The 459,995-nt window shown below is 61.3% G+C and carries 406 protein-coding genes, 3 tRNA genes, 4 pseudogenes and 2 riboswitches (2 of these 415 only partly in view); of the genes and pseudogenes, 208 read left to right on the plus strand and 205 right to left on the minus strand.

Translation table 11 applies throughout. The annotated features are described in order from the left end of the window. The 3 genes from J3P92_RS10035 to J3P92_RS10045 form a co-directional block, all read right to left on the minus strand. On the minus strand, positions 1–53 hold the beginning of the coding sequence (locus tag J3P92_RS10035; protein ID WP_434650598.1) for an arginine N-succinyltransferase. 964 nt of this gene lie to the left of the window's left edge; 53 of the gene's 1,017 nt are visible here — the first part of the coding sequence; the start codon lies at positions 51–53; its stop codon lies beyond the left edge, outside the window. Positions 54–161: 108 nt separating this feature from the next. After that, a complete protein-coding gene (locus tag J3P92_RS10040) occupies positions 162–914 on the minus strand; it encodes an N-formylglutamate amidohydrolase (protein WP_434610710.1) in 753 nt (250 codons plus the stop codon). After that, complete coding sequence (locus J3P92_RS10045; protein ID WP_434650600.1) at positions 898–1,110, minus strand: hypothetical protein; 213 nt, start codon at positions 1,108–1,110, stop codon at positions 898–900. Before J3P92_RS10045 ends, J3P92_RS10040 begins: the two co-directional genes overlap by 17 nt. A gap of 297 nt (positions 1,111–1,407) precedes the next feature. Between J3P92_RS10045 and J3P92_RS10050 the strand changes: the two genes are divergently transcribed. Then, positions 1,408–1,974 carry a histidine phosphatase family protein gene (locus J3P92_RS10050; RefSeq protein ID WP_420764587.1) on the plus strand — a complete coding sequence of 189 codons (567 nt, stop codon included), beginning with the start codon at positions 1,408–1,410 and terminating at the stop codon, positions 1,972–1,974. Continuing rightward, entirely contained in the window at positions 1,971–2,726 is a 756-nt protein-coding gene (gene cobF / locus J3P92_RS10055) for a precorrin-6A synthase (deacetylating) (RefSeq protein ID WP_434563393.1), read from the plus strand. Before J3P92_RS10050 ends, cobF begins: the two co-directional genes overlap by 4 nt. Positions 2,727–2,763: 37 nt before the next feature. On the opposite strand, the gene ftrA is transcribed toward cobF, so the two are convergent. Beyond that, a complete protein-coding gene (gene ftrA, locus J3P92_RS10060) occupies positions 2,764–3,723 on the minus strand; it encodes a transcriptional regulator FtrA (RefSeq protein WP_434650602.1) in 960 nt (319 codons plus the stop codon). A 100-nt stretch (positions 3,724–3,823) separates the two neighbouring features. On the opposite strand from ftrA, the gene J3P92_RS10065 reads away from it, so the two are divergent. The 4 genes from J3P92_RS10065 to J3P92_RS10080 all read left to right on the plus strand — a co-directional run bounded on the left by J3P92_RS10065 (position 3,824) and on the right by J3P92_RS10080 (position 7,325). Next, positions 3,824–4,258, plus strand: a complete 435-nt coding sequence (locus J3P92_RS10065) for a rhodanese-like domain-containing protein (RefSeq protein WP_420764584.1) — start codon at positions 3,824–3,826, stop codon at positions 4,256–4,258. Positions 4,259–4,547: 289 nt separating this feature from the next. Then, entirely contained in the window at positions 4,548–5,327 is a 780-nt protein-coding gene (locus J3P92_RS10070) for an ABC transporter substrate-binding protein (RefSeq protein WP_434650604.1), read from the plus strand. A gap of 104 nt (positions 5,328–5,431) precedes the next feature. Continuing rightward, complete coding sequence (locus J3P92_RS10075; RefSeq protein ID WP_420764582.1) at positions 5,432–6,544, plus strand: succinylglutamate desuccinylase/aspartoacylase family protein; 1,113 nt, start codon at positions 5,432–5,434, stop codon at positions 6,542–6,544. A gap of 64 nt (positions 6,545–6,608) precedes the next feature. Continuing rightward, positions 6,609–7,325, plus strand: coding sequence for an alpha/beta hydrolase (locus J3P92_RS10080; RefSeq protein ID WP_434610722.1), 717 nt, complete (start codon positions 6,609–6,611; stop codon positions 7,323–7,325). Between the two features lie 315 nt (positions 7,326–7,640). Here J3P92_RS10080 and J3P92_RS10085 read toward each other — a convergent pair whose 3' ends face one another. Both J3P92_RS10085 and J3P92_RS10090 read right to left on the minus strand, forming a co-directional pair. Continuing rightward, positions 7,641–8,228, minus strand: coding sequence for a hypothetical protein (locus J3P92_RS10085; RefSeq protein ID WP_434610725.1), 588 nt, complete (start codon positions 8,226–8,228; stop codon positions 7,641–7,643). A 74-nt stretch (positions 8,229–8,302) separates the two neighbouring features. Next, positions 8,303–9,238 carry a LysR family transcriptional regulator gene (locus tag J3P92_RS10090; RefSeq protein WP_434650606.1) on the minus strand — a complete coding sequence of 312 codons (936 nt, stop codon included), beginning with the start codon at positions 9,236–9,238 and terminating at the stop codon, positions 8,303–8,305. A 111-nt stretch (positions 9,239–9,349) separates the two neighbouring features. Here J3P92_RS10090 and J3P92_RS10095 point away from each other — a divergent pair, with 111 nt between their 5' ends. Beyond that, positions 9,350–9,847 (plus strand): DMT family transporter, encoded by a 498-nt coding sequence (locus tag J3P92_RS10095; RefSeq protein WP_420764578.1) that lies wholly within the window; start codon positions 9,350–9,352, stop codon positions 9,845–9,847. Between the two features lies 1 nt (position 9,848). Beyond that, positions 9,849–10,301, plus strand: a complete 453-nt coding sequence (locus tag J3P92_RS10100) for a DMT family transporter (RefSeq protein WP_420764577.1) — start codon at positions 9,849–9,851, stop codon at positions 10,299–10,301. A 5-nt stretch (positions 10,302–10,306) separates the two neighbouring features. Here the strand turns inward: J3P92_RS10100 and J3P92_RS10105 are convergent, their stop codons facing one another. Further along, the gene (locus J3P92_RS10105; protein WP_420764576.1) at positions 10,307–10,585 is read right to left on the minus strand and encodes a hypothetical protein; all 279 of its coding nucleotides are present in this window, start codon (positions 10,583–10,585) and stop codon (positions 10,307–10,309) included. A 152-nt stretch (positions 10,586–10,737) separates the two neighbouring features. On the opposite strand from J3P92_RS10105, the gene selD reads away from it, so the two are divergent. After that, positions 10,738–11,772, plus strand: a complete 1,035-nt coding sequence (gene selD, locus J3P92_RS10110; RefSeq protein ID WP_434563405.1) for a selenide, water dikinase SelD — start codon at positions 10,738–10,740, stop codon at positions 11,770–11,772. Continuing rightward, positions 11,772–12,875 carry a tRNA 2-selenouridine(34) synthase MnmH gene (gene mnmH, locus J3P92_RS10115; protein WP_434650608.1) on the plus strand — a complete coding sequence of 368 codons (1,104 nt, stop codon included), beginning with the start codon at positions 11,772–11,774 and terminating at the stop codon, positions 12,873–12,875. Before selD ends, mnmH begins: the two co-directional genes overlap by 1 nt. Positions 12,876–13,027: 152 nt before the next feature. On the opposite strand, the gene J3P92_RS10120 is transcribed toward mnmH, so the two are convergent. Further along, a complete protein-coding gene (locus J3P92_RS10120) occupies positions 13,028–13,702 on the minus strand; it encodes a histidine phosphatase family protein (protein ID WP_434563409.1) in 675 nt (224 codons plus the stop codon). Positions 13,703–13,996: 294 nt separating this feature from the next. Between J3P92_RS10120 and J3P92_RS10125 the strand changes: the two genes are divergently transcribed. From J3P92_RS10125 to J3P92_RS10135, 3 genes are all read left to right on the plus strand, one after another. Continuing rightward, the gene (locus J3P92_RS10125; protein ID WP_434650610.1) at positions 13,997–14,695 is read left to right on the plus strand and encodes a glutathione S-transferase family protein; all 699 of its coding nucleotides are present in this window, start codon (positions 13,997–13,999) and stop codon (positions 14,693–14,695) included. A 131-nt stretch (positions 14,696–14,826) separates the two neighbouring features. After that, complete coding sequence (hemB, locus tag J3P92_RS10130; RefSeq protein WP_434563413.1) at positions 14,827–15,801, plus strand: porphobilinogen synthase; 975 nt, start codon at positions 14,827–14,829, stop codon at positions 15,799–15,801. A 283-nt stretch (positions 15,802–16,084) separates the two neighbouring features. Beyond that, positions 16,085–17,179 carry a DUF1615 domain-containing protein gene (locus tag J3P92_RS10135; RefSeq protein ID WP_434650612.1) on the plus strand — a complete coding sequence of 365 codons (1,095 nt, stop codon included), beginning with the start codon at positions 16,085–16,087 and terminating at the stop codon, positions 17,177–17,179. Positions 17,180–17,331: 152 nt separating this feature from the next. Here the strand turns inward: J3P92_RS10135 and J3P92_RS10140 are convergent, their stop codons facing one another. Beyond that, positions 17,332–17,766 (minus strand): phage infection protein, encoded by a 435-nt coding sequence (locus J3P92_RS10140; protein WP_434610734.1) that lies wholly within the window; start codon positions 17,764–17,766, stop codon positions 17,332–17,334. Between the two features lie 193 nt (positions 17,767–17,959). Between J3P92_RS10140 and J3P92_RS10145 the strand changes: the two genes are divergently transcribed. Further along, the gene (locus tag J3P92_RS10145) at positions 17,960–18,589 is read left to right on the plus strand and encodes a glutathione S-transferase family protein (protein WP_434650614.1); all 630 of its coding nucleotides are present in this window, start codon (positions 17,960–17,962) and stop codon (positions 18,587–18,589) included. 1 nt (position 18,590) lies between these two features. Here J3P92_RS10145 and J3P92_RS10150 read toward each other — a convergent pair whose 3' ends face one another. The 5 genes from J3P92_RS10150 to J3P92_RS10170 all read right to left on the minus strand — a co-directional run bounded on the left by J3P92_RS10150 (position 18,591) and on the right by J3P92_RS10170 (position 22,543). Continuing rightward, entirely contained in the window at positions 18,591–19,127 is a 537-nt protein-coding gene (locus tag J3P92_RS10150) for a PqiC family protein (protein ID WP_434563419.1), read from the minus strand. Between the two features lie 17 nt (positions 19,128–19,144). Continuing rightward, positions 19,145–20,800, minus strand: a complete 1,656-nt coding sequence (locus tag J3P92_RS10155) for an intermembrane transport protein PqiB (protein WP_434650615.1) — start codon at positions 20,798–20,800, stop codon at positions 19,145–19,147. Next, positions 20,781–21,452: a paraquat-inducible protein A gene (locus tag J3P92_RS10160; RefSeq protein ID WP_434610740.1), complete on the minus strand. Its 672-nt coding sequence runs from the start codon at positions 21,450–21,452 to the stop codon at positions 20,781–20,783. The genes J3P92_RS10155 and J3P92_RS10160 overlap by 20 nt, the downstream gene beginning before the upstream one ends. After that, entirely contained in the window at positions 21,437–22,033 is a 597-nt protein-coding gene (locus tag J3P92_RS10165) for a paraquat-inducible protein A (RefSeq protein WP_434650619.1), read from the minus strand. The genes J3P92_RS10160 and J3P92_RS10165 overlap by 16 nt, the downstream gene beginning before the upstream one ends. Before the next feature lie 69 nt (positions 22,034–22,102). Next, positions 22,103–22,543 carry a CBS domain-containing protein gene (locus tag J3P92_RS10170; RefSeq protein WP_030138503.1) on the minus strand — a complete coding sequence of 147 codons (441 nt, stop codon included), beginning with the start codon at positions 22,541–22,543 and terminating at the stop codon, positions 22,103–22,105. 321 nt (positions 22,544–22,864) lie between these two features. On the opposite strand from J3P92_RS10170, the gene J3P92_RS10175 reads away from it, so the two are divergent. Beyond that, a complete protein-coding gene (locus tag J3P92_RS10175; protein WP_434650621.1) occupies positions 22,865–25,228 on the plus strand; it encodes a DNA polymerase II in 2,364 nt (787 codons plus the stop codon). A 147-nt stretch (positions 25,229–25,375) separates the two neighbouring features. Here the strand turns inward: J3P92_RS10175 and J3P92_RS10180 are convergent, their stop codons facing one another. Next, positions 25,376–26,197 (minus strand): aldo/keto reductase, encoded by an 822-nt coding sequence (locus J3P92_RS10180; protein ID WP_434650622.1) that lies wholly within the window; start codon positions 26,195–26,197, stop codon positions 25,376–25,378. A gap of 172 nt (positions 26,198–26,369) precedes the next feature. Next, positions 26,370–27,518 carry an aldose epimerase family protein gene (locus J3P92_RS10185; protein ID WP_434650623.1) on the minus strand — a complete coding sequence of 383 codons (1,149 nt, stop codon included), beginning with the start codon at positions 27,516–27,518 and terminating at the stop codon, positions 26,370–26,372. 297 nt (positions 27,519–27,815) lie between these two features. Here J3P92_RS10185 and J3P92_RS10190 point away from each other — a divergent pair, with 297 nt between their 5' ends. The 4 genes from J3P92_RS10190 (at position 27,816) to J3P92_RS10205 (ending at position 31,576) form a co-directional block, all read left to right on the plus strand. Further along, positions 27,816–28,565, plus strand: coding sequence for a hypothetical protein (locus tag J3P92_RS10190; RefSeq protein ID WP_434650624.1), 750 nt, complete (start codon positions 27,816–27,818; stop codon positions 28,563–28,565). 103 nt (positions 28,566–28,668) lie between these two features. Next, positions 28,669–29,454: a sulfite exporter TauE/SafE family protein gene (locus J3P92_RS10195; RefSeq protein WP_434563435.1), complete on the plus strand. Its 786-nt coding sequence runs from the start codon at positions 28,669–28,671 to the stop codon at positions 29,452–29,454. Between the two features lie 69 nt (positions 29,455–29,523). Next, entirely contained in the window at positions 29,524–30,882 is a 1,359-nt protein-coding gene (locus J3P92_RS10200) for an erythromycin esterase family protein (RefSeq protein WP_434650625.1), read from the plus strand. Between the two features lie 136 nt (positions 30,883–31,018). Continuing rightward, positions 31,019–31,576, plus strand: coding sequence for a DUF4174 domain-containing protein (locus J3P92_RS10205; RefSeq protein WP_434651114.1), 558 nt, complete (start codon positions 31,019–31,021; stop codon positions 31,574–31,576). 61 nt (positions 31,577–31,637) lie between these two features. On the opposite strand, the gene ampC is transcribed toward J3P92_RS10205, so the two are convergent. Further along, the gene (gene ampC / locus J3P92_RS10210; RefSeq protein ID WP_434650627.1) at positions 31,638–32,783 is read right to left on the minus strand and encodes a class C beta-lactamase; all 1,146 of its coding nucleotides are present in this window, start codon (positions 32,781–32,783) and stop codon (positions 31,638–31,640) included. A gap of 227 nt (positions 32,784–33,010) precedes the next feature. On the opposite strand from ampC, the gene J3P92_RS10215 reads away from it, so the two are divergent. Then, on the plus strand, positions 33,011–33,910 hold the full coding sequence (locus J3P92_RS10215; protein ID WP_434610760.1) for a Dyp-type peroxidase: 900 nt from the start codon (positions 33,011–33,013) through the stop codon (positions 33,908–33,910). 77 nt (positions 33,911–33,987) lie between these two features. After that, entirely contained in the window at positions 33,988–34,734 is a 747-nt protein-coding gene (locus J3P92_RS10220; protein WP_434610761.1) for an SDR family oxidoreductase, read from the plus strand. A gap of 115 nt (positions 34,735–34,849) precedes the next feature. Here J3P92_RS10220 and mapR read toward each other — a convergent pair whose 3' ends face one another. The 3 genes from mapR to J3P92_RS10235 all read right to left on the minus strand — a co-directional run bounded on the left by mapR (position 34,850) and on the right by J3P92_RS10235 (position 38,499). Continuing rightward, positions 34,850–36,259 (minus strand): GntR family transcriptional regulator MpaR, encoded by a 1,410-nt coding sequence (gene mapR, locus J3P92_RS10225; protein ID WP_420764556.1) that lies wholly within the window; start codon positions 36,257–36,259, stop codon positions 34,850–34,852. A gap of 38 nt (positions 36,260–36,297) precedes the next feature. Further along, positions 36,298–37,710 carry a cytochrome c oxidase accessory protein CcoG gene (ccoG, locus tag J3P92_RS10230; protein ID WP_434650629.1) on the minus strand — a complete coding sequence of 471 codons (1,413 nt, stop codon included), beginning with the start codon at positions 37,708–37,710 and terminating at the stop codon, positions 36,298–36,300. Between the two features lie 552 nt (positions 37,711–38,262). Then, positions 38,263–38,499: a DUF3203 family protein gene (locus J3P92_RS10235; protein WP_420764554.1), complete on the minus strand. Its 237-nt coding sequence runs from the start codon at positions 38,497–38,499 to the stop codon at positions 38,263–38,265. Positions 38,500–38,630: 131 nt separating this feature from the next. On the opposite strand from J3P92_RS10235, the gene J3P92_RS10240 reads away from it, so the two are divergent. Beyond that, positions 38,631–39,131 (plus strand): MgtC/SapB family protein, encoded by a 501-nt coding sequence (locus J3P92_RS10240; RefSeq protein WP_434650631.1) that lies wholly within the window; start codon positions 38,631–38,633, stop codon positions 39,129–39,131. Between the two features lie 135 nt (positions 39,132–39,266). Here J3P92_RS10240 and J3P92_RS10245 read toward each other — a convergent pair whose 3' ends face one another. Next, positions 39,267–39,431: a hypothetical protein gene (locus tag J3P92_RS10245; protein ID WP_434610768.1), complete on the minus strand. Its 165-nt coding sequence runs from the start codon at positions 39,429–39,431 to the stop codon at positions 39,267–39,269. 207 nt (positions 39,432–39,638) lie between these two features. Here J3P92_RS10245 and J3P92_RS10250 point away from each other — a divergent pair, with 207 nt between their 5' ends. From J3P92_RS10250 to glgB, 3 genes are all read left to right on the plus strand, one after another. Then, positions 39,639–41,636: an alpha-1,4-glucan--maltose-1-phosphate maltosyltransferase gene (locus J3P92_RS10250; protein ID WP_434563452.1), complete on the plus strand. Its 1,998-nt coding sequence runs from the start codon at positions 39,639–39,641 to the stop codon at positions 41,634–41,636. A gap of 168 nt (positions 41,637–41,804) precedes the next feature. Beyond that, positions 41,805–45,149: a maltose alpha-D-glucosyltransferase gene (gene treS, locus J3P92_RS10255; RefSeq protein ID WP_434650633.1), complete on the plus strand. Its 3,345-nt coding sequence runs from the start codon at positions 41,805–41,807 to the stop codon at positions 45,147–45,149. 11 nt (positions 45,150–45,160) lie between these two features. Next, complete coding sequence (gene glgB, locus J3P92_RS10260) at positions 45,161–47,395, plus strand: 1,4-alpha-glucan branching protein GlgB (protein ID WP_434563456.1); 2,235 nt, start codon at positions 45,161–45,163, stop codon at positions 47,393–47,395. Between the two features lie 77 nt (positions 47,396–47,472). Here the strand turns inward: glgB and gudD are convergent, their stop codons facing one another. After that, positions 47,473–48,816: a glucarate dehydratase gene (gene gudD / locus J3P92_RS10265; RefSeq protein ID WP_434650635.1), complete on the minus strand. Its 1,344-nt coding sequence runs from the start codon at positions 48,814–48,816 to the stop codon at positions 47,473–47,475. A 30-nt stretch (positions 48,817–48,846) separates the two neighbouring features. Beyond that, positions 48,847–50,193 carry an MFS transporter gene (locus J3P92_RS10270; protein ID WP_434563460.1) on the minus strand — a complete coding sequence of 449 codons (1,347 nt, stop codon included), beginning with the start codon at positions 50,191–50,193 and terminating at the stop codon, positions 48,847–48,849. A gap of 341 nt (positions 50,194–50,534) precedes the next feature. Here J3P92_RS10270 and J3P92_RS10275 point away from each other — a divergent pair, with 341 nt between their 5' ends. Further along, positions 50,535–51,248 carry a FadR/GntR family transcriptional regulator gene (locus J3P92_RS10275; protein WP_420764540.1) on the plus strand — a complete coding sequence of 238 codons (714 nt, stop codon included), beginning with the start codon at positions 50,535–50,537 and terminating at the stop codon, positions 51,246–51,248. A gap of 249 nt (positions 51,249–51,497) precedes the next feature. Here the strand turns inward: J3P92_RS10275 and J3P92_RS10280 are convergent, their stop codons facing one another. The 3 genes from J3P92_RS10280 to J3P92_RS10290 are packed head-to-tail and all read right to left on the minus strand — an operon-like array spanning position 51,498 to position 54,090. Then, on the minus strand, positions 51,498–52,679 hold the full coding sequence (locus J3P92_RS10280) for an acetyl-CoA C-acetyltransferase (RefSeq protein WP_434650637.1): 1,182 nt from the start codon (positions 52,677–52,679) through the stop codon (positions 51,498–51,500). 11 nt (positions 52,680–52,690) lie between these two features. Next, the gene (locus J3P92_RS10285) at positions 52,691–53,356 is read right to left on the minus strand and encodes a CoA transferase subunit B (protein WP_434650639.1); all 666 of its coding nucleotides are present in this window, start codon (positions 53,354–53,356) and stop codon (positions 52,691–52,693) included. A 35-nt stretch (positions 53,357–53,391) separates the two neighbouring features. Then, a complete protein-coding gene (locus tag J3P92_RS10290) occupies positions 53,392–54,090 on the minus strand; it encodes a CoA transferase subunit A (RefSeq protein ID WP_420764538.1) in 699 nt (232 codons plus the stop codon). A gap of 168 nt (positions 54,091–54,258) precedes the next feature. Here J3P92_RS10290 and J3P92_RS10295 point away from each other — a divergent pair, with 168 nt between their 5' ends. Beyond that, entirely contained in the window at positions 54,259–55,170 is a 912-nt protein-coding gene (locus J3P92_RS10295) for a LysR family transcriptional regulator (RefSeq protein ID WP_420764537.1), read from the plus strand. Here the strand turns inward: J3P92_RS10295 and J3P92_RS10300 are convergent. After that, positions 55,150–55,977, minus strand: coding sequence for an NAD-dependent protein deacetylase (locus tag J3P92_RS10300; RefSeq protein WP_420764536.1), 828 nt, complete (start codon positions 55,975–55,977; stop codon positions 55,150–55,152). The two genes, J3P92_RS10295 and J3P92_RS10300, sit on opposite strands and share 21 nt — an antisense overlap. 178 nt (positions 55,978–56,155) lie before the next feature. On the opposite strand from J3P92_RS10300, the gene J3P92_RS10305 reads away from it, so the two are divergent. The 11 genes from J3P92_RS10305 (at position 56,156) to J3P92_RS10355 (ending at position 65,128) form a co-directional block, all read left to right on the plus strand. Next, positions 56,156–56,665, plus strand: a complete 510-nt coding sequence (locus J3P92_RS10305; protein ID WP_434563466.1) for a ferritin-like domain-containing protein — start codon at positions 56,156–56,158, stop codon at positions 56,663–56,665. 78 nt (positions 56,666–56,743) lie between these two features. Beyond that, positions 56,744–57,013 (plus strand): hypothetical protein, encoded by a 270-nt coding sequence (locus tag J3P92_RS10310; RefSeq protein ID WP_420764534.1) that lies wholly within the window; start codon positions 56,744–56,746, stop codon positions 57,011–57,013. Positions 57,014–57,037: 24 nt separating this feature from the next. Beyond that, positions 57,038–57,286, plus strand: coding sequence for a metallothionein (locus tag J3P92_RS10315; RefSeq protein WP_420764533.1), 249 nt, complete (start codon positions 57,038–57,040; stop codon positions 57,284–57,286). A 512-nt stretch (positions 57,287–57,798) separates the two neighbouring features. Continuing rightward, positions 57,799–58,176: a general stress protein gene (locus J3P92_RS10320; protein WP_434564093.1), complete on the plus strand. Its 378-nt coding sequence runs from the start codon at positions 57,799–57,801 to the stop codon at positions 58,174–58,176. A 266-nt stretch (positions 58,177–58,442) separates the two neighbouring features. Then, positions 58,443–59,324 (plus strand): manganese catalase family protein, encoded by an 882-nt coding sequence (locus J3P92_RS10325; RefSeq protein ID WP_420764532.1) that lies wholly within the window; start codon positions 58,443–58,445, stop codon positions 59,322–59,324. Positions 59,325–59,431: 107 nt separating this feature from the next. Continuing rightward, positions 59,432–60,361 (plus strand): ZIP family metal transporter, encoded by a 930-nt coding sequence (locus tag J3P92_RS10330; RefSeq protein ID WP_420764531.1) that lies wholly within the window; start codon positions 59,432–59,434, stop codon positions 60,359–60,361. Between the two features lie 247 nt (positions 60,362–60,608). After that, entirely contained in the window at positions 60,609–61,262 is a 654-nt protein-coding gene (locus tag J3P92_RS10335; RefSeq protein ID WP_434650641.1) for a hypothetical protein, read from the plus strand. Beyond that, on the plus strand, positions 61,262–61,693 hold the full coding sequence (locus tag J3P92_RS10340) for a phage holin family protein (RefSeq protein WP_434650643.1): 432 nt from the start codon (positions 61,262–61,264) through the stop codon (positions 61,691–61,693). The genes J3P92_RS10335 and J3P92_RS10340 overlap by 1 nt, the downstream gene beginning before the upstream one ends. Then, positions 61,690–62,499 carry a DUF3618 domain-containing protein gene (locus tag J3P92_RS10345; RefSeq protein WP_420764528.1) on the plus strand — a complete coding sequence of 270 codons (810 nt, stop codon included), beginning with the start codon at positions 61,690–61,692 and terminating at the stop codon, positions 62,497–62,499. Before J3P92_RS10340 ends, J3P92_RS10345 begins: the two co-directional genes overlap by 4 nt. Before the next feature lie 115 nt (positions 62,500–62,614). Further along, positions 62,615–64,021, plus strand: a complete 1,407-nt coding sequence (locus J3P92_RS10350; RefSeq protein WP_434650645.1) for a saccharopine dehydrogenase C-terminal domain-containing protein — start codon at positions 62,615–62,617, stop codon at positions 64,019–64,021. Between the two features lie 87 nt (positions 64,022–64,108). Further along, on the plus strand, positions 64,109–65,128 hold the full coding sequence (locus J3P92_RS10355) for a hypothetical protein (protein ID WP_434711782.1): 1,020 nt from the start codon (positions 64,109–64,111) through the stop codon (positions 65,126–65,128). 14 nt (positions 65,129–65,142) lie between these two features. Here the strand turns inward: J3P92_RS10355 and J3P92_RS10360 are convergent, their stop codons facing one another. After that, positions 65,143–65,337, minus strand: a complete 195-nt coding sequence (locus J3P92_RS10360; RefSeq protein WP_420764526.1) for a hypothetical protein — start codon at positions 65,335–65,337, stop codon at positions 65,143–65,145. A 321-nt stretch (positions 65,338–65,658) separates the two neighbouring features. On the opposite strand from J3P92_RS10360, the gene glsB reads away from it, so the two are divergent. After that, positions 65,659–66,567: a glutaminase B gene (glsB, locus tag J3P92_RS10365; RefSeq protein WP_420764525.1), complete on the plus strand. Its 909-nt coding sequence runs from the start codon at positions 65,659–65,661 to the stop codon at positions 66,565–66,567. Positions 66,568–66,767: 200 nt separating this feature from the next. Here glsB and J3P92_RS10370 read toward each other — a convergent pair whose 3' ends face one another. Next, entirely contained in the window at positions 66,768–67,097 is a 330-nt protein-coding gene (locus J3P92_RS10370; RefSeq protein ID WP_434563474.1) for a hypothetical protein, read from the minus strand. A gap of 543 nt (positions 67,098–67,640) precedes the next feature. Then, positions 67,641–69,590 carry a DNA topoisomerase III gene (locus tag J3P92_RS10375; RefSeq protein ID WP_434650649.1) on the minus strand — a complete coding sequence of 650 codons (1,950 nt, stop codon included), beginning with the start codon at positions 69,588–69,590 and terminating at the stop codon, positions 67,641–67,643. Between the two features lie 241 nt (positions 69,591–69,831). Here J3P92_RS10375 and J3P92_RS10380 point away from each other — a divergent pair, with 241 nt between their 5' ends. After that, a complete protein-coding gene (locus tag J3P92_RS10380) occupies positions 69,832–70,239 on the plus strand; it encodes a response regulator (RefSeq protein ID WP_420764522.1) in 408 nt (135 codons plus the stop codon). Between the two features lie 62 nt (positions 70,240–70,301). Here J3P92_RS10380 and J3P92_RS10385 read toward each other — a convergent pair whose 3' ends face one another. After that, complete coding sequence (locus J3P92_RS10385; protein ID WP_434650651.1) at positions 70,302–71,924, minus strand: MFS transporter; 1,623 nt, start codon at positions 71,922–71,924, stop codon at positions 70,302–70,304. A gap of 206 nt (positions 71,925–72,130) precedes the next feature. Continuing rightward, positions 72,131–73,774: a GMC family oxidoreductase gene (locus J3P92_RS10390; protein ID WP_434650653.1), complete on the minus strand. Its 1,644-nt coding sequence runs from the start codon at positions 73,772–73,774 to the stop codon at positions 72,131–72,133. 129 nt (positions 73,775–73,903) lie between these two features. Here J3P92_RS10390 and J3P92_RS10395 point away from each other — a divergent pair, with 129 nt between their 5' ends. From J3P92_RS10395 to J3P92_RS10465, 15 genes and pseudogenes are all read left to right on the plus strand, one after another. Further along, entirely contained in the window at positions 73,904–74,788 is an 885-nt protein-coding gene (locus J3P92_RS10395; protein WP_434563482.1) for a LysR family transcriptional regulator, read from the plus strand. A 95-nt stretch (positions 74,789–74,883) separates the two neighbouring features. Continuing rightward, entirely contained in the window at positions 74,884–75,636 is a 753-nt protein-coding gene (locus tag J3P92_RS10400) for a GntR family transcriptional regulator (protein ID WP_420764518.1), read from the plus strand. Further along, positions 75,633–77,372, plus strand: coding sequence for a fumarate reductase/succinate dehydrogenase flavoprotein subunit (locus J3P92_RS10405; RefSeq protein WP_420764517.1), 1,740 nt, complete (start codon positions 75,633–75,635; stop codon positions 77,370–77,372). Before J3P92_RS10400 ends, J3P92_RS10405 begins: the two co-directional genes overlap by 4 nt. A gap of 24 nt (positions 77,373–77,396) precedes the next feature. Beyond that, a complete protein-coding gene (locus tag J3P92_RS10410) occupies positions 77,397–77,642 on the plus strand; it encodes a 4Fe-4S dicluster domain-containing protein (protein ID WP_003180418.1) in 246 nt (81 codons plus the stop codon). A gap of 251 nt (positions 77,643–77,893) precedes the next feature. Then, positions 77,894–79,299: pseudogene (locus J3P92_RS10415) on the plus strand (ABC transporter substrate-binding protein). A gap of 129 nt (positions 79,300–79,428) precedes the next feature. Further along, positions 79,429–80,211: an ABC transporter permease gene (locus J3P92_RS10420; RefSeq protein WP_420764515.1), complete on the plus strand. Its 783-nt coding sequence runs from the start codon at positions 79,429–79,431 to the stop codon at positions 80,209–80,211. Beyond that, positions 80,211–81,059, plus strand: coding sequence for an ABC transporter ATP-binding protein (locus J3P92_RS10425; protein ID WP_420764514.1), 849 nt, complete (start codon positions 80,211–80,213; stop codon positions 81,057–81,059). The genes J3P92_RS10420 and J3P92_RS10425 overlap by 1 nt, the downstream gene beginning before the upstream one ends. Then, on the plus strand, positions 81,056–82,003 hold the full coding sequence (locus J3P92_RS10430; protein WP_434650656.1) for a HEAT repeat domain-containing protein: 948 nt from the start codon (positions 81,056–81,058) through the stop codon (positions 82,001–82,003). Before J3P92_RS10425 ends, J3P92_RS10430 begins: the two co-directional genes overlap by 4 nt. Before the next feature lie 11 nt (positions 82,004–82,014). After that, complete coding sequence (locus J3P92_RS10435) at positions 82,015–82,287, plus strand: DUF971 domain-containing protein (RefSeq protein WP_434650658.1); 273 nt, start codon at positions 82,015–82,017, stop codon at positions 82,285–82,287. A gap of 275 nt (positions 82,288–82,562) precedes the next feature. After that, positions 82,563–83,180 (plus strand): transcriptional repressor LexA, encoded by a 618-nt coding sequence (gene lexA / locus J3P92_RS10440; RefSeq protein WP_420764511.1) that lies wholly within the window; start codon positions 82,563–82,565, stop codon positions 83,178–83,180. Continuing rightward, positions 83,180–83,803 (plus strand): translesion DNA synthesis-associated protein ImuA, encoded by a 624-nt coding sequence (imuA, locus tag J3P92_RS10445; RefSeq protein WP_434650660.1) that lies wholly within the window; start codon positions 83,180–83,182, stop codon positions 83,801–83,803. The genes lexA and imuA overlap by 1 nt, the downstream gene beginning before the upstream one ends. 7 nt (positions 83,804–83,810) lie before the next feature. Beyond that, positions 83,811–85,232 carry a Y-family DNA polymerase gene (locus J3P92_RS10450; RefSeq protein WP_434650662.1) on the plus strand — a complete coding sequence of 474 codons (1,422 nt, stop codon included), beginning with the start codon at positions 83,811–83,813 and terminating at the stop codon, positions 85,230–85,232. After that, complete coding sequence (locus J3P92_RS10455) at positions 85,208–88,306, plus strand: error-prone DNA polymerase (RefSeq protein WP_434650664.1); 3,099 nt, start codon at positions 85,208–85,210, stop codon at positions 88,304–88,306. Before J3P92_RS10450 ends, J3P92_RS10455 begins: the two co-directional genes overlap by 25 nt. Positions 88,307–88,470: 164 nt before the next feature. Next, positions 88,471–90,582: an ATP-binding protein gene (locus tag J3P92_RS10460; protein WP_434650665.1), complete on the plus strand. Its 2,112-nt coding sequence runs from the start codon at positions 88,471–88,473 to the stop codon at positions 90,580–90,582. A 96-nt stretch (positions 90,583–90,678) separates the two neighbouring features. After that, positions 90,679–90,945: a hypothetical protein gene (locus tag J3P92_RS10465; protein ID WP_420764506.1), complete on the plus strand. Its 267-nt coding sequence runs from the start codon at positions 90,679–90,681 to the stop codon at positions 90,943–90,945. 50 nt (positions 90,946–90,995) lie between these two features. On the opposite strand, the gene J3P92_RS10470 is transcribed toward J3P92_RS10465, so the two are convergent. After that, positions 90,996–91,517 carry a DUF4142 domain-containing protein gene (locus tag J3P92_RS10470; RefSeq protein ID WP_420764505.1) on the minus strand — a complete coding sequence of 174 codons (522 nt, stop codon included), beginning with the start codon at positions 91,515–91,517 and terminating at the stop codon, positions 90,996–90,998. Between the two features lie 216 nt (positions 91,518–91,733). On the opposite strand from J3P92_RS10470, the gene J3P92_RS10475 reads away from it, so the two are divergent. Beyond that, complete coding sequence (locus J3P92_RS10475) at positions 91,734–91,967, plus strand: YdcH family protein (protein ID WP_434650668.1); 234 nt, start codon at positions 91,734–91,736, stop codon at positions 91,965–91,967. Between the two features lie 80 nt (positions 91,968–92,047). Here the strand turns inward: J3P92_RS10475 and J3P92_RS10480 are convergent, their stop codons facing one another. From J3P92_RS10480 to J3P92_RS10490, 3 genes are all read right to left on the minus strand, one after another. Continuing rightward, complete coding sequence (locus J3P92_RS10480) at positions 92,048–92,911, minus strand: LysR family transcriptional regulator (protein WP_434650670.1); 864 nt, start codon at positions 92,909–92,911, stop codon at positions 92,048–92,050. Positions 92,912–93,014: 103 nt separating this feature from the next. Next, positions 93,015–93,332, minus strand: coding sequence for an SCP2 sterol-binding domain-containing protein (locus tag J3P92_RS10485; RefSeq protein WP_016774477.1), 318 nt, complete (start codon positions 93,330–93,332; stop codon positions 93,015–93,017). A gap of 52 nt (positions 93,333–93,384) precedes the next feature. Next, the gene (locus J3P92_RS10490) at positions 93,385–94,095 is read right to left on the minus strand and encodes a histidine phosphatase family protein (protein WP_434650671.1); all 711 of its coding nucleotides are present in this window, start codon (positions 94,093–94,095) and stop codon (positions 93,385–93,387) included. Between the two features lie 227 nt (positions 94,096–94,322). On the opposite strand from J3P92_RS10490, the gene sohB reads away from it, so the two are divergent. Next, complete coding sequence (gene sohB, locus J3P92_RS10495) at positions 94,323–95,354, plus strand: protease SohB (RefSeq protein ID WP_434610833.1); 1,032 nt, start codon at positions 94,323–94,325, stop codon at positions 95,352–95,354. A gap of 214 nt (positions 95,355–95,568) precedes the next feature. On the opposite strand, the gene J3P92_RS10500 is transcribed toward sohB, so the two are convergent. The 3 genes from J3P92_RS10500 to J3P92_RS10510 all read right to left on the minus strand — a co-directional run bounded on the left by J3P92_RS10500 (position 95,569) and on the right by J3P92_RS10510 (position 98,467). After that, positions 95,569–96,063 (minus strand): DUF934 domain-containing protein, encoded by a 495-nt coding sequence (locus J3P92_RS10500; RefSeq protein WP_420764500.1) that lies wholly within the window; start codon positions 96,061–96,063, stop codon positions 95,569–95,571. Continuing rightward, the gene (locus J3P92_RS10505; protein WP_434650673.1) at positions 96,047–97,705 is read right to left on the minus strand and encodes a nitrite/sulfite reductase; all 1,659 of its coding nucleotides are present in this window, start codon (positions 97,703–97,705) and stop codon (positions 96,047–96,049) included. Before J3P92_RS10505 ends, J3P92_RS10500 begins: the two co-directional genes overlap by 17 nt. 543 nt (positions 97,706–98,248) lie before the next feature. Next, positions 98,249–98,467 (minus strand): DUF2970 domain-containing protein, encoded by a 219-nt coding sequence (locus tag J3P92_RS10510; RefSeq protein ID WP_024781254.1) that lies wholly within the window; start codon positions 98,465–98,467, stop codon positions 98,249–98,251. Positions 98,468–98,731: 264 nt separating this feature from the next. Between J3P92_RS10510 and J3P92_RS10515 the strand changes: the two genes are divergently transcribed. After that, positions 98,732–103,048 carry a dermonecrotic toxin domain-containing protein gene (locus J3P92_RS10515; protein ID WP_434650675.1) on the plus strand — a complete coding sequence of 1,439 codons (4,317 nt, stop codon included), beginning with the start codon at positions 98,732–98,734 and terminating at the stop codon, positions 103,046–103,048. Continuing rightward, on the plus strand, positions 103,023–105,518 hold the full coding sequence (locus J3P92_RS10520; protein ID WP_434650677.1) for an NEL-type E3 ubiquitin ligase domain-containing protein: 2,496 nt from the start codon (positions 103,023–103,025) through the stop codon (positions 105,516–105,518). The genes J3P92_RS10515 and J3P92_RS10520 overlap by 26 nt, the downstream gene beginning before the upstream one ends. Positions 105,519–105,583: 65 nt before the next feature. Here the strand turns inward: J3P92_RS10520 and metH are convergent, their stop codons facing one another. Beyond that, complete coding sequence (metH, locus tag J3P92_RS10525) at positions 105,584–109,294, minus strand: methionine synthase (RefSeq protein ID WP_434650679.1); 3,711 nt, start codon at positions 109,292–109,294, stop codon at positions 105,584–105,586. A gap of 331 nt (positions 109,295–109,625) precedes the next feature. On the opposite strand from metH, the pseudogene J3P92_RS10530 reads away from it, so the two are divergent. Both J3P92_RS10530 and nfuA read left to right on the plus strand, forming a co-directional pair. Next, a pseudogene (locus J3P92_RS10530) lies at positions 109,626–109,871 on the plus strand (fatty acid cis/trans isomerase); the annotation flags it as partial. 116 nt (positions 109,872–109,987) lie between these two features. Continuing rightward, on the plus strand, positions 109,988–110,572 hold the full coding sequence (nfuA, locus tag J3P92_RS10535; RefSeq protein ID WP_003182850.1) for a Fe-S biogenesis protein NfuA: 585 nt from the start codon (positions 109,988–109,990) through the stop codon (positions 110,570–110,572). 306 nt (positions 110,573–110,878) lie between these two features. Here nfuA and cobM read toward each other — a convergent pair whose 3' ends face one another. From cobM to J3P92_RS10555, 4 genes are all read right to left on the minus strand, one after another. Beyond that, entirely contained in the window at positions 110,879–111,625 is a 747-nt protein-coding gene (gene cobM / locus J3P92_RS10540) for a precorrin-4 C(11)-methyltransferase (RefSeq protein ID WP_434650681.1), read from the minus strand. Positions 111,626–111,695: 70 nt separating this feature from the next. Then, the gene (locus tag J3P92_RS10545; protein ID WP_434610841.1) at positions 111,696–112,100 is read right to left on the minus strand and encodes a cobalamin biosynthesis protein; all 405 of its coding nucleotides are present in this window, start codon (positions 112,098–112,100) and stop codon (positions 111,696–111,698) included. Next, the gene (locus J3P92_RS10550) at positions 112,097–112,792 is read right to left on the minus strand and encodes a CbtA family protein (protein WP_434650683.1); all 696 of its coding nucleotides are present in this window, start codon (positions 112,790–112,792) and stop codon (positions 112,097–112,099) included. The genes J3P92_RS10545 and J3P92_RS10550 overlap by 4 nt, the downstream gene beginning before the upstream one ends. Before the next feature lie 11 nt (positions 112,793–112,803). Next, entirely contained in the window at positions 112,804–112,992 is a 189-nt protein-coding gene (locus J3P92_RS10555; protein WP_434610845.1) for a CbtB domain-containing protein, read from the minus strand. Between the two features lie 96 nt (positions 112,993–113,088). Next, positions 113,089–113,309: riboswitch (cobalamin riboswitch) on the minus strand. 107 nt (positions 113,310–113,416) lie between these two features. Here J3P92_RS10555 and J3P92_RS10560 point away from each other — a divergent pair. The 4 genes from J3P92_RS10560 to J3P92_RS10575 all read left to right on the plus strand — a co-directional run bounded on the left by J3P92_RS10560 (position 113,417) and on the right by J3P92_RS10575 (position 120,327). Further along, positions 113,417–114,628 (plus strand): pyridoxal phosphate-dependent aminotransferase, encoded by a 1,212-nt coding sequence (locus tag J3P92_RS10560; RefSeq protein WP_434650685.1) that lies wholly within the window; start codon positions 113,417–113,419, stop codon positions 114,626–114,628. A 120-nt stretch (positions 114,629–114,748) separates the two neighbouring features. Then, on the plus strand, positions 114,749–115,561 hold the full coding sequence (locus J3P92_RS10565; protein WP_434610847.1) for a hypothetical protein: 813 nt from the start codon (positions 114,749–114,751) through the stop codon (positions 115,559–115,561). A 192-nt stretch (positions 115,562–115,753) separates the two neighbouring features. Further along, positions 115,754–117,787 carry a hypothetical protein gene (locus J3P92_RS10570; protein ID WP_434650687.1) on the plus strand — a complete coding sequence of 678 codons (2,034 nt, stop codon included), beginning with the start codon at positions 115,754–115,756 and terminating at the stop codon, positions 117,785–117,787. A gap of 242 nt (positions 117,788–118,029) precedes the next feature. Continuing rightward, a complete protein-coding gene (locus J3P92_RS10575) occupies positions 118,030–120,327 on the plus strand; it encodes an autotransporter outer membrane beta-barrel domain-containing protein (RefSeq protein ID WP_434650689.1) in 2,298 nt (765 codons plus the stop codon). Positions 120,328–120,403: 76 nt separating this feature from the next. Here the strand turns inward: J3P92_RS10575 and J3P92_RS10580 are convergent, their stop codons facing one another. Next, the gene (locus J3P92_RS10580) at positions 120,404–120,844 is read right to left on the minus strand and encodes a hypothetical protein (protein ID WP_434700928.1); all 441 of its coding nucleotides are present in this window, start codon (positions 120,842–120,844) and stop codon (positions 120,404–120,406) included. A 241-nt stretch (positions 120,845–121,085) separates the two neighbouring features. Between J3P92_RS10580 and J3P92_RS10585 the strand changes: the two genes are divergently transcribed. The 3 genes from J3P92_RS10585 to J3P92_RS10595 all read left to right on the plus strand — a co-directional run bounded on the left by J3P92_RS10585 (position 121,086) and on the right by J3P92_RS10595 (position 123,675). After that, positions 121,086–121,787 (plus strand): response regulator transcription factor, encoded by a 702-nt coding sequence (locus J3P92_RS10585; protein WP_434650693.1) that lies wholly within the window; start codon positions 121,086–121,088, stop codon positions 121,785–121,787. A gap of 3 nt (positions 121,788–121,790) precedes the next feature. After that, on the plus strand, positions 121,791–123,092 hold the full coding sequence (locus tag J3P92_RS10590; protein ID WP_434650695.1) for an ATP-binding protein: 1,302 nt from the start codon (positions 121,791–121,793) through the stop codon (positions 123,090–123,092). Positions 123,093–123,342: 250 nt separating this feature from the next. Then, positions 123,343–123,675 carry a hypothetical protein gene (locus tag J3P92_RS10595; protein ID WP_434650697.1) on the plus strand — a complete coding sequence of 111 codons (333 nt, stop codon included), beginning with the start codon at positions 123,343–123,345 and terminating at the stop codon, positions 123,673–123,675. 109 nt (positions 123,676–123,784) lie between these two features. Here the strand turns inward: J3P92_RS10595 and J3P92_RS10600 are convergent, their stop codons facing one another. Together J3P92_RS10600 and pncA are read right to left on the minus strand one after the other, a co-directional pair. Further along, on the minus strand, positions 123,785–124,426 hold the full coding sequence (locus J3P92_RS10600; RefSeq protein ID WP_434610862.1) for a DUF1345 domain-containing protein: 642 nt from the start codon (positions 124,424–124,426) through the stop codon (positions 123,785–123,787). 38 nt (positions 124,427–124,464) lie between these two features. Further along, positions 124,465–125,121: a bifunctional nicotinamidase/pyrazinamidase gene (pncA, locus tag J3P92_RS10605; RefSeq protein WP_434650699.1), complete on the minus strand. Its 657-nt coding sequence runs from the start codon at positions 125,119–125,121 to the stop codon at positions 124,465–124,467. Between the two features lie 280 nt (positions 125,122–125,401). On the opposite strand from pncA, the gene J3P92_RS10610 reads away from it, so the two are divergent. Beyond that, positions 125,402–127,480, plus strand: a complete 2,079-nt coding sequence (locus tag J3P92_RS10610) for a putative bifunctional diguanylate cyclase/phosphodiesterase (RefSeq protein WP_434563521.1) — start codon at positions 125,402–125,404, stop codon at positions 127,478–127,480. 9 nt (positions 127,481–127,489) lie between these two features. On the opposite strand, the gene J3P92_RS10615 is transcribed toward J3P92_RS10610, so the two are convergent. Next, on the minus strand, positions 127,490–128,590 hold the full coding sequence (locus J3P92_RS10615; RefSeq protein WP_434563523.1) for a DNA alkylation repair protein: 1,101 nt from the start codon (positions 128,588–128,590) through the stop codon (positions 127,490–127,492). 151 nt (positions 128,591–128,741) lie between these two features. On the opposite strand from J3P92_RS10615, the gene J3P92_RS10620 reads away from it, so the two are divergent. Continuing rightward, positions 128,742–129,050 carry an RcnB family protein gene (locus J3P92_RS10620; protein ID WP_434563525.1) on the plus strand — a complete coding sequence of 103 codons (309 nt, stop codon included), beginning with the start codon at positions 128,742–128,744 and terminating at the stop codon, positions 129,048–129,050. On the opposite strand, the gene J3P92_RS10625 is transcribed toward J3P92_RS10620, so the two are convergent. Next, entirely contained in the window at positions 129,047–129,370 is a 324-nt protein-coding gene (locus J3P92_RS10625) for a protealysin inhibitor emfourin (protein ID WP_420764479.1), read from the minus strand. The genes J3P92_RS10620 and J3P92_RS10625 overlap by 4 nt on opposite strands. Next, complete coding sequence (locus J3P92_RS10630) at positions 129,367–130,431, minus strand: M4 family metallopeptidase (protein WP_434650701.1); 1,065 nt, start codon at positions 130,429–130,431, stop codon at positions 129,367–129,369. Before J3P92_RS10630 ends, J3P92_RS10625 begins: the two co-directional genes overlap by 4 nt. A 140-nt stretch (positions 130,432–130,571) precedes the next feature. Between J3P92_RS10630 and J3P92_RS10635 the strand changes: the two genes are divergently transcribed. Next, complete coding sequence (locus J3P92_RS10635; RefSeq protein WP_434610870.1) at positions 130,572–130,913, plus strand: FKBP-type peptidyl-prolyl cis-trans isomerase; 342 nt, start codon at positions 130,572–130,574, stop codon at positions 130,911–130,913. An 11-nt stretch (positions 130,914–130,924) separates the two neighbouring features. Here the strand turns inward: J3P92_RS10635 and J3P92_RS10640 are convergent, their stop codons facing one another. Beyond that, on the minus strand, positions 130,925–132,046 hold the full coding sequence (locus J3P92_RS10640; RefSeq protein WP_434650703.1) for a cytochrome P450: 1,122 nt from the start codon (positions 132,044–132,046) through the stop codon (positions 130,925–130,927). An 80-nt stretch (positions 132,047–132,126) separates the two neighbouring features. Here J3P92_RS10640 and J3P92_RS10645 point away from each other — a divergent pair, with 80 nt between their 5' ends. Further along, positions 132,127–132,882: an ArsR/SmtB family transcription factor gene (locus tag J3P92_RS10645; protein WP_434650705.1), complete on the plus strand. Its 756-nt coding sequence runs from the start codon at positions 132,127–132,129 to the stop codon at positions 132,880–132,882. Positions 132,883–133,219: 337 nt separating this feature from the next. On the opposite strand, the gene J3P92_RS10650 is transcribed toward J3P92_RS10645, so the two are convergent. Next, entirely contained in the window at positions 133,220–134,014 is a 795-nt protein-coding gene (locus tag J3P92_RS10650) for an AraC family transcriptional regulator (RefSeq protein WP_420764474.1), read from the minus strand. A 109-nt stretch (positions 134,015–134,123) separates the two neighbouring features. Here J3P92_RS10650 and J3P92_RS10655 point away from each other — a divergent pair, with 109 nt between their 5' ends. After that, positions 134,124–135,053: a DMT family transporter gene (locus tag J3P92_RS10655; RefSeq protein WP_434650707.1), complete on the plus strand. Its 930-nt coding sequence runs from the start codon at positions 134,124–134,126 to the stop codon at positions 135,051–135,053. Positions 135,054–135,141: 88 nt separating this feature from the next. On the opposite strand, the gene J3P92_RS10660 is transcribed toward J3P92_RS10655, so the two are convergent. The 5 genes from J3P92_RS10660 to J3P92_RS10680 all read right to left on the minus strand — a co-directional run bounded on the left by J3P92_RS10660 (position 135,142) and on the right by J3P92_RS10680 (position 141,401). Further along, the gene (locus J3P92_RS10660; protein WP_420764472.1) at positions 135,142–136,161 is read right to left on the minus strand and encodes a branched-chain amino acid aminotransferase; all 1,020 of its coding nucleotides are present in this window, start codon (positions 136,159–136,161) and stop codon (positions 135,142–135,144) included. A 280-nt stretch (positions 136,162–136,441) separates the two neighbouring features. Then, positions 136,442–137,824, minus strand: coding sequence for a dihydrolipoyl dehydrogenase (gene lpdA, locus J3P92_RS10665; protein ID WP_434650709.1), 1,383 nt, complete (start codon positions 137,822–137,824; stop codon positions 136,442–136,444). Positions 137,825–137,827: 3 nt separating this feature from the next. Then, a complete protein-coding gene (locus J3P92_RS10670; protein WP_434650711.1) occupies positions 137,828–139,105 on the minus strand; it encodes a dihydrolipoamide acetyltransferase family protein in 1,278 nt (425 codons plus the stop codon). Further along, positions 139,106–140,164 (minus strand): alpha-ketoacid dehydrogenase subunit beta, encoded by a 1,059-nt coding sequence (locus tag J3P92_RS10675; RefSeq protein ID WP_434650713.1) that lies wholly within the window; start codon positions 140,162–140,164, stop codon positions 139,106–139,108. 1 nt (position 140,165) lies between these two features. Next, on the minus strand, positions 140,166–141,401 hold the full coding sequence (locus J3P92_RS10680; protein ID WP_434610886.1) for a 3-methyl-2-oxobutanoate dehydrogenase (2-methylpropanoyl-transferring) subunit alpha: 1,236 nt from the start codon (positions 141,399–141,401) through the stop codon (positions 140,166–140,168). Between the two features lie 194 nt (positions 141,402–141,595). Here J3P92_RS10680 and bkdR point away from each other — a divergent pair, with 194 nt between their 5' ends. Then, positions 141,596–142,084 carry a Bkd operon transcriptional regulator BkdR gene (gene bkdR, locus J3P92_RS10685; RefSeq protein ID WP_420764468.1) on the plus strand — a complete coding sequence of 163 codons (489 nt, stop codon included), beginning with the start codon at positions 141,596–141,598 and terminating at the stop codon, positions 142,082–142,084. Positions 142,085–142,341: 257 nt separating this feature from the next. Here the strand turns inward: bkdR and J3P92_RS10690 are convergent, their stop codons facing one another. After that, positions 142,342–143,205: an MBL fold metallo-hydrolase gene (locus tag J3P92_RS10690; protein WP_434650715.1), complete on the minus strand. Its 864-nt coding sequence runs from the start codon at positions 143,203–143,205 to the stop codon at positions 142,342–142,344. 138 nt (positions 143,206–143,343) lie between these two features. On the opposite strand from J3P92_RS10690, the gene J3P92_RS10695 reads away from it, so the two are divergent. Beyond that, the gene (locus J3P92_RS10695) at positions 143,344–144,144 is read left to right on the plus strand and encodes a sulfite exporter TauE/SafE family protein (protein WP_434650717.1); all 801 of its coding nucleotides are present in this window, start codon (positions 143,344–143,346) and stop codon (positions 144,142–144,144) included. 153 nt (positions 144,145–144,297) lie between these two features. Here the strand turns inward: J3P92_RS10695 and J3P92_RS10700 are convergent, their stop codons facing one another. The 7 genes from J3P92_RS10700 to J3P92_RS10730 form a co-directional block, all read right to left on the minus strand. Next, positions 144,298–145,167: an aldose 1-epimerase gene (locus tag J3P92_RS10700; protein ID WP_434650719.1), complete on the minus strand. Its 870-nt coding sequence runs from the start codon at positions 145,165–145,167 to the stop codon at positions 144,298–144,300. Positions 145,168–145,366: 199 nt separating this feature from the next. Next, the gene (locus tag J3P92_RS10705; protein WP_420764464.1) at positions 145,367–146,647 is read right to left on the minus strand and encodes a TRAP transporter large permease; all 1,281 of its coding nucleotides are present in this window, start codon (positions 146,645–146,647) and stop codon (positions 145,367–145,369) included. After that, on the minus strand, positions 146,647–147,174 hold the full coding sequence (locus J3P92_RS10710; RefSeq protein ID WP_420764463.1) for a TRAP transporter small permease: 528 nt from the start codon (positions 147,172–147,174) through the stop codon (positions 146,647–146,649). Before J3P92_RS10710 ends, J3P92_RS10705 begins: the two co-directional genes overlap by 1 nt. A 76-nt stretch (positions 147,175–147,250) precedes the next feature. Then, positions 147,251–148,219 carry a TRAP transporter substrate-binding protein gene (locus tag J3P92_RS10715; protein ID WP_420764462.1) on the minus strand — a complete coding sequence of 323 codons (969 nt, stop codon included), beginning with the start codon at positions 148,217–148,219 and terminating at the stop codon, positions 147,251–147,253. A gap of 56 nt (positions 148,220–148,275) precedes the next feature. Then, positions 148,276–149,181 carry an SMP-30/gluconolactonase/LRE family protein gene (locus J3P92_RS10720; RefSeq protein ID WP_420764461.1) on the minus strand — a complete coding sequence of 302 codons (906 nt, stop codon included), beginning with the start codon at positions 149,179–149,181 and terminating at the stop codon, positions 148,276–148,278. Between the two features lie 43 nt (positions 149,182–149,224). Further along, the gene (locus tag J3P92_RS10725; protein ID WP_420764460.1) at positions 149,225–150,043 is read right to left on the minus strand and encodes an NAD-dependent epimerase/dehydratase family protein; all 819 of its coding nucleotides are present in this window, start codon (positions 150,041–150,043) and stop codon (positions 149,225–149,227) included. 181 nt (positions 150,044–150,224) lie between these two features. Continuing rightward, the gene (locus J3P92_RS10730) at positions 150,225–151,526 is read right to left on the minus strand and encodes an OprD family porin (protein WP_434650721.1); all 1,302 of its coding nucleotides are present in this window, start codon (positions 151,524–151,526) and stop codon (positions 150,225–150,227) included. A 496-nt stretch (positions 151,527–152,022) separates the two neighbouring features. Between J3P92_RS10730 and J3P92_RS10735 the strand changes: the two genes are divergently transcribed. Together J3P92_RS10735 and J3P92_RS10740 are read left to right on the plus strand one after the other, a co-directional pair. Next, a complete protein-coding gene (locus tag J3P92_RS10735) occupies positions 152,023–153,684 on the plus strand; it encodes an MFS transporter (protein WP_434650723.1) in 1,662 nt (553 codons plus the stop codon). Further along, complete coding sequence (locus tag J3P92_RS10740) at positions 153,681–154,823, plus strand: HlyD family secretion protein (RefSeq protein ID WP_434563557.1); 1,143 nt, start codon at positions 153,681–153,683, stop codon at positions 154,821–154,823. Before J3P92_RS10735 ends, J3P92_RS10740 begins: the two co-directional genes overlap by 4 nt. Before the next feature lie 300 nt (positions 154,824–155,123). Here the strand turns inward: J3P92_RS10740 and J3P92_RS10745 are convergent, their stop codons facing one another. The 3 genes from J3P92_RS10745 to J3P92_RS10755 form a co-directional block, all read right to left on the minus strand. Then, positions 155,124–155,831: a cupin domain-containing protein gene (locus J3P92_RS10745; protein WP_434563559.1), complete on the minus strand. Its 708-nt coding sequence runs from the start codon at positions 155,829–155,831 to the stop codon at positions 155,124–155,126. Between the two features lie 42 nt (positions 155,832–155,873). Continuing rightward, positions 155,874–156,731: a GNAT family N-acetyltransferase gene (locus tag J3P92_RS10750; protein WP_434563561.1), complete on the minus strand. Its 858-nt coding sequence runs from the start codon at positions 156,729–156,731 to the stop codon at positions 155,874–155,876. 201 nt (positions 156,732–156,932) lie between these two features. Next, positions 156,933–157,859, minus strand: a complete 927-nt coding sequence (locus J3P92_RS10755; protein ID WP_434610902.1) for a 2-hydroxyacid dehydrogenase — start codon at positions 157,857–157,859, stop codon at positions 156,933–156,935. 287 nt (positions 157,860–158,146) lie between these two features. On the opposite strand from J3P92_RS10755, the gene gabT reads away from it, so the two are divergent. From gabT to J3P92_RS10775, 4 genes are all read left to right on the plus strand, one after another. Further along, complete coding sequence (gabT, locus tag J3P92_RS10760) at positions 158,147–159,442, plus strand: 4-aminobutyrate--2-oxoglutarate transaminase (RefSeq protein ID WP_434650725.1); 1,296 nt, start codon at positions 158,147–158,149, stop codon at positions 159,440–159,442. A gap of 38 nt (positions 159,443–159,480) precedes the next feature. After that, the gene (locus J3P92_RS10765) at positions 159,481–160,137 is read left to right on the plus strand and encodes an HAD family hydrolase (protein ID WP_434610906.1); all 657 of its coding nucleotides are present in this window, start codon (positions 159,481–159,483) and stop codon (positions 160,135–160,137) included. Between the two features lie 45 nt (positions 160,138–160,182). After that, positions 160,183–160,671: an Lrp/AsnC family transcriptional regulator gene (locus J3P92_RS10770; RefSeq protein WP_420767674.1), complete on the plus strand. Its 489-nt coding sequence runs from the start codon at positions 160,183–160,185 to the stop codon at positions 160,669–160,671. A gap of 74 nt (positions 160,672–160,745) precedes the next feature. Next, positions 160,746–161,153, plus strand: a complete 408-nt coding sequence (locus J3P92_RS10775; protein WP_434651115.1) for an ester cyclase — start codon at positions 160,746–160,748, stop codon at positions 161,151–161,153. A 63-nt stretch (positions 161,154–161,216) separates the two neighbouring features. Here J3P92_RS10775 and J3P92_RS10780 read toward each other — a convergent pair whose 3' ends face one another. The 4 genes from J3P92_RS10780 to J3P92_RS10795 form a co-directional block, all read right to left on the minus strand. Beyond that, positions 161,217–162,170 (minus strand): alpha/beta fold hydrolase, encoded by a 954-nt coding sequence (locus J3P92_RS10780; RefSeq protein WP_434610909.1) that lies wholly within the window; start codon positions 162,168–162,170, stop codon positions 161,217–161,219. A 200-nt stretch (positions 162,171–162,370) separates the two neighbouring features. Further along, positions 162,371–163,171, minus strand: a complete 801-nt coding sequence (locus J3P92_RS10785) for a DUF6630 family protein (RefSeq protein ID WP_434650727.1) — start codon at positions 163,169–163,171, stop codon at positions 162,371–162,373. A gap of 4 nt (positions 163,172–163,175) precedes the next feature. Then, on the minus strand, positions 163,176–163,337 hold the full coding sequence (locus tag J3P92_RS10790; protein WP_420767676.1) for a DUF2986 domain-containing protein: 162 nt from the start codon (positions 163,335–163,337) through the stop codon (positions 163,176–163,178). A 96-nt stretch (positions 163,338–163,433) separates the two neighbouring features. Then, on the minus strand, positions 163,434–165,200 hold the full coding sequence (locus J3P92_RS10795; RefSeq protein WP_434650729.1) for a S8/S53 family peptidase: 1,767 nt from the start codon (positions 165,198–165,200) through the stop codon (positions 163,434–163,436). Positions 165,201–165,345: 145 nt separating this feature from the next. On the opposite strand from J3P92_RS10795, the gene J3P92_RS10800 reads away from it, so the two are divergent. From J3P92_RS10800 to J3P92_RS10810, 3 genes are all read left to right on the plus strand, one after another. Further along, positions 165,346–166,086 (plus strand): gamma-glutamyl-gamma-aminobutyrate hydrolase family protein, encoded by a 741-nt coding sequence (locus J3P92_RS10800; RefSeq protein ID WP_420767678.1) that lies wholly within the window; start codon positions 165,346–165,348, stop codon positions 166,084–166,086. 153 nt (positions 166,087–166,239) lie between these two features. Further along, positions 166,240–167,463: a colicin E3/pyocin S6 family cytotoxin gene (locus J3P92_RS10805; protein ID WP_434610915.1), complete on the plus strand. Its 1,224-nt coding sequence runs from the start codon at positions 166,240–166,242 to the stop codon at positions 167,461–167,463. A 10-nt stretch (positions 167,464–167,473) separates the two neighbouring features. Then, a complete protein-coding gene (locus J3P92_RS10810) occupies positions 167,474–167,728 on the plus strand; it encodes a colicin E3-like toxin immunity protein (RefSeq protein ID WP_434610917.1) in 255 nt (84 codons plus the stop codon). A gap of 24 nt (positions 167,729–167,752) precedes the next feature. Here the strand turns inward: J3P92_RS10810 and J3P92_RS10815 are convergent, their stop codons facing one another. The 5 genes from J3P92_RS10815 to J3P92_RS10835 all read right to left on the minus strand — a co-directional run bounded on the left by J3P92_RS10815 (position 167,753) and on the right by J3P92_RS10835 (position 171,713). Beyond that, positions 167,753–168,685 (minus strand): hypothetical protein, encoded by a 933-nt coding sequence (locus tag J3P92_RS10815; protein ID WP_434650731.1) that lies wholly within the window; start codon positions 168,683–168,685, stop codon positions 167,753–167,755. A 273-nt stretch (positions 168,686–168,958) separates the two neighbouring features. Beyond that, positions 168,959–169,252: an antibiotic biosynthesis monooxygenase family protein gene (locus J3P92_RS10820; protein ID WP_420767681.1), complete on the minus strand. Its 294-nt coding sequence runs from the start codon at positions 169,250–169,252 to the stop codon at positions 168,959–168,961. 41 nt (positions 169,253–169,293) lie between these two features. Further along, positions 169,294–170,268 (minus strand): zinc-dependent alcohol dehydrogenase family protein, encoded by a 975-nt coding sequence (locus J3P92_RS10825; RefSeq protein WP_434650733.1) that lies wholly within the window; start codon positions 170,266–170,268, stop codon positions 169,294–169,296. A gap of 61 nt (positions 170,269–170,329) precedes the next feature. Further along, complete coding sequence (locus J3P92_RS10830; RefSeq protein ID WP_434650735.1) at positions 170,330–170,632, minus strand: ArsR/SmtB family transcription factor; 303 nt, start codon at positions 170,630–170,632, stop codon at positions 170,330–170,332. A 190-nt stretch (positions 170,633–170,822) separates the two neighbouring features. Beyond that, complete coding sequence (locus J3P92_RS10835; protein ID WP_434650737.1) at positions 170,823–171,713, minus strand: MBL fold metallo-hydrolase; 891 nt, start codon at positions 171,711–171,713, stop codon at positions 170,823–170,825. A gap of 152 nt (positions 171,714–171,865) precedes the next feature. On the opposite strand from J3P92_RS10835, the gene J3P92_RS10840 reads away from it, so the two are divergent. Then, positions 171,866–172,837, plus strand: a complete 972-nt coding sequence (locus J3P92_RS10840) for a GlxA family transcriptional regulator (protein WP_434650739.1) — start codon at positions 171,866–171,868, stop codon at positions 172,835–172,837. A 27-nt stretch (positions 172,838–172,864) separates the two neighbouring features. On the opposite strand, the gene J3P92_RS10845 is transcribed toward J3P92_RS10840, so the two are convergent. From J3P92_RS10845 to J3P92_RS10900, 12 genes are all read right to left on the minus strand, one after another. Next, positions 172,865–173,605 (minus strand): HvfC family RiPP maturation protein, encoded by a 741-nt coding sequence (locus tag J3P92_RS10845; protein WP_420767686.1) that lies wholly within the window; start codon positions 173,603–173,605, stop codon positions 172,865–172,867. Further along, a complete protein-coding gene (locus J3P92_RS10850; protein ID WP_434610933.1) occupies positions 173,598–174,449 on the minus strand; it encodes an HvfB family MNIO-type RiPP peptide maturase in 852 nt (283 codons plus the stop codon). The genes J3P92_RS10845 and J3P92_RS10850 overlap by 8 nt, the downstream gene beginning before the upstream one ends. A 68-nt stretch (positions 174,450–174,517) precedes the next feature. Beyond that, entirely contained in the window at positions 174,518–175,045 is a 528-nt protein-coding gene (locus J3P92_RS10855; RefSeq protein ID WP_434610936.1) for an HvfA family oxazolone/thioamide-modified RiPP metallophore, read from the minus strand. 482 nt (positions 175,046–175,527) lie between these two features. Next, positions 175,528–176,607: a protein-glutamate methylesterase/protein-glutamine glutaminase gene (locus tag J3P92_RS10860; RefSeq protein ID WP_434563591.1), complete on the minus strand. Its 1,080-nt coding sequence runs from the start codon at positions 176,605–176,607 to the stop codon at positions 175,528–175,530. Positions 176,608–176,609: 2 nt separating this feature from the next. After that, the gene (gene cheD, locus J3P92_RS10865; protein ID WP_434563593.1) at positions 176,610–177,107 is read right to left on the minus strand and encodes a chemoreceptor glutamine deamidase CheD; all 498 of its coding nucleotides are present in this window, start codon (positions 177,105–177,107) and stop codon (positions 176,610–176,612) included. Further along, positions 177,104–177,940 (minus strand): CheR family methyltransferase, encoded by an 837-nt coding sequence (locus J3P92_RS10870; protein WP_434650742.1) that lies wholly within the window; start codon positions 177,938–177,940, stop codon positions 177,104–177,106. Before J3P92_RS10870 ends, cheD begins: the two co-directional genes overlap by 4 nt. Beyond that, positions 177,937–178,473 carry a chemotaxis protein CheW gene (locus J3P92_RS10875; protein WP_420767692.1) on the minus strand — a complete coding sequence of 179 codons (537 nt, stop codon included), beginning with the start codon at positions 178,471–178,473 and terminating at the stop codon, positions 177,937–177,939. Before J3P92_RS10875 ends, J3P92_RS10870 begins: the two co-directional genes overlap by 4 nt. A gap of 39 nt (positions 178,474–178,512) precedes the next feature. Next, complete coding sequence (locus J3P92_RS10880) at positions 178,513–180,171, minus strand: methyl-accepting chemotaxis protein (protein WP_434650744.1); 1,659 nt, start codon at positions 180,169–180,171, stop codon at positions 178,513–178,515. 32 nt (positions 180,172–180,203) lie between these two features. Beyond that, positions 180,204–182,300, minus strand: coding sequence for a chemotaxis protein CheA (locus J3P92_RS10885; RefSeq protein WP_434650746.1), 2,097 nt, complete (start codon positions 182,298–182,300; stop codon positions 180,204–180,206). Positions 182,301–182,339: 39 nt separating this feature from the next. Then, a complete protein-coding gene (locus J3P92_RS10890; RefSeq protein WP_420767695.1) occupies positions 182,340–182,624 on the minus strand; it encodes an STAS domain-containing protein in 285 nt (94 codons plus the stop codon). A gap of 15 nt (positions 182,625–182,639) precedes the next feature. Continuing rightward, entirely contained in the window at positions 182,640–183,008 is a 369-nt protein-coding gene (locus J3P92_RS10895; RefSeq protein ID WP_003180343.1) for a response regulator, read from the minus strand. Between the two features lie 9 nt (positions 183,009–183,017). Then, positions 183,018–184,235: a methyl-accepting chemotaxis protein gene (locus tag J3P92_RS10900; RefSeq protein WP_434610947.1), complete on the minus strand. Its 1,218-nt coding sequence runs from the start codon at positions 184,233–184,235 to the stop codon at positions 183,018–183,020. Between the two features lie 277 nt (positions 184,236–184,512). Between J3P92_RS10900 and J3P92_RS10905 the strand changes: the two genes are divergently transcribed. Next, complete coding sequence (locus tag J3P92_RS10905; protein ID WP_434563601.1) at positions 184,513–185,859, plus strand: MATE family efflux transporter; 1,347 nt, start codon at positions 184,513–184,515, stop codon at positions 185,857–185,859. A 78-nt stretch (positions 185,860–185,937) separates the two neighbouring features. Next, positions 185,938–186,600 (plus strand): HAD family hydrolase, encoded by a 663-nt coding sequence (locus J3P92_RS10910; RefSeq protein ID WP_434650748.1) that lies wholly within the window; start codon positions 185,938–185,940, stop codon positions 186,598–186,600. A 52-nt stretch (positions 186,601–186,652) separates the two neighbouring features. On the opposite strand, the gene ppnN is transcribed toward J3P92_RS10910, so the two are convergent. After that, positions 186,653–188,026, minus strand: coding sequence for a nucleotide 5'-monophosphate nucleosidase PpnN (ppnN, locus tag J3P92_RS10915; RefSeq protein ID WP_420767699.1), 1,374 nt, complete (start codon positions 188,024–188,026; stop codon positions 186,653–186,655). A gap of 217 nt (positions 188,027–188,243) precedes the next feature. Between ppnN and J3P92_RS10920 the strand changes: the two genes are divergently transcribed. Together J3P92_RS10920 and J3P92_RS10925 are read left to right on the plus strand one after the other, a co-directional pair. Further along, the gene (locus tag J3P92_RS10920) at positions 188,244–188,780 is read left to right on the plus strand and encodes a DUF3087 family protein (protein WP_434610951.1); all 537 of its coding nucleotides are present in this window, start codon (positions 188,244–188,246) and stop codon (positions 188,778–188,780) included. Between the two features lie 87 nt (positions 188,781–188,867). Next, a complete protein-coding gene (locus tag J3P92_RS10925) occupies positions 188,868–189,620 on the plus strand; it encodes an OBAP family protein (protein ID WP_434563607.1) in 753 nt (250 codons plus the stop codon). A 179-nt stretch (positions 189,621–189,799) separates the two neighbouring features. Here J3P92_RS10925 and J3P92_RS10930 read toward each other — a convergent pair whose 3' ends face one another. The 8 genes from J3P92_RS10930 to J3P92_RS10965 form a co-directional block, all read right to left on the minus strand. Further along, the gene (locus tag J3P92_RS10930) at positions 189,800–190,024 is read right to left on the minus strand and encodes a hypothetical protein (RefSeq protein ID WP_420767702.1); all 225 of its coding nucleotides are present in this window, start codon (positions 190,022–190,024) and stop codon (positions 189,800–189,802) included. Between the two features lie 61 nt (positions 190,025–190,085). Beyond that, on the minus strand, positions 190,086–190,265 hold the full coding sequence (locus J3P92_RS10935) for a general stress protein (protein ID WP_003182983.1): 180 nt from the start codon (positions 190,263–190,265) through the stop codon (positions 190,086–190,088). Positions 190,266–190,488: 223 nt separating this feature from the next. Then, positions 190,489–191,052, minus strand: coding sequence for an ATP-dependent Clp protease proteolytic subunit (locus tag J3P92_RS10940; protein WP_030142235.1), 564 nt, complete (start codon positions 191,050–191,052; stop codon positions 190,489–190,491). A gap of 133 nt (positions 191,053–191,185) precedes the next feature. Further along, positions 191,186–192,223: a DNA topoisomerase IB gene (locus J3P92_RS10945; protein WP_434563609.1), complete on the minus strand. Its 1,038-nt coding sequence runs from the start codon at positions 192,221–192,223 to the stop codon at positions 191,186–191,188. A gap of 121 nt (positions 192,224–192,344) precedes the next feature. Further along, on the minus strand, positions 192,345–193,424 hold the full coding sequence (gene modC / locus J3P92_RS10950) for a molybdenum ABC transporter ATP-binding protein (RefSeq protein ID WP_434650750.1): 1,080 nt from the start codon (positions 193,422–193,424) through the stop codon (positions 192,345–192,347). 3 nt (positions 193,425–193,427) lie between these two features. Beyond that, complete coding sequence (gene modB / locus J3P92_RS10955; RefSeq protein ID WP_420767705.1) at positions 193,428–194,108, minus strand: molybdate ABC transporter permease subunit; 681 nt, start codon at positions 194,106–194,108, stop codon at positions 193,428–193,430. Next, positions 194,108–194,857 (minus strand): molybdate ABC transporter substrate-binding protein, encoded by a 750-nt coding sequence (modA, locus tag J3P92_RS10960; protein ID WP_434610957.1) that lies wholly within the window; start codon positions 194,855–194,857, stop codon positions 194,108–194,110. Before modA ends, modB begins: the two co-directional genes overlap by 1 nt. 238 nt (positions 194,858–195,095) lie before the next feature. Continuing rightward, entirely contained in the window at positions 195,096–196,157 is a 1,062-nt protein-coding gene (locus J3P92_RS10965) for an NAD(P)H-dependent flavin oxidoreductase (RefSeq protein WP_434650752.1), read from the minus strand. A gap of 148 nt (positions 196,158–196,305) precedes the next feature. Between J3P92_RS10965 and J3P92_RS10970 the strand changes: the two genes are divergently transcribed. Beyond that, positions 196,306–196,794: a GyrI-like domain-containing protein gene (locus J3P92_RS10970; RefSeq protein WP_434650754.1), complete on the plus strand. Its 489-nt coding sequence runs from the start codon at positions 196,306–196,308 to the stop codon at positions 196,792–196,794. On the opposite strand, the gene ada is transcribed toward J3P92_RS10970, so the two are convergent. The 5 genes from ada to J3P92_RS10995 form a co-directional block, all read right to left on the minus strand. Further along, positions 196,758–197,831, minus strand: coding sequence for a bifunctional DNA-binding transcriptional regulator/O6-methylguanine-DNA methyltransferase Ada (gene ada, locus J3P92_RS10975; RefSeq protein WP_434610964.1), 1,074 nt, complete (start codon positions 197,829–197,831; stop codon positions 196,758–196,760). The two genes, J3P92_RS10970 and ada, sit on opposite strands and share 37 nt — an antisense overlap. Before the next feature lie 87 nt (positions 197,832–197,918). Further along, positions 197,919–198,596, minus strand: coding sequence for a DNA oxidative demethylase AlkB (gene alkB, locus J3P92_RS10980; RefSeq protein WP_434651116.1), 678 nt, complete (start codon positions 198,594–198,596; stop codon positions 197,919–197,921). After that, entirely contained in the window at positions 198,586–199,305 is a 720-nt protein-coding gene (locus J3P92_RS10985) for a 2OG-Fe(II) oxygenase (RefSeq protein ID WP_434650756.1), read from the minus strand. Before J3P92_RS10985 ends, alkB begins: the two co-directional genes overlap by 11 nt. A 135-nt stretch (positions 199,306–199,440) precedes the next feature. Beyond that, on the minus strand, positions 199,441–199,611 hold the full coding sequence (locus tag J3P92_RS10990; RefSeq protein ID WP_420767712.1) for a hypothetical protein: 171 nt from the start codon (positions 199,609–199,611) through the stop codon (positions 199,441–199,443). A 26-nt stretch (positions 199,612–199,637) separates the two neighbouring features. Next, positions 199,638–199,940, minus strand: coding sequence for a DUF1883 domain-containing protein (locus tag J3P92_RS10995; RefSeq protein WP_003182962.1), 303 nt, complete (start codon positions 199,938–199,940; stop codon positions 199,638–199,640). Between the two features lie 206 nt (positions 199,941–200,146). Between J3P92_RS10995 and J3P92_RS11000 the strand changes: the two genes are divergently transcribed. After that, positions 200,147–200,497: a hypothetical protein gene (locus J3P92_RS11000; RefSeq protein ID WP_420767713.1), complete on the plus strand. Its 351-nt coding sequence runs from the start codon at positions 200,147–200,149 to the stop codon at positions 200,495–200,497. A gap of 14 nt (positions 200,498–200,511) precedes the next feature. Here the strand turns inward: J3P92_RS11000 and J3P92_RS11005 are convergent, their stop codons facing one another. Next, positions 200,512–200,793: a hypothetical protein gene (locus J3P92_RS11005; RefSeq protein ID WP_420767714.1), complete on the minus strand. Its 282-nt coding sequence runs from the start codon at positions 200,791–200,793 to the stop codon at positions 200,512–200,514. A gap of 114 nt (positions 200,794–200,907) precedes the next feature. Next, complete coding sequence (locus tag J3P92_RS11010; protein ID WP_420767715.1) at positions 200,908–201,123, minus strand: hypothetical protein; 216 nt, start codon at positions 201,121–201,123, stop codon at positions 200,908–200,910. 233 nt (positions 201,124–201,356) lie between these two features. Here J3P92_RS11010 and galU point away from each other — a divergent pair, with 233 nt between their 5' ends. The 4 genes from galU (at position 201,357) to ahpF (ending at position 206,210) form a co-directional block, all read left to right on the plus strand. Further along, positions 201,357–202,196: a UTP--glucose-1-phosphate uridylyltransferase GalU gene (gene galU, locus J3P92_RS11015; RefSeq protein ID WP_039592970.1), complete on the plus strand. Its 840-nt coding sequence runs from the start codon at positions 201,357–201,359 to the stop codon at positions 202,194–202,196. A gap of 174 nt (positions 202,197–202,370) precedes the next feature. After that, entirely contained in the window at positions 202,371–203,726 is a 1,356-nt protein-coding gene (gorA, locus tag J3P92_RS11020; protein ID WP_434651117.1) for a glutathione-disulfide reductase, read from the plus strand. A gap of 234 nt (positions 203,727–203,960) precedes the next feature. Next, a complete protein-coding gene (gene ahpC, locus J3P92_RS11025) occupies positions 203,961–204,524 on the plus strand; it encodes an alkyl hydroperoxide reductase subunit C (protein WP_011061677.1) in 564 nt (187 codons plus the stop codon). A gap of 123 nt (positions 204,525–204,647) precedes the next feature. Next, a complete protein-coding gene (ahpF, locus tag J3P92_RS11030; RefSeq protein ID WP_434610970.1) occupies positions 204,648–206,210 on the plus strand; it encodes an alkyl hydroperoxide reductase subunit F in 1,563 nt (520 codons plus the stop codon). Between the two features lie 68 nt (positions 206,211–206,278). On the opposite strand, the gene gloA is transcribed toward ahpF, so the two are convergent. Further along, positions 206,279–206,800, minus strand: a complete 522-nt coding sequence (gene gloA, locus J3P92_RS11035) for a lactoylglutathione lyase (protein WP_434650758.1) — start codon at positions 206,798–206,800, stop codon at positions 206,279–206,281. Between the two features lie 147 nt (positions 206,801–206,947). Here gloA and J3P92_RS11040 point away from each other — a divergent pair, with 147 nt between their 5' ends. Then, positions 206,948–207,478, plus strand: coding sequence for a DUF4946 domain-containing protein (locus tag J3P92_RS11040; RefSeq protein WP_434650759.1), 531 nt, complete (start codon positions 206,948–206,950; stop codon positions 207,476–207,478). Between the two features lie 92 nt (positions 207,479–207,570). Here J3P92_RS11040 and J3P92_RS11045 read toward each other — a convergent pair whose 3' ends face one another. Continuing rightward, on the minus strand, positions 207,571–207,936 hold the full coding sequence (locus tag J3P92_RS11045) for a histone-like nucleoid-structuring protein, MvaT/MvaU family (protein WP_420767720.1): 366 nt from the start codon (positions 207,934–207,936) through the stop codon (positions 207,571–207,573). Between the two features lie 317 nt (positions 207,937–208,253). Then, positions 208,254–209,126 carry a LysR family transcriptional regulator gene (locus tag J3P92_RS11050; RefSeq protein ID WP_420767721.1) on the minus strand — a complete coding sequence of 291 codons (873 nt, stop codon included), beginning with the start codon at positions 209,124–209,126 and terminating at the stop codon, positions 208,254–208,256. 128 nt (positions 209,127–209,254) lie between these two features. On the opposite strand from J3P92_RS11050, the gene J3P92_RS11055 reads away from it, so the two are divergent. Continuing rightward, positions 209,255–210,199: a DMT family transporter gene (locus J3P92_RS11055; protein WP_434650761.1), complete on the plus strand. Its 945-nt coding sequence runs from the start codon at positions 209,255–209,257 to the stop codon at positions 210,197–210,199. A 250-nt stretch (positions 210,200–210,449) separates the two neighbouring features. Next, entirely contained in the window at positions 210,450–211,526 is a 1,077-nt protein-coding gene (gene hppD, locus J3P92_RS11060; RefSeq protein WP_434610981.1) for a 4-hydroxyphenylpyruvate dioxygenase, read from the plus strand. Positions 211,527–211,698: 172 nt separating this feature from the next. Here the strand turns inward: hppD and J3P92_RS11065 are convergent, their stop codons facing one another. The 5 genes from J3P92_RS11065 to J3P92_RS11085 all read right to left on the minus strand — a co-directional run bounded on the left by J3P92_RS11065 (position 211,699) and on the right by J3P92_RS11085 (position 221,778). Continuing rightward, the gene (locus J3P92_RS11065) at positions 211,699–214,608 is read right to left on the minus strand and encodes a hypothetical protein (RefSeq protein ID WP_434650763.1); all 2,910 of its coding nucleotides are present in this window, start codon (positions 214,606–214,608) and stop codon (positions 211,699–211,701) included. A 100-nt stretch (positions 214,609–214,708) separates the two neighbouring features. Next, positions 214,709–218,161, minus strand: a complete 3,453-nt coding sequence (locus tag J3P92_RS11070; protein ID WP_434650765.1) for a hypothetical protein — start codon at positions 218,159–218,161, stop codon at positions 214,709–214,711. Positions 218,162–218,278: 117 nt separating this feature from the next. Continuing rightward, a complete protein-coding gene (gene rarD, locus J3P92_RS11075; protein ID WP_434650767.1) occupies positions 218,279–219,163 on the minus strand; it encodes an EamA family transporter RarD in 885 nt (294 codons plus the stop codon). Between the two features lie 157 nt (positions 219,164–219,320). Further along, positions 219,321–220,334: an aldo/keto reductase gene (locus tag J3P92_RS11080; RefSeq protein WP_434563635.1), complete on the minus strand. Its 1,014-nt coding sequence runs from the start codon at positions 220,332–220,334 to the stop codon at positions 219,321–219,323. Positions 220,335–220,467: 133 nt separating this feature from the next. Next, positions 220,468–221,778: an MFS transporter gene (locus J3P92_RS11085; protein WP_434610992.1), complete on the minus strand. Its 1,311-nt coding sequence runs from the start codon at positions 221,776–221,778 to the stop codon at positions 220,468–220,470. 193 nt (positions 221,779–221,971) lie between these two features. On the opposite strand from J3P92_RS11085, the gene J3P92_RS11090 reads away from it, so the two are divergent. Next, the gene (locus J3P92_RS11090; RefSeq protein ID WP_434650769.1) at positions 221,972–223,096 is read left to right on the plus strand and encodes a sugar diacid recognition domain-containing protein; all 1,125 of its coding nucleotides are present in this window, start codon (positions 221,972–221,974) and stop codon (positions 223,094–223,096) included. A gap of 96 nt (positions 223,097–223,192) precedes the next feature. On the opposite strand, the gene J3P92_RS11095 is transcribed toward J3P92_RS11090, so the two are convergent. Continuing rightward, positions 223,193–224,140, minus strand: coding sequence for an IS110 family transposase (locus J3P92_RS11095; RefSeq protein WP_434649985.1), 948 nt, complete (start codon positions 224,138–224,140; stop codon positions 223,193–223,195). Positions 224,141–224,489: 349 nt separating this feature from the next. Between J3P92_RS11095 and J3P92_RS11100 the strand changes: the two genes are divergently transcribed. The 20 genes from J3P92_RS11100 (at position 224,490) to J3P92_RS11195 (ending at position 251,136) form a co-directional block, all read left to right on the plus strand. Then, positions 224,490–225,626 carry a glycerate kinase gene (locus J3P92_RS11100; RefSeq protein ID WP_434650771.1) on the plus strand — a complete coding sequence of 379 codons (1,137 nt, stop codon included), beginning with the start codon at positions 224,490–224,492 and terminating at the stop codon, positions 225,624–225,626. A gap of 104 nt (positions 225,627–225,730) precedes the next feature. Further along, positions 225,731–225,967, plus strand: a riboswitch (cobalamin riboswitch). Positions 225,968–226,066: 99 nt separating this feature from the next. Further along, positions 226,067–227,131 (plus strand): cobalamin biosynthesis protein CobW, encoded by a 1,065-nt coding sequence (cobW, locus tag J3P92_RS11105; RefSeq protein ID WP_420767731.1) that lies wholly within the window; start codon positions 226,067–226,069, stop codon positions 227,129–227,131. 3 nt (positions 227,132–227,134) lie between these two features. Further along, positions 227,135–230,908, plus strand: coding sequence for a cobaltochelatase subunit CobN (cobN, locus tag J3P92_RS11110; protein WP_434650773.1), 3,774 nt, complete (start codon positions 227,135–227,137; stop codon positions 230,906–230,908). A 62-nt stretch (positions 230,909–230,970) separates the two neighbouring features. Continuing rightward, on the plus strand, positions 230,971–231,978 hold the full coding sequence (locus J3P92_RS11115) for an ATP-binding protein (protein WP_434650775.1): 1,008 nt from the start codon (positions 230,971–230,973) through the stop codon (positions 231,976–231,978). Further along, entirely contained in the window at positions 231,903–232,637 is a 735-nt protein-coding gene (locus tag J3P92_RS11120) for a vWA domain-containing protein (protein WP_434650777.1), read from the plus strand. The genes J3P92_RS11115 and J3P92_RS11120 overlap by 76 nt, the downstream gene beginning before the upstream one ends. A gap of 199 nt (positions 232,638–232,836) precedes the next feature. Next, on the plus strand, positions 232,837–234,483 hold the full coding sequence (locus J3P92_RS11125; RefSeq protein ID WP_434650779.1) for a phospholipase D-like domain-containing protein: 1,647 nt from the start codon (positions 232,837–232,839) through the stop codon (positions 234,481–234,483). Between the two features lie 338 nt (positions 234,484–234,821). Then, positions 234,822–235,490, plus strand: coding sequence for a haloacid dehalogenase type II (locus J3P92_RS11130; RefSeq protein WP_420766630.1), 669 nt, complete (start codon positions 234,822–234,824; stop codon positions 235,488–235,490). A 37-nt stretch (positions 235,491–235,527) separates the two neighbouring features. Next, positions 235,528–236,802, plus strand: coding sequence for an NAD(P)/FAD-dependent oxidoreductase (locus tag J3P92_RS11135; RefSeq protein WP_434650781.1), 1,275 nt, complete (start codon positions 235,528–235,530; stop codon positions 236,800–236,802). An 84-nt stretch (positions 236,803–236,886) separates the two neighbouring features. After that, positions 236,887–238,530, plus strand: coding sequence for an ABC transporter substrate-binding protein (locus J3P92_RS11140; RefSeq protein WP_434650783.1), 1,644 nt, complete (start codon positions 236,887–236,889; stop codon positions 238,528–238,530). A gap of 42 nt (positions 238,531–238,572) precedes the next feature. Beyond that, on the plus strand, positions 238,573–239,529 hold the full coding sequence (locus J3P92_RS11145) for an ABC transporter permease (protein WP_420766627.1): 957 nt from the start codon (positions 238,573–238,575) through the stop codon (positions 239,527–239,529). Next, positions 239,526–240,401, plus strand: coding sequence for an ABC transporter permease (locus J3P92_RS11150; protein ID WP_420766626.1), 876 nt, complete (start codon positions 239,526–239,528; stop codon positions 240,399–240,401). The genes J3P92_RS11145 and J3P92_RS11150 overlap by 4 nt, the downstream gene beginning before the upstream one ends. A 1-nt stretch (position 240,402) precedes the next feature. After that, entirely contained in the window at positions 240,403–242,247 is a 1,845-nt protein-coding gene (locus tag J3P92_RS11155) for an ABC transporter ATP-binding protein (RefSeq protein ID WP_434650785.1), read from the plus strand. After that, a complete protein-coding gene (locus J3P92_RS11160) occupies positions 242,244–242,552 on the plus strand; it encodes a (2Fe-2S)-binding protein (protein ID WP_420766624.1) in 309 nt (102 codons plus the stop codon). Before J3P92_RS11155 ends, J3P92_RS11160 begins: the two co-directional genes overlap by 4 nt. Then, entirely contained in the window at positions 242,534–243,910 is a 1,377-nt protein-coding gene (locus tag J3P92_RS11165) for an FAD-dependent oxidoreductase (protein WP_434650787.1), read from the plus strand. Before J3P92_RS11160 ends, J3P92_RS11165 begins: the two co-directional genes overlap by 19 nt. Continuing rightward, on the plus strand, positions 243,907–245,058 hold the full coding sequence (locus J3P92_RS11170; protein ID WP_434563655.1) for an NAD(P)/FAD-dependent oxidoreductase: 1,152 nt from the start codon (positions 243,907–243,909) through the stop codon (positions 245,056–245,058). Before J3P92_RS11165 ends, J3P92_RS11170 begins: the two co-directional genes overlap by 4 nt. Beyond that, positions 245,055–246,212: an acetylornithine deacetylase gene (gene argE / locus J3P92_RS11175; protein ID WP_434650789.1), complete on the plus strand. Its 1,158-nt coding sequence runs from the start codon at positions 245,055–245,057 to the stop codon at positions 246,210–246,212. Before J3P92_RS11170 ends, argE begins: the two co-directional genes overlap by 4 nt. Before the next feature lie 290 nt (positions 246,213–246,502). Then, a complete protein-coding gene (locus tag J3P92_RS11180; RefSeq protein ID WP_434650791.1) occupies positions 246,503–247,960 on the plus strand; it encodes an NAD-dependent succinate-semialdehyde dehydrogenase in 1,458 nt (485 codons plus the stop codon). A 40-nt stretch (positions 247,961–248,000) separates the two neighbouring features. Beyond that, positions 248,001–249,080, plus strand: a complete 1,080-nt coding sequence (locus J3P92_RS11185) for a tartrate dehydrogenase (protein ID WP_420766619.1) — start codon at positions 248,001–248,003, stop codon at positions 249,078–249,080. A gap of 82 nt (positions 249,081–249,162) precedes the next feature. After that, on the plus strand, positions 249,163–250,647 hold the full coding sequence (locus tag J3P92_RS11190) for a PAS domain S-box protein (RefSeq protein WP_434628470.1): 1,485 nt from the start codon (positions 249,163–249,165) through the stop codon (positions 250,645–250,647). A gap of 240 nt (positions 250,648–250,887) precedes the next feature. Next, a complete protein-coding gene (locus J3P92_RS11195; protein WP_434563663.1) occupies positions 250,888–251,136 on the plus strand; it encodes a DUF1652 domain-containing protein in 249 nt (82 codons plus the stop codon). A gap of 45 nt (positions 251,137–251,181) precedes the next feature. Here J3P92_RS11195 and J3P92_RS11200 read toward each other — a convergent pair whose 3' ends face one another. The 3 genes from J3P92_RS11200 to J3P92_RS11210 form a co-directional block, all read right to left on the minus strand. After that, complete coding sequence (locus tag J3P92_RS11200; protein WP_420766616.1) at positions 251,182–252,567, minus strand: sensor histidine kinase; 1,386 nt, start codon at positions 252,565–252,567, stop codon at positions 251,182–251,184. Continuing rightward, positions 252,545–253,228, minus strand: coding sequence for a response regulator transcription factor (locus tag J3P92_RS11205; protein WP_047230191.1), 684 nt, complete (start codon positions 253,226–253,228; stop codon positions 252,545–252,547). The genes J3P92_RS11200 and J3P92_RS11205 overlap by 23 nt, the downstream gene beginning before the upstream one ends. Positions 253,229–253,306: 78 nt before the next feature. Beyond that, positions 253,307–253,507 (minus strand): hypothetical protein, encoded by a 201-nt coding sequence (locus tag J3P92_RS11210; RefSeq protein WP_420766615.1) that lies wholly within the window; start codon positions 253,505–253,507, stop codon positions 253,307–253,309. 1 nt (position 253,508) lies between these two features. Here J3P92_RS11210 and hcnA point away from each other — a divergent pair, with 1 nt between their 5' ends. Genes hcnA through hcnC form a run of 3 tightly spaced genes read left to right on the plus strand, consistent with a single transcriptional unit; the run spans position 253,509 to position 256,487 of the window. Beyond that, positions 253,509–253,829, plus strand: coding sequence for a cyanide-forming glycine dehydrogenase subunit HcnA (gene hcnA, locus J3P92_RS11215; RefSeq protein ID WP_420766636.1), 321 nt, complete (start codon positions 253,509–253,511; stop codon positions 253,827–253,829). Continuing rightward, positions 253,826–255,235, plus strand: a complete 1,410-nt coding sequence (hcnB, locus tag J3P92_RS11220; protein WP_434650793.1) for a cyanide-forming glycine dehydrogenase subunit HcnB — start codon at positions 253,826–253,828, stop codon at positions 255,233–255,235. The genes hcnA and hcnB overlap by 4 nt, the downstream gene beginning before the upstream one ends. Further along, positions 255,228–256,487: a cyanide-forming glycine dehydrogenase subunit HcnC gene (hcnC, locus tag J3P92_RS11225; protein ID WP_434650795.1), complete on the plus strand. Its 1,260-nt coding sequence runs from the start codon at positions 255,228–255,230 to the stop codon at positions 256,485–256,487. Before hcnB ends, hcnC begins: the two co-directional genes overlap by 8 nt. Positions 256,488–256,537: 50 nt before the next feature. Here hcnC and J3P92_RS11230 read toward each other — a convergent pair whose 3' ends face one another. Together J3P92_RS11230 and J3P92_RS11235 are read right to left on the minus strand one after the other, a co-directional pair. Further along, positions 256,538–257,149, minus strand: coding sequence for a glutathione S-transferase N-terminal domain-containing protein (locus J3P92_RS11230; protein WP_434650797.1), 612 nt, complete (start codon positions 257,147–257,149; stop codon positions 256,538–256,540). A 33-nt stretch (positions 257,150–257,182) separates the two neighbouring features. Continuing rightward, positions 257,183–258,103, minus strand: coding sequence for a MurR/RpiR family transcriptional regulator (locus tag J3P92_RS11235; protein ID WP_434650799.1), 921 nt, complete (start codon positions 258,101–258,103; stop codon positions 257,183–257,185). Between the two features lie 314 nt (positions 258,104–258,417). Here J3P92_RS11235 and J3P92_RS11240 point away from each other — a divergent pair, with 314 nt between their 5' ends. The 14 genes from J3P92_RS11240 to J3P92_RS11305 all read left to right on the plus strand — a co-directional run bounded on the left by J3P92_RS11240 (position 258,418) and on the right by J3P92_RS11305 (position 275,413). After that, positions 258,418–260,355 (plus strand): bifunctional 5-dehydro-2-deoxygluconokinase/5-dehydro-2-deoxyphosphogluconate aldolase, encoded by a 1,938-nt coding sequence (locus J3P92_RS11240; RefSeq protein WP_434650801.1) that lies wholly within the window; start codon positions 258,418–258,420, stop codon positions 260,353–260,355. A gap of 189 nt (positions 260,356–260,544) precedes the next feature. After that, entirely contained in the window at positions 260,545–261,438 is an 894-nt protein-coding gene (gene iolE, locus J3P92_RS11245) for a myo-inosose-2 dehydratase (RefSeq protein WP_434650803.1), read from the plus strand. Continuing rightward, a complete protein-coding gene (iolB, locus tag J3P92_RS11250) occupies positions 261,435–262,244 on the plus strand; it encodes a 5-deoxy-glucuronate isomerase (RefSeq protein ID WP_434563675.1) in 810 nt (269 codons plus the stop codon). The genes iolE and iolB overlap by 4 nt, the downstream gene beginning before the upstream one ends. A gap of 30 nt (positions 262,245–262,274) precedes the next feature. Next, positions 262,275–263,777 carry a CoA-acylating methylmalonate-semialdehyde dehydrogenase gene (locus J3P92_RS11255; RefSeq protein ID WP_434650805.1) on the plus strand — a complete coding sequence of 501 codons (1,503 nt, stop codon included), beginning with the start codon at positions 262,275–262,277 and terminating at the stop codon, positions 263,775–263,777. Positions 263,778–263,809: 32 nt separating this feature from the next. After that, positions 263,810–264,679, plus strand: coding sequence for a TIM barrel protein (locus tag J3P92_RS11260; RefSeq protein WP_434650807.1), 870 nt, complete (start codon positions 263,810–263,812; stop codon positions 264,677–264,679). Positions 264,680–264,776: 97 nt separating this feature from the next. Then, positions 264,777–266,708 carry a 3D-(3,5/4)-trihydroxycyclohexane-1,2-dione acylhydrolase (decyclizing) gene (gene iolD / locus J3P92_RS11265; RefSeq protein WP_434650809.1) on the plus strand — a complete coding sequence of 644 codons (1,932 nt, stop codon included), beginning with the start codon at positions 264,777–264,779 and terminating at the stop codon, positions 266,706–266,708. Positions 266,709–266,738: 30 nt separating this feature from the next. Then, the gene (locus J3P92_RS11270; protein WP_420766604.1) at positions 266,739–267,749 is read left to right on the plus strand and encodes a Gfo/Idh/MocA family protein; all 1,011 of its coding nucleotides are present in this window, start codon (positions 266,739–266,741) and stop codon (positions 267,747–267,749) included. 91 nt (positions 267,750–267,840) lie between these two features. Next, positions 267,841–268,893: a Gfo/Idh/MocA family protein gene (locus J3P92_RS11275; RefSeq protein ID WP_434650811.1), complete on the plus strand. Its 1,053-nt coding sequence runs from the start codon at positions 267,841–267,843 to the stop codon at positions 268,891–268,893. Between the two features lie 94 nt (positions 268,894–268,987). After that, complete coding sequence (locus J3P92_RS11280; RefSeq protein ID WP_420766602.1) at positions 268,988–269,188, plus strand: hypothetical protein; 201 nt, start codon at positions 268,988–268,990, stop codon at positions 269,186–269,188. Positions 269,189–269,241: 53 nt separating this feature from the next. Further along, on the plus strand, positions 269,242–270,168 hold the full coding sequence (locus J3P92_RS11285; RefSeq protein ID WP_420766601.1) for a sugar ABC transporter substrate-binding protein: 927 nt from the start codon (positions 269,242–269,244) through the stop codon (positions 270,166–270,168). 72 nt (positions 270,169–270,240) lie between these two features. Then, positions 270,241–271,794, plus strand: coding sequence for a sugar ABC transporter ATP-binding protein (locus J3P92_RS11290; protein WP_434563689.1), 1,554 nt, complete (start codon positions 270,241–270,243; stop codon positions 271,792–271,794). A gap of 88 nt (positions 271,795–271,882) precedes the next feature. Continuing rightward, entirely contained in the window at positions 271,883–272,905 is a 1,023-nt protein-coding gene (locus J3P92_RS11295) for an ABC transporter permease (protein WP_420766599.1), read from the plus strand. Between the two features lie 326 nt (positions 272,906–273,231). Further along, complete coding sequence (locus tag J3P92_RS11300) at positions 273,232–273,636, plus strand: TraR/DksA family transcriptional regulator (RefSeq protein WP_030141286.1); 405 nt, start codon at positions 273,232–273,234, stop codon at positions 273,634–273,636. 169 nt (positions 273,637–273,805) lie between these two features. Beyond that, positions 273,806–275,413, plus strand: coding sequence for a methyl-accepting chemotaxis protein (locus J3P92_RS11305; RefSeq protein WP_434650814.1), 1,608 nt, complete (start codon positions 273,806–273,808; stop codon positions 275,411–275,413). A 192-nt stretch (positions 275,414–275,605) separates the two neighbouring features. Here J3P92_RS11305 and J3P92_RS11310 read toward each other — a convergent pair whose 3' ends face one another. From J3P92_RS11310 to J3P92_RS11320, 3 genes are all read right to left on the minus strand, one after another. After that, positions 275,606–275,842: a DUF2789 family protein gene (locus tag J3P92_RS11310; RefSeq protein ID WP_420766597.1), complete on the minus strand. Its 237-nt coding sequence runs from the start codon at positions 275,840–275,842 to the stop codon at positions 275,606–275,608. Positions 275,843–275,932: 90 nt separating this feature from the next. Beyond that, positions 275,933–276,163: a hypothetical protein gene (locus J3P92_RS11315; RefSeq protein ID WP_420766596.1), complete on the minus strand. Its 231-nt coding sequence runs from the start codon at positions 276,161–276,163 to the stop codon at positions 275,933–275,935. A 99-nt stretch (positions 276,164–276,262) separates the two neighbouring features. Next, complete coding sequence (locus J3P92_RS11320; protein WP_420766595.1) at positions 276,263–276,520, minus strand: hypothetical protein; 258 nt, start codon at positions 276,518–276,520, stop codon at positions 276,263–276,265. Positions 276,521–276,931: 411 nt separating this feature from the next. Here J3P92_RS11320 and J3P92_RS11325 point away from each other — a divergent pair, with 411 nt between their 5' ends. The 3 genes from J3P92_RS11325 (at position 276,932) to J3P92_RS11335 (ending at position 279,149) form a co-directional block, all read left to right on the plus strand. Continuing rightward, positions 276,932–277,381, plus strand: coding sequence for a hypothetical protein (locus J3P92_RS11325; RefSeq protein WP_420766594.1), 450 nt, complete (start codon positions 276,932–276,934; stop codon positions 277,379–277,381). Between the two features lie 183 nt (positions 277,382–277,564). Continuing rightward, on the plus strand, positions 277,565–278,575 hold the full coding sequence (locus J3P92_RS11330; RefSeq protein ID WP_420766593.1) for an ABC transporter substrate-binding protein: 1,011 nt from the start codon (positions 277,565–277,567) through the stop codon (positions 278,573–278,575). Positions 278,576–278,711: 136 nt separating this feature from the next. Beyond that, entirely contained in the window at positions 278,712–279,149 is a 438-nt protein-coding gene (locus J3P92_RS11335) for a DUF3995 domain-containing protein (RefSeq protein ID WP_420766592.1), read from the plus strand. 74 nt (positions 279,150–279,223) lie between these two features. Here J3P92_RS11335 and J3P92_RS11340 read toward each other — a convergent pair whose 3' ends face one another. Genes J3P92_RS11340 through J3P92_RS11365 form a run of 6 tightly spaced genes read right to left on the minus strand, consistent with a single transcriptional unit; the run spans position 279,224 to position 285,296 of the window. Beyond that, on the minus strand, positions 279,224–279,586 hold the full coding sequence (locus J3P92_RS11340) for a Na+/H+ antiporter subunit G (RefSeq protein ID WP_420766591.1): 363 nt from the start codon (positions 279,584–279,586) through the stop codon (positions 279,224–279,226). Then, positions 279,583–279,861 carry a K+/H+ antiporter subunit F gene (locus J3P92_RS11345; protein ID WP_420766590.1) on the minus strand — a complete coding sequence of 93 codons (279 nt, stop codon included), beginning with the start codon at positions 279,859–279,861 and terminating at the stop codon, positions 279,583–279,585. The genes J3P92_RS11340 and J3P92_RS11345 overlap by 4 nt, the downstream gene beginning before the upstream one ends. Next, positions 279,858–280,346, minus strand: coding sequence for a Na+/H+ antiporter subunit E (locus J3P92_RS11350; protein ID WP_420766635.1), 489 nt, complete (start codon positions 280,344–280,346; stop codon positions 279,858–279,860). The genes J3P92_RS11345 and J3P92_RS11350 overlap by 4 nt, the downstream gene beginning before the upstream one ends. Continuing rightward, entirely contained in the window at positions 280,346–282,031 is a 1,686-nt protein-coding gene (locus J3P92_RS11355; protein ID WP_434650816.1) for a monovalent cation/H+ antiporter subunit D, read from the minus strand. The genes J3P92_RS11350 and J3P92_RS11355 overlap by 1 nt, the downstream gene beginning before the upstream one ends. Continuing rightward, on the minus strand, positions 282,028–282,372 hold the full coding sequence (locus J3P92_RS11360) for a Na+/H+ antiporter subunit C (protein WP_005789164.1): 345 nt from the start codon (positions 282,370–282,372) through the stop codon (positions 282,028–282,030). Before J3P92_RS11360 ends, J3P92_RS11355 begins: the two co-directional genes overlap by 4 nt. Next, the gene (locus J3P92_RS11365; RefSeq protein WP_434650818.1) at positions 282,372–285,296 is read right to left on the minus strand and encodes a monovalent cation/H+ antiporter subunit A; all 2,925 of its coding nucleotides are present in this window, start codon (positions 285,294–285,296) and stop codon (positions 282,372–282,374) included. The genes J3P92_RS11360 and J3P92_RS11365 overlap by 1 nt, the downstream gene beginning before the upstream one ends. Before the next feature lie 251 nt (positions 285,297–285,547). Here J3P92_RS11365 and J3P92_RS11370 point away from each other — a divergent pair, with 251 nt between their 5' ends. From J3P92_RS11370 to J3P92_RS11385, 4 genes and pseudogenes are all read left to right on the plus strand, one after another. Next, the gene (locus tag J3P92_RS11370; RefSeq protein ID WP_434650820.1) at positions 285,548–286,471 is read left to right on the plus strand and encodes an HNH endonuclease signature motif containing protein; all 924 of its coding nucleotides are present in this window, start codon (positions 285,548–285,550) and stop codon (positions 286,469–286,471) included. Continuing rightward, positions 286,468–286,747: pseudogene (locus tag J3P92_RS11375) on the plus strand (bacteriocin immunity protein). Before J3P92_RS11370 ends, J3P92_RS11375 begins: the two are co-directional and overlap by 4 nt. 84 nt (positions 286,748–286,831) lie before the next feature. After that, a complete protein-coding gene (locus J3P92_RS11380) occupies positions 286,832–287,683 on the plus strand; it encodes a bacteriocin immunity protein (protein WP_434650822.1) in 852 nt (283 codons plus the stop codon). Positions 287,684–287,703: 20 nt separating this feature from the next. Continuing rightward, positions 287,704–288,675: an S-type pyocin domain-containing protein gene (locus J3P92_RS11385; RefSeq protein ID WP_434650824.1), complete on the plus strand. Its 972-nt coding sequence runs from the start codon at positions 287,704–287,706 to the stop codon at positions 288,673–288,675. A gap of 25 nt (positions 288,676–288,700) precedes the next feature. Here J3P92_RS11385 and J3P92_RS11390 read toward each other — a convergent pair whose 3' ends face one another. After that, the gene (locus tag J3P92_RS11390; protein ID WP_434611558.1) at positions 288,701–289,723 is read right to left on the minus strand and encodes a DMT family transporter; all 1,023 of its coding nucleotides are present in this window, start codon (positions 289,721–289,723) and stop codon (positions 288,701–288,703) included. Here J3P92_RS11390 and J3P92_RS11395 point away from each other — a divergent pair. Further along, positions 289,718–290,281, plus strand: coding sequence for a helix-turn-helix domain-containing protein (locus J3P92_RS11395; protein ID WP_420766583.1), 564 nt, complete (start codon positions 289,718–289,720; stop codon positions 290,279–290,281). The genes J3P92_RS11390 and J3P92_RS11395 overlap by 6 nt on opposite strands. 15 nt (positions 290,282–290,296) lie before the next feature. After that, entirely contained in the window at positions 290,297–291,733 is a 1,437-nt protein-coding gene (locus J3P92_RS11400) for an FAD/NAD(P)-binding protein (protein WP_434650826.1), read from the plus strand. Between the two features lie 165 nt (positions 291,734–291,898). Here the strand turns inward: J3P92_RS11400 and J3P92_RS11405 are convergent, their stop codons facing one another. The 4 genes from J3P92_RS11405 to J3P92_RS11420 all read right to left on the minus strand — a co-directional run bounded on the left by J3P92_RS11405 (position 291,899) and on the right by J3P92_RS11420 (position 296,212). Continuing rightward, positions 291,899–293,011, minus strand: a complete 1,113-nt coding sequence (locus J3P92_RS11405; RefSeq protein ID WP_434650828.1) for a Gfo/Idh/MocA family protein — start codon at positions 293,009–293,011, stop codon at positions 291,899–291,901. 230 nt (positions 293,012–293,241) lie between these two features. After that, positions 293,242–294,009, minus strand: a complete 768-nt coding sequence (locus J3P92_RS11410; RefSeq protein WP_003180553.1) for an SDR family oxidoreductase — start codon at positions 294,007–294,009, stop codon at positions 293,242–293,244. Positions 294,010–294,033: 24 nt separating this feature from the next. Next, the gene (locus J3P92_RS11415) at positions 294,034–295,101 is read right to left on the minus strand and encodes a phosphotransferase family protein (protein ID WP_434650830.1); all 1,068 of its coding nucleotides are present in this window, start codon (positions 295,099–295,101) and stop codon (positions 294,034–294,036) included. A gap of 145 nt (positions 295,102–295,246) precedes the next feature. Next, entirely contained in the window at positions 295,247–296,212 is a 966-nt protein-coding gene (locus J3P92_RS11420) for a 2-hydroxyacid dehydrogenase (protein WP_420766579.1), read from the minus strand. Positions 296,213–296,498: 286 nt separating this feature from the next. Between J3P92_RS11420 and J3P92_RS11425 the strand changes: the two genes are divergently transcribed. Further along, positions 296,499–297,779, plus strand: a complete 1,281-nt coding sequence (locus J3P92_RS11425) for a serine/threonine transporter (RefSeq protein WP_434650832.1) — start codon at positions 296,499–296,501, stop codon at positions 297,777–297,779. 135 nt (positions 297,780–297,914) lie between these two features. Here J3P92_RS11425 and acnB read toward each other — a convergent pair whose 3' ends face one another. Further along, on the minus strand, positions 297,915–300,524 hold the full coding sequence (gene acnB / locus J3P92_RS11430) for a bifunctional aconitate hydratase 2/2-methylisocitrate dehydratase (protein ID WP_249877324.1): 2,610 nt from the start codon (positions 300,522–300,524) through the stop codon (positions 297,915–297,917). Positions 300,525–300,931: 407 nt separating this feature from the next. On the opposite strand from acnB, the gene J3P92_RS11435 reads away from it, so the two are divergent. Continuing rightward, positions 300,932–301,402: a DUF1289 domain-containing protein gene (locus J3P92_RS11435; RefSeq protein WP_420766577.1), complete on the plus strand. Its 471-nt coding sequence runs from the start codon at positions 300,932–300,934 to the stop codon at positions 301,400–301,402. Positions 301,403–301,485: 83 nt separating this feature from the next. On the opposite strand, the gene J3P92_RS11440 is transcribed toward J3P92_RS11435, so the two are convergent. After that, entirely contained in the window at positions 301,486–302,349 is an 864-nt protein-coding gene (locus tag J3P92_RS11440) for a universal stress protein (protein ID WP_420766576.1), read from the minus strand. Positions 302,350–302,507: 158 nt separating this feature from the next. Between J3P92_RS11440 and J3P92_RS11445 the strand changes: the two genes are divergently transcribed. Next, entirely contained in the window at positions 302,508–303,110 is a 603-nt protein-coding gene (locus J3P92_RS11445) for a tRNA-(ms[2]io[6]A)-hydroxylase (RefSeq protein ID WP_420766575.1), read from the plus strand. Here J3P92_RS11445 and J3P92_RS11450 read toward each other — a convergent pair. The 4 genes from J3P92_RS11450 to J3P92_RS11465 all read right to left on the minus strand — a co-directional run bounded on the left by J3P92_RS11450 (position 303,107) and on the right by J3P92_RS11465 (position 306,959). Beyond that, a complete protein-coding gene (locus tag J3P92_RS11450) occupies positions 303,107–303,595 on the minus strand; it encodes a GFA family protein (RefSeq protein WP_434650834.1) in 489 nt (162 codons plus the stop codon). The two genes, J3P92_RS11445 and J3P92_RS11450, sit on opposite strands and share 4 nt — an antisense overlap. Before the next feature lie 113 nt (positions 303,596–303,708). Next, complete coding sequence (locus J3P92_RS11455; protein ID WP_434563721.1) at positions 303,709–304,335, minus strand: DNA-3-methyladenine glycosylase family protein; 627 nt, start codon at positions 304,333–304,335, stop codon at positions 303,709–303,711. 22 nt (positions 304,336–304,357) lie between these two features. Then, complete coding sequence (locus J3P92_RS11460) at positions 304,358–305,440, minus strand: bifunctional transcriptional activator/DNA repair enzyme AdaA (RefSeq protein ID WP_434611083.1); 1,083 nt, start codon at positions 305,438–305,440, stop codon at positions 304,358–304,360. A gap of 64 nt (positions 305,441–305,504) precedes the next feature. After that, positions 305,505–306,959, minus strand: coding sequence for a TrkH family potassium uptake protein (locus J3P92_RS11465; RefSeq protein WP_420766571.1), 1,455 nt, complete (start codon positions 306,957–306,959; stop codon positions 305,505–305,507). A 173-nt stretch (positions 306,960–307,132) separates the two neighbouring features. Here J3P92_RS11465 and J3P92_RS11470 point away from each other — a divergent pair, with 173 nt between their 5' ends. Continuing rightward, positions 307,133–307,720 carry a LysE family translocator gene (locus J3P92_RS11470; protein WP_420766570.1) on the plus strand — a complete coding sequence of 196 codons (588 nt, stop codon included), beginning with the start codon at positions 307,133–307,135 and terminating at the stop codon, positions 307,718–307,720. Between the two features lie 137 nt (positions 307,721–307,857). On the opposite strand, the gene J3P92_RS11475 is transcribed toward J3P92_RS11470, so the two are convergent. The 9 genes from J3P92_RS11475 to gloB all read right to left on the minus strand — a co-directional run bounded on the left by J3P92_RS11475 (position 307,858) and on the right by gloB (position 319,581). After that, on the minus strand, positions 307,858–308,682 hold the full coding sequence (locus tag J3P92_RS11475; RefSeq protein WP_434563727.1) for an AraC family transcriptional regulator: 825 nt from the start codon (positions 308,680–308,682) through the stop codon (positions 307,858–307,860). Positions 308,683–308,863: 181 nt separating this feature from the next. Then, positions 308,864–309,658 carry an enoyl-ACP reductase FabI gene (fabI, locus tag J3P92_RS11480; RefSeq protein WP_003202751.1) on the minus strand — a complete coding sequence of 265 codons (795 nt, stop codon included), beginning with the start codon at positions 309,656–309,658 and terminating at the stop codon, positions 308,864–308,866. Positions 309,659–309,677: 19 nt separating this feature from the next. Continuing rightward, entirely contained in the window at positions 309,678–311,288 is a 1,611-nt protein-coding gene (locus J3P92_RS11485; RefSeq protein WP_434650837.1) for an ABC transporter ATP-binding protein, read from the minus strand. Between the two features lies 1 nt (position 311,289). After that, complete coding sequence (locus J3P92_RS11490; protein ID WP_434563729.1) at positions 311,290–312,309, minus strand: ABC transporter permease; 1,020 nt, start codon at positions 312,307–312,309, stop codon at positions 311,290–311,292. A 1-nt stretch (position 312,310) separates the two neighbouring features. Next, positions 312,311–313,387, minus strand: coding sequence for a microcin C ABC transporter permease YejB (locus J3P92_RS11495; RefSeq protein ID WP_420766566.1), 1,077 nt, complete (start codon positions 313,385–313,387; stop codon positions 312,311–312,313). 4 nt (positions 313,388–313,391) lie between these two features. After that, positions 313,392–315,245 carry an extracellular solute-binding protein gene (locus J3P92_RS11500; protein WP_434611095.1) on the minus strand — a complete coding sequence of 618 codons (1,854 nt, stop codon included), beginning with the start codon at positions 315,243–315,245 and terminating at the stop codon, positions 313,392–313,394. Then, entirely contained in the window at positions 315,242–317,071 is a 1,830-nt protein-coding gene (locus J3P92_RS11505) for an extracellular solute-binding protein (RefSeq protein WP_434611562.1), read from the minus strand. The genes J3P92_RS11500 and J3P92_RS11505 overlap by 4 nt, the downstream gene beginning before the upstream one ends. A gap of 194 nt (positions 317,072–317,265) precedes the next feature. Then, on the minus strand, positions 317,266–318,714 hold the full coding sequence (locus J3P92_RS11510; protein WP_420766564.1) for a transglycosylase SLT domain-containing protein: 1,449 nt from the start codon (positions 318,712–318,714) through the stop codon (positions 317,266–317,268). 99 nt (positions 318,715–318,813) lie between these two features. Then, positions 318,814–319,581: a hydroxyacylglutathione hydrolase gene (gloB, locus tag J3P92_RS11515; protein WP_420766563.1), complete on the minus strand. Its 768-nt coding sequence runs from the start codon at positions 319,579–319,581 to the stop codon at positions 318,814–318,816. Between the two features lie 65 nt (positions 319,582–319,646). On the opposite strand from gloB, the gene J3P92_RS11520 reads away from it, so the two are divergent. The 4 genes from J3P92_RS11520 (at position 319,647) to J3P92_RS11535 (ending at position 322,715) form a co-directional block, all read left to right on the plus strand. After that, positions 319,647–320,405 (plus strand): class I SAM-dependent methyltransferase, encoded by a 759-nt coding sequence (locus tag J3P92_RS11520; RefSeq protein ID WP_420766562.1) that lies wholly within the window; start codon positions 319,647–319,649, stop codon positions 320,403–320,405. Positions 320,406–320,491: 86 nt separating this feature from the next. Next, complete coding sequence (rnhA, locus tag J3P92_RS11525; protein ID WP_420766561.1) at positions 320,492–320,944, plus strand: ribonuclease HI; 453 nt, start codon at positions 320,492–320,494, stop codon at positions 320,942–320,944. Positions 320,945–321,169: 225 nt separating this feature from the next. After that, entirely contained in the window at positions 321,170–321,931 is a 762-nt protein-coding gene (gene dnaQ, locus J3P92_RS11530; protein WP_420766560.1) for a DNA polymerase III subunit epsilon, read from the plus strand. Positions 321,932–322,100: 169 nt separating this feature from the next. Next, a complete protein-coding gene (locus J3P92_RS11535) occupies positions 322,101–322,715 on the plus strand; it encodes a GNAT family N-acetyltransferase (RefSeq protein ID WP_420766559.1) in 615 nt (204 codons plus the stop codon). On the opposite strand, the gene J3P92_RS11540 is transcribed toward J3P92_RS11535, so the two are convergent. Together J3P92_RS11540 and J3P92_RS11545 are read right to left on the minus strand one after the other, a co-directional pair. Next, positions 322,681–323,574, minus strand: a complete 894-nt coding sequence (locus J3P92_RS11540; protein ID WP_434650839.1) for a LysR substrate-binding domain-containing protein — start codon at positions 323,572–323,574, stop codon at positions 322,681–322,683. The two genes, J3P92_RS11535 and J3P92_RS11540, sit on opposite strands and share 35 nt — an antisense overlap. Before the next feature lie 86 nt (positions 323,575–323,660). Continuing rightward, the gene (locus J3P92_RS11545; protein WP_420766557.1) at positions 323,661–323,891 is read right to left on the minus strand and encodes a hypothetical protein; all 231 of its coding nucleotides are present in this window, start codon (positions 323,889–323,891) and stop codon (positions 323,661–323,663) included. Between the two features lie 185 nt (positions 323,892–324,076). On the opposite strand from J3P92_RS11545, the gene J3P92_RS11550 reads away from it, so the two are divergent. Then, the gene (locus J3P92_RS11550; RefSeq protein WP_420766556.1) at positions 324,077–324,634 is read left to right on the plus strand and encodes an NADPH-dependent FMN reductase; all 558 of its coding nucleotides are present in this window, start codon (positions 324,077–324,079) and stop codon (positions 324,632–324,634) included. A gap of 149 nt (positions 324,635–324,783) precedes the next feature. On the opposite strand, the gene J3P92_RS11555 is transcribed toward J3P92_RS11550, so the two are convergent. Next, positions 324,784–325,734, minus strand: coding sequence for a DUF1853 family protein (locus J3P92_RS11555; RefSeq protein ID WP_420766555.1), 951 nt, complete (start codon positions 325,732–325,734; stop codon positions 324,784–324,786). Positions 325,735–325,839: 105 nt separating this feature from the next. On the opposite strand from J3P92_RS11555, the gene J3P92_RS11560 reads away from it, so the two are divergent. From J3P92_RS11560 to J3P92_RS11595, 8 genes are all read left to right on the plus strand, one after another. Next, positions 325,840–326,730 carry an NAD(+) kinase gene (locus tag J3P92_RS11560; protein ID WP_003180647.1) on the plus strand — a complete coding sequence of 297 codons (891 nt, stop codon included), beginning with the start codon at positions 325,840–325,842 and terminating at the stop codon, positions 326,728–326,730. Continuing rightward, on the plus strand, positions 326,727–327,701 hold the full coding sequence (locus tag J3P92_RS11565; protein ID WP_420766633.1) for a metallophosphoesterase: 975 nt from the start codon (positions 326,727–326,729) through the stop codon (positions 327,699–327,701). Before J3P92_RS11560 ends, J3P92_RS11565 begins: the two co-directional genes overlap by 4 nt. Continuing rightward, positions 327,698–328,570, plus strand: coding sequence for a rhomboid family intramembrane serine protease (locus tag J3P92_RS11570; RefSeq protein ID WP_434563737.1), 873 nt, complete (start codon positions 327,698–327,700; stop codon positions 328,568–328,570). Before J3P92_RS11565 ends, J3P92_RS11570 begins: the two co-directional genes overlap by 4 nt. 45 nt (positions 328,571–328,615) lie before the next feature. After that, entirely contained in the window at positions 328,616–328,876 is a 261-nt protein-coding gene (locus J3P92_RS11575; protein ID WP_420766553.1) for a YeaC family protein, read from the plus strand. Further along, positions 328,873–329,703 (plus strand): DUF2797 domain-containing protein, encoded by an 831-nt coding sequence (locus J3P92_RS11580; protein WP_434563739.1) that lies wholly within the window; start codon positions 328,873–328,875, stop codon positions 329,701–329,703. Before J3P92_RS11575 ends, J3P92_RS11580 begins: the two co-directional genes overlap by 4 nt. A 13-nt stretch (positions 329,704–329,716) precedes the next feature. Further along, positions 329,717–332,374, plus strand: coding sequence for an aminopeptidase N (gene pepN, locus J3P92_RS11585; RefSeq protein ID WP_434650841.1), 2,658 nt, complete (start codon positions 329,717–329,719; stop codon positions 332,372–332,374). Between the two features lie 357 nt (positions 332,375–332,731). Further along, on the plus strand, positions 332,732–333,784 hold the full coding sequence (locus J3P92_RS11590) for a WD40/YVTN/BNR-like repeat-containing protein (RefSeq protein WP_420766550.1): 1,053 nt from the start codon (positions 332,732–332,734) through the stop codon (positions 333,782–333,784). Positions 333,785–333,827: 43 nt separating this feature from the next. Beyond that, positions 333,828–336,203 (plus strand): efflux RND transporter permease subunit, encoded by a 2,376-nt coding sequence (locus J3P92_RS11595; protein WP_434563745.1) that lies wholly within the window; start codon positions 333,828–333,830, stop codon positions 336,201–336,203. A 147-nt stretch (positions 336,204–336,350) separates the two neighbouring features. Here the strand turns inward: J3P92_RS11595 and J3P92_RS11600 are convergent, their stop codons facing one another. From J3P92_RS11600 to J3P92_RS11615, 4 genes are all read right to left on the minus strand, one after another. Continuing rightward, entirely contained in the window at positions 336,351–340,637 is a 4,287-nt protein-coding gene (locus J3P92_RS11600) for a dermonecrotic toxin domain-containing protein (protein ID WP_434650843.1), read from the minus strand. Positions 340,638–340,643: 6 nt separating this feature from the next. Next, positions 340,644–341,036: a hypothetical protein gene (locus tag J3P92_RS11605; protein ID WP_434650845.1), complete on the minus strand. Its 393-nt coding sequence runs from the start codon at positions 341,034–341,036 to the stop codon at positions 340,644–340,646. 112 nt (positions 341,037–341,148) lie between these two features. Continuing rightward, a complete protein-coding gene (locus J3P92_RS11610; RefSeq protein WP_434563751.1) occupies positions 341,149–341,874 on the minus strand; it encodes a FadR/GntR family transcriptional regulator in 726 nt (241 codons plus the stop codon). 204 nt (positions 341,875–342,078) lie between these two features. Continuing rightward, a complete protein-coding gene (locus J3P92_RS11615) occupies positions 342,079–343,815 on the minus strand; it encodes an IlvD/Edd family dehydratase (protein ID WP_420766546.1) in 1,737 nt (578 codons plus the stop codon). A 193-nt stretch (positions 343,816–344,008) separates the two neighbouring features. On the opposite strand from J3P92_RS11615, the gene J3P92_RS11620 reads away from it, so the two are divergent. The 9 genes from J3P92_RS11620 to J3P92_RS11660 all read left to right on the plus strand — a co-directional run bounded on the left by J3P92_RS11620 (position 344,009) and on the right by J3P92_RS11660 (position 350,996). Beyond that, positions 344,009–345,331 (plus strand): MFS transporter, encoded by a 1,323-nt coding sequence (locus J3P92_RS11620; protein ID WP_420766545.1) that lies wholly within the window; start codon positions 344,009–344,011, stop codon positions 345,329–345,331. Between the two features lie 205 nt (positions 345,332–345,536). After that, complete coding sequence (gene araD1 / locus J3P92_RS11625; RefSeq protein WP_434650847.1) at positions 345,537–346,529, plus strand: AraD1 family protein; 993 nt, start codon at positions 345,537–345,539, stop codon at positions 346,527–346,529. A gap of 13 nt (positions 346,530–346,542) precedes the next feature. Continuing rightward, positions 346,543–348,123, plus strand: a complete 1,581-nt coding sequence (locus J3P92_RS11630; RefSeq protein ID WP_434650849.1) for an aldehyde dehydrogenase (NADP(+)) — start codon at positions 346,543–346,545, stop codon at positions 348,121–348,123. A gap of 237 nt (positions 348,124–348,360) precedes the next feature. After that, entirely contained in the window at positions 348,361–348,657 is a 297-nt protein-coding gene (locus tag J3P92_RS11635) for a DUF5629 family protein (protein WP_420766542.1), read from the plus strand. Further along, positions 348,644–349,819: a lactonase family protein gene (locus tag J3P92_RS11640; RefSeq protein WP_434650851.1), complete on the plus strand. Its 1,176-nt coding sequence runs from the start codon at positions 348,644–348,646 to the stop codon at positions 349,817–349,819. The genes J3P92_RS11635 and J3P92_RS11640 overlap by 14 nt, the downstream gene beginning before the upstream one ends. A gap of 155 nt (positions 349,820–349,974) precedes the next feature. Then, positions 349,975–350,154, plus strand: coding sequence for a hypothetical protein (locus tag J3P92_RS11645; protein ID WP_420766540.1), 180 nt, complete (start codon positions 349,975–349,977; stop codon positions 350,152–350,154). A gap of 170 nt (positions 350,155–350,324) precedes the next feature. Continuing rightward, positions 350,325–350,450, plus strand: a complete 126-nt coding sequence (locus J3P92_RS11650) for a hypothetical protein (RefSeq protein ID WP_434563761.1) — start codon at positions 350,325–350,327, stop codon at positions 350,448–350,450. Positions 350,451–350,565: 115 nt separating this feature from the next. After that, positions 350,566–350,745, plus strand: coding sequence for a hypothetical protein (locus J3P92_RS11655; protein WP_434650853.1), 180 nt, complete (start codon positions 350,566–350,568; stop codon positions 350,743–350,745). Further along, complete coding sequence (locus J3P92_RS11660) at positions 350,742–350,996, plus strand: hypothetical protein (protein ID WP_434611122.1); 255 nt, start codon at positions 350,742–350,744, stop codon at positions 350,994–350,996. The genes J3P92_RS11655 and J3P92_RS11660 overlap by 4 nt, the downstream gene beginning before the upstream one ends. A 4-nt stretch (positions 350,997–351,000) precedes the next feature. Here J3P92_RS11660 and J3P92_RS11665 read toward each other — a convergent pair whose 3' ends face one another. From J3P92_RS11665 to J3P92_RS11705, 9 genes are all read right to left on the minus strand, one after another. Next, entirely contained in the window at positions 351,001–351,603 is a 603-nt protein-coding gene (locus tag J3P92_RS11665; protein ID WP_434650855.1) for a glutathione S-transferase, read from the minus strand. Further along, positions 351,600–355,241 (minus strand): AAA family ATPase, encoded by a 3,642-nt coding sequence (locus J3P92_RS11670; RefSeq protein WP_434650857.1) that lies wholly within the window; start codon positions 355,239–355,241, stop codon positions 351,600–351,602. The genes J3P92_RS11665 and J3P92_RS11670 overlap by 4 nt, the downstream gene beginning before the upstream one ends. Then, on the minus strand, positions 355,238–356,482 hold the full coding sequence (locus tag J3P92_RS11675; protein WP_434611130.1) for an exonuclease SbcCD subunit D C-terminal domain-containing protein: 1,245 nt from the start codon (positions 356,480–356,482) through the stop codon (positions 355,238–355,240). Before J3P92_RS11675 ends, J3P92_RS11670 begins: the two co-directional genes overlap by 4 nt. A gap of 169 nt (positions 356,483–356,651) precedes the next feature. Then, positions 356,652–358,289, minus strand: coding sequence for a BatD family protein (locus tag J3P92_RS11680; RefSeq protein WP_434650858.1), 1,638 nt, complete (start codon positions 358,287–358,289; stop codon positions 356,652–356,654). Next, a complete protein-coding gene (locus J3P92_RS11685) occupies positions 358,286–360,019 on the minus strand; it encodes a tetratricopeptide repeat protein (protein WP_434650860.1) in 1,734 nt (577 codons plus the stop codon). Before J3P92_RS11685 ends, J3P92_RS11680 begins: the two co-directional genes overlap by 4 nt. After that, on the minus strand, positions 360,016–361,095 hold the full coding sequence (locus tag J3P92_RS11690) for a vWA domain-containing protein (RefSeq protein WP_420766534.1): 1,080 nt from the start codon (positions 361,093–361,095) through the stop codon (positions 360,016–360,018). Before J3P92_RS11690 ends, J3P92_RS11685 begins: the two co-directional genes overlap by 4 nt. After that, positions 361,088–361,582, minus strand: coding sequence for a DUF4381 domain-containing protein (locus J3P92_RS11695; RefSeq protein ID WP_420766533.1), 495 nt, complete (start codon positions 361,580–361,582; stop codon positions 361,088–361,090). Before J3P92_RS11695 ends, J3P92_RS11690 begins: the two co-directional genes overlap by 8 nt. Then, positions 361,579–362,523, minus strand: coding sequence for a DUF58 domain-containing protein (locus J3P92_RS11700; protein WP_420766532.1), 945 nt, complete (start codon positions 362,521–362,523; stop codon positions 361,579–361,581). The genes J3P92_RS11695 and J3P92_RS11700 overlap by 4 nt, the downstream gene beginning before the upstream one ends. A 9-nt stretch (positions 362,524–362,532) precedes the next feature. Further along, entirely contained in the window at positions 362,533–363,492 is a 960-nt protein-coding gene (locus tag J3P92_RS11705) for an AAA family ATPase (protein ID WP_420766531.1), read from the minus strand. 583 nt (positions 363,493–364,075) lie between these two features. On the opposite strand from J3P92_RS11705, the gene J3P92_RS11710 reads away from it, so the two are divergent. Further along, the gene (locus J3P92_RS11710; protein ID WP_420766530.1) at positions 364,076–364,444 is read left to right on the plus strand and encodes a DUF6124 family protein; all 369 of its coding nucleotides are present in this window, start codon (positions 364,076–364,078) and stop codon (positions 364,442–364,444) included. 244 nt (positions 364,445–364,688) lie between these two features. On the opposite strand, the gene J3P92_RS11715 is transcribed toward J3P92_RS11710, so the two are convergent. The 6 genes from J3P92_RS11715 to J3P92_RS11740 all read right to left on the minus strand — a co-directional run bounded on the left by J3P92_RS11715 (position 364,689) and on the right by J3P92_RS11740 (position 372,396). Next, complete coding sequence (locus J3P92_RS11715) at positions 364,689–366,404, minus strand: ATP-binding cassette domain-containing protein (protein WP_434650862.1); 1,716 nt, start codon at positions 366,402–366,404, stop codon at positions 364,689–364,691. A gap of 678 nt (positions 366,405–367,082) precedes the next feature. Continuing rightward, the gene (locus J3P92_RS11720; RefSeq protein ID WP_434563777.1) at positions 367,083–368,060 is read right to left on the minus strand and encodes a 2-hydroxyacid dehydrogenase; all 978 of its coding nucleotides are present in this window, start codon (positions 368,058–368,060) and stop codon (positions 367,083–367,085) included. A gap of 16 nt (positions 368,061–368,076) precedes the next feature. After that, on the minus strand, positions 368,077–369,372 hold the full coding sequence (locus J3P92_RS11725) for an MFS transporter (RefSeq protein ID WP_434650865.1): 1,296 nt from the start codon (positions 369,370–369,372) through the stop codon (positions 368,077–368,079). Positions 369,373–369,427: 55 nt separating this feature from the next. Continuing rightward, positions 369,428–370,438, minus strand: a complete 1,011-nt coding sequence (locus J3P92_RS11730) for a sugar kinase (protein ID WP_434650867.1) — start codon at positions 370,436–370,438, stop codon at positions 369,428–369,430. Then, on the minus strand, positions 370,431–371,213 hold the full coding sequence (locus J3P92_RS11735; RefSeq protein WP_434650869.1) for a sugar phosphate isomerase/epimerase family protein: 783 nt from the start codon (positions 371,211–371,213) through the stop codon (positions 370,431–370,433). Before J3P92_RS11735 ends, J3P92_RS11730 begins: the two co-directional genes overlap by 8 nt. A 157-nt stretch (positions 371,214–371,370) precedes the next feature. Continuing rightward, positions 371,371–372,396: a LacI family DNA-binding transcriptional regulator gene (locus J3P92_RS11740; RefSeq protein ID WP_434650871.1), complete on the minus strand. Its 1,026-nt coding sequence runs from the start codon at positions 372,394–372,396 to the stop codon at positions 371,371–371,373. A gap of 842 nt (positions 372,397–373,238) precedes the next feature. On the opposite strand from J3P92_RS11740, the gene J3P92_RS11745 reads away from it, so the two are divergent. Next, positions 373,239–374,813, plus strand: coding sequence for a WG repeat-containing protein (locus J3P92_RS11745; protein WP_434651118.1), 1,575 nt, complete (start codon positions 373,239–373,241; stop codon positions 374,811–374,813). A 171-nt stretch (positions 374,814–374,984) separates the two neighbouring features. On the opposite strand, the gene J3P92_RS11750 is transcribed toward J3P92_RS11745, so the two are convergent. Then, entirely contained in the window at positions 374,985–375,338 is a 354-nt protein-coding gene (locus J3P92_RS11750) for a hypothetical protein (protein ID WP_434650873.1), read from the minus strand. Positions 375,339–375,813: 475 nt separating this feature from the next. Here J3P92_RS11750 and J3P92_RS11755 point away from each other — a divergent pair, with 475 nt between their 5' ends. Beyond that, the gene (locus tag J3P92_RS11755) at positions 375,814–380,682 is read left to right on the plus strand and encodes an NAD-glutamate dehydrogenase (protein ID WP_420766522.1); all 4,869 of its coding nucleotides are present in this window, start codon (positions 375,814–375,816) and stop codon (positions 380,680–380,682) included. Positions 380,683–380,910: 228 nt separating this feature from the next. Here J3P92_RS11755 and J3P92_RS11760 read toward each other — a convergent pair whose 3' ends face one another. Then, complete coding sequence (locus tag J3P92_RS11760) at positions 380,911–381,168, minus strand: phage infection protein (RefSeq protein ID WP_434650876.1); 258 nt, start codon at positions 381,166–381,168, stop codon at positions 380,911–380,913. Between the two features lie 505 nt (positions 381,169–381,673). Here J3P92_RS11760 and J3P92_RS11765 point away from each other — a divergent pair. The 4 genes from J3P92_RS11765 (at position 381,674) to J3P92_RS11780 (ending at position 386,523) form a co-directional block, all read left to right on the plus strand. Beyond that, positions 381,674–382,219, plus strand: coding sequence for a TRAP transporter small permease (locus tag J3P92_RS11765; RefSeq protein WP_434563796.1), 546 nt, complete (start codon positions 381,674–381,676; stop codon positions 382,217–382,219). Then, positions 382,216–383,496 (plus strand): TRAP transporter large permease subunit, encoded by a 1,281-nt coding sequence (locus J3P92_RS11770; protein WP_420766519.1) that lies wholly within the window; start codon positions 382,216–382,218, stop codon positions 383,494–383,496. The genes J3P92_RS11765 and J3P92_RS11770 overlap by 4 nt, the downstream gene beginning before the upstream one ends. A gap of 52 nt (positions 383,497–383,548) precedes the next feature. Further along, the gene (locus J3P92_RS11775) at positions 383,549–384,568 is read left to right on the plus strand and encodes a TRAP transporter substrate-binding protein (RefSeq protein ID WP_420766518.1); all 1,020 of its coding nucleotides are present in this window, start codon (positions 383,549–383,551) and stop codon (positions 384,566–384,568) included. A gap of 284 nt (positions 384,569–384,852) precedes the next feature. Then, positions 384,853–386,523, plus strand: coding sequence for a BCCT family transporter (locus J3P92_RS11780; RefSeq protein ID WP_434611164.1), 1,671 nt, complete (start codon positions 384,853–384,855; stop codon positions 386,521–386,523). A 39-nt stretch (positions 386,524–386,562) separates the two neighbouring features. On the opposite strand, the gene J3P92_RS11785 is transcribed toward J3P92_RS11780, so the two are convergent. The 4 genes from J3P92_RS11785 to J3P92_RS11800 form a co-directional block, all read right to left on the minus strand. Beyond that, positions 386,563–387,282: a 3'-5' exonuclease gene (locus J3P92_RS11785; protein WP_434611166.1), complete on the minus strand. Its 720-nt coding sequence runs from the start codon at positions 387,280–387,282 to the stop codon at positions 386,563–386,565. After that, positions 387,279–389,156, minus strand: a complete 1,878-nt coding sequence (locus J3P92_RS11790; protein ID WP_434563804.1) for a DUF294 nucleotidyltransferase-like domain-containing protein — start codon at positions 389,154–389,156, stop codon at positions 387,279–387,281. The genes J3P92_RS11785 and J3P92_RS11790 overlap by 4 nt, the downstream gene beginning before the upstream one ends. Before the next feature lie 89 nt (positions 389,157–389,245). Further along, positions 389,246–390,037, minus strand: coding sequence for a transporter substrate-binding domain-containing protein (locus J3P92_RS11795; protein ID WP_420766514.1), 792 nt, complete (start codon positions 390,035–390,037; stop codon positions 389,246–389,248). A 90-nt stretch (positions 390,038–390,127) separates the two neighbouring features. Beyond that, positions 390,128–390,775: a TetR family transcriptional regulator gene (locus tag J3P92_RS11800; RefSeq protein ID WP_434651119.1), complete on the minus strand. Its 648-nt coding sequence runs from the start codon at positions 390,773–390,775 to the stop codon at positions 390,128–390,130. Between the two features lie 143 nt (positions 390,776–390,918). Here J3P92_RS11800 and J3P92_RS11805 point away from each other — a divergent pair, with 143 nt between their 5' ends. Together J3P92_RS11805 and J3P92_RS11810 are read left to right on the plus strand one after the other, a co-directional pair. Beyond that, positions 390,919–392,148, plus strand: a complete 1,230-nt coding sequence (locus J3P92_RS11805; RefSeq protein WP_434650878.1) for an arabinose transporter — start codon at positions 390,919–390,921, stop codon at positions 392,146–392,148. Positions 392,149–392,206: 58 nt separating this feature from the next. Beyond that, positions 392,207–393,079, plus strand: a complete 873-nt coding sequence (locus J3P92_RS11810; RefSeq protein WP_434650880.1) for an SDR family oxidoreductase — start codon at positions 392,207–392,209, stop codon at positions 393,077–393,079. Here J3P92_RS11810 and J3P92_RS11815 read toward each other — a convergent pair. Both J3P92_RS11815 and J3P92_RS11820 read right to left on the minus strand, forming a co-directional pair. Next, positions 393,066–393,698 (minus strand): response regulator, encoded by a 633-nt coding sequence (locus J3P92_RS11815; RefSeq protein WP_434563810.1) that lies wholly within the window; start codon positions 393,696–393,698, stop codon positions 393,066–393,068. The two genes, J3P92_RS11810 and J3P92_RS11815, sit on opposite strands and share 14 nt — an antisense overlap. A gap of 31 nt (positions 393,699–393,729) precedes the next feature. Then, complete coding sequence (locus J3P92_RS11820; RefSeq protein WP_434611177.1) at positions 393,730–395,091, minus strand: cache domain-containing protein; 1,362 nt, start codon at positions 395,089–395,091, stop codon at positions 393,730–393,732. Between the two features lie 301 nt (positions 395,092–395,392). On the opposite strand from J3P92_RS11820, the gene J3P92_RS11825 reads away from it, so the two are divergent. From J3P92_RS11825 to J3P92_RS11840, 4 genes are all read left to right on the plus strand, one after another. After that, positions 395,393–397,453, plus strand: coding sequence for a carbon starvation CstA family protein (locus J3P92_RS11825; protein WP_045156376.1), 2,061 nt, complete (start codon positions 395,393–395,395; stop codon positions 397,451–397,453). Positions 397,454–397,468: 15 nt separating this feature from the next. Further along, positions 397,469–397,666 carry a YbdD/YjiX family protein gene (locus tag J3P92_RS11830; protein ID WP_072390895.1) on the plus strand — a complete coding sequence of 66 codons (198 nt, stop codon included), beginning with the start codon at positions 397,469–397,471 and terminating at the stop codon, positions 397,664–397,666. Positions 397,667–398,712: 1,046 nt separating this feature from the next. After that, on the plus strand, positions 398,713–399,015 hold the full coding sequence (locus J3P92_RS11835) for a transposase (RefSeq protein ID WP_014717988.1): 303 nt from the start codon (positions 398,713–398,715) through the stop codon (positions 399,013–399,015). An 8-nt stretch (positions 399,016–399,023) separates the two neighbouring features. After that, positions 399,024–399,848, plus strand: a complete 825-nt coding sequence (locus tag J3P92_RS11840) for an IS3 family transposase (protein WP_434611621.1) — start codon at positions 399,024–399,026, stop codon at positions 399,846–399,848. A 311-nt stretch (positions 399,849–400,159) separates the two neighbouring features. Here the strand turns inward: J3P92_RS11840 and J3P92_RS11845 are convergent, their stop codons facing one another. Next, positions 400,160–401,956 (minus strand): methyl-accepting chemotaxis protein, encoded by a 1,797-nt coding sequence (locus J3P92_RS11845; RefSeq protein ID WP_420766768.1) that lies wholly within the window; start codon positions 401,954–401,956, stop codon positions 400,160–400,162. A gap of 243 nt (positions 401,957–402,199) precedes the next feature. Between J3P92_RS11845 and J3P92_RS11850 the strand changes: the two genes are divergently transcribed. From J3P92_RS11850 to nudC, 14 genes and pseudogenes are all read left to right on the plus strand, one after another. Then, positions 402,200–402,466 carry a DUF4212 domain-containing protein gene (locus J3P92_RS11850; RefSeq protein ID WP_420766769.1) on the plus strand — a complete coding sequence of 89 codons (267 nt, stop codon included), beginning with the start codon at positions 402,200–402,202 and terminating at the stop codon, positions 402,464–402,466. An 11-nt stretch (positions 402,467–402,477) separates the two neighbouring features. After that, positions 402,478–404,247, plus strand: coding sequence for a sodium:solute symporter family protein (locus J3P92_RS11855; protein WP_420766770.1), 1,770 nt, complete (start codon positions 402,478–402,480; stop codon positions 404,245–404,247). Between the two features lie 244 nt (positions 404,248–404,491). Next, positions 404,492–406,544, plus strand: a pseudogene (locus tag J3P92_RS11860) (TonB-dependent siderophore receptor). A gap of 583 nt (positions 406,545–407,127) precedes the next feature. After that, entirely contained in the window at positions 407,128–408,537 is a 1,410-nt protein-coding gene (locus tag J3P92_RS11865) for a circularly permuted type 2 ATP-grasp protein (protein WP_420766772.1), read from the plus strand. Between the two features lie 3 nt (positions 408,538–408,540). Further along, complete coding sequence (locus J3P92_RS11870) at positions 408,541–409,491, plus strand: alpha-E domain-containing protein (protein WP_420766773.1); 951 nt, start codon at positions 408,541–408,543, stop codon at positions 409,489–409,491. Then, entirely contained in the window at positions 409,488–410,285 is a 798-nt protein-coding gene (locus tag J3P92_RS11875; RefSeq protein ID WP_420766774.1) for a transglutaminase family protein, read from the plus strand. The genes J3P92_RS11870 and J3P92_RS11875 overlap by 4 nt, the downstream gene beginning before the upstream one ends. Positions 410,286–410,484: 199 nt before the next feature. After that, positions 410,485–411,156: a DUF3313 domain-containing protein gene (locus J3P92_RS11880; protein ID WP_434611188.1), complete on the plus strand. Its 672-nt coding sequence runs from the start codon at positions 410,485–410,487 to the stop codon at positions 411,154–411,156. Between the two features lie 106 nt (positions 411,157–411,262). Further along, positions 411,263–411,763: a thiol peroxidase gene (gene tpx, locus J3P92_RS11885; RefSeq protein ID WP_420766776.1), complete on the plus strand. Its 501-nt coding sequence runs from the start codon at positions 411,263–411,265 to the stop codon at positions 411,761–411,763. Positions 411,764–411,953: 190 nt separating this feature from the next. After that, positions 411,954–413,270: an MdtA/MuxA family multidrug efflux RND transporter periplasmic adaptor subunit gene (locus tag J3P92_RS11890; protein WP_420766777.1), complete on the plus strand. Its 1,317-nt coding sequence runs from the start codon at positions 411,954–411,956 to the stop codon at positions 413,268–413,270. Then, positions 413,267–416,362: an MdtB/MuxB family multidrug efflux RND transporter permease subunit gene (locus J3P92_RS11895; RefSeq protein ID WP_434611191.1), complete on the plus strand. Its 3,096-nt coding sequence runs from the start codon at positions 413,267–413,269 to the stop codon at positions 416,360–416,362. Before J3P92_RS11890 ends, J3P92_RS11895 begins: the two co-directional genes overlap by 4 nt. A 151-nt stretch (positions 416,363–416,513) precedes the next feature. Beyond that, positions 416,514–419,618 carry an efflux RND transporter permease subunit gene (locus tag J3P92_RS11900; RefSeq protein WP_434650882.1) on the plus strand — a complete coding sequence of 1,035 codons (3,105 nt, stop codon included), beginning with the start codon at positions 416,514–416,516 and terminating at the stop codon, positions 419,616–419,618. Beyond that, positions 419,615–421,105 (plus strand): efflux transporter outer membrane subunit, encoded by a 1,491-nt coding sequence (locus J3P92_RS11905; RefSeq protein ID WP_434650884.1) that lies wholly within the window; start codon positions 419,615–419,617, stop codon positions 421,103–421,105. Before J3P92_RS11900 ends, J3P92_RS11905 begins: the two co-directional genes overlap by 4 nt. A gap of 217 nt (positions 421,106–421,322) precedes the next feature. Beyond that, entirely contained in the window at positions 421,323–422,135 is an 813-nt protein-coding gene (locus J3P92_RS11910) for a crotonase/enoyl-CoA hydratase family protein (RefSeq protein WP_434611198.1), read from the plus strand. A 6-nt stretch (positions 422,136–422,141) separates the two neighbouring features. Next, positions 422,142–422,972 carry an NAD(+) diphosphatase gene (gene nudC, locus J3P92_RS11915; RefSeq protein WP_434650887.1) on the plus strand — a complete coding sequence of 277 codons (831 nt, stop codon included), beginning with the start codon at positions 422,142–422,144 and terminating at the stop codon, positions 422,970–422,972. Here nudC and J3P92_RS11920 read toward each other — a convergent pair. The 3 genes from J3P92_RS11920 to J3P92_RS11930 form a co-directional block, all read right to left on the minus strand. Continuing rightward, positions 422,940–423,719 carry a TSUP family transporter gene (locus J3P92_RS11920; RefSeq protein WP_434611200.1) on the minus strand — a complete coding sequence of 260 codons (780 nt, stop codon included), beginning with the start codon at positions 423,717–423,719 and terminating at the stop codon, positions 422,940–422,942. The genes nudC and J3P92_RS11920 overlap by 33 nt on opposite strands. 141 nt (positions 423,720–423,860) lie before the next feature. Then, positions 423,861–425,033 carry a zinc-dependent alcohol dehydrogenase gene (locus tag J3P92_RS11925; RefSeq protein ID WP_434650890.1) on the minus strand — a complete coding sequence of 391 codons (1,173 nt, stop codon included), beginning with the start codon at positions 425,031–425,033 and terminating at the stop codon, positions 423,861–423,863. Continuing rightward, positions 425,033–425,872: an SRPBCC family protein gene (locus tag J3P92_RS11930; protein ID WP_434650892.1), complete on the minus strand. Its 840-nt coding sequence runs from the start codon at positions 425,870–425,872 to the stop codon at positions 425,033–425,035. The genes J3P92_RS11925 and J3P92_RS11930 overlap by 1 nt, the downstream gene beginning before the upstream one ends. Positions 425,873–426,210: 338 nt before the next feature. On the opposite strand from J3P92_RS11930, the gene J3P92_RS11935 reads away from it, so the two are divergent. Both J3P92_RS11935 and J3P92_RS11940 read left to right on the plus strand, forming a co-directional pair. Then, positions 426,211–426,284, plus strand: a tRNA-Cys gene (locus tag J3P92_RS11935). 194 nt (positions 426,285–426,478) lie between these two features. After that, positions 426,479–426,565: transfer RNA gene (locus J3P92_RS11940), tRNA-Leu, on the plus strand. Positions 426,566–426,651: 86 nt separating this feature from the next. Here the strand turns inward: J3P92_RS11940 and J3P92_RS11945 are convergent. Continuing rightward, positions 426,652–427,014: an NUDIX hydrolase gene (locus tag J3P92_RS11945; RefSeq protein ID WP_434611568.1), complete on the minus strand. Its 363-nt coding sequence runs from the start codon at positions 427,012–427,014 to the stop codon at positions 426,652–426,654. Positions 427,015–427,280: 266 nt separating this feature from the next. Here J3P92_RS11945 and J3P92_RS11950 point away from each other — a divergent pair, with 266 nt between their 5' ends. Continuing rightward, positions 427,281–427,469: a hypothetical protein gene (locus tag J3P92_RS11950; RefSeq protein ID WP_420766787.1), complete on the plus strand. Its 189-nt coding sequence runs from the start codon at positions 427,281–427,283 to the stop codon at positions 427,467–427,469. 94 nt (positions 427,470–427,563) lie between these two features. Next, a complete protein-coding gene (locus J3P92_RS11955) occupies positions 427,564–427,791 on the plus strand; it encodes a PLD nuclease N-terminal domain-containing protein (RefSeq protein WP_420766788.1) in 228 nt (75 codons plus the stop codon). Positions 427,792–427,815: 24 nt separating this feature from the next. Here J3P92_RS11955 and J3P92_RS11960 read toward each other — a convergent pair whose 3' ends face one another. The 3 genes from J3P92_RS11960 to J3P92_RS11970 all read right to left on the minus strand — a co-directional run bounded on the left by J3P92_RS11960 (position 427,816) and on the right by J3P92_RS11970 (position 429,043). Further along, positions 427,816–428,241, minus strand: a complete 426-nt coding sequence (locus J3P92_RS11960) for a hypothetical protein (protein ID WP_434563836.1) — start codon at positions 428,239–428,241, stop codon at positions 427,816–427,818. Positions 428,242–428,405: 164 nt separating this feature from the next. Next, positions 428,406–428,636 (minus strand): hypothetical protein, encoded by a 231-nt coding sequence (locus J3P92_RS11965; protein WP_420766790.1) that lies wholly within the window; start codon positions 428,634–428,636, stop codon positions 428,406–428,408. Positions 428,637–428,788: 152 nt separating this feature from the next. Continuing rightward, complete coding sequence (locus tag J3P92_RS11970) at positions 428,789–429,043, minus strand: DUF6555 family protein (RefSeq protein ID WP_039588765.1); 255 nt, start codon at positions 429,041–429,043, stop codon at positions 428,789–428,791. Positions 429,044–429,270: 227 nt separating this feature from the next. Here J3P92_RS11970 and J3P92_RS11975 point away from each other — a divergent pair, with 227 nt between their 5' ends. Both J3P92_RS11975 and J3P92_RS11980 read left to right on the plus strand, forming a co-directional pair. Then, on the plus strand, positions 429,271–430,170 hold the full coding sequence (locus J3P92_RS11975; protein WP_434650895.1) for a polysaccharide deacetylase family protein: 900 nt from the start codon (positions 429,271–429,273) through the stop codon (positions 430,168–430,170). Positions 430,171–430,272: 102 nt separating this feature from the next. Next, positions 430,273–430,464: a DUF2188 domain-containing protein gene (locus J3P92_RS11980; RefSeq protein WP_434650897.1), complete on the plus strand. Its 192-nt coding sequence runs from the start codon at positions 430,273–430,275 to the stop codon at positions 430,462–430,464. A gap of 57 nt (positions 430,465–430,521) precedes the next feature. Here J3P92_RS11980 and J3P92_RS11985 read toward each other — a convergent pair whose 3' ends face one another. The 3 genes from J3P92_RS11985 to J3P92_RS11995 form a co-directional block, all read right to left on the minus strand. Further along, positions 430,522–432,315, minus strand: a complete 1,794-nt coding sequence (locus tag J3P92_RS11985) for a DAHL domain-containing protein (RefSeq protein ID WP_434650899.1) — start codon at positions 432,313–432,315, stop codon at positions 430,522–430,524. Positions 432,316–432,567: 252 nt separating this feature from the next. After that, positions 432,568–433,422 carry a prohibitin family protein gene (locus J3P92_RS11990; RefSeq protein WP_420766794.1) on the minus strand — a complete coding sequence of 285 codons (855 nt, stop codon included), beginning with the start codon at positions 433,420–433,422 and terminating at the stop codon, positions 432,568–432,570. A gap of 122 nt (positions 433,423–433,544) precedes the next feature. Further along, positions 433,545–433,632 (minus strand) — tRNA-Ser (locus J3P92_RS11995). Between the two features lie 124 nt (positions 433,633–433,756). Here J3P92_RS11995 and J3P92_RS12000 point away from each other — a divergent pair. Beyond that, positions 433,757–434,428: a Bax inhibitor-1/YccA family protein gene (locus J3P92_RS12000; protein WP_039588756.1), complete on the plus strand. Its 672-nt coding sequence runs from the start codon at positions 433,757–433,759 to the stop codon at positions 434,426–434,428. Positions 434,429–434,541: 113 nt separating this feature from the next. Here J3P92_RS12000 and J3P92_RS12005 read toward each other — a convergent pair whose 3' ends face one another. Further along, positions 434,542–434,979 (minus strand): Lrp/AsnC family transcriptional regulator, encoded by a 438-nt coding sequence (locus J3P92_RS12005; protein ID WP_420766795.1) that lies wholly within the window; start codon positions 434,977–434,979, stop codon positions 434,542–434,544. Positions 434,980–435,112: 133 nt separating this feature from the next. Between J3P92_RS12005 and J3P92_RS12010 the strand changes: the two genes are divergently transcribed. After that, positions 435,113–436,006, plus strand: a complete 894-nt coding sequence (locus tag J3P92_RS12010) for a DMT family transporter (protein ID WP_420766796.1) — start codon at positions 435,113–435,115, stop codon at positions 436,004–436,006. A 13-nt stretch (positions 436,007–436,019) separates the two neighbouring features. Here J3P92_RS12010 and J3P92_RS12015 read toward each other — a convergent pair whose 3' ends face one another. From J3P92_RS12015 to J3P92_RS12085, 15 genes are all read right to left on the minus strand, one after another. Continuing rightward, positions 436,020–437,645 carry an NADP-dependent glyceraldehyde-3-phosphate dehydrogenase gene (locus tag J3P92_RS12015; RefSeq protein ID WP_420766797.1) on the minus strand — a complete coding sequence of 542 codons (1,626 nt, stop codon included), beginning with the start codon at positions 437,643–437,645 and terminating at the stop codon, positions 436,020–436,022. Positions 437,646–437,800: 155 nt separating this feature from the next. After that, positions 437,801–438,703 (minus strand): autotransporter domain-containing protein, encoded by a 903-nt coding sequence (locus J3P92_RS12020; RefSeq protein WP_420766798.1) that lies wholly within the window; start codon positions 438,701–438,703, stop codon positions 437,801–437,803. A 292-nt stretch (positions 438,704–438,995) separates the two neighbouring features. Beyond that, positions 438,996–441,416, minus strand: a complete 2,421-nt coding sequence (locus tag J3P92_RS12025) for an autotransporter outer membrane beta-barrel domain-containing protein (RefSeq protein ID WP_434650901.1) — start codon at positions 441,414–441,416, stop codon at positions 438,996–438,998. A gap of 168 nt (positions 441,417–441,584) precedes the next feature. Further along, positions 441,585–442,385, minus strand: a complete 801-nt coding sequence (locus tag J3P92_RS12030) for an endonuclease/exonuclease/phosphatase family protein (protein ID WP_420766800.1) — start codon at positions 442,383–442,385, stop codon at positions 441,585–441,587. A gap of 190 nt (positions 442,386–442,575) precedes the next feature. Further along, the gene (locus J3P92_RS12035; protein WP_434650904.1) at positions 442,576–443,340 is read right to left on the minus strand and encodes a PIG-L deacetylase family protein; all 765 of its coding nucleotides are present in this window, start codon (positions 443,338–443,340) and stop codon (positions 442,576–442,578) included. A 246-nt stretch (positions 443,341–443,586) separates the two neighbouring features. Then, positions 443,587–445,746, minus strand: coding sequence for a glycogen debranching protein GlgX (gene glgX, locus J3P92_RS12040; RefSeq protein WP_434650906.1), 2,160 nt, complete (start codon positions 445,744–445,746; stop codon positions 443,587–443,589). Positions 445,747–445,892: 146 nt separating this feature from the next. Continuing rightward, entirely contained in the window at positions 445,893–446,249 is a 357-nt protein-coding gene (locus tag J3P92_RS12045; RefSeq protein WP_420766803.1) for a DUF2934 domain-containing protein, read from the minus strand. Between the two features lie 20 nt (positions 446,250–446,269). After that, entirely contained in the window at positions 446,270–449,056 is a 2,787-nt protein-coding gene (locus J3P92_RS12050) for a malto-oligosyltrehalose synthase (RefSeq protein ID WP_434650908.1), read from the minus strand. Beyond that, complete coding sequence (malQ, locus tag J3P92_RS12055) at positions 449,053–451,131, minus strand: 4-alpha-glucanotransferase (RefSeq protein WP_434563852.1); 2,079 nt, start codon at positions 451,129–451,131, stop codon at positions 449,053–449,055. The genes J3P92_RS12050 and malQ overlap by 4 nt, the downstream gene beginning before the upstream one ends. Continuing rightward, positions 451,128–452,930: a malto-oligosyltrehalose trehalohydrolase gene (gene treZ, locus J3P92_RS12060; RefSeq protein ID WP_420766806.1), complete on the minus strand. Its 1,803-nt coding sequence runs from the start codon at positions 452,928–452,930 to the stop codon at positions 451,128–451,130. Before treZ ends, malQ begins: the two co-directional genes overlap by 4 nt. Before the next feature lie 8 nt (positions 452,931–452,938). Next, entirely contained in the window at positions 452,939–454,510 is a 1,572-nt protein-coding gene (glgA, locus tag J3P92_RS12065; protein WP_420766807.1) for a glycogen synthase GlgA, read from the minus strand. Positions 454,511–455,150: 640 nt separating this feature from the next. Continuing rightward, complete coding sequence (locus J3P92_RS12070; protein WP_434650911.1) at positions 455,151–456,113, minus strand: D-2-hydroxyacid dehydrogenase family protein; 963 nt, start codon at positions 456,111–456,113, stop codon at positions 455,151–455,153. Between the two features lie 11 nt (positions 456,114–456,124). Then, positions 456,125–457,156 (minus strand): alpha/beta fold hydrolase, encoded by a 1,032-nt coding sequence (locus J3P92_RS12075; RefSeq protein WP_434650913.1) that lies wholly within the window; start codon positions 457,154–457,156, stop codon positions 456,125–456,127. Positions 457,157–457,242: 86 nt separating this feature from the next. Beyond that, positions 457,243–457,677 (minus strand): YqaA family protein, encoded by a 435-nt coding sequence (locus tag J3P92_RS12080; protein WP_434650915.1) that lies wholly within the window; start codon positions 457,675–457,677, stop codon positions 457,243–457,245. After that, positions 457,677–458,123, minus strand: coding sequence for a DUF411 domain-containing protein (locus tag J3P92_RS12085; protein ID WP_434650917.1), 447 nt, complete (start codon positions 458,121–458,123; stop codon positions 457,677–457,679). Before J3P92_RS12085 ends, J3P92_RS12080 begins: the two co-directional genes overlap by 1 nt. A 265-nt stretch (positions 458,124–458,388) precedes the next feature. Between J3P92_RS12085 and J3P92_RS12090 the strand changes: the two genes are divergently transcribed. Together J3P92_RS12090 and J3P92_RS12095 are read left to right on the plus strand one after the other, a co-directional pair. Continuing rightward, positions 458,389–459,741, plus strand: coding sequence for a hypothetical protein (locus J3P92_RS12090; RefSeq protein WP_434650919.1), 1,353 nt, complete (start codon positions 458,389–458,391; stop codon positions 459,739–459,741). 9 nt (positions 459,742–459,750) lie between these two features. After that, on the plus strand, positions 459,751–459,995 hold the beginning of the coding sequence (locus J3P92_RS12095) for a hypothetical protein (RefSeq protein WP_434650921.1). 820 nt of this gene lie beyond the right edge of the window; the window shows 245 of its 1,065 coding nt (coding positions 1–245); the start codon lies at positions 459,751–459,753; its stop codon lies off the right edge, out of view.

A 459,995-nucleotide genomic window follows, 5' to 3' on the forward strand; every position in this document is an offset into this window, starting at 1 on the left:
AGCTGTTGCAGTTGCGGCAAATCGGTCAATTGAACTGGACGTAAAGCCAGCATGGATTGCACTCCTGTTCCAAAGAACCCGCTGATAGGCACCGGGCTTGACGATCACTGTCGTTGTCCACGCGTTGTTGCTTTGCAGCTGAAAACTCTACACCGTCGTGTTTATAGCAGGGGAGCGAGGTATGCGCTCCAGGTCCTTAACGACTCGAGGCTGCGCAGTTGGTCGTTGCGCACTTCGATCAGCACCGAATCCAGGCCGCGGCCGTCGCCATGTACCGGAACCGTCATGTCGCTCAAGGGGCTGACCTTGTAGGGCTGGTTGCCGGCGACCCGCAGCGAGTGCCGGGCCAGCCCTTCGACGATGTGCTGGGCATATTCCCTGGCTTCGCCAAACAGGACGCCGGCCTCGAGTGCGCGCGGCTGGCCGTAGAACACCGGGGTGAAACTATGGATGCCCACTACCCGCACGACCCGGTTGTCAGCCAGGCGGCGGTCGATCAGGGTTCGCAGTTGGTCATGAAAAGGGTGGAACAGGCACTGCTGGCGGTATTCGCGCGTGGCGTCGTCCAGCGAGTGGTTGCCGGGGATCTGGTAGATCTCGCTTTGCGCCGGGATGCTGTCGGGGACGTGCAATGGGCGGTTCAGGTCGATCAACAGTCGCGAGTAGTTGGCCGACAGCAGGGTCGCGCCAAGGGTTTCGGACAGTCGCTCGGCCAAGGCCAGGGCACCGATGTCCCAGGCGATATGTTCCTGGGCCGCCGTCTCATCCAGCCCCAGGTCATTGAGCGCGCCTGGGATGAATCGGCTGGCATGTTCACAGACCAGCAGCAGCGGATGGTCCGACTCTTCCCGCAGCAATCTGAAAGCAGGCTTGGTGTACAGACCTGATTCGGCGCATTCAATGGGTTCGCGCATAGTGCTCACAAGGCTCGGCAGATGGCGACGCCTGGGTCAAGGCCGGCTCCCGGGCCTTCAAGGCTGGACAGGCTTCAACCAGCGGGCTGGACAACGCTTCGAACAATGCCCGACTGCGCAGGGCATCTATGGCCTGGCTTTCCGATGGCGGCAAAACCAGGCATGGATCGCTGGTCTGGTCTCTGGAGAGAGGCATCCGTGCTCCTTGCCTGGATGGGTGTTGGGTTTTTTTCATCATTTCGAAAATAGTATTTGGGTAGCGGGTGCTACGTGTCCAGAGGTTTTTACGTTCCGTTTAAAAAGTCTGAACTTATGTGTAAGCCTTGTAGGGCAAGGCTTTGGTTGAGGTGCCTTTGTATGTCAGGTAATGCTTCTGCCGGTGTCGGACATAACGCCTTTTTGTCCAACGTTATTGGAGTTCATATAAGGTGCTGTACAACAAAGTGCGCCATTGCCCTGTCACTGATCCCCTCCAACCGCCCGAGAATTCCCCGTGCAAGCGACCCGCCTGACCTTGATGTGCCACGCCCGCACCGCCGCTCAGAAAAGCGCTCGCTTGGGCCTGGACGAACCGCTGGATGCCGGTTGGCTGGCGAAGCGCCCCGAGATCGGTCGCCAATACCACCATGTCCGGCATCTGCTCTGCGGGCCGGAACTGAGGACGCGCCAGACGGCGGCCTTGTTGGGTGACTCACCCGTGGTGACCCCGGCATTGGCCGATTGTGATTTCGGACGGTGGCGGGGGGCGTCGATCGACGAGTTGCTCGCGACCGAACCGCAGCACCTCCAGGCGTGGCGCGATGATCCGGACGCCGCGCCCCACGGCGGTGAATCCGTCAGTCAATTGTGTCGGCGCGTCGGTGACTGGCTGGCGTCCCTGGAAAAGACCCCGGGTCGTTGGTTGGCCGTTACCCATCCGTTCGTGATCCGCGCCGCCATGATGAACGTGCTGGGCTGCCAACCGGCCATGTTCAACCGGATCGATATCGAACCCCTTGGCGTCGTTGACCTGCGATTCAACGGGGTTTGGCGCTTGCGAGCCTTGGAGTCACGACCATGAAAAAACTCTTGGTGATCGGCATCGGTGCAGGTGATCCGGACCATTTGACGATGCAGGCGGTGAAGGCCTTGAACCAGGTGGATGTGTTTTTCCTGATGGACAAGGGGCCTGCCAAGGACGGGTTGCTGGACTTGCGCCGCGAGATCTGTCGACGCTATATCGCCGACCATTCCTACCGTTTCGTCGAAGCCAGCAGTCCTGAGCGCGAGCGCGGCGATTCGGACTACGCGGGCACTGTCACGGAGCTGAATCGGGCGAAGCAGGCCATTTTCGAAGGGCTGATCGATGAGCAGTTATCGGACGGACAATGCGGCGGTTTCCTGGTGTGGGGCGACCCGTCGTTGTACGACAGCACCTTGCGTATCCTCCAGGCGATCCTTGATTCGGGACGCTGCGCTTTCGAGTTCGAAGTGATCCCTGGCATCACCAGCGTCCAGGCCCTCGCGGCGCGACATAAAGTGTCATTGAATACCATTGGCGGTTCGCTGGAGATCACCACTGGCCGGCGGTTGGCGGCGGGGCAGGTCGGCGACGCGGAGAGCGTGGTGGTGATGCTCGATGCGCAGGACGCGTATCGTCAGGTACGCGATCCGGACCTGCACATCTATTGGGGCGCCTATGTAGGGACGGCGGACGAAATCCTGGTCGCCGGCCGGCTGGGGGACGTGGCCGATGACATCGAACGCACTCGCCAGGCGGCGCGGCAGGCCAATGGCTGGATCATGGACACGTACTTGTTGCGCAGACGCTGAGCGTCGCGAGCAAACCTGGGCGAAGCTCATGCTGGGTTCATCCCCGCCCAAACCGCTCTCGGTAGACCGACGGCGCAACCCCCACCACGCTACGAAATGCCACGCGGAAACTTTCCACCGAGCGGTAGCCGCAGAGTTGGGCAATGATGTCGGTGTTGTCGCTCGTGCTCTCCAGCAGTTCCCGCGCCCGAGCCAGGCGTTCATGTTGCAGCCAGGCCTTGGGTGAAAGGCCAGAGGCCTGGGTGAAGCGGCGCAGGAAGGTTCGTTCGCTCATGGCGGCGTGGCTTGCCAGCTCGCGCACACCCAGCGGCTGGTGGAGACGCTCCCGGGCCCATTGCATGACGCCGGACAAGTCGCTGCGCGGTGTGCGACTGACCGGCGACGGAATGAATTGCGCCTGGCCGCCGGTGCGTTGCGTCGGCATGACCAGCCGGCGTGCCACGGTGTTGGCGACCTGGGCTCCGAAATCCCGCGCAACCAGGTGCAGGCACGCATCGATGCCTGCCGCGCTGCCAGCCGACGTGATCACTTGGCCTGAATCGACATAAAGAACGTCGGGATCCACATCGATGGCGGGGTAGCGCTCGGCGAGCTCGTCGGTGTAGCGCCAATGAGTCGTGGCGCCCAGGCCGTCGAGCAACCCCGTGGCGGCAAGCACGAACGCTCCTGAACAGATCGACAACAAACGGGCGCCGCGTTCATGGGCTCGCCGCAGGGCCTGGAGCAGGGCATCGGAGGGCGGACCGCTGCGAATGCGCCAGCCCGGCACGACAATCGTACGAGCGCTGTCGAGCAGTTCCATGCCGCCATCGGCCAGCACCTGGAAGCCGCCCATGGCGCGCATCGGGCCTTCGTCGACGGCGACGATGCGGTGCTCATACCACGGGAAATCGAACTCGGGCCGTGCCAGTCCGAATATCTCGACGGCGACGCCGAACTCGAACGTGCACAGGCCGTCGTAGGCAAGGATCGCGACGAGGCCGGGTGTAGGATGCATTTGGCGGAAAATTCCCACAGAGTGTCGTATCCGCCACTGTAGCGGTAAGCGCCAGGTCGATAAAGTCTCTTCGAGCCCTTTTGTTCCAGGAGTAAAAATCATGACCAGCCCCGTTAGCGAAGTGCCTGCCGCCTCATCCGACCTGGCCTTGCAACACTTCAGCCGGCGCCTGATGTTCGAAACCGACTGTTCCGATGTCCATGCCAGCCAGGAAACGGGCGATGTCGATTTTGTACTGGTGGATGTACGCGGTCCGCTGGCCTACGAGCGCGGGCATGTGCCGGGGGCGATCAATCTTCCAACCCGCACGCTCACGGCGCACGCACTGGCTGCCTATCCCGAGACGACTCTGTTCGTGGTCTATTGCGCCGGGCCACACTGCAACGGCGCCAACAAGGCTGCGGTCCGCCTGGCGACCCTCGGGTATCCGGTCAAGGAAATGATTGGCGGCGTCATGGGCTGGCTCGACGAGGGCTTTCGCCTGACCGGTTCCGTAGAGCGCGTGGCGGAGAAGATCGTCAGCTGCGATTGCTGAAATTTTCCGGCGGCTTGTTCACGTTGTGGCGAGGCAGCTTGCTCCCGCTGGGCTGCGTAGCAGTCCTGAGCGGTGCAGAACCTCGCCACCAGCGTTTGCCTCTGTCAGGCTTTTCGTAAATTCATGATCCTCAGCCAAGCCTGGGTATTTCTATAACTATTTGTCGCCTCTACGTAATTCCCCTCCCGAGTGCCCCTCTAGACTCCCGCCCACTTCGGTTTCCCAGACCGAACGCTGTTTCCGAATCTGCCAATAACGATCAAAAAAACCTGCGCACTCAGGAGCAAAAATGAAGAAGCTTGTCATGTTCGGTGCCCTGGCACTGTCCGTATTATCCTTCTCAGCCGTGGCCGAAGACGCCAAGCCGATCCGTCTCGGGATCGAGGCCGGGTATCCACCTTTTTCGATGAAAACCTCTGACGGCAAGCTGGCCGGCTTCGATGTGGATATCGGCGACGCGCTGTGCGAGCAGATGAAGGTCAAGTGTGTCTGGGTCGAGCAGGAGTTCGACGGCCTGATCCCGGCGCTGAAGGTCAAGAAAATCGACGCGGTCCTGTCGTCCATGACGATCACGGACGACCGCAAGAAAAACGTCGACTTCACCATCAAGTACTACCACACCCCGGCGCGTTTCGTGATGAAGCAAGGCACCGACGTCAAGGACCCGCTGACCGAGCTCAAGGGCAAGAAAGTCGGTGTGCTGCGCGCCAGTACCCATGACCGCTTCGCGACCGAAGTGCTGGTGCCGGCGGGGATCAACCTGGTGCGCTACACCTCCCAGCAGGAGGCCAACCTGGACATGGTTGCCGGTCGCCTCGACGCGATGCTGGCTGACTCGGTCAACCTTGACGAAGGTTTCCTGAAAACCGACGCCGGCAAAGGTTTTGCCTTCGTCGGGCCTACCTATGAAGACGCCAAGTACTTCGGCGGCGGCGCCGGCATTGCGGTGCGCAAGGGTGACAAAGAGCTTGCCGAGAAATTCAACGCTGCCATCGCTGAAATCCGCGCCAATGGCACCTACAAGAAAGTGCAGGACAAATACTTCGCCTTTGACGTCTACGGGCATTAATAGCTGAAGCCCACAGGTGGCCCGCCGCTGACCCGGCCGGCCACCTTTTTCATGGGCGATTGTTTTACCCTGAGCCTGTCGAGAAACTGATATCTGGAGTGCCTATGCAACGCATCGACCATATCCTGCCATGGAGTCACCTGGGCACGGAGCGTTCGCTCAGCGTGTTTCGTTACGGCCACGGGCCGCGCAAGGCGTACATCCAGGCGAGCCTGCATGCCGACGAGTTGCCGGGCATGCGCACGGCATGGGAGCTGAAACAGCGACTGAACGATCTTGAAGCCCGTGGTCTGCTCAAAGGCGTGATCGAGCTCGTGCCGGTGGCCAATCCCATCGGCCTGGATCAGCATCTGCAAAGCGCCCATATGGGGCGTTTCGAGCTGGGCAGCGGCAAGAATTTCAACCGTTCCTTCGTCGAACTCAGCGCCCCGGTGGCGCAACGCATCGGTGACCGTCTCGGGGATGACCCGGCCGCCAACATCACCCTGATTCGCCAGACAATGGTCGAGGTGCTGGAAGATCTGCCGCCGCCACCTTCCCAGCTTGAAGCCCTGCACCGGCTATTGCTTCGCCACGCCTGCGACGCCGATGTCACTCTGGATCTGCACTGTGATTTCGAGGCCGCGATCCACTTGTATGCCTTGCCCCAGCAATGGCCGCAGTGGCGCTCATTGGCCGCGCGGTTGAAGGCCGGGGTGGCGTTGCTGTGTGAAGATTCGGGCGGCAGTTCGTTCGATGAGTCCTGTTCGACACCCTGGTTGCGCCTGGCTAGGATTTTTCCGCAAGCGGCGATTCCGCCGGCCAACCTGGCGACGACGCTCGAACTGGGCAGCATGGGCGACACCCGGGTGGAGCAGGCCCAGGCCAATTGCGAAGCCATCCTGGGATTTCTCGCGGAACAGGGCCTCATCGCCGGTGACTGGCCGGCCGCGCCGCAAGAATGCTGCGAGGGCTTGCCGTTCGAAGGCACGCAATACCTGTTCGCGCCGCACCATGGCGTGGTGAGTTTCCTGCGGGAGGCCGGGGAGTGGGTGGAGCGCGGCGATCCGCTGTTCGAGGTGGTCGATCCGTTGAATGACCGGGTCAGCGTTGTGCCAGCGGGCACCAGCGGCGTACTGTTCGCCCTGGATCGTGGGCGCTACACCCAGCCAGGTATCTGGCAGGCGAAAGTCGCCGGGCGCGAGCCTATTCGGGCGGGGAAATTGATCAACGACTGATAAGTGCTGTCTACCTCACCGCACGGTCGTTGTCGTGCGGCTATCCAATGATGGAGGAAGACTGATGCTCAAAGCGTTCGCCCTGTTTCTGCTGCTGGTATCGGCCGGCGTGCAGGCCCAACCGTCGCTGCAAACGGATTTGCCCCTCAATTACCTGGCCCGCGCCGACGAGCAGGCCCGAAACCGGCCGCTCGTGATTTTCCTGCACGGTTCGGGCAGCAACGAAACGGATCTGCTCAGGCTCGCCGATGAACTGCCCAGGCACTACAACTACCTCTCGGTGCGCGCGCCCAAGTCCATGGAACCGGGCCACTACCAATGGTTCGCCAAAAAGGGCGAGGGCGCGTATGACGGTGACACTTCAGACTTGAAGGCCAGTGGCCAGATGCTTATGGAATTCATCGAAAAGGCGCGGGCCAAGTACCCGACCGATGCGGGCAACGTCTACCTGGTGGGCTTCAGCCAGGGCGCGATGATGAGCTACGAAATCGCCTTGCGACACCCGGAAGCCGTCGGGGGCATCGCTGCGATGGGTGGGCGAATCCTGCCGGTGCTGCGGGCCGAACTGACGCCCGACGAGGCACGAAGGGCGCTAGCCGTGTTCATCGGCCACGGCACCGCGGATCCGATCATTCCCTTCCATGACGGCACCGACGCCGACACCTTCCTAAAGACCCTGGCCCTGGAGCCGGAATTCCATGCCTATCCGGGCCTTGGCCATGAGATCAATGCGCAGGAAGTGAAGGATCTGCGGGCCTGGCTTGAGCGACTCAACCCCTGATAGGCACACCAGCCCCCAAAAGGAGATTGTGCTGCGCTTGGGTTTTGAGTCATCCACAAATCCAGTGTGGGAGCGAGCCTGCTCGCGATGGCGGTGTTTCAGTTGCTGAGGATGCTGAATGTACCGCCGTCATCGCGAGCAGGCTCGCTCCCACAGGGGGGGTGTGCTGCGCTTGGGTTGTGAGTCATCCACAAATCCAGTGTGGGAGCGAGCCTGCTCGCGATGGCGGTGTTTCAGTTGATGGGGATGCCGAATGTACCGCCGTCATCGCGAGCAGGCTCGCTCCCACAGGTCAGGCATGCTGCGCCAGTGTTCTCACTTCCCGCTGGCGATCTGCTTGACCAGCGCCTCATGGCCGGCCTGGTCGCTGGCCCTGGAAATGATCTGCACCACGGCCATACGCGTGCCGGAGGCGCCGATCAGCGTGGTGTCCAACGTCGGCCCGCCACCCTGCGTGGCCTTGGTGTCGAGCTGACGCAGGCCCAGACCGGTGGTTTTCTGGATCAGGCTTTGTTCGCCAAGAATTTTGGCATCCGGCAGAGCCTTGGTTTTCTGGACGGCAAAATCGGCAAAGGTGCTGTCCAGGAAGGCCGCGTCGTTGTCCTTCACATTCGCCCCGTCGACCAAGGTGTTTTCAGCCGTGATCACCACTGTCTTGCTCGTGGCATTGCTGTACATCATACCGGTCGCCCCGGCTGTCCCCTGGGCCACTTCGCCCGCGGATAACGGCGTTGCCGTGTAGCCCTTGGGCAGGGTGAAGCTGAACTTGCCGCCCAGCATCGAAATCTTCTGGACCGGTGCCTGGGCCACGGTCTTGGGCTGGGCCGCCATGGCAGGCCATGCGGCCAGGCTGGCGACCGCCGTCAGCAGCACGGCGGCGGCTCGTTTACTCAGCAATGACATTAAAACGCTCCACGCAGGCTCGATCTAAAGCTGGATCATCCCATGGGCCTGGCCTTGACTCCAGCGCCCGACCGTCAAGGACGATCCCAGTAGGGCACCTCGCCGAAACATTCAAGGAAAAAGTCGATCACCGTACGCACCTTCACCGACAGGCGTCGGCTGCCGGGCCAGAGGATAGCGATTTGCTGGGGTTCGAGGCTGTTGGACGCTTCGTAGTCGCTCAGCACCGGCACCAGCGTTCCGCTGCGCACGGCTTCGCCGATGAGCCACGACGGGAACATCACCAGGCCCAGCCCTTGCACGGCGGCCTGGGTCAGGGTGTCGGCGTGGTTGCCGGTGATCGGGCCCCTGACACTGTATGGCGTCCAGGTTTGACCGGGACGTCGGAAGAACCAGCGCTGCTGGCCCGCCACGCCTTTATAGACCAGGCACTCATGGGCAGCCAGGTCCTGGGGCTTGCGTGGCGTGCCATGACGGGCGAGGTAGTCGGGGCTTGCGGCAATCTGGAAGCGGTGCGGCGCGACGATCCGCGCCTGCATGCTGGAATCGTGCAGCGGCCCGATGCGAAAGAGCAGGTCGGCGCCTTGCTGCAGCGGGTCCACATAATTGTCGGTCTGCTGGATGTCCAACTGCAGCTTGGGGTAGCGCTCGCACAACTGGCCCAGCCACGGCGTCAGGTGTCGCTGGCCGAACACCACGGGAGCGTTGATCCGTATCAGCCCGGCCGGCTCGCTGTACTGCTCCTGCAAGGCTTGTTCGGCTTCCTCCAGTTGCACCAGCAACAACCGTGCGTGGTGACCGAGCAGGCGGCCGGCTTCGGTGGGCGAAACGGCGCGCGTGTGGCGATAGAGCAGTTGCTGGTTCAGCGCTTGCTCCATCAATTGGATCTGGCGGGAAATCGAAGAGGGCGCCAGCCCCTCGCGCCGCGCCACTTCCGAAAAGCTGCCGTGATCGAGCACCGCGACAAACAGTCGGAGTGCCTTGAAACCCAGTTCATCGAGACCTTGCATGGGAAATCCGCTGTGCGTACTGCGCAAAAGTGTTGTTGGAATGCTCACATTTATCGCATAGGAGCGCCAGTTGATAATGCCCGTCGTTTCTTTCCAAGACAGGTACATTCGATGCAACCGACATCACAAGACGCGGCCGCGCCGATAGCGGCTGCGGCGCCACCCCGGCCATTTTTGCGCTGGCTATTGTTGCCCCTGGTCATCCTGGCGGGCATGGGATTGTCGGTGGAGGCCGGTCTGCTGGGACCGTTGGGCATCCAGGTCGGCCATCTATGGGCGACGTTGAGCATCTTTGGCGTGGGCGCCGCGCTGTTGTTCCTGCTGCTGTTGCTCAGCGGCCCCCAGCGAGGCCCATCACTGGACACGCTGCCGCGCTGGCAATTGATCGGCGGCTTTCTGGGACCCATCTATGTGGTGGTCCTGACCCTCGCCACCCCTCACATCGGTATTGCGATGACCATGATCGCGATCCTCTCCGGCCAAGTGGGCAAAAGCGTGCTGATCGACCATTTCGGTTGGTTCGGCGCGAGTCGCAAGCGGGTCAATCGCGAGCGTTGGCTGGCGTTGGCGTTGATTGTGGTGGCCCTTGTCCTGATAGCCCGAGGTTGATATGAGCATCATTGTGTTATTGCTGGTGGTCGTCGCCGCCGGCGCGGTACTGAGCGTTCAGGCCGCGATCAACGGACGCCTGGGCGAGACGGTTGGCGTGCTGCGCAGCAGCCTGCTGACCTTTGTGGTGGGCACGGTGGTCACGGGGCTGTTGATCGTGTTTTTCGAGCCGGCCCACGCCATGAGCCTGTTGGAGGTGCCCAAGTGGCAGCTCAGCGGTGCGTTGTTTGGCGTGGTGTACATGATAGTGATGGTCGGCGCGGTGCCACGAGTCGGCACGGCCGTTGCCACCGTGGCGGTCATTGTCGGGCAACTGGGCATGGGCATGCTGATCGATAACTTCGGCTGGCTGGGCAATCCGGCTATCGAATTGTCCAGCAGCCGCTTGCTGGCCATGGCCTGCCTGGCTTTGGCGCTGGTGTTCATGTACCGCAGCAGTACACCGCGCGCCTGAGCGCTTCAGTCCGGTTCGACGTCCAGCTGCAAGCTGTCGTCGGCCAGGCGCTCGGAACGCCGGACGATACCGCTGATGCGTCGGCCTTCGGCGCTGAACACCACGATCTGGGCCTTTGCCAGGTCTTCGGGCAGCGGCGGACGTACATGCAAGGCAAACCACGGCGGCTCGCCGTCGTCCAGACGCTTGACGTCGAACTGGCAGTCGACGCTTTTGGTCTCGCGGCCGAACAGCGTGTCGAGACCGTAATCAAGATGAGTCGTCGCGGGTGGGGTTGGGTCCATCGGCTATCTCCTTGGAAGGCTCGGCTATTGTTCAAGTGAGTCCCGCGACGCCGGAAAAATTCCGTCGGATACGCGGCGATTGATCGCGACGGGCGGTGGGCGGCGGACGTTGCTGGTAGAATTGCCGACCTTGACTTACGAGAGGTATGCCCATGAGCGAGCCGATTCGCCTGACCCAGTACAGCCACGGTGCCGGTTGCGGCTGCAAGATTTCGCCCCAGGTGCTGGAAGTGATCCTGGCCGGCAGCGGTGCGCAGAACCTTGACCCCAAGCTCTGGGTCGGCAATGCCTCCCGGGACGATGCAGCGGTGTATGCCATCGACGAGGAGCGCGGGGTGGTCTCGACCACCGATTTCTTCATGCCTATCGTCGACGATCCTTTCGATTTCGGACGCATCGCCGCGACCAATGCCATCAGTGATATCTACGCCATGGGCGGCGATCCGCTGATGGCGATTGCAATCCTCGGCTGGCCCGTCAACGTACTGGCCCCGGAGATTGCCCGGGAGGTCATTCGTGGTGGCCGCTCGGTGTGCGACGAGGCGGGCATTCCCTTGGCGGGCGGCCATTCGATCGATGCGCCGGAGCCAATGTTTGGCCTCGCGGTGACGGGGCTCCTGCACAAGCGCCACATGAAGCGCAACGACACCGCCGTCGCGGGTTGCCGCTTGTACCTGACCAAACCCCTGGGCATCGGCATCCTCACGACCGCGGAAAAGAAAGGCAAGCTGCGCGCCGCCGACGTGGGCCTGGCCCGGGATTGGATGTGCACCCTCAACAAGCCCGGCAGCCATTTCGGCAAGCTCGACGGCGTGGCCGCAATGACCGATGTCACCGGTTTCGGCTTGCTCGGACACTTGGTGGAGATGGCCGATGGCAGCCAGCTCACCGCACGCATCCGCTACGACGCCGTGCCGCGCTTGCCGGGCGTCGAGTACTACCTGGACCTGGGCTGCGTGCCAGGCGGCACACTGCGCAACTATGACAGCTACGCCAGCAGGGTCGGTCGGGTCCAGGAGTTGCACAAGCGCGTGCTGTGCGACCCGCAGACCAGCGGCGGCTTGCTGGTTGCCGTCACGCCCGAAGGCGAAAGCGAATTCCTGCAGGTTGCCGTCGAGCTGGGCCTTTCGCTGGAGCCGATCGGTGAATTGGTCGAGCGACAGAGCCACGCGGTCGAGGTGTTCTGATGCCCCGCGACATCACCGATTACCGCGATATCTTCCTCAACGACCGTCCGATGATGGACACCCGAGCGCCCGTCGAATTCCTCAAGGGCGCGTTTCCCGGCGTGGTCAACCTGCCCCTGATGACCGACATCGAGCGGCAACGCGTTGGCACTTGCTATAAACAACAGGGCCAGCAAGCTGCCATCGTCCTCGGGCATCAATTGGTTAGCGGTGACACCAAGGCCCAGCGCATCCAGGCCTGGTCCGACTTCGCCCGTTCCCATCCCGAAGGAGTGCTTTATTGCTTTCGTGGTGGCTTGCGCTCGCAGATTGTCCAGCAGTGGCTCAAGGAAGAAGCCGGCATCGACTACCCCCGTGTCGGCGGTGGCTACAAGGCCATGCGTACCTTTCTGCTCGAAACCGTCGATCAAGCGGCTGCCCAGTGCGACCTGGTCTTGTTGGGCGGCATGACCGGCACGGGCAAGACCGAAGTGCTGACGCAACTGCCCAACGCACTGGACCTGGAAGGCTATGCGAATCATCGCGGTTCCAGCTTTGGCAAGCGCGCCACCGGGCAGCCGTCCAACATCGATTTCGAAAACCTGCTGGCGGTGGATGTGCTGAAGAAGCGCGCCGCCGGGCTCGAGCAATTCGTGCTGGAAGACGAAAGTCGCATGGTGGGCAGCTGCGCCGTGCCGCTGCCGTTGTACCAGCGTATGCAGCAGGTGCCGATGGTCTGGCTAGAAGACAGCCTGGAGCGACGGGTCGAGCGCATCCTGAGCGATTATGTGACCAACCTTTGTGCCGAATTCATCGACGTGCATGGCGACGAAGGTTTCTCACTGTTTTCCGAACGGCTGCTGTCGAGCCTCGATAACATCCATAGGCGGCTGGGGGGCGACCGTCATCGCCGGTTGATGGACATCATGGAGGCGGCCCTGGCCGAGCAGGCCAGTACGGGAGCCGTCGATTTGCATCGCGGCTGGATCGAAGGCTTGCTGCGCGAATATTACGACCCGATGTACGTATTCCAGCGAGAAAAGAAGGGCGGGCGCATCGAGTTCGCCGGGGAGCAGGCGGCGGTATTGCAATACCTGCGTGAGCGCGCGGCTCGGGGCGGGTAGGACGCCATCTGGCATTCAACACCGTGCCCCTGTAGGAGCGAGCCTGCTCGCGAAGAGGCCGTTTAATGCACCACATCAGTGACTGAGAAACCGCTTTCGCGAACAGGCTCGCTCCCACATCGGATGTCCAGTCAATAGAAGTAGCCTGCCGCTTACGTCGGGCACGTCTCCTGCCCGTTATCCAGCCCTTGCTTGTAATTCTGGCTGGTGAGGCTGGCCTTGCCGTTGTGCCAGGTCAGGGTCAGTACATACAGCGAATCGAAATCGCTCGACGCCCAATCGTCGGTAATCTCTTGCCGTTTGCCCACCGCTTCACCAGCGACCTTATTGATCAGCTCCGGCAGGTAACCATGGGACCAGGCGGTGTAGATGGTGGAGTTGTGGTATTTGTCGTCCAGCAGTTCGTTTGCCAGGTCGCTGGTGTCGTTGGCTGAGTATTCGATATTGACCGGCAAGCCCAGCTTGATGGCACTGGGGCTGATGGTCATCAATGGGCGGATGTAACTATAGGAATTGTCCAACTCACCCTCTTCGACGTTTCGGGTAGGGTTGGCGGCGAATACATAGTCAGCTTTGCCGAATTTTTCCGGCAGCAGGGTAGCCAGGTCGATGGCGCGGTTGAGGCCTTGGCAGTTGAGCTGGCCGAGGCCTCCGGCGGGTTTCTCGGCGTGGCGCAAGAACACCAGGGTCTGGACACCGTCGGCTGGCTGCGCGCGGCTGACGCTGGATTCCAGCGACAGCACCAGTCCACAGGCCACAAGCAGCGTCGGCAGCACCAGCCACGAACGGCGTTTGAGGTAACGGGTGAATCTCTGTGGGTTCATCATGGGATAGACGTCTTCGATGCTCTCGATTCAGGCTGACAAACCCCGGCACCGCGAGGCCCTGGGCCCGGGTGTTTTCCTTGTCGTAAAGCCGCTTCGATTTCTCGGGGCCTCTCTCTGAGTCCCTTCTCGCCCTTTGGTTCGATCCTGGCCGATGCGCTGTTTTTAGCGGCATGCCGTCAGGAGATGAAGCGAATGTTAGCGACAGCATGTTGCGGATTTAAGAATGGGCGACGGCCCAAAGCTGGATCAGCTGATTTATGCTTCAGCTTTCTGGCTGACTCTGGAACCCATTTCATGCCCAACCTGACCCCTTTTCCCATCACCCAAAAATGGCCCGCCCAGTACCCGGACTGGATCCAGCTCTACTCCCTGCCGACCCCCAACGGCGTAAAAGTCTCGATCATGCTCGAAGAGATTGGCCTGCCGTACGAGCCCCATAAAGTCGATTTCGGCAGTAATGACCAATTGTCGCCCGAGTTTCTGTCGCTGAACCCCAACAACAAGATTCCAGCCATTCTCGATCCCCACGGGCCCGGGGACCAACCGCTGGCGTTGTTCGAATCGGGGGCGATCCTGATCTACCTGGCGGACAAGAGCGGCCAATTGCTCGCACAGGAATCGGCGGCGCGCTACGAGACGATCCAGTGGCTGATGTTCCAGATGGGCGGGATCGGGCCGATGTTCGGGCAACTGGGATTCTTCAACAAGTTCGCCGGCAAGGACTACGAGGACAAGCGACCGCGCGACCGTTATGTCGAGGAGAGCAGGCGCCTGCTCAAGGTGCTCGATGGCCGTTTGCAGGGGCGGGACTGGATCATGGGCGAGCGCTACACCATTGCCGACATCGCGACGTTTCCGTGGGTGCGCAATCTGCTGGGATTCTACGAGGCGGGTGACCTGGTGGGCATCCAGAACTTCCCCAACGTGACTCGGGTGTTGGAGCGTTTCCTGGCGCGGCCGGCGGTGACTCGCGGGTTGAAGATCCCGGAATGATTGGCACCAGGGCTCGTTGACTGAGGGATTATTGCCCGGTCGGTAACACTCTGTTTTCCGAGCGCCGTTTGTGCCCTGGCTGGCCAGGGCATAAGCTTTGCCTCGTGAGTCAAACCTGACCCCGGAGTCCCATGTCCAGCCAGTTCCCCGAAGCACGTCCACGCCGTCTGCGCCGCAACGCGAGCTTGCGCAGCCTGTTCCAGGAAACCGAGTTCACATTGAACGATCTGGTGCTGCCAATCTTCGTCGAGGAAGAGATCGACGATTTTGTGCCGATCAAGAGCATGCCGGGTGTGAGGCGTATCCCCGAATCGAAACTGGCCGGCGAAATCGAGCGCTATGCCCGCGCGGGTATCAAGTCGGTGATGACCTTTGGCGTGTCTCATCACTTGGACAACGATGGCAGCGACACGTGGAGCGAGCGTGGCCTGGTATCGCGCATGGCCGGGATCTGCAAGGACGCCGTGCCGGAAATGGTGGTGATGTCCGACACTTGTTTCTGTGAATACACCGATCATGGCCATTGCGGCGTGCTGCATGGCGATGAAGTGGATAACGACCGCACCTTGGTCAACCTGGGCAAGCAAGCCGTGGCGGCGGCGCGCGCCGGTGCCGATGTCATTGCGCCGTCGGCGGCCATGGACGGGCAAGTCCAGGCTATTCGCAAGGCTTTGGACAACGCGGGCTTCAGCCAGACCGCCATCATGGCCTACTCCACCAAGTTCGCCTCGGCGCTCTACGGGCCGTTTCGCGAGGCTGGCGGCAGTGCCTTGAAGGGCGACCGCAAGAGCTATCAGATGAACCCGATGAACCGTCGCGAAGCCTTGCGCGAGTCGTTGCTGGACGAGCAGGAGGGCGCCGATGCGTTGATGGTCAAGCCGGCAGGGGCCTACCTCGATATCATCCGCGACATTCGCCAGGCGTCGAACTTGCCCTTGTCGGCTTACCAGGTCAGCGGTGAATACGCGATGATCAAGTTTGCCGCCCAGGCCGGTGCCATCGACGAGGCCCGCGTGGTACGTGAAAGCCTGGGCGCGATCAAGCGGGCCGGGGCAGACCTGATCTTCACCTACTTCGCCCTGGACCTGGCCTTGAGCGGAATCTAACCCAGCACCGTACTAGAAAGATGATGGACCTGTGTCGAGGGACTTTGCTCCCGCTCGGCTGCGAAGCAGTCGTAAACCGTCGGACTCGGTGTTTCTGTTGCTGCGCATTGGGCGGGTTTTGGGGCCGCTTCACGGCCCAGCGGGAGCAAGCTCCCTCGCCACGGGTTTGCAGGTGGCCTTGAGTGAACGGCGTTGCCTTGTAGGAGCAAGCTTGCTCTCTATTGGATTTCTACCGGCTTTTGGTCGTATGGTTGTTCCCGAACAATGGATCTGATGGAGCACCATGCATTTCACTCGATTGACGATCAGCCTCGCCGCTTCGCTGGCCCTGGCCGGTTGCGGCACTCGCCAGGCCCAGGAGCCTGAACGCCAGCCTGCCGAAGTCAAGGCGCAGATCGTTCGTTTGTTGCCGGCCAAGACCGCTGATCGGGCAGGCTGGGCAACGGATATCTACGTAGCCTTTTCGGCGCAGCAGATCCCGCCCACGACGCAGAACATCTGTTCGGTGCTGGCGGTGACCGAACAGGAATCCACGTTCCAGGCCGATCCGGCCGTGCCCGGGCTGGGCAAGATCGCCCGGCAGGAGATCGACCGTCGCGCGGCCAAGGTGCACATTCCGGGGTTCCTGGTCAGCGGCGCGCTCCAGGTGCGTTCGCCGAACGGTAAAAGCTACAGCGACCGTCTGGACGCGGCGCGAAGCGAGAAAGAACTCAGCGCGATTTTCGATGACTTCATCAGCATGGTGCCGTTGGGCAAGACGTTGTTCGACGGCTTCAATCCCGTGCACACGGGTGGCCCGATGCAGGTCAGCATCGCATTTGCCCAGGCCAATGCCCGGAATTATCCGTACACGGTGGATGGCTCGATTCGGCGGGAAGTGTTCAGTCGTCGTGGCGGCATGTATTTCGGCATCGCCCATTTGTTGGGCTATCCGGTGAGCTACACAGAGCCGCTGTACCGGTTCGCCGATTTCAATGCCGGGTGGTATGCCAGTCGCAACGCGGCGTTTCAACATGCGGTGAGTCGCGCTTCGGGTATTTCTTTGGCCCTGGACGGCGATTTGATCTTGCATGGCTCGATCATGCCGGGCAGCACGGAATTGGCGGTGCGCACCTTGGGCAAGTCCCTGGGGATGCGCAACCCGACCATCCGCGATCAGTTGGAGCTGGGCGACAGCCTCGCCTTCGAAGACAGCAAACTCTACAAGCGTGTGTTCGAACTGGCTGAGAAGGCCGAGGGCAAGCCGCTGCCTCGGGCACTGTTGCCGGGCATTGTGCTCAAGAGTCCGAAAATCACACGCAAACTGACCACCGCATGGTTTGCCAAACGCGTGGACGAACGTTATCAGCGCTGCATGGCTCGGGCTTCGGGGCGCTAAAACTTCTGGCCATGAAAAAGCCCGGCGGTTGAGGCCGGGCTTTCAGGGGGATGACTTGCAAGCGGATTGGACCGTCATGGCAAGGGGCTGTCCTCGCCATGACTCGTATTGAACGTCGTTTGGAACCGGGTCAGGCATTGCGTGAAAACCACTCATGCACGGTTCTGAGCCAGACGATCGGAGCCACCTTCGGCGACGCGGCGTTCCAGCAGACGATCGGAGCCACCTTCGGCGACGCGGCGTTCCAGCAGGCGATCGGAGCCACCTTCGGCGACGCGACGTTCCAGCAGACGATCGGAGCCACCTTCGGCGACGCGGCGTTCCAGCAGACGATCGGAGCCACCTTCGGCGACGCGGCGTTCCAGCAGACGATCGGAGCCACCTTCGGCGACGCGGCGTTCCAGCAAGCGGTCGGAGCCACCTTCGGCGACGCGGCGTTCCAGCAGGCGGTCGGAACCACCTTCGGCGACGCGGCTTTCGATCAGGCGGTCGGAGCCACCTTCGGCAACGACGGGTTGGGAAGTGGCGGCGAATGCGTTGGCGGCCAGTACCGAGAAAGCGAAGCTGAGGATGATTTGGCGTTTCATGATGGTGTGCTCCGGGGTGTGTTGTTTGTGTGGGGCCATTGTTGCGCCGGGTAGGGAGCATGAGAACTTCATTGACGTGATGGTGAACATCGACGGCGGTGATAGCTCGTTGCAGGTGTGTCAGTCAGATTGATGGAACACTCACGGACCAGGAAGCTCTACCGGCATAATCCCTTTTGCAGGAGGCAGGTGCATGTACCAGTTATTCGGTCACAGCCAGTCCGGCTCGGCAGCTGTCGAGGTCGCCTTGAACCTATGCGGGGTGCCTTATCGACGCGTCGATACCTATTCGACCGAGGACAACGAGGCCGCGAAAGAACTCGAGGCGTTGAATCCTCAGAAGCAGGTCCCGACCCTGCAACTGCCGGACGGCTCGGTGTTGACCGAGGCGGCGGCGATCCTGATTCACTTGGGGTTGTCTTTCCGAGAATCAAAACTGTTGCCGGAGGATCCGGCCCAGCGCGCGCAGGTCATACGTGGCCTGGTCTATATCGCCGCCAACTGCTACACACCCATTGGCATTCTCGATTTCCCCCAGCGCTGGCTGCCTGATGCGGACGAAGTCACCCAGGAACGTCTGGTGTCGGGCACGAAACAGCGCCTGTATCGCAACTGGGCTCTGTTTGCCGACCAGTTTGCAGCGTCACCCTTTCTCGGCGGCGCCGAGCCCGGCGCGCTGGATATCCTGGCGGCGGTGATCACGAAATGGGTCGAAACCCGGGAAGCGATGCTCAATGCCCGCCCTGAGTTCCATGCCTTGCTGGCGCGTATCGACCACCACCCGCGAGTCGCTCCAGTGCTATCACTGCATTGGCGCGATTGAATCAGGGGCAGGCGTTGCGCGATGCCGCTTGCCCCACGAGGTCGACCAACTGCCGGACGTTGTTTTGATGCCCCTTCACCAAGTCGTCGATATTGCCCGTGGCCGGTGTTTGCAGGCTGCTGCGACACGTGAGGGCGTGGGCGTCGCTGCCCAGCGTGCGCAGTCGCCATTGCACGTCCATGCGCGCATACCGACCGGGAATCGAGTCGAAGCGCTGCACGTCGACCCGCAGCAACCGCTTTGGCGCACCGGGGTTGCTCAATTGCTCGTCAAGGCTGCTGCGTAGTTCGTCCGCCAGGCTTGAGCCCCACCATTCGGTTTCGAGGATGGCCAACCCGCTGTCGCCCTGGCGAATCACCATCTGGGTGCGATCCACTTGCGGTGGAACGCTGAGTTGCTCGATCTGGATATCCACGCCCGCATGCACCTGGCCCGCCGGTTGGACCGGGCTCAGGGTGTGATAGTGGATAGGGTCGCTGCGGCAGGCGCCGAGGAGCAGCGCCAGGGCAATCAACGAACATCTCAGCGTCAGCGGCATCGAGCGTGCTCCTGTCATCATTCTTTCACCGGAAAAGTCAGGTTTTGCGCCGGGGCGTCCTTCGGACGGCCGCGAAGCAGCGATTCAGGATGTCGGCTCAGGTAGTCCGACAGCTCGCGCAGCGAACGGGACATGCGGCCCAGGTCATCCAGGGTCTGGGTCAGCTGTTCGCGCTGTGGCGAGTCTTCCGCCAATGTAGAGTTCGCCGATTGCAGGGTCTTGCTCACGTCCTGCAAGGTGCTTTGCACGCCCGGCAGGGTCTTGTTGTTGAATTGCGAGAGTCCCTTGCGCAGCTCCACCAGATTGCCGTCCAGATTGCTGGCGATGCTCTCCAGCGGCAGCTTGTTGATGCGCTCCACCACCGTTTGCAGCTGTTCCTGCAATTGCTGCAGGCTGCCCGGGATCGTCGGGATCCGCAGGGGGCGGGCGGCGAGGTCGAAGGCGACCTTTTCCGCTTTGGGGTAGAAATCCAGGGAGATATACAACTGCCCGGTCAGCAGGTTGCCGCTGCGAGCCTGGGCGCGCAGGCCCCGTTCGACGAAACTGCCCACCAGCCGGGCAGCGGCGGCTTCGTCTTCCGGATTGTGATTGAGGGATTTGAGCAGTTTTTCATGCGCCTTGCCCAGCAGTTGGGGGTAGATCACGATGCCGACGTTGACGGGAAATGTGCGCTGCTTTTCGTCGAAATCCAGGTTCATGGCGACGACACGGCCGATCTCGATGCCCAGGAACTCCACCGGGGCCCCAACGCGCAAGCCGCGCAAAGCCTGGTCGAAGCGTAAAGCGAGGAATTGCGCCTTACCACTGGGCGGGGCGAGGGCGCTCTGTTGGTCGGCGAACAGCTCGAAATTCTTGTCTTCGGGCGCGGGCGTGTCGTTGGGGCTGTACTCCGGGGCCCTGAAGGCGATGCCGCCGACCAGCAGGGCGGAGAGGGATTCGGTCTTGACCGCGAAACCGTTGGCGCCGACGTTCACATCGACACCGCTGACGTTCCAGAAGCGGGTGTTCTCGGTGACGTAGGCATCGTTTGGCGCATTGACGAACACTTCGATATTGACCCCCTTGCCTTCGGCGTCCAGGGCATAGGACACCACTTGGCCCACCGGGATCTTGCGCAAGTACACCGGCGAGCCGATGTCCAGCGAACCGAGGTCCTGGGAGTGCAGGGTAAAACGCTTGCCCGGCTCTCCGTAAGTGATGGGGGGCGGGGCCTCCAGGCCGGTGAAAGACTTGGCGCGCACGGTGGAGTGGCCGGCGTCGGCACCGATGAAATCCCCGGACAGCAAGGTATCGATCCCGGAGATACCGCCGGCGCCGATACGCGGCCGGACCACCCAGAACACCGAGTCTTCATGGGTGAACGTGTCCGCGGTCTTGGCGAGCTTGACGGTGGCGGTCACATTCTTCTGGTCGGCGCTCAGTTGCACGTCGGTGACCTGGCCGATGACCACGTTGCGGTATTTGACCGGGGTCTTGTTCGCGGTAAGGCCCTCGCCCGTCTTGAAGGTGATGGTGATGGTCGGGCCTTCCTGCAGCCAGTTATGGACCACCAGGGACACCCCCACCAGCACGGCGATGATGGGCACGATCCATACCAGCGACACCGTCCAGCGACGGCTGGTGACATGGGCCCGGCCCGGTGCGGGCTGTCCATCAGTGGCTTGCGACTTCATCCATGACCTCCTCGGATGGTTGGGTATCCCAGATCAGCCGTGGATCGAAACTCATGGCCGACAGCATGGTAAACAGCACCACGAGACCGAAGAACAGTATTCCCGGTCGCGGTTCGATGTCGCTCAGGGCCTGGAATTTCACCAGCGCCGCCACCAACGCTACGACCAGCACATCAAGCATCGACCAGTAGCCGATGACCTCCACCAGCCGGTACAGCTTCGCTCGCTGGACCTGGGCCCAAGTGCTGCGCCGCTGCACGGTCACCAGCAGCAGCGTCAGTACGACGAACTTGATGCCCGGTACGGCGATGCTGGCGATGAAGATGATCAAGGCGATGTCCCAGGCGCCACTGTTCCAGAACTCGAGAACGCCGCTGATGATCGTGCTGTCCGCGCCATCGCCGAGCATTTGGGTGTTCATGACCGGCAGCAGGTTCGCCGGGATATAGAACACCAGCGCCGCCAGCATGTAGGCCCAGGTGCGGGTCAGGGTATCGGGTTTGCGCCGGTGCAGGGCGGCATCGCAGCGCGGACACGTCTCGGGCTCGTTGCTCATGTCGCACGCCAGGCCGCAGCTGTGGCAGAGGCACAGGTCCAAGTCGCCGGCCCGGGGCGGGTTGCCTGGCAATGGCCCGTTCACAGGGTGTCCCAAAGGTCGCGGACATCGCGGCCGGCAATACGGATCATCAAGAGGCTCAAGGCCGCCAGGGCGAACAGGCCGATGCCGGGCAGTACATCCAGCAGGCCGGCAAGCTTGATCACCGCGACCAACGCACCCAGCAGGCACACCTCCAGCATGCTCCACGGCCGCAGGGTTTCCAGGCTGCGCATGCACAGGCTGAAAGCCGGTGCCCGCCGCTTGGAATAGGCGTAGCCCAGCACCCAGAGCAGGAGCGCCAATTGGAAGGCCGGGGCGATGATGATCGCGACGGCGGCGACCAGGGCGATGAAGGTAATGGGGCCCTGGCTCAGCGCAACGACGGAGTCCCACAGCGTCGCGCTGTTGCTCAAGCCCTGGAGGCGGATGCTCATCACCGGATAAACGTTGGCGAAGACCCACACCACCGCCGCGGTGATAGTCAGGGCCAAGCGCTGTTCGATGGTCAAGCCGTTGTAGCGCTGGATCACGGCGTGACATTGCACGCACGCAGCTTTTTGATGCGGGGCGAGCTCAACCGGCTCGTACACCGCATCGCAATGTTCACAGATGATCAGTCGTTCGGTAACGGCCATGGGGATGCTCGGCGGGGCAACTCCTTCAATATAGAAGTGAGTCGCAAATGAGCAACCCGCCCGAGCCGATCATTCGCCGCGAATGTATTGCTCCAGTTGTCGGATCAGGTCTGCTTGTTCGGCAATGGCCTCTTTCACCAGGTCGCCAATGGACAACAGGCCGACGAGCTTGCCGTCCTCCACGACGGGCAAATGCCGCAAGTGCTTTTCAGTCATGATGCTCAGGCACGTCTCGACGTTCTGATGGGGATCGATGGTGATCACGGGCGAAACCATGATGTCGCTGACTTTCGTGCCCACCGATGAGCGCCCGTGCAAGACCATTTTGCGCGCATAGTCACGCTCACTGATGATGCCCAGCACCTCGTCGTTCTTCACCACCAGCAAGGCACCGACGTTTTTCTCGGCCATGCGCATCAGGGCCTGCAAAACCATGTCGTCCGGTGAAATGGTGTGCACTTGCTGGTTCTTCTCGTCTTTTATCCGGAGCAACTGCGCGACGGTTTTCATGGGGAGGCCTCGGGTGTCGTTTTTTGCGGGTGGTAAAAGAATCGTAGACCCAACGGCGAAGGGCAAGCGATAAAGCGGCAGTCAGTCGTCCAAAAGCGTCATGGCGGGTGAATTCACTCCTATCTAAAGTCATCCGCCGTTGTGGCGAGGGGATTTAGCGAAGCGTCGCGCCGCCCCGCTGGGCTGCGCAGCAGTCCCAAAAATGTCGACACGACATTCATCTGATGCAAGTTGCTTGAGGGGCTGCTGCGCACCCCAGCGGGGATAAATCCCCTCGCCACAGGTAGAATCAGCGCACATGCAAGTTTTGAGGTTTCAGCGGTGGATCTACAGCAGGGCTTCGTCCTGACCCGGCATTGGCGCGATACCCCGGCGGGCACCGAAGTCGAGTTCTGGCTGGCGACCGATGCCGGCCCCCGGCGCGTGCGCCTGCCGGTGCAGCCTTCGGTGGCGTTCGTGCCGCAAGTGCAGCGCGGCCAGGCCGAAGCGCTGTTGCAAGGGGAGAAGGACATCGAGCTGCGTCCCCTGGACCTGCTGGATTTCGAGCATCGCCCGGTGCTGGGCCTGTATTGTCGACAGCATGGACAACTGATGCGCCTGGACACCACGCTGCGGCGCGCCGGAGTTGACGTGTTCGAAGCTGATATCCGGCCACCGGAGCGCTACCTGATGGAGCGCTTCATCACCGCCCCGGTGTGGTTCGGTGGCACGCCATCGGCCGACGGCGTGCTGCTCGACGCCCAGATGAAACCGGCTCCCGAGTACCGCCCACCGCTGCGGCTGGTGTCCCTGGACATCGAAACCACCGCCCAGGGCGATTTGTACTCCATCGCCCTGGAAGGCTGCGGCGAGCGACAGGTCTATATGCTCGGTCCACCGAACGGCGATGATCGCGACGTTGATTTCCAACTCGAATATTGCGAATCCCGAACGCTGCTGCTCAAGAAGCTCAATGAGTGGTTTGCCCGCTTCGACCCCGACGCGATCATCGGCTGGAACCTGGTGCAGTTCGATTTGCGCGTGTTGCATGAGCATGCTCGTCGGTTGGCCGTGCCGCTGCGCCTGGGGCGTGGCGGCGAGGAAATGCAGTGGCGCGAGCATGGCGCGCGCAACAATCATTTCTTCGCCTCGGCGGCGGGCCGGTTGATCATCGACGGGATCGAGTCCTTGCGTTCGGCGACCTGGAGTTTCCCGTCGTTCAGCCTGGAGAACGTCGCGCAGACCCTGCTGGGCGAAGGCAAGTCCATCGACAACCCGTACCAGCGCATGGACGAGATCAACCGCATGTTCGCCGAGGACAAGCCGGCCCTGGCCCGCTACAACCTCAAGGACTGCGAGCTGGTGACGCGGATTTTCGCCAAGACCGATCTGCTCGAGTTCCTGCTGGAGCGCGCCAGCGTCACCGGCCTGCCGGCCGATCGCAGCGGTGGTTCGGTGGCGGCGTTCACGCACCTTTACATGCCGCTGATGCACCGCCAGGGCTTCGTTGCGCCGAACCTCGGCCAGCGTCCGCCCGAGGCCAGCCCTGGCGGGTTCGTCATGGATTCCCAGCCGGGGCTCTACGAATCGGTGCTGGTGCTCGACTACAAGAGCCTGTACCCGTCGATCATCCGCACCTTTCTGATAGACCCGGTGGGCCTGATCGAGGGGCTGCGCCATCCGGGCGAGGACGAGTCTGTCCCAGGCTTTCGCGGGGCGCGGTTCTCCCGTACCCGACACTGCCTGCCGTCCATCGTGGCGCGGGTCGCTGAAGGCAGGGAGACCGCCAAGCGCGAACATAACGCGCCCTTGTCCCAGGCGCTGAAAATCATCATGAACGCGTTTTATGGAGTGCTCGGCTCCAGTGGCTGTCGCTTCTTCGACCCGCGCCTGGCGTCGTCCATCACCCTGCGCGGTCATCAGATCATGCAACGCACCCGGCAGTTGATCGAAGCCCGGGGGCATGTGGTGATCTATGGGGACACTGATTCAACCTTCGTCTGGCTGCGCCGGCCCCATGGCCAGGAAGAAGCCGCGGCGATTGGCCGGGAACTGGTGGCTTACGTCAACGGGTGGTGGCGCGAGCACGTGCGTGACGAGTTCGGCCTGGAGAGCGCGCTGGAGCTGCAATTCGAAACCCATTTCAAGCGTTTCCTCATGCCGACCATCCGCGGCGCGGAGGAGGGCAGCAAGAAGCGCTACGCCGGCTTGGTGACCCGCGCCGACGGCAGCGATGAAATCATCTACAAGGGCCTGGAAACCGTGCGCACCGATTGGTCGCCCCTGGCCCGGCAGTTCCAGCAGGAGCTGTACGGACGGATCTTCCATCGCCAGCCTTATCAGGATTATGTACGCGATTACGTGCGCCAGACGCTGGCCGGTACATTCGATGAGCGTCTGGTCTACCGCAAGCGCCTGCGCCGCCCCCTGGATGAGTACGAACGCAACGTGCCGCCCCACGTACGGGCCGCGCGGCTCGCCGACGAGTTCAACGAGCGCCAGGGTCGGCCTCGGCAGTATCAGAACGGCGGCTGGATCAGCTACGTGATCACCGTCGCCGGCCCCGAGCCTATGGAAACCCGCAGCGCGCTGATAGATTACGACCATTACGTGACCAAGCAGCTCCAGCCGGTGGCGGACGCGATTCTGCCGTTTGTGGGGGATGATTTTTCGACTTTGGTCGGGGGGCAGATGGGGTTGTTCTGATGCCGCTGAGTGATGGGTTGGAGGGGGAGGCTCTTGTGGCGAGGGAGCTTGCTCCCGCTCGGTTGCGCAGCAGCCGCCTAAAGCGAGGGCCGCTTCGCACCCCAGCGGGAGCAAGCTCCCTCGCCACAGAACCTTCGATTCCCCAAGCTAAACCATCGCCAACCGCTGCTTGCCCTGGGGCTTGGGAAACACCAGGTCCAGCGCCGCCAGATCCTGGGGCTCAAGTTGCAGATTCGCCGCTTCGGCATTCAGGTGCACATGTTCAGGCTGCACGGCCTTGGGAATGGCGATCACATTGTCCTGGCGCAACAGCCAGGCCAGGGCAATCTGCGCCGGTGTCGCGCGGTGGCGCTCGGCGATTTGTTGCATGGTGTGATCCCTGAGCAGCTGCCCACCCTGGCCGACCGGGCAGTAGGCCATGATCGACATGCGCCGTTGCTGGCTCCAGGGCAGCAGGTCGTATTCGATGCCGCGCTCCTGCAGGTTGTACAGCACCTGGTTGGTGGCGCAGTCGGGCGCGTTCAGTTCTTCCATGTCGTCGACGTCGAAATTCGACACGCCCCAGCGCCCGATCTTGCCTTCTTCGCGAAGTCGTTCAAACGCTTCGACGGTTTCTTCCAGCGGGTATTGGCCACGCCAGTGCAGCAGATAAAGGTCGATGTAATCGGTGTCGAGCCGCCGCAGGCTGCGCTCGCAGGCCAGCGGAATGCCTTTGCGGCTGGCGTTGTGGGGGTAGACCTTGCTCACCAGGAATACTTGGTCACGCAGCCCGGTGATCGCTTCGCCAACGACTTTTTCGGCGCCGCCCTCGGCATACATTTCGGCGGTGTCGATCAGGGTCATGCCCATTTCAATGCCCAAGCGCAGGGCAGCCACTTCTTTTTTGTGATGGGACGGTTCTTCACCCAGGCGCCAAGTGCCCTGGCCGATTACCGGCACGGACACGCCGGCCAACTCCAGAGTTCTCATTCGCATCTCCTGTCGTGCGGGTCGATTAAGCTGTGGCAGCAGAATAGACCAGGCGTTCAGGTTTGATTCGCGCCGCAATGCAGTGGGATGCTCTAGGGCCGAAATGCATGACGCAGAGCGCCACGGGAGGCGTCCCCACGCGCAGCGTGGGAACGCTCGGTTGGCAGGAGGGTTATTCCGCCGAGAACTTCAGCACCATGGCCTGGGTGTAGGTCTGGCCCGGATCCAGCCGCGTGGTCGGGAAGTCCGGCTGGTTCGGCGAGTCGGGGAAGTGCTGGGTCTCCAGGGTAAACGCGCCCCAGTGCGGATAGACCTTGCCTTGCTTGCCCTTGACCGTGCCATCGAGGAAGTTGCTGGTGTAGAACTGCACACCGGGTTCGGTGGTAAAGAGCTGCAGCCGTCGCCCGGACTTCGGATCCTGGACGTCGGCGGCGAGTTTGTTTACGTCACCCTTGGCGTCGAGCACCCAGTTGAAGTCAAACCCACCCTGTTTTGGCTCGGCGAACTTCAACTGCGGATGATCGGCTTTGATATGGGTGCCGATGGCGGTTGGCTTGGTAAAGTCCATCGGCGTGCCGGCCACTGGTGCCAGATCGCCGGTGGGAATCAGCTTGGCGGTCACCGGTGTGTAGCGGGACGCGTGCAAGGTCGCGACTTGCTTGAGGATGTCGCCATTGCCTGCACCCGCCAGGTTGAAATAACTGTGGTTGGTCAGGTTCAGTACGGTCGGTTTGTCAGTGGTGGCCTTGTAGTCGATGCGCAGTTCGTTCTTGTCGTTGAGGCTGTAGGTGACGTCAGTCTTCAGATTGCCGGGAAACCCCATCTCGCCGTCCTTCGACAGGTAGGTCAGGGTCACGCCGACCGAGTCCTTGTCGTTGCTCGGCTCGGCTTTCCAGACACGCTTGTCGAACCCTTGCGGCCCGCCGTGCAGCGAATTGTCCTTGTCGTTCTGCGGCACCTGGTAGCGCTTGCCATCCAACTCGAACGCGCCGCCAGCCAGGCGATTGCCGAAGCGGCCGATGGTCGCGCCGAAATATACATTGCCATTCTTCTGGTAGCCCTGGACATCGTCGAAGCCGAGCACGATGTCGTCGGTCATGCCGTTTTTGTCCGGCACGATCAGCGACTGGAGAATCCCGCCATAGGTGATGACGGTAGCCTCCATGCCGTTGCTGTTGCGCAACACATATTTTTCAACCGCCGTGCCGTCGTCGGTCTTACCGAAAGCAACGCGTTCGTTGGTCAGGCCGGCGGCCTGTGAAGAGGTGGCAATCATCAGAGAAACTCCGAGGGCCGAGAGCAGGTGTCTGGATTCAAGCATGAGTGTGACCTTCCTTCCTGTTGTTTTTTTGTTGTTTTAACGCGGGTCGAGTCCGTTAATTGGTCGGACAGCGATGAAGGTTTTTCTGTTCAGTAGTCTTTCTATTTGCGGGTGGAGAAGGGATTTATAGCTATAAATTGAGATTTATCAATTAAAAAGTAAGACTAATTGATCGAGGCGAATCGTGACCAGACGTCAACTCTCGGGTAAGGCACTGCACTTTTAGGGTTTTTTCCGCTCTATCCATGGCCAGGAAGCGGCGAGCCCCACCGCTTCCCCATGTCCAGACGAGATTCGATGGCCGGTGTTTTACTTTCCGTGATGGTGTCGCCACGTCGCAGCAACCTGCTGTTGGTGGGCCTGTTGCTGTTGCTCAGCGGCGGCTGCACCCACCTGCAAGGCCAGGACATGGTTACGCAGTTCAGCAACGCCAAGCCCCAGGAATTCTTGCAGACCAGCGTGGACCGGATGGCCACGCTCTCGATGCACGACAACTTGCAGAGCCTTTACCTGCTGATGCACAAACTTTACCTGCGCAACCCGGAAGAATTGCGCAAGTCGGGCTTTCTCGACGTCCGCGTCGCCGTCAAGCAAGTGCGCCAAGCCATCGAGCAACAGCAGCCCCTGCCGACCTTGGGCAATAAAAAGGACCTGGCGGCCCTGAGCTATGCCATGAGCCCCGAGTTCCTTGGTGATAGGGTCGGTGCGTTCATCTACGCCATTGGCAGCATGCTGGTCACGGCTCACGGCAATCGCCTGGAGTTCTACATGACCGACACCATCGATCCGCGCTTCGTCAGCAACGCTGCGCGCAACATCGAAAAGGCAACCTGGTTGCTGGGCCAGCGGCAGAACAAGGACGGCTCGCCGATGCTGTTTTCCAACGAAATCTCGGAGGAGGGCAGCAACCTGAGCTTTGCCGTCGAGTTCGGGAAAATCGTTGCACGCCTGGACCTGCTGACGCAGATGCTCGACGAGCGCTACCGGCGGATAGGGCTCAACTATGCACAGAGCCTGCTGTTCCTCAATTTCCTGCCCGTCCAGTGATCAAAAATGGAATAAAGATAGATCACATCGATATAGGGGGTTATAAGAAAAATCGCTATGCTCGCGGCCAGATTTTTCACGCGGTCGCGCTGAGACGGGTTTGATGGATTTCGGTAATTTCGGTTTAGTCGTAGCGGGCCTGGTGGTCGGTTTCATCGTCGGGATGACCGGCGTGGGTGGCGGATCGCTGATGACCCCCATTCTGCTGTGGTTCGGCATCAACCCCGCGACGGCGGTGGGTACGGACCTGCTGTACGCGGCCATTACCAAATCCGGCGGCGTGCTGGTTCACGCCAAGAACCGCAATATCGACTGGTCCATCACCGGTTGGCTGACCTTGGGCAGCGTGCCGGCGGTCGGGCTGACCCTGTGGTTCCTCAGCAGCCTGAACAGCTCGCCAGACGCGATGAACGCAGTCATCAAGCAAGCACTGGGTTTTGTGTTGTTCGCCACTGCCCTGGCGATCCTGTTCAAGAAACGCCTGCTCCAATTCGCCCACGATCGCGCCGGCGGCCACTACAACCCCAGCGGCTCACGGCTCAACGTACTCACTGTGATTACCGGCTTGGTGCTGGGCACGATGGTCGCGTTGACCTCCATCGGCGCCGGCGCCCTGGGCACTGTCGCGCTGTTCATCCTCTATCCGTTCCTGGTCACCAGGCGCCTGGTGGGGACCGAGATCGCCCACGCCGTGCCGCTGACCCTGGTGGCCGGCCTGGGCCACGCAAGCATGGGCAACATGGACTGGCACATCCTCGGCTTCTTGCTGATCGGTTCACTGCCGGGCATTTACCTGGGCAGCCATTTGTCGGGACGTATTTCCGATGAACTCCTGCGCCCTTGCCTGGCGGTGATGTTGGCGATGATCGGCTTCAAACTGGCGTTCTGATTTGCTCGGAGTCATGGGCCGATAGGCATAGTCATACCTGTAAACCAGGTACTGATGAGGCCACGATCCATGAACAGCCCAGCCAGAGATCTGCTGCAACGCCTGCGCCGTCGTCGCGTCGAACCTCGCTCCGACATCGCCGACATTCTGCGTCATCACGCCGAACCGCTGCCCGCCGAGGACAGCCCGGCGTTTGGCGAGATGTTCGATCGCTTTGCCGACGCGAAGGTCTTGCTGATCGGCGAAGCCAGCCACGGCACCCATGACTTCTACCGCACCCGCGCGGCCATCACCCGGCACATGATCGAGCATCACGGCTTCGGGATCGTCGCCGTCGAAGCCGACTGGCCCGACGCCGGGCAAATCGACCGCTGCGTGCGTGACCTCGGACCCTCGGCCTGGAAACAGCAGGATTTCGCCCGGTTTCCAAGCTGGATGTGGCGCAACACCGACGTACAGTCCTTCGTCCGCTGGTTGCGCGATTACAACCTGGAGCAGCCGGGCGATCGGCGCGTGGAGTTTCGCGGCCTCGACGTCTACAGCTTGCGGCACTCGATCGACGAAGTGCTCAACTACCTCGATAAGGCACACCCCCACCTGGCCCGCGGCGCCCGGCATCGTTATGGTTGCCTGACGCCTTGGCACGACGACCCGGCGCTTTACGGTCATTTCACCGAACGCGGCAACCTGGCGACCTGCGAGGACGCGGTGGTCGAGCAGCTCAATACGCTGCTCGCCGAGCGCCTCGATCCCCTGATCGAGGATGACGAGAGTTTCTTCAGCGCCATCCAGAACGCCCGGGTCGTGCGCGCCGCCGAACAGTACTACCGGGCCATGTATCGCGGCGGAAAATCGTCCTGGAACCTGCGGGACCGGCACATGTTCGACACCCTGCAGAGCCTGATGGAACATCGTGGCCCCGATGCGAAAGCGGTGGTCTGGGCGCACAACTCCCACATCGGCAATGCCGCCGCGACTCGCATGGGTTGGGAAGGTGAATTCAATATCGGCCAGTTATGCCGCATGGCTTACGGCCGCGACGCGGTGCTGCTGGGCATGGGCACCAATCGTGGCAGCGTGGCGGCGGCCGACGATTGGGACTCACCGATGAAAATCAAGCAGGTGCTGCCCGCGCTGGCCGGCAGTTGGGAGCGGGAATTCCTGAATACGGGTGTTCGCGCATCGCTCACGGACTGGCGGACTAATCCTGACGAGGCACTGCTGGACGCATTGTCCGAGCCCCTGCTCGAACGCGCTATCGGCGTGATCTACCGCCCTGAAACCGAACGCCAGAGCCATTACTTCGAAGCCGTATTGGCCGAGCAGTTCGATGCCTGGCTCTGGTTCGAGCAGACCGAAGCGGTCACGCCATTGCCAACACCTCACACGCTTGAGCACGAGGAAGACACCTTCCCATTCGGCCTTTGAGCGCCTCGTGACGCGGTTGCGCTATGGGGCCGGTGGCCTAAGCTTCAAGGCAGGCAGCTGCGGTAACGGGCGACTCTCGCGGAACAATCGCCGCCATGTGCAATCAGTACAGCGTAAATATCAAAAGGAGAGGCGCATGCTTATTCGGTCGTTGACCTTCGCTACCTTGCTGGCCTTTGCTGGCCCCTTGTTCGCCGCTGATGGCGACTCGCCCCTGGTGGCGGAGGTGGGCAAGACCCGCCCCTTGATCATTATCGCGCCCAGCTCCGTCGACCCTGCATGGTCCACGTTGAAAGCAGAGCTCGAAAAGCCAGAGGGCAAGCAGGGATTCTCCGAACGAAACATGATGCTCTACACCGTTTTCAACACCATCGGGAAACGTGATGGCAAGGATCTGGACCCGCAAAGCACCATGGCACTGATCCGTTCTCTCAAGCTGGGAGCCGGTGCGCTGCCCAAGATCATCCTGGTGGGCAAGGATGGGGAAAAGAAGCTTGAGCATTCCGGCGCGATCACATTGAGCGAGCTGTTCGATGCTGTCGACAAATTGCCTGCGACTGAAAAGGAAGCCGTGGCGCCAACCCCGCTACCCGAGCCAGAACCCGCGCCGGCCAAGGACGCGAAAGGCGCCAAGCCGGGCAAGGCGGCCAAGCCCACCAAGCCCGCGGCCGCGCCGAAGGCGCTGGAGGATTGACCCTCTATAGCACCGAATTTACGTGGCGAGGGAGCTAGCCCCCTCGCCACAAAAGCAGACTTCATTGTCGTTCCAATGCCGCCAGGATTTTGTGCGCGGCCTTTATCCGTTCTTCGATCGGGTAGTTCTTGTTCGCCAACATCACAATCCCCAAATCCTTTCCAGACACGAGCGCCGCGTATGCGCCAAAGCCGTTGGTAGAGCCTGTCTTATTGATCCAGCTGCCGTCCGGCGCCGGGCGGGGCGGGTTGAGCGGTTCGACTTTCTGTGGGGTCAGGGCCATCTGCGGGGTATTGCCGGCGAGCAGGTCATCCACGGTGAACGGGGCAGGGTAGAACTCCCAGCCCAAGCCCTGGGTCATCCCGCCGACCCGATAGAAACCCATGTGGGTCGTGGCGATGGCTTGCTTCAAGGCTTCGTCCAGCTTTTGCGGTCGCAGGTTGGCCTCGACGAAACGAATGAGGTCCGCTGAGCTGGTCTTCACCCCATACGCCTCGGAATCCAAGGCGCCAGGTCCGACCCGCACGGGCTTGCCATCCTTTGCATAGCCCTGGGCGTATCGGCCCGATTGGTCTTGCGGCACCCGTACATAACTGTGTTTGAGGCCCAGCCCCGGCATCAGCGTTTGTTCCATCACGTCATCGAATGACCGACCCAGGGCGCGGGCCGCCAGATGGCCAAACAGGCCGATGCTCGGGTTCGAGTAGAGCCGTTGGGTGCCGGTCGGGTAGAGCGGTTTCCAGGACTTGTAATAGCTGAACATCCTGTCGGCATGGTCTGCATCGTCGGGAAACTGCAAAGGCAGCCCGCCCGCCGTGTAGGTAGCGAGATCGAGCAGGCGGGTGTTTGCCAGCGCTGCTCCGTTCAGCTGCGGGGCATAGCGACCGGCGGGATCCGACAATTGCAACTTGCCTTGGGCCTGGGCATAGGCGCCGAGCGTGGCGGTGAAGGTCTTGCTGATCGAGCCGACTTCGAACAGGGTCTGGTCGGTGACGGGCTTTCTCGTGTCCTTGGAGGCAACGCCATAATTGAAGAACTGGCGCTGGCCGTTGTGGGTGATCGCCACCGCCATCCCCGCGATGTCCTGCTGTTTCATCAGGGGCTGGATAACGGCATCGACAGTTTCTTCAAGGCGTTCCTGGGCGACGCCGGTAAAAGAAAGGATCAGGAAAAAGCTCCCGGCGAGTATCGATTTGGCAATGTGCATGATGGACCGCTCTCGTTGGCCTTCCTTGAGGGACGGTCAATCTAGGGCGTTTTTTGCTGCCCGGCAATCCGTAGCAACGGATGCAGGCTGGGTTCCGAGCTGTCTGACAGGGACGTGGGAGCGTTCCCACAAAACGGTCCCGTCGGCCGAAGGGTCCTGTCCTCAAGCGAAACGACACAAAGCGGCGGCCGCCGGGTAAACTCGCGACTCTTTCCGAAGGAGTTCCCATGAGTTACTACCAGCCCGGCATTCTCGCCACCCCTGTTCCGCCTCAGGCCCGTCATCTGTTTTTTGCCCTGGAATCGGTCGAGGCACTGCCGGCTGCGATCGATAAATTGTTGCTGCAATTGGATGGCCGCGCGGTTGTCGGGTTTGGCGAGTCGTTGGTGCAAGCGTTGGGCGCCGAGGTCAAGGGGCTGCGGGCATTTCCTGCCCTGGCCGGTGTCGGCGTCGATAATCCCTCGACCCAGCACGCGCTGTGGTGCTGGTTGCATGGCGAGGATCGCGGCGAGCTGCTGCACCGCAGCCGCGCCATCGAAGCGGCCCTGGCGCCGGCCCTGCGCCTGGTGCAAATGAACGAAACCTTCCGCCATATGACCGGCCACGACCTGACCGGCTACGAAGACGGCACCGAGAACCCCCACGATGACGCGGCCGTCGCCGCTGCCCTGGCCCAGGGCGCCGACGGACTGCGCGGTGGCAGCTTCGCCGCGATCCAGCAGTGGCAGCACGATCTGGACGGGTTCGCGGCGATGCAGCCCCACGAACGCGACAACATCATGGGCCGTCGCTTGAGCGACAACGAGGAAATCGAAGAGGCGCCGGAGTCGGCCCACGTCAAGCGCACGGCCCAGGAAAGCTTTGCACCGGAGGCTTTCGTCGTGCGCCGTTCCATGCCGTGGATCGAAGGCGATCGCGCTGGGCTGATGTTCCTGGCGTTCGGTTTCTCCCTGGATGCCTTCGAAGCGCAACTGCGCCGCATGAGCGGCCTCGAAGACGGCATTACCGATGGTTTGTACCGCATGAGCCGGCCGATCACTGGCGGGTATTACTGGTGCCCGCCGCTGCTGGACGGGCGCCTGGACCTGCGCGCACTGGCTCGCCAGTCGGTGTCATCGCCCCGGTAAACCGGCCGCGTTGTGCAAATCGTCGGGTCAACGCTATTCTTGGGCCCGACGTGTTTGCGTGGAACGGGAGAGCAAGCGTGGATAAAGTCATCGTCATCACTGGTGGCGGGCGCGGGATCGGAGCGGCCACGGCGCTGCTGGCGGCGGATCAGGGCTATCACATCTGCATCAACTACCAGTCCGATGAAAACGCCGCTCAGGACATCCTCGAACAGGTCCGGGCCAAGGGTGCGCAGGCCATTGCGGTGCGGGCCGACGTGAGCATCGAAGATGAGGTGGTCGGCCTGTTCAACCGCGTCGACGCCGAATTGGGCCGTGTCACCGCCCTGGTGAACAACGCCGGTACGGTCGCCCACAAATCCCGGCTCGATGAAATGTCCGAGTTCCGCATTCTCAAAATCTTGAAGACCAATGTGCTGGGGCCGATCCTGTGTGCCAAGCATGCGGTGCTGCGCATGTCGCCCCGCCATGGCGGGCAGGGCGGTAGCATCGTCAACGTCTCGTCGGTTGCCGCCCGCTTGGGCGCGCCGGGCGAATACGTCGACTACGCGGCCTCCAAGGGCGCACTGGATACCTTCACCGTAGGCCTGTCCAAGGAAGTGGCCGGCGAAGGCATTCGCGTCAACGCCGTTCGCCCGGGTTATATCTACACCGATTTCCACGCCCTCAGTGGTGATCCTGAGCGGGTCAGCAAGCTGGAATCGGCGATTCCCATGGCGCGAGGCGGGCGTCCGGATGAGGTGGCGGAGGCGATTATCTGGTTGCTGTCGGACAAGGCTTCGTATGCGACGGGGACGTTTGTTGACCTTGGTGGTGGGCGCTGAGAACTGGGCGGTCTGCCCTGGCCTCATCGCGAGCAAGCTCGCTCCCACAGGGGATTGCGTTCCAAATGTGGGAGCGAGCTTGCTCGCGATGGCGGTAGTGCTGGCAAACCAAATATTAGAACGACCGGATAATCCGCCCCAATGTCTCCATCGCCTTTTCCGACGCCTCAGTCCAAGGCCCGCCATAGTTCAGCCGGATGCAATTCCTGAAACGTTGGGTCGGTGAAAAGATCGGCCCGGGGGCGATGCTGATGCCTTGCGCCAATGCCATCTGGAACAGCTTCAGCGAGTCGATCTGCTCCGGCAGTTCCAGCCAGAGGAAATAGCCGCCCGCCGGCTGGCTGACGCGGGTCTGGGGCGGGAAATAGCGGCCGATGGCGGCGAGCATGGCGCTTTGCTGTTCTTCCAGGGCGTAGCGTAGCTTGCGCAGGTGCCGGTCGTAGCCGCCGTGTTGCAGGTAGTCGGCGATCGCGGCCTGGGCCGGCATCGAGGCGCACAGGGATGTCATGAGCTTGAGCCGTTCGATCTTCTGCGCATAGCGCCCGGCGGCGACCCAGCCGACGCGATAACCCGGGGCCAGGCTCTTGGCGAACGAACCGCAATGCATCACCAACCCTTCGGTGTCGAACGCCTTGGCTGGTTTGGGAGCCTGCTGGCCGTAATAGAGTTCGGCATAGACGTCGTCCTCGATCAACGGCACCTGGTGTTGGCGCAACAGCTCCACCAACGCTTGCTTGCGCGCCTCGGGCATGGTGGCGCCCATGGGGTTCTGGAAGCTGGTCATGCACCAGCACGCCTTGATCGGATGGCGCGCCAGCGTCTGTTCCAGCACGTCCAGGTCGATCCCGTCACGCGGATGCACGGGGATTTCCACGGCCTTGAGCTTCAGCCTTTCCAGCACTTGCAGGCTGGCATAGAACGCAGGGGCTTCGATCGCCACGAGGTCGCCGGGCTCGGTCACCGCTTGCAGGCATAGGTTCAAGGCTTCCAGGGCGCCATTGGTGACCAGCAATTGCTCCATGGGCAACATCAGCCCACCGACCATATAGCGCAAGGCGATCTGGCGGCGCAGTTGAGGATTGCCCGGTGACATGTCGGTCACCACCACGCGTGGGTCCATGTCCCGGGTCGCGCTGGACAACGAGCGGGACAGCCGCTGCAACGGAAACAGCATGGGGCTGGGGAATGCAGAGCCGAACGGTACGGTGGCGGGATCCTTGATCGAGTCGAGCACCGAAAACACCAGTTCGCTGACATCGACTTCAGTGGACTCTTGCACCTGGCTGCTGATGACCGGCTCGCAGAACGGGCGCGGTGCAAGATTATTGACGAAATAACCGGAACGCGGCCGGGCCCGGATCAGGCCGCGTCGCTCCAGCAGGTAATAGGCCTGGAAAACAGTGGACGGGCTGACGCCGTACGTTTGGCTGGCGTAGCGCACCGACGGCACGCGCTGGCCGGGCCCCAGCATGCCGGAGCGGATCAGTTCAGCGATGTCGTCGGCGAATTTTTCGTAGCGTTTCATGGCGGGCCCGGTCATAAGGGACATTGCATCTTAAAGGGTCACCGATTCATCGGCGCGACAAAACGGCTCTTGGCCACGCTGTAGACTTGCTGCTCGTCACTGTCGGCAACCTTGAAGGTCATTTCCTGGGAACCGCTGCGTGGCCGTTCGCTGAGCATCGCCACCGAGACTGGCACGTCGACGATTTCCCCCGGCGCCAGGCTCAGGCGTGTCTTGCCTTGCAGGACAAAGCCGTCGCCGTCCACCAGGGACAATTCATACGCCTGGTGTTGCTGGGTCTTGTTGATGATTTTCAGGCTATAGATGTTTTCGATCTGGCCCTGGCTGTTTTCACGGAACAGCCCACGGTCCTTGCTGACATCCAGCGACACCATGGGGCGCTCCGCCAGCGCCACCGCCAGGGCACCGATCATGAACAGCAGCACCGCCGTGTAGCCCACCAGCCGTGGCCGCAGCAGATGTGTCTTGCCTCCTTGCAGTTGATGCTCGGAGGTGTACTTGATGAGGCCACGGGCGTAGCCCATCTTGTCCATGATCGAGTCGCAGGCGTCGATGCACGCCGCGCAACCAATGCATTCCATTTGCAAGCCATCGCGGATATCGATGCCGGTGGGGCAGACCTGCACGCACATCTGGCAGTCGATGCAGTCACCCAGTCCGACATCGGCGGGATTGACCTCGCGTTTGCGTGGCCCGCGAATGTCACCACGGGCCACGTCATAGGAAATGGTCAAGGTGTCCTTGTCGAACATCACGCTCTGGAACCGTGCGTAAGGGCACATGTGCATGCACACCGCTTCGCGCAGCCAGCCGGCGTTGAGGTAAGTGGCCGCAGTGAAAAACAGCACCCAGAACAGGCTGACGCCGCCGATCTGCAAGGTCAGCAGTTCCTCGGCCAGGGGGCGGATCGGGGTGAAATAACCGACGAATGTCAGGGCGGTGAGCAGGCTGATGACGAGCCACAAGGTGTGCTTGGCCGAGCGCCGCAGGAGTTTGTTCAAGTCCCACGGCGCGGCTTGGAGTTTGATGCGCTGGTTGCGTTCACCTTCGGTGATTTTCTCGACCCACATGAAGATCCAGGTCCATGAGCTTTGGGGGCAGGTGTAGCCACACCACACGCGCCCTGCGAACACGGTGATGGCGAACAGGCCGAACGCGGCGATGATCAGCAGGGCGGACAGCAGGATGAAATCCTGGGGCCAGAAGGTCGCGCCGAAGATGTGGAACTTGCTCTCGGAAAGGTCCCAGAGCACCGCTTGGCGACCGCCCCAGTTCAGCCATACCGTGCCGAAGAACAACAGGAACAGAATGCCGGCACCGCTGATGCGCAAGGTGCGGAACAAGCCGGTAAAGCTGCGGGTGTGGATCAGGTTGTCGGTGGTTCCGGACTTTGTTTTTGTGGGCGTGGGGTCGAAGGTCTGTATCAGTTGGGCGGGGATTCTTTCGCTCATGGTCGGTCGCTCATCAGCCGCTATCTGGCTGGGGCACTATGACCATTGAACTGTTTGCATAACAGGCTCAGGTGGGTTGATAAAAACCGGATCAGATGGGGTGAAGAGCCTTGCGCTGCGCCAGTTTGATGCACCTCACGGATTGTGGGCTTCGTTCTTGGGATGGTGTTTATATCCGTTGCTGCGGTAATTTGTTACTGACGGTTCCGCCCCTTACGGCGGCTTACTTTTTTTCAGACGCCAAAAAAAGTAAGCAAAAAAGGCTTCGCCCCACCACTCGGCACCTCGCCTAGGCTCGGCGTTCCCTCACTCCGGCATTGCTCCGTGGGCCCGCCGCGATGGGCCATCCATGGCCCTGCGCGGCTATCCCGGCATCCATGCCGGGATACCCACTACGCAATACCTGCGTTCGGCCAGCGTGGTTAACGGGGCGTTCAAGATCAAAAGCCGAAGCGAGATCAAGAGCAACGCAAGATCAAAAGCGAGGCAAAATCAAAAGCAACGCAAGATCAAAAGCAACGCAAGATCAAAAAATAAGAGCCAAACGAGCCGTCAGATGACCGAATCCCCGTCCGTTGCCTTCAGATTCTGCCGCCCGTCAGCCGCCCCAGCCACGATCAGGGCATCGACCTGCGCTTCGGTCAGGTAGACCCGCCCGCCATTGAGCTCCACCGCCGACATGGCCTTGTCCGGGTCGGTGATGATGGTCAGCTCGCTGGCCGGGCGAAGTTCCGGCCCGTTGGCGGTGTCGAAATGGCAGGTCTGGTGGTCATCGATACGTACAGTCATGGTACTGCTCCTTCCTGTATGCCTGAACGTTAGGCGCCTCCCGATCGGCAGGGTTCTTCGTGGCTGATCAGCGGTCGCACGTCTCGCATCGCTTGCGGTCAATCGTTTATCGAGTGAAGAGAGGAACGTTCATGGATTCGTGGTGGGATGAAGTCTGGATGACCCTGCAAGCGGAGTTCGCCGACATCGCCGATGCCCAGCAAATGACTCGGGTGACGGTGCGCCTGGTAATGGCTGCACTGTTGGGAGGCATTTTGGGGTTCGAGCGTGAGCACAAGGGCAAGGCCGCCGGGGTGCGCACCCACATGCTGGTGGCGCTGGGCGCCGCGCTGTTCGTGCTGGTGCCGCAAATGTCGGGGTCAGAGGCCGATGCGATGAGCCGGGTGATACAGGGCGTTGTCGCCGGGATCGGTTTCCTCGGCGCCGGTACCATCTTGAAAAACGCGGATGCAGATGAAAGCCACGTCAAAGGCCTGACCACCGCGGCGGGCCTTTGGATGACCGCCGCCATCGGCGTCGCCGCCGGGCTCGGCCGGGAAGCGACGGCGGTACTCAGCACCGTTCTGGCGCTGGCAATCTTCAGTGTGATGCCAGTGATTGTTCGGGCACTGGAGAGGGATGAGAAGCTGTAAGGCATCCGCCGGGCTGTGCGCAAGGTCCTTGTGGGAGAGCTAGCTCGCCATAGCGATGTGTCAGTCACCTCTGGCTTCGCTGACCTGACGCTATCGCGAGCAAGCTCGCTCCCGCAGGTTAACTGCGGCTAGGCTTTAAAACCGCTCCGGCGGCGCCTCGCTTGGCGGATCGCCCTGGGGCGGCTGCGGGTCCAGCGGCGGGTCTTTTTCCGGAATCGGCTCGGGATCGGGACCCGGTGGCGGCAGGTTGGGGTCGTCGATGTTCGGATCGGGTGTTTCGGCCGGGATGGGAATGGTCATCGGGTGGTGCCTCCAGGACGCAAGTGGCTTGAGTCGTGCTTGTCTGGTTGACCACCGTTCGACGGGTTTGATTCCCCGCTGCCGGCCAGCAAATCCCGCTGAACTTTTGGCTGCCGGTCCGGTTCGGAGCTTAAGTGAGTTAATCAGGACCCGTTGGGCCTTTACCGCCACAAACGCGTCCATGGGGCGTAAAAGGAGCGATGCTCGATGACTGCCGAACAGCCGACCGACCTGGAATACAACCCGCATCTGCCGTTGTCCCAGGCCTTGTTGTTGCCGCGTATTGCGATTGAAGACACCACGCCAGTGATTGACGGCGGGCAATTTGCCGCCAAGGCCCTCGCCGGACAGGACGTGACGGTGACCAGCAAGGTGTTCGCCGATGGCCACGATAAATTGGCCGTGCGAATCCGTTGGCGTGCCTTGGAAGATGACATCTGGAACAGCGAGGTCATGGCCGAGCTGGGTAATAATGGCTGGCGTGGCCAGTTCACAGTACCGGCCGTCGGACGCTACGTGTTCTGTATCGAAGCCTGGTTCGACCAGTTCGCCAGCTTCCGCTATGAATTGGAAAAAAAATACGCCGCCGGTGTGCCCATCAGCCTGGAGCTGCAAGAGGGGCGCAACCACGTGCAACAAGCCGCCGAGCGTAGCGACGGCGAATTGAGCGAACAGCTGGCCGCGTTGCACCACGAGCTTTCGGGCCTGCTGCCTGAAGAGCAAGTGGCGTTGTTTCTCGCGCCACGCAGTGCCGACTTGATGTCCCTGGCCGATCACCGGCCTTACCTGAGCATCAGTCCCGAATATCCACTGGACGTGGAGCGCCAACTGGCCGAATTCGCCAGTTGGTACGAACTCTTCCCCCGTTCGATCACCGATGATCCCAAGCGTCACGGCACGTTCAACGATGTGCATTCGCGCCTGGCGGTGATCCAGGACATGGGCTTCGACGTGCTGTACTTTCCGCCGATCCATCCGATCGGCCGCAGTTTCCGCAAAGGGCCGAACAATTCCCTGACCGCCGGTCCGGACGATCCAGGCAGCCCATATGCCATCGGCAGCGAGGAGGGCGGCCATGAGGCGATCCATCCTCAGCTGGGCACCCGTGAAGATTTCCGGCGCCTGGTGGCCGCGGCCGCCGACCATGGCCTGGAGATCGCCCTCGATTTCGCCATCCAGTGTTCCCAGGACCACCCCTGGCTGCAGCAGCATCCGGGCTGGTTCAGCTGGCGGCCGGACGGCACGATCAAATACGCGGAGAACCCGCCGAAGAAATACCAGGACATCGTCAACGTCGATTTCTACGCCGCCGATGCAATCCCCAGCCTGTGGCTGGAACTGCGGGATATCGTCGTCGGCTGGGTCAACGAAGGCGTGAAGATATTCCGTGTCGACAATCCTCACACCAAGCCATTGCCGTTCTGGCAATGGCTGATCGCCGACGTTCGTGCGCAGCACCCAGAGGTGATTTTCCTCGCGGAAGCGTTCACCACCCCAGCGATGATGGCGCGACTGGGCAAGGTCGGTTATTCCCAGAGCTACACCTACTTCACCTGGCGTAACACCAAGGCCGAGCTGGCGGCGTATTTCACCGAGCTCAATGAGTCGCCTTGGCGCGAATGCTACCGGCCGAATTTCTTCGTCAACACACCGGACATCAACCCAGCGTTCCTCCATCACTCGGGACGCGCGGGTTTCCTGATTCGTGCGGCGCTGGCGACCATGGGGTCGGGCCTGTGGGGCATGTATTCGGGCTTTGAACTGTGCGAATCGGCGCCGGTGCCAGGCAAGGAGGAGTACCTCGATTCGGAGAAATACGAAATCCGCCCGAGGGATTTCACCGCGCCGGGCAACATCATCGCCGAAATCGCCCAACTCAACCGTATCCGTCGCCAGAACCCGGCGTTGCATACGCACCTTGGCCTGAAAATCTACAACGCCTGGAATGACAACATCCTGTACTTCGGCAAGCGCACACCGGACGGCAGCAATTTCATCCTGGTGGCGGTGAGCCTCGATCCGCATAACGTCCAGGAAGCGAATTTCGAATTGCCGTTGTGGGAGATGGGCCTGCCGGACGACGCCCAGACCCAGGGCGAGGACTTGATGAACGGCCACCGCTGGACTTGGTATGGCAAGTACCAGTTCATGCGCATCGACCCGGCTTACCAGCCGTTCGGGATCTGGCGGATCAGCGTGGCATAAAACAAAAGTGAGCGGATGCTTTTGTGGCGAGGGAGCTTGCTCCCGCTGGGTCGCGCAGCGGCCCTCTAAAAGCGATGAGCGCTTCGCACTCAAGCGGGAGCAAGCTCCCTCGCCACGTACGTCTCGCCAGCCAGCTCAACGGCTTTATAGAATCAGCAGGAGTTGCAAATGGCCAAGAAACCCCGGTCTGCCACCTTCATCAACGACCCGCTCTGGTACAAGGACGCGGTCATTTATCAGGTTCACGTCAAATCCTATTTCGACTCCAACAATGACGGAATCGGTGATTTTCCCGGTCTGATCGAGAAGCTCGATTACATCGCCGACCTGGGCGTCAACACCATCTGGCTGCTGCCGTTCTATCCTTCGCCCCGGCGTGACGACGGCTACGACATCGCCGAGTACCGGGGGGTCAGCCCCGACTATGGCACCATGGCCGACGCGCGGCGCTTCATTGCCGAAGCCCACAAGCGCAACTTGCGGGTGATCACCGAGCTGGTCATCAACCACACCTCCGATCAGCACCCCTGGTTCCAGCGCGCACGCAAGGCCAAGAAAGGCTCCAAGGCGCGGGATTTCTACGTCTGGTCCGATGACGATCACAAATATGACGGCACGCGGATCATCTTTCTCGACACCGAGAAGTCCAACTGGACCTGGGACCCGGTCGCCGGCCAGTACTTCTGGCACCGTTTCTACTCGCACCAGCCGGACCTCAACTTCGACAACCCGCAAGTCATCAAGGCCGTGCTCTCGGTGATGCGCTACTGGCTCGACATGGGCATCGATGGCCTGCGTCTGGACGCGATCCCCTACCTGATCGAGCGCGACGGCACCAACAACGAGAACCTGCCCGAGACCCACGACGTCCTCAAGCTGATTCGTGCCGAGATCGACGCCAATTACCCCGACCGCATGTTGCTCGCCGAGGCCAACCAATGGCCGGAAGACACCCAGCTCTATTTTGGCGACGTCGATGCCCAAGGCCTCAATGGCGACGAGTGCCACATGGCGTTCCACTTCCCTTTGATGCCGCGCATGTACATGGCGTTGGCCCAGGAAGATCGCTTTCCGATCACCGACATCCTGCGCCAGACGCCGGAGATTCCGGCCAACTGCCAGTGGGCGATTTTCCTGCGCAACCATGATGAGCTGACCCTGGAGATGGTCACCGACAAGGAGCGCGACTACCTATGGAACTACTACGCCGCCGACCGTCGCGCGCGGATCAACCTCGGCATTCGTCGACGTCTGGCTCCCCTGATGGAGCGCGACCGCCGTCGCGTGGAGTTGCTCAACAGCCTGTTGCTGTCGATGCCTGGCACGCCGACCTTGTATTACGGCGATGAGATCGGCATGGGCGACAACATCTACCTGGGCGACCGCGATGGCGTGCGCACGCCGATGCAGTGGTCCATCGACCGCAATGGCGGCTTCTCCCGCGCCGACCCGGCGAGCCTGGTGTTGCCGCCGATCATGGACCCGCAATACGGCTATCTGTCGGTGAACGTCGAGACCCAGTCCGGCGACCCTCATTCGCTGCTCAACTGGACCCGTCGCATGCTCGCAGTGCGCAAGCAATCCAAGGCCTTTGGCCGGGGCACGTTGAAAATGCTGTCGCCGAGCAACCGGCGGATCCTGGCGTATACCCGTGAGTACACCGGTCCGGACGGCAAGCACGAAATCATCCTTTGCGTGGCCAACGTATCGCGCAGTGCCCAGGCTGCCGAGCTGGATCTGTCGGCCTATGCGGGCATGGTCCCGGTGGAAATGCTTGGTGGCAACGCATTCCCGCCAATTGGCCAGTTGAATTTCCTGCTGACCCTGGCGCCGTACGGTTTCTATTGGTTCGCCCTGGCGGCGGAAAACCAGATGCCGAGCTGGCATGTGGAGCCGGTCCAGAGCCTGCCGGATTTCACCACGCTGGTGCTGAAAAAACGCCTGGAAGAATTGCTCGAGGCGCCATCGCGCGCCACGTTGGAGCAGAGCATCCTGCCAAGCTGGCTGCAAAAGCGCCGCTGGTTCGCCGGCAAGGACAGCGCCATCGAAAACGTCGACATCGTTTATGGCGTGCGCTTCGGCGATCCGCAACACCCTGTGCTGTTGAGCGAAATCGACGTCACCAGCGCCGGCCAGACCTTGCGTTATCAACTTCCATTTGGCCTCCTCGCCGAAGAGCACGTCGGCCCGGCGCTGCCCCAGCAACTGGCCTTGTCGCGGGTTCGTCGGGGTCGCCAGGTCGGCTTGATCACCGATGCGTTCACCCTGGAAAACTTCATTCGCGCGGTGCTCCAGGGCATTCAGGCCGGTTCGGTGCTGCCGTGCGCTGACGGTGAATTGCGCTTCGAACCCACCGAAGGTCTGGCGGCGCTGAACCTGGGCGCCGAGCCGGAGGTGCGCTACCTGTCCGCCGAGCAGTCCAACAGTTCGGTGGTGGTGGGTGGCAGCCTGGTGCTCAAATTGATTCGCAAGGTCGCGTCCGGCGTTCACCCGGAACTGGAGATGAGCGCTTACTTGACCGCGGCAGGCTTCAGCAATATTTCGCCGCTGCTGGGTTCGGTGATTCGCCGCGATGCCCAGGGTGAAGATGCCTTGCTGATGATCGCCCAGGGTTACCTGAGCAACCAGGGCGATGCATGGGAATGGACCCAGAACAATCTCGAACGCGCGTTGCGCGACGAATTGGCCGACGCCGTGTCGGAGCAGGAACAGCATTACAACGCCTTGGGCGAACTGAAGGATTTCGCCGGCATGCTCGGCCAGCGCCTCGGGGAGATGCACCAGGTGCTCGCCCAGCCCACCGACAATCCGGACTTCGCGCCCCAGCCTACCAGCGCCAAGGAGGCCCAGGCCATCGGCAAGGACGTGGCCGCTCAGGTGGAAAATGCCTTGCGTCTGCTCAAACAGAACCAGGACCAATTGAACCCAGCGGACCAGGCGATGGTCGCACGCTTGCTGGAACACAGCAAAACCGTGCTGGCCCACGTCCAGGAGCTGGCCGGCAAGGCCGCTGGCGGCTTGCGCATCCGCGTGCATGGCGACCTGCACTTGGGGCAGGTGCTGGTGATCAAGGGCGATGCCTACCTGATCGACTTCGAAGGGGAGCCGGCGCGGCCGTTGCATGAACGACGTGGCAAGCACAGCCCGTACAAGGACGTCAGCGGTGTGTTGCGCTCGTTCGATTACGCGGCGGCGATGGCGGTCCAGTTGCACACCGTCGACAGCACGGCCGATGCCGATGCGGCGCGCAAGCGAGTCGCCGACCGTTATCTGACCGAGGCTCGCCAGGCATTTGTCCAGGCATATCGGCTGGCGGCAGCTAGTCTTGCCCATGAGTGGAAGGATGCTGAAGGCGAGGACGCCGCATTGGCGTTGTTCGGCCTGGAGAAGGCGGCCTATGAAGTGGCTTATGAAGCCGAGAATCGCCCTGCCTGGCTGCCCGTGCCGCTGCACGGCCTGTACGGGTTATTGAGTGGGCTTGAACCCTTTTCCGATTTAGCCGGACCGATTTAGTGGAGAGAATCATGAGCGTCTCGAACAAGGAATCACAGGGGCAGGCCAAAGAGTCTTTGCTGCCGGCCCCCCACGACATCGACGCGCTGGTGCGCGCCGAACACCACGACCCGTTTTCGATCCTGGGTCCTCATGGCGATGGCGCCGGAGGGCAATTCATCCGGGCCTATCTGCCCGGCGCGTTGAGTGTACATGTGCTCGCCCGTGACGGCGGCGAAGAGCTGGGCGAGTTGCAGATCACCGAAACCCCGGGCCTGTTCGTCGGCCATTTCGACCGCGCCCAACCGTACCTGCTGCGCACCCGTTGGGCCGGTGGAGAGCAGGTTGCCGAGGACCCGTACAGCTTCGGACCGCTGCTAGGGGAAATGGATCTCTACCTGTTTGCCGAGGGCAATCACCGCGACCTCAGTGCCTGCCTCGGTGCTCAACTGAAAACGGTGGATGGCGTCGATGGCGTGCGCTTCGCCGTCTGGGCGCCGAATGCGCGCCGGGTCTCGGTGGTGGGGGATTTCAACGTCTGGGACGGGCGCCGGCACCCGATGCGCATTCGTTACCCGTCTGGCGTGTGGGAAATCTTCATCCCGAGGCTGGGTCCCGGCGAAGGCTACAAATATGAAATCCTCGGTGCCCACGGCATCCTGCCGCTCAAGGCCGACCCGGTGGCCCTGGCCACGCAGATGCCGCCTGATACGGCGTCCAAGGTCGCCCCGCCCCTGAAGATCGAATGGCACGACGACGAGTGGATGCAGAGCCGTCGTGAACGCCAACTACCGGGCGCGCCGCTTTCGATCTATGAGTTGCACGCCGGTTCCTGGCAGTGCGAGATCGACGAGGCGGGGGAGGTGTCCCGGCAGTACAACTGGCATGAGCTGGCTGAGCGGTTGATCCCTTACGTCAAGGACCTGGGCTTCACCCATATCGAGCTGATGCCCATCATGGAGCACCCGTTCGGTGGTTCGTGGGGCTATCAACCCCTTTCGCAGTTTGCCCCCACGGCGCGTTTTGGTTCGCCCGATGATTTCGCCGCGTTCGTCAACGCCTGCCACAAGGCTGACATTGGCGTAATCCTGGACTGGGTCCCGGCGCACTTTCCCACCGATACCCATGGCCTGGCCCAGTTCGACGGCACGGCGCTGTACGAGTACGGCAACCCGCTGGAAGGCTTCCATCAGGATTGGGACACGCTCATCTACAACCTGGGCCGCACCGAAGTCCACGGCTTCATGCTGGCGTCGGCGTTGCATTGGCTCAAGCATTTCCACGTCGACGGCCTGCGGGTGGACGCCGTGGCCTCGATGTTGTATCGCGACTATTCGCGCAAGGCCGGCGAATGGGTGCCTAACCGCCATGGCGGACGGGAGAACCTGGAGGCCATCGATTTCCTGCGGCATCTCAACGACGTGATCGCCCTGGAAACGCCTGGTGCGCTGGTCATCGCCGAAGAGTCCACCGCCTGGCCTGGCGTCAGCCAGAGCACGCAGCAGGGCGGTTTGGGTTTCGCCTACAAGTGGAACATGGGTTGGATGCACGATTCGCTGCATTACATCCAGCAGGATCCGGTGTACCGCGCCCATCATCACAACGAGTTGAGTTTTGGCCTGGTGTACGCCTGGTCCGAGCGTTTCGTTCTGCCGATTTCCCACGACGAAGTGGTCCATGGCAAGCGTTCGCTGATCGACAAGATGCCCGGTGACCGCTGGCAGAAATTCGCCAACCTGCGGGCTTATCTGAGTTTCATGTGGGGCCATCCCGGCAAGAAGCTGCTGTTCATGGGTTGCGAGTTCGGCCAATGGCGCGAATGGAATCATGACCAGCAACTGGATTGGTACCTGTTGCAGTACCCGGAGCACCGCGGCGTGCAAAGGCTGGTCAGCGATCTGAATCGACTCTATCGCGAAGAGCCGGCGCTGCACGATCAGGACGACGCACCCCAGGGCTTCCAGTGGTTGATCGGCGACGATGCGCTCAACAGCGTCTATGCGTGGTTGCGCTGGAGCAAGGACGGTCGGCCAGTGCTGGTGGTCGCCAACTTCACACCGGTGCCGCGCGAGGCGTATCGGGTGGGCGTGCCGTTTGGTGGTCGTTGGGTGGAGTTGCTCAATAGCGATGCCGACACCTACGCCGGTTCCAACTATGGCAACGGCGGCGGTGCCTCGACCGAGGCAATCCCCAGCCATGGCCAGGCGCTTTCGCTGGAACTTAACCTGCCGCCGCTGGCGGTGCTGATCCTGCGGCCGGAGGGTTAGCCCCGGATTCAGATCCAATGTGGGAGCGAGCAAGCTCGCTCCCACATTGCGGTGCCGAGCTAAAAGTTCTTAGCGTCTCAGCGAACCAGGCACGGCTGCTTGTTGTTGAACGTCCAGCCCGGGATCAGGTACTGCATCGCCACCGAATCGTCCCGCGCCCCAAGCCCCATGCCTTTGTACAGCTCGTGAGCCTTGGCCAGCTGGTCCATGTCCAGTTCGATCCCCAGCCCAGGTTTTTTCGGCACCTGCACGCAACCCCCCTTGATCTGCAAAGGCGCCTTGGTCAGGCGTTGGCCGTCCTGCCAGATCCAGTGGGTGTCGATGGCAGTGATGTCGCCCGGTGCGGCGGCTGCTACGTGGGTGAACATCGCCAGGGAAATATCGAAGTGGTTATTGGAATGGGAGCCCCAGGTCAGGCCCCACTCATTGCACATCTGCGCGACCCGTACGGAACCCTGCATGGTCCAGAAGTGCGGGTCGGCGAGGGGGATGTCCACCGATTGCAAGGTAATGGCGTGGCCCATCTCGCGCCAGTCGGTGGCAATCATGTTGGTGGCGGTCTTGAGACCGGTGGCCCGACGGAACTCGGCCATCACCTCGCGGCCCGAATAGCCATTCTCCGCTCCGCAAGGGTCCTCGGCGTACGCCAGCACCTTGTGCTGATCACGGCACAAGCGGATCGCTTCCTTGAGTGACCAGGCGCCGTTCGGGTCCAAGGTGATGCGCGCCTGGGGAAAACGCTCGGCCAATGCGGTCACAGCTTCGATTTCCTCGTCGCCCGTGAGCACGCCGCCCTTGAGTTTGAAGTCCTGGAAACCGTAGTGCGCACGGGCCGCTTCGGCCAGGCGCACCACCGCTTTGGCATCGAGGGCTTTCTCGTGACGCACGCGGAACCAGTCGTTATCGGCGTCCGGTTCGCTGCGGTAGGGCAGGTCGGTCTGTTGCCGATCACCGACATAGAACAGATAGCCAAGCATCTTCACTTCGTCACGCTGCTGGCCTTCGCCGAGGAGGGCCGCGACCGGGACATCCAGATGCTGGCCGAGCAGATCCAGCAATGCGGCTTCCAGGCCAGTGACGGCGTGGATGGTGATGCGCAAGTCGAACGTTTGCAGGCCACGGCCACCGGCGTCGCGGTCGGCAAAGGCCTGGCGCACGCTGTTGAGGATTTTCTGGTAGGTGCCGATGGGGCTGCCGACTACCAGCGAGCGCGCATCTTCCAACGTCTGGCGAATGCGTTCGCCACCGGGCACCTCGCCCACGCCGGTGTGCCCGGCATTGTCCTTGAGGATGACGATGTTGCGGGTGAAGAACGGGCCATGGGCGCCGCTGAGGTTCAGTAGCATGCCGTCGTGGCCGGCCACGGGCACGACCTGCATGCTGGTGATGATCGGGGCTTTGCTGGTGTCTGGCGTAGTCATCGTGTACGTATCCTTGAATTATTGTTGTGGTCAGGCGTGGCTGGTAACCGGGTCGGTAGAGGTCGTGGCGGATTTCTGCTTGGGTGTGTTGCGTGCGGCGAATACGATGATCGCGGCAATGATCGACGTGGCGGCGAGGCCATACAGACCGCCCTGGATCGAGCCGGTGTGCTGTTCCAGCAGGCCGAAGGTGGTCGGCGCGACGAAGCCGCCGAGGTTGCCCACCGAGTTGATCAACGCGATCACGCCGGCGGCAATGCGTGCGTCCAGGTAGGCCTGGGGAATCGGCCAGAACAGCGAAGACGCCGATTTGAAACCCAGGGCCGCGAAGCAGATCGCGACGAAGGCGAAGATGGGCCCGCCGGTGGTGGACATGAACATCCCCGCCGCGGCGATCAGCAGGGCCGCAGCGACCCAGGCCTGTTGGAACTTCCATTTGGCCGACAGCGAGGCGAAGGCGTACATGCCGACAATCGACAGCAACCAGGGAATCGAATTGAACAGCCCGACCTGAACGTCGCTGAGCTCGCCCATCTTCTTGATGATGCTCGGCAGCCAGAAGGTGGCGGCATAGATCGTCAATTGAATGAAGAAATAAATCACGCAGAACAGAATGATCTGGCGATCCTTGAGCAGTTGCCCGATGGACAGCTTGATCGGCGTCGCGGCTTCACGGGCTGCCTGTTCATCATCGATGGCCTTGACCAGCGCGTCCTGTTCAGCACGGTCCAGCCACTTGGCGTCGTGGGGCTTGGAGTCGAGCCAGAACCAGACGAAGAAGCACAGGCCGACGGAAAACATCCCTTCGATAAAGTACATCCACTGCCAACCGTGCATGCCCAGGCCGTTGATCTGCAGGAGCAATCCTGACAATGGGCCGGAAATCAGCGAAGCGATCGCCGAGCCGCTGAGGAAGATGGCGATGGCTTTGCCGCGTTCGACCCCGGGCAACCAACGGGTGAAGTAATAAATCACGCCAGGGAAGAAGCCAGCCTCGGCCACGCCCAGCAGGAAACGAAGGATGTAGAAGTGGGTTTCGTTCTGAATGAAGGCCATGCCTGCCGCCACCAGGCCCCAGGTAAGCATGATGCGCGTCAGCCAGATTCGGGCGCCGATGCGTTGCAACAAGATGTTGGAAGGGACTTCGAACAGCGCGTAGCCGATGAAAAACAGGCCGGCGCCAAAACCGTAGGCGGCTGCACCGATGCCCAGGTCGTGCTCCATATGGGAGCGGACGAAGCCGATGTTCACCCGGTCGATGTAGTTGACGATGAACATGATGACGAACAGCGGCAAGATGTGGCGCTTGACCTTGGATATAGCCGATTGCAGCACCGGATCCGCGCCGGCATTCGCCCTGAGGCTGGAGGTATTCACTGATTTTTCTCCCACTCTTTATTTTTATGCGGGGCATCGTGCGGGTGCCGATGTTGATAGACATCATACAAGTTGGTTTTTTTGTCTGACAAGCGATTTTTGAGCACGATTGGATTGGGTGGGAAGGGTTTTTATGCTGTATTTGTGGGGGGTTGTAAGCCGATAAAGGCGGTTCTACCCTATCTGAACGGTTTTGAAACGGGTGTCGAATACATCCCCCTTTATGCGGTTTTTAAAGGGCTATCCTGCCTGTTGTCATACAAGTAAAAGCCTCGCCGATGCACAAATCCAACCCTGCCAGTGATAGGATCGACACGCCTGTCTTCAAGGAACCCTGGCACATGCAGCAAGACATTGAAGCGCCCCTGCGCAAGCGCGCCCACAACCTGGCCCATGACTTGGTGGCGAAGTTGAGCCAGAGCATTTTGCTTGGGCAGTTGAAGCCGGGGCAGAAGTTGCCGTCCGAGGGCGCCATCGTGCAAGAGCATGGCGTCAGCCGCACGGTGGTGCGCGAGGCGATTTCCAAGTTGCAGGCCTCGGGGCTGGTGGAGACACGCCACGGCATAGGCACTTTCGTGCTGGAACAAACGGGGGAGCAAGGGCTGAGGCTCAACGTCGATACCGCGGCGGGCGTTCGGGGAATCCTGGAATTGCGCTTGGGGCTTGAGACCCAGGCCGCGGCTTTGGCTGCCCAGCGTCGCAGCGAACGGCAATTGCAGCAGATGCGCGAGGCCTTGGATGACTATCAGCGGTTGCTCAGCAGCAATGACAGCTGCGTCGAGGCTGACCGGCGTTTCCACCTGTTGATCGCCGAAGCCACGGACAACACCTGTTTTGTCGAAATCATGCAGCACTTGGGCAGTGCGATGATTCCCCGTACGCGGGTGAACATGGCCGAACGTGGTCAGGCGGACCTGGGCAGGCTTGCGCAATTTGCCAACCTGGAGCACGAAGCGATTTACAACGCCATCAAGCGCCAGGACCCCGACGCCGCCCGCGCGGCCATGTGGCTGCACCTGACCAACAGTCGTGACCGGTTGGGTGCGGGGGGCTGACGGATCATCGTCACCTGACCCACCGCCATCGCGAGCAAGCTCGCTCCCACAGGGGATTTGGGGTGAACAGTGCGTCTGCGGATACCAAAGCACCCTTGTGGGAACGAGCTTGCTCGCGATGGGGCCAGATTGGACAACCCAAACTCAAGGCATAAAAAAAACCGGCGCAACCAAGGTCGCGCCGGTGGTGGTGCCGGTGACTGCGCGAATGTCGTGGGTCCGCGCGGCCACCGTTGTGCCTGTTGTCGGTTACGCCCGTTCCAGCGCGAGGGCAACGCCTTGGCCGCCGCCGATGCAGAGTGTCGCGAGGCCTTTCTTGGCGTCGCGCTTGATCATTTCATGCAGCAGCGTCACCAGCACTCGGCAGCCCGAAGCCCCGATTGGATGGCCCAATGCGATGGCGCCGCCGTTGACGTTGACCTTGTCCATGTCCCATTCCAGCTCCTTTGCGACGGCCAAGGACTGGGCGGCGAAGGCTTCGTTGGCCTCGATCAGGTCCAGTTGGTCAAGCGACCAACCGGCCTTGTCCAGGCAACGGCGAGTGGCCGAGACCGGGCCAATGCCCATGATCGCCGGGTCGACGCCGGCGTTGGCGTAGGCACTGATCTTTGCCAGCACCGGCAAACCCAGCGCCTTGGCTTTTTCTGCGCTCATCAGGATCACGGCGGCGGCGCCATCGTTCAGCGAGGACGCATTGCCCGCCGTGACGCTGCCGTCTTTCTTGAACGCCGGCTTGAGCTTGCCCAGGGATTCGGCGGTGGTGCCGGCGCGCGGTTGTTCGTCGACGGCAAAGGCCACCGGATCGCCCTTGCGCTGGGGAATCATAATCGGCGTGATCTCATCGGCGAAGCGGCCGCCTTCGATGGCGGCGACGGCTTTCTGCTGGGACGCGGCGGCGAAGGCATCTTGCGCCTCGCGGCTGATGCTGTACTTGTCCACCAGGTTCTCGGCGGTGATGCCCATGTGGTAATCGTTGAACGCGTCCCACAAACCGTCGGTGATCATGCTGTCGATCATTTTCGCGTGGCCCATGCGCAAGCCGGTGCGGGCGGCTGGCAACACATAGGGGGCCAGGCTCATGTTTTCCATGCCGCCAGCGATGATCACGTCGGCATCGCCACAGCGAATCGCCTGGGCGCCCAGGTGCAGCGCTTTGAGGCCTGAGCCGCAAACCTTGTTCAAGGTCAGCGCCGGCACGGCGTGGGGCAGGCCGGCGAGGATCGACGCCTGGCGCGCCGGGTTCTGCCCGGAGCCTGCGGTCAGCACTTGGCCGAGGATCACTTCATCGACCTGTTCGCCAGCCAGACCGGTCTGTTCCAGCAGCCGACGAATCACTGCGGCACCGAGTTCCGGCGCGGGAATGGAAGCGAGCGAACCCTGGAAACTACCGATGGCGGTACGGGTAGCGGCGACAATCACGACTTCTTGCATCGAATCTCTCCTCACTGGGCAGCGAACTGCATTTCAAGGACGTGGTCCGGCACGATCAGTTTGCCGGCGGTCTTGGCGACGATTTCCTCGACGCTGACGCCCGGGGCGCGTTCCTTGAGAATAAAGGCGCCGTCCTGGATTTCCAGGTAGGCCAGGTCGGTGAGCACGCGCTTGATGCAACCGGCGCCGGTCAGCGGCAGGCTGCAGCGAGGCAGCAATTTCGACTCACCGTCCTTGGACGCGTGGGTCATGGTGACGATGATGTTCTCGGCACCGGCCACCAGGTCCATTGCGCCGCCCATGCCCTTGACCAGCTTGCCGGGGATCATCCATGAGGCGATATTGCCTTCGACGTCCACCTCGAACGCGCCGAGCACGGTCAGGTCGATGTGGCCGCCGCGAATCATCGCGAACGATTCGGCGGACGAAAAGATCGACGCGCCGATGCGCGCGGTGACGGTTTGTTTGCCGGCGTTGATCATGTCAGCGTCGACTTCTGCTTCGGTGGGAAACGCGCCCATGCCGAGCAGGCCATTCTCCGATTGCAACATGACTTCCATGCCTTCGGGGATGTAGTTGGCGACCAGGGTCGGGATGCCGATACCGAGGTTTACGTAATAGCCGTCTTGCATTTCGCGGGCGACGCGCTGAGCCATTTGTTCGCGGGAAAGTGCCATGGTGTCATTCCTTCATTCGGGCCGGGGGCAGGGGATCACTTACGCACGGTGCGCTGTTCGATGCGCTTTTCAAACGTGCCGCAGATGACCCGGTCGACGTAGATGCCGGGGGTATGGATCTGTGCCGGGTCCAGCTCGCCGGGCTCGACGATTTCTTCGACTTCCACCACGGTGATCTTGCCCGCCGTGGCGGCCAGGGGATTGAAGTTCTGAGCGGTGTGGCGATAGATCACATTGCCGAAATGGTCGGCTTTCCAACCTTTGACGATGGCGAAGTCGCCAGTGATGGATTCTTCCATCAGGTACTGGCGCCCGTGGAACTCGCGTACTTCCTTACCTTCGGCCACGGGGGTGCCGACGCCGGTAGCGGTGAAGAACGCCGGGATGCCTGCGCCGCCCGCACGCATTTTTTCGGCGAGGGTGCCTTGGGGGGTGAGCACGACTTCGATTTCGCCGCTCAGCAATTGCTGTTCGAACAGGGCGTTTTCGCCCACGTAGGAAGCCACCACCTTGCGAATCTGCCGGTCCACCAGCAGGACGCCGAGGCCGAAACCGTCAACGCCGCAGTTGTTGGAAACCACGGTAAGGTCGCGGGTGCCCTTGCGCTTGATCTCGGCGATCAGGTTCTCTGGAATGCCGCATAGACCGAAGCCGCCGGCGATGACGGTCATGCCGTCCTTCAAGCCGTCCAGCGCCTCTTCGTAAGAGCTCACGCGTTTGTCGAAACCTGCCATAGACACCTCTTTTATTCTTGAATGGGGTCGCAATGGAATGCAGTGTTGCGCCAAGTCATATATTTGTTAAGTTGATTTTTACGTTGCATTGATTGATAAAACTCAATAATAGCTGGCATAAGCTTGCAGCTCGAAACTGACCACTCGCCGCTGGGAGCGTTAGCGACTATGACCCTCAAGCAAATCCGCGCTTTCCTTGCCGTCGCCCAAAGCCTGAGCTTCGCCGTGGCTTGCGAGCGGTTGCACCTCTCTCAATCGGCCCTGAGCCTGACGATCAAGGCGCTGGAAGAGGGCCTCGGTGGCCGTCTGTTCAGTCGCAATACGCGTAACGTCGCGTTGACCCCCGAAGGCGAATCACTGCTGCCACTGGCCCGCCGGCTGGTGGCCGATTGGGATAACGCCGAAGACGAAATGCGCCAGCGTTTCACCTTGCAGCGTGGCCGTGTGACCTTGGCCGCGATGCCATCCTTCGCCGGCAACCTGCTGCCGCCGATCCTCAAGACCTTCCGCGCGCGGTTCCCAAATGTCAACGTCACGGTCAACGACGTGATCAATGAACAGGTGCTGGAAATGGTCCGCGATCGCCACGTGGAGCTGGGGGTGGCGTTCGAGCCGATGCAGGGTTCGTCGCTGGTGTTCACGCCGTTGTACCTGGACCGTTTCGTCGCGGTGGTGCCGCTGGATTCGCCATTGGCCCAGCGCGACGAACTCCAGTGGGAGACTCTACTGGAACAGCCGTTCATCACCTTGCAACGGCCCTCTACCGTGCGGGTGATGCTGGAGGAGCATCTGCAATCCCGAGGCATGAAACTGCCCGTGGAATTCGAGAGCCACCAACTGGCGACGGTCGGGCGGATGGTTGCCAGCGGCCTGGGCGTGAGCGCCGTGCCGGCCCTGTGCGTCGGCCAGATGCACGAGCTGGGCGCCCGCTGCATCACCCTTGGCGAGCCGGTCATAGAACGAGCAATCGGCGTCCTGACCAAGCCGGGCTACGAGCTGTCGGCGGCGGCCCAGGCATTGTTCGATACGTTCAAGGATCAGGACCTGTGGGAGCGAGCTTCAGGTCAGCAGCGGCAATAGCTGCTCACACGGCATTTCAACCTTCAAATCCAGCAACTCATCGGCCCGGGTCTTGCCCCGGTTGATCGCCAGCAGCGGCTTGCCCTGGTCCTTGATTGCCCGGCACAGGCGAAACGCCGAATAGGCCATCAATGACGACCCCACCACCAACAATCCATCCGCTTGTTCAACGGCTTCCATGGCGCGAGCGGCGGTGGGCGCGGCGACGTTTTCACCGAAAAAAACCACATCCGGTTTCAGGCGTTCACCCGCGCAATGGGGGCAACGCGGAACCTGGAAGCGTGCCTCGAACGCCGGGTCCAGCAGCGTGTCGCCATCGGGCGCCTGCACTGCGTCGACACCGGTCAGGTAGGGATTCTCGGTTTCCATCAAGGCCTGGATGTGCTGCCGCTCGCTGCGCTGGCCGCAATCGAGGCACAGCACTCGATGCAAGCTGCCGTGCAGCTCGATGACCTGGCGGCTTCCGGCCCGGTCGTGCAGGGCGTCGACATTCTGTGTGATCAGCGCGCTGATGCGCTCCGCCGCCTGCAACGCTGCAAGGGCCTCGTGGGCCAGGTTCGGGCGCGCTTGGCGCAGGCGTGGCCAGCCCAGCATGGCCCGCGCCCAGTAGCGTCTTCGCGCCTCGGGTTTGGCGAGAAACTCCTGGTACATCATCGGTTGCCGGCCCCGACGAACGCCGTCGCTGTCACGGTAGTCGGGGATGCCGGAAGGGGTGCTGATTCCCGCGCCCGTCAGCACCAGGAAACGGCGCCCGGACAGGTATTCCTGTAGTTGTTCGATGGGTTCACGGTGAAGATCGTCGGGCATTGCTGTGCTCCGCTGGCCTTGAATCGTAGAGGTTAGCATCGGGTCCGCGGTACGCCTTTCGTCGCCCTCCGATGCTGTTTCTTCAAACTTTCCCGGCGCGGCGGACATCCACCCTATGTGCGGTATTTCAGAGCTTTCGCACTGCAGTGCGCCAATGACACTCAATAAGGAGAACGCAATGGCAACCCCTAAAGAGAACCTGCTGGATTGGCTCAACGATGCTCACGCCATGGAACAGCAAGCGGAGAAAATGCTCAAGGCCCAGGCCGAGCGCCTGGAACATTATCCGGTGCTCAAGGCCCGAATCGAACAGCACATCGAAGAGACGCTCGGGCAGCAGAAGTTGGTCGAAGGGTGCATCCAGCGCCTGGGCGGCAGCCCCTCGATGCTCAAGGACATGGCCGGCAAGCTGATGGCGTTCGGTCAGGCCATGGGCGGCATGGCGATGAGTGACGAAGTGGTCAAGGGTGCCATGAGTGGCTACGTTTTCGAAAACCTCGAGATTGCTTCCTACACGGTGCTGATCGAAGCGGCGAAAGTGGCCGGCGACGTGGAAACCCAAAGGGCTTGCGAGCAGATCCTGCCCCAGGAAATCGCGATGGCCGATTGGCTGCGCGACCATTTGCCGGAAATCACCCAGGCATTCCTGGAGCGTTCGGCCAACCCGCATACCGAAGCCAAGCGCTGAGGTTGGAGCTTGCATGAAAGGCGCGGCCGGTTGCTCCGGCCACGTCCCAACCTGCCGTCAAAACGATAGAGGACAGGTATGAAGCAGACCACCGGAGAGGTAAGAGCCATCAATCGACAAAGCGCCAGGGTCGGCGTCTACGTGGCGCAAGAGGATGGCCACACGGTGCTCGAACTGGGCCCCGCCAACGACGTTGACATCGGCGACATCATTGAATGGGACAGCGGCACGGCCGTGGGCACCCAGACTTATCGCAACCTGACCAAAGGTTGGGTTGATGAAGTGTATGTCGCCAAGCATGGCGTTGCGGCAGCGAACCTTGAGGTGCAGTTGCTGGTGGGATCCTGATAGCGCGAATGCAGGAGGAGGAGCATGAGTGAATTGAAATGTGGCTGCCCCGGCTGTCACTGCGACGTCGATCCCGAGCGGGTGTTCAATCACGACGGCGAGGCTTATTGCAGCCAGGCCTGCGCGGAACAACACCCCAACGGCGAGCCGTGCCCGGCGCAGGATTGCCATTGCGAACGCAGTGGCAAAGTTGGCGAACGGGACATTACCAACGATCAACTGGATGAAGCGCTGGAAGAGACGTTCCCGGCCAGCGACCCGATCTCGCCCTGAATAACGCTTTATCCGGGTATCGGCGACAGGGTACCCGGACACCGCAAGCCGGTCAGTGCGGTGGTGCAAGACAACACCGGCAGCCCGCGAGTTTTGGCTTCCTGGAACGGCGCGAGGCCAGGGTGACGAGACCGGTGCAATGGGGTGCCGGCGCCACTCGGCCCTTGGCGGACAGCGTGGAAAGACACGCACTGTATTTAGATGTTCAGAGTAAAGCCATTGTGAGAGCGAACCTGTTCGCGAAGCAGTTCAAAGTTCGATATTCATATCGACTGAGACATTGCATCTGCGAGCAGGGTGGCTCCCATAAAGTTGAGCATCTTGATGGCGTTAATTGGTCGCCGCTTGGGTGATAGCGAATTTCAATTCATTCCAAGCGCAGCGGTATATAAATAAAGCATTGACCGTTCGTCGCCGTTTGAAGCACTTTCTTCAAACCTTGGATGCGGCATGTTTTCCGAATAAGTACGAGCCAACGGGGTTCGCAAATAGCAACTAACGAGGTGAATGAAATGGCAAATACAGGTAATAACAACCCTGGCAATTTCGCTAATGATCGTGAAAAGGCATCGGAAGCCGGTAAGAAAGGCGGCCAAGCATCGGGTGGCAACTTCGCCAACGATCCGGAACGCGCAGCCGAGGCCGGTCGTAAGGGTGGCCACATGTCGGGTGGCAATTTTGCCAACGATCCGGAACGTGCCGCAGAGGCGGGCCGCAAAGGTGGACAAGCCTCGGGTGGCAATTTTGCCAATGACCCTGAACGGGCATCGGAAGCCGGCAAGAAAGGTGGCCAGGCGTCTGGTGGCAACTTTGCAAATGATCGGGAAAAAGCCTCCGAAGCTGGCAAGAAAGGCGGTGAAAACAGCCACGGTGGCGGTCGTAAATCGTAATGCCCCGTGGTCTACGGGCCTCATGTCACTGGCATGAGGCCTGTACCAGCCGCTTATTAAAGTGTGTTTACAGTCGGGCATGTCATGCCCGGCTTCGCTTAATTATTCATTATTCAAGGCGGGTTGGTTTTTGTATAACCACAGTGACCGTTCGTCTTATGTCGTGAATAAAAAATAAATTTTATCTGTTTAACTTCTTCTGACTTTCATGGGCCTGTCGTCGGCAGGGTTTCCCATGAACTGTGTCCTGACCGAGGAGTTCAATCATGTTCATTCATAACAAACGATTGCAATATACCGTGCGCGTCGCCGAGCCCAATCCAGGACTCGCTAACCTGTTGCTCGAACAGTTTGGTGGCGCCCAAGGCGAATTGGCCGCAGCGTCCCGTTATTTCACCCAGGCCCTGTCCGAAGATGATCCTGGCCGCAAGGACCTGCTGATGGACATCGCCACCGAGGAGCTCAGCCACCTGGAGGTGATCGGCTCGATCATCGTGATGTTGAACAAGGGCGCCAAGGGCAAGATGGCCGAAGGTGTCGAACAAGAGGGCCAGCTGTATCGCGAGATCAACGGCGCCGGCAACGATTCCCACATCACCAGCGTGCTGTATGGCGCAGGCTCGCCGCTGACCAACTCGGCCGGTGTGCCTTGGACCGCGGCCTACATCGACACCATCGGTGAGCCCACGGCGGACATGCGTTCGAACATCGCCGCCGAAGCCCGGGCGAAAATCGTTTATGAGCGGCTGATGAATGTCACTGATGACCCGGGTGTAAAAGAAGCCCTGGGCTTCTTGATGACCCGTGAAATCGCCCACCAGCTGTCCTTCGAAAAAGCCCTCCATTCCATCCAGCCCAACTTCCCACAAGGGAAATTGCCTGGCATGCCGGAGTTCACCAATGTGTACTTCAATATGTCCCAGGGCGAACCCTCGGTGCGCGGTCCTTGGAATCAGGGCGACGATTGGGAATTCGTCGAGAACCCAACGCCAGCGGTCGATGGCGGAGATGGCATGGCCACTGTGCAGTTGAGTGAGAAAGACGAAGCGCTGCTGATGGACATGAAGGCGCGGACGATGTCCAACCCTGAAAGCGATCCTACGACAGGCGCCGACTTGGGTTCGGGGATGCAAGGTGACAAACTGTAATAAACCGGCGAGGGGGCTTGGGCCCTCTCGCCTGAACATATCGCCCGCCCGTCCCGCCATCATGGGGGACGGGCGGGCTTCGCGCGGCTAATCGACAAGGACATTAGATGGACCAGCCCACCTCCCGGATTCGATCGCCCTGGCGTACCTGGCTTGATCCTGTGCAAAACAATCTGCTGCTGGGGGTGACCTTCTGGCTTGGATTGGCGCTGGTCGCGGTGCTGTTGCTGTATAGCGGCTATAACGCGCTGGTGGGGGCCGACCGCCAGAACCTGGGCTATGCGGCGCTGGGCGGAACCTCCGGCTTCGCCGCCACCGCCCTGGGGGCGCTGATGGCGGTGGTGCTGCGCGATATTTCATCGCGCACCCAGGACATCATGTTGGGTTTCGCGGCCGGCATGATGCTCGCGGCGAGCTCCTTTTCGTTGATCCTGCCCGGCATTGAAGCGGCGCAAATCATATGTGGCAACCAATTGCTTGCCGCCCTTGTGGTCGTGATCGGCCTTGGGCTGGGGGTTTTGCTGATGGTCGGCCTTGACCGTTTCGTCCCCCATGAGCATGAGTTGAGTGGCCGGCGTGGCCCCGAGGCCAAGCGCATCAACCGGGTCTGGTTGTTTGTCCTGGCGATCACCTTGCACAACTTGCCTGAGGGCATGGCCATAGGCGTGAGCTTCGCCAACGGCGACCTCAAGGTCGGCTTGCCCTTGACCACCGCCATTGCGATCCAGGACATTCCCGAAGGCCTCGCCATCGCCATGGCGCTGCGGGTGACCGGGATCAGCACGTTGCGCGCCGCACTGATTGCGGTCGGCTCAGGGTTGATGGAGCCGCTGGGCGCGGTGATCGGCCTGGGCATGTCTTCTGGCGTGGCCGTGGCGTACCCCATAAGCCTGGGGCTGGCGGCGGGTGCGATGATCTTTGTGGTGTCCCATGAAGTGATTCCCGAAACCCACCGCAACGGCCACGAAACGCCAGCGACCCTCGGGCTGATGATGGGGTTCGCGGTCATGATGTTTCTGGATACCGCGCTGGGTTGAGGCTGGATAGGAGCGTCGGTTGGTCTGTTGGACCAGGGTTGGATCGGGCATTGGTGTACGCACCAATGCCCTTTTTTTTAACGAAACCCAACCCAACGGCGTCGGCGACCACACGGCGTGCAACCCTCAAACTCGTTGGAACTCGGCTCCCATGCGTCCCGTCACTTGTTCTGAGAGGCACTGATCCAGGCATCTGCCTAGGCAGTGCCTGATGTTGAGTTTTTCATCACGGAGGCGATGGACAGACATGACTATCCCGGACAACAACCCCGAGCGACAAAGCGGCACCGCAAGCCAGGGGCGAGCTGAAGAGCCCCTGAACCACATCAAGGATGACGTGAACGAAGCCATCGGCAGCGCCCGAGAGCAGGCCGATGCGCATTTTGGCCAGTACCGCGATACCGCGGCGGACCAGATCGATGCATTGGCGCGTAGCGCCAAGTCGGCCATGTCGGAACTCGAAGCCAACGACACGCTGGGCTTGTCGCATTACCTGGCGGACATGGCCGATAACATGAGCGGCCTGGCCAGCAAACTGCGCAACAAGAGCGCCGAGCAGCTGCTGCACGATGGCTCGCGGCTGGCGCGAGAGAACCCCGGCCTGTTCCTCGCTGGCAGTATTGCCGTGGGTTTCGGACTGTCGCGGTTCCTCAAGGCCGGCACCTCGCCGGTCGCCACCGAAGTCGACAACCCTGCCGCCGAACAGACGGAGCCACCGACCGAAGGGTCCGGCACTCAGCCTTTCGACCCGATACCTGATCCTATCGGTCCGGGTGCCGCGACAAGCAGCAGCGGCCTTGCCACCGGCGTTACCCCGACTTCACCCAGCGTGCAGGACCATCCCAGTGATTCAGCCACCGGCTCGCTGCCGGGCTCGGCCAATACCAGAGGAGAATTGTGATGAATCGACCAGACCCGGATATCCAGCGTCCCGCAGGGGCCCCGGCGCCCGAAAGCGATGCCTCGGTCATGGACCTGCTCCGGCAGTTGACCCACGAGGTGCCCTCACTGTTCACCAAGGAACTGGCCCTGGCCAAGGCGGAATTCCAGGCCAGCCTCAACACCTTGAAAGCCGGTATCGCCGGTGTGGCGGGCGGCGCAATGGTGCTGATGGCCGGCTTCATCATCTTGCTGATGGCCGTGGTGTATGGCCTGAGCACGATGATGGCGCCCTGGTTGGCCGCGCTGATTGTTGGCGTCGTGGTGATGATCATCGGTTTCGTCATGGTGCAGTCCGGCAAGAAGCAATTCGAACCGTCCCATTTCAAGCCTGACCGAACGCTCGACGCCTTGAACAAAGACCAGGAAGCCCTGCGGAGGAAAGCCTCATGAAGGATGAATTCAAAACAGAATCGGAAAAGAGCCCGGAGGCCATCGAGCGCGAGATCGACGAGCAGCGTGCCCATATCAGCCATATCGTCGATGCCCTGGGCAGCAAATTCACCCCGGGCCAGATGCTCGACCAAGCCTTGGGCCTGGTGAAGGGCAACGGCGCGGAGTTCTTCGGCAACCTGGGCACCACAGTACGCAACAACCCCGTGCCGACGGTACTGACCACGGTTGGATTGTGCTGGCTGATGCTCGGCCAGAACCACCCGCCTCGGGTTGGCTATCGCGTCGGACCCGACCAGGACACCGGCGGCTGGACCGAGGGGCTCGCCAGTGGCGTGGGCAGTGCCCGGAACCATCTGCACGACACCACCGACTCCTTGCGTGAGGGTTTCCACCATCTCAAGGACAAGGCCTCGCATCTGGCCGAAGGTTTGGGCTCCGGTGCCCGTCAAGCCCGGCGCAGCGCCCATGAAACGGGTGAGCGCATGACCCAGGGCTCCCACGACCTGGGCGATCAGTTCAGCCGCTTGCTCAAGGAGCAGCCGTTGATGATGGCGGCGGCGGGTATAGCCTTGGGCGCGATGTTGGGAGCGGCCTTGCCCAGTACCACCACCGAACAGCGAGTGATGGGCAAGACCAGTGCCGACCTGGCCGACAAAGCCAAGCAAAAGGCGCGCGAGGGGTATGAAACGGTGCGTGACACGGTAAGCAAGACCACCGAGCATCGTGATGAACCCGGCGTCGAGCCGGCCAACGGACGGGTGCATTCAGGCGCGGACCTGTCCGGTGGACTGGGGACTTCATAGGCGAACACAGGGCGCGGCGCGGGTCGAGCCGCGCCGCACCTGTCAACATTGACAGTAGCTTCGGTCGTCGTTCGGTTATTTCATGGGAAATACACCGTCTTCAAGGAAGCAGCACATGAAACATCAGGTCCCGTTCACCGGCCATCTGGTCTTCATCGGCTTCGGCTCCATCGCCCGGGCCACCTTGCCCTTGCTGCTGGGGCAGGAGCACATCGAGGTCCGGCAGATCACTGTTATCGCACCGGTCATCGAGCAGAACATCTGGTTCAAGGAGCGGGGCATCCATTTCGTCCGCGAAGCACTGACCGAGCCGGATTTCGCGCAAATCCTGGATCGCTTCGTCGAGCCGGGTGACTTCATCGTCAACCTGTCGGTGGAAGTCAGCTCCCTGGCAGTCATTGCGTATGCCTTCGACAAAGGTGCTTTTTACCTGGACACCTGCGTCGAGCCATGGGCGGGGGGCTACACCGATCCGCAGTTGGACCACGCGATGCGCACCAATTACGCGTTGCGCTATCAAGCCCTGAATTTGCGCAAAAAACTGGGCAGGGGCCCGACGGCGATCATTGCCCACGGGGCCAACCCAGGCTTGATTACCCACCTGCTCAAGGCCGGCCTGGTGGAATTGGCCATGCAGCTGAACCATCCGCTGCCCGAGGATCGCCAGGGCGTCGATTGGGCCCGGTTATGCATGGAAACGGGCATCAAGGTCATTCATTTCGCCGAACGCGATACGCAACGGTCCCAGCGTCTCAAGGAAGACGATGAGTTCGTCAACACCTGGTCGGTCCACGGCTTTATCAGTGAGGGCACCCAGCCAGCGGAGCTGGGTTGGGGCAGCCATGAGCGTGTCTGGCCGCCATCCGCGCGGCGGCACCGTTTCGGTAGTCGGAACGCGATCTATCTGGAGCGACCGAGCGCCAGCGTGCTGGTAAAGACCTGGACGCCCCTGGGCGGCCCATGCCTGGGGATGCTGATCACCCACCATGAGACCGCTTCGACAGCCGACCTGCTGACCTTGAAGGATCAGCGCAAGTTGCTTTATCGACCCACCCTTCATTACGCCTACCATCCCTGCAACGATGCCTTGCTGTCGGTCCACGAACTGATCGGCCGAGGCTGGCAGGCACAAACCCGGCAGCGCATCCTCAACGGTGAAATCGACAGCGGCGGCATAGACGCCTTGGGCGTTTTGTTCATGGGACATGAGCTTAACGCCTACTGGTTCGGCTCGCTGTTGAGTATCGACGAAGCCCGCGCGCTGGTGCCGTTCAACAACGCCACCAGCCTGCAAGTAGCGGCGGGTGTGCTGTCGGGGGTTGTCTGGGCGGTCGAGCATCCGGACCGAGGCATCGTCGAGCCCGAACAGATGGATCACGAGCGCGTGCTGGAAATCGCCAAGCCTTACCTAGGCACACTGGCCGGGCAGCGCACTGATTGGACACCGAGTGGCGCCAGCCCCAATCCATCAGCGGACGACCCAGCGCAGGACTGGCAGTTCGCGCATTTCACTCGGTTCTAACTGCTGCGACCCTCTCCACGGAAACCGACCCGATTCCAACGCCTATACTCAAATCCCTGGAACCCTTGGTGCCCGGGTGGCGCAATGGTGCTGCGTTCGCTGATGCTGGTCGTGATGCTCGTTCTGGCGGGGTGCGCCACGTCTCAGCGCGGCCAGCCGGTGGCCACGGTCGCGATTGCCCAGGACACGTGGCGACAGGTTGACCGACAAATCATCGTCGCGTCGAAAAGCGCCCTTGAACAGGCTCAGCTGTATGCGCGTGGCTCAATGGAGCATTGGCGGGTGCTGGTCTACGAGCGCACGGAGGCCGAGTTCATCCCCTGGTTCAGCAGTTACTGGACCCAGGAATGGCTGGCCCTGAAAGTCAGCTGGTATTCGGCCAGCGCCGAGGGCGAGGCGGATTCGGCGGCCAAGCGGCTGTCGGTGTACTTGCAGGAACAATATCGCGAGCAGGTGTTGGAACCCGTGGCGGTGGAAATCGATCCCGAGGCAATCAGGGCCAACGCGACGGGTTATTACTTGCGCCTGCTCAATCAGCAGATCCAGGTGATCGCCCAGCGACATCGCATCCCACCCGAAGTGATGAACCGGCGTCTGCACAGCATCATGGCCATCAACCTGGGCCCGCCAGCGGCACGCAATGCGTCGTTGTACGAAATGGTCCACACCGAACCGCTCAATACACTGCCGGCCTACGCGGCGTTGATCGATCATGTCGACAAGGCGGCAGACACCGGTTCAGGTCCGTCGGACGCGGTGATCGCCACGGTGGCGCAACGCACCAGCGAAAAGATCGAGGCCCAATTCGCCACCCGAGGGGCGGCCGGTGCGGCGGCGGCCGTGGCCGGAAAGGCGGCCGGGGCGCTGATTTCAGTGGGCGTGGCGGGCATCCGAGCGATGATCCACGAGGGCGAACGGGAAGAAATGGAAGGGCAAATCCGCAAGAGTCTGAGCGCCGCGTTCGACGAAGCCTGGTTCAAATCTCTCAAGCATCCCCTCAGCGGGGTGATGGCTGCGGTGTATTACCTGGCCGGGGAAATCGATGGCAACCTGGTGGAAGCGGACCTTGCCGATCGGCCGGTGGAACTGCGCGCCATTGCTCCATGACCGGTGTCTGTTCCCTAGTCAGACCCCAGAGTGACGCGACAGCCCTTGCGATGGCGGATCTGTTCGTCCGTGGGACGCTCCTTGATAAATTCGAAGCGCGGCTCGCCTTCGCTGTAGATCACCAGCCAGCCCCATTCCAGTTCGTTTTCATCCTGCCCAGGCTGGGGCGGCGCGGCCCACCAGGGTTCTTTTTGCATGATCTGGCGCATCGTTTACCTCCTGCCGGTTGATCCTTGACTATAGACAGTTGGATCTTGCGACTAGCGCCCCCGCAACTTTTAGAAAGTCATGGCCGGACGCTGTTTTTGTGGCGAGGAAGCTTGCCCCCGCTGGGCCGCGCAGCGGCCCCTCATTCCATCGCTCGGTCTGTCCGGTTGCGGCGACCAGCAATGGGGCTGTAGCACAGACCAGCGGGAGTAAGCTCCCTCGCCACGTTTTTTGGACCGAGCCAGTGTGCTCTGAACCTCCCCGTCGGCGTCTAGCGTCTGTATCCCCGCACTCGAATGGGGAATGATCGGACCCCTGCGCACATGCAAGCACTGTTGAACGAGATCCTCGATACGGTTCGTCCCCTGATCGGCCAGGGCAAGGTGGCCGACTACATCCCCGCCCTCGGCACCGTGGCGGCCAATCAGTTGGGCATTGCCGTGTACAGCAATGATGGCGAGATATATTGCGCGGGCGACGCCGAGACAGCGTTCTCGGTGCAGAGTATCTCCAAGGTATTCAGCCTGGTTCAGGCCATCGAGCATTCCGGGGAGGCCATCTGGGAACGCTTGGGCCATGAGCCCTCCGGCCAGCCCTTCAACTCCTTGGTGCAACTGGAGTTCGAACGCGGCCGTCCGCGCAACCCCTTCATCAACGCCGGCGCATTGGTAATCTGTGACATCAACCAGTCACGCTTCGCCGCTCCGGCGCTGTCGATGCGTGATTTTGTACGGCGGCTGTCGGGTAACCCCCAGATACTGGTCGACGGCAAGGTCGCCGAGTCGGAGTACCAGCACCGTGCCCGCAACGCGGCGATGGCCTACCTGATGCAATCGTTCGGCAACTTCCATAACGACGTGGAAGCGGTGCTGCGCAGTTATTTCAGCCACTGCGCGCTGCGAATGAACTGCATCGACCTGGCCCGGGCGTTCTGCTTCCTGGCCAACGACGGTTTCTGCAAGCACAGCGGCGAGCAGATTCTCAGCGCTCGCCAGACCCAGCAAGTCAATTCCATCATGGCCACCAGCGGCCTGTACGACGAGGCGGGCAATTTCGCCTACCGTGTCGGCCTGCCGGGCAAGAGCGGCGTCGGCGGCGGGATCGTCGCGGTGGTGCCAGGGCAGTTCACCGTGTGCGTCTGGTCGCCGGAGCTCAACGCGGCTGGCAACTCGCTGGCCGGCATGGCGGCGCTGGAATTGCTCAGCCAAAGGATTGGCTGGTCGGTGTTCTAAGGCTCTGTACGAAATGTATCCGCACTCACTCATACTGCGTTGAAACGGGGCTCGGAATGCTCATGTACTCCAGTACACTGCGCTTCCTCGCCCCGTTTCGCCTTGTCTGGCCTTCGCGCGAACACATTTCATACAGACCCTCGGGGCCAAAAAAAGGGCCCGCTCCTGAGTCAGGAGCGGGCCCTTTTTTATGTGTGATATCAGCAGAGGCGGTCGACGACCCGGACCTCGGCAGTGTCCTGCACCGATTGCCAGGTTTGGGTCAGCGTTTGCAGCACGCGGCCCATGAAGTCCTTGTCGGCTGCGGCCTTCTTGCCCACGTAGCCTTGGCCACGGCGGTACATCTTCAGCCGCGCACACAAGTCTGCCTGGCTCTTCTCGAATTCGTCTTCCTGGGTGAAAGGCGAGAGGCAGTCCATATGGACCTGGCCGGTCTTGCTGATCCACAGGATATGGCTGTCCAGGCTGTCCTTGTGTGCTGCGAACATGCGAGCCAGTTCATCAATAGATGGTTGATTATTCAGATTCATGTGTAAGCCCCTTGACCATTTGGTTGATCTGTCTGGTGGTTCGCAAAACTTCGCTGTTCGGTAAGTGCCTGCCTGATACCGAAATCAGGCCGTCAGCATTCGTCCGCCGGACTTCTGCGGGGTCGTGCATCGGTTGTGTAGTGTTAATCGAAGGGCTGCTACGCAAATGCGCTACAACGAAGAGAAACAGCGAAGAATCTTCAGGCCAGTGTCGACTTTCGAGGGTCGAGCCCATGCGTCATGAGGATTGATTCGCCGGCGTTTCTCGTCCTTGTCACCGGACGGTCATGCCAGGTCAGCACCTTCAATCTGCCTTGTGGGCAGTCCCTTATCCAAAAAAACAGCTCGGCGGTCAGACGAGCTTGCTCAAACATTTGCCTGTACTCCCGATCGGGGAGACGTCTGCATCATGCAAGGGCAAATCGGAGGCGTCAACGGTTTTGTAGTGATTATTTTTGGTCACTACATATTGTCGGACAAAATGGTTTGGGTATGAAAAAAGGCCGCGAGTCATTACCTGTGGCAAGGGATCTCATCTGACGGTCAGGTGGCCTTGGCCTTGGCCTTGGTTTTGCGCGGAGCGCCCCCAGCCTTGCGCTTGGCCGGCTTGCGCTTGTTCTTCCACGGCGTGGCGCCTCGCCCGGCGGGGCTGGCCGGGCCGCTGATGGTCAAGCTCATCCCCTGGCAGCGGGCGACGTGCTTGCTCACCCAGGCGGCCTGCCGGGTGACGAATTCCTCTAGGCTCATCTCGCCGCTTTGCACCATGTCCAGCGCCTGTTCCCAGATGGCGGTGGTGCCGGGGTCGGCGATCGCCCGAGGCACGGCGTCGATCAGGCTGAAGGCGGCTGGGGTAGCCGACAAGGCCTTGCCGTTTTTCACCAGGTAACCACGGTCGAGCAGGCCCTGGATGATCGATGCACGGGTCGCCTCGGTGCCGATGCCGGTGGTGTCCTTGAGCTTCTGTTTGAGCAGCGGATCCTCCACCAGCTTGGCGACGTTTTTCATCGCCTTGATCAGGTCGCCTTCGGTGAAGGGCTTGGGCGGTTGGGTCCACAAATCCTTTGGTGTCACCGCGTCGACGTTGCAATCGCGGCCCTCGGCCAGTGGCGGCAAGGTTTGCGGCGTGGGGGCTTCGCGACCTCGTGCGGGCGCCAATGCTTCGGGCAGGGCGCGTTTCCAGCCGAGTTCGACGATCTGCTTGCCCACCGCGCGCAGGTCTTGCCCAGCGCAATCGAAGTCGGCCTGGGTCCGGTCGTATTCATGATTGGGCAGGAATTGCGCCAGGTAACGTGCGCGAATGAGCGTATAGACGGCCCGTTGCTTTGCGGCAAGCTTGTCGAGGTTCTTCGCCGCCGCCGTGGGAATGATTCCATGGTGTGCGCTGACCTTAGCGTCGTTCCAGGCCCGGGACTTGCGCTGCGGCTGCAGGTGATCGCGCAGCGGGGCGAGGGCCGGGTCGGCCTGGGCGAGGGCGGCCAGGATCGCGGGTGCTTCGCTGTGCTGGCTCAAGGGCAGGAAACCGCAATCGCTGCGGGGATAGGTGATGAGCTTGTAGGTCTCGTAGAGCGATTGGGCGATGTCCAGGGTTTCCTGGGCGCCGAGTCCAAGTTTCTTCGAGCAGACTTCCTGCAAGGTGCCGAGGTCGAACGGCAGCGGCGGGGCCTCGCGCAGGCGTTCGGTGCGAACCTTGGTCACCCGCGCGGTCGCAGCGTTGCCCATGGCCTGGGCAGCATTTCGCGCCAGGGCCTGGTTCAGGCAGCGCTCCTGATCGTCGCAGGCATCCGGGTCGGCGCGCCACTGGGCGGCAAACGCCGTACCGGCATGGCTCAGTTGCACGTCGATGGCCCAGTAGGCGACCGGTACGAAGTTGGCGATGCTGCGGTCGCGATCCACCACCAGTCGCAGGGTCGGTGTCTGCACGCGGCCCACCGGCAGGACGCCTTGATAACCGGACTGGCGCCCCAGCAGCGTGAACAGGCGGCTCATGTTCATGCCGATCAGCCAGTCGGCCCGGGAGCGACCCAGTGCCGAGTGATACAGGTTGAAGGTTTCCGCTCCCGGCCTGAGGGCGGCGAGGGCCTTGCGGATCGAGGCTTCGTCCAGGGCCGATAGCCAGAGGCGCTGGATAGGTCCGCGATAGCGGCAATGCTCCACCAGCTCCCGAGCGATCATTTCGCCCTCGCGGTCGGCATCGGTGGCGATGACCAGTTCCTTTGCTTCACCCAACAGGCGCTTGACCGCTTTGTACTGGCTGGCGGTTTTCGGCTTGACGGTCATCTTCCATTGCGCCGGCACGATGGGCAGGTCGGCCAGCACCCAGCGCTTGTAGCGGGCATCGTAGGCGTCGGGCGGCGCGGTCTCCAATAGATGGCCGATGCACCAGGTCACCGTGACGTTCGCGCCCAGCCAGCAGCCATCGCCGCGCCGGGTGGCGCCCAGTACCGCGGCGATGTCCTTGGCCTGGGACGGTTTTTCACACAGGTACAGCCGCATCGCGCCTCTTCCTAAGCAGGTTTCATGGGGCGCTAGCATGGTCAGGGATTGGCGACGGGGCAAGCTTTATCTGTATGGATATACAGATAAAACATTGCGCTGCGTTGCAACGACCCCCTTGGCAAGACAGCCCGGCGACTGGATGGGCAAGCAGAATGAATTTATCGCAAGGGCATCGCTCATAACTTTCAGAGCGGCTCAAACCGCAAAGCATGTTAATGGAATCAAGGAGAGTCACTTCATGAATTCGATGCCGAAGGGCAACGGACAGGCGAGCACACGTTTGATTCTCGTCGTCGAGGATGATCCGACCATCCTGGAATTCCTCTGCGAGATCCTGGAGGACGAAGGATTTGTCGTCGAGCCCAGGGAAAGCGCCGATTCGGCGCTGACATTTCTGGAGGAAAGCGCCGATTACGTGGACCTGTTACTCACCGACATCACCATGCCCGGCGAAATGGACGGGGCCGACCTGGCCAACCTGACCGGGGATCGTTGGCCGCAGATACCGCTGCTGATCATGTCGGGCTTCGAAACCCCGGAAAGCGCCGGGATCAAGCACCAGGCCTCGTTCATCGCCAAGCCATGGGCGCTGGGGCAGATGCTGGATCTGGTGGAGAGCACGGTCAAGAGCCACTCGGTACACTGAGCTGACGACAGCACCCGTGGCGAGGGGATGGAACCCCTCGGCACAAAGGGTCCGATGAGTGCTCAGTTGGTGTCCAGGTCCACGTTGCGCGTTTCCCGCAGGCAGATCATCCCCACCACCAGGCTCACCCCCGTAATCACGACCGGGTACCACAGCCCGTAGAAAATGTCCCCGGTATAGACCACCAGGGCGAACGACACCGTGGGCAGGAAACCGCCGAACCAGCCATTGCCGATGTGGTAGGGCAAGGACATGGACGTATAGCGGATCCGGGTTGGGAACAGTTCGACCATCAGGGCCGCCAACGGGCCGTAGCACATCGCCGAAATGATGATCAGCGCGACGATCAGGGCCACGATCATCGGCCGATTGATCTGCTGGGCGTCGGCTTGTTGCGGGTAACCGGCCAGGGTCACCGCGCCACGCAGGGCGGCTTCGTCGTAACCTTCGAGCTTCACGTCTCCGACGCTGACCTGCACGGTGCTGCCGGCCGGTGCCGCGACGCTGCTGTAGGGCAGGCCTTGCTTGACCAGGAAGGTCTTGACCTTGTCGCAAGGGCTGTCGAAACGGGCCTTGCCCACCGGGTCGAACTGGAAGGTACAAGTGGCCGGGTCGGCGACTACCGTGATCGGCGCCTGACGGCTCGCCAGGTCGATGGCGGGGTTGGCGTAATGGGCGAGCGTCTTGAAGATCGGGAAGTACAGCGCCGTCGCCAACAGCAGGCCGATCATCAGCACCGGTTTGCGCCCGACCTTGTCCGACAGCCAGCCAAAGAAGATAAAGAACGGCGCGCCGATCACCACGCTGACGATCAGCAGGCTGTTGGCGAGGGCCGGGTCCATCTTGAGGAACTGGGTAAGGAAAAACAGCACGTAGAATTGCGCTGCATAGAAGGTGACCGCTTGCCCGGCGTTGATACTGAACAGCGCGATCAGCACCACTTTCAGGTTTTCCCATTTGCCGAACGATTCGCGAATCGGCGCCTTGCAGCACTTGCCTTCTTCTTTCATTTTCAGGAAGGCCGGCGACTCGTGCAGGCTCAGGCGGATCCAGGTGGAAATGCCCAGCAGTAGGATCGACAGCAGGAACGGAATGCGCCAGCCCCAGACTTCGAACTGATCGCCGGTGAAGTAGCGGCAACCCAGTACCACCAGCAGCGACAGCAACAGCCCCAATGTTGCGGTGGACTGAATCCAGCTGGTGTGGAACCCACGCTTGCCCATCGGCGCATGCTCGGCGACATAGGTCGCCGCGCCGCCGTATTCACCACCCAGGGCCAGGCCCTGGAGCATGCGCAGCACCACCAGGATGACCGGCGCGGCGATGCCGATGCTGGCGTAGTTGGGGAGCAGGCCGACGCAGAACGTGGCCAGGCCCATGAGGACGATGGTCGCGAGGAAGGTGTATTTGCGCCCGATCATGTCCCCCAGCCGCCCGAACACCAGCGCACCGAACGGCCGCACGATGAAGCCGGCGGCGAAGGCCATCAGCGCGAAAATGAACGCCGTGGTGTCATTCACTCCGGCGAAGAACTGTTTGCTGATGACCGCCGCAAGGGCGCCGTAGAGGAAAAAGTCGTACCACTCGAACACCGTCCCGAGGGACGAGGCAAAGATGACTTTCTGGGTTTCCTGGCTGGTGCCGGCGCTGCGCGTGGCTTCCAGGGGCTGAACATGTTCAGACATAGCGGTATCCCTCACAGTGATTGTTTTTGTTGTTCCACTGCGACGCCGGGTGGGGGCGTCTCCTGATGTGACACACTTTCTTGATCCAAATGTTTTCCTTGTTGGAGCGAGCCTGCTCGCGATAGCGGTGTGGTGGTCGACATGAACGTTAGCTGACACACCGTCATCGCGAGCAGGCTCGCTCCCACAGGGATCTCCAGTGTCTTTCAGACTGTGGCCGACTCCTTTTGGCTTGTGATGCTGACGGTGATGGGTTCGAGGATCATCCGCGCTGCCTTCTCGGCGATCATCAACGTCGGCGAGCAGGTGTTTCCCGAAATGATGCGCGGCATGATCGAGGCGTCGGCGATGCGCAGGCCCTTGATGCCGTGCACGCGCAGTTGCGCATCCACCACGGCGTCGCCGTCCTGGCCCATGCGACAGGTGCCCACCGGGTGGAAGATCGTCGTGCCGATGCGGGCGGCGGCCTGATGCAGTTCCTCTTCGGTCTGCAGGCTGGGCCCCGGCAGGTATTCCACTGGTTTGAAGGCGCCGAGGGCCGGGGAGGCGACGATTCTTCGGGTCAGGCGGATCGCGTCGGCCGCGACCCGCAGGTCTTCGGGGTGGCTCAGGTAGTTGGGTTGGATCAACGGCGCTTCACTCGGATCGGCTGAGCGGATGTCCACGCGGCCGCGGCTCATCGGGCGCAAGTCACACACCGATGCGGTGAATGCCGGGAAGCTGTGCAAGGGTTCGCCGAAGCGCTCCAGAGACAATGGCTGCACATGGTATTCGAGGTTGGCCGAAGTCTGTTCCGGCCCCGAGCGGGCGAAGGCGCCGAGTTGGCTGGGCGCCATGGACAGTGGGCCGCTGCGGTCATACAGGTAGCGCAGGCCCATGCCCATCTTGCCCCACAACGTACCGGCGATCTGGTTCAGGGTGCGGGCGTTTTCCAGTTGATAGATCAGCCGCAGTTGCAGATGGTCCTGCAAGTTGCCGCCCACGCCCGGCAACTCGTGCGCCACGCCAATGCCCAAGCGTTGCAGCAAGCTGCGCGGGCCGATCCCGGAGCGCTGCAGGATGCCCGGCGAACCGACGGCTCCGGCGCACAGGACGATTTCCTTGCGAGCCTTGAAGCTCATGGCCTTGCCTTGCCAGCGAGCGCTGACAGCGTGTGCGCGGTCATCGCGCAACAAAACGCGGTCGACTTCGACTTCGGTCAAGACCGTCAGGTTGGGGCGATTGCGTATCGGCTTGAGGAAAGCCTTGGCCGCGTTCCAGCGTATCCCGGCTTTCTGGTTGACCTGGAAATAGCCACAGCCTTCGTTGTCGCCGCCATTGAAATCCTCGACGTTGGGGATGCCGCTCTGCTCGGCGGCGGTGCGAAAGGCGTCGAGGATCGGCCATGACAGGCGCTGGCGCTCGACGCGCCATTCGCCGGCCGCGCCGTGAAGTTCGGAGTCTCCGGCGAAGTGGTTTTCGCTTTGCCTGAACAACGGCAGGACGTCCTTCCAGGACCAGCCAGCGTTGCCTTCGGCGGCCCAGCCATCGTAGTCCGCGGCCTGGCCACGCATGTAGATCATGCCGTTGATGGACGAGCAGCCGCCCAACACCTTGCCGCGCGGATAGCTCAGGGCGCGGCCCTGCAGGCCCGGTTGCGCTTCGGTCTTGAAGCACCAGTCGGTGCGCGGATTACCGATGCAGAACAGGTAGCCGACCGGGATGTGAATCCACGGATAGTTGTCTCGCCCGCCGGCTTCGAGCAGCAGCACCCGGTGTTGCGGGTTGGCCGACAGCCGATTGGCCAGCAAGCACCCGGCAGGGCCGGCGCCCACGATCACGTAATCGTATTCATCGACGACAGGTTGCATTCGCGACCTCATTTATTGTTCTTGTTGGCTCATCGTAGTTGTTAGTTTTCGTCAAAAGAATGTTAGTTTTTGCGCACCTGCTGAGCGTTTATAAACAATCCCGGGTTCAGGCGTTTTCAAGGATGGCTCATGTTCGACTGGAATGACTTGCGCTACTTCCTGGAACTGCAACGCAGCGGCCGCTTGCTGACGGCCGCGCGACGGCTCAACACCACCCATGCCACCGTGGCCCGGCACATCGAGGCCATCGAAAAAAGCCTGGGCACGGCTTTGTTTGTCCAGCACGCCCAGGGTTATGAACTGACCCCGGCGGGCGAGGCGCTGCTCAAGCATGCCGAGGCCATGGAAAACGTTGCGTTGCTGGCCCAAGAGGACATCACCCAATCCAGCGCACCCTTGGGCAAGATCCGGTTGGGCGTGACGGAAGGGCTGGGCATCATGTTCCTGGCCAGTCGCATGGAGGGGTTGTTCCAGCGCTATCCGGGACTTGAGGTGGAACTGGTGGCGGTGCCGCGCTTCGTCAGCATTCTCAACCGCGAGGCGGAAATCAGTATCCACCTCGAACGACCGGCGGCCGACCTGCTGGTGACACGCAAGCTCACCGACTACAGCCTGGCGCTGTATGCGAGCCAGGCCTACCTGGATCGCTCGCCGCCCTTGCGCAGCCGCGAAGATCTAGGCCGTCACGCCTGGATCGGCTACGTCGACGATCTGTTGTTCAGCCAGGAGCTCATGTTCCTCAACAGTTTTTGCCGCAAGCCCCGGGTGGTGTTCCACAGCACCAGCGTCATCGCCCAGCAGCAAGCCGCGCGATCGGGCCTGGGCATCGCCGTGTTGCCGTGTTACATGGCCGGCAGCGACCCGACGCTGGTGCCCTTGCTCCCGGACGAAACCCTCTGCCGCAGCTACTGGATCAGCACCCGCCGCGAACTGCATAAATCCGTGCGGCTGCGGGTGCTGTGGGATTACGTGGTGCAGCTGTGCGAGCGGGAGCAGGGGCTGCTGTTGCCCTGAGCCGACTCTAAGGATATGTCCAAACGGTATTTCTCAAGACTCGGGAGGTTTCCTTAAGATCACGTCATAACTCGTTATGACAAGTGACTGAAGCCATGCCTGACAACGTTCTTTCCCTCAGCAGCGTGCCGCTGCACCTGCAACTGCGCGACCTGTTGCGCACGCGCATTCTCGACGGTGAATACCCCCAAGGCAGCCAGATGCCTTCGGAAAGCGAGCTGGGTGCGTTGTTTCGCGTCAGCCGAATCACCGTGCGCCAGGCCTTGGGGGACCTGCAAAAGGAAGGTCTGATTTTCAAGATCCATGGCAAAGGCACCTTTGTCGCAAAACCCAAGACCTTCCAGAACGTCAGCACCCTCCAGGGCTTGGCCGAGTCCATGACCGGCCGCGGCTTCGAGGTGATCAATCGTCTTCGCAGTTTCAAATTCATTCCCGCCGACAAGCCGGTGGCCGAGCGGTTGAAGGTTGCGGAGGGGGATGTGGTGGCGCAGATCAAACGGGTGCGGCTGATCAACCGCGAACCGGTGTCGTTGGAGATTACCTACCTGCCCAAGGACCTCGGCGAGCGCCTGGAAAAAGCCGATCTGGTTACACGGGACATTTTCCTGATTCTGGAAAACGATTGCGGCCTGGCCCTCGGCCACGCGGACCTTGCCATCGATGCGGTGCTGGCCGACAGCGAGCTGTGCCAAGCCCTGGAGGTCGAGCCAGGGTCGCCCGTGATGCGCATCGAACGCCTGACCCATGGCGCCGATGGGCGACCGCTGGATTTCGAATACCTCTACTACCGCGGCGATGCTTTCCAGTATCGCTTGCGGATCGACCGGCAAAAAGGGACGCAGGCATGACCCAACGCTCAACGAATACCCTCGAACAGGAATACGACATCGTCGTCATCGGTGGTGGTACCGCCGGCCCCATGGCGGCGATCAAGGCCAAGGAACGCAACCGGGACCTGCGCGTCCTGCTGGTGGACAAGGCCAACGTCAAGCGCAGCGGCGCCATCAGCATGGGCATGGACGGCTTGAACAACGCAATTATCCCGGGCCATTCGACGCCTGAGCAGTACACCAAGGAAATCACCATCGCCAACGACGGCATCGTCAACCAGGCGGCGGTGTACGCCTACGCGACGCACAGTTTCGAAACGATCGAGCAACTGGATCGATGGGGCGTGAAGTTCGAGAAGGACGAAACCGGCGACTACGCGGTGAAAAAAGTCCACCACATGGGCGCCTATGTGCTGCCGATGCCGGAAGGGCACGACATCAAGAAAGTCCTGTACCGGCAGTTGAAGCGGGCGCGGGTGAGCATCACCAATCGTCTGGTCTGCACGCGCTTGCTGACTGACCAAGCGGGGGCGGTCAACGGTGTGATGGGCTTCGATTGCCGCACCGCCGACTTCCATGTGATCAAGGCCAAAGCGGTCATCCTCTGCTGCGGCGCCGCGGGACGCCTGGGGTTGCCGGCCTCGGGCTACCTGATGGGCACCTATGAAAACCCGACCAATGCCGGCGACGGCTACGCCATGGCCTATCACGCCGGTGCCGAGCTGGCGAACCTGGAATGCTTCCAGATCAACCCGTTGATCAAGGATTACAACGGCCCGGCGTGCGCCTACGTCACCGGTCCCCTGGGCGGCTACACCGCCAACAACAAGGGCGAGCGCTTTATCGAATGCGACTACTGGAGCGGGCAGATGATGTGGGAGTTCCACCAGGAACTCGAAGGCGGCAATGGCCCGGTGTTCCTCAAGCTCGATCACTTGGCCGAGGAGACCATCCAGAACATCGAAGAGATCCTGCACAGCAACGAACGCCCCAGTCGCGGCCAGTTCCACGCCAACCGTGGCACCGACTACCGCACGCAGATGGTAGAGATGCACATTTCCGAAATCGGCTTTTGCAGCGGTCACTCGGCCTCGGGCGTGTGGGTCAACGAGCGGGCGGAAACCTCGGTCAAGGGGTTGTACTCGGCGGGTGACATGGCGGCGGTGCCGCACAACTACATGCTCGGTGCGTTCACCTACGGCTGGTTTGCCGGCAACAACGCCGCGGATTTTGTGGCGGGGAAGGATTTCTCGGTGCTGGATGCTGGGCAGATCGAACGGGAGAGGGCGCGCGTTTACGCGCCACTGGAGCGCGAGCACGGCCTGCCGCCGGCCCAGGTGGAATACAAGCTGCGACGTTTCGTCAACGATTACCTGCAGCCGCCGAAGGTCACAAAAAAAATGCAGATCGGCTTGCAACGCTTCAGCGATATCCAGCGCGACCTGGATCAGATCAAGGCTCACAACGCCCATGAGCTGATGCGTGCCATGGAGGTCAGCGTCATCCGCGACTGCGCCGAAATGGCCGCCCGCGCATCGCTGTTTCGCGCGGAAAGCCGTTGGGGGCTGTACCACTATCGGGTCGACCACCCGCAGCGCAACGACAGCGACTGGTTCTGCCATTGCCACCTGAAGAAAGGCGAGGACGGCCAGATGACTTCCTTCAAGAAAGCGGTCGAGCCCTACATCATCGCCCTCGATGCCGACGAGCTGCAGGCCTATGACCGGCTGCGGGTCGGTGCCGACGCGGCTTGAACCCTTCACTCAAAGAGAACGCCCATGGCCTACCAACCCCAGGAAATCTTCTTCCGCTCCAACGCCCCCGTCACCGTGGACGAGGACAAATGCATCGCCCACAAAGGCTGCACGGTCTGCGTCGATGTCTGCCCCATGGACTTGCTGGCGATCAACCCGGCAACGCAGAAGGCCTACATGGCGTTCGATGAGTGCTGGTATTGCATGCCCTGTGAAAAAGACTGCCCGACGGGGGCGGTGAAAGTCGAGATTCCGTATCTGTTGCGCTGATTGCGACGACGCCATCGCGAGCAGGCTTGCTCCCACAGTGGACTGAAGCCATTCGCGATAGTTGTGTACACCGATAAACCCTGTGGGAGCGAGCCTGCTCCGGGCGGCGTTCCGACGAAGAGGCCACCACAGACACCACAAAACGCCATCCGGCCACCCCGGACGCTAAACCCACAACACCCCTCGTTTCCCACCGCGCCCTGATCGCGGCGGAGACGAAATACCCATAAACGATTCGAGGGGACACACCCATGTTATTGCGTGCAGCATTGGCCGGTCTGGTACTGGCTTCATTGACCCTGCCTGCCCAGGCAGAAACCATCCGCATCGCCATCGGCACCCAGGACACCACCATCAACTGCGCCGCCGGTGGGTTGTTGATTCGGGAGTTGGGCCTGTTGGACAAATACCTGCCCCACGACGGCGCGTACAAGGATGCCCAATACGACATCCAGTGGAAAAACTTCACCAGCGGCGCGCCACTGACCAACGAGATGGTGGCGGGCAAGCTCGACTTCGGCGCCATGGCCGATTTCCCCGGCGCCTTCAATGGCGTGGCGTTCGAAACCGCCGGCAAGCACAGCCTGTTCATCAGCGTGTTGTCGGGCAGCACCCAGGGCAGCGGCAATGGCATCGTCGTGCCGAGCGCCTCGGGCGTTCAGTCCCTGGCCGAGCTCAAGGGCAAGACCATTTCCGTGCCCTTTGCCTCCACCGCCCACGGCATGCTACTGCGCGCCGTCGCGGCCCAAGGCTGGGATCCACTCAAGGATGTGAACATCATCGCCCAGCCACCGGAGGTCGCCGGCTCGGCGTTGGAGGCCGGCAAGATCGACGCCCACGCTGATTTCGTGCCGTTCGCCGAACTGTTCCCCAGCCGTGGTTTTGCCCGCAAGATCTACGATGGCGCCCAGGCCAAGACGCCAACATTCCATGGCGCCCTGGTGGACCAGGCCTATGCCAGGAAGTACCCGGAAATCGTCGACGCCTACCTGCGTGCATCCATCGAAGCCAACCAGTTGCTGGCCGCCGAGCCTGAGAAGTACAGCGAGCTGATCGCCAAGGTCACCGGCGTGGATGCCGAGGTCAATTATCTGTTCCACGGGCCGCTGGGCGTGCAGACCCGCGACCTGACCTGGAAACCGGAATACCGCCAGGCCGTGGGCACCGCCATCGACACCCTTAAGCTGCTGAAGAAAGCCGATCGCGGGCTGGACCTCAACACCTTCATCGATGACCAGTACATCCGCGCCGCCTTCAAGGCTTCGAACCTGGATTACACCGCGCAACTGGCCAACTACGCTCAGACCCCGCTGGGCAGCGCCGATACTGCGACCGGCCAGGCCATCACCGATGCCCGCCACGTGGCCGAAATCTGGGTACGCGGCGAGCCGAAAGTGCGCCATTACGCCTCCGCGCAGTCAGCCTTCACCGCGCTGGCGAGCCTCAAGCAGGAAGGCAAGGGTATCCGAGCCGTCTACGCACAGGCCAGCGACAGCGGGATCAAGCTGCTGGCCGAGCAGGCGTGGTTCGCCAGCGATGCCAAGGGCCAGCTCAGCGCGTTCCTGTTGAAAGGGCAGGCCGAGCGGTTTGCCACGGCCCAGGGGGCAAGGTCCTGGATTTCACCGAGGCGACGACCCAGGCGGTCGCCGCCCGTTGACCTGACACCGTCCCCTGTGGGAGCGAGCTTGCTCGCGATAGCGGTGTGTCAGCCAATTCGATTTCAACTGATCTGACGCCATCGCGAGCAAGCTCGCTCCCACAAGGATTCCACTCCGGAGGAAGATTTGTGTACCCATCACCCAAACGCTGGCTCCTGCGAGCCGCTTCACTGCTGCTCTGCCTGCTGTTCTGGCAGCTCGCCGCCGACGGTCATTGGGACCTCGGCCTGGTGACCTTCGCCAACGTCCCGGCCCCATTGGCGGTACTCCAGGCCGCGCTTGGCCTGGGGGAATCGGGCAATCTTGCGCGGCACCTGGGCAGCAGCCTGGGGCGGGTCTTTGCCGGGTACGGTGCGGCGCTGTTGATTGGCGTGGCGCTGGGCGTGGCCATCGGTCGTTCGAAATGGGCCGAAGACTTGCTGTTGCCGCCACTGGAAGTCCTGCGGCCGATCCCGGCGGTGGCCTGGATTCCGTTGGCGATTCTGATGTTCCCGTCGTCGGAATTGTCGATGGTGTTCATCACCTTCACCGGCGCGCTGTTCCCGATTCTGCTCAACACCGTGCACGGCGTCGAAGGGGTGGACCGGCGGCTGGTCGCGTCAGCGAAAAGCCTCGGGGCGGGACGCCGGGCCATCCTGCTGGAAGTGATTCTGCCGGGCGCCGCGCCGAGCATCATCACTGGCCTCGCCATCGGCATGGGCACGTCCTGGTTCTGCCTGGTGACGGCGGAAATGATCGCCGGCCAGTACGGCATCGGCTACTACACCTGGGCGTCCTACACCGTGCAGAACTACCCCGACATCGTGGTCGGCATGTTGCTGATCGGCGTGCTGGGGATGGGCAGTAGTTTGTTGATCAAGCGCCTGGGCGGGTTGTTCACGCCTTGGCACCGGCCCCGAGGAAAAGCCTGATGAGTGCGATGCAAACGCCTGAAGGGCGGATCGACATCCGCCAGTTGTCCATTGTCCTGGGCCAGGGTGCCCAGGCCTTCGAAGCGGTGCAGGGGCTTGATTGCCAGATCGAGGCGGGCCAGTTCGTCTGCATCCTGGGGCCGTCCGGTTGCGGCAAATCGACCTTGCTCGGTGCCCTTGCCGGGCATCTGCAACCGAGCACCGGCACGCTGAACGTCGACGCGGTGCCGGTGGCCGGTCCCTCGCCTCAGCGCGGCATGGTGTTCCAGCAGCACACTTTGTTTCCATGGCGCAGCGTGCGCGACAACGTTGCCTTTGGCCTGAAGATGCGTGGCCTGGGCAAAGTCGAACGACAACGAGCCGCCGATGAGATGCTCGCCTCGGTGGGCCTGGAAGGTTTTGCCGGGCACTGGCCGGACCAGCTCTCCGGTGGCATGCAGCAGCGAGTGGAGATCGCACGGGTGCTGGTGAACCGCCCGCGCTTGTTGCTGATGGATGAACCCTTCGGCGCGCTGGATGCACTGACGCGCTTGAACATGCAGGAGTTGTTGCTGGACATCTGGACGCGCATCCGCACCACCGTTGTGTTCGTCACCCACGACATCGACGAGGCGCTATTCCTGGCCGATCGCTTGCTGGTGATGAGCCCACGGCCGGGTCGCATCATCGAGGATCTGCGCCTGGATTTTCCTCGGCCACGCACGACTGAGCTGGTGACGAGCCCTGAATTCTCCCGATTGAAGCGCCACTGCCTTGAGCTGCTGCGTCATGAAGATGGCCAGCAATTGCCGCGCCTCAATCCCCTCGGGTTGCCCCCTGAAACCTCCTTGCCGCGATTTGCCCTATGACCTCTCTATTTGAAAATACCGACAACCAAGACATTCTCGCCCTGCAACCGCGTCTTACCGACGAGGACGCCGGTGTGCGCCGCATCGCCCTTATCGAACTGGCCGACCTTGAAGAGCCCGAAGGCCTGTTGTGGCTTGTGGATCGCCTGGCCAGTGACCCCAGCGCCGAGGTGCGCGCCGAAGCCGCGCGATTGCTCGAAGCCTGGGAGGACGAGCCGGTGGTCGCAGGCTTGTGCGAAGCCCTGACCGATCGATCACCGACAGTGCAGGCCGCTGCTGCCCAAAGCTTGAGCCTGCTCAAGAGCGAGGCGGCAGGAAGAGTGATCCTGCCTTGGACGACACATGCCGACGCCGGTGTCCGCGTCGCGGCCTTCCGGGCCTTGCGCGAGTTGCGCCTGGGCGATGCCGCGCCAGCATCCATCGCCGCCCTGGCCGATGACGATGCTAGCGTGCGCCGCGAAGCGGTTGGCGTGCTGGGCTGGCTCAAGCACCTCGGCGCCTTGCCAGCCTTGGCCCGGCTCGCCAGTGATGACCCGGACAGCGAAGTACGCCGCGCGGCCACCGGTGCCCTTGGCCTGGCTTCGGATGAGCAAGTGTTGCCAGCCCTGCGCCAGGCCTTGCGGGACCCGGCGTGGGCGGTTCGCGAAGAAGCCGCTACAACGCTGGGCAAGGTCGGTCACGCCGATGCCGGCCCGGCCCTGATCGATGCCTTGGCGGACGACTACTGGCAAGTGCGCTTGCGGGCGACCCGCAGCCTGGGTCGTTTGCGCTACGCCCCGGCCCTGGCGGCATTGATCGAAACCCTGGGCCACCGCATCAGCAATCTGCGCAAGGAGGCAGCACTGGCCTTGGGCGAGTTGAACGATCCTGCTGCCATTGCGGCGTTGCAGGCCGCCCAGGAGGATGGCGATCCGGAGGTACGCAAGGCTGTGCGCATTGCCTAGGGCCAACTGCAATGAGCCCGCTGGCGATTGGCAATTCACGGGAGAAGGGGCTGTTGCGCCTGAGTTGGCCTGATGGGCGCGAACAACAGTTGGACCATGCCGAGCTGCGCCGGCAATGCCCATGCTCGCGGTGTCGAGCGTTTCGCCTGCAAGGATTGGCGGTTCAGGTGGATTCGCGGGTTCGGGTGGTTGAGGTCAATGGGCAGGGCTACGGGGTGCAGTTGGTCTTTAGCGATGGGCATGAGCGGGGGATTTTTCCCTGGGCTTATCTGGCGGGTCTGTAGCTTTATGCCTATCCCTTGTGGGAGCGAGCTTGCTCGCGATGACGTCAGTATATTCAACCTGTTTGCAAGCTGACCCACCGCCATCGCGAGCAAGCTCGCTCCCACAGGGATACGCTGGTTACTTGAGCAATAGGGTGAACCCGTGGCGAGGGAGCTTGCTCCCACTGGGCTGCGTCGGCAGCCCCTAAATCATTCAACACGGTCAATTTGATTTTGCGCAGTCAACCCGTGAACTGACTGGCGGCGCTTGTCAGAAAAAACCGACAGGAGTACAAATGTACTCCATGACGACTCTCACTCCCCGCCGTACCGCCATCCTGACCTTTATCCGCGAACGCATCGCCGAACAGGGCCAGCCTCCCAGCCTCGCTGAAATCAGCGAGGCGTTTGGTTTCGCCTCTCGCAGCGTGGCGCGCAAGCATGTGCTGGCGCTCACCGAAGCCGGTTTCATCGAAGTCAATCCGCACCAGGCCCGGGGCATCCGGCTGTTGAATCAGCCGCCGCGTCCCGAACTGTTGGATGTGCCGGTGTTGGGACGGGTGGCCGCCGGCCTGCCGATCGGTGCCGATGCCGAGGTCCACAGCCGTCTGTTGCTGGACCCGGCGATCTTCACCAAAGCGCCGGACTACCTGCTGCGGGTCCAGGGCGATTCGATGATCGAGGACGGTATCCTCGACGGCGATCTGGTGGGTGTGCAACGCACGCCCCAGGCTTCCAACGGGCAGATTGTCGTGGCGCGCCTGGACGGTGAAGTGACCATCAAGCGTTTTGAGCGAGTCGGCGAGCGCGTACGCCTGTTGCCACGCAACCCAGCCTATCAGCCGATCATCGTCGAAGCCGACCAGGACCTGGCGATAGAAGGCGTGTTCTGTGGCCTGGTGAGACAAGGCTGATGGGCGCCGTCGTTGCGCTGGACACGCTGTTCAATGGCGGCCAGGTCTGGAAGGGCCGGCCTGCGCCGCCGGCCGCCAGTCCACAGCCCACCGGCCACGCCGTACTAGATGCGGCACTGCCCAGTGGTGGCTGGCCGGAAGCGGCGTTGACGGAAATTCTCATCGGCGCGCCGGGCGTGGGCGAATTGCAACTGGTGTGGCCGACCCTGGCGCGGCTGTCGGCGGCGGGGGAGCGGATCGTGTTGGTGGCGCCGCCGTTCGTGCCCTATCCCCAGGCCTGGCGAAACGCCGGGGTGGACTTGCGCCAGTTGTCGATCATCCAGGCCGATCCACGGGAGGCCTTATGGGCCACCGAGCAATGCCTGCGCTCGGGCAGTTGCGGCGCGGTGTTGTGCTGGCCGCGCCAGGCGGATGACCGGGCCTTGCGCCGTTTGCAGGTCGCGGCGGAAACCGGCCAGACGCTGGCGTTCGCCTGGCGCTCGATCCAGGAAGCCATCAACCCGTCCCCGGCGGCCCTGCGCATCGCCATCGATGCCCGGCCCGCACAATTGCGGGTGCTCAAGTCCCGGGGCGGGCTGGCGCGTTCGGCGCCGATTGCGTTCCCCCCACAGACAGGGCATTGAGGTTGCGATGCGCTGGGTCTGTATTCTCTTCCCGCAATTGGCGCTGGATGCCGTGCTGCGCCAGCGCCCCGACCCCAGCGAGCCCCTGGCGCTGCTGACCGGCCCGGCCCAGCGCCGGGTGCTGCAAGCGGTCAATGAACCGGCGCGCGCCCTGGGCCTGCGCCCCGGCCAGACCATGACCGCGGCCCAGGCCTTGAGCAAAGGGTTCGCCACCGCCGAGTACGACGCGGCGCAGATCGAAAACTGGCAACGATTCCTGGCGGCCTGGGCCTATCGTTTCAGCTCCCAGGTGAGCGTGCATTATCCACGCACGGTGCTGTTCGAGATCGAGTCGAGCCTGGGGCTGTTCGGGCCGTGGCCGGTGTTCGAGGCGCGGTTGCGGGCCGAATTGACTGAGCTGGGTTTTCGGCAACGCATCGTCGCCGCCCCCAATCCCGTGGCGGCGCGGATGCTGGCCAATGCTTACGACGCCCTGGTCGTGCCCGATAACGAGACCTTGCAAGCGTACCTGGGACAGATGCCAGTGGACCGAGTCGGCCTGGCGCCTGAAGCTGCCACGGCCTTGTCGCGCATGGGCCTGCGCCGGCTCAGCCAAGTCCAGGCCTTGCCCCGGCACACCCTGGCGCGGCGCTTCGAAGCCGACATGCTCAAGCACCTCGATGCGCTGGTGGGCAGCCGCACCCTGGCGCTGTCGTTCTACCTGCCCCCGGACCGTTTCGATGTGCGCATCGAACTCAACTATGACGTGCAGTCCCACCAGGCATTGCTGTTTCCTCTGCGACGTTTGACCGGTGACCTGTCGGCCTACCTGTGCGGCCGCGACAGCGGCGTGCAGCGTTTTGATTTGCACCTGGAACACGCCGGTTTGCCGGACACGGTGATCAAGGTCGGCCTGCTCAGCGCCGAGCGGGATGCTTCGATGTTGTTCGAGCTGGCCCGTGGCCGTCTCGAGCAGGTGCAGGTCGAGGCGCCCGTGCGCGGTTTTCGCTTGTGTGCCGAAGACCTGCCGAGCTTCGTGCCCCAGCGCCTGGAATTGTTCGACGAGCGTCCCCAGCAGTCCTTGCCGTGGGAACAACTGCGCGAACGGCTGCGGGCGCGCCTCGGTGACGAAGCCGTGCAAGGGTTGGGATTTGGCGACGACCACCGCCCCGAGTGCGCCTGGCAGATGAAACCCCAGCCGCAACAACAGATGTGTCCGCTGCGCGATGATGTCCAGCGTCCCGGCTGGCTGCTTGGCGAGCCCCAGGTCTTGCCTGAAGGCCAGGCGCGAATCCTCATGGGCCCGGAGCGCATCGAGTCCGGTTGGTGGGACGGCGCCGATGTGCGCCGTGATTACTACCTGATCGAAACCCGCGCCGGCCAACGCGGCTGGGCCTATCGACCGGTGGGCGAGGGCGGACCGTTGTGGCTGCAAGGTTGGTTCGCATGAGCGTCGAATATGCCGAGCTGCATTGCCTGTCGAACTTCAGCTTCCAGCGCGGCGCCTCCAGCGCCCTGGAATTGTGCCGTCGCGCCAAACAGCAGGGCTATCGGGCCCTGGCGGTGACGGATGAATGTACCTTGGCCGGCATCGTCCGGGCCTGGCAGGCAGCCAAGGAACTGGACTTGCAATTGATCGTCGGCAGCGAAATCCAGGTCGAGAACGGTCCGAAGCTGGTGCTGTTGGTGGAAAACCTCGAGGGCTACCAAACCTTGTGCCGGCTGATCACCCGCGCACGGCGGCGCAGCGAAAAGGGCCGTTATCGCATCGTCCGAGAAGACTTCGACGAGCCGCTGCCAGGGCTGCTCGCCCTGTGGGTCCCCGATGGCAAGACGCCCGAGGCGCAAGGGCGCTGGCTCCGACAGGTGTTCAACGAAAGACTCTGGCTGTCCGTGCAGTTGCATTGCGGTCAAGACGACCAGCGACGGCTCGCGGACTTGCTCGCATTGGCCGAACGCCTGGGTCTTCCTGCCGTCGCCACGGGCGACGTGCATATGCATGTGCGGGGTCGCCGCGCCTTGCAAGACACCATGACCGCCATTCGCCACCACGTCACCGTTGCCGAGGCCGGTCAGCGTCTGCACCCCAACGGCGAACGCCACTTGCGCAGCCTCCAGGCCCTGGCCGATCTCTACCCCCGCGCCTTGCTCGATGAAACCCTGGACATCGCCCGGCGCTGCACGTTCGACCTCGGTCAGTTGCGCTATGAATACCCCCGCGAGCTCGTGCCCGAGGGCCATGATCCGGCGTCCTGGCTGCGGGAACTGACCGCGCGCGGCATGCGCGAGCGCTGGAAGAACGGCGTCACAGAAAAGGTGCGCGTGCAGATCGACAAGGAATTGGAATTGATTGCCGAACTGGGCTACGACAGCTACTTCCTCACCGTGCAGGACATCGTCAGTTTCGCCCGTAGCCGTCACATTCTCTGCCAGGGCCGGGGCTCGGCGGCCAACTCGGCGGTGTGCTACGCCCTGGGCATCACCGAAATCGACCCGGCACAGACGGACATGTTGTTCGAACGCTTCCTGTCCCGCGAGCGCAATGAGCCACCGGACATCGACGTCGATTTCGAACACGAACGTCGCGAGGAGGTCCTGCAGTACGTGTTCCAGCGCTACGGCCGGCATCGCGCGGCGTTGACGGCCGTGGTCAGCAGCTATCACGGCCCCGGGGCGGTACGCGACGTGGCCAAGGCCCTGGGCCTGCCGCCGGACCAGGTCAATGCACTGGCCGATTGCTGCGGGCGCTGGAGCGATGAGGCACCGCCGCTGGAGCGTTTGCGCGAGGGTGGTTTCGACCCGGAGAGCCCGGTGCTGCGTCGGGTGTTGAGCCTGACCCAGCAACTGATCGGCTTCCCCCGGCACCTGTCCCAACACCCCGGCGGCTTCGTGATTTCCCAGCAACCCTTGGACACCCTGGTGCCGGTCGAGAACGCCGCGATGGCCGAGCGCACCATCATCCAGTGGGACAAGGACGACCTCGATGCGGTCGGGCTGCTCAAGGTGGACATCCTGGCCCTGGGCATGCTCAGCGCGATTCGTCGCTGTTTCGACTTGATCGCGCATTACCGGGGCGTGCGTCATACCCTGGCGTCGTTGCCCAAGGATGATCGGGCCACGTTCGAGATGATCAGCCGCGCCGACACCATAGGCGTGTTCCAGATCGAATCCCGGGCGCAGATGGCGATGTTGCCCAGGCTCAAGCCCAAGGAATACTACGATCTGGTGATCGAGGTGGCGATCGTGCGACCGGGACCCATCCAGGGCGGGATGGTGCATCCCTACCTGCGGCGGCGCAATGGAGAAGAGAAGATCACTTATCCATCGTCGGAATTGAAAGAAGTGCTGGGCCGCACCTTGGGCATTCCGCTGTTCCAGGAACAGGTCATGCAGATCGCCATTGTCGCCGCTGGCTACAGCCCGGGCGAAGCGGACCAGTTACGTCGTTCCATGGCCGCCTGGAAGCGCCACGGCGGGCTCGAACCGCACAAGAAAAGATTGGCCGACGGGATGGCGGCCAAAGGGTACAAACCTGAATACGCCGCGCAGCTCTTTGAACAGATCAAGGGCTTCGGCAATTACGGCTTTCCTGAATCCCATGCCGCCAGTTTCGCCTTGCTGACCTACGCCAGCAGTTGGCTCAAATGCCACGAGCCGGCGGCGTTCGCCTGTGCCCTGATCAACAGCTGGCCCATGGGTTTCTACAGCCCGGACCAGATCCTCCAGGATGCTCGCCGGCATCAGTTGCAGATCCGTCCGGTGGACGTGCGGGCCAGCGACTGGGAATGCAGCCTGGAACCGATGGAAGGCCGCCAGCCGGCGATTCGCATGGGCTTGCGTCTGATCAAGGGGTTTAGAGAGGACGATGCCCGGCGTATCGAGGTGGCACGCGGGCAGCGGGCTTTCAGCGATGTGGCCGACCTGGGCGAACGGGCTCGACTCGACGCCCGGGCCCTGGAGCAACTGGCGGACGCCAACGCTTTGCGCGGCCTGGCCGGCGACCGCCATCGCGCCCGTTGGGAAATTGCCGGAGTGGAAAAACAACTGGGCTTGTTCGCGGGCCTGCCCAGCCCGGAAGAGCCCACCGTGGCCTTGCCGACACCCACGGTGGGGGAAAACCTGTTCGCCGACTACGCCACCCTGGGCACGACGCTGGGGCCTCATCCGCTGGCCTTGCTGCGTTCCGAATTGCGCGCCCGACGCTGCCGCAGCTCCCGGGAATTGCAGGCTGTCGAGCATGGCCGCCACGTCAGCGTCGCGGGGCTGGTCACTGGTCGCCAACGTCCTGGCACGGCCAGCGGGGTGACCTTTGTCACTTTGGAAGATGAGTTCGGCAATCTCAACGTAGTGGTCTGGCGCGACTTGGCCGAACGCCAGCGCAAGGTCCTGGTAGGGTCGCAATTGCTCAGGGTGGACGGGCGCTGGGAAAGTGTCGGCGAGGTCCGTCATCTGATTGCCGGGCGCCTGAGCGATTTGAGCGGCTTGCTGGCGGGCATCAATGTGCGCAGTCGGGATTTTCGCTGAATGTTTGGTTGAAATCTGTGGCGAGGGGATAAATCCCCTCGCCACAAAGGGTTGGCGTCGTCAGTCTGCATGAAACCAATTGCCAACCTCGCGCTCGAAGCACTAGCACAAGGGACTTGTGGTATGCCGCTTCCCTGCTGGTAGCTTGAGGTGAGAGACGTTCCATGAAGTTCTTATCCCAAAGTAACGGGTGTCCCGGTTGGGACGGAGAAATGGCCCGGCGCATCCGGGCCTACGATTGGCGTCGCACGGAGCTGGGTGCGATCGAGCACTGGTCCGCCAGCCTGCGCAGCGCGGTCCAACTGATGCTCGCTTCACCATTGCCGATGGTCATGCTGTGGGGCCGCCAGGGCTACATGATCTATAACGACGCCTATGCCGAATTCGCCGGCGGCCGCCATCCCTACCTGCTGGGGAGCGCGGTGGAGCTGGGATGGCCGGAGGTGGCCGAATTCAACCGCCACGTATTGGACGTGTGCCTGGGCGGCGGCACCTTGTCCTACCGCAACAAGGAGCTGGTGCTGCTGCGCGACGGCAAGCCCGAAGACGTCTGGTTGGATCTCTACTACAGCCCGGTCCCCGACGATGACCATTCGCCTGCCGGCGTGTTGGCGATTGTCGTGGAAACCACCGAGCTGGTGCTGAGCGAGCGGGCCCGGCAAGAGGCCGAGCGCAGCTACCGTGCGGTCAATGAGCGTATCCAATTGGCGCTTTCGGCCGGGCCGTTGCTGGGGTCGTTCGTCTGGGATATCGCCACCGACACGCTGTCTGGCGATGAACGTTTCGCCCGTACTTTCGGTTATCCGCCCGAGTGCCCGCTGGATGCACTGCCCATCCAGATCGCTCGCCAGCGCATCCATCCCGACGACATCGACGACGTCGAACAACGGGTCGACCTGACCGTGCGCACGGGCGCTCCCTACACCGCCGAATATCGCTTGCGCCGTGGCGAGGGCGATTACCTTTGGGTGCTGGCCAGCGGGCGATGCGAGTTCGATGCGTTGGGCAAGCCCCTGCGGTTTCCCGGCGTACTGATCGATATCAACGAGCGCAAGACCGCCGAAGCGTCGCTGCTCAAGTTCACCCGCGACCTGGAACAACGCGTCGCCAGTGAAGTGCAGGCGCGGTTGGCGGCCGAGGAGCAGTTGCGTCAATCGCAGAAACTCGAGGCCATCGGCGGACTCACGGGAGGCGTGGCCCATGACTTCAACAACCTGCTCCAGGTGATCGCCGGCAACCTGCACTTGCTGGCTCGCCACGAGCCTGACAATCCCAACGTCCAGCGGCGGGTCGGTGCATCCATCGAAGCCGTGGAGCGGGGCGCCAAGCTGTCGTCGCAGTTGCTGGCTTTCGCCCGTCGCCAGCCGTTGTCACCGGCGGTCTACAACCCTCGGCGCATCTATGAGGGCCTGGGTGAATTGTTGCAGCGAGCCCTGGGCGAAACCATCCGCATCGAGGTGGCGTTGCCTCCTGAGCCTTGGTGTATCCACGTCGATTGCAATCAGCTGGAAAACGCCCTGTTGAACCTGGCGATCAATGCCCGCGACGCCATGGGGGGCGAAGGTGTCATCAGAATGCTCGGGGAAAATATCGCCCTGGACGAATCGTCCTGTGCCGGCAAAGGAGTTGCGGCAGGGGATTACGTGCGACTGTCGGTGATCGATCATGGCGCGGGTATGGCGCCCGAAGTCCTGAACCAGGTCTTCGAGCCGTTTTTCACCACCAAGACCGACGGCCAAGGCACGGGGCTTGGATTGAGCATGGTGTTCGGGTTCGTCAAGCAGAGCGGCGGGCACATCGAAATTGCCAGCCACCCGGGCGAAGGCACTCAGGTGCATATGTATTTTCCCCGCAGCCACAAGCCCGAGTCCCCGGAACAGGCACCTCCCCGCGAGCTTCGATCCGGCCTGGAGGAAACCATCCTGGTGGTCGAGGACAACGACGACGTACGCGGCGCCTCGGTGGAGTTGTTGGAGCAGCTCGGCTATCGGACCCTGACCGCCGCCAACGGCGACGAGGCCATGAAATTGTTGCTCGATGGCGTCTCGGTGGACCTGATCTTCACCGATGTGGTCATGCCCGGCCTGATCAAGAGCTCCGACCTGGCGGCCTGGGCGAAGGTACAGACCCCGCCGGTGCCGGTCCTGTTCACGTCGGGACACACCCGGGACATCATCTCTCGCAATCACCAACTGAGCCCCGATACCCACCTGCTGAGCAAACCCTACAACCCGGATGCATTGGCGCGGATGGTCAGTTCGGCACTGGACGAGTGAGCCCGACGCGGTAAAAGAATGGAACCCAAGCCGCCGTTTTGCCTTCGAATAAGCAGGGCCGATCACTATTCGGCCTGGTCATGAACGAGGTGTCTAATGAGCGACTCTGCAAATACTCAGCAACAAGGCCAGACGCAAACCCCGGCCTCGCGTAACGATCCGGCAATCGATCCTCAAGTGACGGATAACCAGCCTGCCAATCCGGCTGAAACACACGAGGCTCACAGTGCTGCCCGTGAGGTCGATCAGAAGAAAAATCATCAGGACAACGACAACACCTACAGCCCCGGTTTCAAGCCGGAACCGGATCGGCCTGGACCCGGTGACAAGACTGACGCTGATATCGACACAGCCGACAGCTGATCAATAAAAAAGCCCGACTCGAGAGTCGGGCTTTTTTATTGACGATGGCGTTATTTACTAGGGTGGGCCGCTTGAAGCTTCTTCGCCATTTCCAGGTGATGCTGCAGGTCCGGCAGCATTTTCTGGGCAAATGCCTTCAGTTCGGTACTGCCAGGCTTCTTATCGTCAGTGACGGTCTCAGCCTCTTTCTTGAACAGGGCGACGGTCTCTTCGTGAGCCATCACTTGGTTATTTGCATAGGCCGGATCGAAGGACTCATCGCGCACGTCAAGAATCTTGGCCTTGGCCTTTTTCATCAACGTGGTGTCGTCTGGTACTTCGATGTCATGTTTTTTCGCCAGCGCCTTCAGCTCTTCGTTGGCTTTGGTGTGGTCGGCAATCATTTTGTTGGCGAACTCCTTGATGTCCGCCGATTGGCTTTTCTGCAGCGCCAGTTTGCCGGTTTCGATCTCCGCAATGCCGCCGGCCGCCGCGTTGTCGACAAAGTCGCTGGAAGTCGCGGCCCATGCCATGCCCATGCTGCTACTCAGGGCAACAGCCAGGCCGAGTTGACGCAGGGTAAATCTGTCCATAGGTCAGTCTCCACACAGGTTGTACAGGTGATTCTCTGGGTACTGATCAATGGAGGGAAAAGCTCGGGGGAAGGTTTTATCGGAACGCGTCGTGGCACGACGAACGGTCACCGCTGGTCGGATTGGCGGTCGACAGAACCCGATCGGCAAGGCCATGCTGCTGACAGGCAGTGCCCAGAAAAGCACTTGTCACCGAACTCACGAAGGAGGTGCTCCATGCCGGTGTCCCATGATCTCTGCCAGGATCTGAAGTGCACAGAAGACGACATTCAAAAAAAACGCGAAAAGGACAAGGATCTCGACGCGCTGATCACTCGATATTCGAAAATCGATACACAAGTCGTGAAGGCTGAAAAACCCACCGCCGTAGTGACCGACGACGACCTGGATAAGCTCAAGAAAGAACGGTTGCGGATCAAGGACGACATCGCCGCGCTGATGCAAAAGTAGCGATGACGGTTATCCCCTGAGCGCTTTTTGTGGCGAGGGAGCTTGCTCCCGCTGGGCCGCGAAGCGGCCCACCCAATCCATTATCCCAGCGGATCCCAGCGCTGAGACCAGTCGCTGCCAGTCTTGACGATGTCCCGCAGCACGTCGAACGCCTGCTGCAACGCGGCCGAATCCCGGTCCCTTGAATACACCAGGTAGGTCGGGTAATTGAATTCCGGCGCCTTGGGCACTCGCTCCAGAATGCCGCTGTCCAGGTAGCTCTGCACGACCCGAGTGCGGAAATAACCGCTGCCGCCGTTTTCCAGGATGTACTGCAACGCCAGGGGCCCAAGATTGAAGGTCACCGCGGCCTTGGCCTTGTCCGGCAGCGCCGTGTCGTGCTGGCGACGGAAATCGGCACTCCAGTCGATGTACACGTAAGGTTCGGGACGAGCGGCCAGGCGCACCAGGATCAGTTTTTCTTCCAGCAACTGCTCAACCTGGAGCCGCGGCCAGTACTCGGGCTGATACACCACCGCCGCGTCCAGCAGGCCCAGCTCCAGTTGCTGCAGCAGGTTTTCGCCGTCGCGGATGTCCATGCGCAGGGCATGGCCGGAAATCTTCTGTCGCAGCTCCCCGGCCCAGGCAAGCATCAAGGGGTTGCACAGGCTGACTTCGCCGCCCAGGTGCAAGACGTTGCGATAGCCCTCTGGCAGCGGCAGGTCACGGCGGGCGGCCTCCCACGTCTGCACGAGCTGGTTGGCATAGACCACGAAGGCTTCGCCATCACTGGTCAGTCGCGCGCCGGCCCGATTGCGCACGAACAACCCGCAGCCAAGTTGGCTTTCAAGCTTCTGGACCCGGGCGGTGATCGCCGTCTGGGTGACGTGCAGTTTCTCTGCCGCGGCGGCGAGGCTGCCGTGGCGGACGATTTCCAGGAAAGTGCGAGCGAGGTCGATGTCCATGTTCAGGCCGAGGCGGGGTGAACGGGCATTGTAAGGTTTGCGGCGAGAAACAAAAAATCCCGCCACAAGGGCGGGATTTGGGTACAGCCAGGGCGACCTGATCTCAGGACGGGAACAGCTCGGACAGTTTCATCGACAGCATCATGTCGCCTTCAACGCGCAGCTTGCCGCCCATGAATGCTTGCATGCCGTCGGTTTCGCCGCTGACGATGTCCTTGAGGGTCTGACTGTCCAGGACCAGCGTGCAGTTGGCGTCTGGATTCTCGCCTTCCTGGATGTCGCAGGTGCCGTCCTTCACGATCAGGGCGTACTGCTTGTCTTCGTCGGTGATGTTGAAACCGAATACCAGGTCCAGGCCGGCAGCGGCGGCTGGGTTGAACTTGGCTTGCATGGCTTTTACGGCGTCGGCTACGGAGGTCATGGTTTCGATCCTTATTCGGGGTAATACAGCAGGGGTCTACAGCAAACCGGACTCAGCGGAAGGTGATGAGGTCCGGGATCTTCAGCAGTTGCAGGTGCGCATGACTGTTGAAGGAAGCCAGGGCCACCTCGCGGCCCCTGAATTTCAGTTGGTTGAGCGAGGTGTTGACGATCTGCCAGTTCAACTCGAAGGCCTGCCTGGCGGGCATCTGGGTAATCAGGTGGAGCAGGGCGGTGATGGTCCCGCCGGAGGTGAACACGGCGATCTTGTGCGTCTTGTCGGCGTTGTCGAGGATGCGGTGCAGGCCAGCCTGGACCCGTTCGACGAAACCCAGCCAGCTCTCCAGTCCCGGCGGGTCGTAGCGGCCGCTGAGCCAGCGCTCGACGATCAAGGCGAAGATGCGCTGGAACTCGGCGCGGTTCTGCGCGGCGTTGCGCAAAATGTCGAGGGCCTCGGGCTCCTGGAGGAGCATGTCCGGGAGCAGGGCGCGAATGACCGCGTCGGCATCGAATTCGTTGAAGGCGGCGTCGATTTCCAGTTCCGGAACCGGCAGGCCGGCTGCGCTCATCTGGCCCAGCGCGCCAGTGGCGGTGTCCTGTTGGCGACGCAGGTCGCCCGAGAGGCAGCGATCGAACACGACACCGAGCTGCGCCAGGTGGCTGCCCAGCACTTGTGCCTGGCGTATGCCGTTGGGCGAGAGGACATCGTAGTCGTCCGCACCAAAGGAGGCCTGGCCATGTCGAATCAGATAAATGCTGCCCACGTCCGCGTCATCCCGGTACGTTGAAGGTTTGGCGAGGTTATGAGGATGGCGATGGCGTGTCAATGAAAAAACATACGCTTGTTTGAAATGGCCGTTACAGCTTTATCCAGGCTCGTCCGAGCTAACGTAACCACAGATTTCATGGCTGGTAGCAGGACAAGCGCATGGGTATGCTGGCAGCGTTACGCGCCTGCGTTCAAATGGCGCATTGCATTTAAGGAGTCGCTGTGGAGTTTTTCGTCGAATACGCCGGTTTCCTGGCCAAGACGGTCACACTGGTCATCGCCATCCTGGTGGTCATGGCCAGTTTCGCTGCGCTGCGCAGCAAGGGGCGGCGCAAGTCGGTGGGGCAGCTGCAGGTCAGCAAGCTCAACGATTTCTACAAAGCGTTGCGCGAGCGCCTGGAGCAGACGCTGCTGGACAAGGAGCAGCTCAAGGCCCTGCGCAAGAGCGAAGGCAAGGCTGAAAAGGCCGAAAAAAAGCAGAAGGACAAACCGGCTGCCAAGCCTCGGGTCTTCGTGCTGGATTTCGACGGTGACATCAAGGCCTCCGCCACCGAAAGCCTGCGCCATGAAATCACCGCCCTCCTGACCCTGGCGACGCCCAAGGACGAGGTCGTGCTGCGCCTGGAAAGCGGCGGCGGCATGGTCCACAGCTACGGCCTGGCCTCGTCGCAGCTGGCGCGGATCCGCCAGGCGGGCGTACCGTTGACGGTGTGCATCGACAAGGTGGCGGCCAGCGGCGGTTACATGATGGCGTGCATCGGCGAGAAGATCATCAGCGCCCCGTTTGCGATTCTCGGTTCCATCGGCGTCGTGGCGCAGTTGCCCAACGTCAATCGCCTGCTGAAGAAACACGACATCGATTTCGAGGTGCTGACCGCCGGCGAATACAAGCGAACGTTGACGGTGTTTGGCGAGAACACGGAAAAGGGCCGGGAAAAATTCCAGGAAGACCTGGACATTACCCATGCGCTGTTCAAGAACTTTGTCGCCACGTACCGCCCGCAGCTGGCGATCGATGACGTTGCCACAGGTGAAGTGTGGTTGGGTGTCGCGGCGCTGGAAAAGCGCTTGGTGGACGAGCTGAAAACCAGCGACGAGTACCTGGCCGAAAGGGCCAAGGGTGCCGAGCTGTACCACCTGCACTATGCCGAACGCAAAAGCCTGCAGGAACGCATCGGCATGGCGGCAAGCGGTTCGGTGGATCGTGTGCTGCTCAGTTGGTGGAGCCGCCTGACCCAGCAGCGGTTTTGGTAATTCGAGGCGGGTGGCCACCACTAAACCCTGTGGGAGCGAGCTTGCTCGCGATGGCGGCGGTACATTCAACATCACCTGCCCAGGCAAACCGCTAGCAAGCTCGCTCCCACATGGGGCCAAGGCGGGCTGAAGATTAGGTTCTGCTCTCAATATCCATCAACAAAAAAAGCCCTGAACCGGTCACCCGGTCCAGGGCTTTTTTGTGTATCAGGTATCAGCGACGACGAAACAGCGGCAGCGGTTCGTCACTGGCCGCCTGATAAGTCACCGAGAAGTCCTTGAGGCTTTCGAGGGCTTCGTACGGATCTTTATCGGCGCGAAGGGCAAAGGCGTCGAAACCGCAGCGGCGCATGTAGAACAACTGGTCGCGCAACACGTCGCCAATGGCCCGCAGTTCACCCTTGAAGCCGTAGCGTTCACGCAACAGACGGGCGTTGGAGTAGCTGCGCCCGTCGGTGAAGGCCGGGAAGTTCAGGGCGATGACCTGGAGCTGATTGGCGTCATCTCCGATTTCCTCGGCTTCCTCGTCGGCGTCCAGCCACACACCCAGGCCGCCATCGCGGGCCTTGAGGGCGTGGGCGTGATCGCGCCACAGGGCCAGGGGCACGATCAGGTCGTCGCAATTGGAAATGCCATCGAGGGTCGCGTCCTTGGGCAGCAGGTGCCAGGTCTCGTCGATGACTTCGTTGTTCTTAATGATTCGCTGCATAGACGCGTTCCTTGAAGAGGTCGATGCCGATACGTTGATAAGTGTCGATGAAACGCTCGTCTTCGGTACGTTGTTCAATGTACACGTCGATCAGTTTCTCGATCACATCCGGCATGTCGTCCTGGGCAAACGATGGCCCGAGGATCTTGCCCAGGCTGGCATCGCGGCTGCCGCTGCCACCGAGGGAGACCTGGTAGAACTCTTCGCCTTTCTTGTCCACGCCCAGGATGCCGATGTGGCCAACGTGGTGGTGACCACAGGCGTTCATGCAACCGGAAATGTTCAGGTCCAGCTCACCGATATCGAACAGGTAGTCCAGGTCGTCGAAGCGGCGCTGGATCGATTCGGCGATCGGGATCGACTTGGCGTTTGCCAGGGAGCAGAAATCACCGCCCGGGCAGCAGATCATGTCGGTCAGCAGGCCGATGTTCGGGGTGGCGAAACCTTGTTCGCGCAGCTCGCCCCATAGGGTGAACAACTGGCTCTGTTCAACATCGGCCAGGATGATGTTCTGCTCGTGGGAGGTGCGCAGTTGGCCGAAACTGTAGCGATCGGCCAGGTCGGCGACGGCGTCCAGTTGCTTGTCGGTGATATCGCCTGGCGCCACGCCGGTCGGTTTCAGCGACAGGGTCACCGCGACATAGCCGGGCTTCTTGTGAGCCAGCGTGTTACGGGTACGCCAGCGGGCGAAACCTGGATGCTCCTTGTCGAGGGCGGCGAGTTCCGCATCCTGGTTGCCCAGGGCCTTGTAGTCCGGGTCGACGAAGTGCTTGGCCACACGGTGGACTTCGGCTTCGGTCAGGGTGGTCTGGCCGCCGCGCAGGTAGACCATTTCGGCCTCGACCTTTTCGGCGAACACTTCAGGCGTCAGGGCCTTGACCAGGATCTTGATCCGCGCCTTGTACTTGTTGTCGCGACGGCCGTAGCGGTTGTACACCCGCAGGATGGCGTCGAGGTAGCTCAGCAGGTCCTGCCATGGCAGGAACTCGTTGATGAACGCACCGACCACCGGCGTACGGCCCAGGCCACCACCCACCAGTACACGGAAGCCCAGCTCGCCGGCGGCGTTGTAGACCGTTTCCAGGCCGATGTCATGGACTTCGATGGCCGCGCGGTCCGAGCTCGAGCCGTTGATGGCGATCTTGAACTTGCGCGGCAGGTAGGCGAATTCCGGGTGGAACGTGGTCCATTGACGGACGATTTCGCACCATGGACGTGGGTCGATCAGCTCATCGGCCGCGACGCCGGCAAACTGGTCGGTGGTGACGTTGCGCAGGCAGTTGCCGCTCGTCTGGATCGCGTGCATCTGCACGGTGGCCAGTTCGGCGAGGATCTCAGGCACGTCTTCCAGCGCCGGCCAGTTGTACTGGACGTTCTGCCGGGTACTGATGTGGGCGTAGCCCTTGTCGTAGTCGCGGGCAATCTGCGCCAGCTTGCGCACCTGGCGCGAGGTCAGTTGGCCATAAGGCACGGCCACGCGCAGCATCGGGGCGAAGCGCTGGATATACAGGCCATTCTGCAAGCGCAGAGGGCGGAATTCTTCTTCGCTCAGCTCGCCTGCCAGATAGCGTCGGGTCTGATCACGGAACTGCTTGACGCGGTCCTCGATGATCCGCTGATCGTACTCGTCATATACGTACATATAAGTCTCGGTCTCAGGCTTGGGCCGATCAGAAACAGCTGCGTCTTGGCTCGCTGGAATCGGGTTCTGCCTCGGCAATTCTGCGCGCACGGCCGCGCACTCCTAGAGGAGCCGGTGCAAGATACCTGTTTTGAGTTATGCGCAAAAGTGATGTTTGAGTATATGTAAAGAACGAAATCGACTAATGAGATAAGTTATCGGCTAATCCACATTTGTCGTGCGGGCAATCATCGTCTTAACTGTGGTCGAGTCCCTATGCAATCACCTACAAAACCGACAAGAGGCGATGCAATGAGCAATTCGACCAAAGCAAGGAAAAGCGACAGTACCGTTGATGCCTGGGCCATTCTGTTCCTGATTATCCTGGTGGTGGGCACGGCGGTGTTCTGGGTCAGTCATCAATAATTTTCAACTCAACGCGCAACGCAATGTGGGAGCGAGCCTGCTCGCGATAGCGGTGTGTCAGTCGCTTCATGCTTGACTGAACAATCGCTATCGCGAGCAGGCTCGCTCCCACAGGGTCATCTATGGTGTTGAAGGGAGCTACAACCCCGCCAGATGCACCACCAGCTTGACGATGCCAAACAACGTCAAGGCGAAGATCACCGTGAAAGCGATCCCCAGTATCACGAAGTGGCTTGGTTTGCCGTGGGTGAAATCCCGGGCGCGATTCTTGCCGCTCTGCACACCAAAAGCCGCGGCGAGCACGCTGTGCATCATCTGCAACAGGGTGGGCGGCTTGTTGTCGACTGGATCGTCCATAAATCCCTCGCTGAAAATCGGTTCCCACCCAGCATAGTCAATCTGCGCCTTCGTGGAGGGTTCGGCCATGCTTGGGGATTCGTTACGATGTTTTCCGACGGCCTATAACTATCTACCGCCGATGCGGCTCGCCGAACGGGTCTGCTGTCGCTTCATTCAAAGGAGCGATGTATGCCACCGAATTCCACACGCAACCCGAAGAAAAAACCACAGCCAGGGTCACGGGCCACGGAGAGTGTGCACGCAGACTTTCTGGAGACTGCCATGCCTGCATGGCTTATCGAAGCATCGACACAACGCCGGAAGGCGCTGAAACAAGCCGGAACGCAAAAGCCCGCCTGGTATACGAATGCTTCGCCAGACCAGCGTAAGGTCGTGGACGCCTGCTTCAAGGAAAGTGCTGCCGCACGGATTCATCTGGATAAGACGATGTCGTCGTTCCAGGACATCGACACGTTCGCCAAGCCGTTGTTGGTCCAGGCATTAAAAGATCAGTTCGGAGTCGAGGCGGATGTCGACAAGACCTGGCTATGCCTCAGAAGAGCAATGGAAATGGGGTTGTTCAAGACGGAACTGAGCACGTTCGAAGTGTTGGCGTTGCCCATGCTACAGGCCGCGCTGCACAACTTCGAAAGCTGGGAGTGTGACCCCCATGCCTACCATCACAGTTCTGGATTCGTCATGAAAGCAGGCACACACGGCACAGGCTCTTCCGTGGTACTGAACGTGTCGGTCGGTCAGTTCCTCAAGCTGTGCCGCAGCCTGGATATCGGTACGAAGTACCAGACCTATCTCAAGTCTTTTTTCTATCCGGCTGACGCCGCGACCGAAACGACGCTTCGCGAGCATTTCATTGCCAACCAGAAAGCCGCGATGAGGGCCGCCGCCGAGCAAGCGTTGTTGGCGAAGGATATCGAGCCCAAGGATCACGCGATGATCCTCTCGGTCATCAATGGCGAGAACAATCCTCGGATAGGCAATACGCCGGTCTGGTTCGAGGACATGACGTTGATGAAGCAGAGGATGGTGGGCTGCGTCGCGTTTACTCCTTGCGAAATAGATCGCTACAGCGACGAAGTCATTCTCTACGTTCCCCATGACCCCAAGCATCCGCTAAAGCGATACAACGGCGATCAACTGAAAACCCGCTTCAAGCAATTGCTCACCACCCCGGATACGGCGCGACCAGACACCGGTCCCACGCCTTACCAGCGTTTTTTCAGTCAGTTCGTTCCCTACGACAAGCGACCTTATTTCTTCAGCCAGTTTGTCCGGGAGGCTGCCGGATCCCCACGAGATAAATTGCGCTGGATCGCTGAGCCCATGAATGACTGGGCGGTTATCCTGGGGCCTGTCAGGCATTTGGTGAGCGTGAATGAGTTCCCTCCTAAGCATCCCAAAATGGAGCGCGAACCCAACCCCTACATCGCGCCCTCGTCGGTGGGCCAGAAAGGCCGCGTAGCGTGGGCCGACAACCTCGACCCATGGCAATACCTCTATGACCGGTACCGTGATCAGGTACTGGCCGATGCGCGCAGCCATGCGGTCCCCACGAATGATGTCGACGCCAAGGCGAGGGCAGCGAAACTGGCCAGCCTCCTGCAGCTAGGGCTGTTTGCCGTGAACATCGCGTCCATGTTCGTTCCGGTGCTGGGCGAGGTGATGATGGTTTTCATGGCCGAACAGCTGCTGTACGAAACCCTTGAAGGTGCGGTGGAGTGGGGCGAGGGTGACAAACGGGCAGCCAAGGCCCACTTGGTCGATATCGCCGAGAACCTGGCAATGATGGCCGTGATGGCCGGTGCGGGCGCAGGAATCGGCAAGCTGGCCGCGATCAAGGCGGAGCCGGTGATCGAGCGTCTTGAGCCCGTGACATTGCCCAATGGCGAAACACGCCTGTGGAAACCCGACCTGAGTCGCTATGAGCGTGAGGTCACACTCGACAGCACGAATGTTCCGAACGCGTTGGGCCAATACCAAATCGATGGGAAGACCTATATCCGTCAGGGTGACAAGGTCTACGAGCAGTTTTTTGATGCATCGGTGCACAAATGGCGCATCAGACATCCGACCGACGATGCGGCCTATCAACCCATCCTCTTGCATAACGGCGCTGGCGCCTGGCACCATTCCCTGGAGCGCCCGATGACCTGGGATCGCCTGACGCTGCTCAGGCGCATCGGTCATGAGACTGCGGTATTTTCCGATGACGTGCTGCTCAGGCTCGCGGACATCAGCGGTGTCAGCGACAACACACTACGCAAAATGCACATGGACCTAGCGCCGCCGCCTCCCGAACTGAAGGATGCGATGCGCCTGTTCAAGACGGATGCCGAGGCAGGCCGCGTGATCGGCCAGCCGCAAGACGCAACGGAATCTGTCACCCGTTCGCAGGTATTCGACAGGCTGTACAAGGGCACGGAAGCTGCGGACGCTCGAATTCGCACGTTGCAGCTTGAGTGCCCGGGCCTTAGCGAGGCCGCCGCCCAAGAGGTGATCGCCCATGGCCGGGCTGCGGATCTCGCCCGTCTGGACGCGACGCGACGCGCGCCGCTGAACCTGTTGGAAGAGGCGCGTTGGTATGCGCGACAAGGACGCCAGGTGCGGGCGTACGCAGGGTTGCGCAGCGAAAATATCCCTTCGGCCGACAGTCGGCGACTGGCATTGCGAGCCCTGGAAAAACTGCCGGGATGGCCGGATACGCTGCGTCTGGAAGTGCGTGAGGGAGGCGTCGAAGGGGCTTTGCTTGACAGCATCGGCGCTGAAGATGCACCGCAGAAAAAATACCTGATCAAAAACGGACCTCGTTATCAGGCGCTCAACGAATTGGGGCAGCTCCCTGACACGGGCGGCAACTTCTACCGTTCGATTCTCCGGGCGCTGCCTGAGGAGGCGTCTTCTGCACTGGGGCTGTCGGATGTCGAGCAAGGCGCCGTACTGCAACGCAAGGTCATCGAATACGCAGACGTGCACCACAAGGCAATGACATCGTTCCTTGAACCTCATGCCAAACGTTTCAAGCCGCCGATCCGCGTAAGCGCGACGCTCAAGGGTTACTACGCGAGTGGACGAGGGCAGGGGCTGGATCCGTCCCTTAGGGCACGGGTGGAAGAGCTTTATCCAGGCGCGGAGCAAGCCGATGCCTTTTTCAGGCAACAGCAGGGCAAAACAGATCGACAGATCTATTCGCTATTGCAAATTCGCCAGCGTGAGTGGCTGTCGCTCAATGACACGCTCGACCTTTGGCGGGGGCCTTCTACAGGCAGCCCTGCCGATTTCCATAGGCGTCAATTTGTGCAGGCGCTCAGGGAGAGCTGGCGCAATGGACCGCTGGCGCAAGACTCGGCCGAAGCGGCGCGACTGTCGCTTTCCACCGAGGTGCCGCCGCCTGAAATGCCCCTCGATTTTCCCCACGTGCGTGAATTGTCGTTGGTCGGCAATAGCCTGACAGACGCTAACGCGGATGCGTTCCTGGCGCGCTTCCCTGGCGTCACGAGATTGTCGATTGGCGGGCGGGAACGCCAATACATCGGTTCTCTTTTCGCCCAAGCGCAGCACTTGACTACCTTGCCGCAGGCGGTGAACCAGATGCCAGGGCTCACCAGCCTGCGATTCTCTACGGCTGCTTCCTCACTGGCAGAGGATTTCCCGGCGACGCTCACCAGGCTGACCTCACTGGAGACGTTACATCTCGATTATTCAGGTTTCGATGCAGCGGTCATCGGTGATCTGGACCTGACACCGTTGAATCGTTTGCGGAGTTTGACCATCGAGGCGCCCCAGGCCCTGACGCAATGGCCCGAATATGTGCAGCGTCTTCCTCTGCTCGAACGGTTGGACCTGGTGCGCACATCGATCCATACGTTGCCTGATTGGATATACGAAGGTCGTGAAGCGCTGTGGCCAGGCATGTCGCTCAATTGGTCGGCGCTGACCCCGGCGTCGTTCGCGCGTGCCTACCGGTACGTCCGCGACTATGCCGGTGAGCTCGGCCATCTGACCGATGTGGACCAGATGGTCGACGGGTACTGTCGCGGGCAATTGCGATTGCTCATTGGTGAGGCGGAATTCTATGGACGCCTGCCGGAGCGGTTCGACAGCACTCTGCATACTCACCAGGCACGCTTTGACGCGGTAGAGGCCATCAGGGCGGAACACGATGAAATTTTTGCGCAGTATGAGGTGACAGGGCCGCAAACATCGACGCCTTCGATGCCTTCGACACTGTGGTGGCGGGGCGGTGGACCCCTGTTCCGAGCCTTGCGAGACAGCTGGCGTCGTGCGGTTCGCCAACGTCTCGATTTACCGACGACTGAAATCGCAACGTTCGAATTGCCGCCATCCGAATCGAGTCTTCCCGCTAAAAAGCTGACAACGCTCCCGGTGCTGCCGGCCGGTAGCTTTTCCCATGTGGAAACTTTGCGCCTGGGATCGTTGGATGTTCCTGCCGCGCAGGCACGCAGCTTCTTTAGAGCGTTCACCGGTACGCGGACATTGGATATCAGCGGCAACGGCTTCAGCGAATTGCCTTTTTGCCGCCGAAGACTTGCCAGTCTTGAAACAACTCGACCTGCGCGATAACAACCTGCTCGCCACGCCTGCGGTCCAGGCGCAGTTCAACGGCTTGCAGACACTTGAACAACTGAACCTGGAGAACAATCCCCTCAATGTCTTTGATGTCAGTGCCTTGACCCAACTCAGGGCCTTGAACCTCCGGTCAACCCGGCTGCAAGCTTGGCCAACCGGTGCCGAGAGCTTGCCGAACCTGTCCTGGCTCGACTTGCGGGACAACCAGATCCAATCGCTCCCACCCGCGGCGCTGGCCAGTGACGACGTCCTGCTGAAGGTCGATGTGACCGGTAACCCCTTCAATCCCGAAGGCGAGGCGGCGCTGGGCGCGGCACAACGACGGGTCGAGGATGCGAGAGGGCTTCCCCATGGCGCTTTGGCTCGATTCTCCGGGGGGACTGTACCGTCCGAGTTCCCGCCGACAGAAACGAGTTGGTCCACGGCTCGACATCTATTGGCGCTCCCCGAGGCGTCGGCAGTGGTCGAGGGCGATGCCGGGCGGCAGCTTCGCCTGAGGCGGCTGGATCCGCTCCTGACACAGCGACAGTCGGTCCTGGTGCTGGAGCGATGGCGTGAACAGGGCATGACCGACGGGCAAATCGACAGTCAGATCAACCAGTGGCACCAGGCGTATATTTCGCTGACGCGTCGATTGAATGGCTGGCTTTTTATCCGGGAAATACGCGTAGCCAGGGGCTCCGTGTCCGCGCAAAGCCGCGCCCTTGCGGCGGGGAGCATTCGCGAGGCGTGGCAAAGAGAATTGATGCGTTACGGTGGCCCAGGGCAGACACTCAGCCTGCATGGCCTGCAGCTAGGCGACTTGCCTGAGCTGGTCGATTCGATTCCTGGGGTGACGATGCTGGATCTTTCAGGCGTCCTGATAACCGAACAAGGTTCAAACGGTTTCCTCGGGGCTTTTCCTCAGCTGAGACACCTGGACCTGGGCAGCAATGAACTGAGCGCCGTACCGGATGCCGTCCTGCAAATGCCGCAATTGGAGCACTTGGGGTTTGGGTACAACAATTTGCCGTCGGGGGCGGCTTACCCGTTATTGACCCATGGTCGCCTGCGTTCGCTGAACCTCAGCACCAACGGATTGAGAGCATTCGATCCACCGGACTTTGGTCGGATCGAATCGCTGGATCTCAGTTATAACGAGTTATCAGACTGGCCCAGCCATCTGCTGGATGCGCAAGACCTGAGGGAGCTGAACGTGAGCGGCAACGAGTTCACGGACCTTGCGCCGGACTTGCTCGATGGCAGTCATGAAACACTCGTGGCCGGAATGGACCTGAGTGATAACGAAGACCTGTCGCTTCCCACCCTTCAAGCACTGAGGGATTACCTGGAAGAAAATAACCACGAAGAAGTCATGGGCCTTTCCCGAGAAGAACTCGATGAATGGATCGCCGGATTGGAAGCGCCGCAAGGGAATGTTTCTGATTTTGATGACGACTCGGATGGCGGTGGAGGCGGCAACTTCCATCAGGATCCTCATGCCGTCTTCCCTGAGGCCGAGCCTGTTCTCAATCCGGCAGGCGATACGTCGGCGCAGGCGCTGAAGCAATGGCTGGTCGGCTCCAGCGGTGATCAGATGACGGCTCGGAAGAAAATCTGGACGCAACTGGCCGAGGAAAACGATCACGAACGACTTTTCCAGTTGCTCGCCCACTTGCGTAACACCATCGATTTCAGGCGTAGCCGCGCGGCATTGACGCAACGGGTGTGGAACGTCCTGGAAGCGGCCAGCGAAAACGGCGAACTGCGCCGGTTGCTGTTTCAGAGCGCCGAAACCCACGGCACCTGCATCGACGGACGCATCTTGACGTTCAGCGAGCTGGAGGTTCGTGTGTTTGTCTATCAAGCGTTGCGCGACATTCCTCTCGGCAGCCTGGAGCGCAGGGGGCGGGCGCTGCTGCGCTTGTCCCGTCAGCTGTTTCGGCTGGACCGGGTCGATACGTTGGCCGAAGCGAACGGGCAAGGCATGGACCGGGCAGAGGTCCGCCTGCGTTATCGCATTGGCCTGACGAGAGATTGGGGCGATGGAATCGATTTGCCAGGACAGCCTGAACACATGGCCTATGGTGTGCCGGTCACCGAAGCGCAACTGGAGCAGGTGCGCGACTCGGTACTTGAGGCGGAGCAGGGCGATGAACTGCTCAAGGACATGTTGTCGCGTGAATACTGGACGAGCTACCTCCGGGAGCGTTACCCAGAACAAATGCGCGAAATAGATGATGCGACCTACCAGCGGCGCGAGGATCTTCTGAACGAACTGGAGGACCGTCGCGACGAAGGTGATATCGATGCGCACGAGTATGGCCGGCAATTGAATGCCAAGAGCAAGGAAATCGACGATCTTGAAAGGCAAACGTTGGTCGAGCTGACCCGAAAAGAGATGGGCGTATTGGAGGGCGTCGCCGAAGAGTCGGAGCCACCGCGCAGCGGCTCGCCTCAGCCCGGACCCTCACGCCGTAACTGATACGCAGCCGTGGCGATGAAGCCGGCCGGTCGACATCAGCGCGTCGACCGGTCGGTATTTTCCGCTTAGTTGTCGTAACCCAAGTTAGGCGCCAGCCAGCGTTCAGTCACGCTCAAGTCCTGCCCCTTGCGCGCGGTGTAGCTCTGGACCTGATCCTTGTCGATCTTGCCTACGGCGAAGTATTGCGCCTGAGGGTGGGCGAAGTACCAGCCGCTGACCGCCGCCGCCGGGAACATGGCGTAGTGTTCGGTGAGGAACACGCCGCTGCGTCCGGCTTTCAGTTCGCTGGCTTCTGGGTCGAGCAGGCGGAACAGAGTGGCCTTCTCGGTGTGATCAGGGCAGGCCGGGTAGCCCGGGGCAGGGCGGATGCCGGTGTATTGCTCCTTGATCAGCGCCTCGTTGTCCAGGCTTTCGTCCTTGGCGTAGCCCCAGTGTTCCTTGCGAACCTGCTGGTGCAGCCATTCGGCGCAGGCTTCGGCCAAACGGTCGGCCAGGGCCTTGACCATGATTGAATTGTAGTCGTCGCCGGCTTCCTGATACGCCTTGGCGACTTCTTCGGCGCCGATGCCGGCGGTGGTGATGAAACCGCCGACGTAATCGGTGACGCCGCTGTCCTTCGGCGCGACGAAGTCGGCCAGGGAAAAGTTCGGCTTGCCGTCGGTCTTGATGATCTGCTGGCGCAGGTGATGCAGGCGCGCCAGTGGCTTGCCGTCGTCGCCATAGACTTCCAGGTCATCGTCATGCACCTGGTTGGCCGGCCAGAAGCCGAACACGGCGCGGGCGCTGATGAGTTTTTCGTCGATCAGCTTGCGCAGCATCGCCCGGGCGTCGGCGTACAGCGCCGTGGCCGCTTCGCCGACCACTTCGTCGGTGAGGATGCGTGGGTATTTGCCGGCCAGGTCCCAGGAAATGAAGAACGGCGTCCAGTCGATATATTCGGCCAGGACGTTCAAGTCGATGTCGTCCAGCACCCGTGCGCCAGTGAAGGTGGGCTTGACCGGCTGGTAACTGCTCCAGTCGAACTGCGGCTTCTTCGCCACGGCCGCCGGGTAGCTCAGGCGCTCAGTACGGGCGCTGCGATTGGAGGTACGCTCGCGCACGTTGATGTAGTCCTGGCGGGTTTTCTCGACGAACGCCGGCTTCAGCTCCTTGGACAGTAACTGGGTCGCCACGCCCACGGCGCGGGAGGCGTCGGTGACGTAGATCACCGCGTCGTTGCTGTACTTGGGCTCGATCTTCACCGCCGTGTGGGCCTTGGAGGTGGTGGCGCCGCCGATCATCAGCGGCAGGTGGAAATCCTGGCGCTGCATCTCGCGAGCCACGTGCACCATCTCGTCCAGGGACGGGGTGATCAGGCCGGACAGGCCGATGATGTCGCACTTCTCGTCCTTGGCCACCTGAAGGATCTTCTCCGCCGGCACCATCACCCCCAAGTCGACGATGTCGTAGCCGTTGCACCCGAGCACGACGCCGACGATGTTCTTGCCGATGTCATGCACGTCGCCCTTGACCGTCGCCATGAGGATCTTGCCCTTGGCTTCCGGCTTGTCGCCTTTTTCCGCCTCGATGAACGGGATCAGGTGCGCCACCGCCTGCTTCATCACGCGGGCGGACTTGACCACCTGGGGCAAGAACATCTTGCCGGCGCCAAACAGGTCGCCAACGATGTTCATGCCGGCCATCAGCGGGCCTTCGATCACTTCGATCGGTCGGGCGAACGACAGCCGCGACTCCTCGGTGTCTTCAACGATATGGGTGGTGATGCCTTTGACCAGCGCATGCTCCAGGCGCTTGTTCACTTCCCAGCCGCGCCATTCCTCGGTTTCCGCTTCCTTGACGCTGCCGTCGCCCTTGTACTTGTCGGCGATGGCGAGCAGGGCATCGGTGCCCTCGGGGGTGCGGTTGAGGATCACGTCTTCCACGGCGTCGCGCAGTTCCACCGGGATCTGGTCGTAGATCTCCAATTGGCCGGCGTTGACGATGCCCATGGTCAGGCCCGCACGGATCGCATGCAACAGGAACACCGAGTGGATCGCCTCGCGCACCGGGTTGTTGCCGCGGAACGAGAACGACACGTTGGACACGCCGCCGGAGGTCAGCGCGTAAGGCAGTTCGTCGCGGATGTAGGCGCAGGCGTTGATGAAGTCCACGGCATAGTTGTTGTGCTCTTCGATGCCGGTGGCGACGGCGAAGATGTTCGGGTCGAAGATGATGTCTTCTGGGGGAAAGCCGACTTCATTGACCAGGATGTCGTAGGAGCGCTTGCAGATTTCCTTCTTGCGCGCCTCGGTGTCGGCCTGGCCGGCTTCGTCGAAGGCCATCACCACCACGGCGGCGCCGTAGCGCTTGCACAGCTTGGCGTGGTGAATGAACTGCTCGACGCCTTCCTTCATGCTGATGGAGTTGACGATACCCTTGCCCTGGATGCACTTGAGGCCCGCTTCGATCACTTCCCACTTGGAGGAGTCGATCATGATCGGCACCCGGGAAATGTCCGGTTCGCCAGCGATCAGATTGAGGAAGGTCACCATGGCCTTCTTCGAATCGAGCATGCCCTCGTCCATGTTGATGTCGATCACCTGGGCGCCGGCCTCGACTTGTTGCAAGGCCACTTCCAACGCTTCGGTGTAGTTGTCCTCGCGGATCAGCCGGGCGAACTTGGCGGAACCGGTGATGTTGGTCCGCTCGCCGACGTTGACGAACAAGGAGCTGCGATCGATGGTGAACGGTTCCAGCCCCGACAGGCGGCACGCCCGGGGAATCTCCGGAATCTGCCGCGGCGCATAACCGGCCACGGCCTTGGCGATCGCTTCGATGTGCGCCGGAGTAGTGCCGCAGCAGCCGCCGACGATGTTAAGGAAGCCACTCTGGGCAAACTCTTCGATGACTTTGGCGGTGTCCACCGGCAGTTCATCGTATTCGCCGAATTCGTTGGGCAGGCCGGCGTTCGGGTGGGCCGATACGTGGGTGCTGGCCTTGTTCGACAGCTCTTCCAGGTAGGGACGCAATTCGCTGGCGCCGAGGGCGCAGTTCAGGCCGACCGAGATCGGCTTGGCGTGGGCCACGGAGTTCCAGAAGGCTTCGGTGGTCTGGCCGGAGAGGGTGCGGCCGGAGGCGTCGGTGATGGTGCCGGAGATCATGATCGGCAGTTCGACGCCCAGTTCTTCGTAGACACCTTGCACGGCAAAAATCGCGGCCTTGGCGTTCAGCGTGTCAAAAATGGTTTCGATCAGGATCAGGTCGGCGCCGCCTTCGATCAGGCCCTTGGTGGCTTCGGTGTAGTTCTCCACCAGTTCGTCGAAGGTCACGTTGCGGTAGCCAGGGTTGTTCACGTCCGGCGACAGCGAGCAGGTACGGCTGGTCGGGCCGAGCACGCCGGCGACGAAGCGCGGCTTGTCCGGGGTTTCCAGGGTCTTGGCGTCGGCGACCTGGCGGGCCAGGCGCGCGCCTTCCAGGTTCAATTCATAGGCCAGGCCCTGCATGCCATAGTCCGCCTGGGACACCTGGGTGGCGTTGAAGGTGTTGGTCTCGAGGATGTCGGCGCCGGCATCCAGGTAGGCTTTTTCAATCGAGCCGATCACGTCGGGGCGGGTCAGTACGAGCAAGTCGTTGTTGCCCTTGACGTCGCTTGGCCAGTCGGCGAAACGCTTGCCCCGGTAGTCCTGTTCTTCCAGTTTGTAGCTCTGGATCATCGTGCCCATGCCGCCATCGAGGATCAGGATACGTTCCTTGAGGGCTTGCTGGAGAAGATGGAGGCGAGCGCTGCGATCGGACATAGGACTACCTGGAAAAAAAGACCATTACGAAAGCCGGGATCATAGCAAACCTGTGCGGTATTTGATCATGCTGGGCTTTTGCATGAATATCGCTCATGTTTGCAAGGTGATGCCTGCCCGGTAGAATCGTCGGAGAATTCTTAGGGACCGAGACATGCCGTACCGCTTCTTATCCGGCAGTCTGTTGCTGCTGTTGTCCTTTACCGCAGCCGCCGGAGGTCCCGCTCCCGCGATTTCCTATACCCGCGACATCCAGCCGATCTTCACCGAAAAATGCGTGGCCTGCCACGCCTGCTATGACTCTGCCTGCCAGTTGAATTTGGGCAGTGATCCGGGCGTGCTCAGCAGCTATCCGAATTTCATCTTCAACATCCCCGCCGGGCAGGTGCCAGCATTTGTCGACGCCATGGAACGCGCGCCGGATGCGGCGGCGTTCGAGCGGGTTGTCGAGCGCTGGGGGATTCGTCGCAGCCATCCGCGGTTCTGGCAGTACTTCCACGACCTGAGCCGATACATTCAGGAAACCGACCCCACGGAAGCAGGGGTGCTGGACATGAATCGCTACCAGAAACTCTGATCGAGGCGCTTGGCGATGCGCCTTCACATCGTCGGGTTCTTTCCTGACAAAAATACTAGGACTTTGTCCGGCGCGATGATTGGCGTAAACTGCCGGCAAGCCTGCGAGGAGTTTCCATGACCGCCATTACCATTACCGATGCCGCCCACGATTACCTGGCCGACCTGCTGTCCAAGCAGAACACCCCGGGTATCGGGATCCGCATCTTCATCACCCAGCCCGGCACCCAGTACGCAGAGACGTGCATTGCCTACTGCAAGCCGGGAGAAGAAAAACCTGAAGACACCGCGCTGGGGCTCAAGAGCTTCACCGCGTACATCGATTCGTTCAGCGAAGCTTTCCTGGACGATGCGGTGGTCGACTACGCCACTGACCGAATGGGCGGCCAGCTGACCATCAAGGCACCGAACGCGAAAGTGCCGATGGTCAACGCCGACAGCCCGGTCAACGAGCGCATCAATTACTACCTGCAAACCGAAATCAACCCGGGGCTGGCCAGCCACGGCGGCCAGGTATCGTTGATCGACGTGGTGGAAGACGGCATCGCCGTGCTCCAGTTCGGCGGCGGCTGCCAGGGCTGCGGCCAGGCCGACGTCACCTTGAAGGAAGGCATCGAGCGCACCTTGCTCGAGCGCATCCCGGAACTCAAGGGCGTACGCGACGTGACCGACCACACGCAGAAAGAAAACGCCTACTACTGATAGGTGTTCGCTGCGCGCAGAACACTGTGGCGAGGGAGCTTGCTCCCGCTCGATTGCGAAGCAATCGCAAGGCAACCGGCGCGTTCTCCGTGATGGGTGCGTGGGTTACCCAGGGACCGCTTCGCGGTCCAGCGGGAGCAAGCTCCCTCGCCACAACAGCTTCGGTGATCGGCGCGTAACCTGTGGGCACCTGCCGAACCCTGTGGGAGCGAGCTTGCTCGCGATAGCGGTGGGTCAGCTTGCGATGATGTTGAATGTGCCTTTGTCATCGCGAGCAAGCTCGCTCCCACAAGGGACAGTGATGAGTCAGGGCCGATAGAGATGCGCATGCCCGGCGCGGTACAGCGATGACTCGCTGAACACGTCATTGCCTAACACCCGTCCCACCAGAATCAACGCCGTACGCCGATAGCCCTTGGCCCGTACCTTTTCGGCAATATCCTCCAGCGTCCCCACCACCCAATCCTGATCGGGCCACGTCGCCCGGTGAATTACCGCAATCGGACAATCGCCGCCGTAGTGGGGTAGCAGCTCATCGACGATTTTTTCCAGATGGTTGACGCCCAAGTGAATCGCCATGGTGGCGCCGTGTTGCGCCAGGCTGACCAACTCTTCTCCAGTGGGCATGGCGGTTTTGTCCGCGTAGCGGGTCAGGATCACGCTTTGGGATATGTCTGGCAGCGTCAGCTCGGCACCGAGCAGAGCGGCGCAGGCTGAAGTGGCGGTCACGCCCGGGATGATTTCGAAAGGAATGTCCAGCTCCCGCAGGTAGCGGATCTGCTCGCCGATCGCGCCGTAAAGGCTTGGGTCGCCGGAGTGCACTCGCGCTACATCCTGACCGTTGAGGTGTGCCGACTTTATCAGATCGATGATCTGTTCCAGGTGCAGCTCGGCGCTGTTGACCACTTGTTCGGCGCGGTGGCCTTCCAGCACGGCCGTTGGCACCAGGGAGCCGGCGTAGATGATCACGGCGCAGTTGCGAATCAGCCGCTGGCCCTTGACGGTGATCAGCTCCGGATCGCCAGGGCCGGCGCCGATGAAGTAAACGGTCATGACCGGTTCCTATGCAAAGATGAGGGCGTGCATGAGCAATGCTCATGATTCGGCGAGCGATTATCGAGTGTTACAAAGCCATCGCCAATGCCAATGTCGCCTGCGGGCCTTTCTGGCGGGTAACTCGCAATCTCGCGGGCGAAACACCCAGTTGATCGGCCAGGGCGAGGGCGGCGCTTTCGGCGACGCCATGGCAACCCATATGCTCGAAAGCGATGGCTGAGCGATGGCTGAGCTGTGCTTGATAACCCGCCAGTTGTTCAGCGCTGAAACACGTCAGCGGCAGCGATAATTGCGCTGCCAACTCCAGCAGCCCCGGCTCGTCACGCTTGCGGTCAATGCTCGCCAATGCCCTTATTTCGTCGAGCGCGATACCGTGGGCCAGCAGCGCCTGCTCAAGCAATGCCCGCAACGTGCTGGCCGGGCAACCGCGCTGGCAGCCGAGGCCGACCACCAGGATCGGCCCGCCACTCATGCTTGGTCGTGAGCCTGTGCACCACGGCGGAACAGCCAGGCGCTGATCAGGCCCAAGGCCAGCCAAAACGCAACATTGGTCAATTGCGAAGCGAGCTTGAACTCACTTTCCAGCGCCTCGGGCGCGAGCATGGAATGCACGTCCGGCTGCGGGGCGCCAATGACGTGAGGAATCAGCAAGGTCGCAAGGCCCAACACTTTCAACAGCCAATGCCGACCGAACGCAATCAGGGCGATGCCCACCGCCGTGCACGCAGCGGTGCCGATCCACCACATCTGCCGTTGGGCCAGATCCGCCGCAGCAGTGCCCGGCAGTTCCGGGGGCAAGCCCAGCGTCGGCGCCAGGACGAAGGTGGCATGGCCGGCCAGGCCCCAGAGCAAACCCTGGGATGTGCGCGTCGGTTCACGCAAGGTGTACAGGCCCGCGAGCATCAGCGCAAAACCCACCGCGACCACCAGGTTGCCGCCGGTGGTGGAGAGCACGCGTTGCCAGCCGTCCTCCGGCTCCCAGGCTTGCGCGTCATGGCTGTGTGCAACCCCAGCGGCGTGTTCATGGACCTCGGCGGCCGGGGCCTTTTCGTAGGTCTCGGCTTGCTGGATCAGCGGCGATACCCAAAAACTTTGTAGAAGAGTCAGCAGCAGGGCGGCCAACAATCCACTGAAACCGGCGGTTTGCGCGATACGCTTGATCATGGTGTCGGCGCTCAATGGCACGGGAACGCGGCGCTGTGCCGTGTGTCGTGGGCTGCGTTGTGCACCGCTTCGATGTGGGAGAAACCGGCGAAATACACCAGGCCCGCGCCGAGAATCGAGGCAAGGACCGCGGCGCTCAAGCGCTGGCTCAGGGTGACGGTGCTACTGTTCGTGCGGGCGGTGCTGCTGATGGTCGACATGGCGCTTCCCTCTGGTGTCAGCGGGCGGACCAAGCGCAATGAAAACCCAGGCGAAGACTCGCCGGGATTCGAACAGCGCCCGCCCACCGCGGGTTTGTTGAAAAGAAGTCATGGGCCGGTCTCCGGGCTCACGAGGGGCAGGGCCTGAGCCTTGCCTGAAAGCGTCCCCTTCCCATGCGCATGCACAGTGGTTTCGACGCTTCACTCGCTTACCGTTGCGGGGGCAGCACCGGACTGACGTGGCCTTGAAGTAAAGCACACGATTCACCGGTTTCCCGTTTCACCCTGTGAAGGGCACCCAAACTGGCGTACAGCAGACCATGGGCGAGGGCCGGGCGTCAATGCGCAAGGCCATCCAAACGGTGGCGCGCTTCGGGATTTGAGATAGGGTTGAGCTCAATACCGCAACTCACAAGGAAATGACATGCGCTTTTCAGCCCTGACCCAACGCATCACTGGCGACGGCGCTGCCGCCTGGGCCATTCATGACCGGGCACTGGCCATGCGCGAGGAGGGCAGGGACGTGCTGTTGCTCTCGGTGGGCGATCCGGATTTCGACACACCGCCCGCCATTGTCGAGGCCGCCGTCGCCAGCCTGCGTGCCGGCGATACCCACTATTCGGACACCAGCGGCTTGTACAGCCTGCGCGCCAGCATCGCCCGGCGGCACCAACAACGCTGCGGCCAACCAGTGGGCGCGGGCCACGTTACGGTGCTGCCCGGCGCGCAATGCGGCGTCTATGCCGTCGCGCAATGCCTGCTCGACCCTGGCGATGAAGTGATCGTCGCCGAACCGATGTACGTCACCTACGAAGCGGTATTCGGTGCCTGCGCAGCGAAAGTGGTGCCGGTGGCGGTGACGCCGGAGAACGGCTTCCGAGTCCAGCCGGCCGACGTCGCCCGGCTGATCACCCCGCGCACCCGTGCGATGCTGATTAACAGCCCCAACAACCCCTCCGGCGCCAGCCTGCCGCTGTGCACCTGGCAAGCCCTGGCGCAACTGTGCATCGAACACGATCTGTGGCTGATCAGCGATGAGGTCTACAGCGACCTGCTCTACGAAGGCGAGCACATCAGCCCGGCCGGCCTGCCGGGCATGGCCGAGCGCACCGTCACCATCAACAGCCTGTCCAAATCCCATGCCATGATCGGTTGGCGCATCGGCTGGGCCATTGGCCCCGAACCTCTCGCTGAACACCTTTCCAATCTGTCGCTGTGCATGCTGTTTGGTTTGCCGGATTTCGTCCAGTGCGGTGCCCTGGTTGCCCTTGAACGGGATCTGCCGGAAGTGGCGCAGATGCGCGCGGAGTATCGCCAACGTCGGGACTTGGTATGCGCGGCGCTTGAGGGCTGTCCAGGGCTCAAACCTGTACGACCCGATGGCGGCATGTTCGTAATGGTCGATGTGCGTGAGACGGGGCTGGATGCCCAAACGTTTGCCGAGCGGCTGCTGGACGGGTATGGCGTGTCGGTGTTGGCGGGGGAGGCGTTTGGGCCGAGTGCGGCGGGGCATATTCGGATTGGGTTAGTGATAGGTCGGATGGAACTGGCGAAGGCGTGCCAGCGAATTGCCCACTGTGCTGTGGAACAACTTAGAGAAGCCCAAGGCGTACCCGCCGAGACGCCGGCCCGATGAACGGTAGGTTGACCTGTCAGATATGACAGTAGGCAAACATATATACCCGGCGCTTAATTGAATCGTGGACTTCGTTAGGCAATGTGCGCCCGCAGCGCACTTATCCGGAGCACGATACAAATGGCACAGCCGAACGGTCAAATCACAGCTGTACCTTTGCGCATAGATGGCGTGAGTGAACTGGACCCGGAAGGCCGTATTCCGTTAGAACAACTGACTAACGGAACGACCGGAAGAATAACGCGCTGGACCGATTTTCCGGGGCAGCCCGGAATATATACGGAGCTTACGGTTTATTGGAAGCAGCCAATAAATCCACCAACAGAAACGGTAATTTTTAACAACAGATACTATCAGGTAGATGATCGACCGGAGTTTACATTTCCAATAACGCCTCAAATGATGAGCGTCGACGGTACTGCCGAAATTCGCTATCTGTTAGAGCATAGTGTTAACGGAAATTTCGATCCTTCACCGATTCGCAAACTGACGATCGATCATACACCGGTGCTTGTACCAACCTTGGCGGAGCCGACCTTTCCGGACAGCAACTTATGGGGTTATCTCAATTGCACTTCGCCCGTGCCAATCTGGGAAAAGGTCAGGGTGGCGATAGCGCCTGAATCGATTTTCAATGGGCAGGACGAATGTGTTCTTGAGTGGCAGGGATTTAGCACTTTGAATGGCAGCCCTCCGGCACTGACGCCCATCTACGAGTTTCGCAAAACGATAAGTGACAGCGAAGCGGCCTATGGATTTGTCATGGAAATCCCTTTCGTACCCTATGTAAAGCCTATGGTGGATAGCGATTCCGGCATTGCTCAGTACACGATTTATCGAAATGGAATTCCTAAAGGTCGGTCGAAGAAAGGTTTGGTCAAGATCGATCGAGTCATTCCGGGCGAGACGGAGCCTTGTGGCGGATTTGTCTAAGATAGCAAAGGTGCATGAGGTATGAGGTAGACGGAACTTCGAGAGCGGTGCTTTCTTTTATAGTCTCGGCAGACGTTAAGGATTTGCGCTGCATTCGATTCGGTGGCGTGGTGACGATTGAATCTCTTTGAGATTTGAAGATGTCTCGTTCAGTTCAGTTCAGTTCAGTTTATAGTTTATGGAGAAATAAAAATGACCAGTACAAGTACAAGTCCCAACGGTGAAGTATTAACGCTGAAGCAGATTGCTGAGCGCTCGCGGACAGCCTTACGCACGAAAAATTCTGACTCCGGCGTTCTGCTGAATCCCCCCGAAATTGTCGGACAGATCATAGACGACCTGATCCCCAAATCGGTGCTGGACACCGGGACGATGACGGTTCGATTCCATACCGGTGATATTGCAAGCCCGCATGACAGTGACGAATGGGAGTTGTATGAGCGGAAGGCGCCAGATACGGGGGACGGTACCATGGTCGCTGACGGCCAGTTTGGCCCTGTAACAGGTCGCCCGACGGAACTCAATATTCCGGTATCCACTATTGCGCTCGCGGATGATGACGCATCGAAAGCGTCAACGACTTACGAATATCAATTTGTCCACTACAAAGGCGCGGACGGCAACGCGGACATGTCGCCATGGTTCCCAGCAGAAATTGACCGGTATGCACCTGAGCATGACAAACAGTCGAATATGAGGCTGAAGCCGGAGGCCGCCATATTTGTAAATTTGGCTCCGGGTCAAGAAATTGATGATGATTGGCTCGCCAATAACAGCACGCTGGAGCTGGCCATCAATGTTAGCTATGACTTTCATCGTGATGACGATGTCATTCACGTCTATGCGGGGGACAGTTACGGTGTCGGGACGCCTGTACATACCCAAGATCTAACGTCATCTGGGGAGGTGTCGGTACCAACGGCAGCTATTCCGCAATTGGACGGGCAATATTACGTCTGGTACGTATTAGAAGATGTGGTTGGAAATATCAGCGAGGACGCGTTGGCGAGTGGCTACTATGTCCGTCGCCGGCCACGGCCTCAACTGCATGACTCTTATATTCCGAAAGGCATCTTGCCGGACGTTGTCGACTTGGAGGACCTGACCAGCCCAGTGTATGTAGAAGTACCCTATACCACTAATGGCCAAGACACGGACCGGATCATTCCGAAGATTATTAACGGTAACGGTAGTACAGAGTTTGCTTTAGGCAGTCAGCAGTTAGGCCAGGAGGCACCTAATAAAGTACTCCAATTTCCGGTGGCCACGAACAGGCTGATTGCGCTTTGGGGAAGCTCTACCGCGCAAGCGGCTGTATTTACTGAATATCAATTTTCCCGAACAACAGAAAACCCAGTTCCATCCGTTCCAGCAGAGTCCGCTCTTGATTTTAGCTATCGTGGCCCCGTGAATCCGATTTTTCCCTCGTTGGAAAATCCGAATATGGTGAAGGTCACGGTGGTGGCCGTTGGTGGCTCTGGCACTCCAAACCATATAACGCCAGAGGATCGTGGAAAGGAGGCGACTATCAGCACGCCCCTCGTCGATGCAGCAAGCGCGTGGGTGCCGATTGGCGATGAGGTCGCCCGGTTGTGGTTCAACGGCGTGGAAGTGTATAGCGAAAACCTAACGGCCGGGACCTTGACACCATTGACCTTTAACATGTCAGCCGCTGACATCGATGGCGCCGGGGTTGGAAAGAAAATTGCCTATTGGACGATTGAGGAAGATGGCGGTCGGAATGTAATGCGATCGTACCCCACCGAGGTTCAGGTCGATGCGGTTCGGGTTGTACTGCCAGCTCCAACGGTTCGGTTGTTTAACGGTCTTGTTTCATGCCGATATTTGGACAGGAGCACATACGCGTTGCCCGTTACGGTCGACATAGATGCAACGCATATGCCTCCCGGCACGGTTGTTACGCTTAAATCCGTTGGAACCACCGATGCGTTGGGACTTGATGAAATCCCTGGCACGGACTATCTCGGAACTTACCAAATTACCGGAGCGGAGACGGGTGGGCAGTTTGTCAAGAATATCGAGCCCTACTTGACAAAGCTCAAACCTATCCAGCCGACACACGCTTCCGGCTTGCCTAATGGTTATATAAAAATTTGGTATGAGGTGGATATCGGTGGGGTGCTTACATCGTCGCTTGAGTTTCTAAACGAGGTTTCACTGCTGAATAACAGCTTTAATTATTGTGAAGGAACACCGACTCAATAGGTGGGGGCGGGAATCGGGGGATGCTACGTTGTCCCCCGACGTCGTCGCTATAACAGAGTGCGAAGAAAAATCCTGCTGTTTATTGGGATTTATCCTACATAAAATTGCGAAACTGAGGTGTAGATTATCGGCCGTCTGTGAGAGGGGATGCTCATAAAAATTAGCCTTGTCATTTTTATTCGAAATGACGAAACGCGGGTAGCGATATGCAATTGGTTAAATTCGACAGAGGATCACTTGGAATGTCAGGCCAGGTGGGTAGTTCGTTATTATTATGTTTATTGTTCCTGGCTGAGCCGTCGCTTGCCGGGACGTTAGTCGGCCAGGAGCAGACACTCACAAACGGTTCTCCGGTGGAAGCCTGGACGCTTGCGCAGACGTCAACGTTGAACGTCAATGGCGCAGACACGCTCGATATTTCGGCCTCTGAATCTACGTTGAATGCCAGCGGAGCTACCACTGGAAGGATTACAGGAAGTAATGGTTCTACCATCAACTTATCTGACACTACCGTCGCTGGTGGGAATGCGCCCTCTGCGTTGCGACTTGACAACAGTACCGCGACGATCAATGGCAGTACCATCACCGGGGATAGATTGGGATTATCAGCCGCGCGTGCCGTCACTTCGACAACCGGTTCAACGGTAACGGCAACCGACAGTACCATTACCGGCACCACAGGTGGCGCTCGTGCGTCGGCCTATAGCACCCTGACTTTTTCGAAATCGACCATTGAGGGCACAGGAGCAACGAGTTTTGGTCTTTCGCTGCTGGGCGCCTCGGCGTTTGCAAGCAACGGAACACGCATTATCGGCGGTCAGAATGGCGTCACGTTGGGGCTCGAAAGCGGTGTATCGGTTGGCAATCGCCTAGAGCTTGATCGTTCGAGCATCGAGGGGAAGAACGGTTCTGCCATTGTTGTGGATTACGCGGGTAGCTCGGCACCGGTCACACGGATTGACGTGCTCAACGGTTCGACGCTGACCGGGAGCAACGGAACGATCCTGGAAGTAAAGGGCGCCGCTGACGCAGCCATGACTGTAGGCCTGAGCGACCTGACGGGTAATGTTCAAGTTGCCGACAACAGTGTCGCGGCGCTGACTTTTATTCAAGGCTCGTTGATCGGTGATATAACAGCCGACACGGGCAGCACGGCGACAGTAGCGTTGCAGCAAGGCTCGCAATTGACCGGCGTCATGACTAATGTTGCGACGGTCGGTATTGATGCTCAATCGAGTTGGACCATGACGGGCAACAGTCAGGTCGGCGATTTGTCTTTAAACGGCGGTACGGTGAGATTCGGTGCCGATAATGCTTTTTATCAACTGAATGTAGAAAACCTGTCCGGTAACGGTCTGTTCATGATCGGCACCGATTTTGCGACAAACCAGACCGATGTACTCAATGTCACCGGGTCCGCCACCGGCAACCATCAGCTTATGATCGCCAGTAGCGGCATCGACCCCGCCAGTGGCCAACCGGTCCAGGTCGTACATACTGCCAGTGGGGACGCGACCTTTACCCTGGCGAATGCCGGTGGTGAAGTCGATCTGGGCGCATTTACTTATGGATTGAAGCAAAGTGCCTCCGGTAACGATTGGTTCCTGGATCCTACGGCTCGTGGGGTCAGCCCTTCCACTCGGGCAGTCATGGCACTGTTCAATACCGCACCGACGGTGTGGTATGGCGAGCTGACCTCGTTGCGCAGTCGCATGGGGGAATTGCGCTTCAATCCACAGAAGTCCGGTGCCTGGATGCGGGCGTATGGCAATAAATACAACGTGTCGGATAGCTATGGGGCTGGATACCGGCAGGCCCAGCAAGGTTTCTCGCTCGGCGCCGATGCGCCTTTGCCAATGGGAGATGGGCAGTGGCTGGTGGGGGTAATGGCGGGTCACAGTACTTCAGACCTTGATTTGCATCGTGGAACTTCCGGTACGATCAAAAGCTACTACTTAGGTACTTACCTGACGTGGATGGATGAGGCCAGTGGTTATTACGTGGACAGCGTTCTCAAGCTCAACCGCTTCCAGAACGATGCCAAGGTTGGTATGAGCGATGGCAAGCGGGTCAAGGGTGATTACGACAACACCGGCTTGGGCGGTTCGGTAGAGATTGGACGCAATATCAAGCTTGACGATGGCTATTTTATCGAGCCCTTTACCCACTGGTCTGCGGTGGCGATAGGTGGCAAGGATTATCGACTGAACAACGGCCTGCGTGCTGAGGGCGACACTACTTACTCATTGCTCGGCAAGGCAGGTATGACAGCTGGGCGCGATATCCAGCTACGCAACGGAGCGATGGTGCAACCCTACGTTCGTGCGGCGTTGGTGCACGAATTTGCCAAGAATAACGAAGTCAAGGTCAACAACAACGTATTCAATAACGATCTTTCTGGATCCCGTGCCGAGTTAGGGGCCGGCGTGGCCATCAATTTGTCGCAACGCTGGCAAGTTCACGCGGAGGTGGAGTACATGAATGGTAAAGGTATTGAAATGCCAGTGGGGGGAACGGTAGGCCTGCAATTTAAATGGTAAGCCTGTGTTGGTCAGGACCTAGATTTTTATAGTTTGTAGAATGTGTAGCCCCGGCTTGACGCCGGGGCTATTTCTATTAACTAAGCTCTGTGTCATATGTCCCCGAGCATAGAAAGCGGCCCGTGCCGTCAGCTTTGTCCATGTTCACTTGAAAAGACCCTGAGAAATTTAAACTTGTGCGATTTAAATGGTAAGTGATCGTTCCTGACCTGGCTTTTTGTAGCGTCGGGTTTTGCGGATCCTCATAATTATTGAAATGCACAGTTGCATGTTGGTCGTGGTCCGTCACCGGTTCATTGGTTGCGTCTTTCCTATCTTTGGAGAACGTAATGGTGAACGTTCTGGGACGACCGTTTGCCCATTCGGTGGCAACCACCATCCATATATCGCCGCGGCCTGGCGTAACGGAGCTTTTAAGTTCGGTTACGGAGGCACGAAAGGGGGAGCCGTCCTCAAGAGTGGCGGTGAAGTCAACGTCCGTTGCACGTAAGGCAGATTTACTGGCTGCGCTGTTCATAGGTGAACTCCATAGGTTAATGAGAATACTCCAGTCGGCACGCTGTGCCATGCGTCTGGTTTCCTTATATAGAGCCCGTACTGCACTTTTGTATACTGTCAAGTATTACAGGTGTCCAGGCTGGGGTTTTGTGGTGGGGAACATGGTTGTGAAATTATGTAAGGGTTTTGCTCAGCGGCGGATGAGGGCGTATATCCTTCGCAGCTTGAGATTCTGAGCGCCTCGTACCTTTGGATACACCATGCCCAACATCCTCCTCGTCGAAGACGACGCCGCCCTCTGCGAACTCATCGCCAGCTACCTGGAACGCAACGGCTATCACGTCAGCGTGCTCAACCGTGGCGACCATGTGCGTGAGCGGGCGCGGGTCAATCCGCCGGACCTGGTGATCCTCGATCTGATGCTGCCGGGGCTGGACGGCTTGCAAGTCTGCCGCTTGCTGCGGGCCGATTCGGCGACTCTACCAATCCTGATGCTCACCGCCCGGGACGACAGCCACGACCAGGTGTCGGGCCTGGAGATGGGCGCCGACGACTATGTCACCAAACCCTGCGAGCCACGGGTGTTGCTCGCCCGAGTGCGGACGTTGTTGCGGCGCAGTAGCCTGACCGAGCCGCAGACGGTCAATGATCGCATCGTCATGGGCAACCTGTGCATCGACCTGTCCGAACGCACCGTGACCTGGCGCGGCCAAGCGGTCGAGCTGTCCAGCGGCGAATACAACCTGCTGGTGGTGCTGGCCCGGCATTCCGGCGAAGTACTGAGCCGCGACCAGATCCTGCAACGGCTGCGCGGCATTGAGTTCAACGGCACCGATCGTTCGGTGGACGTGGCCATTTCCAAGCTGCGGCGCAAGTTCGACGACAACGCCGGCGAGGCGCGCAAGATCAAGACCGTATGGGGCAAGGGTTACCTGTTCAGCCGCTCCGAGTGGGAATGCTGATCGATGTGGAAGCTGCTGATTCGCCTGTATCTGGTCACCATCGTTTCCTACAGCGCGGCGATCTATTTGATGCCGGAACTGGTGATCCGCCTGTTCCACGAGCGTTTCCAAACCTACAACCTCGACTATTCCCGTGGCCTGCAAACCCTGATGGTCAAGCAGTTCCGCGCCGCGCCCAGCGAGCAATGGCCGGCGCTGGCGGCGCAGATGGACAAGGAGTTCGAGCCATTGCGCATCGAGCTGGCGACCACCGGGGACGCCGGTTTCACCGCAACCGAACAGGCGCGTCTCAAGCGCGGTGAAAACGTGGTGCGCGTCGGTGACTGGGGTTGGCGAACCCTGGCGGCCGCGCCGCTGGACGAGCACACGGCGGTGAAAATGATCGTGCCGCCCGACCCGGCGGATGTCAGTTGGTTGTATTGGAGCATCAACGTGTTGATCGGCGCGACGATGCTGGGCTGCCTGCTGCTCTGGTTGCGGCCGCACTGGCGCGATCTGGAGCGTCTGAAGCGCACCGCCGAGCGTTTCGGCAAGGGGCATTTGAGCGAGCGCACGCACATTGCGCCGCGCTCGAACATTGGCAGCCTGGCCCACGTATTCGACACCATGGCCGGGGACATCGAGAATCTGCTCAACCAGCAGAGGGACCTGCTAAACGCCGTGTCCCATGAACTGCGCACGCCCTTGACCCGGCTCGATTTTGGCCTCGCTCTGGCGTTGTCGGAGGAGATGCCGACGGCCAGTCGCGAGCGTCTGCAAGGGTTGGTGGCGCACATTCGCGAACTGGACGAGTTGGTGCTGGAACTGCTGTCCTACAGCCGCTTGCAAAATCCGGAGCGGGTGTCGGAGCGGGTCGAAGTGCCGCTGGACGAGTTCATCGACAGTATCCTGGGCAGCCTCGACGAAGACCTGGCCGCGCCGGAGGTGGTGATCGACGTGCTGCTGCACGGGGCGCTGGAGCGTTTTGTACTGGACCCGCGCCTCACCGCCCGGGCTTTGCAGAACTTGCTGCGCAATGCGATGCGCTACTGCGAAAAGCGCATCCAGGTCGGTGTGCTGGTGGGTGATCAAGGCTGTGAGATCTGGGTCGACGACGATGGCATTGGCATTCCCGACAGCGAGCGCGAGCGCGTCTTCGAGCCGTTCTACCGCCTGGACCGCAGCCGCGACCGCGCCACGGGCGGCTTCGGCCTCGGCCTGGCGATCAGCCGCCGTGCCCTGCAAGCCCAAGGCGGCACCCTGACGGTCGGGGCTTCGCCGCTGGACGGGGCACGCTTCAGGCTGTGGCTGCCAACGCCGCCTTGAAGCCTGATGCAGTCCCTGTGGCTAGGGGATTTATGCCATTGGCGCCAACCCAATTCTTCGTTCCACCGCTCATCTGGGTGATGTTGCTGTTAGAGATTCCGACGAACCGTTTGTCGGTACTGTAATTGTTGACAGGTGTACGGGCATGCAGATCGCTTTAGTTTGCTGACGTGTGTTTACTTATTAGCTATCTCGCGGAGTCAGACATGAACAAAAGAAGCCCAGAAAAAAAACCGAAGCACAAGGTTTTATGACCGCTATGGCTGCGACGTTTAATTTTAAAGCGGAATCAGTTTCGTTTACCAACCCACCTGGATTGTCGGGATTCAATAATCCCCAGAGTATGTGGATTAATCCCTCCCCGGGGGTGGTGAACGGTGCAGGCACGTATGACGTTGGCCCATCATCGGAACAGGTTTATATGGATTTCAGTATGGATGAATACACACGTCCCGCGGTGAGCGGAACGATTCGGTTTGATGAATATGACGAGGGGAAGCTGGCCAAGGGAAACTTCGACGTTGAGCTTAATGAAGGGGTGAGTGTAAAAGGCGAATTCTCCCTAAGGCAATGGGTGGATTAGAAGTTCAGATCTGATCTGACAATTACCGGATTTATGGACGTGATTGTCAGGTCAATTCAGTTGATGCACTTATGGGATCTATCCCCGCTGGGCTGCGGAGCTGCTCAAATCATCCAAACAACCCCGCCGCAATATTGATCGAAAACCCCAATATCGCCGTATTGAACACAAAACCGATCAACGACTGCGCCAACACGATCTTGCGCAACTGCCGCGTGGCAACCCCCACGTCCGAGGTCTGCACCGCCACGCCGATGGTGAACGAGAAGTACAGGAAATCCCAGTAATTGGGTGTGGCCAGGCCTTCGGCAAAACGCAGCGCCGGTTCCTTGCCGTTCCAGGTGTAATACAGCCGGGCGTAGTGAACGCTGAAGATCACTCCGATCAGCAACCATGAGCCGATCACGGTCAACGCGGTCGCGCCATAGTGCAGCCACTTGCCGGCCGTTTGCAGGTCGCGGCTGCCGGCCAGTTCAAAGGTGATGGTCGCCAGGCTGGCCAAGGCTGCGATGCAAACCATCAACAACACGAGCCCGGCGTTTTCGTCTTCCATTTCGGCGATGCGCTTCACGTCCGGTGCCTTGGCCCGCACCGTGAGCCAGAACATCAACAGCAGATAAGTCCAGACCCCGACGTTCCAGCCGATCAGGATCTTGCCGATGACCGAGTCAGCGGGAATCGACAAACCCGCGGCCAGGCCAATGATCGTGGCCCAGGAAAGGCGCGGGTGAGTGCGGGTGAGGCGGGGCATGGGAACTCACTGTGACAAGGGAATACGGGTAGTAACAGTCATCCGGCAAACGCCGGGCTGGCGATGTCGCTGGATTGAATCAGCCGCACGCCGGCCTCCTGCATGCGCCGCATGGCCGCGTCCATCGAACCGTCGATATCGATGCCCCGGCAAGCGTCCAGAACGACGATCGCGTTGAAGCCAGCCATTCGCGCGTCCAGCGCCGAGTACATCACGCAGAAGTCCAGGGCCAATCCGACCATGTACACCGTGTCGATGCCGCGTTCCTTGAAGTAGCCGGTCAGGCCGGTCGGGGTCTGGCGGTCGGCTTCCATGAAGGCCGAGTAACTGTCGATGGCCGGGTTGCACCCCTTGCGAATGACCAATTGGGCATGAGGCAAGTCGAGGTCAGGGTGCAGCGCGGCGCCCGGGGTATCCTGGACACAGTGATCGGGCCAGAGCTTTTGTTCGCCGTAGGGGAGCTGGATGAGGTCGAAGGGTTGCTTGTCTTCATGGCTGGAGGCGAACGAGGCGTGCCCGGCGGGGTGCCAGTCCTGGGCGCAGACGACGTTCAGGAACGAACGGCCGAGTCGGTTGACCAGCGGCACGATTTCGTCGCCATCCGGCACGGCCAGTTGGCCGCCAGGGATGAAGTCGTTCTGGATGTCAATCACGAGTAAAGCGGTGGTTGTGGCTTTGGTATCCGCTAGGGTCATGCCGGCTGCTCCTGGGGGGAACTGAAGAGCTTAGCCGAATCGGTTCCGGCTCAGGTGGTTGTTTGTGCCGGGCACCGCATCGCGAGCTAGCTCGATCCCATATGGGCCGGTGGACGACGCCCTGCGGATAAGGGCCGCTACAGGGGAGCCCAGTGTCTTTCGTCGCAAATATTTTTTTGTATGATGGCTTTTTGATGCACTTCTGTAGCGACTGTGTAGAATCGCCAACTTTCAACCAGGCATGGAAGCAGTACGGCCTTAAGGTCACGAGAAAAAACCCATGCTCATCGGCAGCTATTCACCCGCTCTCGTTTCGTTTTCCCTGTTTGTTGCAATCCTGGCGTCCTACACCGCGCTGGATCTGGCCGGGCGTATCGCCACCGCTCAGGGGCGCGCCGTTCACTTCTGGATGGCCGGTGGTGCGTTGGCGATGGGGGTGGGCATCTGGTCCATGCATTTCATCGGCATGCTCGCTTTCACATTGCCGGTAGAGCTTGGCTACGATTTGGCGATCACTGCGCTGTCTTTGCTGATTGCCGTCCTTTCCAGCGGCTTTGCGCTGTGGTTGGTCAGCCAGCCACAACTGCGCGCCTGGCATTTGGCGTTCGGCGCGTTGGTGATGGGTACCGGCATCAGTGCCATGCATTACACCGGCATGGCCGCGTTGCGGATGCAACCGGGCATCGATTACGACCCGACGCTGTTCGGGGCTTCGTTGTTGATTGCCGTCGTAGCGTGCGCGGCGGCGTTATGGATCGCCTTTCATCTTCGCCAGAATACGCCTCACGTACGCCTGGCTCGTGCCGGCGCCGCCGTGGTGATGGGCGTCGCCATCGTCGGCATGCACTACACCGGCATGGCCGCGGCGCAGTTCCGCGAAGGCAGTTTCTGCGGGGCCCTGGATGGCTTGAGCGGCAAGGGGCTGGACAATGTGGTGCTGATTACCACCCTGGCAATCCTGGCGATTACCTTGCTGACTTCCATCCTCGACGCACGCCTTGAAGCGCGTACGGCGGAGTTGGCCAGGTCGCTGACCCAGGCCAACCGGGAGCTGACTCAACTGGCATTGCACGACCCCCTGACCGGACTGCCCAACCGTGTTTTGCTGGCCGATCGCATTGGCCAAGCCATGCACCGCGTGCAGGAACAGGGCGGGTGTTTCGCCTTGATGTTCATTGACCTGGATGGCTTCAAACCGGTGAACGACGCGTTTGGCCATCACATGGGCGACCTGTTGCTGCGGGACGTGGCCCTGCGCCTGCGCGAGGATCTGCGCAACCAGGACACCCTCGCACGGATCGGTGGCGACGAGTTCGTCCTGCTGGTGCAACTGGCCGAGCCGGACGACGCCCTGCGCCTGGCCGCTCGGCAGGTTGCATTGATCGGCGGCACGTTCCGGGTCGCCGACCATGACCTGCAGATCTCCGCCAGTGTCGGCATCTCGCTTTATCCGGGCAACGGCCAGAGCGCCGATGAACTGTTGATGAACGCGGACGCGGCGATGTATCACGCCAAGGGCGCCGGCAAGAACGGCTACAGCTTCTTCGACGCCTCGATGAACAGCAACGCCCGCAAGCAATTGCAACTGCTGCAAGACTTGCGCATCGCCGTCGAGCAGCGGCAGTTCAGCCTGCATTACCAGCCCAAGTTCGACGCCGCGAAGGGCCGTCCGGTAGGTGCCGAAGCGCTGCTGCGCTGGACTCATCCAACCCAGGGCCTGCTGATGCCCGACACCTTCATCGACCTGGCGGAGAAGACCGGGTTGATCATTCCGATCGGCGAATGGGTGCTCAACGAAGCCTGCCGGCAGATGCGCGAATGGTACGTGCTGGGCTACACCGACTGGCGCATCGCGGTGAATCTCTCGGCCTTGCAGTTCTGCCATGCGGGCCTGGTGCAGAGCGTGGCCAAGGCGCTGGAAACTCATCATTTGCCGGCCAACAGCCTGACGCTGGAAATCACCGAGACCACTGCCATGAGCGACGCGGACGCGAGCATGACGGTGCTGCAACAGCTGTCGGACATGGGCGTGGACCTGTCCATCGACGACTTCGGCACCGGCTATTCGAGCCTGATGTACCTCAAGCGCCTGCCGGCCAACGAGTTGAAGATCGATCGCGGTTTCGTGCGCGACCTGGAGCACGACAGCGATGACGCGGCCATCGTCTCGGCCATCGTCGCCCTCGGCCAGGCCCTGGGGCTGCGGATCGTCGCCGAAGGGGTGGAGACCGATGTACAACAGGACTTCCTGACGCAGTTGGGCTGCGATTCACTGCAAGGATATCTGCTGGGGCATCCGCAACCGGCCGAGCATTTCCTCAAGAACATCCGCCAATTCCCGCGCGTGGCGATCGCCTGAGGCGATTGCTCAGGGGACGATGTCGAACGCGGTGCTGCCCAGCCGCTCGCCATTGATCAGCACATGTACCGCATGCCGGCCCTCATAGTGTCGGCGCGTGGTCAGCTCGCGGATGTGCTGGGAGCGGCTGAGGTTGGCGCACGCCAGGGCGGGCAGGTCGAAGGTCCTGAGTTTAAACACCTTGGCCGACGTACCGCCCGAGGCTTTTACGTAATCGATCGCATAATCGATCACCAAGCGTTGGTTCTCGGGACAAGTCGATTGCACCTTGAACGACAACGTGACCTGCTCGCCCAGGCGAATCACCGCCGGCAGCACTTGCAGATCCGAGACCTCGACCTGCGCCTTACCTCCCGCTCCGATGACCGCCAGCGCCCGGGGGTTACCTTGCTTGATCAAGCTGCGCAGGGCATGCCGGGCGATCCAGGCGGTGTGGCGCTCCTGGAGCGGCCAGCCTTCGATGCGGTCAAGGACCCAGTCGGGATGCTGCTTGGTCACATCGTTCAGGTGGTTGGCGACGGATTTGCGCACGTACAGGCTGTCGTCGGCCTTGAGCGCATCGAGGATGGCGGCGGCGAGTTCCGGGTTGGCCTGGATCGGCTCCAGATGGAATGACCAGGGCAGGCGCGGGCGGCTGCCTTCGCTGGCGAGGCGGCGCACGTGCTCGTTGGCGTCCAGTGCCCATTCATGCATCACTTCTAAAGTACCTGCCAGGTCATCGCGCAGGAAATGCCGCACGGCGAATTCCGCGGAGCCGAACCGGGTGAAATACTTGAGCGCGTCCATGGACGCCTCGAAGGCATGCCGACCGTACGACGCCACGTAGTGCGGCAGGAACATGCTCACGAACATGCTGTTCAAACGCGGCGCCAGGGCACGCAGTACTTCCAGCGATGATTCGTAATCCAGCGGCAAGACCGTATGCAGACACTCGCTGACCCGCGCCATGCGCTGCATCACCGACAACTGCGCCAGCCCATCGTTGGTCATGTCCAGGAACGCCTTGGCATCGAACGCCGGGTACACCGCGCGCATTTCGGTGGCGATGTGTTCCAGGCGGGCGTTGTTGAAGATTTCCTTGAGGGCTGGGGAAGAGGTGGTGGTGCTCATGTTGGGTCCGTCCGGCGGGTGTTGGGCCAAGGCTCGCCACTATGCCATAGCCGCCACATGGGAACGGGGCCTTCAGAAGCAACAGTAAAAGGAATGATTCGCCGTCGCCGAAGTCCCAGATTCAGTACCTTGAATTAATTGGAGTTCTTCTATGCGCAAACCCACCCTCATCGCCAGCCTCGTCTTGATCGCCGGCCTCGGAGCCTTTGGGCCTGTCGCGCAAGCCGTCGAGAAAACCGGAGACGCCCTGGAGCATTCGCCAAGCAATGGCCGCCGGCTGGTGGAAAACGACCGGGTCCCGGCGGACTACCAGCGCTCGGACAGGGCCATGAAAGACTGGAAGCAGAAAAAGCTCGAGCAGCCGACAGAAGAGCAGCAATGGGTGCATATCGACGACAAGTACCTGCTGATCGAAACCGTGTCCGGCGCAATCGTCAAGATCGTCCCGGCGACACGCTAAAGCACTTCGCCTTTATCCCACAGATGAACCAACTCGCCAGGTGCCCGGTCCTCGGGCACTTGCAGCACCATTTCGTCGTCCTGGTCGTTGGCCCGGTAACGCACCTCGATCTGGAAATAACGCTGGTCGCCGCGGCCAGGGGTGGAAGAGGTGAGCGGCAGGCACCCCTCCAGCACCGAGCAGATGCGCGTGCGTTGGTCGATGTCGCATTGGGCGAACTCGATTTCCCGGGGCCGGGTCAGGGCATGGATGGCTGCCACGCCGCCCTGGCGCGACAGCTTTACGACCGCTTTGTCATCAAGGTCTGGCAGGGTTTTCATCCGTTCTCCTCGTTCAGGTCGACACCCACCTGTGCCCAGCCGTCCTGGACGGCTTTGACTTCCCGTTCGCCGAAACGCTGGCGGGCGTGCTCAATGGTCAGGCGAGCAAACGCGCTGAAGGACGCGTCGTTGGCCAGTTGCCTGTCGCACAAGGTGTCATACCAGATTTTCCCGGCCTTTTCCCAGGCGAATCCGCCCAGCGCGGTCGCCACCAGATAAAAGGCCCGGTTGGGAATGCCGGAGTTGATGTGCACGCCGCCGTTGTCCTCGCGGGTGATGACGAACTCGCGCATGTGCGCCGGCTGGGGATCCTTGCCCAGCAGCGGGTCATCGTAAGCGGTGCCGGGGTTGGACATGCTGCGCAAACCATCACCGTTGATCTTGTCGGTGAGCAGGTCCGCGCCGATCAACCAGTCGGCCTGCTCGGCGGTCTGGCCCAATACGAATTGCTTGACCAGTACCCCGAACACATCGGAAATCGATTCGTTCAATGCGCCGGACTGGTTGGCATAGATCAAGCCCGCTTCGCTTTCGGTGACGCCGTGGGCCAACTCGTGCGCCACGACGTCGAGGGAGCGGGTGAAGCGCTGGAAGATCTCGCCATCGCCGTCGCCGAACACCATCTGCGCGCCGTTCCAAAAGGCGTTTTCGTAGTCCTGGCCGTAATGCACGCTGCCGACCAGGGCAAACCCCTTGTTATCGATGGAGTCACGCTCCAGCACCCTCCAGAAAAAGTCATAGGTCGCGCCGAGGGCGTCGTACGCTTCGTCAACCGCAGGGTCGCCACTGGGCGATTGCCCCTCCAGGCGCATCGGTTGGCCCGGCAGCTCCATACCGTTCTGGGCATCGTGGATGCTGCGCGTTGGTTGGCCGGCCTTGCCGGGCTTGGGCAGCTTGGCGGACGCGGGTGGGTTGCTGGGTGGGCCTGGGTTATGGCGAAGGTTCTTGACATGAGTCAGGGTGCCGAGGGCGCTGGAACGCTGCTGCTCGGAGCCATGGGCGATAATGCGGTTGAGGATGTAAGGCGGAATGAAGCCGTGGAGCGGGCGTGAGTCGATCATCAGAAAATCCTTATCTGAAATGCAGGGTCGATACCCATGTGAACCACAGTGGTTGTTGCGGTTCCCTTTGCCGCAAAAGGTTGCCTGTCGCGCAGATATCTGCGAAAACCCCGCGCCTGGATCACACGGGAATAACGCCCATGAATGACGAGTTGCAAATCATCGACTTAAAAGAGGGCGACGGCAAAAGCGTAGTCAAAGGCGCGCTGATTACCACCCAATATCGCGGCACCCTCGAAGACGGTACAGAGTTCGATTCATCCCACAGTCGCGGCAAACCGTTCCAATGCGTGATCGGCACTGGCCGGGTCATCAAGGGCTGGGATATCGGATTGATGGGCATGAAGGTCGGCGGCAAGCGCAAACTCTGGGTGCCGGCGCACCTGGCCTACGGTGAACGGTCCGTGGGCGCCCACATCAAGCCCAACGCCAATCTCAGCTTTGAAATCGAGTTGCTGGAAGTCCTGACGCGGGACGATTGAGACGCCTTCGTTCATGACCGGTCGCTGAACAGCGGGATCCGTCCGTTGGTCGAGGGGCGGTAGTGCCAGGCTAGTTGATCCAGGCACGGCGTGCGTTCCAGGATTGCCTCCAGGGATGCGCGGGCGATGTCCATCGCCAGGGCCTGGCCTGGACATTCGTGGCGGCCGCTGCCGAAGCTGAAACTGCGCCGATTCGGGCGATCCAACAGCAGGGTGTCGGGCGCTGGGTTGAGCTGCGGGTCGCGGTTGGCCGCGGCTAGCAGCACCAGGACTGCGTCTCCCTGGGACAGCGCAGCGCCAAGGATCTCGCAGGGCGCGGCGATGAAACGTCGAGTGTTCTGCACGGCTGGGTCGAAACGTTGGACTTCGGCCAACAATGAGTTGATCAGCGTAGAGTCGTCCCGGAGCACTTGATGTAGCGCGGGATCACGGATCAACGCCAACAATGCGTTACCGATCAGGCCTGCGGTGGCCTCATGGGTTTGCGAAAGCAAGCCGATCAGGTTGGCGGTCCGGCTGTCTGGGTCGGCGTCTTCGAAGCCCTGGCAGATGCCGTTCAATAACTGACTGTCTCGCGCGACGATCCGCTCCTGGAAAAGCCTTGCCAGTTGCTCGCTGGCCCGGTGGGCGGCCTCCCGTTGTGGAGCTTGGCTCAGGGGCGACAGGCAGGCGACGAAATCACCCGTCAGCTCGCTGATCAGGTGACTGTCCGTCGGATTGAAACCCAGCAATTGCGCCACCACGCTGACCGGGCCGCTGAACTGCGCCTGGCGCACGCCTTCGGCGCCATGCCTGAGCAAGCGAGCCTTCACCAGCGCCTCGAGCTGGCGGGGATCGATGTCCTGCAACCTCGGCGCGATGGCCGCCCTCGGGCAGCGTTGTCGTTCACCTTCGTTCATCCGCATCAGGCGCCCGAACACTCGGCCGGCAGGCCCCTCGGCAATCGCCTTCGGCACCGGCTCGTGGGCGGGGCGCACGTGGCAGTCGGGATGATGCAAGACCGCGCACACCGCTTCGGCGCTGCTAGCGACCCAGATATTCAAGTGTGGGTCGAAGTCCAGCCCGCCGTTGGCGCGAAGGGTCGAATAATATGGGTAGGGATCGGCGTGTGTCGCGGCGGTGATCGGGTCCATGATGGTTGCCTCGTTCGTGCGGGGAGAGTGCTGCTACTATCTCCAGTCGACGCATGGCTTGATTCGTCCGGGAGCGAAATATGAACGCAGAGCAACACGATGTGGGCGTGTCCCAGGTGGCCGCGGCCATTGCCGAACCGGCCCGCACTCGAATGCTCTGCGCGCTGATGGACGGCCACGCCCGCACCAGCACGGAGTTGGCAAGCATCGCCGATGTCAGTGCCTCCACCGCCAGCGCCCACCTGGCGAAGCTCAAGGAGTCGGCGCTGGTGCGCTTGCATGTGCAGGGCCGTCATCGTTATTACAGCCTCGCCGACAAACGCGTGGCCGCTGCCCTCGAGGCGTTGATGGTGATCGGCCAGGACGCCGCGCCGACCTTCACCCCACGTACGCCGGATCGCCTGCAGTTTGCTCGCACCTGTTACGACCATATGGCGGGCACCCTAGCGGTGCGGCTGCACGACCGCTTGCTCGAAGCCGGATGGCTGGTCGAGGTGGACGGCCAAGGGTATCGGCTGAGTGAAACGGGTGAGGCGCTGTTCGAAGGCTTGGGTATCGATGTGCAGGCATTGACGGCCCAACGACGCCGTTTCGCCTGCCCATGCCTGGACTGGAGCATGCGCCGGCCGCACCTGGGCGGTGCCTTGGGGGCGGCGTTGCTGCAACTGGCGATCAAGCGCAAATGGCTGGTCCAGGACCTGGACAGCCGGGCGCTGGGGTTGACGGCCAGCGGTCGCAAGGAAATGGCAGGGCGGTTTGGGATCGATGCGGAATTCGATGCCATATCGACTGGCGCCATCGCGAGCAGGCTCGCTCCCACAATGGATTTGCGCTGAGCACAACACTCAAGACCACCCGAGATCAACTGTGGGAGCGGGCTCGCCCGCGATGACGGCGTCACATTCAATCCTTGTGCAAGCTGACCCACCGCCATCGCGAGCAAGCTCGCTCCCACAGTGGATTTGCGCTGAACACAACACTCAAGACCACCCGAGATCAACTGTGGGAGCGGGCTCGCCCGCGATGACGGCGTCACATTCAATCCTTGTGCAAGCTGACCCACCGCCATCGCGAGCAGGCTCGCTCCCACGATGGACTTGCGTTGAACACAACACTCAAGACCATCCGAGATTTCCTGTGGGAGCGAGCCTGCTCGCGAAGGCGGCCGCTCATTCATGCAGTCATATGGCGGCGCCGATATTCATCCGGCGTGGTGCCCATCATTTTGCGGAACATGCTGATGAACGCCGAGGCGCTGCTGTAGCCCAGGTCCAGGCCAATGGTTTCCACGCTCTGACCACGTTCGAGCAGGGCCAGGGCCTCGATGACTTTCAGGCGCTGGCGCCATTCCACCAAGGACATGCCCAGGTCCCGCTGGGCCCGGCGCATCAGTGTGCGCTCGGTGGTGTTGGCGGCGCGAGCCAGTTGCGGCAAGGAGCGCGGGTCGCTGGGATTGGCCTCCAAGGCCCGCAACACCGGACCCAGCAGCGGATCATCCGAAGAGGGCAGGTAACTGCCGACGTGGGGCGCCTGCGTCAGCTTGTCCACCAGCACTTGCAACAAGCGCTGCTGTTCGGGCGTCTGTGGCTGGCTCGGCGGGTCGCTGCGCAGTTCTTCCAGCAACGCGCGGATCAGCGGGCTCAGGGTCAGCGCGCAGGGGACGGCTGGCAGCGCACCGCACAGCTCGGCCGCCAGGTACAACGAGCAATGGCAGGCTTCATGCCGATTGAAGCCCACGTGTTCCATGTCCGGCGGCAGCCAGATGCCGTATTGCGGGGGCGCCAGGTAATGGTGCTGGGCGATCTCGATTTCCATCACACCGCTGTAGGAATAGACGAACTCTCCCCAGGCATGCCGGTGCCGGGGATACGTGGCGTGGGCCGGCATGCAGGCGCTGCGGAAGAAAATCGCCGAGGGTAGCGCCGCGTCGAACGGAGGAATCTTCAAGTGTTGGGCTGGAGGCTGCATATCGACCGCAATGGCGGATTACCGGGATGGCTTGTCGGGTAATCACTATATCCAGCAAAGCTGTCAGGCCGACAATCCTTTCATCTCTTTTTTGCCCGAGGACCTTTCCATGACCACCCGCCGTGCCCTGGATGGTCAGGTCATCGCCCTGATGACCGGCCTCTGTGCCATCTGGGGTTTCCAGCAAGTCGCGATCAAGGCCGGCGCCGCCGATATGGCGCCGATGTTGCAACTGGGGGTGCGCTCGGCCATCGCCGCGGTACTGGTCTGGCTGTTGGTGCTGGCGCGCGGTAAACGCCTGTCCCTGACCGACGGCAGTTGGCGCCCGGGCCTGTTGGTGGGGTTGTTGTTCGCCCTGGAGTTCGTGATGGTGGGTGAGGGCCTGCGCCACACGACGGCTTCGCACATGGTGATTTTCCTCTACACCGCACCGATGTTCGCCGCCCTCGGTTTGCACTGGAAGTTGCCAAGCGAGCGTCTCAAACCGGCGCAATGGCTAGGCATCACCGTTGCCTTCGGCGGCATTGTGGTCGCCTTCAGCGGCGGTTCGGGCGCGGCGAACGGCAGTTCGTTGCTCGGCGATGGCATGGGCTTGCTGGCCGGCGCGCTGTGGGGCGCGACCACCGTGACGGTACGCTGTTCGCGGCTGACGGACCTGCCGGCCAGCCAGACGCTGCTGTACCAGTTGGTGGGCGCCGGGGTGCTGCTGATCGGCATGTCGGCAGCGCTGGGGCAAACGACAATCAACCCCACGCCATCTCTTATTGCGAGCATGGCGTTCCAGGTGTTGCTGGTGTCCTTCGCCAGCTTCCTGATCTGGTTTTCCCTGCTACGCCGGTATCTGGCGTCGCAATTGGGGGTGCTGTCGTTCATGACGCCTCTGTTCGGCATCGGGTTTGGCGTCTGGTTGCTGGATGAGCCGCTGGAGCCGAATTTTATCGTTGGCGCTGCGCTGGTTTTGAGTGGGATCTTGCTGGTAAGCGGTTACGGTTGGTTTCGCCAGCGTTGGGGGCGATCGCCGGTATTGCGGCAAGAGTAACTGAACGCAGATGCATAAAAGCCCACCCTTGCTATGACAGAGGTGGGCTTTTTTACTGAAAAAATTCAGCTGCCCAGAGGGGCTTGGATCAAACCTTGACGATCCAACCCGCGGGCGCTTCCACGTCGCCGGTCTGCACGCCGGTCAGCTCTTTGTAGAGCTTCTGAGTGATCGGGCCGACTTCGGTTTCGCTGTGGAACACGTGCAGCTTGTCCTTGTAGCTGATGCCGCCAATCGGCGTGATCACCGCAGCGGTACCGCAGGCGCCGGCTTCCTTGAAATCCGACAGCTTGTCGATGAACACGTCGCCTTCGATCACTTCCAGGCCCAGGCGCGATTTCGCCAGTTCGATCAGCGACAGGCGGGTGATGCCCGGCAGGACCGAAGGGGAGTTGGGGGTGATGAATTTGTTGTCGTGGGTAATGCCAAAAAAGTTGGCCGAGCCGACTTCTTCGATTTTCGAATGGGTCAGCGGATCCAGATAGATGCAGTCGGCGAAGCTGGCCTTCTTGGCCTGGGAACCGGGCATCAGGCTCGCGGCGTAGTTGCCACCGACCTTGGCCGCGCCGGTGCCCTGTGGGGCAGCGCGGTCGAAGCTGGAGATCAGGAAGTTGTGCGGGGTCAGGCCGCCCTTGAAGTAGGCGCCGACCGGGATGCAGAAGATCGAGAAGATGAACTCGGGCGCGGTGCGCACGCCGATGTTGTCACCCACGCCGATCACGAACGGGCGCAGGTACAGCGCGCCGCCAGTGCCGTACGGCGGGATGAAGCGCTCGTTGGCGCGGACCACTTGCTTGCAGGCTTCTACGAACTGCTCGGTGTCGACATGCGGCATCAGCAGGCGGGCGCAGCTGCGCTGCATGCGGGCGGCGTTCTGGTCCGGACGGAACAGGTTGATCGAACCGTCCTTGCAGCGATAGGCCTTCAAGCCTTCGAAGCATTGCTGACCGTAGTGCAGGGCGGTGGAGCCCTCGCTGATGTGCAGCACGTTGTCGTCGGTCAGGGTGCCCGCGTCCCAGGCGCCATCGCGCCAATGCGACAGGTAGCGCTTGTCGGTCTTGATGTAGTCAAAGCCCAGTTTGTCCCAATTGATGCTCTCGTTACCCATGACACCCTCTATTTCCTGACAACCGTCGAAACGGTTCAAGGCTTCTGACGTTTTGAATGGGGACAACAATACTTCATTCCGGGGGTGTTTCGCAGCTTGCTCGATGAGGAGCAGGAGATATTTCCAGCCGACTCCCCCGTGGCGAGGGAGCTTGCTCCCGCTCGGCTGCGAAGCAGTCGTAACCCGTTAGACGCGGTGTGACTGAATAAACCCGTCGCCAGATTCAGGGCCGCTTCGCGGCCCAGCGGGAGCAAGCTCCCTCGCCACGGGATAACTGCCGTTAACAATGCAACGCATGCCCCAACGCCCGCAACGCCGCTTCCTGCACCGCTTCGCCCAGCGTCGGATGGGCGTGGATAGTGCCGGCGATATCTTCCAGGCGCGCGCCCATTTCCAGGGACTGGCCGAACGCGGTGGACAGCTCCGACACCCCCACGCCAACCGCTTGCCAGCCGACGATCAAGTGATTGTCCCGGCGCGCCACGACGCGCACGAAACCGCTTTTCGATTCCAAGGTCATCGCCCGGCCGTTGGCGGCAAAGGGGAAGCTCGACACGATGCAATCGAGCCCGGCAGCCTTGGCCTCGTCCGGCGTCTTGCCTACTACGACCACTTCCGGATCGGTGAAGCACACCGCCGCGATGGCGGTCGGGTTGAACTCGCGATGCTCACCGGCGATCAGCTCGGCGACCATCTCGCCCTGAGCCATGGCCCGGTGGGCGAGCATCGGTTCGCCGCTCAGGTCGCCGATGGCCCAGACGTTGCGCATGCTGGTCTGGCAATGGTTGTCGATCTTCACCGCCGAGCCGTTCATCGCCAGGTCCAGGGCTTCAAGGTTCCAGCCTTGGGTGTTGGGTTTGCGTCCAACCGCCACCAGCACCCGGTCAGTGTCCAGGTTTAACGTGTCGCCGTTGGGATCACGCACCTGCAAAGTGCTGCCCTGGGCATCGAAACCTTCGACGCTGTGCTTGAGGTACAGCTTCACGCCCAACTGCTTGAGCGCCTCGTGTACCGGTTGGGTCAGTTCGCCGTCGTAGGCCGGCAGGATCCGCTCCTGGGCCTCGACCACGCTGACTTGCGCGCCGAGCTTGCGATAGGCGATGCCCAGCTCCAGGCCGATATAACCACCGCCGACCACTACCAGGTGCTTGGGCACCGAGGTGGGGGCGAGGGCTTCAGTGGACGAGATGATCGGCCCTCCAATCGGCAGCATGGGCAGTTCTACGCTTTTCGAGCCGGTAGCCAGCAGCAGGTGCTCGCACTGGATGCGCGTGTCGCCGACCTCAACGGTCTTGCCGTCGATGACCCTGGCCCAGCCGTGGATGACCTGGACCTTGTTCTTCTTCAGCAACGCGGCGACACCAGTGGTCAGGCGGTCGACAATGCCGTCCTTCCATTCCACGCTCTTGCCGATGTCAAGGGTTGGCGCCGACACGGTGATACCCAAGGCCGAGCCCAGGCTGTGGTGGTGAGTCTGGTGAAACTGCTCGGCCACATGGATCAATGCCTTGGACGGGATACAGCCGATGTTCAGGCAGGTACCGCCCAACGCCTGGCCTTCCACCAGGATCGTTTCAATGCCCAGCTGGCCGGCGCGAATCGCCGCCACGTAGCCGCCGGGACCGCCGCCGATGATCAATAGCTTGGTGTTCAAAGTCTGCATCGCCTACTCCACAAACAGGGTGGCAGGTTGTTCGAGCAAGCCGCGCAGGGCCTGGATGAATTGCGCCGCGTCCATGCCGTCGACCACCCGGTGATCGAAGGAACTGGAGAGGTTCATCATCTTGCGGACCACGATCTGCCCCTTGATCACCACAGGCCGCTCGACGATCTTGTTCACGCCGACGATCGCCACTTCCGGCAGGTTCAGCACCGGTGTGCTGACGATGCCGCCGAGCGCGCCGAGGCTGGTCAGGGTGATGGTCGAGCCGGACAGCTCATCGCGACCGGCCTTGCCATTGCGGGCGGCCGTGGCCAGGCGCGAGATCTCCGCCGCGCTGTCCCACAGGCTGCGGGCTTCGGCGTGACGCACCACGGGCACCATCAGGCCGACATCGCTCTGGGTCGCAACGCCGACATGCACTGCGCCGCAGCGATGGATGACCTGGGCTTCGTCGTCATAACGGGCGTTCATCTGCGGGAAGTCGCGCAGGGCCACGACCAACGCGCGAACGAGGAAGGGGAGCAAGGTCAGCTTGCCGCGACTGGCGCCGTGTTTTTCGTTCAGGTGAACCCGCAGCTCTTCCAGCGCGGTGACGTCGATTTCCTCGACGTAGCTGAAATGGGCGGCGCGTTGAGTTGCTTCCTGCATGCGCTGGGCAATCTTGCGGCGCATGCCGATCACCGGGATCTGCTGCTCGTCATGGCGTTCGGCGTAACCCGAACCGCCCTTGGCCTGGGTCGACGGCCCCTGGGCCAGATAGGCTTCCAGGTCTTCATGCAAAATACGCCCGGCAGGGCCGCTGCCCTGGACCAGGCGCAGCTGGATACCGAGGTCCAATGCGTGCTTGCGCACGGCCGGCGAGGCCAGTGGACGCTCGTCGGGGTCACGTGCCACGGGGGCTTGCGGGATGCAGCGGGGTGCGGCGGTTTTTGCCATCACCGGTTCAGGCGTTGCCACTGGCGCTGGCTTCGGTGCTTGCGCAGCAGCAGCCGCAACCGGAGCCGGAGCCGGTTGCGAGGACTCCTTCAGGTTGCCCGCACCTTCCACTTCAATGCGGATCAGCTCGCTGCCCACCGCCATGACTTCACCCGGCTCGCCACCCAGGGCGATGACCCGGCCATGCACTGGCGAGGGGATATCCACCATCGCTTTGTCGGTCATGACGTCGGCCAGTACCTGGTCCTCGACGACCATGTCGCCCACCTTGACGTGCCACACCGACAACTCAACTTCCGCGATGCCTTCGCCGATGTCCGGCATCTTGATAACGTGCGTGCCCATTCAGACCTCCATGACCCGTTTCAACGCCGCGCCCACACGGGACGGCCCAGGGAAATACGCCCACTCCTGCGCATGCGGGTAGGGGGTGTCCCAACCGGTGACACGCTCGATGGGCGCTTCCAGGTGGTGGAAGCAGTGTTCCTGCACCAGCGAGACCAGCTCGGCGCCGAAACCGCAGGTGCGGGTGGCTTCGTGGACAACCACGCAACGGCCGGTTTTCTTCACCGATTTGACAATGGTGTCCAGGTCCAGCGGCCAGAGGCTGCGCAGGTCGATGACTTCCGCGTCGATGCCGGTCTCTTCGGCCGCCACTTGGGAGACATAGACCGTGGTGCCGTAGGTGAGCACCGTCACCTCCTTGCCCGGACGGGTGATGGCGGCGACGTCCAGTGGCACGGTGTAGTAACCGTCCGGCACTTGCGCCTGCGGATGCTTGGACCATGGCGTTACAGGGCGGTCATGGTGGCCGTCGAACGGGCCGTTATACAGGCGCTTGGGTTCGAGGAAGATCACCGGGTCATCGTTCTCGATGGAGGCGATCAGCAGACCCTTGGCGTCGTAGGGGTTGGACGGCATGACGGTGCGCAGGCCACAGACCTGGGTGAACATCGCCTCGATGCTCTGGCTGTGGGTCTGGCCGCCATAGATCCCGCCGCCGCAGGGCATGCGCAGGGTCATCGGCGCGGTGAACTCGCCGGCCGAGCGATAGCGCAGGCGCGCCGCTTCGGAAATGATCTGGTCCGACGCCGGGTAGACGTAGTCGGCGAACTGGATCTCGGCCACCGGCCGCAGCCCGTAGGCGCCCATGCCCACCGCCACGCCGACGATGCCGCTTTCGGAAATCGGTGCGTCGAACACCCGTGAAGTGCCGTACTTGTTCTGCAGGCCTTCGGTGCAGCGGAACACGCCGCCGAAGTAGCCCACGTCCTGGCCGAACACCACGACGTTGTCGTCGCGTTCGAGCATCACGTCCATGGCCGAGCGCAGGGCCTGGATCATGGTCATGGTGGTAGTGGTCATGGCGGTGTCCAACGCAATATTGTTGTTGTGATCGTTCATGTCAGATCCCCAACTGCTGACGCTGGCGCTTCAAGTGCTCCGGCATCTCTTTGTAGACGTCTTCGAACATGGTCGCGGCGCTTGGAATCTGCCCGCCGGCGAGGGTGCCGTACTGCTCGGCTTCTTTCTGCGCGGCGATCACCTCGGCTTCGAGTTCGGCGGTGACCGCCGCGTGCTCTTCTTCGGACCACTGGCCGATCTTCACCATGTGCTGCTTGAGGCGGGCGATTGGATCGCCCAGCGGGAAATGGCTCCAGTCATCGGCGGGGCGGTATTTGGAAGGATCGTCGGAAGTGGAGTGCGGGCCGGCGCGGTAGGTGACCCATTCGATCAGCGCCGGGCCGAGGTTGCGGCGGGCGCGTTCGGCGGCCCAGCGCGAAGCGGCGTAGACCGCCATGAAATCGTTGCCATCGACGCGAAGGGAGGCGATGCCGCAGCCGACGCCGCGCCCGGCGAAGGTGGTGGCTTCACCGCCGGCAATGGCCTGGAAGGTGGAAATCGCCCACTGGTTGTTGACCACGTTGAGAATCACTGGGGCGCGGTAGACGTGGGCGAAGGTCAGGGCGGTGTGGAAGTCCGATTCGGCGGTGGCGCCGTCACCGATCCAGGCCGAGGCGATCTTGGTATCGCCCTTGATCGCCGAAGCCATGCCCCAGCCCACGCCCTGGATGAATTGCGTGGCGAGGTTACCGGAAATGGTGAAGAAGCCGGCGTCCTTGACCGAATACATGATCGGCAATTGCCGGCCTTTGAGCGGGTCGCGCTCGTTGGACAGCAGTTGGCAGATCAGGTCCACCAGTGGCACTTCCCGGGCCATCAGGATGCTTTGCTGGCGGTAGGTGGGGAAGCACATATCGTCGATGTTCAACGCCAGGGCCTGGGCGCTGCCGATGGCTTCTTCGCCAAGGCTTTGCATGTAGAACGACATTTTTTTCTGGCGCTGGGCGACGACCATGCGGTTGTCGTAGATGCGCGTCTTGAGCATGGCCCGCATGCCCTTGCGCAGGATCTCGACGGGGATGTCCGCGGCCCACTCGCCCAAGGCATTGCCCTGGTCATCGAGCACGCGGATCAGGCTGCGGGCCAGGTCAGCGGTGTCGGCGGGTTCGACGTCGATGGGAGGTTTGCGCACCGTGCCGGCATCGGACAGATGCAGATAGGAAAAGTCGGTCTTGCAGCCGGGACGGCCCGAGGGTTCTGGGACGTGCAGGCGTAGCGGTTCGTACGCTGGGTTCATGGCTTTCTACGCTCGATCTTGTGAATTTCTTGTAGTGGGCGCGCTAGCTGACGAATTTCCCTGGGTAGGTGGGAAATTGTCCTACAACAATCATAGGCTCGACGAAGAAGAATATTTTTCTCTGTTGCCTTGCTGTTCAGATCATTTGCAGATAAAAAATCTGCACAACGATAAAAAACAGGAAATTTTGCCTCATGCGCAAATTGGATCGCACCGATATCGGCATTCTGAACAGCCTTCAGGACAACGCCCGGATCACCAACGCCGATCTCGCTCGCTCGGTCAATCTGTCACCGACGCCATGCTTCAACCGCGTCCGGGCCATGGAAGAGCTGGGGGTGATCCGCGAGCAGGTCACGCTGCTGGACGCCGACTTGCTGGGGTTGCACGTCAACGTGTTTATCCATGTCAGCCTGGAGAAGCAGGTGGAAGAGGCGTTGCAGCACTTCGAGGAAGCGATCTCCGACCGGCCGGAGGTCATGGAGTGCTACCTGATGGCCGGCGATCCTGATTACCTGATCCGTGTGTTGGTGCCGACCATTCAGTCGCTGGAGCGGTTCATGATGGACTTTTTGACCAAGGTCCCGGGCGTGGCGAACATCCGCTCGAGCTTTGCGCTCAAGCAGGTGCGCTACAAGACTGCGTTGCCGTTGCCGGCCAATGGGTTGACCTTGGGTACCTGAAAATCAAAGGATCGCAGTCTTCGGCAGCTCCTACAGGGGAGTTGTGGGTTTCTGACGGCTCATTGTTGCCTGACCCACCGCCATCGCGAGCAAGCTCGCTCCCACATCGGATTGTACTGTTGGTCGAGTTCTGCGATCACCGCTGAACCCTGTGGGAGCGAGCCTGCTCGCGATGGCGTCGGCATATTCAGCTCTGATGTAAGCAGACCCACCGCTATCGCGAGCAGGCTCGCTCCCACATTGGATAGGTGGCGACCTTAGAGCTGGTTGATCGGAATCTTCAGGTAGGTCACGCCATTGCCCTCGGCCGGCGGCAGGTGGCCGGCTCGCACATTCACCTGGATCGCCGGCAACAGCAACGTCGGCATGCCTAATGTCTTGTCGCGCTGGGTACGCATGGCCACGAACGCGGCTTCATCAATCCCATCGCGGACATGAATATTGTGCTGGCGTTGTTCACCCACGGTACTTACGCACTGGGGCTCGCGTTCCTCCGGTGGATAGTCATGACACACATACAGCCGCACGCCCGCCGGGAAGGCCAACAGCTTGCGGATCGAGGCGTAAAGCTGACGGGCATTGCCGCCCGGGAAGTCGCAACGGGCGGTGCCCACGTCGGGCATGAACAGCGTGTCGCCCACCAGGATCACGTCGCCATCGATCAGGTAGGCCATGTCCGCCGGGGTGTGGCCAGGCACGTGCAGGGCGGTGGCCTTGAGATTGCCGATCAGGAAGGACTCGTCGGCCGCGAACAGGTGGTCGAACTGCGAACCGTCGACGGCGAAGTGTGGTTCCAAGTTGAACAGGGCCTTGAACACGTCCTGCACCTGGCCGATGGATTCGCCGATGGCAATCTTGCCGCCCAGTTCCCGGCGCAGATAAGGCGCGGCGGACAGGTGATCAGCATGGGCATGGGTTTCCAACAGCCATTGCACCGTCAATTGATGTTCGCGCACATAAGCGATCACTCGATCAGCCTGTGCGGTACCGCTGCGGCCCGATGCCGGATCGTAGTCGAGCACCGGGTCGACCACCGCGCATTGCCCGCCGTCGTGTTCGTAAACCACGTAGGTGTAGGTCTTTGAAGCGGGATCGAGGAAGCTTTGGATCTGCGCGGGCATGGCAGCGGACCTGTGCAAGAAGAAGCGGTTGCAATGCGCAAGATTTACGACATATGGTCCGCAGCTTAAGTGAGGGCCACCGCGTCCTGCAAATGCGATCACGCCTGACAACAGACGTGCGCGGCTTGAGAGACCCCTATGTTACTGGCAAGTTTTTTCGGTGTGGTGATGGGCCTGGTTCTTGGCCTGACGGGGGCGGGCGGAGGTATCCTGGCCGTCCCGGCCCTGGTGTTGGGCCTTGGCTGGAGCATGACCCAGGCCGCGCCGGTGGCACTGTTCGCGGTGGGCAGCGCGGCGGCGGTGGGCGCCATCGATGGCTTGCGCCATGGCCTGGTGCGTTACCGCGCGGCGCTGTTAATCGCCTTGCTGGGCGCTGTGTTCTCGCCAGTGGGCATTTACTTCGCCCACCAGCTTTCGGAAAAAATCCTGATGGTCCTGTTCAGCCTACTGATGGTGCTGGTGGCGGCGCGCATGCTGCGCCGGGAAACCTCGCAGCCGGGCCCCAGCGATCACGGCGCGGCCAGCTGGGGCCAAAAGAATTGCATGCTCGATCGCCAGACCGGGCGGCTGGCCTGGACACCGCGCTGCACCGCCACGCTGTCGGCATTGGGCGCGGTCACGGGAATGGTCTCAGGTTTGCTGGGCGTGGGCGGCGGTTTCTTGATCGTGCCGGCATTCAAGCAACTTACCGACGTGCAGATGCGCGGTATCGTCGCCACATCCTTGATGGTCATCAGCCTGGTTTCGTTGATTGGCGTGGTCGGCGCGTTTCATGCCGGTGTGAGCATCGACCGGGTTGGGGCGGCGTTCATTGGGGCGAGTATCGTCGGGATGATCCTGGGGCGACGGTTCTGCGCGAAGGTGCCGGCGCGGGCGTTGCAGGTGGGGTTTGCCGGGGTTTGCCTGGGGGTGGCGGTGTTCATGCTGGTGCGGGCGTAGCGATCTGGTCAGGGGGCTTTTGTGGCGAGGGAGCTTGCTCCCGCTGGACCGGTCCGACGTCTCGGGCGCAGCAGGCCCATACGGTCTTGAGCCAGGGCGTCTGCTTCGCAGCCGAGCGGGAGCAAGCTCCCTCGCCACGGGGATCGGCGCGCCTTACAACTCTCGGCACTGCATCGAAAACCCCAACGCCACCGATTGCCCTTGCTCCAGCAAACGCAGCCCCGGCCGTCCTGGCAGGTGATGGGCATTGACCGGGTGACTTACCGGTTCGATGCAGAAAAAATCCAGCCCCACGGGGCAGTACAGCAGGAAGTAATCGCTGCCGCTGGCGCGGCATTCCAGTTCATAACCCAGGTCTGGTTGCTGGATCAGGCACTGGCCATCCCAACCACCGAAGCCGTTGTCGACGAGGGTATCCGGCAGTAACCGTGCGTGTTGGAAATCCCACTCCGAGGGAACATCCTTCAGTTCCGTTGGCAGTTTCGTGGTGTCGCACATCCAGACTTCGCTGGCGCGGGTTTGCAGGCGGGTATCGGCTGTGCGCGGGAAATACGGATGCAAACCCAACCCGTGCCAGGCGGCCTGTTCGGCCATGTGTGTGACGTGCAGCGCCATCTGCAATTGGCCGCCACTGAGGCGGATCCGCAAGCTGGCGCAATAGGCAAACGGGGTTTGGCAGTCGAGTTGCAACAAAACTTCCCCGGCACTCTGTTCGGCGACTTGCCAAGGTTGCTGCCAGGCACTGCCATGGATCGGAAATGGATCGTTGGGGCTGTTGGCTTCCAGGGCGAGCCAGCCGCCGGGGCAATCGAAACCGCCATGGGCGATTCGGTTCGACCACGGGATCAACGGGAAGCAGCCGAGCTTGCCTGGCAGGCCATTTTCCAGCGCTTGTGGCGCGGGTGGGCGTAGGAGGGGAGCGCCGGTGCTGCGCAAGGTCCATTCAACGAGGCTGGCGCCCAGGTGTGGGGCCAGGGTGAGGCGGGTCAGTTCGTCTTCGAGGTGGAGGAGTGGTGGTGTCATGGCGGCGTCTGATGGGTTGGCAAAGCTGGAGGGGAATACGCCCAAGTGTGGCGAGGGGATTTATCCCCGCTGGGCTGCGAAGCAGCCCTAAAGGCTTCAATCTCGGTGTATCAGACAAATCGAGATGGCTGGTTTTGGGGCCGCTGCGCAGCCCAGCGGGGATAAATCCCCTCGCCACAAGGGGACCTATTGTTTTCTGTTACAACACCAAATGTGGCAACCACAGCGAAATGGCGGGCACGTACGTCACCAGCAGCAGAACCAGGAACAGCATGCCGTAGAACGGCAGCAGGGCCTTGACGGTGCTTTCGATGCTGACCTTGCCGATGGCGGAGCCGACGAACAGCACCGCGCCCACCGGCGGCGTGATCAGGCCGATACCCAGGTTCACCAGCATGATCATGCCGAACTGCACCGGGTCCACGCCGATGCCGACGATGACTGGCATCAGGATTGGCGTGAGGATCAGGATCAGCGGTGCCATGTCCATCACGGTGCCCAACAGCAGCAACATCACGTTGATGCACATCAGGATCACGTAGCGGTTATCCGACAGCGTCAGGAACGCGGTGGTGATCTTCGCCGGGATTTCCATCAGCGTCATGATGTAGCCGAAGCTGGCGGCGAAGCCGATCAGGATCATCACAATGGAAATGGTGCGCACCGTACGGTGCATCAGTTTCGGCAACTCGCTCCACTTGTAGTCGCGATAGATGCACATGGTCACGAAGAACGCCCACACCACGGCGATGGCGGCCGATTCAGTGGCAGTGAACACACCCGAGAGAATGCCGCCCAGGATGATGAACAACGTCATCATGCCCCACATGGCTTCCTTGCAAATCTTCAGCGCTTCTTTGAGCGGAATAACCTCGCCCTTGGGGTAATTGCGCTTTTTCGCGAAGACCAGGCACAGCGCCATCAGGCAGAGGTTCATCATGATGCCGGGGACGATGCCGGCCATGAACAGCGAACCAATGGAGACGGTGCCGCCAGCGGCGAGAGAGTACAGCACTGCGTTGTGGCTTGGCGGTGTCAGCAGCGCTTGTACCGAACCACTGACGGTGACGGCGGTGGCGTAATCACGCGGATAGCCCCTGCGTGTCATTTCCGGGATCAGTACCGAACCGACCGAGGCGGTGTCAGCCACCGAGGAACCGGAGATCGCGCCAAAGAAACTCGAGGCCACGAGGTTGACCAGGGACAGGCCACCACGGACGAAACCTACGAGCACGCTGGCGAAGGCCACCAGCCGGCGAGACATGCCGCCCTCGGCCATGATCGCGCCGGCCAGGACGAAGAACGGAATGGCCAGCAGCGAGAATTTGTTCACGCCGCCCGTGATCTGAATCATCATGGCCTGGAACGGAATGTCGATCCACCATGCCCCGATCAGGGCGGCGGCGCCCAGCGCGTAGGCGACCGGCATGCCGATCAGGATCAATACCAAAAAACTGCCCAGCAGAATCAGAGCGTCCATTAAGCGGCACCTTCGTTTTCTTCTACCAGGTCGAACTGCACGACCCGACGCTGGCTTTGATCACCCAGCAAGAGTTTTTCCAAGACAAAAATCAGGGTCAGGAACCCACCGATCGGGATCGGCATGTAAGTGATGCCGACTCGCAGGGTAGGGATGGCGCTCATGAACTGGTTCCAAGTGGTCATGCACAGCTTGGCACCCCAGATGGTCATGAAAATGCACACCGCTGCCATCATCAACTGGGTGAACACCGAAGCCACGTTTTGCCAGTGCTGGGGCAGGCGGCTGGTGACCATGTCCACAGCCATGTGCGACCCGGAGCGGTAGCTGGCGGCGGCGCCGATGAAGGTGAAGACGATCATCAGCAAGATCGCGGTGGGCTCCGGCCAGCTTGAGCCGGTGCCAAGGACGTAGCGGGCGAACACGCCCCAAGGGATCATCAGCGCAACGGCAAGGACAGAGAGGCCGGCCACCCAGATGCAAGTCATGTAAATCTTGTCGTTGATACGCAGCAGCAAATTCTTCATCGGGTTCCACCGTTACCGGGCGCGCCTTCTAACCGCAGGCGCGCCCAGCCGTTTCATGAGTACAGATTAAGAGGTCTTACTGGACAGCTTCGATGCGCTTGATCAGGTCGGCGTACGGTGCACCGTATTTGGCTCGGACCGGCGCGGTGGCGTCGTAGAAGGGTTTCTTGTCGACGGTGATGAACTCGACGCCGGCTTTCTTGAGTTTTTCTTCACTGGCGGCCGATTTCTCGTCCCACAACTTGCGCTCTTCAGCCTGGGCAGCCTTGGCCGCTTTTTTCACCATGTCCTGCTGCTCTGGGGTGAGCTTGTTCCAGGTGATTTTCGACATCACGATCGGCTCAGGCAGGATCAGGTGCCCGGTCAAGCTGTAGAACTTGGCGTTCTGGTAGTGGTTGTGCTCGAGCATGGTCGGCGGGTTGTTTTCCGCGCCGTCGATCACGCCAGTCTGCAACGCGCTGAAGATCTCGCCAGTGTCCATCGCGATACCGTTGCCGCCCATGGCGTTCATCATTTCAATGAACATAGGGTTGCCTTGGACGCGGATTTTCATGCCCTTGAGGTCTTCCGGCGTGCGCACGGGCTTCTTGGTGTAGAGGTTGCGCGTGCCGCCGTCCATCCAGGCCAGGGCCACCAGGCCGAATTCGGAGTTGGTGATCCGGTCTAGGATCGCATCGCCGACCTCACCGTCGATCACGGCGCGCATGTGCGCCTGGTCGCGGAAGATGAATGGCATGTTGAAGACGTTCACGTCCGGCACCACGGGGCCGACGATGCCCAGGCTGACGCGGGACATCTGGATTGCGCCGGCTTGCATCTGCTCGATCACTTCTTTTTCAGAGCCCAGTACGCCCCCCGGGAAGTACTTGAACTTCAGTTCGCCTTTGCTCTCCTTTTCCAGGGTTTTACCCATGGATTCCTCGGCGACCACGGTTGGGTAGCCCTTGGGGTGGATGTCGGCGATCTTGATGTCCAGAGCCTGCGCCGCCTGTGCCAGGAAGGCCAGGGGCAAGGCCGCGATCAGAAGTGTACGTTTGAAATTCATGGTCAATCTCCAGTGTTGTTGTTTTTATGTCTATCGATGTGAAGCGGCAAAGCAGATCAGTTCGCGGAGTGTTTCCATCCTCCGAAAGCAGGTTCAGCGAGACCCTTGACGCCGGGGTTCAGCGCGAACACGCCACCGGCCAGGGATTGCGGATCGTTGTCGTCTCCAGGACGGATCGAGGTCACGAAAAGGGTGTCCAGCTGGCTGCCGCCAAAGGCGCACATGGTCGGTTTTTTCACCGGCACTTCCAGGGAGCGGTCGAGACGTCCATCCGGCGTAAAGCGATGGATCAAGCCGGCGTCGTTGGCGCAGATCCAATAGCAACCATCGGCGTCGACTGCCGCGCCGTCCGGGCGACCGGCCAGGGGCATCATGTCGACGAACAGGCGGCGGTTGGATGGGGTGCCGCTGTCGATGTCGTAGTCGAAGGCCCAGATCTGCTGGATCAGCGGGTGTGAATCGGACAGGTACATCGTCCGGCCGTCGGGGCTGAAGCCCAGACCATTGGGCACGATGAAACCACTCAGTTGCGCCTCGACCGGGCTGCGTTGTCCGGCTTCATAACGGTACATCTTGCCTTCATCCGCATTGGCGCCCATGTTCAGCACCATGCTGCCGGCCCAGAAACGGCCCTGGCGGTCGCAACGGCCATCGTTGAGGCGCATGTCGGTGCGGCTGTGCTCGACGTTTGCACAGAGCTCGCTGTCCAGGCTGCCGTCGTCATGTGGATGCAGGCGGAAGAAACCGCTTTCCATCCCCGCGATCCAGCCACCGTCCTGGTGACGGGCAATGCAGGCGAGCATTTCGGGGGCTTCCCAGCTTTGGATCTTTGCGCTGCTGGCGCTCCAGCGCTGCAGGCCGCCGCTGGGGATGTTCACCCAATACAAGGCGTTTTCCTCGGGCACCCACACAGGGCTTTCCCCGACGGCGTTGCGTGCGTCGACAATCAATTCGGCTTGCATGGTGATTCCTTGGTTCGTTTGTATCCCACGGACAACAGGCGGATCAGTCGAACGGGCCGGCGGCCACAAAGGCGCCACCTTGGTAGACCATGGCCGGATCATCGGCGGCCGGCATCGGTTGCGCTTCGACCTTGGCGCGGAAGATTTCCGAGGTGTCCTTGGGCTTGTAGCCCAGGTGCGCGGCGTGGCTGTTGTCCCACCAGACGTCACGGTTGGCGGAGACGCCATAGACGATGGTGTGGTCGACTTTGGGTGTGTAGAGCGAGCATTCGATCAGTTGGGTGAGGTCGTCGAAGCTCAGCCAGGTGCTCATCATCCGGCGGTTCTGCGGTTCCGGGAACGACGAGCCGATGCGGATGCTGACGGTTTCGATGCCGTAGCGATCGAAGTAGAAATTGGCGACGTCTTCGCCGTAGGACTTGGACAGGCCGTAGTAGCCATCCGGACGGCGAGCGCAGTGGGCGTCGAGGGTTTCGTCTTGTTTGTAGAAACCGATGACGTGGTTGGAACTGGCGAAAATCACGCGTTTGACACCGTGCTTACGCGCGGCTTCGTAGATGTGGAACACGCCGCTGATGTTGGCGCCGAGGATCTCCTCGAATGGACGCTCAACCGATACACCACCGAAATGCAGGATGGCATCGACACCTTCAACCAGTTGATGCACGGCCTGCTTATCCGACAGGTCGCACGGCACCACTTCCTCGCTTTCATCGATGGCCGGGGCCATGTTGGCAATGTCAGACAGGCGAATGTGGCGGGCATAAGGCTTAAGGCGTTCGCGCAAGACTTTACCAAGGCCGCCGGCGGCGCCGGTCAACAGCAGGCGATTGAAGGGATGGCGAATCTGTGTGGTGGTCATGGCATTACCTGAGCAAACAGTGAGAGGTACAGTTGTTATAAGTTGTCGTACGACCGAGAGGGAATATCCTTATCCTTCCGCTACCTTGTCAACGTTTGATCGACGAACCGCTCTGGGTCGGCATCCTTGCCGGGGCTCGCCATGGCGCTGGCAGGCGTTCATGGCAAGTGTTCCATGGGTCTTACAGGAGCGAAATCGGATAGCTGATGAAGATACGGTTCTCGTCGAATTCGTTGGTGCTGAAGTCGCGACGAATCGATGCGTTACGCCATTTCACGTTGAGACTCTTGAGTGCGCCGCTCTGCACGGTGTAGGCCAGTTCGGTTTCACGGCCCCATTCCTTGCCGTCGTCGACCGTGGCGGTGTGAACGTTGTCACCGCTGATGTAGCGGTTCATCAGGGTCAGGCCCGGCACGCCGACGGCGGCGAAGTTGAAGTCGTGGCGCAGTTGCCAGGATTTTTCCTTGGCGTTGTCGTAGCTGGAGTTGTAGCTGTCGTTCGCCAGGGTGCCGCCGCTGGTGCCGTTGACGCGCATCCAGGCATCGTCGCCGCCGACTTTCTGCAGGCCGACGTAGAAGGTGTTGCCGCCGTATTTGGCGGAAAGCATGGCGAAGGCGGTTTTGTTGTCGAGGTCGCCGGCCAGTGCGCTGCCGTCTTCCTTGCCGGTGAAGTAACCGAGGTTGGCGCCCAGGGTCCAGTCGCCGATCGGCTGGCTGTGGGTCAGGTTGAAATATTGCTGTTGGTAGATGTCGGACAGTTCCGCGTACCAGACGCCGACCTGGGTGCGTTTTTCGTTGAAGGCGTATTCGCCGCCACCGAAGTTGAAACGGTCGGAGGTGAATGCACCGCGGCCGTTCATCGACATGTCTTCCATGCTCGCGTCGTTACGCGGGCTGTTGGCGCGGAACTGGCCGCCGTAGAGGCTCAGGCCGTTGATCTCGGTGGAGGTCACCTGGCCGCCACGGAAGGTTTGCGGCAGGGAACGGCCATCGTCGGAACGCAGGATCGGCAACACTGGCATCCACTCGCCGACTTTCAATTCGGTCTTCGAGACCTTGGCCTTCAGGGCCACGCCCAGGCGACCGAAGTCATCGGCCGGGCGGCCGTCGTCGTGCACCGGCAGCAGCTGGGTGCCGGCCGTGCCACGACCGCCGTCGAGCTTGACCGAGTACAGGCCCAGCACGTCTACGCCGAAACCGACGGTGCCCTGGGTGAAGCCGGACTTGGCGTCGAGGATGAAGCTCTGGGTCCATTCCTCGGCTTTGCCCTGGGTGGCGTTGTCGTTGACGAAGTTGCGGTTGAAAAAGGCGTTACGCAGGTTCAGCGTGGCTTTGGCATCATCGACAAAGCCTTCGGCACCAGCGGTCATGGGCATGAACAGCGCCAGACCGGTGCAGCCGAGCAGTGACAGCGCGGGCGTGGATTTGAGAAGGGTACGGCGGCTGGGGCGGTTACTGGACGAAAAACGGGCACGAGTGCTCACTCTGACGCTCCTACTTTTTGTTGTTTTTATTTGTCATACGTCGTCGTACAACATGGAGCGGATTATTTGTGGAGCGTTCCTCGTTGTCAACTGGCCATTACCGCAAATTTTCATCGAGAATGATCCGGCCATGGGCTATTTCAACGCTTTCGCCTAACAAAACGCAGGCAAGCGGGCCGTTGCGGCAAGGAAAAACGGTGCCCCCAGGATAGCGACGAGCGGCGCAGGTCATGCGATGACCGGCGTAAGACATTAGTCGAATGGCCTCGAAAAAAGCAGTGGGTGGCGAGGGAGATTGCTCCCGCCGGGCTGCACAGCAGCCCCATCCCAGGCGACTCTCTACGGCGTATTCCGTTTACAGGGGAGGCTGCTGCGCAGCCAGCGGGAGCAAGCTCCCTCGCCACGCAAAAGCCCCGGGCACTTCTTGCACCTTCCCATCGTCGAACGGGAATTGACCCGTGGCAAACGAGCCGACATGTCCCTGCAAGGTCTCTGAATGGATCAATACACCCCACGCGCCTGGGAGCCCCACGAAAGGCCGACGCTGCCAGGCTCCCCGTCGACGCCACTGCATCCCACGCCCAAACGGCTCGCCTTTGCGCTGGTGGGCGTGCTGGTGGCGTTGACCGGGGGGTTGGGCAATTCGCTGGTGATCGCCAACTTGCCTTACTTGCAAGGGGCCCTCGGCGCCACCACCGCCGAGATGGCCTGGTTGCCCGCCGCCTACGTCATGACCAACGTCTCCATGAACCTGCTGCTGGTGAAGTTTCGCCAGCAGTTCGGCTTGCGCGCGTTCACCGAGGTGTTCCTGGCGCTGTACGCCCTAGTGACGTTCGGTCATCTGTTCGTCAACGACCTGAACTCGGCGATTGCCGTGCGGGCGGCCCATGGCATGGTCGGCGCTGCCCTCAGCTCCTTGGGCCTGTATTACATGGTCCAGGCTTTCCCGGCGAAGTGGCGGCTCAAGGCGCTAGTGCTGGGCCTGGGGACTTCGCAGCTGGCCTTGCCGATGGCCCGGTTGTTCTCCGAAGACCTGTTGCAAATTGCCGAGTGGCGGGGCCTCTACCTGTTCGAACTGGGGATGGCACTGCTCTCGTTGGGTTGCGTGCTGCTGCTCAAGTTGCCACCGGGCGACCGCTTCAAGACGTTTGAAAAACTCGATTTCCTGACCTTCACGGTGCTTGCCAGCGGCGTCGCCTTGTTGTGCGCGGTGCTGTCGTTGGGGCGCATCGATTGGTGGCTGGAGGCGCCATGGATCGGCGTGGCCTCGGCGCTGTCCATCGTGTTGATCCTGGCGGGCCTGGCGATCGAGCATAACCGCAGCAACCCGATGCTGATGACGCGCTGGCTGGGCAGTGGGGTGATGATCCGCCTGGCCCTGGCGGTGATCCTGATTCGCATGGTGACTTCGGAACAATCCACTGGAGCGGTGGGGTTTCTGCAAGCGCTGAACATGAGCAGCCAACAGATGCACAGCCTTTATGTGGTGATGCTGGTCGGCAGCATCGCCGGGCTGGTGACCAGTGCCTTGACGATCAACCCGGCGCACCTGTTCATGCCCCTGATCATTTCCCTCGCGTTGATGGCGACAGGCTCGGTCATGGACAGCTACTCGAACAACCTGAGCCGCCCGCAAAACATGTATTTCAGTCAGTTTCTGCTGGCGTTTGGCAGTACGTTTTTCCTGGGGCCGACGATGATTCTCGGCGTGCGCAATGTACTGACCAACCCGCGCAATCTGGTGAGTTTTTCCGTGTTGTTCGGGATTTGCCAGAACCTCGGTGGCCTGGTGGGGGCCGCGGTGCTCGGTACCTTCCAAGTGGTGCGCGAGAAATTTCATTCCAGCCACCTCGTGGAAAACATCAACCTGTTCGACCCTCGCGTGGCCGCGCGGGTGGACAGCGGTGGCTCGGCGGTGGGTTCGCTGATCGCCGATCCGGGCCTGCGGCACCTGCAAGGCATTCGCAGCCTTGCCGCGGCCGCCACCCGCGAAGCCAACGTGCTGGCCTACAACGATGTGTTCATGCTGATCACGGTGATCGCCGTGCTGACCATGATCTGGATCTCCCTCCGCGCCCTGTGGCTGATGACTACCACCCAGCACGTCGCCACAGCGCCTGCCCCCTCGACACAACCAAGCGGTGCCACTTCTTCATGACCGAGCCGACCTCCACGACCACCAACGCCATCGCCGATACGCCTGAGGACCAGGCGCCACCCGCCGTTCCAGCGACAAAACCGCGTTCCCTGCGGATAAGAGTTCTTTCATCCCTGGGGTTCGCGGCAGTGGCGATCGTCGGTGTGCTGGTGGTGCTTTATGCCTGGCAATTGCCGCCGTTCGGTAGCGCGGTGGAAACCACAGAAAATGCCTTGGTGCGCGGGCAAGTGACGATCATCGGGCCGCAGTTGAGCGGCTACGTGCATGAAGTGCCGGTGCAGGATTTTCAGTTCGTGAAGGCTGGCGATTTGTTGGTGCGGCTCGACGACCGCATCTATCGACAACGTCTCGACCAGGCACTGGCGGAACTGGCCGTGCAGCAAGCGGCCCTCGCCAACGTCGTGCAACAACGCAACAGCGCCGAAGCCACCATCAAGCTGCGTCAGGCCGCGCTGGCGGACAGCCAGGCCCAGGCACGAAAAAACGCCGCCGACCTGCGCCGCAACGAGGAACTGATCAAAGACGGTTCGGTGTCCCAGCGTGAGCTGGACCTGAGCCGCGCGGCCAGCGCACAAACCCAAGCCGCCGTGGCGCAAGCCCAGGCCAGCCTGGAAATCGCCCGCCAGGATTTGCAAACGGTGGTCGTCAACCGTGGCTCCCTCGAAGCCGCCGTCGCCAGTGCCGAGGCGACGGTGCAACTGGCGCGCATCGATCTGTCCAACACCCGAGTCGTGGCGCCCCGGGACGGTCAGTTGGGGCAGATCGGCGTACGCCTCGGGGCCTACGTCAACTCCGGTGCACAGCTGATGGCCCTGGTCCCGAACCAGAAATGGGTGATCGCCAACCTCAAGGAAACCCAGATGGATAAGGTGCGTGTTGGCCAGCCGGCAAGTTTCACCGTGGATGCCCTCGGCCATCGCCGATTCCATGGGCATGTCGAACGGATCTCCCCGGCCACCGGTTCTGAGTTCAGCCTGTTGCAGGCCGACAACGCCACGGGCAACTTCGTCAAGATCGCCCAGCGCGTGCCGGTTCGCATCACAGTCGATCCAGGCCAGCCGGAAAGCGAACGCCTGCGGCCGGGAATGTCGGTGGTGGTGAGTATCGATACGGCGGGTAATGCAGAAAAAACAGAATAATTGTGGGAGCGAGCCTGCTCGCCGATGGCGGTACCCCAGGCGATGAAGATACTGGATGTGCCGGCCCCTTCGCGAGCAGGCTCGCTCCCACAAGGGTATGTGGATTATGTGAGTTCTGTGGCTAACAAAAATCCAATGTGGATTATGTGAGTTCTGTGGCTACCAAAAATCCAATGTGGGAGCGAGCCTGCTCGCGATGGCGGCACCCCAGGCTATGAAGATGCTGGATGTGCCGGCCTCTTCGCGAGCAGGCTCGCTCCCACAAGAACCCGGTGCAATCCCGAATTCAGTGCCTGGCGCTCATCTCACGACGTAGACCTTGCGCACGTAGACGCTGCTTTTCCAGGCGCAAGGGGCATCCAAGGGAACGAACACTGTATCGCCGGTGCCGACGATCAGCTCGGTGCCGTCGGCCAGTTGCAAGGTGACGCTGCCTTCGAGCAGGTGCATCAGTTCATGCAGCTTGTGCGGCCGTGACTTGCGTGTGTAGGGGGTTGAATCCCAAATGCCGATGCGCAGGTTCGTCGCTTGCTCGACGAACAGGTTGTGCGAGCGGCATTGCGGCGCCGGGCTGAGCAGGATCTCTTCGTCGGGCGCCGCGGAGGGTGCAAGCAAGGTCGGCGCGGGCAGGGCGGTGAGTCCCGGTTGATTGGCCTCGACGGATTGGGTATCGGCACAAAAGGCCCACAGCGAAGCCGGTTGCGCATCAATTTCGAGGGCGGTGCCACGGGCTATCACAGCGCTTTCGCCCGGATTGAGCCGCAGCGTTTGCGCCTGGCTGCGCAGCGTGACCGCCCCGGCATGGACGACGATCGTTTCGCTGAACGGATACTCCTCGACGCTGATTCGTCCGCCGGCCCGGACCACGCCGGCGGCCATGCCATCAACCCCAGCGTAGGCAATGAGCCGGTCGAAGGGGTCGTTGGCACCCAATGAACCTGGCTTGAATGAGGTGGAGGCGGGGCTGCCATCGGCGCGCGCCAACAGCATTGCAGTGGGTTCAAGCATGAAACATTGCTCCGGAATTAACGGCATGGAATGAAGAGTCTGTCAGCCGATGGCCTGGGTCACCGGTGCGAATTGGCGCACGCCGCCACTGGCCTGGGGCGCAGTGCCTTGTGCCATCTGGGCGACGGTGTCGACGTGCTTGAGGCCAATCTCTTCGAGCCAGGGCCCCAAGCCGCAGTCGGCGGGAATATCGATGCGCACGAACGCCTCCGGCACGTGGGCCAGCAATGCCGCGACCAGGTGCCGGGCCTGCGTGGCGTCCTGGGCGATGACCGGGCCAATGCAGCGTCCGCGTCCGTAAGGGCGAAGCAGGGCGAAGGCGCGCAACTGGCCGTCCTGCTCGATGCCCACGCCCTGTTCAACGACATCGAACAGATCGTTCAGCACGGCCTCGCGATCCAGGCCGCTGCCAAGGTTGGCCAGCCTGATCAACTCGGCCCGATCGGCCGGTGCCAGCGCACGGCAGCGTTGGCCGTTGCCCAGGGCCGGCGGGACAGGTGACGATGTGTGCCCTTGATGTTGCTGGATCTGCCCGAACTCAACGAAGCCCTGGCTGGCGTAGAGAGGCGTGCCGGCCAACGTGGCATTGAGAACGGCGGTACGCGAACCGCAAGCCTCGATCGCCAATTCCATCAATTTGCGACCAATGCCCCGGCCCTGGTATTCATCGTCGACAATAACCAGGCCGATGGTGGCGTAGTTGCCCTGGGCGCAGGAGAACGCAGTGCCGATCAAGCGATCCCCATCCAGTGCGACGAAACCTTGGGCGAGCCGCTGCAACATGGCCCAATCCTCCAGGCGATGGGGCCATTTCAGCTGCACGGACAAGGCATGCGCCGAGGGAACATCAGCGTCGGTCATGGCGCGATAAACGTAAGCAGGGCGTTGCGAAATGGACATGGCGGGTCCCCTGGAAATTGACGTGGAGCCGGACGCAATTGTCCGTGCAGAATGGTTGTATCTCACCTGTCGCCTGGGCTGACAATAGCCGCCAGTGAATTCGGCAGCTTCGATAAGCCGCAGCGGCGCCGGCCGAATTTCTTGCCCCAACGGGGCGTCAGCCCAGCAGGAAATACCGAGCCGATTTGCGCGATAGCCATGTCAATAATTGCGCTCGCGATCCACCAGGCCCAGCATCGATTCGCCCCGCTGGTGCCGTCGAATGTTCTCCAGCAGTCCGTCAAAGGCTGTCTCCGGCTGGGTCATCGCCGCGATATGAGGCGTCAGCAGGATCTGCGGGTGGTTCCAGAAAGGATGCCCGGGATCGGCCGGTTCCTGCGTCAGCACGTCGAGCACTGCCGCGCTCAGTTGCCCGCTGGCGAGTGCGTCGAGCAAGTCCGCCTCGACGAGGTGCCCCCCCCGGCCCATGTTGATCAAGGCTGCCCCCTTGGGCAGATGCTCCAATAGCTGGCGGTTGAGGATGCCTTGGGTCTGTTCGGTGAGCGGCAGCACGCACAGGAGGATGTCGCACTGGCCGAGGAAAGCGGGCAATTGCTCGGCGCCGGCGTGACAGGTCACGCCATCGATGTGATGTTCGCTACGGGCCCACCCCGACAAGGCAAAGCCGAATGGCTTCAAGGTGGCGAGTATCTGTCGCGCCTGCAGACCAAGACCCATGACACCCACCCGACGTTGCCGGGCCGGCACCAGGCGATGCGCCTGCCAGCGACGTTCGGCCTGTTGCTGGCGGTAGCGCATCATGTCTCGATGAAGGCTGAGCACGGCGAAACTGGCGTATTCGCACATGCCCTGGCTGATGCCCGGATCCAGCAGCCGCACCACGGGCAGCGTGGGTGGCAAACGTGCGAGGTCGAGTTGGTCGACGCCGGCCGAGAGGGCGAACAGCACCTCAAGGTTGGGCAGCAGCGTCTCGAGGTCATCCGGTGCCTGCCAGGCGGCGAGGTAGCGGATATCCCGAGGATCGCCGATGTCTGGCCAGGCCCGCCATTGGATGTCGGGTGCCTGTTCGGCGAACAGGCGTCGCCACTGTTCGCCGCGTATCGGGTCAGCTTTATAGAGCAGGGCCATGGACAGTTCTCGCGTCAGATTCCAGAGTGTTCAGCATGCCTGAATGGCGAAGCAGGATCTGTCGAAAGGCATGCGCAGGGGGGCACGGGGCGGTGCTGTAGCGCGCCCATGGCGGCAGAATCGTTGGGGCGCGAGGCCGTTGGCGGATTCTGCTGTTTGCCGGGGTGTAAACAGTCGATCCGGATTTCTCAACGAGCAAGTTCGGCGTAGACCGTTGCGTCGAACGCTTAACCTGTGAACACACCGCAGCCGCTTCCTGGTTGCGCGGCTCACGATGGGAAATGCCAATGAACAGTAAAGTCGAAGAAACCCCGAGTCTGCTCCGTCAGCGTGATCAATTCGTGCCCCGTGGGCTGGTGACCGCGCACCCGTTGGTGATCGATCGGGCCCAGGGTTCGGAGTTATGGGACGTGGACGGTAAGCGCTACCTGGACTTCGTCGGTGGCATCGGTGTGCTCAACATCGGCCACAACCACCCGAAAGTCGTCGCGGCGGTGCAGGCTCAATTGCAGAAAGTCTCCCATGCCTGTTTCCAGGTCGTGGCCTATAAGCCGTATCTGGATCTGGCTCAGCGCCTGTGTGAAATGATCGGCGGCCAGCACGACTATAAGGCAGCGTTTTTTACCTCCGGCGCCGAAGCCGTGGAAAACGCCGTGAAAATCGCCCGGGCCCACACTAACCGCTCGGCAGTCATTGCCTTTCGTGGCGGCTTCCATGGGCGGACGTTGCTTGGCACCACCCTGACCGGCATGAGCCAGCCCTATAAACAGAACTTCGGGCCGTTCGCGCCGGAAGTCTTCCACACGCCTTATCCAAACGCGTATCGAGGCGTCACCGGCGAAATGGCGCTCCAAGCGCTGGACGAGCTGCTGGCAACCCAAGTGGCGCCCGAGCGAGTGGCGGCGATCATCATCGAGCCGGTGCAAGGTGACGGCGGTTTCCTCTCGGCGCCCACCGAGTTTCTCCAGGGCCTGCGCGCGCTGACGGACAAACACGGGATTGTACTGATCCTCGATGAAATCCAGACCGGCTTCGGACGTACCGGCAAATGGTTCGGTTTCCAGCATGCCGGCATCCAGCCAGACCTGGTCACCGTCGCCAAGAGCCTGGCCGGTGGCTTGCCGCTGTCGGGCGTGGTCGGCAAGGCCGCGATCATGGATGCGCCGCTGCCCGGCGGCCTGGGCGGCACCTATGGCGGCAACGCGTTGTCGTGCGCGGCGGCGCTGGCGGTGATCGACGCCTACGAGCAGGAACAGCTTTTGGCCCGCGGCGAGGCGTTGGGTGAACGGTTGCGCCAGGGCCTGTTGGCGTTGCAAACGCGCTATCCGCGCATTGGCGATGTGCGGGGCAAGGGTTTCATGCTGGCGATCGAGCTGATCAAGCAGGACGATGCGCGTACGCCGGATGCGGAGCTCAACCAGCGGCTGATCGACGAAGCCCGTGCCGGTGGGCTGCTGGTGATCAAGTGTGGGGTGTACCGCAACGTCCTGCGTTTCCTCGCGCCGCTGGTGACCACCGAAGCGCAGATCGACGAAGCGTTGCAGATTCTCGAAGGCGCCTTGGCACGGGTCTGTGCCGTTTAGGGAGCGTTGATCGATGGGACATCATCGGAGGCTTACAGATGAAGCTGACTGAATACCAGGCGTTGCTGATCGACTGCGATGAGGTCCTGGTGGATCGTGATTCAGGTGTCTGGGCGGCCTTGCAGCCGTTGTTGGAAAACCATGCCGGACCATTGGACAAAGCCGCGCTGCTCGCCGATTTCAACGAGGTGCTGCAATCCCTGTATCCGCGCTTCGGCGAGTTGGGCTTCAGTGGCCTGCTGTGTTTCGCCCACCGTCAACTGGCCGAGCGCTGGAAGCTCAAGGCCAGTTGGGAGGAGGGCATGAGCTTCGCCCGCTCGGCCGCGGGCTGGACGCTGTTCGAGGACGCACCGGGAGCGATGCTTTACTTGCGCAAGTTCTATCGGTTGTTGGTATTGGGCGACCGCGACGCCGAGGACCGTGGCGTGTTGTGCGGGCGCCTGGGCATCGAGCCGGAGGATTTCATTTCGCTGGCGAGCGCGCCGCTGCAGGATCGTGACTGGCTGGACGCCAATGGGCTGGACGCGGCGGCGATCCTTCACGTGACCCGCCCTGGCACAGGGTCGCGGGCGGTTGGGGCGGTGTGCCTGATCTGTCGCGACCTCGACACCTCCCCGGCACCCTGCGCGGCGGACTACTGCATCAACAGCATGGCGGACCTGGTGGCTCAGCATCAGCTGTCTTTACGGCGCTGATTTTGTTAGAAGATTGTCTTACAAACGGCAGGCGAGGGGTATGCGATGGAAGGTTTAGCGAAACTGGACCGGATCGACATCAGCATTTTGGTCGAGCTTCAAAAAGACGGTCGCATGACCAACGTCAGCCTGGCCGACGCTGTGGGGCTGTCAGCCAGCCCATGTCTGCAACGGGTCAAGCGCCTGGAGTCGGCGGGGTATATCTCCAGCTACAAGGCCCATCTCAATCTTGCCAAGATCACCGATTCGGTGACGGTGTTCACCGAAGTCACCCTGAGCGACCACAAGCGTGAGGACTTCGCCAAGTTCGAGTCCAATATTCGCCTCGTCGACGAAGTGCTCGAATGCCACTTGATCAGTGGCGGCTACGATTACCTGGTCCGTTTCATGACCCGCAGCATCCAGGATTACCAGGACGTGATGGAAAGCCTGCTGGACAAGAACATCGGCATCTCCAAGTACTTCAGCTACATCGTCATCAAGTCGCCGGTTCGCAAGGATGAGATTCCGTTGCGCAAACTGTTGCGGCATTGAAGGCGTTCGTCCAGAACCACTGGCCTTTGTCTGCGGTCACTGCCAGGTAACCCTCGCTGATGGAGGACCTGGACATGGACCTGGCCGAGCAATACCGCAACTATATCGCCTGCCTCAATGCCCGTCGGTGGCAAGACCTGGGCAGCTTCGTCGACGACAGCGTGCACTACAACGGAGCCCCGGTGGGCCTGGCGGGTTATCGGGCGATGCTGGAAAACGATGTGGGCACGATCGCGGACTTGCGTTTCAATATCGACCTGCTGGTGGTCGAACCGCCGAATGTCGCGAGTCGTTTGCTTTTTGATTGCTCGCCGCGCGGACGTTTCCTCGGATTGGACACCCACGGTCGGCGGATTCGATTTTCCGAGAACGTGTTTTATACCTTCGACCAGGGCAAGATCGTTCGGGTGTGGTCGGTGATCGATAAGGCGGCGGTGGAGGCGGCGCTGCAACGCCAAAGCCCTTTCGAAGAAGGGCCTTGAGCAAAATCATGTGGAACGAGCAGGCTCGCTCCACAGGGGTTACCGTCCAGGGCGACCCGAGCCTCATTCCTTGAGGAAAGTCAGCAGGTCCTGATTGAGACGGTCCTTGTGTGTCTCGGTCAGCCCGTGCGGCGCACCGGGATAGACGAGCAACCGGGCACCCTTGATCAGCGCTGCCGAGGCGCGGCCTGCAGCGTCGATGGGCACGATCTGGTCATCGTCGCCGTGGATCACCAGCGTCGGCACGTCGAATTTCTTCAAGTCGCCACGGAAGTCGGTCGCCGAGAATGCCGCGATCGAGTCATAGGTGTTCTTGCTGCCGCCCTGCATGCCTTGAACCCAGAACGATTGGATCAGGCCTTGGGATGGCTTGGCGCCTTTGCGGTTGTAGCCGTAGAACGGACCGGACGCGATGTCCAGGTACAGTTGCGAGCGGTTCTCCAGGGAGGCCTTGCGCAGGCCGTCGAAGACTTCGAGCGGCAAGCCGCCGGGGTTGGTATCCGTCTTGAGCATCAGCGGTGGAACCGAGGACACCAGCACGGCTTTTTTCACCCGGGCTGTGCCATGGCGACCGATGTACCGAGCCACTTCACCGCCCCCCGTCGAGAAGCCGACCAGGGTGACATTCTTCAGGTCCAGCGCTTCGATGACCGCCGCGAGGTCGTCGGCGTAGTGATCCATGTCGTTGCCTTCCCAAGGTTGGCTGGACCGCCCATGACCGCGGCGGTCATGGGCGATCACGCGGTAGCCCTTGGACGCGAGGAACATCATCTGTCCTTCCCAGCTGTCGGAATCCAGCGGCCAGCCGTGGCTGAAGGTGACGACCTGGCCATTGCGCGGGCCCCAATCCTTGTAATACAGCTGGACGCCATCTTTGGTGGTGATGTAGCTGGCGGACTGCACCACGCTGCCGATTGCCGAGGCGCTGGCGCCGGCCTGGACAGGTGTCGCCGCTTCGGCGCCGAGGGTGGCCAGGGCCAGGGTTGCGACAGCCAGGGTGCGGTTGATTGTGTTCATCGTTTCTCTCTCCATAAGGGACGGTTTGATCTGCCGAGATCGTCGTCGATCCCGTTGGTGGGCAGATTAGAGAGGGCGCAGCGGAACGAGAACGGCGCTGGCGTCGATAGCAACTATGGGGATTTCAGATACCCGTGTTCTGCTTCCTGGGTGTGCAGGGTTTTGTGGCAAGGGAGCTCCCTTGCCGCAAAACAGCAGGATCAGCATTTGTAGACGATGCCCAGCCTGCCCATGATTTCCAACGCATTGGCCAGGCCCAGACCGTTCATCGGCAGGCATGCAAACGCTTGGTACTCGTCGAAATGCGTGCCGATGGCCAACAGCTTCAGATCGTGGATTTCCAGTCGTGCATTGAAATACTGGAGCAGCGCCCGCTCCCAATCGTCGGCGTGATTGACTGCATCGACGACTGTGCCGTCGGGCGTGGGGATTTCAATGCCCCGTTCGCGCAGGGGGGCGAGGGCGTTGATGGCGTAGACGCCAGACAACGACCATTCCTTCCACTCGAACTCAGCCATCCGATGCGTGCTGACAAGGGCCGATTGCAGCTGAGTCCACGCCCAGTCCCATCGGCCGGTAGCCGCCGGCATGTTTTCGATCAGCGCTTGCGCGTGTGTCTCGTCGAACAGGCAGTCGAACAGGTCCGCCAGCGTATCGGCCGGATCCGGTGGTGGCGTTTGCCCCTGAGTGTCCAGGTCACGACTCAGACGCTGCCACAGGCTGCCCAATTCCAGCCAATCGTCCTCGTCCATGGCATCGTCGATCATCTGGGCCTTGTGGCCTCGGTGGTAGTTATCCAGCCGCGTCTTGCGCACACGTACCGCGCCCTCGGCCAGGTCGACCTTATAGCTGCTGTGGTCCAGGTAGTTGGTCTGGAGAACGATGCGATCCACGAATATGTCGTGGACGAGGCTTTCCTCTGCGTCGAAATAGGCCGCGCCTTCGAGTGTGCCGTGGGCGGTGATGACGCGTTGAAGCGACAGGGGGTCAATGGGGTTCAAAGAATCAGCTCTCAGGGGAAACGGTCGAGTCCGGTCCGGCTTCAGCCGCCATTTTCAGTCGGTCGGCTTTGCTGATGTATCGGTCTTTGCTTTTCGGTGCCAGCTTGGCACTGGCTTTTTTGGCGTTGGCCTTGAGCAACTGGTTTATTTTCTTGCGACGATTCATGTTGTTCCACTTGGGCGCGTAAGAGGCTGGGGGTCGATCATACCGCCAGTCGAATAAGTTATCGCCGAAAGTGTAGCGCTGATTTTGAGCCCTGCATCAACGCACCCGGCTGCGACTCTGCACCGAAAGATCCAGCGCCTTTTGCATGTCCAGCCGTGCCGAACGCCCTACGTCCTTGTCGTTGAGCTGGTAATTGCGCTCCGACGGCAGGATGGGTGCGGTGAGGTCTTCGCCGTCCATTTGTTCGAAGTCGTGATTGTCGCCAATGGTCATGGCGCTGCGGCGCAGGAGCATGCGCAGCTGTTCGGGGTGAAGTTGCGGGTTGATCGACAGCATCGCTGCCAGCAGGCCGGTGACCATGGGTGTGGCGTACGATGTGCCGCAATGCACCGCGCCATCCTCGCCGGCATTGGGCGTCGAGGCGTGGGTGCACGCGGCGGCGGTGATGTCGACGCGCATGTCGATATTCGAGGAGTTGCGCTTGACCTCGTAGCCTGGGTCATCGACGGCGACGCCGGCCCGTTCGCTGCGCTGGTGTCCGCCGACCACCAATAACTGTTCGGTAATGAACGAGGAGGGCAGGCGGTATTCATCGGTGCCGGAGAATGACGACCCATTGCCAGCGGAGTTCACCACCACCACGTCGGGATGTTCCTTGCGCAGCCACAGGAAAAACTCTTCCAGCAGTTCTTCGTAGCCGCTCATGGCAATACCCGAACGCAGCAGCGAATCGACGTCATCGCCCTTGACGTCTTTCGCTCCCACGCGGTGGATGCCCCAGCTCCAGTTCAGCACACGCACGCCATCCTCGACGAGGTTCACCGAGGCGGCGATGTTGGCTGTGATCCCCGCGTCCGAATTTCGCTCGACGATCACTTCGAAGCCGCCGCTCGCCTTGTCCAGGCCCCGCAGCAAACCGGTGTTGCCACCATCGTTCCAGCGCGCGGCGAGAATGCCGGCGACGGTCGTGCCATGGTTGTCGGGTTTGTTCGCATCACGGGCGTACACGCAGGTGCGCGGCATGGAGCAGGGGCCAAGATAGTCGGCAAAATCCGCCGTGTCGAAATCCACGTCACGCTCGATCAAGCCGATGCGCACCGGCTGCGGTTGGATCGGCGCCTGCTGCCCGGGGATACGCCGCTGGTAGTAATGCACCGCGTCGAGAAAGCGATTCGCGGCCCATTCATCGGAGCCCTGGGCCGGTTTCTTGGGCTCTTCGGGCTGGGTGGGCGCTTGCTCGGTTTCTTCGGCCCCGGACTCTTCGATCACTACGGCATCGACGCTGGTTTCGCCGCCCAGGCGCAGCACCAACGCGTCGCGCTGCATCAGGTCCCTGGCCGGCAGGCGCAATTGATACACGTTGAGCGGCGCGATGCTGCCGACCACCCTGGCCCCGTACTTGTTGGCGAGACGTTCCGCCTCCTGGCGGCCATCGTGGCTTTCCTCGATCAACACGCTGACCAGATCCACATAGGTGGTCAGGCCGTCCATGTTCTTGGTCACCTCATCCGGCCCGGCCGCGACGACATGACTGCTGCGCAGGGTCAACCAGACGGCATTGCTGGCGCGCGGACCGTCTTCCAGCCAGAGCGGCCCGCTTTGGTAGTCGGCCTTGTCCAAATGCAGACGCAGGCGTTGGCCGTCACGCTGGACCCTGTCAGCGGGAATCGCTTTTTCACCGAGTTTCAGTTGCGGCGTTGCTTCACCCAGCCCTCGCGCGGTCAAGCACCACTCCTGGCGCTCGATTTCGAGCAAGTCGCCGCAGCGCTTCAGGCTTTCCAGGCGCAACGGCTCTTGCGCCATTGCAGACGTGCCGGCAGACAACGCGATCAAGGTGACGAGGACAGCGGATCGTAAGGGCATGGGTGAGGTTTCTTTGCCGGGGTTTGCTGTTCCGACCGCTGTGTCGATGGCTTCGTTCAGGCAATGGCGCCAGCCGTCATCAAAATTGAACAACCGAACCCGCGCCGAAATCCGATCCATAGGCAACTGAAAAACGGGGAACCCTATGTCTCGTCCACCCATGATCGGAATCATCGCCTGTTCAGGCAAGGTCGGCCCACACACCGTCCAGCTCAGCAACGACAAATACGCACAAGCCGTCGCGACCGCCGCCGAGGCACTGCCGGTGATCCTTCCGGTGGTTGCGTCACTGATCGATCCGGCTGACGTCATCGCTGGCCTGGACGGGCTGCTTTTCACCGGCTCGCCTTCCAATATCGAACCCCATCACTACGGCGGCCCACCCAGCCCGCCTGGCACCGAGCACGACCCGGCCCGGGATAACCTGGCGCTGCCGCTCTGGCGCGCCGCTGTCGAGGCCGGTCTTCCGGTGCTTGGCATCTGCCGCGGCTTCCAGGAAATGAATGTCGCTTTTGGCGGCACGCTCCATCAACAACTCAACGGCCCCGGCGCCGAGCACGAGCCGCCGAGCAACGAGCCGGTCCAGGACCAATACGCCCGCAACCATGCACTGACCGTGCGACCGGGCGGGGTGTTGGCGCGGTTGGGGCTCAAGGAACAGATCGAAGTCAACTCCGTCCACGGCCAGGGCATCGCACGGGTGGGGCAGGGTTTGCGCATCGAAGCCGTGGCGGAGGATGGCCTGGTGGAGGGGCTTTCGGTGGAGGGCAGCCGGGCGTTTGCGTTGGGGGTGCAATGGCACCCGGAATGGGAAGTGACGGAGCATCCGGATTATCGGGCGATCTTTCGCGCGTTCGGAGAGGCGTGCAGGCAGCGGGCGAGCTAATCCGGTTCGTGACACAGACGCAGATCTTGTTGCCTTGCCGGCCCACACCGTCTGAGGAAAACGGAACGGGCAATTCGAGAAGCGTCTGACAGCGCCGCATGAGTCCCTTGCGATAGCGTCCGTCCTGAATTTTCAGGATGAGAATCGCGATTCGTGACGCGCCCAAACAATCTGCCAAAAGTCAAAAATCCACGTTCCGGCGAAGGGCACAACATTTCCTACCGGGACATGACGTCCAGCGAGCTGGCCGAGTACGAGGCACTCCAGCGCAGTCATGACGCCATGCTTGCGCGACAGGCCGCCTACGAAAAGGAAAGATGGGGCAAGGTCGAAAAAAAATCCCTGCCCATCACCGGGTCCGTTTTCGCTAAATGCTGCGAGCTCCCCAACGGCATCATCGACTACAACAACCCCCATGGTTTCATTCCGCCGGAGCTGGTCAAGCAGTACGGCGACTTGAAGTGGCTTGGCGGCCGCGAGGCCGACGATTCCGGGACTGTCCCCCTCAAGCAGATCGGCTCAACTGCAATTCCCGCTACATTGGGCAGACTCGCCCTGGGCGGCTGCGCCGCGACAACTGCGGGAGCCGCTGCAGGCACGGTTGGCGCGGCGCTGTTAACGGGGATCGTCGCCTTGCTTTGGCCTTCCAGCCTGGGCGACAGCGCGCTCTACAGCGAAGACCAGCTACGCCAGCTAAAAAAGGCCCGCAGCCGCATGCGCTTGAGCATCGAGCAACAGGCCGACGGCAGTATCAAGGGTTACGGTTTCTACACCGGTCAGAACCGCGGCTGGGAAATGGTCGACGTCGTCCACCTGACGCCGCGCGCCGACCAATACATCGCCGACCTGGGCGATGGCATCGAACTGATCTGGACCCCAGCCACCGACCCCTCCGAAACCCTCGGCATCCCCGCCCTGGAAGCCGCCCCCCAAACCCCGCATATCTGGATCTACCCGTCGACGCCGATGGCGGACAGCATCATCGTCAATCCGATCTATCCGCCGGAGTACAAGGATTTCATTCTGGTGTTCCCGGTGGACTCGGGGGTTCGGCCGGTTTATGTGGTTTTGAGCATCCGCCGAAAGGGTCTGGCCGAGGCGGGCCACGACTATCATCCTGCTCCGAAGACACATGAAATTACGGGCTTCTCTGGTCTGAAGAAAGGCAAGAAGAAAACTCCGGTGCAAGGAGGCGGAGGCTTAAGAGATCGCTGGCTCGACGCCAAAGGCCGGACCATTTACGAGTGGGATGCCTCGCACGGTGAACTGGAAGCTTACCGAGCAAGCGACGGAAGTCATTTAGGTGCATTCGATCCAATTACTGGCGAGCAGACAGATGGCCCTAAGAAAAATCGCAGCATAAGAAAGTATTTGTGAGGATCAAAAGATGGGACTCAAATTGCGACTTGAGTGGTATAGCAAGCAAACGGAATCCTTCGAAGGAGAAGAATATACAGAGGATCTGGGTGATGATGGCTCGGTCGTGGAGGCTTTAGGCATCCCGTTCGATAACAACATAAATAACGGGGGGTTTGATCTCCTGTTGGACTGGGTAGGAATTATCCAGCCGTACTTTCAGCATTCAATCGATTGGGCGAACTACGACTATCAAATAGCTTTTGATTATCTAGATAGCTGGTAATCGAGAGGAGAAAACGGGACAGATCTATTTTGACTTCAACCGCCCCTCGATCGCCACTCGCACGCAGCCCCAGGCGATGACGCCGATGATCAGCAACTCTGCCAGGCCGATAATCAAGTGGAATGAAAAGGCCACGGGCTGTTCGGTCCAGTAGAAAATCGTCGGGCGAGTGCTGCCGATGCGTATCCGTCCGGTAAACAGCGACGGCGTCCATGCGATCAGACGGGTCAGCTCCAGCACAATCAGGAAAGCGCCAATCAAGGCGAGCAGGGCGCGTGCGGGGATGCCTAGTTGTTCGGTCGACTCAGCCGAAGGTGTGAGTGCCTTCGCTTTGTGTTGCCTGGCGATCTTCGCCGGCGTCGGAGTAGGCCTGTAGGGCACTTTCGAAACGGCCGTCGAACCGACAGCAACCTCCGTGGGCATCGGTACTTGCAGGTAGTCGCTCAGCTCACGCAGCCACCGCTCGGTGCGTTCACTGCCCGGCACCACCGCAACGTTGTCACTTGTCAGGCGGTGGGTGGCGCCATCGCGCATCACCAGCCACAGTTGGGTGTTGGCTGGTTTGGCCTGTTGATGGCGGCGGAGCTCGAGGTGCTTGACGGCGTCGAACCTAAACACCGAATGCACCCGTTCGCGGCGTGCAAAGAAGTTCCGGGTACGGCGCTTGCCTTCACCGTCGATACGCGACAACAGCAAGGTTTCGCGGGTGCCGGTGTAAAGCATCAGCGCCAAGCCTAGGGCAGGAATCAGCAGCAGCCCGAGCACGAGCAGGAGTGAGGCCAATGGATCCATGCCTGTCGGCGACAAGTCGGCATCTGTGATTGCGAGCACGGCCGCCACTGGAAAAATGAAAGTCATCGCGCTTGTCAGCAGCACGAATCCGCCCTGCACCCAATTGATCGAGTGGATATGCAGGTCATCCCGCGCGGTACGCTCGAATCGATATCCAATCAACATGCAGACCTCCTGGCGCACCACTTTCAAGACCGCTTCAAGTTGCGAACAGCCGGTTGGCCATGGCTGTTTTCTAGCCGCGCAGAATACCTCTTTCGGCGGGTTCTCGGCATGCTTGATGGTCTGTGCGCGTAGGCATAACCACCGCCGACCTGCCAGTTTTCGGTCGATCCGGAACACCGCCAGGCAGGCATTCGGAATGAATTGGGGCCTAAGTCAAACGCCAAAACGCCCGATACGGTGTATCGGGCGTTGGGGTGGAGATGTCCATCTGTCCTAAAAACTGCCTCCCTCGATGTGGTAGACCTTCGGTTCATCCGAAAAATATTCCTCCAATCCCATCATGAATATCCGATGGTCTTCACTCTCTTCGAAACCCGGCGTGTGATCTTCAAGTGACTGCCATCTCACGATCAGGTTGAATTGTTCAGGGGTTTCAATCCCGGGCGCCAGCAAGTGACCGCCGTATCCCTTTGCACGGGTGAGCAGAGGAGCGACCTCGGCAAACGCACGTCGGAACATTTCAATGCGGTCCTTGTGAACGGGGAGCAGGGCGATCTCGTAAATCATGGCGTACCTCGAAATGACATGAACGGTTAAAAAGTACGGGCTTATGAGATGAGCGATGGCTCAACGGCGATCGCGATTTTTCCTAGAACGCCGTTGTTGGGACTTTCCAGCCGTGCATGGGCGAGCGGGATGTCGGCAAGGGAATAGACCGCGCCAACGTGTGGCCGCAACTGACCTCGTGCTATCAATGCACTCAACTCATCGAGTTTGCCTCGGTTCTGCCTTGTGAAAACGAAGTGATAACTCGCGTTCTTGCCCCAGGCCTGAACCAGGTTTTGCGGTTGTGCAATGTCCACGATGCTGACTACGCGACCAAGCTGTGCAAGTGTGTCCGGGCTGCGTGAAAGTGCATTGCCGCCGATGGTGTCAAACACGACGTCAACCCCACGGCCTTCTGTTTCTCGCATGATGGCCTCGACGTAGTCCTCCTTCTCGTAATCAATGACGACATCGGCCCCCATACTGCGCGCGAACTCGAAGTTCGCCTCGCGCACGGTCGTGTATACCCGTGCTCCGATGGCTTTCGCCAACTGGATCGCCACGTGACCGACTCCTCCCGCGCCGCCGTGTATCAGAATGCTTTCTCCCACTCTGAGCGACGCACGCACGACCAGTGCTTCCCACGCCGTCCCGCCAACCAATGTCAGGCTCGCCGCCTCAAGGTGGCTTAGCAACGGAGGCTTTTTGCCGATGATGCTCTCAGCAGCTACGTGGTACTCGGCGTAACTTCCTGGGCCATCGAATATTTGCGGGGTGTACCAGACTTCGTCTCCGGGAGCGAAGGCTGTCACGCCCGGCCCAACTGCTTCGACAACGCCCGAAATGTCGTGTCCGGTGATGGCCGGCAGTGGCACCAGATCCGGATAGTCGCCGCGTCGGACCTGGTAATCCAAGGGATTGATGGAGGTGGCATGCACCCGGACCAGGACTTGCCCTGCATGCGGCACGGGTTTGGGCACATCGCGAAGTTCAAACGATTCCGCCCCGCCAAATGATTTCAATACCATCGCTTTCATAATGACACCTCATATCTATAAAAAGGGATATCGAGATATTTCGATATTTTACGGCAAAAAATTAGAGCTCTTTCCCTATGATTTCAGCAAGGGTGCTGATGGCCGCTTCATTACGCTTGTAGTAAGTCCACTGACCGATGCGCCTGACTTCCACCAGGCCCACTCGTTGCAGCGTCGCAAGATAACCAGACACCGTGGACTGGGACAATCCGATGCCTTCCTGGATACTGCTGACGCAAACGCCCACCGTGAGAACGTCACCTTCATCCTGCGCAGGGAAGTTCTTTGTCGGGTCCTTCAGGCCTTTCAAGATTTGAAGGCGTGTAGGGTTCGATAGGGCTTTAAATACTTCGATCAATTCCATGAAGTGGATAATATCGAGATTTACCGATATGTCAATACGATTTTCAATGAATCCTTTGGGCGGTAGAGAACTCCGCGCTTTGGGTCACCCCCAACACAATCCCTGCGCCTTGAACGTTTCAAGCGCCGCCACCGCGCCGGCATCGAGAAAGGGGCAGGTTTATTGATTAAATAAACCTGCCCCTTTTCGTTTAGAACTCCAGCGAAGCACCGTCCTCCGGAATGTCTACACGCCCCTCAATCCCTTGCTTCTTAACATAGGCGCGCAGTTCTTCACGAGTGAGGGACATATGGTTGATCGCGTCCATGTGCACCGCGACAATGTGTGCGTTTTTCGCGGCTTTTGAGGCGCGAAGCACATCATCTTCACCCATGATGATCGAACCTTCGAATCCCGCCATTTTTGCTTTGCCGGCGTTGAGCACGATTACTTCCGGACGGTACTGGTTGATGGCCTGGTCTACCTCGTTACGCCAAATCGTGTCACCGGCAAGGTAGAGAGTCTTATAGCCTGGCGCCTGGAAAACCACGCCCATGGCTTCGCCCAGAGGTTTTGCGAGCGCTGGCACGGCATACATTTCGTCAGTGCCATGCTGGCCGCCGGTCTTGGTGATTTTGACGCCGCCGAATTCCGCTTCGTCAGTTAGTACGCGTACGTCCTTGAAACCTTGGGAACGAATCAGTTGCGCATCTGCTTCATGTTGAGCGAACAACGGAATGTCTTTAGGCAGCGCTTTTTGTGCGGCATCGTCCCAGTGGTCCAGGTGTGTATGGGTGACGATGACGGCGTCGACCCCGGCGATAACCTTCTCCGGCGATTGGGTGAGATCAACCAAGGGGTTGCGAAGGTTGCTTCGATAGGTGTTTTCAAAACCCGGATAGGCGCCTTTTTTTGCCAGCATCGGATCGATCAGGAAGGTGGTGTCACCGAAGGTGATTTTTACCGTCGCGTTGCGGACCTGCTGCAAATCCAGTTTATGAGGGGCGCCAGGCGCCTTGGGAGTAGTTGAACCGGCGTACGAAGGGGTAGCGGCCACGGCGCAAGCAATGCTGAGGGCAAGCTGTAACGTTCTGAGTTTCATAAAAATCATTCCTGTTGTTTACCACGAGGGGTCCATTCTTGCCGAATGTCTCGGGGGTCAACAGTGGCCCGAACGACACATTTCGATATAATCGGGCCAACTGATCAACGTTGTTCACCTTGAGCCCTACGGGGCGAACCGAGGCTGCCCCCATGCTCTCCGTACGCGTTGCTGTTTTAGCTTTCGAAGGCGTCAGCCTTTTCCACCTTTCGGTGCCGGGAATGGTATTGGGAACCGCCCAGCCTGCGCCCGATGGGCCTCGGTATGAAATCAATTACTGCGCAGAAGTGCCCGGAATGGTCGGTACCGACCAAGACATTGGGTTGTCGGTAAGCCTCGGCCTGGGGCTGATGGAAACCTGCGACGTCATCATCATCCCGGCGTGGGGCGATCAATCCCTGATTGCATCGCCCCAGCTCGTGGAAGCGCTGCAGCTGGCCAACACGCAAGGCAAGCTCATTGTGGGATTGTGTTTGGGGGCATTCGTCCTCGGCGATGCCGGGCTGCTCGATGGAAAGGAAGCCACTACCCACTGGGCTGCCCGTGACCAGTTTGCGCAACGTTTTCCCAAGGTTCGATTCAAACCCGAGGTGCTTTACGTCCGTGCCGATAACATCGTGACGTCCGCGGGCACCGTAGCGGCAATCGATTGTTGCTTGCACCTGGTGCGCGAGCGCCTCGGTGCGGACGTGGCGAATCGCACCGCGAAAATGCTGGTGACGCCACCTCACAGGCCGGGAGGCCAGGCGCAGTATGTTGAACACCCAGTGCCAGCATTCGCTGGCGAGACTCATTTATCCGACGTCCTGACATGGGCCCGAATGAATCTGTCCAGTGACCTGTCTCTCGACGCTCTGGCAGACACGGCGAAGATGAGCAGGCGAACGTTTACCCGTCGGTTCAAGGAGGCGACGGGCACAACCGTGTCCAAATGGTTAACTGCTGAACGAGTGGCCAGAGCGCAGGCATTGCTGGAAACGACTGAGTTGCCCATCGAATGCATCGCAGGGGAGGTGGGGTTTGGGACGTCATTGTCGTTGAGGCAGCACTTTGGCGCGCATCTGGGGACGTCGCCTTCTGATTATCGGAAGATGTTTTGTCTTGGGGTGGGGCGCAAGCGTTGATGGAGATGTATCTTTCGATGGTCTTGCTCACCCCCAACGCGTTCCCAACACAATCCCCTGCGCCTTGAACCCCTCAAGGGCCGCGACCCCCACCGGCATCAACTCACGCACCGTCACTCCTGCCGCCTCGGCCAACGCAACCAGATGCTCCCGCCCGCTGCGCCTATGCTCCGTCAGCGAAACCAGCAGCGCATAAGCCATTGGCGCAAGGCGTGAAAACGTCACGTGCCCACCACGGCGCTGAAGCAGGACCAACGTCGGGGCTGTTGGTTTGTCGATGGGCCGATGATCCGGCCCGATGTCGCACACCGGCCATTCATAGGCGTGTGCCCACGCGAGTTCCGACATCACGGGCGTGCCTTCAACCAGATTGCCGTGGGGATTGTGTGCGGGCTCCACCGCATCATTCAGCAACAGGGCGCTTTCGCTCCATTCGTGTTGCGCCAGCTCGGGCAGCCAGGCGGGGTGGTTCTGCGAGCTGGCACGTTGTTCCAGATAGCTGACAAACTCCCCGCCCAGCTGCGTGAACAGTGGCGTCTGGCAACGGTAGTTCGCGTAAAAATCGTGGACCAGCCATCGCCAGTCAGCGTCTGGCAGGGTTTGGTGGATGACCGGGAAGCTGGCGGCCAGCAGCGATTCGATGCTGCCGATGAACAGTTGCCGGTAGACGGCCAGGCGTCGGGTTTCAATTCCCGGCGGTGGTGGGTTTTGAGGATTGCGGACGTAATTGGCCATGCAGTTGAGTTGGTCGAGCAGTTGTTCAGGCATGGCGGGCCTCCGGTGTTGCCGGGCAAGCGAGTTTTTGAAGGTGTTTGATCTGCCCGACTTCAGCGAGCAGTTCCGACAAGGGTGGGAAGTTGTAGTCGCGTTCCAGCAGGGTTGGTACCGAGCCGAATCGTTGATACGCCTGGTGTAGCAGCGTCCAGACGTCTTGCTTGACGGCCGCGCCGTGGGTGTCGATTTTCAAATCCTCGGCTTCGTCAAAATGGCCTGCGACGTGCAGGTAGGTGACGCGTTGGGCCGGGATGGCGGCGAGGAACTTCTCGGCGTCGTAACGGTGATTGATCGCGTTGACGTAGAGGTTGTTGACGTCCAGCAGCAGGTCGCAGTCGGCTTCCTGTAGCACGGCGGTGATGAAGTCGATCTCGCTCATGGCCTGGAAGGGCGCGGCGTAGTAGGAGATGTTTTCCACCGCGATGCGCTGGCCCAATACGTCCTGAGCCTGACGAATGCGGGCGGCGACGTGATGGACGGCTTCTTCGGTAAAGGGGATCGGCAAGAGGTCGTAGAGGTGACCGCTGTCGGAGCAGTAACTCAGGTGTTCGCTGTAGAGCGCCACGGCGTAGCGATCGAGGAAGCGGCGAGTACCACGCAGCAGTTCAATGTCGAGGGGCTGCGGACCGCCGAGGGACAGGGACAGGCCGTGGCAGGTGATGGGGTGCCGTGCGGCGAGTTGGTCGAGTTGTTCGGCGTAGACGCCGCCGACACCGATCCAGTTGTCCGGGGCGCACTCAAGGAAATCCACGGCGCTGGGGGCCATTTCCAGTAGGTCGCTTAGCAGGGCACGGCGAAGGCCGAGTCCGGCGCCGGAGGGTGAAGTGAACGTGCTCATCGCGCTTCTCCAGGGGATGGCCAAACCCTCCCGGCCTGGGCGGCCGGGAGGGAGGAGCGAAGGGGGATTTACTCCTTGGCCTGGCTCATATGGATGAACAGTTCGGTCGGTACTTTCTTGCCATTGGCTGTGTATTGGCCGGTGCGGTACTTGTAGGTTTCCGCCTCGGAGAGGTAGCCGTCGTGGTTACTGTCAATCTTTTCGAACTCGGCTTGCTGGGTCGGCGCGACGGTGAGGAATTCCTTCAGCGACACACGAGCATCGTCGTCAGTGTCGGTACGAGCGAAGGACGCGTCGCCACATTTGCCTTCACCGCACTTGCCTTCTGCCGCGGTGACTTTTTTGCCCGATTCGGCGGCACCGCATTTGCCTTCACCACACTTGCCTTCAGCCTGTGTGGCCTTTTTGGCCGATTCGGCAGCGCCACATTTGCCTTCACCGCATTTGCCTTCGGAGGTCTTTTCAGCCGAAGCCAATTGATAACCCTGGGCCAGGGCGTCAACGGCGAAAGCGGACTGGGCCAGGCCCAAACCGCCGGACAAAGCCAGGGCGGCGAGGGCGAGGCGAGCGGAGTTCGAATTTTTTGTACGCGTCATGAGATTTCTCCAGATAAGAGCTGTGTGGCCCCTGGCAAGCGTTGCGCGGGGCGTGTGCCGTGGCGGTGTCACGTTGCTTGCCCGGTGCTCGGCACGTCGGGTCGAAGCAAGGCGGGACTGGCCTGTTCGGACGGGGCCATTTGGCGCTTGTCGTGTATCTGGGATGTGTCATGCGGCGGTGTGTTTGTATTGCTGTGTGTCGTGGATACAGAGCGCTGCGAACCTTTTTCCGCTGATCCGTATTTTTCGCTTACAGGTGCGTCTGTAACGGTCTCAGTTCTCGTCCCACAATTCGATCGTGCCGCAATGGCTCTATTGGGAGAAAGCTCATGGCGAAGATGGCGATTTTTTTGGGTGGTTTCCTGGCGCTGACGCTGCTGATTGGTGTGCTGGCGACGATCTCGCCTGTTTAAGACAGCTTTTTGTGGCGAGGGAGCAAGCTCCCTCGCCACACAGCTTTCACTTGAGAAAAGATGCGCGGATCAGCGGTGCAAGATCACCTGCGCAATGTCCAGCAACGGCATCACCCGTTGGGCGGCGTTGAGTTTGATCGCTTCCTTGGGCATGCCAAAAACCACGCAACTGGCCTCGTCCTGGGCAACGGTGGCGCTGCCGGCATCGAGCATTTCCTTGAGGCCGCGGGCGCCGTCGTCGCCCATGCCGGTCATGATGATGCCCGTGGCGTTACGGCCGGCGAACTTGGCCACCGAGCGAAACAGCACATCCACCGAAGGGCGATGGCGATTGACCAACGGGCCGTCCACCACTTGCACGTGATAGAACGCGCCGCTGCGGGTCACCATCATGTGCTTGCCGCCGGGGGCGATGAGCGCCAGGCCCGGGTGGATGCGGTCGTTGTTCTTCGCTTCGCGCACTTCGATCTGGCACAGGCTGTTGAGCCGGGCGGCGAATGAGGCGGTGAATTTTTCCGGCATGTGCTGGACGATGACGATGCCCGGGCACACGCGCGGCAGGGCCGTCAGCACCGCCTCCAGGGCCTGGGTGCCGCCGGTGGAGGTGCCCATGGCGACGATGCGTTCGGTGGTCTGGGCCATGGCGTGGCCGTTGGCGGCGGGCAGCATCGCGTCAGCGCTGAGTTTGGCCGCCGGGGTCAGCGGGGCGGCCGGGGCCGGGCGTTTACCCAGGTTGCGGACGTTGACCTGGGCGGCGGCGCGGATGGCCGAGACCAGTTCCGACGCCGAGTCCAGCAAGAAGTTCTTCAGGCCGCTAGTGGGCTTGGTGATGATTTCCACCGCGCCGGCGGCCATGGCTTGCAGCGTGGTTTCCGCGCCCTTGGGCGTCAGGGAAGAACAGATCACCACGGGCGTGGGCCGTTCGCTCATGATCTTTTTCAAAAAGGTAATGCCGTCCATGCGCGGCATTTCCACGTCCAGCACGATCACGTCGGGCCATTCCTTCGCCAGTTTATCCATGGCGAAGATCGGATCGGACGCCGCGCCGATAACGTTGATGTCCGGCGTGTCACTCAGGATCGCCAGTAATACCTGACGGACCACGGCGGAATCGTCCACCAGCAATACATTGATTTTTCTGCCTGGCATGGTTAATTCAAGGTCCTTATCGGTTGGTGCCTGACCCAGACATCGCCATTGCACAGGTCGAAAACAATACTTCGGTAGCCAGTGCTACCCATGTCCTGGGCAATCAGGTCCAGGCGATAGAGGGCGGCCATTTCCAGCGCGGCGTTGACGTTCAACCGCGCCACGTCGCCGAACGCCACGTGGCGTTGCAGCTCGGGAAACATTTCGCCGCCGCCGAACAGCTTGAGCTGGTATTCCTCGGGTTCGGTGCGATGGGCCCGCGCCTGGCGGACGAACAACTCAAAGGCTTCATCGGCGTACATCCCATTTAGCGCCGTGGAGCAGCGTACCCGGTTGGGCAACATGAAGTGGCACATGCCGCCGATCTTGCGCCGTGGATGCCAGAGGGTGATGGCAACGCATGAGCCAAGGATCGTGCGCAGCCGGGTCGGGCAGGTCGCAAAGCGAAACTCCCCAGGCCCCAGATAGACTTCGGCGACTGGCTTTATCGCGGCGTTCATGGCTTGCGATAAATCGAAGGGGCGACCAGCTTTAACGCATCGCAAACGCCGTTGAGGCTCTCCGAATGGCTGACGATGAAATACCCACCGGGCTTGAGCCGGGGGATCAGTCGGGCAACCACTTTGCTTTTGGTGGGCTGGTCGAAATAGATCATCACGTTGCGCAGGAAAATCACATCGAACTCCCCCAACTCCGGAAGCGTGTCGTTGAGATTGACCTGGATGAAGTTGACCCGGTTGCGCAACGCCCGATCGATGAGGAAGGTGCCTTGCTGATTGCCGGTGCCCTTGAGGCAATATTTCACGAGTAACGAATGGGGCAGGTTGCGGGCGCGCTCCATCGGATAGTGCCCGGAACGGGCCTTCGCCAACACTTGCATGCTGATGTCCGAGCCGATGACTTCCCAGGGCGTGGTGCCCAGGCTTTCGGCCAGGGTCATGGCGAGGCTGTAGGGCTCCTCGCCGGACGAGCTGGCCGCGCTCCACAGGCGAAAGGTCTTGCCGGGTGTCGCATGGGGCAGCACGTGATCGCGTAGAAAATCGAAGTGCTTGGGCTCACGAAAAAAGTAGGTTTCGTTGGTCGTGAGCAGGTCCAGCGCCACTTGTAATTCGTCGCTGCGCTGGCCGCTCATGATCAGCTTGAAATACTCGCCGTAGCTGTTCAGCTCATAGTGCTTGAGGCGCTTGAACAGGCGCCCGGCCACCAGGGCTTTCTTGGCCGGCGACAGGTTGATGCCGGCGGCCTGGTACAACCAGGATTGAAACTGGCCGAACTCCCGGTCAGTGAGCGCCATTGAATTCACTGTGCGTTCCTTGCAAGTGTCCGTGCTCATGAGTCTGGCGCTTCCAGTGCGGCGGGGCTGGCCTGGGCGAGTTCGGACATTTCGTCGATGGACAGCACCCGATCCACCTCCAGGACGATGACGAACTTGCCCTCGACCTTCGCCATGCCGCTGATGAAGTCGGCGCGAATTTTCGCGCCGAAACTCGGTGGCGGTTCGATCTGCGAGGCCGGGATTTCCAGCACCGCCGATACAGTGTCCACCAGCAGCCCGATGTCCTGGGCCAGGCCGTCAGCGCTGGCGGCCTCGATGATCACTACGCAACTACGGCGGCTGATGGTGGAGTTCGGCCGGCCAAAACGGGCCGACAGATCCACCACCGGCACGACCGCGCCGCGCAGATTGATCACTCCGCGAACGAAGGCCGGCATCATCGGTACGACGGTCAGGTTGCCGTACTCGATGATTTCCTTGATGCACAAGATGCCGATGGCGAACATCTCTGTGCCGAGCATGAACGTCAGGTACTGCGCTTCTTCCTCGACCGCGCTGGCGGTCTGACGTGTGGTCGCGATGGCGCCCATTGCCTTTTCTCCTTTAAGCAAGCCTATGGAACCGAGCCATCAGAACCGGGTGAATTCCGATTCGTCCGGCGCGCTGGCCATGTTGTAGGCAAACGCCTTGGGCATCACCGGTGCCGGTGCCCGGGCCGGTTTACGGCTGGACGGGCCGGGCGTGTTATCGACCCGGGCGACCTGGAGGGCGGCCTTGGGCGGCGTGTCCAAGGTGAAGAAGCTCATGGCCTGTTGCAGTTGTTCGGCCTGGCTGCTCATCTCTTCGGCGGTGGCGGCCAGCTCTTCGCTGCTGGAGGCGTTCTGCTGGGTCACCTGGTTGAGTTGGGTCATGGCGGTGTTGATCTGCGCCACACCGGCGGCCTGTTCTTCGGACGCGGCGCTGATTTCCTGCACCAGATCCGAGGTCTTGTTGATGGACGGGACCATCTCGTTCAGCAGGTTGCCGGCCTTCTCGGCCATCTCGACGCTGCTGGACGACAGCTCGCCGATCTCCTGTGCCGCGACCTGGCTACGTTCGGCCAGTTTGCGAACTTCGGCAGCGACCACTGCGAAGCCTTTGCCATGTTCCCCAGCGCGGGCCGCTTCGATGGCGGCGTTGAGCGCCAGCAGGTTGGTCTGGTAGGCGATGTCGTCGATGATGCTGATTCGCTGGGCGATTTTCTTCATCGCCACCACGGTCTGCTGCACCGATTCGCCGCCGTCGGTGGCCTCCTTGGCAGCCTTGCTGGCCATGCCATCGGTCACCTTGGCGTTTTCGGTGTTCTGGTTGATGCTGGCGCTCATCTGCTCGATGGATGCGCTGGTTTCCTCGACGCTGGCCGCCTGTTCGCTGGTCGCCTGGCTCATCGATTGGGCGGTGGCGCTGACTTCTTCGGAAGCGCTGGCGAGGTTGTCCGCCGCGTTGCGCACTTCACCGATGATGTGCGACAGCTTGCCGACCATGTTCTGCATGGCGTTGAGCACCATGCCGGTTTCGTCCTTGGAACCGCCATCGATTTTCGCGTTCAGGTTGCCCTCGGCCAGTTGCTCGGCCACCACCGCCGCCTGTTTCAACGGACGGGAAATGATGCGTGAGACGAACAGCGCCAATCCCAGGCCCACCAGCAGGGCCGCGACCAGCACGGCGATGATCGACAGGCGTGCGTTTTCATACAAGCGGGTGCCGTGCGCACTGGCGACGTCAGCGCCGGCCGCGTTGAGCTCGACAAGTTTTTGCAAGTCGTTGGTCACCAGGTCGAAGCGATTCTTGGATTCGCCCTTGAGCATCGCCTGGGCTTGCTCGGTCAGGTTCTGCCGGGACAATGCGAGCAGGTCTTTGCTGATTGCAAGGTAAGAAGCCCAGTCATCGCGGGTGGTTTCGAATGCCTGACGATCCTCAGCGCTGGAGAGCAGTTTCTCGTAAGTGCCCAGGCGCGTTTCGAAGGCCTTTTTGGCCTCCTCGGCTTCTTGCTCGAGGGTGACGCGCTCCTGTTCGGAGTCGGCGGCGATATGGCGATTCTCCTTGAGGCGAAAGCTCGCCGCAAAAAAGCGCATGCCTGAAGCGGCGCGCATGGACGGCATCCAGTTCTCACGGATATCAAGGGCGGTGCCGTTCACCTGGCCCAGTTGGATGATCGAGAACACGCCCATGACGGCGGTCAGCGCCAACACCACGAGAAATGAAGCGATCAGTTTGGTGGCGATTCTAAGGTCGTAGAACCATTTCATTGGGGAATACCTCTCCATGGAGTGTTGAAGCGTCAGCGAGCGTTGGCTTGTTGTAATGGGGTCGAGTTGTAGCGGTTTTCTATTTGTGCGATCTGGGTGAGCAGGGCCGGTACGTCGAGGATCAACGCCACGGCACCGCTGCCCAGAATGGTCGAGCCGCTGATGCCGCGCAGTGCGCCGAACAGCTTGCCCAGGGGCTTGATCACGGTCTGGAATTCACCCAACAGGTCATCCACCACCAGCCCGGCCTTGAGTTCGGCGTAGCGCACCACCACCACGTTCTGCCGGCGCGAGGCCGGACCTTCGTGATGAAAGTGATCGCGCAAGTACACCAATGGCAGCACCTCGCCCCGCAGGTCGAGGTAGCCTTGTTCGCGGCTGGCGATGCCATCGTCTTCGCTCAGCTCGATGCATTCCTGGACCATGTCCAGCGGAATGACATAGGTGGACTGGCCGATGCCGACCAGGAATCCGTTGATGATCGCCAGGGTCAGCGGCAGTCGGATGCGCACCACGGTGCCCTTGCCCGGCTGGCTGTCCAGGTCGACCGTGCCGCGCAGCAGCGTGATGTTGCGCTTGACCACGTCCATGCCCACGCCGCGCCCGGACAGGTTGGTGACGGCCTGGGCGGTGGAAAAGCCCGGTTCGAAAATAAGGTTGTAGATTTCCTGGTCGGTCAGGTTCGCGCCCGCTGCGATCAGCCCACGTTCGTGGGCTTTTTCCAGGATGCGGTCGCGGTTCAGGCCGGCGCCGTCGTCGGCGATTTCCAGCACGATGCTGCCCGAGTCGTGGTAAGCGTTGAGGCGCAAATGCCCCTTGGCCGGTTTGCCTGCCGCCAGCCGCGCCTCAGCGGTTTCGATGCCATGGTCCATGGCGTTGCGCAACAGGTGCATCAGCGGGTCGCCGATCTTTTCCACCACGGTCTTGTCCAGCTCGGTTTCCGCGCCGCTGATGATCAGGTCGATGTCTTTGTCGAGCTCCTGGCTGACATCGCGCACCACCCGACGAAAGCGGTTGAAGGTCTCGCCGATGGGGATCATGCGCAGGCGCAAGGCGCCGTCTAGAATCTCCTCCACCAGCCCGGATACCGACGAGGTGGCTTCCTGCAATGGGTCGTTCTGGCAGTTACGGGCCAACAGGCTGGCGCCGGCGCTGGCGATCACCAATTCACCGACCAGGTTGATAAGTTCGTCGAGTTTGTCGGCATTGACCCGGACGTACGCGCCGTCCTTGGTTTTACTGTCACTGACCACGGCCTGCTTGTCAGGCGCGACCTGGGCAGGCATGCGCGGGCTCTTGCGTTGGTCCGGCATCAGCTCGCCCGTGGTGACCATGGCGGTGCTTTCGTCGCTCTGTGCCTGGGATGTCGCGACCTCGCCGATGCTTGCCTGGGCCTCGACGTCTTGGGCGACGATTTCGATCGCACAGTCTTCTCGGACGAAATCGAACACTTCATTGATCGCGGTATAACCGGCGGCGGAGCGGAACGCGATGTCGAAGCCCAGGTAGCAGGATTCGGCATCCCAGGTATCGATGGCCGGCATCGCCTCGGTGAGCGTGGTGATGTCGACGATTTCACCCAGGGTCTGCAAGTAGCGCAGGAACGACAAGGGGTCCATGCCGTTGCGGAACACGTCCTGGCCGAAGCGCAGGGAGATGTGCCAGAGGCACGCTTCGGCTGAGCCGGTTGGCTCGGCTTGGGTTTCCCGATCCGGTTCGGTCGCGGTCGGGGGCGCCTGGTACTCCTGCAGGAGCTGGCACAGTTCCATTTCCCGCGCCAGGGCAGGGGCCTGCAACGTCGAGCCCTGGTTGGCGACCACGTCGATCAATTCGAGCATGTGGTCGCCGGACTTGAGCAGCACCGCGATCAAGCCAGGGTCCACCGCGACGCTGCCCTCGCGCAGGCGATCGAGCACGTCCTCGACGATGTGGGTAAAGCTGACGATCGGCTCCAGGCCGAACAGTCCAGCCGACCCTTTGATCGTATGGGCCGCTCGGAAAATCGCGCCGATGGCGTCATCGTCGCCGGGGTCGTTTTCCAACTGCAGCAACGATTCTTCCATCGCCTGCAGTTGTTCACGGGCCTCGACGATGAAGGTTTGTTGTGCCTGATCGAGATTGATGCTCACGCTCATATCCTTTGTCGTGTCCGACGTGTTGCAAAGGGACTATGCAACCAGGTTGCACAGCGCCAGTGTTTCGGTGACGGCTTTGCTTGGGTCGGCCACCGTCAGTTGGGTCCCGGCCTTGGGCGCCTCGCGCTGAACCATCAGCAGCAATTGCAGGCCGGCGCCATCCATCTCGGTGATCTGCGACAGGTCCAGCACCATGGCGGGCGTGGCCCCCAACCGTGGCAGCAATTGCGCGGCCAGGTCGGCGGCGGTGTAGATCGTCAGCTCGCCGTCGATCTGCACCTGCGCGGTGTCATTTTCTACTTCGTACAGCAGCGGCATTGAAGCCTCCAGCCATCAGGGAAGAATCAGCTTGGACACCGCCGCCAGCATCTGCGCTGGCTGGAACGGCTTGACCACCCAGGCCTTGGCGCCTGCGGCCTGGCCCTCTTGCTTCTTCGATTCCTGGGATTCGGTGGTGAGCATGATGATCGGCGTGAATTTGTAGCTGGCCAGTTTCTTGACCTCCTTGACGAAGGTGATGCCGTCCATGTTCGGCATGTTCACGTCGCTGATGATCAGGTGCACTTTCTGGCCGTTGAGCTTGCCCAGTGCATCCTTGCCATCGCTGGCCTCGATCACGTCGTAGCCGGCACTTTTCAACGCGATGCCGACGACCTGCCGAACGCTCGCGGAGTCGTCGACAACCAATACATTTTTCGCCATGAGGGGCTCCTAAAAGAAGGTTATTTCCTGTGAAGTCTGTTGCGCGGCCGAGTCGCCGTGATGGTTGCGGCGTTGCTCGTCGGTGGCGTAGGTGGTTTCCATGCGCGCCAGCCATTGGCGGGCGTCGATGGAGATGGCCTGTTCGGGCGACTGGCTGGCTTGCTGCATGTGCACATGCAGGTCCTCGATGTTGTCGCGCACGTGGCTGAGGATCTGGCTGACCCGATCCTGGAATTGCAGGCTGACCAGCACTTGGGTGAGTTCGTCTCGAATACCGAAACTCTCCCGTTGCAACATGTCGGCCGAATCGGCGAGGCGGCCGGTGACGCTCTGGAAGCGTTCGAGCACGCGTTGGATGCTGCCTTCGGACACGGCCACGGACTGGCTGTCCTGGTCGGCGCCGCTGGAAGCCGCCTGCACCAATTGGGTGATGGCGGTGTTGATGACATCGACCTTGGCCGACATCTGTTGGCCGGTCTCGCTGGACTTGCTCGACAGGGCCCGCACGGCATCTGCCACTACCGCAAAACCGCGTCCGGCTTCGCCTGCGCGGGCGGCTTCGATGGCGGCGTTGAGGGCCAGCAGGTTGGTCTGGGCGGCAATCGCAGCGACATCCGCGGCCATGGTCCGCAACTCGCCAGTGTAGGCCGTCAGGTTGCGCACTTGGGCCAAGGTTTCATCACGGCTGGCCTGGGTGCTCTTCAGCGAATCGATCACCTTCACCAGTTCGCCTTCGCTCTGCGCCAGCACCTGGACGGCACCGCCACCACCACTGCCCGCCAACTCGCCAGCGGCCAGTTGCGAGGCTTGTACGGTTTCTTCGAGACGCGAGGAAATGCCGGTGAAGCGGCTGGTCAACGAGACGATCGCGGTTTCTGTCTGCTGCCGTGAGCTTTCGACTTGCTTGGCCCAGATCGGCATCGCGCCGAGGATCACTTCGTTGAGTTGCGCGCTGCTTTTGTGAGCGCCATGGTCGGCTGCTTGCAGTTCATGATGGGCGATGGCCGCTGCGGCCACCTTGTCCAATTGCAGGCGCTGCGAGCGCGCGCCCCAGATACCGGCACCCACGCCAAGGACCAGAAGCACAGCACTGAAACCGATGTTTTGAGCGCTCGTGCCATTGAGTACCAGCAGCCCTGCGCCGGCGATGATGGCAACGATCAAGGCGTGCCAGGAGGTGTGCGTCTGGGATGTGGCAAGGGAATGGTCGTGGGAATACGACATCATGGTTCGGTCCTTGAACAGTATTGCTGACAGGATATTTGCGAATAACTGGTTATCTGCAAAGTCGACCCGGTCTTGAGGACCAGTCGTCCGGTTTTGGAAAAAAAGTGGCACATTGCTATCGCAGAATAGACGAGATCCTGGAAATGTCGAGGTGGCCTGACCTGTGGAAGAAATCACGGTGAACCTCAACAGTGTTCGTCAGATCATTCTCTGAAACACAATGAAAGGATTGAGCTAAATTACCCGCACCAGTTTTCGAACCTGCCATCGAGCCCTCATGCCCACCCAGCCTCTCTGGAAAACCTACCTGCTGTTCTTGGCCCCCATGGTCTTGTCCAATTTCCTGCAATCGATGTCCGGTACGCTCAATAGCATCTACATCGGCCAAATGCTCGGCACCCAGGCCCTGGCGGCGGTATCGGGGATGTTTCCCATCGTGTTTTTCTTCATCGCGTTGGTGATTGGCCTGGGCGCGGGGGCAGGGGTCTTGATCGGGCAGGCCTACGGCGCCGGCGAGACGGGAACCGTGAAGGCGATTGCCGGCTCGACGCTGCTGCTGGGGGCAATCATCGGACTGACGGCGGCGATCCTCGGCAGTGTTTTTGCCCGCGAGGGGCTGCAAGGCCTCGGAACGCCCGCCGACGTGCTGGAGGATGCGGTGTCGTATGCGCGGGTGATGATGTGGATCCTCCCGATGCTGCTGGTGTTTGTGCTTTTCACCCAGCTATTGCGTGGTGTCAGCGATACCGTTTCGCCGTTGCTGGCGTTGCTGGTGTCCACCAGCGTCGGGATGGCGCTGACGCCGGCGTTGATCCGTGGCTGGCTGGGGTTGCCGCAGATGGGCATCCAGAGCGCGGCGCTGGCGGGGCTGGTGGGCACCGCGTCGGCGATGGCGATGCTGGCGTGGCGCCTGAATCGACGGGCCCATGCCTTGGCGCCGGATCGGGCGCTGTTCGCGGCGATGCGCCTGGACAGGGACATCCTCGGCAAAGTGCTGCGCATCGGCCTACCCACCGGATTGCAGATGGTGGTGATCTCGCTGTCGGAGTTGGTCATCCTGGCCCTGGTCAATCGCCACGGGTCCCAAGCCACGGCCGCCTATGGCGCGGTGACGCAGATTGTCAATTACGTGCAGTTCCCGGCGCTGTCGATTGCCATCACCGCGTCGATCCTCGGCGCCCAGGCCATCGGCGCCGGACGCCTGGAACGCCTGGGGCCGATCCTGCGCACCGGGATGCTGATCAACGTCTGGTTGACCGGTGGGCTGGTGCTGCTGGGGTACCTGTTGTCCCACTGGTTGCTGGGCCTGTTCATCACCGACCCGGCGGCGCGGGTCCAGGCCGAGCACCTGTTGCACATCATGCTATGGAGCCTTTTGGTGTTCGGCTTCCAGGCCATCATCGGTGGCATCATGCGCGCCAGCGGCACGGTGCTGATGCCGGTGGCGATCTCGATTTTCTGCATCATCGGCGTGCAAGTTCCGGTCGCCTACCTGCTGGACGCACACTTCGGCCTGCAAGGGGTGTGGATGGCGTTTCCGGTGGCTTACCTGAGCATGCTGTTGCTGCAGACGCTGTATTACAAACGGGTCTGGCAGCACCAGCGGATCGAGCGGTTGGTGTAACCGGCCCGACATGGAACCCTTGGGGGGCAAGCTCGCTCCCACAGGGTTAGTCACCTTTTCCGATTTACGAGGATCCCGATGTCCGCAGAACTCCCCACCGTCGCCTACCGCGCCTTCCTCTTCGACATGGACGGCACGCTGCTCAATTCCGTCGCCGCCACCGAGCGGATCTGGACCCGCTGGGCCATGCGCCATGGCCTGGACGTGGCTAAATTCCTGCCGACTATCCATGGCGTGCGCGCCGTCGACACCGTTGCCCGCCAGAACCTGCCAGGAGTGGATGCCCAGGCCGAGGCCGCGCAGCTCACCATCGAAGAAATCGAGGACGTGGAAGGGGTGGTCGAGGTGCCCGGTGCGCTGGCCTTTCTCAAGAGCCTGCCGCCGACGCAATGGGCGATTGTCACCTCGGCGCCGATGGCCTTGGCTTTGCGTCGCATGGAAGCGGCCGGGATTCCGCGCCCCGACGTGATGGTGACCGCCGAGGACGTGAGCGCCGGCAAGCCGAATCCAGCGTGCTACCTATTGGCCGCACAACGCTTGCAAGTTGCTCCGCAGGAATGCCTGGTGTTCGAGGACGCAGAAGCCGGAATCAAGGCTGGCGAGGCGGCGGACATGGACGTAATGGTAGTGACGGCCACGCATACGCACCCGGTGGTGACGGTGCATTCGCAGATCGCGGATTACCGTGGGCTGAGCATTGTGGTGGACGATGGATTGATACGCGTCTCAAACCAACGCTAGCCCCTGTGGGAGCGAGCTCGCTCCCACATTTTTAACCTCAGCGATTTCGGGATCAGGTCACTACCCGATAGCACGGCACATACGCCGCGCCGCCCGGCAGTTTCATCCGGTGTTGCGCGACAAAGGCCTGGAGCAGGCGATCCAGCGGTTCCATGATCGCGGGATCACCATGGATCTCGTACGGGCCGTGTTCTTCGATCAGGCGGATGCCCTTGTCCTTCACGTTCCCGGCCACGATCCCCGAAAATGCCCGGCGCAGGTTGGCGGCCAGTTCGTGGGAGGGCAGGTCGCGGCTCAAGCCCAGGCTGGCCATGTTGGCGTGGGTAGGGTCGAACGGGCGTTGGAAACCTTCGTCGATTTTCAGCAGCCAGTTGAAATGAAAGGCGTCGTTGCGCTCGCGGCGGAACTGCTTCACTTCTTTGAGCCCCTGGGTCATCTGCCGCGCCACTTCGGCCGGGTCGTCGATGATGATCTGGTAGTGCTTCTGCGCGGCTTCGCCCAAGGTCGCGCCGACGAACGCGTGCAACTGCTCGAAATACGGCGTGGCGCTTTTAGGCCCGGTGAGGATCACCGGGAACGGCAGGTCCTGGTTGGCCGGGTGCATGAGAATGCCCAGCAGGTAGAGAAATTCTTCCGCCGTACCGGCGCCGCCCGGGAAGATGATGATGCCGTGGCCGACGCGCACGAAGGCTTCCAGACGCTTTTCAATATCCGGCAGGATCACCAGTTCATTGACGATCGGGTTCGGTGCCTCCGCGGCAATGATGCCCGGCTCCGTCAGGCCCAGGTAGCGGCCACCCTGGATGCGCTGCTTGGCGTGGGCGATGGTGGCGCCTTTCATCGGGCCTTTCATCACGCCGGGACCGCAGCCGGTGCAGATGTCCAGGCTGCGCAGGCCCAGTTCGTGGCCGACTTTCTTGGTGTACTTGTATTCTTCGGTGTTGATCGAGTGGCCGCCCCAGCACACGACGATTTTCGGTTCCACGCCAGGGCGCAAGGTCCGGGCGTTGCGCAGCAGGTGGAACACGTAGTCGCTGATACCCTGTGACGAGCTCAGGTCGATGCGCTGGCTGTCCAGCTCGTTCTCGGTGTAGACGATGTCGCGCAGGGCGCTGAAGAGCATTTCCCGGGTGCTGGCGATCATCTCGCCGTCGACGAACGCATCGGCCGGCGCGTTCAGCAGCTCCAGGCGTACACCACGGTCCTGTTGGTGGATGCGAATCTCGAAGTCCTTGTAGGCTTCCAGGATGGTCTTGGCGTTATCGACATGGGCGCCGGTGTTGAGAATCGCCAGGGCGCACTGGCGGAAAAGATCGTAGATGCTGCCGGAACCGGCTTCGCTCAGTTGCTGCACTTCGCGCTGGGACAAAGTCTCCAGGCTGCCCTTGGGGCTTACCGAAGCGTTGATTACATGTCTTTGAGTCATTCAGCTTTCCTTGAAAACGATGCCGCTCGCACGACGGCGGCATCTTGAAAAAAACGTCCACGCAGGAAGATCGCACGATCCTTGCGGTATCGCCATGGACTTTGATCCGGATCCATCGGGTCGGTTGCAACACAAAATGAGCCCCAGCATAGCTAAATCGACCGGGCAGGCGATAATGCGCGAGTCTTTTCACGCCATACAAGGAAATTGCGACGCGATGTTCGAGATCAAACCGTGGGACGCCGCCGACTACCGGCAACAGACCCGTCGCAGCACCCTCATCGTGGCCGTGGTGTTTCTGGCGCTGGCAATGCTGTTGTCCAGCCTGGCGGTGATGCTGTTCGGTACACCCGGGGGCGATAATTTTCGCTTCAATGTCGGCGGCGTTTTCGCTGCCGTGCTGGTGATGGTCGGGCTGATGCGCGGCTATTTCTGGTCGCAGCCGTGGATGGCCGCTGCGGTGTATGGCTGGCAGCTCAAGCGCAGCCTGATGAGCGTCACCAACGTGATGCACCAGGTAAAGGCCGGTGTGCAGGCCCGGGATCCGGCAGCGATGAAGCTACTGCGTTTCTATCACCTGGGCCTGGCCCAGATGCACCGGCTGGATGCCAATTCCAGCGACCACGCCTCGTTGGTCCGTGAGGCCGACGAGCATCTGGAAAACATGCAGGCGCTGGGCCTGGATTCAGAGCAATCACGCCTGGACCCGGCCTGGATAGACTCGGTCAAACAGGCCTACGGCGAGCGCCGCTAACGGCCGCTCATCGGTTGCCTCGGGAAAAAAATAAACCCCGGTCTTCCAATGCCTTTCTCATGAGCAGTCATGGAAAGGAGAGTCGAGATGACTGGAAAGATGGTTCATGGAACCTGGGCCCTGTTGTGTGTGGCTACAGTGGGATTGGCGGGCTGCGCGGGCGGTAACAGCCACTCACCGGTAGACGCGCCAGGCGCCGCGAAAAGCCCAACCACCGCGACGCTGGAAGCGGGGGCCGGGATCATGCAGAACAAACCCCCTTTGCAAGCGTTGGATACCTACCTGGACGGCTTTCATTTTTATAACGGCCGGATGTCCGGGCAAATGGAAGCGCACCATTACTGCACGGCACTGAACGAAGAAGTGTTCCAGTGCGCCATCTTCGATGCCAACAGCGCCAAGGCCAAATTGATGGGCGTGGAATACATCATCAGTAAGCGCCTGTTCGAAAGCTTGCCCGCCGCCGAAAAGCAGCTGTGGCACAGCCATGTGCATGAGGTGAAGTCTGGACAACTGGTCGCGCCGGGCATTCCGGAGGTGGCGGAAACCCGCTTGATGAAGAACCTGGTCAGCACTTACGGCAAGACCTGGCACACCTGGCACACCGAGCAGGGCAACGCTCTGCCTTACGGCGTTCCGCAGTTGATGATGGGGTTCACCGCCGATGGGCAGATCGATCCGCAATTGGTGCGCGAACGCGACCGCCGGATGGGCATCGACAGCGAAGCGAAGAAACACGCCCGCGAATCGATCAGCGCACCGGACATCGATCCTGGCGCAGATGCATGGCGCAAAGGGCAGGTGTGGCAGATAAAGGATCCGACGGGGCATACCCATTAAAGTCATTTGAACAAATGCTTTGTGGCGAGGAGGCTAGCTCCCGCTGGGTTGCGAAGCGGCCCAGGGCAATCCACCTGGATATATATGTTTTGTTAATACGAGTTGGGCTGCTGTGCAGCCCATCGGGAGCAAACTCCCTCGCCACGGGGGCAGGGAGTTGAAAACAAAGGTTATATACACTACGGCTGTTTGAAATGCCCGGGAACATCATGTTCCGTTTCGTTTGGCTTGGTTCTTTTCTGAACTTGAACATCGCTGATCTTGACGCTCTTTAATTCAGTAAAGGACACTCGCAAGAGTGCCTCGGCTTCTTCGGTGGTAAGCGTCTCGGTGTCGCCCGCCAATACCCGGCTATCGGGTTGGCCGTCAGCGATGAAACTGACGATGAATCGATCCTGGCTCATTCGTTACCTCGACAAGTCAAGCGCCAGGACGCAGCAGAGCTGCGCCCCAACGGTTCTCGGGTTACGACTTCCTGCCGCCGCCGTGGCTGCGTTCGCCACCTTTGCGGCCTGCTTCAGAGGCTTTTTCCCGATCATTTGCAAAATTGCCGCCGGAAGCGTGTCCGCCTTTCTTGCCGGCTTCGGATGCTTTCTCACGGTCGTTTGCGAAGTTACCTGGATTTTTGTTTCCGCTATTAGCCATTTCGAGAATCCTCATTTTGGTTAAGCGAGTAAAACGTGCCTCGCAGTATTGTGAAAGAAAACGGCGGATGGAAGTTTAGAAAAAACGTTTCGCTGGCGACGAACGGTAGTGAGTTGAAAAGTGTTGCTGAAAAAACTTATACAGCCGTTTCGCTTGAGCTTATACAACATCGAAAAGATTAATTAACAAAGCGGCGGCAAATGATATTTATTCATCGAATAACTCAGTCCTCACCGCCGCTCACTTTCCAATGCTTGGCTTCGGGTGGAAACACCACTTGTTCAACCCTGTGGGCAATGCCAAAGGCCAGTGAGTTTTCCGCCGGGATCACACGCTCCTCGGCGCACAGGCACTTGAAGATATCCAGTTGCGTGGCGGCACCGGCGGTTTCCTTGACGTAGATTTCCACATACCGCGCCACGTCGTTGTCCAGGCTGGACAGGTATTCGCGCAAGCGCGAGTGATCCACCGACTTCTGGCCGAAATACCAATTCATCGGGTGGATCAGGAAGCGCGAGTGGGGTGTGGTGGTGCGGTCGCTGGCGGCCAGGTACATGACGATGCCCATCGACTCGATGTTGCCGGCGTTCACGGCGCGCACCGGCACGGGAAGAGACTTGATGAAGGTGTAAAGGGTGAAACCGAAGTTCGTGCTACCGCCGACCGTAGAGAGGTTGAGCATCAGCGAGTCGGCGCCTTTTTCAATGGCTTCCAGGCAATTGTCCCGAAAGCGCTCGGTGGTTCCTTGATCGATCTGGCAATGGAAATGGACGATGTGTTCGGACATCTGAAACTCCTCTCGACTTACGCGTTGACGAGTCTGCGGATCAGCGGCTCTGTACAGTTGGGAGTCCGCCGGCTGTCGGATGTTCCACTTCCGTCACTCGCTTATCGAGGCCCGCAGCGCTCGATTGCTTCGGTCAACAGGCTTCGACGGCTTGGGCCATGCGCTGCAGGAACATCGTCAGCGCAGCTTCTTGGGCACTCAGGCCTTTGCGAACCCGGGGCTTGGGCAGTTCGTGCAGGACGCCGCGCATGAAACCCTCCACAACGGCGGGGTGGATATAGCATTTACGACAGACGGCGGGCGTGTTGCCCAACTGTCGGGCGACCTGCCTGACCATCTCGGCCACGTGCCGCTTGGCCTCGGTTTCGGTTTCCCACTGCAGTGTGCGCAGGCCGTCCAGCGCCGCCGCGCTGCCTGCCCAGGTGCGGTAGTCCTTGGCGGTGAAATCGGCGCCGGTGAGGGTCTTGAGGTAGGCGTTGATATCCGAAGAAGTGATGGCGTGGCGCTCGCCGTTTTCATCCAGGTACTGGAACAGGTTCTGCCCGGGCATTTCCTGGCAGCGCTTGACGATCCGCGCCAGGCGCCGGTCCTTCACGGTGATCTGGTGTTCGATGCCGCTCTTGCCCCGGAACTGGAAAGCGATGGCGCTGCCATTGACCGCGACATGCTTGTTGCGCAGGGTGGTCAGGCCGTAGGAGCGGTTGTCCCGGGCGTATTGCGTATTGCCGACGCGAATAAGGGTGACGTCGAGCAAGGTGATGACCGTCGCCATGACTTTGTCGCGGCTGAAGCCGGGGGTGGCGAGGATCTCTTCCAGGCGTTTGCGCAGCCGGGGCAGTGTGCGGCCGAACTCCAGCATGCGTGAATACTTGTCGGCATCGCGCACTTCGCGCCAGCGCGTGTGATAACGGTACTGCTTGCGCCCACGGGCATCGCGCCCGGTGGCTTGGAGGTGGCCGCGCGGGTCGCAGCAGATCCAGACGTCGGTGTAGGCCGGCGGAACGGCCAGGGAATTGATGCGTTGGATTTCGGCCGCGTCAGTGATGCGCTGGCCCGAAGGGTCGAAATAGCAGAATTTGCCTCGCAGTTTCCTGCGGGTGATGCCCGGCGCAGTGTCATCGACATAGTGCAAGTCGGCCGGGAGTGCATCGGGCAGCGGGGTGTCGGGCATGGTTGATCCTTGGCGATGAATTCAAATGGCCTGTGAACTCATTGACCTCTGCCCGTTGCGGTCGTGCCGAGATTCTCATGTCACTTGGGACGCTTGTGTGCTGGCCCTACAGGCGCGAAGGCTACGCCAACACCGCCACCGCCTTGATCTGTGCCCACACGATCTGTCCGGGATGCAGCTTCAACTGATCGCGCGAATACCGAGTGATCCGCGCCAGCAGCGGTGTGCCGGCGGCCTCCACGCGGATCAGCACATGGGCGGCATTGTCGCCGGCCAGTTCGCTGACGACCGCCACTGGCAGGCGATTGAGGATGCTGGTCTGCCCGTCGTTCGCCAGGCTCAGGCTGACGTCCCGGGCCTGGACCTTGAAGCGCAGCGGCTGCCCGACCGCCAGCGCCGTGTGGGCAACCCGCACGTTCAACTGGCTGTCGGGCAGGGTCAGGGTGAGCAACTGATAGTCCGGGTCGTAGCCGGCGACTTTTCCGTTGATTACCACGCCTGCGTCATCCCCCAACGCCAATGGCAGGTCGAGCCGGGCGAGGGTCTCGCCGATTGGCCCGCTGGCCAAGGCCCGCCCAGCGTCCAGCACCACGATATGATCGGCCAGCCGCGCCACTTCGTCCTGGGAATGGCTGACGTACAGCACCGGGATATCCAGCTCATCGTGGAGCCGTTGCAGGTAAGGCAGGATCTCGTTTTTGCGGCGTGTATCGAGGGCGGCCAGAGGCTCGTCCATCAGCAGCAGGCGCGGGCTGGTCAGCAAGGCGCGGGCGATGCCGACGCGCTGGCGTTCGCCACCGGAAAGGTTGTGGGGTTGCCTGTCGAGGAGATGGCCGATGCCGAGCAGTTCCGTCGCGTGGTTGATGTCCACGCGCCGTTGCGCCGCGGCAACGCGCTTGAGGCCGAACAGAAGATTGTCGCGCACCGACAAGTGATCGAACAGGCTCGCCTCCTGGAAAACATACCCCAGCGCTCGCTTGTGAGGCGGGACGAACACCTCATGCTCACTGTCTTGCCAGACCTCGCCATTGACCTCGACGAAACCCCGCGTCGGTCGGTCCAGCCCGGCCATGCAGCGCAGGCAGGTGGTCTTGCCGGATCCGGACTCGCCGTACAGCGCCGTCACCCCACGGCCGGGCAATTGCAGGTCCAGGTCCAGGGAAAAATCGCCACGGTCGAGTTGAAACCTTGCCTCGATCATCGATCAGCTCCAACCGGCGCGAGTTCGGCGGCTAGAGTACAGCGCCAGCAGCACCAGGAAAGAAAACACCAGCATCGCCGCCGCCAGCCAATGGGCCTGGCTGTACTCAAGGGCTTCGACGTGGTCGTAGATTTGCACCGACACCACCCGGGTCTTCTCGGGGATGTTGCCGCCGATCATCAACACCACGCCAAACTCACCCACCGTGTGGGCGAAGCCGAGGATTGCGGCGGTGATGAAACCCGGTCGGGCCAAAGGCAGGATGACGCTGAAAAAGGTATCCCACGGCCCGGCCCGCAGGGTGGCGGCGACTTCCAAAGGACGACTGCCGATAGCGGAAAAGGCGTTTTGCAGCGGCTGCACCACGAAGGGCATTGAGTAGATCACCGAGCCAATCACCAGTCCGGTAAAGCTGAAGGTGAGGGTGCCCAGCCCGAGGGCTTGGGTGAATTGGCCGATCCAGCCGTTGGGTCCCAGCGCCAGCAGCAGATAGAAGCCAATCACGGTAGGCGGCAGTACCAGCGGCAGGGCGACCACCGCACCCACCGGACCGCGAAGCCGCGATTGGGTGCGCGACAGCCACAGGGCGATGGGCGTGCCGATGAAAAGCAGGATCACCGTGGTCAGCGACGCCAGTTTCAGGGTCAGCCAGATGGCGGCGTAATCGGCGTCGGTCAGTGGCATCAGCGTTGGTAACCGTAGGCCTGGATGATGGCGGCGGCTTTCGGGCCCTTCAGATAGCTCATCAATGCCTGGGCGGCGGGGTTGCCCCGTCCCTTTGCCAGGATCACCGCGTCCTGCTTGATCGGATCATGCAGTTCGCCCGGGACAACCCACGCGGAACCGCTTGTCAGCTTGCCGTCCTTGAACACCTGGGACAGGGCCACGAAACCCAGTTCGGCATTGCCAGTGGAAACGAACTGATAGGCCTGGGTGATGTTCTGGCCCTCGACGATCTTGCCCTTGGCCTGATGGGTGAGCCCCAGCTTTTCCAGCACCTGTGTGGCGGCCAGGCCATACGGCGCGGTTTTCGGATTGGCAATGGACAGGTGTTGGAAGGCATTGTCCCGCAGGACTTGCCCCTTGGCGTCGACGTAATCGGTCTTGGCCGACCACAACGCCAACGTACCGATGGCGTAGGTAAAGCGCGAGCCCTGCACGGTGTCGCCTTCGCTGTCCAGCCTCGCCGGCGTGGTGTCGTCGGCAGCCAGGAACACCTCGAATGGCGCGCCGTTCTTGATCTGGGTATAGAACTGCCCGGTCGCGCCGTAGGCGGCAATCAGTTTATGCCCGGTGTCCTTCTCGAAGCTGGCGGCGATGGCCTGGATCGGGGCGGTGAAGTTGGACGCGACGGCGACTTGCACTTCATCGGCTTGGGCGGCGTTGATACAAAAGCAAGTAGCAAGCAGCAGGACGAGCGGGGTCAGGCGCATGGGCAGGGTTCCGTGGAAATGGTTTCGCTATATAGCGGAATATATAGCGAAAGGCTGACAAACGGAACGTGGCTTTTTGTCAGAAGTCAGCGGTGGCAGGGCTGCCGTCATCGCGAGCAAGCTCGCTCCCACAGGATTTCGGGATGAATGCATGATTGATATTCACACTGAACCCCTGTGGGAGCGAGCTTGCTCGCGATAGCGTCCGGTCAAGCGCCGGAGACTGTCAGGCTAGCGCTCAGCCCTTGAACCGAGCCAGAGCCTCCTCAGCCAGGCGCCGCGTCAGCTCGCCACTGGGCAGCTCCCGCCCCAGGGGAAACGCCTGGCCGGCCCAAAGGTTGGCGAAGTCGGCTTCATCCTTCGCGCGAAGGGGCATCAACGCGCCGCCCGCCAGCGGAAATGCTGGCGCCAGTGGGCTCATCGGGCCGACCTCGCGCATCACCCGGTTGACGATCCCTCGGGCCGGCCGACCGGTGAACAGGTTGGTGATTGCAGTCTGGCTTTCCTTGGCCGTGCGTAACGCCCGGTGATGGGAAGGCGTGATCTTCGCTTCCGGGGTAAACAGGTAGGCGCTGCCCAGCTGCACCGCCGACGCACCCAGGGCAAATGCGGCGACGATGCCCCGCGCATCGCCGATACCGCCGGCGGCGATCACCGGCACGGTCACCGCGTCCACGACTTGCGGCAGCAAGGCGAACAGGCCCACCTGAGTATCGAGGTCGTCGCTGAGGAACATCCCTCGATGACCGCCGGCTTCATAACCCATGGCAATGATCGCGTCGCAGCCGTGTCGCTCGAGCCAGATCGCTTCTTCCACGGTGGTGGCCGAAGAGAGGACTTTCGCCCCGGTGGCCTTGACCCGATCGAGCAACGATTTTTCCGGCAGGCCGAAGTGGAAGCTGACCACCTTGGGTCGCATCTCTTCCAACACCCGGCAGGCCGTATCGTCGAACGGCGTGCGATTGGATACGGGCGTCGGCGCGTCGAAATCCACCCCCAGCTCTTCGTAATAAGGCTTGAGGCGCTGTTTCCAGGCCTCGGCCCGTTGTTCGTCGAAAGCGGGCGGCTGATGACTGAAAAAATTGACGTTGAACGGCTTGTCGGTCTGCTCGGCGATGGTCGTCAGTGCCTGGCGCAGTTGCTCCACGTCGAGCATCGCCGCGGGCATCGAGCCCAGTCCGCCGGCATTGCAAGTGGCGACCACCATCGCCGGACCGGTCACCCCGGCCAGCGGCCCCTGGATGATGGGATGCTCGATGCCGAGCAGGTCAAGAATGCGGGTGTCTGGCCACTGACTCATGTTCGGGTGTCTCCGACGGCAGAAGGAAACGGTGTTTTTAGCAGGTGTGACCCGGCCAGGGCCAGTCGAGTTTTTCAATCGCTGCCCGGGTTTGATACCAACGGCGGGATGGGTACCATGGGACACCACTTATCAAGGAGCCGAACCCATGGACGTGAAACTCAAGACCGTCGAACCTTTCACGGTCGCCGGTTTGCAGGTACGCACCCGCAACGCCGAGGAGCAACAGGGCGATACGGCGAGAATCGGCCCGATGTGGCAGCAATTCTTCACCGAAGGGTTGTTCGAGCGAGTTCCGGCGCGGCAGTCGGAGTCGTTCGTCTACGGGGTGTACTCCGGCTACGAGTCCGATGCCACCAGCTACTTCAATGTGACGGCGGGCGTACAGGTCGACGCCACGAGTGCAGGCTACCCCGCCGTGGAAGTCGAGGGCGGGGATTACCTGGTGTTCTCGGCCAAGGGCGAAATGCCCGATTGCGTGATCCAGACCTGGGGGCTGATCTGGGCGTACTTCGCCGACAATCCGCAGGCCGTGCGCCGGTTCAGCACCGATTTCGAGGTCTATAACGCACCCGACTCGGTGGCGATCTATATCGGTGTTCAATCCTCGGGCGAGCGTTCCAGCGCCAACAGCTGACGCTTGCGCTCAACGCCCCAGCGGTAGCCCGACAGGTTGCCGTCGCTGCGCACCACTCGATGGCAGGGGATCGCCACGGCGAGGCTATTGGCGCCGCAGGCCTGGGCCACCGCGCGCACCGCTTTGGGCATGCCGATGCGCTGGGCGATTTCGGCATAGCTGGCGGTGCTGCCGGGCGCGATCTCTCGCAGGGCTTGCCAGACCCGTTCCTGGAACGCCGTGCCACGCAAGTCCAGTGGCAGGTCCAGGCCCAGCGCCGGTGCCTCGATGAAGCCCACCACTTGGGCAATCAGTTGCTCGAATTCCCGGTCGGCACCGATGAGGTTGGCGCGGCGGAACTTGTCTTGCAGGTCACGCAGCAGCGCATCCGGGTCGTCCCCCAGCAGGATCGCGCACACGCCACGCTCGCTTTGCGCCACCAGGATCGCTCCCAGGGAACACTGGCCGAGGGCGAAGCGAATATCGGTGTTCAGCCCGGCGGCGCGATACTCGCCAGGTTTCATACCCAGGACTTTGTCGGCGGCTTCATAGAAGCGGCTGTTGGAACCGAAGCCTGCGTCGTAAAGCGCTTCGGTCACCGTTCCGGCGTCGGCCAGGCGTTCGCGCACTTTGCGCGAGCGATGGGCGGCGCCGTAGGCCTTGGGGGTCAGGCCGGTGATCGACTTGAAGACGCGATGAAAATGGAAGGGACTCAGGCCGGCGCTTTGTGCCAGTTCAGTCAAGCCTGGCAGTTGCTCGGCCGCCTCGATCTGCCGGCAGGCCGCCGCCACCCGCGCCGCTTGTTGCGCGGCGATCTGGGTCTGGTCCCTGGCCATCCGTTTGCTGGGACGATAACCGGCTGCCTGGGCCTGTTCCGGCGTGTCGAAGAATTCGACATTGCGCGGGTTGGGCAGGCGCGACAGGCTGCTGGGGTGGCAATAGATGCCGGTGGTCTTCACGCCGTAGACAAAGGTGCCATCGGCGCGCGGATCCCGGGCGAGTACGGCGGCCCAGCGAGGGTCCTGATCAGGGGCGAGCGTACTTGAAGTGCTGTTCATGGTCGTGATTCCTTTGGCCCGTTTTGGCTAGATTACTGAGCCATCCAGGTGACGACACTCCGGGTCTTGCGGTTGAATTCTGCATTGTTATCCGGCCATGCGGAACGTCATGTTGATGCGTTGGGCGCCCAGACGTGTATGTTGTCCCGGCTTGAGCGGCAGCACGCCGTGGTAGCGCAACCGATCCACGCCGCCCCAGATTGCGATGTCGCCATGAAACAACGGAATGCGCTGGCTTTTGTCGCTGCGCTCGAATCCACCAAACTGGAATGTCGCCGGCAGGCCAAGGGAAAGCGAGACGACGGGGGCCGTCAGGGAGCGCTCGTTCTTGTCCTGGTGCAGCGACATCCGCGCGCCGGGCACGTAGCGGTTGATCAGGCAGGCATCGGGCTCGAAGTGCTCGAAGCCCGCTTGCCGGGCGGCGGCCTGGGCCAGCTCGCGAAACACTGGCGGCATGGCGGGCCAGGGATCGCCTGTCTGTGGATCATGGGCGGTGTAGCGATAGCCGCTGCGGTCGGTGGTCCAGCCGAGTGCGCCGCAACTGGTCAGGGCGACCGACATGGTAAAGCCACCGGGCGTGACCATCTGCCGGAACGGTGCGGCCTGCAAGACTGTTTCCAGCGCTGGCAACAAACGGTCGAGCCAGGGCAGGGCAAACCCGCGTAGCACGAAGGATTGCTGGCCGATCTGTTCGACCTGGCCAGGCGTGGTGAGCGCCTGGTCGGCGAACAGGTCGAGAGTGACGGGGGTGTCGTCATTGCGCATCATGAAAAATGATCCCGAGTGTATGCCGGCGACCGCTGTGTACACGGCTGACGCCATGGCGCAAGTTAACCCGATAATACCCGCGAACGCCTTTGACCGGCCGCTGGTGTACGGCGAACACCACGGCGTCGCCTCGTTTCAAGTCGATGACTTGGGGGCGTGACTGCATGCGCGGGCGTTGCTCGGTGAGGACGAACTCGCCCCCGGTAAAGTCGTCTCCCGGTTCCGACAGCAGGATGGCTACCTGTAGCGGGAACACCTGTTCGCCATAAAGGTCCTGGTGCAGGCAGTTGTAATCCTGCGGGCCGTATTGGAGGAGCAACGGTGTGGGACGCTGCTGCCCGGCGGCATGGCAACGGCGGATGAAATCCGTGTGCTTGTCGGGGTATCGCGTTTCCAGGCCCATGCAATCGTTCCAGCGATTAGCCACTGGGACCAGCATCGGATAGAGCGACTGGCGCAAATGCTGGACGATCTCAGGCAGCGGATAAGCGAAATACTGGTACTCACCGCGTCCGAATCCGTGGCGCCCCATTATTACCCGCGAACGAAAAACCCCGGCGTCCTCATACAAACCGCTCAACTGCCGGCATTGTACGGTCGGCAGCAGGTTGCGAATGATCGCGCAGCCGTCCTCATTGAGGCTATCCACCATGGTGGGCCAATCGAGGTGGGGGAGGGGTTGGGTCAATAGAGGCGTTGAGGACATGATTGCAATCCTAGATAAAAGGACTGTTCAGCCTGAAGAGTACAGCGCTGCCGGGCACTCCGATTCTTGCGATGTGAAGCGCTTTTTGTAGAAAGGGAGCAAGCTCCCTCACCACAAAAAGCCAGCTGGCAGGCTTCAGAGTGCCTTGCTGACCTTGAGGTCGGTGATCTGATCATCGGTCTCGCCATGCAACTTTTGCAGCGCGACCAGCGCTTCTTCCTCGGTGCCGGTCTGCAGTTGCGCGAACTCGAAGCGGCGCTCGCCGTTGAGTTTGTACTTGATAACGTATTTGGTTGTCTGGGCCACGGTTTTACCTATCTTGGACGGGGGGCTCAACTCAGCTTCGAACTGGAGCGCCGGATGATCTTGATCTTGTGGGTCAGGGTCGGCTTGCGGGTAACGCTGATGGCGCGACGGTTGACGGTGTCGATGGTGATATTCCAGAAGCCGGTGCTGGGGGCCGTGATCCTGGCCGGGAACGTGTCGAACGCGCCGCCGTGGTAGGTGTGGCGGCCACCATTCTTGAAGCTACGGAAATTGGCGTCGTTCATCAAACGGATGTTGCACATTTGGGAGCATTCGATCACGACGATATCGTCTTCGTTGAGGTGCTCGCGCTGGTGGATGAATTTCATGGGCGCCTCCAGAAGGGCATTTCTTGCAAATCAGGACAGTAAGATGAAGCAATGATAATGGAGCGCAGTTTATCAGCACCGCGGGTTAATATCCGGCCCCTGTCCTGGGTGTCATTCATTTATCAGGCGGTGGCGAATAAAAAATGAGAGGACGTTGGAGAAAATCGACGTTTGCATTGTCGGAGGGTCTTTATTGGAGGATTCATATGAAGCGCAGCGTGTGGGTATTGGCCTTGGCCTTGGGTGGATGTGCATCGGTATCGGACATCAACCAGACGCCGCCCACCATGAGCGTCATCTCCGGCAAGAAACCTCATGAATACGCCAAGTGCGTTGCCGACAAGCTTCTGGAGAGCCGTGGCCCGCTGCAAATGGAGCCACATAAGAATGGCGTGCGGGTGATCGTCCCCGGCAAGCTGTCGGCGCTACCGGCCGCGGTGTTCGACATCGACGAACGCTCCAGCGGCTCCAGCATCAAGCTGCACGAAAGCCTCTCCAACGTACCGGTGCGCCCGGGCGACGTTCAGGACGCGGCCAACGCTTGTATTTCCGGTTAAGCAGGGCCCGTCCTTTATTTACAGACGACCACCACGCTGCGGCTGGTGAAGTTGCCCACGTCCACACCGAGGGTCTTTTCGCTGTCGTTGGCCTGTGGCGTGCCATCCGTGCCGACGATGCGGTAGCCCGTACCGGCGCAGGAAGCTTCCGCTTTCTCGTAACACGTCGCCCAGGAATTGGCTTCGCCTGAACAGTCGATGGCCAAGCCTTGTTCACCGGTATCCAGATAGGTTTTTTCTGCTGAGGCACAGCCTGCCAGGGCCAGAACTGCAAACAGCGCCAGGATTGTCTTCATGGGGGTTGTCATCAGGATGGGGAGGAATGGCGCGAGATTATAGCGAATGGCCATTCCGGTACAGCTAAACCCGCGGCCCCTTCCGAGCACCAGGGCTTCGGCGGGGCCGTCTGTTTATTTCTTGCGGCGAGTATTGCGCGCTGGCGCCTGTTCACGTTCCCGGGGCGCCGGGGCGGAACGTTCGTCCTGAAAGACCGCGGCGACTTCCACCGCCATTGTCTTGGTGGGCAAGGGACCGGCGACCTGCTCGCCGTGGTAGTTGATAATCCACCACTGGCCGTCCTTGTCCTGGCTGACCGAATAACCGTTTGCGTTCTGTGTTGCCGACATCTAGCTGCCTCGTTGGCGGAATCAAGGCGGCCATGATACGCCAAATGCTCGCAAACCGTGCTGATGGGCGTACAGTGGGGACCGCTGGAACCATCGAAGCGAAAGGCGATTGAACTATCCGCCGGTTTATTTCTCTATGATGGCATCGGTTGGCCAGCGCAGGCATTGTAAGGTGCCTGCCGGCTGATTAGACTGCGCCGAAACTTGTACACACCGCCTTTTCAAGGACTTATATGATCAAGAAATGCTTGTTCCCAGCAGCCGGTTACGGTACTCGCTTCCTGCCAGCGACTAAAGCCATGCCCAAAGAAATGCTGCCGGTGGTGAACAAGCCACTGATCCAGTACGGCGTCGAAGAAGCCCTGGATGCGGGCCTGACGGAAATCTCCATCGTCACCGGCCGTGGCAAGCGCGCCCTGGAAGACCATTTCGACATCAGTTACGAGTTGGAAAACCAGATCAAGGGCACCGACAAGGAAAAATACCTGGTCGGCATTCGCAAGTTGCTGGACGAGTGCTCGTTCTCCTACACCCGCCAGACCGAAATGAAAGGTTTGGGCCATGCGATCCTGACCGGCCGCCCGCTGATCGGTGACGAACCGTTCGCCGTGGTCCTGGCGGACGACTTGTGCGTGAACCTGGAAGGCGACGGCGTTTTGACCCAGATGGTCAAGCTGTACAAGCAATTCCGTTGCTCCATCGTGGCGATCCAGGAAGTGGATCCGCAGGAAACCAACAAGTACGGTGTCATCGCCGGTGAAATGATCCGCGAAGACATCTACCGCGTTCACAGCATGGTTGAAAAACCAAAACCTGAAGATGCGCCGTCGAACCTGGCGATCATCGGCCGCTACATCCTGACTCCGGACATCTTCGACCTGATCGAACAGACCGAGCCAGGCAAGGGCGGTGAGATCCAGATCACCGACGCCCTGATGAAACAGGCCCAGAACGGCTGCGTCATGGCCTACAAGTTCAAGGGCAAGCGCTTCGACTGCGGTGGCGCCGAAGGTTACATCGACGCAACCAACTTCTGCTTCGAGAACTTCTACAAGACCGGCAAGGCTTACTGATTCAGCCTGCGTCGCGCCTTGAAAAAACGCCCCGACTGGTTCGGGGCGTTTTTTTTTCTGCAAAAAAACCTTCCGCCAATCATCAATCACACAAACAAAGTCGCTGTTTGCGCTGCAACGCTGCCTCAGGTGAAAACAGCAGGTATGCTGACAACCTGCCGAAGGAGATAGATGATGGCCTACGATTTTGATCTGTATGTGATTGGCGCCGGTTCCGGCGGTGTGCGGGCGGCGAGGTTTGCCGCGGGTTTCGGCGCGAAAGTGGGCGTGGCGGAAAGCCGCTACCTGGGGGGGACCTGCGTCAACGTCGGCTGTGTGCCGAAAAAACTGCTGGTCTACGGCGCGCATTACGCCGAGGATTTCGAACAAGCGTCGGCCTACGGCTGGACGGCGGGCGAGGCGAGTTTCGACTGGGCCACGCTGATCGCCAACAAGGATCGTGAGATCAATCGCCTCAACGGCATCTACCGCAACCTGCTGGTCAACAGCGGTGTGACCTTGCATGAAGGCCACGCCAGGATTACCAGCCCTCATGAAGTCGAGATCAACGGCGAGCGCTACACCGCCAGGCACATCATGATCGCCACCGGCGGCTGGCCGGTGATTCCGGATATTCCCGGGAGCGAGCACGCCATCGGTTCCAACGAAGCGTTTTTTCTCAAGACGCTGCCCAAGCGCATGCTGGTGGTGGGGGGCGGCTACATCGCCGTGGAATTCGCCGGGATCTTCCACGGCATGGGCGCGCAGACATCCTTGCTCTATCGCGGCGACCTGTTCTTGCGCGGTTTTGATGGCGCGGTGCGCAAGCATCTGGCCGAAGAGCTGCAGCGTCGTGGCTTGGACCTGCAATTCAACGCAGACATCCAACGCATCGACAAAGAAGCCGACGGCAGCTTGAAAGTGACGCTCAAGGACGGTCGCACGTTGTCGACCGATTGTGTGTTCTACGCCACCGGCCGCCGGCCGATGCTGGACAGTCTTGGGCTGGAGAACACGGGCGTCAAGCTGGACGAGAAAGGCTTCGTGCAGGTCAACGAAAAATACGAGACGGCTGAACCGTCGATCCTGGCCATTGGCGATGTGATCGGCCGTGTGCAGCTCACGCCTGTCGCCCTGGCCGAAGGCATGGCGGTGGCGCGGCGCCTGTTCAAGCCTGAACAATACCGCCTGGTTGATTATCGAATGATCCCCACGGCGGTGTTCAGCCTGCCGAACATCGGCACGGTAGGTTTGACGGAAGAACAGGCTCGGGAAGCCGGCCATGAGGTGCAGATTTTCGAAAGCCGTTTCCGGCCGATGAAGCTGACCCTCACTGACTGCCAGGAACGCACCCTGATGAAATTGGTGGTCGATGCCAAGACCGATAAGGTCCTAGGCTGCCACATGGTCGGGCCGGACGCCGGTGAAATTATCCAAGGGCTGGCGATTGCCCTCAAGGCCGGTGCTACCAAGCGCGATTTCGATGAAACCATCGGCGTGCATCCAACCGCAGCCGAAGAATTCGTCACCATGCGTACGCCTACCGCCTGATCAGGCTTTTCGTCCATGGGGCTGTGATCCGTTGATCCAGCCCCGTGAACTGTCAGGCAGCTGCCACGATCGATTGATCGCCGCCTTCGGCAGCTTCCACAGATTTCTTCTATCTATATAGATTCCTGATAGTCAAAACCAATCATTTGCATGAGCTTTGGCAATGAGCCAACAGCGCAATGAATGGCTAAGATTCACCCCATCAACTTTTCAACCACTGACGGAGAGTCAACGATGCCTATCATCAACAGCCAAGTTAAACCGTTCAAAGCCACCGCTTTCAAAAACGGCGCTTTCGTCGAAGTATCGGACGCCGACCTGAAAGGCAAGTGGTCTGTCGTGTTCTTCTACCCAGCTGACTTCACCTTCGTTTGCCCAACCGAGCTGGAAGACCTGGCCGACAACTACGCCGAGTTCCAGAAGCTGGGCGTCGAAATCTACAGCGTGTCCACCGACACTCATTTTGCCCACGCTGCCTGGCACAACACTTCGCCAGCCATCGGCAAGATCCAGTACACCATGATCGGCGACCCGACCCTGGCCATCTCCCGCAACTTCGACGTGCTGATCGAAGAAGCTGGCCTGGCTGACCGCGGTACTTTCGTGATCAACCCTGAAGGTCAGATCAAGATCGTTGAAATCAACGACGGTGGTGTAGGCCGTGACGCTTCCGAGCTGCTGCGCAAGATCAAGGCAGCCCAGTACGTTGCCGCTCACCCAGGTGAAGTCTGCCCAGCCAAGTGGAAAGAAGGCGAGGCCACCCTGGCTCCGTCCCTGGACCTGGTCGGCAAGATCTAAACCAATGCGTTACCCGAGGGCGATCCGCTCTTAGCCAAGTAAGCCGCTTCGCCCCAAAAAACGCCCGGGCGAGATTCGCCTGGGCGTTGTTTTTTCTGAAATTCAAAAATGGAAATCGCCCGTATGTTGGACGCCAATCTTAAAGCTCAGTTGAAGTCATACCTGGAACGGGTCACCCAGCCGATCGAGATCGTTGCATCCCTCGACGACGGTGCGAAATCCCAGGAAATGCTTGCGTTACTCAAAGACGTTGCCAGTCTTTCCAACCAGATTACCTTGCTCGACAACGGCACCGATGCGCGTAAGCCATCGTTTTCGTTGAACCGCCCGGGAGCCGATATCAGCCTGCGTTTCGCCGGCATTCCCATGGGGCATGAATTCACTTCGCTGGTGCTGGCCCTGCTGCAAGTCGGTGGCCACCCTTCGAAGGCCAGTGTCGAAGTGATCGAACAGATCCGCTCGCTCAAGGGCGATTTCAACTTCGAGACGTATTTTTCGCTGTCGTGCCAGAACTGCCCGGACGTGGTCCAGGCGCTGAACCTGATGGCGGTGCTGAACCCGAACATCAAGCACGTCGCCATCGACGGCGCGCTGTTCCAGGCTGAAGTCGATGAACGCCAGATCATGGCCGTGCCAAGCGTGTACTTGAATGGTGTGAACTTCGGCCAGGGTCGCATGGGCCTGGAAGAAATCCTCGCCAAGATCGACACCAGTGGCATCGAGCGCCAGGCTGAGAAGATCAGCGCCAAGGATGCCTTTGACGTGTTGGTGGTGGGCGGTGGCCCGGCCGGTGCCTCGGCGGCCATCTATGCGGCACGAAAAGGCATCCGTACCGGTGTGGCGGCCGAGCGTTTCGGCGGCCAGGTGCTCGACACCATGGCCATCGAGAACTTCATCTCGGTCCAGGAAACCGAAGGGCCGAAACTGGCTGTCGCCCTGGAAGAACACGTCAAGCAATACGACGTCGACATCATGAACCTGCAACGCGCCGACGCACTGGTGCCAGGCACGGCCGGTGGGCTGCATGAAGTCAAGTTCGCCAGCGGCGCGAGCCTCAAGGCCAAGACCGTGATCCTGGCGACCGGTGCCCGCTGGCGCGAAATGAACGTGCCGGGCGAGCAGCAATACCGCAACAAAGGCGTGGCGTACTGCCCGCATTGTGACGGTCCGCTGTTCAAGGGCAAGCGGGTCGCGGTAATCGGCGGCGGTAACTCCGGCGTCGAAGCGGCCATCGACCTGGCGGGTATCGTGTCCCACGTCACGTTGCTGGAGTTCGATGTGCAATTGCGTGCCGACGCGGTGTTGCAGCGCAAACTGCACAGCCTGCCGAACGTGACGGTGATCACCAACGCCCAGACCACCGAAGTGACGGGTGACGGGCAGAAGGTCAACGGCCTGCGCTACAAGGACCGTCCGAGCGGTGAAGTGCGCGACGTGGCGCTGGAGGGGATCTTCGTGCAGATCGGCCTGTTGCCCAACACCGATTGGCTCAAGGGCACCGTCGAGCTGTCGCCGCGTGGCGAGATCATTGTCGATGCTCGTGGCGAAACGTCGATCCCGGGTGTGTTCGCTGCCGGTGACGTGACCACCGTGCCGTACAAGCAGATCGTGATCGCCGTGGGCGAGGGCGCCAAGGCTTCGCTGAGCGCCTTCGATCACCTGATCCGCACCTCCGCACCGGCCTGATAGCCGGTCGCTGGAAAAATAAAACCCCATGGGCCTTGGCTCATGGGGTTTTTTTGTGACCGCAGAACTTACAACGGTGCAGGCTGGATGATCTCGACCCAATAACCGTCCGGGTCTTTGATGAAGGCCAGGCTTTTCATGCGGCCATCACTCAAGCGTTTCTGGAAGTCACAGCCCAACGCTTCGAAGCGCTCGCAGGCGGCGACCACGTCTGGCACGGAGACGCAGATGTGGCCGAAACCGCGCGGGTCGGTGTTGCCGTTGTGGTAGGTGAACGCCGGATCGTTTTCGGTGCCGTGGTTATGCGTCAGTTCGAGGATGCCGGGGATCGATTTCATCCACTCGGTACGCGCCGCCGCGTCCGCCGGGATCTGGTTCTTGTCGACCAGGGCAAGGAAATACAGGCTGAATTCGGCCTCTGGAAAGTCGCGCTTTTCCACCAGGGAAAAACCCAGCACACGGGTGTAGAAATCAAGGGACTTGGTAATGTCCTTGACCCGCAGCATGGTGTGGTTGAAGACGAATTTGGCCGTTGCGGCATCGGGTTGAGCGGTGACGCCAGGGAAAGTATTGAGTTCTTGCAGGCTCATGGGCCCTCCGAAAAATAAGTGGGGCTTGTGCTAGCTTCCTTGCAGGTGCGTCCATGATACGCAAGGGGCGTGGCATCGCCAAACATGCCTATTGCCTGGTGGTGCGTCGCGCTTCAGACTTCACGATCAGTCCTTGAGTGCAACGCAATGTTTCGACCGCTTTCTTCGCTGTTCGTCCTGTTGTTTGCCGTCGCGTCGAGCGTCGATGTGGGGGCGGCCGAACCACAGGTAACCTGGCCCTCGGGATGGATCATCGAATCGCTGCCCGCCGACGCACCGGCCCCGGCCAAAGGTACCAGTCGGCAGCGCGCCACCAAAAGCGACCGTTCGGGCAATGCCGTGATGGTGATGGAGTTGACCGCGTCGGCTGTCGAGCCCGACCATCAAGTAAACTTGCAAGGCGTGCTGTTGGAAATGAGAAAGTCCATTCAGAAGGATTTTTTCCAAGGTGGCTATCAAAGTGTCTGCAATAAGATTCACGCGTCCGTATTGGGCGGCGTAAGCGCTTTGGAAACCACTTGCACGATCACGCAAAACGGGCGTCATGTATTGTCGCAGACCCTCGTCGCGGCACTTAATGAGGGTAATGCCTACGTGTTGTCCTATGCGGGGCAGGCGCAGGTATTTGTAGAAAGCCAGGATGAAATACAGTCGGTACGAAATAGCCTGAAATTATAAGGCTTTCAGCGTAATACTCTTGGGCCAACACGAAAGTTCGGCCCATAAAAAAGCCCCGGGTGCAGGCCAGGGCTTTTTTCGTTGTAGTGCTTTCAACCGCGCAGCCAGGAATCGACGGTGCTCGCACCGTATTTTTCCTTCCAGGCTTTCAAACCGCGATGGTTGCCGCCCTTGGTTTCGATCAGTTCGCCCGTGTGCGGGTTCTGATAGACCTTGACGACGCGGGCACGGCGGGTCTTTGGCGTCTTGCCCGACGACAGGCCTGATTTGGACGGGCTCGGGTCGAGGATCGCAACGATGTCGCGCAGGCCCTTGCCGTAGGTTTTCATCAGCCCTTGGAGCTTTTCTTCGAATTCGATTTCTTTCTTGAGCCCGGCGTCATTCTTCAAAGCTTCCAGCTGCGCGAGCTGCTCTTGAAGGGCCTTTTCGGCTTTGCGAAATTCAGCGAGTCTGGACAATATAATTACTCCAATCAAAATATAAGGCTGATACCAACCGCAAACAAAGCTATAAGCCAGGCGCCTTGTAGCGACTCGGTGACTAATGACTCTCCTGCTATCTGGTAGAGGCAGAAAAAATTGTAGTAGTTAAACCGAAAAGTGTAAATCGTAACTTTTTCGTTATGTAACAGCTGTTGGCGTTTTACCATCAGTCGGGCCGATGACGTCAAGCGACTGGCGACGAGATTAGCTGTTAGCAGTACTAGGCGGTGTAATGCAATCGCGTGCTCTAGTCCGTTGGGCTAATAGATAACCCTATCGAAAGTTAAGCGCAATCAAGTCGGCTGAACGGCCTGTGCCAGCTCGATAAATGCCAGGGTTGCCGGCGAGGCCTGGCGGCTATCGAGTACGGCCAGGCCGATCTGTCGTGGGACGGGAGGCGACAGAGGACGAACAACGAAGCCAGGATTATCGAACAGGGGCAACGAGCCTTCGGACACTACGCTCACCGCGTCGCCACGAGTGACGAGGTCGAGCGTACTGAGCAGTTGCGAGCAGCGATAACGGACATTGGGTGTCAAGCGCGCGGCATTGAACAGTCGCCAGACCAGTTCCGACGAGCCGGCCTCGGTGAGAATGAAAGGGTCGTCGCACAAATCCTTGAGTTGCACGTGGGTTCGATCCCCGAGGGCGTGAGCAGCAGGGAGCAAGGCGACCATCTGGTCGGTCACCAACGCGAACGTATCGAAGCGTTCCTCCGGCAAGACTACGAAACCGACGTCGATCCGGCGTTCGTCCAACCATTGCAGAACCTGCCGGTCCGGCCCCTCGTCGACATGCACTTCGATCCCCGGGTGCAAGGTCCTGAAGCGTTCCAGGATAGCGGGCAACAGCTTCATCGAGGCTGTCGGGCCGAACGAGCCGATGCGCAAGGTTCCGCGGCGCATGCCTCGGGCATCCGCGGCTTCCTGGCGCAGCGTGTTGGCCAAGCCGAGCATGGCTCGGGCCCGCAGCAGCAATTGCTGGCCGATGTCGCTGGGCTCCACCAGGGTCTGATGACGCCTGAACAGCTCGACGCCCAGTTCGTTTTCCAAGGACCTGATTGCGTGCGACACCGCTGATTGTCCGATGCCCAACCGTGTCGCGGCTGCCGTGAAGCCGCGCAGCTCGGCGACCAGCGAAAAGATTTCGAGTTGGGTCAGGGTCATGAGTAAAAGCTCATTTTACGATGACAAGATATGAGGCGAACAATACGGCACTTGAGCGACAGAGAAAACCGTGGCGAGAGAGCTCCCTCGTCACTGGCATCCGAACGACCTTGAATGAGATGAAAGCAATGAAACCCATGGAACATTCCATGCCGATCGCTTCCGACCTGCCGGTCTACCTGAAGCTCGCCATGGTCACAATGATCTGGGGAGGGACGTTCGTGGCCGGGCGGATCCTCTCCAATGCATTGGCGCCCATGCTGGCCGCCAGCCTGCGCTTTCTGCTGGCGAGTCTCGCGCTGCTGGTGTTTCTCGGGGTGGCCGGCATTCCTCTGACCAGGCCCAGCCTGAAGCAGGGCTTGCAACTGGCGATGCTGGGGTTCTTCGGTATTTTCTTCTACAACCTGTGTTTCTTTTATGGTTTGCAATACATCAGCGCGTCGCGGGCCTCGTTGATCGTGGCGTTGAACCCGGCGGTGATCGGGCTGGCCTCCTGGTGGTTATTCAAGGAGCGGCTGAGCCGCTTGAAAGTCGCCGGCATCGTCTTGTGTCTCGGCGGGGCGGGTCTGGTGATCGTGGGTCGTGACCCGGCCTTGCTACAAACAACGGAGCAAGGGTGGATAGGCGACGTGCTGATTTTCGGCTGCGTGCTCGGCTGGGGTATCTACTCGCTATTTTCCACAGGCCTGAATGAAGGCCTTGGCCCGTTGCAAACGGTGACCTGGTCGATCCTGCTGGGCACGCTGATGCTCTGGGGAGCGTGCGCGGCCGGGGGAGAGATTCGCTTCGCGGCGCTGACCGCACTGGATGCCGGGCAATGGCTGAGCCTGTTGTACCTTGGCGTACTGGGCTCGGCGCTAGCCTATATCGCCTGGTATGACGGCATCCGCCGGATTGGCGCGACCCGGTCCGGCGTGTTCATCGCGCTCAATCCACTGACGGCGGTCCTGCTGGGCGCCTTGCTATTGGACGAACGGCTTACGGTCTTGATGTGCGGGGGCGGGGGGCTGATCCTGATGGGTATTTTCCTGTGCAACAAACCCCTTGCACGCTCGGCCAAAAAGGCGATTTGATACCCAAGGCGGACAAATGTGGTTACGCTGTGTAGAATCGATTTACGCATATAAGAATAACGTCTTCTGGCAGCAGAAGCCTCGCCCGCAAGAGCCTTGGGTCGACAATGAAGATACTTGGGTTTCAACTGATCTATGGCGATTTCCTCGCCCGCAGCGTCCGCGGTATTTCCTGCGCGCCGCCGCGCGCCCTCAGCATCACTGGCAACTAACGTTTCTTGTTAATTGATAAGCATGATGAGGCGCCGACATGGCAGATCTATACGAAAACCCGATGGGCCTGATGGGCTTTGAATTCATCGAATTTGCATCCCCTACGCCCAACACCCTGGAGCCGATCTTCGAGATCATGGGCTTTACCAAGGTAGCGACCCACCGCTCCAAGGACGTGCACTTGTATCGCCAGGGCGCGATCAACCTGATCCTCAACAACGAGCCCAATAGCGTGGCGTCCTACTTCGCCGCCGAACACGGTCCGTCGGTTTGCGGCATGGCGTTCCGCGTCAAGGACTCGCAAAAAGCCTACAAGCGCGCCCTGGAACTCGGTGCCCAGCCGATCCATATCGAGACCGGCCCAATGGAGCTGAACCTGCCTGCGATCAAAGGCATCGGCGGCGCGCCGCTGTACCTGATCGACCGTTTTGGCGAAGGCAGCTCGATCTATGACATCGACTTCGTGTTTCTCGAAGGTGTCGACCGCAATCCGGTGGGTGCGGGGCTCAAGATCATCGATCACCTGACCCACAACGTGTATCGCGGGCGCATGGCGTACTGGGCGAACTTCTATGAGAAGTTGTTCAACTTCCGCGAGATCCGCTACTTCGACATCAAGGGCGAATACACCGGTTTGACCTCCAAGGCCATGACCGCGCCGGACGGCATGATCCGCATTCCGCTGAACGAAGAGTCCTCGAAGGGCGCTGGCCAGATCGAAGAGTTCCTGATGCAGTTCAACGGCGAGGGCATCCAGCATGTGGCGTTCCTCACCGACGACCTGATCAAGACCTGGGATGGGCTGAAGAAAATCGGCATGCGCTTCATGACCGCGCCGCCGGACACCTACTACGAAATGCTCGAGGGCCGTCTGCCGAATCATGGCGAGCCAGTGGCGGAGCTGCAATCGCGTGGCATCCTGCTCGATGGCGCTTCCGAGCAGGGCGACAAGCGTTTGCTGCTGCAGATTTTCTCGGAAACCCTGATGGGCCCGGTGTTCTTCGAATTCATCCAGCGCAAGGGCGACGATGGCTTCGGCGAGGGCAATTTCAAGGCGCTGTTCGAGTCGATCGAGCGTGACCAGGTGCGCCGTGGTGTGCTGACTACTGACTAATGCCTGAGTGTCACAAACACCGCCCGGCCTGATGCCGGGCGGTTTTTTTTGCCCGGCGCAAGCTACGCTGGCGATCCATCCGCCCGTGGTGGCGCTATCGCCAGCAAGCTCGCCCGCGCCCTGGATATTGGCCAGAGCAGGTCCGGCATCAATGCTTGACCGGTGCTGTTTGTCAGGCGCTTTGCACGCGTTTCAACCCAATCGCTTCATCCAGATGGGCCGTGAGGGCGTCCAGGTTGTCAAACAGACGAAGCTCGGTAAGCCCCCATTCCGGTCGATTGATATAAAGCTTGCCCGACAACTGATCCTTGCTGACCAGCGTTCTTTTGATCGAGCTGTCCTTGGAACGGTGGAAGATCATGGTGCCTTCCGGTCTGGTTTCGACAAGGTACATGCCAGGATCGGTCAGCCGTGGGTGCCTATCCATCAGGCGCAGCGGCGAGACGGGAATCACCGTCGTGCCGCTGACCTGTTTAAGACCGGCAGTCTTGAGCGCCCACACCAGCCCATCGATGTCCTTGAACTTCACTCTGTTGACTTGCCACACCCGGTGGTAATGCTGGGACAGGTCGGGAATGTCGACCGATAGCTGGTCAGCGGCCATAAGCAGGGGGTACACGCTGAAGTCCCCCAGCTGATGTTTCGCCAGGTACAGCTGAAACCCATCTTCCGAGCGTTCGATGAGGAATTCGTTCGGCTTGTTCAACAACTTGCCAGGGCTGACGGGCGCCCGCCGTATCAGCTGGGTGCCGGTACTTATCTCCAGCAGCAGATCTGACTTCACAAAAAGGTACCCGGCGCCGGAGGGCGTACGGTGAGCGGCTGGTCGTGCGATGGGCAAGAGACTGGAAACGATCTCTCCTTCATCGGGCAGCACTCGCGTGGGTTGACTGCCGGCATCGACCACGCGTACCCCGACGGCACCTTGCAGTTCAGCCAATCCGGGGGTGTTTCGAGCGGTATTGGCGTGGCCGCTCTCTACCAGCGCCACCCATTTGTGCGGGCCCCGGTGGGCCTGGTCGGTCTCGATGAGAGTATGGGCCACGTACTTGAAGTTCCTGGAGCGCTCGGGGGCGTGCCGCCTCATTTCGTCCCTGAAGGTGATCGACGTGTCGAGCGCCTGCACCTTGATGCCGTGCTGGTGAGCAACAGTGATGAGGTTGACCAACGAATGGGCGCTGGAGGGATGTATCTGCTGGAGTTCGTCCTGGCGCCGGAGATTCGCCCTCAGAGGATCGGACATCGCACCGCTGGAGGCAAATGCATCCAGCCGGGGTTGATCGTATTCACTGATCAGGTTTTCCATGTAGAGCGTCTTGACCTGCTGCTCCTTCAGGGCGGGCATGTTGTCGATCAAGAACTTCCTGGCGCCGATGGCGTTGTAGGCCGCTCCCAAGACCAGGCCGTTGGATACACGGTAAATGCTTTCAAGCACAGCGGGGGGTGGGCTGTAAGGTTGCAGTGCCGGCGTGGGCGGCCTGGGGCGGGTGACCGGTTGGCCTTCGAAGAAGTACTGGCTGGCGCTGATGGTATCCCTGGCGCGCTGGAAACGTTCCCGCTGGGCGGTTTCGACATCGAGACCACGCTGCACCGGTATTGTCGCAAAAAGGCTATGGGGGTCCTGCGTAAGGTTGGCACTTCGAATGTCTTGTTCCAGAACGCGTCGGTAACGAACGGGCAGCTCGAATGGCTTCATGCCCTGGCCCCCTACGTTCAGGTTCAAATCAGCGGCCCCGAGCGACGGGTCCTGGATGATCTGCAGGTTCGGGCCATGGGCAAGGTCCTCGACATGCAAGCTCATCACACCTTGCACTTGGGCCAGGCCAGGCGTGTTGGGGTAGCTGAAAGTCACCGTGGCGTGCTGCTCCTGTTCAAGAGCGATGTTCCTTTTACGATACTGGGACGCTCCCACCAGGGCGACCCACTTGCCTTGCGGACGATTAAGGCGGTCGGCGTTGATCACTTGGCTGGCGTGATACGTGAACAGGCCTCGGAAACCGTCGTCTCCGGACAGTTCCGCCTGGGCCCTGGCGGCGCAGTCCAGGGCCTGGACCCTTATGCCATTTTCCCGCGCCGCGATGATCAGGTTCTGATAGGTGTAGGGCGTTGGCGGGACCGCGTCATCATTCACGTCGAGAGCGTGCAGGCGACGCTTCAGTCTCGCGTCGAGGACACCGGTCCTGGCGAACCCGTCCAGGACGACCTGGTCGATGTCGATTCGCAAGCGATCCAGGTACAGCGTCGTTACACCGCTTGCGACCAGTGCCGGCATCGCGTCGATCAGTTGCATCTTGCTGCCGGTGCCCGAAAACCGCTCCGTCATGACCAGGCCTTGGGAGTGTTCGAAGATTTTCTCGATGAGCTTGGAAAATGTCTCCACGCCAAGCAACGAAGGAGCGGCGGAACGAGGGATCCGTTGGGCGTTTTGAAGGAATAACCGGGCGTCCTCTTTCAGTTGGTTCTGTTGGGTCCGGTAAATAGGGCTTAAAGCAGCGTCGCGCTCTTTGATGGACTGGCTCGATAGCCCCTCGTTCCTGCGATCGAATACTGCTCGCTGGTCCTTGCCCAGTTGGTAGGCCCGCAGCTTCGTGGCGAAGGCGTTTTCGCGCCAGGACACCGCGCCTGTTGGCCGATAGAGTGCCGGGCCCGAAGGTGACAGTTCATTCAGGCCCCACGCGTAATAAGCGTTCAAGGCAGGGTCATGGACGACCCGGGCGACTTTCCCGTCGTCCAGATCGACGTAGCTGCCGTTGCCGTTGACCCGAAGACCATCGGCGCGGGCCGGTGGCAACCCTTCGGGTGGATTGAGCGCGTAGCGATCCAAGGACCTTGGCGAAGGCTGCGCAGCCGTTGGGGCGCCACTGGTCGGGTCCGTCAGCTCGACGGGTGGCGGCGGGCTCTTCTGGGATGAAGCCCCGGCAGAGCCACTGGGCTCGGACGTCGACGTGTGGGGGCGTGGCGGGATGCCGGTCCCAGGCAATGCAAGATGAGGCGGCAGCCTGACGTCGGGTAGGGTAATCGTGCCCGGATCGGTGCCTGGCGTGTCTGTGCCCTTCGGGCGCACAGGTTTTTTTGGAGACATGTTCTCTTCCTTGATAGGTGTCGTGTTGCAGCGGCCAGCCGGTGCCGACGCGTGCGGACGGGTTGGTCTTGGCTGCTTGGACGTGTTGAGGGAGTGCCGTTCAGTGCTGGGCAACGGTCCCGATCATCAGGTCCGAGCTGTTCACTTCTTGCGTGTCGTCGCTATCGAGAATCCAGCGCTGGTCCAGTACGTCATAGAAGATCGCGCCTGGCGTGCCGTCAGCGAGGCGAACGCCAGCGACGCTGAGAAATGTCGTCGCCAGGCTGCCATCAGCTTCATGGGCCTGGATTTCTCGCAGGAGCGTGGCAATGTCGGCATGGAACCTGGCATTGATGCTCAACAGTCGCGCTTTCCCCAGATCGGTGTCGATCTGGTAACGGGTGCCGGACACGAGTTCCACATGCACAATTTCCGGTGGTTTCCGGTCATCGGACGCTGGCGTGAGCAACAACCGCACGTCACCGAGCAGGACCCAGGTCCTACCGACACGGATATCGCTGCGGGCCAGATCCATGTCAAAGCTGTCGGCGTGAATATTCCACACCGACGAATCGGTTGCGCTGGTCGTATACAGGCGCAGGGTGGCGCCAGGGCTGGGGTGTACTTCGTAAGTGGAGGCGTTGCCCTCCAGCTCGTAAATGCTGGTGTGCTGGCGTTCAGGCAACCTGATTTTTTGCGGTCTGGAAGGCAGGCGTATGACTTCACGGGACGGGGACCGGAAGACAGCACGACCAGGGCGTCGGCGCAGTACATGGCGCCCCTCGACCACGCGTGTTCCCGGGTTCTGATAATCATCGTGGAATGACGGCCGTACCGTACCCACCCGGTAGGAGGTGCCGTCACGAAAGACCAGAGTGATGGCGCGCGTGAGCGATACGCCAGTGGACATCAACATGCCCGTGACATTCGACGCAACACCCTGGTTATGCTTCATCCAATGATCGAGCGTCAGCCGCGTGCCGTTGGTGAATTGCAGCACCAGCTTCATGTCGCTGTAGGTCAGCCAGTTCCAATAACCGATGGTGCAAACCTCCACGCGATAATGAGCGTGGACGGCTTCCAATTCGCTGTCGTCATGGTCCAGGAACAGCGTGGTGGTTGCGTTGGCCGGTTGCTGCGGGATATCGAAGATAGGGTCGGGGCATTCCCTGGCAACGAAATAGTTTTCGGAGACGAGATCCCGTGAGGCGACTTTTTCACCATTGAAAATGACCGGCGCGGGCGGCGATTTGCCTTGATGCACCATGATCGCGCTGACGGGGTGATCTTCCGGGGCGAGCAAAGCGTCTGGCAGATCCGGCTTGAAAGTGAAGCCATCTTGCGTCACGAACAGCAGAGCGTCATTACGCAGGACCCGTTGAGTCCCAACCTGGCAATACGTATCGACAATGCACAGCTCGCGAAATAAATCCGTTGTCTGCGCATCATGGGATAACGTCACCTTCAATGACGTGCCCTGGATTTCCCAACCCTTGATCCCTTCCGCTGGATAGCCGAGTTCAATGATGCTCGGCTCCGTCCCATCCTCGGTGATATGGATGTCGCCAGTGTTGATGGCGACGTAGTAACGGTCCGTGCCGGGGCCACCGTCGACCCGACTGGAGTTGCCCATCAGCTGGAACACATCATCGCCGCGTCCACCGGTGGCTCGGTCATCCATACCATTGAGCGTGATGTGGTTGGGGTGCCGGTCACCGATGACTCGGCTGTAGCCACGGGGCAGTGTCTCGACGTTTTCAATCGAGGTGATCGTTGCGTAGTGGGCAGGGTGGGTGTCGTCGTGGGACTTCAACAGGGAGAGTCCGCCGGGCAGATCGATTTCAAGGCCGAGATAGGCGTAAGAGCCGTTGACGTCCGGGAGTCGACCCTGCAACGACAGCGTGTCGTTGCCCGCGCCGCCATGCAGCGCGTTCCTGGCATCCACGACCGGCGTCTTGAGTGTCTCGTTCACATGGAACATGAACGCATCATCCTCCGAACCTCCCGTCAGGCTCTTTTTACCCGTTGAGAAGCTGAAGTAGTTGGGTTTGTCGTATACGCCGAAGACCTGGTCGTTGCCGCCACCCAACTGCCAATAGATGCCCTTGCCCTTGCCCGGTTCACCGACGGTCACCCTGGGAGCCTTGTCCAGCCCCCGAGATGCGTCGATTACATCGTCGCTTTCCACTACCTCTGGTGTGCTCACTTCACGGTAAGGCTGCTCGCCGTCATCCCAGTGCAGTCTCCAGTGCTTGAGCGGTTGCATGTTGACTTCGAAGCGGCCGCTGACGAGGGCTTCCACGCTGGGTTTCAGCTCGCCGTCCAGCAGCTTGCGCGCCTGGTCCACCAGCGCCTGGGTGTACCCGACACGGGTGCGCGCAACCTCGTAGCGTCCCATCACTTGAGTATCGAGCGCTTGCCCAGTGAACGCGAACCAACCCGAGCGCCAGCGTTCGTTGATGCTCAGCTCAATGTAATCGTCAATGTCATCGACCTGGCGTGCTGCGCCGTAGACCCTTGCGCCCACCATCAGGACGGCGCACGCCACCAACCCAACCGCGCCGGTCAGACCGAACCCCGCCATTGCCGCCGCCCCGAGCGCGACCGAGAGGCCTGCGCTCGCCACGCTCATGCCGGCCGAGACGTAATGGTCCATGGCTTCCTTGCCCGTGGATCTGGCGGCGGCGTCGAAGGCATTGATGGCGTGGTAGATATCGAAAGGGAGCGTGAGGATGCCGGCCATCAGGCCCGCGCTGCGGATCAGCCATTTGCCCACGGCGGTGGCCTTGAAGCCCATGAGCACCCGGTCAGCCTGGCGCAGCATTTGTTTTCCGGTCTTCAACAGCCCGTGCTCCACCATGACCGAAGTGAGCTCACCGCCGATTTCCCCGGAGCTGACCGCTATCTCGGCCAGATCGCTGTTTCTCAGGCCATCACGGATCCCCACCAGACCACCGTAGATTCCGTAGATCTGCATGCCCAGCGCAGCGGTGAGCATACCGTGGCTCTTCAGGTTGTTGACCCAGGTTGGCATGCCCGGTGCGAAGGGTTGGCCCTGCAACGCTTGCATCGCCTGCAACGCATCGAGCAATTTGCCGAACGTGTCCATCGACCCGCTGGGGACGTGGCCTGGTGTTGGCTCAAGAATCGCGGGGGAGCTGGAGGACCGGACGGACGCGAGCTCGAACAACAGAGAGGTCGCATCGGGGGCGTTGCCCGAAGGGTGCGCCTTGATGTAAGTCTCGATCATCAGTGGATCGAACCGGACGGCATCGATCAGCGCTCCGTCCGGTTGCGAAAGAAGTGCCGAGTCTGTTGCGGTCCCGTCGTCGCCCAGGCGTGCGCCCATGCGATAAAGGTCGACGCGGCTTATGCTCAACTCGCCAATCTTCACCGGCCCCAGGCGTTCATCCAAACGCGTGAGCCGTTCCCGGGGCGTTGGTTTTTTATCCGGTTGCGTGTCGTTATGTTCGGGCAGACGTTGCAGCGGATGGGACGTGATATCGGTGATCACCACAGGTGGAATCCGTTCCACTCCTGGTTGGGCGGATCGCCCTTGGGAAGGTTCTGACATCGATAATTCCTTTATCGTAAGGTCTGCCGAGCGCCCTCCTGGCGTTCGTGCGGGCATGATAAAGGAGCTGGACCTGGCGCGTGGGCGCAGAGTGTTTCGTGATGCAAGCTGGGGCAGTCAGGCCCGGCGCCGTTGCCGCACCATATGCTTGGACCCTTCGAATACCAGAACCGCCACGGCCATCCAGATGGGGATATAGGTCAGCCATTCTTCAGCCTGGATGCTTTCACCCAGCAGCAGCGCGACCCCCAGCAACAACACCGGCTCGACGTAGCTCAACAGCCCGAACAGGCTGAAGGGCAGCAACCGGCTGGCAACGATATAGGCCACCAGGGCCGAGGCACTGATGACGCCGAGCAGCGGGATGAGCAGCGACAGCCACGGGTGTTGATTGAAAACCTTGAAACCTTGTTCGCCGCTCTGCACGAACCAGAGCGCCAACGGCAGCATCAACGTCATGTCCAGCCAGAGCCCACCCAGGTTGTCGGTGCGAAGGCGTTTGCGCAGGATGAAATAGATTGGATAGCCCAGCACCACCAGTAACGTCGCCCAGGAAAACCCACCCACCCGGTACAGCTCGTTGAGCACGCCGAGAGAGGCGAAAAACACCGCGGCTTTCTGCAGACGCGAAAGGCGCTCGCCATAGGCGATGCGCCCCGTCAGGACCATCGATAGCGGCAGCAGGAAATAGCCCAGCGACACGTCCAGGCTGTAGTCGTTGAGCGGCGCCCACATGAACAGCCATAACTGCGCCCCCATCAGTGCCGATGACGCCATTGCACCCAGCAGCAAGCGCGGCGTGGCGATCAGGCGTGCGACAAGATCCGAGACGAGTTTCCATTCACGGGAGATCAGCATGAACGCAGTCATGCACGGCATCGTCAGCAACATGCGCCAACCGAAAATCTCCAGGCCCGTCAGCGGCGCGAGCAGCGAGGTGTAGTAGTACATGACGGCGAACAGGGCGGATGCCGAGACCGATAGAGCGATGCCTTTGGACACGGATGCCTCTTGTTATTGGAATTGCAGCACGATACGGAAAGCCGTTTACCCGTGGCGAGGGAGCTTGCTCCCGCTGGGCCGCGTAGCGGCCCCAAAGAGCGACTGCTGCGCAGCCGAGCGGGAGCACGCTCCCTCGCCACGGTGATCTCAGTGTAAGTTACGACGTACGCGGCACGCGCCCCGGCACGAAATGGCCGACATCATTGAACCCCGGCGTCGAGGCATGGCCCGGTGTCACCAGCGAATCGATGAATGCTTCATCCTCTGCCGTGATTTTCACCGCCTGCGCCTTGGTGTACGAATCCCACTGCTCCTCGGTGCGCGGCCCGACGATGGCCGAGGTGACGGCATTGTTGTTCAGCACCCAGGCGATGGCGAACTCGACGATGCCCACGCCCCGGCCCTGGGTGTATTCCAGGATCTGCTGGGCGATGCGCAGGGACTCGACCCGCCATTCGGTTTCCAGGATGCGCTTGTCCTGGCGTCCGGCACGGCTGTTGGCGTCCGGTGCGACGTCTGGCGCGTACTTGCCGCTGAGCACGCCGCGAGCCAGGGGGCTGAATGGCACCACGCCAAGGCCATAATTCTGCGCCGCTGTGATCTGCTCGGTTTCCGCCTGGCGGTTGACGATGTTGTATAGCGGTTGGCTGATGACCGGGCGGTCGATGCCCAGGCTGTCGGCAATGCGGATCACCTCGGCGATGCGCCAGCCGCGGTAGTTCGACAGGCCCCAGTAGCGGATCTTGCCCTGGCGAATCAGGTCGCCGATGGCCGACACGGTGACGTGCAGCGGGGTGTTGTGGTCTTCGCGGTGCAGGTAATAGATATCCAGGTAATCGGTGCCCAGGCGCGTCAGGCTGGCCTCGATCCCATTGAACAGATGCTTGCGGCTCAGGCCGCTGCGGTTAGGCATACCGTCCGGCGGGCCGAAGCCGACCTTGGTGGCGAGCACCCATTCATGGCGACGATGGGCAATCGCCTCGCCGACGATTTCTTCGGAGCGACCTCCGGTGTAGACGTCCGCGGTGTCGATGAAGTTGATGCCCTGGTCCCAGGCCTTGTCGATGATCCGCAGCGAATCTTCGGTGCTGGTCTGTTCGCCGAACATCATGGTGCCCAGGGTCAACGTCGAGACTTGCAACCCTGAATGGCCTAGCGTGCGGTAGCTCATGACAAGATCCTTTTATTCATGGGGAAAGGTTCAATCAAATACCAGAACCGCCGCAAGGATCAAACAGAATTCTCAAACCACCACAAATCAATTGTGGGAGCGAGCAAGCTCGCTCCCACAGGGTAAAAGGGTGTCAGGCCCGCAAGGTGCGGGTCATGCGCAGCGCCAACAGGCTGCCGCAGACGATCACGCCGGCCAGCAGGTACAGCGCCGCATCGGTCGAGCCAGTGGTGTCCTTGACCCAGCCCACCAGGTATGGGCTGAGGAAACCGGCCATCTGGCCCATGGAGTTGATCAACGCCAGCCCGCCGGCCGCCGCGCCCGCGCTGAGCAGGGCGGTGGGCACCGGCCAGAACATCGGCAGGCCGGTGAGGGCGCCCATGGTGGCGATGGACAGGCCGAGGATGGCGATGGCCGGCGTGGTGGCGAAGTTCACCGCGATCAGCAGCCCCACCGCGCCCATCAGCATCGGCACGACCAAGTGCCAGCGACGCTCCTTGTGCAGATCCGCCGAGCGCCCCACCAGCAACATGAACACCGCCGCCAGCAGATAGGGAATCGCACTCAGCCAGCCGATCACCAGGTTATCGCTGAAACCGAGGTTCTTGATGATCGACGGCAGCCAGAAATTGATCGCATACACGCCGCTCTGGATGCAGAAGTACACCAGGCCGAAGGCCCAGATCGCCGGGTTCTTGAACACGGCGGCCAGGGAGTCTGTGGTGGTTTTCGGTTTGTTGGCCAGGTCTTCGGCGTGGTCGGCGGTGAGCACGGCGCGTTCATGGTCGGTCAGCCAGGTGGCCTTGGCGAAGGTGTCGCTGAGCAGGAAGAACGCCAGGGCGCCGAGAATCACTGTCGGGATGCCTTGCAGCAGGAACATCCACTGCCAACCCGCCAGGCCGCCCTGGCCGGCGGCGAAGTGGTTGAGAATCCAGCCGGAAAACGGGCTGCCCAGCAGCCCCGACACTGGGATGGCCGACATGAACAGCGCCATGATCCGGCCACGGCGGAACGTCGGGAACCATTGCGAAAGGTACAGCACGACGCCAGGGAAGAACCCGGCTTCAGCCGCCCCGGTGAACAGCCGCAAGGTGTAGAACTGGGTTGGGGTGGTGACGAACAGCAGGCAGGTCGACAGCGTGCCCCAGGTGATCATCATCAGGGCGATCCAGCGCCGAGGGCCGAATTTGGTCAAGGCCAGATTGCTCGGCACGCCGCACAGCACGTAGCCGATGAAGAAGATCCCGGCGCCGAGGCCGTACACGGTTTCGCTGAACTTCAACGCGTCGAGCATCTGCAACTTGGCGAAGCCAACGTTTACCCGGTCGAGGTAGTTGAACAGGTAGCAGATGAAGATGAACGGGATCAAACGCAGGGTGATGCGCTTGTAGACGGTATTCTTTTCGTCGGGGGTAGCCAGGAGGGCTGCTGCGCTCTGGGACATGACGGGGCTCTCTTTATTATGATTTTGGCGTGCCAAGGGGTAACGTTGACCGCCCCTTGAGTCTCGGCCAGCCCAAGGTCCCGTGTCTTTGTGCCGCAGCACAACGTTTGCAATCCGACCCTGTGCGCCTGACCAATCCCGTGGGCGGCGCACCTCAAAACAACAATCACGCCGCTTGCAAGGAACACCGCCCATGTTCGAACTCGATCACGACCTGGCGCAGGACATCGTCGACCGGGCGATGGCGATTCTGCCCTATAACGTCAACGTCATGGACAACCAGGGCTTGATCCTCGGCAGCGGCGAGCGCGAGCGCATCAATACCCGCCACGAGGGCGCGCAACTGGTCCTCGCCAACGGACGGGTGGTGGAAATCGACGAGCACACCGCCGTCCACCTCAAGGGCGTACAGCCGGGAATCAACCTGCCATTGATGCTCGATCAGCGCTTGATCGGCGTGCTGGGCATTACCGGCGAACCCGCGCAATTGCGCACTTACGCCGAACTGGTGCGCATGACCGCCGAAATGTTGCTCGGCCAGCGCAACCAGCAGGCCGAGCAGCAATGGCGCCGCCAGCGTTGCGATGACTTGCTGGCATTGCTGCTGGGCGATGCCGGGGATTCGCCAAGGTTGCTCGATGAAGCGCAGCAGATGGGCCTCAAGCCGCAGCTGTCGCGCGTACCGTATCTGTTCGAATTGGGCTTGGAGCATGGCCCTGGTCAAACCGTCGAATCGCTGAGCGCCTGGCTGATGTCGCGCTACCCGGACAGCTGGTGCCTGACGTCGTCCAAATCCTCCTTGCTCTGGTGCCGGCCGGTCACGGCCTCGGTGGAGAACGAGCGGCTGCTGGGCAAGCTCGATGGCCTGGGCTGGAGCATCCTGCGAGTTGCTGTGGGCGGCCAGGCCGAGGGGCTGGCGGGGCTGCGCCGTTGCTACCGGCGGGTAGCGGATCTGCTGGCGTATGGGCGCGATGTCCTGCCGCAGTCGCGCTTGCTGCTCCTCAATCGCCATCGACTGCCGGTGATGCTCTGGCGGCATCGCAGCGATGATGCCCTCGACGAACTGCTCAGCCCGTTGCGCAAAGTGATCGCCAAGGACAGCAACGGCCAATTGCTCGCTACCTTGCGAAGCTGGTGCGAACACGACGGCCAGAGCCAGGCCTGCGCCGACGCCCTGGGCATCCACCGCAACAGCCTGCGTTATCGCATGGAACGCATCGCCGAACTCAGCGGCGTCGACCTGCTCAGGCTGGATGGGATGCTGGCGTTGTATCTAGGCGTCCAACTGTTGCCCCATGATCAAAATTATCCGGCGTGATCCCTTCGCGAGCAGGCTCGCTCCCACATTGGATCTGCTGTGATCCCATATCCAGTAGAAAATACTTGTGGGAGATTCTATGGTGCATGGCTAGCCTTAGATGCCTTTTGGTAGGTATTCGCTCTGGTTCTTCAACAGAGCGAATACCACTCGGGCAAGCTTGCGGGCCAGTGCCACTAATGCTTCGGTTGTGCTTAGCCCTCGAGCCCGCAGAGCCCCATAAAAACCCTTCCACGCCGCTGTGCGGCTCGCCGACATCGCGGCGTTGTGCATCAATCGGCGCGCCTCCGGGTCACCTCGCTTAGACAGGCAGCGGCGTCCCTTCTTTTTTCCCGAGTCCGATATGCGCAGGTCCAGCCCTAGAAAAGCGATGAAGGCATCGGCATTTCTGAAATCTCCACGCTGAAACGACGTAAGTAAACGCGCACCGCTCAACAGCCCGATTCCTTCGACTTTCATGCAGCGCTTGAGCTGACTGCCCAGACCGGCTGCATCCAATTGCGTCTGGATTGTTTTCTCAAGCAAGATTTCCAGTCGCTGCATGGCCTTTATCTGGTTCTCAAAGGCCGTTTTGAGCAACGGTTCGTTCGACCAACTTTGCTTGAGGCTGACACGCGCCTGAACCAAGGCTGCCCGGCGCCGGAAAAGGCTTATAAGCCGGCAATACAGGGGCGATGGCGGGGTCCACGGGTGCAACTGGTGGCCTTCGTTGTTCAAGTAGCGAGCCAACAACCGAGCATCCAGCGCATCGGTTTTGGCGCGAACTTTCACACCTTTGCGGTAATGGCTGAGTTCGTAGCCGCCGATCATGTAGATCACACAGCCCTGCGCATAAGCCAGGTCGGCGAAGTCCTGGTGATAGATATTGGTGGCCTCGATGGCGACATCCACTGGCGCAGGCAATTCCTTGAGCCACTTCTGGATCGCAGCTTTGGTGTTGGGGATCGCTTCCAGTCGATCTGTTTCTGCGTGATAAATCACCAACTCATCTTTGGCGACATCAACCCCCACGATCGGCTTTGCGACAGAAACCGGCATTGCCATTGAAAATCCTCCGCGCTAAGGTTTGAACACTTGAAGGGTTCACCCAGAGGCGCAGGCTTGTTCCTATCGTCGGTCTAGGCCAGATGCATTCTTTATCGGCGCTTGGGTGAAAGGAGGAGGGGTGAAATCTCCCACGGTCTGTACTGCGCGAACAGTCAGAATCGAGCCTTGTCCCTCCTCCTCCCTTCAAGTCCTACCATACAAGCGAGCCTGCTCGCGAAGAGGCCCGCAATGCCAACCCATCCTTTGTGAATTTGACCAATAATGCCCAAGGTCTTTTGTGCGGCGGACCGGCGTCAGAATCGCGGTCAGCTGGCAGCATGCTGTACATCGGAACCGGAGAACAAAAATGAAAATAGTCATCGCCCCCGACTCGTTCAAGGACAGCCTCAGCGCCCAGGCCGTGGCGGACGCCATCGCAGGAGGGCTGGCCGAGGTCTGGCCGGACGCGCAGCTGATCAAGTGCCCAATGGCCGATGGCGGCGAGGGAACGGTGGAGGCGGTGCTCGCGGCCTGCGATGGCCAATGGCGCGAGGCGCGGGTCCGTGGCCCGCTGGGCGCCGCTGTCCAAGCCCGCTGGGGCTGGTTGCCCGACAGCCGCACGGCGATCATCGAGATGGCCGAGGCCAGCGGCCTGCAACTGGTGCCGCCGGGACAGCGCGACGCTTGTTCCAGCAGCACCTATGGCACTGGCGAACTGATCCGCGCCGCTTTGGATGAAGGGGCGAGCCGAGTCATCCTGGCGATCGGTGGCAGCGCCACCAACGACGGCGGCGCCGGGGCGATGCAGGCACTGGGCGCGGCATTGCTGGACGACCACGGCCAAGCCCTGCCCCCCGGCGGCCTGGCCTTGGGCAAACTGGCGCGTATCGACCTGGGCGACCTGGACCCGCGCCTGGCCGGCGTGTGCTTCGAGATTGCCGCCGATGTCGACAACCCCCTTTGCGGTGCCCATGGCGCTTCAGCCGTGTTCGGCCCGCAGAAAGGCGCCTCCGCCGAGCAGGTGCAACAACTGGACCGGGCGCTGGGGCACTTTGCTGAACATTGTGCCCAGGTGTTGAACCGCGACGTTCGCGACGAACCCGGCAGCGGTGCCGCTGGCGGCCTGGGGTTTGCCGCCAAGGCATTCCTCCAGGCGCAGTTTCGTACCGGCGTGGAAGTCGTCGCGCAATTGACCGGCCTGGCCGATGCGATCGACGGCGCCGACCTGGTGATCACCGGCGAAGGCCGTTTCGACGCCCAGACCCTGCGTGGCAAGACGCCGTTTGGCGTGGCCCGCATCGCCCAGCGGCGCGGCGTACCGGTGGTGGTCATCGCCGGCACGCTGGGGGAGGGCTACGAAGCGCTTTATGAGCGCGGCATCGATGCCGCGTTTGCCCTGGCGAATGGGCCGATGACGCTACAAGAAGCTTGCACCGATGCGCCACGCCTGCTGGCCGAGCGGGCCCGGGACATCGCCCGGCTCTGGCGAGTGGCGGCGCGCTGACTTGCCCTTGGGGCAGTCGCCAGGACGCATCAGTCGTCGGAGATTGCCTTGGGACATTGACCCGCCCGCACACCCTGCGTAGCCTTGCGCCTTCGAGGTTCTTCGGCACGCGCCGAAGCTAGGGTCTGTATGAAATGTTCGCGTACAGAGCCTGAGAAGGGAACGCGGTCCAAGCCGCGGCTGCCCCCGCAACTGTGAACGGTGCTGTTTCTGCAAGGCCACTGTGCTTGCCCTATACAACGGGCGCACGGGAAGGCGCAGCAAAATGTCAGTCCCGGCTTTGAAAAAAGCCGATTTGGCCCGCCGTCAGCCAGGAGACCTGCCTCGACAACAGATTCTCACTACAACCGGGCGGGGTGATCCGGTGGCGAAATCTTCCGCGCGCGCCTGTGCCAGTGGTTGTCGTCCCGTTTGCCCGCCACCTTGCCAAAGGGCATCCGATGAAAACACTGGCCAAACTCCCCGTCACCATCGTCACCGGTTTCCTCGGGTCGGGTAAGACCACCTTGCTGCGGCACATGCTCGACAACGCCCAAGGCCGACGTATCGCGGTCATCGTCAATGAGTTCGGCGAACTGGGCATTGACGGGGAGATCCTCAAGCAGTGCTCCATCGGTTGCACCGAAGAAGAAGCCAACGGCCGCGTCTATGAACTGGCCAACGGCTGCCTGTGCTGCACCGTGCAGGAAGAGTTCTTCCCGGTGATGCGTGAGTTGGTGGCGCGTCGCGGCGACCTCGACCACATCCTCATCGAAACCTCCGGCCTGGCCTTGCCCAAGCCGCTGGTCCAGGCCTTCCAATGGCCGGAAATCCGCAGCGCCTGCACCGTCGATGCGGTCATCACCGTGGTCGATAGCCCGGCCGTGGCCGCGGGCACCTTCGCCGCGTTCCCGGACAAGGTCGATGCCCAGCGCAAGCTGGACCCGAACCTGGACCATGAATCACCGCTGCACGAGCTGTTCGCCGATCAACTGGCGAGCGCCGACCTGGTGATCCTCAACAAAGCCGACCTGATCAACCCCGAGGACCTGGCCAAAGTCCGCCTGGAGGTCGCCGAAGAGCTGCCGCCAGCGGTCAAGGTCATCGAAGCCAGCAACGGTCGCCTGCCGCTGGACGTGTTGATCGGCCTGGGCGCGGGCTCTGAGGAACACATCGACAGCCGCCACAGCCATCACGACCACCACCATGACGGCGATGACGACGACCATGATCACGATGCCTTCGATTCGATTTCCATCGAACTGCCCCAAGCTGACGAAAGCCTGCTGCTGGACGCGCTGACGCAACTGGTAATTCAGCATGACGTATTGCGGGTCAAGGGCTTCGCGGCCATCCCGAACAAGCCGATGCGCCTGTTGATCCAAGGTGTGGGCACGCGCTTCGACAAGCACTTCGACCGCCAGTGGGGCGCCGATGAAGCGCGCGTCACACGTCTGGTACTGATCGGCCAGGCCCTGGACGCCGGGCTGCTCGAAGCGCAGTTGCGCGCCGCCCTCAGCGTCTAAACCATGCACCTGCTCAGGACCCAGCCCGGTGGTTTCGTGTCGGATGACAACATCGCCGACCTCGGGCAAACCCCCGCCGAGCTGGTGATCCTGTGCAGCGGCGATTCCAGCCTGGCGCTGCTGGCAGAAGCGGCGCGGCAGTTGCCGGACGATTTTCCGCAGTTTCGCCTCGCCAACCCGATGCAAGTGCAGAACCACGCCTCGGTGGATCTGTACGTTGAAGATGTATTGCGCCACGCCAAGGTCATCCTGCTGTCGTTGCACGGAGGCATCGGCTATTGGCGCTACGGCGTCGAGCGCCTGGTGGAACTGGCCGGGCGCGGGGTGAAACTGATCCTGGTGCCGGGGGACGACCGTCCGGACCCGGAGCTCAGCGACCTGAGCAACGTGTCCGCCGAGCACCGCGATCGGCTCTGGCAGTTTCTTCGTCAAGGCGGATTGGAAAACGCCCTTAACCTGTTCCGTCACCTGGGCAGCCAATGGTTTGCCCGCGATTATCCGTGGGGCGAGCCCCAGCCCCTGGCGCGCACGGCGATCTATCACCCGGAAAAAACCAACGCGACCCTGAATGATTGGCAAGCGGACTGGCGGGCAGGCGATCCCGTAGCGGCGCTGTTGTTTTATCGCTCCCACCTGCAAGCCGCGAACACCGCGTTCATCGACGTGTTCTGCCAGCGGCTGCAAGCGGCGGGACTCAACCCTTTGCCAATCGCCGTGGCGAGCCTCAAGGAACCCGGTTGTCTGGCACAGGTGGAAGACTGGCTGGACGAAGTGGCAACGGGGGTTATTCTCAACACCACCGGCTTTGCACAATCGAGTCCGGAAGCGCCGCACTTGCGGCCGTTTCGCCGCGATATCCCGATGATCCAGGCGATCTGCGCCCAGGACAACGAACCCGGCTGGCGCGCCAGCGAACAAGGCCTGGGCCCACGGGACCTGGCGATGCACATCGCCTTGCCGGAACTGGACGGGCGAATCATCAGCCGGCCCATCAGTTTCAAGGACCTGGCCTGGCGCAGCGAGCGCAGCCAGAGCGATGTAGTCTGCTACCGGGCGGTACCCGAACGCATGGATTTTGTCGCTGGAATGGCCCGCCGCTGGACCACCCTGGCGCGCCTGCCCAACGGCGAAAAGCGCGTGGCGCTGATCCTCGCCAACTACCCGACCCGGGACGGACGCATCGGCAACGGCGTCGGCCTCGACACGCCAGCGGCGGCGCTGAATATTCTGCGGGCGATGCAGGCCGAGGGTTATCCGCTGACCACCGAGCTGCCGGCCAGCGGCACCGCGCTGATCCGGCAATTGCTCGGCGGCGTCACCAACGACCTGGACAGCCTCGACCTGCGGCCTTGTCATCAGAGCCTGGCCGTCGACGCGTACCGGGCCCTGTTCGACGCGCTGCCCGAGGCCAATCGCCAAGCGGTGCTGGAACGTTGGGGCGCACCCGAGCAGGACCCGATGTTCCGTGACGGCCGCTTGATGATCGCCGGCCTGCGCCTGGGCCTGACGTTCGTCGGCATTCAGCCGGCGCGGGGGTATCAGGTCGATCCGAGCGCGGTGTACCACGACCCGGACCTGGTGCCGCCCCATGGCTACCTGGCGTTCTATTTCTGGTTGCGCCACACCTACGGCGCTCACGCCGTGATTCACGTCGGCAAGCACGGTAACCTCGAATGGCTGCCGGGCAAGGGCGTCGGGCTGTCGGAAAACTGCTGGCCGGACGTGCTGCTGGGGCCGCTGCCAAACATCTATCCGTTCATCGTCAACGACCCGGGCGAGGGCGCTCAGGCCAAGCGGCGTACCCAGGCGGTGATCATCGACCACCTGATGCCACCGCTGACCCGCGCCGAAACCTACGGGCCGCTGCGCAACCTGGAGCTGCTGGCTGACGAATACTACGAGGCGCAATTGCTCGATCCGCGCCGCGCCAGGGAATTGCAACGGGACATCCTGGCCCTGGTGCGCGAGACGCATATCGACCGCGAGCTGCAACTCGACGCCGGCCTCGACAGCGACGCCGATGCGGCGATCTGGCTGCCGCGCCTGGACACCTACCTGTGCGACCTGAAGGAATCGCAGATTCGCGATGGCCTGCATATTTTTGGCGAGTCGCCGAGCGGACGGCTGCGCATCGACACCTTGCTGGCATTGCTGCGCATTCCCCGTGGCGACGGCAAGGGCGCCCAGTCGAGCCTGCTGCGGGCCCTGGCCGAGGCGTTCGGGTTGGGCTTCGATCCGCTCGATTGCGCCTTGGCCGAGCCTTGGGCCGGCGAGCGTCCCGAGGCGTTGCGCGACGTCAGCGATGAGCCCTGGCGCACCGTCGGCGACAGCCGTGAGCGTCTGGAGCTGTTCGCGGCGCGACTGATCGAGCAAGCCTTGGCCGGCGATATCGTGCAGCTCGACGCGCCGGGTTGGGAGACGGTGCACGGCATCATCGACCACCTGCGTGCCGTCGTCGCGCCGCGCCTGGATGCCTGTGGCTCGGCGGAGATGCGCGGCTTGCTCGACGCATTGGGCGGGCGTTTCGTACCGGCCGGCCCCAGTGGCGCGCCGAGTCGCGGACGCTTGGATGTGCTGCCCACCGGGCGCAACTTCTTCTCCGTCGACGTGCGCAACTTGCCCACCACCACGGCGTGGCGCATCGGTTTTCAGTCGGCGAGCCTGATTCTGGAGCGGCACCTGCAAGACCACGGCGATCACCTGCGCCAGCTCGGCCTGTCGGTGTGGGGCACCGCCACCATGCGCACCGGCGGCGACGACATTGCCCAGGCCATGGCGCTGATGGGCGTGCGTCCGGTGTGGGCCACGGGCAGCCAGCGGGTCGACGATTTCGAGATCCTGCCGTTGAGCCTGCTGGACCGGCCTCGGGTGGATGTGACGTTGCGGGTGTCCGGGTTCTTCCGGGACGCCTTCGCCAATCTGATCCGCTTGTTCGATGCGGCGGTGCAAGCCGTAGCGGCCCTGGATGAACCCGATGACATGAACCCGCTGGCGGCCAAAGTGCGTGCCGAGCGCGAAGCCTTGCTGCAATCGGGCTTGCCCATGGAAGACGCGGCGCGCCAGGCCGGCTGGCGGATTTTCGGCGCCAAGCCCGGCGCCTATGGGGCGGGCGTGCAGGGGGCCATTGACGGTCGGCTCTGGCAGAGTCGCGAAGACCTCGCCGAGGTGTACCTCAACTGGGGCGGTTATGCGTATGGCGCGGGCGACGAAGGCACCGCCGCGCGGGCGCAATTTTCCCGGCGACTGAGCCAGGTGCAAGCGGTGTTGCAGAACCAGGACAACCGTGAGCACGACCTGCTCGATTCCAACGATTACTACCAATTCCAGGGCGGCATGCTCGCAGCCGTGGAAACCCTTAGCGGCGAAACCGCCGCCAGTTATCACGGCGATCACAGCCAACCGGATCTGCCGAAGATCCGTACCTTGAAAGAAGAACTCAACCGAGTCATCCGTTCCCGCGCGGCCAATCCGAAGTGGATCGACGGGGTCAAGCGTCATGGCTACAAAGGCGCGTTCGAACTGGCGGCGACGGTGGACAACCTGTTCGCCTTCGACGCCACCACCCAGTTGATCGAAGACCACCAGTACGCCTTGCTGGCCGATGCCTATCTGCTCGATCCGCATACCCGTGATTTCGTCCGGCAGCACAACCCCGACGCTCTGCGGGACATGACCGAGCGCATGCTCGAAGCGCAGCAGCGGGGGATGTGGCAGGCGCCGGGGGATTATCGCGAGGCGCTGGAAAACCTGCTGCTGGACATCGAAGAAGATGGCTGACTTACCGATGGATGACGGCCGCTGGTGGCGAGGGACCTCCTTACATTGATGAGATATCTCATATGACCGACACCCCACATTTCCCCCTCGCCGCCGTGGTCGGCGCCGATGCGCTGAAACTGGCCCTGTGCCTGGCGGCCATCGATCCGAAGATCGGCGGCGTGCTGATCGAAGGCCCGCGCGGGATGGCCAAGTCCACCCTGGCCCGGGGCCTTGCGGATATGTTGGCCAGCGGTCAGTTCGTGACCTTGCCCCTTGGCGCCACCGAGGAGCGGCTGGTGGGCACCCTCGACCTGGACGCGGCATTGGGGCAAGGGCGCGCGCAGTTTTCCCCGGGGGTGCTGGCCAAGGCCGACGGCGGCGTGTTGTACGTCGATGAGGTGAACCTGTTGCCTGATCACCTGGTGGACCTGCTATTGGATGTCGCCGCCAGCGGCACCAACCTGATCGAGCGCGACGGTATTTCCCACCGGCATCCGGCGCGTTTCGTGTTGATCGGTACGATGAACCCGGAAGAAGGCGAACTGCGGCCGCAACTGCTCGACCGCTTCGGCCTCAACGTGGCCCTCGATGGCCACACCGCACCGGCCGAGCGCGGGCAGATCATCCGTCGCCGCCTGGATTTCGACAACGACCCGGCGGCGTTTTGCGCCGAGTGGGAGCCGGCCCAGCAGCGGTTGCGTGAACGCTGCGAACAGGCCCGCGCAGGCTTGGCCCAAATCCCCCTGGATGACGCGGCGCTGGGGCAGATCACCGAGCGTTGCTTTGCCTGCGGAGTCGATGGGTTGCGCGCCGACCTGGTCTGGCTGCGGGCTGCCCGCGCGCATGCCGGCTGGCGTGGCGCGCACGCCATCGCTGCTGAAGACATCGATGCCGTTGCCGAATTTGCCCTGCGTCATCGCCGCCGCGAGCATGCCGCTCCGGCCCCCGCGCCAAACCAGGCCCCACCTTCGAACCCGAATGAAACCAGCCAACCCAGCGAAGGCCAAGGCCAATGGGGCGACCTGCCTCCCCGGGCGTTGCCGACCGGCGCCCGACGAGACGTGCCGAGCTGGCCAAAAAAGCCCTAGGCATTCGCCCCCGTTCGCCGTCGGGGGCGAATGCCAGACCCCGTCCGGGACGTCTGGACCATGGGCGCCAAGGCCACGGCAGAGCAGCGTCCAACGGTGTGGTGGACTGGCCGGGCACGCTGCTAAAGGGGCGTCCGCGCCTGGCTGCGGACCTGCGTTTCAAATCGCGGCAGCGTTCAGCCCATGAACTGTGGTTGGTGATTGTCGACGCATCGGCCTCGACCCGTCGCCATCGGGCCTTGAGCGACGGCAAGGGCCTGCTGGCGCAACTGTTCGACGAGGCCTACCGACAACGCGCACGGTTGGCGCTGTTGACGGCCAGCGGCGCCACGCCGACCTGGCAAGTGCAAGGGCTCAAGGCCTCCCACGGCCTGGTGCAGTGGCTCGACGCGCTGGGGGCCGGTGGTGGTACGCCGTTGCTGGCGGCGATCGGCGAGGCGCAGCGCTGGCTGGCCTCCCGTCGCAAGCGCTTCCCGGCGGAGCGACAGCGGGTGTTGCTGATGACCGACGGCCGGGTGAGAGACGGGCAACCCATGCCGCCCCTCGATTGCCCCAGCCTGCTCATCGACATCGAGCGCGGGCCGATCCGCCTGGGTCGGGCGCGGCAATTGGCGGGGCAGTTGGGGGCTGAGTATCGGCATATTGATGAAGGCACTTGAAATGAGCTGTGGCTGTCTGGGCCCTATCGCGAGCAAGCTCGCTCCCACATGGGTTTCGCTGTGAACACATAACTGCTGAACACCCCAGCTCCCTGTGGGAGCGAGCTTGCTCGCGATGGCATCACCCCGGTTCCAATGCTCTGCCCACCCAACCCGCATCACTGCTCTATGCTCAGGCAACCTTCAAAGGAATGAACCCATGCGCGTACTCGTCACCAACCCCCAGGACGATTTCAGGGTCAAGGCCTACGCAGGCACCAACGGTGTGCTGCTCGCCATGGACCTCGCCGAGCCACGACGCAAGGGGCTGTTGGGCTTCGCCATCGAGAAGCAGCACGGTGACAAGCCGTGGCTGTTCCTGTTCAACAGTCTGACCTTCCCCGACAAGGCCCACACCTTCCCGCAGTTCCATGCCACGCCCAGCGACAAGGCTCCGTTGCAGAAATTTCGCTGGGCCGATTATGCGGTCAACCCGGGCACGACGATCCATTACCGCGTGCACCTGGCCTACGGCAGTCCCGATGCGCCGCAGTTGGGTGAGGCCCTTGAGTTGACCGTCACCAGCGATGACGGCCAGCCTGCCAACCAGAGCGTCATCTTCAATCGCGCGGTGGCCGCCAGCCAGGCGTTCCAGCGCAAGTTTCCGGAACTGGACAGCCTGATCAGCGCCAATCGGAGCCTGTCCATTGAAGACTGGCCGGATGCGCCGCGTCGCTGGCTGGAAAACGGTTTGCTGGGGCGCCTGGTCGGCTTCATCGACCGGGCCCTGGATGCAAGCTGGGCGTTGGACGTGGCCATTTATGAATACGAACTGCCGGTGATTGTCGAGGCGGTCAACGCGGCCCATGCGCGCGGCGCTCGGGTGAGGGTGCTTTACCATGCCCAGCCGGAGGACGACGCGACGATCAGCAATGAAGCCAGCCTGCAAAAACTGCCGGCGGCGAACAAGCGTGGTCGAGTCACCCATAGCATTTTCCACGACAAGTTCATCGTCCTGAGCAGAATCGACCGGCATGGAGTGCCGACCCCCGAGGCCGTATTGTGTGGCAGCACCAACTTCACCGCCAACGGCGTCTATCGCCAGGCCAACGTCATCCATGTGCTGGACGATCCACGCATCAGTGACAGTTATCGCCAGGTGTTCGAGCAGATCTGGGCCAACCCCGGGGACGTCGACGCCACCCGCGATTGGCTGACGCTCAGCAATCCCATGGACGGCGACGAAAAACTCTTCGCCGGTTTTTCGCCCCGCAACGGCAAGGGCGATCTCGATCGCTTTGTCGAGATCATCGCGGCCGCGCGCAAGGACCTGCTGTTCGTCACCGCATTCGTCCTACCCGAGCGGATTCTCGATGCCTTGCTCGGCCAGCCGAACGACGACGTGTTGCGCTACGGCCTGCAAAACACCACCAGCCGCATCACCGGTTTCCATGCCGACCGCACCGCCGAATTCGCCGCCACCGCGCTGCTCAATACCGGCCTGGAGGGTTGGCTGCGGGAAAACATGAAAGGCCAGAAGGGCAACCTGCTGGTCCACACCAAGGCCGTGGTCACCGACTTCACCAGTGACTCGCCGACCATCATCAGCGGCAGCCACAACCTGAGCGCCGCCGCCAGCGCCAGCAACGACGAGAACTATCTGATCATCCAGGGCGACACCGACCTGGCCGACCGCTACGGGCTGGAACTGCTGCGCTTCTATGAGCACTACCGGTTTCGCTATTTCGCAAAAAAGCTCGCCCTCAAGCAGGTCCAGCCCCTGGCGCCGGACGACAGCTGGAGCGATGACTATTACCGCGAGGGCGATCTGCGGATGTTGTCCAGGATCAGGTTTTGCGGCCGTTGAAGCGGCCGTCGAAAACGTTTCCACGTTGTGCTGCCAATCGCTGCGCCACGGCGCAGATCCTGCCGTAAACCGCTCGGCAAAACGTCGCCTGGCGCACCATAACTGCCCCCAAACCCTCAGAAACACGGGCGCAGCGCACGTGTCTGGAGCATCCCGCAAAGTCTGCTGAGCGGGCCCCGCAAAACGGTGGTTTGTACCAAGCGGCGACTATTTTTAACGGTTTTTCCACGGTCTCATGGTGTTGTAATGAAAACGTGATGCAGCGTTGCCGCGAGCCTCACGAATGGCGTCAATGTTTGCTTCGTCATGCCTTCAACAACAAATCCAGGACCGCACTCATGAGCTTTCTTCGACCCAAGTACATCACCTTCGACTGCTACGGCACGTTGACCAACTTCCAGATGGGCAACATGACGCGCGAGCTGTTCGCCGACCGTGTCGATGCCGGGCAGATGGACCAATTCGTCAAGGACTTCGCCGCTTATCGCCTGGACCAGGTGATGGGTGACTGGCGGCCTTATGATGAGATCATCAAGACCTCCCTGATGCGGGTCTGCAAGCGTTGGAACGTCGAATACCGCGGCGAAGGCCAGCTCTATTACGACGCCGTGCCAACCTGGGGACCCCACGCCGATGTGCCGGCGGGCCTGTCGAAGATCGCCGACAAGATCCCCCTGGTGATTTTTTCCAACGCGATGGACGAGCAAATCATGTCCAACGTCGACAAGCTCGGCGCGCCTTTCCATAAAGTGTTCACTGCCCAGCAGGCCCAGGCCTACAAGCCGCGGCTGGCCGCGTTCGAATACATGCTCGATAACCTCGGCTGCGGGCCTGAGGATGTGCTGCATGTGTCGTCGAGCTTCCGTTACGACCTGATGCCGGCCAATGACATGAAGATCAAGCACAAGGCCTTCGTTGCTCGTGGTCATGAGCAACCGGGCAACTCGATCTACAACTACCACCAGATCCCCGATATCGGCGGGCTGCCTGGACTGGTCGGGCTCTGAAACCGAGCGAACGCTTCAAGGCGAAAGGGGTTTAGACATGGGCAGTGAGTCTTATTGGCTCGATACCGCACCGGCCTTCACCGGTGCCCAGGTCGGCGGGTTGCCCGACCAGGTCGACGTCGCCATCGTCGGTGGCGGTTTCACCGGTCTGGCGGCGGCCCGGGCCCTGGCCTTGAAGGGCGCCCGGGTGGCGGTGCTGGAGGCGGGAAGGGTGAACGGGCAGGCGTCCGGGCGCAATGGCGGGCAGTGCAACACCGGCGTCGCCCAGGACTATGCGGCATTGTCAGCAAGCCTGGGTGCCGATAAGGCCCGCGCTTATTACCTGGCCTACGAAAGCGCCGTGCAGAGCGTCGTTTCGTTGGTCGAGCAGGAAGGGATTGCCTGCGACTTGACGCGTCACGGCAAGCTCAAGCTGGCCGCCAAGCCGATGCACTACGAAGGGTTGGCGCGCACCTGTGAACTGATCCGCAATGAGGTCGATGCCGAGGTTCAATTGTTGTCGGCGAAGGAAGTTCGCGCCGAGGTCAATTCGGACCAGTTCCACGGCGGCCTGCTGCAGCGCAATGGCGTACAGATGCATGTCGGGCGCTTTGGTGTCGGCCTGGCCGAGGCGGCCGCCCGTCATGGCGCGTTGATTTTCCAGGGCGTCGAGGTGAAGGACTGGAAGACCCGCGGCAGCGGCTATCAGGTCAACACGAACAAAGGCGTGCTGCATGCCTCGCAAATTCTGCTGGCCACCGGTGCGTGCCAGCAAGGCGGGCTGGGTTGGTATCGGCGACGCATCGTCCCGGTGGGCAGTTTCGTGGTCGCCACCGAGGTACTGCCACAGGCGCTGATCGACAGTTTGCTGCCGGCCCGTCGCTCCTACGTCACCAGTCGCATGATCGGCAATTACTTTCGCCTGACCCCGGACAACCGCTTGCTGTTTGGCGGCCGTGCGCGGTTTGCCATGTCCGACAGTGTGTCCGATGCCAAGAGCGGCAAGGTGCTGCAAGCGGCGATGGTGCAGATGTTCCCGCAGTTGGCCGACGTGAAAATCGACTATTGCTGGGGCGGACTGGTGGACATGACCTCTGACCGCTTGCCCCGCGCCGGCCAGCATGGCGGCATCTACCACTCCATGGGCTACAGCGGCCACGGCGTGCAGATGTCGGTGCACATGGGCCAGGTCATGGCCGACGTCATGGCCGGCAAGGTCGAGGCCAACCCTTGGCGCGAGCTCGACTGGCCGGCGATTCCCGGGCACTTCGGCAAGCCCTGGTTCCTGCCGTTTGTAGGCGCGTATTACCGCCTGCAGGACTACCTACACTGATTCATAAGGCGTTGTTTGGCGTTTCAACCGTTGCGACGACCGTGCGCAACCGAGCCCCTATCACTTGCGGAAGGTAGAACTGACATGACTGACAATAAGAACAGCATCGACGGCCAGTTGATTACGGGCGAAGAAAGTCTGCGGGTTTTCGAAGGGCTCAATCGCGGCATGTCGCGCCGCCACGCCTTGCAAATGCTCGGGCTGGCCGGGGTCGCCGCGGCCGGGGCCGGCAGCCTGTTCGGCGCCGCCGGCAAGTTGTGGGCCGATGACACCACGAGCCCAGGCAAGGGCAAGCCCGGCGGACGTATCCGAGTGGCGGGCATCACCAGTTCCACCGCCGATACCCTGGATCCGGCCAAGGGCTCATCGTCCACCGACTACGTGCGCCACTACATGTTCTACAACGGCCTGACCCGTTTCGACAGCCACATGGTGCCGCAACTGGAGCTGGCCGAACGCATCGACACCACCGATGCGACGCTGTGGGTGATCACCCTGCGCAAGGAAGTCACCTTCCACAACGGTAAAGGGCTGATAGCGGCGGACGTGGTGTTTTCCCTGCTGCGGCACAAGGATCCGGTCACCGGTTCGAAGGTCCTGCCGCTGGCCTCGCAATTCGAGGAGGTCAAGGCCAATGGTACCCACGAGGTGCAGATCCGCTTGAGCGGCCCGAATGCCGAACTGCCGTCGATTCTGGCCGTGTCCCACATGCTGATCGTGCCCGAGGGCACCACGGATTTCAGCCAAGGGGTCGGCACCGGTCCGTTCAAGGTCAAGGAGTTCAAGCCGGGAGTACGCTCGATCGGCGCCCGCAACACCAATTATTGGAAGCCCGGCTTGCCCTACCTGGACGAGATCGAGTTCATTGGCATCGGCGACGAGCCGTCGCGGGTCAACGCGCTGCTGTCGGGCGATGTGCAGATCATCAACGAGGTCAACCCGCGCTCGACGACCCGCATCAAGGACAGCGCAGGCCACCGTGTCGTCGATTCGCCCTCGGGCAACTACACGGACCTGATCATTCGTCAGGACCAGATGCCAGGCCAGAGCCCCGAATTCACCCAGGCGATGAAACTGTTGCTGGACCGCGAGCAGGTCAAGTCGGCGATTTTCCGTGGCTTTGCCAGGGTCGGCAACGATCATCCGATTGCGCCGGGCGCGCGCTTCTTCAACGCCGACCTGCCGCAACGCACCTATGACCCGGAAAAGGCGCGTTTCCTGCTGAAGAAAGCCGGCATGGAAAACATCAGCATGCCGGTGATGTGCTCGCCGGCCGCCACCGGTTCGGTGGACGTCGCCGTGCTCTTGCAGCAGTCGGCGAAGGAGGCCGGGCTCAAACTCAACGTCAATCGGCTGCCGAGCGACGGCTACTGGTCCAACCACTGGGCCAAGCACCCGCTGAGCTTCGGCAACATCAACCCACGGCCGAACGCCGACATGCTGTTCTCGCAGTTTTTCCAGTCCTCGGCGCCGTGGAACGAGTCCGGCTGGAAAAACCCGCAATTCGACCAACTGCTGGTGCAGGCCCGTGGCGAAACCGACGAGGCCAAGCGCGGCAAGATGTACGCCGACATGCAGACGCTGGTGCATGAGCACAGTGGCATCGGCATCCCGGTGTTCATCAGCAACATCGATGGCGTCGACCAACGCGTCAAGGGCTACGGCACCAATCCGCTGGGTGGCTTCATGGGCTACATGTTCTCCGAGCAAGTCTGGCTGGACGCTTGATGAGCGTGGTCTGGCTCCGTGACATGGCAAGAGGATCGGGTGATGAATAGCAACACATTGTGGTTGATCGGCCGGCGCCTCGGCGCCGCGATCGTGACCCTGCTGATCGTCTCGATGGTGGTGTTCGCCATCACGGCGGTATTGCCGGGAGACGCGGCGCAACAGTCCCTTGGACAGTTCGCGACGCCTGAACAAGTGGCGGCCCTGCGGGTGAAGATGGGCCTCGACCAGCCAGGCGCATTGCGCTACCTGCACTGGCTGACCAGCCTGCTCAGCGGCGACCTCGGCGTATCGATTTCCAATGCCGTGCCGGTCAGCGAGCTGATGGCCGGACGAGTGCCCAACACCTTGATGCTCGCGGCCGCCACGGCGCTGGTGTCGGTGCCGGTGGCACTGATCCTCGGAATCGGCTCGGCGATGGGGCGAGGGGGGCGCATCGACAGCGTCCTGAGTTTCTTCACGCTGACGATGGTGGCGGTGCCGGAGTTCCTGGTGGCGACGCTGGCGGTGTTGATCTTCGCGGTCAACCTGGGCTGGCTGTCGGCGCTGTCCTACTCCAGCGAAATCACCTCGCCGCTGCAATTCATGCGCACCTATGCCTTGCCGGTCATGACGCTGTGCTGCGTGATCGTTGCGCAGATGGCGCGCATGACCCGGGCGGCGGTGATCGATCAGCTCGACAGCCCCTACGTTGAGATGGCTCGCCTCAAAGGCGTGAGTCCGGTGCGGGTGGTCTTGCGCCACGCCTTGCCCAATGCCATCGGGCCGATCGCCAATGCCATCGCCTTGAGCTTGTCCTACCTGCTGGGTGGCGTGGTGATCGTCGAGACGATCTTCAACTATCCCGGCATCGCCAGCCTCATGGTCGATGCCGTGACGAACCGCGACATGGCATTGGTCCAGGCCTGCACGATGCTGTTTTGCACGGCGTACCTGATGCTGGTGTTGATTGCCGACCTGTGCGCAATCCTGTCCAACCCGAGGCTGAGAAACCAATGAACAATCTCATTGCGAAGTCCCCGCCTGCTGCGCCCGAACTGGCCTATGGCAAGGTTTCCAACGGCGCCTCCTGGCTCGGCCTGCTCGGCGCCGCCATGTGCGTCATCTGGTTGCTGGTGGCCATTTTCGGACCTTGGCTGGCGCCGCACCCGGTGGGCGAAGTGGTGTCCGACAACGTCTTCGACAGCTTCAGCGCGGCGTACCCGCTGGGCACCGACTACCTGGGCCGCGACATGCTCAGCCGGATCATGGTGGGCGCAAGGTTCACCGTCGGCCTGGCCTTGGTCGCGGCGGTCCTGGCGAGCGGCTTGGGAACCACTTGTGCGTTGTTGTCAGTGGTCTCGCCAAAGTGGCTGGACGAGCTGATCAGCCGCCTGATGGACGCCTTCATTTCTATCCCGAGCAAGATGCTTGCGTTGATCATGGTTTCGGCCTTCGGCTCCTCGGTGACCTTGTTGATCTGCACGGCGGTGCTGAGCTTCACGCCGGGCGCATTCCGGATCGCCCGCAGCATGGCCGTGAATATCGAGGCTTTGGAGTACGTGCAGGTGGCCCGTACCCGTGGCGAGCGCAGGTTGTACATCGCTTGTGTGGAGATCCTGCCGAACATGCTCAACCCGGTGCTGGCCGACTTGGGGTTGCGCTTTGGCTTTATCGTGCTGCTGCTCAGTGGCATGAGCTTTCTCGGCCTGGGCGTGCAGCCGCCGGACGCAGACCTGGGCTCCCTGGTGCGCGAGAACATCGGCGGTCTCAACCAGGGCGCGCCAGCCATCGTGATTCCGGCCCTGGCCATTGGCACCCTGACGATCGGCGTGAATCTGTTTATCGATCGCCTGTCTTCGCGGCGCAATCGACGCACGGGAGGTCATTGAAATGAGCGAATTGATTCGAGTCGAAAACCTGCGGGTAGTCGCCTGTGGCGAACGCGGCGAGGTGGAGATCGTCAAGGGCGTCAGTTTTTCTCTGGCAAAAGGCGAAGTGCTCGCATTGATCGGCGAGTCCGGCTCCGGCAAGACCACCATTGCCCTGGCGCTTCTGGGTTATGCCCGACGCGGCTGTCGCCTGGCCGGTGGCGTGGTGCGCATCGGCGAGCACGACATGCTGGCCTTGAGCGAAGGCGAGCTGCAAGGCTTGCGCGGCAATCGCGTCTCGTACATTGCCCAAAGCGCCGCGGCGGCATTCAACCCAGCGAAAAAGCTCATCGACCAGGTGGTCGAGGGCGCGCTGATCCATGGCCTGGGCAGCCGGGCGGTGCTCGAAGCCAAGGCCATCGAACTTTTCCGTGACCTGGCGTTGCCGAACCCCGAGCGCATCGGTCAGCGGTATCCCCATCAAGTCTCCGGCGGGCAATTGCAACGGGTCATGGCGGCAATGGCGCTGATCAGCGATCCGCTGCTGGTGGTGCTCGATGAGCCCACCACCGCCCTGGATGTGACGACCCAGATCGATGTGCTGCGCGCTTTCAAACGCGTGGTGCGCGAGCGGGGCGCGACGGCGGTGTACGTGTCCCATGACTTGGCTGTCGTCGCGCAGATGGCCGACCAGATCGTAGTACTCAACGGCGGCGAGATATTCGAGCAGAGCGCGACCGCGCCGTTGCTCAAGGGGCCCGCCCATGCCTATACCCGAAGCCTGCTGGCGGCGGCGCGTCCGGACACAACGATCCGTCCGCCCTGCGGCCTCGCGGAGGACGCTCCGCTGTTGACCATCCGGGGGCTGACCGCCGGCTACGGCAACAAGAACCCGCAAGGCATGCCGGCGATTCGCGTGCTGGAGGACATCGACCTCACCGTGCGCCGGGGCCAGGCCATCGGGGTGATCGGTGAGTCCGGTTCAGGTAAATCGACCTTGGCCCGGGTGGTGGCGGGGTTGCTGCCTCCGGCCCTTGGCGGGTTGACCTTCGACGGCCAGCCATTGGGCGGTAGCTTGCAGGAACGCACTGCTGACCAGTTCCGCCGCATCCAGATGGTTTTCCAGAACGCCGACACCGCCCTTAACCCCATGCACAGCATCAGCGCCATCCTGAGCCGGCCGTTGAAGATGTATTTCGGCCTCAAGGGCGTGGCCCTGCGCGAGCGCATCGGCGAGTTGCTCGACCTCGTCCGTTTGCCCCGGGACTTGGCCGAGCGACGTCCGAGCGAGCTGTCCGGCGGTCAGAAACAGCGGGTCAACCTGGCCCGGGCGCTGGCGGCCAAGCCGGACCTGATCCTCTGCGATGAAGTGACGTCGGCCCTCGATACCGTGGTCGGCGCGGCGATCCTTGAACTGCTGCGCGACCTGCGCCAACAACTGGGCGTGTCGTACCTGTTCATCAGCCACGACATCTCCACCGTGCGAGCGCTGTGCGACGACATCGTGGTGATGTACAGCGGCCACAAGGTCCAGTCGGGGTCTCGGCAATCGTTCGCCCAGGCACCGTTTCATCCCTACACGGACCTGCTGATCCATTCGGTGCCAGAGCTGCGCCAGGGCTGGCTGGAAACCTGCGGCGCGACGACTTGCGGTACGTTGCCGGCGTTGGGGCCAACGGCCAATGAACCGGATCTGTGCACATTCCTCGGTCGCTGCCCGGTACGGGTCGATGGGGTGTGCAACCATATCGCGCCACCCCGGCGCATCATCGATGGCGGCAGCGAGGTGCTCTGTCACCACGACAGCGGCGAACTGCTGAAAAGCCAGCGGGATTCAAACAGCATGATCGTGGGAGCCTACGCATGAACGCGCGTTTCGTGAGGTTGGCCGAACAGGGCCGCCCCGTCGTCAACCTGAAGGTCGATGGCGTGCCCATCACGGCGTTGCAGGGCGATACGTTGATGGTCGCCTTGCTGACCCACGGCCCGGCGTTGCGCCAGTCGGAATTCGATCCCGGCAGCCGCGCCGGCTTTTGCCTGATGGGCGCCTGCCAGGATTGCTGGGTCTGGACCCGCAGCGGCGAACGCTTGCGCGCCTGCTCCAACGAAGTCCGCGAAGGGCTGGATATCATCACCACGCAACCGGAGGCGATATGGCCACTGCGCGGATAGTCATCGTCGGCGCCGGACCAGCCGGCGTACGCTGTGCCCAGACGTTGGTCGCGGCAGGGTTCAGGCCGATCCTGATCGACGAGAACCGTCGCGACGGCGGGCAGATCTACCGGCGCCAGCCCGAAGGGTTCACCCGAGACTACGGGACGCTGTACGGCACCGAAGCGGCCAAGGCCCGTGATTTGCACGAAAGCTTCGATCGCCTGCGCCCCAACCTCGACTATCGTCCGGATACGCTGGCGTGGAACCTGACGCCGGGTCAATTGAGCTGCGTCAGCCAGGGTCGCCATACGACAGTGGATTTTGACGCACTGATCCTCTGTACCGGTGCCACCGACCGCTTGATGCCGGTCGAGGGCTGGCAGTTGGGCGGCACCTATAGCCTCGGTGGGGCGCAGATTGCCTTGAAGGCTCAGGCGGTGTCCATTGGGCACCGGGTGGTGTTCATGGGCAGCGGGCCGTTGCTGTACCTGGTGGCCAGCCAATACGTGAAGGCTGGCGCCCAGGTCGCGGCGGTGCTGGACACCTCGCCATTGGTCAAGCGCATCCTGGCTTTGCCCAAGCTCATGGCGCGTCCTGGCCTGCTGTTCACGGGCATGAAATTGCTGGCGCAGCTGTACCGGGCGAAGGTTGCGGTACACCTGGGTATTTCGCCGCTGCAAGTGCTCGGCGAAGCGACCGCCGGAGTGAGCGGCGTTCGGGTACGTCGCGCAGACGGCCAGGAACTGACGGTGGATTGCGACGCGGTGGCGTTGGGGTATCACCTGCGTCCCGAAACCCAGCTGGCCGACCTGGCGGGCTGCCGCCTGCGCTTCGACGAGGCTTCCGGGCAATGGCTGCTGGACACCGACGAAGAAGGCCGGACGTCGGTCAGTGGCATCTATGCGGCGGGCGACGGCTCGCGAGTTCGGGGTGCCGACGGCGCCGAGCATGCCGGGCGGCTGGTGGCCATGGCGCTACTGAATGACTTGCAGCAACCGGTGGATGCGGCCCGATTGGCCGAACAGCGCGGGGCGTTGAAGGTGATGGACGAGTTCCGCCTCGGCCTCGCCCAGGCGTTTCCCTGGCCGGCCGCGCAAGCCAAGGCCTTGCCGGACGAAGCCATCGTCTGCCGCTGCGAAATGATCAGCGCCGGTGAGCTGCGGCGTACCGTCAGCGAGAAGGGGGCCTGTGAAGTCAATCGGGCCAAGGCTTTCAGCCGGGTCGGCATGGGTCGCTGCCAGGGTCGCTATTGCTCCCAGGCCGGGGCGGAGGTGATTGCCGCGGCGGCGGGCGTGCCGGTGCAAGAAGTCGGACGCCAGCGCGGACAGGCACCGGTCAAACCGCTTTCCATGCTGACTCAGGAGGTCACGCCATGACCGTTGAAAAGGCCGATGTACTGATCGTCGGTGGTGGTTTCATGGGCGCGGCGTCGGCGTTTTTCCTGCGCCAGCGGGGCCGGTCGGTGATCCTGCTGGAGCGCGACCAGATCGGCCAATATGCCAGCGGCGTCAATTTTGGCAACGTCCGACGCCAGGGCCGTTTTCTCGGGCAGCTGGAATTGGCGAACCGTTCCTGGGCCCTGTGGAAACGCCTGCCGGAACTGATCGGCGAGGACCTGGAATTCATTCCCAGCGGACACATGCGCGTGTGTTACCGGGAAGAGGAAATCGAGGAGCTGCAAGCCTACGCCGATGCCCCCGAAGCCCGGCAACTGGAACTGCAGATTTATCGGGGCAGTGAACTGCACGGGCGCTTTCCGTTCCTGGGCAAGGACGTCAAGGGCGGCTCGTACGCCCCCCATGACGGTCACGCCAACCCGCGTCTCGCAGCACCGGCATTTGCCCGGGCGGCGCGGCGCCTCGGTGCCCGCATCGAAGAACGCACGGAAGTTGCCGAGGTGTACAAGGCCAATGGCGAATTCAGCGTCACCACGACCGATGGCCGCCAGTTCCGCGCCTCCCAGTTGCTGATCACAGCCGGTGCCTGGGGGCAAAAACTTTCCGGGCAGTTCGGTGAGCCGGTGCCGCTGGCACCCAACGGTCCGCAAATGGCCGTCACCGAGCCGGTGCCCTATGCCTTGCCGACGGTGATCGGGGTGTACACGAAGATTCCCGAAGAAGTGATCTACTTCCGGCAGATTCCACGGGGCAACATCATCATCGGCGGTGGCTACCGTTGCGAGCCGGACATGCTCAACCGCCGGGCTCATGTCGAACCGCGCAGCCTGCTTAACCAACTGGACCAGATGCGGCGCCTGGTGCCGGGCATTGGCAACCTCAACATCATCCGCGTGTGGAGCGGTATCGAAGGCTACCTGCCCGATAACCTGCCGGTGATGGGCGCCAGCGGCAACGTCGACGGCCTGTACTACGCCTTCGGCTTCAGCGGCCATGGTTTCCAACTCGGTCCGGGCGTCGGCGACGTCATGGCCGAACTGATCAGCACCGGCACCACCAGCACGTCGATCGAACCGTTCTCCATCCGCCGGTTCACCCCGTCCGAACAACGGAGCAAAGCCTCATGAAACCTCGCGTCCTGGCTATTTTCGAGCGCCTGTTGGCGTTCGAAACGGTTTCCTCGGAATCGAACATGGCGCTGATAGAGTACGTCCGCGATGTGTTGGCGGGCAAAGGCATCGAATCGCTGATCGTCAAGGACGAGAGCGGCAAGAAAGCCAACCTGTTCGCCAGCACCGGCCCCCGTGAGGTGCCAGGGGTCCTGCTATCCGGCCATACCGACGTCGTGCCGGCGGCGGGGCAGGCCTGGACCGTTCCGGCATTCCAGGCGACGGTGCGCGATGGCCGGGTCTACGGGCGCGGTAGCTGTGACATGAAAGGCTTCATCGCCCTGGCGATCGACGCCATGCTTGGCGCGGCCGACCAGCCGTTGAGCCGGCCGCTGCAATTGGCGCTTTCCCATGATGAAGAAATCGGCTGCGTGGGCGTTCGCCGCCTGCTCGACGTGCTGCACCTGGCCCCGGTGCGGCCGTTCCTGTGCGTGATCGGTGAGCCGACCAACATGCAATTCGTGTTGGGCCACAAGGGCAAGGGCTCCTACCGCACCTACTGCCGAGGCCTGGAAGCGCACTCATCCCTGGCCCCGCGCTCGGTCAACGCCATCCACGTGGCGTGCGACTTCATCGCGGCGTTGCGCCAGAGTCAACGGCAGTTGCAGGAGCAGGGCGCCCAGGACAGCGACTATGACGTGCCCTACAGCACGGTGCATGTCGGGCAGATCGTCGGCGGCAAGGCACTCAATATCGTGCCGAACCTGTGTACGCTGGACTTCGAAGTGCGCAACCTGCCGGCCGACGATCTGGATCGGTTTCTGGAGCAACTGCACGAGCACGCCGAAGTGATCGTCCGCGAGGCGAAAAAGCTCTCGAACGTAGCGGACATCCAGATCGAGACGCTGAATGTCTATCCGGGGCTTGATACGCATCCGAGCGTCGAAGCGGTGCGGTTTCTCAAGCATTTCGCTGAGCCGGGTACCGGGACTGCGAAGGTCTCTTTTGGCACCGAGGGTGGGTTGTTCAAGCAGCGGCTGGACGTGCCGGTGGTGGTGTGTGGGCCGGGCTCCATCGAACAGGCGCATAAGCCGGATGAGTTTATCGAAGTGGCTCAGATGGAGGCGGGGGAGCGGTTCCTGGCTGGGTTGCTTGGGGCTTTGAAGGTTTAAACCGCGTCCACCGCAAGGCCCCCAGATTTAGCCGCGCCAAAGAAACCTGTGGGAGCGAGCTTGCTCGCGATGGGCCCAGCACATCCGACTCACTCATGGGCTCATACGCCGCCTTCGCGAGCAAGCCCGTTCCCACGCACCAAGCAAGAACAAAGCAGTCGCAGTCCTATCGGTATAGCCTGCCGCTTCACCCCAAAACTTCAGCATCCAACACCGCCCAACCTCCGCTTTCAGCATCCTGCGCCGCGGCACCTCCTTAGACTGGAACTACCTCGGAACAGGACGCGACCATGCTCACTCAACTTCTGAAAGACCCCAGCCTGCTGGCGGAACTGGCTTATATCGACGGGCAGTGGGTGGGGGCCGACGATGGCGCCACCCTCGACGTCATCAACCCGGCCACCGGCCAAACGCTCGCCCGCGTCCCCGCGATGCAAGGCAGCGAAACCCGACGCGCCATCGAGGCAGCGGACGGGGCCTGGGCGGCATGGCGCGCGCGTCCGGCGGCGGAGCGGGCGGCGATGTTGGAGCGCTGGTATCAAGCCATGATGGACAACCTCGAAGACCTCGCGCTGATCATGACCCATGAACAGGGCAAGCCACTGAATGAAGCCAGGGGCGAGATTCGCTACGGCGCCGGCTTCGTCAAATGGTTCGCCGAAGAGGCCCGTCGGGTCTATGGCGAGACCATTCCGGCCCCCAGCGGCGACCGTCGCCTGCTCACCCTGAAGCAACCGGTCGGCGTCTGCGCCGCCATCACACCGTGGAACTTCCCCAACGCGATGATCACCCGCAAGTGCGCTCCGGCGCTGGCGGCGGGGTGCCCGGTGATCGTCAAGCCGTCGGACCTGACACCGTTGTCCGCCCTGGCGCTCGCCGTGCTGGCCGAGCGGGTCGGGATTCCGGCCGGGGTCTTCAATGTGGTCACGGGCATGCCCGCTGGCATCGGCCAAGAGCTGACCGGCAACCCGACGGTGCGCAAGATTTCCTTCACCGGCTCGACGGCGGTCGGCCGCCTGTTGATGCGCCAGAGCGCCGAGCACATCAAGCGCCTGAGCCTGGAGCTCGGTGGCAATGCGCCGTTCATCGTGTTCGACGATGCTGATCTGGAACAGGCCGTGGCCGGCATCATGCAAAGCAAGTTTCGCAACGCCGGCCAGACCTGCGTCTGCGCCAACCGCATCCTGGTGCAGGAAGGCATCTACGAACGTTTTGCCGAGCGGCTGGTGCAGGAAGTGCGCAAGCTGAAGATCGGCGATGGGCTCGAAGCCGACGTGATGATCGGCCCATTGATCAATCCTGCTGCGGTGAGCAAGGTCGCCCGGCATATCGACGATGCGCTGAGCCAGGGCGCGCGCCTCCTGTGTGGCGGCATTCCTCAAGGCGACAGCCAGTTCGTCGAGCCGACGGTGCTGGGCGACGCCCACGCCGGGATGTTGCTTGCCAATGAAGAAACCTTCGGCCCGGTTGCACCGCTGATGCGCTTTTCGACGGAGGACGAGGCACTGGCCTTGGCCAATGCCACGCCTTATGGCCTGGGTGCCTATTTCTTTACCCAGGACCTGCGGCGCTCGTGGCATTTCGGCGAGGCGTTGGAGTTCGGGATGATCGGGCTCAACACCGGGATCATCTCCATGGAGGTGGCGCCTTTCGGTGGCATCAAGCAGTCCGGCCTGGGGCGCGAAGGCAGCAAGTACGGCCTGGATGAGTACCTTGAAGTGAAAGCTTTCCATATCGGTGGGCTGTGATGCGGCCTTCGTTTGAACAGACAACCGGGAGTCAGGACTGATGAGTAAACCCTTTAGAATCGCCGCGATTGCCGGCGATGGCATTGGCAAGGAAGTATTGCCCGAAGGCCTGCGAGTATTGGAGCAGGCGGCCAGGCAATGGCAGTTGGACCTGGACATCCAAGTGTTCGATTGGGCTCACTGCGATTATTACCTGGAGCACGGGCAGATGATGCCCGTCGACTGGTTCGAGCAACTCAAGGGCTTCGACGCGATCTACTTCGGCGCCGTGGGATGGCCGGACAAGGTCCCGGACCACATCTCCCTGTGGGGCTCGTTGCTCAAGTTCCGCCGCGATTTCGACCAGTATGTGAACATCCGCCCGGTGCGGCTGTTTCCGGGCGTGCCCTGTCCGCTGGCCGGACGGGAGGCGGGGGATATCGATTTCGTGGTAATCCGCGAAAACACCGAGGGTGAATATTCCTCGGTCGGCGGCAAGATGTTCGAAGGCACCGAGCATGAATTCGTCCTGCAGGAATCGGTGTTCACTCGCCGAGGCGTCGACCGGATTCTCAAGTTCGCCTTCGACCTGGCCCAATCCCGACCGCGCAAGCGCCTGACGGCCGCGACCAAGTCCAACGGGATTTCCATCAGCATGCCGTACTGGGACGAACGCACGGCCTTGATGGCCGAGCAATACCCCGAGGTGACATGGGACAAACAGCACATCGACATCCTGTGCGCCCGTTTCGTCCTGCAACCAGACCGCTTCGATGTGGTGGTCGCCTCGAACCTGTTCGGCGACATCCTTTCCGACCTCGGCCCCGCCTGCGCCGGCACTATCGGCATCGCGCCGTCGGCGAACCTGGATCCGCAGCGGCGCTTTCCCTCGCTGTTCGAACCGGTGCACGGCTCGGCGCCGGATATCTATGGGCAAAACATTGCCAACCCGATCGCGATGATCTGGTCGGCAGCGTTGATGCTGGATTTCCTTGGCAACGGCGATGAGCGTTATCGCGCGGCCCATGACGGGATCCTGCGGGCCATCGAGCAGGTGATCGCACACGGGCCGATAACCCCGGACCTGGGCGGACAAGCCTCGACCCAGGACGTCGGCAAGGCTATCGCCGCGGGGCTTTGAGGGCCTGGCGCACTATCGCAAGCCCATGTGGTCGTAACCTTCAACGCATCCATGCCTGAACGTCACGACCCATGGAGACCCAATGAATCAGGACGTCCCGAACACCGATACCAATCGCCGCCAATTGCTGCAAATCATCGCCGGATTGTCTGACGGCGTGATACTGGTCGAGGTCGACCAGACCATTGCCTGGGCCAATGAAGCCGCCCTGACCATGCACGGCGTCACGGAGCTCGGCGAGTTGGGCGCCAATGCCAAGCAATACGCCAAGCGTTTCCACCTGCGCTATCGCAATAACCATTCGTTGCCCGAAGACAATTACCCCATCGCCCGCGTCGCTCGTGGCGATGAATTCAGCGATGTGCTGGTGGAAGTCACGCCAGACGCCGACCCGGATCGGACCTGGGTTCACCGCATCCGCAGCATGGTCCTGAGTGACCGTGCCGGCGAGCCGGAATATCTGGTGCTGATTCTCAGCGATGCCACTGAATGGGCCAGCGCTGAGCAACGGTTCGAGAGAACCTTTGGCGCTAATCCGGCGCCTGCGGTGATCTGCCGCCTCAGCGACCTGCGCTATATCAAGGTCAACGCGGGCTTCCTGGAGATGACCGGCTACAGCCGCGAGCAGGTGATCGGCCGTTCGGTGTATGAGTTGGATGTGCTCGAAGCGGCCGAGAAGCGTGACCTGGCCATCGAGCGCCTGGGCCAGGGTGCGACCATTCCGCAGATGCAGGCCGAAATGCGTTTGCCGGACGGTAGCAGCAAGCAAGTGATCGTCGCCGGCCAGCCCCTGGACCTGCACGATGAAGACTGCATGCTGTTCTCCTTCATGGACATGGAGCCCCGGCGCAAGGCCGAGACGGCGCTGCGCCAAAGCGAGGAGCGCTTTGCCAAGTCATTCCGCCTGTCGCCGGTGCCAACGCTGATCTGTAGCGCTGAGCAGCAATTGCTGGAAATCAACGAGGCCTTCCTCCAGGCGACCGGTTACGCCAGCGAAGAGTTGTTGGGCAAGACCGTCGAGGAAATCGGTTTTCTCGAAAAGGACGCAGGCGCGACGCTTTTTGCGCGGTTGGAAAAGACCGCCACTGTGTCCGGCGTCGACATCAAGGTTCACAGAAAGGGAGGCGAACAGATCGACTGCGAAGTGGCGGCCGACACTGTGGTCATCCAGGACAAACCCTGCTATTTGCTGGTGCTCATGAACATCACCGAACGCAAGCGCTCGGAGCTTGAACTGGTGGCGGCCATCGAGGAAGTGATGAAGGACGCCTCGTGGTTCAGTCGGACCTTGATCGAAAAACTCGCCAATGTGAAAAGCATCAACGCGCAAAGCCCCACGACATCGTTCACCGAGCTGACGGCCCGGGAACGCGACGTGCTTGGCCTGATCTGCGAGGGCCTGGCTGACAAGGAAATCGCCGCGCGGCTCAAGCTCGCGCCAAACACCGTGCGCAATCACGTGGCTACGCTATATTCCAAACTGGACGTGCATAGCCGCAGCGAAGCGATTGTCTGGGCGCGGGAGCGGGGGTTGTACGCAAATGAATGGCGGATGAAGGCACCATAGTAGCCAGTGCATATGCACCTGCCGTGCTAGTGCAAATTCGGGTTCTTCGCGGGCGCCTCCTTCCTTAGGCTGAGAGGGTGCGGCATAGCTGTTGATGTCGCGTCCCCCACGAAACAGTCAAGGAATACGCCACAATGCGCAACAAGCCCTTCAAGTGCGAGATCGACAGGAAGTCTGCGGGAGCCAGGAGGCCGGGTGTGTCCACCGGTCATTTGCGACTTCGAAGCTGAGGTGCAAACGATGACCCATCTTGCTCCGCTTCGCGCCCGCCTCGAAAAAAGTTTTGCTCCGCTGTCCTGCGCATGCAACCTCAATGGCGATGGCACGCTGACTATTCGTCTGTATCACCAGGAAAGCGGCGAGGTCGACCTGGTGGTGAGCGGCATGAGCGTCGAGAGCATCCGCTCTGAAGAGGGCCTGGAGAAGCTGATTGACGAGCTGCGCTACGAACTGCACAACACGCCGTTGCACCGCAGTGATCCTGCCTGATTTCCTGGTCCGGTAAGACGCGCTCCCTCGCCACGGGCCAACGAATCAGAGCAATGTCGCCCGGCAATCGAGCACCAGCCGGGCGCCGCCCGACTCGCTGCGATCCACTTCCAGGGTAAATCCGTGCAAATTGACAATCGCCGCGACAATGGACAGGCCAAGGCCGAATCCGCCGTGCTGGCTGCTGCCCTCGGCGCGGTAGAAACGGCGAAACACCGCCTTGCGCTCTGCCTCCGGGATGCCAGGGCCGGAGTCGAGCACTTCGATGCGGGTGCTGTCGCCCTGGTCGACGCCGCGCAGGATCACCTCACCGCCCGGTGGGGTGAATTTGATGGAATTGCTCAGAAGGTTCGACACGGCCTCGAACAGCAACGCCCGGTCGCCGTTGAGCAGGGGCAGGCTGGCGGGCACCTCCAGCTTGAAAACCAGCTCGCGCTCTTCGGCGAGGGGCAGGTAGAAATCGTGCAGTTCTTGCAATAACTGCAAGGGATCGAGGCGCATGAAGCCGGAGCGACGCTGCTGGTCCTCCAACTCCGATATCCGCAACAGCCCGCGAAACCGCGCCATCAGCGTATCCGTCTCGGCGATCACCTGATCCATCTGCAAGGCTTCGGGCGAGCCGTCCGCCGCTTCCTGCTGGATGCGATAGAGCTGGGCCCGCAGGCGGGTCAGTGGCGTGCGCAAGTCATGGGCGATGTTGTCGCAAACGCCCTTGACCTCGTTCATCAGCCGTTCGATGCGGTCGAGCATGGCATTGACGATGGCCGCCAGCATGTCCAGTTCATCGCGGCGGCTCGACAGCGGCAGGCGATGGGTCAGGTCACCGGCGACGATGGCCTCGGCGCTGGCTTGCAGCTTGCGAATCCGCCGCAACGGCCGGCGCCGCAGCAGGTGCCAGCCGAAGATGCCCGGCAGGATCGTCAGCGATACGCCCCAGAACAGCGCGTGGGAAATGATGCGTGTCACGGCGAACAACGAGCCATTGTCCCGTGCCAGCACCAGCCAGCGACCATCCTGGGTCCGGGTCGCTATCGCGTCGCAACTGTCGGACGGCACGCCCGGGTCGTCGGAATCGACGCAACCGCCGAGCATATGGATCTTGCCATCGAGCGGCAGATCGGCGGGGATGCGTTGGATCGGTCCGCTCAGATGGCGCAACTGCGGATCGAACAGGCCGTAGGCGTCGACGCCGCGTTCGTCCAACGTCAGGCTGGCCATCAGCGCGTCCTCCAGCTGGTCGCCGTGGATGCGCGCGAACAGGTGCTGGCGTTGCATCAGGGAATGTTTGGCGAGGCTGTCGAGGTAGCCAAACACTTCGTAATACATCACCCCCATCAGGATGGCGCTCCAGATCACGAACAGCGCGCTGTAGAGCGCCAGCAGGCGGCTGCTGGAGGACCGCCAGCCCTTAGCGGGGTTCAGCAATGACATAGCCGGACCCTCGTACCGTGCGAATCAGCGGTTCCAGGCCCGGCGGGTCGATTTTCTTGCGCAGGCGACCGATGTGGACGTCGATCAGGTTGGTGCCGGGGTCGAAGTGATACCCCCAGACCTCTTCGAAAATCATCATGCGCGACAGGATCTGGCCGCTGTTGCGCATCAGGAATTCCAGCAGTTTGTATTCGGTGGGCAAGAGGCTGAGCAGTTGCCCGTTGCGGCTGGCTTCGCGGCTGATCAGGTTCAGCTCCAGGTCCGCCACCCGCAGCGCGGTCTCGGGTTCACGGGCACCGTTGTTGCGGCGCAGCAACACCTCGACCCGGGCGGCCATTTCATCGGTGGCGAACGGCTTGGTCAGGTAATCGTCGCCACCGGCGCGCAGGCCGCGGACGCGTTCGTCGACATCGGACAGGGCGCTGATCATCAGAATCGGCGTGGCCACGCCCATGGTCCGTAGCGTGGTGACAATCACCAGGCCGTCCAGTTCGGGGAGCATGCGGTCGAGGGTGATCAGGTCGTAGTCACCGCTGACCGCGCGCTCCAAGCCTTCGCGGCCATTGTCGACCCAGTCGACGTCCAGGCCGTTGCGGGTCAGTTCGGCGACAATTTCCCGAGCGGTCACGGCGTCGTCTTCGATGGTCAGGATGCGGTTCATGGTCAGTACCGGGTGAGTAATTGGAGCGACTGCGCAGCATTCTGCCAAAGAATACCTGTCGGCTTTCTGAAAAAAAGTTCATGGGCGCGGACGTGCGCATTGATTGGCCTGGATCAACACTTCGTCACAAATAATCCCTAACATCATTGCGCCGCGCACCAGCATGCTGCGCCTGTTGCCCTGTTTTGGCGCGCAGTCGCCGATGGGCATCGCCGCAAGGCGGGTGGTGGCGTGCCGCAAGGAGCCAAGACCGACTGAACCTTCAAGGAAGAGCTGCATGATGCAACCTCAAGACCTCATACACCGACAATACGATATCCAGCCGCTCGAGGCTGACATGACCGTGCTCCTGGACGGACAGGCTGTCAATGCCGCCCAGGGCGAAACCGTGCTTACCGTGATCCAGGCCCTGGGTCGCCGGCAGGTGGCCCGCAACGACCACGACCAGATCAGTGGCGCCTATTGCGGCATGGGGGTTTGCCACTGCTGCCTGGTCAAGATCGATGGTCGCCATAAGCGCCGCGCCTGCCAGACACTCGTGCGCCCCGGCATGCAGATCGAGACCCGGGCCAACCGCATTGCTGAAACGGAGGCGCCATGAACCTCGATCCAGTCATCGTCGGCGGCGGGCCGGCGGGCATGGCGGCGGCTACCGAGCTGGCCTCCCACGGGGTGCGCTGCACCTTGCTCGAAGAGGCGCCGCGCCTCGGTGGCGTGGTGTATCGCGGCCCCTTGCGCGATGGCGTATGCCTGGATTACCTGGGGGCCCGCTACAGCGAAGCGTTGGAGAAGCTCCATGAGGACTTCCAGCGCCACGCCGACCTGATCGACGTGCAATTGGGCAGCCGTGTCATCGGGGCGGAGGGATTCCGGGCGCTGACCCTGCTCGATGCGCACGAGCGCTTGCGGTCGGTTGCCTATTCGCAGTTGATCCTGGCAGCGGGGTGCCATGAACGCAGCGTACCGTTCCCTGGCTGGACCCTCCCGGGCGTGATGATGCTTGGCGGCTTGCAGCTGCAGATCAAGAGCGGCGTGGTCAAGCCGCCGAGCCCGGTGGTGATCGCCGGGACGGGCCCGTTATTGCCATTGGTGGCCTGTCAGCTTCACGCCTCGGGCGTCACCGTGGCGGGTGTCTATGAGGCGTGTGCGTTCGGCAGGATCGCCAAGGAAAGCCTAGCGCTGCTGAACAAGCCGCAACTGTTCCTCGACGGCCTGGGCATGCTCGCGTACCTCAAGCGCCATCGCATTCCCGTGCGCTATGGCTGGGGCGTGGTGCGTGCCGAAGGCGAGGGCGAGTTGAGCGCCGTGACCGTAGCGCCGTACTCCGTAAATTGGGAACCGGACCTTGCGCGCGCCGAACAGGTGCCGGCCCAGACGTTGGCCGTCGGCTACGGGTTTATCCCGCGCACCCAGCTGAGCCAGCAGATGGGCCTGGAACATGGTTTCAGCGACGACGGCTATCTGCGTGCCGTGTCCGATGCCTGGCAACGGGGCAGCGAGGCGCATGTCCATCTGGCGGGCGACATGGGCGGGATTCGCGGGGGAGAGGCAGCCATGCTGAGCGGGCGCATCGCGGCGCTGTCGGTGCTGGTGCAACGCAATGTCCTGGATGAGGCGGCAGCCCTCGGTCGTCGCGAGCGGTACCAGGCACAACTGGACCGCATCATTCGTTTTCGCGCCGCGGTCGATCGCTACACCCAGCGCGGGGCGGGGCAAACGGCGCTGCCTGCCGCCGACACGGTGATCTGCCGCTGCGAACATGCCACCCGCGCCGACATCGACCGGGCCCTGGCGCAGGGCGTGCAAGACATGGCCAGCCTGAAGATGCGCACCCGCGTGAGCATGGGCGACTGCCAGGGGCGAATGTGCGTCGGTTATTGCAGCGACCGGTTGCGCGAGGCCACCGGGCGGGCTGATGTAGGGTGGCTGCGGCCACGTTTCCCCATAGATCCTGTTCCTTTTTCAGCGTTCCAGTACCTCGGCACGGAGGCCGTTTCCCATGATTAGGCATTACGATGTTGTGATTGCCGGTGGCGGCGTGATCGGCGCCTCCTGCGCTTACCAGCTGTCCAAGCGCAACCATCTGAAGATCGCCCTGATCGACGCCAAGCGTCCAGGCAACGCCACCCGCGCCTCTGCGGGTGGCCTCTGGGCCATTGGCGAATCGGTGGGCCTGGGTTGCGGGGTGATTTTCTTCAGGATGATGTCAGCCAATCGCAAGCGCCAGGCCCAGGGCGCCGCCGTGGCGGTGGATGCCAGCACGCCGCACATCCTGCCCGACTCGTTTTTCGAATTCGCCTTGCAGTCCAACGCGATGTACCCGCAATTGCACCGGGAACTGTTCGATCGTCATGGCATGGATTTCAGGTTCGAACGGACCGGGCTCAAGTTCGTGATCTACGACGATGAAGATCGGTTGTATGCCGAGCATATCGTCGCCTGCATTCCTCATCTGGCCGATCAGGTGCGCTGGCTCGACCAGGCGGCATTGCGCGAGGCCGAGCCGAACGTCAGCCACGAGGCCCGGGGTGCCCTGGAATTCCTGTGCGACCATCAGGTCAGCCCATTCCGCCTGGCAGACGCCTACACCGAGGGCGCGCGGCAGAACGGTGTCGACCTGTTCTTCAACACCAACGTGACTGACGTGTTGCGAAGCGGGACGCGGGTCACCGGCGTGAAGACCGCCGAGGCCGGGACATTCACTTGCCAGACCTTGATCAACGCCGCCGGCGCCTGGGCGGCGGACCTGAGCGAGCAGTCAACGGGCGTGCGGATCCCGGTCAAGCCAGTCAAGGGCCAGATCCTCTTGACCGAGCGCATGCCCAAAATCCTCAATGGCTGCCTGACCACCAGCGACTGCTACGTGGCGCAGAAAGACAACGGCGAAATCCTCATCGGCAGCACCACGGAGGACAAAGGGTTCGACGTGACCACCACCTACCCGGAGATCGAAGGGCTGGTACAGGGTGCCGTGCGCTGTATCCCGCGACTGGCCGACATCAACCTGAAGCGCACCTGGGCCGGCCTGCGTCCAGGCTCACCCGATGAGCTACCGATCCTGGGGCCGATGCGCGGTGTCGAGGGCTACCTCAACGCCTGCGGGCACTTTCGCACCGGTATCCTGACCTCGGCCATCACCGGCGTGCTGCTGGACAAACTGGTGAACCAGGAGCCGCTGCCACTGGACATCACGCCATTTCTGGCCGACCGCTTCGAGGTAGCGCCGACTTCAGAGCCTAGAAAAATGGAACCGGCCTGAACCCTGTGGGAGCGAGCTTGCTCGCTCCCACAAAGGCATGTATCCAGCCGTCATTCCACCGGCGTGCTGACAAACGTTTCCAACCCTTCGGCATAGGCGGTGAATGCGCTGATCTGCGGGAACGACTTGCCTTGTACTTGATCCGCCACCAACAGGTTGGTGAAGGTCCACGCCACGGCGACGGTGATGCCGGCCTGATCGATGGAACCATCGGTGGGCAGCGGTTGTTTTGCCAGGGCTTGCTCCAGCTCACCGTAGGCGGCCAGCAACTGGCCCGAAATTCGTGACAGCCACGGAGCATGTTGGATATCCGCCGGTCGCAGGGTGCGTTCGTAATAGATCTGCACCGACTTTTCGCACGCCGCCAGCGCCAGCCCGACCAATTGCAAGGAGCGCAACCGTTGGGCTGGATCGGACGGCATCAGGCTGTTCGCCGGGCCGGCCAGTGCCTCCAGGTAATCGATGATCAAGGTGGAATCCATCAACACCGAGGCATCATCCATCACCAGCGTGGGGGCCTTGACCACCGGGTTGATGCTCTGGAAATGCTCGAATTGCCGGAACACCGACACCGATTCGTGTTCCAGGGCAATCCCTAGGCATTTGGCGGAAATGGCGACGCGTCGCACGTAGGGCGAGTCCAACATGCCGATCAGTTTCATGGCTTCTCCTTCATCGGTTTGGCAGGTCGGGTATCAATCCTCGAAGCCGACCTGTTCATGGATTTCATCGACTTTGAGTTCGAGTCGGTAGGCCACGGCGATGAACAGCGCTTGGCACAGGCACAACGTGGCGCTCAACGAGCGGAACGCGAACGAGCTGCCTTCGTTGACCAGCAACACCGCGTTGGCCCGCTTGGCCAGCGGCGATAAGTTGCTGTCGGTGATGATCAGTGTCTTCGCCTGGTGATGCTGGGCAATGCGTAGGCAGTGCTGGGTTTCCTTGCCGTAAGGCGTAAAGCTGATGGCAATCACCAGGTCGTTGGCCCGCACGCTGCGCATCTGCTCGCGATAACTGCCGCCCAGGCCGGAGACCAGGTGAATGCGCTTGTTGGTGTGCTGCAGGTTGTAGACCAGGTAATCGGCCACCGCGAATGAACGCCGCACACCGACCACATAGATGTTGTCGGCATTCACCACCAGGTCCACGGCTTTTTCGAACGCCTCGTCTTCGAGCTCCAGCCCCAGGCGTTCGATACCCGACAGGGTCGCGTTGACGCATTCCCGGGCCAGGTCGCCGGCACTGGCCTTCTGGGATTTGTTGGCGATCATGCTGCGAATGCGTTGCTGGTAGTTCTGTACCGGCGTGGTTTTGTGGGTGTACGCCTCGCGGAACAAAGCCTGCATTTCGCTGAACCCGCTGAAGCCGAAGCGCTGGGAGAAGCGCACGATGGCCGAGGGATGCACTTCACATTCCCGGGCGATGTCGCTGATGCGATCAACCATGATCCGGTCGCTTTGCTGGCTCATATAGCTGGCGATGCGCTTGAGCTGGCGCGGCAGGCCTTCGTATTCCTCGGTGATCAGTTGCAACAGCCGCTCGGCGTTGATCGGTGGGCTGGGGAGGGCGGCTTCGGACGCGCTCTCGGACGGCGCCTGCAGATCGGGGCGGGTCATAGGAAATCCTTCTGGCTTGTTCTTATAGGACGCCCCTTGAAAAACGGGCCGATCCTCGACAATAGGTTGGCTGGTCGCAGTCTACAGCGTAGGCGGGAGGAAAATCATGGGTGAACGAAGTTGTAGCGCCTGCTGAAACGATGCACCGCGTCTGGCCCGGTTGAGCAATAGCATATTGGAAAAAATATTCCACGATAAAAATATATGGAAAAAATATTGATTCTTGGCGCTTGCTCGTTTTAGTCTGCATCCACCAAAGCATTGGCGTCGGTTCCGACGTCAAGCGCAGGCTGATAAAAATAACAGGAGCCAGCATGGGCCAGACTCGTTTTGCCAGTGGGCGTAAATTGGATGTCATCTGCCTGGGACGCCTGGGCGTCGATCTCTATGCGCAGCAGGTCGGCGCGCGGCTGGAAGATGTCAGCAGTTTTGCCAAGTACCTGGGTGGATCGTCGGCCAACATCGCCTTCGGTACGGCCCGCCTGGGGCTGAAATCGGCGATGTTGAGCCGTGTAGGCGACGATCACATGGGGCGTTTCCTGGTGCAGTCCCTCGCCCGGGAAGGCTGTGACGTCAGCGGCATCAAGGTCGATGCCGAGCGCCTGACCGCCATGGTCTTGCTGGGTATCAAGGATCGCGAGACCTTTCCCCTGGTGTTCTACCGGGAAAACTGCGCGGACATGGCGCTGCGGGCCGAAGACATCGACGAAACCTTTATCGCTTCCAGCAAGGCGCTGCTGATCACCGGCACTCATTTCTCTACCGAAGGCGTCTACAACGCGAGCATCCAGGCGCTGGACCATGCCCGAAAACACAACGTCAAATGCGTTCTCGACATCGATTACCGCCCGGTCCTCTGGGGCCTGGCGAGCAAGGCCGACGGTGAAACCCGTTTCGTTGCCGACCGCAAGGTCAGCCAGCACGTGCAAGGCATCCTGGCGCGTTTCGACCTGATCGTCGGCACCGAGGAAGAATTCCTCATCGCTGGCGGCAGCGAGGACCTGCTGGCCGCGCTGCGTACGGTGCGCGCGCTGACGGCGGCAACCCTGGTGGTCAAGCTCGGCCCACAAGGATGTACGGTGATCCACGGTGACATCCCGAACCGATTGGAAGACGGCGCCATTTACCCGGGCGTTAGGGTCGAAGTCTTGAATGTGCTGGGTGCCGGTGATGCGTTCATGTCCGGGTTCCTCGCCGGTTGGCTGGAGGACGCCGACGATGAGCGCTGCTGCCAGTTGGCCAATGCCTGCGGTGGCCTGGTGGTTTCGCGCCATGCCTGCGCTCCGGCGATGCCGACCCGGGCCGAACTCGACTATTTGTTCAACAGCCCGGTGCCCATCACCCGACCGGACCAGGATGCCGCGCTGCAACGGCTGCATCAGGTGAGCGTGCCGCGCAGGGCCTGGAAGCAGTTGTTCATCTTCGCCTTCGACCATCGCTGGCAACTGGTGGAACTGGCTCAGCGCGGCGGGCGTGGCCTCGACAGTATCAGCGAGCTCAAGCAACTGTTCATCCAGGCTGTGCAGCGGGTCGAGGTCGACCTGCAACGCCAGGGTATCGCCGCCGATGTCGGTTTGCTGGCCGACCAGCGCTTTGGCCAGGACTCCCTCAACGCGGCCACCGGGCGTGGCTGGTGGGTGGCGCGGCCGGTGGAAGTGCAGGGCTCGCGGCCGCTGGCGTTCGAGCACGGGCGCTCCATCGGCAGCAACCTGATTGCCTGGCCGCAGGAACAGATCATCAAATGCCTGGTTCAATTTCACCCCGACGACGAACCGCTGCTGCGCCTGGAACAAGAGGCCCAGTTGATGGGCTTGTACAAGGCGTCCCAGGTCAGCGGTCATGAGTTGCTGCTGGAAGTCATCCCGCCGAAGGATCATCCATCAGCCCATCCGGACGTGCTCTATCGCGCCCTCAAGCGCCTCTACAACCTGGGTATTTTCCCGGCGTGGTGGAAGATCGAAGCGCAGACTGCCCAAGAGTGGAAGCAACTCGACGAGTTGATCCAGCAGCGCGACCCGTACTGCCGTGGCGTGGTGCTGCTGGGCCTCAACGCCCCGGCCGCCGCATTGGCCGAGGGCTTCCGCCAGGCCAGCCAGAGCACCACCTGCCGGGGCTTTGCCGTGGGCCGGACGATTTTCCAGGAGCCGAGCCGGGCCTGGATGGCCGGGGAGATCGATGACGAAACGTTGATCCGGGACGTGCAGGGGCGGTTTGTGGAATTGATCGAGGCGTGGCGCAGTGCCCGGGCTTGATGACAGGGCCCTTGTGGCGAGGGAGCTTGCTCCCGCTGGACTGCGAAGCAGTCCCAAATCCAGCCACCCTCGATTTGACAGGTAAAACCGCATCCATAGTTTTGCGACTGCTTCGCAGCCGAGCGGGAGCAAGCTCCCTCGCCACAGGTGATCGGCTGAACATTAGGGACAACAATAAAAGGTGCAGCCATGCCCGCTATTCGAATTGGCATCAACCCGATTTCCTGGAGCAACGACGACCTGCCGTCCCTTGGCGGCGAGACGCCCTTGAGCACGGCGCTGAGCGAAGGCAAGGAAATCGGTTACGAAGGGTTTGAGCTCAACGGCAAGTTCCCCAAGGACGCCAAGGGCGTCGGCGATGTGTTGCGCCCGTACGACCTGGCGCTGGTTTCCGGCTGGTTTTCCAGTCGATTGGCGCGGCGTTCGGCGGCCGAGGAAATCGACGCCATCGCCAGCCATGTCGAGCTGCTGGCGCAGAACGGCGCGACGGTATTGGTCTATGGCGAAGTGGCTGACTCCATCCAGGGCCAGCGCATCCCATTGATCGAACGCCCGCGCTTTCACACCGACGAAGCCTGGCAAGCCTACGCCGACAAGCTCACCGAACTGGCGCGCTTCACCCTGTCCCAGGGCGTGCGACTGGCCTATCACCACCACATGGGCGCCTACGTCGAATCGCCTTCGGACATCGACAAGCTGATGGCCTTGACCGGCAGCGAAGTGGGCCTGCTGTTCGACTCTGGCCATTGCTACATGGGCGGTGGCGAACCGCTGCAAGTCTTGCGCAAGCACATCGAGCGCATCTGTCACGTGCATTTCAAGGACGTGCGCAAACCCGTGGTGCAGCTGGCGCGCAACAACCTCTGGAGTTTCCCCGACTGCATCATCAATGGCACCTTCACCGTGCCGGGGGATGGCGACATCGATTTCGCTGCGTTGCTCGACGTCCTACTGGCTGCCGACTACCAAGGGTGGCTGGTGGTGGAAGCCGAGCAGGACCCCGCCGTCGCGCCGAGTTATGTCTACGCCAAGAAGGGCTACGACACCTTGCGTGCCCTGCTGCAAGAGAGGATGCCGGCATGAGCCTGTTGATCAAGAGCAATCCCGGCGGCCAGAAACTGGTCGAACTGCCCCATGGTGCGTTGGATTACGTGGGCTTCGCGGCCTACCGCCTGAGCCTCGGAGAAACCCTTCCGGTGATGGCCGGTGACAAGGAGTTGTGTGTGGTCTTGCTCAGCGGGCGTATCGACCTCAAGGGCGAAGCGCCGGGGCAGGGAACGTTCAGCTGGGACAACCTCGGTGACCGCCACTCGGTGTTCGAGGATAAATCCCCCTACGCCGCATACCTGCCACCCGGCAGCCAGGCCCAGGTGACGGCCTTGAGCGACGTGCAAGTAGCGGTGTGCGCCGCGCCGGGCGCGGCCAGCAATGAATACGGACCACGGCTGATCCGCCCGCAAAGCATGAAACGCAGCGTTCGCGGCAAGGGCGCCAATACTCGTTATGTCTGCGACATCCTGCCCGACAGCGAACCGGCCCACTCGCTGCTGGTAGTGGAAGTGCGCACGCCGTCCGGTCATTCGTCCAGCTATCCGCCCCACAAGCACGACACCGACGACCTGCCGCACCAGAGCTTTCTCGAAGAGACCTACTACCACCAGGTCAACCCGTCCCAGGGCTTCGTGTTCCAGCGGGTCTACACCGACGACCGCAGCATCGACCAGGCCATGGCCGTGGAAAACAGTGACCTGGTGGTGGTGCCCAAGGGTTACCACCCGGTCAGCGTGCCCTACGGGTACGAGTCGTATTACCTGAATGTCATGGCCGGTCCGAAGCGGGTCTGGCAGTTCCATAACGACCCGCAGCACAGCTGGCTGCTCGACCTCTGAATTCGAACATTCCAACGGAGAACCAGGACAATGAGCGACACCCCGGTAATAGGCCATTACATCAACGGCCAAGTGCAGGATGGCGACACCGCTCGCTCCAGCAATGTCTTCAACCCGGCCACCGGCGCGGTGCAGGCCCGGGTGGCCCTGGCCGTGCCGAGTACCGTCGAGGCAGCGGTGGCCTCGGCGCTGGCGGCGTTCCCGGCCTGGTCCGAGCAATCGTCGTTGCGACGGTCGCGGGTGATGTTCAAGTTCAAGGAATTGCTCGACCGCCACCATGATGAGTTGGCGCAGATCATCAGCCGTGAACACGGCAAGGTGCTGTCCGACGCCCACGGCGAAGTCACCCGCGGTATCGAAATCGTCGAGTACGCCTGCGGTGCGCCGAGCCTGCTCAAGACCGATTTCAGCGACAACATCGGCGGCGGTATCGATAACTGGAATTTGCGCCAACCGCTGGGCGTTTGCGCTGGCGTCACGCCGTTCAACTTCCCGGTCATGGTGCCGTTGTGGATGATTCCCCTGGCGCTGGTTGCCGGCAACTGCTTCATCCTCAAGCCTTCGGAACGCGACCCGTCCGCCAGTTTGCTGATGGCCCGCTTGCTGACCGAAGCCGGCCTGCCGGACGGCGTATTCAATGTCGTCCAGGGCGACAAGGCGGCCGTGGATGCGCTATTGCAGCACCCGGACATCGAGGCGATCTCCTTTGTCGGCTCCACGCCCATCGCCGAATACATCCACCAGCAAGGTACGGCGCACGGTAAGCGCGTGCAGGCCCTGGGTGGGGCGAAGAACCACATGATCGTCATGCCCGATGCCGACCTCGACCAGGCGGCGGACGCGCTGATCGGCGCGGCCTACGGTTCTGCCGGCGAGCGCTGCATGGCGATTTCCATCGCGGTGGCGGTGGGCGACGTGGGCGATGAGCTGATCGCCCGACTGTTGCCACGTATCGACCAACTGAAAGTCGGCAATGGCCAGCAACCCGGCACCGACATGGGGCCGTTGGTCACCGCCGAACACAAGGCCAAGGTAGAAGGCTTCATCGATGCTGGCGTGGCCGAGGGTGCGCGACTGATCGTCGACGGCCGGGGCTTCAAGGTGCCGGGGGCCGAGCAGGGATTTTTTGTCGGCGCGACGCTGTTCGACCAGGTCACCGCCGAGATGAGCATCTACCAACAGGAGATTTTCGGCCCGGTGCTGGGCATCGTTCGTGTGCCGGATTTCGCCACGGCGGTGGCGCTGATCAATGCCCATGAGTTTGGCAACGGCGTGTCGTGCTTCACCCGTGATGGCGGCATCGCCCGGGCGTTCGCCCGCAGCATCAAGGTCGGCATGGTGGGCATCAATGTGCCGATCCCGGTGCCCATGGCCTGGCACTCCTTTGGCGGCTGGAAGCGTTCGCTGTTCGGGGATCACCATGCCTATGGCGAGGAAGGCCTGCGTTTCTACAGCCGCTACAAGAGCGTGATGCAGCGCTGGCCCGACAGCATCGCCAAGGGCCCCGAGTTCAGCATGCCCACTGCCCAATAACTCATTTCATGAATGCCGGAGGGAGAACAACAATGAACAAGCCCCTGCGTTTTGCCTTGAATCGAATGGTTGCCCCGCGCCTGTCGCTGCCTGCTTTCATCGACCTGGCGCTGGCGTTGAAGACCGATGCCATCGAGATTCGCAATGACCTCAAAGGTGTCGAGATCGAAGACGGCATGCCGCCGGCCCATGTCCGCGAGTTGTGCGAGGCGCGCGGCATCAAAGTGCTGTCGATCAACGCCCTGTACCCGTTCGATGTGTGGAACGAAGAGCGCCGTGCCCAGGCCGTGCGCCTGGCCGATTACGCCCGCGAGTGTGGCGCCGAGGGATTGGTGATGTGCCCGCTCAACGATCGCGCCGATCCGCGCAGCGAGGTCGAGCGAGCGGCGGGTTTGCGTACTGCCTTAAGTGAACTTGCGCCGATCCTGCGCGCCTTCGGCATCTACGGTTTCATCGAACCCTTGGGTTTTGCAGAATGCTCGCTACGCCGCAAGCGCACGGCGGTGGAAGCGATCAAGGCCACCGACGGGCTGGATGTGTTTCGCCTGGTGCATGACACCTTCCATCACCATCTGGCCGGCGAGCAGGAGTTCTTCCCTGAATTGACCGGGCTGGTTCACATCTCAGGGGTCGAGGATGCCCAAGCGCCACTGGCGACCATTCGCGACGGCCACCGAGTGCTGGTGGGCGAGGGGGATATTCTCGGCAATGCCGGGCAGATCGAGGCGCTGCTCCGCGGCGGCTATGACGGTTACCTGTCCTTCGAGCCGTTTGCCGAAAGTGTTCATGAGTTGGCCGATATTCGCCAAGCGTTGGGGGCGAGTATGAATCACTTGCAAAGCTCCTGGGCCGGCTCCCCGAACAATGGAGGACCCCTGTGGGAGCGAGCTTGCTCGCGATGACGGCGCTCCAATCAATGCATGAGTTGCCTGACACACCGCTATCGCGAGCAAGCTCGCTCCCACAGTTGACCGAGTTGCGTTTGAAAAAGGTGCAAGCATGACCACAACAAGACTGACCATGGCCCAGGCCCTGGTGAAATTTCTCGATAACCAGTACGTCGAGGTCGATGGCGTCCAGAGCAAGTTCGTCGCCGGGGTGTTTACCATTTTCGGCCATGGCAATGTGCTGGGCCTGGGCCAGGCGCTGGAGCAGGACAGCGGCGACCTAGTGGTTCATCAGGGCCGCAACGAACAAGGCATGGCTCATGCCGCCATCGGGTTTGCCAAGCAGCATCTGCGGCGCAGGATCTACGCCTGTACCTCGTCGGTTGGTCCCGGCGCGGCGAACATGCTGACCGCCGCCGCCACCGCGACGGCCAATCGCATCCCGCTGCTGCTGTTACCTGGCGATGTCTATGCCAGTCGTCAGCCGGACCCGGTGCTGCAACAGATCGAGCAATTCCATGACCTGAGCATCAGCACCAACGATGCCTTCAAGGCCGTGAGCAAATACTGGGATCGCATCAACCGCCCCGAGCAATTGATGACTGCCGCGATCCAGGCCATGCGCGTGCTCACCGACCCGGCCGAGACCGGCGCGGTGACCCTAGCGCTGCCCCAAGACGTGCAGGCCGAAGCCTACGATTACCCGGATTATTTTTTGCAGAAACGCGTGCACCGCATCGACCGCCGGCCAGCCACCGAAGCGATGCTCGGCGATGCCCTGGCGTTGTTCAAGGGCAAGCGCAAGCCATTGATCATCTGCGGTGGCGGGGTGAAGTACTCCGGGGCCAATGCTGCATTGCAAGCCTTTGCCGAGCGCTTCGAGATTCCCTTTGCCGAGACTCAGGCGGGAAAAAGCGCCATCGTCTCCAGCCACCCGCTGAATGTCGGTGGCGTTGGCGAGACCGGCTGCCTGGCGGCGAACCTGCTGGCCAAGGAAGCGGACCTGATCATCGGCATCGGCACCCGCTACAGCGATTTCACCACAGCGTCGAAATGGCTGTTTCAGCATTGCGACGTGCAATTTCTCAACCTCAACATCAGCCCGTGCGATGCGCTGAAACTCGATGGCGTGCAACTGCTGGCCGACGCCCGTTCGGGCCTGGAGGCGCTGGCCGACAAGCTGGGGGACTACCGTGCCGAATGGGGCGCGCAGATCGCCGACGCCAAGGCCCAGCTCGACGCCGAAGTGGACCGGATCTACCAGGCAGATTTCCAGACCCAGGACTTCGTCCCGGAAATCAACGATCACATGGACCCCGCAGTGTTTCGTGAATTCATCGAGCTCACGGGGTCCTGCCTGACCCAAAGTCGCGTGCTTGGCACCCTCAACGAAACCCTGGCGGACGACGCCATCATCGTCGCCGCCGCCGGCAGCCTGCCCGGCGACCTGCAGCGCAGTTGGCGCAGCAAGGGCGTGAATACTTACCACGTCGAATACGCTTATTCATGCATGGGCTATGAGGTGAATGCCGCCCTGGGGGTGAAACTCGCCGAGCCCGATAAAGAGGTCTACGCGCTGGTGGGCGACGGCTCCTACATGATGCTGCACTCGGAACTCGCAACCTCCATCCAGGAGCGGCGCAAGATCAACATCGTGCTGCTGGACAACATGACCTTCGGTTGCATCAACAACCTGCAAATGGAACACGGCATGGACAGCTTCGGCACCGAGTTCCGCTTCCGCAACCCCGAGACGGGCAAGCTCGATGGCAGCTTTGTGCCGGTGGATTTCGCCATGAGCGCGGCGGCCTATGGCTGCAAGACCTACACGGTCAAGACGTTGGACGAGTTGTACGCGGCATTGGCCGACGCCCGGCGCCAGACGGTCTCGACCCTGATCGACATCAAGGTCCTGCCCAAGACCATGATCCACAAATACCTATCCTGGTGGCGGGTCGGCGTGGCGCAGGTCTCCACCAGCGCCCGCACCGATGCCGTCGCCAAGACCCTCAACGAACGACTGGCCAAGGCCCGTCAATACTGATTGCGCCAACACCTACATAAGGAGTTCAACATGTCTTTGAAGCTGGGCGTCATCGGCACCGGGGCCATCGGCCAGGACCACATCCGTCGTTGCAGCCAGACCTTGCTCAACAGCCAGGTGGTGGCAGTGACTGACATCAACCTTGCCCAGGCGGCGAAAGTGGTGGCCGACCTCAAACTGACCGCCGAGGTCTATCCGGACGGCCACGCGTTGATCGCGGCGCCGGACGTCGAGGCGATCCTCGTCACCTCCTGGGGGCCGAGCCATGAAGAGTTCGTGCTGGCGGCCATCGCGGCAGGCAAACCGGTGTTCTGCGAAAAGCCCCTGGCGGTCACGGCCGAAGGCTGCCGCAAAATCGTCGACGCCGAAGTGGCCCACGGCAAGCGCCTGGTGCAGGTGGGCTTCATGCGCCCTTACGATGAAGGATATCGCGCGCTCAAATCGGTGATCGACAGCGGCCAGATCGGCGAGCCGTTGATGCTGCATTGCGCCCACCGCAACCCGAGCGTGGGGGAGAACTACAAGACCGACATGGCGATCACCGATACCCTGATCCACGAGCTGGACGTGCTGCGTTGGCTGCTGGCCGACGACTATGTGTCGGTACAGGTGGTGTTCCCGCGCAAGAGCAGCAAGGCTTTGGCCCACCTGCGGGATCCGCAGATCGTTCTGCTGGAAACCGCCAAGGGCACGCGGATCGACGTCGAGGTGTTCGTCAACTGCCAGTACGGTTACGACATCCAATGCGAAGTGGTGGGGGAGACCGGCATCGCCAAGCTGCCGGAACCGTCCCAGGTGCAACTGCGCAGCGGCGCCAAGCTGTCCAATGCCATCCTGATGGATTGGAAGGATCGCTTCATCGCCGCTTATGACGTCGAGTTGCAGGCGTTCATCGACGGCGTGCGTGCCGGGCAAGTAGGCGGGCCGTCGGCCTGGGATGGTTTCGCCGCGGCGGTGGCGGCGGATGCCTGTGTCCAAGCGCAGCAGAGTGGGCAGATCATCAAGGTCGAGCTGCCGGAGCGGCCGCGTTTCTACGGCTGACCACATTTCCCTGTAGGTATGCAGTCAAATTGTGGGAGCAAGCTCGCTCCCACAGGGGGGGTGTGTATTCAATGACTAACAAGGAGCTTTCATGCGAATCGGACTAGTGGGCTATGGCAAGGGCGGGCGGTTTTTTCATGCGCCGCTCATCAGCAGCCTGCCGGGCGCTACGTTTGTCGGGGTGGTGACCCGTTCCGCCGAGCGACGCCAGCAATTGGCAACCGAGCATCCGCGGGTCCAGGCCTTCGATAGCCTTGAGCAACTGGTGGCGGCCGGCGTCGATGCGGTGGTGGTGTCCACGCCGCTGCAAGCGCGCCCCGCCATCGTGATGGAGGCCATCGAGCACGGCGTGGCGGTGGTCAGCGACAAGCCATTCGCCCTTGATGCCGGGCAGGCCGAAGCGATGGTGTTGGCTGCCGAACGACGCAACGTACCGTTGAGCGTGTACCAGAACCGCCGCTGGGATTCGGATTTCCTGACGGTGCGCAAATTGCTTTCATCCGGTGCCCTGGGGCAGGTCATTCGTTTTGAGTCCAGCGTCGAACGTTACTCGCCGACCTCGGTGGGCAAAGCCAGTGGCGGGGGCTTCCTGCGGGATTTGGGCAGCCATCTGGTGGACCAGGCGCTGCAATTGTTCGGGCCGGTGACCCGAGTGTATGCCGAGCTGGATTATCGACAGCCAGGCCAGGCCTACGACAACGGTTTTTTCATGTCGCTGGTCCACGCAAGCGGTGTGGTCTCGCACTTGAGCGGCAATTGCCTGCAAAGCGCTCCGCGCCCAAGGTTTCGGGTCAGTGGCAGCGAAGGCTGCTATACCGTCGAAGGCCTCGATGGTCAGGAGGCCCTGGCGTTGGCGGGACTGAGCCCCGCCACCGAGGGCGAACGTTGGGGCACGGAAGAACATCGGCGCTGGGGCTGGTTCGAACACGGTGCCGAGCGCGAGCGGGTAGCCTCGGAACGGGGCTGCTGGCTCGCGTTCTATCAGCGTCTACAGACAGCGTTGCAGGGCGACGGCCCGCTGCCCGTTGCGGCCCGCGACGCCTTGGCCACGACACGCCTCCTGGACGCGGCAAGACAGAGCGCGGAGCAGGGTCAGGTGGTGTGTTTATCTGAGCCTGTAGGACATGGAACAAAAAACGAATAAAATTCTAAAATGGGTTGATATGGAAAATATTTTCCAATAAAGTCGATTCCAGGTTACCGACAACCCTGTCCGCGTTTATCCAGGCTCACCCTGAATGGACGAAGGACGAAACAAAAACAAGAAACACAGCCAGGTACCGTCGATGAAAACCTTCAACCGCTCTGCGTTTCACCTGCCATTGTCCTTGCGCCTGTCCGCAATCCTTCCCTTGTTCGAAGCCCTGTGCATCCAGCGCAGGGGCGCCGTGGTGTGCTGCATGCCCGGCGCACCGATCGTGCGTTTACCACGTTCCTGAAGTCCGTCACGCCTTATCCATAAGACCAACAAAAAAGTGGAGAAAGAACGTTCATGAACACCAAGACCCGTATTGCCTCGCTGGCCCTGTCATTGATGTTTGCCAGCGGCGCTGCCCTGGCGGACCTGAAGATCGGCGTCAGCATGTCCCAGTTCGATGACACCTGGTTGACCTACCTGCGCGAGTCCATGGACAAGAAAGCCAAGGCCCTGCCGGACGGCGTCACGTTGCAGTTCGAAGATGCGCGCAGCGACGTGGTCAAGCAATTGAGTCAGGTAGAAAGCTTCATCAGCCAGAAGGTCGACGCGCTCATCGTCAACCCGGTGGACACCGCCGCGACCCAACGCATCACCAAGGCCGCCGTGGCCGCCGGCATTCCGCTGGTGTACGTCAACCGCCGTCCGGACGACCCGAAACTGCCGGAAGGCGTGGTCACCGTGGCCTCGGATGACCTTGAGGCCGGGCGCATGCAGATGCAGTACCTGGCCGACAAGATGGGCGGCAAGGGTGAGATCGTGATCCTGCTGGGCGATTTGGCGAACAACTCCACCACCAACCGCACCAAGGGCGTCAAGGAAGTCCTCGCCAAGTACCCGGACATCAAGATCGAGCAGGAGCAGACGGGCACGTGGTCCCGGGACAAGGGCATGACCCTGGTCAATGACTGGCTGACCCAAGGCCGCGAGTTCAACGCCGTGGTGTCCAACAACGATGAAATGGCCATTGGCGCCGCCATGGCCCTCAGGCAAACGGGCGCCAAGAAGGGCAGCGTGTTGATCGCAGGGGTCGACGGCACGCCGGACGGCTTGAACGCCATCAAGAAAGGCGACATGGCGGTCTCGGTGTTCCAGGACGCCAAGGGTCAAGCCGACGGCTCGATCGATACCGCGGTGAAAATGGTCAAGAAGCAGCCGGTCGAGCAATCCGTCTGGGTGCCATATCGCTTGATCACGCCGGAGAACGTCGATCAGTTCAAGTAACGCTTCACCTGTTTCATCACAACAATAAACAGGCAAGGTCGCCGCGCCGACCTTGCCCAGGGAGTACCCACCATGTTCGCATCAGCGACTGCTTCGAGCGCCCCGGCGGCAACGTTCCGGCCGGACGCATTACCTGACGAACCGTACCTGTTGGAGGTCGTCAACGTCAGCAAAGGCTTCCCTGGCGTCGTGGCCCTGTCAGACGTGCAATTGCGGGTACGCCCCGGCTCGGTGCTGGCCTTGATGGGGGAAAACGGTGCGGGCAAATCCACGCTGATGAAGATCATCGCCGGCATCTACCAGCCCGACGCCGGCGAGCTGCGCCTGCGGGGCAAGCCGGTGACCTTCGACACCCCCCTGGCGGCCTTGCAGGCCGGGATCGCCATGATCCACCAGGAACTGAACCTGATGCCCCACATGAGCATCGCCGAAAACATCTGGATCGGCCGCGAACAGCTCAACGGCCTGCACATGATCGATCATGGTGAAATGCACCGCTGCACCGCCCGGTTGCTGGAGCGCTTGCGCATCAAGCTTGACCCGGAGGAGCAGGTGGGCAACCTGAGCATTGCCGAACGGCAGATGGTGGAGATCGCCAAGGCCGTCTCGTATGACTCCGACATCCTGATCATGGACGAACCGACTTCGGCCATCACCGAGACCGAAGTCGCCCATTTGTTCTCGATCATCGCCGACCTCAAGGCCCAGGGTAAGGGCATCATCTACATCACCCATAAAATGAACGAAGTCTTCGCCATCGCCGATGAAGTGGCGGTGTTTCGCGACGGCGCCTACATCGGCCTGCAACGGGCCGACAGCATGGATGGCGACAGCCTGATTTCGATGATGGTCGGGCGTGAATTGAGCCAATTGTTCCCCGAGCGGGACAAGCCAATCGGCGATCGGGTCCTGTCGGTACGGGACTTGAGCCTGGCGGGTATTTTCAAAGGGGTGTCGTTCGACCTGCACGCCGGGGAAATCCTCGGCATCGCGGGGTTGATGGGCTCGGGCCGGACCAACGTCGCCGAGGCGATTTTCGGCGTCACCCCTGCCACTGGCGGCGAAATCTTGCTGGACGGCCAGCCGGTCCACATCAGCGATCCGCACATGGCGATCGAGAAGGGCTTCGCGCTGTTGACCGAGGATCGCAAGCTCAGCGGCTTGTTCCCCTGCCTGTCGGTGCTGGAAAACATGGAAATGGCCGTGCTGCCCCATTACGTCGGCAACGGTTTCATCCAGCAAAAAGCCCTGCGCGCCTTGTGCGAGGACATGTGCAAGAAGCTGCGGGTCAAGACACCGTCCCTGGAGCAGTGCATCGACACTCTATCCGGCGGTAACCAGCAGAAGGCCTTGCTGGCCCGCTGGCTGATGACCAATCCGCGCATCCTGATCCTCGACGAACCGACCCGCGGCATCGATGTCGGCGCCAAGGCCGAGATCTACCGACTCATTGCCTACCTCGCCAGCGAAGGCATGGCGGTCATCATGATTTCTTCGGAGCTGCCTGAGGTGCTGGGCATGAGCGACCGCGTCATGGTGATGCACGAAGGCGACCTGATGGGCACCCTCGACCGCAGCGAAGCCACCCAGGAACGAGTCATGCAACTGGCGTCGGGCCTGTCCTGATGCCTGCCGGGCGAATCAATAACGTCGAGCAATAATCCCGTGGCGAGGGAGCAAGCTTCCTCGCCACAGATAAAAAAGGTGATTGGCTATGAACGCGATATTGGAAAACAAACCCGCCGCCGCACCGGCCAGGACGCGTCGGCGGCTGCCCACGGAACTGAGCATTTTCCTGGTGCTGATCGGCATCGGCCTGGTGTTCGAGCTGTTCGGCTGGATCATGCGCGACCAGAGTTTCCTGATGAACTCCCAGCGCCTGGTGCTGATGATCCTGCAAGTGTCGATCATCGGCCTGCTCGCCATCGGCGTGACCCAGGTGATCATCACCACCGGCATCGACTTGTCGTCAGGTTCGGTGCTGGCGTTGTCGGCGATGATTGCCGCGAGCCTGGCCCAGACTTCGGATTTTTCCCGGGCGGTGTTTCCTTCCCTGACGGACCTGCCCGTGTGGATACCGGTGGTGGCGGGCCTCGGCGTGGGGCTGCTGGCGGGGGCGATCAACGGCAGCATCATCGCCGTTACCGGCATCCCGCCTTTTATCGCCACCCTCGGCATGATGGTCTCGGCCCGTGGCTTGGCGCGTTATTACACCGAAGGCCAGCCGGTGAGCATGTTGTCCGATTCGTACACCGCCATCGGTCATGGCGCTATGCCGGTGATCATCTTCCTGGTGGTGGCGGTGATCTTCCACGTCGCCTTGCGCTACACCAAGTACGGTAAATACACCTACGCCATCGGCGGCAACATGCAGGCGGCGCGGACCTCGGGCATCAACGTCAAGCGCCATCTAGTGATCGTCTACAGCATCGCGGGGCTGCTGGCGGGCTTGGCCGGCGTCGTGGCCTCGGCGCGGGCGGCGACCGGGCAGGCCGGCATGGGCATGTCTTACGAGCTCGACGCGATCGCCGCGGCGGTCATTGGCGGCACCAGCCTGGCCGGTGGAGTGGGGCGCATCACCGGGACGGTGATCGGTGCGCTGATCCTCGGGGTAATGGCCAGTGGTTTTACCTTTGTCGGTGTCGATGCCTATATCCAGGACATCATCAAGGGTCTGATCATTGTCGTCGCGGTGGTGATCGATCAGTACCGCAACAAGCGCAAACTCAAACGCTGACATGCCTGAGGTTGCGACAAAGCGCCACGCCTGACCCGCGTGGCGTTGCCATTTGTCTTCTTGATACAGCCATCGCAGCGAATTTCTTGTTATAAACGCACTCCGACGGCCGGCAGAAGCCTGTCAGACAGCATTTGAAGCGGTTGTCGGACATTTTCCCCATGTTTTCGGTTGCTGACGCCCCGACTCGGCCTTAGACTGCCGCCCCTCGTAAATTGAGTGCCGGGTGGCGCTTGGAATAAACGGCGCCTTCCCGATGAGCGTGGCTGCTTGATGCGGGACGCTCCATAATTCGCCTTAATGCACGTTTTTTTATAGAGAAATCAATGACAAAGGAAAAGTTGCTGGCCATGCCGGCGGATGACTACATGAATGCCGAGCAACTGGCTTACTTCACCAAGCTGTTGCAGAACATGAAAGTCGAAACCCACGAGCGCATCGAACAGAACCGAATCGCCATTGAGAGCCTGGACAGCCCGGCCGACCCGGCGGACGCAGCTTCCGTAGAAGAAGAGCGCACCTGGCTGGTCAACGCCATCGATCGCGACCAGCGCATGCTGCCGCAACTGGAGCAGGCCCTGGACCGTATCAACGACGAAAGCTTCGGCTGGTGCGACGACAGCGGCGAGCCGATCGGCCTCAAGCGCCTGTTGATCAGTCCGACCACCAAATACTGCATCGAAGCCCAGGAACGTCACGAGCAGATCGACAAGCACCAGCGCCAGGCCTGATACCGTTTTCGAAAAAGATCGCAGCCCTTCATCCGAAGCTGCGGTCTTTTTGCTTTTTGGTCATCACGCTTCTCGTTTTTTTGCCGAAAACACGACTAATGGACCATGGATAATGGCTCGATAGTGGCGTTTAATGCGGCCATAACAATGAGAAAAGTGGGTGACGAAAATGGCGACAGAAGGATCTCTGGCGGCGACAGCGTCGGCCTCGGTGCCAGTAGCGCGCGTTACAGCGCGCTGGCTTGCGCCGACTCTGCAAAGCCTGGCGCTGGTTTCGCTGCTGTGTGGCATGACCTTGGGCGGTTGGTCGTTGTACCTGGCGTTGCCGCTGGCGCTGCTCATCGTCTGGTTGCCACGCCTGCGCTCGCGGCTGAACAGCACACCGGTGCCGACGGCAAGCGACAGCCTGGCCGAGCTCACCCGCGATCTTTCCTACACCACCAGCCATAATGCACTGTCCGCCGCTGGCGTTGCCTATTCGGTCAAGCAGCTGGCGGGCAAGGTCCAGTCACAGCTCGGGGCCGCGGCGCAGATCGTTGGCAACGCCGAAGCGATGATCGCGACCGAGCAGGCCACCTCGCAGCTCAGTCAACAGGCCCTGGGCGCGGCCAGCGAGGCCCATCGCAGCAGTGTCGCCGGGCGCAGCGAGTTGGTCGAATCCATCAGCCGAATGCATCAGCTCAGTCAGCGCGCCAATGAAAGCCGCGAACTCATCGAGGCGCTGAGCGTGCGCAGCGACGAAATCCAGCGGGTGACCCTGGTGATTCAATCGATCGCCAGCCAGACCAACCTGTTGGCCCTTAACGCTGCGATCGAGGCGGCCCGTGCCGGGGAACATGGTCGCGGTTTTGCGGTGGTGGCCGACGAGGTGCGTGGGTTGGCCGGGCGCACTGCCGCGGCGACCGGCGAGGTCGGCGTGATGGTCGCGGATATCCAGCAGCGCACCGCGCAGGTCGTCGAGCAGATCCGCCAATTGGCCGGTGACCTGGACAGCGGTGTGCAGCAAGTCGAGCACACCGGCCAGCACCTCGAAAACATCGCGCGGCTTGCGGCCGGTGTCGAAACCCAGGTCAGCGCCATCGCCCAGGGTACCGACACTAACCGTGGACAACTCGATAGCCTGTTTCATGCGATCGAGCAAATGCGCGGTGACCTGGCGATCAGCGACCAGCAGACCCAGCGCCTGGCCGAGGCCGCTGTGCAGATGGAAGGCCAGGCCGAGACCATCAGCGAGCGCCTGGCCGAGGTGGGCCTGGACGATTATCACCAGCGGGTCTATGACTTGGCGCGGGAAGGGGCAAGCCGGATTGCCGCACAGTTCGAGGCGGATATCGACCAGGGGCGCGTCAGCCTGGAGGATCTGTTCGATCGCAGCTACCAACCGATCCCCAATACCCATCCGGCGAAGTTCCAGACCCGTTTCGACCGCTACACCGACCAGGTGCTGCCAGCGATCCAGGAACCGTTGCTGGCGCGGCATGAGGGGCTGGTCTTCGCGATTGCCTGCACTCAGCAGGGCTACGTGCCGACTCACAACAATGCGTTCTGTCAGCCGTTGACCGGCGATCCGCAAGTGGACACGCTGAACAATCGCACAAAGCGCAAGTTCTCCGATCGCACCGGGATCCGCTGCGGCAGTCATCAACAGCCGGTGTTGCTGCAAACCTATACGCGGGACACGGGCGAGCTGATGCATGACCTGTCGGTGCCAATCATGCTCAAGGGACGTCATTGGGGTGGGTTGCGGCTGGGCTATAAGCCCGAGAAGCCGCGCTGAGTCTGATCACCGGCGATATGACTAACCTGTGGCGAGGGGATTTATCCCCGCTGGGGTGCGCAGCGCCCCTAATAGCTATCGCTGCGGTACGTCAGGGGGCTGCATTCCAGTCTTTCGAGGGGCTGCTCTGCAGCCCAGCGGGGATAAATCCCCTCGCCACAAAAACTCAACTGTCATTGGCTCATGTAGGGGTTATTTACCGTCGTGCAGGCGTACGTTCAGTTGATCCACCAATACCGCCTCTTCGCCGTCGGCAAGCAGCCATTCGCGAAGCAGATCTTGTTGCTGATTCGACCAGAAAGGCGCATCGACCAACTTGGTGTTCGGATCCAGCGGGTGCGCCATGATGAAATCATCGATGGCGTTGCCGTCCGAAGGCAGGCCAAGTTGGTCAAACAGGGTGCTGAGTTCGTGGGATGGTTGTTCCATTTTGTAGGACTCCTCTGGACTACCGCCGTCATGGCGCCTCGGTTGCTTCCCTCTATCTGAGGCGAGCAGTCGTCAGGAGTTCGATTGGCTTCAGGCTTTCAGCGCACCTTCGTCCACCGCGAGCTTCAGGGCCCGGGCTGACTCCTTGGCGGCCTCGGCCGCAAGTTCCGGCGTCTTGAACCAGCGATCCCTTTCTACCTGGTGATAGGTGACCGCAGTGGCGGCGGTTTTGGCGCGCATGACGATGACCGCTTGGAATTCGCCTTCTACCTCTCTGGCTTCGCCGCGGATGAAAAAATCGCCGATGTCTAGTTCCGTCACGTCGCGCCTTCCCTTCAAGTCATATTGTTGTACGAGCACCGCCGATGGAGGCGCTCGCTGGGCAGGCAGTATGGCAGCAGTTGCCGGTCGGCGGCTGAGTTAAGTCATGGCGCCTGCCGTTGAAGGGTTCTGTTCGAGGGTGCGGGCGAGATAGCAGGCTTCGTTATGGTCGGCGCGGAAACCTCTTACGCGCCCGGTAGAGGTTTCTTCGATATGAAAAAAACACTTGCCGGCAAGAACGACCCGGTATCTGGGCTGGATCAATGCAATCGGTGCGTAACCGTCGTCATGAGTGGCGTCCTGCGCCAGGGCGACACATGAGATGGCGGGGCGGATCAGGGTTGGAAACGTAGCCATGTGAATTCCTTTTCTATGGTTACCGACGAATTGCCGGCTGTTTTAAGTAGTCTGCGCGTCAGCGGCTGCTCTAGAATCGGCAGCACCGTGTGTACGGTTGCGCCTATCTAAAGCAATTTTTTTTGGCCTCGATGTCAGAAAAATGCTTTTCTGAGTGAGAAATTTCCCTAAAGTTAGTAGTCCCACCTTTTCCGATGCTCAGAGTGGTGTTTTCCTTCAGCCTCTGACGACCGCCGGGAAAGACGGCGAGAGTAGCGATCCTTTAGTCTTCTCCCGCCCTGGGTCAGGGCGCACCGTTCACTTTCGAATTCAATGACAGGTCCATGGGGCCGTGCGGGTTCTCGTGGTCCATTCTCAAAGAGTGGGCCGTTTAAAGATGGGGATGTTTCCTTGGCAGTAAGTAATCTCGACATGCATGCGTTATTTGTACTGGGCGACCTGCGGGCAAAACTGGTCAAGCAATTCCAGTCACGGTTTGTCTATATCACCGAGCAGACCGCCGAAGGTATCTATATTGCCGAAATCGACACCGAGTCGGCATTGGTCGTCGATGACAAACCCCGGCTGGAACTCAAGGTTGGCGACCATTTTCGCGCGGCGGTACTTCCCAGTCGCGAGGGAGGCAAGTTTGAAATTCGGTTTCGTGAAATCAAGTTGACGGTCTATGGCCTGGGTGACTACGCGTTCGTCACGACCGCCGAGGGCCACGCCATCCTGTTCAAGGAAGGGCACAGCGTAGTGACCGTATTGGCCGCCAACGAACAGTTGCAGGAAGGTTTGACCAAGACGTTGAAAGCAGTCACCGCCAAGGCTGCCAAATGGCGCAAGGGTGAACTTGTGACATTCAAGGCCAGCGAGTAGGAAGCGGCTTTCATCCTTGGATGACGAATCGGGTTGATGTCCTTTGTTCTTTTTATACTCGTAACAGTTTTAAAACGCTCCTGCTGGAACCTTGGCTACAGTCAATTGACTGAACTAGTCACAGGCTTGCGTTCGCTTCGCACGCCGTTCGGCTATTGCTGCATCCGGCATGAGGTATCAAACATGAAACGAGTTCGACAGTGGCTGGCTGCCTGGGCCACCCTCGCTGTGTTGGTTTCACCCCTTCCGGCATCCGCTGCATCGACGCCGATCCACTTTGCCGACCTGAACTGGGAAAGCGGCAGCCTGATCACCGACATCCTGAGGGTCATTGTCGAAAAGGGCTACGGGTTGCCGACGGACACGTTGCCGGGCACCACCATTACCCTGGAAACCGCCCTGGCCAATAACGATATCCAAGTGATCGGCGAGGAGTGGGCAGGTCGCAGTCCGGTGTGGGTCAAGGCCGAGGCCGAAGGCAAGGTGGTTGCCCTGGGCGATACGGTCAAGGGCGCGACCGAAGGCTGGTGGGTGCCGGAATACGTCATCAAGGGCGACCCTGCCAAGGGCATCAAGCCCCTGGCGCCGGACTTGCGCAGCGTCGAGGACCTTGCGCGCTACAAGCACGTGTTCAAGGACCCGGAAAGCCCCAGCAAGGGACGCTTCCTCAACAGTCCCATCGGTTGGACTTCCGAGGTGGTCAACAAGCAAAAGCTCAAGGCCTACGGTCTTTCCGACAGCTATGTGAACTTTCGCAGCGGCTCAGGGGCCGCGCTCGATGCCGAGATCACTTCGTCGATTCGCCGTGGCAAGCCGATCCTGTTCTACTACTGGTCGCCCACGCCGCTGCTCGGGCGTTTCAAACTGGTGCAGTTGCAAGAGCCGCCATTCGATGCCGAGGCCTGGAAAACCCTGACCGATGCCGACAACCCCAACCCCAGGCCGACGCGGTCCCTGGCTTCGAAGTTGTCCATTGGCGTGTCCGTACCGTTCCAGAAACAACACCCGGACATTGCCGAGTTCTTCAGCAAGGTCGACCTGCCGATCGACCCGCTGAACAAGGCCCTGGCCGATATGAGTGAGAAACGCACGCCCTCCCGCGAGGCCGCCGAAGCCTTCCTCAAGGCTCACCCCGAGGTTTGGCAGGCCTGGTTACCCAAGGAGGTCGCCGACAAGGTGACCGCGGGGCTGTAGCGCGTTAAGGCCAGTCAATTGAACAGTTGATCCTGGGCAAGTCGTCATTCACTGGAATCCGGCAACCTGCGCCCGTCCAGCGAAATGCCAGATTCCAGCTAGGATGATTGTTCAACCTTTTTCAGGAGGCTGGCGAATGACGCTTGTATTGGCTCGGTCGCTGGTCGCGGTGTTTGCGACCATCAGCTTGATTCATTTGTATTGGGCCCTGGGCGGGCAGTGGGCGGCGCTGGCGGTAGTGCCGCAGGTGCCGGTGAAGCAGGGCGGCACACTGCAACCGGCGTTCAACCCGTCGGGATGGCTGACGCTGTTGGTGGCGCTGGCGCTGCTGATGATTGCGGTGCTGGTGTGTCTGCGGGTCGGCCTGATCGCGCCTCCCGTGACCCATCGTGCCTTGCAATGGCTGATCAGTGCGATTGCCCTGTTGATGTTTGCCCGGGCCATTGGCGAGTCGAACCTGGTGGGTTTCTTCAAGGAGGTCAAGGGGTCGACGTTCGCCCGGCTCGATACCTGGGTCTACTCGCCGTTGTGTGTCGTGCTGGGGGCAGGGTTGCTGACGGTGGCGTGGGCTTGAGCGAACCAGAGGCGAACGCCGTTGTGGCGAGGGGATAGATCCCCTCGCCACAACAAAGCCTGTCTCAAGCTTCCTTAACCATCGCTCCCGGTCCTGGGGCTGCTTATTTCCGCCGGTACATCATCCCCCGCCATGCGCTTGCGGAACAAAGCCGCCCGGGCCAACAGCAGGGTCGTCACCGGCACCGTGATGGACAGCAGGATCGGTATCAGCCAGGCATGCAGCACCGGGCCCGACTTGAGCGCCGAGAAATAAATGATCGAGGCCAGCGCAACGCACCAGGCCCCCAGCGTCGAAGCCAGGGCAGGCGGGTGCATGCGCTGAAAATAATCCTTGAGCCGCACCAGGCCGATCGCCCCGGTCAGGGCGAAAAGACTGCCGAGCACCAGCAGGATCGCCACTGGGATCTCGACCCACATCGACAGTTCTCCCGTCATTCGATCACCTCGCCACGCAACAGGAACTTGGCCAGGGCAAACGAGCCGACAAAGCCGAACAGGGCGATCAACAGCGCCGCCTCGAAATACGTGTCGCTGGCATACCGAATGCCCAGCACCAGCATCATCAGCATCGCGACGATGTACAAGTAATCGAGGGCCAGGACCCGGTCCTGTGCCGAGGGGCCCTTGAACAGGCGCACCAGGGTCAGCACCATGGTCAGCGAGAACAGGAACAGACTCAGCAGGATCGCATTGGACAGCAGCGCGCTCATTCGAAAATCTCCATCAGCGGACGCTCGTAGGTGGCCTTGAAATGGTCGATAAACGCCCCTTCGTCCTCCAGATCGAAAATGTGTATCAACAGGATGCTGCGATCCAGCGCCAACTCCGACCAGACCGTCCCTGGAATCACCGTGGTGATCATCGAAAGCACCGCCAGCCCATTGGCGTCGTGCAGGTCCAGCGGCACCTTGATAAACCGCGAGCGAGGCGGGCGGCGCCCGGCGTTGAGTACGCGCCAGGCGACGGCCAGGTTGGACACCAGCACGTCCCATCCCACCAGCAAGAGCAGTCGCAGCATGACCCCGGGACGCCGGATACGGATGGGTCGTGGCCGCAGCGGACGCATCATCAGTGGCGCGAGGAAACCCAGCGCGGCGCCCAGCAGCAGGTGGCCGGCACTCAGGGACAGGTTCAACAACAGCCAGAGCAACCCCAATGCCAGGGACAGCCACGGTGCGGGAAACAAATGCTTGATCATGGCTGCACCGCCTGCAATCGAGTGTTGCCTTCAGGGTTGGGGACGGCGCGGGTGGAAAAAACCGCCATCACATAATGTTCAGGCGTATTCAACCCATCGGCGGCGGATTGGGTGTAGCGCAGCAATGGCTCGGCCTTGAACGTCAAGACGATCCCCAGCCCCAGTAACGCGAGGATCGGCAGGCATTCGAACGGACGCAACAGCGGGGAGGGCCGTTCCTGCGGTGTCCAGAAGCGCTGGATGCCCAAGCGCGAAAAGGCGATCAACGAGGCGAGCCCGGACAGGATCAACAGCGCCAGCAGGCCCCAGGCGGCGGCCGATACGGGCACGTCGGCACTCGCCCCCAGGCCCTCGGGGTTGAGCAGCGCGCTGAGCAGCCCCAGCTTGCCGATAAACCCCGACAAGGGAGGCATGCCGACAATCAACAGTGCACAGGCGATGAAACTCAGACCGAGAAAGGCCATGGTCCAGGGGATCACTTGCCCGACCACGGCTTTCTGTTCGTCATCGAGGTTGATGCCCTTGGGCGGCTGCAGCGATTCCAGGGGGCGCGGCAGGGTGTCGAGGTCATCTTCCAGCGGCAGGTCATTGGCGGAGCGTGAGCGCTCGATCAGTTCGGCCAGCAAGAACAGCGCGCACAGCGCCAGGGTCGAGCTCACCAGGTAAAACAACGCGGCGCCTATCAGGTTGGGCTGTGCGAAGCCGATGGCTGACAACAGGATGCCGGCCGAGACCAGGATACTCAGGCTGGCCATGCGTTCCAGGCGCTGGGCCGCGAGGATGGCGATGGCCGCGCAGGCGATGGTCGCCATGCCGCCGTAGACCAGCCAGTCGCCGCCAAAATACGCCGACGCGCCGGCTTGCCCCGAGAACAGCAGAGTCCACAACCGCAACACGGTGTAGACGCCCACCTTGGTCATGATCGCGAACAAGGCCGCCACCGGGGCGCTGGCCGCGCTGTAGGCCGGCACCAGCCAGAAATTCAGCGGCCACATGCCAGCCTTCGCCAGGAACGCCACTGCCAGGATCGCGGCACCGGCGTGCAGCAGGCCGCGGTCCGCTTCTGGCACCAAGGGCACTTTCAAGGCCAGGTCGGCCATGTTCAAGGTGCCGGTGACGCCATAGATCAACGCCGCGCCAATCAGGAACAACGACGACGCCAGCAAGTTGATGGCGATGTAATGCAGCCCCGACGAGACGCGGGCCCGCCCCGATCCGTGGAGCATCAAGCCGTAGGACGCGGCCAGCAATACTTCGAAAAACACAAACAGATTGAACAGGTCCGCCGTCAGGAAAGCGCCGTAAAGGCCCATCAGCTGAATCTGGAACAGCGCATGGAAACTGGCGCCGGCCCGATCCCACCGCGCCATCGCGAACAGCAGGGCGCAGACGCCGATGATGCCCGTCAGCACGAGCATCAGCGCCGACAGGCGATCGACCACCAACACGATGCCGAACGGCGCTTGCCAGTTGCCCGGCAGGTACACGCCAAAGGACGCGGGCAATGCCTGGTCCTGGGTCCAGTCCAACAGCAGCACGGCGATGCCCAGGCCCAGCAGGCTGGAAAACAGATTGATCCGCGCTTTGAGCGGGCGATGTTTCTCGCCCAGCATCAGCATCAACGCGGCGGTCAGCAGCGGTAGCAGGATGGGCGCGGCGATCAAGTGAGGCGTCAGCATCATTCCTTGGGCTCCCGGCCGTCCACATGGTCGGTGCCGGTCAGCCCGCGGGACGCGAGCAAGACGACGAGAAACAGCGCGGTCATGGCGAAGCTGATCACAATGGCGGTCAACACCAGGGCCTGGGGCAGCGGATCGGTGTAGTTCAGCAGGTCCTGGGGCACGCCGTCCTTGATGATCGGTTCCTTGCCGATGAACAGGCTGCCCATGCTGAAGATGAACAGGTTGACGCCATAGGACAGCAGGCAAAGCCCCATGACCACCTGAAAGGTCCGGGGCCGCAGCACCAGCCAGACGCCGGAGGCGGCCAATACGCCGATTGCGATTGCGATGACTTCTTCCATCAGGCGTTGGCTCCTTTGAGGGGGGCGACGGGTTTGGCGTGCAGCCCCGGTTTATGGGCCCGCACCGACTGGTGAGCCAGGGCGGTAAGGATCAATAGCGTGGAGCCGACCACCACGGCGTAGACGCCGATGTCGAAGAACAGCGCACTCGCCAGATGGAGGTCACCCAGCAGCGGCAACTCGAAATGCCAGGTGTGAGTGGTCAGGAACGGATAACCCACCGCCATCGCCCCCAACCCCGTCGCGGTGGCGAACAACAGCCCCGTGCCCATCCAGCGCAGCGGTCGCAGGCTCATTTGTGCTTCGACCCACTGGGTGCCGGCGACCATGTACTGGAGGATGAACGCCACCGACATCACCAGGCCGGCGACGAAACCGCCACCCGGTTGGTTGTGGCCGCGCATGAACAGGTAGAACGACACCACCAGGGCAATCGGCAACAGCAGGCGCACCAGCACCGACGGCACCATCATGAAGCCCAGCGCGGTGTCGCTGGCGTGACGCGGGTTGACCAGGTCGGTCACCACGTCTGGCGCCAGCAGGCGCTGTTGCGCCGGGAGCTGCATGCTTTCCTTGGGTGGCCGGAAGCGCCGCAGCAGGGCGAATACCGCCAGCGCAACCGCCACCAGCACGGTGATTTCGCCCAGGGTGTCGAAGCCGCGGAAGTCCACCAGCATCACGTTTACCACATTGCTGCCGCCACCTTCGGGCAAGGCCCGGCTCAGGTAGAACGACGAAATGTCGTTGGGTGTCTGGCGCGTGAGCATCGCATAGGACAGCAACGCCATGCCGCCGCCCACTGCGATGGATAGCAGCAAGTCCCGCAGACGACGGATGCGCGCGCGGCGTTCGCTGTTGGGCAGCGGCGACACATCTTCGATCCGCCGTGGCAACCAGCGCAGGCCCAGCAGGATCAGCACCGTGGTGACCACCTCCACGACCAGTTGAGTCAAGGCCAGGTCCGGGGCCGAGAACCAGACAAAAGTCACGCACGTCATCAGGCCGCAGACACTGACCATCGTCAGCGCCGCGAGGCGGTGATATTTGGCCTGCCAGGCAGCGCCCAACGCGCAAGCGATGGCCAGCACCCACAGCGTGACGAATACCACGGAGCCGGGAATCCTGGGGCGGTCGCCCCAGGCCAGCGTGCTGCTGAGCATCGGAATCAGCCCGGCCAATACGGCCGCCAGCACCAGCAGGAACAACTGAGCCTGCAAGCGCCGGGTACTGATCTTGCGCTCCAACCGTCGGCCCTGGCGCATCATCAGCACCAGGCTGCGCTCGAACAAACGCTTGCCGCTGAGACGCCCCATCAGCGGTGGCTGCTTGATATGGCCTTGCTTGAATTGCTTGCGCAGCAGCAGGTACAGGACGATCCCACCCGACATCGCCACCAGGCTCATGATCATGGGCGCGTTCAGGCCATGCCAGATCGCCAGGCTGTACTGGGGCAGCGGACCGCCCACCACCGGCAGCGCCGCCGCCGCCAGCAACGAACCAACCACCTGTGCCGGAAAGATGCCCACCAACAAGCAGGTAAACACCAGAAGCTCAACCGGCGCGCGCATCCAGCGCGGCGGTTCATGGGGCGTGTGGGGCAGGTCGGTGGCAGTGGGGCCGAAGAACACGTCGACGGTAAAACGCAGGGAATAGGCGACGCTGAAGGTGCCGGCGATGGTGGCGACGATCGGCAGCGCCAGCTCGACCCAGGCCGTGGCGGAAATGAACACGGTCTCGGCGAAGAACATTTCCTTGGACAGGAAGCCGTTGAGCAACGGCACCCCGGCCATCGCCGCGCTGGCAACCATCGCCAGGGTGGCGGTGTACGGAATCAGCCGCACCAGGCCGCTGAGCTTGCGGATGTCCCGGGTGCCACTTTCGTGGTCGATGATGCCGGCGGCCATGAACAGCGAGGCCTTGAACGTGGCGTGGTTGAGGATATGAAACACGGCCGCGACCGCCGCCAGCGGGCTGTTGAGGCCAAGCAGAAGCGTAATCAGCCCCAGATGGCTGATGGTCGAATAGGCAAGGAGACCCTTGAGGTCGTTCTGGAACATCGCGCAATAAGCGCCCAGCATCAATGTGAACGCCCCGGCGCCGCCGACGATATAGAACCACTGTTCACTGCCCGACAGCGAGGGCCACAACCGTGCCAGCAGGAAAACACCGGCTTTGACCATGGTCGCCGAGTGCAGGTACGCCGACACCGGCGTGGGCGCGGCCATGGCGTGGGGCAGCCAGAAATGGAAAGGAAACTGGGCGCTTTTGCTCAAGGCGCCGATCAGGATCAGCGGCAACAGGACTGGATAGAGGGCGTGCTGGCGAATCATGTCGCCGGCGGCCAGGACCTTGTCCAAGTCATAACTGCCCACCACATGGCCAAGCAGCATGACCCCGGCCAACAGGCACAGCCCGCCGGCGCCGGTCACCATCAACGCCATATAGGCGCCGCGCCGCGCGTCGGCGCGGTGATGCCAGTAACCGATCAGCAGGAATGAGAACAGGCTGGTCAATTCCCAGAAGAACACCATCTGGATCAGGTTGCCGGAAATCACCAGCCCGAGCATCGCGCCCATGAAAGCCAGGAAAAACGCAAAGAACCGCGGCACCGGATCGTCCGGCGACATGTAGTAGCGGGCATACAACGACACCAGCGTGCCGATGCCCAGCACCAGCAACGAAAACAGCCAGGCGAAGCCGTCCAGGCGCAGGACGAAATTCAGGCCCAGGCTGGGCAGCCAGGCATATTGCTCTTGGATAACCCCGCCGTCGGCGATCTGCGGGTACCACAAAGCCACCTGAACGGTGCCCACCAAGGCCACAAGACCTGCCAGCAATGATTCGGCATTGCGCGCGTTATGCGGCAGCAACGCCGCGACACAGCTGCCGACGAAGGGCAAAAGCAATAGAACTATCAGCGACATAGGCTTCTTTTCGGCAAAGGTTGTTCGGGATCATACGTGGCGTATTCCCGATCACCAACCGCAAGGGTGTCGCAGAATCCTACAAGGAGGGGGAAGTTTTCCTGTTTGGAGTCGTTTTGCGAGCGCCGGGTCGTCGGGATCGACCATGGGTATCAAGGCACTCGTACCACACGAACCTTGCTCGGGTGCGGTAAGTATGTACTGCACCCGAGCAGGGCTTCATCGCCATCCTGCGCCATACAGAAAAGGAGATGTCGTTCGGCGCCTTCGACCAGGCGCTATGGCGGACCCTCTCTGAACATCCGGCTCTGTGGGCAAACACAGACGAACTCAACCGCAAACGCATCGAACGCGGCTTTGCGCCCTATGCGCCAAAAAGCATATGGGTGGGAGAGCGTCGAGAATTCGAGCTGCGTTATCGGGAGCGTGCGGAGCTGGGTGAGAATCCATTCAACCTCGACCGGATCAGCATCACCACACCAAACAGCCTGCTCGGCAGGCCGGGCATCGTCCCGGCGGTCATCCCCTGGCCGGCGCCTCCCATCGGCCACGGTACCCGAACGCCTTTGGTTCCGCCGGGCATCGAACAACTTGGCCCGACCACGCTGCCCGTCACGCCACCGTTTTCGCAGATTTATCCGGGCAAGCCTGTCATCCCCGTCCTACCGGAAAACGAGACGCTTCCGGCTGTTGATCCGGTGCTGGCCGGTGCGAGTATTCCCGGGTACCCGGGTGATATGGAGTTGCCCTCGCCGGATGCGCTGTTTTATGACCGGCGAGATGATCCCGGGATGGCCCTCGGCTTTGGGCAGTCAGTTTCAGGCATTTGGTTGGGGGAGGCGGCGAGAACGACTGGGGCGGCGATTCCTGATCGGATTGCGGATCAGTTGAGGGGCAGAGAGTTTGCGAACTTTCATCGGTTCAGGGAGGCGTTTTGGAGGGCGGTGGCGGCGGATCGTGATTTAAGTAAGCAGTTTAATGGCTCAAATCTGCGAGAGATGACCAAGGGAGCGCCGCCGTTCGCTAGTCGATTGGATCAGGTTGGCGGGAGAAGGAAGTATGAAATCCATCATAAGCACGAAGTTGCGAAAGGCGGCGCAGTTTATGACTTGGAAAATCTGCTAGTTATGACTGCAAGGCGGCATATTGATTTTCACAAAGGAGAGAAGCCATGAGCGTGCTCAAAGAACGGCTGGAAGATTATACGGAGGCTGAATTTCTGACATTTCTTCGAAAATTTTTTTCATTACTCCGTTGCTTTGGAGGGGGATGCGTTGAGCCAATATACCGATAGGTTGGTGGACCATTTTGAACTGATTACTGAGCACCCTGATGGCTCAGATGTTCTCTTCTACCCAAAGGAAGGCCAGGAAGACAGCCCCGCTGGAATCCTGAAAGAAGTCAAGGAATGGCGAGCCCGCAATAACAGACCAGGTTTCAAACCCGAATAAATCATCGTTTCGTACGCATCAGCTCGACCCGTCGCGAGCAGGTGCGTCATCCACGTCGCACGCTTGAGCAAGGAAAAACCAAAGATGGAACTTAAACCCAAACTCCAGGATTACACCGAGTCCGAGTTTCAAACTCTTGTCGACAAGATCTGGAATGTGGAGGGCTGCAGGGACAAGAAAGAGCATGACAGACTGATCAAACACTTCGATCTGATAGTTGGTCATCCTGATGGTGCGGATCTGTTGTTTTACCCGGAGGATACCTCCAACTTTCATTCCCCAGGCGCAGTCACCTTCCAGCTCAAGCATTGGTATCACCAGAGGAGACTCATTCCTTTCAGGGACGGTGTGCTTCCAGCACCGTTCACGCCGGTCGACGGGTCGAGCCTTATTGGACACAACACGGCGAGAGCCAGGCACGAACTTGCGAACGCTCAGCGAGTGGCTGGGGACATCGCCTCTGCGGAGCAAACGGTCGATTCAGCATTCTCTCTGCTTGAAAGCGCTATCCAGCATCTGCCAATCCAACAGCATTCGAACGCGACGCTGGAGGCACTGGAAAAAGGAATCCGTCGGGTTGAACATGCACAGCACGAGGTGCTGATGGCGGTTCGTGCATTCGAAGGTAAGAAAATGCGTGTCGAGTTCGACAAAGCCGCGGCACAGCGAAATCTTACCTACAGCCAGGCGGAGAGGCCCCTCTGGCAAGCCGTTTTGCAGCAGGCCACTGCCAATCAGGCTGGTTATCTGGCGCGTCTGCCCTCCAACACCCAGCGTCATGCCGAACTCCACACCAACGCCGAAGCCTTAGTTGATCATGCCTGGCAGCAACTGGTGCGCCTACGGACTCCCGACCGATACCCAAGCGAGTTTCGCCTGTCTGTCGTCGCTAACCTGGAACGACCGGAACTTTTGATCAGCGACGTACAGCGTTGATGTCGGTACAACGAGTGGACTTGCATAAGACCCTGCGTTCCGCAGTCGCCGAATTCAATTGGTCATTGACCGACGGTGCGCAGGAGCATCTTGGACAGTACGCCGGCGTGCTGCACTTCAGGTTCGCCAGCCGGGCCAAGGCCGTGCGTTTTGGCCTCTGCGTTGCGCTGAATGAGCTTTCTCTGATCGATCCTGATTGGCAACTATTGGCCGCCCAGCAAGGCGAAGTAGAACTGCCGCTGCGAATGAGCACCTCGACAGTTCCCGTGAAGGCCGGCAGCCTGTCGTATGGATTACAGGAAATACGCGAACTCTTCGAAGTCTTTATCACTCCCTGCGCCGGGGTTTTGCCTGCGAAGGTTCGTGTCAGGCTCGCCGTCTGGCAGGAAGGCGAGAGGGCCTATCGGTTCACGAGCGATGGCCCGCAGCCCTCCGTTATTAAGTGGGCAGTACCCCATGGCCTGGAAGCGCCGGTGGCGCCAAAACCGGATCGGCTCGATTCCGTTGGTTTCGTCCGGTCATCGCCAGTGCCCGAATTGGCCACGTTCGAATCTATCGAAGAGGTGCGATTCGATGATTATGTGGTGGTGTTTCCGCGGGAGTCAGGGCTTGAGCCGGTCTATGTGCTATTCAATGACCGTCGGGATTGTCCAGGTGTCGTCAGTGGAGAAGGGCACGCGGAGGCTGACGATTGGCGAACGCAAGCCTTGAGCAGCCAGGGAGCGTCGGTCCCTGCGTCAGTCGCCGATTCATTGCGCGGGCAAGTTTTCGAGCGTTTCGATCTGTTCAAACGTGCATTCTGGAGGGCCGTTGCGGCCGTACCGACCTTGAATGCACAATTCAATCTCGAAAATAGGGTGTTACTGCTCAACGGTTCAGCGCCCCGCAGCGAGCAGCCCGACGATCATCGTTCGCTGCGCATCCTGCACCGCGTCGACATCACGCAGGGCGGTGGGGTCTACGATCTCGATAATCTGATTATTCGCTACTGAAACCCGAGGGCTGACGCATGGACGGTCAGCCCTCGCGCTCAAGCGCTTCATCCGCCCCTACGACACCTTTGTTCCGCGTTTTCAACTCGCTGACGATCACCGCCGCCACGATCAAGCCCGCCCCGAGCAACGCAATCGCCGGCAACCGCTCACCCGCCAGGCGCCCGGCGATGCCGGCCCATACCGGTTCGCCGGCATAGATAAGCGTGGCGCGGGTCGGCGAGACGCTTTTCTGGGCCCAGTTCATCGCCACCTGGATCGCTGCGCTGGCGGCGCCCAGGCCCACCGCGCTGATCAGCAACAGCCAGGAAAAGCCTGGGATGACCTCTTGCGTCGGCACCACCATGAGGAATGCCAGCACCGCCGTGCTTGCCAGTTGCACCACGGTTACCCGCCGTACATCGACCTGGCCCGCATAGGCACTGATCAGAATGATCTCCGCCGCAATCGCGATGGCGCTGATCAGCGTGGCGATTTCACCGGGGCTGAAGTTCAGCGAGGCCCCAGCTGGCCCGGACACCAGCATGAGCCCAGTGAACGCCAACATGATGCCTATGCTTGGCATCAACCCCGGCCGCCGGCCCAGCACGAGCCATTGCAACAGCGGCACGAAAGGCACATACAGGGCGGTGATAAAGGCCGATTGGCTGCTGGGAATGGTTTGCAGGCCTACGGTTTGCAGGCCGTAGCCGAGCATGATCGCCACGCCGATGAAGGCCCCGGCCTTGAGCTCGAACAGGGTCAGGTCACGCAAGTGGCGCCACGAGAACAGCGCGACAAAAGCCGCCGCGGCGGCAAAGCGCAGGCCCACGAAGAACATCGGTCCGCTGACCGTCATGGCGTGTTGCACCAGCAGGAACGTGCCGCCCCAGATCATGGTGATCAGTACGAGCACGCATTCGGCCTTGCTGAACCTGGGCAGATGGGAGGAAGTTTGCGGGGAGTTCACCGATGCCATGACCTTGCGCACTACTTGAGGCGGACGCACAATGCGCCCGAAGTTGGGCAGTATAATGCGCAACCCCGGCAGATGAGCAATATAGTGCACAAAGAAAATGGCCAGCGGGCGTCCGTCCTGCAACACGTCAGCCAGAACGTCCGCCGCCTGCGCCATGCCGCGCAGCTCAGCCAGACGGCGCTGGCCGAATTGTCCGGTGTTAGCCGGCGGATGCTGGTTGCCATCGAAGCGGGCGAAAAGAATGTCAGCCTGACCACCCTGGACCGCGTTGCCGAAGCCTTGGACGTGGCTTTCAGCGACCTCATCCAGGCGCCTGACGCCCGCGATCCGAGCCGGATCAATGAGCTGGCCTGGGCCGGTGTGATTCCCGGCAGCAAAGCCATCTTATTGGCCAAGGCCACCGCCAACCGAGAGGTGGAGCTTTGGGAATGGCGCCTGGAACCCGGCGAGCATTACCATTCAGAACCCGACGCGGACGGTTGGAGCGAACAGCTCTACGTATTCGAAGGCTGCCTGACATTGTTGTTGGGCAGCGAAGAACGTCGAGTCGGGGCCGGCGAGTTTTTCATGTTTGCCAGCAACCAGCCCCATGCTTATCGCAACGATGGTCCGGTGGCGGTGAGATTCGTCCGCAACGTGGTGATTTGACTCCTGGAGAGCGGTATGGACACAGCGCTGGAGCAATCTGTGATCGGCACCGCCCGCCAGGCCGATATCCTGATTATCGGCGGCGGCCTGAGCGGAACCCTGTTGGCGGCGCAACTGCTGCGGCTGCCGGGCCGGCGCGAGGTATTGATTGTCGAGCCGCGCAGCGAGTTGGGCCGGGGCGAGGCCTACAGCGCCGTGGAGCTGGGCCACACCCTCAATGGCAATGCGGCACGCATGAGCGTCGACCCGGACAATGCCGATGATCTCACGCAATGGCTCGCTGCGTTCATCGTGGCCGGTGGTTGGCCTGAGTCCGATCAGCAACATGTGCCGGTCAGCGAGTTGTTTCCTCCGCGGGGGATGTTCGGCCTGTATGTGCAACAGCGTCTGGCCGAGGCTCGTGCGTTGGGCGCGCGCCATGGATCGGTGGCGGAGCATGTGCGCGGGGAGGCCGTCGATTTGCGGGTCATCGATGATGCCGTGCAAGTGACGCTCGGCGATGGCCAAGTATTGCAAGGACGCTTTGCCGTGCTCGCCACCGGCATGTTCCCCGCGGCACGAACCCCGCAGACCGAGTCGAGCGGCTTGAACGCCGCGGCGCTTGATCCGTGGGACGTGGCTGCGATGCGCCAGCTTGATCCGCTAGCGACGGTCATGATCATCGGTTCGGGGCTGACCATGGTCGATGCCGTGGTATCGCTGGAACAGGCCGGGCATCGCGGGCCTATCGAAGTATTTTCCCGTCACGGTTTGTTGCCCCATGTACGTCGGCAGCCACCGGCCTGGGTGGACTTTCTCGCCGATGATCACAGCCTGCGTTCGCCACGCCAGTTGATGCGCGCGCTGCGTGGGCAATGCCGCTTGGCCCAAGCCCAGGGCATCGATTGGCAGGCCCCGCTGGACACGGTGCGTGCCCATATCGGGCGTTTGTGGAGTCAGGCCAGCGATGTGCAGCGCCGACAGTTCGTGCGGCATGTGCGACCTTGGTGGGAAAGCCATCACCATCGCTCGCCTCCGTTGAGCGCGGAACTGGTGGCGCGTCTGCACGGGGAGGGACGGTTGCGGATCCAGGCGGCGTCGTACAAGGGGCTTGTGTCGTCTGGCGAAGGATCGGTGGCGATCAATATTCGCCGAAGGGGCGAGGCTGGACTGGAAGTGGTGGAGGGCGCCGCGTTGATCAACTCCAGCGGCATTGAATATGACTGGCGCCGTGTTGCCCGGCCGTTGCCGCAGCAGTTGTTGGCCCGAGAGTTGGTCCAGCCCGGTCCGTTGGCGCTGGGTATTGCAGCGCGTGCCGACGGCGCAGTGCTGGACGCCCAAGGCGAGCCGGCCAGCCGCCTGTTCGCCATGGGTCCGCCGTTACGCGGGATGTGGTGGGAAAGCACGGCGGTGACTGATGTGGCGAGCCAGGCGAAGGCGTTGGCGAGGCGGTTGGCTGAACTGCACGCCTAAAATTGAAGCTGGACACATTCTGTGGCGAGGGGATTTATCCCCGTTGGGGTGCGAAGCGCCCCCAAGACCTGACGCCTCGGTGTGTCAGGTATATCTCAGGGCCGCTTCGCGGCCCAGCGGGGATAAATCCCCTCGCCACAAAAGCAGGTCAGCGGCGGGCCGTGACTATTCGCTAACCTTAACCCAACGCTGTTCCAGTGCCGCCACGCGAATCGCCGCCGCCAGCCGCTCCACTTCCCAGGCCTCTTCGAAATCCGTCCCGCTGCCACCTTCACCTGCCAGCGCCATGATCAACTCCTGCACCTCCAACGTCTTCAGTTCGTTGTAGCCCAATTGGTGCCCGGCGGCAGGGCTGAACGCGGCATAGCCGGGTAGATCCGGGCCGGCCAGCAGTCGCTGGAAACCCGCCTGGCCGGCGCGGCACACCCGCAGCTCGTTCAGCCTTTCCTGGTCGAACGCCAGCGTGCCGAGTGTGCCGCTGATTTCGAAGCTCAGGTGATTCTTGCAGCCGTGCTTGAGCCAACTGCTGCTCACCGTGCCCCGGGCGCCGCTGGCAAAGCGCAGCAGTGCATTGACCTGATCATCCACCGCGATCGCGCGTTGTTCGGTGCTGCCAACGTTGGCAGGACGCTGTTTGTGCACGGTTTGGCTGTCGGCACACACAGCCTCTACCTCGCCCAACAAATGCCGCGCCATCGCCAGGAGATGGCTGCCCAGGTCCGCCAGCGCGCCACCGGCGTGCGCGGCCTCGCAGCGCCACGACCAGGGTGAGGCCGGGTCGGCCATGAAATCTTCGCTGAATTCGCCCTGGAAACTGATGATCTGTCCAAGCTCTCCGCGCTGGATCATCCCCCGCGCCAGTTGGATGATCGGGTTGTGCTGGTAGTTGTAGCCGACCCGCGTCACCACGCCAGCCGCCTTGGCTGCCCGGCGCATCTGCTCGGCCTGTTCCAGGGATACCGCCAACGGCTTTTCACAATAGACCGGCTTGCCCGCCGCCAACGCGGCCATGGCCATCGGAAAGTGCAAATGATTGGGCGTGGTGATGGCGACCAAATGAACCTTCGGGTCGTCGATCAGCCGTTGCCAGTCACTGTGAGCCGTCTCGAACCCCCAGCTCTGGGCGCATTGCCGGGCACGCTGCGGATCGGCGTCGGCCAGGGCCGCCAGTTTCAGGTTCAAGGGGAGGTCGAACACCGCCTTGGCATTGTGGAACGCCAAGGCATGGGCACGGCCCATGAAACCAGTGCCAATCAGACCGATGCCGAGTTCACACATGAGAAGAGCCCTTTGAATTTTTATTTTCAGGAGAGCTCTTTATGGAATAAATATTCGCTAATTGCAAATACTGGAATAAATATTCATTCTGTTGCCGCTCAGCGTCCCTTGTGGGAGCGAGCTTGCTCGCGATTGCAGTGGATCAGCCGGTACTGTTGTGCCTGATGCAACGCTATCGCGAGCAAGCTCGCTCCCACAGGAATTCCAAAGGTCTGCCTCGCGGCTCGTTGTCAGGAAAGGAACCCGCCATCCACATTCAACGCCACGCCCGTGGTATAGCTCGACGCATCGCTCGCCAGGTACAACACCGCGCCGGCCATTTCGCTCGGGTCGGCCACGCGCTTGAGGGGAATCTGCGCCAGGGCGGTTTTGAGGATGGCGTCGTTCTTGACCAGCGCTGAGGCAAACTTGGTATCGGTCAGGCCCGGCAGGAGGGCGTTGCAGCGGATGCCGAACTGCGCGCATTCCTTGGCGAAGACCTTGGTCATGTTGATCACCGCGGCCTTGGTGACCGAGTAGATGCCCTGAAAGATTCCCGGGGAAATGCCGTTGATCGACGCCACGTTGATGATGCTGCCGCCACCGTTTTCGCGCATCAGCTTGCCGGCCTCCACCGACATGAAGAAATAGCCGCGAATGTTCACGTCCACGGTTTTCTGGAACGCGCCCAGGTCGGTGTCCAGCACGTTGCAGAATTGCGGGTTGGTGGCGGCGTTATTCACCAGGATATCCAGACGCCCGAACTGTTCGCGGATGCCGGCGAACACCTGGCTGATCTGCTCCATTTCACCAATGTGACAGGCAATGGCGGTGGCCTTGCCGCCGGCGGCGATGATGGCGTCAGCGACATGCTGGCAACCATCGAGCTTGCGGCTGGAGACGATCACGTGGGCGCCTTGCTGGGCCAGCAGTTTGGCGATGGCTTCGCCGATGCCGCGGCTGGCGCCGGAAACGAAAGCGATCTTACCGTCGAGGTCGAACAACTGGGTCTTGGACATGCTGTTTCCTTGTTATAGGTGCGCTCAGAGCGTGGATTTGCTGATGACTTGCAGGCTCATCTGCTCCAGCAGCTTGTTCATCTGAACGAACTGCGCGAAGCGTTTGTCCTGGGTCTGGCCATGGAAAAAGCGGTAGTAGATCTGCTGGACGATACCGGCCAGGCGGAACAGTCCATAGGTGTAGTAGAAGTCGAAGTTGTCGATGCGAATCCCGGCGCGTTCGGCGTAGTAATCGACGAACTCACGGCGGGTCAGCATGCCCGGCGCGTGGCTTGGCTGGCGCCGCATCAGTTGCACGGGCGCCGGATCACCGGCTTCGATCCAGTAGGCGAGGCTGTTGCCCAGGTCCATCAACGGATCGCCGAGGGTGGTCAGTTCCCAATCCAGCACGCCGATGATCTGCATCGGGTTGTCCGGGTCCAGGATGACATTGTCGAAGCGGTAGTCGTTGTGGACGATGCTCGATGTTGGATGGTCGGCGGGCATCTTGTCGTTGAGCCAGGCCTTGACCGTCTCCCATTTAGGCGCATCGGGCGTCAAGGCCTTGTCGTAGCGGTCGCTCCAACCACGGATCTGCCGGGCCACGTAGCCCTCGGGCTTGCCCAGGTCGGCCAGGCCGCAAGCGGTGTAGTCGACGCGGTGCAGCTCGACAAGCCGGTCGATGAAGCTCTTGCACAATGCTTCAGTGCGGGCGGCGTCGAAGCCCAGTTCCGGTGGCAGCTCGGAGCGCAAAATGATGCCCTTGACCCGCTCCATCACGTAAAACTCGGCGCCCATCACCGACTCGTCGGTGCAATGGACGTAGGCTTTCGGGCAGTACGGAAAACCTTCACGCAATTGATTGAGGATGCGGAACTCACGGCCCATGTCGTGGGCCGATTTGGCCTTGTGACCGAACGGGGGCCGGCGCAGGACGAACTCCTGTTCGGGGTATTCGAGCAGGTACGTCAGGTTTGACGCGCCACCGGGAAACTGGCTGATCACCGGCGTGCCGGTCAAGCCAGGAATGTGGGCCTTGAGGTACGGGTCGATCAGGTTGGCATCGAGTTCTTCACCGTCGCGCACGCGGGTGGACTGATCAGTAACTGCCATGCTTATCCCTTCTGCTTATTTTGGAGGCCATCGATCATTGGCTAATCTAATGGCGTGCGGCAGCCGTCACAAGCACGCCGGGGTCTTATAGGTTAGCGTGTTGCTGGGTGATCAGCGGATTTGATGAGCCGTGGTTGCGTCTGGCCTACCGGTCAACGCAAGCCTGCGCATCGGGTAGCTGCACTGGCGTCAGCACCGGCTTGCCGGAAAAGAACGCGTTCAGGTTCTCACCCACCAACTCCACCGTGGCGCGTGTCGCTTCCGGCGACAGGCCGGCCACGTGGGGCGTGAGCACGACATTGGGCAAGTGTTTCAGGGCGTCAGGCACTTCGGGCTCGTGATCGAACACATCCAGCGCAGCCCCGGCAATTCGCCGGTGTTCAAGGGCGCTGATGAGTTCGGTCGTGGCGACCACGCTGGCCCGGGCGATATTCACCAAGAAGCCGTGGGGCCCGAGGGCATCGAGGGCTTGCTTGTTGATCAATTGGCGGGTGTCCAGGCCTCCGGGCGTGGCGACAATCAGGAAATCCGACACCCTGGCGAGCTCGGTGGGGGTGGCGCAGAAGGCGTAGGGCACATCGCTGCGCACGCGACGGTTGTGGTAGCTGACCTTCATGTCGAAACCGAGGGCGGCCCGCTTGGCAATGGCCATGCCCACGGCGCCGAGCCCCAGGATGCCCAGGTGCTTGCCCGCGAGGGAAGGGCGCATGGTTCGCGGCCACTCGCCACGGCGCAGGGCCGCGTCGGATCGAGGCACATCGCGCACCAACGCCAGCAACAACGCCATGGCATGGTCGGCCACCGAGGAGGCATTGACCCCGGCACCGTTGGTGACGACGATGCCTCGCTCGCTGGCGGCTTGCAGGTCCACTTGCTCATAACCGGCGCCGATTACACAGATGATCCTGAGGTTGGGCAAAGCCGTCATTTCTTCAGCCGTCAAACCGAGGGGGCCACGGGTCAACACCGCGCTGAACCGGTCGCCGTGTTCGAAAATCGCTGTCTTGCGTTCGGCGGGCGTGGGCGCCAATTCCAAGTGATAACCCTGGCGCTCCAGGATTGGCAGGTATTCGTTGACGGTTTCAACCAGTACCAGAACGGTTGCGGTCATGCTGGGCTCCTGTAGGCGCTTTTCGATCATCGATATTCAACCTGATTGTAGGAGCCGGCGGGAGGGATGGCCTGGGCTTTTTTATGATCATTTGTCCTGCTGCGCTGTTCTTGTGGGGGCGAGCTGGAAAACGCTGCTCCGCAGAACCGCTCCTCAGCTAAGTCTTTGCTTCTGCTCGTTAATCCCGGACAATCGCGCCCCTGTTTCGGCCAGGGGCGCTGCCTGTCGGGTTTTTCCGACTCGTCCCGGCCGGGTGCATGTGACCGGAAAGCGGAGATCCGACCGGATGAATGATCAGGCCAACAGCGTCGAAGAGCGCTTTGAAACGACAGCCCCAGCCACCCTCAGCCAATGGAGTCGCCAAGACACGACCTGGATGCTGGGCCTGTTTGGCACCGCCATTGGTGCCGGCACGCTGTTCTTACCGATCAATGCCGGCCTTGGCGGTTTCTGGCCGCTGCTGGTGCTGGCGGTGCTGGCGTTCCCCATGACGTTCTATGCGCATCGGGGCTTGACCCGTTTTGTATTGTCCGGCCGCGACGGCGCGGACATCACCGAGGTGGTGGAGGAGCATTTCGGTATCAAGGCCGGTGCGCTGATCACGCTGTTGTACTTCCTCGCCATCTTCCCGATCTTGCTGATCTACAGCGTGGCGCTGACCAACACGGTCGGCAGTTTCCTGGAACACCAGCTGCACGTGCAGCCGCCGCCCCGGGCCTTGTTGTCGCTGATGCTCATCCTCGGCCTGCTGGCCGTGGTCCGCTGCGGCGAGCAGGTCATCGTCAAGGCCATGAGCCTGATGGTCTATCCCTTTATCGTGGCGCTGTTGTTTCTGGCGGTGTTCCTGGTGCCCCATTGGAACGGCGGGATCCTGAGCACGGCGTCGACGGTGCCGCAGCCTTCGGCGTTGCTGCATACCTTGTGGCTGGCGATTCCGGTGATGGTGTTCTCATTCAACCATTCGCCGATCATCTCGGCATTCGCAGTGGACCAGAAACGCCGCTACGGCAATGAGGCTGAAAAGCGCAGTGCGCAGATCCTGTCGCGCGCCCATGTGCTGATGGTCGTAATGGTGCTGTTCTTCGTGTTCAGCTGCGTGCTGACCCTGTCCCCGGCACAACTGGCCGAGGCCAAGGCGCAGAACCTGTCGATCCTGTCGTACCTGGCCAACCACTTCAGCAACCCGACCATCGCCTTCGCGGCGCCGTTGATTGCTTTCGTGGCGATCGCCAAATCCTTCCTCGGGCATTACATCGGCGCCAGCGAAGGCCTCAAGGGCTTGATCGTCAAGAGCGGCCGCCGCCCAGCCCCCAAGACCCTGGACCGCCTCACGGCAGCGTTCATGCTGGTGGTGTGTTGGGTTGTCGCCACTCTCAACCCAAGCATCCTGGGCATGATCGAAACCCTGGGCGGCCCGGTGATCGCGGCGATTCTGTTCCTGATGCCGATGTACGCCATCCGCAAGGTCCCGGCCATGGCTCGTTATCGCGGACAAGCGTCGAATGTCTTTGTGGTGGCGGTGGGTTTGGTGGCGATTACTGCGTTGGTCTATTCCCTCTTGGCCTGACCTTTTTTTGTGGGAGCAAGCTTGCTCCGGGCGGCGTTCCGGCGAAAGCGGCGAGTCAGCTTTCATCAAATCCCAGGCATAAAAAAACGCCGCCCCCGTGAGAGGGGCGGCGTTTTTAGGCGGGCGTCTTAAGCGTTACGCTTGGACGACCGGGATGTTGGCGTTTGCAGCCGCTTCACGGAACTCGGCGATCTGGTCGAAGCTCAGGTAGCGGTACACGTCCGCTGCCATGCTGTCGATCTTGCCGGCGTATTCCATGTACTCCTCGACGGTCGGCAGGCGACCCAGGATGGACGCTACGGATGCCAGTTCGGCCGAGGCCAGATAGACATTCGCGCCGTCACCCAGACGGTTCGGGAAGTTACGGGTCGAAGTCGACACCACGGTGGAGTTCGGCTCGACGCGTGCCTGGTTACCCATGCACAGCGAGCAGCCTGGCATTTCCATCCGAGCACCGGCCTTGCCGTAGATGCCGTAGTAGCCTTCTTCGGTCAGTTGGTGAGCGTCCATCTTGGTCGGTGGCGACAGCCACAGACGGGTTGGCAGCTGACCCTTGACCTGATCCAGCAGTTTACCGGCAGCGCGGAAGTGACCGATGTTGGTCATGCACGAACCGATGAACACTTCGTCGATCTTCTCGCCAGCAACGCTGGACAACAGACGAGCATCGTCCGGGTCGTTCGGCGCGCAGAGCACAGGCTCGCTGATGTCGGCCAGATCGATTTCGATGACTTCGGCGTATTCGGCGTCGGCATCGGCTTCCATCAGTTGCGGGTTGGCGATCCAGGCTTCCATCGCTTGGGCGCGACGTTCCAGGGTACGCGCATCGCCGTAGCCTTCGCCGATCATCCAGCGCAGCAAGGTGATGTTGGACTGCAGGTACTCGGTGATCGACTCTTTCGACAGCTTGATGGTGCAACCGGCAGCCGAACGTTCGGCCGAGGCGTCGGACAACTCGAACGCCTGCTCCAGGGTCAAGCCTTCCAGGCCTTCGATTTCCAGGATGCGGCCGGAGAAGGCGTTTTTCTTGCCTTTCTTCTCGACGGTCAGCAGACCGTTCTGGATAGCGAAGTAAGGAATGGCATGAACCAGGTCACGCAGGGTGATGCCAGGTTTCATCTTGCCTTTGAAGCGCACCAGGATCGATTCCGGCATGTCCAGCGGCATGACGCCGGTGGCAGCGGCGAACGCGACCAGGCCGGAACCGGCCGGGAACGAGATGCCCATTGGGAAACGGGTGTGCGAGTCGCCACCGGTGCCCACGGTGTCTGGCAGCAGCATGCGGTTGAGCCACGAGTGGATGATGCCGTCGCCCGGACGCAGGGAAACGCCGCCGCGGGTCATGATGAAGTCAGGCAGGGTGTGGTGGGTGGTGACGTCGATCGGCTTCGGATAGGCCGCGGTGTGGCAGAAGGACTGCATCACCAGGTCAGCCGAGAAGCCCAGGCACGCCAGATCTTTCAGTTCGTCACGGGTCATGGGACCTGTGGTGTCCTGGGAACCCACGGTGGTCATTTTCGGTTCGCAGTAGGTGCCAGGACGAACGCCTTGGCCTTCTGCCAGGCCGCAAGCCTTGCCGACCATCTTCTGCGCCAGGGTGAAACCCTTGGTGCTTTCAGCAGGCGCTTCAGGCTTCTTGAACAGGTCGAACGGTGGCAGGCCCAGTTCGGCGCGAGCCTTCTCGGTCAGGCCACGGCCAATGATCAGCGGAATGCGGCCACCAGCGCGGACTTCGTCCAACAGCACCGGGGTCTTCATTTCGAAGGTGGTGATGACTTCGTCGGTACCGTGCTTGCAGACCTTGCCGGCATGGGGGTACAGGTCGATCACGTCGCCCATGTTCATGTTCGACACGTCGAACTCGATCGGCAGTGCGCCGGCATCTTCCATGGTGTTGTAGAAGATCGGTGCGATCTTGCTGCCGAAGCAGAAACCGCCTGCGCGCTTGTTCGGCACGTAGGGAATGTCGTCGCCGAAGAACCACAGCACCGAGTTGGTGGCCGATTTACGCGAGGAGCCGGTACCCACCACGTCGCCGACGTAGGCGATCGGGAAGCCCTGGCCGCGCATTTCTTCGATCTGCTTCATCGGGCCGGTCTTGCCTTGCTCGTCCGGAACGATGCCGTCACGGGCCATTTTCAGCATGGCGAGGGCGTGCAGCGGGATGTCAGGACGCGACCAGGCGTCCGGGGCAGGGGACAGGTCGTCGGTGTTGGTTTCGCCGGTGACCTTGAACACGCGCAGGCTGATCTTGTCGGCCAGCACCGGGCGCTTCTTGAACCACTCGCCGTCAGCCCAGGATTGCAGCACGGCCTTGGCGTGAACGTTGCCGTTCTTGGCTTTTTCAGCCACGTCGTGGAAGGCGTCGAACATCAGCAGGGTGTGCTTGAGTTCTTCGGCGGCGACTGGCGCCAGCTCGGCGTCGTCCAGCAGCTCGACCAGGGTCACGATGTTATAGCCACCCTGCATGGTGCCGAGCAGTTCTACAGCGCGCTTCTTGTCCAACAGAGGGGATTGGGCCTGGCCCTTGGCCAGGGCGGACAGGAAGCCGGCCTTGACGTAGGCGGCTTCGTCGACGCCTGGCGGAACACGATTGGTGATCAGGTCAACGAGGAAGGCTTCTTCGCCAGCCGGAGGATTCTTCAGCAGCTCGATCAGGCCTGCGGTTTGTTCGGCGTTAAGCGGCTGGGGAACGATACCCAGGGCTGCACGCTCTTCGATATGTTTGCGGTAGGCTTCAAGCACAGTTATTACCCTCATCAGTGGTCCCAAATGGGTGTCCGGGACGCTCATCCAGAAACTCACGGCACTCATGCGCGACAGGGGCTTTTTGGGCCTCCACGCCAGAGTTGACGGAGTTCCTCACAGAAGCTGCTTTCAAAGTTTTACGCCTGCAGAACGGGGAGCTGATGAGGGTTGGCGTTGGGCTTTCCCCGCTGGAAAGACCCTTCGCCAACACCGCTCTGAAGGAACGACTGTGCTCGTGACGCTTTGAAAACAGCTTCTAACGGACATTGGCGCCTTAAAAGGCTGGCTGATTCTACGGGAAAAAAAAATTAAAGGTAAGTTGGGCTTCCAGGTTTGAGGGGTGATCAATCTTAGACAAAGGGCTAACATGCCCGTCTGTCCTGTTTTTGCGTGTGCGTTGCCTTATGCCCAACCAGCTCATCAAGACCCCCTGCGTCGGCCTCTGTTCCACTGTCTACGGTGACCTGGTCTGCCGTGGCTGCAAGCGGTTCCACCATGAAGTGATCCACTGGAACGGCTACAACGAGGAAGAAAAACGCGCGGTGTGGATGCGGCTCGAGCAACTGCTGGTGCAGGTAATGGTGGCGAAGCTGGAGGTTTTCGACCCGGCGTTGCTGCGTCAGCAACTGGAGGCGCGCAAGATCCGCTTCGTGCCGCACCAATCGGAATATTGCTGGGCCTATCAACTGATCGCCCGGGGCGCGCGGGTGATCAATAACCTGGAAGCGTACGGCATGGTCCTGTTGCCGGAGTTTCGCGATTGGGACCTGCCGGACCTGCGAGATGCCATTGATCGGGAATTCTTCCTCCTGTCCGAAGCGCATTACCAACGTTATATCGCGCCGGGGTTCCTCAAGGATGCGATGGACGGCTGACAGCCTGTCATTCGGACCAGATAGCTTTTGTGGCGAGGGAGCAAGCTCCCTCGCCACGGAAACTCGGCTGAATCCACAAAGCCTCAACCCTTGTACGCCAACTCCACCAGGTGGTCTTCGACTTCCTGTGGCTTGAGCACCAGCACATCGCTTTCCAGCGCATCGAGCACGGCTTCGGCGGTATTGCCGATCAACACGCCTGACAAGCCGGAGCGCGCCACGGTGCCAATCACGGTGACCGCGGCCTGAAGCTTGTGGGCCATGTAGGGAATCAATACGTCCGCCGGGCCTTCCTGGATGTGCAGATGCTGGTCATCGATGTCGAACTCGGCCTGGAACGCCCGGCATTGTTCGCGATAACGCGCTTCGATGGTTTCCTTGAGCTGGAAGGTCGGGTCGGCCGACGAGAGCATCGGTGACGGGTGGGCGCTGATTACATGCAGGTGCGCCTTGGCCAGGAGGGCAATGTCATAGCCGTGATCGATGATGGTCGAGTGCAGGTGACGATGCTCGCCATCGGCATTGCCGACATCGACTGCCGCCAGGATGACCCGGTCTTTCCAGGAACCGCACGTCTTGACCAGCAGCACCGGGGTCGGGCAATGGCGCAGCAACTTCCAGTCCGCCGGGGTCAGCAGGGCTTTTTTCAATGGGCTGTCCGGGAAGTGTTGCTTGATGACCAGGCCACAGCCTTCGGCCTGCTGCACGTCGATGATGGTTTCGTAAAGGCTTTCGTTCCAGGCCTGTTCGGTGGTGACGCTATAGCCGTCGGCCAGCAATGCGCTTTTCAGCACGCTGAGCAGGCCGGCATGATCGTGGTGTTTGTCGCATGCCAGCAGATGCAGATGAGCCTGGGTTACTCCGGCGATCAATTTGGCGCGCTTGAGCGCAAGGCTTTCCGAATGTTCGGGTTCGATGACCACCAGGATGCTGCGAATGGCTTGCATGATCGGCGTCTCCAGCAATAAAGAGGCATGGCGTTGCTCAACTATAGTTGCTATGGATGGCGCGTCGACTTGATGCATATCAATCGGTGTGACTGGTGGTCTGGAGGCAGGCCGGTATAATCGGCGCCCTTTGCTCGACTACCTTTTCCGTGAGCCCCATGATCCTTCCCGAAATTCACGAGTTCCTCGGCTGCCGCACCCCCGATGCCTGGGTCCAGGCTGCGCTGGCCGATCAGGAAACGCTGCTGATCGACCACAAGAACTGCGAGTTCAAGGCCGCCAGCACCGCCCTGAGCCTGATCGCCAAGTACCATTCCCATGTAGATTTGATCAACATGATGTCGCGCCTGGCCCGGGAAGAGCTGGTGCATCATGAGCAGGTCATGCGCCTGATGAAAAAGCGCAAGGTCGGCCTGCGCCAGCTTTCCGCCGGGCGCTACGCCTCGGGCTTGCGCAAAGTGGTGCGCAGCCACGAGCCGGTGAAACTGGTGGACACCCTGGTGGTCGGCGCCTTCATCGAAGCCCGCAGCTGCGAGCGATTCGAGGCGCTGGTGCCGCATCTGGACGAGGAACTCGGCAAATTCTATTTCGGCTTGCTGAAAAGTGAGGCCCGGCACTTCCAGGGTTATCTGAAGCTGGCATATCAGTATGGAGACGCCAAGGACATCGCCCAGGTGATCGACAAGGTTCGCGAGGCCGAGCGCGAGCTGATCGAGTCGCCGGATGGGGAGTTCCGGTTTCACAGCGGCGTGCCGGCCTAACGGGTCAAACCCAACCGTTCATGCCACTGGGCAATCGATTCCTCGGGATATACATCGAACTGCTGGTCGCCCGGATGCGCCTCGACTTCCACCCACGGCGCCTTGGAACCCAGCATCAGGTGGGTGTGCTCCGGCGGTACCGGCAACGGCGTGTCGATGGCTGAGGCAAACGGATGGATCAGCTCCGGCCACTCGGGGCTGAACAACCACAACCCCGAACCGCAAAGCGAACAGAAATGCCGTTCGGCGCTGCTGCGATGGGCGCGTTTATCGCCTTCATCCTTGAGTCGCGCATGGTAGACCGTGATGTGCTTGCGGCCTTGCACCTTGAGACTCTTCGCATCGCCCCCCAGGTTGACCGCAAAACCGCCGCCGCCCTGGGTCTTGCGACAGATCGAACAATAGCAGCGCTGGTAAGGGTAGGGATGGGTGCTGTCCAGGCTGAACGAAACGGCGCCGCAGTGGCAGGATCCTTCGAGGTGCATGGGGGGACCTCCGGTTAGGGACTGAATAATCTGGACAACCTCGATGGGGTGATGTTCTCAACTTTTGAGTTGATGCGCCGACGCCAGTGGAAGAGCTTGCCCGTGATGAATGGTCATGCGGACTTGATTTTGGGCACCCGCCACAAATACCAAGCCGCCACCGTCCGATAAGGACTCCAGGCCTGGCCGATAGCGATGATCTGCCGGCGATTCGGCTGAGTCTCCAGACCTTTTAGCCGTCGATATCCTTCGCGAACCCCAAAGTCATCCGCCGGCAAGACATCCACTCGTTCCAGGCTGTAGATCAACAGCATCTCCACGGTCCAGCGCCCGACGCCGCGCAGGCTGACCAGGCGCTCGATCAGTGCTTCATCGTCCATGGCCCGGGCCGTGGCGTAATCCGGCACGATCCCATCCAGTGTCGCCTGGGCGATGCCCTGGAGGGTCGCGAGCTTGCTCGCGGAGAATCCGCAACTGCGCAGTAGCGTGCTGTCTGTTGCCAACAGTTGTTCGGGGGCGGGAAACGCGGCGGGGGCAAACAGTGCGACAAGCCGCCCGAGAATGGCGTCCCCGGCCTTGGCGTGCAGTTGTTGGTAGGCAATCGCCCGCACCAGTGCCTCATAGGGATCGCGGGCCGGCTTGGGTTGTAGCAGGCACGGGCCGACGGACGCGATGTGACGCCGCCAGTCTTCGTCAAGATTGGCCAGGAAAGTACTCGCTTCGTCGTAAGGCGTGCTCATCCGGATCTCTGTTCGGGGCTGATCAAAACGCCAAGGGCAACGAAACCTGCACCGCGGCTTTTTCCAGCCGCAACAGAAACGCCTTGCGCGGCTGGCCGCCACCGTAACCGGTCAGCGCGCCGTCCGCGCCGATCACCCGATGGCAGGGAATGACGATCGCCAGGCGATTCTGCCCGTTGGCCAAGCCCACGGCGCGGCTGGCGCCAGGGCTGCCCAGGGCGCAGGCGACGGCGCCGTAGCTGCGGGTTTCGCCATAGGGGATCTTTTGCAGTTCGGCCCAGACCCGGACCGCAAAGGCGCTGCCAGGCATGTGCAGCGGCACGTGGAAAGTCGTTTGTTTGCCGGCGAAATAATCCGCCAGTTCGGTTTCGATCTGTTGCAAATGAGCGTTATGCCCCGGGGCGACCGTGTAGCCGTAGCGTTGCTGCAGTTCTTCCAATTCTTTGGTCAAGGCCGGGCGGTCGAGAAATTCCAGCAGCACCAGTCCGCGACGTTCGGCCATGGCCAGCATCGGCCCCAGAGGGGTTGTCAGTCGGGTGAACAGCAACGGTTCGCTGAGGCCGGCGCGGCCGGGGGTGATATGAAAAGACTTCACGAACGCATCACGAAAACCGCTCAGGGATTCATAGCCGGAATCGAACGCGGCGTTGTCGATCGAGGCGCCTTCCTTGATTCCGCCCAAGGCGATGCCCAGGCGCCGGGTGCGCAGGTAGGCGTGAAAAGTCATGCCGAAATGCTGTTTGAACCAGCGGCGCAGCTTCAGCGGTTCGATGCCCTGTTCGTGCAGCAGCGCATCGGTCCAGCGCACGTCGGGCCCGGCATCCACGGCTTTGAGCAGCGCCTGGATCCAGGCCGGTGCGATGGCCGCGGCATCCAATGGCTTGCAGCGCAGGCAGGCTCGATAGCCGGCCGACATGGCCTCGTCGGCGTGGGCGAAGAACTCCACGTTCTCCGGCTTCGGCTTGCGTGCCGTGCAGCTGGGACGACAGAAAATGCCGGTGGTCTTGACCGCGGTGAAAAACACCCCCTCGTAGGCGGTGTCTCGTTCGAGCATGGCGCGGACCATTTCGGCGTGGGGCGGGAGCAGCGAGTCTTGTAGGTTCATGGGAGGAGCATAGAACCGTGGCCCAAAGCCCTCCACCGAAAAATCGACAGTGAATTTGCCGATATCAATATTTCCAGAACACTGGCGTGAACAACACCAGCACCGTCAGGATCTCCAGACGTCCCAGCAGCATGCCGAGGGTCAGCAGCCATTTCGCCGCGTCCGGCAGGGTCGAGAAGTTGCCGGCCGGGCCAATGATATTGCCCAGGCCCGGGCCGACGTTGCACACGGCGGTGGCGGCGCCGGTCAAGGCGGTCGTCCAATCCAGGCCGATCAGCGCGAGGCCCAGGGCGATGGCGCCGATGGTGATCGCGAAGAAGAACGAAAACGTCAGCAGCGAGCGAACGATTTCCTCGTCGATGGGGTGATTGTTGTACTTCTTCTGGATCACCGCCCGGGGGTGGATCAATTGCTTCAAGCTGCCCATCAACAGGACCTTGGCGACCTGAAACCGAAAGATCTTCAGGCCCCCGGCCGTGGACCCCGAACAGCCGCCGACGAACGTCAGGTAAAAGAACAGCAGCAGGGCGAAGCTGCCCCACAACGTGTAGTCCCCCAGGGCCACGCCAGTGGTTGTGACCACGGAGGTGACGTTGACCGCGACGATACGGACCGCGTCCCACCATGCATGGTCGCTGTTCAGGCTCAGCCAGGTGCCGACCGCGAGCCAGGTGACCACCAGAAAGCCTATGAATCCCCTGACTTGCTGGTCCTTGAGCAAGGCGCGCCGGTGGCCTCGCAATGTCGCCACATACAGCGTGAAGGGCAGCGCCCCCGCCATCATGACCACCACCGACACCCAATGCACCGCCGGTTGCGGCCAATGGGCGAGGGACGCATCGGAGGTGGAGAATCCTCCGGTGGAAATCAGCGACATCGCATGGTTGATCGCCTCGAAAGGCGTCATGCCGGCAAGCCACAGCGCCAACGTCGAGAGCGCGGTCAAGCCTACGTAGATCCACAGGATGTAGTTGGCCGCGACATGCGAGCGCGGCGTGACTTTCTCCGACCAATCCGAAGATTCGGTCTGGAACAGCCGCATGCCACCGACCCGCAATAACGGCAGGACCGCCACGGCCATGCCGATAAAGCCGATTCCACCAAGCCAGTGCAGCATCGAGCGCCATATCAACAGGCCGGGCGATGCCGTGTCCAAACCGGTCAGGATGGTCGAGCCGGTGGTGGTGATGCCGGACATGGTCTCGAAAAACGCATCGGTGTAGCTGATGTGCTGAATGAGCACCATTGGCAGGGCGGCGAACGCACAGACGAATACCCAACTGGCGGTGGTCAGCAGGTACATTTCCCGGGGCCGCATCTGGGCCTGTTCCGGTCTTCCACGGGCGACCAGTGCCACACCGCAGACAAAAGTGATCAGGCTCGACCAGAGAAACGCCGACAAGTCATCGTTGCGCTCGTAGAACATCAGCGTGAACAGCGGAATCGCCATGCTGACCGCGAGGGTGATCAGGAAAATCCCAAGGATGAAACCGATGAGACGCAGAACCGCTATGGACATGGATAACGCCTGATTCAAAAGCTGCACAGTATCGATTTGGCGAGTCGGTCAGCGCGTAAAGTTTGCGTAAAAAAGAAGCGGGCGTGCTTGATGACGAAGGCAGTTTTCTTCAATACCCGTGCGGGCAACCCGTTTAACTTGGGGCCTCTTTCCTCAAACGAAGAAGATATGTGATGAGCTTGATATTATCCATGGCGACCTTTGCGCTGGTCGCGTCCATTACGCCGGGCCCGGTCAATATCGTGGCCCTCAGTTCCGGCGCTCGGTACGGTTTGCGCGCCACCTTGCGCCACGTCGCCGGCGCCACCCTGGGGTTTGTCCTGCTGCTGGTCTTGATGGGGTTGGGGTTGCACGAAGTCTTGCAGCGCTGGCCGGGGCTCACCCGCGTGGTGCAACTGGCGGGGGTGGCGTTCCTGTTGTTCATGGCCTGGAAGCTGGCGATGGACAACGGCGAGCTGGGTGAGCGGGACGAAGGGCGCGCGCCGTCGATGATCTACGGCGCACTGATGCAGTGGCTCAACCCCAAGGCCTGGCTGGCCTGCGTGGCGGGGATGGGCGCTTTCGTCGCCGATGGCGAGGCATCGCTGGTGTGGCAGTTCGCGGCGATCTATTTGGTGATCTGCTACCTGTCCGTGGGCTGCTGGGCATACGCCGGCAGCTTCCTGCGTACCTGGCTGGGGAATCCGGTGACCATGCGCCTGTTCAATCGGGCCATGGCGGCGTTGCTGGTGGCGAGCGCGGTGTATCTGTTGTTGCCGTGAGCAACCCGTCCTTGGGGTTGGAACGCTGTCGGGGCGAGGGAGCTCGCTCCCGCTCGACTGCGCAGCGGTCGCTTGGAATCGAGGGCTACTCCGTAGCCCAGCGGGAGCAAGCTCCCTCGCCACGGGACGGGGCAGTGTCAGCCTCGGTATTGCCCGGGCGTGGCGGCCAGGTGTTGCTTGAATGCCCGTTGGAAATGCGCCTGGTCGGCAAAACCGCTTTGCAGCGCGACATCGGCAATCAACTTGCCCTCGCGCAATTGGCGACGGGCGAATTGGATCCGGCGATTGATCAGGAAAGCGTGGGGCGTCATACCGTAGTGACGCTTGAAGGCCCGGCTCAAGTAGGACGGCGAGAGCTGTGCAAACGCGCAGATATCCTCGAGCTTGAGGGCTTCGGTGCAATGGTCATGGATGAACTGCGCGGCCCGCATCAAAGCAGGGTGACTGCCCCGGTCCGGGCGCCCGGCCGGATTGAGCCGATGCTGGAGGTCGGTGAAAAACGCCTCGACGGCATCTTTTTTGGCGCGGGTATCGACCTGTTCATCCACCAGTATTTCGTAGAGCGCACACAGGCCGGAGAAAAGCGCGGCATCGCGGCTGTGGGTGGTGTCGAACGCCTGGAACTCCATGGACGGATCAAAGCCGATCCGCCGTTGCAGGTCCCTTAGCCATTGGGTATCGACATACAGCATCACGTAGGACCAGGGTTGATTGTCGATGGGATTGCAGGCGTGGACGTCGCCAGGATTCATCAGCACCACCGTGCCGCCCTCGACCTGGAAGCTCGACTGCTCATGCAGATACGTGCTGCGCCCGGCGGTGATCGCACCGATCGAGAAATGGTCGTGGGAGTGACGCGAATAACAGACCTTGCGCCCATCGGCGATGGCCCGGGCTTCGATGAAAGGCAGCGCCGCGTCGTGCCAGAAACGTGGGGCAGCGTCATGGTTGGCGGGCTTCATCGGTCGATGTCCTGTTTTATTGGCTGTGCCTGAGTGTATTCGCCTGCGCCCAAAAATGCCCGTTCGAGATCGGTGCGGGTCTGGACGGGGTTGCAAGTTCGCTTCCACAGATAACGTGCAGAGCAAAAAAACGCCGCTTGACCTTTCCAGGCCAAGCGGCGTTTTTGTTGCAACGCGAAGATTATTCTTCGATGTTGCCCATGGCGGTGGTGTTGAAGCCGCCGTCCACGTACATGATTTCACCGCTGATGCCCGACGCCAGGTCAGAGCACAAGAAGGCGCCGGCGTTGCCGACTTCTTCGATGGTGACGTTGCGACGCAGCGGGGTTTGCGCTTCGTTGGCGGCCAGCATCTTGCGGAAATTCTTGATGCCGGAAGCGGCGAGGGTGCGGATCGGGCCGGCCGATACGCAGTTCACGCGGGTGCCGTCCGGGCCCAGGGAGCCGGCCAGGTAGCGAACGCCCGCTTCCAGGGAGGCCTTGGCCATCCCCATGACGTTGTAGTTCGGCATGGTGCGCTCGGCGCCCAGGTACGACAGGGTCAGCAGGCTGCCGTTGCGGCCTTTCATCATTTCACGGCCGGCTTTGGCCAGGGCCACGAAGCTGTAGGCGCTGATGTCGTGGGCGATGCGGAAGCCTTCGCGGGTGGTGGCTTCGGTGAAGTCGCCGTCCAACTGGTCGCCCGGGGCGAAGCCCACGGAGTGCACGATGCAGTCCAGGCCATCCCACTTCTTGCTCAATTCTTCGAAGACCTTGGCGATTTCTTCATCGCTGGCCACGTCGCATGGGAAGCACAGCTCCGGGCTCGAACCCCAGCCTTGCGCGAACTCTTCGACACGACCCTTGAGTTTGTCGTTCTGATAAGTGAAGGCAAGCTCAGCGCCCTCGCGATGCATGGCGGCAGCAATGCCGGATGCGATGGACAGCTTGCTGGCGACACCGACGATCAGTACGCGCTTACCGGCGAGAAAACCCATGTGTTGCTCCTCTTTCAGGTTATTCGGCAGTTGTTGGGGCCAGGAAGGCGGCCTCCAGCAACTGCTGTGTATAGGGGTGTTGCGGCGCGGCGAATATGCTGCGGGCATCACCTTGTTCGACCACTTGGCCATGCTTGACCACCATCAGCTGGTGGCTCAGCGCTTTGACGACAGCCAGGTCATGGCTGATAAACAGGTACGTCAGGTTGTACTTGGTTTGCAGCGACCGCAACAGCTCCACCACCTGGCGTTGCACGGTACGGTCCAGGGCCGACGTCGGCTCATCCAGCAGAATCAACGCCGGCTTGAGCACCAGGGCCCGGGCAATGGCGATGCGCTGCCGTTGCCCTCCGGAAAATTCATGGGGGTAGCGGTTCCGGGTTTCCGGGTCCAGGCCTACCTCCTTCAATGCCGCGATTATCGCTTGTTCCTGTTCTGCCGGGGTGCCGATCTTGTGGATCCGCAACCCTTCGCCGACGATCTGGCTCACACACATCCGTGGGCTCAGGCTGCCGAACGGGTCCTGAAACACCACTTGCATCTCCCGGCGCAGCGGCCGGACCTGCTGCTGTGACAGGCAGTCGAGCTGCTGGCCCTCGAAGCGGATCGCGCCCTGGCTGCCGATCAACCGCAAGATCGCCAGCCCCAGGGTCGACTTTCCGGAACCACTTTCGCCGACGATGCCCAGGGTCTGGCCCTGGGGCAGGCTGAAGCGGATTCCGTCCACCGCCTTGATGTAATCCACCGTACGCTTGAACACGCCTTTCTTTATCGGGAACCAGACTTTCAGGTCCTCGACCTGCAACAGCGGCGGGCCGACGACGTTGTTTGCCGGGTTGCCGCTGGGCTCGGCGGCCAGTAATTCCCGAGTGTACGGATGTTGCGGCGCGCGGAACAACTCTGCGCACGATGCCTGTTCGACGATGCAACCGCGCTGCATGACACATACGCGGTGCGCAATTCTTCGCACCAGGTTCAAATCGTGGCTGATAAGCAGCAGCGACATGCCCAGGCGTGCCTGCAAATCCTTGAGCAGTTCGAGGATTTTCAGCTGCACGGTGACGTCCAGCGCGGTGGTCGGTTCGTCGGCGATCAGCAGTTCCGGCTCATTGGCCAAGGCCATGGCGATCATCACCCGTTGCCGCTGGCCACCGGACAGTTCATGGGGCAGGGCCTTGAGGCGCTTGTGCGGATCAGGAATGCCGACCAGCTCCAACAGTTCAAGGGAGCGGCGGGTAGCGACCTTGCCAGTCAGGCCCTTGTGGATGCGGAGCACTTCGTTGAGCTGTTTTTCGATGCAGTGCAAGGGATTCAGCGACGTCATCGGCTCTTGGAAAATCATCGCGATCCGGTTGCCGCGAATATGGCGGATGGTTTTTTCCTTCAGGCCCAGCAGGTCCTGGCCCGCGTACTGGATGGTTCCGGTGGGATGATGGGCCAGCGGATAGGGCAGCAAGCGCAGGATGGAGTGGGCCGTCACGGACTTGCCCGAACCGCTTTCGCCCACCAGGGCCAGGGTTTCGCCTCGCTTGATGTCGAAGCTGACGCCTTCGACCACCCGCTGGCGGCGTTCGCCGACGACGAACTCCACCGCCAGGTCGCGTACTTCGATCAGATTGTCCTGGTTCATTTCACTTCCTCGGATCGAAGGCATCGCGAGCGGACTCGCCGATGAACACCAGCAGGCTCAGCATGATCGCCAGTACGGCGAACGCGCTGATGCCCAGCCACGGCGCCTGGAGGTTGGACTTGCCCTGGGCTACCAGCTCGCCCAGGGAAGGCGCGCCCGCCGGCAGGCCGAAGCCGAGGAAATCCAGGGCGGTGAGGGTGCCGATGGCGCCGGTGAGGATGAACGGCATGAACGTCATGGTCGAGACCATGGCGTTGGGCAGGATGTGGCGGAACATGATCGCGCCGTTCTGCATGCCCAATGCGCGAGCGGCGCGCACGTATTCCAGATTGCGGCCGCGCAGGAACTCGGCGCGCACGACGTCCACCAGGCTCATCCAGGAAAACAGCAGCATGATGCCCAGTAGCCACCAGAAGTTGGGCTGGACGAAACTGGCGAGGATGATCAGCAGGTACAGCACCGGCAACCCGGACCAGATCTCCAGGAAGCGCTGGCCGGCCAGGTCCACCCAGCCCCCGTAGAAACCCTGCAGGGCACCGGCGATTACCCCGATGATCGAGCTGAGCACCGTCAGCGTCAGGGCAAACAGCACCGAGATACGAAAACCGTAGATCACCCGCGCCAGCACATCGCGCCCCTGGTCATCGGTACCGAGCCAGTTCACCGAGGAGGGCGGCGCCGGTGCCGGGACTTTCAGGTCGTAGTTGATGCTCTGGTAGCTGAACGGAATCGGTGCCCACACCACCCAGGCGTCCTTGGCGGCCAGCAACTCACGGATGTACGGGCTCTTGTAGTTGGCCTCCAGCGGGAATTCGCCGCCAAAGGTGGTCTCGGGGTAGCGCTTTAGGGCCGGGAAATACCAGCCGCCGTCGTAATGCACCACCAGCGGTTTATCGTTGGCGATCAGCTCGGCGCCCAGGCTCAGCACGAACAGCACCAGGAACAGCCACAGCGACCACCAGCCGCGCTTGTTGGCCTTGAACAGTTCGAAACGGCGGCGATTGAGAGGGGACAGGTTCATCTCAATGCTCCCGGCTTTCGAAATCGATGCGCGGATCGACGAAGGTGTAGGTCAGGTCGCCAATCAATTTCACCACCAGCCCCAGCAAGGTGAAGATGAACAGTGTGCCGAATACCACGGGGTAGTCGCGGTTGATCGCGGCTTCGAAACTCATCAGGCCCAGGCCGTCGAGGGAGAAGATCACTTCCACCAGCAGCGAGCCGGTGAAGAAAATGCCAATGAAGGCCGAAGGAAAGCCGGCGATCACCAACAACATTGCGTTGCGAAACACATGGCCATACAGCACGCGGTTGCGGGTCAGGCCCTTGGCCTTGGCGGTGACCACATACTGCTTGTTGATTTCATCGAGGAAGCTGTTCTTCGTCAGCAGCGTCATGGTGGCGAAGTTGCCGATCACCAGCGCGGTCACTGGCAAGGCCAGGTGCCAGAAATAGTCGAGGATCTTGCCGCCCAGGGTCAGTTCATCAAAGTTGTTGGATGTCAGCCCACGCAGCGGGAACCAGTCGAAATAGCTGCCGCCGGCAAACACCACGATCAACAAGATGGCAAATAGGAACGACGGGATCGCATAGCCGACGATGATCGCCGAACTGGTCCACACATCGAAATGACTGCCGTGCCGCGTCGCCTTGGCGATCCCCAAGGGGATGGACACCAGGTACATGATCAGTGTGCTCCATAGCCCGAGGGAGATGGACACGGGCATCTTTTCCTTGATCAGGTCAATGACCTTGGCGTCGCGGAAGAAACTGTCACCGAAGTCCAGGCGGGCGTAGTTCTTGATCATGATCCACAGGCGCTCCGGGGCGGACTTGTCGAAGCCGTACATGCGCTCGATTTCCTTGACCAGCGCCGGGTCCAGGCCCTGGGCGCCGCGGTAAGAGGAGGAACCTGCCACCGATACCTCGGCACCGCCGCCAGCGATGCGGCTGGTGGCGCCTTCGAACCCTTCGAGCTTGGCGATCATTTGCTCCACCGGGCCGCCGGGCGCGGCCTGGATGATGACGAAGTTGATCAGCAGGATGCCGAACAGCGTCGGGATGATGAGCAACAGCCGCCGAAAAATATAAGCCAGCATCGGGTTACTCCACACTCTCGGGAGCGGCGATTTGCTGCTCGATGACCTGCTTTTCTACCTCATCGGCTGGCTTGACCTCCGGCTTGACCCACCATGTAGTGGTGCCGATGTCATAGGTCGGCGTGACTTTCGGGTGGCCGATGTGGTTCCAGTAGGCCACGCGCCAGGTCTTGATGTGCCAGTTGGGAATTACGTAATAGCCCCATTGCAGGACCCGGTCCAACGCCCGGGCATGGGCCACCAGGCTCTTGCGCGAGTCAGCGTTGATCAACTGTTCCACCAGTTGGTCCACGGCAGGGTCCTTGAGGCCCATGGTGTTGCGGCTGCCGGGTTTGTCCGCAGCGGCCGACATCCAGAATTCGCGCTGCTCGTTTCCTGGCGAGCTGGATTGCGGAAAGCTGCCCACCACCATATCGAAGTCCCGCGAACGCACGCGGGTGATGTATTGCGACACGTCGACGCGGCGGATCACAAGTTCAATGCCCAGGTCACTCAGGTTGCGTTTGAACGGCAGCAGGATCCGTTCGAATTCGGTCTGGGCCAGCAGGAACTCCAGCACCACCGGCTTACCTTGGGCATCGACCATCTTGTCATCGACGATGCGCCAGCCGGCTTCCTGCAACAGCTGATAGGCCTTGCGTTGCTGGTCGCGGATCATGCCGCTGCCGTCGCAGACCGAAGGTTGGAAGGCTTCGGTGAAGACTTGCTCGGGAATCTTGCCGCGCAAGGGTTCGAGAATCTTCAGCTCGTCTTCGCCGGGCAACCCGGTGGCGGCCATTTCCGAATTCTCGAAATAGCTGCGGGTGCGGGCGTAGGCACCGTTGAACAACTGCTTGTTGGTCCATTCGAAGTCCAACAGCAGGCTCAGGGCCTGGCGCACCCGTACATCCTGGAACACCGGGCGGCGCAGGTTGAAGATGAAGCCTTGCATGCCCGTAGGGTTGCCGTTGGGAATCTGTTCCTTGATCAGGCGGCCTTCGGTCACGGCGGGGATGTTGTAGGCGTTGGCCCAGTTCTTCGCGGTCATTTCCAGCCAGTAATCGAACTGTCCGGCCTTGAGGGCTTCCACCGCCACGGTGTTGTCGCGGTAATAGTCGGTGGTCAATACGTCGAAGTTATAGAAACCGCGGTTCACCGGCAAGTCCTTGCCCCAATAATCCTTCACCCGCTCATAGCGGATCGAACGTCCGGCCTTTACTTCGGTGACCTTGTAGGGCCCGCTGCCCAGGGGAATTTCCAGGTTGCCCTTGCTGAAATCGCGGCTGGCCCACCAATGCTTGGGCAATACCGGCAGTTGGCCGAGGATCAGCGGCAGTTCACGGTTATGGGTGTGCTTGAACTTGAACAGAACCTTGAGTGGGTCTTCGGCGATGACCTCGGCCACATCGTTGTAATAGCCGCGGAACATCGGCGCGCCATCCTTGGTCAGGGTCTCGAAGCTGAACACGACATCTTCGGCGCGCATGGGGTGGCCGTCGTTGAAGCGCGCTTCGGGGCGCAGGTAAAAGCGCACCCAGCCGTTGTCCGGCGCTTTCTCGATTTTTTCCGCGACCAGGCCGTATTCGGTGAAGGGCTCATCCAGGCCTTGCTTGGCCAAGGTGTCGTAGATCAGGCCGATGTCATCGGCAGGTACGCCTTTGCTGATGAATGGGTTGAGGCTGTCGAAGCTGCCAAAGCCACCCTGACGGAATATTCCGCCCTTGGGGGCATCGGGGTTCACGTAGTCGAAATGCTTGAAATTGGCCGGGTACTTTGGTGGCTCGTTGTACAAGGTCACGGCGTGCTGCGGCGCGGCGCAGGCCAGCCCGGCGAATAACAAACTGCCGGCCTGCAGAAGCAGGGCGCGTAGAGGCTTCATTGATCTTTCTCCGAAGATTTCAGCCACCACGCGCTCAGGCCCAGGGTGTAGGGCGGCGTGGTGACAAAGGCGAACCGGTTGCGATACGCCAGGCGATGGTAATTGATATACCAGTTGGGAATGCAGTAATGCTGCCACAGCAGGACCCGGTCCAGGGCCTTGCCGGCGGCGACTTGTTCGTCGCGGGTCTGGGCGGAGAGCAGTTTTTCCAGCAGATGGTCAACCACCGGATTGGCGATCCCTGCGTAGTTCTTGCTGCCCTTGATCCCGACCTGGCTGGAGTGGAAATACTGCCATTGTTCAAGGCCCGGGCTGAGGGTCTGGCCCAGGGTCAGCAAAATCATGTCGAAGTCGAACTGGTCCAATCGCTGCTTGTACTGGGCACGATCCACTGTGCGCACTCGGGCCTGGATGCCAATGCTGGCCAGGTTTTCGACGTAGGGCTGCAGGATGCGCTCCAGGTTCGGGTTGACCAGCAGGATCTCGAAGCGCAGGGGTTGGCCGGCGGCGTTGAGCAGGTGCTGGCCGTTGAGGGTCCAGCCGGCTTCCTTCAGCAGGCCAAGGGCCCTGCGCAGGGTTTCCCGGGGAATGCCGCGCCCGTCGGTTTGGGGCAGGCTGAAGGGCTCGGTCAGTAATCGAGGGGGCAGTTGTTCACGGTAAGGTTTGAGCAACAGCCACTCGTGGCCGACGGGCAGGCCAGTGGCGGAGAATTCGCTGTTGGGGTAATAGCTGAGGGTTCGTTTGTACGCGCCGCTGAACAGGGTGCGGTTGGTCCATTCGAAATCGAACATCAACCCCAGGGCTTCTCGGACCTTGACCTCGCCGAAGGTGGCGCGCCGGGTGTTCATGAACAGGCCCTGGGTCTGGGTCGGAATCTGGTGGGGAATCTGCGCCTTGATCACATCGCCACGGTTCACCGCCGGAAAGTTGTACCCGTTGGCCCAGTTCTTGGCCTGGTGCTCGATGTAGATGTCAAACTCACCGGCCTTGAAGGCTTCGAAGGCGACGCCGCTGTCTCGGTAGAAATCCACTTCCATTCGATCGACGTTGTACTTGCCACGATTGACCGGCAGATCCTTGCCCCAGTAGTCCTTGACTCGCTCGAACACCAATTGGCGACCTGGCTGCACTTTGGTGATGCGATAAGGCCCGCTGCCCAACGGCGGCTCGAAGGTGGTCGCCTTGAAATCGCGGTCTTTCCAATAATGCTGCGGCAACACCGGCAGCTCACCCAGGCGCAGGATCAGCAGCGGATTGCCCGAGCGCTTGAACACGAAGCGGATTCTCAGCGGGTTGAGGACATCCACCCGCAGCACTTCCTGCAAATTGGTCCGGTATTGCGGATGGCCATCTTTGAGCAGCGTTCGGTAGGAAAACGCTACGTCATAGGCAGTGATCGGCACGCCATCATGAAAGCGCGCTTCGGGCCGCAGGTTGAACACCACCCAGCTGCGGTCCTCGCTGTACTCCACCGACTGGGCGATCAAGCCGTAACTCGACGTTGGCTCATCCCCTGAGGGCGCATATTGGCCAGTGCCTACCATGAGCGGTTCGTTCAGCTCATTGATGCCGTATTGCAGGAAGTTCGGCGTGGAAACCGGGCTGCTGCCCTTGAATGTATAGGGATTGAGGGTATCGAAGGTGCCAAACGCCATGATCCGCAAGGTGCCGCCCTTGGGCGCTTGCGGGTTGACCCAGTCGAAGTGGGTGAACCGGGCCGGGTATTTCAGCGTGCCGAACTGCGCATAGCCATGGCTTTCGCTGATGGTAGCGTCGGCGGCAGGGCTCGATGCCAGGCTGATCAGGAGCAGGAGGAGGGGGCGTATCAAGTCTGGGATCCGATCCAGGCGGCTTGGGCATTTATGGCCTGTACAGTAACAGCTTGTATGGGCGGGAAAAAGGCGGTGGGCCAAAGCCTCTCAGATTAGGCGAAGCCGGGGCGAGCATGCATTCGTGGCGAGGGAGCAAGCTTCCTCGCCACGAATGCTGCTCGGGCACAGCCCTTCAGCCATCGATAAGCTTAGTGCGGGGAATAGACCGTCAACATCTGCCCAGGCTTGAGCGCCTTGCCCATGCGCGGGTTCCAGCGCTTGAGGTGCTGCATTTCGACATTGAAGCGCTTGGCGACGACGTACAGCGAGTCACCCTGCTTGACCTTGTATTGGGTCTGCTTCTTTTGTTCCTTGCCCTTGGCGGCCACGACGGTGTTGATGCGCTTGCCGCGGGCCTTGGTGGCCTTGACGTCCTGCATCACCAACGTTTGACCGACCTTGAGCTTGTTGCCGCTGAGCTTGTTCCAGCGCTGCAAGTCCTTGGTCTGGACCTTGTTGGCCTTGGCGATCTGGGCCAGGTTGTCGCCGCGCTTGACGCGGTAGGTGCGCCTTGCGCCTTCCACTTCGCTGTCATCGGCGGTCTCGAAGACTGGCTTGAGCGAGCGAGGGCTGATCAGTTCTTCCGGGCGCATGGTCGACAGGCTGGCGGTCAGCAGTTGCGCCTTGGAGGTCGGCACCAGCAGGTGCTGCGGGCCGTCGATGGTGGTGCGCTGCTTGAAGGCCGGGTTGAGCTGGAACAGCTCGTCCTCGTCGATGTTCGCCACCGCCGCGACCTTCGACAGGTCCATGCGCTGGTTGATCTCGACGACCTGGAAGTACGGCTCGTTGGCGATCGGGTTGAGGTTCACGCCATAGGCGTCCGGAGCCAACACGACCTGGGACAGCGCGAGCAGCTTGGGCACGTAGGCCTGTGTTTCGCTGGGCAGCGGCAGGTTCCAGTAGTCGGTGGGCAGGCCAAGCTTCTCGTTGCGCTCGATGGCGCGGCTGACCGTGCCTTCACCAGCGTTATAGGCCGCCAGTGCCAGCAACCAGTCACCGTTGAACATGTCGTGCAGGCGCGTCAGGTAGTCCATCGCGGCGGTGGTGGACGCGGTAATGTCACGACGGCCGTCGTAGAAGCGGGTCTGGCGCAGGTTGAAATAACGCCCGGTGGAAGGGATGAATTGCCACAGTCCCACTGCATTGGCCCGGGAATAGGCCATGGGGTTGTAAGCGCTTTCGATCACCGGCAACAGCGCCAGCTCCAGCGGCATGTTGCGTTCTTCAAGACGCTCGACGATGTAGTGGATATATAAGCTGCCGCGCTCGCCGGCATTTTCCAGGAATGAAGGGTTGCTGGCGAACCACAAACGCTGCTGCTCGATGCGCGGGTTGACGCCGGCGGTTTCCTGGAGCTGGAAGCCCTGGCGCATGCGTTCCCACACATCCTGGGGCACCTGGGGGGTAGGCTTTTCCGTGAGCCACACAGGTTTTTGCTTGGCCCGCGCGGCGACATTCGGCTTATGCGCAGCATCGCTCTGTGGCACCTGGCCGGTGCTCTGACAGCCCGCCAGCGTGGCGGACACTGCCACCGCGATGGCCTGGGCCAAGCGGGTCAGTGTGTCTGACTGGACGGACCTGCGAATAGATGACGACATTGGCTGGAAGTAAGTTCCGGGCAAAAATGTCGGCCGATTCTAGGAAGCGCACCCCAGCAGGTCAACCATTCAGAATTTTTGTATCAATCGGTAGCTGCCTTAGAACTTATCTTTCCAGGCCCTCAAGGCCGCAAAAACCTCACTCGCCGTCTGGTTGGGTTGACCGTTCCGTTCGTCTGCTTTTTGTTTAACGGATGTTTCAGCGGTGCGCAAAAACGGATTGGTGAGTTTTTCCAGAGCCAGGGTCGAGGGCAGGGTGATGATGCCCTGGTTGCGCTGCTGGGTGACTTTCTCCAGGCGGGCGGCAACGTCTGGGTTGGACGGCTCGACCGCGGCGGCGAATTTCAGATTGCTCAAGGTGTATTCATGGGTGCAGTAGACAAGCGTATCTTCAGGGAGCGCGGCGAGGCGGCCCAGGGAGTGGTGCATCTGTTCGGGCGTGCCCTCGAAAAGCCGTCCGCAACCGGCGGCGAACAGCGTGTCGCCACAGAACAGCAGGCCACGGTGGTAGTAGGCGATATGCCCCAATGTGTGCCCGGGAACCGCATAAACATCGAAGTCCAGGCCCAGCACATTGACTTTCGCGTGGTCGTTAAGGGCGATGTCTCGCGCCGGGATGTTTTCGCTGGCCGGGCCGTAGACGGTGGCGCCGGTCGCGCTTTTCAGCGCGGCGACACCGCCGACATGATCGTGGTGATGGTGGGTGACCAGGATGTCGCTCAAGACCCAGTCGGGATGAGCCTCGAGCCACCCCTGCACTGGCGCGGCGTCGCCTGGATCGACCACGGCGCAAGTCTGCGTCGAGTGGTCTTGTAACAACCAAATGTAGTTATCGTTAAACGCGGGCAGGGCAGTGATCTGTATCATCGTCGAATTCGCCAAGCTCAAAACAAAGGCGCATCTTAGAACTTCCTGACGCGTTGGAGAATGCAATGACCGATGAAGCGTTCGCTCAGGCCGATCCTGACTGGCTGGCATTGATCAGCTCTGCCCGTGAGTGGCTGTCCGGCCCTGTCGGGCAATTTCTGCTGGAAGAAGAACGGCGCATGCTCGAAGACGAGTTGGGCCGGTTCTTTGGCGGCTATCTGGTGCATTACGGTCCTTCGGCGCAAACGCCACCGTCGGCGCCTCAGGTCCAGCGCAACGTGCGCTTGGGGGCGCCGTTGCCGGGCGTCGAGATCGTTTGCGAGGAGCAGGCCTGGCCCTTGAGCGAGCATGCCGCCGATGTGGTGGTGATGCAGCACGGCCTGGATTTCTGCCTGTCGCCCCATGGGCTGTTGCGCGAAGCCGCCAGCAGCGTGCGGCCCGGTGGGCATCTGTTGATCATCGGCATCAACCCCTGGAGCAGTTGGGGATTGCGCCATGTATTTGCCAGCGATGCGCTGCGCCAGGCCCGTTGCATTTCGGCCTCGCGGGTCGGCGACTGGCTCAACCTGCTGGGTTTCGCGCTGGAGAAACGCCGCTTCGGGTGCTATCGTCCGCCGCTTGCGTCGCCCAAGTGGCAGGCCCGATTGGCTGGCTGGGAGCGCAAGGCGGGTGACTGGCAATTGTCCGGTGGCGGCTTCTATTTATTGGTGGCGCGCAAGATCGCGGTCGGGCTGCGCCCGGTGCGTCAGGCGCGACGCGAGCCGATGGGCAAGCTGATTCCCTTGCCGATGGCCAAGGTCAACCGTCGCCACATCGAGCCGTAATCCCTTTATCGATGGTTCTGGCCGTATCCGGCTCCGGGCGCTGATCGGCCCTGGGCGGCGGCCTTTTGTTTTTTGGATTGATTGGCATGAGCGATAGCGTGGAACTCTTCACTGATGGCGCCTGCAAGGGCAACCCTGGCCCGGGTGGCTGGGGTGCATTGCTGGTGTGCAAGGGCGTGGAAAAGGAGCTCTGGGGCGGCGAAGCCAATACCACCAACAACCGCATGGAGCTGATGGGCGCCATTCGGGGGTTGGAAGAGCTCAAGCGTCCTTGCGACGTGCTGCTGGTGACCGACTCGCAGTATGTAATGAAAGGCATCAACGAGTGGATGGCGAACTGGAAGAAGCGCGGCTGGAAGACGGCGGCGAAAGAACCGGTCAAGAACGCCGACCTCTGGAAATTGCTGGACGAGCAGGTCAACCGCCACAACGTCACCTGGAAATGGGTACGTGGCCACATTGGTCACCACGGAAACGAACGGGCCGACCAGTTGGCCAATCGAGGAGTGGATGAGGTGCGCGGCTACAAGCAGTCCTGATCCGGCCGGATCTGATTTTTGGCAAATGGAAATAATCGTGGCGAGGGAGCTTGCTCCCGCTGGACCGGTCCGGCGCCTCGGGCGAAACAGGCCCCTTTCGGCGGTCGCTGCGCAACCTAGTGGGAGCAAGCTCCCTCGCCACAAAAGCGGTCCCAGGCTAATCCCACCTCATAGCATGGTAAGATCCGCGCTTTTGCAAGACTGCCCGTTGAGAATTGAACACTGATGGCCAACAGATCTGTAGTACTGGATACCGAAACCACCGGCATGCCGGTGACCGACGGTCACCGGATTATTGAAATCGGCTGTGTCGAGCTGATGGGTCGGCGCCTGACCGGCCGTCATTTCCACGTTTACCTGCAACCGGACCGCGAAAGTGACGAGGGTGCCATTGGCGTGCACGGCATCACCAATGAATTTTTGGTGGGCAAGCCGCGTTTCGCCGAGGTGGCCGATGAATTCTTCGAGTTCATCCAGGGCGCCCAGCTGATCATTCATAACGCGGCGTTCGACGTCGGGTTCATCAACAATGAATTCGCCCTGTTGGGCCAGCACGACCGCGCCGATATCACCCAGCACTGCACCATTCTCGACACGTTGATGATGGCCCGGGAACGGCATCCGGGGCAGCGCAACAGTCTCGACGCCTTGTGCAAGCGCTACGGCGTCGACAACTCCGGCCGTGAGCTGCACGGCGCCTTGCTCGACTCCGAAATCCTTGCCGACGTCTACCTGACCATGACCGGCGGGCAGACCAGCCTGTCCCTGGCCGGTAACGCCTCGGACGGCAACGGCACCGGCGAAGGTTCGGGCAACCAGGCGACCGAAATCCGTCGCTTGCCTGCGGACCGCAAGCCGGCCCGGATCATCCGCGCCAGCGAAAGCGACCTGGCCGAACATGCCGCGCGTCTGGAAGCGATCGCCAAGTCCGCGGGCGCCCCGGCATTGTGGACGCAACTGGCTGAGGCGCAGGCCGCCGCGAATTGATCCGGATCCACGGTTCATACCGATCATTTCTCGCGATAATCGCCAGTACCTTCTAACCTGAAGCAAGGCAGGCCATGGATACCCGCTTGATGTGTGAAGATTCGAGAGGCAAGGGCAATGGATGGCACTGTGCCGTTGATTGCCTCAAGGAATGAGGACCTTTCCCTGTATGCAACCGGTCAAGAATCCCAAGCATCCCGGCCTCTCGGTACGCGTCGTCGACGACGGCTTTGCCGTGTATGTCTGGGGCAGTGATTTCAGTTTTGACGTCAGCGCCTACGGTACGCCGCAGATCGGCCGGCCGGTGAGCCAATGGCCGGTGACGCCGATCGTTCCCTACCGCAAGTGCTACGGTATCGATCCTGAAGAATTCGCCAGTTTCCGGGATGCCCCCGACAGCGAAATCTTCATGGCCTACCTGGACGACCAGCCAGTGGGTCACCTGGTGATCAGCACCAACTGGAATGGCTATGCCCATATCGATGAGTTGGCGGTGCATGCCCCGGCTCGCCGGCATGGGGTGGCCAAGGCACTGTTGGACGTGGCCCAGTTCTGGAGCCGCAAGAAAAAACTGCCGGGCATCATGTTGGAAACCCAGAACAATAACCTGGGTGCCTGCCGTCTCTACGAACGTTGCGGCTACGTGCTCGGCGGGATCGATCATTTGCGATATCGCGGCATCGATCGGCATACCGCCGAGGTGGCGCTGTTCTGGTACCGGTTGTTCGACGATCCGCTGGGCATGACGATCAGTGGTTCAGCAACGCCTCGGCTTGTTCCGTAATTCGTTCCAGCAGCGCTTGGACCGTCGGCGAGGGCTGCACACCGTTCAGGCTCAGTGCGTAAAGGCAGATCGGAACGGCTGGTGACACCGGGCAGATATCCAGCCCGCTGCCCTTGGCGCCCGAGGCGGTGAATGGATCGACGATGGCGAGGCCTTCGCCGGCTTCGACCATCGCGCGCATCATCTGGTGCGTCTGCACACGAATCTGGACCACCGGTGCGGGGCGCAGCGCCGCGAGCTTGTGGTCGAATGCCGGGCTCAGCGGGTCATGACCATCAAGCCCCACCAGCGACTGGCCCGCCAAGTCCTGTATTGAAATGTATTTCTGCCGAGGTTGCAGCCAGCCGTGGGGCGCCAGCAATTGCAGTTTGCCTTGGGCGATTGTCTGGCAGTGGATGTCCGGGTGTTCCGGATCGTGCAGGCTCAGGCCCAAGTCGCTTTCACGCAGCAACAGGCTCTTGACGATTTCGCGGGTTGGTTCGCTGAGCAGGGTGCAAGGCGCATCCGGATGGCGCCGACGCAGGGCGGCGATGCCCAGGGGCAGCAACTGTTGCGCCAGCGGCGGGGTGCAGATGATGCGCAGGGGCGGGGCCTGATGATGTTTCAAGCTGCTGGCCAGCCGCTGTATTGGCTCGAGGGTGTCGTAAAGCTGCGTAATGCCTTCGCGCAACTCCAGGGTTTCGCGGGTGGCCTGCAATCGTCCGCGAACGCTGGCAAACAGCATGAAACCGAGCTGGGCTTCTGCATCGCGCAGGATCGACTCGACTTCGGCCACCGGCAATTGCAGCCATTCGGCCGCGGTTGCGAGGTGGCCGGTCTGCAGCAGCGCCTGGATCACTTCGATGTGGCGTAAACGCATGCAAGAAGTCCGTTTTAGGCAGGTAAGCCATTGGGAGGCTGAATCCTAACCCAATTACGGGTGCGACTTCTGCTCAAGAAACCGGGTTACAGCGCTATTTGCGGTTCGGGTTCGCGGATCAGTTCGATGCCGGACTGCACCAGGAGAAATTTCTCCTCATCCAACTTGCTGACTCGATCGCCAATGGCCAGCTTATAGGTGATGACATCCTTGCCAATGCCGTCCTGGGACGGGTCTGATTCTTGGAATTCATGCACAGAATAGACGCGTCCTTCAGCGTCCCGCGCATGAAACTGTCCGACAAGTACTGTTGCCATTGCTTAGAACCTCTGGAAATAGATCACTCGATTTGCGGTTCTGTAGACCTTTGCCGAGCGCGGTAAGTTTTCCTACAAGAAAAAAATAGTCCGTGCGGCAGGTTTTCGACGCTCCATTGGTCCAATTGTCGTGCCGATCATCTATAACTACAGGCTTCCTATGAGCCGACAATCGAGAACCTCTGATGAGTAATGTCTACAACGTTGCCGTTTTGGTGGGCAGCCTGCGCAAGGCGTCGATCAACCGCAAGATTGCGCTGGCGTTGGCGGAGCTGGCGCCAACCAACCTCAAGCTGAATATCGTCGAGATAGGCGAACTGCCGCTGTACAACGAAGACATTGACGTGACACCGCCCCAAGCCTACGCCAGGTTTCGCGAGCAAGTAGGCGCCGCCGACGCGTTGCTGTTCGTAACCCCGGAATACAACCGCTCGGTGCCGGCCCCTCTGAAAAACGCCATCGACGTTGGCTCGCGCCCTTACGGCCAGAGTTGCCTGAGTGGCAAGCCAGGCGCGGTGATCAGCGCTTCACCCGGTGCGATGGGTGGTTTCGGCGCCAACCATCATCTGCGCCAATCCCTGGTGTTTCTCGATGTGCCCTGCATGCAACAACCGGAAGCCTACCTGAGTGGCGCGGGGACCGCGTTCGACGAAGCGGGCAACCTCTCGGATTCGGTCAGGCCGTTTTTGCAGAAGTTTATCGATAGCTATAGCAAGTGGGTCGAGCAGCACAAGAAGCTTTGATCTGTGTTGACGGTGCCGGCGTTGGTTGTGCGGTTGTCCCTTAGATGGCGTCGGCCTCAATCGCGAGCAAGCTCGCTCCCACAGGAAATTGCATTCCAGATGTGGGAGCGAGCCTGCTCGCGATGGTGCCCAGAAGGGCATCTCAAAGCTTAGCCGTTGCCCGGCACATCCGGCCAAAGATCCGCCACCAGGAACGCCCGCTCGGCTTCTTCCCATTCGCCCTCGGCATTTTCCGTCAGGCGCACCATCAGTTGTGCCGGCGCCATGGGGTCGAGTGCGGTTCGCCAGGCGTCCAGTTGCGCGGCAGTCCAGACCTGGTCCGGCGGATAATGGGCCGGGGCCAGCCAGGCGGCGCGGGGCAGGGGCTGCCAGCGGCCCGGAGGCCGTTGGCCGATGAACCCAGGCCAATCGCGTTGATGCAGCCAACGGCCGCGCAAATGCCTGGGGTGCGCGCCGCTCGGTGGTTCGGCCTCGCCGGGCCAGGGGTAGAGCAGATAACCGCCGAGCCATAGGTGTGGGCGAAACGATTCGATGCCCAGCGCAGCCAGGGCTTGACGACTTTCCGGGCGGGCTGAAATCGGCAGTTGGTGCTCGCGCAGGTGCGCCAGCTTGCGGTCGAGACGGTCATGGCAGCCGGGGCCGAGCCATTGCGCAGTATCGTGGCCGTTGCCCTGTTGCGGGCCCAGGTACAGCTTGATCGCCAGTTCCAAGTGGTGCACACCTTCGCCATCGCGCAGCAGCAGGTCCAGTTCCCCCAGCGTATGGCCTTCGCGACGGATCGGCAGGTTCGCCGCGATCAGTTCGATGCCCGGCGCGTGTTGCACGGCAAACTGCCACAGCCTTTCGTAATACAGGCCCAGGCGCCGCGTCCGACCTTGGGACAGGCATTGCAGCAGCGGGTAGCTGTCGCGGTCCAGTTGGCGAAGCCAATGCTCCAATCGATGGGGTTGCTGCACCCAGTCGCTGCCCGCCAGCGGGTGACGCTGGGGCCAAGGGGTGTCGATGAGCATCGGTGGGGCGACGATCACCCACGCCAGATCCCGCACTTCGGGATGGCGCAGGCGGCGGGGCAGGTCCAGCAACTCAGGGAACAGGATCATCTTGCGAGCATAGCCGTTGCGCTGGAGGCTTAAAGAATTTTGTCTACGGAGCGCTTTCGCCCATAATCGTATTTTTCGCCCGTCGCAGACCCTCGCAGGAGCCTCATGGAGCAATTTCGCAATATCGGCATCATCGGTCGCCTGGGCAGTTCACAGGTGCTGGACACCGTTCGCCGTCTCAAACGCTTCCTCCTGGAGCGGCACCTGCATGTGATCCTCGAAGACACCATCGCCGAAGTGCTGCCGGGCCACGGTCTGCAGACATCGTCGCGCAAGATGCTCGGCGAAGTCTGCGACATGGTCATCGTCGTCGGCGGCGACGGCAGCCTGCTGGGCGCCGCCCGGGCCTTGGCACGGCACAACATTCCGGTACTGGGCATCAACCGTGGCAGCCTTGGCTTCCTTACCGATATCCGCCCGGACGAGCTGGAAATCAAGGTTGCCGAGGTACTGGACGGCCATTATCTGGTGGAGAACCGCTTCCTGCTGCAAGCCGAGGTCCGTCGTCACGCCGAGGCCATCGGCCAAGGCGATGCCCTCAACGACGTGGTGCTGCACCCCGGCAAGTCCACCCGCATGATCGAATTCGAGCTGTACATCGATGGCCAGTTCGTCTGCAGCCAGAAGGCCGACGGCCTGATCGTCGCGACGCCCACCGGTTCCACCGCCTATGCGCTGTCGGCGGGCGGGCCGATCATGCATCCCAAGCTCGACGCTATTGTGATTGTGCCCATGTACCCCCATACCTTGTCTGGGCGACCCATCGTGGTCGATGGCAACAGTGAACTGAAAATCGTCGTGTCCAAGGATATGCAGATCTACCCGCAAGTATCATGCGACGGCCAGAACCATTTCACCTGCGCGCCAGGTGACACCATCACCGTCAGCAAAAAGGCCCAGAAGCTGCGCCTGATCCACCCGTTGGATCACAACTACTACGAAGTCTGCCGGACCAAGCTCGGCTGGGGCAGTCGTCTGGGGGGTGGAGGCGACTGATGCTCGATCCCGCGCGCAGTTACGACCTGATCGGCGACGTGCACGGATGCGCCTTGACCCTGGAACACCTGCTTGACCGGCTCGGTTACCACAAGCAGGGCGGGGTCTGGCGGCATCCGTCGCGCATGGCTGTGTTCCTCGGAGATATCATCGACCGTGGCCCGCGTATTCGCGAGGCGCTGCACATCGTCCACGACATGGTGCAGGCCGGCCAGGCGCTGTGCATCATGGGCAACCACGAATTCAATGCGCTGGGTTGGAGCACCCCGGCACTGCCGGGCAGCGGCCAGCGCTACGTGCGTGAGCACACGCCGCGCCATGCCCGCCTGCTCAACGAGACGCTGAGCCAGTTCGAGCAGCACCCTGGCGAGTGGCGCGATTTCCTCAAATGGTTCTATGAGCTGCCGTTGTTTGTCGATGCCGGCCGTTTCCGGGTCGTGCACGCTTGCTGGGATGCCGGCCTCATCGAACCCTTGCGTGGTCTGTTTCCGAATGGCTGCGTCGACGAGCATTTTCTCCAGGCGTCGGCCGAATCCGGCAGTTTCGCCTGTACGGTCTTCGACCGCCTGCTGCGGGGCACCGACATGCGCCTGCCCCATGGCATGACCCTGACGGGTGGCGATGGCCTGACGCGGGCATTCTTCCGCACCAAGTTCTGGGAAGACAACCCGCAGACCTACGGCGACATCGTGTTCCAGCCTGATGCATTGCCAGAACCTGTGGCCCGCACGCCATTGTCCCCGGATGAAAAAAACAACCTGCTGCGTTATGGCGTCGATCAGCCGATGTTGTTCGTCGGCCATTATTGGCGCAGCGGCAAGCCTGCGCCGATCCGCTCGAACCTGGCGTGCCTGGACTACAGCGCGGTGCTCTATGGCAAGCTCGTTGCGTATCGCCTCGACCAGGAAACCCGCCTGGATCCGCACAAGTTCGTCTGGGTCGATGTCGAGCGACCGGAGGTGGTGCAATGAGCGTCGTCGCGGTCCTGCGCCTGCCCCTGGCGGTAGACCTCAGCGGTTTCGTCAAACTGCTGCAACGCATGCAGGTCCCCCATCGCGTCAGTGAAGAGGCGGGTGAGCAGGTGCTCTGGGTGCCGAACGAGATCAGTGAAGACGTGCGCTCGTTGTATGCGCGATTCCCTGCTGGCGATCCCGAGCAGCAGCTGGAACTGCCGGACAAGGGCAGCACTTCCCGGCGAACCGGGTTCGTGCAACAGCTGACCCGCAGTCCGGTGACGGCCCTGGTATTGCTGCTGAGCCTGATCGTCAGCGCCGTGACGCTGCTGGGGGACAATCTTGAAACCTTGCGCTGGCTGACCTTCCTCCAGTTTCGCATCGTCGGCGAGTACATCCAGTTCACACCGCTGGCCGATAGCCTGGCGGCGGGGCAGTGGTGGCGCCTGGTGACGCCGATGCTGATTCACTTCGGCTTCCTGCACATCGCCATGAATGGCATGTGGTATTGGGAGCTGGGGCGGCGGATCGAAGCGCGCCAGGGCGGCATCAACCTGTTGGGGCTGACGCTGCTGTTCAGCCTTGTCTCCAATTTCGCCCAGTACTTTTTCAGTGGCCCGACGCTGTTCGGCGGGTTGTCGGGAGTGTTGTACGGCCTGCTGGGGCATTGCTGGATCTACCAACTGCTCGCACCGAACCCGGCCTATCATTTGCCCCGAGGGGTGCTGGTGATGATGCTGGTGTGGTTGCTGCTGTGCCTGTCCGGGCTGGTTTCGCTGATCGGTTTCGGCGAGATCGCCAACGCGGCCCATGTCGGTGGGCTACTCGTCGGCTGCTTCACCGGGCTGTTGGGCGGGCTGTTCGCTCGCCGTAAAATGTCTCTTTGACAGGCGCCTGTGTCTTTTGAAAATGCGCGATTGCGCGGAGAATCCATGTCTTCCTTCAACGAAATGATCCAGAACATAACCCCCGACATCTACCGCAGCCTGAAGTTGGCCGTGGAGATCGGTAAATGGGCCGATGGCAACAAGCTCACCGCCGAGCAGCGCGAGCTGTCGCTGCAGGCGATGATCGCCTGGGAAATCCAGAACCTGCCCGAGGAAGAGCGCACCGGCTACATGGGCCCGCAGGAATGCCAGTCCAAAGCCATCGAAGTGCCCAATATCCTGTTCAAGTCGGATGCCATCCATTGATCGAGATTGGCCGCGGTGCAATCAGCAAGATGTCGGCGCGCCTTGACGGGCCGACTGTTCAATATGCCTTTCGCCTGGGTGACGTCGAGGTGCCGGTCAATCCGTTGATCGGCAGCACGATTCGCCTGCAATACCTTGGTGCGATCCACTGCACCCATTGCGGACGCCGGACCAAGACCAGTTTCAGCCAGGGTTATTGCTACCCTTGCATGACCAAGCTGGCCCAGTGCGACCTGTGCATCATGAGCCCCGAGCGCTGCCATTTCGACGCGGGCACCTGCCGCGACCCAGCGTGGGGCGAGCAGTTCTGCATGACCGATCACGTGGTCTACCTCGCCAATTCGTCGGGCGTGAAAGTCGGCATCACCCGCGCCACGCAGTTGCCGACCCGCTGGCTCGACCAGGGTGCGAGCCAGGCGCTGCCGATCCTGCGGGTCGCCACCCGCCAGCAGTCGGGGTTCGTCGAGGACCTGTTCCGCAGCCAGGTGGCGGACAAGACCAACTGGCGCGCCTTGCTCAAGGGCGACGCGGCGGCGGTGGACTTGCCCGCCATCCGCGATTCCCTCTTCGAAAGCTGCGCCCCGGGCTTGCAGGGCCTTCAGGAACGATTCGGCTTGCAGGCGATCCAGACCATAGCGGACGTCGAACCCATCGAGATCCGTTACCCGGTGGAGCAATACCCGGCCAAGATCGTCAGCTTCAACCTGGACAAGGACCCGATCGCCGAGGGCACGCTGTTGGGAATCAAGGGCCAATACCTGATTTTCGACACCGGCGTGATCAATATTCGTAAATACACGGCTTACCAGCTCGCCGTGCATCAGTAGAAGGATTCGACCCATGCGCACCGAACAACCGAAGATGATCTACCTCAAGGACTATCAGGCCCCCGAGTACCTGATCGACGAAACACACCTGACCTTCGAGTTGTTCGAGGACCACAGCCTGGTCCATGCGCAACTGGTGATGCGCCGCAACCCCGAGCGCGGTGCCGGACTGCCGCCGCTGGTGCTCGATGGCCAGCAGTTGGAATTGCTATCGATCAAGCTCGACGACGCCGACCTGGGGCAGGGCGACTACCAGCTCGATGACAGCCACCTGACCTTGCAGCCCAAGGCCCAGGCGTTCACGGTCGATACCACTGTGCGGATCCATCCGCAAACCAATACAGCGCTGGAAGGCCTCTATAAATCCGGCAGTATGTTTTGCACCCAGTGCGAGGCCGAGGGGTTCCGCAAGATCACTTACTACCTCGACCGCCCTGATGTGATGAGCAAGTTCACCACCACGGTGGTGGCCGAGCAGCACAGCTATCCGGTGCTGCTGTCCAACGGCAACCCGATTGCCAGCGGCCCCGGCGAAGACGGTCGGCACTGGGCGACCTGGGAAGATCCGTTCAAAAAACCCGCCTACCTGTTTGCACTGGTGGCCGGTGACCTGTGGTGCGTCGAAGACACGTTCACCACCATGACCGACCGCACCGTGGCGCTGCGCATCTACGTCGAGCCAGAAAACATCGACAAATGCCAGCACGCCATGACCAGCTTGAAGAAGTCGATGCGCTGGGACGAAGAGGTGTACGGTCGCGAATACGACCTCGACATTTTCATGATTGTCGCGGTCAACGACTTCAACATGGGCGCCATGGAAAACAAGGGCCTCAATATCTTCAACTCCAGCGCCGTGCTGGCCCGTGCCGAAACCGCCACCGACGCCGCGCACCAGCGGGTCGAGGCGATCGTTGCCCACGAATATTTCCATAACTGGTCGGGCAACCGCGTGACCTGCCGCGACTGGTTCCAGTTGTCGCTCAAGGAAGGCTTCACGGTGTTCCGCGACGCCGGCTTCTCGGCGGACATGAACTCGGCCACCGTCAAGCGTATCCAGGACGTGGCGTACCTGCGTACCCACCAGTTTGCCGAGGACGCGGGGCCAATGGCCCACCCGGTGCGCCCGGACAGCTTCATCGAGATCTCCAACTTCTATACCCTGACCGTGTACGAAAAGGGCTCGGAAGTGGTCGGCATGATCCACACCCTGCTGGGGGCCGAAGGCTTCCGCAAGGGCAGCGACCTGTATTTCGAGCGTCACGACGGCCAGGCCGTAACCTGCGACGATTTCATCAAGGCCATGGAAGATGCCAACGGTGTCGACCTGAGCCAGTTCAAGCGCTGGTATAGCCAGGCCGGTACCCCACGGCTGGTGGTGAGCGAGTCCTACGACGCAGCGGCCAAGACCTACAGCCTGACCTTCCGCCAGAGCTGCCCGCCAACCCCGGACAAAGCGGAAAAGCTGCCGTTCGTGATTCCCGTCGAGTTGGGCCTGTTGGACAGCCAGGGCGGTGAAATGCCCCTACGCCTGAACGGCGAAGCGGCGGCCAGCGGCACGACCCGAGTGATCTCGGTGACCGAAGCCGAGCAGACCTTCACCTTCGTCGATATCGCCGAGAAGCCTCTGCCTTCGTTGCTGCGCGGTTTCTCCGCACCGGTGAAACTGAGCTTCCCATACGACCGCGACCAACTGATGTTCCTGATGCAGCACGACAGCGATGGCTTCAACCGCTGGGATGCCGGCCAGCAGTTGTCGGTGCAGGTGTTGCAGGAACTGATCGGCCAGCACCAGCGGGGCGAGAGCCTGGTGCTGGATCCACGGCTGGTCAGCGCATTGCGCACCGTGCTGTCGGATGAATCGCTGGATCAGGCGATGGTCGCGGAAATGCTCTCGCTGCCAAGCGAAGCCTACCTGACCGAAATCAGCGAAATCGCCGACGTCGAGGCGATCCACGTCGCCCGCGAGTTTGCCCGCCGGCAGTTGGCGCAGGACCTGTTCGAAGCCTTATGGCTGCGCTATGAGGCCAATCGCGACCTGTCCCGGCGCACGCCTTACGTGGCCGAGGCTGAACACTTCGCCCGTCGCGCGTTGCAGAACATTGCGCTGTCGTACCTGATGCTGACCGACAAACCGCAAGTGTTGAGCGCGACGCTCGATCAGTTCGACACTGCCGACAACATGACCGAGCGCCTCACGGCGCTGGCGGTGCTGGTCAACTCTCCGTTCGAAACCGAGAAGGCTCGCGCCCTGGAAGTGTTCGCGGAAAACTTCAAGGGCAACCCACTGGTCATGGACCAATGGTTCAGCGTACAGGCGGGCAGCCCGTTGCCGGGTGGCCTGGCGCGGGTCAAGGCGCTGATGGAGCACCCTGCGTTCAACATCAAGAATCCGAACAAGGTGCGGGCGTTGATCGGCGCGTTCGCCGGGCAGAACCTGATCAACTTCCACGCCGCCGACGGTTCGGGCTACCGCTTCCTGGCGGATCTGGTCATCCAGCTCAACGGTTTCAACCCGCAGATCGCCTCGCGGCAACTGGCGCCGCTGACCCGGTGGCGCAAATACGACAGTGCCCGCCAGGCACTGATGAAGGCCGAGCTGGAGCGCATCCTGGCGTCTGGCGGGTTGTCGGCCGATGTGTTTGAAGTGGTGAGCAAGAGCCTGGCTTGACCAGGCTTCGCGCTGCCTTTTGTGGCGAGGGAGCTTGCTCCCGCTGGCCTGCAAAGCAGGCCTGCCCTTGATTCGTTTCGCCACTGAAGGCGCGTGAACCAGGAAAAGGGAGTCCGCCGGCCTCCAGCGGGAGCAAGCTCCCTCGCCACAGTCATCATTCTCACGAATATCTTCTGATTCACCCCTTCCCGTTATCCCCATGGTTAACAAAAGATAACGTGGCGTCGATTGTCAGACCTTTCGAAAGCCCGATAGGATAGGTTCCGCTTGCGAGTGGCTCTAGATTGCAGGTTTCAGGGCTATGCTCCAAGCCTGGCAACGTACCAAGCCATAACAATAATAATGGGGGAAAGGTCTATGAATGAGCCTGTCATGGCTGTGGGCCGCTGCCGGCCGCCGATGCTGCGCCGTGTGGCGTTGCTGGCCTCGGCGCTCTCACTGCTGGGCTCCGCCGTCTTGTCGGCACCCGTGCTGGCGGTGGCCGCATCGACATCCGATGTCATCTATTCCGTCGAGTCGGCCAAGGCCAGCAAGACCCTGATGCTTGATGTGGTCCAGGCCGGCCAGCGACTGGTGGCGGTCGGTGACCGTGGCCACATCGTCTATTCCGATGACCAGGGTAAATCCTGGACCCAGGCCAAGGTTCCGACCCGCCAGCTGCTCACTGCGGTGTTCTTCGTGGATGACAAGCATGGCTGGGCCGTAGGACACGACGCGCAGATCCTCGCCAGCGTCGACGGCGGCACCACCTGGACCAAGCAATTCGAAGACCTGCCTCGCGAGGCGCCCTTGCTGGACGTCTGGTTCCAGGACCCCAGCCATGGGTTCGCCGTGGGTGCCTACGGTGCGCTGTACGAGACCAACGATGGCGGCAAGCACTGGGAAGACGCCAGCGACCGCCTCGACAATGAAGATCAATACCACCTCAATGCTGTTACCGCCGTGAAAGATACAGGGCTGTTCATCGTCGGCGAGGCCGGCAGCATGTTCCGTTCCTCCGATTGGGGGCAGACCTGGGAAAAAATCCAAGGCCCTTATGAAGGCTCGCTGTTTGGCGTCGTTGGCACAGCCCAGCCTTCGACCCTGTTGGCCTACGGCCTTCGCGGCAATCTTTATCGTTCCACCGATTTTGGCACGACCTGGGAGCAGGTCGAGCTCAAGGCCGCCCGTGGCGCGCTGGAGTTCGGCTTGTCGGGCGCAACGCTGTTGCCGGACGGCTCGATCGTCATCGTCGGCAACGGTGGCAGCGTGATCCGCAGCACCGACGATGGCGTGACGTTCAGCGTGTTCAACCGTCCGGATCGAATTTCCGTGGCGGCCGTCACGTCGGCGGGCAACGGTAACCTGATCCTGGCGGGACAGGGCGGTGTTCGGGCCACCACGTCCACTGGCGCCGAATTGAGCAAATGAGCCGGACCTGTCAGACGGGCACAATAACAACAAGGCGGACCCCATGAGCAGTCATCACCAAGACAAGGCGACGTTTCTCGAACGCCTGATTTTCAACAACCGCCCGGCAGTGATCGTCATTTGCCTGCTGGTCAGCATCTTCCTTTTCTGGCAAGCGACGCTGATCCGGCCCTCCACCAGTTTCGAAAAAATGATCCCCCTCGAGCATCCTTTCATCGAAAAGATGCTCGAACACCGCAACGATCTGGCGAACCTCGGCAACACGGTGCGGATCTCCGTTGAAGCCACTGACGGCGACATTTTCTCCAAGGAATACATGGAGACCCTGCGCCAGATCCACGATGAAGTGTTCTATATCTCCGGCGTTGACCGCTCCGGGCTCAAGTCGCTGTGGAGCCCGAGCGTGCGCTGGACCGAGGTGACGGAGGAGGGCTTCGCCGGCGGTGAGGTGATTCCCCAGAGCTACGATGGCTCGGCGGACAGCCTCGACTTGTTGCGCAACAACGTGCTCAAGTCCGGCCAGGTCGGGCGCCTGGTGGCGAACGACTTCAAATCGAGCATCATCGATATCCCGCTGCTGGAGTCCTACCCGGACCCGCAAGACCAAGGCAAGTTGCTCGCCCTGGATTACCGCAAGTTTTCCCATGAGCTTGAAGACAAGATCCGCAACAAGTTCGAAGCCCAGAACCCCAATGTGCAGATCCATATCGTCGGTTTCGCCAAGAAGGTCGGCGACCTGATCGACGGCCTGGTCATGGTGGTGATGTTCTTTGGCGTGGCCTTCGTGATTACGTTGATCCTCCTGTACTGGTTCACGAACTGCATGCGCAGCACCGTGGCGGTGTTGAGCACCACATTGGTGGCGGTGGTCTGGCAGTTGGGGCTGATGCACGCGGCGGGCTTTGGCCTTGACCCCTATTCGATGCTGGTGCCGTTCCTGATCTTTGCCATCGGCATTTCCCATGGCGTACAGAAAATCAACGGCATCGCCTTGCAGTCCAGCGAAGCGGACAACGCGCTGACGGCTGCCCGGCGTACCTTCCGCCAGTTGTTCCTGCCGGGGATGATCGCGATCCTGGCCGATGCCGTCGGCTTCATTACCTTGTTGATCATCGACATCGGCGTGATTCGCGAACTGGCCATCGGCGCCTCCATCGGTGTGGCGGTGATCGTGTTCACCAACCTGATCCTGTTACCGGTGGCGATTTCCTATGTAGGCATCAGCAAGCGGGCCGTCGAGCGCAGCAAGAAAGACGCGACCCGCGAGCATCCGTTCTGGCGCCTGCTGTCGAAGTTCGCCAGTGCCAAGGTCGCGCCGGTGTCGATTGCCTTGGCGGTACTCGCTTTCGGCGGCGGCCTCTGGTACAGCCAGAACCTGAAGATCGGCGATCTGGACCAGGGCGCACCCGAGCTGCGACCGGATTCGCGCTACAACCAAGACAACAATTTCATCATCAGTAACTATTCCACCAGTTCCGATGTGCTGGTGGTGATGGTCAAGACCAAGGCCGAAGGCTGCTCGCGCTATGAAGCCATGGCGCCGATCGACGAGCTGATGTGGAAGATGCAGAACACCGAGGGCGTGCAATCGGCAATTTCCCTGGTGACCGTGTCCAAGCAAATGATCAAGGGCATGAACGAGGGCAACCTGAAATGGGAAACCCTGTCCCGTAACCCCGATGTGCTCAACAGCTCCATTGCCCGGGCCGATGGCCTGTACAACAACAGCTGTTCCCTGGCGCCGGTGCTGGTGTTCCTCAACGACCACAAGGCCGAGACCCTGGACCGCGCGGTGAAGGCGGTGCAGGACTTCGCCAAGGAGAACAACCGCGATGGCCTGGAATTCATCCTGGCCGCCGGTAACGCCGGCATCGAGGCCGCCACCAACGAAGTGATCAAGGAATCGGAACTGATCATCCTCATCCTGGTTTATATCTGCGTCGCGACGATGTGCATGATCACCTTCCGCTCCTGGGCGGCGACGCTGTGCATCGTCCTGCCGCTGGTGCTGACGTCGGTGTTGGGCAACGCGTTGATGGCCTTCATGGGGATTGGCGTGAAGGTCGCGACCCTGCCGGTGGTGGCCTTGGGTGTAGGGATCGGCGTGGACTACGGCATTTACATCTACAGTCGCCTGGAGAGTTTCCTGCGGGCCGGCCTGCCGTTGCAGGAAGCGTATTACCAGACGCTGAAGTCCACCGGCAAAGCGGTGCTGTTCACCGGGCTGTGCCTGGCGATCGGGGTGTGCACGTGGATCTTCTCGGCCATCAAGTTCCAGGCTGACATGGGCTTGATGCTCACGTTCATGCTGCTGTGGAACATGTTCGGCGCGTTGTGGCTGCTGCCGGCCTTGGCGCGCTTTCTGATCAAGCCGGAAAAACTGGCGGGGCAGAAGGGCAATTCGCTGTTTGCCCATTGACCGATGGCAGTACCTTCAGCACAGCCCAGGTGGCGAACTGATATAGGAGCGAGCTTGCAAGCGATAGCGGTGTGACAGTCAATGAAGGTGTTGAATGTCCATCCGCCAGCGCGAGCAAGCCCGCTCCCAGGCTTTCATGTACCTCGATCACGGCGCCAACGGTAGAAACCTGCTTTGCGCCAGTGACCGGCCTATCTGGCCACGATGCACGTTTACAACCGCATATGGGCTGTCGGCCTTGGCAAGCAGCGAATGATAGTGTTCGTGGCGTTGTTCCTTGGTCTTGAGGTGGGCGACGGTGTAGTCAGCTTTCGGCGAATCCACCGTTTCATAGTGAAAATGCCCATACCAGAGCGGGAAACCCTTGCGGTCGTTGACCGCGTATTCCTGGAGGAAGTCCTTGCGGGTGCCCTTCAAGGGCTGGCGCTTGCCGAGCAGCGCGACTTGAATCAGGTTTTTATCGAACAAGTAGCGAAGGTTGCCGTCGGTGGGCGGCAGGTGCAGGCTCAGTTCGGTGCGCAAGGCACTGCCTTTGCTGCCCAGGCTTGAAATCGCATCCGACAATTGCTTGCCCAGCGCCTGGTCCGCCGCTGTGCGAGGTGTTTTCGAGGCTGTGAAGGCGCGGTCCAGTTCATCGGCGAGCACACGGAAGCGACTGGCTTCGTTGCTCATGATTTCTTCGATCTCCTGGGGATGTCGGCAGCGCTTTTTGTAGTCATCGGCGCGGCGCAGGCGTTCCGCCAACTGTCCCAGCAGGGCCTGTGCATCGGCCTTGATTGCTTTGATGGAGCGCGTTCGGGGGGCGGGCCGTGGTCGACGCACTTCGACGACATCCCAAACATCGTCGTGTTGCGAATACATGGAAAGCACCTCGTCATTGGCTTGCGAGCGCAGCTCCACGACTTCGATCGGCAAGGTGGTACCCGCAGGCTTCAGGTCGCCAATCAGCACGCCGTTCTTTCGCGTCTTGATCACCTTCTTCTGAGGACGGCCGGAGGGCGACTTAGGCCGTTTGGACGGGCGCTTGCGAGGTGTTGGCTCGGGTTTGACTTCGGCGGCGAGCTTGCTGGAGGCGTCTTGGTACAGGCTGTCGACCAGTGAGATCAGCTTGTCGAAGGACGCTTCGTTGATGTCGTCGATATAGAGCGTCTTCATGCCGAGCAAGGCATCCAGCGTCTTGGCGTATCGCTCGGTCAGGCTTTCCAACACTTCCAGATGCTCAAGCTCAGGCAGGTCGTACATGCCCAGTTCCGAGTGCGAGCGCACCTGTTCTCCCAAAGGCTGGAGGATACGAAACAAGCTGTCGGGCAGGTCGCTCTCCGGGTGCTTGATCGACAGCAACGGCAATGTCGCCAGTTGCAGGGCCTTGGAGCCCAAGGCATTTCGCTCGTCCAATGGACGGTCTTTGACCAGACGCTCGTAGACCTGGGCGCCTGCGCTGTCCAGGTTCAACAGTCTGTCCAGGTACTCATCCTTGAGTTCCAGCCAGTAGATGGCCCGCTCATTGATCTCGACGGTCTGATCGAGGAATTTCAGATAGTCCCTCATGTTGGAAGTGACGGCCGTAAACACCAATTCTTCCCCATAGTTCGGGTTGGCTGCATTGAGGGCGCGTTGCTCCATATCAGTGACCAATACCGCCCTGCGGGCATTGATGACCACATTTTCCATCAGCGCACGGATTTCCTTGGCGGGAATATCGATACCCAACCTGGCATGTTCCGGCGCCCTGTCGAGCATCGTCAGGTAAATGTCGACCTGTTCTTTGTTCAGGTCATAGAACACTTTGCGCCTGGGGCCCCGCTGGTTTTCGGTTTTGGTGCTGTCATTTTCTACTCTGTTGAGTATCTGTTGAGCGACGTCCAGCTCCGTTTGCAACTTATCAATGCGCTTCATCATCGCATTTGTCTCTTCGATCAAGGTGATGGTTCTTTTAACGTTCAGTTGCCGTTGCTCGGCAATGCGTTTAGGCGGCATGCCCCCCCTGAGGCGCAGGCCCAGGTCAATGGACCAGTTGCCTTGGTCAACCGTTTGCAGCGCCGGGCCCATTCTGAGCCGGTCGAGCGGGTCGACGATCCTGGTGCTGCCGTCCGCTTCCGGGCTGATTCGATACAAGTTTTCGTTCACCAACGCGTGCCATTTGTTACCGATCACATAGAGACCTTTGAAGGGACCGTAGTGGATCGGTTCGGGGAGAGACTCGGGGCGGGGTACTTGCATGCGTGCCAGTTGGGTGCGTTGCTGCGACGTCAGGCGATGACGGGCGCCGGTGAAACTGAAATCGAGAATGCGGTCGAGGGCGCCGGAATGCGCGTCGGGCAGGGAAACGGATCCTTCCAGGATGGCCGGCACCGGCGGCGCCGGCCATTGTTCGGCCATGGCACGTGGAGCAGGGGGCTGCATGGCCTGTTCCTTGACCGTTTCGGCGATGGGCACGCGTGGTGGCACCGGGCTGGCGTGCAACTGGCTGGTCAGCATGGCGAGGTTGACCAGAAAATCGACGGCAGCCAGCTCCCGTGTCACAGGGTCTTCGCTGATCAGGGCGGGTATGTCGCGACTGGCGCTGGCCATCAAGCTCCATAACCAGACCGCGGACATGGCCGGGCCGCGCAACAACGGGAACAGCAACGTGTTGAACAACAGGCTGCCGCCTTCCAGCAATGCCGCCCAGCGGCTTTCGCTGTTCGAGACGGAGTTTCGGTCGGCCTGTGTGATCAAAGCCTGTGCGTTGCAGCCATACAGGTACTGGAGCAGTTCGCCTCGGTGCAGGTACTGCAGCAACTCGTCATTAATGCCATCGGTGGCAAGCGTGGCCGGGACGGGTTTTTCGGGGGCGCTGAATTCGTCGCCCTGGAAAAAACGCACGATGTGCGGCTCCGTAAAGCCACCGTTGGCATACACCGAGCGCGCCGCGTCGGACATCCAGGTCAGGACGCTGGTTTGCAGGTCGCCCGTAGTGGCGATGGCCTGTTGCAGCGCCAGGCGGGTGGGAAACTCCATCAGCGAGGGCACGTACAGCGGACGGTACAACAGATGCGGGCCGGTGCTGGCGTCCTGTGCTTCGACGATAAACATGTTGCTCGCGATGTCGGGCTGGGCCTGGGGTTTGCGCAGAAAGGCCAGGTGACGCATGACAACGGGCTGCCCGTCGACTTGTCGACCCTCGGTGTCGGGTTGGAAAACCGCTTCGATGAGGCGCAGCCCGTGGCGGGTCATGCCGTTTTTTTCGGTGAGCACCTGCCGCAGCGCTTCGAGCGGTAACTGCGCCGGGACCTGTTCGGCAAATATCTTTTGCAGCTCACGGGCTTGGGACGAGTCGCCCAACAGCTCTTGTTGCAGGTAGCGAGGATAGGTCGTGCCGATGTCGACTTGCTCGATCAGCCCGTTCTTGCGGGTGAGGAAATCTGTTGTCAGCCAGGCCGGCAATGACAGGCCCTGCCGGTGGGCGAGTTGCAAATGGCCGCTGGGACGGGCGACAAGATTGTCGATGGCCAGGCGGGTAAGGCTCATCGTCCTGCGTTCGCTGATACCGGCGGTTCCGGGATATCCCGCGGACACTGTGAAGATCAGCTCGATGTCATCGGGTTGGTACTGGCTGGGGTCGGCCTTGTCCGGGCTGATGTCGTTGGTTTTGTTCATTTGCGTGAGCAGCGCCTCGGCGGCAAAGGCCTTGATGTCGCTGGGGTGGCTTCGGCCTTGAATCCGACTCCTGATACTCGCCAGCGCCAGGCTGTACCGCTGGAATCGGCCGCAATCGGCCAGGGATGCATTTTTCAACCAATCGGGGAGTAGCGGCGCGAGTCGAGCCGATGTCTCAGGCGTCAGCCTTGGTGCATCGCGCAGGCATCGCGTCGGGTCGCTCAAGTCGCTGTACAGCGCACTGAGGTTCGCCAGGCCGATTTTTGACGGCAGTTGCACGGCCTTCAGCTCGGTGAGTTGTTGCTCCAGGATCAGCGCGGCCTGGGTGTCGAAAACGTCGCCGTCGAGCTCGTAGCGTTGGCAAGTGATCGTGTCGACCACATAGCGATTGGCGATCTGTTCGCGCCAATGGCGATTGAAGGCGTCTAGCGATTCGAAAGGTCGGATGGCGGCGCCCGGGCTGCATAGCAAGAGCGTAAGCCCGTACTCGGTGTAATGCATGAGCAGAAGATCGCTGCTCGGCAGCACCGAGGACACGGCGCCTTTGGTCAGCACGCTGTTCAGGCCATACACGTATACCGCGGAGGCATTGCGCTGGAAACGTTGCTCGCGGTCCGGCCACCGGACGATCTGGTCCAGCGCCTCGCAGGCGGGCACCGTCAGGCCCGGTTGCTGAAGCCTGCGGATATGCAACGAGATCCTCAGCGTATCGCCCAGCCAATGCCAGCGGCTGGTGCGGGCAGCCACCTGGGTATGGGAGATGGTTTCGGCATCGCCGTTCCAATAGCGGGTCAATGCTTCTTAGAGCCCGATCGGCACGGTCCAGGGCAGCTCATGCAGCAGTTTCTCGACAACCTTTATGTCGAGCCTGTCGTTGCCTGACCAGAGACGGCTGGGGACCGAGTCGGACAGATAACAGTCCAAATTACCCCGTGAACTGAAATCCACTGGCGTGCCGAGGGCCAGGTAATCGAGCACCAAGGGCATGAAGGGTTGGTAGTTCCAGCCTTGGGCGGCCTCGTCCGGTGTCGCCAGTCGGGTCTTGTCGAGGTCGATGGCCAGCGCGGGGTATTTTTCCCTGAGGGCTTGCCCGAGCACCTGCTGGACAACCTGCTTGAAGGTCGGGCGGGCGGACATCGGGTTGACGGTGTGCGCGGCGGCCGGCGGGCTGCCGGCCGAGGAGAGCGTGTTCATGAGAATTCCTTTTCTGGACGCATGGCCGTCGGGATGACGGCGAGAGTCAAGTGTCGGGATTCTCTTTCCCTGCGTGCGGTATATAGGTACCACCCGCTGGGGATGGCTTGTGTCAGGCCGGGGCGGGATCGCTGCCCAACACCACGTTCAAGGCGCTGCGGGCATCATCCAATTGCACCAGGGTGGCGTGGCGTGCGCCGAGGGCGTCGCGGTTCTCGATGGCGGTGAGGATCGCCTTGTGTCGCGGCATCGCCAGTTCATGCAGGTTGGGCCGCTGGTTGGAGTGCTTGAGCGCTTCGGCAATGGCCACGGACAACATGTTGCAGAGGTTGGCGAGCAGGTCGTTGTGGGTGGCGTCGGCGATGCGGCTGTGGAAATCCAGGTCCGGTTGCAGCAGCGCTTCGGGAGTCGGTGCCGCTTCCATGCGTTGGTAGGCTTCGCTGATGGCGGCAATGTCTTCGTCGGTGGCGAACTGCGCGGCGAGCGCGGCGGCGGCCGGTTCGATGATGCTGCGCACGCTGGTAAGCAGGCCGAAGAATTCATTCTGCGGGCTGCTTTGCATCAGCCAGTGCAGTACGTCCGGGTCGAGCATGTGCCATTCCCGACGGGCCTTGACCACCGTGCCCACTCGCGGCCGTGAATACACCAACCCCTTGGCGACCAACACCCGCGTGGCTTCGCGCAGCACGGGGCGGCTGACGGCGTACTCTTCGCACAGCAACGCTTCGGCGGGCAGTTTGTCGTCGGGCTTGAAGCGGCCGGAAACGATCTGTCTGCCCAGTTCCTGGACGATGCGCGCATGCATGCTTTTGCGGTCGGAGGGTTTACGGTAATCCATGGGACGCGGCGCGATCCTGTGTGCGTGGGGTGCTGCGCATGATAGCAGGCGCGGCGATGACGGGTCGCTAGTGCGATTTCGTTGGGGCAGATACAGGCCCCTTGTGGGAGCGAGCTTGCTCGCGATGGCGTCGGATCAGCCGGATCATTGCTGACTGGCCCACCGTTATCGCGAGCAGGCTTGCTTCCACAGGGAGGGGCGGGGTCAGTGGGAGTGACGCGGCACCTCGGCGCCGCGGCAGCCCACCAGGAAGTCGAAGTCGCAGCCCTGGTCCGCTTGCAGCACATGGTCGATGTACAACTGGCGATAGCCGCCCACCAGCAATTGTTGCGGTGGTGCGAGGTCGGCCAGGCGCGCGGCGAGTTCGGCGTCCGGGATGTCCAGGTGCAAGCGGCCACTGGCGCAATCGAGTTCGATCCAGTCGCCTTCTTTCACGGCGGCCAAAGGTCCGCCAGCCGCGGCCTCCGGCGCCACGTGCAACACCACGGTGCCGTAGGCGGTGCCGCTCATGCGCGCATCGGAAATGCGCACCATGTCTGTCACGCCCTGGGCCAGCAGCTTGGCCGGCAAGCCCATGTTGCCCACTTCAGCCATGCCCGGATAACCCTTCGGCCCGCAGTTTTTCATGACCAGGATCGAGTCGGCATCGACGTCCAGTTCCGGGTCGTTGATCCTGGCCTTGTACTCGTCGAAGTTCTCGAACACCACCGCGCGACCACGATGTTGCATCAGTTGCGCCGTGGCGGCGGATGGCTTGAGCACTGCGCCCAATGGCGCCAGGTTGCCGCGCAGCACGCAGATACCGCCGTCGGCGCGGATCGGGTTGTCGAGGGTGCGGATGACTTCGTCCTGGCCGTAGATCGGCGCGTCCTTGGTGTTTTCACCGAGGCTCTTGCCGTTGACTGTCAGCGCGTTCGGGTGAGGGATCAGGTTGGCTTCACCCAGGCGACGCAGCACGGCGGGCAGGCCGCCGGCATAGTAGAACTCTTCCATCAGGAAGCGCCCGGATGGCTGCAGGTCGACGATCGTCGGCATGCCACGACCGATGCGGGTCCAGTCGTCCAGGTCCAGTTGCACGCCGATGCGTCCGGCGATGGCCTTGAGGTGAATCACCGCGTTGGTCGACCCGCCGATGGCGGCGTTGACGCGGATGGCGTTTTCGAAGGCTTCCTTGGTCAGGATCTTCGACAATCTCAGGTCTTCACGGACCATTTCCACCGCGCGCATGCCGGACATGTGGGCCAGCACATAACGACGGGCGTCCACGGCCGGAATCGCCGCGTTGTGGGGCAGGGAAGTGCCGAGGGCTTCAGCCATGCACGCCATGGTCGAGGCCGTGCCCATGGTGTTGCAGGTGCCGGCCGAGCGGGACATGCCGCCCTCGGCGGCGAGGAAGTCGTCAATGGTGATGGTGCCGGCCTTGACCTGCTCGCTCAACTGCCAAACCACCGTGCCTGATCCGATGTCCTGGCCCTTGTGCTTGCCGTTGAGCATTGGGCCACCGGTGACGACGATGGCCGGCACGTCGCAACTGGCGGCGCCCATCAGCAAGGCCGGGGTGGTCTTGTCGCAACCGGTGAGCAGCACCACGCCATCGATCGGGTTGCCGCGAATCGCCTCTTCCACGTCCATGCTCGCCAGGTTGCGGGTCAGCATGGCGGTCGGGCGCAGGTTCGATTCGCCGTTGGAGAACACCGGGAATTCCACCGGGAAACCCCCAGCCTCGATCACGCCGCGTTTGACGTGCTCGGCGATCTGGCGGAAGTGCGCATTGCACGGCGTCAGCTCCGACCAGGTGTTGCAGATGCCGATGATCGGCTTGCCGTGGAACTGATGGTCGGCGATGCCCTGATTTTTCATCCAGCTGCGGTACATGAAGCCGTTCTTGTCGGCAGTGCCAAACCATTGGGCCGAGCGCAGGGAGGGTTTCTTATCAGACATGATCGATTCTCTTATTGTATGACTATATTGTTCGAGCTGAAGCGTAACATAAGCGCAATTTGCGCGGTTTGGAAGTGTTGTTGAGTAAATAGTATTACTATATAGTTCGATTCAACGGAGGGGTTGTCCTGGCGTTCGTTCGCGAGAGAAATCCCCCAAGGTTCTATAACAACAACAATCGGAGACCGGCCCCATGAGCCAGGAATTGCGGCTTATTCGTCGCATCACTCTCAAACTGATTCCCTTCCTGATCCTGCTGTACTTGATCGCCTACGTGGACCGCTCTGCGGTGGGCTTCGCCAAGTTGCACATGGGTGCCGACATCGGCATCGGCGACGCCGCCTATGGCCTGGGCGCAGGACTTTTCTTCATCGGTTATTTCCTGCTGGAAATCCCCAGCAACCTGATGCTCGAACGCTTCGGTGCTCGGCGCTGGTTCGCCCGGATCATGATCACCTGGGGCGCCATCACCATTGGCATGGCGTTTGTACAAGGGCCTCACAGTTTCTACGTGATGCGCTTTTTACTGGGTGCGGCCGAAGCCGGGTTCTTCCCGGGCGTGCTGTACTACATCACCCAATGGTTCCCGGTGCGCCATCGTGGCAAGATCCTCGGGCTGTTCATTCTTTCCCAACCCATCGCGATGATGATCACCGGCCCTGTGTCCGGTGGCTTGCTGGGCATGGATGGCATCCTTGGCCTGCATGGCTGGCAGTGGCTGTTCATCGTCATCGGCCTGCCGGCGGTGCTGTTGACCTGGCCCGTGCTGCGCTATCTGCCAGATGGCCCGCAACAAGTGAAGTGGATGGACCAGGCTGAGAAGGACTGGCTGACCGGCGAGCTGCAAAAAGACCTCGAGCAATACGGCCAGACGCGCCACGGCAATCCACTGCATGCGCTGAAAGACAAGCGAGTCTTGCTGCTGGCGCTGTTCTACCTGCCAGTGACCTTGAGCATCTACGGCCTGGGCTTGTGGTTGCCGACACTGATCAAGCAGTTCGGCGGCAGTGACCTGGTGACCGGTTTTGTGTCCTCCGTACCGTATATCTTCGGCATCATCGGCCTGTTGATCATTCCCCGCAGTTCCGATCGCTTGAATGATCGCTACGGTCACCTGGCCGTGCTGTATGTACTGGGCGCCATCGGCCTGTTCCTCAGTGCCTGGCTGTCGGTACCGGTGTTGCAACTGGCCGCGCTGTGCCTGGTGGCATTCGCGCTGTTCTCTTGCACAGCGGTGTTCTGGACCTTGCCAGGACGTTTCTTCGCTGGCGCCAGCGCGGCGGCGGGCATTGCGTTGATCAACTCGGTGGGCAACCTGGGTGGCTACATCGGGCCGTTCGTGATCGGTGCGCTGAAGGAGTACACCGGCAACCTGGCTTCGGGGCTTTATTTCCTGTCGTGCGTGATGGTGTTCGGCCTGGTGCTGACCGGCGTGGTCTATCGCCTGCTGGAGCGCAAGCATGTGCTGCCGGCGGATCAGTTCGCGGCGAGCGCCCGGGGGGCGACGCGTAGCTGAACTTATTGCAATTGTGAACGAGAGCTTTTGTGGCGAGGGAGCTTGCTCCCGCTCGACTGCGCAGCAGTCGCAAAAACATACGCTGTGTTTGCCTAAATGAACTCGGCGCCAGAAGTTGGGGGTGCTTTGCCCCCCAGCGGGAGCAAGCTCCCTCGCCACAAAGCCTGCTTCGCCTATTCATGTTTTGTTTACAGGGAGAAAACCCATGCGTTTAGTTCAGTTCGAATTGAGTAACGGCGAGCGCCGCGTCGGTGTGGTCGAGGGCGATCAGGTACGTGAAGTGCAGGGCGCCGCCACTGTGCGGGAGCTGGCGCTGGCCGCGATCGAGGCGGGCGTGAAGCTTGAGCAGCAGGTCAACGGCTTGGGCCTGGGGGCGAGCCATGACTACGCGCAACTGCTGGGCGAACTGCGTATTCTGCCGCCGCTGGACCACCCGGACCCGGCGCACTTGCTGGTCAGCGGTACCGGTCTGACCCACCTGGGCAGCGCTTCGGTCCGGGACAAGATGCACCAACAGGCCGGCGACGAAGCCGCGATGACCGACACCATGCGCATCTTCAAATGGGGCGTCGAGGGCGGCAAACCACAGGCCGGGCAGGCCGGCGTGCAGCCGGAATGGTTCTACAAGGGCGACGGCAGCATCGTGGTCCGCCCGGGCCATCCGTTCCCGTTGCCACCGTTTGCCGAAGACGCCGGCGAAGAGCCGGAGATCAGCGGCCTGTACGTCATTGGACACGATGGCAAGCCGTATCGACTGGGCTTCGCGGTGGGCAACGAATTTTCCGATCACGTCATGGAGCGCAAGAATTATCTCTACCTGGCCCATTCGAAACTGCGCAGTTGCAGCTTTGGCCCGGAACTTCGCGTGGGCGAATTGCCTCAACATCTGTCCGGGACCAGTCGTATCCTGCGCAACGGCGAAGTGTTGTGGCAGAACGAATTCCTCAGCGGCGAGGCGAACATGTGCCATAGCCTCGAAAACCTGGAATTCCACCACTTCAAGTACAGTCAGTTCCTGCGCCCGGGGGACGTTCACGTTCACTTCTTCGGCACCGCGACGCTGTCGTTCGCCGACGGCATCCGCACCCAGCCGGGGGACGTGTTCGAAATCAGCCAGGCCGAGTTCGGCGCGCCGCTGGTCAACGGCATTGCCCCGGTAGACGCGGTATTCAATCCGGGTACTATCGGCACACTTTAAGAGGAGACTTGCGATGAACCAGATCCTTGGTCACAACTACATCGGCGGTGCGCGCAGCGCGGCCGGCCAGACTCGCCTGCAGAGCGTCGACGCCAGCACCGGCGAGGCCTTGCCCCATGAATTCGTCCAGGCCACGGAGCAAGAAGTCGACGCGGCCGCCAAGGCCGCTGCGGCGGCGCATCCGATCTACCGCAGCTTGAGCGCGGCGCGCCGGGCCGAGTTCCTCGACGCCATCGCCGATGAGCTGGACGCCCTGGGCGATGATTTCGTCGCCGTGGTCTGCCGCGAAACCGCCTTGCCAGCGGCCCGCATCCAGGGCGAGCGCGGTCGCACCAGCGGCCAGATGCGCCTGTTCGCCAAGGTCCTGCGCCGTGGCGATTTCTACGGTGCGCGTATCGATCGCGCCTTGCCGGAGCGCACGCCGCTGCCGCGTCCGGACCTGCGTCAGTACCGCATCGGCCTGGGTCCGGTGGCCGTGTTCGGCGCCAGCAACTTCCCGTTGGCATTTTCCACCGCCGGTGGTGATACCGCCGCCGCCCTGGCCGCCGGTTGCCCTGTCGTGTTCAAGGCCCACAGCGGCCACATGGCGACCGCCGAGCACGTGGCCGATGCGATCATTCGCGCAGCGGAAAAAACCGCGATCCCGGCCGGGGTGTTCAACATGATCTACGGCGGTGGTGTTGGCGAATGGCTGGTCAAGCATCCGGCGATCCAGGCCGTCGGTTTCACCGGCTCCCTCAAGGGCGGGCGCGCCCTGTGCGACATGGCGGCCGCTCGGCCCCAGCCGATTCCGGTGTTTGCCGAGATGTCGAGCATCAACCCGGTAATCGTATTGCCGCAGGCCTTGAAAAACCGCGCCGACAGCGTTGCCCGCGACTTGACCGCCTCGGTGGTGCAGGGCTGTGGTCAGTTCTGCACCAACCCTGGCCTGGTGATCGGCATCCGCTCGCCGGAATTCACCGCGTTCACCCAGCAGGTAGCTTCGCTGATCGGCGACCAGGCGCCGCAGACCATGCTCAACGCCGGCACGCTGCAAAGCTACGGCAAGGGCTTGCAGAAGCTCCTGTCTCACCCGGGCATCGAACACCTGGCCGGTCGCGATCAGCAGGGCAACCAGGCCCAGCCGCAATTGTTCAAGGCCGATGCCAGCCTGCTGATCAACAGCGACGAAGCGTTGCAGGAAGAAGTCTTCGGCCCGACCACGGTGTTCGTCGAAGTCGCGGACCAGGCGCAACTGACCGCAGCCCTGAACGGCCTTCATGGCCAGCTCACCGCCACGATGATTGGCGAGCCGGAGGACTTCGAACAGTTTGGCGAACTGACGCCGTTGCTGGAGCAGAAAGTCGGGCGCATCTTGCTCAATGGCTATCCAACCGGCGTGGAGGTGTGTGATTCGATGGTCCATGGCGGGCCTTATCCGGCGACATCCGATGCCCGTGGCACGTCGGTGGGTACGCTGGCGATCGACCGGTTCCTGCGTCCGGTATGCTTCCAGAACTACCCGGACAGCCTGCTGCCGGAACCGCTGAAAAACGCCAATCCGCTGGGCATCCTGCGGTTGGTGGATGGGGTGCCGGGGCGCGAGGCGCTCTGAGGGTTGCGGTGAGGTCGTTACATTCGAGTTGAATGTGCCGGCCTCTTCGCGAGCAGGCTCGCTCCCACAGTTGGTTTTTCAGCAAACACAAATTTTGCATTCACTGGAGATCCCCTGTGGGAGCGAGCCTGCTCGCGAAAGCGATATGTCAGGCAACACTGCTTTCGAACCTTATGGCCCAAGGCTCACTCCTACATTGGGTTATCATGCCGCCTTTCCCAATGAACGTTGACCGCCATGATTGCCTTGACCGACACCCTGCTGCATGCCCTCGAACACTGCGACATGCTGATCATCGACGGGCTGCACGCGTTCGATTTCTCCCTCGACGAGCAAGACCAATTGCACGTCGAGTGCATGAACGGTCGCACCCGCGAGCATTGGCGTTTCACTGAGGCGCAGATGCAGGCCGCGACCTTCGACGAAGCCCTGAAGCATTGGATCATCACCAGCGATTCAGGCGATCACCACTTGGAATGCGTGGAAGCGACCAGCGGCCACGACGATGAGGACTCCGATCATGAAGATGCGTAGTTTCTGGCCCTTGTTGATGGCCGGCAGCGTCGGCGCCATGGGCGTCCAGGCGGACACTGGCGAGCGCCATCAGTTATTGGTGGGTTCCTACACGGCGGACCAGAGCCAGGGCATCTACCGGCTGCGATTCGACAGCCGCACCGGCCAGATCGATGCCAACCCATTGCAAGTGATCAAGACGCACAACCCTTCCTGGCTGACCCTTTCCAAGGACATGACCCGGTTGTTCGTGGTCAACGAAAACGGGCCGGGCCAGAAAGACCCGGTGGGCAAGGTCAGCAGCTACGCCATCGACCCGAAGACCTTTGAACTGAGCCTGATCAACCAGGTGCAATCTTTGGGCAACGAGCCGACCCACTCCAGCCTGAGCCATGATGGCCAGCATTTGCTGGTGAGTAATTATTCCGTCCTGGAAAACCCGGGCGGCACCTTGGTGGTGTTGCCGGTGGGCGCGGATGGCAGGTTGGCGCCGGTGGTGCAGATGGGCAGCCATCAGCCGAGTCGGGTCAATTCCGAGCGGCAGAAGTCGGGTCATGTGCATTCCTCGGTGTCGTCAGCCGATGGCAAATATGTGTTCGCCAACGACCTGGGGGCAGACAAGGTGTTTGTCTACCGTTACGACCCCAAGGCCAACCCCGAAATGCCGCTGACGCCTGCCGATCCGCCGTTCGTGCAGTTGCCACCGGGCAGCGGACCGCGCCATCTATTGTTCAGTGGGGATGGCAAGCACGCCTGGCTGACGATGGAAATGACGGCCCAGGTGGCCGTGTTCGATTACCAGGACGGTCGCCTGACCCAGCGCCAGCTTGTCGCGCTGGCCGATGGAAAGCCGCAGCCAGGTAAAGCCGCGGCAGCGCTCCATGCTTCCAAAGACGGCAAGTTCCTGTACGTCAGCAATCGTGGCACCACAAACGAGATGCTGGTGTTCGCCGTCGACCCGGCTTCCGGCACCTTGAAAGAGCTGCAGCGACGCTCCGTCGAGGGTGATCATCCTCGAGAGTTCAGCCTGGACCCGAGCGAAAAATTCGTTCTGGTCGCCAATCAGAAAAGCAATCAGATCGTGGTCATCGAGCGCGATCCGAAGACCGGCCTGCTGGGCAAGACCGTCCAGAAGCTGCCCATGGACGCACCAAGCGATGTGAAATTCCTCGTTCGTCAATAACCCGAGGCCCCGATTTTCGGGGCTTTCGGAGTTGTATCAACGAGACTGATAGTCGCTAGTATTACAAAGCATTTCAAGACGAGACGCCTCGGCGCGTAAGTTTGCTTCACGGCCCCACCGGGCAAGTCAGCCAACTGAATCCGAGGATTACCGCCATGAACATGAATCTTTTTTCCGTGATCGCCGCTTCCGCCATCTCCGCCACCGTGGCATTGCCCGCCAGTGCCAGCATCGAGATCAGCGACAAGAAAAACCGCACCCAGAGCTACACCGAAAAATACCTGCAACAGAGCGCCAACTTCTACGCGGCGCTGGATCACAAGACTCAACACTGAGCACGCTCACACTGAAGCCTGCGATCTTTTCGTTTCCTGCTGGATGCCCAGGGGAGAGAAAAGATCGCAGGCTTCGTGCGTTCAGGAGGAAAGTTTGTTGTGATGTCACATAGCCATGTGTTTAAATTTGACGCTAGTTAATTGACTCCTTGCTAATAAGGATCGACACCATGGCGATGCGTCTGGCAGTGATGTTGCTGTTCCTTTATTCCACCCCGATTGTTTCGGCGGCCCAGCCGATTCCCGGTGAATTGGAAGTGGCTCGCGAGCGATTGTTGAGCTTGTTGAGCGACTGAGCGGATAACTTTTATCGATCAATTAAACTGATGGTGACTATGCATATTAGTCGCTACTCATAACGGTTTATTTGATTGATTCTGTGGGCATTCAAACATGCCCACGGAGCCTCCCATGGCCAGTGCAATCCTCATCTGCGCCAAGCGCGGCGCCTACTTGGCCATCGGCCTCTACGTAACGCTGGTGCTGATAGTCAGTCTCGGCACCCAATACCAAAACGTTGCGGAACCCTCCCTCCAGGCTTCAGCCGTGAGCGTCACGCATGCCGTCGCGAAAGGAGCGGCCGGAGCATGAGCAGGTGCAAATTCTGGGTGATCGCCTTCCTGGCATTCATCACCAATGGCTTTTCATTGCTGGGATTGGGTCAGGCGTCGGCGGGGTCGTTGGCGCGGACCATCGAATGCAACCACAACATCGCCCACAACATCCTCACCGCCAGGGCGCTGGGTGTGTTGGTGGGGAACCCGCCGGTCAAGCCGAGGGCGGCGGTGTTCGGGCCGTTTCAAATTGATTGCGCCCAAGCGCGCATGTGCAGCGCTGGATAAATACCTATTTGGCCATGATCGTCACAAACAGCTCTGAATCCAGTAAACCCTGCAACCATTTCCGAAGCCGAGGGTAGGGCGACTGGGCAAACCACTCGCGATCTACATGGGCGAACTGGCGCACGAACGGCATCAGCGCCACGTCCGCCAGGCTCAGGTGATCCGCGGCCAGGAACTGGCGGTTTTCAAGCAATCCGTCCAGCTTGCGCAGGAACGCTTCACCCTCGCTCCGGTAATGCAGCGCCGAGTGGTCCGGATGGCGCTCCGGATATTTGTAACGGTTGAGGTGAAGCTTGAAAACCTGGTCGTTTTCTTCGATCAAGGTCGCCGTCAGGGCACGACCGTCGGGATCATTCAGCAATGTCCAATCCTGCGGATCATGCAGGCCCAAGGCCCAGTGCATGATGTCGAGGCTTTCATCGATGACCCGTCCATCGGCATGCAAGACCGGCACCGTGCCTTTGCTCGACAGCGCGAGCATTTCCGGTGGTTTGGCCTTGAGGCTCACTTCGACGATGTCCAGCGCGATACCGCTGTAGCGCAACGCCATGCGGGCGCGCATGGCGTAGGGGCAACGGCGGAACGAATACAGCGTGGCGCGGCTCATTTCACCTCCACCGTGCTCAATCCGTTGCCTTGGCGCCGGACCTGGATTTGCACCGGGATGCGCTCGTGCATTTCCTGCACGTGGGAAATGACCGCGACCTTGCGCCCCTGGGCCTGCAACCCATCCAAGGCGTCCATCGCCAGTTGCAGCGACTCGGGGTCGAGGCTGCCGAAGCCTTCGTCGATGAACAGCGACTCGATTCTCAGCGTGTTGGACGCCATCGAGGCCAGGCCCAGTGCCAGGGCGAGGGAAACAAGGAAGGTTTCGCCGCCGGACAACGAATGCACCGAGCGCAATTCATCGCCCATCTCGGTATCCATCACCAGCAGGCCGAGCATGCTGCCGCCGCGCTTGAGGCGGTAGCGGCGAACCAATTGTCGCAACTGGGCGTTGGCGTGGTGGACCAGCAAGTCGAGGTTGTACGCCTGGGCCAGTTTGCGGAAGCGATCGCCAGTGGCCGACCCGATCAATGCGTCCAGGCGTGCCCAGCGTTGGTACTCGGCGTAGGCTCGTTCGATTTGTTGGGCCAGGGCCTGGTTGGCAGTCTGCCTGCGCTGGTCCTCGGCCTGTTCGGCACGCAGCTCTGCGCAGCGTTGTTCGCTGGCCGCGAACTGCCCGTGAAGCGTGGCGAGGGCTTCGGCCAATTGTTCCGCCGGCAGGTTGCCGTTGTGTTGCGACTGGTGGTTTTGCAGCCGCTGCTCCCGTTCGGTGAGCAATACGCGGGCCTGCTCGATGGCTTTTTCGCTGTTGAGCAAGCGTTGCCGCAGGTGAGCGACCTGTTGGTCGTCGAGACCAAGCAACCCGCCCAGCGCGGCGTCGTCCAGTTCCGGATGAGCTGCGCGCCACTGGGCGATACCCGCGGCCAACGCCTGCTGTTCGGCCTCCAGGGATTGGGCCTGCTCATGGCGTGCCTGGAGTTCGGCAGCCAGTTGCACGAGGCTGTTGCGCAGATCCTGCAATTGTTGATTGGCCGTCGTCTCGGCATGGCGAGCCTGTTCCAGGGCCAGGTCGATTTGGTGCTGCCATTGTTCGGCGCTGGCGTGTACACCGAGCAGTTGGTGAAGCTTTTCCTCGCACGCCTGTCGTTGCGCGTTCAACGCGCTGAACTGGCGCTGCGCCGATTCCAGTTGCTGTGTGCGTATCTGCTGGCGATCCTGTTCTTTCTCCAGGGCTTGCTGGCGCTGGACTTGGTCGGCGAGCTCTTCGCGTTGCTGTTCCTGTTGCGCGAGGCGCTGGCTGATCCGCTGGTCGAGTTGCATGAACGTGGCGGCAGGTTCGCTGCGCAGGGCCTGCAACGTGTCGGCCGGCAACAGTGCGCTGAAGTGCTCAAGCTCCTCGTCCAGGCGCTGGCGATCCCGGGCCAGTGCCTGTAGCTGGTTGTTCAGGTGCTGCGAGGCTTGTTGGCTGGCTGTTTCTGCATCGCGCAGTTGCTGCGCCAGCTTGGCGGCGTCCTGTTGCAGCGTAAGCAGGGCGGCCTGGCGATGTTCGTCCTGGCTGATGAGTTGATTCAGCTGTGCGGTTTGCTGGGCCAGCCAGCTGTCGCGCTTGGATGAATCCTGGGCCAGCAGCTGCGCCGACAGCGGGTGAGCTTCAAGGCTTGGCGCCACGCTCCGGTGTTGGTCGGTGAGTTGTTCTTGCTGCTGCTTGAATTCCTTGAGCTGAGCAATGACCCCGCTGTACTGGGCCCGCAGTTCGATGACTTTTTCATTGAGCAGGTCGACGGCCTTGCGAGCGTTGGCCTGTTCGCTTTCATCGAAGCGCCCGAGGCTTTGCAGCAGCGCTTCGGGTTGGTGGTAGGGATGTTCGACACTGCCACACACCGGGCAGGGCTGGTTGTCCTGCAATTGTTCGCGCAGTTGCTCGACGCTTTCGCTACGGGCCAGGCGCTGGCGTTCCAGCAGCTCGCGGGTCACGGTCAGCGTCTGTTCGGCGACCGCCAGCTCGGCCTTGGCTTCGCTGCCTTCACGCACCAGTCGGTCGCGTTGCTGCAAGGCTTGCTGCTGGCGCTGTTCCAGTTCGGCGACACGCTTGTCCAAATCCTGCTGGCTGGCCCACAACCGAGCCAGGTCTTCGAATGCACGTAACTGCTTGCGGTTGTCTTGCAGCAGGTTGCCAAGCAGTTGGATCTGTTCGGCCACGGCTTGCGGTTCGGCACCGGCCTCCTTGTAGAGCACCTCAAGACTTTGTCGGCGGGTTGCGAGGTCTTCGGCGGCACGAGCGGCGGTTTGTTCCAGCAGCGCAAGTTCTTCCTGGCCCTGGTTCAGTCGATTGCCGATCAGCATCAGTTGCTGGAGGCGATCGCGGTAGGCGCCCCATGCATCACTCAGTGTTGCGAGGTCTGTGCTTTGTTCCAGTTCGCCGGCAATCCGTTCAAGCCGTTCGCCAACCTGCTGCTGTTGTTCCAGCAAGGTGTCGATCGTGCGCTGGCCGTCGGTGCTTGCCTGCTGGGCCTGCTGCAACTGTTCAGCGCCTTGCTCGGCCTCCCTGGCCAGGCGGGCAAGGCTGCTTTGTTCGTCGAAGGCCTGACGCAGCAGTGGCGTGCTGTCGGTGCTCTGCTGGCGGGCGGCGGCCACGGCCAGCTGCGCGATGCCGAGGCCTTTTTCCAGTTCGGCCTGCCGTTCATGCAACTCGACGTGTTGCTGCGTCAGCTGTTGGATCCTGGCCGCGAGCGGGTCCAGCTGCCGGGCCAGTTCCGCCTGACGGATGAACTGATGCCGCTGGGGTGCCAGCTGTTCCAGGCGCGTCAGTTTCAGGCGTTCGTCTGCCAGCGCCTCCCAATCGGCCTGGGCCCGTTGCAACTGCTCGGCGGCGCTGGCCTGTTCGTCCTGCAGATGGCGCAGGTCCTTGAGCCAGGCTTGTTGCTGCTCCAGTTGCTTGAGCTGCGCCTGTTGGGTTTTGAGTTGCTGCTGGGCTTCGTTGAAGTGCTGATCCAGCTCGGCGCGGGCTTCGGGCGATAGCGGTGTGACGCCCGTGGCCTGGTCCTGCAATTGCTTGTGGGTTTCCTTGGCCTGCTTGGCTTTGTCGAAGGCACGACGACCGAGGCGTGTATACAGCGCGGTGTCGGTAAGCTTTTCCAGCAATTCGCTGCGGTCGTTGTCGTCAGCCTTGAGGAAGGCGCTGAACTCGCTCTGGGCCAGTAGCACGGCACGGGTGAACTGCTCGAAATTCAAACCGAGGACGGCTTCCAGTTGCGCTTTGTATTCGCCTTTCTGGCTGGCCAGCAGTTGGTCATTGTCCAGGTCACGCAGGCTCTGGCGGCTGGCTTGCAGCTTGCCGGAGGCTTTTTCCCGGGCACGATTGGCCTCCCAGCGAGCCCGGTAGCGGCGACCATCGATGCCGCGAAAATCCACTTCGGCATAACCCTCGCCGGTCCCACGACGCAGCAGCGTGCGTGGATCGCCCGTGCCGATTTCGCCGTCGGCGTCGGGCACCTTGGCGTCACGACCGGTGTTGTTCAGCCGTGGCACCGCGCCGAACAGCGCCAGGCACAGGGCATCGAGCAAGGTGCTCTTGCCGGCGCCCGTGGGGCCGGTGATGGCGAACAGACCGGCGCTGGCCAAGGGTTCGGCGGTGAAATCGATTTCGAACGGCCCCGCCAGGGAGGCGAGGTTCTTGAGACGGATCGCGAGGATTTTCATGGCTGTTCGCTCTCCATCTGTACATCCTGCAACAGCACGGCAAAGTCCTTGAGGGTCTGGTCATCGACTGGGTTGCCGTAGGTGTCCTGCCAGGCGCGGCTGAACAGTTCCTGTGGGCTGAGCTGGTCGAGTTCAATCAGCGCCGCGCCTCCATCGGCATCGCCGGAGCCACCGCTGCCGGCATACTCGGCTGCGATCCGCACCAGTCGCACGGCTTTGCCTTGCAGGGCGGTTTCGACCTGATTGCGCAGGTCCGGCTGCGGTTCATCGAGGCGCACCCGGACTTCCAGCCAGGGCTGGCGATGGATGTCGGCCAGCAAGTCGATGTCCGGCAAGTCCTTAAGTTGCACCAGGATGTCGGCCAGGGGCGCCGGGCCCAGGCGTTGCAAGTTGACGGCGCGGGGAATCAGCCGTGGTTCGACGCTGACCAGGGTTTCGCCGTTTAGGGCGATGTCGAGAATCTGGTGCCGGTAGCCGATTTCGGAAAACGACAACGGAATCGGCGATCCGCTGTAGCGGATGCGTTCTTCACCGTTGACCTTTTGTGGCTTGTGCAAGTGGCCGAGGGCGACATAAGTGATGCTTGGGCCGAACAGGCTGGCTGGCAGGGCTTCGGCGTTGCCGATAATCAGGCTGCGCTCGGAATCCTCCGATACCGAGCCGCCGGCCATGTGTGCATGGCTGACGGCAATCAGCGCCTGGCCCTTCTTGCGCTTGGCGTTGGCGGCGGCAATCAGCCATTCGTGGACCTGGCCGATGCCGCGCAAATAATCATCCCCCAGTTGCGCGCCCGTGACCTCGGCCGGCCGCAGGAACGGCAGGGCCAGGCACCAGGCCCGGACCTTGCCCTTGGCGTCGGGCAGCGGCAGCAGCAGGCGCTCGACGTCCAGCTGCCCATCGTCCAGCCACAGGACGCGGCCCAGGGCATGGGTGCGCAGGCGGCGCATCAGCGGCGCCGGCAATTCAATGCGCGAACCGGAATCGTGGTTGCCCGCGATCATGACGATGGTCAGGTTGGCGTTTTGTTCATGAGCGCTGACGATGAAGTCGTACAGACGCTCCTGGGCTTTGACGGGCGGGTTGACCGTGTCGAAAATGTCGCCGGCGATCAATAGAACGTCGGGTTTTTCGCTGGCCAGCTGACGCAGCAGCCAATCAAGGAAACAGGCGTGTTCGAAGTCGCGATCCTGGCCGTGGAGGTTTTGCCCCAGATGCCAGTCGGAGGTGTGAAACAGACGCAAGGCAGACTCCAGAAAACAGACGATGGCCGCGGGAAGAGAGGCGGCGCAAAAATGCAGAGTTTACTGGGAAACGCGGGGGAGGGGGCGGCTCAACTTGGCGAGCACTACAGCTGAGCCAATTGTGGCGAGGGGATAAATCCCCTCGCCACAGAAAGCGGTGCTATCCCGGCTATTTGGGATAAAGCGGTGGCAAGCTGGAATCACCCGCCGCGTCCGGCGTTCCCTCGAGCGGCGGAATGGCGCGGATGGCGCGCCACAGGTCTTCGCCTTGCCAATATTGGCCGGTTTCGCTGTAGAGGGCGCCGTTCAAGCCGTCGAGGGCATCGGACAGCGGCACGAAGCGCGCCGCCATGTCGGCCAGGGTTTCCGGTTGCTGCCGAGCCCAGGCGTCCAATGCCTGGCGAGTAGCGTGGGAGTCGTTGGCCAGGCAGGCACGCTTGAGGTCATCGAGCAGGGTGCGCGGGCTTGGCCCGGCCTGGGTCGAGCGCAGGACGGCGGGTTGCCAGCGGGCGCGCCACCACAGGCCGAAACCGAGCAGCGTCGTACACGCCAGAATGAGCGTGCTCAACTGCCAATACCAAAGTGTCTCGCTGTCGACGGTCGTGACGATCTGCGCAGTGCCCGCCGGCGTGTCGACCATCAAGCTTGGATTATTCGCCACTTGCAGCGTGCGCGCGGGCAGGCTGGTGCGGTCCAGGTGATCTTCCAGCGTGTTCCACCAGACCACTTCAACCGGCGGCAGCTCGATAGTGCCGCTGCGGTTGGGCACCAGTGCCTCGCGGTCTTCGCGGCTGCCCACCAGGCCACGTTCGCTGCTGCGGCTGCTCAGCACCGGCTGGTCGGGGTAACGGCGCAGGCCGTTGATTTCGGTAGCAGGCAGTGGCGGCAATTGGGCGCTGGTCAGACCCTCCGCTTCCAGGGTCAAGCTGCGGGTCAATGAGTCGCCGACCTGGCTGTGGGTCGGTTCCGGGCTCCAGCTTTCGCTCAAGGACAAACTGCGGGCCGGCAGCCAGGGAAGGTCGGCCGGGTAGCTGGCGGGTTTTGGCTTGACGGTCAGCAGCAACTGCGTGGAGCTTACGCGCATCAGTTGGCCGGGCTTGGCGACGGGCGATGCGCCGCCCTGAGCGGTGGGTTCGACCAGCGTGGCGCTGAAGGTCTGGGCCGGGACCGCCAGCTCGCCGCTGCGCTGCGGATAAATGCCATAACGCAGTTCGATAACGCCGTGGCGCACGTCATTGATGACTTTCTCGTAGGTGCGCGATTCGCCCAGTTGCTCGGTGCGCGCATCGGTGATGTGCAAGGGTGTCAGGCTGCTGTCATCGTAGAGCGACACCGAATGGTAGATGCGCAAGGTCAGGATCGCCTGGGCCTGCACGTACACTTCGGCCTGGTCGAGGCTGGCTTCGATGAACACCGGTGCGAGGGTGCCGGAAGCGTTGCGGGTTTCGCTTTCGATCACCTGCAACGTGATCGGCTGGCTGGTCACTTCCCCCAATTTCAGGGCCGGGATCACCACGGTGCCGCTCTGGCGGGGAAGCAGTGTGACGATCCAACGGGTCGTGGCGCGATTCTCGCCGTCGAGGGTGGTCAGTTGGTTGACCTGGCGGGTGCCTCGTACGTCGAACAATTCCTGGAGCGGGCTCAGATCGGGTTTGCCGAACAGCGTGGCGTCGTTGGATTCCAGCGTCAGTTCCACGGTCTCCCCCGAATTCAGGCGGCTGCGATCCACGCTGGCAGTCAACTGCGCAGCCTGGATCCCGGCAGTCCAGAGCAGCAAGGCGAGGAGGTAGACGGTGAAGCGGGTCATTGATCTTTTTCCTGGGCCTGGTGGCTTTGCTGTTCATACCAGAATTTACGCCTGAGCAGCTCTCCCGGGTTGTCCGGGATCTGGCGCAGCCATTGTTCCAGCGCCTGGCGTTGTTCTTCTTCGTTGCGTTGACCCGCGGCCGGGCGAAGCGGCGGGGTGGTGGTCTGCTCGTCGGGCAACTCGCTGCCCGGCACATCCTGGGCGCCGGGCGGTGGGGCCTCGGACGCCTCGGAGTCGTCCGGCGTGGCTGTCGCTTCGGAGGAGGGGTGGCCCTGCTCGGACGACTGGCTCGGCCTGTCGGTCTCCTGCGGTTGCTCCGAGGGAGGCGGTTCCTGGTTTTCGGCAGATTCGGGCTCGTCCGGTGGCGCAGTCTGTTCTTTGAGCAGGCTTTCCACCAGGGCTTTGTTGGTCTGCGCCGGACGCAGGTCCGGTTGCAACTCCAAAGCCTGCTCATAGGCATCGATCGCCGCCTCCAGCTCACCGCTGCGGGCCAGTGCATTGCCGCGATTGTAGTGGGAGCGGGCGTCGTTGCCTTCGGCGAATCGCCGAGCCGCTTCGCTGTACTCGCCGGCTTCGTAGAGGGCGACGCCTTGCCATTGCCTGTCCTCGAAACGGGCGGCGGCCTCGGCCGGGCGTTTTTGCTTGAGCAGGTGCTGGCCTTGCTGGTCGGGACGCAACCACAAATCCTGGAATTCGAAGGCATGGCCCGTTTGCGGCAAGACGAACAGCAGCGGCAGGCAGAAAAGCCAGCCGCGCCGCCCAGCGCACGCCGCCAGTAGCAACAGCGGCAGAAGCAGCCAATAACCCTGGTCAGCCCAAGTGTCCAGGCGCAATGTCTGGCCATCGCTGCGCAGTTGGCGCGGTGCGTCCATCAGGCCCAGGCCGCGCAGGTCGCTGTCGTCCACATGCGTGGCGCGGTAACGGCCGTCCAGCTCATTGACGAAGGACTTGAGGCTCGGACTGTCCAGGCGCGGCACGAGGATAGCGCCCTGGGCGTCCTTGAGGTAACTGCCGTCGTCCTGGGCCACCGGCGCGCCTTCGCGGGTGCCAATGCCCAGCATCAGCAAGCGGGTGGCGGAACCGTCCAGGACCTGGCGAATGCCCATGCGTTCCTGCTCGCTCAGCGACGAAGCGATCAGCAGGATACGCCCGTGGCCGAGCCCGGCCTGGTCCAGCAGGGCCATGGCCTTGTTGACGGCAAGGTCGGCGCGGTGGCCGCCTTGGGGCATGATTGGTGGCGCCAGGGCTTCGAGCAGGTTGGCGCTGGTGGCCAGGTCATCGGACAGCGGCACCAGGGTGTGGGCACTGCCGGCGTAGACGATGATCGCGGTCTGGGCGTCGCTGCGGTTGTGCAGCACGTCCAGTATTTTGCGACGGGCTTGTTCCAAACGCGTGGGCGGGACGTCGGTGGCAAGCATTTCCGGTGTCAGTTCGAGGATGATCACCAGCGGATCGGCGGGTTTCTGGCTTGTCTGCTCGACCCGTGTCCAGCTGGGGCCAAGCAAGGCCAGCACCATCAGCAGCCAGCCCAGGCCCAGGGCAATCCAGGGCAGTTTGCTTTCACTTCCGCTGCCGCCGCTGAGCAGCACCCCGTGGAATGCCGGGGGCAGGATCATCTGCCAACGGCCCACGCGTTTTTGCCGATGCCACAGTTGCCAGAGCAGCCAGCCCAGCAAGGGCAGCAGCAGGATGAAACCGGGGCGCAGCCAGTGCGGCCAGAGCGCGATCATCGGCGCCTCCGCAGTCGCAGGCGCTTGAGCCGCTGGCGCCATTCGGAAGGGTGCGCGGGTTGAAACAGCGGCTGGGTGAACAGGCGCTGCAATGGATTGTCCGGCCAGCGCTCCCGTGCCACCAGCAACATACTCAACACCAGTGCGACGGCTAGCGGCCACTGATACAGCGCGTGGGCCGGGCGGGCCTGGGTCGGTTGCTGGGACACCGGTTCGAGCTGGTCAAGCGTTGTCTTGATCGCCTGCAGTTGCTCGCCGTCCTCGGCCCGGAAATACTGGCCGCCGGTCACCTGGGCGATTTCTCGGAGTGTCGCTTCGTCGAGGTCCAGGCTCGGGTTGACGCCCAGGAACCCGGCGGTGCCACTTTGTTCCGGATCGGCGCCCACGCCGATCGGATAGATTTTCACGTTTTCATCGGCAGCCAACCGCGCGGCGGTCAGCGGGTCGATCTCGCCGCCGTTGTTGGCGCCATCGGTCACCAGAATCAATACTCGGCTCTGCGCCGGGCGTTGACGCAGGCGCTTGAGGGCCAGCCCGATGGCGTCGCCAATGGCGGTGTTTTTGCCGGCGATGCCTACGCGCGCTTCGTCGAGCCAGCGCCGCACGGTGTGGCGATCGAACGTCAGGGGCGCTTGCAGATACGCCTGAGTGCCAAACAGAATCAGGCCGACCCGGTCACCTTCGCGGCTTTCGAGGAAATCGCCGAGCGTGCGCTGGACCAACGCCAGACGGCTGACGTCTTCGTCCTTCCATTGCATGTCGGGAAAGTCCATCGACCCCGACACATCCACCGCCACCAGCAGGTCGCGACCGCTCGCGGCGATCGGCAACGGCTCGCCCAGCCACTGCGGGCGGGCGGCGGCGATCAACAACAGGAGCCAAAGCAGGATGAAGGGGGCCTGCTGGCGCCACGTCGGTAGATTGGCCCGGGCCCGGCGGCCCACCAACCCTTCGAGTTCATCGAGGAAGCTGACCTTGAGCGCCGGCTCGCCACTGTCTGCAGCCGGCAGCACCAGGCGCATCAGCCAGGGCAGCGGCAAGAGGACGAAGATCCACGGCCAGGCGAATTCAAACATGTTTGCGAATCCAGATTTCGACGGCTTGGGTCAGGCCGGCGATGGCTTTGTCATCGAGCTTGCATTCGGGTTTGTAGGCGCCCTCCACGAGAATCATCCATCGGGTCAGGCCGGCGGCCGGGCAGCGGTTATCGAGGAAGGCCAGCCATTTGCGCCCATTGAGTGTGTGGCTCTGGCTGTACGGATAGTGATTGCGGCACAAGCGCTTGAGCAGCCCGTTGAGTTGTTGCAACCAGGCGCCGGCCGGTGCGCCGTCGTAGGGCTTGGGCAGCAGCGCGAGCTCGGCCAGTGCGGCCAGGCGCACCGGGTCCAGCGGTTGTTCGGCCCGGGCGCTGCTGCGTTTGATGGGGATGAATCGGCGTAACTGCCACAAGCCCAGGCCCAGCATCGGCAGTAACAACAGCAACAGCCACCAGCCCGGCGCGGGCGGCCAGAATCCGATGGGAGGCGGGGCCATCAGTGGCTGCAACTGATCCAGGCTGCTCATCGGGCTTTCCCCGGGCGCTTGGGATTCAGGTATTCACGCAGTTGTTCGACCATGTCGCCTTGAGTGCTCAAGGGGAGCATCAGGATCCGCAGCTTCTGGGCCAACATCTCCCAGCGCTCCAGCCGTGCTTCGGCCTTGGCGCGATAGGTCTGGCGTAACTCCAGGTTCAGCGTGTCGAGTTCCAGTTGCTCGCCGCCCTGGGCAAAACGCAGCAATCCGGCAGCGGGGAGGGCGTGATCCAGCGGGTCGGACAATGGCAACAGCAGCAGGTCGCAATGGCGCGAGAGAAGGGTCAGCTGCTGCTCGGCGCTGTCGGACAAGGCGCGCTCGTCGCAAATAATGATCGCCAGGCTGCCGGGGCGCAGCACCTCCCGGGCCCGGCGCAAGGCAACGCCGAAGGAGTCGCGGTCCGACTCGCCGTCGGGCTGGAGGGACTGATTGACCCGGACCAGACGGTTGAGCAATTGCAACAGGCTCTGCTTGCTGCGCCGTGGTTTGACTTCGTAATGGGCGTTGTTGCCGAACACCAGTCCGCCAACCCGGTCGTTGTGCCCCAGCGCGGCCCAGCCGATCAGGCTTGCGGCCCGAGCGGCCAGCACCGACTTGAAAATCAGCCCGGAGCCAAAGAACAGGCGGTGGCTCTGCTCGATCATGATGAATATCGGCCGCTCGCGTTCTTCGTGGAACAGTTTGGTGTGGGGTTCCTGGGTCCGCGCGGTGACCCGCCAGTCGATGGTGCGCACGTCATCGCCGGCCTGGTAGACCCGCACCTGATCGAAATCCACCCCGCGCCCGCGCAGCTTGGAATGGTGCAGGCCAATCAGTGGGCTGCGCTGGCCAGGCGTGGAGAACAACTGCACTTCGCGCACGCGATGGCGCATCTCGATCAGCTCCGAAAGGCTGACGCGGATGCCCGGGACGGGCGCCAGTGGGTTATTCATTGTCGATACTCAAGCGACGGCGACGACGTCGAGAATCCGCTGCACGACCCGGTCCTGATCGATGCCGGCGGCTTCGGCCTCGAACGACAGGATGATGCGATGGCGCAGCACGTCGAACAGCACGGCCTGGATGTCCTCCGGGCTGACGAAGTCGCGCCCGGCCAGCCAGGCGTGGGCGCGGGCGCAGCGATCCAGGGCAATCGAGCCCCGTGGGCTGGCGCCGTAGGCGATCCACTCGGCCATTTCCGGATCGAACTTGGCCGGGTTGCGGGTGGCCATGATCAGTTGCACCAGGTATTCCTCCACAGCATCGGCCATGTACAACCCGAGGATTTCCTTGCGCGCCGAAAAGATCGCCTGCTGGCTGACGCGCCGCTCCGGCTTGGTCTCGCCGTTCAGTGCCTCGCCTCGGGCCTGTTGCAGGATGCGGCGTTCCACCGCAGCGTCGGGGAAACCCATCTTGACGTGCATCAGGAATCGGTCGAGTTGGGCTTCGGGCAGGGGGTAGGTGCCTTCCTGCTCGATCGGGTTCTGTGTCGCCATTACCAGGAACAGCGGCGACAGTTCATAGGTGCTGCGCCCGACGCTGACTTGCCGCTCGGCCATCGCTTCGAGCAAGGCGGACTGGACCTTGGCCGGGGCCCGGTTAATTTCATCCGCCAGCACCAGGTTGTGAAAGATCGGCCCTTGCTGGAACACGAAACTGCCGGTTTCCGGACGATAGATCTCAGTGCCCGTGATGTCGGCCGGCAACAGGTCGGGGGTGAACTGTATGCGATGGAACTGCGCTTCGATCCCCTCGGCCAGCTCCTTGATCGCCTTGGTCTTCGCCAGCCCTGGCGCGCCTTCCACCAGCATATGCCCATCGGCGAGCAAGGCGATGAGCAGGCGCTCGATGAGTTTTTCCTGGCCGAGAATCTGCGTAGAAAGAAAGGTTCGCAGCGCCAGCAGCGCTTCACGATGTTCCATCGATGACTGTTCCTGGAAAGGGTGGCCCAGGCGTTCGGATAACGCCGGGGCTGGGGGCGTTACTTTAATGCATGGCGGGGGGTGGCGACTAACGGGATTTTGATCGGCCGTGTGAATTGTGATCGGCTTGGAAACATTGGGGGGTGGGTTTGCTTGCCAAGAATCCCACCCGGACAGGCGCACTTACCCCGTGGCGAGGAAGCTTGCTCCCGCTTGAGTGCAACGCACTCTCAAAATGAAGGGGTGTTTATCCGGACGTAGGAGTGCTCTGGAACAGGCTACGTTGTCTTGCGCCATTGCCTACGACTGCGCCAGAATCCGCCGGCTTGTGCGCTTGGAAGGCAGGTTCTATCGTTTCCGGGTCGTTGAGGAATCAGCGATCGGGTTTGGTAGCCCGGTTTTCTGGCGCAGGTGCAGCCTGATATAGGGGGCTTTTCGTCCTCTGTTTTATGGTGGTCATGCGCAGGGCGTCCTTGGACGCGCCGGGTTGCCAGATAACCGGTCTACCAACCTTCGTATGGCCACCTCCCTTCGTTTGGTAGCGAGAGAGATGGCTCCAATTTTCTAATCTGGAGTTTCATCTATGTTCAAAGTAACGCCCAACCCACCGAACACCGATTCGTCCTCACCGCGCCCAAAAACCAAGTCCCAAAAACACGACGAAGTCACCGACCGAGTCCTCGACCATTACCTAAAACGCAAACCGGCCAAACCCGGAGCAGAACCTGCCCCCGGCCAACTCTTTACCGTCAACAAGGACATCGACACCGAAAGCTTGCTTGCCTACCTCAGCGAAACCCTGGCTTCGGCCAATGCCATGGCCAATGACTTGGCTTTCGACCTGGACGGTTCACGCCGGCATTTCCTCCTGGGCATTCAGCAACTGATCGAACTGGGCAGCCTGCTGGCGAACCGTGCACTGGACAACATCGAAACCCGTCAGCCGACATAACCCCGTGGCGAGGGAGCTTGCTCCCGCTGGGCTGCGCAGCAGCCCCAAACCGAGCCGGCGCGGTTCCCCATACACACCGCGCCCGCCGGGCCTGCGACTGCTGCGCAGCCGAACGGGAGCAAGCTCCTTCGCCACAAGGGACTTGTGTCATTCCTTAAATTTGGGCAAACGGCAAAACCTTGGGAGCGAGCCTGCTCCGGCGGCGATCCGACGATGACGGCAGCAGATCCAGCACCATATTTCGCTAGTTCTGCATCCGAATCTCATCCACCAGCAGCTTGATTGCTGGCCTGTCGATAAGATCCAGCCAGCGACCATCCTCCACGATTGCCCCGTCATGCATCACAATGACCCGGTCAAATCGATGCAGGTGGTCAATGTCATGGGTGACACATATCAACCCTTGCCCGGCAAAAACGTCGAATAACAGGTCCCATAGAGGCGTGGTCAGCCTGGGTTCGATGGATGCGCTTGGCTCGTCGAACATATTGAATTTTCCGGGTTTGTTGATAAGGCGCAGCAGTGATAGGCGTTTAGCTTCGCCTCCGGAGATATTCGATGCATTTTCGCTGACCTGCCGTGTTGTCACAATCTCATCCAGTTCCAATTGCCGTATGGCTCTAGACAACTTCGGCGATGCGCTGCCTCCGAACAGAACCGATTGTTCAAAAGAACCCTCCAGAAATCGCGGTTGTTGGGGGCAGTATCTCAAGGCGTCCAAGTGGGCTTGGCCGGTCAAAAGTGAGACCGGTACCAAGTCGATGCTCAGTAGGTCTCGCTTTGATGCATCAAGCCCGGCGAGGACTTCCAGAAAAGTGGTTTTGCCTGCGCCGCTAGGGCCCGTAACGGCCACTGATTGCCCTTGAGCAAATGCCAGGGAGCGCTTGATCGACAGGCGAAGCGGTCCCGTTCCCGTCACTTCGCAGGGGCCGAGTTCCAGAACTGAGGAGCGCTGGGAATCAACCAAGGCCAGCCGATTGCTGCGATCGAAGTCCGGGAGTGATAGCAGACCCTGAAATTGACCCTGGTCTGCAAGGAACTGATCAAGAACACGATACCCGTCAGTCAAGGTTGAAATACTGAGCAGATAACTCCCCGCGATTGAAAAAATGGCAACCAACTGCCCGACACTGATACTGGGCTGACCCGAAAGCTGGTCCAAGACGCCCCAGTAGAGCAATCCCCCAGTGGAGAGGCTTACGAACAATATCTTGGCGGTGCTCAGCAGGCCGCCAGAGGATGCGGTAGTGACAGCAGCGCTGGCATAACGTCTGAACGCCGCGTTCAACGGGTGCAGGGCAGTAGGTATGGCACCTTCCAGCTTTATGTTTTTCCCCGCGTTGAGGGTGTTGTAGAGGTGTGCACTTAACTCATCTTCCTGTTCATTGACTGCATCGATGTGCTTTCTTCGCCATTTGATAATTTGGTGGGTGGTAGCCAGATAGATAACTCCGGATGCCGTCATGCTCAAAAAAATATCACCACCCCCTATGTAAACAAAAGCTCCCCCAACAACTATAAACTCCAGGAGTACGGGGAGCGCAATGGTTACAATGAAAGTGAGTAGTTGTTCGTGGGCAGTAATTCCGCGCTCGACCGATTTGATGAAATGACCGATTCTCCAAGAGTTAAATAACGAAAATTCTTTACCTATGAGTTCGGTGATCCACTCAATGGAGGCGCTCATGATAATGCCCTGTACCAGCTTGGACAGCGCATGGAGCTGCAGAGGCGTGATGACGGCATGAATACATCCCGCGACAATCAGGCCTGTCGTCATTGCAAGTAGAGTGCTCGATGCTGGATTGCTATTGTCTTGCAGGGTATCGATAATGGTTCCGAGTAACAGCGGGGGGGCAAGTGTGATGAGCTTGAGTGCGATAATTGTGATTACGGTTATTGCTAGAAGCTTGGCGTGTTTTTTATAGGCGGTTTTTATCATTGCTCGGATGCTGTGCATGTACTCGCTCCTGGTTGCTTTGCGTTCGATAATTCAACCGCGTAACACGTACTGAGGCACCACCAAGCGACCGTTTCTAATGATGTTGAAGCGCTCAAGTCCTGGGATATAGATCTGGGTGACGATGCTGTTGCCTGAGAAGCGGGCTACCGTTCGGTCGAGTATTTCATTCGTTTAATGGATAGTTTTTTTGCAGTCAGTGACGCGAAAAAATCGGCTTCCGTTGCGAGCAGATCTTTAGAAAGGCCTAATGCCTGCGGCAGGCCGAAAAAGGTATGATTTATTTCAGAGCGTTTCCTGCCCATATCGATTACTCCAATGTAATTAATGGGCGTCGCGATGCGAGCGCCCAACTTGCGTTTGTTCGCAAGTGATTGATTAATAGCATTGGGGTGATGTGAAGGCTATTGCGTGACTTCGGAGGCTGACGTAGGTTTGTTCTTGCCGTTGAGTAGGAGGGAGATGTAGGAATGTAGCTGCTTTGCTGGAAGTGTGGTTTCTCTCTACTGTTTTCGCCGTTTGGTATGTTTATATTATTTAAGGAAGGATCAAAAGGATAATTCGGCAGCGGCGCTCTAAGGCGGGTGTGCCCGGAAAGGTTGTGTTGCGTGCACATCTAAATGAATACAGGTGCCATCGCGATCTTGCTTGCGATGGCACATTTTGAAGGCCGCAATGTCAGCGCTTCCACGCCCCCGGATTGACCAGGTTCGCTGGCCTTTCACCCGCCAGCGCCGCCAGCAGGTTCTCCACGGCACAACGCGCCATCGCTTCCCGGGTCTCGTGGGTGGCGGAGCCCATGTGCGGCGTCGCCACTACGTTGTCCATCTGCAACAGCGGCGATTCCGGGTCCAGGGGCTCGCGCTCGAAAACGTCCAGCCCGGCGCCACGGATCTGCCCGTTGCGCAAGGCGTCGATCATTGCCGCTTCGTCGACGACTTTGCCTCGGGAGATGTTGATGAAGATGCTGTCAGGGCGCATCTGCGCAAACGCCCGTGCATCGATCAGGTCTTCGGTTTCAGCGGTCAACGGCAAGGTCAGGCATATGAAGTCGGCCTGTTGCAGCAGCGTATCCAGATCGCAATAGCGCGCATTGAAACGCTGCTCCACCGCAGGCTTGGGCGAGTGACTGTGATAGAGCACCGGCATGCCGAAGCCAAAGTGCCCGCGCTGGGCCAGGGCTTCGCCGATGCGGCCCATGCCGACGATGCCCAGGGTCTTGCCGTGGACGTCGCTGCCGAAATGTCGGGGCCCGATGCTCTGTTGCCAACCGCCTGCGCGGACGAGGTTGGCCAGCTCCACCACGCGTCGGGCGGTTGCCAGAATCAAGGCGAAGCCGGTGTCGGCGGTGGTTTCGGTCAACACGTCCGGCGTATTGGTGAGCAGGATCCGGCGTTCGGTCAGGTAATCGATATCGTAATTGTCGACGCCCACCGAAACGCTGGCGATCGCCTCGAGATGCGGCGCCAGGTCCAGCAGCGACGGATCGAGCCTGAGGCTCGCGCCCAGCAGGGCATGGGCGCTGGGCAGGGCGGTGCGCAGTTGCGCCAGGCCCTGGGCGTCCAGGTTTTCGATGAGGGTGACCTGGGCATGCGCCTGCAAGCGATCCATCAGTTGCGCTGACAGCTTTTTGTACAACACCACGTGCTTTTTCATGGGGGTTCCCGATTCGTTAACGGACAGGCGTCGGATGGGGCGTCGCGGTTTTGGTCACGACCCGGTCGCTGGCGCCGGGTTTGAGGGCAAGGGTCAGCAACACCGACAGCAGCAGCGCGCCGCTCATCAACAGAAAGGACATGCCGGTGGAGCCGGTGGAACCGTTGAGGTAGCCCACCAGATAGGAGCCGCCGAACGAACCCAGCGCGCCCATGCTGTTGATCAGCGCCATGGCGCCACCCGCGACATTGGCCGGGAGAATCTCCGGAACGATGGCGAAAAACGGCCCGTAGGGCGCGTACATGCAGGCGCCGGCAATCACCAGCAAGGCATAGGACCACCAGAAGTGTTCAGCTCCGAGCAGATAGGAGGCGTAAAACGCGATGGAGGCGATCAGCAGCGGCGGCCAGACGAAACGCTTGCGTTTCTGGACCTTGTCCGACGCCCAGGACACGATCAGCATGGCGATCACTGCCGCCAGATAAGGCAGCGATGACAGCCATCCCGCCTCGACCATGTTCATCTTCAGGCCTGCCTTGAGGATCGACGGCAACCACAGCACGAACCCGTAGACGCCAATGCTCCAGAAAAAAAACTGCAACGCCAGGATGATCACTTTCGGCGAGCGGAAGGCCTCGGCATAGTTCTTCACGGCCTTGATACCGACCTGCTCGGCGGCCAGCACGCTTTCCAGGTCCTTCTTCTCCTGCTCGCTGAGCCACTTGGCCTGGGCTGGACGATCATCGGCCAGGCGCCACCAGACAAAAGCCCAGAGCACCGCCGGCAGGCCCTCGATGATGAACATCCAGCGCCAGTCGAATTGCTCGACGAGGTACCCCGAGACCACCGACATCCACAGCATGGTGACCGGGTTGCCAAGGATCAGGAAGGTGTTGGCCCGCGAGCGTTCGGCCCGGGTGAACCAATGGCAGAGATAGACCAGCATCGCCGGCATCACGGCGGCTTCCACCACGCCGAGCATGAAGCGGATCACGATCAGCCAATACGCATTGGAGACCACGCCCGTGAGGGTCGCCAGCGAGCCCCAGAGGATCAGGCTGACGAAGATCAACTTCTTCACGCTGTGCTTCTGCGCGTAGATCGCCCCAGGGACCTGGAAGAAAAAATAGCCGAGGAAAAACAGCGCGCCGAGCAACGAGGACAGCCCTGGCGTGATCATCAAGTCTTCGGCCATGCCCGAAGCCGCGGCGAAACCATAGTTGGCCCGGTCCAGGTAGGCCAGACTGTAGGTGATGAAGACGATGGGCATGATGTACCACCAGCGGCGGGTGGCGAGGTTGAGCGTTTGCATGTCGTTGACTCCTGAGCTTGTTGTTTTTATGCAGCAGGTGCGTTTAGCGGTGGATTCAATCGCGAGCGAGCTCGCTTCCACAGGGGTAACTCGAATCTTTGTGGGAGCGAGCTTGCTCGCGATGGGCGGTTTCAAATTCAGCCGACAATTCCAGGCGCGTCGGCAGCCCTTCCATGTCTCCACGGTTCTGCACCGCGCGGCTGCCAATCCAGTTCGCCCGCCGTACCGCCTCGGTGATGTCGCGGCCTTCGAGCAATGCGCTGATCAGGCCGACGGCGAAGCCATCCCCGGCGCCCACGGTGTCCACCACCCGGGCCACCGGCACGCCGGCGATGAATCCCTGGTCACGCGAGGTGCGGTAATAAGCGCCGTCCGGGCCGAGCTTGATCACCACGGCTTCGGCGCCCTGGTCCAGGTAGAACGCGGCGATGTCGGCCGGGTCGTCAAAACCGGTCAGCAACCGACCTTCACCGAGGCCGGGCAAGACCCAGTGGGCGAGGGCGGCGTGGCGATTGATCTCGCTGATCATCGTCGCTTCGCTGGACCACAGGCTCGGGCGCAGGTTGGGGTCGAACGACAGGCTGCGGCCGGCCTCGCGCATGCGGGTCATCAATTCGAAGGACATCGCCCGTGCAGTCACAGACAGCGCTGGCACGATACCGGTGGCATGCAAATGACGGGCGGCGAGCAATGGCGGTGCGATGGAGTCCACGGACAAGTGACTGGCCGCCGAACCACGCCGGAAATATTCGACTTGCGGGTCGCTGCCATCGTCGGTACGGGACTTGAGCTGGAACCCGGTGGGGTGCGCCGGATCAACCGCCACGTGACGGCAATCCAGGCCTTCCTTTTCCAGCGTCTGCACCACGAAACGGCCCAGGGAGTCGGCGCCGACCCGACTGAGCCACGCGACTTGAAAACCCAGCCGCGCCAAGCCGATGGCCACATTGCTGTCGGCCCCGGCGATGCGTTTGTGAAACTGTTTGACGGCCGCCAGGTCGCCGGTCTCGTCGGCCACCAGCATGGCCATGGTTTCACCGAACGACAGCACATCGATCTCAGACATGAGCGGCCTCCCGGCGCGATTGCCCCAGGCGGGACAGGGTGGCGACATGTTCAGCGGTCAGTTGCAGCAGGTCATCGCCTTCTAGCGGGTACTCGGCGGCGCGCATCACGCCGACCGGCATGTGCTTGAGCAATTGCTCCCACAGGTGCAGGTCGGTCGCGGCTGGCGGCACCGCGACCAGCTTGCCATCGGCGCGTCGGGCCACGGCCTTGCAATGCACATATGCCACGTGCCGTCCGAGTTGCAGGGCGGCCACGGTGGCTGATTGGTCCTGCCATTGCCAGTTGCCGATGTCGAAGGTCATGCCGATGGGTACCCCGCGTTCTTCCACCGCCGCGAAGAAGCGTTGCAAGGGCTCGATCCGCCCGCCTTGCAAGGTCTGGTCGTTTTCCACCAGCAGTTGCACCGGGCTTGCCGATAGGGCATCCGCCAGGGCTGATACGTCGTGGGAGTCAGTGAAGTGGCCGAGGGAAACCTTCAGCCAAGCCGAGCCGAACGCTTCGCAACGTTGCAGGGTGGACGCCAGGGCGGGATTGGGCCTGGGCTGGCCGGGGAGCCAGAGTTCGATCGGCGATGAAAAGATACTTTCCAACCCCTGGGCCCGCGCCCCAGCGGCTAGTTCGGCGGGTTGTTCGGTGGTGAGCAGCTCTTCGCGCCATTCGATGCGCGACGCGCCGGCGGCGGCCAGCAGGGCGATGAAGCTGCCTTGACCATGCTGGCGCACGAGGTCGGCGCCGTAACTGGAGAGGCTGATGGAAACGGCTGGTTTGTTCATTGTTGTTGTACCTCTGAAACCGGTTTCAGTTTTGGTCAAAAAAATTATGGAATGTGTTTGAGGGCCTCATCGCGAGCAGGCTCGCTCCCACAAGGGATCTTCAGTGCGACGCAAGTCCAGTGTGGGAGCGAGCCTGCTCGCTATGGGGCCAGCCCGATCACCGAAAAACTCCAAGCGTCGACCCACGCTCAATCAACCGCGCCGAGAAATCCAGGGTCTGCACCGGCCCGTTATCGCCGCGCAGACGCTTGAGCAGGCATTCGAACGCGCGGGCGCCGATTTCAGCGGTGGGTTGGGCGAGGGCGGTAATGCCGCTGCCCACCAAGGGATACCAGTCCAGGTCATCGAGGGCGATCAAACCGATATCGTCGAACAAGTGGCAACCCAAATCGCGTAATGCCTGGGTCGCAGCCAGCGCGGCGATACCGTTAGCGCAAAACAACGCCTTGGGGCCACGGTCCGGCTGGGCGAGAAAGGTCTTGATGCGCGGGAGCAGTTGATCGCAGGTTTCCACCACGGTGCCGGCCAGGGCTGGGCGTCGTTCGATGCTGGCCTTGAAACTGTCGACCCGCTCGATCCGCGAACTGGTGCCATCGTACGGCTCGGTGACCAACAGCAGGTCGCGGTAGCCGCGCTGTTCGAGGTGATCGAGGGCCAGCTCGACGGCGGCCGGGTTGTCCAGCCCGACGAGGTCGGCTTCGAGTCGATCGACCTTGCGATCCACCAGCACCATGGGCATCTCGCTGCGCAGTTCGACCAGCTCATCGCGGTGATGACCCAGCGTGTTCACAATCAGCCCTTCGACGTTATAGGCGCGCAGCAGCGCCAGGTGTTGGCGCTCCTGCTCATCGTCGCGGTCGGTGTTGCACACCACCAGGCTGTAGCCGTGGCGCCGGCAGGCGGTTTCCACGCCATGCATCACGGCAATCGAATAGGGGTTGCGGATATCGGCCACGAGCATGCCGATCAGGCGCGTGCGCCCGCGCTTGAGGCCGCGGGCCATCTGATTCGGCCGGTAGCCCAGCTCGCTGATCGCCTGCTCGATGCGCCGGGCGATGGCTTCCGAGAGCAGGGCGCGGTCCTCGCCAATGAAACGCGAGACGCTGGCCTTGGAGACCCCAGCGCGTTCGGCGACGTCGAGCATGGTCACGCGGCTGCGCTGGGCGGCGGAGAAAGAATTCACGGATTGAAACCTGCTTTTTAGATTTATCGAGGTTCTGAAACCGGTTTCAGGAAACACCAGAACTCATTCGGTCGTCAAGGGCGGCGCGTCACAGGTACGACCGACGGTGCTTCGCATCACTCGGACAGACGCGACGATCCAAGCAGGCCTTCAACAGAACCGGGCCAGCCAGGCGATTTGCAGCGCGCCAGGCCGTGTGGTTAGCTGCCTGCCTTTCCCAGCCCTTAGACTACCAAAGCCACTATGAACTTTACCCAGCCTCGTTTGAGATTGCTGTCGATACTCGTTTGAGATTGCTGTCGATACTGAGTGTGGCCCTGTTGGTGGTGGGTTGTGCGTCCTTCTATTGGCTTCGCCACGGCGGTGCGCCGGTCGATGAAGGTTTCGGCGCCGAAGAACTGAATGAAGGGGGCATCGAGGACATCAGCGCGCTGGCGCCGTCCGAGGTGCAGAAGCGCATTAATTACTTGATCCAGGATACCGGTGAAACCCTCAGGTCCCTGGAGCGGCTCAGTGACGTGCAATTGAGCCTGACCCACTCGACGAGCGAGCCTGCCGGCGAGCAGCCGTTGCAATACGAGTCGCTGTTTGTTCCGTACACCAGCGCGCAGTTGAAAGCTGAATTGGCGTCGATCCAAGGCCTGCGTTTTGCCCAGAGGCTGTTTGCCGATGGTTCTGAGGTGCGGCTCGATACCAGCACGCTTGATCCGCTCTGGAAGCGCGCCGCCATGCCGGATGAGCCGACGGCCGAGCAGTATCTGCCGCAGCGCTTGGTTTTTCGCGATGGCAGCGAAAAAACCTTCGCCGAGTTCAAGGCGCCGCCCAAGGTCGAGTCCGAGGACATGATCGCGTCTCATGATGCCTTCGCACTTGCGGTGAACAAACCGCTGGCGAGTCTGGGTCTGACGGTCGCTTACCGCAGTTATCCCGCGTTCCGGAAAGTGGTGCTGGATAAGGATCAGCCGAAAGTGACCCTGGACGGCCAGTCCTTCCAGCTCATGGCCCTGGGTGATGGCAGCGCCTCCGTGCGCTTGAGTACGCCGAAACTATCGACTTTCGTGGTGCAGGGGCTGGACGATAAGGGCAGGGCGCTCTACAGCAACGGGAACAGCTCCCGGGCGTTCCCCTCCGATGGCGACATCGCGGCGTTGCACGACTATTACAACGCGCTGCTACAGACCAAGGACGACTTCAAGCAGCTCAAGACCGGCCAGGCGGTGCAACAGCAGTTGGAACGCCTGAGCGAGGCGCTGGCCGCTCAGGCGGGGCCATTGAAAAACACCGAGGTCGACTATCGATTTGAAGCCACCCCGCAACGTATCGTCATCCATGTGCTCGACCCGATGGAGGACTACACCGTTGAGTTCACCCAGGTCGACAACGTCCTGGCAGCTCAGGCGCGGTACATCGCCTTGGACCGCAAGGCCGAGCGCTATGGCTTCATCGACCAGACCGGCCAGTGGCTGATCAAGCCCCGTTGGGTGCAGGTACAAGATACCCAGGTAGCCGATACCTACACGTTGTTTTTTCCGGAGAAGCCCAGCGACCCAGAGTCGCAGTGGCAGGCGTTGCGCAGCCAGCTGGCCTATTTCCCCGCCGGTAGCAACAAGCTTGTCGACCTGCCGTTCGAACACATCACCGAGGCGCTGAGCGATGGCCTGCTGCTGGTGGAGCGTGAAACCAACGGTCCTTATGGGCTCTACGATGCCAGGCATCATCGGTTCGTGTTGCCGATGAAATTCGTCAACCCCACCGTAACGGACAGCCTGTTCATTGCCCGTATTGGCAAGCGAACTGATCTAATGGAAGGCCTGTACGGCGCTTATACTCTGGACGGCAAGGAGATCCTGCCGACGCAATTCTCGGGCATCGAGCACAGCGCGGGTCTGCTCTACGCCAGCTCCGCCGATAGGAGTCGTGAGGATGTTTTCGACCTGGAAGGTAGACGGATCAACCTTCAGGGCTACAGCGTGATAGGTCGGTTCGCGGGGCAGCAGCCGCTGCTGGTGCAGGACACCAAAAGCAGGAAGTTCGCTTTTATCGATCGCCAGGGCGCGCGGCTACCGATCAAGTTGCCCTATGACGAAGTGACGCCGTTCTCCAACGGTATGGCGGTGGTGGGACGTGATGGCAGCTACGGTGCCATCGACCTGGCGGGGCGGTTGAGAGTGCCGCTGGATTACGACCAGATCAACGCGTTTCAGACCCGTTATGCAGCGGCGATCCGGGCCGGTGGGGGTACCTCGTTGGTCTTGATCAGCCAGGAAAACAAACTGTTCAAGGAACTCGGTTCGTACACCAGCATGAAAGTGCCGGAGAACGGCAACGAGGCCCGTTATTACGTGAGGGATCGGAATAACAGTGACGAGTACCTGGTCTATGACGCCGATGGCAATCTATTGCAGAACGACGAATAACAGCTGACGCACGGATCTTGTGGCGAGGGGATTTATCCCCGTTGGGCTGCGAAGCAGCCCTAAAGCAGTGAACTCAATCCTCCTGGCGCACCGAGTTGCCTGGTTTGGGGGCCGCTTCGCAGCCCAGCGGGGATAAATCCCCTCGCCACAGAGGTGCGGTCGCCTTGGGCGTCAGAGCTGGCTTATATAGGTCCCCGTGCCCCTGAGGATGTTCTGCAAGGTCAGCTCCACTTCCGCCACGTCCGTCACCTTGGGATCGAAGGTTATTTCCAGCACATCATCGCCATTGAGCGCATCGGCGTCCGTCGCGGCGATTTCGATTTTCAGCAGGGTCGAGCTGAGGGTGACCTTGACGCCGTCCAGCGTCGAGGGCTCGCCGTCCAGGGTTATCTCCAGTTCGTCTTCGTCCGGATAGCGCGTCATCAGGAACATTTCGCCCTGGGCGCTGTGGCAGCAGAGCATGGCCATGTTGTCTTCTTCGTCATCGCATGGGTTGGCGATCAGCAGGGCGGTGGTCATTTGCATGGAAGGCTCCTGGCTCCGATGAGCCTTGCGGGGGCAAAAACGGGATTTTGCCAGTCCGGGCGAATTTCTGCTGGATTACCACCGCAGGGTGCCGTTTGGCCCTGGGACTGCTAGGGTCTGTATGAAATGTGCTCGCGCACATTTCGTACACAGCCTAGGGTTGTTCGATGCCTGGCGAGCGGGGGAGCTAGCCGATGACCGAATATGTCGCAGCGCTGCAAGCAGGCACGTTGTCGCACTCGTTAAGCTGCGCAACGGATGTGTACCTGCAAAGAGCATCGCGGAGTGTTTTTTGCAGGTGGTCATTACGTTGCAATTAGGTGAGAAAAGGATGTGACCTGCGGGTCGCGTCCAGCTTCACCCACCTGTCATCCTGTTTCCTCTGCCCGAGAATCAGGAACGGGATGGCCGACGGCCCCTAAAGGGGCTGCACGCGACGCTTTCATCAATAACAAGCCCAAGCGGAGTACCACAGATGGCGTTCTTCACCGCAGCCAGCAAAGCCGACTTCCAGCATCAACTGCAAGCGGCACTGGCGCAGCACATCAGTGAACAGGCACTGCCACAAGTGGCGCTGTTCGCTGAACAATTTTTCGGCATCATTTCCCTCGATGAACTCACCCAGCGCCGGTTGTCCGACCTCGCCGGCTGCACCCTGTCCGCTTGGCGCCTGCTTGAGCGCTTCGACCACGCGCAACCGCAGGTGCGCGTCTATAACCCCGATTACGAACGCCACGGCTGGCAATCGACCCACACCGCCGTCGAAGTGCTGCACCATGACCTGCCGTTCCTGGTGGATTCGGTCCGCACCGAGCTGAACCGTCGCGGCTACAGCATCCATACCCTGCAAACCACCGTCCTGAGCGTGCGTCGCGGCAGCAAGGGCGAGTTGCTGGAGATCCTGCCGAAGGGCACCCAGGGCGACGACGTGCTGCAAGAGTCGCTGATGTACCTGGAAATCGACCGCTGCGCCAACGCCGCCGAACTCAACGTCCTGAGCAAGGAGCTTGAGCAGGTGCTGGGCGAAGTGCGCGTCGCCGTGGCTGATTTCGAGCCGATGAAAGCCAAGGTGCAGGAAATCCTCGCGAGCCTGGACAACAGCGCCTACGCCACCGACGCCGACGAAAAGGCCGAGATCAAGAGCTTCCTGGAATGGTTGGTGGGTAACCACTTCACGTTCCTGGGCTATGAAGAGTTCGTGGTTCGCGACGAAGCCGATGGCGGTCACATCGAGTACGACCCCGAGTCCTTCCTCGGCCTGACCAAATTGCTGCGCGCCGGCCTGACCGCCGAAGACCTGCGCATCGAAGACTACGCCGTCAACTACCTGCGCGAACCGACCCTGCTGTCGTTCGCCAAGGCCGCGCACCCGAGCCGCGTACACCGTCCGGCCTACCCGGACTACGTATCGATCCGCGAGATCGACGCCAACGGCAAGGTCGTCAAGGAATGCCGCTTCATGGGCCTTTACACCTCCTCGGTGTATGGCGAGAGCGTGCGGGTCATTCCGTACATCCGCCGCAAGGTCGAAGAAATCGAACGTCGCTCGGGCTTCCAGGCCAAGGCGCACCTGGGCAAGGAACTGGCCCAGGTGGTTGAAGTGCTGCCCCGCGACGACCTGTTCCAGACCCCGGTGGACGAGCTGTTCAGCACCGTCATGTCGATCGTGCAGATCCAGGAACGCAACAAGATTCGCGTTTTCCTGCGCAAGGACCCGTACGGCCGTTTCTGCTACTGCCTGGCCTACGTGCCGCGTGACATCTACTCCACCGAAGTTCGCCAGAAGATCCAGCAAGTGCTGATGGATCGCCTGAAAGCCTCGGACTGCGAGTTCTGGACTTTCTTCTCCGAATCCGTGTTGGCCCGTGTGCAGTTGATCCTGCGCGTCGATCCGAAGAACCGCATCGACATCGACCCGCTGCTGCTGGAAAAAGAAGTCGTGCAGGCCTGCCGCAGTTGGAAGGACGACTACGCCAGCCTGGTCATCGAGAGCTTCGGCGAAGCCCAGGGCACCAACGTGCTGTCGGATTTCCCGAAAGGCTTCCCGGCCGGCTACCGCGAGCGCTTTGCCGCGCACTCCGCCGTGGTGGACATGCAACACCTGCTGAGCCTGAGTGAAACCAACCCGCTGGTGATGAGCTTCTACCAACCGTTGGGCCAGGTCTCCGGCCAGCGTGAGCTGCATTGCAAGCTGTATCACGCCGACACGCCGTTGGCGTTGTCCGACGTGCTGCCGATCCTGGAAAACCTCGGCCTGCGCGTGCTGGGCGAGTTCCCGTACCGCCTGCGCCACACCAATGGCCGCGAGTTCTGGATCCATGATTTCGCCTTCACCGCCGCCGAAGGCCTGGACCTCGACATCCAGCAACTCAACGACACCTTGCAGGACGCGTTCGTCCACATCGTGCGTGGTGATGCCGAGAACGATGCGTTCAACCGCCTGGTGCTGACCGCCGGCCTGCCATGGCGCGACGTGGCGTTGCTGCGTGCCTACGCCCGCTACCTGAAACAGATCCGCCTGGGCTTCGACCTCGGCTACATCGCCAGTACCCTGAACAACCACACCGACATCGCTCGCGAATTGACCCGGTTGTTCAAGACCCGTTTCTACCTGGCGCGCAAGCTCAGCGGCGACGACCTGGAAGACAAGCAACTGCGTCTGGAGCAAGCGATCCTCTCGGCCCTGGACGAGGTGCAGGTACTCAACGAAGACCGCATCCTGCGTCGCTATCTGGACCTGATCAAGGCCACCTTGCGGACCAACTTCTACCAGACCGACGCCAACGGCCAGAACAAGTCGTACTTCAGCTTCAAGTTCAACCCGCACCTGATTCCGGAACTGCCGAAGCCGGTGCCGAAGTTCGAAATCTTCGTCTACTCGCCACGGGTCGAAGGCGTGCACCTGCGCTTCGGCAACGTTGCCCGTGGCGGTCTGCGCTGGTCGGATCGTGAAGAAGACTACCGCACCGAAGTGCTGGGCCTGGTAAAAGCCCAGCAAGTGAAGAACTCGGTGATCGTGCCGGTGGGCGCCAAGGGCGGTTTCCTGCCGCGTCGCCTGCCATTGGGCGGCAGCCGGGACGAGATCGCGGCCGAGGGCATCGCCTGCTACCGCATCTTCATTTCGGGCCTGTTGGACATCACCGACAACCTGAAGGACGGCGCGCTGGTACCGCCGGCCAACGTTGTGCGGCATGACGACGATGACCCGTACCTGGTGGTCGCGGCGGACAAGGGCACCGCAACCTTCTCCGACATCGCCAACGGCATCGCCATCGACTACGGCTTCTGGTTGGGCGATGCGTTCGCCTCCGGCGGTTCGGCCGGCTACGACCACAAGAAAATGGGCATCACCGCCAAGGGCGCGTGGGTCGGCGTGCAGCGCCACTTCCGCGAGCGCGGCATCAACGTCCAGCAAGACAGCATCACCGTGGTGGGCGTCGGCGACATGGCCGGCGACGTGTTCGGCAACGGCTTGTTGATGTCCGACAAGCTGCAACTGGTCGCGGCTTTCAACCACCTGCACATCTTCATCGACCCGAACCCAGAGCCTGCCAGCAGCTTTGCCGAACGCAAGCGTCTGTTCGAGCTGCCGCGTTCGGCCTGGACCGACTACGACACCAGCATCATGTCCGAGGGCGGCGGCATCTTCTCGCGCAGCGCGAAGAGCATCGCGATCTCGCCGCAGATGAAAGAGCGCTTCGACATCAAGGCCGACAAACTGACCCCGACAGAACTGCTGAACGCCTTGCTCAAGGCGCCGGTGGACCTGTTGTGGAACGGCGGTATCGGCACTTACGTCAAGGCCAGCACCGAAAGCCACGCCGATGTCGGCGACAAGGCCAACGATGCACTGCGCGTGAACGGCAACGAATTGCGCTGCAAGGTGGTGGGCGAGGGCGGTAACCTGGGCATGACCCAACTGGGTCGCGTCGAGTTCGGCCTCAATGGCGGCGCCACCAACACCGACTTCATCGACAACGCCGGTGGCGTGGACTGCTCCGACCACGAAGTGAACATCAAGATCCTGCTCAACGAAGTGGTGCAGGCCGGCGACATGACCGACAAGCAGCGCAACCAGTTGCTGGCGAGCATGACCGACGAAGTCGGTGGCCTGGTGTTGGGCAACAACTACAAGCAGACCCAGGCCTTGTCCCTGGCGGCACGCCGCGCCTTCGTGCGGATCGCCGAGTACAAGCGCTTGATGAACGACCTGGAAGCCCGTGGCAAGCTGGACCGCGCCATCGAGTTCCTGCCGACCGAAGAACAACTGGCCGAACGTGTCGCGGCGGGCCACGGCCTGACCCGTGCCGAACTGTCGGTGCTGATCTCCTACAGCAAGATCGACCTCAAGGAAGCGCTGCTCAACTCCTTGGTGCCGGACGATGATTACCTGACCCGTGACATGGAGACGGCTTTCCCGCCAACGCTGGTGAGCAAGTTCTCCGAGGCCATGCGTCGCCATCGCCTGAAGCGCGAGATTGTCAGCACCCAGATCGCCAACGACCTGGTCAACCACATGGGCATCACCTTCGTCCAGCGGTTGAAAGAGTCGACGGGCATGAGCCCGGCGAACGTGGCGGGTGCTTATGTAATCGTGCGGGATATCTTCCATCTCCCACACTGGTTCCGCCAGATCGAAGCCCTGGACCACCAGGTTTCCGCCGACGTGCAGCTGGAGCTGATGGATGAGCTGATGCGCCTGGGTCGTCGCGCCACGCGTTGGTTCCTGCGCAGCCGCCGCAACGAGCAGAACGCTGCCCGTGACGTCGCTCACTTCGGTCCGCACCTGGCGGCGTTGGGCCTCAAGCTCGACGAACTGTTGGAAGGCCCGACCCGCGAAGGTTGGCAGACTCGCTACCAGGCCTACGTGGCGGCCGGCGTGCCGGAACTGCTGGCGCGCATGGTTGCCGGTACTACGCACCTGTACACCTTGTTGCCGATCATCGAGGCGTCCGACGTCACCGGCCAGAACGCCGCCGACGTGGCCAAGGCTTACTTCGCCGTGGGCAGCGCGCTTGACATCACCTGGTACCTGCAGCAAATCAGTGCCTTGCCGGTTGAAAACAACTGGCAGGCCCTGGCCCGTGAAGCGTTCCGCGATGACATCGACTGGCAGCAACGGGCGATCACCATCTCGGTCCTGCAGGAAGGTGACGGTAGCCAGGACGTGGAAACCCGCCTGGCGCTGTGGCTCGAGCAGCATCGTGAAATGGTCGAGCGCTGGCGCGCCATGCTGGTGGACATCCGTGCCGCCAGCGGCACCGACTACGCCATGTATGCGGTGGCCAACCGCGAGCTGCTGGACCTGGCGCTGAGTGGTCAGGCGGTCGTGACGGCCAACTGATTCACCGTTGAATAAAAAGCCCCGCATCGAGAGATGCGGGGCTTTTTTATGGGTGATGTTCCAGCCCATGAAGGCCAGAAAGCTCTTGTGGCGAGGGGATTTATCCCCGCTGGGCTGCGCAGCAGACCCAAATCAGGCAGCTCGGTGGGCCTGTAAGACAGAGGCGAAGGCTTTAGGGCTGCTGCGCAGCCCAGCGGGGATAAATCCCCTCGCCACAGAAAAGCGCTCTCAGACAGGGCTGCGTTCACGCAGCTCCTGCAACCGATCAGCCCCGCCTTCGGCTACGCGATTCTCGATCAGGCGATCGGAGCCGCCTTCGGCTACGCGATTCTCGATCAGGCGATCCGATCCACCTTCGGCCAACTGATGTGCAGCCTGTTCGTAAGATGACGGTGCGCTTTCGGCCGAGGCGATGTTTGACAGGCCGACGCCGCCAACCAGGGTCAGGGCGATTGCCAGGGACGAGAGTTTCGAGAAGTTGATCATGGTAATTCTCCTTGCGCTTGATTGAGTGGGCCAGTGCAGCGGGTGTGTGCTGCTGTCCGGTGTGTGCAGTTAAGCGCCCGGGTGTATCGAGGATGTGTGCCGCAAAGGCCCGAAATCGGCGGATTCGTATCAATCGGCTGCTCCTATACAGAGCGATACAAATCGCCTTCGAAAAATCCCTCACCCAACCGGGAGGCTGCGGGGCGCCTCGCAACGGTGACCGATAATCGCACGGTAGTTCCGCCTGGATCGGTCATCCGGTCAAGCAAGGTTATTGACCGGATTAACTGGGTAGTACATTTTAGCGGTCACCCAGCCTTACCATGTCCAGGCGAGGCCATAATAAAAACAGAGGATCCCCTCATGCGTGCCCGTCAACCGAACTTGTCCTCATTGCGTACCTCCCTTTGCGGTGCTTTCCGGAATATTCCAGCGTCGATCCGATAGCGCTCGCCCTGTCGCCGGCTACACGGCCGGTGTCCGGATCAACCTGGAGGTGTTCAAGATGACAAAAGTCGTCGATCTGTATTTCAAGCTGCTCAAGTTGCTGATCGTGCTGTGCATGGTCGCGATGATCGTGCTGGTGTTCGGCAATGTAGTGCTGCGCTATGCCTTCAACTCCGGCATCAGTGTGTCGGAGGAACTGTCGCGCTGGTTCTTCGTCTGGATGATTTTTCTAGGTGCCCTCGTGGCGCTCAAGGACCGCGCGCACCTGGGCATGAACAGCCTGGTCAAGCGCTTGCCGCCAGCAGGCAAGCGTGCCTGCCTGGTCATCGGGCATCTGCTGATGCTCTACATTTGCGGACTGATCGTGAGCGGCAGTTGGCAGCAGGCGGTGATCAACCTCAACGTGGTCGCGCCGGCTTCGGGCCTTTCGATGGCGTTGTTCTACGCCGCCGGGCTGGTGTTCGGGGTCAGCGCCACGGCGATCCTGCTGTACGAACTGTACCTGGCATTGTTCGGCAAACTGCGGGATGACGATCCTTTGTCAGTCGAGGAAAGCGAAGCCGCCGGCCTCAACCCTGACACCCTCAAGAGTACCCGCCCATGACGTTGGCTATTTTCCTCGGGTCGCTGCTGGGCAGCATGGCGTTGGGTATCCCGATTGCCTTTGCCTTGCTGGTGGTCAGCGTCGCGTTGATGTTTTACCTGGACTTGTTCGATGCGCAGATCATTGCGCAGAATTTGCTCAATGGCGCCGACAGCTTTCCGCTGATGGCCGTGCCGTTCTTCATGCTGGCCGGCGAAGTCATGAATGTCGGCGGGTTATCCAAGCGCATCGTCAACATTGCCATGGCGCTGGTCGGGCATAAGCGCGGCGGCCTGGGTTACGTCGCGATCATTGCCTCCTGCCTGCTGGCCTCGCTTTCCGGTTCGGCGGTGGCCGATGCGGCGGCGTTGGCGGCGTTGCTGGTGCCGATGATGGTGTTGGCGGGGCACAACCGGGGACGTTCGGCCGGGCTGATCGCCGCTGGCAGCACCATTGCGCCAGTGATTCCGCCCAGCATCGGCTTCATCGTTTTTGGCGTGGCGTCCGGCGTGTCGATTTCCAAGCTGTTCCTGGCCGGTATCGTGCCGGGGCTGATGCTCGGCGTCGGGCTGGCCATCGCCTGGTGGTTGATCTCCCGGCGCGAGAACGTCGAGACGGCGCCCAAGCGTTCCCGTGCCGAGGTGCTACGCACGTTGCTCGATGGCAGTTGGGCGATGGGCTTGCCGCTGATCATCATCCTGGGCCTCAAGTTCGGCATCTTCACGCCAACGGAGGCAGCAGTGGTCGCGGCAGTCTATTCGCTGTTCGTGTCCCTGGTGATCTACCGGGAGATGAAGATCAGCCAGCTGTACGAAGTGATCCTGTCTTCGGCCAGGACCACCTCGGTGGTGATGCTGCTGGTGGCGGCGGCCATGGTTTCATCGTGGCTGGTGACCATCGCCGACCTGCCGGGCCAGCTGGCGGAACTGCTCGCGCCGTTCATGGACAACCAGACGCTCCTGCTGCTGGTGATGATGGCGTTGATCATCCTGGTCGGTACGGTGATGGACATGACCCCGACCATCCTCATCCTGACGCCGGTATTGATGCCAGCGGTGATCCAGGCGGGGATCGACCCGGTGTATTTCGGCGTGCTGTTTCTGATCAACACTGCGATTGGCTTGATCACGCCGCCCGTGGGCACGGTGCTGAACGTGGTCTGCAGCGTGGCGAAGCTGGAGTTCGAGGAAATAGTCCGGGGTGTCTGGCCGTTCATGATTGCGCAATTTGTGGTGCTGTTGCTGTTGGTGCTGTTTCCGCAACTGGTACTGGGACCGTTGAAATTCTTCACCGGCTGACACCGGTGCTCGCTGGCTCGACCTTTAAAAACAATAACGATCGGAGAGTGACATGGGAAAACTGATGAAAACCTTGCTGGCCGGGGCGTGCGCGACGGGCTTGCTGCTGACCGGCGTGGCCAGCCACGCGGACGAGATCCGTGAGCGGACCTTGCGATTCGCGTTCCAGAACGTCAAGGAACATCCCCAGGGCCAGGGCGCGCAGAAGTTCGCCGACCTGCTCAGTGAAAAGAGCGGCGGCAAGATAAAGGTCCGCCTGTTCCCTGGCGGAACCCTGGGCGGCGACGTGCAAACGGTGTCGGCATTGCAGGGCGGCACCTTGGACATCACCGTGCTCAACTCCGGCATCCTGGCCGCCCAGGCACCGGATTACGCCATGCTCGATTTCCCCTTCCTGTTCAACGACGTCAAGGAGGCCCATGCCGTCATCGATGGGCCGGTCGGGCAGAAACTGGCGGCACAGCTGGACAGCAAGGGGCTGGTAGGGCTGGGTTATTGGGACCTGGGGTTCCGTAACCTGACCAACAGCAAGCACCCGGTGACCAAGCTCGAAGACCTGCAGGGCTTGAAGCTGCGCGTCATCCAGTCACCGATCTACCTGGAAACCTTCTCAGCCCTGGGCGCCAACCCGGTGCCGATGGCGTTCCCCGAGGTGTACACGGGCCTTGAGCAGCACACCATCGACGGCCAGGAAAACCCGTTCACGGTGATCGAGGGCAACAAGTTCTACGAGGTGCAGAAATATCTTTCCGTCACCGGCCACATCTTCAACCCGCAGTCGTTGATCATCAGCCAGAAAACCTGGAACCGCCTCAACGACGACGAAAAGGCAATGATTCGCGCAGCCGCAGCCGAGGCGCAGACCTTCCAGCGTGAAGTCACCGAGACGAGCATGGAAAAGGCCAAGGCGACGCTGGCCGGTGCGATGACCGTCAATGAAATCACCCCGGCCGAGAAAGACCGCTTTCGCGAGCGCGTGAAGCCAGTCGTCGACAAGTTCGCCAAGTCGTTGGACGGGGATCTGGTGAAAATGATGTACGACGAAATCAACAAGGTGCGTGCCGCGCAGTGAGTTGAAGCACCCCCACGGACGGTCCATACGAAGGGCGCCCGGACACTGTCCCGGCGCCCTTCGTTTTGCCTGGGGGCGGATGACTTCGATGCGCAACCAGTACGGTCGCGGCGTCTCGTAGGCCCAACCTGATGTCGTTTGTGGAACAGTCATGGCCGGTCGATGTCACAGGCATGCCTCCAGACTTGTTAGGCTATGGCACTTACTCTCGTTTTCACTTGGAACAGCGGGGCTTTTCAGACCATCACGCGCGCGTGCGTGTTGCATAATCAAAGGAGGTTCACGTGGGTAAAGATCCTGTAGACGATCTATCAGGAAAATCCCAGACGCCCGGTACGGAGGGGATACCTGCCCCTAGCGGCGAGGCAAATCTCATCGAAACAGACTACGTCATCGGACAGGACAATTTCCGCGGTGAGTTTTCTTTCTCCCTGGACATCCATGGCAAGGTTTTCCTCATCTCTGCCGCCACCGTTTTGTTGTTCGTCATCGTGACGCTGGCGCTGCAAAATGAAGTCGAGCCGCTTTTCAGCGCCATGCGCGGATGGCTGACCCGGCACCTGGCCTGGTTCTTCATGAGCGCAGGCAATATTTTCGTTCTGTTGTGCCTGGCGTTGATCGTTTCGCCACTGGGCAAGGTGCGATTGGGCGGTCGCGATGCCACGCCCGATCATACCTATGTGGGTTGGTTCTCCATGTTGTTCGCCGCCGGGATGGGCATCGGGCTCATGTTCTACGGCGTAGCGGAGCCCATGTCGCATTATGCCGCCGCGATGGGGGGCGTGACGCTCGATCCCAGCGGGGTACGCACGGACTGGGCCCCCCTCGATGGCGCAGCGGGCGATATGAAAGGCGCTGCGGACCTGGCGATGGCTGCGACGATTTTTCACTGGGGTCTGCATCCCTGGGCCATCTACGCCATCGTGGCGTTGTCCTTGGCCCTGTTCTCGTTCAACAAAGGCTTGCCGCTGTCGATTCGCTCGATTTTCTATCCGTTGCTGGGGGAGCGCGTCTGGGGCTGGCCAGGGCATATCATCGATATCCTGGCGGTGTTCGCGACGCTGTTCGGGCTGGCGACCTCGCTGGGCATCGGTGCCGAGCAGGCCGCGGCGGGGATTGAACATCTGTTCGGCATTCCATCGTCCAACGTCAGCAAAGTGGTACTGATCATCGGTATCACGCTGATTGCCCTGTGGTCGGTTCTGGCCGGGCTGGAGAAGGGCGTCAAGCTGCTCTCGGAAATCAATATGGGCCTGGCGCTCCTGTTGCTGCTCTTCATCATCGTGGTCGGTCCCACCTTGGCCATTCTTACCGGCTTCTTCAAGAACGTGGTGACCTACGCTGAATACCTGCCCGCATTGTCCAATCCTTTCGGCCGTACGGACGCCGAGTTCACCCAGGGCTGGACAGCGTTCTACTGGGCCTGGTGGATCAGCTGGTCGCCCTTTGTAGGCATGTTCATTGCGCGGGTCAGCCGGGGCCGGACCGTCCGGGAATTTCTGATTTCTGTCTTGCTGGTGCCTTCGCTGGTGTCGGTGCTATGGATGACCACTTTTGGCGGGACGGCCATCGACCAGGCCACCTTGCAGGGATTGAGTGGGGTAAAGGATGCAGTGTTGGAACTCAAGCTGTTCGCGATGCTGGAGGCGCTGCCCCTCAAGGAAATTTCCTCGTTGCTGGGCATCGTGCTGGTGATCGTGTTCTTCATCACTTCGTCGGACTCCGGCTCGCTGGTAATCGACACCATCACGGCCGGCGGCAAGGTCGATGCGCCTGTGCCCCAACGGGTTTTCTGGGCTGTCATCGAGGGCGTGATCGCGATTGCGCTGCTGTTGGGTGGGGGGCTGGTCGCCTTGCAGGCCATGGCGGTTTCGACCGGGCTTCCCTTTGCCATCGTTCTGCTGCTGGGCTGTATTTCCCTGGTGAAGGGATTGATGTCAGAACCGCGATCCTGATCGCCTGAAGATTGGCTGGGGCGAGGCGCGCCCCAGCGTTCAATCCCAGAGCTGCCCGACCGCCACGGACGGGCTGTAATGGGTGGCTACCTGCGCTTGCAACAGCTCGGCCGTGGCCAGTGCATCGGTCAATGCATGGTGGGCGTGATAGGTGGGCAGTCGATAACGCAGACGCGTATCGGCCAGCCGGATGGAGGCCGGTGGCCGCCGCAACAGCCGGTCCAGCCAACGGCGCCGACCCCTGACCCGCCATGCCTCCAGCTGCATCGTGTCAATGACCGGAAACTGCAGGCCCTCTCCAAGGTGACGCCGAAACGCCTCGTCCAGAAAGTCGCGCTCGATGGCCCGGTAATGCACCACCATGATTCGCCCCGCCAATGCTTCCAGCAGGTTGTCCATGATGTCGGGGAATCGAGGGGCATGACGGATGTCGGCATGGGTAATGCGATGGAATGTCACCGACTCATGGGTCAGCGTGGAAGGTTTGATGACCCAGTACAGGGCTTCGCCGCAACGTATTCGCTTCAGGGTAAAAGGCATCAGGCCAATGCTGACGATGCTGTCGCTGCGGGCGTTCAAACCAGTGGTTTCCAAGTCCATGGCCAGCAGTTCCACTTGTTCCAACGCGGTCTGGCCGTCGATCACCCCGGTCTGGTAGAAACGCTGCAGCAGGGGATGGCGTGCTTGTCGCGCCAGTTGTTCGAAGCGCGCCGCCCAGTCCGGCATCGTCCGTTCGGTCGCTACTCGTGGGGCGTTCATCGGGATGGCCGGGCGTGACCGGGATAGCGGAAACGCAGGAATTTCTGGGCATTGCTCAACACCTGGAAGGCTTCCTTGAGGTTGTGCCGCTCAGCGGTTGAGAAGCGCTCGGGCTCGATGTAATTATCCGGTTTGCGACCCTGTTCGATGGCATCGACCTGGTGCCGTATGCGCACCATCGACAGGAACTCCAATGCGTAGCGCAGATGCTCGATGGCCTCGGGTGGTACCCATTGCGTTTGGCCGATGGCATCGAGCCGATCGAATGAATTTTGCGCCGTGGTGCCACACGCCAGCGCGTGGATGCGGATCAGGTCGGTGAGGGGTGCCGTGCCACGGCCCTTGAGGTTGATGATCTGTTTTTGTTCCCCATCCGTTTCCATGACAAATGTACGAAAGAAACCCAGGGGCGGCGTGCGATTCAATGCGTTGCGCGCCATCGCCGCCAGGAAAGCCGGAGTATCCCTGGACTTCTGCGCGCAAAGCGTCTTGAGCGATTCGACCATGTCCAGCGCGCCATAGACCCCGTCCAAGTCAAAAAAGATGCAGCTGTTGAGCAGGGTGGCGGCGTTCGGTTTCTCGATCCACTGGCTGAAATAGCCACGCCACACTCGCAATGGCTGGCGCCACTGGACGTTGGTCGCCATGATCCCGCCCTTGCAGTAGCTGTAGCCGCATTGGGCGAGCCCGTCGCTGACGAACGCAGCCAGCTTGCGAAAGTAATCGTCATGCAGCGCTGGGTCGAAACGATCGTCCAGCACCAGGGCGTTGTCCTGGTCGGTGACAAGCAATTGTTCGTCACGGGCCATCGAGCCCAGCACCATGAAGCAATACGGAACCGGTGGTGGTCCCAGTTCGCGTTCGGCCAGTTCAAGCAGGCGCTGGGTGAAGGCACGACCAATGCCCGAGATGGCGCTGCCGATCATGTGGGCGGTCGCGCCGTCGCGGACCATGCGTATGTAGGTCCCGCGTAGGTCGCGCAGCAATGAGCGAAGACCCTCGACACTGGTCTGGTTGGAAATACTGTTTACCAGGTACAGGCTGCTCTGAGACTCGTGTCGGATGATGTCCGACAGATTGATCAAGCCCAGCGTGCGGCCCTTGTGCATCACCGGAAGGTGATGGATGTTGCTCCTGAGCATGCACAGCATCGCCTCGAACAACGAGTCATCGGCCTGGATGGCCACCGGGTCGATCGACATCACTTCGCCGATGGTGGTTTCGCCGCTGCGGTTGGCGGCCACAACGCGGGTGCGCAAGTCCCGGTCGGTCACGATGCCGAGCATCTGCTCGGGGTGTTTCCCGGCTGGCTCAAGGACCACGACACAGGAAACGCTTCGTTCGGTCATCAACTGTGCGGCTTCCCGGACGCTGGTTTGCGGCGTAACCCAGACCAGATCCCGGGAAATCAATGCTCGGGACTTGAGCTGGATCAGCTCGCTCGCACGGCCTTGGGCCTCGACGGCTGACTTGAGCCTGGAATGCCCCTCGGCCTCGACAAAGTCGGCGAAACTGTCGTGCCGCTCGCATAACTGGGCGAATACATCCGCCGGAATGAAATAGATCAGGCTGTCTTCCAGGGCCTTGGCCGGGAAACGCACCCGGTTGCTGCGCAGCAAGCCCGCCTGGCCAAAGATATCGCCCTCGACCAGCCGGTTGTACAGTTCGCCGCTTCGCCGATAGATCTCGACCGCGCCGCTGCGTACGTAGTGCAGGTCATGAATGGCCGCACCTGCTTCCAGGATCGGGCTTGAGGCCTTGAAATACGCGACTTCGACGCGCCGGGCAATTTCCTCCAGGGTCTCCTGAGGAAGGGCATCGAATGGCGGAAAACGATGAAGGTGCTCACTGATTTCCAGTAATTCGATCTGCATGGGGCCTCGTGACAGTTCTGTTTGAAGGCCCAACATGCCAGACCATGGCGCCGCACACAAACCTGGGAGCGTGTACGGCCACCGGTTCGTTATTGAGCTTGAGGCACGGCCAGCCACTGCCCGATGACTTTCTGATAGCTGCCGTTGGCCTTGCTCAGGTGCAACCACTGGTCGACGTACATCTTCCAGGTGTTGTCGTCACGGGGCAGCAGATAGGCTTTCTCGCCATATTGCAGGTAGCGGGTAGGGTTGACGGCGCACAGGCCCGGCTTGAGTTTCTGCTGGTAGAGCGCTTCCGAGGCATCGGTGATCATGACGTCGGCGCGTTTGTCCAACAGCTCCTGGAAGATCGTCACGTTGTCATGGAAGGCGAGCTGGCCCTTGGGCAGGAATGCCCGCACGAAGGCTTCGTTGGTGCCACCGGCCGGCTCGACGAGGCGCACCGAAGGCTGGTTCATCTGCTCGATGGTCTGGTAGCGCGACTGGTCTTCGCAACGCACCAGCGGGATCTTGCCATCCACGTCCAGGGTGTTGCTGAAATAGGCTTTCTTCTGTCGTTCCAGGGTCACCGAAATCCCGCCCATCCCGATGTCGCACTTGCCCGCCAGCATGTCGGGCATCAACGTTTTCCAAGTGGTCTGGACCCATTGCGCCTTGACGCCCAGGCTGGCGGCCAGCGAGCGGGCCATGTCGATGTCGATGCCTTCGTATTCCCCCGATTCGGCCTTGTAGGTGTAGGGCTTGTAGTCGCCGGTGGTGCACACGCGCAGTTCACCTTGCTGGATCACTTTGTCCAGATGCGAAGCCGTTGGTTCGGCCAGGGCGCTGCCGCAGAATGCCAACAGGCCAAAGAGCGTCATCGTGCTTGTTATGGTTTTCATGGGATGGGACGTCTCGCAAGGGAAGGGGACAAGACGGGGGAGTGTAGTAAAACTGCCGGCGGGCTGTCACTGGAACGTCGACGCGAATGCTCAGCCTGCCGTGCTCTCGCACGCCTGGAGGTTTTTCAGGTAGGCGCAGAACATATCTGCCATGGCATCGGCATAGCTCTGGACTTCTTGCCGAACGCGAGGCGTTGCCGAAAACCGTTTCCCCACGGAGCTGAGGGTGGCGATGATCAGCTCACCGGCCAGGGCGCGGGTTTGCATACTCGCGTCCGGCAGCGCTTGCTGCATGAACGCATCCACCGATGCCTGCACTGAAGTACGTGCCGCCTGGTGCTCAGGCGCATCCCGATAAAGTGGCGCAGCGTCGTTGAGCGCGACGCGAATCTGCGCTTCGTCGCACTCGGACTGGATGAACGCCTGCACAAGGGTTCGTAACCGCGAGAGGGGCGGTGTGGAGGGATCTTCCAGAATGTCTCGCAACATATCGCTGGTCTGCCGCCATTCATCACTTTGCAGCCGAAACAGGATCGCTGCCTTGTTCGGAAAGTACTGATACACCGATCCGACGCTCACACCCGCTCGCTCGGCAACGCGGGCAACGGTGAAGCGTTGGGCGCCCTGACTCGCCAAAACCTGAACAGCCGCTTCCAGGACTGCCGCCACAAGCTCGGTGGACCGTGCCTGTTTTGGCTGCTTGCGTGAGGAAATCTGCGGGCTTGGGCGATCGGACATGGCGGCATCGGCCTCGGAAAAGGAATGCGAATAGGAAATACGACGGATTATTCGTATCTTGAATGCGACTAATTGATCGCATTCTAGGCGGCTGCGCAAGCGGCATTCAACTTCACTTCGCGTCCCTTTCCATGGGTAGGGTTATGACTCAAGAAAATATTCATCCGGGTGCCTCTGTGGCGCCCCCGGCAGCCGTCGATACCAATCCGGTATTCAAGTTGTTGCCGCTCACGTTGACCGTGTTCATTGGCTTTCTCACCATCGGCATGCAACTGCCAGTTTTGCCGCTTCATTTGCACGACACGCTGGGGATGGGCACGTTGGTGATTGGCCTGGTAGTGGGTGCACAGTTCGCCGCGGCGCTGCTGTCGCGATCCTGGGCCGGCAATTTCGCCGACCTGCGCGGCGGCAAGCGCGCGGTCATGGTCGGGCTGGTGACGGCGGCGGTTTCCGCTTTGGTCTATCTGCTGTCCCTGGCGTTCGTCGCTACGCCGGTGTTGTCGGTCTGGCTGTTAGTAGGCGGTCGCGTGCTGCTGGCGATCGGTGAAAGCCTGATCGTCACCGGGGCGTTGGGGTGGGGCATCGGTCTTGTAGGGGGGCAGCATGCCGGCAAGGTCATGGCCTGGAATGGCATTGCCATGTATGGCGCGTTCGCCCTGGGCGCCCCGCTTGGCGTGGCGCTCGATTCGGGTTGGGGATTCATGGGCATCGTTGTGGCGTCGGCGTTTATTGCGCTGTTGGCCTTGGCGGTTGTCGCCGGCGTCCGCGGCGTAGCCCCTACGGCGACCCGGCGCACACCGTTCTACAAGATGTTCGGCGCGGTATGGGTTCCCGGCATGGGCCTGGCGTTTTGCAGCGTCGGCTTTGGTGTCGTGACAGCGTTCATTGCCTTGTTATTCGCGGCCAGGGATTGGGGCAACGCTTCGCTCGCGTTCACGGCGTTCGGTCTGGCCTTCATCGGCGCGCGGCTGTTGTTCGGGCATCTTCCAGACAAAATAGGTGGCGCGCGTGTCGCATTGGTCTGCGTCGTGATCGAGGCCGTTGGGCTGCTGCTCATCTGGGGCGCCGATACGGCATTCACCGCCTATCTCGGCGCCGCGTTTACCGGCTTCGGTTATTCCCTGGCGTTTCCCGGTTTTGGCGTGGAAGCAGTGCGGCGTGCTCCGCCGCAGTCACGTGGCCTCGCCATGGGCGCCTATGTTGCCTTCCTCGATATTTCCCTGGGCATGACCAGCCCGCTGGCTGGTGTGCTGGCCTGTGGTTGGGGCATCGAGGCGGTTTACCTGGGTGGTGCTGTTGCGGTTGCGTTGTCGTTCGGGGTGGCCTTGATGTTGCTCCAAAGTCGGGAAATACAAGTTCAATACAAATCCTGAGCCTTGTTCAGGTTATAGAAGACTTTCTATCTCGCTTTTCCAGACAGGAGCGTTGCTCATGCACGTATTCGTTACCGGTGCCACGGGCTGGGTTGGGTCGGCCGTGGTGCAGGATTTGCTCGGCTCCGGGCATCAAGTCACCGGCCTGGCCCGTTGCGAAGAAAAGGTTGCCGCGCTCGCCGCCACCGGCGCGAGAGTAATTCAAGGGACGTTGGATGATCTGGATGTCCTGCATCATGCAGCGTCGGCGGCGGATGCGGTTATTCACACCGCTTTTAATCATGATTTTTCACGATTTGCCGAAAATGCCGAGCAAGACCGTCGTGCGATTATGGCACTGGGCGGCGCGTTGCAAGGCTCCGAGCGACCGCTATTGGTGACCTCGGGCTTGTTCGGATTGACCCGGGGCGCCAGTGAGCTGGAAGTGGTCAGCCCGGCCTCGCCTCGCAAGTCCGAAGCCACGGCAAGGGATCTGACCGAGCGTGGTGTGCGCGTGGCGACGGTTCGGTTGGCGCCATCGGTCCATGGCGTCGGCGACTATGGATTCGTACCGATCCTGATTCGTCTGGCCCGTGAGCAGGGCGTATCGGCTTATCTCGGCGACGGTAACCATTGCTGGTCGGGCGTGCATCGACTGGATGCGGCACGGGTCTATCGATTGGCGCTTGAGCAGGGCGTAACCCAGTCCGTCTACCACGCCGTCACCGACGAAGCTGTACCCTTCAAGGACATTGCCCAGGCGATAGGACGTGGCCTGGGAGTGCCGGTCGAGTCCCGAGAGCGCGAGCATTTTGGCTGGTTCGCTCACATGGCGGGCGCGAACATGGCGGTGTCCAGTGAGTACACCCGCGGTTTGTTGGGCTGGGTGCCGAGCGGGCCGGGGTTGTTGGATGATCTTGAACATCCTGGTTACTACATCAGCGCGGAATGATCCCGTGGTCGATCGCGTATTTCACCAGGGCCGCGGGCTTGTCGATGTTGAGCTTTCGGCGAATGCTCAGGCGGTGGGTTTCGACGGTGCGGACGCTGATGTCCAGCTCGCGGGCCATTTCCTTGTTGTTGAAGCCCTGGACCATTTTCTTCAGCACCTGGGTCTCGCGCGGCGTCAGCTCGCTGTCGGTGTGCGGGTCGGTGGCGAGGCGCTGGGCGATCTCGGCGCTGTAGAAGGTGCCGCCGCTGATGATGGCCTCGATGGCGGCGATGATTTCCTTCGACGGCGAGTTCTTCAGGACATAGCCGCTGGCGCCGGCGCGCACCGATTCGCTGACGTACTCATGATTGTCATACATGCTCAGAATCAGGATCTTCAAGCCTGGGTGCTGCCTGCCCAGCAGTCGGGTCAGCTCAAGGCCGTTCATGTCCTTGAGGCCGATGTCCATCAACAGGAGATCCGGCTGGCAGCGTTCGACCATTTCGATGGCCTGTACACCATTCTCCGCTTCGCCAACCACATCCAGCCGGGGCATGACGGACAGCAGGGCGCGGATGCCGTCCCGGACCAGGGAATGATCGTCGACCAGGGCGACGCGTATGGCTGGAGACAGGGTCATCGGCAAGGGCTCTTGTTGAATTCAAGGCGCATCAGCTTTCCGTGGTGGGCATGGTCATGGGCAAGAGGATATCCAGTTCGCTTCGTCCTGGCACCGATGTCATGTCCAGCCGCCCGCCAAAATGCTCGACCCGTTCGCGGATATTACGCAAGCCGATGCCCGTATGGCCGCGCTCGACCTGTGGAACGTTGAAGCCCATCCCGTCATCCACAACGGTCAGGCGCAAGGACTGGCCGGAGCCGAACAGGGTGATGGCCACACGCTTCGCCCCGGCGTGACGCTCGATGTTGGTCAGCGCTTCCTGGGCGATGCGAAACAGCGAGACCGGTGCGCCGTTTTCCAGGCGACAGTCGAATTCGTTGCTTCGGTAGGACACTTCCAGGCCGCTGCGTTGCTCGAATTCGGCCGCAAGCTGGCCGATGGCGGCAGGCAGGCCCAGGGTGTCGAGCAAAGACGAGCGCAGGTCGTGGGAGATGCTACGGATTTCACCGATGGCTTCACCCAGTCGGTCCGTGGCGTTTTTCAAGATGCCCACTCCATTTTCCTGGCCGTTCTCGATGACGTGGCTGGCCAGCTCGAACTGGAACTTGATCGACACCAACAGTTGGCTGATGCCGTCATGCAATTCACGGGATACCCGGGAGCGCTCTTCCTCTTGCAAGCTGACAATGCGCTGGTTCAAGCGCTGCAGTTTCTTGTCGGCCAGGCGATGCTCGCTGACGTTGAGGGTAATGCCGCCGGCGAACACCAGTAGCACTGCGATCAGTGCAATGGCGGCGATTGCCTGCATGGTGGTGTGGATGCCTTGGGCCACTTCGGCGCGGGCTTGTTGGGTGGCACGCTCCACGTCCTCCAGGTAAATCCCGGTGCCGAGCATCCAGCCCCAGCGATCGAGCATCACGACATAGGCCAGTTTGTCGGTCACCTGGCCGGAGGAAGGCTTGTTCCAGGCATAACGCTGGAAGCCTTCACCCGATTCGGCGCTCTTGAGCAACGCCTGGATGACGGGCAGGCCCTGGGGATCTTTCATGTCCCAAAGGTATTGCCCGACCAGTTCCGACTGCCGGGCGTGCATCAGGCTGCGACCCTGGCGGTCGTACACGAAGAAATATCCGTTGATACCGAAGCTGAGCTTGCGCAGCTCTTCCAGTACCTGCTGCTGTGCCCGCGCGTCGCCCTGGCCGTTGTCATACAGCGGCGCGATCAGGCTCTGCGCCATCTCGACATAGTTCTTCAATTCGGCGCGCTTGCTCGCCAGGATGCTGTCTTCGATCAGTTGCGCCTGTTGATCACCCAACTGGCGGTTGAGCGAGATGACCAAGGCACCGATGACAGCAATCGCCAGGACCAGCGGCAGGATCCCGAGAGCAACGATTTTGTGTTTGAGCAGCATCTTTACTCCAGTCCGGGCGCGGCGGGGAGGCGAATGGCGGCATCATATGCCAAACCTGTGCGCGCGGCATAAGACCTGTGGGAGCGAGCCTGCTCGCGAAGGCGATGGGGCAGTCAAATCATCATTAACGGACACGCCGCTTTCGCGAGCAGGCTCGCTCCCACAAGGGAATCGGGGTTCTACGTAGTACTACGGATTTATTTATTGACGGCATGCAGGGATATTGGGCCGGCTCCGAATAGCCGGGGCACACTATAAAAACAATCGCCGCAATCCATTGGATATCGGCAGGAGACACGCAATGACAACCCGTTTGGTTAAACACCTCGCCTGGTTTGCCGTGGCTGTTCTGGGAGCTTGTGCGCTGAGTGTCGTGGCCTTGCGCCGCGGAGAGCCGATCAACGCCCTCTGGATCGTCGTCGCAGCCGTGGCCATTTACCTGGTCGCCTATCGCTACTACAGCCTCTTCATCGCCAACAACGTGATGCAACTCGATGCGCGCCGGGCCACGCCTGCCGTGCTCAACAACGATGGCCTGGACTACGTCCCGACCAACAAGCACATCCTGTTCGGCCACCACTTCGCGGCCATTGCCGGCGCGGGGCCGCTGGTCGGGCCGGTGCTGGCCGCGCAGATGGGCTACCTGCCCGGCACGCTCTGGCTGATCGCCGGCGTGGTGCTGGCCGGTGCGGTGCAGGACTTCATGGTCCTGTTCCTGTCCACCCGCCGCAACGGTCGCTCCCTGGGCGACATGGTGCGCGAGGAAATGGGCCGCATTCCCGGCACCATCGCGCTGTTCGGCTGCTTCCTGATCATGATCATCATCCTCGCGGTGCTGGCGCTGATCGTGGTCAAGGCCCTGGCCGAGAGCCCGTGGGGCATCTTCACGGTGATGGCGACCATCCCGATCGCGATGTTCATGGGCATCTACATGCGCTACATCCGCCCGGGCCGCATCGGCGAGATCTCGATCATCGGCGTGCTGTTGCTGTTGGGTTCGATCTGGCTGGGCGGGCAGATCGCCGCCGATCCGGTCTGGGCCAAGGCCTTCACCTTCACCGGGATCCAGATCACCTGGATGCTGATCGGCTACGGTTTTGTCGCGGCGGTCCTGCCGGTGTGGCTGATCCTGGCGCCACGGGACTACCTGTCGACCTTCCTCAAGATCGGCACCATCGTCGCCCTGGCGATCGGCATCCTGGTCACCATGCCCGAGCTGAAAATGCCTGCGCTGACTCAGTTCACCGACGGCACCGGGCCGGTGTGGAAGGGCGGCTTGTTCCCGTTCCTGTTCATCACCATCGCCTGCGGCGCGGTCTCGGGCTTCCATGCGCTGATCTCCTCGGGCACCACGCCCAAGCTGCTGGATAACGAAACCAATGCCCGCTACATCGGTTACGGCGGCATGCTGATGGAATCCTTCGTGGCCATCATGGCGATGGTTGCCGCCTCGGTGATCGAGCCGGGCGTGTACTTCGCCATGAACAGCCCGGCGGCGATCGTCGGCACTGACGTGGTGGCCGTGGCCCAGACCGTCAGCAGTTGGGGCTTTGCAATCACCCCCGACGCGCTGCAAGCGGTGGCCAAGGACATCGGTGAGACCACCATTCTGGCCCGTGCCGGCGGTGCGCCGACCCTGGCGGTCGGTATCGCGCAGATCCTGCACTCGGTGCTGCCGGGTGAGAACACCATGGCCTTCTGGTACCACTTCGCGATCCTCTTCGAAGCGCTGTTCATCCTCACCGCGGTGGACGCCGGCACCCGTGCCGGGCGGTTCATGCTGCAGGATCTGCTCGGCTCGTTCGTGCCGGCCCTCAAGCGTACCGAATCCTGGACCGCCAACCTGATCGCCACTGCCGGCTGCGTCGCGCTGTGGGGTTACTTGCTGTACCAGGGCGTGATCGATCCGCTGGGCGGCATCAACACCTTGTGGCCGCTGTTCGGCATCTCCAACCAGATGCTGGCCGGTATCGCCCTGATGCTCGCCACCGTGGTACTGATCAAGATGAAGCGCCAGCGCTACGTCTGGGTCACGCTGCTGCCGGCGAGCTGGCTGCTGATCTGCACCACCACCGCGGGCCTGATCAAGCTGTTCGACGCCAACCCGGCGATCGGCTTCCTGGCCCTGGCGCGCAAATACAACGATGCCCTGGCCGCCGGCCAGATCCTGGCCCCGGCCAAGAGCATCGAGCAGATGCAGCACGTGGTGTTCAATGCCTACACCAACGCAACGCTGACGGTATTGTTCCTGTTCGTGGTCTTCAGCATCCTGTTCTACGCGCTCAAGGTCGGCATCGCCGCCTGGGGCACGAAAGAGCGCACGGACAAAGAAGCGCCATTCCAGGCCCTGCCGGACGCTTGATAGAGGATTGCAACGATGTTCAATGACTTGAGTCGCCTCGGTAAATACCTCGGTCAGGCCGCCCGCCTGATGGTCGGCATGCCCGACTACGACAACTACGTCGAGCACATGCAAACCAAGCACCCGGACAAGCCGCTGATGGACTACGAGGCGTTCTTCCGAGAGCGCCAAGAGGCCCGTTACGGCGGCAAGGCCGGGCCCAAGTGCTGTTGAACTGAGGCCCATCCCTTGTGGGAGCGAGCCTGCTCGCGATAGCGGTGGGTCAGTTAATGATGAATTGACTGACCTGACGCCATCGCGAGCAGGCTCGCTCCCACAGTTGTTTTGGGCTGGTCTCAGGATTTTTGTACACCACCGGTTCCCTTGTGGGAGCGAGCTTGCTCGCGATAGCGGAGTGTCAGTTGGTGATGAATTGACTGACCTGACGCCATCGCGAGCAGGCTCGCTTCCACAGTTGTTTTGGGTTGGCCTCAGGATTTTTGTACACCACCGGTTCGCTTGTGGGAGCGAGCCTGCTTGCGATAGCGGTGGGTCAGTTGGTGATGAATTGACTGACCCGACGCCATCGCGAGCAGGCTCGCTCCCACAGTTGTTTCGGGCTGGTCTCAGGATTTTTGTACACCACCGGTTCCCTTGTGGGAGCGAGCTTGCTCGCGATGGCGGAATGTCAGTTGGTGATGAATTGACTGACTTGACGCCATCGCGAGCAAGCTCGCTCCCACAGTTGTTTTGGGCTGGTCTCAGGATTTTTGTACACCACCGGTTCGCTTGTGGGAGCGAGCCTGCTCGCGATAGCGGAGTGTCAGTTGGTGATGAAATGACTGACCTGACGCCATCGCGAGCAGGCTCGCTCCCACAGTTGTTTTGGGCTGGTCTCGGGATTTTTGTACACCACCGGTTCCCTTGTGGGAGCGAGCCTGCTCGCGATAGCGGTGGGTCAGTTGGTGATGAATTGACTGACCCGACGCCATCGCGAGCAGGCTCGCTCCCACAGTTGTTTTGGGGTGGTCTCAGGATTTTTATACACCACCGGTTCGCTTGTGGGAGCGAGCCTGCTCGCGATAGCGGAGTGTCAGTTGACGAGGATTTGATTGACCTGACGCCATCGCGAGCAAGCTCGCTCCCACAGTTGTTTTGGGCTGGTCTCAGGATTTTTGTACACCACCGGTTCCCTTGTGGGAGCGAGCCTGAACTGGCCTAATGATTTTGGACACTTCAATCGGGCGCTATGATAGCGCCCAAATCTGAGGTGTTTGGATATGCGTAAATCTTATTCGAGTGAGTTCAAGCTCAAGGCTGCCAGCATGGTGCTGGATGAAGGCCAGCCGGTTACCGAGGTCTGTGCCAGCCTAGATATCGGCCCCACTGCTCTGCGCCGCTGGGTCGATCAAGTGCAAAAAGAACGCCTGGGTTCGACCCCGGTAGGGGCCAAGGCGATTACCGCTGATCAGCGAGAAATCCAGAGGCTCAAAGCCCTACTCAGGGAGAAAGACCTGGACATTGAAATCCTAAAAAAGGCCAGTGCTCTCCTGCTTTTGGACGCCAAAGATCATTCACGCTGATCGATGAGCTGGACGAGCAATACGGCGTTAAAAGGTGTTGCCGGGCGTTTGGGATCAACCGCAGTAGTTTCTACGCCTGGCGCCAGCGCCAAGGCAGAGCAAATCCTGAACGGGACAAGCTCAAAGCCGCGCTGGTCAGGCACCACAGGGCGTCCAGAGAGTCGGCCGGCGCACGTACTTTGTCCAAGGAGCTAAAAGCCAAAGGGCATCGTATCGGACGTTATATGGCTCGCAGTTTGATGCGCGAAGCTGGCATCGCTAGTCGTCAGCGCAGGCGCCATAAGTACAAGTCGCCGGGCGTTGAGGCATTGGTGGCGCCGCACGTGCTCAAGCGAAAATTTGATGTAACGGCGGTTAACCAGGTGTGGTGTGGCGACGTGACTTACATCAAGGTCGGCAAGCGGTGGATGTACTTCGCCGCCGTTCTGGATCTGTACGCTCGGAGGATCGTGGGTTGGTCGTTCTCGATGATTTCTGATGCCAACCTGACCTGCGAAGCGCTACGCATGGCGGTTGAGCTACGCGGCCACCCCCAGGATGTGTTGTTTCATTCAGACCAAGGTTGTCAGTACACCAGTCATAAATTCCGAAACGAGCTTGTGAAACACGGGTTTAGGCAAAGTATGAGCCGTAAAGGCGAGTGCTGGGACAACGCCCCCATGGAGCGTTTCTTTGGTAGTTTGAAATCAGAGTGGGTTCCTGAAACGGGCTACAAACTGGAACATGAGGCCCGGGCAGACGTGCAGCGCTATGTCTCGCGCTACAACATCAGCAGGCCTCACAGCTACAACGACTACCGGTCGCCGGTCGCGAAGGAAAGGTTGGCGGCGTGAACCTTAATCGGTGTCCAAGATTACTTGACCAGTTCAGCCTGCTCGCGATAGCGGAGTGTCAGTTGGTGATGAATTGACTGACCTGACGCCATCGCGAGCAGGCTCGCTCCCACAATTGTTTTGGGCTGGTCTCGGGATTTTTGTACACCACCGGTTCCCTTGTGGGAGCGAGCTTGCTCGCGATAGCGGAGTGTCAGTTGGTGATGAATTGACTGACCCGACGCCATCGCGAGCAGGCTCGCTCCCACAGTTGTTTTGGGCTGGTCTCGAGATTTGCGTACATCCCGCTCCCACACGGCTGGTCGAAACGCTTAGTCCGCCAACAACACCGCCGCATCAAACCCCACCCGCAAGTTGCCCCAGTGACGGCCGCCGAAGAAGAACGGCACGTCGATCTCGGTCATGATTTCCCCGGTGTCGCGCAGGTAGGTCTGGAGCAGGAAGCGCTGGACGTTGCCCGCAGCGCGCAGGCCGATCGGGTCGTTGAAGATCCGCTTGTTGCGGCAAACCGGTAGGTCCACCGCGCGGTCTCCGGTCGGTTGTTTGGACACCCAGCTGTTATTGACCGGGCAATACCCCTTCGTATCGACAATGAACGAGACCTTGCCGCCCGGCGTGCTGCGGGTGAGCTTGTCGCATTCTTCCTGGCAGACCCGGGCAAAGCGTTCGGTATAACTGGTCATGTATTGCTTGGGATCGGTGCCGGGAATCAATTGGTAATTCTGGTCGAACAGGTTGACACCTTCATCCTGCAACGCCTGCAAATGAACCTGCAGCGTGTCGCGGCATTCGCTGGCACGGGTGATGGCGGCGTCCAGCTTGCCGTGGCCAAGCACGAAGCGGCCCAGTAGCGTCTGGACTTTCTCCGCCACGCCAGACAGGTCGCGGGTAGCGGTCGCCGATTGCTGCATGCGTTGGTCGATCGACTGGCTGTCGGCGTGGATCTGGGTAACGCGTTCGTTGATGCCAGTGTTGGTATCGGCGAATTGCTGGATATGGTCAGCGATGTCGGCCAACTTGCCGTTGGTGGATTCGAAGTCGACGATCATGCTTTCGAAATGACCGGACGCGCGTTCAACAACTTTCTGGGTTTCCCGGGCGCTGTGGCTGATCTGGGTGGTCTGTTCGTGGGTCGAGCTGACTTCCTGCAACATGGCGTCGATGTTACGGGAGATATCGTCGGTGGCGCGGCTGACGTTCTGCGCCAAGGTGCGCACTTCATCGGCGACCACCGCAAAGCCACGGCCACTTTCCCCGGCACGCGCGGCTTCGATGGCGGCGTTGAGGGCCAACAGGTTGGTCTGGGCGGAAATCTGCTGGATCAGGCCGACAATCGACTTGATGCTCGAAGAGCGCTGGTTGAGGGCGTCCACCAGCCCGGCGAACTCGCCGAGGCTGCTGGAAATCTCGCTGATGTTGCCGGTCACTTCCAGCAATTCGGCGTAGGAGTCCCGGGCCATGCTCAGGTTCTGCGCGGTGGTGCCGGATATGCCCTGGGTCTGGCGCGACACCTCTTCAATACGGCCCACGGCGGTATTGCTCTGCTCCATCACTTCCTTGGCGAAGCGCGCCTGGTGCGTCGCGCTGTCGCTGGAATCACTGATGTTCTTCAGCGAGCGGGCCGATTCGACGGCGATATGGACGGTCAATGCCTGGACGTTGCTAATGATCTCGCGCTGCTTGGCCAGGAAACGGTTGCAGGTGGCGGCCAGCGTGCGGATCTCGTCGTGGGTCACCAGCGGCAGGTCCTTGGACAAGTCGCCTTCGCCGTTGGCGATCTCTTCCAGGGCTTTGGTCATGGCGGTAACGGGGCGCACGATGAGGTGGCGGAAGTACCAGACCATGAAACTGACCATGGCCAGCGTCAAAAGCGCGCCGAAGAGCAGCGCATGGGTGAGGCTGTCGAGGCGGTCTTGAATCTGTCCCAGCAGCGCGGCGTCAAGCTGGGCAGTGCGCAACTGCAGGACGATATCGGCGCGGGCGCTGAGGGCCACCCAATAAAGCAAGGCACTGACCGCGACCAAGAGGAAAAGGCTTGAAAGCTTTTTGGTGAGGGTATCGAAAAATTGCATTTCGATAGACTCATACAAGGCCTTTAACGTCTGCATCACAGCTCCAGGGAAAAATAGATTCGATGGCATACATTCGACCGAGAACGGCAAAGCTTTAGGGGGTTGGGGCGATTTGATATCACCCTGGGATTCTGACGCGGCCTGGCCCTGTCTTTTCGGTGCGAAAGGGATGTCAATAACTGTTGTTACGAATTAGACGAAAGTCGTACTAGCGCCTTGCCCGGCGACTGCTACGGTTTGAAGTGCAAAACAATAACAACAAAACAAGAGGGCGCTTCGATGTCCACTGAAAAACAACAGGCTGCGCGTGCCTACTGGACGGAAAATCTACGCTGGATGCTGGTGTTGCTGGTCATCTGGTTCGTGGTGTCGTTCGGTTTCGGCATCTTGCTGGTCGACTCACTCAACACCATCAGTTTCTTCGGCACGCCCCTGGGGTTCTGGTTTGCCCAGCAGGGGTCCATCTACGTCTTTGTGCTCGAGATCTTCTTCTATGTCTGGAAGATGAATCAGCTTGATCGCAAATATGACGTTCACGAAGACTGAGGGCGGCGCACATGGACACAAAAACCCTGATCTACCTAGTCGTAGGCGCCACCTTTGCGTTGTACATCGCGATCGCGATCTGGACGCGGGCCGGCTCCACCAGTGAATACTACGTCGCGAGCAAGGGCGTGCACCCCGTGCTCAACGGCATGGCGACCGGTGCGGACTGGATGTCGGCGGCGTCGTTCATTTCCATGGCGGGGATCATCGCCTTCGCGGGGTACGACGGTTCCGTCTACCTGATGGGCTGGACCGGCGGCTACGTCCTCCTGGCGATGTGCCTGGCGCCGTACCTGCGCAAATTCGGCAAGTTCACCGTGCCCGAGTTCGTTGGGGCGCGTTATTACTCGCAGACGGCGCGGGTGGTGGCGGTAATCTGCGTGATCTTCATTTCCTTTACCTACGTGGCGGGGCAGATGCGCGGCGTAGGCATCGTGTTTTCCCGCTACCTGGAAGTGGACATCAACACCGGCGTCATGATCGGCATGGCCATCGTGTTCTTCTATTCGGTGCTGGGCGGCATGAAAGGCATCACCTACACCCAGGTGGCGCAGTACTGCGTGATGATCTTCGCCTACATGGTGCCGGCCATCTTCATCTCGATGATGATCACCGGCAATCCGATCCCGCAGCTGGGCTTCATCAGCGAAGCCGCCGGCTCGGGGCAGAGTGTGATCGAACGGCTCAATGGCCTGGGCGCCGAGTTGGGCTTCTCTGCCTATACCAATGGCACCAAGTCGACCATGGACGTGTTTTTCATCACCATGGCGCTGATGGTGGGGACCGCGGGCCTGCCCCATGTGATCGTGCGGTTCTTTACCACCCCCACCGTCCGGGACGCACGCAAGTCTGCCGGCTACGCATTGCTGTTCATCGCGATTCTCTACACCACCGCACCGGCGGTGGCAGCGTTCGCTCGTACCAACCTGCTGACCTCCATCCCTAACGTCAGTTATGCCACCGCGCCGGACTGGTTCAAGGCCTGGGAAAATTCCGGACTGATTGCCTGGGCGGACAAGAACAACGACGGCATCATCCAGTACAGCCCTGGGGCGGCGCTGGTCGGGGCGCCGAGCTTTACCGGCGAACGTGGGGCGCATGAGCAGCGGTTGCTCAAGAACCAGCTTTCGCCGGTGCCCAACGAGCTGTATGTCGACAACGACATCATGGTGTTGGCCAACCCTGAAATCGCCGGGCTGCCCGGTTGGGTAATTGCCTTGATCGCTGCCGGTGGGCTGGCGGCGGCGCTATCCACGGCGGCGGGGCTGTTGCTGGTGATCTCCACCTCGATCTCCCATGACCTGCTCAAAAGCAACATCATGCCCAGGATCAACGAGAAGCAGGAGTTGCTCGCGGCGCGTATCGCGGCCGGTGTGGCGGTATTGATCGCCGGATTGTTCGGCATCTACCCACCCGCATTCGTCGCCCAGGTGGTGGCGTTCGCCTTCGGGTTGGCAGCGTCTTCGTTCTTCCCGGTCATCGTCATGGGGATCTTCTCCAAGCGCATGAACCGCGAAGGCGCGATTGCCGGGATGATCGTCGGGCTGACCTTCACGTTCACCTACATCGTCTATTTCAAATTCATCAACCCGACGATGAACACGGCTGAACATTGGTGGCTTGGTGTGTCCCCTGAAGGCATCGGCACATTGGGCATGGTATTCAACTTCCTGGCGGCCCTGGTTGTGTCACGCTTCACCGCGCCGCCACCGGAGCACATCCAGCATCTGGTCGAGGACATCCGCGTACCGAGGGGTGCTGGCGCCGCCATCGATCACTGACCTTCAACGAGCCCCAAAAAGGAGAGGGGACCGATAAAGGGCGCCGGAGTCATCCTCCGGCGCCCTTTAATGCATTCAGAGTCAAAGCGTGGAAATGTTGGAAAGATTTACTGGGAATCATTCTCAAAGTATATTCGCTCTCATTTCCAACCCTCTGTGAGTGCGCGTCTTGAATCGTTTCACCCCTTTCGCCTACCGCAACGCCCTCGTCAAATGTGTTTTACCTGCGCTGTCCTGTTGTTTCATGGCCAGTCCCTTGAGGGCACAGGACACCCTCGAACTGCCCACTACGGATGTGCAAGGCAGTCGGATCATTCAGGACGAGGGCTACACGGCGACGCAAGCCAGCACGGCGAGCAAGAGCGATGTACCGATCAAGGAAGAGGCGCAATCGATCAACGTAGTCACTCAGCAGACGCTGGCGGACTATCAGGTGCGCTCGCTGGAGGACGCGATGAAGTTCGTCAGCGGCGTCAGCCAGGGCAACACCCTGGGCGGCTCGCGGGACTCATTGGTCAAGCGCGGCTTCGGCACCAACGACGACGGCTCGATCCTGCGCGACGGCGTGCGTTCCAACCTGGGCCATAACTTCAGCGCCACCACCGAGCGGGTCGAAGTACTCAAGGGGCCGGCCTCGATGTTGTACGGCGCGCTGGAACCTGGCGGCCTGATCAACGTCATCAGCAAGAAGCCGCAATACACCCAGAGCACCACGCTCAGCGGTTCCGCCTACAGCGAAGGCGGCGGCACCATGGCCCTGGACACCACCGGACCGCTGGGCGATACCGGATTGGCCTATCGCCTGATCGCCGAGCGCGGCCATGAGGATTACTGGCGCAATTACGGGGTTAACGAGAGCACGCTGGTGGCGCCGTCGTTGGCCTGGACCGGCGAGCGGGCTTCGTTGAATTTGAGTTATGAGTACAACGAATATTCCCAATCCGTTTGACCGGGGCACGATTTTCACCAATGGGCATCCGGCTGACATCGACTATGACAAGCGCCTGGATGAACCTTGGGCCAAGAGCATCGGCATCCGTGAGACGGCCACTGCGCGGTTCGAGTATGAATTGAGTGAGGCGTGGAAGACGCGGGTGACCTACGGCTGGAACAATGACCGTTACAGCCTTTCGATTGCGCAGCCCGGCACTTTGAATGGAAATTTGTTGAGCCGAAGGGCCAATGGCGCCCACTACGATGATGAAACCCGTTACGCCAGTTGGGACTTCATGGGCAAGCAGGAACTGTTCGGCCAGCGCCACGATTTGCTGGTAGGCGCCGATAACCAAGTCTCCGATCAGTTCCGGGGCAAGACTTATCGTGGTAGCCCGCAGCCTGGTTTTGACATCACTGCTCCGGTTTACGGCAATTTGCCAAAGCCAAGTGTGATCAGCGCAACCGATAGCGACCTGCGAAACCAGTTGAATTCCAGCTCCGTCTACCTGAAAGATAACTGGCATCTGGATGACCGTTGGATTCTCGTATTTGGTGGGCGTTATCAACATTACGATCAGTACAGTGACCAAGGTCTAGGTAGCAAATACGATGTCAATCGTGACGACAACGGCGACGCCTTCGTGCCGTTTCTCGGGCTGGTCTACAAAGCCACCGAGCAATTGTCGCTGTACGGCAATTACAGCAAGTCCTTTAAACCCAATGATGACGTGGACGACGCCGGTAATACTTTCGATCCGGAGGAGGGCCGCAGCTACGAAGTCGGCGCGAAATACGATCCGCTGCCGGGCCTGAATATCAACCTCGCCCTGTTCGATATCGTGAAGAAAAACGTCGTGACGTCCTCTACGGTCAACGGCGTAACGTTGGCAGAAGCCGCTGGCAAAGTTGGCTCCCAAGGCCTCGAACTCGATATCACCGGTCGCCTCGCCGAACGTTGGGACTTGATCGGCACCTACGCCTATACCCACACGGAGATCCTTGATGATCCGGACGATGAAGGCCATCGTCTGGCCGACGCCCCCAAGCACACCGCCAGCCTGTACCTGAGCCACCACCTGAACGTCCCGGCCGAATTCGGTGCCTGGCACGCCGGTGCCGGCGCCCGTTATGTCGGCGAGCGCGCCGCCAACAACGCCAACGATTTCTGGCTCAGCAGCTACACCGTCGCCGACGCTTTCCTGCGCTGGGAGTCGCCGGTGTTCGGGCACAAGACGTCGTTGCAGTTGAACGTCGATAACCTGTTCGACAAGCAATACTACCCGTCATCCACCGGCAGCGAACTTCAGGTCGCCGTCGGCGAGCCGCGTACCGCCAGGTTGAGTGCCAGCGTGACGTTCTGATCGCAGCGCGCCAACAAAAATGCCCGGACAACCATGTCCGGGCATTTTTGTTTCTGGCTTCAGGCCATCTTCGCGCAAGCTCGCTTCCAACGAAGCGCTCTTTCAGCGAAGTCTTCGCTCGTGAGCTATGGTTGAGCCAAGCGCAGCGCTTTAGCGGTGAGTAATAATTTCCCCTTTTCGGGGCGTTCGGCCTCGACTTCCCGTCTGTTTGCACCGATTCGACCCGTTTGCTGTGCCGGCGCTTGAAACTGGAGTCAGCGTTTCAGGGCTCGAATCTCTTTTCGTCGCGAAATCAAAAATAAATTTCGCTTTTTCACCGCTTTGCGCCGGTTTTTCCAGCATTGCTTCAATCCGCCGCACTTAGGCACAGCCCTTGCTACGGCTCCACGAGACCCAGCAGAAAGGAGTTTCGATACGCAAATATAAAAAAGGGGCGCACGTCATCCAGACGCAAAGGCCTGATCAGAGACCCATGCCTGACGAGGTATTCAAAGAACCAGGGCTCATAAACGAGGCAAGGCCGTACTTGGTGGAATGACGACGTAATAAGAAATGCCGTGTACGACACGGCTGGGAGTTGGCTATGCCCCACGCTTTTTTCAATGAAATGTACGACGCGAAGGGTGACTGCCGCCCGCACTACCAAGCATTCTCGCGCTGGCTGGCGGACACGCCGCTGGAACTGCTGGAACAACGCCGCCGTGAAGCCGACCTGCTGTTTCATCGGGCGGGCATCACCTTCACGCTTTATGGGGACGAGCAGGGCACCGAGCGCTTGATCCCGTTCGATATCATTCCGCGCAGCATCAAGGCCAGCGAATGGCAAATCGTCGAACGCGGCTGCATCCAGCGGGTCCAGGCCCTGAACATGTTCCTGGCCGACATCTACCATGGCCAGCGCATTCTCAAGGAAGGCATCATCCCCGCCGAGCAGGTGCTCGCCAACGAGGGTTATCAAATTGCGATGCAGGGCCTGGACCTGCACCGAGGCATCTATGCCCACATCGCAGGCGTCGACCTGGTCCGCGATGGCGATGGCAGCTATTACGTGCTGGAGGACAACCTGCGCACGCCAAGTGGCGTGAGCTACATGCTCGAAGATCGCAAGATGATGATGCGCCTGTTCCCCGAACTCTTCGCCGCCCAGCGCGTGGCGCCCATCGATCATTACCCGAACCTGTTGCTCGACACGCTCAAAAGCTCAAGCCCGTTGGACAACCCGACCACCGTGGTCCTGACGCCGGGGCGTTTCAACAGCGCCTATTTCGAGCACGCGTTCCTGGCCCGGGAAATGGGAGTGGAGCTGGTGGAAGGTGCGGACCTGTTCGTGCGTGACGACCATGTCTATATGCGCACCACCGCCGGGCCCCAGCAGGTGGACGTGATCTACCGTCGCCTGGACGATGCCTACCTCGATCCGCTGTCCTTCAACCCTGATTCCATGCTCGGCGTGCCGGGGCTGATCGCGGTCTACCGTGCAGGCAATGTGGTGCTGGCAAACGCCGTCGGCACGGGCGTGGCGGATGACAAGTCGATCTATCCCTACGTCGACGACATGATCCGTTTCTACCTGACCGAAGAACCGATCCTGAAGAACGTGCCGACCTGGCAGTGTCGCAAGCCCCAGGACCTGTCCCACGTACTGGCGAACTTGCCCGACTTGGTCGTCAAGGAAACCCAGGGTTCCGGCGGCTACGGCATGTTGGTCGGGCCAGCTGCCACCGCAGCGGAGATCGAAGATTTTCGGGCCCGCCTCAAGGCCCGGCCCGAGGCCTATATCGCCCAGCCGACCTTGAGCCTTTCCACCTGTCCGACGTTCGTCGAAAGCGGCATCGCGCCACGCCACATCGACTTGCGTCCCTTCGTGCTGTCCGGCAAGGAAACCCGTCTGGTGCCCGGCGGCTTGACCCGCGTGGCGCTGCGCGAGGGCTCGCTGGTGGTGAACTCGTCCCAGGGCGGCGGTACCAAAGACACTTGGGTCGTGGAGGACTAAGACATGCTTTCAAGAACCGCATCGGACCTCTACTGGATGTCCCGCTACCTGGAGCGCGCCGAGAATCTGGCACGCATGCTCGAAGTCAGTTATTCGCTGTCGCTGATGCCCCAGGCCGGACGCGGCGATGGTCAGGCCGAGCTGGCGATGTCGTTGCTGGCGGCCGGTACGCTGGATGACTACAACGCCCGTTATGACACCCTCAACACCGAGCGCATGCTGCATTTCTTTGCGTTGGACGAAACCAACCCCGGCAGCATCTACAGTTGCCTGCGGGCGGCGCGGACCAACGCCCATGCCGTGCGCGGACGCATCACCGCGGACATGTGGGAGAACATCAACGCCACCTGGCTGGAGATGCGCAGCATCGCCAGCAACGGCCTGGGCCGTTATGGCATCAGCCATTTCTGCGAATGGGTGAAGGAGCGTTCGCACCTGTTCCGTGGCGCGACGTCGGGCACGATCATGCGCAACGATGCCTACTGTTTCATTCGCCTGGGGACATTCATCGAACGCGCCGACAACACCTTGCGGCTGCTGGATGCGCGCTACGAGATGTTCGGCGAAGAATCGGAAGAGGTCAGCGACAACTCGGCGCGCGGTTACTACCAGTGGAGTGCGTTGCTGCGGGCGTTGTCTTCATTCGAGGCGTTCAACGAGATCTACCGTAACGCGCCGAATGCCGAGCAGGTGTCTGAGATGTTGCTGCTGCGGGCCGACGTGCCACGCTCGCTGCACGCCTGCATTGAAGAACTGGACCATATTCTCGCCAGCCTGCCGGGCAATAACGGTCGGCCGGCGCAGCGGCTGGCCGCCGAGCTGAATGCGCGGCTGCGTTATTCGGGGATCGACGAGATCCTCGCGTCGGGCCTGCACCAATGGTTGACCGAGCTGATTGGCCAGATCCGCCACTTGGGCCAGACCATCCATGACGCCTATCTGGAGGTCGTATGAAACTGTCCATCCGCCACGACACGACCTATAGCTATGCCGACGAGGTCTGCACGAGCATCCAGTTCCTGCGCCTGACGCCCAAGGACACCCGACGCCAGACCATTCTGCAATGGCATCTTGAATTGCCGCGCCTGGTGCGCAGCCAGCTCGACCCGTACGGCAATATCCTGCACGTCATGACCATGGACGAGCCTCACGGCGCCCTGATCCTGACCGCTTATGGTGAAGTGCAGATCGACCAGACAGTGGAAATGGAGCCCGATACCCAATCACCGCTGCCGTTCCTGCGCACCAGCCGCCTCACCCTGGCCGACGACACCCTCAGCGCTTTCGCCGTGGCGCAATGCGGCGCACGCCGTGACCGTGCTGCGTTGGCCGACTTGATGAATGGCCTTGCCGATCGCATGCCCTACAGCCCCGGCACTACTGCCGTCAGCAGTACGGCGGCAGAGGCGTTCGCCGGTGGCGCCGGGGTCTGTCAGGACCATGCCCATGCGTTCGTGGCCTGCGCCCGCAGCCTCGGCGTGCCGGCGCGTTATGTGTCCGGCTATCTGTGTACCGAGGACGAGAGCCATCTGGCAAGCCACGCCTGGGCCGAGGCTTGGCTGGATGACGGCTGGTACAGCTTTGACGTGACCAATCGCTTGCTTCGTCCCGACCGCCATTTGAAGTTGGCGATTGGCCTGGATTACCTTGACGCCTGTCCGGTTCGCGGCATGCGCCGTGGTGGCGGGGCGGAGCAGATGCACGCGCGGGTGCAGGTAAGCTCGATGGTTCAGGTGCAGCATCAGTAATTTGACCATTGAAGCCTAAGGCCTCTTCGCGAGCAGGCTCGTTTCCCCAAAGGTTCGAGTTAACCCTGGGGGAGCGAGCTTGCTCGCGATGAGGCAGGCATATCCAACCTCTATACGGCTACTGAACAGGCAAAACCCTGCGCATTGGCTATACCTGTAGTTCCGCCCCTCCTCAGGTGTGGCCTACAGGAGTAACAGCATGAAACTCGCGTCCATGATCGGCACTGTCTGCATCGCTTCGCTCGCGCTGATGGGCTGCTCGAGCAAAGTCACCCAGCCGGACGAATACTCCGGCTTCCTGGGAGACTACAGCCGCCTCAAGGAAGAAAAGTCGCCTTCGGGGGCCGAAGTGATGCGTTGGGTCGATCCGCAGATCGATCTGGCTAAATACTCCAGTGTGTATATCGAGCCGACGCAGCTCTATCCCAAGCCGCAACCGACCGTGAAGATTCCCGCCGGCACGTTGGCCGGCATTACCAGCTACTACGACCAGGCGCTCAAGCGGGAGGCGGGCAGGTCGTTGCCTCTGGCGACCAGTCCCGGGCCGGGTGTGTTGGTAGTACGGGCGGCCATCACCGCGGTCAGCAGCAAGACCGAGGGGCTCAAACCTTATGAAGTGATTCCGATTGCCTTGGTGGCCGCCGCGGTCAGTACGGCCAGCGGCATTCGCGATCAGGAAACCACGCTGGGCACCGAAGCGGTGTTTCTGGACGGTGGCAATAATGCGGTGGTCGCACAGGTGGTGCGCAAGGGCACGGGTAAGCCGTTGTCGAACGAGTCTCAGGTCATGAAGCCCGATGATGTCAAAGGGGTGATCGACGGCTGGGCCTCAGATCTGCATCAGTCGTATTTGCAGCTCAAGGCTAAATAGCGGGCCCCGCCACTCGTGACTTTTTGTGTGCAGGCATAGGTCGGAGCTCCATTTCATGGTTAACTCCGGCCTCACTGTTTTCAAACCTGTCAGAAGGAATCCGTTCATGGCTCAAGTCACCCTCAAAGGCAACCCAGTCCAAGTCAACGGCCAATTGCCACAAGCCGGTTCCAAGGCGCCAGCCTTTTCCCTGGTTGCCGGCAATCTGTCGGACGTGTCCCTGCAAGACTTCGCGGGCAAGCGCAAAGTGCTGAACATTTTCCCAAGCGTCGACACCCCGACCTGCGCCACTTCCGTGCGCAAGTTCAACGCCCAGGCCAACGACCTGGATAACACCGTGGTGCTGTGCATTTCCGCCGACCTGCCGTTCGCCCAGGCCCGCTTCTGTGGCGCCGAAGGCCTGGAAAACGTACAGAACCTTTCCACGCTGCGCGGTGCCGAGTTCATCGAGAACTACGGCGTCGCCATCGCGGACGGCCCGCTCAAAGGCCTGACTGCCCGCGCCGTGGTGGTGCTGGACGAAAACGACACCGTGCTGCACAGCGAGCTGGTCAAGGAAATCGCTGAAGAGCCGAACTACGAGGCGGCGCTCGCAGCCCTGAAATAACTGTTCCGAAACAAAGTATTTATTACAATTGTTAACGGCCTGGCCTGACCAGGCCGTTTTCATTTGTGTTTCAAGGCCTTAGCCGAGCATGAGAAAGGTAAGCCCAAGGTAAATTGCCGGTAAAGGCGCTTTGCTAAATACCCGCCAGTGCTTATCGTTCAGCCTCCTGTAGAAGAAGCCCACGCGCCCAATGGTTGACCATTCAATGCAATCCTCTGTTTCCCGTAAATCTCGTCGCTGGCTGTTCGGCCTGCTCATCCTCTTGGCCGTTGCGTTGCTGGCTTGGAAATTCTGGCCTGCCGGCACCGGCTCGAACAACGAAGCAGGGCAGAAAGGCGCGGCCGGGCATATGGGGCGTTCGGGCGGCATGCGGCCAGGCTTTGGCGGTGCGACGGGGCCGATCCCGGTTCGGGTGGCGCCGGCGGTGACCGGGGATTTTCCGCTGTATTACAAGGCCCTGGGCACGGTTACCGCGCTCAATACCATCAATGTTCGCAGCCGCGTGGGCGGCGAATTGGTAAAGATCGCCTTCGAGGAAGGGCAGATGGTCAAGGCCGGGGACCTGCTGGCCGAGATCGACCCGCGTCCGTACCAGAACGCCTTGCTCCAGGCCGAAGGCACGTTGCTGCAGAACCAGGCCCAATTGAAGAACGCCCAGGTCGACCTCGAGCGTTATCGCGGCTTGTATGCCGAGGACAGCATCGCCAAGCAGACCCTCGACACCGCCGCTGCGCTGGTGGGCCAATACCAGGGCACGGTCAAGACCAACCAGGCGGCGGTCAACGACGCCAAGCTCAACCTGGAATTCACCAAGATCCGCGCGCCGATCAGCGGGCGCGTAGGGTTGCGTCAACTGGACATCGGCAACCTGGTAGCGGCCAATGACACCACGGCCCTGGCCGTCATCACCCAGACCCAACCCATCAGCGTTGTCTTCACGCTGCCTGAGAACAACCTCGAAACCGTGCTCGCCCGCTACCGCGGCGGGGCGAAACTGCCGGTCGAGGCTTGGGATCGTGGTGATGTGAAGCTGCAGGCCAGCGGCGTCTTGCAAAGCCTGGACAACCAGATCGACATCACCACCGGCACCTTGAAATTCAAGGCTCGCTACGAGAACCGCGACCAGTCGCTGTTTCCCAACCAGTTCGTCAACGTGCGCCTGCTGGCCGACACGCTCAAAGGCGTGGTCCTTGCGCCGACCGCCGCCATCCAGTTCGGCACCAACGGCACATTCGTCTATGCCTTGGATGGCGACAAGAAAGTCACCATCAAGAAGCTCAAGATCGGCGCCAGCGATGGCGACAGGACGGTCGTCACCGAGGGGCTTGCCGCTGGCGACAGGGTGGTGCTCGAAGGCACCGACCGCCTGAAAGAGGGCAGCGAAGTGGAAGTGGTCAACGACAGCCAGGAGGTGCCGACCACGCCGACCGAGCATTTGCAGGGCAAGACCGCCGCGGCCCCGACTGAGCCGGCCATGGCCGACAAGGCGAAAAAGGGCGGCGCATGAATCTCTCGCGGCTGTTCATCCTTCGCCCGGTCGCCACCACGCTGAGCATGCTGGCCATTGTCCTGGCCGGTCTGATTGCCTATCGGTTGCTGCCGGTGTCGGCACTGCCCCAGGTCGATTACCCGACCATCCGCGTGATGACGCTGTACCCGGGCGCCAGCCCTGACGTGATGACCAGCGCCGTGACCGCGCCGCTGGAGCGTCAGTTCGGGCAGATGCCGGGCCTGACGCAGATGGCGTCCACCAGTTCCGGCGGCGCATCGGTGATCACCCTGCGTTTCAACCTGGACATCAACATGGATGTCGCCGAGCAGCAGGTGCAGGCCGCGATCAACGCCGCTACCAACCTTTTGCCCACCGACCTGCCGGCGCCGCCGGTGTACAACAAGGTCAACCCGGCCGACACCCCGGTGCTGACCCTGGCGATTACCTCCAAGACCATGCTGCTGCCCAAGCTCAATGATCTGGTGGACACGCGCATGGCGCAGAAGATTGCGCAGATCAGCGGCGTTGGCATGGTGACCATCGCCGGTGGCCAGCGCCAGGCCGTGCGGATCAAAGTCAATCCGCAAGCCCTGGCGTCCGCGGGCTTGAACCTGGCGGATGTGCGCACCTTGATCGGCGCTTCCAACGTCAACCAGCCCAAGGGCAACTTCGACGGTCCGACCCGAGTCTCGATGCTCGATGCCAACGATCAGTTGACCTCGCCCGAGGACTACGCCGAACTGATCCTGGCCTACGCCAACGGCGCGCCGCTGCGGCTCAAGGACGTCGCAGAGATCGTCGATGGCGCTGAGAACGAACGCCTCGCCGCCTGGGCCAACGAAAACCAGGCCGTGCTGCTCAATATCCAGCGCCAGCCAGGGGCCAACGTCATCGAGGTGGTGGACCGGATCAAGGCGATGTTGCCGAGCATCACCGACAACCTGCCGGCCGGCCTGGACGTTGCCGTGCTAACGGACCGCACCCAGACCATCCGCGCCTCGGTCACCGACGTTCAGCATGAATTGCTCATCGCCATTGCCCTGGTGGTCATGGTGACGTTCCTGTTCCTGCGCCGGGTCAGTGCCACGATCATCCCGTCGGTGGCCGTGCCGCTGTCATTGATCGGTACGTTCGGCGTCATGTACCTGGCCGGTTTCTCCATCAACAACCTGACCCTGATGGCCCTCACCATCGCCACCGGTTTTGTGGTGGACGATGCCATCGTCATGCTGGAGAACATCGCCCGCTACATCGAGGAGGGCGACAGCCCGATGCAGGCGGCGCTCAAGGGTGCGAGGCAGATCGGCTTCACCTTGATTTCCCTGACACTGTCGCTGATCGCGGTGCTGATTCCGCTGCTGTTCATGGCGGACGTGGTCGGTCGCCTGTTCCGCGAATTCGCCATCACCCTGGCGGTGGCGATCCTTATCTCGCTGGTGGTGTCCCTGACCCTGACGCCGATGATGTGCGCGCGGCTGCTCAAGCGTGAACCCAAGGAAGAGGAGCAGGGCCGCTTCTACCGCGCCAGCGGCGCCTGGATCGATTGGTTGATCGCCGCCTACGGGCGCAAGTTGCAATGGGTACTCAAGCACCAACCGCTGACGCTGTTGGTGGCGGTGGGTAGCCTGGTGTTGACCGTGGTGTTGTACCTGGCCGTGCCCAAGGGCTTTTTCCCGGTGCAGGATACGGGCGTGATCCAGGGCATTTCCGAGGCACCGCAATCGATCTCCTTCGCTGCCATGAGCGAGCGCCAGCAGCAATTGGCCAAGGTCATCCTCGCCGATCCCGCCGTGCAAAGCCTGTCTTCCTACATAGGCGTGGACGGTGACAACGCCACGCTCAACAGCGGCCGCCTGCTGATCAACCTCAAGCCCCACAGTGAACGGGACGACAGCGCCAGCGCGATCATCGCCCGCCTGCAACCGCAACTGGACCGACTGGTGGGCATCCGGCTGTTCATGCAACCGGTGCAGGACCTGACCATCGAAGACCGGGTCAGCCGTACCCAATACCAGTTCAGCCTGTCGTCGCCGGATGCCGAATTGCTCAGCCTCTGGAGCGGGCGGCTCGTCGAAGCCCTGGTGCAACAGCCGGAACTCACCGACGTCGCCAGTGACTTGCAGGACAAGGGCTTGCAGGTCTACCTGGTGATCGACCGCGACGCCGCATCGAGACTGGGCGTGTCGGTGTCGAACATCACCGATGCGCTTTACGACGCCTTCGGCCAGCGGCAGATTTCGACCATCTATACCCAGGCCAGCCAATACCGCGTGGTGCTGCAGGCTCAGGCGGGGGAAAAGATCGGCCCGCAGGCCCTTGAGCAGATCCATGTCAAGACCACCGACGGCGGGCAAGTCCGCCTGTCGAGCCTGGCCCGGGTCGAAGAACGTCAGGCGCAGTTGGCGATTGCTCACATTGGCCAGTTCCCGGCGGTGATGATGTCGTTCAACCTGGCACCGGGCGTGGCCCTTGGGCACGCTGTCGATATCATCGAGAAAGTGCAGAAGGACATCGGCATGCCGGTCGGCGTGCAGACCGAATTCCAGGGCGCGGCGCAGGCGTTCCAGGCGTCGCTGTCGAGCACCTTGTTGTTGATCCTGGCGGCGGTGGTGACCATGTACATCGTGCTGGGCGTGCTCTACGAGAGCTACATTCACCCGATCACGATTCTTTCCACCTTGCCCTCGGCGGCCATCGGCGCGTTGCTGGCATTGATGCTGACCGGCAATGACCTGGGCATGATCGCGATCATCGGTATCATCTTGCTGATCGGTATCGTCAAGAAGAACGCGATCATGATGATCGACTTTGCCCTCGACGCCGAGCGCAACCAGGGCATGGACCCGCAGACCGCCATCTACCAGGCTGCGTTGCTGCGCTTCCGGCCGATCCTGATGACCACCCTCGCTGCGCTGTTCGGCGCCGTGCCGCTGATGCTCGCCACCGGCTCCGGCGCCGAGTTGCGCCAGCCCCTGGGCCTGGTGATGGTGGGCGGCTTGCTGGTGAGCCAGGTGCTCACGCTGTTCACCACGCCGGTGATCTACCTGTACTTCGATCGCCTGGGGCGGCGGTTCGTCAGGCCTGAGGCCGATGAGGTGCGGGTATGACGGCTTTCGTGCCGTGCCAGGGCTTTTCGTGGCGAGGGAGCTTGCTCCCGCTGGGCTGCGCAGCGGCCCCTTTTGTGAGCGCTGCGCACTCAAGCGGGAGCAAGCTCCCTCGCCACGAAAGCCTGTCCATTGAAGCATGGGGCTGCGGTCGATGAACCTCTCCGGCCCCTTCATCCGCCGTCCAGTGGCGACCATGCTTCTGAGCTTCGCGATCATGCTGCTCGGCGGCGTGTGCTTTGGCTTGCTGCCGGTTTCGCCGTTGCCGCAAATGGATTTCCCGGTGATCGTGGTCCAGGCCAACCTGCCGGGGGCGAGCCCGGAGGTGATGGCTTCCACCGTGGCGACGCCGCTGGAGCGCTCGTTCGGCGCCATCGCCGGGGTCAATACCATGAGCAGCCGTTCGAGCCAGGGCTCGACCCGGGTGATCCTGCAATTCGACTTGGACCGCGACATCAATGGCGCGGCGCGGGAAGTACAGGCGGCAATCAACGCCTCGCGCAATCTGCTGCCCAGTGGCATGCGCAGCATGCCGACCTACAAGAAGGTCAACCCGTCCCAGGCGCCGATCATGGTGCTTTCGCTGACCTCCGACGTGCTGGAGAAAGGCCAGCTCTATGACCTGGCTTCCACCATCCTGTCCCAGAGCCTGTCCCAAGTGGCGGGGGTAGGGGAAGTGCAGATCGGCGGCAGTTCGCTGCCGGCGGTGCGTATCGAGCTGGAGCCACAATTACTCAACCAGTACGGCGTGGCGCTCGACGACGTCCGCACGGCGATCGCCGACAGCAATGTCCGCCGGCCAAAAGGGTCGGTCGAAGACGACAAGCGCATGTGGCAAGTCCAGGCCAATGACCAGTTGGAAAAGGCCAAGGACTACGAAACGCTGGTCATCCGCTACCAGGACGGCTCGGTGTTGCGGCTCAAAGACGTGGCGAAGGTCAGCGACAGCGTGGAGGACCGCTACAACAGTGGGTTCTTCAACGACGATGCCGCCGTGCTGCTGGTCATCAACCGCCAGGCCGGCGCCAACATCATCGAAACCGTCAACGAGATCAAGAACCAGCTGCCGGCCCTGCAAGCGGTGCTCCCGGCCAGCGTCAAGCTCAACCTGGCCATGGACCGCTCGCCGGTGATCAAGGCCACCCTGCACGAAGCGGAAATGACCCTGTTGATCGCCGTGGCGCTGGTGGTGCTGGTGGTGTTCCTGTTCCTCGGTAATTTCCGTGCGTCGCTGATCCCGACCCTGGCGGTGCCGGTGTCGTTGGTGGGCACGTTCGCGGTGATGTACCTCTACGGTTTTTCCCTGAACAACCTGTCGCTGATGGCGCTGATCCTCGCCACCGGGCTGGTGGTGGACGATGCCATCGTGGTGTTGGAGAACATTTCCCGGCACATCGACGAGGGCGTGCCGCCGATGAAAGCGGCCTACCTGGGCGCCGAGGAAGTGGGCTTCACCTTGCTGTCGATGAACGCCTCGCTGGTGGCGGTGTTCCTGTCGATCCTGTTCATGGGCGGGATCGTCGAGAGTCTGTTTCGCGAATTTTCCATCACCCTGGCGGCCGCCATCGTGGTCTCGCTGGTGGTGTCCCTGACGCTTACCCCGATGCTCTGCGCCCGGTGGCTAAAGCCCCACGTGCCGGGGCAGGAAAACCGCTTGCAGCGTTGGAGCCACGGCCTCAACGAGCGCATGGTCCGGGGGTACGCCCGCAGCCTGGATTGGGTGCTGCGCCATCGGCGCCTGACCTTGCTCAGCCTGCTGGTGACCATCGGCGTGAATATCGCACTGTACGTGGTGGTGCCAAAGACGTTCATGCCCCAGCAGGACACCGGCCAATTGATCGGCTTCGTGCGCGGTGACGATGGGCTGTCGTTCAACGTGATGCAGCCGAAAATGGAAATCTTCCGTCGCGCGGTGCTCAAGGACGAAGCGGTGCAGAGCGTGGCGGGTTTCATCGGCGGCAACAACGGCACCAACAATGCTTTCATGCTGGTACGCCTCAAGCCGATCAAGGAACGCGGGATTTCCGCGCAAAAGGTCATCGAGCGCTTGCGCAAGGAAATGCCCAAGGTACCCGGTGCCCAATTGATGCTGATGGCCGACCAGGACCTGCAATTCGGTGGCGGTCGCGAGCAGACCACGTCGCAGTATTCCTACATCCTCCAGAGCGCCGACCTGGCGTCGCTGCGCATCTGGTATCCCAAGGTCGTCGCCGCCTTCCGCGCCTTGCCGGAACTGACCGCCATCGACGCCCGCGACGGTGGCGGGGCGCAGCAGGTGACGCTGATCGTGGACCGCGACCAGGCCAAGCGCCTGGGCATCGACATGGACATGGTCACCTCGGTACTGAACAACGCCTACAGCCAGCGGCAGATCTCGACCATCTACGACAGCCTGAACCAGTATCAGGTGGTCATGGAGGTCAATCCCAAATATGCCCAGGACCCGAATACGCTCGAGCAGGTCCAGGTGATTACCGCCGATGGCGCGCGGGTCCCGCTGTCGGCGATTGCCCATTATGAAAACAGCCTGGAGGACGACCGGGTCAGCCATGAAGGCCAGTTCGCTTCAGAAGGTATTTCGTTCGACATGGCCGAAGGCGTCACGGTGGAGCAGGGCACCGCGGCGATCGAGCGGGCGATAGCCAAGCTCGGGATGCCCGAAGATGTCATCGCGAAAATGGCCGGCACCGCCGACGCGTTCGCCGCGACCCAGAAAAGCCAGCCGTTCATGATCCTCGGCGCGTTGCTGGCGGTGTACCTAGTGCTCGGCGTGCTGTACGAAAGCTATATCCACCCGCTGACCATCCTGTCCACCTTGCCCTCGGCCGGGGTGGGCGCGTTGTTGTCGATCTATGTCCTGGGCAGCGAGTTCAGCCTGATCTCGCTGCTGGGGTTGTTCCTGCTGATTGGCGTCGTGAAGAAAAACGCCATCCTCATGATCGACCTCGCATTGCAATTGGAGCGCGCCGGCCAAACGCCGTTGGAGTCGATCCGCAGCGCTTGCCTGTTGCGACTGCGGCCTATCCTCATGACCACGCTGGCCGCGATCCTCGGAGCCCTGCCGCTGTTGCTCGGTGGCGCCGAAGGCTCGGAAATGCGCCAACCGCTGGGCCTGACCATTATCGGCGGGTTGGTATTCAGCCAGGTCCTGACGCTCTACACCACCCCGGTGGTCTACCTATATCTTGATAACCTGCGCCATCGTTTCAACCGCTGGCGTGGGGTGCGCACTGATGCTGCCCTGGAAACTCCGCTATGACCGATCGTTCGTTGTTCAACCTTGTCGCTGCGCTGGCGACTGCCCGTGGTTCGCGTGTCTTGAGCCTGGCGCTCTGCGTGGCACTGCTGAGTGCCTGCGCAATCGGTCCCGATTACCAGCGCCCGTCAGCCGCCGCGCCGTCGCAGTACAAGGAGGCCCAGGGCTGGCGCCAGGCCAACCCCAGCGACGCCCTGGCCCGTGGCGCCTGGTGGGAACTGTACGCTGACACCCGGCTCAACGACCTGGTGGAACAGCTCAACGCCTCCAACCAGACCGTGGCCCAGGCCGAAGCCCAGTACCGTCAGGCCCAGGCTTTGGCGCGCAGTGCTCGCGGGGCGTTCTTTCCGACGGTCGACCTTTCGGTCGGCAAGACCCGCTCCAGCCAAGGCACGGGCAGCAGCAGTTCGAGCCTGAGCAGTTCCTCCAGCGGCATCCGCGACACTTACAGCGCCCAGGCCGGCGTGAGCTGGGAAGCGGACGTGTGGGGCAGGTTGCGCCGTACCTTGGAGGCCGATGAAGCCAGCGCCCAGGCCAGCTTTGCCGACCTGGCGGCGATGCGTCTGAGCCAGCAATCGGAGCTGGTGCAGAACTACCTGCAGTTGCGGGTGATCGATCAGCAGAAGCGCTTGTTGCAGACTACCGTCGACAACTACCAGCGCTCTCTGAAAATGACCGAAAACCAGTACCGCGCCGGGGTGTCCGGCAAGGATGCGGTGGCCCAGGCGCAGAACCAGCTCAAGACCACCCAGGGCGACCTGATCGACCTGATCTGGCAGCGTGCGCAGTTCGAAAACGCCATTGCCGTGCTGATCGGTCTGCCGCCGGCCGAATTCAGCCTGGCCGAAACCCAGGATGTCCCAGCGCTGCCGCAAGTCCCGGTGGCCGTGCCGTCGCAACTGCTCGAACGCCGTCCAGACATCGCATCGGCGGAGCGCTCGGTCATGGCGGCGAACGCCAACATCGGCGTGGCGAAGGCCGCCTATTACCCGGACCTGACCCTGAGCCTGAGCGGTGGCTACAGCAGCAGTACCTACGATAACTGGGTGAGCGTGCCGAACCGCTTCTGGTCGGTCGGCCCGCAACTGGCGATGACCCTGTTCGATGGCGGCCAGCGCTCGGCGGAGGTCGACCGCAGCGTGGCGGCGTATGATCAGACGGTCGCCACCTATCGCCAGACCGTGCTCGACGGTTTCCGCGAAGTCGAGAACTACATGATCCAGCTCGAGGTGCTCGAAGACGAAGCCCGCGTGCGCCAGGAAGCCCTCGACGCCGCCCGCGAGTCCCTGCGCCTGACGCAGAATCAGTACAGGGCAGGGCTGATCGGCTATCTCGACGTGGTGTCTGTCCAGGCTACAGCTCTGAGCAACGAGCGCAGCGTGTTGAGCCTGCAACAGAGCCGGTTGATTGCGAGTGTGCAGTTGATTGCCGCGTTGGGCGGTGGTTGGGATGGGCGGTTGGAGGCGTCCGAGCAGCCGGCAACGGACTGATACCCGCCCCAGACCTTGTGGGAGCGAGCCTGCTCGCGAAAGCAGTGGTTCAGCTTATGAAAATGTTGACTGACCTGCCGCCTTCGCGAGCAGGCTCGCTCCCACATTAGATTGCGCAGCGTGATGCAGTCCCGCTTTTGGCCGATGCGCTGCCTACGTCCTGTCGTGATCGCTTGTTATAGTTCAGGCCTCTTCCAGCCGGTCAAAGGATACTGCCATGTCGCAATACCAAGCGTTCAACGTCGAACTTGCAGACAACATCGCCCATGTGCAGATCAACCGACCGGACAAGATCAACGCCATGAACGCGGCGTTCTGGAGCGAAATCGTCGAGATTTTCCAATGGATCGACGACACCGACGAAGTGCGGGTGGTGGTCCTGAGCGGTGCCGGCAAGCACTTTTCCTCAGGCATCGACCTAATGATGCTGGCTGGCGTGGCGAACGAACTGGGCAAGGATGTGGGCCGTAACGCCCGCGTGCTGCGACGCAAGATCCTGCAGCTGCAAGCCTCGTTCAATGCCGTGGACAACTGCCGCAAACCGGTACTCGCGGCGGTCCAGGGCTATTGTCTCGGTGGTGCCATCGACCTGATTTCCGCTTGCGACATGCGCTACGCCGCCGAAGACGCGCAGTTCTCCATCAAGGAAATCGACATCGGCATGGCGGCCGATGTTGGGACATTGCAACGCTTGCCCCGGATCATCGGGGACGGCATGCTGCGTGAACTCGCTTATACGGGGCGCACCTTTGGTGCCGACGAAGCGCGCAGCATTGGCTTGGTCAATCGTGTCTACAATGACACCGCCAGCCTGCTCGACGGCGTGATGGGCATTGCCCGGGAAATCGCCGCCAAGTCGCCGATTGCCATCACCGGCACCAAGGAAATGATCAGCTACATGCGCGACCACCGCATCGACGACGGCCTGGAATATGTCGCCACGTGGAATGCCGCCATGCTGCAATCCAATGACCTGCGCGTGGCCATGGCCGCCCATATGAGCAAACAGAAACCCGAATTTCTGGATTGATCGATCATGATTTCACGCTGGACCACCGCAGTACTCGACACCGACCTTCCCGGCGGCTGGGCCGTGGCCCGCAGCCCGGAAGGTTTTTTGTACGACGATAACGGCGCGCTGTTTCCTCGCGACTGGCTCAAGCGCCAAGACCTGTCGATCCTCGCCGAGCACGGCATCGGCCATTTCGATGGCGAGCCGGTCTACCTGCTGGAACTGCACAGCCCCCTGGATATTCCCGGTTGCAGCTGGAAAGGCTTGCGCGCGTTCATGCTCGAGGAAGATCACACGCTGTTCAAGGTGTTGGGTTATGCCGCTCAGGTCGGGACCTGGGCCCGGGAACACCGCTTTTGCGGCAGTTGCGGCCAGCCCATGAGCCAGGTGCCGCGCGAGCGGGCGATGCATTGCCAGGCGTGCGATCTGCGGCATTACCCGCGGATCTCACCAAGCATGATCGTACTGATCACCCGTGGCGATGAAGTCCTGCTCGCACGTTCGCCCCGTTTTGTCTCGGGTGTCTACAGCACCTTGGCAGGATTTGCCGAGCCGGGTGAGTCGGCCGAGGACTGCCTCGTCCGGGAAGTCCGCGAAGAAGTCAGTATCGAAGTGAAGAACATCCAGTACGTGGGCAGCCAGTGCTGGCCGTTTCCCCATTCGATGATGCTGGGCTTCCACGCCGAATACGCCAGCGGCGACATCGTGCCCGAAGAGGACGAGATCGAAGACGCGCAGTGGTTCAGCATCCACGATCTGCCACCGCTTCCCGCCTCGCGCTCGATTGCCCGGTATCTGATCGACCTCTACGTGGCGCGGCGCTTAGGCCATGCTGAACCAGTGTTGCCAGGCTAGGCGCACGGTCAGGGCCAGCACCACGGTGATGAACACTGGCCGGATGAACTTCGCGCCGCCGCTGATGGCGGTGCGCGCGCCAAAGAAAGCACCGACCATCACCGACAGGCCCATGCTCAGGCCGATGATCCAGTCCACCTGGCCCGAGACGATGAACACCGTCAGCGCCGCGATGTTACTGACGAAGTTCATGCTGCGGGCCACGCCGCTGGCCTTGACCAGGTCGATGGGGTAGAGCAGCAGGCTGCTGACGGTCCAGAACGCACCCGTGCCCGGGCCGGCCACGCCGTCATAGAAACCGAGGGCGAAGCCTTGCGGCGACTGCCAGGTCTTCTTGATCGGCGCATTGCTGTCCAGCGGTGCCTTGGGCGTGCCGCCGAACAGCAAGTAGAGGCCGCAGGCAAAGACAATGACCGGCAGCATCTTGTTCAGCCACTCGGCGGGCAGGTAATGGGCAACGACGGCACCGGCCAGGGCACCGATCAGCGTGCCGACGAGGGCGTGGGTCCACTGCCGTGGGTGAAACAGCTTGCGCTTGTAAAAGGTAAAGCTGGCCGTGGCCGAGCCAAAGGTCGAGCTGAGCTTGTTGGTGCCCAGCACCAAGTGTGGCGGCAGGCCGGCGGTCAACAGGGCCGGGGTGGTGAGCAGCCCGCCACCGCCGGCAATGGCATCGATGAAGCCGGCGATGAACGCCACAACGGCCAGTATCGCGAGGGTGGAAAGTTCAACGCTGAGTTCGAAAGGCATGGAATGGACTTAGTCGGCAGGGCGCAGGAGGGCTGCGGGAAAGGCCGGTATGTTACCGATTATGACCGCGCGCCGCGACTGTCCGGTGAGGCCCTGCAATCCCGGTGGCGAGGGAGTTGCTCCCTCGCCATGGAGTTTGATCTATTCCGGCCGGAACACCGCCCGTAGGCAATCCTGGCGTTTGTCCTTGAACATTGCGTAGCCCTCAACCGATTGCTCCAGGCCCATAGGATGCGTCAGCAGATAGGAGGGGTCCAGGTCACCGTTCTGGATGTGTTCGAACAGACGCTTCACATAACGCTGTCCCGGTTGCTGGCCGGAACGCAGAGTCAGTGACTTGTTCACGATCGCGCCCATCGGGAATTTGTCCAGCAAGCCGCCGTACACCCCGACCACCGACACCGTCCCGCCTTTACGACACGCGCGAATCGACTGGCGCAGCACGGTCCCGCGTTCGGTGTGCAGGCGCAGCATCTGTTTGGTCTTGTCGTAGAAATAATCGACTTCCGTGCCATGGGCCTCCATGCCGACGCAATCGATGCAGCGATCCGGTCCACGGCCGCCGGTCAGTTCCAGCAGGGCGGCATGCACGTCGCTGGTCTCATAGTTGAGGGCGATGGCGCCGGCCTTTTCCTCGGCCAGGCGCAAACGATCGGCAAAGCGGTCGATGGCAATCACCCGTTCTGCGCCTAGCAAGTAGGCGCTGGACATCGCCATCAGCCCAACCCCGCCGCAACCCCAGACCGCCACCGTATCGCCGGGTTGGATATCGGCGTTGTCGGCGGCGAAATAACCGGTGGGCACCGCATCGGAGACGAACACGGCCTGCTCGTCCCTGACGCCATCGGGGATCGTGAACAGGTTGACGTCGGCAAACGGCACGCGGATATAGGTGGCGTGGCTGCCGGCATAACCACCGAACGCATGGCTGTAGCCAATGATGCCGCAGGCGGGTTGACCGTAGGCGATGTCGGTGGCGGTGGGGTTCGGATTGGAGTTGTCGCAGCAGGAAAAGTCCGAACGCTGGCAATGCTCGCATTCTCCGCAGCCGACAATCGACACTGTGACGACCCGGTCGCCTTTCTTGATCTGCGTGACAGCCGAGCCGGTTTCCACCACTTCGCCCATGAACTCATGCCCGATGATATCGCCGGCCTGCATGGTCGGCACGTAGCCGCCCAGCAGATGCAGGTCCGAGCCGCACACCGAGGACAGGATCACCCGCACGATGGCGTCGCGGGGATTCAGGATGGAGGGATCGTCCACCGTCTCGACCTGCAGTTTGTTGGGGCCTTGCCAAGTCAATGCGCGCATCAGACGGTACCTCCATTGAGTTCGGGTTTGTCAGAGGATGAGTCATTGGCTGGAGCTTGCGTCGCGTGGGTAGCCAAGTGGACAAACAGAAAATCCTTGGTATGCGGATCGCGCATCTTGTTGGTGCTGACTTCGCCCGTTTCCAGTTGCTGCTTGATGCTGCGCAGCACATTGAGCAGGGCCTTGTCGGAGAACCGGGAAATAGCGGCGGCGAGCGCATAGCCGGCCGCGCCGAGAGGCGTCTCGCAAGCCACGATGACTTTGATCTGCGTACCGCGACCGGCGGGCGCATCGCTGAAATGCATCTGGATGTCATGCTTGAAGCGTCGGTCCGGACCGGCAATCCAGTGCAGCTTGCGGCCTTCCTTGGGTTCGCAGTGTTCGAGGTCACACTGCAACGTCTTGTCCATCGGGCCATGGGCGACCCAGCGATAAGTTCGTTCGCCCGTCTGTTCGATGGCGTCCACCCATGGCATGAGCGCTCCCAGATTGGCCGGTTCGCTGCAGAACGCGTAGACCTCGTCCCTCGGCTTGCCCACCGTGATGCTGCGGGAAATGACCTTGCTGCCGTCCCAATCGCGATCCTGTTCGAATGTTTGTTCGAAAGGGCTGTGGGTCAGGGCTTGCTTGATCCGGCATGTGCCTGAATAGGCTCGCCAGGCAGCGCACGCGCCGAGCAGCACCTGCGGCCAGCCCTTTAGACCGCCCTGGCGCAAACCATTGGCAAGCAATAACGAGCCGGCCACCAGCGACACCAGGCGCTCCGGCGTGCCAAGATTGGGGCGTGATGAGGTGGGCACCGGAGCCCGGCTCGCCACCAGTTTTGGGCGTTCAGTCATGATGGTTCTCCTTGCTGATCCAGGGGACGACATAACGAATGAACCGAGGGCAACGGCGGTTGTTCCGTTGGTGTGAGTGGTTTCCCGATGAGCCGGTTGGCAGAGGTTTCGGCCCGTCGTGTTGCCCAGAAAGGACATCCGAAGGTCTCACCGCCAGGCAAATTTTTTTTGAAATCAAGGGGTTGTCAGCTTAGGCAAATGAGTACATAATTGCGCCCATCGAATGCATCGAGGCGTAAAAAACTTCAATGTTTTCAAGGAGATAGCTCGCTATTAGCGGCTTTGTCCGGATAAGTTTTTATCCGTTTGATGTGGTTTCATTGCATCAGGCGTATTGAGGCCGAATAGCAAAATGGTTATGCAGTGGATTGCAAATCCACCTACGCCGGTTCGATTCCGACTTCGGCCTCCACTTCTAAAAAGCTCTGTAGATTCATGATCTACGGAGCTTTTTTATTTAGGGGGCGGTGAAAGGTTTTGTCTTGAAAAGGGCAATGGCCGCCTTGCTTCACCCAGGAGGGATGTATATATTTCCCCCTCTGTTGCACCAGCCTCGATCCTGTGGGATGCCTATCCGACAGTGTCACATGGCTTGGCCGCGCTACCGCCCGAATGGCGAAACTGGTAGACGCATGGGACTTAAAATCCCCCGCTCGTAAGGGCGTGCCGGTTCGATTCCGGCTTCGGGCACCATCTAATTCAAGGGTTTGCGAGCGAAAGCTAATGCAAACCCTTGTTTGTTTCGGGTCCGCAAAATTGTTCGTCAGGTGTTAAGCGGTCTACAGCCTGCGCCGAAACGCTTCCAATATTTCCCGCATCCCCTTTTTCATCTGCAACTGCGCAATGGCGTCCAACGGGTGCCATACACAGTCGCTGATCTCATTTTGTGGCCTGGCGGCCGTCGAATCGTTGACCGCCGCCTCGAACACGTGATGCTCGGTACCGCCGTCATTGATCCGCATCAGGTAAAGCAGGCTTTCGGCGCTCAGCCCCGTTTCTTCCGCCAGTTCCCTTAGGGCGGCGTCGGCGTGGGTTTCGCCGCGCTCGACAGTTCCGCCAGGCAACGCCCAGCGGCTTTTGGGCTTACGTACCAGCAGGATGTGGCGGTCTTCTTCGCAGATGACGGTCGCTCGAATCTTCATAACCTGGCCCAATCCCGACTGTCATTAAAGTGCAATATAACTGCAATATTTGAGCCTCGCGCCGTTTCGGCGTTCAAAAAACGAAATGTTTCGTTTCTGTCCATGGGATCGCGCCCCATGGAAAAGGCTTCGTTTATTTCGCGGACGGTTGGAAAACGTCGAGGCAGGGCCGTTGTCGACGACCGATCATCGCCAAAAATGAATCAGCGCCGAAAAAACGCATCAATGTTGGGTGGACGAGCCGGCCCCGATGGGGGGAGCGAGGAATGATGACCACCGTTGAAGACTTCAAAGTCAGATCCCACGAGCTTCTGGTTGAGCTCGACGCAGCAACGTCGGAGATGATGGCGCTTATCTGTGTCCATCAAATGTCGGGAACCGCCTGGGACGAGGCGGTCCGGCGTCAGCACGAGGCCTATGAGCAATGGGTCGCCTACCTCAACGAGCGCTTGTAGCTGCACGATCGTCAACCGTAACAGCAAGTCAGATTCTTTGAACGGAGCTGGCGCGGCCATGCCTAATCCATAGACCGACAAGAGGATTGAGGCCATGTCTGAACTAGCCAGTTATTTCTGGATCGCCGTAGCGGTGTTGCTGTTGCTCGTGGACTTGTGGGCGATCGTCAGCGTCTTTCGCAGCGACAAGTCGGCCGGTACCAAGGCGGGCTGGGCGCTGTTGCTGATTATCTTGCCTGTCTTGGGCTTGATCATCTGGGGCGTGGCCGGGCCACGAGGCGTCAAGAACCCGCCTTCTTCCCCAGAACACAGCAAGGGCTGACGCCATGTGATGCGAACCACCCGGTCAGCGGTTCTTCCATTGGCCGCCGGTGGTTTCGCAATCCTTTTGTGCTTGCTGCACTTGTTGCGCGTCGTAGTAGTACCAGGTGACTTGGGCGTTGTCCGGGATATTCGCCGAGCCGCCGCTGCGATCCTTGCTGGTGGAATGGGGATTGGCCAGGGCTTCCTGAGTCAGTCTTGCCTGACACGTTGCCACGTAGCCCTCGGCGCAACGCTCGACGGGTTTCTTTTGAGTGCTCAGGGTCCCTTTGCTTTCGTTGCTGCAGGACCAGCCGATGGCCTCCGAGGGGACGCCCTTGTACTCATAGCAACTGCGGGTTTCGATTTCCTGTACCGCCTGGCTTTGGGATCGGGTAAGGACCTCGCAACCCTGCGCCATGACGGTGGCGGGGCAGGCACAGGCAATCAGCAGCAGGACTCTGGCATTCATGTTGGTTCTCCCTTATGACGGCTCTTGCATCGATACCTATCAATATCGAGGTGCAAACGTACGCCGTCGTTCCATCGGGTTTACAACCGGTGGAGCTCAGGGAAACCGGTGCGGCAAGCGTCGTTGACGAAGCTTTCCATCAACGAAACATATAGCGAAACCTATTAGCGAAATCTTGGCAACGGACGTTCCACAGGTTTGAGTGAAGAGAGGGCGCTCTGGATCGACGGGGCATCCTTTTCGATGTCGTTGAGCCGATCGCGGATGCGCACTGCAGCGGGATGGCCGCCCTGATGGTCGACCCAGTCGGCAATTTCCTTACAGGCCGCGGTCAGCCCCGCCTGGCGCGATTCCAATAAAGTGAGCAGGGTGGTGATGGACTCTTTTTCGGACATGTCACACCTCCATTCAACGTTGGATGAGGCAGCACGAAACCCATCGCTATGGACGGGTAAGGCTGCAATAAGGGTAGTTGAGATATTTCTGCGGCGTTGGATATCCGGCGCACGACTGGACAGTCGGTGCGCCGGACCCTTTCATGTCTTGTTCAGCCAGACTCCTTGACCCAGGATGGCGCGACGGAGGCTCGCCAGCGCACATCGGTAATGCCATATTTTTCTGCCATGGGTTTTGAAACCCGCTTGACCTTCTCCCTGCCGAATTTGGGGATGCGCCCAACACCCGCGTCGCAACTGGCCCAATGCCAAGCTTCGGAGTTATTCATCACTTCGGCGCGAATGATGAAAGACTTGGGCTCGCCATGGAGCATGTAGTCGATGATGTAAAGCGATGGACCGCCCATAAATCCTCCCTAATTGATCCTATACGGATGGATACGGAGGCGTTCGGAAAATTCCATTGGATTTCCGGACGGTCAAGAATGGGGTCTACAGGGAGAGTGTCGAGGGTTGCTGAACACCGTGCTCACGGTGCGGAACCAAACCCGGGTAACCTTCTCCAAGGTGAGCTTGAAAGCACCGGTGCCAAGGATCAAAGGCGACGTAACGTGGCACTGAATAAAGGCAAGACATGAGCAATTTCGCCAGGGCGCTGGTCGTGGCGCTGTTTGCCCTGCACTTGTCGGGCTGCATCGGCCCGCCCATCGAATTGACCCCGCAAACCGAGGAACGCCTGCGCGTCCAGGCCCCGATCCGTTTCCTGCTGACATTCGATGATGGGCCTAGCGCATCGTCTTTCTGGAATCCGAGCGCCGACGTGCTGGACGCATTGGACCGTAATCCGGTGCAGCCTGGGATCAAGGCGGTTTTTTTCGTCCAGACCCGAGCGCCACGGGCCGGTGGCAGCGAAATCGGCCGCTCGCTCATGCGTCGTGAGCATGCGAACGGACACTTATTGGGATTCCACACGGCTACCTATTGGCATACCAATCATCGATTCCTGGATCCGGATGAGTTGGAGCAGTCCCTGGCCAATGGCGCCAACGATATCGCTGTGATCACAGGCGCATCGCCAAACCTGGTACGGCCGCCATTCTGGAGTTTCGACAAGCGCACGTTTGCCGCTTATCAACGACACGGTATGCACGTATTGCTGACTGACTTGAGCGCCAATGATGGCAAGGTTTGGGGCATTACCGTGAGCCCACGACGGCGGATGAACCTCACGCGCCAGCTCTCCGAGGTCCGCGAGCGCATCGCGGATGGTCAATTGCCCACTGTGGACGGTGTGATACCGGTCGTCGTGACCTTCCACGACCTCAACCGATATACCGCCCGCCACGCCCGTGAATACCTACAGATCCTTATGGACAGTGCCAGGGAGACCGGGCTCAGGACCGATGCGAAGCCGTTCTACGACGACAGCCGCGCCTTGGAACGAGCGGCGCTGGCTCGCACGGTTCGCGACACGTCCCAGCCCGTGCATCTGCCAGGTTTATGGGATTGGCTGTGGGATTCGGACTCCCATTGAATTGCATGGACGATGAACTGTCGCGACGCCCGGTAGGCACCGACGGGTGAACCGGGAGTATGGTAGGCAGCGTAACTCGGTACTTTGCAGGAGGTGATCACCATGAGTACTGCGATGCTGACGAAAATGCACATCAATGGCTATGACGTACTGAGCGTCAACAGCGGCCCTTGGCGAGTCTGTACCCAGGCTGATCGGCTGGGTTCCTTCGCCTCACGGGAGGAAGCGCTGGCCTACGCCGCCGCATTACCCGCCAGGAGACGCCATAACGCCCCGTCCGGGAACGTCAAGTAGGGCCGCGTTCTGTTGACTGCGCGCAGGCACGGATGCCAGTCGCGCAGTCAAAGCGGGTCATGAGGCTGCCAGCTCCAGGGGCAGTTCCAGCGTAAACAGGGCGCCGTGCCCCGGTCCGTCACTGTAGGCCAAGAGACGGCCGTTCATTTCGACCGCCGCCAGGGCGCAACTGTGCAGGCCAAAGCCATGGCCGTCCTTGCGGGTCGTGAAGCCATGATTGAAGATCCTCGCCTGGTTTTCCTTGGAAATCCCTTCGCCACGGTCCTTGACGCTGACGCATAACGTCGTCTGGTCGACGATGCGGATTCCCAGGGTCATCTCCCGTGGGTGCTCAACGCTGGACATGGCGAACTTGGCATTGCTGATCAGGTTGATCAGGATCAGCAGCAGCCGGTGCTTGTCGCCGAGAATCACGGGAGCGTCCTGGTAATCCTTGATCACGGTGACATGATGCCGGCTCAGCGCCCCTGAATTCATGCGCAGGGCATCCTCGAACAGATCGGCGACGTTCAGCGGCTCGATCAGCCTCGCAGCCCCGGCGTAGGTTTGTTGGGTAGTGACGATGTCCTTGATGTGATCGATGCTTTTGGTCAACTGCGCCAGTTCTTCGATGAGCAGTGCTTGTTCGCCTGCAACAGAGTCCACCAGTTCATTGAAGTAGCGGGGCAACAACTTGCCTTTTTCGTCCTCGGTGATGAAATGACCCAGGTCGTCGGCATGTTCGTTCATCATTTTCACGGCTTTGCCCAACCCTTGCGTCTTGCTGTTTTTCAACTTGCGAGTGACCAGGTCCGCGGAAATATTCACGCTGTTGAGGACATTGCCGACGTTGTGTAACACGTTCGTTGCAATCTCGGCCATGCCTGCCATGCGAGCGGCATCCACCAACTCCCGTTCGGCCTCCTTCAACTCGCGAGTGCGTTCCTGGACGCGTTCTTCCAGTTTGTCATTGGAAGTTTGCAGCTCATGGTTGATCTGGTTGATGACTGAATAACTGCGCACCAGCCGTACGGCCAGATAGATCATCAAAAGCGCCATCAGGCCGGCGCACACCGCCAGGTATATATGGTACTTACGGTCCGTGGCGGCGGTCCTGCGCTGCGTTTCGTTCAACAGCTCGTTGATGCTGTCCAGCTCCTGGGCCACTGGGATGACGCTGATGCGGTCCAGCAGGTCGTTGACCTGGGGCTGTTCGTGGATGATGGTCTTGACGTGGTGTATCAGTGACACAAACGCGGGCCGATAGAGGGCAGGCAGTTGGTCAATCTGATGTTCGAGTTCGCTTAACTGGTCCTGCACTTCCCGTTCTTTATCCGCCGTGACGTAAAGAGCGAACTCCAGGGTGGTCAACGCCAGGTCCAGGACATTCGAGGCTGCGGTCAGGCGCGCGATCTCGCCGTTCGCCTTCATCTCCTGCAACAGGTTTTGTATTTCGTCTTCAACCGTCGGCAACTCATCCAGGGACGCCCGCAGGGTGGCGTTGTGCTGCTCGAACTGCTCGACCAGCAGATTCTTGTTCTTGACCGCATCCACGTATCCCTGGCGCCTTGACGCCCAGAGCGCCGCCAGCGGGCCGGAACTGTTCAAACGCTCCAATTGCTCCCAGCGAGTCTGCGCTTCGGGCGGTGGGGTGAGTGACAGGTTATTGTTGACGCCGATTTTCTTCCTGAGGATTTTTACGTTCCAGTTGGCGTCGGCTTGCTTGAGTTGGCGAATGAAGTCCCGTGATTCGAAATAGGTCGCTGAGTCGTATGTATAGGATTTTATTAAAAAGAAGATCAATGCGGAAAAGACAACAAGCGCCGCGGCCAACAGGACGGGCCACTTGTATTTATTGATCAGAATGGTCACAGGTTTCTCCTGCGCGGAACGGATGCCGAAACCGGACCTGGCGAGTGTGAGCAATTATCGGGACGGGCAGAGAATGGGATACAGGAGGGGAGTTGCGTTGTTTGTTTGCCTGGGTACACGGTGAGCTCCCTGCTAACGGTGAACGTCTGGTCATCAGTGAAGCAAGTGTAGCGTCAACCACCGGCGTCGACGTATCTGTCCAGACGCTGCACGGGAAAATGGCGCGGCCGGAATCGACCGCGCCGAGGGAGGTTACTTCAAATCGATAAAAGGCAGCGCGCTGTTCGGCAGCATGGTGGTGGGCAACTCACCGTTCCAGCGCTCGGCCTTGGTCAGCTCCACCAGGTTCTGGTTGCTGGCCAGCGCCTGGGCGCGGGCCTTGATCGCCTCGGCTTCAGCCTTGCCACGCAGTTCCGTTGCCAGGGCATCGGCCTTGGCCTGGGCCACTTGCGAATCGGCTTCCGCCTGGGCCTGGGTCACCCGAATCTGCGCCTGGACCTGTTCGGTGGCGAGCTGCTGCTCACGGGTCTTGACCTGGACCTCGGCGGCCATGCGCGCTTCGATGGCCTTTTCGTAGGCATCGCTGAAATCGATGTTTTCAACCTGGACGCTGTCGATGATCACCGGCCCGGTAATCGTCGATTTGATCGCAGCGGAGATATCGTTGACCAGTTGGACGCGGTTCTGCACGGCGGCCACGGCGTTGAACTTGCCGAACACATTCTCCACCTGCGTCGGCACCTGCCGGCTGATCATCCGGTCGCGGATGCCTTCCAGATCCTTGAACTGGGTATAGACCTTCGCCACGTCGGAAGGCGCGATGTGCCACGACACCGACACTTTGAGCTCGGCCGATTGCTGGTCTTTGCTGTAGGCCTGCAAGTCGTCGTAGGAGGTTACCTGGCTCTGCGTGCTGATCAGGCGTACCGATTCGATAAATGGCGTCTTGAACGACAGCCCCGGCTCAACCACCCCGACCAGCGCGCCATTGCGCAGAAGCACGCCGCGCTCGGTTTCATCAACCGTGTACCAACTTCCGAAGAACACGCATAACAGGACCACGCCGACAATTGCAGCAGCGATCGAACCGATTGTTTTACGGGGCACTTTACTTTCCTTGAGTAGGCTAGGGGATGGCATGCACTGTTTCCTTTGTGAAGACCGTCACTGTTTTTTCAAACGCCAGACACGAAAAAGCCCTGACAAGTCAGGGCTTTAACGTTAGAAGATGGCGGAGGCGATGGGATTCGAACTCATGGACCTGTTACAGTCGACGGTTTTCAAGACCGTTGCCTTAAACCACTCGGCCACACCTCCGTATTGCGTTGCGGGCGCCATAATACCCGAATGAAACACACTGTCAAACTCTCCACGTAGCTTGTTACAGAGCGTCTGTTATGATCCTTGCCACTGAATGTTTCAAAACCGGAGGAGTGTCGCCATGCGCGAACAGGATTACGCAGTGAACAACAGCGTGCAGGCTGAGCAGCTAGAAGTTAGCCGCGTCCTGCGCAACACTTATGGCCTGCTGGCACTCACGCTCGCTTTCAGCGGTGTGATGGCCTTCGTCGCACAACAGATGCGCGTCGGTTACCCGAACATCTTTGTCGTGCTGATCGGTTTCTACGGCCTGTTTTTCCTTACCAACAAGCTCCGCGATTCGGCCTGGGGCCTGGTTTCGGCCTTCGCCCTGACCGGGTTCATGGGGTTCCTGCTCGGCCCGATCCTCAACCGTTACCTGGGCATGCAGGGCGGCGCAGAAGTGGTCAGCTCGGCCTTCGCAATGACCGCGTTGGTGTTCGGTGGCCTGTCGGCGTACGTACTGATCTCCCGCAAGGACATGAGCTTCCTGAGTGGTTTCATCACCGCCGGTTTCTTCGTGTTGCTGGGTGCGGTGGTGGCTAGCTTCTTCTTCCAGATCAGCGGCCTGCAACTGGCGATCAGCGCCGGCTTCGTGCTGTTCTCGTCGGTCTGCATCCTGTACCAGACCAGCGCCATCATCCATGGCGGCGAGCGTAACTACATCATGGCGACCATCAGCCTGTATGTATCGATCTACAACCTGTTTGTCAGCTTGCTGCAGCTGTTTGGGTTGATGGGACGTGATGACTGATATTGCCGGAGTGTCCGGCTTGAGCTGTTGATTTGAGAAAAGGCGCTTTTCCTGAAGGAAAGGCGCCTTTTTTTGTCTGGGGCTTGCACCAGGTCGGCGTCCATCAATAGCCCTCAACCCATCGGAGGCAACCGCCGCTTCACCGGCGTCTTCTTGACAATAGCCGTATTGGTTTCCGCAAGAACATTCAACTTATCCAACAAAACATCCAACTGTTCCATCGACCGCACATGCAGCCGCGCGATGAAACAATCCTCGCCAGTCACCTTGTCGCATTCAGTGAACTCGCCAATGGCCTGGATCTGCCGCTCCACCTCTTGCAACTGCCCTGGCAATGGGCGAATGCGCACGATGGCCTGGAGTTGATAACCAAAACACTTCGGATCGACTTCAACGGTATAGCCCCTGAGCACGCCACGCTCCTCGAGTCTACGCAGGCGTTCGGCAACGCTGGGGGACGACAGGCCGCTCAGGTTCGCCAAAGCCTTGAGCGAGCGTCGGGAATCTTCCATCAGCGCCTTGATGAGGATCTGGTCGATGTCGTCGGTCATAACGGCTCCGTTAGGTAAATGGTCAAAATGGCCTTTATAAAAAAGGTCAAAAACCAGTTTAGCCTTTTTCAGGCCATGGAGAAGCGGCCCGGCGGCTCGGCATACTGTAGCCACTTACCGAAGGAGCCTGAAGATGGACAAGACCCTACGCCGCGGTTCGCTCGAAATGACCGCCGCCATGCTGATTTCCGGAACCATAGGTTGGTTTGTACTGGTGGCGGGCCTGCCCGTACTGGATGTGGTGTTCTGGCGTTGCGTATTTGGCGCCGTCACGCTGCTGCTGATTTGCGCGGGATTTGGTTTCCTGCGTCGGGATGTGCTGACGCGCACAACGTTCCTGCTGGCGGTACTCAGCGGCGTGGCAATCGTGGGCAATTGGGTATTGCTGTTCGCTTCCTATTCCCGCGCTTCGATTGCGATCGGTACGGCGGTGTACAACGTCCAACCGTTCATGCTGGTCGGGCTGGCGGCGTTGTTCCTGGGCGAAAAGATCACCGCGCAAAAGCTCTTCTGGCTCGCGGTTTCGTTCCTTGGGATGCTGGCGATCGTCAGCGCCCATGGCGAACAAGGGCAGGGTGGCGAGGACTATCTGGCGGGCATCGCCCTGGCGTTGGGTGCGGCTTTGCTGTACGCCATTGCGGCGTTGATCATCAAGCGGCTCAGCGGCACGCCACCCCATTTGATCGCGCTGATCCAGGTCAGCACCGGGATACTGCTGTTGGCGCCATGGGCGAATCTCTCGACGTTGCCGCAGCAACCCGAGGCCTGGGCCAGCCTGCTGACCCTCGGCATGATTCACACCGGTATCATGTACGTGCTGCTATACAGCGCGATCCAGCGGTTGCCGACAGCCGTGACCGGCGCGTTGTCCTTTATCTATCCGATCGCGGCGATCTTCGTCGACTGGTTCGCCTTCGGTCATCGCCTCGAACCGCTTCAGTGGCTGGGGGTGGCGGCGATCCTGCTGGCTGCTGCCGGCATGCAACAGGGCTGGGGCGTCAAATGGCGGCGCCCGGCCCTGTCGTAACCAGCGAGCGGTCTCAGAAAATGTAGTCGGTGGTCAGGAAATTCGAATCCCGCTCACGGATGATGTCGCTGATAAGCGCCTTGTTGCTCTCCTGGAATTTGGTTGCCACCAGCGTACGGATCGAAAAAGTGCGTAGCGCATCATGGACCGACAATGTGCCTTCGGCGGAATTTTTCCGGCCGTTGAAAGGGAAGGTGTCTGGGCCGCGCTGGCACTGGGCGTTGATGTTGATGCGCCCGACCTGGTTGGCGAAGGTGTCCACCAGCTTGCCGACTTCAGCTGGGTGGGTGCCGAAGATACTCAGTTGCTGGCCGAAGTCGGATTCGAGCACGTAATCGACCACGGTGTTCAGGTCACGGTACGGCACGATGGGCACGACGGGGCCGAACTGTTCTTCGTGATACACACGCATCGCTGTGTTCACCGGGTATAGAACCGCCGGATAGAAGAACGAAGCCCGGGATTCGCCACCGTGCTGGTTCATCACCCCCGCACCCTTGGCGATGGCATCGGCCACCAGGGCGTGCAAATAATCGACCTTGCCGGCTTCGGGCAGTGGCGTCAGCGCCACGCCATCTTCCCAAGGCATGCCGGGTTTCAGCGCGGCGAGTTTGGCATTGAATTTCTCGATGAACGCCGGGGCGACGTCTTCATGAACGAACAGGATCTTCAGAGCCGTGCACCGCTGCCCATTGAAAGAAAGCGAACCGGTGAGCGCTTCGCTGACGGCATTGTCCAGGTCGACATCGCGTAACACCAGGCCGGGGTTTTTTGCATCCAGCCCCAGGGCGGCGCGCAGGCGATGCGGGCGCGGGTGGAGTTTCTTGAGGTCGCTGGCAGCCTTGTTGGTGCCGATGAAGGCAAATATGTCGATCTTGCCGCTGGCCATCAGTGCGCTGACGGTCTCTCGGCCGCTGCCGTAGATCACATTGATGACGCCCGCAGGAAAGCTGTCGCGAAAGGCTTCCAGCAGCGGACGTATCAGCAGCACGCCGAGCTTGGCCGGCTTGAAGACCACGGTGTTGCCCATGATCAGCGCGGGAATCAGCGTGGTGAAGGTTTCGTTCAGCGGATAGTTGTACGGGCCCATGCAGAGGGCGACGCCGAGGGGCACGCGGCGGATCTGCCCCAGCGTGTCCTGTTCCAGCTCGAAGCGGCTGGAACGACGGTCCAGCTCCTTGAGGGCGTTGATAGTATCGACGATATAGTCGCAGGTCCGGTCGAATTCCTTTTGGGAGTCCTTGAGGTTTTTGCCGATTTCCCACATCAGCAGCTTGACCACTGCTTCACGTCGTTCACGCATGCGCGCCAGGAAGCTTTCGACATGGCGGATGCGTTCGGCGACGCGCATCGTCGGCCATGTGCCTTGGCCGCGATCGTAGGCCCGGACGGCGGCGTCAAGCGCGGTGAGCGCCGTCTCGGCGTCCAGCAGCGGCGTACTGCCGAGGATCACTTGTTCATCGCCGTTCGGGCCGGCTAGGTAAACCGGGCTGCGCACGGTGGCCAGTGGTCCTTGCCAGGTTCTCAAGACGCCATCGACCAGGTATTCCCGTTGTTCGACGGGATCACCGAGACGGTAGGCCTCTGGGATATCCGCGGCGCTGGGAAATAAATGGGAGAGCAGGGTGGCGGTGGTCATATCGTTACTCCATCAATGAAATGAGCCATGGGCTGACAGTCTGCGGCGCTTCTAGCGTTATACGCCTTAATGAAGGTGATTTCGAAGTGGCAAGGGCGTGCGGCTGTCCTGCCTACGCCCCTGCCACCATTGCGTTGAATGCATGAAGCCGGTGTTTACCAACGCATCCGCACGCCCAGGCTGGCGATGACGCCGTTGAGGTCGTTGTCGTCGACGTCACTGCTGTAGTCGGCGCTGACATACAGGCTCACCACTGGGGTGACCCGGGCAACCAGGCCCAGGCCGACTTCAACGGTCGAAGATTTGCGGCTGCTGCTGATTTTGTCGACTTTGTCCAGGGTAACGGTGTCGGCGCTCTGGACCGTGTGCCACAGGTTGGTGCGCACGTACGGCTCGACGCCCAGGCCGTTGACTTGGTAGGCCCCTTTGAGCCGGGCGCCGACGCGACCGCTCCAAGTGCTCAGTTCGCTGCTGTCGCCATTTTCGCCGTTCGGCGTATCAAGGCTGATGCGCTGGTTGATCAACTGCGCCTGGGGTTCGACCACCCAGTTTTCGCTGATGCCGATGGGGAAGCCGCCTTCGACCGACAGCGTGACGGCGCTGCCCTCGGTGGCTTGACGTTGACCCTGTTCGTTCAGGCTGAAACCGTTGACCCGCCCCCCGCTGGCACTCAGGTCCACGTGCCAGCCCGCGGGGCCGGTCAGGCTCCAGTAGGCTCCAAGATTCTGCCCCTCCAGGCTCAGGGTTTCCTGGCCCGGCTTGGCGAGAGCCGGCGCGACCAGCATTGCGCTGCCATTGGCTGTGATCCGGCTCTGGCCGCTGATCAAACCGACGCGCTGGGTATGGCCATTGTTGTTGCGAAGCGTGAAGAGCGCGGGACTTTTGCCCGACGCGGGGTCGTTGCCCGTTGGGTGGTCGGCGGGTGTTCGGTCGTACCAGGGGGCAGTGAGAGGGTCTTCCAGTTCGGCCAGCACTTGCATCGACGAACACAGCAACAGGGAGGTCGAGACGGTGCAGAGGGTGGTTTTGAGTTCCTGCGGGCGGGGGGAAGTTTTCATGGGGGTCTGCCTTGCAATCGCATGCATTTCTCGCTTAGGGCGTCTCTCCTACCCCGAATGAGGGGCGACCGAATGGATGAGGCAAACCTCTGGCGACCCGCGATGGCGGGGTTCCAGAGGCCTGCCCCTGACTGTGTTTCCGGGGGTAGTACGTTGTATTCAAGAAGACCAAAGCGGTTGCGTCAAGAAATTGGCCGACAAATGGCATAGTGAAATCAGAGAGCGCTAACCCAATGATTTAACGCGGATAAAAACGATCCTATTTAGGCGTCAATTCATCGTCGTCTGCGCCTCACCAACTGATTCTCACGCCCACATTGCCCGCCACGCCGCGTTGCTGGTTGCTGTCCAGGTTATTGCTGTAGTCCACGCCGGCATAGGCGCTGACGCTAGACGCCAGGCTCACGACCAAGCCAACGCCCAGGTCCGCCGTGGAGGCGCGTTGTTCGGTCTCGATCCGTTGGGTGTCGTCGAATGTCACCGTGTCGGTGCCGGAAAAGGTGTGCCAGATATTAGCTCGCAGATAGGGCTCCACCGGCAAGCCGCTGACTTGATAGCTGCCCTTGAGCCGGGCGCCTAGGCGGCCAGTCCAGGCGCTGTCGGAGTCGAATTCGACCTTTGAAATCCCATCGTCCTGGCTGTCCAGGCTGATCTTCTGATGGATGATCTGGGCCTGGGGTTCGAAGACCCAGTCGCGAGCTACCGCAAACGGATAGCCGGCCTCCGCCGATAGGGTCAAGGCGTGCCCGCGATTGTCGATTTTGACGCCACGTTCGGAGCGGTTATCGCCATTCAGGCGGGTGCCCATGACCACCGCATCGACGTAGCCACCCGAGCGGTCGATGAGGGTCCAGTAAAGGCCATAGCTGTCGCCATCGAGCTCGATCTTGCCAGCGCGCCGGCCTTGGAACCCGAGGTTGAAGCCGTCAACGTTGCCGTTCAGTTCGGTGTGGCCGACAAAAAAACCGATACGCTGGGTCCGATCGTCGGACGTCGGGGCGGCGTACAAGTCGTGGCCGACCTGGAAACCCTTGATGGAACCGTCGAACCGGGGCGTTACCGTGCCGGCCCAGGTTTGATCGAGGTCCTTGCCGTAGGCCCGGCCCCAACCCGCGCCGAACGCGCCGGTTTCCGACAGCAGGCGCTGGTCGCCTTGCCGATCGTGAAACGTACCCAGGGCCATCAGTGTCAATTGCGCGGCGGCTGGGGGCAGTACTGACCAGGTAGGGACTTCGGGGCGGTACAAGGGAATCGGCGCAGCGCCCGGCACGGCGGCCGGCAGCGGCGGCAGCGTCGGGCTGGGCGCTGCGACCGGGCCCGCCACTACCGTGGAGCGCAGGTACCAGTTGTTGGCGTTGCCGGCCACGCCGCCCTTGAACAGGCGATAGTCGAATGCACCGGCCGAGACGGATTGCCCCAGTGAAAAGGCGCTGCTATCACTGACGGCTCCGCTCTGGGCCTGGACCAGTTCGATGCCGTCCTGGGTAGTCAGGCCGCCGGCTCCACCCAGATTCGTGACGGTGATGGCGGTGCCGCCTGTCAGGGTGCCACCGTTGACCACCAATTTGTCACTGGGCGAATCGTCGGCCCCAAGCACCGTTTGCAGGCGTAGCTGGCCGCCATTGCCGGCGTAATTGCCTTGCACGGTGAGGGTGTCGTTGGTGCGGGTGTTGCCGTCGGCGAGATCAATTGCTCCGGCATTGTTGAGCGTGGTCATCTGGCCTGAAGTAAACGGCGCGATGACGCCTTGGGTCGAGGTCAATACGCTGCTGCTGTCGATGTTGAACACACCCGTGCCGGTGACGTTGTCGCCCAGCAGCAGCGTGTCGCCCAAGTCCAGGCGCGAGCCTTGAGTCAGGCTGACGGTTTCCCAGTTGTCATAGCGGGCTCCGGTACTGGACGTGCTGCCCTCGAAGGTCAGGCTGTCCTGGCCCAAGCCTCCGTCCAGGCTGGGCGTGGGGGCGAGTCCCGCCTCGGTGAGGTTCTGCAACAGAGCGGTGTCGGTGCCGTCGCCCATCAGGATGGCTGAGCGGATGGTGCCGCCGCTCCATTGGAATCGATCGTCGCCGGCACTGGTCCGGACCTCGCCGCCGACTTCCCCGCCACTGACGGTCACGCTGTCGTTGCCACCGCTGACGCTGACATTACCGCCGATGCGTCCTTCGGACAGGATGATGGTGTCCCTGCCGAAGCCAGTGACGAGGTTGCCGATGATTTCCCCACCTGACATGTCGAAGACGTTGTCATCGAGCTTCATGTCGACCCTGCCGATGGTGCCGCCGGTCATCTGGGCGATGTCGCCATCTTCGAACGCGTCGACGATGGTGCCGCCAGTCATCAGGAACGTATCGAGGCCATCGCCTTGGGAGATCGATAGAATCCGGCCGCCATTCATTTCAAACGCGTCGGCTTGCGAGCCTTGCTCGACGTCGCCATCGATGACACCGTTGGCGTTGATTTCGATGCGGTCGGTTCCGGCATCGAACACGACGTCACCCTGAACGAGGCCACTGCCTGAGACCGTCAGGTTGTTGTTGCCCGACAGATCCGTAAGCCCGGTTGCACTCGTGCCACTGTCGCACACGTAAGTGTCGTCGCCTGCCGTGGGTGACAATGTGCAAGCCGCCATCGCTGATGAGGCAGGAAGCAGGAACGGAGCCGCTACCCATAAGGCGTTGAACAGACGATTGAGATGCCGATCGCGCCGAATCATGTGCTATCCCTCTGCATGGGCATCCATGGCATGCCTGTTTCAGCATGGGTTGCACGACAGATGGCACACAGGACCCGGCAACGCTCGCTGTATGGAAAGGCACGCTAGCAACGAATCAAAGGCGTCGCTACTGTCAGATCTTACAGGTCGGTTTACCCGGATCAGGGGCTACAGATGCACTTCCACCGCCAACGGCAGGTGATCGCTCAAGTGCGTCCAGGGCTTGTTGCCGAGGATCTGCGGGGCGTGGCTGGTGGCGTTGCGCAGGTAAATGCGGTCCAGGCGTAGCAGGGGGAAGCGGGCGGGGTAGGTCCGGGCAGGGCGCCCGTGATGGTGTTCAAAGGCCTCGTGCAGGTACTGGCGACGGGCAAGCGTGGTGTTGCCGCGCAATTGCCAATCGTTGAAATCCCCGGCGATGATCACCGGAGCGTCCTCGGGAAGAGAGTCAAGCAATTTGCAGAGCAGCTTGAGCTGCAATTGGCGATGGCTTTCCAGCAGGCTCAGATGCACGCAGATCCCGTGGACTTCGGCATGGCCCGGCACGTCCAGCACACAATGCAGCAACCCGCGCCGTTCGGGACCGGTGATTGACACGTCGAGGTTGCGGAACTGGCGGATCGGGTATTTGGAAAGCAGCGCGTTGCCGTGATGTCCGTCGGGGTACACCGCGTTCCGGCCGTAGGCGAAGTCGCTCCACATGCTGTCGGCGAGAAATTCATATTGCGAGGTCTGGGGCCAGTTGTCGTAGCGCAGGGCATGTCGATCATGTTCGCCAAGTACCTCCTGGAGGAAAACCAGGTCGGCACCTGTGGCGCGCACCGCTTCGCGCAGCTCCGGCAAAATGAAACGACGATTGAGGGCTGTAAAGCCTTTATGGGTATTCACCGTGAGAACACGCAGTCGATGAATCGCCGCGGGTGCGTCCAGCGGCACTGATTCTTCGACCCGCCAGTGGGGATCGCGAGTCACGTTCACTCCTGAGTCAGACGTCTCTGTTCATGCGACTCATGGCGACTGCGGCAGTTCCGGAATTCTTGCCGGACAAAACTCCAAGGCGAAAAATGTGGGGGCGAGCCTGCTCGCGATAGCAGTAGGTCAGCTTGACGAAATATTGGCTGGGCCGCTATCGCGAGCAAGCTAGCTCCCACAGGGCTGGGGGTCAGATAAATACAATTTCGTACGGCATGCCCATGCGATCGAGAATGATCCTCGGCACCAGCGGTGCGATGCCGTTGGTGGGCTCGCTGCCGAGCTGGCTGGCATAGGCGTGCATGGCGTGACGCTTGCGGGCGGTGGTCCACACGTCCAGCCGTAATTTGCGCGCCCGATGCCAGGGGATCCTGTTCTGCTCACGAACCGGCCAGTGCCAGGCCCATACGGGCAGTTCATTGAACACCGCTCCGACGGTTTCAGCGGCCAAGGCTCCAGCGCGGCCGACCGTGTCGTGGTCGCTGTCGCCGTCCAGGCGCCAAGTGCTGAACACCACGTCGCCAGGTTTGAGGTAATGGCCGATGAACGCGGTCAGTTGGGCTTCATGTTCGGCGAGGCCCTTTTCCGGGAACCCTCCGCGGACCCACTGCAGGCCATTGGAAGGCACGCCCAGGCGATGCAGGGCGTCCACGCTCTCCTGGGGATGCGGGCGAAACGTGCGCAGCCGCTCATCGGACCACAGTGGCGAGCCCGGATGGCTCAGGCTGCCGTCGGTGACCGATATCAGCAACATCGGTTGGCCCAGGTTGCTCAACAACTGGAGCAACCCACCGCAGGCGCCGACTTCGTCGCCAGGGTGCGGGGCAAGGATGACCGCGCGGGCGCCCGCGGGTATGAGTGTCTGGGTGCTGATGATCGGAATATCGGCCAGTTGCGGCGCGCTGTTCCAGATTTGCGGGTGATGCCGGCCTTGCAACCGAGAGGCAGGTTTCATGAGATACGTCCTTGTCGTGTCCAATCGTTCAGTCACGCATCGGGCCAGCCGCCCAATGTCGCCCCTTGGGAGCGATGACTGTGATTCGCGATGTTCCGAGTCCTGGAATCGACCGCAGGCGAAGTATTGACCATGCCAGCGGATTCGTCGCGTCAGAATGTGTATCTGAACCGGTTTTTTTTGTTCGAACTGTGTTGCGCGTGCAGCAGGGCGCGTCCTTGCGCCAGCCGACTCGGGGAAGGTCCCTTATTCCTCTTCTTCGCGTTGAAGCTCGAACAGCAGCAGTGAGCGCCCGGTCACGGAATATTCGAAATCGAAATCGAAACGCTCCTGGCCACGCACCGCGGGTTGGTTGGTGTCCACCATGCAGGTCCAGAAACTCCCTTCGGGCACCTCTGGCAGGCGGAAGTTGACGATGTCGTGGTGCGCGTTGACCACCAGCAACAATGTCGCGTCGCCGCCCTTGCGGCGGATGCCGGTCTCCTGTGCGCGGCCGTCCATCAACATGCCGAGGCAACGGCCTTGGCCATCCTGCCATTGTTCGACGGTCATCTCGCTTGCGTCGGGGGCCAGCCAGGTCACATCCTTTACGCCGATGTCCTCGTTGTAATTGCCGACCAGGAATCGACCGCGTCGCAGGATCGGGTAGGACATGCGCAGTTTGATCAAGCGCTTGACGAACTTCAGCAACGCCTGGCCATCAGCGCTCAGGTCCCAGTTGACCCAGCCGATTTCGCTGTCCTGGCAGTAGGCATTGTTGTTGCCGTGCTGGGTTCGGGCGAACTCGTCGCCAGCGACAATCATTGGTGTGCCTTGGGCCAGGAGCAGGGTGGCGAAGAAGTTGCGCATCTGCCGATGACGCAGCTCATTGATCTCGGGATCATCCGTCGGGCCTTCGACGCCATGGTTCCAGGACAGGTTGTTGTTGCTGCCGTCCTGGTTGTTCTCGTCGTTGGCTTCGTTGTGCTTGTCGTTGTAGGAGACCAGGTCGTGCAACGTGAAGCCGTCGTGGGCCGTGACGAAGTTGACCGAGGCGTATGGCCGTCGGCCACGCTGGTTGAACATCTCGCCCGAGGCGGTCATGCGGCTGGCGAAGTCGGCCAGTTGGCCGTCGTCGCCTTTCCAGAAGGCGCGCACGGTGTCGCGGAATTTGTCATTCCATTCGACCCAACCTGGCGGGAAGCGTCCGACCTGATAGCCGCCGGGGCCGCAGTCCCAGGGCTCGGCGATCATTTTTACCTGGCGCAGCACCGGGTCCTGGCGACAGGCGACGAGGAAACTGTGGCGTTCGTCGAAGCCGTCGTGATACCGGCCCAGAATGGTCGCCAGGTCGAAGCGGAAGCCGTCCACGTGCATTTCCGTGGCCCAGTAGCGCAACGAGTCGGTGACCATTTGCAGCACGCAGGGATGACTCAGGTCCAGTGTATTGCCGGTGCCCGAATCGTTGATGTAGTAGCGCTTGTCGTCGGGCATCAGCCGGTAGTACGACGCGTTGTCGATGCCTCGCATGGACAACGTCGGGCCCTGTTCATTGCCCTCGGCGGTGTGGTTGTAGACCACATCGAGGATGACCTCCAGATTGGCCTCGTGCATGTGTGCGACCATTTCCTTGAACTCGGCAATCTTGCCGCTGGCCAGGTAGCGCGGATCCGGGGCAAAGAAGGCGATGCTGTTGTAGCCCCAGTAGTTGGTCATGCCCTTTTGCAGCAGGTGCTGGTCGTTGACGAACGCGTGGATGGGCAGCAATTCCACAGACGACACGCCCAGCTTGCGAATGTGTTCCAGGACATCGTCGACCATCAGGCCAGCGAACGTACCACGCAGGTTCTCCGGCACCGAGGGATGGCGCATGGAGATGCCGCGCACGTGGGTTTCATACAAGATGGTCTTGTCCCACGGCACGCTGACCCGATGATCGCGGCCCCAGGTATGGGCCGGGTCGATGACCTTGGACTTGGGCACGAATGGCGCGCTGTCACGCTCATCGAAACTGAGATCGCCATCGGGATGGCCAATGGTGTAGCCGAACAGGGCTTCCGACCATTTCAGCTCGCCCACCAGTTGCTTGGCGTAGGGGTCGATGAGCAGCTTGTTGGGGTTGAAGCGGTGGCCGTTCTCGGGGTCGTACGGGCCGTAGACGCGGTAGCCATAGATCAGCCCCGGATGTGCGTCCGGTAGATAGCCGTGGTAGATCTCATCGGTGTATTCCGGCAGTTCGATACGCTCGAGTTCCACCTCGCCTGTGTCGTCGAAGATGCACAGTTCGACCTTGGTGGCGTTGGCCGAGAACAACGCGAAATTGACCCCCAGGCCATCCCAGGTCGCGCCGAGTGGAAACGGCAGCCCTTCACGTATCCGCGAAGCCTCGATAACGGGCGGCGGCGTGGTATTTTTCTGACGGGTCATAGTTGCTCCTGCAAAAGACAGATACGGTGGTGCGCTGCACGCAGGGCTGCGTGCTTTGCGCTTGTGGCGAGAAGACAAGTCTGCACGCCACAAGCAGGCCTCTTCGTTGAAAGAAGCACTGGCTTGGGAACGATGAGTCCGCGGGTTCAGACCGCCGGGGGCTTGCGCGTGGCGCGTGGCTTTTTAGCGCTAGCCTTGTCGGCGGGCGGGACCATTGCCGCGGTAGCTGCCGAAGGCTTGGTCGCGGGCTTGGCCTTGGGCGCGGTGCTCTTGGCGGCGGCCTTGGCGACGGTGGCCTTGGCGGCAGCAGCCGGCTTGGTGCCGTCAGTCTTGCTGGCCGCGGATTTGCTCGGTGCTTTCGGTGGTTTGCTTGGCGCCAGGGCTTCGGCCTCCGCCAGCTTGCGTGCCATTTCCCAATGGCGCTCTTCTTGCCCGGCAGGCTTACCTTCCGACTCCCAGATCTGATAGGCGAATTCACGAATGCGTTTATCGTCGGTACTCATCGCAGTGCTCCTGACTTGACTCAAGATTCAATAAAGACATTGACCGGGAAATCCCCCAGTGCGGCGCTGACCATCAGCTCCCTTTGGGGTGTGACTGCTGCGCTTGCAAAAAGTCCCCTCAGTTTTGCTCCCTCGGTGGCAAACGGTAACGAGATGCGCGTGTCGCCCCAGTCCGATGCAGCGACCTGGGGCAGGGCACTGTTTTCCAGCAGGCGCGCCGTGTGAATCGGCACCACGACGATCGCCCGTTGCTGCTGGTGTTGGCGCACGAAGGCCAATACGTGCTCGGCATGCTCACCCTGTACCGGCAACGGCTCGTAGCTGCCCTGGCGGAACAGTTGCGGATACTCGGAACGCAAGGCCAGCGTCCGCGCGATCAGTGCCTGCTTGACACGCCCGTCGCGCCAATCACGCACAAGCGCCACGGGGGCGCTGTCGGCCTGCATCGCCTCACGGCGGGCCTCGAAATCCACTGGGCGACGGTTGTCCGGATCCACCAGGCTGAAGTCCCAGAACTCGTTGCCCTGGTACAGATCCGGTACGCCGGGGACGGTCATGCGCAGCAAGGTTTGCGCCAGGCTGTTGAGGGCGCCCGCTGGAGCGATGGCCTGCACGGCTTCGGCGATGGCGCAGCGCAGAGGCAAGCCCTCATCGCACAGCAGCAACCGCTCCAGGAACATCTGCGTTGCCTGCTCATAAGAGTCGTTGACGGCGGCCCAACTGCTTTGCAACTTGGCTTCGCGCAACGCCTTGCGCTGCCATTGCCACAAGCGTTCGGCATAGCTGGCCAAGGCCTTGGGGTCCTGCAAGTCAAGGTCCAGCGGCCAACTTCCGAGCAGGGCCTGGTAAAGAATCAACTCGTCACCGGCCGAAGGGGCGGCCGGGTCACTGTGCAGCGACGGGGCGAGGATGCGCCATTGCTCCACGCACGCGGTGTACCAATCCGGGCGTTCGCTGATCACCGCCAGCCGTGCTCGAGTGTCTTCCCCGCGTTTGTGGTCGTGGGTGGCGGTGGTCACCAGGTTGTCTGGGAAATGCTCCAACCGCTCGAAGCAGGCCCCGTGGAACTCCTGAGCCGGCGCGCTGAACCGTTCGGTGTTGTAGCCCACGTCATTGCGCGACAGCAGCACCGCCGAACGATACAGCGCAGTGTCTTCGACAGCCTTGGCGGCGGCCGGCGAAGTCAGTTGCTGGAAGCGCACGCAAGCGTGGCGCAGCCGTTTGCGCTCGCTGCCCCGAGGTCGCCCGCGCCAAGGCATGCCACCGAGCCAGTCGGCCAGGCAGTCAAGCACCGGCCAGTCGGCTTCGCTGAGGGTTTGCCGGGCGCCTTCCAGGGCCTTCTGGAAAAACACCTCATCTTCGGCGGAGCGACCCAGCGGGGTGATATAGGTGCGGTACACCGGGAAATGCACGATCAGTTCCTGCAATGCCCGTCGAATGGCACCCAGGGTCAGGTCGCGGGTCATCACGTCATCCCGCGCCACCTGCAACAGGGCTTGGGCCACGCTTTCGAAGTCCCCGGCCAGGGATCCATTGAGAATCTGCTGGCGGGCCAGGCGCGCCTCTTCGATAAAATGCGCTGGCCGTTCACTGTGGCGGCTCCAGAATTCAGCGAGGGGTTCGGCGCCGGCCGGGTTGTGTTGCAGCAACGAAATCTGGTTCATGAATTCGTAACCAGTGCTGCCGTCGACGTTCCAATCCCGGCGCAGGGTTTCGCCATCGCCAAGGATTTTCTCCACGAAAATCGGCAGATGCCGTGACGGGGACAGCGAGTCGACGCGCCGGCGCAGCTTGCGGCAGTAGCCCCGAGGATCGGCCAGGCCGTCAATGTGATCGATCCGCAGCCCGTCCACCAATCCTTCGGCAATCAGCTCGAAGATTTTCGCATGGGTCGCTTCGAATACCGCCGGCCGCTCGACCCGTAGGCCGCCCAGTTCATTGACATCGAAAAAACGCCGCCAATTGATATCGTCCGCCGCCGTACGCCAACTGGCGAGACGGTAGCTCTGACGTTCCAGCAGCCGATGCAGGCGTTCGAAACCTTCCGGCTGCGTGGAGTCGTAGCCGCGCAGGGTGACCTCGATGGCGTCGAGTATCGCGGGCTCCGCTGCCAGGTCTCGCAGTTCCTGTTGCAAGGGACGGGCGAGGGAGTGGGCATCGGTCTGGTAGTTCAGCGTGGTAAAGCGCTCGGCCAGGCCCTTGAGCGACTCGATCTGCTCGGCTGCCAGGTCGTCCGAAGGCTTTAGCAACTCACCGTACTGCATGGGGCAGACAGGGAAGCGATGCTCATAATGCTCGACATAAAAGCTGCCCTGCGTGGCATCAAAGCGCAGTTTCAGCGTGCCTTCTTGCAGGGCCACGCCGTAGTCGCTGCCCAGGAAGGGCAGGAGCAGTTGGCCTTCCATCAACGGGTCGGGGGAATGCCATTGGATGTCGAAAAATTCGCCATAGGGGCTCAGCCGTCCCCATTCCAGCAGGTCCAGCCACCACGGATTGTCATTGCCGCCGACGGCCATGTGGTTGGACACGATGTCGAGGATCAGCCCCATCCGATGTTCGCGCAGGGTGGCGACCAGGCGCTTGAGCGCGGCTTCACCCCCCAGCTCGGGGTTGACCTGGGTCGGGTCGACCACATCGTAGCCATGCATGGATCCGGCCCGCGCCTTGAGCAGCGGTGAGGCATAGATATGGCTTATACCCAGCGACGCGAAGTAAGGCACTTGCGGTATGGCGTCGTCGAGGGTGAAGCCCTTGTGAAATTGCAGGCGTAAGGTGGCCCGCAGGGATGGAGTCATTTTATCGTTCATCGGTCACGCTCGTTCGCCTGAAGCCTCGCGCAGGCGAGTATTTCCAGACGCCGTGCGGCGTCCGGGTCGTCCAGCAGCGCTCCGCTCTCCAGAGCCAGGCGCCGCCGCCAGTTAGGGTGGGTGTCGGTGGTGCCGGGGAGGTTGGCCTGCTCGTCGATGCCCAGGGCATCTTCCAACGGCAGCAGTACCAACGGCGCTCGGGTATGCCCGAGAAAGCGCACGCTGGCGTCCAGCACCTGGTCGGTTTCGCGGTGTTCCTCGCGGAAGTTCTGCGGGTCCTGGTTCAGCGCGTTGCGCAACCCTTTGCGTTCACGCTGGCGATGTTTGCGCCAATCCATTTCGGTGTGGGAATCGATCAGCTCCAGCCGGGCATTCCAGTCGATGTCGTGGCCGTGCCACCAGCCGTTGAGAGTGGGCAGGTCATGGGTGCTGGTGGTCGCCAGGGCGTCGTCGGGCCAATCGAGAATGGGCTTGAAGTGCGTGTTGTCCTGTTCGAACAACAACACGCGCATGCCGAGGATCGAGCGCGCCGCCAGTTTTTCACGCAGGCCGTCGGGCACCGTACCCAGGTCCTCGCCCAGGACGATGGCCTGGTGACGATGGGACTCCAGGGCCAATAGTCGCAACAGGTCGTCGATGGGGTAGTAGAGATAGGCACCGTCGGTGGGCGGGGCATCGTTGGGGATCACCCATAGCCGTTGCAATCCCATGATATGGTCGATGCGCAAGCCTCCCGCGTGGGCGAAATTGGCCCGCAGCATCTCGATGAAGGCGCGAAAACCATTGCGAACCAGGCCCTCGGGGGAGAACGCGGAGATGCCCCAACCCTGGCCCGAGCGATTGAGGATGTCGGGGGGCGCGCCCACCGTAAGGGACGCGAGCAATTCGTCCTGCCGGCTCCAGGCCTGGCTGCCGGCGCCGTCGGCACCCACCGCGAGGTCGGCGATCAGGCCGATGCTCATGCCGCTGGATTTGGCGGCGCTCTGGGCACGCTCCAGGCAGCGGGCGATCAACCATTGGCAAAAAGCGTAGAAGCCGATTTCGTCAGCGTTTTCTTCGGCGAAACGGGCGATTGCCGGGCTGCGCGGGTCCCGCCATTCTTCGGGCCACTGGCGCCAGTCGAGGCTTTCGCCGCGAGCCGCGCGTTCGGCCTGGAGGGCTTCGAAGCGGCAGTGATTCTCCAAGGCTTCTCCACTGCTATGGCGGAAGCTGCTGAAGTCTTCGTGCAAAGGGTGCTCGCCCTGGCTGAAGCCGTCATACAGGGCGCGAAGCACCCGTTGCTTGGCTTGGGCAGCAACCGGCCAGTCGATAAGCGGCTGCTCTTCAAGGCTGCGCAATTGGTTGGTCAGGCCGCTGGCGTCGATCGCCGTGCGCAGCGCACGCTCGCCCAGGATGGTGCCCGGCGCGGCATACAGGCTGTTGAGAAACAACCGGCTGGAAGGCGAGTAAGGGCTGTAGCGGCCGGTATCGCTGCTGAACATCGCATGCATCGGGCTGATAGCCAGGGCATCGGCGCCGCGTTCGCCCGCGACCCGCGCCAGCTCTTCGAGGGCCTGGGTGTCGCCGAAGCCGCCATCACCCGGGCGTCGTAGCGAATAAAGCTGTGCGCTCAAACCCCAGGCCCGAGGCGTTGGATCATCCACGGCATCGGCCACGCTGTAGCAACGGGCCGGCGCCACCGCCAGGGTGAAATGTTGGCCCTGGATGCTCACGTGCTGATACCCCACCGGGACGATCCCGGGGAGAGCGGCGTCGGCATCGAGCTTTGAGCTCATCGTCGCGCCGTCCTCGAGTTGGATTTCGCAAGGCGTGCCGGGCTCGAAATAACGGCTCAGGTCGACATTGACGCCCACGTCCGCCGTAATCAGCGGTGGCAGGCGGTGGTTCTGTTGGTCCTCTTGCAATTGCAACAGGCTGGCGTCGATTTCCTGCGCGCTACCGGCGGGATGGCCCAGGCCGGTGAGGACCGAACGCAGGACCGCCGGCGATACTTTCTGGGCCCGGCCGTTGGCGTCGATCCAGTCCACCGCCAGGCCTGCCCGGCCAGCGAGGATTTCCAGTTGCGCATCACTCATAGGCGCTCTCCAGTAAGGGTGGGCAAGGTTGCCGCTTGCGTCAGACTGACCAGCGCGCTGTAGGGCGTGAGTACCCCCTGTTGCAACAGACCCATGGCCTGCGGTGGATGTTCGAAAAGAATCTGTGCATCTTGCGGGGCGCTGTGGTTGACAGGCTTGTCGCTGAGGTTCAGGTCGATGCGCAACACGCTGCCATCGCCCATTTGCCAGCGTGCGCTGACGGCGCCGTGACCCAATACGTCGGCGCCCAAGGCATGGGCGGCGGGCAGGCGCGGAACGATTTCCTCCCGACGGATTTTCAGCAGTAGGCGATAAAGAGCTTCACTGGCCAGTTGCTCCGGCTGGTGCGCCTCCAGGTTGGGCCTTGAAGCGTCGAACGTACTGGCCGCGTTCGGATCGGGAATCCGTTCACGCTTCTGCGGATCGGCAAAGGCGCTGAAGGCCTTGAACTCGTTGCGGCGGCCTTCACGCACCAGCTCGGCCAGTTCGCCGTGGTGGCTGGTAAAAAACAGGAACGGTTGTTCAGCGACGACCTCATCGCCCATGAACATCAGCGGAATCATCGGCGATAAAAGCAATAGGGCAGTCGCGGCTTGCAGGGCTTGCGGCGGCGCCAGTTGATGCAGACGTTCACCGAGGGCGCGGTTGCCGATCTGGTCGTGATTCTGCAGGAACAGCACGAACGCGCTGGGCGGCAAGTGACCGCTGGGCTCCCCGCGGGATTCGCCATGGCGGTTGGTATGGCCCTGGAACACGAAGCCCTGGCTCAGGCAGCGGGCGAGTTTTTCCGTCGGTTGCTCGGCATAGTCGGCGTAGTAAGCGTCGGTCTCGCCCGTCAGCAGCACGTGCAGCGCGTTGTGTCCGTCATCGTTCCACTGGGCGTCGTAGCCTTGTTCCAGAAGGCTGGCCTGGTTGTGTTCGTTCTCGACGGTCAGCCAGACATACCGTGTCGGGTCCACCTGCTGACGCACCCTGGCGGCCAGTTCCTGAAGGAAGTCGGGGTCTTCGATGGCGTGAACCGCGTCCAGGCGCAGGCCGTCGAAACGGTACTCCGACAGCCACATCAGCGCGTTGTCGATGAAGAAGTCACGGACCTCGCGGCGCCGGAAATCAATCGCCGCGCCCCATGGCGTGTGCTTGTCTTCGCGAAAGAAGCCCTTGGCGTAGCGGTGCAGGTAGTTGCCGTCGGGGCCGAAGTGATTGTAGACCACGTCCAGGATGACTGCGATTCCATGGCCATGGGCGCTGTCGATCAAGTGCTTGAGCTGGTCCGGCGTACCGTAAGAAGCCTGGGGCGCGTACGGCAGCACGCCGTCGTAGCCCCAGTTGCGGTCTCCGGGGAACTGCGAGAGCGGCATCAATTCAATGGCCGTGACGCCAAGCCCGGCCAGGCGCGCCAGCTGTTGCTCGACACCTTCGAAACCGCCCAGGGCGCCGACATGTAGTTCATAGATGACGGCATCGTACCAGGGGCGTCCGCGCCAACCGGTGTGCCGCCATTGATAAGCGTGGGGGTCGACCACCACGCTGTGGCGGTCAATATCGCCATCCTGGGACCTGGAAGCCGGGTCAGGCACTTGCAGTTCACCATCGATGTTGTAGCGGTAGCGAGTGCCGGCGGGGCAACGGGCCTGGATCATGTGCCAGCCGTTGGCCTGGGGCAGCATCGGTATGGATTCTCCAGTGTCGAGTTCGACACTGACATAAAGGGCATCAGGGGCCCACAGGGCGAAACGGGTGTGCTCTGGATCAAGCAGGACCGCGCCGTGGGTCCAGGTTTCAGGCGTCCTTGACGGCATCGGTTACCTCATTGTCTGGCAGATTTTCCTAATGATTTAGCGACCAGTTGTTCGTAAAGTTCGGCGTAGGGTTCCACAGCCTTGCTCCAGTTGAACGGCGCGGACATCGCCCGGCAGCGCATCGCATTAAGCAGTTCGGGGAACTCGTACACCTTGAACGCACGGGTCAGCGCCTCTTTGTAACTGTCGACGGTGGATTCGTTGAACAAGAACCCGGTGACTCCGTCCTCGATCGTGTCGGCAAGCCCGCCGGTATTCCGGGCTACGGGCAGCGATCCAAAGCGTTGCGCATACATCTGGCTCAAGCCGCAGGGCTCGTAGCGGGACGGCATCAACAGGAAGTCGCTGCCGGCGAACATCCGCCGAGCGTCGGTTTCGTTGAAGCCGATGCGCACGCCGATCCGGCCTGGGAAGCGCAGGGCCAGTTCACGCATGGCTTGTTCTTCTTCCGGCTCGCCGCGGCCGATGATCGCGATCTGCCCGCCGGACTCGACGATGAATTCGGAAACGGCTTCGGTCAGGTCCAGGCCTTTCTGATACACCAGACGCGATACCACGGCGAACAGTGGGCCGGTGGAATCATCCAGGCCGAACAGGTCGCGTACATGCGCGGCGTTGGCTGCCTTGCCATCCCAGTCGCCTATGGAAAACTGGCGCTGCAGGTGGGTATCGGTGGCCGAGTCCCAGCTTTCATCGATGCCGTTGGGGATGCCACTGAGCAAGCCTTGTTGAGTCTTGGAGGCGAGGAACCCATCGAGTCCACAGCCGAACGCCGGTGTGGTGATCTCCTGGGCGTAGGTGGCGCTCACGGTGGTGATGTGGCTGGAATAGGCCATGCCGGCCTTCAGGAACGACAGCTTGCCGTAGAACTCCATGCCTTCCTGTTGCAGCGCGTGCTCGGGAATACCCAACTCAGGGCAGGACGCGAGGCTGACCACGCCCTGATACGCCAGGTTGTGGATGGTGAACAGGGTGGGGGTGCGTTGACCGCGCCAGTGCATATAGGCAGGCGCCAGCCCGGCTGGCCAGTCGTGTGCGTGGACCAGGTCGGGGCACCAGTGGATTTGCGCCAGGTTGGCGGCGATGTCTGCCGCGGCGAGGCCCAGGCGGGCAAAGCGGATGTGGTTGTCGGGCCAGTCGCGGCCATTGTTGGCGCCGTAGGGAGAACCTTCACGGGCATAGAGTTCGGGACAGATCAGTACGTAGATCACCAGACCGTCGGCCATGTCCATGCGGCCGATCTTGCAGGGCGGAAGTGCGGCATGGCCGCCCAGTTCGCCGATGATATGGATAGGATTGCCGCTGTTCATGACTTGCGGGTACCCAGGGATCAGTATCCGCACATCGTGCAGCCCGGCCATCGCCCGGGGCAGGGCGGAAGAAACGTCACCCAGCCCGCCGGTCTTTACCAGGTCGGCGATTTCGGACGTCACGAACAGAATTTTCTTGCGATTTGGATTCTGTCGAACGACAGGGAGCAGTGCCTTGCCTCCGGTGGCCAGCACCGGTGCCGTCGGCGATTCTGCCGCCGGCGGTAGTTGAGAGCGGACTTGCTGTGGTTCCAAGGCAGCACTGATCATAAATAACTCCTATGTTCTCGATCTGTTTCCGGCAAGCGCCAGAGCTGTTGTTACATTGGCCGAATCCTGCGGCCAGGCGCACGAGCGCTACGCAAGGAGAGCAAAGCGCTGCCCAATGCGGCGAAGCGAATCAGGTGAGGGGGCCGTTGCAAGGAATGCTCCAGCCGTTGTTGCCCTTCCTCTAACCTGACCTTTCGCCGTTGTGAAAAGTTTCGACTTTTTTTCGTCCTGATGACCGGTCGGTTTTGCGCCCGGACCGGCAGTCTAGGTCAGAAGCTAGAGCGGTGCGGTTCGCTTCGTCGAATTGTCGGACAATCACATTTATTGTCGGCAATGTCTTACACGACGAAGTGGAATACGAGCCGACGAAATGCAGCCTCTTTGAAACATTCGTGTTGTAGGGAAAGGCGCTGGTTCAATCGCGTGCGCGGTTCAACAGCGCATCGCACCATAAAGGGGCGGGCAGGATGGAGGCGTTTTGATGGCTTTCAAGCAGGGTGCAGATGCTTCATGGTGGGAGCTGGGTGGGAGCGAGCCTGCTCGCGAAAGCCCCAGGTCAGACGACATCTCCTCTAACTGACACACCGTCTTCGTCGGCACGCCGCCCGGAAACGGCTCGCTCCCACAGGGACGGGCAAACTCAGGCTATCGGCTTCAACACCCGAATCGGCTTGCCTGCCGCCCAGGCCTGCAAGTCTTCAATCATCTGGCCGTAGAATTGCTGGTAATTCTGGCGGCTCACGTAACCCACGTGAGGTGTTGCCAGTACGTTGTCCAGCGTCCGGAACGGGTGGTCGGGCGGCAACGGTTCCTGGGCGAATACATCCAGGCCCGCCCCAGCCAGGCGTTTGTGCTGCAGCGCATCGATCAAGGCAGCCTCGTCCACGATCGGCCCGCGGGCAGTATTGATCAGCAGCGCACCAGGCTTCATCCAGCCCAGCGCCCGGGCATCGACCAGGCCCCGGGTGCGGTCGCCGAGCACCAGGTGGATCGAGAGAATATCGGCCTGCTCGAACAGCGCTTGCTTGCTTACATAGGTGACGCCGGCATCGGTTGCCCGTTCGGCCGTCAAGTTCTCGCTCCAGGCGATCACTCGCATGCCGAACACTTGGCCGAACTGCGCCACGCGCGTGCCGATGCTGCCCAGGCCGAGGATTGCCAGGGTCTTGCCGTGCAAGTCGCCGCCCAGGCCCTGTTGCCAAAGCCCGGCACGCAACGCATTGGCTTCTGCGACGAGGTTGCGCGTCAGCGCCATGATCAGTGCCCAGGTCAGTTCGGGCGCGGCGTGCTTGTAGCTGTCGGTGCCACACACCTGGATACCCAGCGCGGCGGCAGCCTTGAGGTCGAGGGCGGCATTGCGCATGCCGCCGGTCAGCAATAGCTTGAGCTTGGGCAAGCGGCGCAGCAGCGCTTCATCGAAACGCGTCCGTTCGCGCATCACGCAGATGACATCGAAGCCTTGCAGGCGCGCGGCCAGGGTGTCGTGGTCGGAGGGATAGTCATGCAGGAACGTCACCTGGCCGACGCTCTCCAGTGCGGACCAATCCACCACATCCCTTGCCACGTCCTGCCAATCATCGATGACTGCAATCTGCACCGCCATGGAATACCTCGTCAGAGAATGGGTTTGTCCAGCCAGCCCAGCAGGGCTTTGTGGAACCGGTCTGGTTCCTCCATCTGCGGCGCGTGACCCAGATTGGGGAATTCCACCAGTGTCGATCGAGGAATCAGCTGGGCGACCTGCTTGCCCAGCACGTCATATTTGCCCAACCTGGCCTTCACTGCCGGCGCAGCGATGTCGCTGCCAATGGCGGTGGTGTCGGACGTGCCGATCAGCAGCAGAGTCGGCGCCTTCAGGTCCTTGAACTCGTAGTAGACCGGCTGGGTGAAGATCATGTCGTAGATCAGTGCTGAATTCCATGCCACCTGCTTATGTCCCGGGCCTTTGTTCAATCCGGCCAGCATGTCCACCCAACGCTCGTACTCCGGCTTCCAGCGACCGCCATAGTATGTATTGCGCTCGTAGGTACGGATGCCGTCGGCGCTGAGTTTCAGCTCGCGTTCATACCATTGGTCCACGCTGCGGTAGGGAACGCCGAGGGCCTTCCAGTCTTCGAGCCCGATGGGATTGACCATCGCCAGGCGTTCGACCTGATCGGGAAATTGCAGCGCATAGCGGGTGGCAAGCATGCCACCGGTGGAGTGGCCCAGCACGATGGCTTTCTGCACACCCAGGGTCTTGAGCAGCGCGTTGGTGTTGTTCGCCAGTTGGTGAAAGCTGTACTGGTAGTGGTCTGGCTTGCTCGAGGTGCAGAAGCCGATCTGGTCCGGCGCGATGACCCGGTAGCCAGCCTCGCTGAGGGTCTTGATCGAGTCGCCCCAGGTCGCGGCGCAGAAATTCTTGCCGTGCATCAGCACGACACTGCGACCGTTGGCCTTGCCTTGGGCGGGCACGTCCATGTAGCCCATCTGCAATGCTTTGCCCTGGGACTGCAAGGAAAAGTGCTTGAGGGTGTAGGGGTATTTGAAGCCTTCGAGCTGAGGGCCATAGGCCGGACCTTCGGGCGGGTTCTCGGCCTGGGCGAACAGCGGTAGGGCAGCGAGCAAGAACAGGCTGGACTTCCAGCGGGTAGTCAAACGCGGCATTGTCAAACTCCTTTAGGCAACCGACCGATCCTGGAACGGTTGGATTATGGCGACATTAATCACAGGCAACCGAACCGTGGGAACGTTCAACCCATCCAGCCTAGGGTTGCGAGCACGAGTACGCCATAACGCAGGCCTTTGGCGAGGGTGACCATCAACAGAAAGCGTCGCCACGGTTCACCCATCACGCCCGCCACCAGCGTCAGGGGATCGCCAATGATGGGCACCCAGCTCAGCAGCAGCGACCAATAGCCATAGCGCTTGTAATGCTGGCGGGCCTTGTCCAGGTGAGACGGGCTGACAGGGAACCAACGGCGGTCCTTGAACTGCTCAACGCGGGTCCCTAGCCACCAGTTCACCAGTGAGCCCAACACATTGCCCAAGGTGGCGACCCCCAGCAACAGCCAGACCGCATGGCGCTCGCTGAGTACCAGGCCGATCAGCAGCGCTTCCGATTGCAGCGGCAACAGGGTCGCCGCGCCAAATGCCGCCAGGAACAGCCCGACATATGCCTCGGGCATCAGTGGGCTGGATAGTCCGCCACGACGGTTTGGGAGCCGTCCTTTTTCTGCCCGATCACTTGGTAGGCATCACTCATGCCGTCCATTTCCATGCCCGGCGAGCCCATCGGCATGCCTGGCGCGGCAATGCCGAGCAAATCGTCGCGTTTGCTTAACGCCAGCACCTGCTCGGCAGGGACATGACCCTCGACGAATTTGCCGTTGATCTCGGCGGTGTGACAGGAACGCAGGTTGGGCGCGACGCCCAGGCGCTGCTTGACCGAACTCATGTCGGCTTCGACATGGTCATTGACCTTAAGACCGTTGGCTTGCAGATGGGAGATCCATTTCTTGCAACAGCCGCAATTGGCGTCGCGGTGTACATCGATGGTGACCGGCTCGGCAGCCTGGGCCAGGGCAGAGGTGAAAACGGCGCTCAGTGCGAGCAGGTGCAGGGGATTGGCCATGGGTCAGGTCTCTTGGCGAACGGCTTTGGATGGAAGGATAACAGAGTAGCGGCGGTGGCCTGACAGCAGGCTGAAGGGCGGATGACGGAACTATCAGTTGGCAGCGGCCCCGGGGAACATGGCGATCACATTCGTTCGCGGTTCTGTAAGCCCTGCCGCTCGTCCAGATTTGGCGCATACCTGTAGGTTCTGACAGTAGCCAATGTTGCTTGCCTGATGTGTGATGGCTCATGCCGAAAGGCCAACCATCTGCCAGGTAAAAATCATGGATATCCCAGCTTCAGCCTTGAGCCATCCCTTCGAACTGTATCCAGTGCATATTCCTGGGTGGGTGACATTTTTACAGCCGCCAAATATCGCGCACGGCGGCATTCCTAAAAGCATCTATGACGACCGGCTTCAGGGACTGCAATGCGTGATCAATCCATTGACCGATCTCAAAAGCGGCCCTTGGATAATGGCGGCGTTTGATCACGTCGACTTGTACGTCAATGGAATACGGAGCACCGGGGCAGGGCACACCGTTCAGCCGGGAGATGAAGCTAAGTTCATCGTCCTGTACCTTCCCCATGGGGAGTTAAGAGACGGGGTCAACGCCCTGCACTACAGAGTGACGCGCCTGAGCGGGAATTTCGACGACTCGATCTCTTTGGACGTGCTCTATCACCTTAGGGCGCCCGGTGAACCCGCCCCCCAGAACATGGATCTGGTGATCCCGCCCGACGTGATCAGCGATGGGGTCAGCGCTGACAGGGCGGCGCAAGGGGTGAAGTTTGGTTTTACTTATGGCAACCGGCGAGATTTCGATCGCATCGAGTTTCGGATAGGCGCGGTGGCTAAACCTTACGATGTGCCGAGTGCTCCGGCTCCGGCGGAATATACGCTGTTCACCGACACCTTCAGAGACGTGGGAGACGGCGCCTTTACTGCGGTCCAGTTCAAGGTGACCGATCAACTGGGTAACTCCAACCTGTCGTCTGACAAATATATTGATGTCCACCTGGACCGGCAGTTGACCTTGGCACCGCCTTCGGTGAAAGAGGCCAGCGGCGCGTCCTTGAACCCGGTCAACGCCAAGGACACCCTGACCATCGTCGTGCCGGTCAACGCCGAGTTGCTGCCCACGGACAAACTGACGGTGACCTGGACGGGCGCACCGGGAACCCCAGCCGGCGGCTCACACACCTCAGGCGAATCGTTGGTCAGTGCGGGGTTGGAAATCCCGATTCCCAACAGTGTGGTCGCGTTTAACCTGGGCAGGTCGGTGACGGTGTCCTATGCGGTGATTCGAGGCAGCGAAGCCCCTGTGGCGTCACCGCCCTTTGCCTTGGCGATACAACCCCTGGCTCCAGGTGATCTTGAACTCGGCAAGCCAAGGATCCTGGAAGCCGCCAATAATGGCGAGGGCAGCGAACTGAACCTGGCTTCCATCAGTGCGAATGTCACCTGCTGGTTCGGTACCTGGCCCCTGATTGCCGTTGACCAGGACGTGTGGCTGCGTTTCAAGGGCACGAAGGCCGATAACACCACGCCTTACAACCTCGATATCTGGGTGCCAAAGCCGCCAACTAAAGGGCCTAGGGTCAATCAAGGTTGGGTCAACAACGGTTTCTATTAGCCAGGCCCCTTGGGCAACTCTTACAACTACCTGAAGGACCTGAAAGACGGCAGCACGCTGACCGTGGAGTTCAAGGCGGATTTCAGCAAGACCATCGACGAGGCCAATGCAATAACGTTTCCGCAGCGTACTTACACCGTCAAATCAATTGTGATGGTGACGCCCACGATCACCTCTGTGAGGGGCCAGCCGAGCAACGCTGAGATTCCGGACAACAGCAACACGGTGGAGACCAGCGTGATATTGAACGGTGC

Source organism: Pseudomonas sp. D3-27 (assembly GCF_051132165.1).
Classification (GTDB): Bacteria; Pseudomonadota; Gammaproteobacteria; order Pseudomonadales; family Pseudomonadaceae; genus Aquipseudomonas.

Coding starts and splice junctions, on each gene's coding strand:
- J3P92_RS12080 (WP_434650915.1), bottom strand. CDS start 457,677: ATGCCCGAGGCATATGTCGGGCTGTTCCTGGCGGCATTTGGCGCGGCG.
- J3P92_RS10740 (WP_434563557.1), top strand. CDS start 153,681: ATGACCGAGCCGACCTCCACGACCACCAACGCCATCGCCGATACGCCT.
- J3P92_RS11795 (WP_420766514.1), bottom strand. CDS start 390,037: ATGAAAACCATAACAAGCACGATGACGCTCTTTGGCCTGTTGGCATTC.
- J3P92_RS11445 (WP_420766575.1), top strand. CDS start 302,508: ATGATCCTTCCCGAAATTCACGAGTTCCTCGGCTGCCGCACCCCCGAT.
- J3P92_RS10350 (WP_434650645.1), top strand. CDS start 62,615: ATGAAACATCAGGTCCCGTTCACCGGCCATCTGGTCTTCATCGGCTTC.
- J3P92_RS10375 (WP_434650649.1), bottom strand. CDS start 69,590: ATGCGGCTGTACCTGTGTGAAAAACCGTCCCAGGCCAAGGACATCGCC.
- J3P92_RS11135 (WP_434650781.1), top strand. CDS start 235,528: ATGGGCAGTGAGTCTTATTGGCTCGATACCGCACCGGCCTTCACCGGT.
- J3P92_RS11870 (WP_420766773.1), top strand. CDS start 408,541: ATGCTTTCAAGAACCGCATCGGACCTCTACTGGATGTCCCGCTACCTG.
- J3P92_RS10145 (WP_434650614.1), top strand. CDS start 17,960: ATGTACCAGTTATTCGGTCACAGCCAGTCCGGCTCGGCAGCTGTCGAG.
- J3P92_RS10300 (WP_420764536.1), bottom strand. CDS start 55,977: ATGCCCGACGATCTTCACCGTGAACCCATCGAACAACTACAGGAATAC.
- J3P92_RS10170 (WP_030138503.1), bottom strand. CDS start 22,543: ATGAAAACCGTCGCGCAGTTGCTCCGGATAAAAGACGAGAAGAACCAG.
- J3P92_RS10040 (WP_434610710.1), bottom strand. CDS start 914: ATGCGCGAACCCATTGAATGCGCCGAATCAGGTCTGTACACCAAGCCT.
- J3P92_RS11425 (WP_434650832.1), top strand. CDS start 296,499: ATGAATGATCAGGCCAACAGCGTCGAAGAGCGCTTTGAAACGACAGCC.
- J3P92_RS10245 (WP_434610768.1), bottom strand. CDS start 39,431: ATGACCATTCCCATCCCGGCCGAAACACCCGATCCGAACATCGACGAC.
- J3P92_RS10720 (WP_420764461.1), bottom strand. CDS start 149,181: ATGCAAGCCGAATTGATTGTCGACGCACGCAACGCCGTCGGGGAAAGC.
- lpdA (WP_434650709.1), bottom strand. CDS start 137,824: ATGCAGACTTTGAACACCAAGCTATTGATCATCGGCGGCGGTCCCGGC.
- J3P92_RS11290 (WP_434563689.1), top strand. CDS start 270,241: ATGTTCGCATCAGCGACTGCTTCGAGCGCCCCGGCGGCAACGTTCCGG.
- J3P92_RS11955 (WP_420766788.1), top strand. CDS start 427,564: ATGTCTGAACTAGCCAGTTATTTCTGGATCGCCGTAGCGGTGTTGCTG.
- J3P92_RS11360 (WP_005789164.1), bottom strand. CDS start 282,372: ATGGAAGAAGTCATCGCAATCGCAATCGGCGTATTGGCCGCCTCCGGC.
- J3P92_RS10770 (WP_420767674.1), top strand. CDS start 160,183: ATGGAAGGTTTAGCGAAACTGGACCGGATCGACATCAGCATTTTGGTC.
- J3P92_RS10275 (WP_420764540.1), top strand. CDS start 50,535: ATGCAGCAAGACATTGAAGCGCCCCTGCGCAAGCGCGCCCACAACCTG.
- J3P92_RS10590 (WP_434650695.1), top strand. CDS start 121,791: ATGTGGAAGCTGCTGATTCGCCTGTATCTGGTCACCATCGTTTCCTAC.
- J3P92_RS11590 (WP_420766550.1), top strand. CDS start 332,732: ATGAATGAGCCTGTCATGGCTGTGGGCCGCTGCCGGCCGCCGATGCTG.
- J3P92_RS11595 (WP_434563745.1), top strand. CDS start 333,828: ATGAGCAGTCATCACCAAGACAAGGCGACGTTTCTCGAACGCCTGATT.
- J3P92_RS11235 (WP_434650799.1), bottom strand. CDS start 258,103: ATGACCCGCCCCGATCTGCAGGCGCCGTCCGAGAGCGCGTCCGAAGCC.
- J3P92_RS10125 (WP_434650610.1), top strand. CDS start 13,997: ATGCCCAACCTGACCCCTTTTCCCATCACCCAAAAATGGCCCGCCCAG.
- J3P92_RS11405 (WP_434650828.1), bottom strand. CDS start 293,011: ATGTGTGAACTCGGCATCGGTCTGATTGGCACTGGTTTCATGGGCCGT.
- J3P92_RS10570 (WP_434650687.1), top strand. CDS start 115,754: ATGACCAGTACAAGTACAAGTCCCAACGGTGAAGTATTAACGCTGAAG.
- J3P92_RS11100 (WP_434650771.1), top strand. CDS start 224,490: ATGAAAATAGTCATCGCCCCCGACTCGTTCAAGGACAGCCTCAGCGCC.
- J3P92_RS10180 (WP_434650622.1), bottom strand. CDS start 26,197: ATGAGAACTCTGGAGTTGGCCGGCGTGTCCGTGCCGGTAATCGGCCAG.
- J3P92_RS11190 (WP_434628470.1), top strand. CDS start 249,163: ATGAATCAGGACGTCCCGAACACCGATACCAATCGCCGCCAATTGCTG.
- ahpC (WP_011061677.1), top strand. CDS start 203,961: ATGCCTATCATCAACAGCCAAGTTAAACCGTTCAAAGCCACCGCTTTC.
- J3P92_RS11155 (WP_434650785.1), top strand. CDS start 240,403: ATGAGCGAATTGATTCGAGTCGAAAACCTGCGGGTAGTCGCCTGTGGC.
- J3P92_RS11945 (WP_434611568.1), bottom strand. CDS start 427,014: ATGAAGATTCGAGCGACCGTCATCTGCGAAGAAGACCGCCACATCCTG.
- J3P92_RS10690 (WP_434650715.1), bottom strand. CDS start 143,205: ATGCCCGCGCAGATCCAAAGCTTCCTCGATCCCGCTTCAAAGACCTAC.
- J3P92_RS10505 (WP_434650673.1), bottom strand. CDS start 97,705: ATGTACGTATATGACGAGTACGATCAGCGGATCATCGAGGACCGCGTC.
- J3P92_RS10215 (WP_434610760.1), top strand. CDS start 33,011: ATGAGTTACTACCAGCCCGGCATTCTCGCCACCCCTGTTCCGCCTCAG.
- J3P92_RS10595 (WP_434650697.1), top strand. CDS start 123,343: ATGACCGCTATGGCTGCGACGTTTAATTTTAAAGCGGAATCAGTTTCG.
- J3P92_RS11705 (WP_420766531.1), bottom strand. CDS start 363,492: ATGGAACATCGTGAAGCGCTGCTGGCGCTGCGAACCTTTCTTTCTACG.
- J3P92_RS11785 (WP_434611166.1), bottom strand. CDS start 387,282: ATGAACGCCCCACGAGTAGCGACCGAACGGACGATGCCGGACTGGGCG.
- J3P92_RS10090 (WP_434650606.1), bottom strand. CDS start 9,238: ATGCAAGGTCTCGATGAACTGGGTTTCAAGGCACTCCGACTGTTTGTC.
- mapR (WP_420764556.1), bottom strand. CDS start 36,259: ATGAAACGCTACGAAAAATTCGCCGACGACATCGCTGAACTGATCCGC.
- J3P92_RS10500 (WP_420764500.1), bottom strand. CDS start 96,063: ATGCAGCGAATCATTAAGAACAACGAAGTCATCGACGAGACCTGGCAC.
- J3P92_RS10165 (WP_434650619.1), bottom strand. CDS start 22,033: ATGGCCGTTACCGAACGACTGATCATCTGTGAACATTGCGATGCGGTG.
- J3P92_RS11665 (WP_434650855.1), bottom strand. CDS start 351,603: ATGAGCCGCGCCACGCTGTATTCGTTCCGCCGTTGCCCCTACGCCATG.
- J3P92_RS11335 (WP_420766592.1), top strand. CDS start 278,712: ATGACGCTTGTATTGGCTCGGTCGCTGGTCGCGGTGTTTGCGACCATC.
- J3P92_RS11490 (WP_434563729.1), bottom strand. CDS start 312,309: ATGAACCTGTCCCCTCTCAATCGCCGCCGTTTCGAACTGTTCAAGGCC.
- gabT (WP_434650725.1), top strand. CDS start 158,147: ATGAACAGTAAAGTCGAAGAAACCCCGAGTCTGCTCCGTCAGCGTGAT.
- J3P92_RS10745 (WP_434563559.1), bottom strand. CDS start 155,831: ATGCTTGAACCCACTGCAATGCTGTTGGCGCGCGCCGATGGCAGCCCC.
- J3P92_RS10725 (WP_420764460.1), bottom strand. CDS start 150,043: ATGACCACCACACAGATTCGCCATCCCTTCAATCGCCTGCTGTTGACC.
- J3P92_RS10105 (WP_420764576.1), bottom strand. CDS start 10,585: ATGGACCCAACCCCACCCGCGACGACTCATCTTGATTACGGTCTCGAC.
- alkB (WP_434651116.1), bottom strand. CDS start 198,596: ATGCGCAATGACGACACCCCCGTCACTCTCGACCTGTTCGCCGACCAG.
- J3P92_RS11050 (WP_420767721.1), bottom strand. CDS start 209,126: ATGACCCTGACCCAACTCGAAATCTTTTCGCTGGTCGCCGAGCTGCGC.
- J3P92_RS10650 (WP_420764474.1), bottom strand. CDS start 134,014: ATGCAGCCTCCAGCCCAACACTTGAAGATTCCTCCGTTCGACGCGGCG.
- gloB (WP_420766563.1), bottom strand. CDS start 319,581: ATGATACAGATCACTGCCCTGCCCGCGTTTAACGATAACTACATTTGG.
- J3P92_RS12045 (WP_420766803.1), bottom strand. CDS start 446,249: ATGAGTACCGACGATAAACGCATTCGTGAATTCGCCTATCAGATCTGG.
- J3P92_RS10310 (WP_420764534.1), top strand. CDS start 56,744: ATGAAGCAGACCACCGGAGAGGTAAGAGCCATCAATCGACAAAGCGCC.
- J3P92_RS10845 (WP_420767686.1), bottom strand. CDS start 173,605: ATGCCTGAACAACTGCTCGACCAACTCAACTGCATGGCCAATTACGTC.
- J3P92_RS10065 (WP_420764584.1), top strand. CDS start 3,824: ATGACCAGCCCCGTTAGCGAAGTGCCTGCCGCCTCATCCGACCTGGCC.
- J3P92_RS10700 (WP_434650719.1), bottom strand. CDS start 145,167: ATGACACCACCACTCCTCCACCTCGAAGACGAACTGACCCGCCTCACC.
- J3P92_RS10470 (WP_420764505.1), bottom strand. CDS start 91,517: ATGGACAGATTTACCCTGCGTCAACTCGGCCTGGCTGTTGCCCTGAGT.
- J3P92_RS10485 (WP_016774477.1), bottom strand. CDS start 93,332: ATGACCTCCGTAGCCGACGCCGTAAAAGCCATGCAAGCCAAGTTCAAC.
- fabI (WP_003202751.1), bottom strand. CDS start 309,658: ATGGGTTTTCTCGCCGGTAAGCGCGTACTGATCGTCGGTGTCGCCAGC.
- J3P92_RS10345 (WP_420764528.1), top strand. CDS start 61,690: ATGAAGGATGAATTCAAAACAGAATCGGAAAAGAGCCCGGAGGCCATC.
- hppD (WP_434610981.1), top strand. CDS start 210,450: ATGGCAGATCTATACGAAAACCCGATGGGCCTGATGGGCTTTGAATTC.
- J3P92_RS11475 (WP_434563727.1), bottom strand. CDS start 308,682: ATGAAGCCCGCCAACCATGACGCTGCCCCACGTTTCTGGCACGACGCG.
- cobW (WP_420767731.1), top strand. CDS start 226,067: ATGAAAACACTGGCCAAACTCCCCGTCACCATCGTCACCGGTTTCCTC.
- J3P92_RS11770 (WP_420766519.1), top strand. CDS start 382,216: ATGACGTTGGCTATTTTCCTCGGGTCGCTGCTGGGCAGCATGGCGTTG.
- J3P92_RS11370 (WP_434650820.1), top strand. CDS start 285,548: ATGTCGTTCGGCGCCTTCGACCAGGCGCTATGGCGGACCCTCTCTGAA.
- selD (WP_434563405.1), top strand. CDS start 10,738: ATGAGCGAGCCGATTCGCCTGACCCAGTACAGCCACGGTGCCGGTTGC.
- J3P92_RS11950 (WP_420766787.1), top strand. CDS start 427,281: ATGATGACCACCGTTGAAGACTTCAAAGTCAGATCCCACGAGCTTCTG.
- J3P92_RS10335 (WP_434650641.1), top strand. CDS start 60,609: ATGACTATCCCGGACAACAACCCCGAGCGACAAAGCGGCACCGCAAGC.
- J3P92_RS10775 (WP_434651115.1), top strand. CDS start 160,746: ATGGACCTGGCCGAGCAATACCGCAACTATATCGCCTGCCTCAATGCC.
- J3P92_RS10625 (WP_420764479.1), bottom strand. CDS start 129,370: ATGAAAACCCTGCCAGACCTTGATGACAAAGCGGTCGTAAAGCTGTCG.
- J3P92_RS11455 (WP_434563721.1), bottom strand. CDS start 304,335: ATGAGCACGCCTTACGACGAAGCGAGTACTTTCCTGGCCAATCTTGAC.
- J3P92_RS10545 (WP_434610841.1), bottom strand. CDS start 112,100: ATGAGTGGCGGGCCGATCCTGGTGGTCGGCCTCGGCTGCCAGCGCGGT.
- treS (WP_434650633.1), top strand. CDS start 41,805: ATGGCCAAGAAACCCCGGTCTGCCACCTTCATCAACGACCCGCTCTGG.
- J3P92_RS10900 (WP_434610947.1), bottom strand. CDS start 184,235: ATGATGTCGTATTCCCACGACCATTCCCTTGCCACATCCCAGACGCAC.
- J3P92_RS10450 (WP_434650662.1), top strand. CDS start 83,811: ATGCGCTGGGTCTGTATTCTCTTCCCGCAATTGGCGCTGGATGCCGTG.
- J3P92_RS11120 (WP_434650777.1), top strand. CDS start 231,903: ATGGGGCGACCTGCCTCCCCGGGCGTTGCCGACCGGCGCCCGACGAGA.
- J3P92_RS11125 (WP_434650779.1), top strand. CDS start 232,837: ATGCGCGTACTCGTCACCAACCCCCAGGACGATTTCAGGGTCAAGGCC.
- J3P92_RS10075 (WP_420764582.1), top strand. CDS start 5,432: ATGCAACGCATCGACCATATCCTGCCATGGAGTCACCTGGGCACGGAG.
- J3P92_RS10995 (WP_003182962.1), bottom strand. CDS start 199,940: ATGAAATTCATCCACCAGCGCGAGCACCTCAACGAAGACGATATCGTC.
- J3P92_RS11875 (WP_420766774.1), top strand. CDS start 409,488: ATGAAACTGTCCATCCGCCACGACACGACCTATAGCTATGCCGACGAG.
- J3P92_RS11655 (WP_434650853.1), top strand. CDS start 350,566: ATGGCCAGTGCAATCCTCATCTGCGCCAAGCGCGGCGCCTACTTGGCC.
- ftrA (WP_434650602.1), bottom strand. CDS start 3,723: ATGCATCCTACACCCGGCCTCGTCGCGATCCTTGCCTACGACGGCCTG.
- J3P92_RS11640 (WP_434650851.1), top strand. CDS start 348,644: ATGAAGATGCGTAGTTTCTGGCCCTTGTTGATGGCCGGCAGCGTCGGC.
- J3P92_RS10120 (WP_434563409.1), bottom strand. CDS start 13,702: ATGATGAACCCACAGAGATTCACCCGTTACCTCAAACGCCGTTCGTGG.
- nudC (WP_434650887.1), top strand. CDS start 422,142: ATGATTTCACGCTGGACCACCGCAGTACTCGACACCGACCTTCCCGGC.
- J3P92_RS11160 (WP_420766624.1), top strand. CDS start 242,244: ATGAACGCGCGTTTCGTGAGGTTGGCCGAACAGGGCCGCCCCGTCGTC.
- J3P92_RS11195 (WP_434563663.1), top strand. CDS start 250,888: ATGACCCATCTTGCTCCGCTTCGCGCCCGCCTCGAAAAAAGTTTTGCT.
- J3P92_RS10600 (WP_434610862.1), bottom strand. CDS start 124,426: ATGCCCCGCCTCACCCGCACTCACCCGCGCCTTTCCTGGGCCACGATC.
- J3P92_RS11820 (WP_434611177.1), bottom strand. CDS start 395,091: ATGCTGCTCAAACACAAAATCGTTGCTCTCGGGATCCTGCCGCTGGTC.
- J3P92_RS10830 (WP_434650735.1), bottom strand. CDS start 170,632: ATGGAATTGATCGAAGTATTTAAAGCCCTATCGAACCCTACACGCCTT.
- J3P92_RS11415 (WP_434650830.1), bottom strand. CDS start 295,101: ATGGCAGTTACTGATCAGTCCACCCGCGTGCGCGACGGTGAAGAACTC.
- J3P92_RS11980 (WP_434650897.1), top strand. CDS start 430,273: ATGAGTACTGCGATGCTGACGAAAATGCACATCAATGGCTATGACGTA.
- J3P92_RS11080 (WP_434563635.1), bottom strand. CDS start 220,334: ATGAGCTACCGCACGCTAGGCCATTCAGGGTTGCAAGTCTCGACGTTG.
- J3P92_RS11040 (WP_434650759.1), top strand. CDS start 206,948: ATGTTTCGACCGCTTTCTTCGCTGTTCGTCCTGTTGTTTGCCGTCGCG.
- J3P92_RS10715 (WP_420764462.1), bottom strand. CDS start 148,219: ATGAATTTCAAACGTACACTTCTGATCGCGGCCTTGCCCCTGGCCTTC.
- ada (WP_434610964.1), bottom strand. CDS start 197,831: ATGAACAGCACTTCAAGTACGCTCGCCCCTGATCAGGACCCTCGCTGG.
- iolD (WP_434650809.1), top strand. CDS start 264,777: ATGACCACAACAAGACTGACCATGGCCCAGGCCCTGGTGAAATTTCTC.
- J3P92_RS10370 (WP_434563474.1), bottom strand. CDS start 67,097: ATGAATCTGAATAATCAACCATCTATTGATGAACTGGCTCGCATGTTC.
- J3P92_RS11130 (WP_420766630.1), top strand. CDS start 234,822: ATGAGCTTTCTTCGACCCAAGTACATCACCTTCGACTGCTACGGCACG.
- J3P92_RS11810 (WP_434650880.1), top strand. CDS start 392,207: ATGCACGTATTCGTTACCGGTGCCACGGGCTGGGTTGGGTCGGCCGTG.
- J3P92_RS10660 (WP_420764472.1), bottom strand. CDS start 136,161: ATGGGTAACGAGAGCATCAATTGGGACAAACTGGGCTTTGACTACATC.
- J3P92_RS10630 (WP_434650701.1), bottom strand. CDS start 130,431: ATGATCGACTCACGCCCGCTCCACGGCTTCATTCCGCCTTACATCCTC.
- J3P92_RS11070 (WP_434650765.1), bottom strand. CDS start 218,161: ATGTCAGAACCTTCCCAAGGGCGATCCGCCCAACCAGGAGTGGAACGG.
- J3P92_RS10675 (WP_434650713.1), bottom strand. CDS start 140,164: ATGAACGATCACAACAACAATATTGCGTTGGACACCGCCATGACCACT.
- J3P92_RS11610 (WP_434563751.1), bottom strand. CDS start 341,874: ATGGATTACCGTAAACCCTCCGACCGCAAAAGCATGCATGCGCGCATC.
- J3P92_RS11760 (WP_434650876.1), bottom strand. CDS start 381,168: ATGATCAACTTCTCGAAACTCTCGTCCCTGGCAATCGCCCTGACCCTG.
- J3P92_RS11925 (WP_434650890.1), bottom strand. CDS start 425,033: ATGCGCGCATTGACTTGGCAAGGCCCCAACAAACTGCAGGTCGAGACG.
- J3P92_RS10250 (WP_434563452.1), top strand. CDS start 39,639: ATGACTGCCGAACAGCCGACCGACCTGGAATACAACCCGCATCTGCCG.
- J3P92_RS11240 (WP_434650801.1), top strand. CDS start 258,418: ATGGGCCAGACTCGTTTTGCCAGTGGGCGTAAATTGGATGTCATCTGC.
- J3P92_RS10315 (WP_420764533.1), top strand. CDS start 57,038: ATGAGTGAATTGAAATGTGGCTGCCCCGGCTGTCACTGCGACGTCGAT.
- glgX (WP_434650906.1), bottom strand. CDS start 445,746: ATGACCCGTCAGAAAAATACCACGCCGCCGCCCGTTATCGAGGCTTCG.
- J3P92_RS10475 (WP_434650668.1), top strand. CDS start 91,734: ATGCCGGTGTCCCATGATCTCTGCCAGGATCTGAAGTGCACAGAAGAC.
- J3P92_RS11305 (WP_434650814.1), top strand. CDS start 273,806: ATGGCGACAGAAGGATCTCTGGCGGCGACAGCGTCGGCCTCGGTGCCA.
- J3P92_RS10815 (WP_434650731.1), bottom strand. CDS start 168,685: ATGTTGATTGGATATCGATTCGAGCGTACCGCGCGGGATGACCTGCAT.
- J3P92_RS11790 (WP_434563804.1), bottom strand. CDS start 389,156: ATGCAGATCGAATTACTGGAAATCAGTGAGCACCTTCATCGTTTTCCG.
- J3P92_RS11085 (WP_434610992.1), bottom strand. CDS start 221,778: ATGTCCCAGAGCGCAGCAGCCCTCCTGGCTACCCCCGACGAAAAGAAT.
- J3P92_RS11345 (WP_420766590.1), bottom strand. CDS start 279,861: ATGAGCGCGCTGCTGTCCAATGCGATCCTGCTGAGTCTGTTCCTGTTC.
- J3P92_RS10835 (WP_434650737.1), bottom strand. CDS start 171,713: ATGAAACTCAGAACGTTACAGCTTGCCCTCAGCATTGCTTGCGCCGTG.
- gudD (WP_434650635.1), bottom strand. CDS start 48,816: ATGACTACGCCAGACACCAGCAAAGCCCCGATCATCACCAGCATGCAG.
- J3P92_RS11275 (WP_434650811.1), top strand. CDS start 267,841: ATGCGAATCGGACTAGTGGGCTATGGCAAGGGCGGGCGGTTTTTTCAT.
- J3P92_RS11295 (WP_420766599.1), top strand. CDS start 271,883: ATGAACGCGATATTGGAAAACAAACCCGCCGCCGCACCGGCCAGGACG.
- J3P92_RS10205 (WP_434651114.1), top strand. CDS start 31,019: ATGCTTATTCGGTCGTTGACCTTCGCTACCTTGCTGGCCTTTGCTGGC.
- J3P92_RS11850 (WP_420766769.1), top strand. CDS start 402,200: ATGTCCACTGAAAAACAACAGGCTGCGCGTGCCTACTGGACGGAAAAT.
- J3P92_RS11815 (WP_434563810.1), bottom strand. CDS start 393,698: ATGACCCTGTCTCCAGCCATACGCGTCGCCCTGGTCGACGATCATTCC.
- J3P92_RS11825 (WP_045156376.1), top strand. CDS start 395,393: ATGACAACCCGTTTGGTTAAACACCTCGCCTGGTTTGCCGTGGCTGTT.
- J3P92_RS11400 (WP_434650826.1), top strand. CDS start 290,297: ATGGACACAGCGCTGGAGCAATCTGTGATCGGCACCGCCCGCCAGGCC.
- J3P92_RS11865 (WP_420766772.1), top strand. CDS start 407,128: ATGCCCCACGCTTTTTTCAATGAAATGTACGACGCGAAGGGTGACTGC.
- J3P92_RS11970 (WP_039588765.1), bottom strand. CDS start 429,043: ATGGGCGGTCCATCGCTTTACATCATCGACTACATGCTCCATGGCGAG.
- J3P92_RS11750 (WP_434650873.1), bottom strand. CDS start 375,338: ATGCAAATGACCACCGCCCTGCTGATCGCCAACCCATGCGATGACGAA.
- J3P92_RS10560 (WP_434650685.1), top strand. CDS start 113,417: ATGCGCTTTTCAGCCCTGACCCAACGCATCACTGGCGACGGCGCTGCC.
- J3P92_RS11005 (WP_420767714.1), bottom strand. CDS start 200,793: ATGAAGACAATCCTGGCGCTGTTTGCAGTTCTGGCCCTGGCAGGCTGT.
- J3P92_RS10565 (WP_434610847.1), top strand. CDS start 114,749: ATGGCACAGCCGAACGGTCAAATCACAGCTGTACCTTTGCGCATAGAT.
- J3P92_RS10360 (WP_420764526.1), bottom strand. CDS start 65,337: ATGCGCCAGATCATGCAAAAAGAACCCTGGTGGGCCGCGCCGCCCCAG.
- J3P92_RS10855 (WP_434610936.1), bottom strand. CDS start 175,045: ATGACGCGTACAAAAAATTCGAACTCCGCTCGCCTCGCCCTCGCCGCC.
- J3P92_RS11485 (WP_434650837.1), bottom strand. CDS start 311,288: ATGAACCAGGACAATCTGATCGAAGTACGCGACCTGGCGGTGGAGTTC.
- argE (WP_434650789.1), top strand. CDS start 245,055: ATGAAACCTCGCGTCCTGGCTATTTTCGAGCGCCTGTTGGCGTTCGAA.
- J3P92_RS10385 (WP_434650651.1), bottom strand. CDS start 71,924: ATGTCTGAACATGTTCAGCCCCTGGAAGCCACGCGCAGCGCCGGCACC.
- J3P92_RS11670 (WP_434650857.1), bottom strand. CDS start 355,241: ATGAAAATCCTCGCGATCCGTCTCAAGAACCTCGCCTCCCTGGCGGGG.
- ppnN (WP_420767699.1), bottom strand. CDS start 188,026: ATGACTCAAAGACATGTAATCAACGCTTCGGTAAGCCCCAAGGGCAGC.
- J3P92_RS10240 (WP_434650631.1), top strand. CDS start 38,631: ATGGATTCGTGGTGGGATGAAGTCTGGATGACCCTGCAAGCGGAGTTC.
- J3P92_RS10575 (WP_434650689.1), top strand. CDS start 118,030: ATGTCAGGCCAGGTGGGTAGTTCGTTATTATTATGTTTATTGTTCCTG.
- J3P92_RS11960 (WP_434563836.1), bottom strand. CDS start 428,241: ATGAATGCCAGAGTCCTGCTGCTGATTGCCTGTGCCTGCCCCGCCACC.
- J3P92_RS11280 (WP_420766602.1), top strand. CDS start 268,988: ATGGACGAAGGACGAAACAAAAACAAGAAACACAGCCAGGTACCGTCG.
- J3P92_RS10735 (WP_434650723.1), top strand. CDS start 152,023: ATGGATCAATACACCCCACGCGCCTGGGAGCCCCACGAAAGGCCGACG.
- J3P92_RS11775 (WP_420766518.1), top strand. CDS start 383,549: ATGGGAAAACTGATGAAAACCTTGCTGGCCGGGGCGTGCGCGACGGGC.
- J3P92_RS11685 (WP_434650860.1), bottom strand. CDS start 360,019: ATGATCGCGCTCTGGCCGCACTGGCTGCGCCCCGGTTTCATCCTGCTG.
- J3P92_RS10085 (WP_434610725.1), bottom strand. CDS start 8,228: ATGTCATTGCTGAGTAAACGAGCCGCCGCCGTGCTGCTGACGGCGGTC.
- J3P92_RS10795 (WP_434650729.1), bottom strand. CDS start 165,200: ATGCCCTTACGATCCGCTGTCCTCGTCACCTTGATCGCGTTGTCTGCC.
- J3P92_RS10425 (WP_420764514.1), top strand. CDS start 80,211: ATGAGTGCGATGCAAACGCCTGAAGGGCGGATCGACATCCGCCAGTTG.
- J3P92_RS11545 (WP_420766557.1), bottom strand. CDS start 323,891: ATGGCAACAGTACTTGTCGGACAGTTTCATGCGCGGGACGCTGAAGGA.
- J3P92_RS11420 (WP_420766579.1), bottom strand. CDS start 296,212: ATGACCGCAACCGTTCTGGTACTGGTTGAAACCGTCAACGAATACCTG.
- J3P92_RS11845 (WP_420766768.1), bottom strand. CDS start 401,956: ATGCAGACGTTAAAGGCCTTGTATGAGTCTATCGAAATGCAATTTTTC.
- pncA (WP_434650699.1), bottom strand. CDS start 125,121: ATGACCCTAGCGGATACCAAAGCCACAACCACCGCTTTACTCGTGATT.
- glgA (WP_420766807.1), bottom strand. CDS start 454,510: ATGATCAGTGCTGCCTTGGAACCACAGCAAGTCCGCTCTCAACTACCG.
- J3P92_RS10910 (WP_434650748.1), top strand. CDS start 185,938: ATGTCCGCAGAACTCCCCACCGTCGCCTACCGCGCCTTCCTCTTCGAC.
- J3P92_RS10480 (WP_434650670.1), bottom strand. CDS start 92,911: ATGGACATCGACCTCGCTCGCACTTTCCTGGAAATCGTCCGCCACGGC.
- modC (WP_434650750.1), bottom strand. CDS start 193,424: ATGATCGAGGCAAGGTTTCAACTCGACCGTGGCGATTTTTCCCTGGAC.
- J3P92_RS10550 (WP_434650683.1), bottom strand. CDS start 112,792: ATGATCAAGCGTATCGCGCAAACCGCCGGTTTCAGTGGATTGTTGGCC.
- cobN (WP_434650773.1), top strand. CDS start 227,135: ATGCACCTGCTCAGGACCCAGCCCGGTGGTTTCGTGTCGGATGACAAC.
- J3P92_RS10405 (WP_420764517.1), top strand. CDS start 75,633: ATGACCCAACGCTCAACGAATACCCTCGAACAGGAATACGACATCGTC.
- J3P92_RS11450 (WP_434650834.1), bottom strand. CDS start 303,595: ATGCACCTCGAAGGATCCTGCCACTGCGGCGCCGTTTCGTTCAGCCTG.
- J3P92_RS11520 (WP_420766562.1), top strand. CDS start 319,647: ATGACCGATGAAGCGTTCGCTCAGGCCGATCCTGACTGGCTGGCATTG.
- J3P92_RS11065 (WP_434650763.1), bottom strand. CDS start 214,608: ATGTCTCCAAAAAAACCTGTGCGCCCGAAGGGCACAGACACGCCAGGC.
- J3P92_RS11755 (WP_420766522.1), top strand. CDS start 375,814: ATGGCGTTCTTCACCGCAGCCAGCAAAGCCGACTTCCAGCATCAACTG.
- J3P92_RS10280 (WP_434650637.1), bottom strand. CDS start 52,679: ATGCAAGAAGTCGTGATTGTCGCCGCTACCCGTACCGCCATCGGTAGT.
- J3P92_RS11000 (WP_420767713.1), top strand. CDS start 200,147: ATGAAGCGCAGCGTGTGGGTATTGGCCTTGGCCTTGGGTGGATGTGCA.
- J3P92_RS11165 (WP_434650787.1), top strand. CDS start 242,534: ATGGCCACTGCGCGGATAGTCATCGTCGGCGCCGGACCAGCCGGCGTA.
- J3P92_RS10985 (WP_434650756.1), bottom strand. CDS start 199,305: ATGTCCTCAACGCCTCTATTGACCCAACCCCTCCCCCACCTCGATTGG.
- cobM (WP_434650681.1), bottom strand. CDS start 111,625: ATGACCGTTTACTTCATCGGCGCCGGCCCTGGCGATCCGGAGCTGATC.
- J3P92_RS11660 (WP_434611122.1), top strand. CDS start 350,742: ATGAGCAGGTGCAAATTCTGGGTGATCGCCTTCCTGGCATTCATCACC.
- J3P92_RS11575 (WP_420766553.1), top strand. CDS start 328,616: ATGTCTTCCTTCAACGAAATGATCCAGAACATAACCCCCGACATCTAC.
- J3P92_RS11550 (WP_420766556.1), top strand. CDS start 324,077: ATGAGTAATGTCTACAACGTTGCCGTTTTGGTGGGCAGCCTGCGCAAG.
- J3P92_RS10670 (WP_434650711.1), bottom strand. CDS start 139,105: ATGGGCACGCACGTTATCAAGATGCCGGACATCGGCGAAGGCATCGCG.
- metH (WP_434650679.1), bottom strand. CDS start 109,294: ATGTCCGATCGCAGCGCTCGCCTCCATCTTCTCCAGCAAGCCCTCAAG.
- J3P92_RS11615 (WP_420766546.1), bottom strand. CDS start 343,815: ATGTCTGATAAGAAACCCTCCCTGCGCTCGGCCCAATGGTTTGGCACT.
- J3P92_RS10615 (WP_434563523.1), bottom strand. CDS start 128,590: ATGAGCACCACCACCTCTTCCCCAGCCCTCAAGGAAATCTTCAACAAC.
- J3P92_RS12070 (WP_434650911.1), bottom strand. CDS start 456,113: ATGGCGGTGCAGATTGCAGTCATCGATGATTGGCAGGACGTGGCAAGG.
- rnhA (WP_420766561.1), top strand. CDS start 320,492: ATGAGCGATAGCGTGGAACTCTTCACTGATGGCGCCTGCAAGGGCAAC.
- bkdR (WP_420764468.1), top strand. CDS start 141,596: ATGCGCAAATTGGATCGCACCGATATCGGCATTCTGAACAGCCTTCAG.
- glgB (WP_434563456.1), top strand. CDS start 45,161: ATGAGCGTCTCGAACAAGGAATCACAGGGGCAGGCCAAAGAGTCTTTG.
- J3P92_RS10305 (WP_434563466.1), top strand. CDS start 56,156: ATGGCAACCCCTAAAGAGAACCTGCTGGATTGGCTCAACGATGCTCAC.
- J3P92_RS10390 (WP_434650653.1), bottom strand. CDS start 73,774: ATGCAACCTGTCGTCGATGAATACGATTACGTGATCGTGGGCGCCGGC.
- J3P92_RS10765 (WP_434610906.1), top strand. CDS start 159,481: ATGAAGCTGACTGAATACCAGGCGTTGCTGATCGACTGCGATGAGGTC.
- J3P92_RS11920 (WP_434611200.1), bottom strand. CDS start 423,719: ATGCCTTTCGAACTCAGCGTTGAACTTTCCACCCTCGCGATACTGGCC.
- ampC (WP_434650627.1), bottom strand. CDS start 32,783: ATGCACATTGCCAAATCGATACTCGCCGGGAGCTTTTTCCTGATCCTT.
- J3P92_RS11260 (WP_434650807.1), top strand. CDS start 263,810: ATGAACAAGCCCCTGCGTTTTGCCTTGAATCGAATGGTTGCCCCGCGC.
- J3P92_RS11540 (WP_434650839.1), bottom strand. CDS start 323,574: ATGCGTTTACGCCACATCGAAGTGATCCAGGCGCTGCTGCAGACCGGC.
- J3P92_RS11230 (WP_434650797.1), bottom strand. CDS start 257,149: ATGAAACTGATCGGCATGTTGGACTCGCCCTACGTGCGACGCGTCGCC.
- J3P92_RS11800 (WP_434651119.1), bottom strand. CDS start 390,775: ATGTCCGATCGCCCAAGCCCGCAGATTTCCTCACGCAAGCAGCCAAAA.
- J3P92_RS11880 (WP_434611188.1), top strand. CDS start 410,485: ATGAAACTCGCGTCCATGATCGGCACTGTCTGCATCGCTTCGCTCGCG.
- J3P92_RS10850 (WP_434610933.1), bottom strand. CDS start 174,449: ATGAGCACGTTCACTTCACCCTCCGGCGCCGGACTCGGCCTTCGCCGT.
- tpx (WP_420766776.1), top strand. CDS start 411,263: ATGGCTCAAGTCACCCTCAAAGGCAACCCAGTCCAAGTCAACGGCCAA.
- J3P92_RS10045 (WP_434650600.1), bottom strand. CDS start 1,110: ATGCCTCTCTCCAGAGACCAGACCAGCGATCCATGCCTGGTTTTGCCG.
- J3P92_RS11555 (WP_420766555.1), bottom strand. CDS start 325,734: ATGATCCTGTTCCCTGAGTTGCTGGACCTGCCCCGCCGCCTGCGCCAT.
- J3P92_RS10285 (WP_434650639.1), bottom strand. CDS start 53,356: ATGGCACTTTCCCGCGAACAAATGGCTCAGCGCGTCGCCCGCGAAATG.
- J3P92_RS12025 (WP_434650901.1), bottom strand. CDS start 441,416: ATGATTCGGCGCGATCGGCATCTCAATCGTCTGTTCAACGCCTTATGG.
- J3P92_RS10435 (WP_434650658.1), top strand. CDS start 82,015: ATGAGCCCGCTGGCGATTGGCAATTCACGGGAGAAGGGGCTGTTGCGC.
- J3P92_RS11630 (WP_434650849.1), top strand. CDS start 346,543: ATGAACCAGATCCTTGGTCACAACTACATCGGCGGTGCGCGCAGCGCG.
- J3P92_RS10070 (WP_434650604.1), top strand. CDS start 4,548: ATGAAGAAGCTTGTCATGTTCGGTGCCCTGGCACTGTCCGTATTATCC.
- J3P92_RS11975 (WP_434650895.1), top strand. CDS start 429,271: ATGAGCAATTTCGCCAGGGCGCTGGTCGTGGCGCTGTTTGCCCTGCAC.
- J3P92_RS10080 (WP_434610722.1), top strand. CDS start 6,609: ATGCTCAAAGCGTTCGCCCTGTTTCTGCTGCTGGTATCGGCCGGCGTG.
- J3P92_RS10290 (WP_420764538.1), bottom strand. CDS start 54,090: ATGGCAGGTTTCGACAAACGCGTGAGCTCTTACGAAGAGGCGCTGGAC.
- mnmH (WP_434650608.1), top strand. CDS start 11,772: ATGCCCCGCGACATCACCGATTACCGCGATATCTTCCTCAACGACCGT.
- J3P92_RS10895 (WP_003180343.1), bottom strand. CDS start 183,008: ATGGCGAAAAATGTATTGGTTGTCGACGACTCCGCGAGCGTTCGGCAG.
- hemB (WP_434563413.1), top strand. CDS start 14,827: ATGTCCAGCCAGTTCCCCGAAGCACGTCCACGCCGTCTGCGCCGCAAC.
- J3P92_RS11570 (WP_434563737.1), top strand. CDS start 327,698: ATGAGCGTCGTCGCGGTCCTGCGCCTGCCCCTGGCGGTAGACCTCAGC.
- J3P92_RS10410 (WP_003180418.1), top strand. CDS start 77,397: ATGGCCTACCAACCCCAGGAAATCTTCTTCCGCTCCAACGCCCCCGTC.
- dnaQ (WP_420766560.1), top strand. CDS start 321,170: ATGGCCAACAGATCTGTAGTACTGGATACCGAAACCACCGGCATGCCG.
- J3P92_RS10905 (WP_434563601.1), top strand. CDS start 184,513: ATGCCCACCCAGCCTCTCTGGAAAACCTACCTGCTGTTCTTGGCCCCC.
- J3P92_RS10465 (WP_420764506.1), top strand. CDS start 90,679: ATGAGCGACTCTGCAAATACTCAGCAACAAGGCCAGACGCAAACCCCG.
- ccoG (WP_434650629.1), bottom strand. CDS start 37,710: ATGAGCGAAAGAATCCCCGCCCAACTGATACAGACCTTCGACCCCACG.
- J3P92_RS11735 (WP_434650869.1), bottom strand. CDS start 371,213: ATGAACAAACCAGCCGTTTCCATCAGCCTCTCCAGTTACGGCGCCGAC.
- iolE (WP_434650803.1), top strand. CDS start 260,545: ATGCCCGCTATTCGAATTGGCATCAACCCGATTTCCTGGAGCAACGAC.
- J3P92_RS11900 (WP_434650882.1), top strand. CDS start 416,514: ATGAACCTCTCCGGCCCCTTCATCCGCCGTCCAGTGGCGACCATGCTT.
- J3P92_RS11150 (WP_420766626.1), top strand. CDS start 239,526: ATGAACAATCTCATTGCGAAGTCCCCGCCTGCTGCGCCCGAACTGGCC.
- J3P92_RS12035 (WP_434650904.1), bottom strand. CDS start 443,340: ATGAAACCTGCCTCTCGGTTGCAAGGCCGGCATCACCCGCAAATCTGG.
- J3P92_RS11835 (WP_014717988.1), top strand. CDS start 398,713: ATGCGTAAATCTTATTCGAGTGAGTTCAAGCTCAAGGCTGCCAGCATG.
- gorA (WP_434651117.1), top strand. CDS start 202,371: ATGGCCTACGATTTTGATCTGTATGTGATTGGCGCCGGTTCCGGCGGT.
- J3P92_RS11095 (WP_434649985.1), bottom strand. CDS start 224,140: ATGGCAATGCCGGTTTCTGTCGCAAAGCCGATCGTGGGGGTTGATGTC.
- hcnC (WP_434650795.1), top strand. CDS start 255,228: ATGATTAGGCATTACGATGTTGTGATTGCCGGTGGCGGCGTGATCGGC.
- J3P92_RS10935 (WP_003182983.1), bottom strand. CDS start 190,265: ATGGCTAATAGCGGAAACAAAAATCCAGGTAACTTCGCAAACGACCGT.
- J3P92_RS10640 (WP_434650703.1), bottom strand. CDS start 132,046: ATGGACCCGATCACCGCCGCGACACACGCCGATCCCTACCCATATTAT.
- J3P92_RS11535 (WP_420766559.1), top strand. CDS start 322,101: ATGCAACCGGTCAAGAATCCCAAGCATCCCGGCCTCTCGGTACGCGTC.
- J3P92_RS10610 (WP_434563521.1), top strand. CDS start 125,402: ATGCTCATCGGCAGCTATTCACCCGCTCTCGTTTCGTTTTCCCTGTTT.
- J3P92_RS11010 (WP_420767715.1), bottom strand. CDS start 201,123: ATGTCGGCAACACAGAACGCAAACGGTTATTCGGTCAGCCAGGACAAG.
- J3P92_RS11320 (WP_420766595.1), bottom strand. CDS start 276,520: ATGGCTACGTTTCCAACCCTGATCCGCCCCGCCATCTCATGTGTCGCC.
- J3P92_RS10840 (WP_434650739.1), top strand. CDS start 171,866: ATGCTCTCCGTACGCGTTGCTGTTTTAGCTTTCGAAGGCGTCAGCCTT.
- J3P92_RS10235 (WP_420764554.1), bottom strand. CDS start 38,499: ATGACTGTACGTATCGATGACCACCAGACCTGCCATTTCGACACCGCC.
- hcnB (WP_434650793.1), top strand. CDS start 253,826: ATGAACCTCGATCCAGTCATCGTCGGCGGCGGGCCGGCGGGCATGGCG.
- J3P92_RS12090 (WP_434650919.1), top strand. CDS start 458,389: ATGGATATCCCAGCTTCAGCCTTGAGCCATCCCTTCGAACTGTATCCA.
- J3P92_RS11855 (WP_420766770.1), top strand. CDS start 402,478: ATGGACACAAAAACCCTGATCTACCTAGTCGTAGGCGCCACCTTTGCG.
- J3P92_RS11690 (WP_420766534.1), bottom strand. CDS start 361,095: ATGTTTGAATTCGCCTGGCCGTGGATCTTCGTCCTCTTGCCGCTGCCC.
- J3P92_RS10135 (WP_434650612.1), top strand. CDS start 16,085: ATGCATTTCACTCGATTGACGATCAGCCTCGCCGCTTCGCTGGCCCTG.
- J3P92_RS10890 (WP_420767695.1), bottom strand. CDS start 182,624: ATGCCGCTGCTGTACGAAGTAGAAAATGACACCGCGCAGGTGCAGATC.
- J3P92_RS11560 (WP_003180647.1), top strand. CDS start 325,840: ATGGAGCAATTTCGCAATATCGGCATCATCGGTCGCCTGGGCAGTTCA.
- modA (WP_434610957.1), bottom strand. CDS start 194,857: ATGCGCCTGACCCCGCTCGTCCTGCTGCTTGCTACTTGCTTTTGTATC.
- J3P92_RS10780 (WP_434610909.1), bottom strand. CDS start 162,170: ATGAACACAATCAACCGCACCCTGGCTGTCGCAACCCTGGCCCTGGCC.
- J3P92_RS11965 (WP_420766790.1), bottom strand. CDS start 428,636: ATGTCCGAAAAAGAGTCCATCACCACCCTGCTCACTTTATTGGAATCG.
- J3P92_RS10825 (WP_434650733.1), bottom strand. CDS start 170,268: ATGAAAGCGATGGTATTGAAATCATTTGGCGGGGCGGAATCGTTTGAA.
- J3P92_RS11510 (WP_420766564.1), bottom strand. CDS start 318,714: ATGTCGTCATCTATTCGCAGGTCCGTCCAGTCAGACACACTGACCCGC.
- J3P92_RS10945 (WP_434563609.1), bottom strand. CDS start 192,223: ATGCCCGACACCCCGCTGCCCGATGCACTCCCGGCCGACTTGCACTAT.
- treZ (WP_420766806.1), bottom strand. CDS start 452,930: ATGCCGTCAAGGACGCCTGAAACCTGGACCCACGGCGCGGTCCTGCTT.
- J3P92_RS11440 (WP_420766576.1), bottom strand. CDS start 302,349: ATGCAAGCCATTCGCAGCATCCTGGTGGTCATCGAACCCGAACATTCG.
- J3P92_RS11410 (WP_003180553.1), bottom strand. CDS start 294,009: ATGTCCAAGACCCAGTTGTTCGACCTCGACGGTAAGATCGCTTTCGTT.
- J3P92_RS10330 (WP_420764531.1), top strand. CDS start 59,432: ATGGACCAGCCCACCTCCCGGATTCGATCGCCCTGGCGTACCTGGCTT.
- lexA (WP_420764511.1), top strand. CDS start 82,563: ATGTACTCCATGACGACTCTCACTCCCCGCCGTACCGCCATCCTGACC.
- J3P92_RS11435 (WP_420766577.1), top strand. CDS start 300,932: ATGCCCAACCAGCTCATCAAGACCCCCTGCGTCGGCCTCTGTTCCACT.
- J3P92_RS11355 (WP_434650816.1), bottom strand. CDS start 282,031: ATGATGCTGACGCCTCACTTGATCGCCGCGCCCATCCTGCTACCGCTG.
- J3P92_RS12085 (WP_434650917.1), bottom strand. CDS start 458,123: ATGGCCAATCCCCTGCACCTGCTCGCACTGAGCGCCGTTTTCACCTCT.
- J3P92_RS10380 (WP_420764522.1), top strand. CDS start 69,832: ATGAATTCGATGCCGAAGGGCAACGGACAGGCGAGCACACGTTTGATT.
- J3P92_RS10645 (WP_434650705.1), top strand. CDS start 132,127: ATGAACGCAGAGCAACACGATGTGGGCGTGTCCCAGGTGGCCGCGGCC.
- J3P92_RS10515 (WP_434650675.1), top strand. CDS start 98,732: ATGCCTGCATGGCTTATCGAAGCATCGACACAACGCCGGAAGGCGCTG.
- araD1 (WP_434650847.1), top strand. CDS start 345,537: ATGCGTTTAGTTCAGTTCGAATTGAGTAACGGCGAGCGCCGCGTCGGT.
- gloA (WP_434650758.1), bottom strand. CDS start 206,800: ATGAGCCTGCAAGAACTCAATACTTTCCCTGGCGTCACCGCTCAACCC.
- J3P92_RS11170 (WP_434563655.1), top strand. CDS start 243,907: ATGACCGTTGAAAAGGCCGATGTACTGATCGTCGGTGGTGGTTTCATG.
- J3P92_RS10185 (WP_434650623.1), bottom strand. CDS start 27,518: ATGCTTGAATCCAGACACCTGCTCTCGGCCCTCGGAGTTTCTCTGATG.
- J3P92_RS10190 (WP_434650624.1), top strand. CDS start 27,816: ATGGCCGGTGTTTTACTTTCCGTGATGGTGTCGCCACGTCGCAGCAAC.
- J3P92_RS11115 (WP_434650775.1), top strand. CDS start 230,971: ATGACCGACACCCCACATTTCCCCCTCGCCGCCGTGGTCGGCGCCGAT.
- J3P92_RS11650 (WP_434563761.1), top strand. CDS start 350,325: ATGGCGATGCGTCTGGCAGTGATGTTGCTGTTCCTTTATTCCACCCCG.
- J3P92_RS12000 (WP_039588756.1), top strand. CDS start 433,757: ATGCGCGAACAGGATTACGCAGTGAACAACAGCGTGCAGGCTGAGCAG.
- J3P92_RS10705 (WP_420764464.1), bottom strand. CDS start 146,647: ATGGACGCTCTGATTCTGCTGGGCAGTTTTTTGGTATTGATCCTGATC.
- J3P92_RS11185 (WP_420766619.1), top strand. CDS start 248,001: ATGAGTAAACCCTTTAGAATCGCCGCGATTGCCGGCGATGGCATTGGC.
- J3P92_RS11765 (WP_434563796.1), top strand. CDS start 381,674: ATGACAAAAGTCGTCGATCTGTATTTCAAGCTGCTCAAGTTGCTGATC.
- J3P92_RS11255 (WP_434650805.1), top strand. CDS start 262,275: ATGAGCGACACCCCGGTAATAGGCCATTACATCAACGGCCAAGTGCAG.
- J3P92_RS11205 (WP_047230191.1), bottom strand. CDS start 253,228: ATGAACCGCATCCTGACCATCGAAGACGACGCCGTGACCGCTCGGGAA.
- J3P92_RS10200 (WP_434650625.1), top strand. CDS start 29,524: ATGAACAGCCCAGCCAGAGATCTGCTGCAACGCCTGCGCCGTCGTCGC.
- J3P92_RS10710 (WP_420764463.1), bottom strand. CDS start 147,174: ATGAAGAATTTGCTGCTGCGTATCAACGACAAGATTTACATGACTTGC.
- J3P92_RS12005 (WP_420766795.1), bottom strand. CDS start 434,979: ATGACCGACGACATCGACCAGATCCTCATCAAGGCGCTGATGGAAGAT.
- J3P92_RS10580 (WP_434700928.1), bottom strand. CDS start 120,844: ATGAACAGCGCAGCCAGTAAATCTGCCTTACGTGCAACGGACGTTGAC.
- J3P92_RS11465 (WP_420766571.1), bottom strand. CDS start 306,959: ATGTCCATAGCGGTTCTGCGTCTCATCGGTTTCATCCTTGGGATTTTC.
- J3P92_RS10430 (WP_434650656.1), top strand. CDS start 81,056: ATGACCTCTCTATTTGAAAATACCGACAACCAAGACATTCTCGCCCTG.
- J3P92_RS10620 (WP_434563525.1), top strand. CDS start 128,742: ATGCGCAAACCCACCCTCATCGCCAGCCTCGTCTTGATCGCCGGCCTC.
- J3P92_RS11725 (WP_434650865.1), bottom strand. CDS start 369,372: ATGCAAACGCTCAACCTCGCCACCCGCCGCTGGTGGTACATCATGCCC.
- J3P92_RS11365 (WP_434650818.1), bottom strand. CDS start 285,296: ATGTCGCTGATAGTTCTATTGCTTTTGCCCTTCGTCGGCAGCTGTGTC.
- J3P92_RS10930 (WP_420767702.1), bottom strand. CDS start 190,024: ATGAGCCAGGATCGATTCATCGTCAGTTTCATCGCTGACGGCCAACCC.
- J3P92_RS11905 (WP_434650884.1), top strand. CDS start 419,615: ATGACCGATCGTTCGTTGTTCAACCTTGTCGCTGCGCTGGCGACTGCC.
- J3P92_RS11210 (WP_420766615.1), bottom strand. CDS start 253,507: ATGCAGCTCTTCCTTGAAGGTTCAGTCGGTCTTGGCTCCTTGCGGCAC.
- J3P92_RS10340 (WP_434650643.1), top strand. CDS start 61,262: ATGAATCGACCAGACCCGGATATCCAGCGTCCCGCAGGGGCCCCGGCG.
- J3P92_RS10870 (WP_434650742.1), bottom strand. CDS start 177,940: ATGAGCACGGACACTTGCAAGGAACGCACAGTGAATTCAATGGCGCTC.
- J3P92_RS12010 (WP_420766796.1), top strand. CDS start 435,113: ATGGACAAGACCCTACGCCGCGGTTCGCTCGAAATGACCGCCGCCATG.
- J3P92_RS11805 (WP_434650878.1), top strand. CDS start 390,919: ATGACTCAAGAAAATATTCATCCGGGTGCCTCTGTGGCGCCCCCGGCA.
- J3P92_RS10875 (WP_420767692.1), bottom strand. CDS start 178,473: ATGGGCGCCATCGCGACCACACGTCAGACCGCCAGCGCGGTCGAGGAA.
- J3P92_RS12020 (WP_420766798.1), bottom strand. CDS start 438,703: ATGAAAACTTCCCCCCGCCCGCAGGAACTCAAAACCACCCTCTGCACC.
- J3P92_RS11310 (WP_420766597.1), bottom strand. CDS start 275,842: ATGGAACAACCATCCCACGAACTCAGCACCCTGTTTGACCAACTTGGC.
- J3P92_RS10750 (WP_434563561.1), bottom strand. CDS start 156,731: ATGTCCATTTCGCAACGCCCTGCTTACGTTTATCGCGCCATGACCGAC.
- J3P92_RS11200 (WP_420766616.1), bottom strand. CDS start 252,567: ATGTCATTGCTGAACCCCGCTAAGGGCTGGCGGTCCTCCAGCAGCCGC.
- J3P92_RS11055 (WP_434650761.1), top strand. CDS start 209,255: ATGAAACCCATGGAACATTCCATGCCGATCGCTTCCGACCTGCCGGTC.
- cobF (WP_434563393.1), top strand. CDS start 1,971: ATGAAAAAACTCTTGGTGATCGGCATCGGTGCAGGTGATCCGGACCAT.
- galU (WP_039592970.1), top strand. CDS start 201,357: ATGATCAAGAAATGCTTGTTCCCAGCAGCCGGTTACGGTACTCGCTTC.
- J3P92_RS12050 (WP_434650908.1), bottom strand. CDS start 449,056: ATGAACGATAAAATGACTCCATCCCTGCGGGCCACCTTACGCCTGCAA.
- J3P92_RS10100 (WP_420764577.1), top strand. CDS start 9,849: ATGAGCATCATTGTGTTATTGCTGGTGGTCGTCGCCGCCGGCGCGGTA.
- J3P92_RS10150 (WP_434563419.1), bottom strand. CDS start 19,127: ATGCCGCTGACGCTGAGATGTTCGTTGATTGCCCTGGCGCTGCTCCTC.
- J3P92_RS10585 (WP_434650693.1), top strand. CDS start 121,086: ATGCCCAACATCCTCCTCGTCGAAGACGACGCCGCCCTCTGCGAACTC.
- hcnA (WP_420766636.1), top strand. CDS start 253,509: ATGCAACCTCAAGACCTCATACACCGACAATACGATATCCAGCCGCTC.
- iolB (WP_434563675.1), top strand. CDS start 261,435: ATGAGCCTGTTGATCAAGAGCAATCCCGGCGGCCAGAAACTGGTCGAA.
- J3P92_RS10965 (WP_434650752.1), bottom strand. CDS start 196,157: ATGAGTCAGTGGCCAGACACCCGCATTCTTGACCTGCTCGGCATCGAG.
- nfuA (WP_003182850.1), top strand. CDS start 109,988: ATGACCGCCATTACCATTACCGATGCCGCCCACGATTACCTGGCCGAC.
- J3P92_RS11895 (WP_434611191.1), top strand. CDS start 413,267: ATGAATCTCTCGCGGCTGTTCATCCTTCGCCCGGTCGCCACCACGCTG.
- J3P92_RS11285 (WP_420766601.1), top strand. CDS start 269,242: ATGAACACCAAGACCCGTATTGCCTCGCTGGCCCTGTCATTGATGTTT.
- J3P92_RS10460 (WP_434650665.1), top strand. CDS start 88,471: ATGAAGTTCTTATCCCAAAGTAACGGGTGTCCCGGTTGGGACGGAGAA.
- cheD (WP_434563593.1), bottom strand. CDS start 177,107: ATGAACGCCGCGATAAAGCCAGTCGCCGAAGTCTATCTGGGGCCTGGG.
- J3P92_RS10800 (WP_420767678.1), top strand. CDS start 165,346: ATGTCTCGTCCACCCATGATCGGAATCATCGCCTGTTCAGGCAAGGTC.
- J3P92_RS11695 (WP_420766533.1), bottom strand. CDS start 361,582: ATGAGCAGCCTGGATCAGTTGCAGCCACTGATGGCCCCGCCTCCCATC.
- J3P92_RS11330 (WP_420766593.1), top strand. CDS start 277,565: ATGAAACGAGTTCGACAGTGGCTGGCTGCCTGGGCCACCCTCGCTGTG.
- malQ (WP_434563852.1), bottom strand. CDS start 451,131: ATGAGTGATGCGCAACTGGAAATCCTCGCTGGCCGGGCAGGCCTGGCG.
- J3P92_RS11715 (WP_434650862.1), bottom strand. CDS start 366,404: ATGCACAGCATCCGAGCAATGATAAAAACCGCCTATAAAAAACACGCC.
- J3P92_RS10395 (WP_434563482.1), top strand. CDS start 73,904: ATGTTCGACTGGAATGACTTGCGCTACTTCCTGGAACTGCAACGCAGC.
- J3P92_RS11380 (WP_434650822.1), top strand. CDS start 286,832: ATGGAACTTAAACCCAAACTCCAGGATTACACCGAGTCCGAGTTTCAA.
- pepN (WP_434650841.1), top strand. CDS start 329,717: ATGCGCACCGAACAACCGAAGATGATCTACCTCAAGGACTATCAGGCC.
- J3P92_RS10155 (WP_434650615.1), bottom strand. CDS start 20,800: ATGAAGTCGCAAGCCACTGATGGACAGCCCGCACCGGGCCGGGCCCAT.
- J3P92_RS10755 (WP_434610902.1), bottom strand. CDS start 157,859: ATGGCCCTGCTCTATAAAGCTGACCCGATACGCGGCGAACAGTGGCGA.
- J3P92_RS10655 (WP_434650707.1), top strand. CDS start 134,124: ATGACCACCCGCCGTGCCCTGGATGGTCAGGTCATCGCCCTGATGACC.
- J3P92_RS10635 (WP_434610870.1), top strand. CDS start 130,572: ATGAATGACGAGTTGCAAATCATCGACTTAAAAGAGGGCGACGGCAAA.
- ahpF (WP_434610970.1), top strand. CDS start 204,648: ATGTTGGACGCCAATCTTAAAGCTCAGTTGAAGTCATACCTGGAACGG.
- J3P92_RS11495 (WP_420766566.1), bottom strand. CDS start 313,387: ATGCTGGCTTATATTTTTCGGCGGCTGTTGCTCATCATCCCGACGCTG.
- J3P92_RS11270 (WP_420766604.1), top strand. CDS start 266,739: ATGTCTTTGAAGCTGGGCGTCATCGGCACCGGGGCCATCGGCCAGGAC.
- J3P92_RS11645 (WP_420766540.1), top strand. CDS start 349,975: ATGAACATGAATCTTTTTTCCGTGATCGCCGCTTCCGCCATCTCCGCC.
- glsB (WP_420764525.1), top strand. CDS start 65,659: ATGCAAGCACTGTTGAACGAGATCCTCGATACGGTTCGTCCCCTGATC.
- J3P92_RS11605 (WP_434650845.1), bottom strand. CDS start 341,036: ATGAACACGCTCTCCTCGGCCGGCAGCCCGCCGGCCGCCGCGCACACC.
- J3P92_RS11730 (WP_434650867.1), bottom strand. CDS start 370,438: ATGTCTGAGATCGATGTGCTGTCGTTCGGTGAAACCATGGCCATGCTG.
- J3P92_RS10790 (WP_420767676.1), bottom strand. CDS start 163,337: ATGAATCGTCGCAAGAAAATAAACCAGTTGCTCAAGGCCAACGCCAAA.
- J3P92_RS10695 (WP_434650717.1), top strand. CDS start 143,344: ATGTTACTGGCAAGTTTTTTCGGTGTGGTGATGGGCCTGGTTCTTGGC.
- J3P92_RS10320 (WP_434564093.1), top strand. CDS start 57,799: ATGGCAAATACAGGTAATAACAACCCTGGCAATTTCGCTAATGATCGT.
- J3P92_RS10680 (WP_434610886.1), bottom strand. CDS start 141,401: ATGAACCCAGCGTACGAACCGCTACGCCTGCACGTCCCAGAACCCTCG.
- J3P92_RS10140 (WP_434610734.1), bottom strand. CDS start 17,766: ATGAAACGCCAAATCATCCTCAGCTTCGCTTTCTCGGTACTGGCCGCC.
- J3P92_RS10295 (WP_420764537.1), top strand. CDS start 54,259: ATGACCCTCAAGCAAATCCGCGCTTTCCTTGCCGTCGCCCAAAGCCTG.
- J3P92_RS10195 (WP_434563435.1), top strand. CDS start 28,669: ATGGATTTCGGTAATTTCGGTTTAGTCGTAGCGGGCCTGGTGGTCGGT.
- J3P92_RS11300 (WP_030141286.1), top strand. CDS start 273,232: ATGACAAAGGAAAAGTTGCTGGCCATGCCGGCGGATGACTACATGAAT.
- J3P92_RS10555 (WP_434610845.1), bottom strand. CDS start 112,992: ATGTCGACCATCAGCAGCACCGCCCGCACGAACAGTAGCACCGTCACC.
- J3P92_RS10400 (WP_420764518.1), top strand. CDS start 74,884: ATGCCTGACAACGTTCTTTCCCTCAGCAGCGTGCCGCTGCACCTGCAA.
- J3P92_RS11140 (WP_434650783.1), top strand. CDS start 236,887: ATGACTGACAATAAGAACAGCATCGACGGCCAGTTGATTACGGGCGAA.
- J3P92_RS12075 (WP_434650913.1), bottom strand. CDS start 457,156: ATGCCGCGTTTGACTACCCGCTGGAAGTCCAGCCTGTTCTTGCTCGCT.
- J3P92_RS10820 (WP_420767681.1), bottom strand. CDS start 169,252: ATGATTTACGAGATCGCCCTGCTCCCCGTTCACAAGGACCGCATTGAA.
- J3P92_RS11700 (WP_420766532.1), bottom strand. CDS start 362,523: ATGAATAACCCACTGGCGCCCGTCCCGGGCATCCGCGTCAGCCTTTCG.
- J3P92_RS10325 (WP_420764532.1), top strand. CDS start 58,443: ATGTTCATTCATAACAAACGATTGCAATATACCGTGCGCGTCGCCGAG.
- J3P92_RS11890 (WP_420766777.1), top strand. CDS start 411,954: ATGGTTGACCATTCAATGCAATCCTCTGTTTCCCGTAAATCTCGTCGC.
- J3P92_RS10810 (WP_434610917.1), top strand. CDS start 167,474: ATGGGACTCAAATTGCGACTTGAGTGGTATAGCAAGCAAACGGAATCC.
- J3P92_RS11470 (WP_420766570.1), top strand. CDS start 307,133: ATGAGCTTGATATTATCCATGGCGACCTTTGCGCTGGTCGCGTCCATT.
- J3P92_RS11710 (WP_420766530.1), top strand. CDS start 364,076: ATGTTCAAAGTAACGCCCAACCCACCGAACACCGATTCGTCCTCACCG.
- J3P92_RS11325 (WP_420766594.1), top strand. CDS start 276,932: ATGCATGCGTTATTTGTACTGGGCGACCTGCGGGCAAAACTGGTCAAG.
- J3P92_RS11180 (WP_434650791.1), top strand. CDS start 246,503: ATGCTCACTCAACTTCTGAAAGACCCCAGCCTGCTGGCGGAACTGGCT.
- J3P92_RS11090 (WP_434650769.1), top strand. CDS start 221,972: ATGTTCGAACTCGATCACGACCTGGCGCAGGACATCGTCGACCGGGCG.
- J3P92_RS11720 (WP_434563777.1), bottom strand. CDS start 368,060: ATGAAAAAGCACGTGGTGTTGTACAAAAAGCTGTCAGCGCAACTGATG.
- J3P92_RS11145 (WP_420766627.1), top strand. CDS start 238,573: ATGAATAGCAACACATTGTGGTTGATCGGCCGGCGCCTCGGCGCCGCG.
- J3P92_RS11830 (WP_072390895.1), top strand. CDS start 397,469: ATGTTCAATGACTTGAGTCGCCTCGGTAAATACCTCGGTCAGGCCGCC.
- J3P92_RS11340 (WP_420766591.1), bottom strand. CDS start 279,586: ATGACGGGAGAACTGTCGATGTGGGTCGAGATCCCAGTGGCGATCCTG.
- J3P92_RS10095 (WP_420764578.1), top strand. CDS start 9,350: ATGCAACCGACATCACAAGACGCGGCCGCGCCGATAGCGGCTGCGGCG.
- J3P92_RS10510 (WP_024781254.1), bottom strand. CDS start 98,467: ATGGACGATCCAGTCGACAACAAGCCGCCCACCCTGTTGCAGATGATG.
- J3P92_RS10970 (WP_434650754.1), top strand. CDS start 196,306: ATGGACGTGAAACTCAAGACCGTCGAACCTTTCACGGTCGCCGGTTTG.
- J3P92_RS11680 (WP_434650858.1), bottom strand. CDS start 358,289: ATGACCCGCTTCACCGTCTACCTCCTCGCCTTGCTGCTCTGGACTGCC.
- J3P92_RS10940 (WP_030142235.1), bottom strand. CDS start 191,052: ATGTCCGAACACATCGTCCATTTCCATTGCCAGATCGATCAAGGAACC.
- modB (WP_420767705.1), bottom strand. CDS start 194,108: ATGCCACTGACCGACGCCGATTACGCCGCCATCTGGCTGACCCTGAAA.
- J3P92_RS12015 (WP_420766797.1), bottom strand. CDS start 437,645: ATGACCACCGCCACCCTGCTCTCCCATTTATTTCCCAGCGCCGCGGAT.
- J3P92_RS11460 (WP_434611083.1), bottom strand. CDS start 305,440: ATGAACCTACAAGACTCGCTGCTCCCGCCCCACGCCGAAATGGTCCGC.
- J3P92_RS10860 (WP_434563591.1), bottom strand. CDS start 176,607: ATGCCAGGCAGAAAAATCAATGTATTGCTGGTGGACGATTCCGCCGTG.
- J3P92_RS11910 (WP_434611198.1), top strand. CDS start 421,323: ATGTCGCAATACCAAGCGTTCAACGTCGAACTTGCAGACAACATCGCC.
- imuA (WP_434650660.1), top strand. CDS start 83,180: ATGGGCGCCGTCGTTGCGCTGGACACGCTGTTCAATGGCGGCCAGGTC.
- J3P92_RS11500 (WP_434611095.1), bottom strand. CDS start 315,245: ATGAAGCCTCTACGCGCCCTGCTTCTGCAGGCCGGCAGTTTGTTATTC.
- J3P92_RS11745 (WP_434651118.1), top strand. CDS start 373,239: ATGATCGCGTCTCATGATGCCTTCGCACTTGCGGTGAACAAACCGCTG.
- J3P92_RS11930 (WP_434650892.1), bottom strand. CDS start 425,872: ATGACTGAACGCCCAAAACTGGTGGCGAGCCGGGCTCCGGTGCCCACC.
- J3P92_RS10920 (WP_434610951.1), top strand. CDS start 188,244: ATGTTCGAGATCAAACCGTGGGACGCCGCCGACTACCGGCAACAGACC.
- J3P92_RS11620 (WP_420766545.1), top strand. CDS start 344,009: ATGAGCCAGGAATTGCGGCTTATTCGTCGCATCACTCTCAAACTGATT.
- J3P92_RS10925 (WP_434563607.1), top strand. CDS start 188,868: ATGACTGGAAAGATGGTTCATGGAACCTGGGCCCTGTTGTGTGTGGCT.
- J3P92_RS10880 (WP_434650744.1), bottom strand. CDS start 180,171: ATGAAATGGTTCTACGACCTTAGAATCGCCACCAAACTGATCGCTTCA.
- J3P92_RS11635 (WP_420766542.1), top strand. CDS start 348,361: ATGATTGCCTTGACCGACACCCTGCTGCATGCCCTCGAACACTGCGAC.